405 protein-coding genes and 3 tRNA genes (2 of these 408 cut by a window edge) are annotated in these 461,373 nt (G+C 44.1%); 167 read left to right on the top strand and 241 right to left on the bottom strand.

Annotation, left to right across the window (positions count from 1 at the left end):
- The 8 genes from H4K34_RS11195 to H4K34_RS11160 form a co-directional block, all read right to left on the bottom strand.
- Positions 1-491, bottom strand: partial view of a hypothetical protein gene (locus tag H4K34_RS11195; protein ID WP_210757512.1) — the 5' portion only. Its footprint begins 37 nt before the window's first position; the window shows 491 of its 528 coding nt (coding positions 1-491); the start codon lies at positions 489-491; its stop codon lies beyond the left edge, outside the window.
- A gap of 127 nt (positions 492-618) precedes the next feature.
- On the bottom strand, positions 619-1,488 hold the full coding sequence (locus H4K34_RS11190) for a DNA cytosine methyltransferase (RefSeq protein ID WP_210757511.1): 870 nt from the start codon (positions 1,486-1,488) through the stop codon (positions 619-621).
- Positions 1,481-1,621 (bottom strand): hypothetical protein, encoded by a 141-nt coding sequence (locus H4K34_RS11185; RefSeq protein ID WP_210757510.1) that lies wholly within the window; start codon positions 1,619-1,621, stop codon positions 1,481-1,483. The genes H4K34_RS11190 and H4K34_RS11185 overlap by 8 nt, the downstream gene beginning before the upstream one ends.
- Before the next feature lie 103 nt (positions 1,622-1,724).
- Positions 1,725-3,056, bottom strand: coding sequence for a hypothetical protein (locus H4K34_RS11180; RefSeq protein WP_210757509.1), 1,332 nt, complete (start codon positions 3,054-3,056; stop codon positions 1,725-1,727).
- Positions 3,016-4,551 (bottom strand): hypothetical protein, encoded by a 1,536-nt coding sequence (locus H4K34_RS11175; RefSeq protein WP_210757508.1) that lies wholly within the window; start codon positions 4,549-4,551, stop codon positions 3,016-3,018. Before H4K34_RS11175 ends, H4K34_RS11180 begins: the two co-directional genes overlap by 41 nt.
- A 115-nt stretch (positions 4,552-4,666) precedes the next feature.
- A complete protein-coding gene (locus H4K34_RS11170) occupies positions 4,667-5,482 on the bottom strand; it encodes a hypothetical protein (RefSeq protein ID WP_210757507.1) in 816 nt (271 codons plus the stop codon).
- Complete coding sequence (locus tag H4K34_RS11165; protein ID WP_210757506.1) at positions 5,475-6,263, bottom strand: hypothetical protein; 789 nt, start codon at positions 6,261-6,263, stop codon at positions 5,475-5,477. The genes H4K34_RS11170 and H4K34_RS11165 overlap by 8 nt, the downstream gene beginning before the upstream one ends.
- Positions 6,260-6,493 carry a hypothetical protein gene (locus H4K34_RS11160; protein WP_210757505.1) on the bottom strand — a complete coding sequence of 78 codons (234 nt, stop codon included), beginning with the start codon at positions 6,491-6,493 and terminating at the stop codon, positions 6,260-6,262. The genes H4K34_RS11165 and H4K34_RS11160 overlap by 4 nt, the downstream gene beginning before the upstream one ends.
- Before the next feature lie 102 nt (positions 6,494-6,595).
- Between H4K34_RS11160 and H4K34_RS11155 the strand changes: the two genes are divergently transcribed.
- Positions 6,596-6,886 (top strand): helix-turn-helix domain-containing protein, encoded by a 291-nt coding sequence (locus H4K34_RS11155; RefSeq protein ID WP_210757504.1) that lies wholly within the window; start codon positions 6,596-6,598, stop codon positions 6,884-6,886.
- Positions 6,887-7,401: 515 nt separating this feature from the next.
- On the top strand, positions 7,402-7,656 hold the full coding sequence (locus H4K34_RS11150) for a GIY-YIG nuclease family protein (protein ID WP_210757503.1): 255 nt from the start codon (positions 7,402-7,404) through the stop codon (positions 7,654-7,656).
- A gap of 225 nt (positions 7,657-7,881) precedes the next feature.
- Here the strand turns inward: H4K34_RS11150 and H4K34_RS11145 are convergent, their stop codons facing one another.
- The gene (locus H4K34_RS11145; protein WP_210757502.1) at positions 7,882-8,547 is read right to left on the bottom strand and encodes a hypothetical protein; all 666 of its coding nucleotides are present in this window, start codon (positions 8,545-8,547) and stop codon (positions 7,882-7,884) included.
- Positions 8,548-8,642: 95 nt separating this feature from the next.
- On the bottom strand, positions 8,643-9,041 hold the full coding sequence (locus H4K34_RS11140) for a hypothetical protein (RefSeq protein WP_210757501.1): 399 nt from the start codon (positions 9,039-9,041) through the stop codon (positions 8,643-8,645).
- A 206-nt stretch (positions 9,042-9,247) separates the two neighbouring features.
- Here H4K34_RS11140 and H4K34_RS11135 point away from each other — a divergent pair, with 206 nt between their 5' ends.
- The 4 genes from H4K34_RS11135 to H4K34_RS11120 all read left to right on the top strand — a co-directional run bounded on the left by H4K34_RS11135 (position 9,248) and on the right by H4K34_RS11120 (position 16,286).
- Positions 9,248-11,704 (top strand): COG1361 family protein, encoded by a 2,457-nt coding sequence (locus tag H4K34_RS11135; RefSeq protein WP_210757500.1) that lies wholly within the window; start codon positions 9,248-9,250, stop codon positions 11,702-11,704.
- 7 nt (positions 11,705-11,711) lie between these two features.
- Positions 11,712-12,401 (top strand): T9SS type A sorting domain-containing protein, encoded by a 690-nt coding sequence (locus tag H4K34_RS11130; RefSeq protein WP_210757499.1) that lies wholly within the window; start codon positions 11,712-11,714, stop codon positions 12,399-12,401.
- A gap of 241 nt (positions 12,402-12,642) precedes the next feature.
- On the top strand, positions 12,643-13,386 hold the full coding sequence (locus tag H4K34_RS11125; RefSeq protein WP_210757498.1) for a LytR/AlgR family response regulator transcription factor: 744 nt from the start codon (positions 12,643-12,645) through the stop codon (positions 13,384-13,386).
- Positions 13,383-16,286 carry a sensor histidine kinase gene (locus H4K34_RS11120; protein WP_210757497.1) on the top strand — a complete coding sequence of 968 codons (2,904 nt, stop codon included), beginning with the start codon at positions 13,383-13,385 and terminating at the stop codon, positions 16,284-16,286. Before H4K34_RS11125 ends, H4K34_RS11120 begins: the two co-directional genes overlap by 4 nt.
- Here H4K34_RS11120 and H4K34_RS11115 read toward each other — a convergent pair whose 3' ends face one another.
- From H4K34_RS11115 to ahcY, 5 genes are all read right to left on the bottom strand, one after another.
- Positions 16,287-18,371 (bottom strand): T9SS type A sorting domain-containing protein, encoded by a 2,085-nt coding sequence (locus tag H4K34_RS11115; RefSeq protein ID WP_210757496.1) that lies wholly within the window; start codon positions 18,369-18,371, stop codon positions 16,287-16,289.
- Positions 18,372-18,574: 203 nt separating this feature from the next.
- On the bottom strand, positions 18,575-18,988 hold the full coding sequence (locus tag H4K34_RS11110) for a response regulator (RefSeq protein WP_210757495.1): 414 nt from the start codon (positions 18,986-18,988) through the stop codon (positions 18,575-18,577).
- Entirely contained in the window at positions 18,985-19,725 is a 741-nt protein-coding gene (locus tag H4K34_RS11105; protein ID WP_210757494.1) for a response regulator transcription factor, read from the bottom strand. Before H4K34_RS11105 ends, H4K34_RS11110 begins: the two co-directional genes overlap by 4 nt.
- Before the next feature lie 5 nt (positions 19,726-19,730).
- Complete coding sequence (locus tag H4K34_RS11100) at positions 19,731-20,798, bottom strand: PAS domain-containing sensor histidine kinase (protein ID WP_210757493.1); 1,068 nt, start codon at positions 20,796-20,798, stop codon at positions 19,731-19,733.
- Positions 20,799-20,944: 146 nt separating this feature from the next.
- Positions 20,945-22,261: an adenosylhomocysteinase gene (gene ahcY / locus H4K34_RS11095; RefSeq protein WP_210757492.1), complete on the bottom strand. Its 1,317-nt coding sequence runs from the start codon at positions 22,259-22,261 to the stop codon at positions 20,945-20,947.
- Positions 22,262-22,341: 80 nt separating this feature from the next.
- Here ahcY and H4K34_RS11090 point away from each other — a divergent pair, with 80 nt between their 5' ends.
- The 5 genes from H4K34_RS11090 to H4K34_RS11070 all read left to right on the top strand — a co-directional run bounded on the left by H4K34_RS11090 (position 22,342) and on the right by H4K34_RS11070 (position 25,095).
- Positions 22,342-22,968, top strand: a complete 627-nt coding sequence (locus H4K34_RS11090; protein ID WP_210757491.1) for a 4'-phosphopantetheinyl transferase superfamily protein — start codon at positions 22,342-22,344, stop codon at positions 22,966-22,968.
- 67 nt (positions 22,969-23,035) lie between these two features.
- On the top strand, positions 23,036-23,782 hold the full coding sequence (locus tag H4K34_RS11085; protein WP_210757490.1) for a phosphoglycerol geranylgeranyltransferase: 747 nt from the start codon (positions 23,036-23,038) through the stop codon (positions 23,780-23,782).
- Between the two features lies 1 nt (position 23,783).
- Positions 23,784-24,047, top strand: a complete 264-nt coding sequence (locus H4K34_RS11080) for a hypothetical protein (protein WP_210757489.1) — start codon at positions 23,784-23,786, stop codon at positions 24,045-24,047.
- Complete coding sequence (pnuC, locus tag H4K34_RS11075; RefSeq protein WP_210757488.1) at positions 24,044-24,598, top strand: nicotinamide riboside transporter PnuC; 555 nt, start codon at positions 24,044-24,046, stop codon at positions 24,596-24,598. Before H4K34_RS11080 ends, pnuC begins: the two co-directional genes overlap by 4 nt.
- Positions 24,577-25,095, top strand: coding sequence for an AAA family ATPase (locus H4K34_RS11070; RefSeq protein WP_210757487.1), 519 nt, complete (start codon positions 24,577-24,579; stop codon positions 25,093-25,095). The genes pnuC and H4K34_RS11070 overlap by 22 nt, the downstream gene beginning before the upstream one ends.
- Before the next feature lie 4 nt (positions 25,096-25,099).
- Here the strand turns inward: H4K34_RS11070 and H4K34_RS11065 are convergent, their stop codons facing one another.
- Both H4K34_RS11065 and H4K34_RS11060 read right to left on the bottom strand, forming a co-directional pair.
- Positions 25,100-26,122: an ABC transporter substrate-binding protein gene (locus H4K34_RS11065; RefSeq protein ID WP_210757486.1), complete on the bottom strand. Its 1,023-nt coding sequence runs from the start codon at positions 26,120-26,122 to the stop codon at positions 25,100-25,102.
- Entirely contained in the window at positions 26,122-28,194 is a 2,073-nt protein-coding gene (locus H4K34_RS11060; protein WP_210757485.1) for a TonB-dependent receptor, read from the bottom strand. Before H4K34_RS11060 ends, H4K34_RS11065 begins: the two co-directional genes overlap by 1 nt.
- 271 nt (positions 28,195-28,465) lie before the next feature.
- Here H4K34_RS11060 and H4K34_RS11055 point away from each other — a divergent pair, with 271 nt between their 5' ends.
- Entirely contained in the window at positions 28,466-30,421 is a 1,956-nt protein-coding gene (locus H4K34_RS11055) for a TonB-dependent receptor plug domain-containing protein (protein ID WP_210757484.1), read from the top strand.
- Positions 30,422-30,426: 5 nt separating this feature from the next.
- Here H4K34_RS11055 and H4K34_RS11050 read toward each other — a convergent pair whose 3' ends face one another.
- Positions 30,427-30,777 (bottom strand): MerR family transcriptional regulator, encoded by a 351-nt coding sequence (locus H4K34_RS11050; protein WP_210757483.1) that lies wholly within the window; start codon positions 30,775-30,777, stop codon positions 30,427-30,429.
- A complete protein-coding gene (locus H4K34_RS11045) occupies positions 30,777-31,748 on the bottom strand; it encodes a M23 family metallopeptidase (RefSeq protein WP_210757482.1) in 972 nt (323 codons plus the stop codon). The genes H4K34_RS11050 and H4K34_RS11045 overlap by 1 nt, the downstream gene beginning before the upstream one ends.
- A gap of 106 nt (positions 31,749-31,854) precedes the next feature.
- Here H4K34_RS11045 and alaS point away from each other — a divergent pair, with 106 nt between their 5' ends.
- A complete protein-coding gene (gene alaS, locus H4K34_RS11040; protein WP_210757481.1) occupies positions 31,855-34,479 on the top strand; it encodes an alanine--tRNA ligase in 2,625 nt (874 codons plus the stop codon).
- Between the two features lie 2 nt (positions 34,480-34,481).
- Complete coding sequence (locus H4K34_RS11035) at positions 34,482-35,225, top strand: hypothetical protein (protein ID WP_210757480.1); 744 nt, start codon at positions 34,482-34,484, stop codon at positions 35,223-35,225.
- Here H4K34_RS11035 and H4K34_RS11030 read toward each other — a convergent pair.
- From H4K34_RS11030 to H4K34_RS11010, 5 genes are all read right to left on the bottom strand, one after another.
- Positions 35,222-35,602: a hypothetical protein gene (locus H4K34_RS11030; RefSeq protein WP_210757479.1), complete on the bottom strand. Its 381-nt coding sequence runs from the start codon at positions 35,600-35,602 to the stop codon at positions 35,222-35,224. The genes H4K34_RS11035 and H4K34_RS11030 overlap by 4 nt on opposite strands.
- A gap of 19 nt (positions 35,603-35,621) precedes the next feature.
- Positions 35,622-36,224: an OmpH family outer membrane protein gene (locus tag H4K34_RS11025; RefSeq protein WP_210757478.1), complete on the bottom strand. Its 603-nt coding sequence runs from the start codon at positions 36,222-36,224 to the stop codon at positions 35,622-35,624.
- A gap of 38 nt (positions 36,225-36,262) precedes the next feature.
- Complete coding sequence (locus H4K34_RS11020; RefSeq protein ID WP_210757477.1) at positions 36,263-37,366, bottom strand: acyloxyacyl hydrolase; 1,104 nt, start codon at positions 37,364-37,366, stop codon at positions 36,263-36,265.
- Positions 37,347-38,036 carry an SGNH/GDSL hydrolase family protein gene (locus H4K34_RS11015; RefSeq protein WP_210757476.1) on the bottom strand — a complete coding sequence of 230 codons (690 nt, stop codon included), beginning with the start codon at positions 38,034-38,036 and terminating at the stop codon, positions 37,347-37,349. The genes H4K34_RS11020 and H4K34_RS11015 overlap by 20 nt, the downstream gene beginning before the upstream one ends.
- A 173-nt stretch (positions 38,037-38,209) precedes the next feature.
- A complete protein-coding gene (locus H4K34_RS11010) occupies positions 38,210-38,731 on the bottom strand; it encodes a hypothetical protein (RefSeq protein WP_210757475.1) in 522 nt (173 codons plus the stop codon).
- 612 nt (positions 38,732-39,343) lie between these two features.
- On the opposite strand from H4K34_RS11010, the gene yihA reads away from it, so the two are divergent.
- Positions 39,344-39,949: a ribosome biogenesis GTP-binding protein YihA/YsxC gene (gene yihA, locus H4K34_RS11005; protein WP_210757474.1), complete on the top strand. Its 606-nt coding sequence runs from the start codon at positions 39,344-39,346 to the stop codon at positions 39,947-39,949.
- On the opposite strand, the gene gldC is transcribed toward yihA, so the two are convergent.
- Together gldC and gldB are read right to left on the bottom strand one after the other, a co-directional pair.
- Positions 39,946-40,287 (bottom strand): gliding motility protein GldC, encoded by a 342-nt coding sequence (gene gldC, locus H4K34_RS11000; RefSeq protein WP_210757473.1) that lies wholly within the window; start codon positions 40,285-40,287, stop codon positions 39,946-39,948. The two genes, yihA and gldC, sit on opposite strands and share 4 nt — an antisense overlap.
- 63 nt (positions 40,288-40,350) lie before the next feature.
- On the bottom strand, positions 40,351-41,325 hold the full coding sequence (gene gldB / locus H4K34_RS10995; protein ID WP_210757472.1) for a gliding motility lipoprotein GldB: 975 nt from the start codon (positions 41,323-41,325) through the stop codon (positions 40,351-40,353).
- A gap of 39 nt (positions 41,326-41,364) precedes the next feature.
- Here gldB and H4K34_RS10990 point away from each other — a divergent pair, with 39 nt between their 5' ends.
- Genes H4K34_RS10990 through der form a run of 3 tightly spaced genes read left to right on the top strand, consistent with a single transcriptional unit; the run spans position 41,365 to position 44,135 of the window.
- Complete coding sequence (locus H4K34_RS10990; RefSeq protein ID WP_210757471.1) at positions 41,365-41,988, top strand: outer membrane beta-barrel protein; 624 nt, start codon at positions 41,365-41,367, stop codon at positions 41,986-41,988.
- Positions 41,989-41,997: 9 nt separating this feature from the next.
- Positions 41,998-42,792 (top strand): NAD(+) synthase, encoded by a 795-nt coding sequence (gene nadE, locus H4K34_RS10985; protein WP_210757470.1) that lies wholly within the window; start codon positions 41,998-42,000, stop codon positions 42,790-42,792.
- Between the two features lie 38 nt (positions 42,793-42,830).
- A complete protein-coding gene (gene der, locus H4K34_RS10980) occupies positions 42,831-44,135 on the top strand; it encodes a ribosome biogenesis GTPase Der (RefSeq protein ID WP_210757469.1) in 1,305 nt (434 codons plus the stop codon).
- A 3-nt stretch (positions 44,136-44,138) separates the two neighbouring features.
- Here der and H4K34_RS10975 read toward each other — a convergent pair whose 3' ends face one another.
- Positions 44,139-45,677: a T9SS type A sorting domain-containing protein gene (locus H4K34_RS10975; protein ID WP_210757468.1), complete on the bottom strand. Its 1,539-nt coding sequence runs from the start codon at positions 45,675-45,677 to the stop codon at positions 44,139-44,141.
- 194 nt (positions 45,678-45,871) lie between these two features.
- Here H4K34_RS10975 and H4K34_RS10970 point away from each other — a divergent pair, with 194 nt between their 5' ends.
- Positions 45,872-47,434, top strand: a complete 1,563-nt coding sequence (locus tag H4K34_RS10970; RefSeq protein WP_210757467.1) for a hypothetical protein — start codon at positions 45,872-45,874, stop codon at positions 47,432-47,434.
- Here the strand turns inward: H4K34_RS10970 and H4K34_RS10965 are convergent.
- Positions 47,431-48,261 carry a toxin-antitoxin system YwqK family antitoxin gene (locus H4K34_RS10965; protein WP_210757466.1) on the bottom strand — a complete coding sequence of 277 codons (831 nt, stop codon included), beginning with the start codon at positions 48,259-48,261 and terminating at the stop codon, positions 47,431-47,433. The genes H4K34_RS10970 and H4K34_RS10965 overlap by 4 nt on opposite strands.
- A 4-nt stretch (positions 48,262-48,265) precedes the next feature.
- A complete protein-coding gene (gene gldA / locus H4K34_RS10960; protein WP_210757465.1) occupies positions 48,266-49,162 on the bottom strand; it encodes a gliding motility-associated ABC transporter ATP-binding subunit GldA in 897 nt (298 codons plus the stop codon).
- Positions 49,163-49,228: 66 nt separating this feature from the next.
- Between gldA and rsgA the strand changes: the two genes are divergently transcribed.
- The 10 genes from rsgA (at position 49,229) to H4K34_RS10910 (ending at position 57,225) form a co-directional block, all read left to right on the top strand.
- The gene (rsgA, locus tag H4K34_RS10955; protein WP_210757464.1) at positions 49,229-50,182 is read left to right on the top strand and encodes a ribosome small subunit-dependent GTPase A; all 954 of its coding nucleotides are present in this window, start codon (positions 49,229-49,231) and stop codon (positions 50,180-50,182) included.
- Between the two features lie 6 nt (positions 50,183-50,188).
- Entirely contained in the window at positions 50,189-50,644 is a 456-nt protein-coding gene (gene dtd, locus H4K34_RS10950; protein WP_210757463.1) for a D-aminoacyl-tRNA deacylase, read from the top strand.
- Positions 50,645-50,704: 60 nt separating this feature from the next.
- Positions 50,705-52,123 carry a T9SS type B sorting domain-containing protein gene (locus tag H4K34_RS10945; RefSeq protein WP_210757462.1) on the top strand — a complete coding sequence of 473 codons (1,419 nt, stop codon included), beginning with the start codon at positions 50,705-50,707 and terminating at the stop codon, positions 52,121-52,123.
- 7 nt (positions 52,124-52,130) lie between these two features.
- Positions 52,131-52,460, top strand: a complete 330-nt coding sequence (locus H4K34_RS10940; protein ID WP_210757461.1) for a nucleotide pyrophosphohydrolase — start codon at positions 52,131-52,133, stop codon at positions 52,458-52,460.
- A gap of 47 nt (positions 52,461-52,507) precedes the next feature.
- Positions 52,508-52,918, top strand: coding sequence for a 6-pyruvoyl trahydropterin synthase family protein (locus H4K34_RS10935; RefSeq protein ID WP_210757460.1), 411 nt, complete (start codon positions 52,508-52,510; stop codon positions 52,916-52,918).
- A 99-nt stretch (positions 52,919-53,017) separates the two neighbouring features.
- Complete coding sequence (locus tag H4K34_RS10930) at positions 53,018-53,374, top strand: four helix bundle protein (protein WP_210757459.1); 357 nt, start codon at positions 53,018-53,020, stop codon at positions 53,372-53,374.
- Positions 53,375-53,452: 78 nt separating this feature from the next.
- Positions 53,453-54,325, top strand: a complete 873-nt coding sequence (gene fabD / locus H4K34_RS10925) for an ACP S-malonyltransferase (protein WP_210757458.1) — start codon at positions 53,453-53,455, stop codon at positions 54,323-54,325.
- A gap of 42 nt (positions 54,326-54,367) precedes the next feature.
- A complete protein-coding gene (locus H4K34_RS10920) occupies positions 54,368-55,405 on the top strand; it encodes a diphosphomevalonate/mevalonate 3,5-bisphosphate decarboxylase family protein (RefSeq protein WP_210757457.1) in 1,038 nt (345 codons plus the stop codon).
- Positions 55,405-56,343: a mevalonate kinase family protein gene (locus H4K34_RS10915; RefSeq protein WP_210757456.1), complete on the top strand. Its 939-nt coding sequence runs from the start codon at positions 55,405-55,407 to the stop codon at positions 56,341-56,343. Before H4K34_RS10920 ends, H4K34_RS10915 begins: the two co-directional genes overlap by 1 nt.
- Entirely contained in the window at positions 56,344-57,225 is an 882-nt protein-coding gene (locus H4K34_RS10910; RefSeq protein WP_210757455.1) for a geranylgeranylglycerol-phosphate geranylgeranyltransferase, read from the top strand. It begins immediately after the preceding gene.
- A 236-nt stretch (positions 57,226-57,461) separates the two neighbouring features.
- On the opposite strand, the gene H4K34_RS10905 is transcribed toward H4K34_RS10910, so the two are convergent.
- From H4K34_RS10905 to H4K34_RS10880, 6 genes are all read right to left on the bottom strand, one after another.
- Positions 57,462-58,343 (bottom strand): T9SS type A sorting domain-containing protein, encoded by an 882-nt coding sequence (locus tag H4K34_RS10905; RefSeq protein ID WP_210757454.1) that lies wholly within the window; start codon positions 58,341-58,343, stop codon positions 57,462-57,464.
- 112 nt (positions 58,344-58,455) lie between these two features.
- Positions 58,456-58,893 (bottom strand): VOC family protein, encoded by a 438-nt coding sequence (locus tag H4K34_RS10900; protein WP_210757453.1) that lies wholly within the window; start codon positions 58,891-58,893, stop codon positions 58,456-58,458.
- Positions 58,894-58,981: 88 nt separating this feature from the next.
- Positions 58,982-59,422 carry a hypothetical protein gene (locus H4K34_RS10895; protein ID WP_210757452.1) on the bottom strand — a complete coding sequence of 147 codons (441 nt, stop codon included), beginning with the start codon at positions 59,420-59,422 and terminating at the stop codon, positions 58,982-58,984.
- A complete protein-coding gene (locus H4K34_RS10890) occupies positions 59,419-60,453 on the bottom strand; it encodes an endo-1,4-beta-xylanase (protein ID WP_210757451.1) in 1,035 nt (344 codons plus the stop codon). Before H4K34_RS10890 ends, H4K34_RS10895 begins: the two co-directional genes overlap by 4 nt.
- Before the next feature lie 54 nt (positions 60,454-60,507).
- Positions 60,508-61,581 carry a Kelch repeat-containing protein gene (locus H4K34_RS10885; protein WP_210757450.1) on the bottom strand — a complete coding sequence of 358 codons (1,074 nt, stop codon included), beginning with the start codon at positions 61,579-61,581 and terminating at the stop codon, positions 60,508-60,510.
- A gap of 29 nt (positions 61,582-61,610) precedes the next feature.
- Positions 61,611-61,955, bottom strand: a complete 345-nt coding sequence (locus tag H4K34_RS10880; protein WP_210757449.1) for a hypothetical protein — start codon at positions 61,953-61,955, stop codon at positions 61,611-61,613.
- 152 nt (positions 61,956-62,107) lie between these two features.
- On the opposite strand from H4K34_RS10880, the gene H4K34_RS10875 reads away from it, so the two are divergent.
- On the top strand, positions 62,108-63,499 hold the full coding sequence (locus H4K34_RS10875) for a dipeptidase (RefSeq protein WP_210757448.1): 1,392 nt from the start codon (positions 62,108-62,110) through the stop codon (positions 63,497-63,499).
- Positions 63,500-63,554: 55 nt separating this feature from the next.
- Here the strand turns inward: H4K34_RS10875 and H4K34_RS10870 are convergent, their stop codons facing one another.
- Positions 63,555-65,093: an inorganic phosphate transporter gene (locus tag H4K34_RS10870; protein WP_210757447.1), complete on the bottom strand. Its 1,539-nt coding sequence runs from the start codon at positions 65,091-65,093 to the stop codon at positions 63,555-63,557.
- A gap of 134 nt (positions 65,094-65,227) precedes the next feature.
- On the opposite strand from H4K34_RS10870, the gene H4K34_RS10865 reads away from it, so the two are divergent.
- The gene (locus H4K34_RS10865; protein WP_210757446.1) at positions 65,228-67,246 is read left to right on the top strand and encodes a thioredoxin domain-containing protein; all 2,019 of its coding nucleotides are present in this window, start codon (positions 65,228-65,230) and stop codon (positions 67,244-67,246) included.
- On the opposite strand, the gene H4K34_RS10860 is transcribed toward H4K34_RS10865, so the two are convergent.
- Complete coding sequence (locus H4K34_RS10860; RefSeq protein WP_210757445.1) at positions 67,247-68,425, bottom strand: retropepsin-like aspartic protease; 1,179 nt, start codon at positions 68,423-68,425, stop codon at positions 67,247-67,249.
- 97 nt (positions 68,426-68,522) lie between these two features.
- On the opposite strand from H4K34_RS10860, the gene H4K34_RS10855 reads away from it, so the two are divergent.
- Entirely contained in the window at positions 68,523-69,518 is a 996-nt protein-coding gene (locus H4K34_RS10855; RefSeq protein ID WP_210757444.1) for a glycosyltransferase family 2 protein, read from the top strand.
- On the opposite strand, the gene H4K34_RS10850 is transcribed toward H4K34_RS10855, so the two are convergent.
- The 19 genes from H4K34_RS10850 to H4K34_RS10760 form a co-directional block, all read right to left on the bottom strand.
- Positions 69,503-71,305, bottom strand: a complete 1,803-nt coding sequence (locus H4K34_RS10850) for a sensor histidine kinase (RefSeq protein ID WP_210757443.1) — start codon at positions 71,303-71,305, stop codon at positions 69,503-69,505. The two genes, H4K34_RS10855 and H4K34_RS10850, sit on opposite strands and share 16 nt — an antisense overlap.
- Before the next feature lie 9 nt (positions 71,306-71,314).
- Positions 71,315-71,992: a tRNA (adenosine(37)-N6)-threonylcarbamoyltransferase complex dimerization subunit type 1 TsaB gene (gene tsaB, locus H4K34_RS10845; RefSeq protein ID WP_210757442.1), complete on the bottom strand. Its 678-nt coding sequence runs from the start codon at positions 71,990-71,992 to the stop codon at positions 71,315-71,317.
- Positions 71,993-71,996: 4 nt separating this feature from the next.
- Complete coding sequence (locus H4K34_RS10840) at positions 71,997-73,274, bottom strand: efflux RND transporter periplasmic adaptor subunit (RefSeq protein ID WP_210757441.1); 1,278 nt, start codon at positions 73,272-73,274, stop codon at positions 71,997-71,999.
- A 3-nt stretch (positions 73,275-73,277) separates the two neighbouring features.
- A complete protein-coding gene (locus H4K34_RS10835) occupies positions 73,278-74,708 on the bottom strand; it encodes a TolC family protein (protein WP_210757440.1) in 1,431 nt (476 codons plus the stop codon).
- Positions 74,709-74,757: 49 nt separating this feature from the next.
- A complete protein-coding gene (locus H4K34_RS10830) occupies positions 74,758-75,006 on the bottom strand; it encodes a hypothetical protein (RefSeq protein WP_246452098.1) in 249 nt (82 codons plus the stop codon).
- Position 75,007: 1 nt separating this feature from the next.
- Positions 75,008-75,568 (bottom strand): DUF420 domain-containing protein, encoded by a 561-nt coding sequence (locus H4K34_RS10825; RefSeq protein WP_210757439.1) that lies wholly within the window; start codon positions 75,566-75,568, stop codon positions 75,008-75,010.
- Complete coding sequence (locus H4K34_RS10820) at positions 75,568-76,317, bottom strand: SCO family protein (RefSeq protein WP_210757438.1); 750 nt, start codon at positions 76,315-76,317, stop codon at positions 75,568-75,570. The genes H4K34_RS10825 and H4K34_RS10820 overlap by 1 nt, the downstream gene beginning before the upstream one ends.
- Complete coding sequence (locus tag H4K34_RS10815) at positions 76,317-76,670, bottom strand: cytochrome C oxidase subunit IV family protein (protein WP_210757437.1); 354 nt, start codon at positions 76,668-76,670, stop codon at positions 76,317-76,319. The genes H4K34_RS10820 and H4K34_RS10815 overlap by 1 nt, the downstream gene beginning before the upstream one ends.
- 21 nt (positions 76,671-76,691) lie before the next feature.
- Positions 76,692-77,627, bottom strand: a complete 936-nt coding sequence (locus H4K34_RS10810; RefSeq protein WP_210757436.1) for a cytochrome c oxidase subunit 3 — start codon at positions 77,625-77,627, stop codon at positions 76,692-76,694.
- A gap of 20 nt (positions 77,628-77,647) precedes the next feature.
- Positions 77,648-78,226 carry a cytochrome c oxidase subunit 3 gene (locus H4K34_RS10805; RefSeq protein ID WP_210757435.1) on the bottom strand — a complete coding sequence of 193 codons (579 nt, stop codon included), beginning with the start codon at positions 78,224-78,226 and terminating at the stop codon, positions 77,648-77,650.
- Between the two features lie 2 nt (positions 78,227-78,228).
- Positions 78,229-79,131, bottom strand: a complete 903-nt coding sequence (gene cyoE, locus H4K34_RS10800; RefSeq protein ID WP_322107628.1) for a heme o synthase — start codon at positions 79,129-79,131, stop codon at positions 78,229-78,231.
- Positions 79,132-79,195: 64 nt separating this feature from the next.
- A complete protein-coding gene (gene cysQ / locus H4K34_RS10795) occupies positions 79,196-80,014 on the bottom strand; it encodes a 3'(2'),5'-bisphosphate nucleotidase CysQ (RefSeq protein ID WP_210757434.1) in 819 nt (272 codons plus the stop codon).
- Between the two features lie 76 nt (positions 80,015-80,090).
- Complete coding sequence (locus H4K34_RS10790) at positions 80,091-80,798, bottom strand: energy transducer TonB (RefSeq protein WP_210757433.1); 708 nt, start codon at positions 80,796-80,798, stop codon at positions 80,091-80,093.
- A 68-nt stretch (positions 80,799-80,866) separates the two neighbouring features.
- Entirely contained in the window at positions 80,867-81,598 is a 732-nt protein-coding gene (locus H4K34_RS10785; protein WP_210757432.1) for an energy transducer TonB, read from the bottom strand.
- 40 nt (positions 81,599-81,638) lie between these two features.
- Complete coding sequence (locus H4K34_RS10780; protein ID WP_210757431.1) at positions 81,639-82,022, bottom strand: VanZ family protein; 384 nt, start codon at positions 82,020-82,022, stop codon at positions 81,639-81,641.
- Positions 82,023-82,025: 3 nt separating this feature from the next.
- The gene (gene gcvH, locus H4K34_RS10775) at positions 82,026-82,403 is read right to left on the bottom strand and encodes a glycine cleavage system protein GcvH (protein WP_210757430.1); all 378 of its coding nucleotides are present in this window, start codon (positions 82,401-82,403) and stop codon (positions 82,026-82,028) included.
- A gap of 44 nt (positions 82,404-82,447) precedes the next feature.
- On the bottom strand, positions 82,448-89,836 hold the full coding sequence (gene sov / locus H4K34_RS10770; RefSeq protein WP_210757429.1) for a T9SS outer membrane translocon Sov/SprA: 7,389 nt from the start codon (positions 89,834-89,836) through the stop codon (positions 82,448-82,450).
- Positions 89,833-90,411, bottom strand: a complete 579-nt coding sequence (ruvA, locus tag H4K34_RS10765) for a Holliday junction branch migration protein RuvA (protein ID WP_210757428.1) — start codon at positions 90,409-90,411, stop codon at positions 89,833-89,835. Before ruvA ends, sov begins: the two co-directional genes overlap by 4 nt.
- A gap of 290 nt (positions 90,412-90,701) precedes the next feature.
- Complete coding sequence (locus H4K34_RS10760; RefSeq protein WP_322107639.1) at positions 90,702-92,321, bottom strand: T9SS type A sorting domain-containing protein; 1,620 nt, start codon at positions 92,319-92,321, stop codon at positions 90,702-90,704.
- A 7-nt stretch (positions 92,322-92,328) separates the two neighbouring features.
- On the opposite strand from H4K34_RS10760, the gene H4K34_RS10755 reads away from it, so the two are divergent.
- Entirely contained in the window at positions 92,329-92,679 is a 351-nt protein-coding gene (locus H4K34_RS10755; protein ID WP_322107627.1) for a DUF6029 family protein, read from the top strand.
- A gap of 5 nt (positions 92,680-92,684) precedes the next feature.
- Positions 92,685-93,500 carry an Omp28 family outer membrane lipoprotein gene (locus tag H4K34_RS10750; RefSeq protein ID WP_210757425.1) on the top strand — a complete coding sequence of 272 codons (816 nt, stop codon included), beginning with the start codon at positions 92,685-92,687 and terminating at the stop codon, positions 93,498-93,500.
- A 55-nt stretch (positions 93,501-93,555) separates the two neighbouring features.
- Here H4K34_RS10750 and queG read toward each other — a convergent pair whose 3' ends face one another.
- The 10 genes from queG to H4K34_RS10700 all read right to left on the bottom strand — a co-directional run bounded on the left by queG (position 93,556) and on the right by H4K34_RS10700 (position 106,881).
- Positions 93,556-94,494, bottom strand: a complete 939-nt coding sequence (queG, locus tag H4K34_RS10745) for a tRNA epoxyqueuosine(34) reductase QueG (RefSeq protein WP_210757424.1) — start codon at positions 94,492-94,494, stop codon at positions 93,556-93,558.
- A complete protein-coding gene (gene ruvB, locus H4K34_RS10740; RefSeq protein ID WP_210757423.1) occupies positions 94,484-95,509 on the bottom strand; it encodes a Holliday junction branch migration DNA helicase RuvB in 1,026 nt (341 codons plus the stop codon). The genes queG and ruvB overlap by 11 nt, the downstream gene beginning before the upstream one ends.
- Before the next feature lie 82 nt (positions 95,510-95,591).
- A complete protein-coding gene (locus H4K34_RS10735) occupies positions 95,592-97,352 on the bottom strand; it encodes a cytochrome c oxidase subunit I (protein ID WP_210757422.1) in 1,761 nt (586 codons plus the stop codon).
- A gap of 45 nt (positions 97,353-97,397) precedes the next feature.
- Complete coding sequence (locus H4K34_RS10730) at positions 97,398-98,426, bottom strand: cytochrome c oxidase subunit II (protein WP_210757421.1); 1,029 nt, start codon at positions 98,424-98,426, stop codon at positions 97,398-97,400.
- A 24-nt stretch (positions 98,427-98,450) separates the two neighbouring features.
- Positions 98,451-99,920, bottom strand: coding sequence for a quinol:cytochrome C oxidoreductase (locus H4K34_RS10725; protein WP_210757420.1), 1,470 nt, complete (start codon positions 99,918-99,920; stop codon positions 98,451-98,453).
- Positions 99,921-99,956: 36 nt separating this feature from the next.
- Complete coding sequence (locus H4K34_RS10720) at positions 99,957-100,601, bottom strand: c-type cytochrome (RefSeq protein WP_210757419.1); 645 nt, start codon at positions 100,599-100,601, stop codon at positions 99,957-99,959.
- Positions 100,594-101,139 (bottom strand): DUF3341 domain-containing protein, encoded by a 546-nt coding sequence (locus tag H4K34_RS10715; RefSeq protein ID WP_210757418.1) that lies wholly within the window; start codon positions 101,137-101,139, stop codon positions 100,594-100,596. The genes H4K34_RS10720 and H4K34_RS10715 overlap by 8 nt, the downstream gene beginning before the upstream one ends.
- Positions 101,126-102,526 carry an NrfD/PsrC family molybdoenzyme membrane anchor subunit gene (gene nrfD, locus H4K34_RS10710; protein ID WP_210757417.1) on the bottom strand — a complete coding sequence of 467 codons (1,401 nt, stop codon included), beginning with the start codon at positions 102,524-102,526 and terminating at the stop codon, positions 101,126-101,128. The genes H4K34_RS10715 and nrfD overlap by 14 nt, the downstream gene beginning before the upstream one ends.
- Positions 102,527-102,539: 13 nt before the next feature.
- Positions 102,540-105,671: a TAT-variant-translocated molybdopterin oxidoreductase gene (locus tag H4K34_RS10705; RefSeq protein WP_210757416.1), complete on the bottom strand. Its 3,132-nt coding sequence runs from the start codon at positions 105,669-105,671 to the stop codon at positions 102,540-102,542.
- Between the two features lie 22 nt (positions 105,672-105,693).
- The gene (locus H4K34_RS10700) at positions 105,694-106,881 is read right to left on the bottom strand and encodes a c-type cytochrome (protein WP_246452097.1); all 1,188 of its coding nucleotides are present in this window, start codon (positions 106,879-106,881) and stop codon (positions 105,694-105,696) included.
- Between the two features lie 224 nt (positions 106,882-107,105).
- Here H4K34_RS10700 and H4K34_RS10695 point away from each other — a divergent pair, with 224 nt between their 5' ends.
- Complete coding sequence (locus H4K34_RS10695; protein ID WP_210757414.1) at positions 107,106-107,519, top strand: hypothetical protein; 414 nt, start codon at positions 107,106-107,108, stop codon at positions 107,517-107,519.
- Between the two features lie 99 nt (positions 107,520-107,618).
- Here the strand turns inward: H4K34_RS10695 and H4K34_RS10690 are convergent, their stop codons facing one another.
- The 6 genes from H4K34_RS10690 to H4K34_RS10665 form a co-directional block, all read right to left on the bottom strand.
- Positions 107,619-112,361: an HYR domain-containing protein gene (locus H4K34_RS10690; protein WP_210757413.1), complete on the bottom strand. Its 4,743-nt coding sequence runs from the start codon at positions 112,359-112,361 to the stop codon at positions 107,619-107,621.
- Positions 112,362-112,453: 92 nt separating this feature from the next.
- Positions 112,454-112,744, bottom strand: a complete 291-nt coding sequence (locus H4K34_RS10685) for a helix-turn-helix domain-containing protein (protein ID WP_210757412.1) — start codon at positions 112,742-112,744, stop codon at positions 112,454-112,456.
- Between the two features lie 234 nt (positions 112,745-112,978).
- Positions 112,979-115,969, bottom strand: a complete 2,991-nt coding sequence (gene infB / locus H4K34_RS10680; RefSeq protein WP_210757411.1) for a translation initiation factor IF-2 — start codon at positions 115,967-115,969, stop codon at positions 112,979-112,981.
- Positions 115,970-115,983: 14 nt separating this feature from the next.
- Positions 115,984-117,219, bottom strand: a complete 1,236-nt coding sequence (gene nusA, locus H4K34_RS10675; RefSeq protein ID WP_210757410.1) for a transcription termination factor NusA — start codon at positions 117,217-117,219, stop codon at positions 115,984-115,986.
- Positions 117,220-117,233: 14 nt separating this feature from the next.
- Positions 117,234-117,701 (bottom strand): ribosome assembly cofactor RimP, encoded by a 468-nt coding sequence (rimP, locus tag H4K34_RS10670; RefSeq protein WP_210757409.1) that lies wholly within the window; start codon positions 117,699-117,701, stop codon positions 117,234-117,236.
- A 77-nt stretch (positions 117,702-117,778) separates the two neighbouring features.
- Complete coding sequence (locus H4K34_RS10665) at positions 117,779-118,531, bottom strand: SIR2 family NAD-dependent protein deacylase (RefSeq protein ID WP_210757408.1); 753 nt, start codon at positions 118,529-118,531, stop codon at positions 117,779-117,781.
- 106 nt (positions 118,532-118,637) lie between these two features.
- On the opposite strand from H4K34_RS10665, the gene H4K34_RS10660 reads away from it, so the two are divergent.
- Genes H4K34_RS10660 through H4K34_RS10650 form a run of 3 tightly spaced genes read left to right on the top strand, consistent with a single transcriptional unit; the run spans position 118,638 to position 121,672 of the window.
- Positions 118,638-119,015, top strand: a complete 378-nt coding sequence (locus H4K34_RS10660; protein ID WP_210757407.1) for a response regulator transcription factor — start codon at positions 118,638-118,640, stop codon at positions 119,013-119,015.
- A 1-nt stretch (position 119,016) separates the two neighbouring features.
- Positions 119,017-120,138: a HEAT repeat domain-containing protein gene (locus H4K34_RS10655; RefSeq protein WP_210757406.1), complete on the top strand. Its 1,122-nt coding sequence runs from the start codon at positions 119,017-119,019 to the stop codon at positions 120,136-120,138.
- Positions 120,125-121,672 carry a glycosyltransferase family 2 protein gene (locus H4K34_RS10650; protein WP_246452096.1) on the top strand — a complete coding sequence of 516 codons (1,548 nt, stop codon included), beginning with the start codon at positions 120,125-120,127 and terminating at the stop codon, positions 121,670-121,672. The genes H4K34_RS10655 and H4K34_RS10650 overlap by 14 nt, the downstream gene beginning before the upstream one ends.
- Here H4K34_RS10650 and H4K34_RS10645 read toward each other — a convergent pair.
- Genes H4K34_RS10645 through H4K34_RS10635 form a run of 3 tightly spaced genes read right to left on the bottom strand, consistent with a single transcriptional unit; the run spans position 121,669 to position 124,581 of the window.
- Positions 121,669-123,660 carry a peptide-N-glycosidase F-related protein gene (locus tag H4K34_RS10645; RefSeq protein ID WP_210757405.1) on the bottom strand — a complete coding sequence of 664 codons (1,992 nt, stop codon included), beginning with the start codon at positions 123,658-123,660 and terminating at the stop codon, positions 121,669-121,671. The two genes, H4K34_RS10650 and H4K34_RS10645, sit on opposite strands and share 4 nt — an antisense overlap.
- Positions 123,657-124,229: a DUF502 domain-containing protein gene (locus H4K34_RS10640; protein WP_210757404.1), complete on the bottom strand. Its 573-nt coding sequence runs from the start codon at positions 124,227-124,229 to the stop codon at positions 123,657-123,659. Before H4K34_RS10640 ends, H4K34_RS10645 begins: the two co-directional genes overlap by 4 nt.
- A complete protein-coding gene (locus tag H4K34_RS10635) occupies positions 124,222-124,581 on the bottom strand; it encodes an MmcQ/YjbR family DNA-binding protein (RefSeq protein WP_210757403.1) in 360 nt (119 codons plus the stop codon). Before H4K34_RS10635 ends, H4K34_RS10640 begins: the two co-directional genes overlap by 8 nt.
- Before the next feature lie 123 nt (positions 124,582-124,704).
- Here H4K34_RS10635 and H4K34_RS10630 point away from each other — a divergent pair, with 123 nt between their 5' ends.
- A complete protein-coding gene (locus tag H4K34_RS10630; protein WP_210757402.1) occupies positions 124,705-125,439 on the top strand; it encodes a hypothetical protein in 735 nt (244 codons plus the stop codon).
- Here H4K34_RS10630 and H4K34_RS10625 read toward each other — a convergent pair.
- The 6 genes from H4K34_RS10625 to H4K34_RS10600 are packed head-to-tail and all read right to left on the bottom strand — an operon-like array spanning position 125,436 to position 129,201.
- Positions 125,436-125,987, bottom strand: coding sequence for a DinB family protein (locus H4K34_RS10625; protein WP_210757401.1), 552 nt, complete (start codon positions 125,985-125,987; stop codon positions 125,436-125,438). The genes H4K34_RS10630 and H4K34_RS10625 overlap by 4 nt on opposite strands.
- A gap of 54 nt (positions 125,988-126,041) precedes the next feature.
- Positions 126,042-126,566 (bottom strand): Crp/Fnr family transcriptional regulator, encoded by a 525-nt coding sequence (locus H4K34_RS10620; protein ID WP_210757400.1) that lies wholly within the window; start codon positions 126,564-126,566, stop codon positions 126,042-126,044.
- Positions 126,567-126,596: 30 nt separating this feature from the next.
- Positions 126,597-127,298, bottom strand: a complete 702-nt coding sequence (gene truB, locus H4K34_RS10615; protein ID WP_210757399.1) for a tRNA pseudouridine(55) synthase TruB — start codon at positions 127,296-127,298, stop codon at positions 126,597-126,599.
- Positions 127,295-128,092 (bottom strand): undecaprenyl-diphosphate phosphatase, encoded by a 798-nt coding sequence (locus tag H4K34_RS10610; protein ID WP_210757398.1) that lies wholly within the window; start codon positions 128,090-128,092, stop codon positions 127,295-127,297. The genes truB and H4K34_RS10610 overlap by 4 nt, the downstream gene beginning before the upstream one ends.
- Positions 128,085-128,318: a DUF3098 domain-containing protein gene (locus H4K34_RS10605; RefSeq protein WP_210757397.1), complete on the bottom strand. Its 234-nt coding sequence runs from the start codon at positions 128,316-128,318 to the stop codon at positions 128,085-128,087. Before H4K34_RS10605 ends, H4K34_RS10610 begins: the two co-directional genes overlap by 8 nt.
- Before the next feature lie 4 nt (positions 128,319-128,322).
- The gene (locus H4K34_RS10600; protein ID WP_210757396.1) at positions 128,323-129,201 is read right to left on the bottom strand and encodes a cell division protein FtsX; all 879 of its coding nucleotides are present in this window, start codon (positions 129,199-129,201) and stop codon (positions 128,323-128,325) included.
- Positions 129,202-129,421: 220 nt separating this feature from the next.
- Between H4K34_RS10600 and H4K34_RS10595 the strand changes: the two genes are divergently transcribed.
- From H4K34_RS10595 to H4K34_RS10585, 3 genes are all read left to right on the top strand, one after another.
- Positions 129,422-131,662 carry an SPOR domain-containing protein gene (locus H4K34_RS10595; protein WP_210757395.1) on the top strand — a complete coding sequence of 747 codons (2,241 nt, stop codon included), beginning with the start codon at positions 129,422-129,424 and terminating at the stop codon, positions 131,660-131,662.
- A gap of 76 nt (positions 131,663-131,738) precedes the next feature.
- Positions 131,739-132,671, top strand: coding sequence for a hypothetical protein (locus H4K34_RS10590; RefSeq protein ID WP_210757394.1), 933 nt, complete (start codon positions 131,739-131,741; stop codon positions 132,669-132,671).
- Complete coding sequence (locus tag H4K34_RS10585) at positions 132,671-133,456, top strand: hypothetical protein (RefSeq protein ID WP_210757393.1); 786 nt, start codon at positions 132,671-132,673, stop codon at positions 133,454-133,456. The genes H4K34_RS10590 and H4K34_RS10585 overlap by 1 nt, the downstream gene beginning before the upstream one ends.
- Here the strand turns inward: H4K34_RS10585 and H4K34_RS10580 are convergent, their stop codons facing one another.
- Positions 133,457-133,822 carry a phage holin family protein gene (locus tag H4K34_RS10580; RefSeq protein ID WP_210757392.1) on the bottom strand — a complete coding sequence of 122 codons (366 nt, stop codon included), beginning with the start codon at positions 133,820-133,822 and terminating at the stop codon, positions 133,457-133,459.
- A 45-nt stretch (positions 133,823-133,867) separates the two neighbouring features.
- On the opposite strand from H4K34_RS10580, the gene H4K34_RS10575 reads away from it, so the two are divergent.
- Both H4K34_RS10575 and H4K34_RS10570 read left to right on the top strand, forming a co-directional pair.
- A complete protein-coding gene (locus H4K34_RS10575; protein ID WP_246452095.1) occupies positions 133,868-135,742 on the top strand; it encodes a M1 family metallopeptidase in 1,875 nt (624 codons plus the stop codon).
- A 130-nt stretch (positions 135,743-135,872) separates the two neighbouring features.
- A complete protein-coding gene (locus H4K34_RS10570) occupies positions 135,873-136,697 on the top strand; it encodes a hypothetical protein (RefSeq protein WP_210757390.1) in 825 nt (274 codons plus the stop codon).
- 59 nt (positions 136,698-136,756) lie between these two features.
- Here H4K34_RS10570 and H4K34_RS10565 read toward each other — a convergent pair whose 3' ends face one another.
- The 4 genes from H4K34_RS10565 to H4K34_RS10550 all read right to left on the bottom strand — a co-directional run bounded on the left by H4K34_RS10565 (position 136,757) and on the right by H4K34_RS10550 (position 141,575).
- Entirely contained in the window at positions 136,757-137,368 is a 612-nt protein-coding gene (locus tag H4K34_RS10565; protein WP_210757389.1) for a hypothetical protein, read from the bottom strand.
- 103 nt (positions 137,369-137,471) lie between these two features.
- On the bottom strand, positions 137,472-138,257 hold the full coding sequence (locus tag H4K34_RS10560) for a thioredoxin domain-containing protein (protein WP_210757388.1): 786 nt from the start codon (positions 138,255-138,257) through the stop codon (positions 137,472-137,474).
- Positions 138,258-138,516: 259 nt separating this feature from the next.
- A complete protein-coding gene (locus tag H4K34_RS10555) occupies positions 138,517-140,982 on the bottom strand; it encodes a bifunctional UDP-N-acetylmuramoyl-tripeptide:D-alanyl-D-alanine ligase/alanine racemase (RefSeq protein WP_210757387.1) in 2,466 nt (821 codons plus the stop codon).
- Entirely contained in the window at positions 140,979-141,575 is a 597-nt protein-coding gene (locus H4K34_RS10550; RefSeq protein ID WP_210757386.1) for a thymidine kinase, read from the bottom strand. The genes H4K34_RS10555 and H4K34_RS10550 overlap by 4 nt, the downstream gene beginning before the upstream one ends.
- A gap of 48 nt (positions 141,576-141,623) precedes the next feature.
- On the opposite strand from H4K34_RS10550, the gene H4K34_RS10545 reads away from it, so the two are divergent.
- Together H4K34_RS10545 and queA are read left to right on the top strand one after the other, a co-directional pair.
- Positions 141,624-142,409, top strand: a complete 786-nt coding sequence (locus H4K34_RS10545) for a hypothetical protein (protein WP_210757385.1) — start codon at positions 141,624-141,626, stop codon at positions 142,407-142,409.
- A 79-nt stretch (positions 142,410-142,488) separates the two neighbouring features.
- Positions 142,489-143,538: a tRNA preQ1(34) S-adenosylmethionine ribosyltransferase-isomerase QueA gene (gene queA, locus H4K34_RS10540; protein ID WP_210760575.1), complete on the top strand. Its 1,050-nt coding sequence runs from the start codon at positions 142,489-142,491 to the stop codon at positions 143,536-143,538.
- 64 nt (positions 143,539-143,602) lie between these two features.
- On the opposite strand, the gene H4K34_RS10535 is transcribed toward queA, so the two are convergent.
- Positions 143,603-143,758 carry a hypothetical protein gene (locus tag H4K34_RS10535; RefSeq protein ID WP_210757384.1) on the bottom strand — a complete coding sequence of 52 codons (156 nt, stop codon included), beginning with the start codon at positions 143,756-143,758 and terminating at the stop codon, positions 143,603-143,605.
- 94 nt (positions 143,759-143,852) lie between these two features.
- Here H4K34_RS10535 and H4K34_RS10530 point away from each other — a divergent pair, with 94 nt between their 5' ends.
- Complete coding sequence (locus H4K34_RS10530; protein ID WP_210757383.1) at positions 143,853-144,374, top strand: hypothetical protein; 522 nt, start codon at positions 143,853-143,855, stop codon at positions 144,372-144,374.
- Positions 144,375-144,399: 25 nt separating this feature from the next.
- Here the strand turns inward: H4K34_RS10530 and H4K34_RS10525 are convergent, their stop codons facing one another.
- Positions 144,400-148,788 (bottom strand): CARDB domain-containing protein, encoded by a 4,389-nt coding sequence (locus H4K34_RS10525; protein WP_210757382.1) that lies wholly within the window; start codon positions 148,786-148,788, stop codon positions 144,400-144,402.
- A gap of 168 nt (positions 148,789-148,956) precedes the next feature.
- Here H4K34_RS10525 and rlmN point away from each other — a divergent pair, with 168 nt between their 5' ends.
- Genes rlmN through H4K34_RS10510 form a run of 3 tightly spaced genes read left to right on the top strand, consistent with a single transcriptional unit; the run spans position 148,957 to position 151,856 of the window.
- Positions 148,957-150,006 carry a 23S rRNA (adenine(2503)-C(2))-methyltransferase RlmN gene (gene rlmN, locus H4K34_RS10520; RefSeq protein ID WP_210757381.1) on the top strand — a complete coding sequence of 350 codons (1,050 nt, stop codon included), beginning with the start codon at positions 148,957-148,959 and terminating at the stop codon, positions 150,004-150,006.
- Between the two features lie 31 nt (positions 150,007-150,037).
- Positions 150,038-151,012, top strand: a complete 975-nt coding sequence (locus H4K34_RS10515) for a polyprenyl synthetase family protein (RefSeq protein ID WP_210757380.1) — start codon at positions 150,038-150,040, stop codon at positions 151,010-151,012.
- A gap of 19 nt (positions 151,013-151,031) precedes the next feature.
- On the top strand, positions 151,032-151,856 hold the full coding sequence (locus H4K34_RS10510) for a mechanosensitive ion channel family protein (protein ID WP_210757379.1): 825 nt from the start codon (positions 151,032-151,034) through the stop codon (positions 151,854-151,856).
- A gap of 126 nt (positions 151,857-151,982) precedes the next feature.
- On the opposite strand, the gene H4K34_RS10505 is transcribed toward H4K34_RS10510, so the two are convergent.
- Genes H4K34_RS10505 through H4K34_RS10490 form a run of 4 tightly spaced genes read right to left on the bottom strand, consistent with a single transcriptional unit; the run spans position 151,983 to position 154,647 of the window.
- Positions 151,983-152,597, bottom strand: coding sequence for a hypothetical protein (locus tag H4K34_RS10505; protein ID WP_210757378.1), 615 nt, complete (start codon positions 152,595-152,597; stop codon positions 151,983-151,985).
- 25 nt (positions 152,598-152,622) lie between these two features.
- Positions 152,623-153,009 (bottom strand): VOC family protein, encoded by a 387-nt coding sequence (locus H4K34_RS10500; RefSeq protein ID WP_210757377.1) that lies wholly within the window; start codon positions 153,007-153,009, stop codon positions 152,623-152,625.
- 13 nt (positions 153,010-153,022) lie between these two features.
- Positions 153,023-154,147, bottom strand: a complete 1,125-nt coding sequence (locus H4K34_RS10495; protein ID WP_210757376.1) for a serine hydrolase domain-containing protein — start codon at positions 154,145-154,147, stop codon at positions 153,023-153,025.
- Between the two features lie 38 nt (positions 154,148-154,185).
- Positions 154,186-154,647, bottom strand: a complete 462-nt coding sequence (locus H4K34_RS10490; protein WP_210757375.1) for a hypothetical protein — start codon at positions 154,645-154,647, stop codon at positions 154,186-154,188.
- Positions 154,648-154,802: 155 nt separating this feature from the next.
- Between H4K34_RS10490 and dnaG the strand changes: the two genes are divergently transcribed.
- Positions 154,803-156,764, top strand: a complete 1,962-nt coding sequence (gene dnaG / locus H4K34_RS10485; protein ID WP_210757374.1) for a DNA primase — start codon at positions 154,803-154,805, stop codon at positions 156,762-156,764.
- Here dnaG and H4K34_RS10480 read toward each other — a convergent pair.
- From H4K34_RS10480 to H4K34_RS10455, 6 genes are read right to left on the bottom strand one after another with little or no spacing between them, the layout of a single operon-like run.
- Positions 156,736-158,004 (bottom strand): O-antigen ligase family protein, encoded by a 1,269-nt coding sequence (locus H4K34_RS10480; RefSeq protein ID WP_210757373.1) that lies wholly within the window; start codon positions 158,002-158,004, stop codon positions 156,736-156,738. The genes dnaG and H4K34_RS10480 overlap by 29 nt on opposite strands.
- A complete protein-coding gene (locus H4K34_RS10475) occupies positions 157,979-159,070 on the bottom strand; it encodes a glycosyltransferase family 4 protein (RefSeq protein ID WP_210757372.1) in 1,092 nt (363 codons plus the stop codon). Before H4K34_RS10475 ends, H4K34_RS10480 begins: the two co-directional genes overlap by 26 nt.
- Positions 159,071-159,092: 22 nt before the next feature.
- Positions 159,093-160,463, bottom strand: coding sequence for a glycosyltransferase (locus tag H4K34_RS10470; protein WP_210757371.1), 1,371 nt, complete (start codon positions 160,461-160,463; stop codon positions 159,093-159,095).
- A gap of 1 nt (position 160,464) precedes the next feature.
- Positions 160,465-162,315, bottom strand: a complete 1,851-nt coding sequence (locus H4K34_RS10465) for an N-acetylneuraminate synthase family protein (RefSeq protein ID WP_210757370.1) — start codon at positions 162,313-162,315, stop codon at positions 160,465-160,467.
- Positions 162,293-163,000, bottom strand: coding sequence for a cytidylyltransferase domain-containing protein (locus tag H4K34_RS10460; RefSeq protein ID WP_210757369.1), 708 nt, complete (start codon positions 162,998-163,000; stop codon positions 162,293-162,295). Before H4K34_RS10460 ends, H4K34_RS10465 begins: the two co-directional genes overlap by 23 nt.
- The gene (locus tag H4K34_RS10455; protein ID WP_210757368.1) at positions 162,993-163,538 is read right to left on the bottom strand and encodes an acyltransferase; all 546 of its coding nucleotides are present in this window, start codon (positions 163,536-163,538) and stop codon (positions 162,993-162,995) included. The genes H4K34_RS10460 and H4K34_RS10455 overlap by 8 nt, the downstream gene beginning before the upstream one ends.
- A 97-nt stretch (positions 163,539-163,635) precedes the next feature.
- Here H4K34_RS10455 and H4K34_RS10450 point away from each other — a divergent pair, with 97 nt between their 5' ends.
- Positions 163,636-164,670, top strand: a complete 1,035-nt coding sequence (locus H4K34_RS10450; protein WP_210757367.1) for a hypothetical protein — start codon at positions 163,636-163,638, stop codon at positions 164,668-164,670.
- Here the strand turns inward: H4K34_RS10450 and H4K34_RS10445 are convergent.
- From H4K34_RS10445 to H4K34_RS10410, 8 genes are read right to left on the bottom strand one after another with little or no spacing between them, the layout of a single operon-like run.
- Positions 164,660-165,904: an oligosaccharide flippase family protein gene (locus H4K34_RS10445; protein ID WP_210757366.1), complete on the bottom strand. Its 1,245-nt coding sequence runs from the start codon at positions 165,902-165,904 to the stop codon at positions 164,660-164,662. The two genes, H4K34_RS10450 and H4K34_RS10445, sit on opposite strands and share 11 nt — an antisense overlap.
- Positions 165,904-166,731: a glycosyltransferase gene (locus tag H4K34_RS10440; protein WP_210757365.1), complete on the bottom strand. Its 828-nt coding sequence runs from the start codon at positions 166,729-166,731 to the stop codon at positions 165,904-165,906. The genes H4K34_RS10445 and H4K34_RS10440 overlap by 1 nt, the downstream gene beginning before the upstream one ends.
- A gap of 33 nt (positions 166,732-166,764) precedes the next feature.
- On the bottom strand, positions 166,765-168,072 hold the full coding sequence (locus tag H4K34_RS10435; protein ID WP_210757364.1) for an O-antigen ligase family protein: 1,308 nt from the start codon (positions 168,070-168,072) through the stop codon (positions 166,765-166,767).
- A gap of 1 nt (position 168,073) precedes the next feature.
- Entirely contained in the window at positions 168,074-169,717 is a 1,644-nt protein-coding gene (locus tag H4K34_RS10430) for a S41 family peptidase (protein WP_210757363.1), read from the bottom strand.
- A 36-nt stretch (positions 169,718-169,753) separates the two neighbouring features.
- Entirely contained in the window at positions 169,754-170,113 is a 360-nt protein-coding gene (gene rnpA, locus H4K34_RS10425) for a ribonuclease P protein component (RefSeq protein WP_210757362.1), read from the bottom strand.
- Between the two features lie 55 nt (positions 170,114-170,168).
- Positions 170,169-170,915: a uroporphyrinogen-III synthase gene (locus tag H4K34_RS10420; protein ID WP_210757361.1), complete on the bottom strand. Its 747-nt coding sequence runs from the start codon at positions 170,913-170,915 to the stop codon at positions 170,169-170,171.
- Positions 170,916-170,964: 49 nt separating this feature from the next.
- A complete protein-coding gene (locus H4K34_RS10415; protein ID WP_210757360.1) occupies positions 170,965-171,615 on the bottom strand; it encodes a DUF4271 domain-containing protein in 651 nt (216 codons plus the stop codon).
- Between the two features lie 15 nt (positions 171,616-171,630).
- Positions 171,631-172,434 carry a choice-of-anchor V domain-containing protein gene (locus tag H4K34_RS10410; RefSeq protein ID WP_210757359.1) on the bottom strand — a complete coding sequence of 268 codons (804 nt, stop codon included), beginning with the start codon at positions 172,432-172,434 and terminating at the stop codon, positions 171,631-171,633.
- A 74-nt stretch (positions 172,435-172,508) separates the two neighbouring features.
- Here H4K34_RS10410 and H4K34_RS10405 point away from each other — a divergent pair, with 74 nt between their 5' ends.
- On the top strand, positions 172,509-173,687 hold the full coding sequence (locus H4K34_RS10405; RefSeq protein WP_210757358.1) for an acyl-CoA dehydrogenase family protein: 1,179 nt from the start codon (positions 172,509-172,511) through the stop codon (positions 173,685-173,687).
- Between the two features lie 79 nt (positions 173,688-173,766).
- On the opposite strand, the gene H4K34_RS10400 is transcribed toward H4K34_RS10405, so the two are convergent.
- Positions 173,767-175,971, bottom strand: coding sequence for an LruC domain-containing protein (locus H4K34_RS10400; protein ID WP_210757357.1), 2,205 nt, complete (start codon positions 175,969-175,971; stop codon positions 173,767-173,769).
- A gap of 140 nt (positions 175,972-176,111) precedes the next feature.
- The gene (locus H4K34_RS10395) at positions 176,112-176,435 is read right to left on the bottom strand and encodes a DUF962 domain-containing protein (RefSeq protein ID WP_210757356.1); all 324 of its coding nucleotides are present in this window, start codon (positions 176,433-176,435) and stop codon (positions 176,112-176,114) included.
- 255 nt (positions 176,436-176,690) lie between these two features.
- Here H4K34_RS10395 and H4K34_RS10390 point away from each other — a divergent pair, with 255 nt between their 5' ends.
- Positions 176,691-177,713, top strand: coding sequence for a hypothetical protein (locus H4K34_RS10390; RefSeq protein ID WP_210757355.1), 1,023 nt, complete (start codon positions 176,691-176,693; stop codon positions 177,711-177,713).
- Between the two features lie 207 nt (positions 177,714-177,920).
- On the opposite strand, the gene H4K34_RS10385 is transcribed toward H4K34_RS10390, so the two are convergent.
- From H4K34_RS10385 to H4K34_RS10355, 7 genes are all read right to left on the bottom strand, one after another.
- Positions 177,921-178,085 carry a hypothetical protein gene (locus H4K34_RS10385; RefSeq protein ID WP_210757354.1) on the bottom strand — a complete coding sequence of 55 codons (165 nt, stop codon included), beginning with the start codon at positions 178,083-178,085 and terminating at the stop codon, positions 177,921-177,923.
- Between the two features lie 53 nt (positions 178,086-178,138).
- A complete protein-coding gene (locus tag H4K34_RS10380) occupies positions 178,139-178,543 on the bottom strand; it encodes a hypothetical protein (RefSeq protein ID WP_210757353.1) in 405 nt (134 codons plus the stop codon).
- Between the two features lie 26 nt (positions 178,544-178,569).
- Positions 178,570-179,049 carry a hypothetical protein gene (locus tag H4K34_RS10375; RefSeq protein ID WP_210757352.1) on the bottom strand — a complete coding sequence of 160 codons (480 nt, stop codon included), beginning with the start codon at positions 179,047-179,049 and terminating at the stop codon, positions 178,570-178,572.
- A gap of 52 nt (positions 179,050-179,101) precedes the next feature.
- Complete coding sequence (locus tag H4K34_RS10370) at positions 179,102-181,597, bottom strand: ribonucleoside-diphosphate reductase subunit alpha (protein WP_210757351.1); 2,496 nt, start codon at positions 181,595-181,597, stop codon at positions 179,102-179,104.
- Positions 181,598-181,660: 63 nt separating this feature from the next.
- Positions 181,661-182,635 carry a ribonucleotide-diphosphate reductase subunit beta gene (locus tag H4K34_RS10365; RefSeq protein ID WP_210757350.1) on the bottom strand — a complete coding sequence of 325 codons (975 nt, stop codon included), beginning with the start codon at positions 182,633-182,635 and terminating at the stop codon, positions 181,661-181,663.
- Positions 182,636-183,040: 405 nt separating this feature from the next.
- Positions 183,041-183,616, bottom strand: coding sequence for a DUF3109 family protein (locus H4K34_RS10360; protein ID WP_210757349.1), 576 nt, complete (start codon positions 183,614-183,616; stop codon positions 183,041-183,043).
- Positions 183,617-183,643: 27 nt separating this feature from the next.
- On the bottom strand, positions 183,644-184,498 hold the full coding sequence (locus tag H4K34_RS10355) for a T9SS type A sorting domain-containing protein (RefSeq protein ID WP_210757348.1): 855 nt from the start codon (positions 184,496-184,498) through the stop codon (positions 183,644-183,646).
- A gap of 299 nt (positions 184,499-184,797) precedes the next feature.
- On the opposite strand from H4K34_RS10355, the gene H4K34_RS10350 reads away from it, so the two are divergent.
- The 10 genes from H4K34_RS10350 to H4K34_RS10305 all read left to right on the top strand — a co-directional run bounded on the left by H4K34_RS10350 (position 184,798) and on the right by H4K34_RS10305 (position 191,475).
- Positions 184,798-186,009, top strand: a complete 1,212-nt coding sequence (locus H4K34_RS10350; RefSeq protein ID WP_210757347.1) for a DEAD/DEAH box helicase — start codon at positions 184,798-184,800, stop codon at positions 186,007-186,009.
- Between the two features lie 12 nt (positions 186,010-186,021).
- Entirely contained in the window at positions 186,022-186,465 is a 444-nt protein-coding gene (locus tag H4K34_RS10345) for a cold-shock protein (RefSeq protein ID WP_210757346.1), read from the top strand.
- 83 nt (positions 186,466-186,548) lie between these two features.
- Positions 186,549-187,130 (top strand): MarC family protein, encoded by a 582-nt coding sequence (locus tag H4K34_RS10340; RefSeq protein WP_210757345.1) that lies wholly within the window; start codon positions 186,549-186,551, stop codon positions 187,128-187,130.
- A gap of 95 nt (positions 187,131-187,225) precedes the next feature.
- On the top strand, positions 187,226-187,756 hold the full coding sequence (locus tag H4K34_RS10335) for a 3-hydroxyanthranilate 3,4-dioxygenase (RefSeq protein ID WP_210757344.1): 531 nt from the start codon (positions 187,226-187,228) through the stop codon (positions 187,754-187,756).
- 2 nt (positions 187,757-187,758) lie between these two features.
- Positions 187,759-188,136, top strand: a complete 378-nt coding sequence (locus tag H4K34_RS10330; RefSeq protein WP_210757343.1) for a hypothetical protein — start codon at positions 187,759-187,761, stop codon at positions 188,134-188,136.
- A 54-nt stretch (positions 188,137-188,190) separates the two neighbouring features.
- A tRNA-Leu gene (locus H4K34_RS10325) sits at positions 188,191-188,274 on the top strand.
- Between the two features lie 416 nt (positions 188,275-188,690).
- Positions 188,691-189,176, top strand: coding sequence for a hypothetical protein (locus tag H4K34_RS10320; protein WP_210757342.1), 486 nt, complete (start codon positions 188,691-188,693; stop codon positions 189,174-189,176).
- 42 nt (positions 189,177-189,218) lie between these two features.
- Positions 189,219-189,497 (top strand): hypothetical protein, encoded by a 279-nt coding sequence (locus H4K34_RS10315; protein ID WP_210757341.1) that lies wholly within the window; start codon positions 189,219-189,221, stop codon positions 189,495-189,497.
- Positions 189,498-189,936: 439 nt separating this feature from the next.
- Positions 189,937-190,713 (top strand): Abi-alpha family protein, encoded by a 777-nt coding sequence (locus tag H4K34_RS10310; protein ID WP_210757340.1) that lies wholly within the window; start codon positions 189,937-189,939, stop codon positions 190,711-190,713.
- A gap of 21 nt (positions 190,714-190,734) precedes the next feature.
- Positions 190,735-191,475 (top strand): peptide arginase family protein, encoded by a 741-nt coding sequence (locus H4K34_RS10305; protein ID WP_210757339.1) that lies wholly within the window; start codon positions 190,735-190,737, stop codon positions 191,473-191,475.
- Between the two features lie 229 nt (positions 191,476-191,704).
- Here the strand turns inward: H4K34_RS10305 and H4K34_RS10300 are convergent, their stop codons facing one another.
- Together H4K34_RS10300 and H4K34_RS10295 are read right to left on the bottom strand one after the other, a co-directional pair.
- Complete coding sequence (locus H4K34_RS10300; RefSeq protein ID WP_246452228.1) at positions 191,705-192,445, bottom strand: IS3 family transposase; 741 nt, start codon at positions 192,443-192,445, stop codon at positions 191,705-191,707.
- Positions 192,446-192,522: 77 nt separating this feature from the next.
- The gene (locus tag H4K34_RS10295) at positions 192,523-192,789 is read right to left on the bottom strand and encodes a transposase (protein WP_210757338.1); all 267 of its coding nucleotides are present in this window, start codon (positions 192,787-192,789) and stop codon (positions 192,523-192,525) included.
- 248 nt (positions 192,790-193,037) lie between these two features.
- Here H4K34_RS10295 and H4K34_RS10290 point away from each other — a divergent pair, with 248 nt between their 5' ends.
- Together H4K34_RS10290 and H4K34_RS10285 are read left to right on the top strand one after the other, a co-directional pair.
- Complete coding sequence (locus H4K34_RS10290; RefSeq protein WP_210757337.1) at positions 193,038-193,757, top strand: hypothetical protein; 720 nt, start codon at positions 193,038-193,040, stop codon at positions 193,755-193,757.
- Positions 193,758-194,057: 300 nt separating this feature from the next.
- On the top strand, positions 194,058-195,587 hold the full coding sequence (locus tag H4K34_RS10285; protein ID WP_210757336.1) for a T9SS type A sorting domain-containing protein: 1,530 nt from the start codon (positions 194,058-194,060) through the stop codon (positions 195,585-195,587).
- A gap of 92 nt (positions 195,588-195,679) precedes the next feature.
- Here the strand turns inward: H4K34_RS10285 and H4K34_RS10280 are convergent, their stop codons facing one another.
- Both H4K34_RS10280 and H4K34_RS10275 read right to left on the bottom strand, forming a co-directional pair.
- The gene (locus H4K34_RS10280; RefSeq protein ID WP_210757335.1) at positions 195,680-196,468 is read right to left on the bottom strand and encodes a hypothetical protein; all 789 of its coding nucleotides are present in this window, start codon (positions 196,466-196,468) and stop codon (positions 195,680-195,682) included.
- 59 nt (positions 196,469-196,527) lie between these two features.
- Positions 196,528-197,325, bottom strand: coding sequence for a hypothetical protein (locus H4K34_RS10275; protein WP_210757334.1), 798 nt, complete (start codon positions 197,323-197,325; stop codon positions 196,528-196,530).
- 195 nt (positions 197,326-197,520) lie between these two features.
- Between H4K34_RS10275 and H4K34_RS10270 the strand changes: the two genes are divergently transcribed.
- Positions 197,521-199,545, top strand: coding sequence for a T9SS type A sorting domain-containing protein (locus H4K34_RS10270; RefSeq protein WP_210757333.1), 2,025 nt, complete (start codon positions 197,521-197,523; stop codon positions 199,543-199,545).
- 87 nt (positions 199,546-199,632) lie between these two features.
- On the opposite strand, the gene H4K34_RS10265 is transcribed toward H4K34_RS10270, so the two are convergent.
- Positions 199,633-201,306, bottom strand: a complete 1,674-nt coding sequence (locus tag H4K34_RS10265; protein WP_210757332.1) for a hypothetical protein — start codon at positions 201,304-201,306, stop codon at positions 199,633-199,635.
- A 371-nt stretch (positions 201,307-201,677) separates the two neighbouring features.
- On the opposite strand from H4K34_RS10265, the gene H4K34_RS10260 reads away from it, so the two are divergent.
- The 4 genes from H4K34_RS10260 (at position 201,678) to H4K34_RS10245 (ending at position 208,336) form a co-directional block, all read left to right on the top strand.
- Positions 201,678-202,097 carry a hypothetical protein gene (locus tag H4K34_RS10260; RefSeq protein WP_210757331.1) on the top strand — a complete coding sequence of 140 codons (420 nt, stop codon included), beginning with the start codon at positions 201,678-201,680 and terminating at the stop codon, positions 202,095-202,097.
- Positions 202,098-202,185: 88 nt separating this feature from the next.
- Positions 202,186-206,544 carry a CusA/CzcA family heavy metal efflux RND transporter gene (locus H4K34_RS10255; protein ID WP_210757330.1) on the top strand — a complete coding sequence of 1,453 codons (4,359 nt, stop codon included), beginning with the start codon at positions 202,186-202,188 and terminating at the stop codon, positions 206,542-206,544.
- Positions 206,545-206,554: 10 nt separating this feature from the next.
- Positions 206,555-207,769 (top strand): efflux RND transporter periplasmic adaptor subunit, encoded by a 1,215-nt coding sequence (locus H4K34_RS10250; protein WP_210757329.1) that lies wholly within the window; start codon positions 206,555-206,557, stop codon positions 207,767-207,769.
- 99 nt (positions 207,770-207,868) lie between these two features.
- On the top strand, positions 207,869-208,336 hold the full coding sequence (locus H4K34_RS10245) for a DinB family protein (protein ID WP_210757328.1): 468 nt from the start codon (positions 207,869-207,871) through the stop codon (positions 208,334-208,336).
- 17 nt (positions 208,337-208,353) lie between these two features.
- Here the strand turns inward: H4K34_RS10245 and H4K34_RS10240 are convergent, their stop codons facing one another.
- Positions 208,354-209,064: a hypothetical protein gene (locus H4K34_RS10240; RefSeq protein WP_210757327.1), complete on the bottom strand. Its 711-nt coding sequence runs from the start codon at positions 209,062-209,064 to the stop codon at positions 208,354-208,356.
- Positions 209,065-209,078: 14 nt separating this feature from the next.
- A complete protein-coding gene (locus tag H4K34_RS10235) occupies positions 209,079-210,134 on the bottom strand; it encodes a hypothetical protein (protein ID WP_210757326.1) in 1,056 nt (351 codons plus the stop codon).
- Between the two features lie 165 nt (positions 210,135-210,299).
- Here H4K34_RS10235 and H4K34_RS10230 point away from each other — a divergent pair, with 165 nt between their 5' ends.
- The 3 genes from H4K34_RS10230 to H4K34_RS10220 are packed head-to-tail and all read left to right on the top strand — an operon-like array spanning position 210,300 to position 213,103.
- Positions 210,300-212,117 carry a hypothetical protein gene (locus H4K34_RS10230; protein WP_210757325.1) on the top strand — a complete coding sequence of 606 codons (1,818 nt, stop codon included), beginning with the start codon at positions 210,300-210,302 and terminating at the stop codon, positions 212,115-212,117.
- Positions 212,098-212,466 (top strand): YrdB family protein, encoded by a 369-nt coding sequence (locus H4K34_RS10225; protein ID WP_210757324.1) that lies wholly within the window; start codon positions 212,098-212,100, stop codon positions 212,464-212,466. The genes H4K34_RS10230 and H4K34_RS10225 overlap by 20 nt, the downstream gene beginning before the upstream one ends.
- Positions 212,467-212,476: 10 nt before the next feature.
- Entirely contained in the window at positions 212,477-213,103 is a 627-nt protein-coding gene (locus H4K34_RS10220) for a GyrI-like domain-containing protein (RefSeq protein ID WP_210757323.1), read from the top strand.
- Here the strand turns inward: H4K34_RS10220 and H4K34_RS10215 are convergent.
- The 9 genes from H4K34_RS10215 to H4K34_RS10175 all read right to left on the bottom strand — a co-directional run bounded on the left by H4K34_RS10215 (position 213,080) and on the right by H4K34_RS10175 (position 220,448).
- Positions 213,080-213,802, bottom strand: coding sequence for a hypothetical protein (locus H4K34_RS10215; protein ID WP_210757322.1), 723 nt, complete (start codon positions 213,800-213,802; stop codon positions 213,080-213,082). The genes H4K34_RS10220 and H4K34_RS10215 overlap by 24 nt on opposite strands.
- A 46-nt stretch (positions 213,803-213,848) precedes the next feature.
- Entirely contained in the window at positions 213,849-214,730 is an 882-nt protein-coding gene (locus tag H4K34_RS10210) for a PfkB family carbohydrate kinase (RefSeq protein WP_210757321.1), read from the bottom strand.
- Positions 214,731-214,739: 9 nt separating this feature from the next.
- Positions 214,740-216,074, bottom strand: coding sequence for a sugar porter family MFS transporter (locus tag H4K34_RS10205; RefSeq protein ID WP_210757320.1), 1,335 nt, complete (start codon positions 216,072-216,074; stop codon positions 214,740-214,742).
- 33 nt (positions 216,075-216,107) lie between these two features.
- Positions 216,108-216,737 (bottom strand): HAD family hydrolase, encoded by a 630-nt coding sequence (locus tag H4K34_RS10200; protein ID WP_210757319.1) that lies wholly within the window; start codon positions 216,735-216,737, stop codon positions 216,108-216,110.
- On the bottom strand, positions 216,724-217,890 hold the full coding sequence (locus tag H4K34_RS10195; RefSeq protein WP_210757318.1) for a hypothetical protein: 1,167 nt from the start codon (positions 217,888-217,890) through the stop codon (positions 216,724-216,726). Before H4K34_RS10195 ends, H4K34_RS10200 begins: the two co-directional genes overlap by 14 nt.
- Positions 217,883-218,743, bottom strand: a complete 861-nt coding sequence (locus H4K34_RS10190) for a UbiA prenyltransferase family protein (protein ID WP_210757317.1) — start codon at positions 218,741-218,743, stop codon at positions 217,883-217,885. The genes H4K34_RS10195 and H4K34_RS10190 overlap by 8 nt, the downstream gene beginning before the upstream one ends.
- A 104-nt stretch (positions 218,744-218,847) precedes the next feature.
- Positions 218,848-219,459, bottom strand: a complete 612-nt coding sequence (locus H4K34_RS10185) for a hypothetical protein (protein WP_210757316.1) — start codon at positions 219,457-219,459, stop codon at positions 218,848-218,850.
- Positions 219,456-219,827: a PadR family transcriptional regulator gene (locus H4K34_RS10180; RefSeq protein WP_246452094.1), complete on the bottom strand. Its 372-nt coding sequence runs from the start codon at positions 219,825-219,827 to the stop codon at positions 219,456-219,458. The genes H4K34_RS10185 and H4K34_RS10180 overlap by 4 nt, the downstream gene beginning before the upstream one ends.
- Positions 219,828-219,908: 81 nt before the next feature.
- On the bottom strand, positions 219,909-220,448 hold the full coding sequence (locus H4K34_RS10175) for a fasciclin domain-containing protein (protein ID WP_210757315.1): 540 nt from the start codon (positions 220,446-220,448) through the stop codon (positions 219,909-219,911).
- Between the two features lie 101 nt (positions 220,449-220,549).
- Between H4K34_RS10175 and H4K34_RS10170 the strand changes: the two genes are divergently transcribed.
- From H4K34_RS10170 to H4K34_RS10135, 8 genes are all read left to right on the top strand, one after another.
- Complete coding sequence (locus H4K34_RS10170) at positions 220,550-221,683, top strand: alpha/beta hydrolase (RefSeq protein ID WP_210757314.1); 1,134 nt, start codon at positions 220,550-220,552, stop codon at positions 221,681-221,683.
- Positions 221,664-222,107, top strand: coding sequence for a deoxycytidylate deaminase (locus H4K34_RS10165; protein WP_210757313.1), 444 nt, complete (start codon positions 221,664-221,666; stop codon positions 222,105-222,107). Before H4K34_RS10170 ends, H4K34_RS10165 begins: the two co-directional genes overlap by 20 nt.
- The gene (locus H4K34_RS10160; protein WP_210757312.1) at positions 222,097-223,677 is read left to right on the top strand and encodes a S41 family peptidase; all 1,581 of its coding nucleotides are present in this window, start codon (positions 222,097-222,099) and stop codon (positions 223,675-223,677) included. Before H4K34_RS10165 ends, H4K34_RS10160 begins: the two co-directional genes overlap by 11 nt.
- Positions 223,659-224,651 (top strand): potassium channel beta subunit family protein, encoded by a 993-nt coding sequence (locus H4K34_RS10155; RefSeq protein ID WP_210757311.1) that lies wholly within the window; start codon positions 223,659-223,661, stop codon positions 224,649-224,651. The genes H4K34_RS10160 and H4K34_RS10155 overlap by 19 nt, the downstream gene beginning before the upstream one ends.
- Before the next feature lie 46 nt (positions 224,652-224,697).
- Positions 224,698-227,118, top strand: a complete 2,421-nt coding sequence (locus H4K34_RS10150; RefSeq protein ID WP_210757310.1) for a ligase-associated DNA damage response DEXH box helicase — start codon at positions 224,698-224,700, stop codon at positions 227,116-227,118.
- A gap of 356 nt (positions 227,119-227,474) precedes the next feature.
- Positions 227,475-227,747, top strand: coding sequence for a hypothetical protein (locus H4K34_RS10145; RefSeq protein WP_210757309.1), 273 nt, complete (start codon positions 227,475-227,477; stop codon positions 227,745-227,747).
- Between the two features lie 21 nt (positions 227,748-227,768).
- Positions 227,769-228,584, top strand: a complete 816-nt coding sequence (locus tag H4K34_RS10140; RefSeq protein WP_210757308.1) for a T9SS type A sorting domain-containing protein — start codon at positions 227,769-227,771, stop codon at positions 228,582-228,584.
- Between the two features lie 150 nt (positions 228,585-228,734).
- Positions 228,735-229,235 (top strand): hypothetical protein, encoded by a 501-nt coding sequence (locus H4K34_RS10135; RefSeq protein ID WP_210757307.1) that lies wholly within the window; start codon positions 228,735-228,737, stop codon positions 229,233-229,235.
- 40 nt (positions 229,236-229,275) lie between these two features.
- Here the strand turns inward: H4K34_RS10135 and H4K34_RS10130 are convergent, their stop codons facing one another.
- Positions 229,276-229,956, bottom strand: coding sequence for an SCO family protein (locus tag H4K34_RS10130; RefSeq protein ID WP_210757306.1), 681 nt, complete (start codon positions 229,954-229,956; stop codon positions 229,276-229,278).
- Positions 229,957-230,031: 75 nt separating this feature from the next.
- Between H4K34_RS10130 and H4K34_RS10125 the strand changes: the two genes are divergently transcribed.
- Entirely contained in the window at positions 230,032-230,502 is a 471-nt protein-coding gene (locus H4K34_RS10125) for a hypothetical protein (protein WP_210757305.1), read from the top strand.
- On the opposite strand, the gene H4K34_RS10120 is transcribed toward H4K34_RS10125, so the two are convergent.
- Genes H4K34_RS10120 through H4K34_RS10070 form a run of 11 tightly spaced genes read right to left on the bottom strand, consistent with a single transcriptional unit; the run spans position 230,450 to position 240,077 of the window.
- A complete protein-coding gene (locus H4K34_RS10120) occupies positions 230,450-231,268 on the bottom strand; it encodes a DUF3050 domain-containing protein (protein ID WP_210757304.1) in 819 nt (272 codons plus the stop codon). The two genes, H4K34_RS10125 and H4K34_RS10120, sit on opposite strands and share 53 nt — an antisense overlap.
- Before the next feature lie 6 nt (positions 231,269-231,274).
- Positions 231,275-231,781 carry a DUF2480 family protein gene (locus H4K34_RS10115; RefSeq protein WP_210757303.1) on the bottom strand — a complete coding sequence of 169 codons (507 nt, stop codon included), beginning with the start codon at positions 231,779-231,781 and terminating at the stop codon, positions 231,275-231,277.
- Between the two features lie 9 nt (positions 231,782-231,790).
- On the bottom strand, positions 231,791-233,245 hold the full coding sequence (locus tag H4K34_RS10110; protein WP_210757302.1) for a hydroxymethylglutaryl-CoA synthase family protein: 1,455 nt from the start codon (positions 233,243-233,245) through the stop codon (positions 231,791-231,793).
- A gap of 1 nt (position 233,246) precedes the next feature.
- Positions 233,247-233,567: a DUF59 domain-containing protein gene (locus H4K34_RS10105; RefSeq protein ID WP_210757301.1), complete on the bottom strand. Its 321-nt coding sequence runs from the start codon at positions 233,565-233,567 to the stop codon at positions 233,247-233,249.
- An 18-nt stretch (positions 233,568-233,585) separates the two neighbouring features.
- The gene (locus tag H4K34_RS10100) at positions 233,586-234,005 is read right to left on the bottom strand and encodes a SufE family protein (protein ID WP_210757300.1); all 420 of its coding nucleotides are present in this window, start codon (positions 234,003-234,005) and stop codon (positions 233,586-233,588) included.
- Positions 234,005-234,922, bottom strand: coding sequence for a class I SAM-dependent methyltransferase (locus tag H4K34_RS10095; protein ID WP_210757299.1), 918 nt, complete (start codon positions 234,920-234,922; stop codon positions 234,005-234,007). Before H4K34_RS10095 ends, H4K34_RS10100 begins: the two co-directional genes overlap by 1 nt.
- Before the next feature lie 3 nt (positions 234,923-234,925).
- On the bottom strand, positions 234,926-236,167 hold the full coding sequence (locus H4K34_RS10090; protein ID WP_210757298.1) for an aminotransferase class V-fold PLP-dependent enzyme: 1,242 nt from the start codon (positions 236,165-236,167) through the stop codon (positions 234,926-234,928).
- A gap of 10 nt (positions 236,168-236,177) precedes the next feature.
- Positions 236,178-237,497 carry a Fe-S cluster assembly protein SufD gene (gene sufD / locus H4K34_RS10085; RefSeq protein WP_210757297.1) on the bottom strand — a complete coding sequence of 440 codons (1,320 nt, stop codon included), beginning with the start codon at positions 237,495-237,497 and terminating at the stop codon, positions 236,178-236,180.
- A 12-nt stretch (positions 237,498-237,509) separates the two neighbouring features.
- Positions 237,510-238,265 (bottom strand): Fe-S cluster assembly ATPase SufC, encoded by a 756-nt coding sequence (sufC, locus tag H4K34_RS10080; protein WP_210757296.1) that lies wholly within the window; start codon positions 238,263-238,265, stop codon positions 237,510-237,512.
- A gap of 19 nt (positions 238,266-238,284) precedes the next feature.
- Positions 238,285-239,727 (bottom strand): Fe-S cluster assembly protein SufB, encoded by a 1,443-nt coding sequence (sufB, locus tag H4K34_RS10075; protein WP_210757295.1) that lies wholly within the window; start codon positions 239,725-239,727, stop codon positions 238,285-238,287.
- A gap of 20 nt (positions 239,728-239,747) precedes the next feature.
- The gene (locus tag H4K34_RS10070) at positions 239,748-240,077 is read right to left on the bottom strand and encodes a HesB/IscA family protein (RefSeq protein WP_210757294.1); all 330 of its coding nucleotides are present in this window, start codon (positions 240,075-240,077) and stop codon (positions 239,748-239,750) included.
- Positions 240,078-240,206: 129 nt separating this feature from the next.
- Here H4K34_RS10070 and thiL point away from each other — a divergent pair, with 129 nt between their 5' ends.
- Entirely contained in the window at positions 240,207-241,256 is a 1,050-nt protein-coding gene (gene thiL, locus H4K34_RS10065; protein ID WP_210757293.1) for a thiamine-phosphate kinase, read from the top strand.
- Here thiL and H4K34_RS10060 read toward each other — a convergent pair whose 3' ends face one another.
- The 3 genes from H4K34_RS10060 to H4K34_RS10050 all read right to left on the bottom strand — a co-directional run bounded on the left by H4K34_RS10060 (position 241,257) and on the right by H4K34_RS10050 (position 244,576).
- Positions 241,257-242,189: a hypothetical protein gene (locus tag H4K34_RS10060; protein WP_210757292.1), complete on the bottom strand. Its 933-nt coding sequence runs from the start codon at positions 242,187-242,189 to the stop codon at positions 241,257-241,259.
- Between the two features lie 288 nt (positions 242,190-242,477).
- Positions 242,478-243,287 carry an alpha/beta fold hydrolase gene (locus H4K34_RS10055; protein WP_210757291.1) on the bottom strand — a complete coding sequence of 270 codons (810 nt, stop codon included), beginning with the start codon at positions 243,285-243,287 and terminating at the stop codon, positions 242,478-242,480.
- Positions 243,287-244,576, bottom strand: a complete 1,290-nt coding sequence (locus H4K34_RS10050) for an aminopeptidase P N-terminal domain-containing protein (protein ID WP_210757290.1) — start codon at positions 244,574-244,576, stop codon at positions 243,287-243,289. Before H4K34_RS10050 ends, H4K34_RS10055 begins: the two co-directional genes overlap by 1 nt.
- A gap of 158 nt (positions 244,577-244,734) precedes the next feature.
- Here H4K34_RS10050 and H4K34_RS10045 point away from each other — a divergent pair, with 158 nt between their 5' ends.
- The 6 genes from H4K34_RS10045 (at position 244,735) to H4K34_RS10020 (ending at position 250,473) form a co-directional block, all read left to right on the top strand.
- Positions 244,735-245,424: a succinate dehydrogenase cytochrome b subunit gene (locus tag H4K34_RS10045; RefSeq protein ID WP_210757289.1), complete on the top strand. Its 690-nt coding sequence runs from the start codon at positions 244,735-244,737 to the stop codon at positions 245,422-245,424.
- An 11-nt stretch (positions 245,425-245,435) separates the two neighbouring features.
- Positions 245,436-247,436 carry a fumarate reductase/succinate dehydrogenase flavoprotein subunit gene (locus H4K34_RS10040; RefSeq protein WP_210757288.1) on the top strand — a complete coding sequence of 667 codons (2,001 nt, stop codon included), beginning with the start codon at positions 245,436-245,438 and terminating at the stop codon, positions 247,434-247,436.
- A gap of 17 nt (positions 247,437-247,453) precedes the next feature.
- Positions 247,454-248,206, top strand: a complete 753-nt coding sequence (locus H4K34_RS10035) for a succinate dehydrogenase/fumarate reductase iron-sulfur subunit (RefSeq protein ID WP_210757287.1) — start codon at positions 247,454-247,456, stop codon at positions 248,204-248,206.
- Positions 248,207-248,312: 106 nt separating this feature from the next.
- Entirely contained in the window at positions 248,313-249,206 is an 894-nt protein-coding gene (locus H4K34_RS10030; protein ID WP_210757286.1) for an ATP-grasp domain-containing protein, read from the top strand.
- 9 nt (positions 249,207-249,215) lie between these two features.
- Positions 249,216-249,980 (top strand): hypothetical protein, encoded by a 765-nt coding sequence (locus tag H4K34_RS10025; protein WP_210757285.1) that lies wholly within the window; start codon positions 249,216-249,218, stop codon positions 249,978-249,980.
- Between the two features lie 226 nt (positions 249,981-250,206).
- A complete protein-coding gene (locus tag H4K34_RS10020) occupies positions 250,207-250,473 on the top strand; it encodes a helix-turn-helix domain-containing protein (protein ID WP_210757284.1) in 267 nt (88 codons plus the stop codon).
- A gap of 164 nt (positions 250,474-250,637) precedes the next feature.
- Here the strand turns inward: H4K34_RS10020 and H4K34_RS10015 are convergent, their stop codons facing one another.
- The 3 genes from H4K34_RS10015 to H4K34_RS10005 all read right to left on the bottom strand — a co-directional run bounded on the left by H4K34_RS10015 (position 250,638) and on the right by H4K34_RS10005 (position 252,517).
- The gene (locus H4K34_RS10015; RefSeq protein ID WP_210757283.1) at positions 250,638-251,081 is read right to left on the bottom strand and encodes a hypothetical protein; all 444 of its coding nucleotides are present in this window, start codon (positions 251,079-251,081) and stop codon (positions 250,638-250,640) included.
- 307 nt (positions 251,082-251,388) lie between these two features.
- The gene (locus H4K34_RS10010) at positions 251,389-251,937 is read right to left on the bottom strand and encodes a hypothetical protein (RefSeq protein ID WP_210757282.1); all 549 of its coding nucleotides are present in this window, start codon (positions 251,935-251,937) and stop codon (positions 251,389-251,391) included.
- A 55-nt stretch (positions 251,938-251,992) separates the two neighbouring features.
- On the bottom strand, positions 251,993-252,517 hold the full coding sequence (locus H4K34_RS10005) for a hypothetical protein (RefSeq protein ID WP_210757281.1): 525 nt from the start codon (positions 252,515-252,517) through the stop codon (positions 251,993-251,995).
- 282 nt (positions 252,518-252,799) lie between these two features.
- On the opposite strand from H4K34_RS10005, the gene H4K34_RS10000 reads away from it, so the two are divergent.
- The 5 genes from H4K34_RS10000 (at position 252,800) to H4K34_RS09980 (ending at position 257,396) form a co-directional block, all read left to right on the top strand.
- Positions 252,800-253,711 carry a hypothetical protein gene (locus tag H4K34_RS10000; RefSeq protein WP_210757280.1) on the top strand — a complete coding sequence of 304 codons (912 nt, stop codon included), beginning with the start codon at positions 252,800-252,802 and terminating at the stop codon, positions 253,709-253,711.
- 2 nt (positions 253,712-253,713) lie between these two features.
- Positions 253,714-254,742, top strand: coding sequence for an alpha/beta fold hydrolase (locus tag H4K34_RS09995; RefSeq protein ID WP_210757279.1), 1,029 nt, complete (start codon positions 253,714-253,716; stop codon positions 254,740-254,742).
- Between the two features lie 189 nt (positions 254,743-254,931).
- A complete protein-coding gene (locus H4K34_RS09990; protein ID WP_210757278.1) occupies positions 254,932-255,660 on the top strand; it encodes a polyprenol monophosphomannose synthase in 729 nt (242 codons plus the stop codon).
- A 10-nt stretch (positions 255,661-255,670) separates the two neighbouring features.
- The gene (locus H4K34_RS09985) at positions 255,671-257,011 is read left to right on the top strand and encodes a dihydroorotase (protein WP_210757277.1); all 1,341 of its coding nucleotides are present in this window, start codon (positions 255,671-255,673) and stop codon (positions 257,009-257,011) included.
- Positions 257,001-257,396 carry a DUF4296 domain-containing protein gene (locus H4K34_RS09980; RefSeq protein WP_210757276.1) on the top strand — a complete coding sequence of 132 codons (396 nt, stop codon included), beginning with the start codon at positions 257,001-257,003 and terminating at the stop codon, positions 257,394-257,396. Before H4K34_RS09985 ends, H4K34_RS09980 begins: the two co-directional genes overlap by 11 nt.
- Here H4K34_RS09980 and H4K34_RS09975 read toward each other — a convergent pair.
- Positions 257,393-258,406, bottom strand: a complete 1,014-nt coding sequence (locus H4K34_RS09975; RefSeq protein ID WP_210757275.1) for an NAD-dependent epimerase/dehydratase family protein — start codon at positions 258,404-258,406, stop codon at positions 257,393-257,395. The two genes, H4K34_RS09980 and H4K34_RS09975, sit on opposite strands and share 4 nt — an antisense overlap.
- Before the next feature lie 85 nt (positions 258,407-258,491).
- Between H4K34_RS09975 and tyrS the strand changes: the two genes are divergently transcribed.
- Positions 258,492-259,781: a tyrosine--tRNA ligase gene (tyrS, locus tag H4K34_RS09970; RefSeq protein WP_210757274.1), complete on the top strand. Its 1,290-nt coding sequence runs from the start codon at positions 258,492-258,494 to the stop codon at positions 259,779-259,781.
- On the opposite strand, the gene H4K34_RS09965 is transcribed toward tyrS, so the two are convergent.
- Together H4K34_RS09965 and H4K34_RS09960 are read right to left on the bottom strand one after the other, a co-directional pair.
- The gene (locus tag H4K34_RS09965) at positions 259,778-260,527 is read right to left on the bottom strand and encodes a hypothetical protein (protein WP_210757273.1); all 750 of its coding nucleotides are present in this window, start codon (positions 260,525-260,527) and stop codon (positions 259,778-259,780) included. The genes tyrS and H4K34_RS09965 overlap by 4 nt on opposite strands.
- Positions 260,528-260,573: 46 nt before the next feature.
- Positions 260,574-261,593 carry an acyl transferase gene (locus tag H4K34_RS09960; protein ID WP_246452093.1) on the bottom strand — a complete coding sequence of 340 codons (1,020 nt, stop codon included), beginning with the start codon at positions 261,591-261,593 and terminating at the stop codon, positions 260,574-260,576.
- A gap of 6 nt (positions 261,594-261,599) precedes the next feature.
- Between H4K34_RS09960 and H4K34_RS09955 the strand changes: the two genes are divergently transcribed.
- On the top strand, positions 261,600-262,133 hold the full coding sequence (locus H4K34_RS09955; protein WP_210757272.1) for a hypothetical protein: 534 nt from the start codon (positions 261,600-261,602) through the stop codon (positions 262,131-262,133).
- On the opposite strand, the gene H4K34_RS09950 is transcribed toward H4K34_RS09955, so the two are convergent.
- The 4 genes from H4K34_RS09950 to H4K34_RS09935 all read right to left on the bottom strand — a co-directional run bounded on the left by H4K34_RS09950 (position 262,130) and on the right by H4K34_RS09935 (position 271,848).
- Complete coding sequence (locus H4K34_RS09950; RefSeq protein ID WP_210757271.1) at positions 262,130-263,845, bottom strand: Na/Pi cotransporter family protein; 1,716 nt, start codon at positions 263,843-263,845, stop codon at positions 262,130-262,132. The genes H4K34_RS09955 and H4K34_RS09950 overlap by 4 nt on opposite strands.
- Before the next feature lie 68 nt (positions 263,846-263,913).
- Complete coding sequence (locus tag H4K34_RS09945; RefSeq protein ID WP_210757270.1) at positions 263,914-267,573, bottom strand: lamin tail domain-containing protein; 3,660 nt, start codon at positions 267,571-267,573, stop codon at positions 263,914-263,916.
- A 99-nt stretch (positions 267,574-267,672) separates the two neighbouring features.
- Positions 267,673-270,588, bottom strand: coding sequence for a TonB-dependent receptor (locus H4K34_RS09940; RefSeq protein ID WP_210757269.1), 2,916 nt, complete (start codon positions 270,586-270,588; stop codon positions 267,673-267,675).
- Between the two features lie 75 nt (positions 270,589-270,663).
- On the bottom strand, positions 270,664-271,848 hold the full coding sequence (locus H4K34_RS09935; RefSeq protein WP_246452091.1) for a hypothetical protein: 1,185 nt from the start codon (positions 271,846-271,848) through the stop codon (positions 270,664-270,666).
- Positions 271,849-272,129: 281 nt separating this feature from the next.
- Here H4K34_RS09935 and H4K34_RS09930 point away from each other — a divergent pair, with 281 nt between their 5' ends.
- On the top strand, positions 272,130-272,813 hold the full coding sequence (locus tag H4K34_RS09930; protein ID WP_210757267.1) for a response regulator transcription factor: 684 nt from the start codon (positions 272,130-272,132) through the stop codon (positions 272,811-272,813).
- On the top strand, positions 272,814-273,860 hold the full coding sequence (locus H4K34_RS09925) for a sensor histidine kinase (protein ID WP_210757266.1): 1,047 nt from the start codon (positions 272,814-272,816) through the stop codon (positions 273,858-273,860). It abuts the gene before it with no gap.
- Here H4K34_RS09925 and H4K34_RS09920 read toward each other — a convergent pair.
- Positions 273,841-274,872: a glycosyltransferase gene (locus H4K34_RS09920; protein WP_210757265.1), complete on the bottom strand. Its 1,032-nt coding sequence runs from the start codon at positions 274,870-274,872 to the stop codon at positions 273,841-273,843. The two genes, H4K34_RS09925 and H4K34_RS09920, sit on opposite strands and share 20 nt — an antisense overlap.
- Before the next feature lie 40 nt (positions 274,873-274,912).
- Here H4K34_RS09920 and trmB point away from each other — a divergent pair, with 40 nt between their 5' ends.
- The 3 genes from trmB to rsmI are packed head-to-tail and all read left to right on the top strand — an operon-like array spanning position 274,913 to position 276,591.
- Entirely contained in the window at positions 274,913-275,587 is a 675-nt protein-coding gene (trmB, locus tag H4K34_RS09915; protein WP_210757264.1) for a tRNA (guanosine(46)-N7)-methyltransferase TrmB, read from the top strand.
- Positions 275,526-275,915 carry an MGMT family protein gene (locus H4K34_RS09910; RefSeq protein WP_210757263.1) on the top strand — a complete coding sequence of 130 codons (390 nt, stop codon included), beginning with the start codon at positions 275,526-275,528 and terminating at the stop codon, positions 275,913-275,915. Before trmB ends, H4K34_RS09910 begins: the two co-directional genes overlap by 62 nt.
- Position 275,916: 1 nt before the next feature.
- Complete coding sequence (gene rsmI / locus H4K34_RS09905) at positions 275,917-276,591, top strand: 16S rRNA (cytidine(1402)-2'-O)-methyltransferase (RefSeq protein WP_210757262.1); 675 nt, start codon at positions 275,917-275,919, stop codon at positions 276,589-276,591.
- A gap of 50 nt (positions 276,592-276,641) precedes the next feature.
- Here the strand turns inward: rsmI and frr are convergent, their stop codons facing one another.
- The 6 genes from frr to rplM form a co-directional block, all read right to left on the bottom strand.
- Positions 276,642-277,196, bottom strand: a complete 555-nt coding sequence (frr, locus tag H4K34_RS09900; protein ID WP_210757261.1) for a ribosome recycling factor — start codon at positions 277,194-277,196, stop codon at positions 276,642-276,644.
- 14 nt (positions 277,197-277,210) lie between these two features.
- Entirely contained in the window at positions 277,211-277,918 is a 708-nt protein-coding gene (pyrH, locus tag H4K34_RS09895; protein ID WP_210757260.1) for a UMP kinase, read from the bottom strand.
- 167 nt (positions 277,919-278,085) lie between these two features.
- Positions 278,086-278,910 carry a translation elongation factor Ts gene (gene tsf, locus H4K34_RS09890; protein ID WP_210757259.1) on the bottom strand — a complete coding sequence of 275 codons (825 nt, stop codon included), beginning with the start codon at positions 278,908-278,910 and terminating at the stop codon, positions 278,086-278,088.
- A gap of 101 nt (positions 278,911-279,011) precedes the next feature.
- Positions 279,012-279,791: a 30S ribosomal protein S2 gene (rpsB, locus tag H4K34_RS09885; RefSeq protein ID WP_210757258.1), complete on the bottom strand. Its 780-nt coding sequence runs from the start codon at positions 279,789-279,791 to the stop codon at positions 279,012-279,014.
- Positions 279,792-279,885: 94 nt separating this feature from the next.
- Positions 279,886-280,272: a 30S ribosomal protein S9 gene (gene rpsI / locus H4K34_RS09880; RefSeq protein WP_210757257.1), complete on the bottom strand. Its 387-nt coding sequence runs from the start codon at positions 280,270-280,272 to the stop codon at positions 279,886-279,888.
- Positions 280,273-280,281: 9 nt separating this feature from the next.
- The gene (gene rplM / locus H4K34_RS09875; protein WP_210757256.1) at positions 280,282-280,737 is read right to left on the bottom strand and encodes a 50S ribosomal protein L13; all 456 of its coding nucleotides are present in this window, start codon (positions 280,735-280,737) and stop codon (positions 280,282-280,284) included.
- 199 nt (positions 280,738-280,936) lie between these two features.
- Here rplM and H4K34_RS09870 point away from each other — a divergent pair, with 199 nt between their 5' ends.
- Positions 280,937-283,078: a M43 family zinc metalloprotease gene (locus H4K34_RS09870; RefSeq protein WP_210757255.1), complete on the top strand. Its 2,142-nt coding sequence runs from the start codon at positions 280,937-280,939 to the stop codon at positions 283,076-283,078.
- Between the two features lie 28 nt (positions 283,079-283,106).
- On the opposite strand, the gene H4K34_RS09865 is transcribed toward H4K34_RS09870, so the two are convergent.
- Both H4K34_RS09865 and polA read right to left on the bottom strand, forming a co-directional pair.
- Complete coding sequence (locus H4K34_RS09865) at positions 283,107-284,909, bottom strand: tetratricopeptide repeat protein (RefSeq protein ID WP_210757254.1); 1,803 nt, start codon at positions 284,907-284,909, stop codon at positions 283,107-283,109.
- Between the two features lie 14 nt (positions 284,910-284,923).
- Entirely contained in the window at positions 284,924-287,725 is a 2,802-nt protein-coding gene (polA, locus tag H4K34_RS09860) for a DNA polymerase I (protein ID WP_210757253.1), read from the bottom strand.
- A gap of 95 nt (positions 287,726-287,820) precedes the next feature.
- On the opposite strand from polA, the gene H4K34_RS09855 reads away from it, so the two are divergent.
- Entirely contained in the window at positions 287,821-289,059 is a 1,239-nt protein-coding gene (locus H4K34_RS09855) for a metallophosphoesterase (RefSeq protein ID WP_246452089.1), read from the top strand.
- Positions 289,060-289,152: 93 nt separating this feature from the next.
- Entirely contained in the window at positions 289,153-289,668 is a 516-nt protein-coding gene (locus H4K34_RS09850) for a hypothetical protein (protein WP_210757252.1), read from the top strand.
- A gap of 3 nt (positions 289,669-289,671) precedes the next feature.
- On the opposite strand, the gene H4K34_RS09845 is transcribed toward H4K34_RS09850, so the two are convergent.
- The 5 genes from H4K34_RS09845 to H4K34_RS09825 all read right to left on the bottom strand — a co-directional run bounded on the left by H4K34_RS09845 (position 289,672) and on the right by H4K34_RS09825 (position 296,360).
- A complete protein-coding gene (locus H4K34_RS09845; protein ID WP_210757251.1) occupies positions 289,672-290,688 on the bottom strand; it encodes an HmuY family protein in 1,017 nt (338 codons plus the stop codon).
- Positions 290,673-292,934 carry a TonB-dependent receptor plug domain-containing protein gene (locus tag H4K34_RS09840; RefSeq protein ID WP_210757250.1) on the bottom strand — a complete coding sequence of 754 codons (2,262 nt, stop codon included), beginning with the start codon at positions 292,932-292,934 and terminating at the stop codon, positions 290,673-290,675. Before H4K34_RS09840 ends, H4K34_RS09845 begins: the two co-directional genes overlap by 16 nt.
- A 59-nt stretch (positions 292,935-292,993) precedes the next feature.
- Positions 292,994-294,235 carry a T9SS type A sorting domain-containing protein gene (locus tag H4K34_RS09835; RefSeq protein ID WP_210757249.1) on the bottom strand — a complete coding sequence of 414 codons (1,242 nt, stop codon included), beginning with the start codon at positions 294,233-294,235 and terminating at the stop codon, positions 292,994-292,996.
- Positions 294,236-294,257: 22 nt separating this feature from the next.
- Positions 294,258-295,226: a DUF6607 family protein gene (locus H4K34_RS09830; protein WP_210757248.1), complete on the bottom strand. Its 969-nt coding sequence runs from the start codon at positions 295,224-295,226 to the stop codon at positions 294,258-294,260.
- 189 nt (positions 295,227-295,415) lie between these two features.
- Positions 295,416-296,360: an NAD-dependent epimerase/dehydratase family protein gene (locus tag H4K34_RS09825; protein WP_210757247.1), complete on the bottom strand. Its 945-nt coding sequence runs from the start codon at positions 296,358-296,360 to the stop codon at positions 295,416-295,418.
- A gap of 66 nt (positions 296,361-296,426) precedes the next feature.
- Here H4K34_RS09825 and H4K34_RS09820 point away from each other — a divergent pair, with 66 nt between their 5' ends.
- Positions 296,427-297,698 (top strand): NRAMP family divalent metal transporter, encoded by a 1,272-nt coding sequence (locus H4K34_RS09820; RefSeq protein WP_210757246.1) that lies wholly within the window; start codon positions 296,427-296,429, stop codon positions 297,696-297,698.
- Here H4K34_RS09820 and H4K34_RS09815 read toward each other — a convergent pair.
- Complete coding sequence (locus H4K34_RS09815; protein ID WP_210757245.1) at positions 297,695-298,972, bottom strand: PQQ-dependent sugar dehydrogenase; 1,278 nt, start codon at positions 298,970-298,972, stop codon at positions 297,695-297,697. The two genes, H4K34_RS09820 and H4K34_RS09815, sit on opposite strands and share 4 nt — an antisense overlap.
- Before the next feature lie 22 nt (positions 298,973-298,994).
- Positions 298,995-300,872 (bottom strand): ATP-binding protein, encoded by a 1,878-nt coding sequence (locus H4K34_RS09810; protein ID WP_210757244.1) that lies wholly within the window; start codon positions 300,870-300,872, stop codon positions 298,995-298,997.
- Between the two features lie 126 nt (positions 300,873-300,998).
- Here H4K34_RS09810 and H4K34_RS09805 point away from each other — a divergent pair, with 126 nt between their 5' ends.
- From H4K34_RS09805 to H4K34_RS09795, 3 genes are all read left to right on the top strand, one after another.
- Complete coding sequence (locus H4K34_RS09805) at positions 300,999-301,214, top strand: hypothetical protein (protein WP_210757243.1); 216 nt, start codon at positions 300,999-301,001, stop codon at positions 301,212-301,214.
- Positions 301,211-301,498, top strand: a complete 288-nt coding sequence (locus H4K34_RS09800; RefSeq protein ID WP_210757242.1) for a rhodanese-like domain-containing protein — start codon at positions 301,211-301,213, stop codon at positions 301,496-301,498. Before H4K34_RS09805 ends, H4K34_RS09800 begins: the two co-directional genes overlap by 4 nt.
- 305 nt (positions 301,499-301,803) lie before the next feature.
- Positions 301,804-302,289, top strand: a complete 486-nt coding sequence (locus H4K34_RS09795) for a nuclear transport factor 2 family protein (RefSeq protein ID WP_210757241.1) — start codon at positions 301,804-301,806, stop codon at positions 302,287-302,289.
- Positions 302,290-302,350: 61 nt separating this feature from the next.
- Here the strand turns inward: H4K34_RS09795 and H4K34_RS09790 are convergent, their stop codons facing one another.
- Positions 302,351-308,800, bottom strand: a complete 6,450-nt coding sequence (locus H4K34_RS09790) for a PKD domain-containing protein (RefSeq protein WP_210757240.1) — start codon at positions 308,798-308,800, stop codon at positions 302,351-302,353.
- 184 nt (positions 308,801-308,984) lie between these two features.
- Between H4K34_RS09790 and H4K34_RS09785 the strand changes: the two genes are divergently transcribed.
- Positions 308,985-310,727, top strand: a complete 1,743-nt coding sequence (locus H4K34_RS09785; protein WP_210757239.1) for a TrkH family potassium uptake protein — start codon at positions 308,985-308,987, stop codon at positions 310,725-310,727.
- A gap of 8 nt (positions 310,728-310,735) precedes the next feature.
- A complete protein-coding gene (locus tag H4K34_RS09780; RefSeq protein ID WP_210757238.1) occupies positions 310,736-311,419 on the top strand; it encodes a potassium channel family protein in 684 nt (227 codons plus the stop codon).
- A gap of 153 nt (positions 311,420-311,572) precedes the next feature.
- Here the strand turns inward: H4K34_RS09780 and H4K34_RS09775 are convergent, their stop codons facing one another.
- Both H4K34_RS09775 and H4K34_RS09770 read right to left on the bottom strand, forming a co-directional pair.
- Complete coding sequence (locus H4K34_RS09775; RefSeq protein WP_210757237.1) at positions 311,573-313,210, bottom strand: T9SS type A sorting domain-containing protein; 1,638 nt, start codon at positions 313,208-313,210, stop codon at positions 311,573-311,575.
- Positions 313,207-313,434: a hypothetical protein gene (locus tag H4K34_RS09770; protein WP_210757236.1), complete on the bottom strand. Its 228-nt coding sequence runs from the start codon at positions 313,432-313,434 to the stop codon at positions 313,207-313,209. The genes H4K34_RS09775 and H4K34_RS09770 overlap by 4 nt, the downstream gene beginning before the upstream one ends.
- A gap of 231 nt (positions 313,435-313,665) precedes the next feature.
- Between H4K34_RS09770 and H4K34_RS09765 the strand changes: the two genes are divergently transcribed.
- Complete coding sequence (locus H4K34_RS09765) at positions 313,666-313,932, top strand: type II toxin-antitoxin system Phd/YefM family antitoxin (RefSeq protein WP_210757235.1); 267 nt, start codon at positions 313,666-313,668, stop codon at positions 313,930-313,932.
- Complete coding sequence (locus tag H4K34_RS09760; protein ID WP_210757234.1) at positions 313,929-314,195, top strand: Txe/YoeB family addiction module toxin; 267 nt, start codon at positions 313,929-313,931, stop codon at positions 314,193-314,195. Before H4K34_RS09765 ends, H4K34_RS09760 begins: the two co-directional genes overlap by 4 nt.
- A gap of 150 nt (positions 314,196-314,345) precedes the next feature.
- On the opposite strand, the gene H4K34_RS09755 is transcribed toward H4K34_RS09760, so the two are convergent.
- Positions 314,346-314,417: transfer RNA gene (locus H4K34_RS09755), tRNA-Gln, on the bottom strand.
- A gap of 167 nt (positions 314,418-314,584) precedes the next feature.
- On the opposite strand from H4K34_RS09755, the gene H4K34_RS09750 reads away from it, so the two are divergent.
- Positions 314,585-317,644, top strand: a complete 3,060-nt coding sequence (locus tag H4K34_RS09750) for a protein O-mannosyl-transferase family (protein WP_210757233.1) — start codon at positions 314,585-314,587, stop codon at positions 317,642-317,644.
- Between the two features lie 46 nt (positions 317,645-317,690).
- On the top strand, positions 317,691-318,356 hold the full coding sequence (locus H4K34_RS09745; protein WP_246452087.1) for a polysaccharide deacetylase family protein: 666 nt from the start codon (positions 317,691-317,693) through the stop codon (positions 318,354-318,356).
- Here the strand turns inward: H4K34_RS09745 and trxA are convergent.
- From trxA to H4K34_RS09725, 4 genes are all read right to left on the bottom strand, one after another.
- Positions 318,325-318,624, bottom strand: coding sequence for a thioredoxin (gene trxA, locus H4K34_RS09740; RefSeq protein WP_210757232.1), 300 nt, complete (start codon positions 318,622-318,624; stop codon positions 318,325-318,327). The two genes, H4K34_RS09745 and trxA, sit on opposite strands and share 32 nt — an antisense overlap.
- A 1-nt stretch (position 318,625) precedes the next feature.
- On the bottom strand, positions 318,626-319,039 hold the full coding sequence (locus H4K34_RS09735; RefSeq protein ID WP_210757231.1) for a rhodanese-like domain-containing protein: 414 nt from the start codon (positions 319,037-319,039) through the stop codon (positions 318,626-318,628).
- 5 nt (positions 319,040-319,044) lie between these two features.
- On the bottom strand, positions 319,045-319,317 hold the full coding sequence (locus H4K34_RS09730) for a rhodanese-like domain-containing protein (protein WP_246452086.1): 273 nt from the start codon (positions 319,315-319,317) through the stop codon (positions 319,045-319,047).
- A gap of 66 nt (positions 319,318-319,383) precedes the next feature.
- On the bottom strand, positions 319,384-321,249 hold the full coding sequence (locus tag H4K34_RS09725) for a M61 family metallopeptidase (RefSeq protein ID WP_210757229.1): 1,866 nt from the start codon (positions 321,247-321,249) through the stop codon (positions 319,384-319,386).
- Between the two features lie 324 nt (positions 321,250-321,573).
- On the opposite strand from H4K34_RS09725, the gene H4K34_RS09720 reads away from it, so the two are divergent.
- From H4K34_RS09720 to H4K34_RS09700, 5 genes are read left to right on the top strand one after another with little or no spacing between them, the layout of a single operon-like run.
- Positions 321,574-321,948 (top strand): hypothetical protein, encoded by a 375-nt coding sequence (locus tag H4K34_RS09720; protein ID WP_210757228.1) that lies wholly within the window; start codon positions 321,574-321,576, stop codon positions 321,946-321,948.
- Positions 321,949-321,979: 31 nt separating this feature from the next.
- Entirely contained in the window at positions 321,980-322,684 is a 705-nt protein-coding gene (locus tag H4K34_RS09715) for a hypothetical protein (RefSeq protein ID WP_210757227.1), read from the top strand.
- Entirely contained in the window at positions 322,638-323,042 is a 405-nt protein-coding gene (yidD, locus tag H4K34_RS09710) for a membrane protein insertion efficiency factor YidD (protein WP_210757226.1), read from the top strand. The genes H4K34_RS09715 and yidD overlap by 47 nt, the downstream gene beginning before the upstream one ends.
- Entirely contained in the window at positions 323,039-323,872 is an 834-nt protein-coding gene (locus tag H4K34_RS09705; protein WP_210757225.1) for a tetratricopeptide repeat protein, read from the top strand. Before yidD ends, H4K34_RS09705 begins: the two co-directional genes overlap by 4 nt.
- Positions 323,841-324,698, top strand: a complete 858-nt coding sequence (locus tag H4K34_RS09700) for a hypothetical protein (protein ID WP_210757224.1) — start codon at positions 323,841-323,843, stop codon at positions 324,696-324,698. The genes H4K34_RS09705 and H4K34_RS09700 overlap by 32 nt, the downstream gene beginning before the upstream one ends.
- Here H4K34_RS09700 and H4K34_RS09695 read toward each other — a convergent pair.
- The 3 genes from H4K34_RS09695 to H4K34_RS09685 are packed head-to-tail and all read right to left on the bottom strand — an operon-like array spanning position 324,676 to position 328,616.
- Entirely contained in the window at positions 324,676-325,524 is an 849-nt protein-coding gene (locus H4K34_RS09695) for a hypothetical protein (RefSeq protein ID WP_210757223.1), read from the bottom strand. The two genes, H4K34_RS09700 and H4K34_RS09695, sit on opposite strands and share 23 nt — an antisense overlap.
- Positions 325,525-325,531: 7 nt before the next feature.
- Positions 325,532-327,940 carry an ABC transporter permease gene (locus H4K34_RS09690; protein WP_210757222.1) on the bottom strand — a complete coding sequence of 803 codons (2,409 nt, stop codon included), beginning with the start codon at positions 327,938-327,940 and terminating at the stop codon, positions 325,532-325,534.
- Positions 327,927-328,616 carry an ABC transporter ATP-binding protein gene (locus tag H4K34_RS09685; RefSeq protein WP_210757221.1) on the bottom strand — a complete coding sequence of 230 codons (690 nt, stop codon included), beginning with the start codon at positions 328,614-328,616 and terminating at the stop codon, positions 327,927-327,929. Before H4K34_RS09685 ends, H4K34_RS09690 begins: the two co-directional genes overlap by 14 nt.
- 416 nt (positions 328,617-329,032) lie before the next feature.
- On the opposite strand from H4K34_RS09685, the gene H4K34_RS09680 reads away from it, so the two are divergent.
- Positions 329,033-330,394, top strand: coding sequence for a sigma-54-dependent transcriptional regulator (locus H4K34_RS09680; RefSeq protein ID WP_210757220.1), 1,362 nt, complete (start codon positions 329,033-329,035; stop codon positions 330,392-330,394).
- On the top strand, positions 330,384-331,742 hold the full coding sequence (locus tag H4K34_RS09675; RefSeq protein ID WP_210757219.1) for a sensor histidine kinase: 1,359 nt from the start codon (positions 330,384-330,386) through the stop codon (positions 331,740-331,742). Before H4K34_RS09680 ends, H4K34_RS09675 begins: the two co-directional genes overlap by 11 nt.
- 61 nt (positions 331,743-331,803) lie before the next feature.
- Here H4K34_RS09675 and H4K34_RS09670 read toward each other — a convergent pair whose 3' ends face one another.
- The 9 genes from H4K34_RS09670 to panC form a co-directional block, all read right to left on the bottom strand.
- On the bottom strand, positions 331,804-332,808 hold the full coding sequence (locus H4K34_RS09670; RefSeq protein ID WP_210757218.1) for a 2-oxoacid:ferredoxin oxidoreductase subunit beta: 1,005 nt from the start codon (positions 332,806-332,808) through the stop codon (positions 331,804-331,806).
- On the bottom strand, positions 332,795-334,633 hold the full coding sequence (locus H4K34_RS09665; protein ID WP_210757217.1) for a 2-oxoacid:acceptor oxidoreductase subunit alpha: 1,839 nt from the start codon (positions 334,631-334,633) through the stop codon (positions 332,795-332,797). Before H4K34_RS09665 ends, H4K34_RS09670 begins: the two co-directional genes overlap by 14 nt.
- 4 nt (positions 334,634-334,637) lie before the next feature.
- Positions 334,638-334,886: a NifU family protein gene (locus tag H4K34_RS09660; protein WP_210757216.1), complete on the bottom strand. Its 249-nt coding sequence runs from the start codon at positions 334,884-334,886 to the stop codon at positions 334,638-334,640.
- Between the two features lie 10 nt (positions 334,887-334,896).
- The gene (locus tag H4K34_RS09655; RefSeq protein ID WP_210757215.1) at positions 334,897-336,027 is read right to left on the bottom strand and encodes an Mrp/NBP35 family ATP-binding protein; all 1,131 of its coding nucleotides are present in this window, start codon (positions 336,025-336,027) and stop codon (positions 334,897-334,899) included.
- 97 nt (positions 336,028-336,124) lie between these two features.
- Positions 336,125-337,492 (bottom strand): DNA repair protein RadA, encoded by a 1,368-nt coding sequence (gene radA, locus H4K34_RS09650; RefSeq protein WP_210757214.1) that lies wholly within the window; start codon positions 337,490-337,492, stop codon positions 336,125-336,127.
- Complete coding sequence (locus H4K34_RS09645; RefSeq protein WP_210757213.1) at positions 337,492-337,863, bottom strand: hypothetical protein; 372 nt, start codon at positions 337,861-337,863, stop codon at positions 337,492-337,494. The genes radA and H4K34_RS09645 overlap by 1 nt, the downstream gene beginning before the upstream one ends.
- Positions 337,860-338,861, bottom strand: a complete 1,002-nt coding sequence (locus H4K34_RS09640) for a lysylphosphatidylglycerol synthase transmembrane domain-containing protein (protein WP_210757212.1) — start codon at positions 338,859-338,861, stop codon at positions 337,860-337,862. The genes H4K34_RS09645 and H4K34_RS09640 overlap by 4 nt, the downstream gene beginning before the upstream one ends.
- 4 nt (positions 338,862-338,865) lie before the next feature.
- A complete protein-coding gene (gene panD / locus H4K34_RS09635; protein WP_210760570.1) occupies positions 338,866-339,216 on the bottom strand; it encodes an aspartate 1-decarboxylase in 351 nt (116 codons plus the stop codon).
- 56 nt (positions 339,217-339,272) lie between these two features.
- The gene (panC, locus tag H4K34_RS09630) at positions 339,273-340,166 is read right to left on the bottom strand and encodes a pantoate--beta-alanine ligase (protein WP_210757211.1); all 894 of its coding nucleotides are present in this window, start codon (positions 340,164-340,166) and stop codon (positions 339,273-339,275) included.
- A 52-nt stretch (positions 340,167-340,218) separates the two neighbouring features.
- Between panC and H4K34_RS09625 the strand changes: the two genes are divergently transcribed.
- From H4K34_RS09625 to glmS, 3 genes are read left to right on the top strand one after another with little or no spacing between them, the layout of a single operon-like run.
- Positions 340,219-341,040, top strand: a complete 822-nt coding sequence (locus H4K34_RS09625; RefSeq protein WP_210757210.1) for a glycogen/starch synthase — start codon at positions 340,219-340,221, stop codon at positions 341,038-341,040.
- A gap of 20 nt (positions 341,041-341,060) precedes the next feature.
- Positions 341,061-342,395, top strand: coding sequence for a DUF4270 family protein (locus H4K34_RS09620; RefSeq protein WP_210757209.1), 1,335 nt, complete (start codon positions 341,061-341,063; stop codon positions 342,393-342,395).
- Positions 342,396-342,406: 11 nt separating this feature from the next.
- Positions 342,407-344,248, top strand: coding sequence for a glutamine--fructose-6-phosphate transaminase (isomerizing) (glmS, locus tag H4K34_RS09615; protein ID WP_210757208.1), 1,842 nt, complete (start codon positions 342,407-342,409; stop codon positions 344,246-344,248).
- Between the two features lie 64 nt (positions 344,249-344,312).
- Here the strand turns inward: glmS and H4K34_RS09610 are convergent, their stop codons facing one another.
- The 3 genes from H4K34_RS09610 to H4K34_RS09600 are packed head-to-tail and all read right to left on the bottom strand — an operon-like array spanning position 344,313 to position 348,680.
- The gene (locus tag H4K34_RS09610; RefSeq protein ID WP_210757207.1) at positions 344,313-346,727 is read right to left on the bottom strand and encodes an ABC transporter permease; all 2,415 of its coding nucleotides are present in this window, start codon (positions 346,725-346,727) and stop codon (positions 344,313-344,315) included.
- A complete protein-coding gene (locus tag H4K34_RS09605; RefSeq protein ID WP_210760569.1) occupies positions 346,724-347,419 on the bottom strand; it encodes an ABC transporter ATP-binding protein in 696 nt (231 codons plus the stop codon). The genes H4K34_RS09610 and H4K34_RS09605 overlap by 4 nt, the downstream gene beginning before the upstream one ends.
- Before the next feature lie 4 nt (positions 347,420-347,423).
- Complete coding sequence (locus tag H4K34_RS09600; RefSeq protein ID WP_246452229.1) at positions 347,424-348,680, bottom strand: efflux RND transporter periplasmic adaptor subunit; 1,257 nt, start codon at positions 348,678-348,680, stop codon at positions 347,424-347,426.
- A gap of 169 nt (positions 348,681-348,849) precedes the next feature.
- Here H4K34_RS09600 and H4K34_RS09595 point away from each other — a divergent pair, with 169 nt between their 5' ends.
- Together H4K34_RS09595 and H4K34_RS09590 are read left to right on the top strand one after the other, a co-directional pair.
- Positions 348,850-350,226 carry a sigma-54-dependent transcriptional regulator gene (locus H4K34_RS09595; protein ID WP_210757205.1) on the top strand — a complete coding sequence of 459 codons (1,377 nt, stop codon included), beginning with the start codon at positions 348,850-348,852 and terminating at the stop codon, positions 350,224-350,226.
- Positions 350,216-351,553, top strand: a complete 1,338-nt coding sequence (locus H4K34_RS09590; RefSeq protein WP_210757204.1) for a sensor histidine kinase — start codon at positions 350,216-350,218, stop codon at positions 351,551-351,553. The genes H4K34_RS09595 and H4K34_RS09590 overlap by 11 nt, the downstream gene beginning before the upstream one ends.
- A 53-nt stretch (positions 351,554-351,606) precedes the next feature.
- On the opposite strand, the gene H4K34_RS09585 is transcribed toward H4K34_RS09590, so the two are convergent.
- The 7 genes from H4K34_RS09585 to H4K34_RS09555 all read right to left on the bottom strand — a co-directional run bounded on the left by H4K34_RS09585 (position 351,607) and on the right by H4K34_RS09555 (position 359,409).
- Positions 351,607-352,314, bottom strand: a complete 708-nt coding sequence (locus H4K34_RS09585; protein ID WP_210757203.1) for a hypothetical protein — start codon at positions 352,312-352,314, stop codon at positions 351,607-351,609.
- 23 nt (positions 352,315-352,337) lie between these two features.
- Positions 352,338-354,020, bottom strand: coding sequence for a hypothetical protein (locus H4K34_RS09580; RefSeq protein ID WP_210757202.1), 1,683 nt, complete (start codon positions 354,018-354,020; stop codon positions 352,338-352,340).
- Positions 354,021-354,242: 222 nt separating this feature from the next.
- The gene (locus H4K34_RS09575; RefSeq protein ID WP_210757201.1) at positions 354,243-354,962 is read right to left on the bottom strand and encodes a hypothetical protein; all 720 of its coding nucleotides are present in this window, start codon (positions 354,960-354,962) and stop codon (positions 354,243-354,245) included.
- A 23-nt stretch (positions 354,963-354,985) separates the two neighbouring features.
- Positions 354,986-356,662 carry a hypothetical protein gene (locus tag H4K34_RS09570; RefSeq protein ID WP_210757200.1) on the bottom strand — a complete coding sequence of 559 codons (1,677 nt, stop codon included), beginning with the start codon at positions 356,660-356,662 and terminating at the stop codon, positions 354,986-354,988.
- 315 nt (positions 356,663-356,977) lie between these two features.
- Positions 356,978-357,175: a YfbK domain-containing protein gene (locus H4K34_RS18185; RefSeq protein WP_210760568.1), complete on the bottom strand. Its 198-nt coding sequence runs from the start codon at positions 357,173-357,175 to the stop codon at positions 356,978-356,980.
- Between the two features lie 12 nt (positions 357,176-357,187).
- The gene (locus tag H4K34_RS09560; RefSeq protein ID WP_210757199.1) at positions 357,188-358,216 is read right to left on the bottom strand and encodes a carboxypeptidase-like regulatory domain-containing protein; all 1,029 of its coding nucleotides are present in this window, start codon (positions 358,214-358,216) and stop codon (positions 357,188-357,190) included.
- A gap of 128 nt (positions 358,217-358,344) precedes the next feature.
- A complete protein-coding gene (locus H4K34_RS09555) occupies positions 358,345-359,409 on the bottom strand; it encodes an ATP-grasp domain-containing protein (RefSeq protein ID WP_210757198.1) in 1,065 nt (354 codons plus the stop codon).
- 158 nt (positions 359,410-359,567) lie between these two features.
- On the opposite strand from H4K34_RS09555, the gene gloA2 reads away from it, so the two are divergent.
- Genes gloA2 through H4K34_RS09540 form a run of 3 tightly spaced genes read left to right on the top strand, consistent with a single transcriptional unit; the run spans position 359,568 to position 361,088 of the window.
- Entirely contained in the window at positions 359,568-359,969 is a 402-nt protein-coding gene (gene gloA2, locus H4K34_RS09550; RefSeq protein WP_210757197.1) for an SMU1112c/YaeR family gloxylase I-like metalloprotein, read from the top strand.
- 1 nt (position 359,970) lies between these two features.
- On the top strand, positions 359,971-360,474 hold the full coding sequence (locus H4K34_RS09545) for a DUF3124 domain-containing protein (protein WP_210757196.1): 504 nt from the start codon (positions 359,971-359,973) through the stop codon (positions 360,472-360,474).
- Entirely contained in the window at positions 360,474-361,088 is a 615-nt protein-coding gene (locus H4K34_RS09540; RefSeq protein WP_210757195.1) for a MarC family protein, read from the top strand. Before H4K34_RS09545 ends, H4K34_RS09540 begins: the two co-directional genes overlap by 1 nt.
- Before the next feature lie 61 nt (positions 361,089-361,149).
- On the opposite strand, the gene H4K34_RS09535 is transcribed toward H4K34_RS09540, so the two are convergent.
- The 3 genes from H4K34_RS09535 to H4K34_RS09525 all read right to left on the bottom strand — a co-directional run bounded on the left by H4K34_RS09535 (position 361,150) and on the right by H4K34_RS09525 (position 362,652).
- On the bottom strand, positions 361,150-361,560 hold the full coding sequence (locus tag H4K34_RS09535; RefSeq protein ID WP_210757194.1) for a BrxA/BrxB family bacilliredoxin: 411 nt from the start codon (positions 361,558-361,560) through the stop codon (positions 361,150-361,152).
- Between the two features lie 88 nt (positions 361,561-361,648).
- Positions 361,649-362,131 (bottom strand): hypothetical protein, encoded by a 483-nt coding sequence (locus H4K34_RS09530; RefSeq protein WP_210757193.1) that lies wholly within the window; start codon positions 362,129-362,131, stop codon positions 361,649-361,651.
- A gap of 74 nt (positions 362,132-362,205) precedes the next feature.
- The gene (locus H4K34_RS09525; RefSeq protein ID WP_210757192.1) at positions 362,206-362,652 is read right to left on the bottom strand and encodes a nucleoside deaminase; all 447 of its coding nucleotides are present in this window, start codon (positions 362,650-362,652) and stop codon (positions 362,206-362,208) included.
- A gap of 84 nt (positions 362,653-362,736) precedes the next feature.
- Between H4K34_RS09525 and aspS the strand changes: the two genes are divergently transcribed.
- From aspS to H4K34_RS09505, 4 genes are all read left to right on the top strand, one after another.
- Positions 362,737-364,491, top strand: a complete 1,755-nt coding sequence (aspS, locus tag H4K34_RS09520) for an aspartate--tRNA ligase (protein ID WP_210757191.1) — start codon at positions 362,737-362,739, stop codon at positions 364,489-364,491.
- Positions 364,491-366,263 carry a chloride channel protein gene (locus tag H4K34_RS09515; protein ID WP_210757190.1) on the top strand — a complete coding sequence of 591 codons (1,773 nt, stop codon included), beginning with the start codon at positions 364,491-364,493 and terminating at the stop codon, positions 366,261-366,263. Before aspS ends, H4K34_RS09515 begins: the two co-directional genes overlap by 1 nt.
- Positions 366,264-366,368: 105 nt before the next feature.
- Positions 366,369-366,728, top strand: a complete 360-nt coding sequence (locus tag H4K34_RS09510; RefSeq protein ID WP_210757189.1) for a helix-turn-helix domain-containing protein — start codon at positions 366,369-366,371, stop codon at positions 366,726-366,728.
- Positions 366,729-366,929: 201 nt separating this feature from the next.
- Positions 366,930-369,620 carry a T9SS type A sorting domain-containing protein gene (locus H4K34_RS09505; protein WP_210757188.1) on the top strand — a complete coding sequence of 897 codons (2,691 nt, stop codon included), beginning with the start codon at positions 366,930-366,932 and terminating at the stop codon, positions 369,618-369,620.
- A gap of 51 nt (positions 369,621-369,671) precedes the next feature.
- Here the strand turns inward: H4K34_RS09505 and purQ are convergent, their stop codons facing one another.
- From purQ to H4K34_RS09470, 7 genes are all read right to left on the bottom strand, one after another.
- Complete coding sequence (gene purQ, locus H4K34_RS09500) at positions 369,672-370,367, bottom strand: phosphoribosylformylglycinamidine synthase subunit PurQ (protein ID WP_210757187.1); 696 nt, start codon at positions 370,365-370,367, stop codon at positions 369,672-369,674.
- A gap of 108 nt (positions 370,368-370,475) precedes the next feature.
- Entirely contained in the window at positions 370,476-371,945 is a 1,470-nt protein-coding gene (locus H4K34_RS09495) for a DUF4153 domain-containing protein (RefSeq protein WP_210757186.1), read from the bottom strand.
- Between the two features lie 53 nt (positions 371,946-371,998).
- The gene (locus H4K34_RS09490) at positions 371,999-372,610 is read right to left on the bottom strand and encodes a redoxin family protein (RefSeq protein WP_210757185.1); all 612 of its coding nucleotides are present in this window, start codon (positions 372,608-372,610) and stop codon (positions 371,999-372,001) included.
- Positions 372,611-372,760: 150 nt separating this feature from the next.
- Positions 372,761-374,302, bottom strand: coding sequence for an acyl-CoA carboxylase subunit beta (locus H4K34_RS09485; RefSeq protein ID WP_210760567.1), 1,542 nt, complete (start codon positions 374,300-374,302; stop codon positions 372,761-372,763).
- 174 nt (positions 374,303-374,476) lie between these two features.
- Positions 374,477-374,833 carry a conjugative transfer relaxase/helicase family protein gene (locus H4K34_RS09480; RefSeq protein ID WP_210757184.1) on the bottom strand — a complete coding sequence of 119 codons (357 nt, stop codon included), beginning with the start codon at positions 374,831-374,833 and terminating at the stop codon, positions 374,477-374,479.
- An 80-nt stretch (positions 374,834-374,913) separates the two neighbouring features.
- On the bottom strand, positions 374,914-375,633 hold the full coding sequence (locus H4K34_RS09475; protein WP_210757183.1) for an SDR family NAD(P)-dependent oxidoreductase: 720 nt from the start codon (positions 375,631-375,633) through the stop codon (positions 374,914-374,916).
- A 50-nt stretch (positions 375,634-375,683) separates the two neighbouring features.
- Positions 375,684-376,838 (bottom strand): cystathionine gamma-synthase, encoded by a 1,155-nt coding sequence (locus H4K34_RS09470; RefSeq protein WP_210757182.1) that lies wholly within the window; start codon positions 376,836-376,838, stop codon positions 375,684-375,686.
- A gap of 153 nt (positions 376,839-376,991) precedes the next feature.
- Between H4K34_RS09470 and H4K34_RS09465 the strand changes: the two genes are divergently transcribed.
- The 4 genes from H4K34_RS09465 to pdeM all read left to right on the top strand — a co-directional run bounded on the left by H4K34_RS09465 (position 376,992) and on the right by pdeM (position 384,049).
- Positions 376,992-379,253 carry a S46 family peptidase gene (locus H4K34_RS09465; protein ID WP_210757181.1) on the top strand — a complete coding sequence of 754 codons (2,262 nt, stop codon included), beginning with the start codon at positions 376,992-376,994 and terminating at the stop codon, positions 379,251-379,253.
- A 144-nt stretch (positions 379,254-379,397) separates the two neighbouring features.
- Positions 379,398-381,839 (top strand): T9SS type A sorting domain-containing protein, encoded by a 2,442-nt coding sequence (locus tag H4K34_RS09460; protein WP_210757180.1) that lies wholly within the window; start codon positions 379,398-379,400, stop codon positions 381,837-381,839.
- 74 nt (positions 381,840-381,913) lie between these two features.
- Positions 381,914-383,398, top strand: coding sequence for an MltF family protein (locus H4K34_RS09455; RefSeq protein WP_210757179.1), 1,485 nt, complete (start codon positions 381,914-381,916; stop codon positions 383,396-383,398).
- A gap of 9 nt (positions 383,399-383,407) precedes the next feature.
- On the top strand, positions 383,408-384,049 hold the full coding sequence (pdeM, locus tag H4K34_RS09450) for a ligase-associated DNA damage response endonuclease PdeM (RefSeq protein WP_210757178.1): 642 nt from the start codon (positions 383,408-383,410) through the stop codon (positions 384,047-384,049).
- Here the strand turns inward: pdeM and H4K34_RS09445 are convergent.
- The 4 genes from H4K34_RS09445 to H4K34_RS09430 form a co-directional block, all read right to left on the bottom strand.
- Complete coding sequence (locus H4K34_RS09445; RefSeq protein ID WP_210757177.1) at positions 384,046-384,915, bottom strand: fructosamine kinase family protein; 870 nt, start codon at positions 384,913-384,915, stop codon at positions 384,046-384,048. The genes pdeM and H4K34_RS09445 overlap by 4 nt on opposite strands.
- Entirely contained in the window at positions 384,890-387,292 is a 2,403-nt protein-coding gene (locus tag H4K34_RS09440; protein WP_210757176.1) for a response regulator, read from the bottom strand. The genes H4K34_RS09445 and H4K34_RS09440 overlap by 26 nt, the downstream gene beginning before the upstream one ends.
- Before the next feature lie 221 nt (positions 387,293-387,513).
- Positions 387,514-389,406 carry a cytochrome-c peroxidase gene (locus tag H4K34_RS09435; protein WP_210757175.1) on the bottom strand — a complete coding sequence of 631 codons (1,893 nt, stop codon included), beginning with the start codon at positions 389,404-389,406 and terminating at the stop codon, positions 387,514-387,516.
- A 64-nt stretch (positions 389,407-389,470) separates the two neighbouring features.
- Positions 389,471-391,303, bottom strand: a complete 1,833-nt coding sequence (locus H4K34_RS09430) for an alkaline phosphatase PhoX (RefSeq protein WP_246452085.1) — start codon at positions 391,301-391,303, stop codon at positions 389,471-389,473.
- 434 nt (positions 391,304-391,737) lie between these two features.
- On the opposite strand from H4K34_RS09430, the gene H4K34_RS09425 reads away from it, so the two are divergent.
- Genes H4K34_RS09425 through H4K34_RS09390 form a run of 8 tightly spaced genes read left to right on the top strand, consistent with a single transcriptional unit; the run spans position 391,738 to position 399,967 of the window.
- Positions 391,738-392,742, top strand: a complete 1,005-nt coding sequence (locus H4K34_RS09425; protein ID WP_210757174.1) for an AAA family ATPase — start codon at positions 391,738-391,740, stop codon at positions 392,740-392,742.
- Between the two features lie 15 nt (positions 392,743-392,757).
- Positions 392,758-393,627: a DUF58 domain-containing protein gene (locus H4K34_RS09420; RefSeq protein ID WP_210757173.1), complete on the top strand. Its 870-nt coding sequence runs from the start codon at positions 392,758-392,760 to the stop codon at positions 393,625-393,627.
- Positions 393,624-394,529, top strand: a complete 906-nt coding sequence (locus tag H4K34_RS09415; RefSeq protein WP_210757172.1) for a BatD family protein — start codon at positions 393,624-393,626, stop codon at positions 394,527-394,529. Before H4K34_RS09420 ends, H4K34_RS09415 begins: the two co-directional genes overlap by 4 nt.
- Positions 394,522-395,523 (top strand): vWA domain-containing protein, encoded by a 1,002-nt coding sequence (locus H4K34_RS09410; protein WP_210757171.1) that lies wholly within the window; start codon positions 394,522-394,524, stop codon positions 395,521-395,523. Before H4K34_RS09415 ends, H4K34_RS09410 begins: the two co-directional genes overlap by 8 nt.
- A complete protein-coding gene (locus H4K34_RS09405; protein WP_210757170.1) occupies positions 395,523-396,566 on the top strand; it encodes a VWA domain-containing protein in 1,044 nt (347 codons plus the stop codon). The genes H4K34_RS09410 and H4K34_RS09405 overlap by 1 nt, the downstream gene beginning before the upstream one ends.
- On the top strand, positions 396,553-397,476 hold the full coding sequence (locus H4K34_RS09400; RefSeq protein WP_210757169.1) for a tetratricopeptide repeat protein: 924 nt from the start codon (positions 396,553-396,555) through the stop codon (positions 397,474-397,476). Before H4K34_RS09405 ends, H4K34_RS09400 begins: the two co-directional genes overlap by 14 nt.
- On the top strand, positions 397,476-399,227 hold the full coding sequence (locus tag H4K34_RS09395) for a BatD family protein (RefSeq protein ID WP_210757168.1): 1,752 nt from the start codon (positions 397,476-397,478) through the stop codon (positions 399,225-399,227). Before H4K34_RS09400 ends, H4K34_RS09395 begins: the two co-directional genes overlap by 1 nt.
- Positions 399,224-399,967, top strand: coding sequence for a tetratricopeptide repeat protein (locus tag H4K34_RS09390; RefSeq protein ID WP_210757167.1), 744 nt, complete (start codon positions 399,224-399,226; stop codon positions 399,965-399,967). The genes H4K34_RS09395 and H4K34_RS09390 overlap by 4 nt, the downstream gene beginning before the upstream one ends.
- Here H4K34_RS09390 and dgt read toward each other — a convergent pair.
- Entirely contained in the window at positions 399,964-401,340 is a 1,377-nt protein-coding gene (dgt, locus tag H4K34_RS09385; protein WP_210757166.1) for a dGTP triphosphohydrolase, read from the bottom strand. The two genes, H4K34_RS09390 and dgt, sit on opposite strands and share 4 nt — an antisense overlap.
- A gap of 95 nt (positions 401,341-401,435) precedes the next feature.
- Between dgt and H4K34_RS09380 the strand changes: the two genes are divergently transcribed.
- Positions 401,436-402,536 (top strand): AAA family ATPase, encoded by a 1,101-nt coding sequence (locus H4K34_RS09380; protein WP_210757165.1) that lies wholly within the window; start codon positions 401,436-401,438, stop codon positions 402,534-402,536.
- A gap of 47 nt (positions 402,537-402,583) precedes the next feature.
- Positions 402,584-402,657, top strand: a tRNA-Ala gene (locus tag H4K34_RS09375).
- 153 nt (positions 402,658-402,810) lie between these two features.
- Here the strand turns inward: H4K34_RS09375 and H4K34_RS09370 are convergent.
- Genes H4K34_RS09370 through H4K34_RS09360 form a run of 3 tightly spaced genes read right to left on the bottom strand, consistent with a single transcriptional unit; the run spans position 402,811 to position 404,054 of the window.
- Complete coding sequence (locus tag H4K34_RS09370) at positions 402,811-403,257, bottom strand: hypothetical protein (protein ID WP_210757164.1); 447 nt, start codon at positions 403,255-403,257, stop codon at positions 402,811-402,813.
- Positions 403,250-403,675, bottom strand: a complete 426-nt coding sequence (locus H4K34_RS09365) for a helix-turn-helix domain-containing protein (protein WP_210757163.1) — start codon at positions 403,673-403,675, stop codon at positions 403,250-403,252. Before H4K34_RS09365 ends, H4K34_RS09370 begins: the two co-directional genes overlap by 8 nt.
- On the bottom strand, positions 403,659-404,054 hold the full coding sequence (locus H4K34_RS09360) for a type II toxin-antitoxin system RelE/ParE family toxin (RefSeq protein ID WP_210757162.1): 396 nt from the start codon (positions 404,052-404,054) through the stop codon (positions 403,659-403,661). Before H4K34_RS09360 ends, H4K34_RS09365 begins: the two co-directional genes overlap by 17 nt.
- A 376-nt stretch (positions 404,055-404,430) precedes the next feature.
- Here H4K34_RS09360 and H4K34_RS09355 point away from each other — a divergent pair, with 376 nt between their 5' ends.
- The 6 genes from H4K34_RS09355 (at position 404,431) to H4K34_RS09330 (ending at position 417,243) form a co-directional block, all read left to right on the top strand.
- Complete coding sequence (locus H4K34_RS09355; protein ID WP_210757161.1) at positions 404,431-406,965, top strand: T9SS type A sorting domain-containing protein; 2,535 nt, start codon at positions 404,431-404,433, stop codon at positions 406,963-406,965.
- An 87-nt stretch (positions 406,966-407,052) separates the two neighbouring features.
- Positions 407,053-409,749, top strand: coding sequence for a T9SS type A sorting domain-containing protein (locus H4K34_RS09350; RefSeq protein WP_210757160.1), 2,697 nt, complete (start codon positions 407,053-407,055; stop codon positions 409,747-409,749).
- Positions 409,750-410,053: 304 nt separating this feature from the next.
- Positions 410,054-413,176 carry a SusC/RagA family TonB-linked outer membrane protein gene (locus H4K34_RS09345; RefSeq protein ID WP_210757159.1) on the top strand — a complete coding sequence of 1,041 codons (3,123 nt, stop codon included), beginning with the start codon at positions 410,054-410,056 and terminating at the stop codon, positions 413,174-413,176.
- Positions 413,177-413,188: 12 nt separating this feature from the next.
- Positions 413,189-414,658, top strand: a complete 1,470-nt coding sequence (locus H4K34_RS09340) for a RagB/SusD family nutrient uptake outer membrane protein (RefSeq protein WP_210757158.1) — start codon at positions 413,189-413,191, stop codon at positions 414,656-414,658.
- A 42-nt stretch (positions 414,659-414,700) separates the two neighbouring features.
- Entirely contained in the window at positions 414,701-416,053 is a 1,353-nt protein-coding gene (locus H4K34_RS09335; RefSeq protein WP_210757157.1) for a PKD domain-containing protein, read from the top strand.
- A gap of 62 nt (positions 416,054-416,115) precedes the next feature.
- Positions 416,116-417,243 (top strand): glycoside hydrolase family 16 protein, encoded by a 1,128-nt coding sequence (locus H4K34_RS09330; protein ID WP_210757156.1) that lies wholly within the window; start codon positions 416,116-416,118, stop codon positions 417,241-417,243.
- Between the two features lie 56 nt (positions 417,244-417,299).
- Here the strand turns inward: H4K34_RS09330 and H4K34_RS09325 are convergent, their stop codons facing one another.
- The 7 genes from H4K34_RS09325 to H4K34_RS09295 are packed head-to-tail and all read right to left on the bottom strand — an operon-like array spanning position 417,300 to position 431,242.
- Positions 417,300-418,580 carry a glycosyl hydrolase family 17 protein gene (locus H4K34_RS09325; protein WP_210757155.1) on the bottom strand — a complete coding sequence of 427 codons (1,281 nt, stop codon included), beginning with the start codon at positions 418,578-418,580 and terminating at the stop codon, positions 417,300-417,302.
- Positions 418,537-422,652, bottom strand: a complete 4,116-nt coding sequence (locus tag H4K34_RS09320) for a glycosyl hydrolase (protein WP_210757154.1) — start codon at positions 422,650-422,652, stop codon at positions 418,537-418,539. Before H4K34_RS09320 ends, H4K34_RS09325 begins: the two co-directional genes overlap by 44 nt.
- A 30-nt stretch (positions 422,653-422,682) precedes the next feature.
- Entirely contained in the window at positions 422,683-426,096 is a 3,414-nt protein-coding gene (locus H4K34_RS09315) for a hypothetical protein (RefSeq protein ID WP_210757153.1), read from the bottom strand.
- A complete protein-coding gene (locus H4K34_RS09310) occupies positions 426,097-427,590 on the bottom strand; it encodes a glycoside hydrolase family 30 protein (protein ID WP_210757152.1) in 1,494 nt (497 codons plus the stop codon).
- Positions 427,590-428,804, bottom strand: coding sequence for a glycoside hydrolase family 16 protein (locus H4K34_RS09305; protein ID WP_210757151.1), 1,215 nt, complete (start codon positions 428,802-428,804; stop codon positions 427,590-427,592). The genes H4K34_RS09310 and H4K34_RS09305 overlap by 1 nt, the downstream gene beginning before the upstream one ends.
- Position 428,805: 1 nt before the next feature.
- The gene (locus H4K34_RS09300; protein ID WP_210757150.1) at positions 428,806-430,452 is read right to left on the bottom strand and encodes a sugar porter family MFS transporter; all 1,647 of its coding nucleotides are present in this window, start codon (positions 430,450-430,452) and stop codon (positions 428,806-428,808) included.
- Between the two features lie 34 nt (positions 430,453-430,486).
- Positions 430,487-431,242, bottom strand: coding sequence for an NUDIX hydrolase (locus H4K34_RS09295; RefSeq protein ID WP_210757149.1), 756 nt, complete (start codon positions 431,240-431,242; stop codon positions 430,487-430,489).
- Between the two features lie 175 nt (positions 431,243-431,417).
- On the opposite strand from H4K34_RS09295, the gene H4K34_RS09290 reads away from it, so the two are divergent.
- The 8 genes from H4K34_RS09290 (at position 431,418) to H4K34_RS09255 (ending at position 442,360) form a co-directional block, all read left to right on the top strand.
- Positions 431,418-433,601: a T9SS type A sorting domain-containing protein gene (locus tag H4K34_RS09290; protein WP_210757148.1), complete on the top strand. Its 2,184-nt coding sequence runs from the start codon at positions 431,418-431,420 to the stop codon at positions 433,599-433,601.
- 162 nt (positions 433,602-433,763) lie between these two features.
- The gene (locus H4K34_RS09285; RefSeq protein WP_210757147.1) at positions 433,764-434,303 is read left to right on the top strand and encodes an RNA polymerase sigma factor; all 540 of its coding nucleotides are present in this window, start codon (positions 433,764-433,766) and stop codon (positions 434,301-434,303) included.
- A complete protein-coding gene (locus H4K34_RS09280; RefSeq protein ID WP_210757146.1) occupies positions 434,290-434,805 on the top strand; it encodes a hypothetical protein in 516 nt (171 codons plus the stop codon). The genes H4K34_RS09285 and H4K34_RS09280 overlap by 14 nt, the downstream gene beginning before the upstream one ends.
- On the top strand, positions 434,786-436,093 hold the full coding sequence (locus H4K34_RS09275) for a hypothetical protein (protein ID WP_210757145.1): 1,308 nt from the start codon (positions 434,786-434,788) through the stop codon (positions 436,091-436,093). Before H4K34_RS09280 ends, H4K34_RS09275 begins: the two co-directional genes overlap by 20 nt.
- Positions 436,094-436,206: 113 nt before the next feature.
- A complete protein-coding gene (locus tag H4K34_RS09270; RefSeq protein ID WP_210757144.1) occupies positions 436,207-436,677 on the top strand; it encodes a GbsR/MarR family transcriptional regulator in 471 nt (156 codons plus the stop codon).
- Positions 436,678-436,749: 72 nt separating this feature from the next.
- On the top strand, positions 436,750-438,105 hold the full coding sequence (locus H4K34_RS09265; RefSeq protein ID WP_210757143.1) for a TolC family protein: 1,356 nt from the start codon (positions 436,750-436,752) through the stop codon (positions 438,103-438,105).
- Between the two features lie 11 nt (positions 438,106-438,116).
- Positions 438,117-439,172 carry an efflux RND transporter periplasmic adaptor subunit gene (locus H4K34_RS09260; protein WP_210757142.1) on the top strand — a complete coding sequence of 352 codons (1,056 nt, stop codon included), beginning with the start codon at positions 438,117-438,119 and terminating at the stop codon, positions 439,170-439,172.
- A gap of 14 nt (positions 439,173-439,186) precedes the next feature.
- Positions 439,187-442,360 carry an efflux RND transporter permease subunit gene (locus tag H4K34_RS09255; RefSeq protein ID WP_210757141.1) on the top strand — a complete coding sequence of 1,058 codons (3,174 nt, stop codon included), beginning with the start codon at positions 439,187-439,189 and terminating at the stop codon, positions 442,358-442,360.
- A gap of 92 nt (positions 442,361-442,452) precedes the next feature.
- Here the strand turns inward: H4K34_RS09255 and H4K34_RS09250 are convergent, their stop codons facing one another.
- From H4K34_RS09250 to H4K34_RS09230, 5 genes are read right to left on the bottom strand one after another with little or no spacing between them, the layout of a single operon-like run.
- Positions 442,453-442,944 (bottom strand): hypothetical protein, encoded by a 492-nt coding sequence (locus H4K34_RS09250; RefSeq protein ID WP_210757140.1) that lies wholly within the window; start codon positions 442,942-442,944, stop codon positions 442,453-442,455.
- 24 nt (positions 442,945-442,968) lie between these two features.
- Positions 442,969-443,532, bottom strand: coding sequence for a hypothetical protein (locus H4K34_RS09245; RefSeq protein ID WP_210757139.1), 564 nt, complete (start codon positions 443,530-443,532; stop codon positions 442,969-442,971).
- Between the two features lie 11 nt (positions 443,533-443,543).
- The gene (locus H4K34_RS09240) at positions 443,544-444,965 is read right to left on the bottom strand and encodes a hypothetical protein (protein ID WP_210757138.1); all 1,422 of its coding nucleotides are present in this window, start codon (positions 444,963-444,965) and stop codon (positions 443,544-443,546) included.
- On the bottom strand, positions 444,958-445,935 hold the full coding sequence (locus tag H4K34_RS09235; protein ID WP_210757137.1) for an aspartyl protease family protein: 978 nt from the start codon (positions 445,933-445,935) through the stop codon (positions 444,958-444,960). Before H4K34_RS09235 ends, H4K34_RS09240 begins: the two co-directional genes overlap by 8 nt.
- Positions 445,932-446,888 (bottom strand): sterol desaturase family protein, encoded by a 957-nt coding sequence (locus H4K34_RS09230; protein ID WP_246452084.1) that lies wholly within the window; start codon positions 446,886-446,888, stop codon positions 445,932-445,934. Before H4K34_RS09230 ends, H4K34_RS09235 begins: the two co-directional genes overlap by 4 nt.
- A gap of 30 nt (positions 446,889-446,918) precedes the next feature.
- Between H4K34_RS09230 and H4K34_RS09225 the strand changes: the two genes are divergently transcribed.
- From H4K34_RS09225 to H4K34_RS09215, 3 genes are read left to right on the top strand one after another with little or no spacing between them, the layout of a single operon-like run.
- Positions 446,919-447,563: a MarC family protein gene (locus H4K34_RS09225; protein ID WP_210757136.1), complete on the top strand. Its 645-nt coding sequence runs from the start codon at positions 446,919-446,921 to the stop codon at positions 447,561-447,563.
- Positions 447,560-448,885, top strand: a complete 1,326-nt coding sequence (rmuC, locus tag H4K34_RS09220; RefSeq protein WP_210757135.1) for a DNA recombination protein RmuC — start codon at positions 447,560-447,562, stop codon at positions 448,883-448,885. The genes H4K34_RS09225 and rmuC overlap by 4 nt, the downstream gene beginning before the upstream one ends.
- Positions 448,872-449,603 carry a hypothetical protein gene (locus H4K34_RS09215; protein WP_210757134.1) on the top strand — a complete coding sequence of 244 codons (732 nt, stop codon included), beginning with the start codon at positions 448,872-448,874 and terminating at the stop codon, positions 449,601-449,603. Before rmuC ends, H4K34_RS09215 begins: the two co-directional genes overlap by 14 nt.
- Here the strand turns inward: H4K34_RS09215 and H4K34_RS09210 are convergent.
- From H4K34_RS09210 to H4K34_RS09185, 6 genes are read right to left on the bottom strand one after another with little or no spacing between them, the layout of a single operon-like run.
- A complete protein-coding gene (locus tag H4K34_RS09210) occupies positions 449,600-450,931 on the bottom strand; it encodes a DUF58 domain-containing protein (protein ID WP_210757133.1) in 1,332 nt (443 codons plus the stop codon). The genes H4K34_RS09215 and H4K34_RS09210 overlap by 4 nt on opposite strands.
- Entirely contained in the window at positions 450,928-451,923 is a 996-nt protein-coding gene (locus H4K34_RS09205) for an AAA family ATPase (protein ID WP_210757132.1), read from the bottom strand. Before H4K34_RS09205 ends, H4K34_RS09210 begins: the two co-directional genes overlap by 4 nt.
- Positions 451,907-453,130, bottom strand: coding sequence for a hypothetical protein (locus H4K34_RS09200; RefSeq protein ID WP_210757131.1), 1,224 nt, complete (start codon positions 453,128-453,130; stop codon positions 451,907-451,909). Before H4K34_RS09200 ends, H4K34_RS09205 begins: the two co-directional genes overlap by 17 nt.
- Complete coding sequence (locus H4K34_RS09195; protein WP_210757130.1) at positions 453,127-453,804, bottom strand: hypothetical protein; 678 nt, start codon at positions 453,802-453,804, stop codon at positions 453,127-453,129. Before H4K34_RS09195 ends, H4K34_RS09200 begins: the two co-directional genes overlap by 4 nt.
- Positions 453,794-454,726 (bottom strand): DUF7847 domain-containing protein, encoded by a 933-nt coding sequence (locus H4K34_RS09190; protein WP_210757129.1) that lies wholly within the window; start codon positions 454,724-454,726, stop codon positions 453,794-453,796. Before H4K34_RS09190 ends, H4K34_RS09195 begins: the two co-directional genes overlap by 11 nt.
- The gene (locus H4K34_RS09185) at positions 454,716-455,693 is read right to left on the bottom strand and encodes a stage II sporulation protein M (protein WP_210757128.1); all 978 of its coding nucleotides are present in this window, start codon (positions 455,691-455,693) and stop codon (positions 454,716-454,718) included. The genes H4K34_RS09190 and H4K34_RS09185 overlap by 11 nt, the downstream gene beginning before the upstream one ends.
- Positions 455,694-455,725: 32 nt before the next feature.
- Between H4K34_RS09185 and H4K34_RS09180 the strand changes: the two genes are divergently transcribed.
- Positions 455,726-456,478: an RDD family protein gene (locus tag H4K34_RS09180; RefSeq protein WP_210757127.1), complete on the top strand. Its 753-nt coding sequence runs from the start codon at positions 455,726-455,728 to the stop codon at positions 456,476-456,478.
- Positions 456,479-456,506: 28 nt separating this feature from the next.
- On the opposite strand, the gene H4K34_RS09175 is transcribed toward H4K34_RS09180, so the two are convergent.
- Positions 456,507-457,547 (bottom strand): LamG-like jellyroll fold domain-containing protein, encoded by a 1,041-nt coding sequence (locus H4K34_RS09175; protein WP_210757126.1) that lies wholly within the window; start codon positions 457,545-457,547, stop codon positions 456,507-456,509.
- Positions 457,548-457,758: 211 nt separating this feature from the next.
- Between H4K34_RS09175 and H4K34_RS09170 the strand changes: the two genes are divergently transcribed.
- Entirely contained in the window at positions 457,759-459,120 is a 1,362-nt protein-coding gene (locus H4K34_RS09170) for a T9SS type A sorting domain-containing protein (protein ID WP_210757125.1), read from the top strand.
- 34 nt (positions 459,121-459,154) lie between these two features.
- Here the strand turns inward: H4K34_RS09170 and H4K34_RS09165 are convergent, their stop codons facing one another.
- The gene (locus tag H4K34_RS09165; RefSeq protein WP_210757124.1) at positions 459,155-460,810 is read right to left on the bottom strand and encodes a hypothetical protein; all 1,656 of its coding nucleotides are present in this window, start codon (positions 460,808-460,810) and stop codon (positions 459,155-459,157) included.
- A gap of 40 nt (positions 460,811-460,850) precedes the next feature.
- A protein-coding gene (locus H4K34_RS09160; protein WP_210757123.1) for a serine hydrolase domain-containing protein crosses the window boundary here: on the bottom strand, positions 460,851-461,373 show its 3' end. Its footprint extends 737 nt past the window's final position; only the last 523 of its 1,260 coding nucleotides appear in the window; its start codon lies off the right edge, out of view; its stop codon occupies positions 460,851-460,853.

The following is a 461,373-nucleotide window of genomic DNA, read 5'->3' as shown; positions in this document are numbered from 1 at the left end:
TCGAAATGACGAATCATATAGGTTTTCTGAAACCAATATTCTGGCAACGTATTAGGAATGTGCTGAGCTGGATAGAAAACTTGAAGCTCTTGAGCTAAAACTTTGACACACTTAAACTTTAAATCAATTTCAATGGCTTGATCTATTTTATCAAAGGTTCTCGATCCGATGTAGGTGAGTTGATCCCCGATTAACCTATATTTTTTTGTTTCACAGAATACCTTTGCGCCAAATGGAACATCCACACTACAATCAACCATTATAAAGTATCTATTATCAGCCCATTTTACAGAGGCCAACCGCTTCTTTAGCTTTTCGATCGAAACAAGTGGAGAGAACATAGGCACTTCGAATGTTTTTTCTTGGTGACGATATTCTGACATTTCCAATATCTCACAACGATCATCTATATCGGGATAGCGGTGGTAAAGTGATTTAAAAACCTCCTTATCATTAATGATTAGTTTCTCTTGGGTTTGCTGATTTTCCATAGTAAAGCTTTTGGTTATTGATAAGGAAATTTCCAAATGAAAAACTCTCCATTTTGGCGCTTTTCTTCGTTTACTAATTCAGCTAAGTCGAGTAAGAATACTTCTGAATATGGTGTAAAATTCATTTTCACTTCAATATTGATTTCATCCATAAGAAAAACTCGTAGGCCAACTGAGGAACAATTGCATTTCCCATTTCGGCTATTCGGTTGTTTCTATCGGCATAGTCCATCCCTTCGGGTAGCCCATTAAGCATTCGAATAATTCCGGATTCAATAATGTCCCTGGAGATATTCCCATGTGCAGAAGGGCCGAAACCAAAGTACCTTGATACCCCTTCCGACAATACTTTTGACTGGGTGGCATTGTGCTGTTGGTGGAGTCGTTGACTGTCGGGGTAGGTATCAAAAGGCCAAAGATCAACTGGCTCGATAGGTTGGCGAACTTCTTTTGATGGGCTATGCTTGTTCTTTTCGCCGGATTGTCGGGCCTCTGACAGCTTTCGGTTGGGGTCATAAGCGACAAGCCAAACTCTGTCCCGACGATGGAGCGCTCCAACGGCTTCAGCTGGTATAGTGTACGCTTGGCAGGTGTAGCCTTCACTTTCCAAATCATCAATCTTCCGGTCAAGGATGCCGTTGGTAATCGTTCCAACAACGTTTTCGTTAAGGACGAAAGATGGGTGTAAGGCCCGTACAATTCTAAATTTCGCTGGCCAGTTGTAGCGGTGATCTTCCGTGCCTTTTCCCAAGCCTGCCAATGAGCTTGGCTGGCAGGGGTCTCCTCCGCAAATAATGTCGACTGATTCGAGTTCATTAGGGTCGATTTCGTTTATATCCTTTTCAATTATCCTGTGCCCAAAGTTTCGTCTGAGTTTGGCGCAACAATGCTTGTTAAAGTCGTTGCTCCAAACTGGAGTAAGACCTGCCCACTGAGCAGCAAGTTCAAAACCACCGTCTCCGGAGAAGAGGCCCCCAACTGTTAACCTCCTATTCATAACCTTTACGATGCCTTTCTAAAATGTAAATAATGCCCTGCTTAATCATTGCCAGAAGGTCCTCTTTTGAAGTTTCCGCACGCACAAACTCAAACCACATCACCCCTTCTTTGGTCCGAATCCAGTAGGGCATATTCAAAATTTTAGCGGATTTCTTAAAATCCACAAAATCTTTAATGCTTTTACACTGTACTAGGGTATGCACATGCTTTACAACCGGTGGATTTGTAGTTTCTTTAGAATGGCACATCATCATCTGATATATCTTGAGGGTTTGAATCAAGGGATTTACCATGCAAATCGAACAGTTCTTTTTTATGAGCTTGCATGTAAATATGCTCTGTGCTTTTTGCAGGTGCACCTACTGTTCGAATCAGGCGTTTTTTATCATCCCTGCCAAGTGCAACAGGATTTAATTCCCATCCTCGATATTCTGCATAAATCCATAGAGCTTTAGTGAACTGGTTGATTTTATTGAACTTTGTGCGAACTGCCCCTGGAAAATGTTCCTTGAAATTATCGTATGCTTCTTTCTTGATTATCCATTGATCAGCGTATGAATCCGGAGCAAAATAGACATCTGCCCAGTCTTTAAAATCTTGGGTCATTTGAGTTAGTTGAGAGCGCTTGGTAACGTTCTCCATAGGTGGATCAATTTTTGGGTACTTTAAAAAGACCTGTAGGCATCTGGCCATGGTATTGATAAAGTGATTCCACTCATCTTCAGTGAAGTCCTTAAACAGGTTTTTACCAAATTCATCTTTAGGGCTCCAGGATCTACCATATTCACCTGATTTATCCTCGTGATAATAATCCGAAAACACTGAAAAAAGTAATCTGCGATAGGTAGAAGGAGAATCGTCCCTTAAGGCATAGTTTGAGGTAATGGCCAATTTAGGGACATCCTCAAACGGTATTTCATACTGTTTACCATGCTTCGGATTAACCGTCATTTCCCCGGTAAGCTGTGAATAGAAAAAGTCAAACTTCAGATACTTATTCGCATCATCGACTAGAATATAGTTGGTATGGCTAGTAACATTCTCATAAACGTGTGGATTTTCAGTTAGCTTCGGGTTTCGTCCCTCGAGAGTAACAGACTTCATAAAATACCGCACGGCCTTATATGCAATGGACTTTCCGGAACCTCCATGAGATTCACCATCTTCACTAATTTTATTATCCATAGCAAAAACGGCCCACGGCTTGGAAGGATCCTTATATCGGTGCAACAGATATCCTAAAGTGTAAATTTTATTAATTAAGTGTAGCTTTTCCTCTTGGCGCTTTTCCGGAGCTAATTTTTCTCCTTTACGCTTTAAAGATTGCTCTTCTTGCCAATGCACACGGCTAGTATTCCATAAGTAACGCAGGAAAAGGCATTCTTTATTTTCAATTTTAATATCATATTCACCCTGCTCATTTCTAGTAATGGTAAAAGGGTCAGGAAGAACTTTCACTTTATGATCAATCACTTCATCGGCCCAAACATTACATTCTATTTCGCCTGGCCGGTAATCCTCAATTTCATCCTTGGTAATTCTCCATACACGGTTTTTGAAAAACATTAATTGTTTTCTCCGTATAATCCTTAAAATCAATGTTTTTTAAGCGAAGATTAGATAGTGATTGCTCTCCTAAATGTTGACGCGATCGATAGAATGCATTTCTTAATGCCGGCTCGGCTTTATTGCCTTCAAGAAATTGATTGATGAAAGCTTTAATTTCCACATGATCAATTTCCTCTACTACTCCATTTTGTACACGGATATAGATATACCCTGTTTTTACATTAGGTAGTTTAAATCGATAGAATCCATTTCCTTCGAGGAAATTATAAAGTTGTAGATTGTTGACTTCATATTTTCGAATCCACATTTTTTCAATTGTAGGATGCTTTACCAAGCGCACATCCCACATACGATATGGCACTGCTACCTCAATTAACTTTTTAAGATCATACGCTTTATAATAGTTCAGATATTCACGCACATCTTTGCAAGGATTACCACGGTGGTCCTTTTTCTTAAGTAGGTCCATAGGCAACCGTATTAAATGCAAGTCCAAATGTTGCATTCCAAGCGAATGTTGCACCTTTAAACCAGTTGAATCAATATCTCCCAGGTAATAGACTTTGTAAGCCAATTGCTGAAGCTTTTTCATGTCTTTAAAAGTGATTTTGGCAGTTTCCGAATTAAACCAAACCACAGTACACCCGGTAGCCGCTTCCGTCGCTAATGCATCACGATCTCCCCCACAAATAATAATTTCCGGCAGCTTTTTATCTTGCCGGCTTTCCGCTTTTTCCATTTCATCCATAGAATCATACTCTACTTCTGAAACATCAGCATTTAGCTTATCAAATCGCTGTTGAGCTAAATGTAAGCCCATTATGTAGCCGTTAGGACGTTGCCCATTATACCGGAAGCGCTCGGATTTCTTTAGCGCCTTGGGCTCCAGTCTTTTATTCCATTCATTTTGGCCACTCTCAAAATTGAATTGAAATACAGGATAATGATCGGTGCTTTTCCAAATATGCTGAACTAATTCACCGGTTTTCTTATCCTTTGAAACATAAGTGTAGCTTTCTAAACTATATAAATGGTGATTTCGACATAATTCTCTCGTAACGCCAGGCCCTAATACCAAAAGCTCATTATCAGTAAAATCCTTGATCTTATAGAGGTATTGGTTTTCCTCCATGCCATCCTCTATCGGTAATTTCTCATATCCGCGATCAAAACCTAATGATTTACCATCTTCACCCTTTACACCATATTTGCGTGCTAGAAATAGTAGAGCGGTGCGGTATTCTTCAATACCCTCTTCGAGCATGCAGACTTGAATACCGTTGCGGTGTTCACCATCACCACCAAAATCGGTAACAATCCAGTTACCATCACTTGTTTGCTTTAAAGAAGCTGAAGCGGTTTTTTCGGAATCCCTGATTTTAAATTTTTGACCTTTCTTATCGAGTGCATCTTGTGCATTTTTATAGTAATCTAAGATGATTTGAAGGCCACCATTAGTTTTAGCAAAGATTTCCTGCTGATCTATATACATCCGATTATTTCGTGTTGTATTACCTAATTACATAATTGTTGTACTGAAACCTGCATGATAATGCAGACTTTAGGATGATGCACTGTCTATTAAAAAGTGCTTGAATGCTTAAGAATTAAGCAGTTTTCGAATCTTTTTCAGCCTGGGCTAATAGATCCATACAATCTTCTGGTAAAGCAAAATCATCTAAAGGAGGGAAAAACGGAGGTGAGAAGCTATTGATCATTGCCCCCCTTTCTTTGCTAATTAGATTTGTACCATGCAAATCAAAACCCTGCTGCTTTGGTCCTAAATCCTTGGTTTGCATAAAATTTGCTTTAACCTGATTGAATAACCAACCATCTACCGATTTACTAACATTGTTAGTTTCATCGACTAATGAAATTTTACGCGCTTCCCGGGCTCGAATAGCCATGTCCAATCCGGTTTTAGCTTTATATGGTAATCGAAATTGGCTTAATTGCTTTGTCCCTAAGTCATAAAAGTGACCGGATGAATAATGTTGCCATAGTGCAAGTCTATACCTAAAATGCTTACTTAAACGATCGGCATCACTATAACAATCCGCTGCTTGCAGAACAAAAACCAAAGAAGTAGGCGAGGCAATATGAAAAAGGAAAGTCCACTTATAGGAAAGATGGCAAGAATAATCTAAACGCTTGTCTTTTACTATAACTAGTCGGCAGCAGCCAGCTTCTCGTAAAAACTTAAAATATTGAAGTAACGCTATTTCAGTAATTGAATCATGATCAGCAAAAATCAGTAATTCCCAAGGCACGTCCGAATCTTGGTTACAGAGGGCTTTTAAAGCAATATGATAGGTGTGATGCATTTTGCGAATCGGCATACAAACCGAAAGAACTGGTACAGCATCATAAAGCCAATTTTCATGCACCACTATATTGAATAGAGTATTTTCCTTTTTATGCATCTTGCTTTACTATTTTTGGTTCTACATAAAAAGCTTTGGCTGATCGAATCAAAAGTTCTAACTTGCGAATATTCTGATCTGGTACACTTAATTTCTCTAAGTGTTGAAACCAAACCCAATTATTTATATTCTCACCGTGTTTTAGAACAAAAACCACGGTATCATCTTCGAAACTCATGGGGATTAGTGATATCTCTCTGTGTAGAGCAAATAATCTACGGTCTAATGCCGCATCTAATCCAGAATTCATAATGCGATCGTATAAGCTTCCCTTTAAGCCTTGCATTACAACTTGACTTAAGAAGCGAGCAGATCCTAATAGAGGAAGTTTACCAGGTCCAAAATAACTGATAGGCGTATTTTGATGAACGATCTCTCGAACAGTGGAATAAGTGCTACAGTCTGTATTTATTTTAACTACAGGAGCTTCCCTGGTTCCACAAATAGGAGCATTTAACAATAATGCAGTTTCGATATACCCTTTAGTCATTAAATCATCACTGCCAATAATGCAGTACTGATCATAACCTTTAGAAAAGGCTCGTTTTGCAGCCTTATTAAATTTTCGACTTACAGGGTGGTTTTCAACTTCCACCCAAACCACGGATATACCATAAGCTTTGGAAAACTTTTCAAGGTGCTGTTTATGCTCAATCTCATTTCCGGCTACGTAAATTGTAAAATCATGATCTAATGCCGAAAAAATTGGAAAGTGGTGCTGCAGCCAAATTGCCCAAATCAATGGACGCTGCCAAACGGCTGTCAATATTGCCACTTTCATATTGAAGCAGGCATTTTGGAAAATTCAGCCAATTCCTTTGCCTTCATTTCCCTCAATAGCTCTCGAATTTCTCCTAAACGATGCCGTATTTTAAGATACTTTATCGATTGGTCGGTTTCACTCGCGGCCCATGAGTAGATATCAGGAATTTCCATTCCTGCCGAATATCTTAAGGCCATGCCTTTTCGCACTTCTAAGTGCGCTTTCTCAATTATTGTATTTTTGCTCATTTATAGATATTATTATTAAAACAATAAATATTGAGCAACATATTAGTAGAATTTTCTACACTAAGCAAATATTTTATTATTCTTTTCGCATAATATTCACTAATGAACTACAAACTCCTAAAGCATCAGATTGAATCACAAGGATTTAACCTGAATCAAATTGCCAAAAAATTAAATGTTAGCCGTACTGGTTTATGGCAATCCATAGAGAGAGAAACTTTAACTGTTCAAACTTTAGAGGAAATTTCTAAAATCTTGAAGGTTGATCCGCGCCTATTTATTGACAAAACAGACATTCATCCTGAAGCTTTGCCACTTCCTGAAGTGCAAGAATTAAAGGATAAGTACGTGAAAGTGTTAGAAGAAAATCACGAATTGCGCCAAAAGCATTGATATATCTACAGTTGACGCGATTTGTCCCGGGACAGATACGGGACAATTAGAAGCAATATAACAACGGTATAATGCAGGATTCAGAGCGATTTTCCTTGATTTTCAAATCTGGCCCCCGCTACTAGGAAAGCCTTAGAGCAACAGCTCTGAGGCTTTTTTCATTTTAAGCTTGAACTCCAGAGCTAAAGTATATCTCCAAGAAACACACCTTCAAGTTTAGACCGAGATTATTGACTATGGTTTTCCATTTTCAGTAAAAAACAGCCGTTTTAAAGAACTTCATTTCGAGGCTAGCAGAGGATTTAATTTCTTCCCAAACCACATATTACCACATTTCTTACAAGTTGGACTCTTATCCGCCATAGGCGGACATCAGTTCGAACCTAGCACCGCTACTAGAAAAGCCTTGGAGTAACAGCCCTGAGGCTTTTTTCATTTTAGGCTTACTCATCATCTAAGCTTCAAAAAAAACTCTAAATTCAAACCGCCCCCGTAAGAGATTCATCGTCTTAAATATGTATGTCACTTACGTGCTCTATTCTTTTAAGTATAATCGCCTATACATTGGCTACACAAGCGACCTTATTAATCGTTTTAAATCACATCAACAACTCGCCACTAAGGGGTTCACTGTTAAGTATAGACCATGGTTCGTGATTGAAGTTTGTTGCTTCAATACAAAAAAAGAGGCCATGGAAAAGGAAAATTATTTTAAGTCTGGCCATGGTCGCGATTTTATCAGGAATCAAATACTCCCACGATATTTTTAAGTTGGGCTCTTATCCGCCATAGGCGGACGTCAGTTCGAACCTAGCCACGCTACTAGCGAAGCCTTAGAGCAACAGCTCTGAGGCTTTTTTCATTTTAAGCTTGAACTCCAGAGCTTAAGTATATCTCCAAGAAACACACCTTTAAGTTTAGACCGAGATTATTGACTATGGTTTTCCATTTTCAGTAAAAAACAGCCGTTTTAAAGAACTTCATTGCAACCGAGTCTAATTTTCCTCTGTAAGAAATTGATTTGCATAATATTCTGGATAATTATTAATCAGAGTCCCTCTTCCAGAGAGAACTTGACGGTTTGGATAGGCACCCAAAGCTTTCAAGAGCGCAAATAAACTTCGACTAATAGACGGATTATAATAAACCTTCGCTTCCAATTGCCAAGGAAGCATAAAGTTCAATTTACTCCTGGACTCCAACCAAAGGGTATCCCCATCCTGACTTAGTATCCCTACCATTATTAGTTGCGAAAATTCAAATTCAGGCCTTAAAAGCAATTGTTCAAACTTATAGGGATCCCTTTTGTAGGCTTGTGGCAACAAACTTCCCTCCTCTTTCAATTGCCATAGCTCATGAATACTATCTACCATAAAACTCTGATAAGCCATAGAATCCAGATAGCAAGCAAAACTAAGTGGTTTCGCTTCCAGAGAATTCAGAAATGAATCGACTAATGCTAAACTTAGAGTATCAATAATTGTCCCTGACTCTTGCTCTTGCCACAGATCCTCATATGGAATATGTTCCTTCCTTAGTGCCAGATGAAAGATAGAATCCGGTCCCAAGCTTTGCAATTCCTTGAGCAAATAGAATTTACCCGAGGAGTGGAGCTTAATTTCCGCATTCAGTATATGCACTACGGATTCCACTCTTGACACGGTATGAATACGAATTTCGGGAGACCTGCTCTGTCCCGAGCAAACACTAACCATTGTTAGAAACAAAACACAAAGCTGGATCCGAAGTAAAACTCTCATCTTAAAACAACTGATAGCGATTCACCAATTTTAAAGGCACGCTCGCGCTTATAATAAACTGTAATATCCTCAATAAGGAGAGAATCACCTTTCTCACACATTTGATACAATTCATCAATCTCCTTTTCACGATGACTCCCAATGCTAACCACACTATATAAGTATTGACCTCCTCGAAAGAGGCTTACTCTAACATGCCCCACCTTAAAGTCACTACCATCTCTAAAAAACGGCGAATCAGACTTTAAACCTATGCTATCATCTCTTCCTTGAATAAAATCGAGGGCATTAGCAACCTGCACCGAGTCCCATATAAAATCCCGAAGCCGAAAGAACTCATCACCCTCTTGTCCATAAAGGAAAACAGGAGCCCACAGCAGAAAAAAAAAATTCATCCTCATCCTAAAAATTAACGTGCCCCACCTAAAATTAGTGCTAATTCTATTGCCTTAAAGCTCATCATTTCAATTGCTTTAAAAACCCCTTTCCCATTTAGCCCAATCCATCGCCCAATCGCTTAGCCATCTCCCCCATCTGCTTAATCCATCTTCCTAAGCTTGGCCTAAGGACGGAACTTAAGTGCAAATCATAAACTAACATTATGAAAGCACTTTTATTAACAAAAAGACCGCTTTTTAAGGGGCTAGGCGCCTTCCTTTTTTTGCTGTTCTCAGGCACTAGCTATGGCCAGTGCGACAATCTCGTCACCAATGGCGAATTAACCTGGACCGGCACACCGCCTTGCTGGTCTGGCACACCGCTAGCTCCCTGCTGGAACCCCATGAATGTACCCAGCAACAATTACTTCCCACCCTGGCGAAACTCACACGGATCACCGCATGCCACTACCGCGGCTAGCTCCTCTCCTTCGGCCATGGAATTTGTTGCCACCTATCGTTCGGGAAGACCCGCCGGCCAACAAATGTTTAGCGAGGGCTTCACTCAGGGCATTTCCACCTTGGTACCCGGTAAACAATACATTGTTGCCCTGCAATCTAAACGTATCAATAGCTCTTTAGCCTCCTCCACTCGAGCGGCCTATGTGGAAGTTGAAGTAACGAGCACTGCCCCATTACCCACAAGCTCCCTCCATCAAGGTGGATGGGCCCGACCTTCGGTTAGTGGAAGTCAAAGCCTGCTTAGCTTCGAGCCAAACAGCAGCAGCTTTATGCTTTATGCAGATTGCTTCTATCCTGACAGCGCCTGGAGTAATATTTGGCTCTACAGCAGCAACCCTGATTCATTAAGCGCGACCATTGGAGCGACAGTAGACGACATCGAAATCATTGAGAACTTCGACTTTGCCGGTCCGGATACCCTTATTTGCGATACCACTCAATCGGTTGACATCGGCCGGGTATGCAATTCCTTAAACCTCACCCCCACTTATTCCTGGATTAACCTCAATACCGGTCAACCCGAAGGCAATACTGCCATTATTACAGTAAGCCCTAATGTGACCACCCAATATGAAGTGACCCGGAATTTTGTGGAGCTTAACTGCCCAGCCAAGGATACTGTAACCGTAGTGGTTAACTCCATGGAAATAGACCTTGGTCCGGATCAAGAAGCCTGCGAACCTGCATCCTTCCAATTAGATGCCGGTTATTTCCAAAACGCGCTCTACCATTGGAATACCGGCGAAGGAACCCAAACAATTACTGTTAATCAAAGCGGAACCTATATTGTTGAAGTTTGGGTTTTACCCGATTGCTATGGCACGGATACAATTGAAATCACCATCAACCCCAAGCCCAATGTTCAACTAAATCCTGCCGGTAGTTTTTGTGTCACCGACCCTTCCGTAAACTTAAATGCCACACCAACAGGTGGAAGCTACAGCGGAACCGGAGTTAATGCCAGTGGAATTTTCGATCCGGGACTGGCCGGACCTGGCACGCACAATATTGAATATAGCTATACCAATGCCTTCGGTTGTACCGACTCCAAATCCATCGATATTGATGTTTATGAAGCCGTTTCAGTTAGTATCGAGGGCGAGGACTTACCCTGCTTACCCCTAAGTGGTATGCAGCTCAATACCATAACCTCAGGCAGCAATCTAACTTACCACTGGAATACAGGTGAGAGCACATCCAGCATCATGGCCCTTAACCCAGGCCTTTATGAGGTTACCGTTTATGGTCCAGACAGCGCTTGCCAGGCAACAGCCAGCTTTGAAATTGAAATTGAACCCTGCTGCGCCAAGCCCTCTAACTACCCCCTTGGGGACACCATTTTCAATGGCAACTCTGCACAGTACTCAAATGACACCTTGGTTTTTGATGGCAATATTGTAATCGAAACCAATGCCACTCTCAACATCAGCAATTCCGTTATCATTATGCGTAATTGCAGTAAAATAGAAGTACAAAGAGGTGCTGAGCTAATTATTGATGGCTCGAGCTTAGGCTTTTGCGAATGGCTGGGAATCGAAGTCTGGGGCCATATGGACGCCTGCTCTAATGACTTTAGCATCATGGGGCAATTAACCGCCAATGAAATGGTATTGAGAGACGCCAGTGTTGGTATCCTCCTAGGGAAAAGAGATCCCGGTGCATTGTACGACTATACTTATGCAGGCGGTGTTGCACGAGTGTATAGCTCCATCTTCACCCAGAACTACACTGATATTCTCTTTACCCCCCATGCCTGGCTAGGAATGTGCACCTGTGCCGACCCTAATGGGACGGTTTGGCATAGCGATATTCAAAACAATGAATTCCGTTGCTTAGCGGAAGACCCTTCTCCTTGTGAGGATTTCGTTGATCCCATTTTAGAAGAAGTGGAAATGTTTAGCCAAGGTCCGCAAAACTGCCCTATCTGGAATATGCCGCCAAACACACTTCCTAGCGCACCTGGTCGCTGCCATATCATAGACCTCACTCCCTTTATTGAATATGTAATCAATAATAATCCTGGCTTCCTAAGCTGCGGCGATGCCTGTGATAAAGCCGCTCATCTTTCTGGCGACAGCAATGTTGGTGACATGCTGGGCAACATCACCAATAACAACAGCTATTGCAACGACTGTACACCTAATGTGAATTACCAATAAGCTAATTATGAAATCATACAGAATACAAAGGGCTTTACTAGCTTTCAGCATAATCCTTAGTCCGTCGATTTTTGCTCAGGGCACAAGCTCAGAAAGCAAAACCAAAAATGAAAGTTCCTTCTACATCCAAAAAAATACGGATGCCCCAGGACTCTACAAGGTAGATGGTCAATCCAATACTCGAATTCTGGTTGCGGACAACTTTTATACCGTCGAATCGGTCCTCAAGAGTGCTGGTCGACTTTATGTCCTGCGACTAAATGTGGCGCTAGCTAAAACCGAAGTCATCTTTTCTGATGATCAAGGCAAAAGTTGGCAAAACCTCGAGCTCCTTGATCGCCTTTTAGATCAATTGGAAATCAATTCAGCCAATGAGCTTATCGCCTATAATAGTGCCCGTATGGAGGATGAGGAACTCATTTTGAGTGCCGCTCAATTAGCTTTAAAGGAAACGGAATCCTTATTGCGGATTTACCCGAATCCGGTGGATCATTATCTAAAAATTGAACATCAATTTGCGGACCTTAAGCCAGGCGACATTCAATTGTATTCCAGCTTAGGACAAAGCATGAAGCTCAATATTAACGAAGAGAATCAATGCTTCACATTAGATGTGTCCCAGCTAAGTCCGGGAATGTATTATATCAATATTCAGCTGGAAGAAAGGCTGATCAGTAGAAGTATTGTTATAAAATAGAGAAGCCAGATCAGAGGGTACCTATTATGGTATCCTCTGATTTTTAAAAACAGGGATTTTCCTCCCAATCAGAATTGATTAATTCCAAGCTAATTAGCACTTTTATATCGGTTAAAAATTTGGAGGACCAGAAATAAGGCCCCTACCTCAGCTTGTATTTGAAGCCCCACAGATCAAGATCTGTTTCTTCATTCAAAGACCAGGAAACTTTTTGAATGCTGTAATTGACACTCAAGGCTCGATGAAACTGAGAACTTTACTTATTGATGACGAGCGTCTTGCGCGCGAAAACCTATCTTCTCTACTAGAACAATTTTGTGCGGAACAAATAGACTCCATTAGCATGGCCTCCTCGGCAAATGAGGCTACCGACATTTTAATGCTTGAAGATTTCGATCTCCTCTTTTTAGACATTAAAATGCCAGATACCGATGGATTCGAATTTCTGGAAAAAATCAATTTTTTAAAGTCTAAACCGGCATTAGTATTTGTAACTGCCTTTAATGACTTCGGCATTGAAGCCATTAAAGCCTCCGCTCTGGATTACATTACCAAACCTATAGACCCCTTTGAATTGCAAAGGGCATGTCAAAAAGCCCTTGCACTTAAAAGAGAACAAATTCACAAACCCACTAAATCAGTTAATAGAATTGCGATACCCAAAGCGAATGGGATGGAGATCTTAGCTTTAGACAAGATTATTCGATTAGAGGCCGACGGCTGCTATACCCACTTAAAATTAAATCCCGATGGCAATCGATTAGTCTCCAAAACCCTGAAAGAATTTGAGAAAGCCCTTCCTCAAGAATTGTTCTTTCGCCCCCATAATTCGCATATGATAAACATGAATTTCATGAGCTCCTTTACCACGGAAGGAGGAAGCATGGTTATTATGACAAATGGCGAAAGGGTTCCCATCGCTAAACGAAAACTACTTGATTTTAAACGCAGATTAGAGGAGTTCTGCACCCGTCCGGGTTTATGAAAAATTACCTACTCTTATTACTGACAATAATTCCAAGCTGCACTGAATTATGGGCTCAGGCGACTCTGCTCTACGAGACTTATGACCTAAAAGATGGCCTCCCCAGCAATGAGGTTTATCGCATTGATGAAGATCAATGGCAGCAACTTTGGGTAAGCACAGCCAATGGTGTAGTTTACTACGATGGCAATCGGTTTATTGTCCCAGATTTCCTGCAAAACACCAAACTAGGCCTGGTAGAAGGCATTGTAGTTTTAGACGACCAAAACATCTGGCTGAGTCACCTAAAACTTTTTCAGACCCTGCATTATAATGGCCAAAACCTAAGCACCATAAGCACCGGATCCCCGCGGCATTTAGACCTTCAGTTTAAAGATGACGACACTTCCTTGATCAGCTATCAGGAAACGGAAATTTTATTCTCCAACCGCAAGGGTACTATTCACAAAGAAATATACTTGGTCAATGACCCACTGCTAAGGCCGCGTATCAATTCCCTAATTCAATTAAAAGAAGGCCGCCTACTTATTGGAACAGACCACGGACCCTTTCTTTTTCGGGATGATCAGTTCCTGGAAATAAATTCGCTAAAAAACCGAAGGCAGGAAGTTGGGGCGCTGTTTCAAGATCAGGCGGGTTTAATATCCTTAATCCAAAACCAGAAAATCTACTTCCTGAATCAAGATCTCAAACTTAAAGACAGCTTGGAACTGCCGGTTTCAGATGAAATTAGGGCCTATTGCAATATGGGTCGATACAACATCTGGCTGGCTACCAAGAGCATGCAAATTTTGCAGTATTATAATGGACAGTGGCTGGATCAAACCCATCAGCTTTCGCTGGAAAATCAACATGTTAATTACCTCTATGTAGATATTAATCAGAATCTTTGGATATCTACCAATTATGATGGCTTGCTCTGCATTCCCAATAAGCCATTTAAATACATCAATATCGAATCGGGCCTGGGTAGCAATTTCATCAATAGAATTGAACCCCTCGGTGATAAGCAGTTTTTAGCCGCTAGTGGCGCTGGCTTGGATCTTATTGATTCCAACTTTAGAGCACGACCTATTCGAAGCTCCAAGAATCTTCGGTCCTATTGTAATGATGTACTTATCCTCAATTCGGGTTCTATTTACACAGGCCTATCCAAGGGAAAACCGGAAGACTATTTTGCAGCTGAATACCCAATAAATAACCGGGTACACAATATACCTGCTTCCACCTTAAGCCATGATGGCGACACGGTATATGCCGGAACCTACGCTGGCACCATTTTGAAAAAATACCAGAACAAGACCCTGGAAATTATTCGATTTACCGGTCGACAATTAACGGATATCATCCTTTTTAAGAAGGGCCTTAGCGCAGTAGCCACAAAAACAGGCTTACACCTTTTTCATCGCTATCGAAAAGATAGTGTTAATCTTGATTTTCTCATTGTAAAAACTGCACCCGAGTTACTTAACTCACCTATTAACGACCTCCACCTAAACCAAAAAGGCGAATTGTTAATCGCCTCCTCTATAGGGCTCTATTACTTTAAGGAAGGGCGATTCCAAAAGATAAGTCCGGATGAAGACCCATCCATCTACACCTCAGTTTGTACGGATAAACTAGGACGTATTTATGCCGGCACCAAGAAAGGACTCTTTTGCTTTTCTGAGCAGGACACACTTTATCTCGGCAAGCATTCCGGACTACTTTCGGACGAAGTAAGCTACCTTTTTTATGATCAAGATGAGGATCAAATATGGGTTGGCGGTAATAAAGGTTTAAGCATTTTAAAAGCCGAAGATTGGCAGAAATTCAAAAGCAGCTTCCCTGAATTTTACCTGGACTCCTATACCCTGATCCCGGGGAAAACTATGGACATTAATAAGGGCTCAATCCCCGAATTTCAATACGATCAGAACAATATTCGCTTCCATTTAAAACGCAAAGGCCGTCCAGGAAATAAAGCCTATGCCTATTATCAAATCAACTCCACTGCTGGCCAGTGGCTGCCAATGAATAATGATCTTATCGAACTCTTCAATTTACATCCCGGTAAATACGAACTGAATATCAGGATGTCGAATTCTCCATTTGACGCCTCCCCCACCCAAAGCTTCACTTTTAGCATTGCCGCCCCTTTTTGGCAAAACATCTTTTTCCAATTAGTGCTTGGCTTAAGCCTGGTGGCTCTTATGGTTTGGATTGCCCTAATTCGCGTAAAACAAGTCAGAATGGAAGAAGCCCAAAAACTTGAAGTACTGCAACAAGTAAAGGCATTAGAATTACGCTCATTAACCGCCATGATGAACCCGCATTTTCTATTCAACTCGTTGAATACAGTGCAACACTTTGCCTCAAAATATAAGGACATCAAGGCCATTCATTATATCAGCGGCATTTCGAAACTCTTAAAACTCCAATTAGAGTCCTTGTTTCACAATCGCATTAGTTTGGAAGAAGAAATCAAACGCCTGAAGCTATATGTTGAACTGGAGTCCGTTCGCCTTGATTCCGAACTAACATTCCAGATTGAGGTAGATGAAAAACTAAATATTCAAGAAACATTTATCCCCACCATGATGCTACAGCCTTTCATTGAAAATGCCCTGTGGCATGGGTTAAGGAAACGCGAAAAAGACAAAAAATTAAAGCTCCGAATTAAACTTCAAAATCCTGAACAACTGCAAGTTTGTATTGAAGATAATGGCTTGGGTTGGAAAAAGAATCCAAGAGAAAGGGAATCCAAACATATTTCCAGAGGCATCCAATTAGTTCGAGAAAGGCTAATGCAATTCAACAATCAAGATGAAACTGGCTTGATTATCATCAACTCTTTAAGCGAGGACCTTATTTACCCCGGTACCCAAGTTAGCTTCCTGCTCCCCTTTAAAAGATCCTGATTATTCTCGATAAATCAGTCGACGAACCGAACTAGACTCTTCAAAGCCATTCAATTCCAAAATATAAATTCCAGATTGGAACTTCGAAATATCAATACGCTCATTTATATAACCTGAATCCAGTAAGTACCCTTTAAGGCTATAGAGCTTATACTCTTTAAAATCCCCTCCTTCAATGATCAAATAACCTTTACTGGGATTTGGATACACTTTAATCTCAGGCTGCAATGACAGCCCTTCAATCAAAGCAATATCCGCAGGAAACAAAGCCTCCTCACGAATACCGTAGAACTGCCCTCCAGCGCCAATGGCTACCGCACCAAAATCACTAGGCAGAAAATCATAAATATAATCCACCGGTAGGCTCAAGCTCTGACTATAATTATGGCGAGTATCGGCAATCCTAAACTTGCTCTCATCTGCATCATAGCTAATTACTCGATGGGAATTAAAGAAAAAATAAGGCCCACTTTCTCCATGCCAATTATAATGAGGCTGGGCGGCAATCGGAATAAATGGTCCGGTATAACCAAGGGAGTAATAATTGCTATCGCGACCTGCTAAAAAGAGCGTATCCTGCTTAAACTGCAAGTGCCAAGAAAGTTTAGAGCTCTGATGTACAAGTTGAAAACTCAGGCCGCCATCCGTGGTTTTATAGATCCCATAATCAGAAACCACTAAACCGGTATCACAAGAGCTAAAGGCAATATCACGAATTCTATTACCGCCGCTAAAATTAAAATTGAGTGCCGATCGATTTCCCAGATCATCTACGCGCGATAGAAAAACACCTTGTTTACTTATACCATATCCAAAATAACAATTCGCGTCTCTGGAAACCTGTATATTAAAGTATTGAGCAGTATCAGAATCTGGCACAGATTGCCAAGACTTGCCACCATCACTGCTGTAATAAAAGATTCCTAGATCTGCATAAATACCATTCAAGGAATCTTTAAAGGCCATAGCAGGAGCTAATCTGTTTGAGGCAAAAGGAACCAAGCTAGTATCCACGGATTTCCCTTGCTGATCCATACGATGAAAAATACTAAAGGCAGGATTTAATCCCGCAAAACTCTGGGGCGCTAATCCTACATACTGAGGTCCTGCTGCACAAAGCTCATAAAGGCCCGGATAGGCATTCTGACCACTATAACTAAGGGTACTATTCTTTAAATCGAACAACAAAAGAGTACCGGCCCCATGGCTATATATAAGTTGGGAACCTTGCAGCCCTAAACACTTACGATCCCGATTTAAAGGAGCATTAATCCCCTCAACTGACCAAGACTGACCCACATCCAAAGAATACAAAACAGAATCCCCCTTCGCATAAACCAGCGTATCTCCATTTTTAAATGATTTAAAATCGGAATTTAAGCCTGGATCAAAATGATGTACCGAACGCAGCCAATTAAAAGCCGAGTCTAATTCAATAAGCTCACTCCAATTATGAAGCAAGAAATAATGTCCCCCTCCCCTATGCAGATGATTTAAAGAGCCCAAACTGCTATCTAAAAGCCCAATACCACTTGGCCCAGAGGCATCGAGGTACATCAGGCTATCTCCCAAAGATTTACGTAAAAACAGCCCATTTGCATCTTTACCCAAGATTGACGCGCCTGCCAAGTTCAAACTATCGTAGGTTCTCCCTCCATCTAGGGTATATCGGATTAAGCTGTATTCCCCATCTACTACAAAGAGGGAGTCAAAGAAGTGTAATTGACCTGAGTAGTTGCGCAAATGCGGATGCAAGTTCCAGGTTTGCCCAGCATCCTTAGAATAAGAAACCACCCAAGCTTGGCTTAAATAAGGCTGCTTCCATTCGTAAAGAATAGTATCCCCCAATGCGGCTAAATTCTCTACTTTAAAGCTGGCCTGAAAGTCAGTATAACCATTGGGACTAAGGCTACTTTGATCAAATTTCAGAAAATAAGGTTGCAGGGTGGTCGCGAGGAACTGATTTCCATAAGGGGTCAAAGCCTGAACCCTGAGCCCATAATTAGTCGGATTTAAGCCTTGGACTTGAGCCTGAAGCACAAAACCCAAGAGAACAAAGAAAACCTGAAATATGAAGCGTGCCATAAAAGCGAATCAAGATCAGAAGCTGGAAAAAAGATTAAAAATCGGCTTAAGACCTTAAAGCTAATCAGAATAGCAGAAGAAAAAAACTCCAACTAGTTAGCGATATCATTCAAGCAAAAAAAAGCCGCCTCGGTATTAGCAAGACGGCCAGGATTGTTATGGTTGTTTCGTTTCATGACCTTGTGCGAGGTCTTAGGAAGGCATTAATTATCGCGTTCCTGGAGGTAGGTTTCGATGATGAATTCGATATTATTATAAATCAATGGCTTGGTAATAAATCCTTTTACCACTTCGTATTCATTGGCTCTTTGCTGATCTTCTTTGATCAGTGAATTACTCATGGCAAAAATGATGGATTGCTTGTGAGCAAATTCCTTCACATAAGCATCAAGGAATTCAAAACCATCCATTACGGGCATATAAATATCGAGAAGGATAACCGCCGGAAAATCTTCCGAACTCTGGTCCATCCGCTTAAGTTCTTCCAGGGCCTCCGCACCATCGGGCAACAATTCTACCTTGGCATCGGCATAATTACGCATGATTATGTTCTTGAGTACAAAGCTGTTTACCTGATCATTATCAACGATCATGATGCTTACCCCGGAATTACTCATAGTTGTTTTGTCTTTGAAGGGGAAATTCCAAATTTATCTTTATAGGCTTTCCCAAAATAACTCAAGCTGCGGAAACCCAAAGCGTGAGACACTTCGAATATACTCATATCCTCGGTTTGCAGCATATTTTTCGCCTTATGCAGTCGGAAATCATTGATATACTGAATAGGCGTCATTCCTGTTAATCGCTTTACTTCACGCTCCAGCTTGGGCGTGGTCATATTCATGAGCTCGGCAATTTGAGGAATACTGAAATTACGGAATCGGAAATGGTTCACCAAAAGCGCTTCCATATGTGACAGTACGGGATCCTTAATCCCAAACTCATGGTTAATTGGAGCCGAAGTATCGTAAATTCTTCGCAATTGCTCCCGAGTCTTTAGCAGGTTATTTACCCTTGCTAAGAGGATGTCGAATTTAAAAGGTTTTACGATGTAATCATCCGCCCCGAAGTTATATCCTTCGATTCGGCGTTCGTCCTCACCTAAGGCCGTTAATAAAATGATGGGGATGTGTGAAGTACGTTCATTAGACTTCACGCTTTCGGTAAGCTCGTAGCCATTCATTTCCGGCATCATGATATCACTAATGATGATGTCGGGCATGTTCAGGCGGCATTTTTCCAAGCCTTCCATTCCGTTGTGCGCTTCGAAAACCAGAAAGTAGTCTTCAAAGAGAGCGGTCATAGAGTTCAACAGTTTCTCGTTGTCCTCAACAATTAGCAGTTTCTTTTGCATAACAATCAGAGTTTAGGCAAGCTCAGCGTGAAAGTACTTCCCTTTCCTACCTCACTCACCAATTTAATTTTTCCTTTATGAAGCTTTACAAACTCGGAAACGATCGATAATCCCACCCCGGTGCCAGGCACATTGCTGACATTTGAACCGCGGTAAAAGGATTGAAAAACCTTGGATTGATCTTCTTCTGGAATTCCAATTCCGTGATCTATAAAAGATACCTCCAAATCATCTTTTTCGAAATCCAACATCACTTTCACCTCCGATCCCGGATCTGAAAACTTGATGGCATTTCCCAGTAAATTGCTGAAAATGTAGCGAATTAAAGAATAGTCAGCCTGGAATTCCGTGGACTCTCCCAGTACCTGATAGCTTAATTTACAGCTATTGGTTCCGGATTCCTGGTGTTCCTTGATCAGTTCTTTAATTATCTGTACAAAATCAACTTTACTCAAATTAAAGTTTCGCCTACCGGTTGTAAGCTTCTTCAGTTCCAACATATCCATGATCATGGTATTGAGGCGATCTACCTCCTCCTCCATAGTGATCAGACCCAGATTAATCATCTTGGGAGTATGCTTTACTTTCAGCATTTCAATATTGGCCTGAATCACCGCTAAGGGCGTTTTGAACTCATGACTGGCTACAGAATACAGATTGGTTTTAAACTTAGAAAGTTCCTGCTCCTTGGATAGGGCATTCATCAGATCTTCCGTTAAATGCACACTCTCCGTAATATCACGGGTGGTACTTAAGCTACGGTACTGCACATTGCCGATTCCCTCGAGCTCTGTGTAAGTAGTCTCTAACCACCGTAATCGGCCCTCACCATGATTGATCTGATATCGAATCCGGGTGCCAGGCTGATCGAAAAAGCGCATTAATGTGGTAAAGTCCATCTCATTGATGAAATCCTCACTCAAAAAATCGGTGAGTTTTCGCCCTACTAGGGTTTCCGCCTTATAGCCTAAAACTCGCATGGAACTAGGCGTGGCAAAACGTATTGTATTATCAGCATCATGCAAACAAACCAAATCGGTCGTATGCGTTGCAATCAACTGAAAAACGTTCATCGTAGAAAACATTAGAGTCGCTCTTTCGGTAACAATAATACAACAAAAATCGCTTAAGCTTAAGATAAATAAGCGATTCCGACGCGTAATAAATTAAAAAAGCCCGCATGAATACGGGCTTTGTGAAAAAATCTAGAATTAAAATTCTAATATCTGTAGTACTCTGGCTTAAAGGGTCCAGCTTTTTCAACACCAATGTATTGAGCCTGCTCCTCTGATAAAATATCCAGCTCTACACCAATCTTAGCCAAGTGCAATTCAGCTACTTTCTCATCTAAATGCTTAGGTAAGGTGTACACTTCATTCTTGTAATCACCGCTGTTCTTCCACAACTCGATTTGAGCCAAAGTTTGGTTCGTGAAAGAGTTCGACATTACAAAGCTTGGGTGACCGGTTGCACAACCTAAGTTCACCAAACGACCTTCCGCTAAAAGAATCACATCTTTACCATTGATGGTATACTTATCCACCTGTGGCTTAATTTCTACGTGGCTAGAGCCGTGATTCGACTTCAACCAAGCTACATCGATTTCATTATCGAAGTGGCCAATATTACAAACGATGGCTTTGTCCTTCATTTTCTCGAAATGGGCTCCGGTAACGATATCCTTATTACCTGTAGCAGTAATGATGATATCTCCCTCTTCAACCGCATTGATCATTTTCTTTACCTCGAAACCATCCATGGCTGCTTGTAAAGCACAAATGGGATCAATCTCGGTAACGATAACACGACATCCAGCACCGCGCAATGAAGCTGCAGTTCCTTTACCCACATCACCATAACCAGCAACAACGGCTACTTTACCCGCCATCATAATATCAGTTGCACGACGAATAGCATCTACTGCAGATTCGCGACAACCGTATTTATTGTCAAACTTAGATTTGGTTACTGAGTCATTCACATTAATCGCAGGCATAGGCAAGGTTCCCTTACGCATACGCTCGTACAAACGGTGAACACCGGTGGTAGTTTCTTCACTTAAGCCTTTTACGCCCTCAGCTAATTCTGGATACTGATCCAATACCATATTGGTAAGATCACCACCATCATCTAAAATCATGTTTAAAGGCTTACGTTCTTCTCCGAAGAACAAAGTTTGCTCGATACACCAATCAAACTCCTCCTCATTCATTCCTTTCCAGGCATAAACAGGAATACCCGCTTTAGCGATGGCCGCAGCAGCATGATCTTGAGTAGAATAAATATTACAAGATGACCAGGTAACCTCAGCACCTAATTCAACCAAAGTTTCGATAAGAACAGCAGTTTGAATGGTCATGTGTAAACATCCGGCAATACGCGCACCTTTCAAAGGCTTCTCTTTACCATATTCTTCACGAAGGGCCATTAAACCGGGCATCTCAGCCTCTGCCAACTCAATCTCTCTACGTCCCCATTCGGCTAACGAAATTTCCTTTACTTTATAAGGAATATATTTTCCAACTGCTGTACTCATACTATTATCTTCTGATTTTTTGCGAATTTCGGCAAAGATACCGCAAATGCTTCGGCTGCAAAACTCTATCCTAAAGCAATATGCCATTATATAAAGAGCATCGATGGGAACACTTCCACCTGGCGATCTGGTCAATAGAAGCGGAAGAAAGCCCGGACTTCCCCTTAACTGAGCTTTCCGGTAGCGACCAAAAAAGGTTGCAAGAATTGAAAAACCCCAATCGCAAAGCCGAATTTTTAGCGGCTCGCGCTGCTTTAGCACACATCTTAGAAGAAACTCCGCAAATAGAGTACAGCTCCAATGGGGCCCCATCCATTCCAAATTGGAAAGGTCTATCCATCAGTCATAATAAAGACTACGCTGCGGTAATGGTCAGCAGGCATTTTAAAGTAGGATTAGATTTAGAGGCTTATCGTCCCCAAATGCTACAGCTCTGCAGTCGATATATGAGTAAACAGGAGTTAGGCGCTTTGGGCAAAGAACCAGAACTGGAGATGCTTGCAGCCTATTGGTCTGCTAAGGAAGCATTGATCAAAGTAAATGATGCGCCTGATCTGGATCTTCGAAAAGAAATACGAATTGCCCCCTTTGCCAAAGGTCGCAGTGCCGTAAGTCGAGGTTTAATCCGCAAAGGCAAGGATCAGGAAATCTTCCCTTTATATTTTAAAATGGAGAATAATTACTGCCTTTGCTTTACCCTTCATTAATTATTTTCACTTTCATCACATTGGGCTCAGGGGCTTGAAGGGCAGAATTTAGTAGGTTTGTGGGCTCATGGAGATGCCCAAAGTTTCGCATATCATCGACGGCGCCCAACAGCGTGGAAAAAAGATGTTGGCCGTACTTATCGACCCGGACAAACCCTCTGAAAAGGAGCTCATTGAGCTTTGTACTAAGGCGAGTGAAAACGGAGCCGACCTCATTTTTGTAGGCGGAAGTTTACTTAGTCGTGATAGTTTGGAAGAGTGTTTACGCACCGTTAAAGCGCATACTTCGATTCCAGTTTTGCTTTTTCCGGGTAGTGTTTTGCAAATTTCGGATCAGGCGGATGGAATTTTATTCCTCAGTCTCATTTCTGGTCGCAATCCGGATTTGTTGATTGGCAATCACGTAATCGCCGCTCCCTACCTGAAAAGCTCCAAGCTTGAAGTTCTACCCACAGCCTATATGCTGGTAGATTGCGGAACTACCACCACCGCTATTTACATGAGCAATAGCAAGGCCCTTCCCTATGAGAAGCCCGACATTGCTGCTTGCACTGCTATGGCTGGTGAGTTTTTAGGTCTGCGTTATTTCTATTTGGATGGTGGCAGCGGAGCTTCTAAATCGGTAAGCCCCCAAATGGTGAAGGCAGTACGCAAGTCGATTGACCGCCCTATAATCGTAGGAGGAGGAATTCGCGATGCGGCCACCGCCCGTGCTTTAGTGGAGGCTGGTGCCGATGTGATTGTAGTGGGAAATCTCTTCGAACAAAATCCGGAAGCCATGGCCGATATCGCCGAGGCCATACACAGTTTTTAGCATGGACATTAGCATTGAAATTTCTAAATATCCCCTGCGGGATGCATACCTCGATGGAGTGGATGATTTTTTGGAAAGATTACATCAACATCCTGAGCTTAAAATTCAGGTAAATCCCATCAGTACTCAAATCTTTGGTCCGGCAGAAAAGCTCTTCCCTATCCTGCAACAAGAGATCACCCGTTCATTTGAAGATGGTCAGAGTCCTTTCGTACTGAAAGTCTTGAAAGGGGATCTTTTTTCCATGGAAATTAAAGACTATTGAGAGCATTAAGGTGGAATAGCCTTGAGGTTTTAGCCGTAATCAGCAGTTTACTTTATACCATTCTGCTGAGCTACGAAAGCATCTGGTCTTGGCTATTTGCCATTTTGGCCTCCATATTTTTCAGCGTCCTTTGTTTTCGCCGAAAGATTTACGCCGAATTAGCACTGCAAGGTTTTTACCTCGCTACCGCGGTTTATGGCTATCTGAATTGGGGCGCAGAATTTAAAACCCTCCCTCCGCTAGATCTTAACATCCATCTCTATATCATTGCCGCCTGTATTTTCCTGATTGGAATTAGCGGCTACGCTTTAAGTCATTTTACCGACTCTAAGCTCCCCTATTTAGACTCCTTCACCACCATATCCAGTATTGCCGCCACCATCTTAATGGTGAACTTTTACCCGGAGAATTGGATTTATTGGATCGTGATTGACACCGTAAGTATCTGGCTCTATTTCCAAAGAGGCTTAAAGCTCAGCGCCTTGCTTTTTCTTATTTATACCTTACTATCCATTAACGGTTACCTCTTGTGGAGCGGCGCATTATCGTAGTAAGTGGACCTGAAAGTTCAGGTAAATCGCAATTATGCCGGGAGCTGAGTGAAAAGCTGGATATTCCCTGGGTAGCAGAATATGCCCGTATATATCTCGAAAAAAATGGGCCCGAATACAACAAAGCCAGTTTACAGGAAATCTATCAGGAACACCTGGCCCATCAGGCCCAAGCCCTGGAAAAACACCCGGAAGGAAACATCCTCTTAGACACCGATAGTTTCAACTATTTAATTTGGAATCGACGGGTTTTCAACTTTGATCCCGCGCCTTTAATGGAGCAAATCCAGAGAGAACAAGAACACTCCTATTTGCTTTGCTATCCGGATTTGGAATGGGAGCCCGACCCCCTGCGAGAAAATCCCATTGATCGATTGGATATATTCCATGAAAACCTGGCTTTGATTCAAGAGTACAATCGGCCTTATGCCATTGTGAAGGGGCAAAAAAAAGAGCGCCTCAGCAATGCACTGGACGCTCTTCAAAAATTGCTTTAAGAGTCTATTTAGGTTCTAAAAATTCATTGCTGTAGAATTCCTTAACGGCATGAGCTTGTAAATCATTCAAACCTCGCTCTTCCAACCATTGGGCATAGTCCAACCATTTTTGATCTGCCATCACCCCCCATTGATCCGTGCCAAAATGAGGGCGGATATCGGCGAAAGCCTGCCGCATAAAAACATGATTCACGAAATTGGGATGCTGGATATGATCCAATATGGAGTCCAAAACCAAATCCGGATGATTATTACATTCTTGATAAGCCTTTCGGCAGATGTCTAAAAAGCGACGAATTAAATCCGCCTGATCGGCATCCAAAACCTTAGGAGCCATAATTACGGATGAATAGCCATAAGGCACACCATAATCATTAGGGATAAAGGTATTAAGACTATCTCCGGCTAATTCCGATTGCATGGCTTCCCAATGCAAAAACACCCAGGCCACCTCGCCCGAATCCTTCCGAAAAGCATCCCAGACCTGAAGGCGACCCGGAGTTTCGGTTCCGAATTTCGCCACAGCACCATCTGCTTCGATCATTGCCTTAAGGATATGCTCTTCTAAAGGCGTGTGGTAGCCCAAATAAGTTGCAGAGCCAATATCCGCAGGTCGCTTTATCCCCGATGATTTCTTAACCACAAAGGCACTGCGATCGCTTTGCAATAAGCTGGCTACAGCCTGGGCATGTACCTGGGCACTATCTGCCGCAAAGGCAAATAAATGTTCTGAAGGGCCTACCGCTAAATCTACTTCCCCATCTAATAATCTAAAGATGGGCTTCTTGGTATAATTATCCCTTTCCGGGGTATCCCAAATCAAGTGGATGCCCGCTTCTTGAAACCATTTCTGTGATTCCGCATAAAAAATCCCAGTATGCAAAACATTGGGCGTCCAGTCTAAAGCCAAACGCAGGGTATCCATTTCGAGCAGCTCCTCCTTATCAGAAGCTGCGCTCTCTTTCGCAGGATTCGTGCAGGACCAAAGGCTAAGCACCAGTCCTGCAAGCATTACTAATTTCCGCATTAGAATACCAGTCTTAAGGTAGCGTAAACATTAAGCGGCGCTTGCACTAAATAGCCAGGAGTACCATCAAAAGCAGGTGCTCCATAGGTATAATAAAGAGCATCCGTAATGTTGTTTACCTGCAGGCTAATTTGATGTTCCTTATAAAAGCGCCAATCCGCTACAAAGTCCAATACCGTAGAGGCTGGCACCACCAAGCTAGGATCATTAGTCAACTCCATAAACTGCTCACTGAGGAAACGTGCGCGAATTCCGGCGTTCAACCTGGAGTTTACTGCATAGTTCAAGAATATCGAACCATTCCATTCCGGACTTAAAATCGGACGAACATTTTCGTATACCACATTGGCATTTACCGGGGCATAGGTGCTAATGCGCGCATCCAAATAAGCCATTTGTGCTCTCACATTGAAACGCTTCAAGAAACTGTAATCGGCCATCAATTCTACTCCACGACGGAAACTAGGATCCTGATTCAAATAAATCTGGTAAAAGCCTTCGCTGATATAAGCTCCAATGGGAGCAATTTCGTTTTCGAAGGTCATGTAATAAGCGTTTACATCCACCTTCAATTTTTGGTATTCAAAGCGAGTTCCAAGCTCCAGGTCATTTACATATTCCGGACTTACATTGGCTCCACTGCGCACATTAGCAATATTGTAAGGCGTTACCTGCAGGCCACCTAAAATGTCGGAACGGGTTGGCTCGCGACCACTGCGACCAAAGGATAAATAGAGTTGCCAATTGGATTTCAAGTCATAGGTCACTCCTGCCTTAGGATTAAGGAAGAAATAATCGCGGCTTGGGATAGCAGGATCCTCACCCAAATAGCTAGCATCTCCACCCAAGCTTATATACACTTGACGAGCTTGAACATCGGCATAAAATTTAAGAGGTCCCCAGGCTTTCTCCCATTTTGCAAAAATTGAAAACTCATCTTTAGTACTCTTATCCTGATAATAAGGGTTTAGGCGATTAGGCACTACATACTCCGCATTTTCACGCAAGAAGGTATAAAGGTGAGTTCCGAAATTAAAGGAGCCCAAATTAGAGTTCCAATTGAAATTTGAAAGCCAACCATAATGATCATTATAGAGCGGATAATTGATAGCGGTTAGACCCGAAGGACTGCTACTGTCTGGATAGGAATAAGGAAAATCGCCACCAGCACCACCATAATAAATGGTGTTTACCCAAGAATTCTTAAGCCCTAATCGCCAGGTATGTTGCAATTGAAACAACCATTGTGAAAAATCATCAATGTCGGTTTCGTTCAAAATATTAGTACGAGGATCCCGCTTAATTTGCGCCAAAGGAACGGGCGAATAGGCCAAATCATTTTGGGTATTCCCGGCAAAGGCCGTGAATTTCACCGCATGCTCATCACCAAAATAGCCGCCGGAGAAAAAGAGGGAATTCGATTCCGTGCCCGAATGGCGACGATAGCCATCGCTCTGCAAACGGCTCATTCTTGCATAAAAGGCGGTGCGGTTTTCCATCAATCCTGTATGCACCTCAGCACTGGCACGCAGGGTATTGAAAGACCCACCGGTTAATTGCAGTTCGGTACTGGGCTTTTGGCGAGTTAGCGAAATGGATTCAAAATTGACGGATCCGGCATAGGAAGCCACACCATTACTGGAAGTTCCTACCCCACGCTGAATCTGAACCGACTCTACGCTATTTCCAAAATCCGTGAAATTGGAGAAAAACACCCCTTGATCCATCATATCATTTAAGGGCACTCCATTGAGAGTAATGTTAATCCGACTTTGGTCGATACCGCGTAAGCGCATTTGACCATAATTGCTAAAATTGGTCCCCGACTCCGAATAAGCCACCAAAGAAGGGCTTAATCTTTCCAGGATAAAAGCGCCATCCTGACCTTGGAACACTTTTTCAATTTGCTTTTTTGTGAGAGTTACCTGAGCTACTGGCGCATCGGCGGAAGCCCGAACCGTAGAAATGGTTACTTCTTCCAATTGATGGACTTTGGAGGTGTCCGTTTCCTGAGCCCGAATAAGGGAAGGGCTCAATCCCAATAAAGCAAGAACAAGTAGTTGCCTTTTCATAAAACAAAATGTTATGAAAAGAAACCGGGGTATGCTCCTTTTGCGGTTAATTAAATATTGATTGAAGCGCGCATTGTGCTCCTTTTCCCTACGCCGGCATTACCCGGATCAGGTATGGATGGCAGAACCACCCTGGGTATAATCTCAGCCTCTCTATAATTTGAGAAGCACCCCGTGAGAAGGCGCAAAGCTATGACAAGACTTCTTGGAATCCAATAGAGCGAAATTGAACATTGCAAGTAGCTTTGCCGCCTCTAACAAAAAAGCACAAATGAAAACTCGAAATCTTTTTCTTAGCCTGCTCATTGGGGGAAGTCTGAGCGCACAGATTCAGCTAGATACCGTTACGGTTTCGGCTGCCCTTTTCGAGCAAAGCTTGATGAACAGTAACCGCAATGTCCAGATCCTCTCCGGGGAAGAGTTGGAAAAGGCACCGGTGAACAGCGTAGCAGAATTATTGGATTTTGCTACCGGAATCGATGCCCGTCAACGCGGGATTTACGGAACCCAAACCGACCTTAGTGTTCGGGGAGGAAGTTTCGAACAAGTACTGGTTTTGGTAAACGGAGTACGCCTGGGCGACCCACAAACGGGTCACCATTTGATGAACTTGCCAGTGGCAAAAAACGACATCGAACGCATTGAAATACTGTTGGGTGGAGGCTCCTATATTTTTGGCGCCAATGCATTTTCCGGTGCCATTAATATCATCACCAAAGAAGCCAAAGGCAATGCCACCAGCCTCAATCTAGACTATGGCATGTTTAACAGCCTACAAACTGGATTGCAACAAGAAATCAAAGGTGAAAAGCATCAAAGTAGGATCTCCGTTTCACATAATCGCAGTGATGGTTTTAAGGAAAACACCGACTTTGTAAACAGCAATGTTTCCTTGCAAAGTGATTTCAATTTGGGCCATCAAAACATCAAAGTGCAAGGGGGCTATACCGATCAAGGATTCGGAGCCCAGAATTTCTATTCCGATGCCTATCCGGATCAATATGAAAAAACCCGCACCCTATTTGGTAGCGTAGATATAAGCAGCGGTGAAAAAATCCGCTGGAATCACAACCTATACTGGCGCCGTAATTGGGATGAATTTCAACTTTTCCGCGAGGAAGGTGCTGATTTTTACCAGTATCGAAATGGACTTTTTATCGCGGGCAACGACACTGCACCCAGCTGGTACGCCGGTCATAATTACCATCGCAGTGATGTGATGGGCGCTAAAAGTCAAATGAGTTTCGACTCTAAATTGGGGACCACTGCTTTAAACCTAGATTTAAGACATGAGCAGGTTCGAAGCAATAATTTGGGAGATAGCCTCAGTGATTTCATCCCGATTAACAATAGCCGCGGTGCTTACTATTTAGGAGCCGAACGCCAAAACCTTTCACTCTCTGGCCAGCATTTGTTCCGCATCAAGCAATGGCAAATAAGTGCTGCCTTGCAGGCCAACTATAACACCGATTTCGGCTTTGGTCTATACCCAGCTTTAAATGCCGGTTTACGTTTAGGGAAATCACATAAGGTGTATACCAGCTTTAATCGCTCCTTCCGCTTTCCTTCCTACACGGACCTTTATTATCGATTAGGAGGTGCACGTGGAAGCCAGGATTTACAGGAAGAAGAATCTTACAATTATGAGGCAGGTTACCGCTTCTTTGGTTATGATTGGTATGGCAATGTGAGCGCTTTCTATCGCAATGGACAGAATATCATCGACTGGACCCAAGCCTGCGATACCTGTGATTTAATTGCCGGCAACACCTCAGAAGTTAACTTTATGGGAGGCGAATTCAGCCTGCGTAAAAACTTAAATCCTGAAAATAGTTTTCTGGCTTTAAACTTCGCTGAATTGAGTTACACCTATCTGCAAAGCAGTAGTCCCAGTAAGGATAAGGTATACCGATCTCTCTATGTATTTGATCACCTGCGCCATAAAATCACCTTACGTGTGGGGCACCGTATTAGCAAAAAACTCAGCTTACATTATTTCCTCAGCTATCAAGATCGTCAAGGGCAATACCGCGAAGCGAATACCGGAGATCTTACTGACTATCCTGATGTTTTTTTAGTGAACGCTAGTTTGGATTATCAAATCCATGATTTCACCCTTTCCTTGAAAGGACAAAATCTCTTGAACAAGAAATACTTTGATCGTGGTAATGTAGAAATGCCCGGCTTATGGCTGCAGGCAGGATTGCGTTATCGCTGGTCCTACTAAGCCATTTATTCGTCGGGGCCTGTATCCAGGTCCCGGCGAATTTCACCCAGAGCCTGCTTAATCATCTTCAGCTTTTCTACCGCCTCCGCAATGCGGGCAGTATCCTCTCGATTCTCCTTCAACTTGGCTTTCGCGCCTTTGAGGGTAAAACCCCGCTCCTTCACCAAATGATGAATCACCTTAAGGTTTTGCAAGTCCCGCGGCGTAAACAAGCGGTTTCCCTTCTTATTTTTCTTAGGCTTAAGGATCTCAAATTCCTTTTCCCAAAAGCGGATCAAGGAAGTATTCACCTCAAATAAGGCGGCTACTTCGCCAATGCTGTAATAGCGCTTTTCTTCGTCGAAACCCTCGTCCATTAGTCAAAGGATTGGTTAGTTTGACTGGCCATTTCAATCAAGCGACTGAATTCTTCGGCCGTTAATTCGCCATAGTAGAAGTTCACCGGATTTAAACGCTCACCATTCAAATGCACTTCATAATGCAAGTGAGGTCCGCGTGATCGCCCGGTATTCCCTACAAAGCCAATTAAATCGCCACGCTTCACTTTTTGACCAACACGAATATTGTAATCATTCAAGTGGGCATAGATAGTAATGTATCCATAGCCGTGATCAATCCGGATATGACGGCCAAAGCCACTGGATTTGCTATCTGCACGAATTACTTCTCCATCACCTGTAGCATAAACCGGAGTACCAGTCTCAGCCGAGAAGTCCATACCATGGTGATATTTACGAGTCTTGGTAAAGGGGTCAGTACGCCATCCATAACCAGAAGCCATCCGCTTTAGATCCTCGTTAGCCACGGGCTGAATAGCTGGAATACTGGCTAAAAATTCGGATTTATCCTTGGCCAACTCTACAATCTCATCGAAAGATTTACTTTGAACGTACACTTCTTTGGTGATACGATCCAAGCGACTGGCCGTAGATTTAATTAATTCAGAATTTTCAAATCCTTCTAATTTCTTGTAGCGATTAGCACCCCCAAATCCTGCTTGACGCACCGAATTAGGAATCGGTTCCGCTTCGAAAATGGTCCGGTAAATATTATCATCACGCTCTTGCAGATCATCCAAAACATCCGAAACCTGATCAAAACGCTCGTTGAGGATGGAATACTGAATCTTCATATTATCCAATTCCCGACGCAAACGCTTCTCTTTGGGGGAGTCAATAAAACTATCCGCCACCATATAGAGCAAGACACTGGTCAAAAGGATAGAGGTCAGATAAAATAGACTACGACGCAAGCGATAAGCAGGCGTCTTTTCAATTTTACGGTACGAAAGTGTTTTAGGGTCGTAATAGTACTTGACCTTCGCCATATTCCTTAATTTTGGCCATCATTTGAGAAGAATTGCAAGTTACTGCAAAGCTCTATCTCAATGCAAAGTTGCAATAATATAATAAACACAATCTTGTGTAATTCCTATGGCTCAAGATAAGTCCTGGACAGCGAAGGAGATTCGCCAGCAATTTTTAGACTTTTTCCAAAATAAGGGACACGAAGTAGTTCCTTCGGCACCGATGGTAATTAAAGGGGATCCCACCCTGATGTTTACCAATGCCGGGATGAATCAATTTAAAGAAGCCTTTTTAGGGAACCGTCAACCCAGCAGCTCCCGAATTACCGATACCCAAAAATGTTTGCGGGTAAGCGGAAAACACAATGATTTGGAAGAAGTAGGTCATGATACCTACCACCATACCATGTTCGAAATGCTGGGCAACTGGAGCTTTGGTGATTATTTTAAAACCGAAGCAATTGCCTGGGCTTGGGAACTCCTCACTGAAGTTTATGGCCTCGACCAAGAGCGTTTATATGTCACCGTTTTTGAAGGCGATGCCTCCGAAAACCTGGAGCGCGACGATGATGCGGCTAATGCCTGGAAAGCCTATGTTCCACAGGAGCGTATCCTAAATGGCAACAAAAAAGATAATTTCTGGGAAATGGGCGCCACTGGTCCTTGTGGACCTTGTTCTGAGATCCATATGGATTTACGCTCCAATGAAGAGCGTGCCAAGGTAGAAGGTGCCAGCCTGGTAAATCAAGATCACCCCCAAGTGGTGGAAATCTGGAACCTGGTATTCATGGAATTTAACCGTCAGGCGGATGGTGCCTTAAAAGCGCTTCCAGCCAAACACGTGGATACCGGAATGGGCTTCGAGCGTTTGTGCATGGCCCTGCAAGGCAAGCAATCCAATTACGATACGGATGTATTCCAACCCTTAATTACTCGTTTAAGTGAATTAAGCGGCATTACTTACGGTACGGCAGAAAAAAGCGATATCGCACTACGTGTAATTGCTGACCACGTGCGGGCTGTTGCCTTCGCTATTGCGGATGGACAATTACCTTCCAACAATGGGGCGGGCTATGTTATCCGTCGCATTTTACGTCGCGCTATTCGCTATGGCTTCTCCTATCTGAATTTGAAAGAGGCCTTTATCCATAAATTAATCCCCATCCTTTCGCAGCAAATGGCGGAGTTCTTCCCTGAAATCCGCGATCAGAAGGAATTGGTGGAAAAGGTGATTTTGGAAGAAGAGCAAAGCTTCTTGCGCACTTTGGAGCAAGGCCTTAACCGCTTGGATCAAATCCGCCAAGAGAGTCAGAGCAAAACAGTAGATGGCGCTCGGGTATTTGAATTATACGACACCTTCGGGTTCCCACCGGATCTTACCGCTTTGATTTTGAAAGAAGAAGGCATGAGCTTCGACATTGCCTCTTATGAGTCGGAAATGCAAAAGCAAAAAGATCGTGCCCGTTCTGCCACTAAGGTAGATACCGGCGATTGGGTGGTGATTGAAGAAGATGATCGCGAGGAATTTATCGGCTACGACCATTTAGAAGCCAAAGTGCGCATTACCCGCTATCGCAAGGTAAAAGCCAAGAATAAGGAGTCTTTCCAAATTGTATTAAACCTCACCCCTTTCTATCCGGAAGGCGGTGGACAAGTAGGTGATCATGGAAAATTGATTTCCGAAAATGAAGAAATCAGCATTTACGACACCAAAAAAGAACATGGGCTAATCATTCACTTTTGTGATAAGTTGCCCGAAAATCCTCAGGCCGAATTCAAAGCTCGTGTCGACAGCAAACGTCAAAAGAGCACCAGCCTCAATCATACCGCTACCCACTTGCTTCATCAGGCACTCCGCGAAGTTTTGGGCACGCATGTAGAACAAAAAGGTTCACTGGTAAATCCCGATTACTTGCGTTTCGACTTTAGCCATTTCAGTAAGGTAGAAGATGAGCAATTAGCCGAAATCGAAAGATTGGTAAACCAAAGAATTCGAGCCAACTTCCCCTTGGAAGAATACCGTAGCATCCCCATGGATGAAGCGAAAGAAATGGGCGCTATAGCTCTTTTCGGTGAAAAATATGGAGATCTCGTTCGGGCAATCAAGTTTGGCGACAGCGTTGAACTTTGTGGGGGTATTCACGTGCAAGCCAGTGGCGAAATTGGCTTATTCACCCTTATGTCCGAAGGTGCAGTAGCCGCTGGCATTCGCCGGATTGAAGCTTGCACCGGAGATGCGGCACTCCAATATTTAAATGAAAAGGCAAGCTTATTAAGCAGCCTTCAGCAGGAGCTTAAAAACCCCAAAGATCCCTTGGCGGGATTGCTGAAATTGAAGGAAGAAAACGCTCAACTTAAAAAGCAAGTTGAAGCCTTCCAACAAGCGCAAGCCGCACAAGAGCGTAAAGCCTGGGCTCAAGCCATTGAAAGTATTGATGGCGTGGATCGCCTGATTTTAGAAACCAGTCTCGATGCTAAAAGCATTAAGGATGCCCTCTTCCAATTAAAGGCCGACAAACCTCAGTTGGCAGCGGTAATCGCATCTAAGAATGATGGAAAAGCGAATATTGCTGTAGCTTTGGGAGATGCGATTTTAGCTTCCAAAGACTGGAAAGCAGGAAATCTCGTTAAAGAATTGGCCGCCGAAATTGGTGGCGGTGGCGGTGGCCAGGCCGGATTTGCTATGGCTGGTGGCAGTAAGCCCGAAGGAATAGAACAAGCCTTAGCAAAGGCTAAAACCTTATTACAATAAAGATGCGTAAACTCTTCACTCTGGGATTCGTTTTCATCGGCTTAAGCCTGATGGGACAAGTAGATGATGATATTCACTATTACACCGATTCGGATGTAAACAAATCGCGCTTCAACCTGGCTTTGAACCTCAACCCCTATTACACCGATATGCGGTTGATTAATAGTGATGCTTCCAATAGTTTATTCAACACCTATTCTGAAGAGTTCAAAGCCACAGGTTCCTTTAAACTGGATTATGGCCTGGATCTATTTTATGAAATAGGCCCTTCCTTCCATTTAGGAATAGGTATCGTGAGAGCTCATGGTGGCTACACTTGGCAAGATGTGGTACTCGACACTTTAAACCCCAGTTTCCTGGCCGATAATGAAGTGGACATCACCATGTTCTCCATTCCTATCAAAGTGAATTTCACTACCCGTATTTCAGATGTTTTCAGCTTGGAGGTAGTACCGATGGTGGAGATGAATTTCCTGGATCAATACAATGGAAAGATCAGCTATAATGGCAATCCGAATGCTCCAGCTGATTCAACTTTCAATTTGAATAAGGATCTCACCAAACTGAATTGGTCGGTAGGTATTGCTTTAGGGGGTACCTATTGGGTAAGTAGTGAATTCGGAATTTTTGCCCGTGGTTCGGTACGCTATCTCTTGAACGACATCGTTGACCCTGATGGCTATAGCTGGCCACGTGAAACCTTACTTAACTTCGGCTTAAACACCGGCGTTCGCATCCGTTTCTAGGGCACAAGCACCGCTTCTATCTGATCAGGACCACTGCCATCATTGGCCGTGAAGCTCAAAGCTATTTGGGAGTAATCAGCATTCGCTGTTCCACTGCCCACATAGCTTATTCCCGCCGAGTTTTGATTAGGAATACTTAGTTGAGTTCCCGACACTAAGGCTACCACCTTGGAGTTCACCTCATTGTAGAGTCCTTCGATTACAATCTCATCATCGGCATCGCCAGCCACAATGTTTACTTGATAAAATTGGGGGTGGTTTATACCGGTATTCTCGGTAACATTCCACTGCCCCAAATACTTATCACGAATAGCCACAGGGTTTTCACTCGGATCGTCTGATTCACAGGCGACCAAGCTTAAAACTAGCAGGGCCAAAGCCCAACTAAGAAGGGACTTAGTCCTCCTTCTTAGAGGCTTTATTTTTTTGATAAGCTTCATTAAGATCCTTTACTACTATATCGGTAATATCGTAAGCGGGGTTGGCTAGCAAAAGCTCAGAAGCGGGTCCATAACTGAAAATAAAATCATAACCCTCGCGCTCCTGAATAATCTTCAGAATGCTATCCATATCTGCCATAATTAACTCATTGAGACCTTGCTCTTCATCGGCTAATTCCTGACCACGCTCATCGCGGTAACGCATCAAGTTTTGCTGCAATTGCTGCAACTCCATTTGCTCTTGTTGAATTTGAGCTTGAGACATAGATCCGGCACTTTTCTCAAAGTTGGCTACATTCTCCTGAAATAGGGCGCTGCGACGCTGCAATTCGCTTTCAATCTCTTTTGCTTTCTCTTCCAACTGGCTTTTGTACATCTGATGTAATTCGTACTTAGCTAAAAGAGAATCGCTGTGCACATAAGCCATAGAGATACCAGATCCCTCAGATTTAGGCTGACTGGCAGGCGTGCTAGCTGACTGAGCCTCATTACAACTTACACTGATAATACTTGCACTGGCCACGGCCAAAAGACTTAAACGGAAAGCCCGATTCTTCATGGATAATTAATTTTCTGCAAAATTACGGAATGAAACGCTCACAGCCTTAGCTCATAAACAATTCTAAAATCCAGAAATTCCGCCACATTTGCATGGGCTTTTAAACCCGGCCCTAATGCCAAACCTGGCAGCGGCCTATACAGCAAGGTATAACGCTGATACCATGAAGCAGCGGCACCGTATTCCTTAAAAAGATAAAAGCCCGCAGCCTGACTAAAGGTGAATTTCCCCAATATAAACTCATGGCCCAATTCTAAGCCCCATTGCTGATGACTTTGCCTTCCACCTTGTCGCTCAATTTGTTTGCGATAAGCCAAATTGCTAATCCATTCTGTTTCGAGAATTAAAGCCGAGGTTCGGGCAATCTGATGCGAATACCGCAAAGCCGCGCCGGAAACCAAATAGGTCACCTCGCGTTCATCTACTCCTTCCCCCACCATTCCTCCCGCTTTAGCGGCTAAAATCCCGTGTAAGCTCAGGAGTTTTTTGCGATTCTTAGGGTCAAATGCTTGTTTGGCTTTCGCCTGAGGCATTATGGATACAATGCTATAATCAAGTCCCACAGCCAAGGTGGGATAATTTAAACCCTTATTCGGCTCCCTCACCCCTCCATTACTGGAATGATTGTATCGAGCTTGCAGCGACATTCGCCAATGATCATTAAACTGATAGGCAGTACCCAAGCCTAATACCAAATAGGCGCTCACTGGCAATGAGTAACTATAATTCAAAGGATTCTCAAGAGCATCATAAGGTTGGCTCAAATAAATTAAACCTACCGAAGCTCTTAAATTAAAATACCAGGATCCGCCAATCTTGTACCAGGGCTCTAAAAAACCATAGACGGGCAGCCCATAACCCAAGACTTCCGGATTATCATAATTATGAATAGCAAGGCTCAAGCCCAAGCGAGGATAGCAAAAGCAATTTTCCCAATGTTTTTCGGTCAAGAGCCAGCGCTGAACACTCAAACCAAAAGCAGAAGGATAGGATTGCCCGATTGGAGCTACATCCTGACTATGCAAAAACAAAAAACCATATTCGGCTTCGGCCTGAAACGAAATAGGGCTCTGCGCCTTTAAGGAGAGCGAAAATGAAAGACCAAGACCCAATAAAAATGGGCTAATCCTGTAAAAGGGCATGGCTAAAAGGGTAGATTTTTCGCATCCATAATTGATGCATGGCTCTGGAAAAATGCAGACCATCATTAGCAATCCAAGCCTCCGAATTAGGGTCTTTTCGACTCAAATCGGTGATATCCACAAACTGAATGGCGAGGCTATCACAAATGCCTTTTTGCGCTTGATTAAATGCATCAATCTCCGCGGAAATCTGAGCACGACTCCCACTGCCTGCCGGACTTTGACCCCAATCGGGGATGCTAATCACCAGCATGGAGGCATAACCCTTCTTTGCCAGTGCATTAGCTTGATTTACAATCTGCAAGAACTCTTGTTTATACTCCTCTAGGCTCCGACCTTGATATTGATTATTCACTCCGATCAGGAGCGTCACCAAATCATAAGTCGTATCTAAATCAGCTTTGGCCATCCCTTGAATAAGGTCCTGGGTAGTCCAGCCATTCTTGGCTACCACTTGGTACTCCACAGTATACTGGGAAGGAGCCCCCTCCAAAGAATCAACCAATAGGGCCGAATAGGAGCTATCTTCCCCAATGGCGGTACCAATTGTATAGGAATCCCCCAAAGCCAGATAGGAAAAGCTATTCTGGGTATTTGATGGTACAGAGTCCGGTGCAGTCCCCTTAGCACAAGCCCATAAAATGAAACCTAAAAAGTAGATACTGCGCATAACCATGGTCATTTTCGCTAAGGTACTAAGCTAAGCATTGACAAAGAACCTGGTTCCCTAAAACTGGAAAGCCGCCGAACAAAAAGTATTGTTGCTAAACACCTTTATCCGACGGCTATAAAAGGGCTCATGCTACCCTTCCCACTTTGCATTTCTTTAGGAGGAGCCCATTTCTATTCCTCCCCAATCATTGGCCAAACATTCATCCGGCAATCATCTCCCTGGCAAGTACATTCGGCATAGGGAGGAGTGGCCATCACCCAGCGTTCTGCGCAATCTCTGCTTTCATCGCTGCAAGAGCCAAAACAATCTACCACATTGCGAATACCTTCAGACACATTCGATACCAGTACCGAAACTTCATCTCCATTGGAAGTATTCACTTTGAAAATCACTCCAAAAAAACCGTCACCGGTAGCAATGTTCATCTGCTGAATCAGATAATCGGAAACCGCATACTGCTCTTCCATATAGTACTTCAGATCCTTGGTATAGGTTCCAAATTCACTTGTCATCCAATTCAAGACCTGCGAAGCATTGGCAATTTCTTGTTCTTGCTCACCCAAGATGAACATCCGCAATTCACCTGCAGCGCATGCACTGAAAAAATATTGTGGACTGGCTTTAATACCCGACTCTGTTCCACAAGTAGCATCCGGAACCACCAAGTATTCCTGAAAAGTCCCATTCTTCATAGAAAGCTTAAAATCGCTCTCCTTTAATTCGACCCCTTGTTTACTTGTTCCCTGCCAAGTTTCATTTTTACCGCATTGCGTTAATAGGAGGCTAAACATCAACACAGCGACTAAGTACACATTCCTTTGCATTGTTCTAATTTTTGATTTGTCTAAACCTAGCTAAAAATGAATTTTAAGTCAATATTTATTTTACCCAAATTTTGAACTTAAAGTTCATTAAATCAAACAATTAATTAACACAAATAGTGCTATAATAAATTTACCATCACATTAAGCACAAACTAGGCTTAACACCCAATACTAAATTCTAAAACCCTAATTTCTTGACAGTTTAAATTAAAATTACATTATCAAATTTTCTTCAACAAAAAAACCAAAACCCTTAAAATTTACCAGTATCGCAAATTCTATTCTTGAATTTTATGTCATTTTGAAGACCCTAATATTTTTCCTAAAACTCAATTTTCAAGCATTAAAATATTCCATTTTAAACTCTTCCCCACTAAATTCCGAGGGTCAATTTCACGTCTAATAACTAGCTTAGGGTTCTAATTTTTAGGATTTCGGATTTTCGAGTCAATGATTCTTTATCATGCCTACCTTTGCCGCATGGAAATTAAGCAGGTCGAATTCGTAATCAGCAATACCAATATTGCCAAGTGCCCTCAAGACAAAAAGCCCGAATACGCCTTTATTGGTCGTTCTAATGTGGGTAAGAGCAGTTTGATCAATTGCCTGGCGAATAATAAAAAGCTGGCCCACACTTCTTCAAAACCAGGAAAAACTCAATTAATCAATCACTTTATTGTGGATGAGACCTGGTACTTAGTAGATCTACCCGGATATGGCTACGCCAAGGTGAGCAAGAACTCCCGTCAAAAATTCCAGAAAATGATTGAGGACTACATTCTGGAACGTCCTAATCTGATAAACCTATTCGTTCTAATCGACTCGAGGATTCCTCCTCAGCAAATCGATTTGGAATTCATGGAATGGCTAGGCGAAAACCAAGTGCCTTTTTCTATGGTTTACACCAAGATTGATAAGCTTAAGTCCAATCAGCTCAATAAGAACCTTCATACCTATCACAAAAAGATGCTGGAAAGCTGGGCTGAGATACCCGTTTATTTTGCCACTTCAGCAGAAACCGGAGCTGGCAAAACAGAAATCCTCAGCTATATCGCTGAGATCAATCGAAAATTAGAAGTGAATTAACCGCGCTTCAGAACATTCATTTTCTCACCTAAATCCAGGGCATACTCTCGTAAGTCCTTGGCATAATCAGCCTCACCCCCGGCACGCTCCAGGGTATCGGCTAAGGCCATAATGTTTTGGTGAATGTATTTCTTCATTTGATCCAAGGGCATATCCTTGGTCCAAAGGTCAATGCGTAAAGTCTCTTGCGCTTTTTCATCCCAAATGGAGATCATCGCTGCCTTGGTTTTCGAGTTTTCTACGCCACTGTCGGCGGCAGACCAGGTCATTTCCTCGGGAACCCGATTTTCGTCCAGACCAATGTTCAAGTTTATATCGGAGCGATGCGCTACTGCCATATTCAAATTTTTGGCAAAGGTAAAAGCCCCGATTTAATTGGACCGCAATTTTCGCTTCCTTTCCTAAGGCTTATAAGAGGAGAGCTTTAGAATCTTGCGACTGTCCATCTCATTAAGCCATTCGGCAAGCTCTTGCTCTGGATATTCATCGAGATAAGTTTCCAAAACGCGATAACCAAACCACCAACCTACACGACCAGGAGTTTCTGCATCGATATTAGTCCGGAATTTCGAAAATGGGGCAACCGACATAAAACGACGTTTGAGCTCTTCATCACTTTTAAAGAGCATTTGTTGCTCAATGAAATAAATCCACATCTCCTTTTCATGCTCTACACAAAACTTGTGCTTCTCAGGTGGATACACCAATAGGGTTGCTTCATCTACCTTACCTAGCAACAATTCGGTAAGCTTCAAGAGCTTTCCCTGATAGAGCATCGCATCCAAAAGACTTACCGGTTCCGCGGGCTTAGGTACGCGTTTCTCCGCCAGGGCATAGGCCACATCCCGCAACATAAACTGCGACTGCCGATGGTATTGCAAGTACTGAGGTAAGATTTCATAATACTCTTTGGCCGCTTCGCCAATATAGAGATCAAGGGCAATAAATATATAAGGCTTGGAAACCACGATCGGATAATTAAAATCCAGGCGAGAGATATAGGTAAAGACCTCAAGGCTATCCTGCGTTCCGAAATAATAATAGTAACGCTTCATCAAACGATTAAGCTCCTGCTCCCAATCCTTCAGGTCGCCAAATTCCTTCTCGGTGAGCGCAAATAGCTTGTTCTGCAATTCATCCTTACGTTGATTCTGCCAAAAGATCATTTCTGCCTCATTACTAAAGAAGGGCGCATACTTTTCCGTAATCGCATTTAGACCCTCCTCAAAATGAGCCGTATCCAAAGTATAAAAGGCGCGATCAAAACGTTGTACTTCTGTGCTAATAGAAATCTGATCCAAATCAATCTGTGGATCCTCATCACAAGAAACCGTGAACAGGATTGTGCAGAAAACAAATAACAAAAGGCGCTTCATTGTTGGAAGGGTCTTAATTTTGTTCAAAACTAAGCATCTATGCGAATCTATCTCTATGCCGCTTTATTGCTTCTTAGCAGCGGTAGTTTATTAGCTCAGGAACGCAATTTTCAACTGGGAATTATTGGCAGCAGCCAACTTAGTTACCTCAACAGCAATCAGGGAAATGCCAATACCGGCTCCGCCCTGCTCTTTGGCTTTGGCGGTTTAGCCGAATATTCCTTTGCCGATCGCTATGCTTTCACCTCCGGCTTCGAATATTTAAACCGTGGTGGTTCTTTGGAAATCAATGACACGACCACTGATTACCGAGCTGGCTTCATCCAGATTCCCTTGCAAATTAAAATGCGTACTCGTCAATTTGGCTACAGCACCTATTTCGCTGAAATGGGCTTTGCCATTGGTTTCGAAACCGGTGAAGAAGTAAGCTGGGACCCAGCCACCACTAGAGATTTCGGTAGTCTGATTAGCTTATTCGACGCGACCTTCCGCATTGGAATGGGAATGGAATACGACCTTGGAGGTCAAACTAAACTCTTAGGACGCCTGCAATACCATCGCGCCCTAACCGACAACCTTCTGAGTGATGAAGATCCTCGTTTGAGCGATCAGTTTAATTATCGCTTCGATTACGTTTCATTAAGTGTAGGTATCCTGTTTTAAAGCATAAGCATGAATCGCGCCGCCATCATTGACCATATTGTAAACTGGTTAAAAGCATACACCGAAAAATCGGGCACCAAAGGCTATGTAGTTGGAGTATCGGGAGGAATCGACTCTGCTCTAACCTCCAGTCTGGCTGCCGCAACCGGCTTTCCGGTTACTTTGGTTGAGATGCCTATTTATCAAAGTCCAGATCAGGTAAGTCGTGCTCGCAAGCATATTGAAGAATTGCAAAAGCGCCACTCTAATGTAAGTCGGGTTGAAGTAGACCTCACCCCGGTATTTGATCAGTTTATTGGCTCCCTTCCCAATGTTCCCGGCAGCGAAGCCCGTGAAATGAGTTTGGTGAATTCACGCGCGCGTTTGCGCATGACCACCCTTTACTATTTTGCTGCCTTGGAAAGCAAAATAGTGGTAGGTACCGGCAACAAAGTAGAAGACTTCGGCGTAGGCTTCTATACCAAATATGGTGACGGCGGAGTGGACTTAAGCCCCATTGCTGACCTCTATAAAACTCAGGTTTTCGAATTAGCCGAAGAAATGGGAGTGATTCAGGAAATCTTAGACGCACCTCCTACCGATGGACTGTGGGGCGATGATCGCACCGACGAAGATCAAATCGGCGCCAGCTATCCCGAGCTCGAATGGGCTATGGAACAGCAAAAAGAAGGCAAGAAGCCCGATCACTTCCATGGACGCGAAAAAGAGGTAATAGAAATTTACCAGCGCTACCACCGCAACAATCGCCATAAAATGGAGCCTATTCCGGTTTGCGAAATTCCGGAAGACCTTCTTAGTGACTAAGCCTCAGCTTTAAACTATCTTTGCCCAAAATTTAAGCTTTGGGCAATATTGTAGCCATCGTCGGTAGACCCAATGTTGGGAAGTCTACTCTTTTTAATCGTTTAACCGGTCAACGTAAGGCTATCGTTGATTCTATTGCCGGTGTTACACGTGATCGCTTATACGGCAAAGCCGAATGGGCCGGTCGCAAATTTTCAGTTATCGACACCGGTGGTTATATCATAGGCAGCGACGATGTGTTTGAAGGCGAAATCCGGAAGCAAGTGCAAATTGCCGTAGACGAAGCCAATCTCATTCTCTTTCTGGTAGATGCCGAAGATGGTATAACCGGAATGGATGAAGAAGTAGCCAATCTTTTACGCCGCAGCGAAAAGAAGGTGATGTTGGTGGCCAATAAGGTCGACAATGCCATGCGCCAAACCCAAAGTGCCGAGTTCTACGGTCTGGGCTTAGGAGAAGTACATAATATCTCTGCCATGAATGGTGGGGGTACGGGTGACTTTCTCGACGAGATGATTGCCGCCTTGCCCGAAGACCCTGAAGAGGAAGAATTAGACATTCCCAAAATCGCCGTAATTGGTCGTCCCAATGCCGGTAAATCTTCCTTCATCAATGCCATTACCGGAATTGAGCGCAATATTGTAACGGATGTTGCTGGCACTACCCGCGACTCTATCAATACCCGCTACAACCTCTTTGGCAAAGACTTCCTCTTGGTTGATACCGCAGGATTGCGAAAGAAAAGTAAGGTCCACGAGAACCTTGAGTTTTACTCCGTTCTTCGCTCGGTGCGCGCTATTGAAGATGCGGATGTATGTCTTTTGATTGTAGACGCTGAAAGAGGTTTTGAAGGTCAGGATTTAGCCGTTTTCTCTTTGGCCGAACGTAATAAGAAAGGCATCGTAGTGCTGGTTAATAAATGGGATTTGGTGGAAAAAGACACCCATACCGCCAAGCGCTTCGAAGACAATATCCGCGAAAAAATCGCACCCTTTAGCGATATTCCGATCATCTTCATGTCGGTATTAAACAAACAAAGGATTTACAAGGCCGTAGAAGAAGCCGTAAACGTGTTTGAACGTCGCCAGCAAAAGATCAGCACCAGTAAGCTCAATGATCTGATGCTCCCTATTATTCAGGCTACTCCACCTCCTGCCACCAAAGGCAAATTGATCAAAATTAAGTTCTGTACCCAATTACCAACTCGGGTACCTTCATTTGCCTTTTTTGCCAATTTACCGCAGTACATCAAGGATCCTTACAAGCGCTTTCTCGAAAATCAATTGCGCCAGCACTATGATTTCAACGGTGTGCCCATCCAAATCTTTATGCGTAAAAAATAAGGTCTAGGACTTCTGAAGCTTCAGAAAATAGTAGCGTTCATTAGCCCACACCTTTACCAAATACAATCCGGGAGCCAGGTCATTCAATTGTGCCTTGCTCCCTTTTATTTTTTGGTTTAGGCTTTCGCCTGATAGGCCACTAATGGAAATCAAAGTACCATAACTTAGGCTTACACTTTCATTAGCGGGGTTAGGGAAAAGCACTGGACTGGCTTTAAAGCTTTCTGCCTCTGCAAGCCCTACCCGACTGCGATTATAAGGATCCATTAAATGGGCAATAAACCACATAAAACCCTCTGGCTCATAGCTTCCTCGATGAAAGACCGGACAAGTGCTATTGGGTAATAAACGTGCTGTGCCCGCACTATCCAAGCGCTCCAAATACAAGTCTTCTGCCTCATCGGTTTCGTAGGGATAGCCATAGCCTGGGCGACCCGGACCCGGACAAAAATCAGGAGGAGGATTGGCTGCCGTAAAACTGGTATCCATCCACTCACCCCAGAAGTCGTTCCAGGATTTGCTAGGATCAAAACGACTGCAAGAAACTTTTGCCGATTGATCTTCGGAAGAGAAAAGTGGCCATAGCTCCACTTCGGCACCACTCAACTTACCCCAGGCTTCAATTACTTCACAATAGCGTTCCAAGGTATTGGGGACACACTTAAAATAGTGGGTTACAAAAACCCGATCGGCCAAAGCGGCAATCTCTTGTGCCTGCTGATCCATGGGAACCAAACCACTACTATCAATTTGCAGACTTTCATAGGTCATCACCTTAGCTTCACAAGCATGGCTCAATTGCAATATGCTGCGCATGGCACGCAGTAAATCCTCATGATCATTCAAATGGTCTGCAACCAAACCATTGCGCCACCACCATTCATCTTCCAAAACCAAATGATCGAAGTAATCCTGTGTTTGCAAAGTTTTCCCCGAGCCCATAGCACTGCGCGAAGCAGGGTTGGCAAAGCCAAATGAACAGGCGATTCGGGCAAAAAGCTTCAGCACCTCCGCTTGATACTGTTCTTGAGCATTGGGATTCCGCGGATTCATTACCGCATTCAACTTGCCTACTGAGACCAAGCCTGGTTTCTGATTGGGACAAGCCTCATCGCTTATCGCTTTAAAAAGAAAATTATCAGTCTTTAGATGTTGAAACTCCTGAGCCTTGATTTTACCGGCACTGGGGTTTTGCAAGCCACCGCCCACAGCCGCAATTTGTAGTTTGGGAAAACGACTGCGTAATTGATTAAGTAATACCCGCAATTGGGCTTCTTCCGGATTATCCTGTGGATTATTATCCACTACATAGTGCAAGCCATAAAAGGCTAAAAAACTTAAATCATGACGCTCAATAGTTCCGATTAAATCTTGCAATTGTTGAGAGCTGCCACCGGCCATCTCCTGCACCATATTATCTACACAGGCAACATAGGCACCGCGTGGTAAATCATGCTGCTGCTGATGCGGGGCCGGATGATAAACCTGAGCCTTCAAGCTTAGCGTTGCTATCCAAAACAAAAACAGGACTTTCCTGATCATGCAAAATTGATTTATGGCCTAAAAAAGCGAAACAAAGTACGCCATAATCTCAAGATTTTTCATTTAAAAATTGTGAGTCCATGAGTATGTATATCAATGAAGCTAATTTATATATCACTGAATTTGAAACAACTATAATTAGCCCTCTCTCCCGCTAGAGAAATTGAAATACCTTTGAAGCCTTAATCCTGTTCATGAAAAGCTTACTGCGCAGCCTCAGCTTGCTCCTACTGTTTTTTAGTCCCTTTGTAAATTCTGCTCAAGCGCTCAAAATGCCCATTGAGTGGCTGGAGTTCAGCAATACCTTTGAAGAAAACAGTTTTCAAGCCGCGGCTAAAGGCGACACGAATCATCTTTATCTTCTTTTAGCAGCCGGCGGTCGTATGGACTCCAGCACAGCCCTCGCAAATCAAGAGAAATTGGAGCAAATCTTCCAATCTCTGGACTCTGCTAAATTGGTTCGCAAGAGCACCAAGAAAATTGTCAAAACGGTCTTCAATAGGGTTCACGAAGAAATCTTCTATAAATATGAATCCAACAATCAGTTTTGCGAAATATTCGAAACGGGCTTTTACAACTGTGTTTCTGCCTCGGGTATGTATTCCTACTTTTTTTCACGGCTGGGAATTCCACATATAATGGTTGAAATCCCGGGCCATGTTTACGTTATGGTCATGCACGACGACGAAACCTGGGTTGTAGAAAGCACCGATCCCCGACAAGGTTTCTATGAAATTGAAATGCAAAGTCGGGAGGAATTAATTGAAGAATACTTGGCTCGAAAACTGATCAGCCCCAAGCAATTGAATGATCCAAAACTCGATTCTATTGTAGGCAGCTTCGATGATCGTGAATTTGTGAACCCTAGTCGGTTGGTCGCCATTCAATATCAAAACCAATCACTCTACGACCTTGAAGCAGAGAATTACCACTCAGCCCTTCAAAACCATTTAAAAGCCCGCTTCTTAGCTCCTGATGCCGATTACGAAGAAGCCGCATTCATCATTGGCACCTGGATTGAACAAGAAGATTATAGCAAGCCCTACTATTTCGATCTCTGTCGGGTGAATTGGACTTTCTTTTCTGAAAAGGAAAAGCTCGAAAACCTGGAGGCCTTTGAATACTACTGTGCACGTTATTTAGAAAAGAAAATTGATCGCTCTATTTACGAGGCCTGGTTTGACTTCTTCCAGGAAGCTTACCTCAGCAATGACTCCGCCCTAAAGTACATTCGTGCTAATCGATTTATCACTCTTGGAACCGAGGCTTTTCAAAAAGGAAAGATTTCCGAAACCCTGGAAAACGGCAAGAATTGTTTAGATGAACTTCCAAATGATCAAAGCGGTATCACCTTAGTGATGAGCGGTATCGCCATGAAAATTCAAGCTGGAAAATGGATGGAATCTTCTATTTCAGACAGTCTCCGATCTTACAACCATCATTACCCTTCCTTATTGGAAAATCCAATTTACCGAAACCTGGTGGCTGAAATTTATATTCTGGAGGCGGTAAACCATGTAAACCGCAATCAACTTAGCAGTGCCAAACGCAATTTGGAAGAGTTGGAAGAAACCTTAGGTGGCAGTCTGCCCGAAACTGTTAATGAAGAACGGGTGGCCTTAGCCTATAGCAAAGTGGCGCATTACAGCTTCCGAAGCAGTAAAAGAGAGGCTCAAAATTGGATAGAACGCGGCTTAAAGTATGCCCCAAGCAACTCTCTACTCCTAGGACTTAAAGACTATTATCGTAAAATCTAAAGATTCTCGTAACTCAGCTTAATCGACTTACTTTGGGCTACGCGCAGTTTACCTTTATACATATACTGCACTATTAATTGACCGTCGATTGCCAAAAATTGACTAGGCTCTAGGCTTACCTCTATTTCGCCATTTCCACCTGCCACTGAATTTAACTTGTAGCTCCGGAGTACATCCCCCGATGATTCCGCCCAGCTAATGTCAGACGGTAAAATATAATAAACCGGATCCACCACGCGCTCGGACATCCCAACATTAATGCTCACCACCTTCTGACCATTCACCATCTTTTCACCTTCCTGGATCACAAAGTCTGGGTTCTTCTTCTCATTACCCCGATAATCACGATCTACAAATCCCGGTAGGGGTCTGCCCATTTTAAAGCTAGTTTCCAGCTGTGGATTACCACTTTTAAAGTAGTCTATATAGTCACCATCGTATTCGCCTTTCACATAATCGGCCTGATGCTTAAGCGTTCCATCCTGACGGAATATTTGAGCCTTGCCATCCAGTTTGCCTGCTTTATAATTAGTGCGCTTCCACACTTCTCCTTCCGGATAATAGGCAATGGCCTCCCCTTCCTTCACGCCATTTACAAAGGGGATCACAGTCTTTACCTTGGTTTGAGGATTTACTTCGGTTCTGGTACCGGTATAGGATTTACGCGCTTCCAGTTTAGCCTCTGCCTCCTGAATGCGCTCCATATTTACCTCTTTGGCTTCAACCTGACTAGCACGATCTATAGCTTTGGCAGCTTTGGAAACAGTGCGAACATCGCAAGCAGTAAACAACACCGCTACGACAAAAAGCAGATTAATTTTTCGCATTTGATTAATTGGTTAGTTTTTTAAATACCTCCTCTAAACTGGCGGCGCGTTTTTGAATTTCGAGAACGGCAGCGCCTTGTTCTACGGCAAATTCGAATACCCCGGTCCGTAAATCAATATCCGGTCGACCTTCCAGTAACCATTTGTTGGCCCCCAGCTCCTCCACGTGCTTTATGCCATTGATTTTACGCAGGGCACTTTTACTAAATTCCTTGTCGAATTCTACTTGATAGACCGTCCCTAAAGTGAGTTCCTTTAAGTCAGCAATAGGCCGATCGGCTACAATTTTCCCTTTATTGATAATGATCACCCGATCACAGAGGTATTCCACCTCCTGCATAATGTGGGTACTCAACATCACCGTTTTATTGGCTCCCGCCTCCTTTATCAGTTGGCGAATCTCCACCAATTGGTTTACGTCCAAACCAGTGGTTGGCTCATCTAAAATCAATACTTCCGGCTCATGTAAAAGTGCGGCCGCTAAGCCTACCCTTTGACGATAACCTTTAGAGAGTTGCCCCAGCTTTTTATGCTTCTCAGGCTCCAATCCCACTTTTGTAATCATCGCGTCTACCTGCTCCTTCGAAACCGAATGAATCCCAGCCATAAAATTGAGATACTCCTTTACGTACATCTCAAGATACAAGGGATTATGCTCCGGTAAATAGCCCACTTTTTCGCGCACCGCAATGCTCTCGGACTCTACATTTAATCCACAAAGTTTAGCTTGGCCCTCCGACTGCGGAATATAGCCGGTCAGGATTTTCATCATCGTCGATTTCCCCGCGCCATTCGGGCCTAAAAATCCCACAATCTCCCCTTTCTTAATTTCGAAAGAGACCTCATCCAGAGCCTTCTGTTCGCCGTAAAGCTTAGTTAGCTTAGATACTTCAATCGACATGCTTCAATTTTAGACGCACGAAGGTAAAGCTTTTGCCCAAGGCAGGAGATTCTGCACCTTTGCAAAATGATTGAAGAAGGACTGGTCATAAAATCTACCGGCCTCTGGTATAAGGTGCAAACTGCCAAGGCTCTGCTCGATTGCCGTATTCGCGGGAAAATTCGCTTACAAGGCATTAAGAGCACCAATCCAGTAGCAGTTGGAGATCGAGTATTGGTAGAGGTGAGTGAAACAGAAGAAGGTCATGGAGCAATTACTAAGCTCCTGGATCGTAAAAACTACATCATTCGCAAATCCGTAAACCTCAGCAAGCAAACTCAGATTTTAGCTGCCAATGTAGATCAGGCGCTACTCATCGCCACTTTAGACCAACCCAAAACCCACCTTCGATTTATCGATCGCTTTGCCGTAAGCGCCGAGGCCTACGACATTCCCTTTGTATTGGTCTTTAATAAAACTGACCTCTATACTGATGAGCATTTTGAAGAACTGGAATTCCTGCGCATCGTATATGAGCAAGCCGGTTATACCGTGATGGAATGCTCCGCCCAAAGTGGTGAGGGTTTGGAGGAACTAAACTCCTTACTTCAATCTAAAATTAGCCTGCTCAGCGGTCATTCCGGAGTAGGTAAAAGCAGCCTCATCAATCGCATTGATCCAAATTTAAACCTAAAGACTCGTGCCATCTCTGAAGCGCATGAGCAAGGACAACATACCACCACCTTTGCGGAAATGCACCCCTTAGCAAAGGGTGGCTATATTATTGACACTCCCGGAATTCGCGGCTTCGGTTTGGTAAATATGGAGCCCGCCGAAATGGGTGATTATTTCCCGGAAATTTTTCGCTTAAAAGGCGACTGTAAATTCCACAATTGCCTGCACCAACATGAGCCAGGTTGCGCCGTAAAAGCAGCGGTTGAAGAACATAAGCTGGCCTTTACTCGCTATGAGAGTTACCTGAACTTTATTGAAGGCCAGGAAGACGACGAACCCTATCGTAAGGATATTTACAGCGAATAGAAGCTTATGCGCGCATTAATTCAAAGAGTTCAAAAAGCCTCGGTTCAAGTAGAAGGAGAAATGGTGGGAGCCATCGATAAAGGCCTCCTGATTTTATTGGGAATAGGTCCTGATGATGAAGCCGAAGATCGAGATTGGTTGCTGCAAAAAATCTTAAAACTGCGCATTTTTAATGATGAGCAAGGCCTAATGAACCTCTCGGTTGAAGATGTGCAAGGCAGCCTCTTAGTGGTGAGTCAGTTTACCCTTCACGCCAAGGTTAAAAAGGGCACGCGCCCCAGCTATGCTAAGGCCGCTCCTCCCGATATGGCCAATCAGCTTTATGAAGAATTTCTGGCAGAAGCCCGTAAAATCATCGGCGAAAGCCGGGTTTCGCAAGGACAGTTTGGTGCACATATGGAAGTAGAGCTTATAAATGATGGGCCCGTTACCATCTGGATCGACACAAAAAACAAAGAATAAAGAAGGTTTAATATCGGGCTAACTTCTGTTTGCTTACTTCGCCGCCCAAAACTCCTGCAAATGCGCGCCCTGCTTCTTAGTTTCCTAGCCCTCTGCTCCCTAACCGTTTTTGGTCAGGCAAATGACCTGATGATCACCGAATATGTGGACTGGGATCCCGGCAGTGGATGGGCCATCAAAATTTACAATCCCACCGCCAACCCTATAAACTTAAACGCTTATTATGTTCAGGTTTACAATGGCTCCAATACCAGCTCTACCGGCTCAGTACAACTAGGAGGAATCCTCAATGCCGGAGCAAGCATTATCATCTCCAATGCCGACAATACGGGTTCCAGTGCCGATTTCAAAGCCTGCTCCGATCAGGTGCGCACCAATTTAGGAGGTGTAAATAATGATGATTGTATTGCCATTACCCTGGGCAATACCAACACTTTCGTGGATATGGTGGGCCTCTATGGGGTGGCTGTGAAAAATCAAGTGGCCGGAGTTAATAATGCCTTGAAATGGCAAAAGCTGGTGCGCCTCAATGGGAATTGTACTCGCTATACCTCCACCGATGGCAGCAGTGCTAATAGTTGGCCCTCTAGCGCCTCCGTTTCGGTGACCGGCTGGCAGGTAGATCCTCCCACCTGCTTAAGTAGCGGTTCCAATTTTAGCCCTTTTAGTATTGGTAATACCTTAAACGAGAGCATTTGCCAAGGAGATAGCTTCCTCTTTAATGGTCAGTATTTGAAAAGTCCGGGCACTTATTTCGACACCCTCAGCACAGGAGGAACTTGCGGGCAAATCACCCAATTGCAATTAAGCTTAAAACAAGCTTCATTAGGACAGGTCAGTTTAAGTGCCTGTCGCCAGGATTCCCTCTTTTATAATAATAGCTGGTTCCGAAACGACACCAATTTCATTCACCAAAAACTCAATGCAGGTGCCTGTGATAGTATTATCAATGTCGAAATCCGATTCACCGGACCACAGGCTGATTTTAGCTGGCAATATCCTACCGCCGATTCCTCACAAATCCAGTTTCAGAATTACAGCACGGGTAGTGTAGATGGTGTTCTTTGGGACTTTGGTGATGGAGACAGCACTACCCTCTTCGACCCCCAACACCAATTCGAGGGAGAAGGTCCCTTTAAAGTTAGCCTTTGGGTTTCCGATAGTGAAGGTTGTGGCGACAGCATTTCCTATTGGCTGTACATCCCTGATTCGGAATTAAAGTTGCCGATCATTCCCAATATCTTCAGTCCTAATGGGGATTTCATGAACGACACTTATCATTTTGATATCAATCGGGCCCCTGCTGATTTCGATGTTCGCATTTTTGATCGCTACGGTTTGGAGGTCTTTCACAGCTCTCAAATGGACTTTGCCTGGGATGGAAAATACCAAGGCCAGGCCTGCGGAACAGGAACCTACTTTTTGCAATTGCAATGGGAAGGGGAGATTTATAAAAAATTCCTAAGCTTGCAGCGATAAGATAAGTATGAAAGGAATTACCGAATTACAAGGCCAGGTCGACGAGTGGATTCAAAATCATGGGGTACGCTATTTTAATGAGCTTACCAATATGGCTCAACTTACTGAAGAGGTAGGGGAAGTAGCGCGCATTATTGCCCGTCGCTATGGCGAGCAGAGCGAAAAGGAAAGTGATAAGGCTAAGGATCTGGGAGAAGAGCTAGCCGATGTACTCTTTGTAGTGCTTTGTTTAGCCAATCAAACTGACACGGATTTACAAGCGGCCTTCGATCGAAAAATGGAGGCTAAAACAAAGCGCGATCACGACCGTCATCACAACAATGCCAAATTGAAGTAGAGCGCCTCAGTATTGGCTATCTTTGCAAAAAATTTGACGCGACGATCATGATTTATATCGAGCGGAAGGAGCGTTTTAGCGCTGCTCATCAATTATACAATCCCAATTGGACGGTAGAGCAAAATGATGCGGTATTTGGGAAATGTGCCAACAAGAATTTTCACGGCCATAACTTCACCCTCATTGTAACCGTAAAAGGAGAGATCAACCCCGACACGGGTTTCGTGATGAACCTCGTAGACCTGAAGAAAATCATTCAGGAGCAGGTAATCGAGAAGGTAGACCATGCCAACCTCAACCACGATGTGGACTTCATGCTGGGTAAATTTGCCTCTACAGAAGTTCTAGCCGAAGAATTCTGGAAAATCCTCGAACCCGCCATCGCCGAACATGGCTGTCAACTGCATCGCATTCGCCTGGAAGAGACGATTAATAACGCGGTGGAGTATTTTGGGTGAGAAGAGGCTGGTTATTAGACTTTAGACGATAGACCTTAGACGTTAGAGGTTTCCGGTGGAAGATTCATTAAATTGCCTTCAAACCAAAACCTCTGATCCATGCATAATTATCGTGAGTTAATTCTTTGGCGAAAATCCCGCAGCTTGGTAAAAAAAGTCTATCAGCTATTACCTGAACTTCCTGAAATCGAACGATTCGGCCTTCGAAGCCAAATTGGGCGAGCTGCCATATCAATACCTTCCAATATTGCTGAAGGTGCCGGTAGAAACAGTAATAAAGAATTTGTAAAATTCTTATCCATAGCTCAAGGCTCATCCTATGAGCTTGCTACTCAACTCTATCTAGCAACAGATTTAGGCTATTTCAAAATGACCAGTCTTGAAGAGCTTTTTAGTGATTTGGATGAAATCCAAAAAATAAATCGAACCTTGCAAAACAAATTTCAAACCCTTTAGACAATTCTTAGTTATGAAGATCAATCCATCTAACTTCTAAGATCTATCGTCTAATATCTCATAAACTAACTACTAAACATGAAAGCATACATCTTCCCCGGCCAAGGAGCCCAATTCACCGGAATGGGAAAAGATCTTTATGATGGATCTGAGGCCTCCAAAGCTTTGTTCGAACAAGCGAATGACATTTTAGGCTTCCGCATTACCGATATCATGTTCGAAGGATCGGCTGAGGATTTGAAGGAAACCAAAGTAACGCAGCCTGCGATCTTTTTACATTCGGTAATTCTGGCTAAAAGCCTCAATGACTTTAAACCGGATATGGTAGCGGGTCATTCTTTGGGTGAATTTTCTGCCTTGGTAGCCAATGGAACTTTAGCTTTCGAAGATGCCTTAAAATTGGTTTCAGCTCGGGCCTTAGCCATGCAAGAAGCTTGCGAAGCAGAGCCCAGCACCATGGCTGCCGTTTTAGGATTGGAAGACGCGAAGGTAGAAGAGCTTTGTGCACAAGTAGACGGAATTGTAGTGCCTGCCAATTACAACTGCCCCGGACAATTAGTGATCTCTGGTGCTATTCCCGCGGTTGAGCAAGCTTGTGAGCTGATGAAGGAAGCGGGTGCTAAACGCGCTTTACTCCTACCCGTAGGTGGCGCCTTCCACTCTCCATTAATGAAGCCCGCGGAAGAAAAATTAGCCGCCGCCATTAATGCCACTAAATTCCAAGAGCCTATCTGCCCGGTATATCAAAATGTGAGCACCACCCCTATTAGTGATCCTGCTGTAATCCAAAGCAATTTGATTAAGCAATTAACCGCTCCGGTTAAATGGACCCAAAGCGTTCAGAACATGGTAGCCGATGGAGCCAGCACCTTTATTGAGGTAGGTCCTGGTAAGGTATTACAAGGATTGGTGAAAAAAATTCACCGCGAAGCGGAAACTCAAAGCGCCTGATTGCAGATTAAACCCGAGCTTTAAAGCACAGAATTGAAGTCCATGAATTCGAAGTCCAGCAGTTGGCGTAGCCCCTCGAATATTGCCCTGGTGAAGTACTGGGGAAAATATGAGCCCCAATTACCTGCGAACCCCAGCCTTAGCTTTACACTCAAAGAAAGCTATACCGAAACCAAGCTGGAAATTCAGGAGGAAATCAGTGAGGCAGACTTCGATTTTGAGGTCTATTTAGATTACCGCAAAGCGGATAATTTCAAACCTAAGATTGAGCAATTCTTAAAGCGAATTGAAAGTGAGCTCGACTTCTTGAAAGGACATAAATTCAGCATCCACACCTATAACAGCTTTCCACATAGTAGTGGCATTGCCAGTTCCGCCAGTGGAATGTCGGCCTTAGCCCTTTGTTTATTATCCCTCTCCCCGGAAGGACAAAAACTCAGCGAAAGCGAATTCTACCGCAAGGCCAGCGAATGGGCCCGTTTGGGATCTGGCTCGGCCAGTCGCTCTTTGTTTGGTGGACTGGGCTTATGGGGCAAAACAGAAGGCATTGCCGAAAGTAGTGATGAATATGCCATCCCCTATGCCGGGAAAGTAGACCCCGTTTTCCAGGACTTTAAGGACACTATTTTATTGGTGGAAAAAGGGCAGAAAGCGGTGAGTAGCACTGCCGGACATGGCTTAATGAATGGACATCCATTTGCACAGGAACGCTTTGCACAGGCCCATCGCAATATGGCCAGCCTACAAAGTATATTAGCTAAGGGTGATTTGGAGGCATTTGGTGAATTGGTAGAAAGTGAAGCCCTCACCCTCCACGCCATGATGATGAGCTCTCGTCCTTATTTTTTATTGATGAAGCCCAATACCCTTCAGATCATTGAAGAGATTTGGAATTTCCGCCGCGAAACTCTTAAGCCGCTCTACTTCACTTTAGATGCCGGTGCCAATGTGCATTTACTTTATCCTGCCAGCATCGAACAAGAAGCTTTGGATTTCGTTAACAGCACTATAAAAGGCTATTTAAAAAACGGAGAGTATATTTGCGATCAGGTTGGACCTGGTCCAACGAAGCTGACATAATGAAGAATAACCCGCTTTACTACGCCAAAATCCTTCTCTTCGGAGAGTATGGCATTATAAACGATTCGCAGGGTTTATCGGTTCCTTATAACTATTATCAAGGTGCCTTTAAGCAAGAAGCTGAATTGTCGGAGACCGCCGAGCGCTCAAATCAGAGCTTATGGAAGTTCTTCAATTACCTGGAGGAATTGGAAGCCAGTGGCGATAGTTTAGCCCATTTCGATTTAGAAGCTTTCCGCAAAGATTTAGAAGCCAATTACTATTTCGACAGCAGTATCCCGGAAGGATATGGAGTAGGAAGTAGTGGGGCATTATGTGCCGCGATTTACGATCGTTATGCCTTAAACCGCATCGATCCGGAAGCGGATATCAGCAAAGAAAACATTCAGCAGCTTAAGCAGATTCTAGGTCAGATGGAGTCCTACTTCCACGGAAGAAGCAGCGGACTCGATCCTCTTATTTGCTACCTCAAATTACCCGTATTAATTCAGTCGAAAGACGAATTAGGCACGGTGCATATCCCTGAAAGACAAGAAGGCAAAGGAGCCATTTTCTTATTGAATAGTGGTCAGCCTGGTGAAACCCAACCCATGGTAAACATCTTTATGGATAAGATGAAAAATGAGGGTTTCAGAAAAGTAATGAAAGAGCAGTTTACCAAGTACAATGATGCTTGTATTGCTGCTTTCCTGAAAGGAGACACCAAGCCTCTTTTCAATAATCTCAAGAAATTGAGCCATTTGGTTTTTGAAAACTTCAGCCCGATGATTCCTCACAGTATGAAGGAATTATGGCAACAAGGGATCGAAACCAATGCCTATTACCTTAAGCTTTGTGGCAGCGGAGGCGGTGGTTTTGTATTAGGCTTTACGCCTGATTACGACCAGGCCAAAACTTTGCTTAAAGGCTACGAAACCGAATTGATATACCGTCTGTAAATGGCGCTGCGCCGGAGAGACAAGATCCTAATCTTTAAGCTCTCCGCACTGCTTTCCCTGGTGCGGTGGTATAATATTTTCTTTTTAGCCCTCGCCCAGTATTTAGCGGTCATCTTTGTTCTGAACGATCCCCATAATTGGTTGGCTTTAGTTCTGGATTTTAAGGTCCATGCCATTGTATTTGCCTCCCTCTTTTCAGTGGCCGGAGGTTATATCATCAATAACTTTTACGACCTCGAGAAGGATCTCATCAATAGGCCCGACAAAACCCTTTATGAGAAAATCCTCAAGCAGAGTACCACTCTGCGCCTGTATTTCCTCTTTGCCATCAGCGGTAGCTTACTGGGATCATTGGTGAGTTTTAATGTATTTCTCTTTTTCGCGGCCTTTAATTTTGCACTCTGGTTCTATTCCCATAAACTGAAGAAGATCACCTTCATTGGCAATATGATGGCCGCCCTATTGAGCATCACTCCCTTCTTTGCCATCTTCCTCTATTTCCATCTTGAAGATTTAGTGATTCTCACCTATGTGAGTTTTGTGCTCCTGGTCATTTTCATTCGTGAGATTATCAAAGACCTGGAAGCCCTAAAAGGCGATATAATACTTGGCTACCCCACCCTGCCCGTAACTTTGGGATTGCGCAAAACCAAATGGCTGGTAGCCGTATTCACCCTGGCAGGATTAATTCCCGCCGGAGCCATATTCTATAAGGTGGGCTTAAATGGTATTGGCTACTACCTTGCTTTGGGCCTGGCCGGTCTGTTTTTTAGTGCGGGTCTTCTGGCTTTCGCCGAAAAGAAGGAGCACTTCCATTACCTCAACCATCTATACAGACTGCTGATTATTGGGGGTATTGTAAGCTTGATATGGTTGGGGTAGATTGAAGAGATGCAATTTCTTTAATCTAGGGTGTCAGACAAAATTGATCAAGGTTCAAGATTTCTTTATTTAAGAAATTGGCCAAAAACTTAAATAAGGAGATCGGGTATTAAAAAAATACTCTGAAATTTTAATTAGAGTGAAAGGCATTAAAAATTTACCAGACATTTTTTAATCCGAAAAATTCAGTCCGAAACTAGATACTCAATAAAACACCTTACCAAAAACCCGGCCTATCAGTTCTGCAATACAAGTCTCTCACTAAAGATTTCTCTGGCTGTGTTCACTTGTAACCAGTACAAACCATTCGTATAAGCTCCTAAGTCAAGTTGCATGGGTAAATGATCTAAGGATAGGACAGTCCTACCAGCGGCACTAATCAATTTAAAACTCCTAACATCTTCCAAGTTGCTCTCGATAAACAAAACACCGGAACTTGGATTAGGATATATCTTAAAGTGATCTGCCAATCTTAATTCCTTCTCGCTCAATGGGTTCACCGTAATGTAATAATAGGGTGCCCCCACGGCACTACAGCCAACTGTATCCCAAACCGTAGCATAGTAGGCAATGCTATGACTGGGTTTAGTCCAAAAGCCATTCGCCAAGGTAGAGTCTACCAAACCATGATTTGGCCGCCACAGGTAGCTGAGAGGCCCGGTTCCTCCGCTAATATTCGATCCAAAATTCAGGAAAATCGAGTCCCCTTCCTGAATGCTGGCATGGATGGTCCCCAAAGTGCTTACAAAGGAGGACAAATAAACTTGAACGGAATCTCGGCAAGTATTTCCAAGTGAATCACTGATGGTCAGAAAAAACTGCATGGAGTCGAGGGCAGCCGTGTATTTGGGATTGGCAGATGTAGTATCATCTAAAACATCAGAAGCCCAAAGCTCAATGGTGGTAGAGCCCAATTGTTGAAAATAATGTGCCTCCCAGGTATAAGTAAGGGAGCCCACTGTATTCTGAAGGTTAATTTGACTACCCAAGTCCAGCGTGTCATTACCTTGAAACGTGCCACAGGCATAAAGGTCCGGACCTAAATCCAGCATACATTGGGCCTGTCCACTAATGCAAGCAGCCATCACTATATAAGCAGAGAGAATAATTTTTTTCATAGGGGCATAAATAAAGGCTGAAGGGCAATACCCAGTCAGAGGTAAATACAGATGCCTGAAGTTAACCAATTTTAAATCAATGAAAAACAGCCCCTTAAAACCCTTCTCCTAATTATCTAGCAATCTCCGCATTAAAACCGACCATCCAGTTAATTCCGAATTGATCTACACACATCCCAAAATAATCCCCCCAAAAGGTATCATTCATGGGCATAATTACCTGACCTCCTACTGCCAAATCATTGAAATACTGGTCGGCCTTAGCACGACTATCAGTACTTACAGAAATAGAGAAATTATTCCCTGTCTGAAAATTTGCCGCCCATTCTCCACCGGTATCACTCCCCATTAGCATGGTTTCCTTACTGATAGGCAAACCCACGTGCATAATTCGGTTTCCTTCTTCCTCCGGCATTTGATTTCCTTCATCAGAGGGCATCTCATTGAAACGGGAAAACATAGCGAATTCACCTCCAAAAATGGAACGGTAAAAATTAAAGGCCTCTTCGCAATTGCCATTAAAAGTGAGGTATACATTTACGGTGGTCATATTGGATATATTTAGGTTACTACAGTCTTTGAAATGTAAGCAATAGAGCTAGCGGAAAGATTAAGGGAAAAGTAATTTTTCCGATTATTCACCAATTATAAGCCAGGCCTAAACTGGTGCGAAATATTCCTCCGTCAAATTGACGATTTACATAGGGTCCCACTTCAAAGAGGACTTGAAAGTTTCGATGAGCTGCCCAGGGTTTAATGCGTACTCCGGAGGCTAATACATAGCCATTCGTAAATTCCAAATCTGAAGCTCCGGCAAAGGGAGCAAAATTCCAACCTAGTCCGCTGTAATAATTCACCCAATCACTCCGCTTCCAATTCCACATCAAATCCAATTCTGAATTTAGATTGCCGTAAAAACTATTGGATTCAATTCGAATATCAGCCCAGATAAGTTTCTCCGTATCGGTAGCGATACTCAAAGTAGATTGAAAAGGATAATAGCCCACCGAAACTTGAGCCCAAGCCTTTTGAACCATTAGCATCATAAAAAGGACTAAGATTAAAGTTCGCAGCTTCATAAACTTTCTTTCATTTTACAATAGGCAGCTTTCGCTTGATAATTCCCATCAAAGAGTAATGGATAATCCTTTCGATTAAAGGCGCTGGGAATCCAACTATCCGCATCACTTAATCCCCAAAACGTGATTCCATAGCGTTGGGAGTTTTCTATCTGCTTATACAAGCTAATTACCGCAGCTAGCTTTTGCGCCTGGCGTTCCCAGATTTCAGCGCCAGCTTGAAAGTCGCCCCCATAAGGGTTTACCGAAATATCCAGTTCAGATATATGCACCAAAAAACCAGCTTTCGAAAAATCTTGAAAGGCTGATTCAATCACTCTATTCTCAGGAAAGGCTATTGAAATATGCATTTGCAATCCTATGCCATCAAGGGCAAGGCCGCGCTGCTTCAAATTCTTCAGCAAGCTTAAAACAGCTGCTCTTTTCTTGGGATTTATAGCCAGGTTAAAATCATTGTAGAACAAGAGCGCATCCGGATCCGCCTCATGGGCATAGCGAAAAGCCTTTTCAATATAAGCGGCCCCTAAATGCTGCTTCCAAATAGAATTGCGCAAGGTTCCATCTTCATTAAAAGCCTCATTTACCACATCCCAAGCCCGAACCTTTCCTTTGAAATGCCTACAAATACTTTGAATATGATCCTTAAACATTGCTTCCCATTCGGCTGTGGTACCTTCAAATTCTTCCATCCAAGGTGGAAGTTGTTGATGCCAAATTAAGGTATGACCATGCAGGCTTTTATGCTCCTTTTGGCAATAGCTAAGCAGGCTATCCACCTCAGACCAATGGTAATAATTAGGCTGGGGATGAATGTGCTCAGGCTTCATTATGTTTTCAGGGCTAAGCTGGTTAAACTGCTGCCCTAATAACTGAGCATAGGTCGGATTATAATCCAGCTTATTTAGATCGACGGCACAGCCAATTGGAAAATCGGATAACTGATACAAAGCGGGCTGCAAAGCGCAAGATTCAGTTTGCTTGGGTTTACAGGCAACCGCCAATATCAACAGTATCAGAAGCTTTCGGTACAATCGCGTTTATTTGATAAAGGGAAGATAAGCCTTCGCTTAGGATTTCAAAAAATCTTAGGGGCACCAATGCTTTTCACTACTACCATCAGAGTAAAGCCAAATTTGAATACCCTTCGCTTCCTCCGAAATAGGTCTTCCCAAAAGATCTACTATTTGAAGAAGCTTTCGATTTCCTTTAGACTTATTTTCCGCTAGTCCCAACTGAGCCTCAAAAAGCCAGGTTTCTTTAGACCATTGCCCTCCTGAAATAATCCCGGTGCAGTAAATAAATTTACCTTCCGTGCTAATTGCCATGCCGCCCTTGCGAGCTGCACCTGGAATAGCATTAAGGTTCTGCCAGCTTTGACTGAGGCTATCGTATATCTGCAAATCGGAATAATAATTTCCCGCACTATCGATGCCAAAACCTGCATATAACTCAGCCCCTATCCTCTGCAAAGAGGCATGCGAACGACCCGATCCCATAAAGTTGGATAAATGGGTCCATTGATCCCTTTGTGGATGATAAGAGTAAAAGCCTTTTTGAAATTCATCCTGCTCATTACGACCAAACAACAAATAGCCACTTCCATTAAATGCCGTGGCTGAGGCCGCCCAGCGAGCGCCAAATGGAAAATCCTGCAATTGATGCCAGGTGTCTGAACTTATAGCATAAGCCCATACTTCTGCTAAAGCATAATTCGAATCATTCTTACCCCCCACAAAATAGGCTGTATCACCAAGTCGAAAACAAGCCATCCCCGATCTTCCTGAATCGGGCATGGGACTTAATTCTGTCCATTGATCTAATTGAGGATCGTAGCGCCAAAGGTCATTTAAGAAGTTCTGACCATTGTAACCGCCAAACAAATATCCATGACTCTTGGTACTAAAAGCAGCGGCATAATGTCGCTCTTTTCCTGCAGGCAAAGCAGCAATTGGGAACCATTGATAATTCTGTAAATCCAAACCAAAGAAATTGGCGCGTGGAGCCCACCAGGATGTTAAGCCTGCACCAAAATAAGCGGAATCGCCAATGCTAAATGCCGAAGCATCATCCACCGCAATACCCGGATAATCCGCCAGAGACTGCCAATTTTGGGCTCTTAGACCTGGTAATAAAAGAAGGAGAATAAGCAAAGTACGCATGGCAAGAATCAAACGAAAGGCCTTTGTACTTATTGGACTAAGGATCTAAATCCCTCCAAATCTCTGGGTAGCTCCTCGGAGCTTAACAATTGACCTAAAGCCCCGCAAGTTTCGACATAATCAACCGGGCAGTCTAAAAAATAAAAAGGAATTTGAGCAGTCTTCTTCCGCTTTAAAATAGCTTGGGCACTTTGCTTTCCGTGACTGGCTTTGGCCGCCATATTAACTAGAACTAAATCGGGCTCAAGCAGAGCCACATCCCTATAGGCCTGTGCACCATCCTGATTTTCACAATGAAATTCCAATCCGGCTATTTGATCAATCTGCCTTGCCCATTTCTGCTCTGAAGAAAAGTCGATTAAGAAAACTCTCATACCATTTTAAGCTCTTTTGCTTTGAAGAATTGTGAAGATCGAAATTAAATCGCAGGCCAAATTCATCATCAAAAAAATAAAAGCCCAAAGCTTATTAAGGGGCTTTTAGCTAATTCTCAAATGAGCCTTACCTTTACACAAATCCTTATTTAATGTCCTCTCAAAAAGAATACCTTGAGCAGAATAAAGAGCGCTTTGTAGAAGAGCTTTTTGAATTACTGCGCATTCCCAGTATTTCGGCCGATAGTGCCTATAAAAATGATGTTTTAAAAACTGCTGATGCGGTGGCGGAAAGCCTTCGTAAAGCAGGTGCCGAGAACGTTGAAATTTGTGAGACCCCCGGCTATCCCATCGTTTATGCTGATAAAATTGTAGACCCTTCTTTACCCACGGTATTGGTATATGGCCACTACGATGTACAACCACCCGATCCTCTGGATTTATGGACTACCGAGCCTTTTGAGCCAGTAATTCGCAAAACCGAAATTCACCCCGATGGAGCCATTTTTGCCCGCGGTGCCTGTGATGATAAGGGCCAAATGTTTATGCATGTAAAAGCTCTGGAAGTAATGAACCAGACTGGAACCTTAGCTTGCAATGTAAAGTTCATGATTGAAGGGGAAGAAGAAGTAGGTTCCGAAAATTTAGGTTGGTTCGTAAGTCGCAATCAAGAGAAATTAGCCGCTGATGTGATCCTGATTTCGGATACCGGAATGATCGCTAACGACAGTCCTAGCATTACTACCGGCCTGCGTGGTTTAAGCTATGTGGAGGTAAAAGTTACCGGACCCAATCGCGATTTACACTCCGGACTTTACGGTGGTGCGGTGGCCAACCCCATCAACGTTTTGACCAATATGATTGCCAGCCTGCAGGATGACAATAAGCATATCACCATTCCGGGTTTCTACGAAGATGTTCAGGAACTTAGTGATGCCGAAAGAGAAGCAATGGCTAAGGCCCCCTTCAATTTGGATAATTACAAAAAGGCCCTTGATCTTAGCGATGTTGATGGCGAATTAGGTTACAGCACCATGGAACGTGCTTCTATCCGCCCAACCTTAGATGTTAATGGTATTTGGGGAGGCTATCAGGGTGAAGGTGCCAAAACGGTAATTCCATCTTGGGCTAAAGCCAAAATTTCCATGCGTCTGGTACCTCATCAAGAACCCGGGAAAATCACTGAGCTTTTCCAAAAGCATTTTGAAGCGATTGCCCCTAAGTCTGTGAAGGTGGAAGTGACCCCTCATCACGGTGGATTGCCTTATGTTTCGCCAACCGACGATCCGGGCTATAGAGCTGCAAGCAAAGCCATGGAAGATAGTTTTGGAAAAACTCCTGTGCCCGTGCGCAGTGGTGGCAGTATTCCTATTGTGGCCTTATTTGAAAAGGAATTAGGCCTTAAAAGTATCCTGATGGGCTTTGGTTTGGATAGCGACGCTATTCACTCGCCTAATGAGCACTATGGCTTATTCAACTACTACAAGGGAATCGAAACCATCCCTCATTTCTTTAAGCATTTTGCTGCGCTGAAAAGCGAATAATAGAAATACAAAAGTCTACTGAAACCGCCGGTCCGAAAGGGCTTGGCGGTTTTTTTTATTTCTTACGACGGTTACTGTGCAATAAGGCGGCTAACGCCACTAGAAACAATCCCACGGCCACCCAATTTCCGCCCATATTGATTAAGAGGGCAATCAGTGCCGAAGCAACAAAAGCCACAATAGCGGTAAGGAACCAACCTCCAATTACATTCACTACTCCAGCCACTCGATAAGGAGCGCTGCCTGCACCCCAGGCCCGATCCGCCAAACTTGCTCCCATAGCCACCATAAAGGAAACATAGGTAGTAGAAAGAGGCAGCTTTAAGCTGGATGCGAATGCAATTAAGATACTGGCAATAACCAAGTTTACGGCAGCCCTTAGCAAGTCAAAGGCAGGACGATCCTTCTCAGTAACTTCTTCAAACTTAAAGCGTGCGTCAATTCTTTCTAAGGCACGATTGGGAACCACAGCAGTAAAGAAATTGGAAAAACCAGTGGCCACCGAAATAATTCCGCTGGAAATCATATTGGGCTTAAAACGCTCATCTACGGCACCCTGTGATCCTAATTTCACGGAGGTATCGGTAACCTTTCTTGCTTTCGCTGAAAACCAGAGGGTAACCACCATAATTAAGCCGGCGATAAAAAGTAATTCTTTTGGAGTTTGCACCGCTTCGGCTAATGAGCTCATACTAAAAGCCTCCGCCGCTAAACCAGAGTCTTGCCACATATTGTAGGATTGATAGCCGGTAATAGGCACCCCAATAAAATTCACCAAATCGTTACCCGCAAAAGCCATTGCCAAAGCAAAGGTTCCGGCCAATACTACAATTTTAAGTGGGTTCACATCGAACAGACGTTGCAAGGCAAATAATACAATCGTGCTGAAGAGGAAAGAGCCCGCCACAATTACCAATGCATTCTTCATGAAAAAGGCGCTGATATCTCCACCGAACTGAGCTCCTTTAATTCCTTTGATTACCAAGAAGTATATGATTATGGTCATACAGATTCCGGCAAAGAGAGCCCCGTATTTTTTTACACCCCGACGAATATTGAAGGTAAACCACAGGCGGGAAACCCATTGTGATAAGGCCCCTACGCTAAAGGCGACCCCTATAGATATAAATATCCCGGCTATAATCTGGCCTGCCTTGCTGGTATTGATCAAGTCCAGTAATTCCAGTTCTTGATGCTCACCACGACGCAACATCAACCAACCTACCATTACACTGGCCCCCAATAATTCGAAAACTATGGAAACCGTGGTACTGGTGGGCATACCAAAGCTATTGAAGGCATCCAATAAGATGATATCGGTAATCATCACCGCCATGAAGATGATCATCACATCCGCAAAACTGAAAAAACTAGGATTGAAGATTCCCTTTCGGGCCACCTCCATCATACCACTCGAAAATGCGGCTCCGGCAAAAACCCCCGCTGCGGCTATGATTAATATCGTTCTTTGCGTGGCTACACGAGAGCCAATTGCAGAAGTCAAGAAGTTCACAGCATCGTTACTAACCCCTACTACCAGATCTCCAATGGCCAGAATGAGAAGGGCAATGACAAGAATTAAGTATATGTCCATAAGGATATGCCGTGCATCTTAGATTGTTTGCAAATTTTGAATTCTAATGTTATCTCCAAGTTAAGAGAGCAAAAGCTTAGGCAATAAATACTATCCAAGCATTTGAGCTTACCTTGGTCTCAAATTTCATCGTGATGTTTCTGGATCAAAATGTCCTTAAATCTGCCAAAAGCCCTTATCTGAAACAGCATGCCAGCAATCCTGTACATTGGCAAGAATGGTCGGCAGAGCTTATTGAGAAGACCATTGAAACCGACCGACTTATTATTTTAAGCATTGGATACAGTGCCTGCCATTGGTGCCACGTGATGGAGCGAGAAGTTTTTGAGCAGGAAGATGCTGCGCTGGTGATGAATCAAGATTTCATTTCCATAAAAGTAGATCGGGAGGAAAGACCCGACATTGACGAAATTTATATGCGTGCCCTTCAACTAATGAAAGGGCAAGGAGGCTGGCCTTTAAACATGGTATGCTTGCCCGATGGGAAACCTATTTGGGGCGGTACTTACGTCCCCAAAGATCAATGGTTGAAAGTATTAAGCCAGCTCGCCGAAATGTACCGTGAAGACCGACAACAGGTTATCAATTACGGTGATCAGCTTACCCAGGGTATTCAACAAAGTATGCTCCTAAGCCTGGAACGTCGACCTTTTGAAATTGCTCCTGAAGATCTGGATAGTCAATTTAAGATTTGGCAACGCAGCTTTGACCTCGAAGAAGGGGGCACCAAAAGAGCGCCGAAATTCCCCATGCCGGTTAATTGGTCCTATTTACTCGATTACGGAATAAGCCGTCAAAATGAAGCTGCCCTTAATCAGGTGGAATTTAGTTTGGATAAAATGGCCATGGGCGGAATCTATGATCAAATCGGTGGTGGTTTTGCCCGCTATTCGGTAGATGCCCTTTGGAAGGTTCCTCATTTTGAAAAGATGCTCTACGACAATGCGCAGTTAATCGCGCTTTACAGCAAAGCTTATCGCCATTTTAAAAAAGAACTTTATTTGGAGGTGCTGGAGCAAAGCTGGGATTTTCTACTTCGCGAGATGAGAGACGAGTCTGGAGCCTGGTATTCTGCCTTGGATGCCGATAGCGAGGGTGAAGAAGGAAAATACTATATCTGGACGGCCGACGAATTACAAAAGCTTATTCCGGCAACAGACTGGGCCTTATTTGCCGCCTATTATTCCATTAACGAAAATGGATATTGGGAAAATGGTCAATACATCCTTCTGCGAAGAGAATCAGCGGAAGCCCTGGCCCATCGCTTTGGAATTGAAATAGCTGATTTAAAAGTCAAGGTTAAGACCTGGCAAAACATCCTACTTAAAGAAAGAGAGCAGCGCATTAAACCTGGCCTGGACAATAAGGCTCTTTGTAGCTGGAATGCTTTGATGATTAGCGCTGCTTGCGAAACTTATCGAGCAACAGGCCAGGATCAATATCTTAAAATAGCGGAGGAAACGGCCCAATGGATTTTAGAGCATCAAAGCGGTGATGCCCATCAGCTATTCCATGCCTGGCAGGATGGTGAAGCTCATATTGAGGGTCTGCTGGAAGATTATGCCTTTAGCATTGAAGCCTTTATTCAATTATGGCAAATCAGCGCTAAGGAGGAATATCTTCATCAGGCGAAAGCCTGGACAGAAAAAGTAAGCCAGGATTTTGAAGACCGCAGCAGTGGCTTATTTTACACCCGACCTATGAGCGGAGAAAAATTAATTAGTCCGGGCATGGAAACCCAGGATAATGTGATGCCTTCCGCCAATTCAACCATGGCCCATAATTTATTTAAACTGGGCTTAGTCTTTGCCAAAAGCCTTTGGACCGAACAAGCTCAGCAAAATTTAGGGCATCTTAAAAGCCAATTTTTGGAATATGGTGAATCCTATGCCAACTGGTCACGCTTAGCGCTTTATCAGGATCCCAATTTTTATGAGCTGGCTCTTATTGGTTCCGATACCGCTGCCTGGCAAAAGGATTTGGAGAAAGACTACCATCCCTTGCATTTCCTATTTCGATCGGAAAAGGCAACGGAAATCCCTGCTTTTAAAGATAGATGGACCGAAGATTCTAATCGAATCTTCCCTTGCCAAAAAGGCGCTTGCCAATTACCTTATACGGAGCTAGATTCCTTTAAGTCAGATTTTCATTAATTACTTGGCTGTCCTGGCCACGCGAATACGGCCTTTCCCCTTAATCTCGATGTACAAAGCTTCCTCTTCATTTTGGAAGCTTTGGACCACCCGGCAAAAATCGTCGATACTAACCTTCTCCGGCAGCTGAAAATCCTCTACTGCAATAATGGTATCCCCAAGAGCCAATGACTGGTATTGAGGAGGTAGTAGGCTATTCAAACTTCCAATAATCACTTTTTCATCTTGGTAATAGGGGGTTAAGGGATAAGTGCCTTGTTCCGGTTTCGCCTTCCGAGGCATCAGTAATATCTCCCCTTCTTGATAATCCATAAACACGTGGAACTGGCGTAGGAAGCTCATCCCTAAAAGCTTGCCTTGCTTGGTTTGCTCCTGCTCCACTAAGACCGGAATAATGGTGTCCGGAAACTCAAATTTCATTTCAAATTCATAAGCCGTATCCAGGGCACTGCCGAATAATCCGCCACTTAAAAAACCATAGGATTTAAATTTAGCCGCCTCAGGTTTAAATGATGAACTCAAAGATTTAGGTAAGGATAAGGTGCCATTCGAGCCAGTATCGAAGGTGATTCCTTTAATCTGACTGCCATTAATATTTAATGCTACTAAAGGCGTACGACTGCTTTTTATGGAAAAGGGCAATACATACTTCTTGCCTTGCGGCCAATGCTCCTTAGTATCGCTCATGCGTAAGAGGCTATCCTCAGGAGAAAAGTCCCAGTATTGAAATTGCATGGCATTGGCCCCTATAATCCCATCCAGCTTTAAGCAGTTTAAAAGAGGAGAAGCTTTTAAGTCGGCAGAAATGGCTACTAAATCGCTAAAGGTGCGATCCCCCAATTTGAAATCAGGCATGCGCACATAATCTTGTCTTTGTTGCTTCCCTTGGGAATCTCGAATAGTTGCTCTCCTTAAAACCTTGGTATTGTACTTCTCTGCCAGCTCATGGGAGATTACCATCGGGGCACCAGAATCGAAAAGGAAATTATACACTTCCCCTTCTATTTCCACCTCAAGGTAAAGCAAGTTCTGCTTCACGACTACTGGCAAGGCAATGGGAGAAACGGAATTCTTGGGCTTCTCCACCTTACCTCTGGCAAAAAGGGTGGCAGAAGAACGGCAGGTACTTAAACTCAATAAGAGTCCGAGGGCTAAGAAGAGCTGAAGTATTCGATTCATGAGCATAAGTTCGGAATTATGTTTTTATAGGAGCACTACTGTTTTAAATGTCGGGGAATCGATTACTGATTCTTGGTCTTTTCCCTAACTTCACCCTATGCCCGAAGTCTCTCTCCTTATGCCCTTTTATACGGCCGAAGACTTTATTGCCGAAGCCCTGGCCTCGCTTCAGCAGCAAAGTTTGGAAGATTGGGAGCTTATCGCTGTGGATGACCATTCTAATGATCAAAGTCGGAAAGTTATAGAGGCTTTCGCCGAAAAAGATCCCCGCATAAAACTCTTTCTCAATCCTGGTCAAGGGATTTTACCTGCATTGCAATTAGCGTCTAAGAAAGCGCGTGGAACTTTTATTGGTCGCTTTGATGCGGATGATATTTTACCTTCTGATCGATTGGAATTGATGACCAAAGTTTTGCGCGGTGAAAAGGACAAATGCATAGTGACGGGATTAGTTCAATACTTCTCCGACCGACCCATTTCAAAAGGTTATAGTCGCTACCAAAACTGGTTGAATGAAACCAACCTCAATGGCGAAAGCTGGGAAGAGATCTATAGGGAATGCGTAATTGCCTCCCCGAATTGGCTCATGCGTCGTTCGGGATTTTTAGCCATTGGTGGATTCGAAGGGCTGCAGTACCCAGAAGACTACGATTGGTGTTTTCGTTGCTATCAGCAAGGTTTTGAAGTGCATTGCCTAACGACCACTACCTTGATGTGGCGCGAACATCCGCATAGAACTTCACGCAATTCGGAGCATTATCAGCAAAAGGCATTCTTTCGTTTAAAACTGCAACGCTTTATCGAATGGGAGGCCTTTGAAGAACTTATTCTTTGGGGCTCCGGCCGGAAGGCGCGCTTAACCGCAGCATTATTGCGCGATATGGGAATTCGCTTTCGCTGGATGGATTTAGAGCCCGATAAATTTCTAGATGGCATCCAAGGTCATCCCATTGAGGACTATCGAAAAATTGAATCCCATCAGGGCCTGAAGCTCTTAATTGGGGTCTATCCCAATCCTGCTGAAAAGAAGGATTTAGAGGACTTTCTGATCTCGCGGAATTTACAGAAGGGTACCGATTATTGGTACTTATAAAGATCGCTGTCTGCAGGGTGACTATCCTTAGGTAAGGCGGAAAGGGAAAAACTAAAAGTGCTACCAAAGCCCATTTCACTCTCAACTTCCCACTTGCTTCCATGCTGACGCAGGAAATCGCGGCAGAGCATCAAGCCCAGGCCTGAACCTTTTTCATTTTGAGTTCCATAAGTGCTCTCGAGCTCCATTTCTTTATTCAGCTTTTCCAACTGACTTTCGCTCATCCCGACTCCATTATCACGCACAAAGAACCAAACATCATCCTGTACCTGTTCTGTCCATACCCGAATCTTGCCTTGTACCGGAGTAAATTTGATGGAATTGTTCACCAGATTACGGAGTACGATTTTAATCCGTTCTCGATCGGCATACACTTCCAATTGGGAAGACACATCCAATTCCAAGACTTGTTGCTTGCGTTTTAATAAGGATTGGAGTGGCTCAACCGCTTCGCGCACCAAACTTTCTACATGGAACAAACTTAATTCCAAGCGCTCTCCCTTCTGTTGACTTTGGGCCCAATCGAGGAGGTTCTTCATCAAGCTCACGCTTTGCTCTACGTTCTCCCCTAAGATTTTTAAAATCTCATCTCGCTCCTCCGTGCTAATCACATCCGAGTTTACCAGATTGAGTGTTTCCTGTAAATTAATTAGGGGACCGCGCAGATCATGGGCAATGATGCCGAACAAACGATCTTTAAGCGCATTAAGCTCGGTTAACTGCTTAGTTTTATCCTCCAGCTTATGCTGACTTTCAATGCGCTGAGTTACATCCTTTATTAAGACTGCCGAACCATTAAACAATCCGGTTTTCTCATAGAGTATGGTAGAGCTAACCTCATAAATGCGACCATCATTAAGATGTAAGATATGCCCTTGTAGATTCTCTTCCCCTAAATCGGGAAAGGCCTGATCCATATCTTTAGCGGGAAAACATTCGGTGAGGCGCTTGCCAAAAAGATCTTCTCGGGGCTTCATTATTTCTTCAAAGGCCCCGTTAAAGTCAATCAATCGACCATGGGAATCCACCACAGCCACACCATCTGATAGTTCTTGAATTACCCGAGTACGTGCCATTGGGGTTACATCGAATAATCCGAATCGCATCAAACCTACCGCAATGATAAAGGAGGTCAACAAAAAGGCGAATGGGGTTAAATCTAAATGACCATAAGGCCTTAGATCAAGGAATATGTATCCAAAATTTACCGAGAGTGGCACCAGGGTACTTAATATCAAGAGGCGATTCTGCTTTCGAAATACCGGTTTAGTATGACGCAAATGGGCGATTAAAGCCCAATATCCTGCTACGACCAAACTGTAAAAAACAATCGTATGTAGATGATACCAGGGGCCAGGATCAATGCTTAATAAAGGAAAGGGGCCACTGTAATCTACCGAGGTAGATTCGTAGAATAAATGATGCCCTTCATTAGTTAGCATCATTAAATAGGTTACGGCTGAATAGGCAAAGAGGCTAAAGAAGGTAAGATTATTCAGGCGATTATCACGACCTATAAAGCTGTAGCAAAAAATCAACCAAAGGGAGGGAAGGCAAGCTATGCCCAGGTATTCGAATTTAATCCAAAAGAGCATATTCTCCATACTGGTGGAAGAAAGCTCAAAACCATAGGCTACGGCCCACCAGGCTGCAGCGATCAACATAATACTAAACCAATTGAAAACCTGCCGGCGCTTTCGCATGATCCATGCTGCCAGAAGGAAAGCAAATGCTCCGGAAGTTATCAGTACCAGAGCGTAAAGATTATAGTTAAGATCGCTCAACATTTGTGGGACCTAAAATACGCTTTTGGGCTTTTGCGCCGCAAACTCCTTCAGGTAGAAGGGCTCGAAATAGGCAACATCCTCAAAGGCTTTTGCCTCCAATTTTTGACTTGCCAATTGCCTAAAGTTGCTTGCCGATGGAAAGGGAATATTCAAAAAATGGTGCCGCTCCGACTCCAACATTTCCTGCGCTTTGGGGGCGCCATCGCCAAAAAAATAATGTTGACCAGCATCGGAATAGGCTCCTTCTTCGAGGATCTTCGCCTCTACTTCAGTCCATTGATTTGTAGCCAGATTATAGGCGGCAGTATACACTTCCATCCTACGGGCATCGATCATAGGGTGTAAAATGGCATCATCAGGAAATTCTTGAGATTCCAAAGCTGCTGCCACTAATAGCTCAGTTCCCTTGGCACTGATTAAAGGAATCGACAAACTATAGGCTAAGGCTTTCGCGGAAGCAACCCCAATGCGCAGACCGGTATAAGAACCTGGTCCGGAACCCACGGCAATGGCTTCCAGTTGATCCGCCTTAATCTCTGCCTTTTTCAAGGCCTCTGCTATAAAGAGATGAAGTTTTTCGGAATGAATATATTGATCGGATTGAGCTTCGATTAATTGAAGCAGCTCTTGATCTTTAAATAATGCTACCGAACAGTTTTTAGTGGAGGTTTCGAGTGCCAGTATCAATTGCCTATTCCTCTTTTTTCGATTCGGATTTTTCTTCGCTGATAACAGTTCCAGGTTTTAGAGTGCGAGAGATAGCAGAATAAGGGCCAGTTACAATTTCTTCACCTTCTTCCAATCCAGATAGAATCACAATATCCTCATCATTCTGGATGCCGGTTTTAACAACACGAAGTTCCGCTTTTCCTTCCTTTTTCACGAAAACAATCTCGAAGAGCTCATCACCTTCCTCATCGGCATCATCTAATTTCTTACGAGCATAAGCCGGCATATCTGAAGTATCCGCGCGAGTAGTCACTGCCTGAATCGGAACAGAAAGCACTCCATTCTGGCGATCAGTTAAAATCTCTAAAGAAGCGGTCATCCCCGGACGAAATGGACTAATCCCGCCCTCCTGTAATAATTCGGCATAGGAATCTTTTAAGATCCGCACTTTCACCTCAAAATTAGTCACCTGATCAATGGTAGTCCCTGCTAATTTGGCCGAGTTGGCAATCTCCGTTACTACCCCTTTGAACTCTTTATCGAGATAGGCATCTACTTCAATTAAGGCGGTATCACCGTAGTTCACCTGGATGATATCATTCTCATTCACCTCTACCAAAACCTCCATTAATTCCAAGTTCGCTACCCGGAGAATCTCAGTACCGGTCATTTGAATGGTACCCACAACTCGCTCCCCCACTTCGGAGTTCAGCATACTGATAGTACCATCCATGGGAGCATAAATGGTAGTTCGTGCTAAATTGTCTTTGGCCTCTTGTAAAGTAGCCTCGGCACTTTGTAATTGATACTGGGCACTTTCTACCCCTAATTGAGACACCTCATAGGCCCGCTTAATAGCATCGAAATCGGCATCACTAATTACGCCATCTTTATGAAGGCTTTTATTCCGATTGAAGTTCTTTTCGGCCTCAATAAACTGTGCTTTAGAACTGGCCAATGATGCTTTTGCCGTGTTTATAGAAGCACGGGCACGATTTACAGCGGCTATAAATAAGTCGGGATTAATCTTTACCAGCAGGTCGCCCTTTTTGACTTGAGCGCCTTCTTGAAAGGGCAATTCAATAATCTCCCCTGAAACTTCAGCTGAAATCTTCACCTCCACTTCCGGTTGAATCTTGCCCGAAGCAATAACGGTTTCGGTAATCGTTTTACGCTCTACTTTAGAAAGCTCCACCTTAGTGCTTTCCTCCTCACCTATCCAGCCGGCCGATTTAGCGACCACTAAAAAGACGATAAGTACAACGGCAATGATGATGATTGTCTTTAAGGGTCTGCTCATGGCTTATAAATTAACTTGATTGGTGAGGTAGAACTCTAAAACCTTTACCCGGAATATATAATCGAATTTGGCCTGAGAAAATTGCGATTGGGCTGAGGCCAAATTATTCTTGGCCGTTTCAAAATCAACTTGATTTAAAGCTCCCACTTCAAAGCGCTGGCGGGCGTATTCAAATGCTTTTTGGCTAGCTTGAACTGATTTGGCAGCGGCTTCGAATTGAAGCTTAGCCGCCTTTGCATCATTATGCGCCTGATAGATAGTTTGCTTCAAATCGTTCTTAACCTGATCTAGGTTTAAACGATTGATATCGGCATTAATCTTGGCATTTTGCAGATTATTTGCCACGGCTCTCCGACTGAAAATGGGCACCTGCAAGCTAAAGCCCACCAATTGATTCAAGTTGTCTGATACCTGATCATTAAAGGGCTTCACACCATCAGTTATCGGAACGGATTGCTGTATGTATACCAAGTCGCCAGTATTACCTACATAGCCAAAGGGAATAACCATATCATTAGTTCCCGTAACATTTGGAATTTGATCCGAATAATTAGTAGCCACCTGACCTATCAAGGAGAGGCTGGGTAGAAAACCGCTATAAGCTAAATCAACCCCTTCTTCTCCAGAAAGCACTCGCATTTCTGCAGCGCGAATAGATGGCTGTTTGTCAACCGCTATTTCAAAAACATTAGCCGCCGGGCGATCGAGAATACTGGCATCGGGTAAACCTAAATCGGGACTCCCTATTTCAAAAGCATCTGGATTGGATAATTGCAGGATGTTTGCCAATTGCAATTGGCTAATCGTTACTGCGTTTTGGGTGCTGATCAAATTTTGCTCATCGCGCGCTTGCTGCGCTTCCAATTGCAAGAGCTCCCCTTCAGGAAGAGTTCCGGCATTGACCAATTTTTGGGTACGATTAACTTGAAGGTTGGTGATGCGCACTTGCTCACGCGCTACTGCCTCAATTTCCTTATTCAATAAGATCTGAAGATAGCTGGAAGCAACCAATAAAGAAATATCATTGCGTGCCGCTTCATAATCATATTGGGCGGCTTTTAAATCGTGATTACGCTGAGCGATGGTATTGTACTTCGCACCACCATTATAAAGGGTCCAATTAGAGGATAATTGGAAGTTAACGGTTTGCCGACTTTGACGCGAAATTTGGTTAGTAACCGGATCGATATTCAGACCAAAGTTCCAGAAGAGATTGTTTCCCAACCGTAGATCAGGAAGGTAATCCATTCGAGCGGTATTCAAATTATTGCGCGCCACTTCGGCCCGCAAGCGCGCTTGTTCTACCGTAATATTTTGCTGAAGTGCGTATTCGACGCATTCGGTGAGTGACCAAACCTCAGGTAAGGGATTCTGGCCCTGCAGATTAATAAGGGCGAGAAAAGTAAAAAGCAGACTGGCAGTGATCTTTGACATAACAGGGACTTTACCCGTTCAAGTAGCCCTACAAAGATAGTTTTTCGCCTTATTCCTCTGGACCTAGCTGGGCCCTTTGTGATTTTTTATGGCGATACATAGCATAACCAATCACCGAAAGGATTAAATACGGGAATACCATCAGGTACAAAATCCCACCATTAAGGCCTGTAGCCACGGTACTTCCGGTTTTGGTACTGGTTTCTGCTACCGCCTGACACATGGCACATTGCGCATCAGCCGAAAGGCTAAAAAACACCGCGAATACCAGTAGGAAGAATATCTTTTGCAGTTGCATACTAATAATAGGGTTGCATGAACAAATATACCAAGACCCCAGTGACTGCCACATATAACCAGATAGGAAATGTGTAACGCACCAATTTGCGATGACGGCCATACTCCTGGGTAAAGCCTCGATATATGGCTAGCATGGCCAAGGGCAGCACCGGAACGCTTAGTAAAATATGGGAAATGAGAATAAAGAAATATAGGCTACGCATATAACCTTCTCCACCGTAAGGGATGGGGTCGGCATTTAGTTTACTGATAACATAAGAAACCAGAAAAACAGCAGAGAGGCCAAAAGCCGACATCATTACAAAGCGATGAGCCGCGATTTTCTTTTGTGTAATGAAGTATAAACCCAGCAAAAGCAAAATAGCAGTAGTGCCATTTAAAATTGCGTGAAAGGCAGGCAATGTACCGCGATCAATCCCCATCTCCAGTTTAAGGGTTTCTGGAAATAAGATAAGTAAGGCCACCGCTACTGGCACCAGGATAGACAGTACAATAATGATCGGAATGGCCACCCGATCGGCTTTAGGATTGGCTGTTTTCAATTCTCTGATCTCGCCCATTAATCTCTTTCTTTAGAAGCGCGATGCTCGGATACTGATTTATGCTTCTCGTATTCGGCAATCAGCACTTTTATATCATCTTTCAACTGACTGATCTCATCCGCTGAAGTTCCAGAATAAACCGCTTTCAAATTGCCTTGTTCATCTCTGCGACTGCGAATTCGACCTTCCCAATCTACTAAAACTAAATTTTCAGAATGTAAAAAGCCTCCGGCAGCTTCAGGATCTACCTGGGCGCTCAAGAAAAAGTCATTTGCCGTTTTATACAGCGCTTCCTTTTCTCCGGTTAAGAAGAACCAGCGCCCTTCCTCTGCTCCAATTCTGCCCTCATACTCTTTCAGCACCTCTACTGTATCATGTTCAGGGTCTACAGTAAAAGAGACAAAATTGATATCCTCGTATCCCAGAAAACGATCTTGAACCTGCTTAAGATTGTAATTCATAGCCGGGCAAATCGTAGGACAAGTACTAAAGAAGAAATTGGCTACGTAAATTTTACCCCGCAGATCTCTTGAGCCGTAAGGCACATTATTCTGATTGGTAAACTGATAGGGAGGTATGCTATAATGAAGGGTATCATTAGTCGCTACACCATCCTCAAAACGCTCAATTATGGTCGGAGGACCAACATAGTCCAGAGTTTGGAAGAAGTTCCCCTCAGCGCTGTAAACAAAGATGAAATAAAGCACCGAAGGCAGCACTAATACCAGGATTAGTACTGCCTTCGAGAATGAAGATTTTAAGACCATTACATCTGAGACATTGCATTCATATAACCTCCCTCAGTAAGTAGAATGAAGGTTAAATAAGGAATGAGAATAATGATGGGCAGGGTAATTGTCCAAATAAAATTTTTACGCTCGTGTCCTAAGTGCATAAACTCAGAAACGATGTAGTAGGCTTTGGCCAGCGTAAGTACGATGAAGATGATGTTTAGGACAGACGTCCCTAAAACATGACCCATTAATACTTCGGGTTTAATGATACCTAATGCCACTTCTACAGAAGTAACAATTAGAAGAATCCAAAATACTTTCCAGATCCATTTAGTGCCTTCTGGTCCTTCGTGGTGTTCGCTGGGATATGCGTTGTTATTTGCCATGTTTTTCGCTACTAAATATTATTAAACCAAATAGAAGAAGGTAAATACAAATACCCACACTAAGTCTACAAAGTGCCAGTACAATCCTACTTTCTCCACCATTTCGTAATGTCCGCGGCGCTCGTAAGTACCCATCAACACATTGATGAAGATGATAATATTAAGCACCACTCCTGAAAATACGTGAGTTCCGTGGAATCCAGTTACAAAGAAGAAGAAGTTAGCGAATAGGGTATTTCCATACTCATTGGCTTTCATTCCGGCTCCCTGCAATACGCGAGCTCCTTTCATGGCGGCCATTGCTTCTTCGCGACTTAAGGTAATCGCACCTTCTTCGGTGCCTTTACCTGGCATTCTTAAGGTCATATTAGAATTGATTCCAAAAGCTGCAATCATATCGGCAGTTTTGAACTCTGTATGATCTCCATGAGGTTTCTCTTGACCGGTGATCAATTCGTAGATACTGATGATCTCGCCGTTTCCATCGATTGGAGTTACATACATTACGGTTCTGTCTTCCAACATTACCGCTCCTTTATCGCCATTGATGAAGTGATACCACTCCCATGCCTGAGAACCTAAGAAGGTAAAACCACCTACAATGGTTAAACCTAACCAAAGCACTACGGCTTTAGTGTTCATTTTATGACCGGCATTTACGGCCAATACCATGGTTACGGAACTTAAAATCAGAATAAAGGTCATCAGAGCCACAAAGAGCAATGGATGCTCACCATGTAGTAATGGGAAGTGGGTGAAAACATTTTCGGCAACTGGCCAGGTAGTCTCGTACTTAAAGCGGTACAAGCCCATCGCGGTCAAGAAACCTGAGAAGGTGAGGGCATCTGATAATAGGAAGAACCACATCATCATTTTGCCGTAGCTAACGCCAAATGGTTGGCGTCCACCGCCCCAAATAGCGGTTGTGTTCTGTTCTAAAGCAGCTCCGTTAGCCATGCATTAAAATTTTTGCAAGTTTAGCGAATAAATAATAAAAAGAGGTACAAATAAAGCCAGAGACCGTCGAGGAAATGCCAATAAATAGCACTTACACTAAAGCCTTGATGGTCGGTGGCCGTATGAACTTTTTTTATAGCGGTGCGGTACCAAGTGTACAGCAATACAATTAAACCCGAAAAGAGGTGCAGCCAGTGCAAGCCAGCAATTACGTAAACCCAACTTACTGCGGTATTTACGCCCACGGCATTAAAGCCCCGATCGATCATATCCTGCGCACCATAAATTTGGATCACAAAAAAGGCGACACCCAAAAAGAGGCTCACCAAAACTAAATTCCCGGCCATCGAAATTTGCCCCTTTTTCAAGGCCATCTTGGCGAGAATCATAGTAAGACTGCTAACTAAAATGATAATCGTTGCATAAAGGAACTGCGGAGGTAGACCAAATATCAACCAGCGATTATCTGCAAGCAGGGCCGATCGACTTACCACATATCCGGAGGTTAAACCCGCGAATGTCATGACAATGCTAGCCAGTCCAATCCACAGTAGTGGTTTTTGAACTTTGCGTTTATCGGCTGCCGTCAATTTCCCCATCTCTAAATAAATTTATCAATCACCAATAAGAGCTGCAACAAGGGCAGATAAACAATACTGTAGAACATAAGCTTGCGCGCGGCGGGTATAGACCTTTCACGATAAAGCTTCAATGCAAAATACATAAAGAACAATCCCAGTAGGGCGGTGATGATCACTCCCACCACAGACAAGGTTAAGCCCCCACTCAAGCCAAAGGCAGGCAGTAGGCTCACCGGAATAATAAAGAAGGTATAGAGTACAATCTGTAAGGCACTCTTGGTATCGCGATTACCGGAAGGCAAAAGCACATAATTGGCCTTTTTATAATCATCATCGGCAATCCAGGCAATAGCCCAGAAATGCGAGAACTGCCACAAAAACTGAATGGCGAATAAGGTTCCGGGCTCGATATCAAAATCATTGGTAGCAGCCACCCATCCTAATAAGGCGGGAATGGCCCCTGGAAAAGCCCCTACAAATACGGCAATGGGCCCACGGGCCTTCAGTGGAGTGTAGATCAACACGTAAACAAAAAGGGCAAAGGCTCCAAACCCTACGGTAAGCGGGTTGATGGTATAAAGTAGAAAAAGCCCTACAACTGCCATGATAGAAGAAGAAATCATGGCTTCTGAAACCTTTAAACGACCCGAGGGCAGTGGGCGATTCTTAGTACGATCCATCAATGCATCGCGATCGCGCTCAATAACCTGATTGAATCCATTGGCAGCTCCCACCACCAAATAACCTCCCAGGGCTAAGGCCATAATGGGCCAAAAACCGATTTGATCGGCACCCAAAAAATAGCCTGCCAGCGCCGAATAAACGACACTGAGGTTAAGGCGCGCCTTGGTTAATTCCATAACCGCTTGCGCTTTTTGGCTAAAATTGATCTCCTGGACTTTGATTTCGGTAGTGCTGTTCAATGGCCTTTCTTGGGCCGCAAAAATACAGCGGATTGCCCAGCCCGGCAAAATAGAATGATTCTATCTAATCAGGCTTTTTCACAATAAACCAAGGGTTCAATAAATCCTCCTTGTTATACTGCAGTGGCTCACTATCATTCTTGGCTTGGTAAATTTCAAATCCGGCTCCTTTAGCTAGAGCATGACCGGCTGCGGTATCCCATTCCATAGTAGGTGCAAAACGTGGATATACATCCGCGGAACCCTCAGCTACCATACAAATCTTAAGACTACTGCCTCGGCTAATCACTTCGGAGTCCGGATGCTCTTTGCGCACTTCATCAAAGAAGGCTGCTGTTTCATCGCTCATATGCGAACGACTACCCACCATCGTATAAGGACGGTCTTGAGACTCCGGTAGCTTCACCCCTTTCGCCATCCAATCCTCGATATTATCAGTATCCTTAACATGAGCTGCTTGATCCACACGCCAGGCGCCTAATTCGGCTCCACCAAAGTATAAGGTCTCATCTACCGGAACGTAGATTACGCCCATAATAGGCACTCCTTTTTCCACCAAGGCAATATTTACGGTAAACTCTCCATTCTGCTTGATGAACTCTTTGGTACCATCTAAGGGGTCTACCACCCATAATACTTGCCAATCTTTACGCTCGGCGAAGGATAATTCTCGTCCTTCTTCACTAAGTACCGGAATACCGGTTTCCTTTAGCATTTGCATAATGCGCTGATGGGACTTCTTATCAGCAATGGTAAGCGGAGATTTATCGTCTTTATATTCTACCTCGAAGGTATTCTCGTAAACATCCAATATTTCTTTTCCAGCTTCGATAGCAGCTAATACTGCATCAAAGGCTAAAACTTTGGTTTCGATACGGTCCATTTTGATTTTGTTTGAGAAGTAAAAAAAAAGCCGCCTCAGACTGCTCCGAGACGGCTATAAAGTTACAAAGTATTCCTTATTGAAGCTTTGCGTTAATTGGCAAAGTAAAGTTCATACGAACGGGTTTTCCACGTTGTTTGGCGGGAGTAAGCTTAGGTAATTTCTTCACTACCCGTACTGCTTCATCATCTAGCAATTTATCCACTCCACGCACTACTTGTACATTGGAAATACTTCCGTCTTTCTCAATTACAAAGTCTACATAGATACGACCACCAATACCCATTTGACGGGCCATTTCCGGAAATTCAAATTCGCGAAGCACAAATTGCATCACATTTTGCTGGAAGCAGGTTTTACGCTCTGCGTTATCCTTGGCATCCTCACATCCGGGATAGATAGGCACCGACTCTACTACGGCAAAATTTAAGATCTCGTCTGATTCTTCTTCTTCGAATTCAATCACCTCAACCTCTTCCATCATATCGGTTTCAGTAGTCTGAATTTCTAACTCTTCTTCGAGTTCCACATCATCTTCCACAACTTCGATCACCTCTGGTGGGGGTGGGGGTGGTGGGGGTGGTGGGGCTACTTCACGGTTGGTGATGGGAATAATCTCATCATCAATTTCTACATCTAACTCACCTAAGTCAGCTACCGATGTGTCATAAGTCTTCCACTCAATAAGAACAATGCACAAGAGCAGGGACAATACCAGTCCGAACTGCACAAAGAGACCGCGATAGTTCTCTAAGTCGGCTTTTTCAGTTTTTTTCACTTGCATAAACGATGGATTAGCAGTGCGCTAAGTTAATGAAAATATAGGCCAGCCTACAATTAATAAATGATCAATTAATCTAAACGAAATCGAACCGGAACTACCACCTTAACTGGAACCGGACGTCCCATTTGCTTAGCTGGCACCAACTCAGGCAATTCGGAAATAGCTCGAACCGCCTCTTCTCTAAAGTCAGGGTTTTCGCCCCGAATGGCTTCCACTTCTTTCACCATACCAAACTCATCAATCACAAATTGTATATAAACGGTTTCCGTAGTGGCAAAGAATGCATTGGAACGAGGGAAATTCACTTCATCTGCTAGGTAGAACTTCACAAAATTACTGAAGCAATCCATTTGCTCTTTCTTGCCTTGCAAGGCTTCACAGTCTTTTGGGCGGGCCATGTTCTCCACAAAATAGGCTTCAATAGGCTCAGGAACATCAGGGGGTCCCATAAATTCCGGTTCAATAGTATCATTTAAATCACCCAAATTCAGAGTGGGGCGAGTAGGCTCTTTGAAGTCATTATCCACCTTTTTAAACTTATTCGCGTCCAATTTTATGGGTTCGGGTTCTGGCTCCTTCTTCGGTTCAGGAATTTCGGGTTTTTCCGGGATGGTGATTGGCGGTAAATTGGGAATCACGAATGTGGATTCCTCAATGGGTTCCTTGGGTTCGGGTACCTGGTACTCAGTGGTCCATTGGATAATTTCGGTAGCCGCCATCAGGCTTAAAGCCAATCCCACCATAAAAAAGATAGTGCGGAAATTTTCGAGATTCTTCTTCCAGTTTTTCTTGTCGTGCATAGTGTTTTGCTTAGGATTTTGTTTTAGATCCGAAGATCGATCAGGCCCTGCGGCCTTGAAACAAAAGCCACAGCAACACCGCTATACCGGCTCCGAAACTGTTGGCCCAAAAGTCCATCCAGTCTCCGGTTCGACCGGGAACAAAGTCATTTTGCAAAATCTCTATCAGCGCCCCATAGGTAACGCAAACAATCCAGATGCCGGCTAATCGTAGCTTGCTGAGACTCCGCTTAAATTGATAACGGGTCATGGCCATGATTATTAGCGCGGCGGTGAAAAAAAAGATGGAAGCATGCAAAAGCTTGTCATTGAGACTGGCCAATGCACTAGGTATTTCCTTACCGGGAATCAGCGTGAGGTAGGAAATTAAAAAACCCCAGAGCAATGCTGGGGTATAGGATATTATCTTATTGGGTTTCCGCACGGATTAACCCACTAATTCGCCGTAAGCATCAGCATCAAGCAAATCATCTACTTCTGATGGATCGCTCAATTGAATTTTGATCATCCAGCCTTTGCCGTAAGGATCTTCATTTACCAGTTCAGGACTGCTTTCAATCTCTTCATTGAATTCAATCACCTCTCCAGACACAGGCATAAACAGATCAGATACTGTTTTTACCGCTTCCACAGATCCGAATGTTTCTTCGCGATCCAGGCTTTCTCCTTCGGTTTCAACTTCTACAAATACGATATCGCCCAATTCTCCCTGAGCAAAATCTGTAATACCAACGGTAGCTACTTCGCCATCGATACGAACCCATTCGTGGTCCTTGGTATATTTCAAATCATTTGGAATATTCATGCCTCAGCTTTTTTGATGCGGCAAATTAAATAGTTTTTTAGGGATTATTGACCCAAATTCAACCTTACACTAATTCCAAATTGATTCGTAGTAAGCGGGAAGGCATTAGAAGTCTTAAATCGCGACATATTAAGGTCGTAGAAGATTTTGGTTTGTACCCTTTGACTGAGGCGATAATCTGCCGATACTTTAACCGTGGTTACTCTTTGTCCTGAAGTAGGCTGATCTACATCCTCCAAAATCCGACGAATTAAAATCACATTATCCCGAATTCCTACATCTGCTCTCAACTCTAAGTTCGAAACCGGATTGGTACGACGAGAACCCATACGAATGAATTTCAATTTTACATCCTTAATAATGTAGCCCGCACCGATTACCCATTCACTACCGCGATTCTCCGTAATCTGATTATTGGTAAGGCTCAGCATCATGGTCCGATCGCTCTTATACTCTACCCTAACCGTCATATTGTTCTTGAACTTAGTGTTCACTCCAATTAATGGGGCGAATTGCTCACTTAAGCTTACTGAATTGATCTGATTCTGAGGTAAGAGGTCTCCATTAATATCCAAGGGCAATTCATCTGGATAATCTTGACGCTGCTTCTGACGCAGCAAGTTGGTAGTTACTGAAGAAACGGTGTAAGTTGAGCGATAAGCATGACTCAAGGTAAAGCTGGCAAAGTACTTTTTGAAAAGCTTCATCTTACTCAAACCATCATAGGTAATCTGCCAGTTGGGTAAGGGGCTACTTCGGCGGAAGCCTAATTCCACTGATTTCGCATCTAATCCCGAATAGGCCGCAATAAAGGCAGGGATTAACACCTCCTGAGAGCTAACGCTGTAATAACGGTATCCGTAATTGGAAGAATCTGCATTACCTACCAATTCGGCAGAATAGCCAGGAATTGTATCGGCTGCCTCTAATTGACGAGCTAAACGCTGAGATATAATCAAGCGATTCTCGCGGAACTGATCATAGATAGCCGAATTGTATTCCGGTGCGCTCAATGGTTCGAAGGCCGTGTTAAGCATAAACCAGGAACTGGAGAAAGTTTGAGTTTCGAACTCATTCTGATTTTTAAAAGCATAGCCATCAAACTCCCCGGTAATATCATGGAATGTGCTATCCGCCCTAAAGAAGGAACTTAAGTTACTACTTCCCTGTTGCTGAGCCGTTATCACAATCCTAAGTGAATTGATTGGTTCAGCAGTTAAACGCATATTCAGATTGCGATTGCTTGTCTTTGCATATTGGCTGTTCAAATTGGGGTTTTTCACCAGCCATTCGTTATCTGCCGCTTTAGAACGTATATCTTTTTGAGAACCCACCGTAAACCAGAAACCTGGCGCGGCACCCGCTTCAGACATTCCTAAGAGCGTTGGACTGGAAGCAAAGCCCGGAAGCACCTGACCATTTGATTGACTGTAGTTCACCGAACCCGATTTCACCATCATCAGGAATTTGGCACCCTCCATCAATATCTTATCAAATACTGTGGGCTCATCTTCATCCTCACCTTTCTTTTTATCCTCTTGCTGGCTGCGTTGACCTGGAGTGGGTATGCCACGCGGACGACGTCTTTCACTCCGATTATTACCGGCTCCTCCAGCCAAGGCCTTTTTAAGATAAGGCACCTTATTGTAGAGGGCATTAAAGTTTAAGGAGCTATTTAGCTGGATTTGACGGTTGTTCTGAATGGTATTCCCGAAGTTCAGGTTAAACTGTGTATTGCCAGAAGATTGTGCCGAACCTCTGGTAGTAGCCAGAGACGGAGCTTGCCAGTCGTAATCACCATTATAAGTAGCGGTTAAGGTAACGAAGTCCATCAATGGTAATTTATTGATAGGAACCTGCCAGTTTAAAGTTACCTGTTGGTGATAGGTTAAGGGGCGTCCAAAATCACGCAGATTCTGCATGATGGTATCTCGGTTTTCCGGCGAATTGGGGGCTCCCCTCACCTCATCAATCCTGAAACCAGCGCGTGCACTGTAATCGAAACGCAGAGACTCCGTAATATCGAATAAGAGGTTATACTGACGATTCAGGTTGAAGTTCTTATTGTAAGTGGGCTCAATATCACCGATTAACTCTGCTGGTATATCATTGAGGATCGCATCGGTATTCCGCATTTGCATAGCGGTATAGTTTCGATCAAAGCTGGCAATCGCGGTAAAGCTCTTAGGATATGGATAGAAATTAAAGTCGCGGATTAAAGCCAAATAATCACTCTGCAACCAACTTACCTTATTGAAGGGTTTTACTGCCTTGGGTCGGGCCCGGTAAGTATAATTAATATTACCGGCATGCTGACGATTAATATCAAAGCGCGTATTGATATTACGTCGGAAGACTTCAGAGAAGGAATAGCTCACCGAGAAGTTCTCAATGTCGTAGATCTGAGGCTTGCGTTGCCCTTTATTGGGATTAAGTTCCTTACGAACATTGGTAAAGTTTATGGAGCGACGACGCGTATAATCTTGAGTCGCCATACGCAAGGAATCCTGATCTTGCGGATCTTCGATATTATTAAGAGCATCATCAAATTCAATATCCAGATCCAAAGGATTAAAGCGTGGGTTAATCCAGGTTTCGCTGGTACCATAGAACATGGGAATCCGGATACCGTAATCCTTATTGAAGAATTTACCTAACTCAACATTGGTTTGGAGATCGTAGGAATAACGCTGCTCCTGTTGGAACTCACTTACTGATTGATCGAGTGATCCCCAACCTATAGAACTGGTACTACCTGTAACGGAAACATTGGCAAAGTCGGCCAGTTTTGCAGCCACTCGAGCATTAGCAGCCCAGCCCCCATCTTGGTCAAAGTCGGTTAATCGCAATTCGTTGATCCATACCTCCGCGCTCAGTGGAATTCCTAAATCATTTACATCTGATGCAAATCGGCGTTTTGGATTTCGCACTCCAATTAAAATGGTACGCACATTCCCTAAGTTAGGAGCTCCAACTACGGTTACTCGCCCTCCGGCCCGATCTACTGAATAGGGTTCATTAATGGGGTCACCGGTATTGCGATAAGCCCGATTCCGTTCCAGCTTCACTTCCTTGAGTACCTGTAAGGCAAAATCCATTTGGTTTTCAGAAGGCCAAATCAGATTTACATCAGTATTGCTAACTCCCCAAGGTGTAACAGTCATGGGGATTTCATACTCGTAATAGTTCTGATCGTAATCGCTACCCAAACGAATAAATACTCGGAGGTCGCCATCACGCAAGGCATTTTCATTACCAATCGCTTCCGCGTGCGTAAAGAGTTTCAAACGCTTGTATAAACGCATGTCGAAATCAATATTCCGGAATACCGCCCGGGCATCTCCGTCTTCGAGATTTACAATGCGTAAGGAAAGAGCTTGTTCGTTTTGCTGGTTGGCCGAGGTAGTTCCAAATAATACCTGACGATCGATTCCCGGAGGCAATACATAAGGCACCGGCAAACGCGATCCGTTTTGTTCGATGTTCACGGCATTCACCTCAAAAATAGTGTTGTTCTGATCATCATTAGTGAGGCGATCACGAGTACCATCCAAGGCGAATTGATAACGTCTCCATTCTCCTCGAACCAATTCCATTCGTGCAAAACGCAGTACCACATCAGAACCGAAGTTCTTCATGAAGGTCCGGATAAAACGAATGGAGCGGAAGTCATTAATCGGACCAACGGTTTTTTCTGGATCGTAAATAGGAATCTTAAATTGAATCCAATGGGTGGTGTAGCGCTGACCGTTAGGCTGCTCAGGCGACATCACCGTATCCATGTCGGTAATGTAGTTCTGCCCTACTTCGCGCAAATCGCGAGGTCGAATACTTACCTTATACTGATAATAGGTTTCGGCCTTACTTAAAGTTTGATCACGGTTAATATCTTCAATGTCGGGCAAGTTGGTGGCAAAAGCCGATACCCCGCCAACTGGAGTGGGATTCGAGTTTCCTTCAGGGTTGTTGAAAGCCTTATAACGCTCAAGGATATTGGCTTGCGCATCATCCAAAGTTGAGCCACGGTAATATTGGAAGTTATCGGAAGCAGGATCCGCATTCGCTCGGGCATATGCCGGAGAAGCATCCCCAAAAGCAGAGATTACACGCTGTATATAGTTGGCATAATCGGTATCATTAGCCCATACCCTTTCCTGTTCGTCATTTAGGAGGTCATAACCCACATCCTGAATATCACGAGCGGTAGGATCTGCATCGAAGGCTACTACCGGAGGACGAACATTAGTCGCATATCCCCAACGGGTAGAATCGAGCTTGCTCAAATCTCCATTTACCGGAATACTGTTTTCAATGGCCTGAACGCCATCTCGTAAAATATCTTCTGAAACACTACCCAGGTTAAAGTACAAATCACCCCCGGTGGGTGGATTATCTACTCCCACGAAGGGGTTCATCATCCAGAATTGGATAAACTCAATATTCTGCTCCTCGAAGTTGGTTACGCTTACATCGCGCATAATACCACCCCAACGACTTTCAGGCTCACGTAAAGTTCCATCTGCATTTAAACCGGCCGAATAAGCGGTGGGCTCCACATCGTAATTATAGGGTCCTCGCTCACGAGGATAATAGGCTAAATCCAGAGTGGCAATATTTCTGGGCTGGCTGTTATCCAATTCCAAATTTGGGAATACCTCATCTACCAGTACTTCCCGCACGTCATTGGTAGATTGAAGATCTTTATCGTTTCGAATATTGTCCGGAGTACGAGCCTCATCATTATGAAAAAGCGGGTCGATGGTATACCAGGCTATGCGAGCTCGGTTAAAACCATAAGCAATGCTGTTAACAGTAGCTTCGGGGAAAACATCAGGCTGGCCGGCAGGGGTAGAGGCCAATTTCCAAGCCGATGGATTACGAATATCAATTGTGGTTTGACTGGATTCGAAATCATCCAAGAAGGTGGTTTGCTCTCCGTTAATTTTAATTCCGCGCGGACTGCCTGGAATCATTTGCGCCACCTCTGCACTCACCAATAAATTGGAACTTTCTTTAGTGTCAATAAAGGGAATCGCGTCTACCATTCGGGTTAGATAGGGCGCATCCTTGGAGTAATTTCCATTTAAGCCAATAATGGTATTTGAGATAGGCTCATCCCCAATATTCACCTTTTGGGTTAGGGGTCGCTCATTCAAATGAACAACTGTACCCCCTAAATTGAAATTCTCATTAAAGCGATATTCGGCATTTAAGCCCATGAAGGTTTTCGTCTGAAAATTAAAGAGGGCATTATTCTCAAAGTCCACTTTGATGGGCACCCCGGAATTCAGAATTCCTTCATTCAAAATGGTTACCCTGCCCAAGTTGTAGTCAACCCGGTAATCCTGACCTTCTACCAATCGAGTACCTCCAGCGGTTACCGATACGGATCCTGGAGGGATGTTAAAGGCATTTAATTGAATTTCGCTGCTAGATGAAGACTTGAACTGTCCTCGGATCAAATACTTATTTAAGCGAGTTTCATTCTGCGCCACAAAACGGGTAGAGTCGTAGAGCTCCTGGAATACGTATTTATCCTTTTCCTCATCATTGGCCAGTTTTCTTTCCAGGTTCGAACCGAAGGGTTCCAATACCGGGAAGAAGATTCTACCATTCTGAGGATAGATGGTCACATTAGGAATAAAGTCGAAGAAACCATCCGCCTGGTCATCATTATTCTGGTTCAGGCGATCCAGTTCCATTACTCTTAAGAGCAGATCAGAACGCAGGCTACTTTCAGGTAAAAAGGGCACCGGTGTTCCGGTTTCATCATTCTGATACAATACTTGCAAACGGAAATCTTCAGAACCTACTTGAAATGCGCTTAATGAATAAACGTTTTTCATCATCAGGTCCCAGTTGGGAGCTCTTACATCGAGGATAAAGCTCTTCAACATTTTCACCACCAGGTTATTAGGTGGCGTAACCCCATCCGTACTAAATTCACCCACCTGATAAGTTCTGCCGCCAGCGGTATATTGGAAGGCTACCGCCAATACCTCATCTTGGTTCAAAGCAGAGTTTAAGGTGATATAACCCAATTGGGGATGGAAGTAAAATTCGTTGGGATTCAGTTTGCGGGCATTGGCCAATTCCACAAATTCGGTGGCCTCATTAAAGCCTGCACCGGTTAAAGCGGCATTTACCTGAGAAATGTCTCGCACTCCAGGATAGTCCTGACTTAAGGTAGAAGGATCTAATCGGTTGCTCAAGTTATCGGGAAACTGAGACCCATTTTGACCAGGGAAAATCACCGGACCTGGTCTGCTTTGATCGCGATAAGCACGAAACTCACGCTCACCTAAATCGAGCATGGCCACGATGTTTCGCGTATCCTGAGTATTCTGTCGGTTATTGGTAACCCATACTTCCACTTTGGTGATCTGAACCGGAGAGGTAATCAGTGGAGAGTTTTGCAGGAAACTTTCGTAGTTATCCCGGAAATAATGCGCAAGGAAATAGTGACGGTTGGCCTCGTATTGATCGCCCCAAATTTCAAATTCGGTAGTAGTTGCCCCGCCTTGAATATTGATGGAAGAAGTTTGACTTCTTTGCTCCGAGAATACTCCGGTTAACATCAATTTACCAAACTGGAATTGACCTTTAACCCCGAATAAACTTTGGGCCCCAGTGATTAATGAAGAGTTTAGAGGAAGGTTAACGTTACCTAATTCGATTTTCTTGATGATATCATCCTCCAAGCCCGTGAATTCAACTTTCACCTGATTCTCGAAGGCAAAGGTGGCTTCAGTGTCGTAATTTACGTTCAGCTTTAGCTTTTCACCGATGCTCCCATTTACGTTCATCTGAATGCGCTGATCGAAATTGAAGGTAAATACATTTCGATTTCGTTCAGGAATAATAGGATTGTCAATTTTTTGGAAGCGACCACCAAAGGTGAGTTCCGCAAAACCTTGAGGGCGGATATCAATGGTATTGGAACCAAAAATTCGAGCAAAGTTCTCGTTGTCGATCGTAATCTGCGGAATAATAGAACTAGCAGGGTCACGACCTTCTGCCTCCTGGGCTTCCTGACTTTTACTGCGCGAGTTCCAATAATCCTGGGCCTGCTGTTTGGCCACATAAGCCCGGTACTCGCTGGGGGTCATTACCACAGGCGGAGCAGAACTAAATCTACCGTAACGACGGTATACAAAGTAGTTCCCTGATTCCTTATCGTATTCAACTTCTTCTTTGAAGTTACCAGGCTGATTTCCGTAAACTCCTCCAGATTCGTTCCCTCCAAAAGGATAAGGTAATATACTATCAGGATCATTGGTATCGGCAAGAGCTAAGCGACGATTCCACTCTTCGTCCCAACCGTTTTCTATATAAAGGATATCAGCGGCTACATTCCTTCTGTAGGTGAAGGAATAGATGATAAACAGGACCGAAAGGCCCAAAAGACTGAGATATTTTTTAGGTAAACTCAAAGTTTTTTCAGGGCAGCTTTAATGAGTTCTTCAATACTCGAAATTGCAGGGTCCTGCAAGAGTTTACTTAATACACGTTCAGATTGGCGGGCAGGGTATCCAAGCACTTCCAGGGCAGCAATAGCCTCCGCTTTTATACTTGGATTCGCTCCTACGGCTTCTACTTCATCGGCCAGAGGTGCCAGTTTATCTTTCAGGTCGATAATTACTCGCTGAGCGGTTTTCGCTCCTATCCCTTTCACAGACTGTAAGAGCGCTACATCCTCTCTACCTATACCGGCAATAACTTCTATTGGACTTAAACTGCTAAGGATGGTACGAGCTGTATTCCCTCCTACTCCACTTACAGAAATTAGATGCACAAAAACATCGCGTTCCTGCTTGCTTGAAAATCCATAAAGAGTTTGAGAATCTTCTTTATAAATAGGATGTAAGAAAAGCATGAGTTCCTTCTGGTGAGCGATGGCTGAATAGGTATGCAAAGATATGTTCACCTGGTAGCCAAGCCCCTGACAATCAATGATTGCCTCAGTAGGTTTTACCTCAATTAATTTCCCGCGGATATGATGCAACATAGGAGTTGTACAGCTGTGGTTTTAGGTCGGTTTTCCTGAAAAACGCCAAAAATACGCTTTTCATACACCCGTCCAATAAAAAAGCTATCCTTCCACTTTGGGTAGAAGGATGGCGGTACAACGGCTCAATTTTGATTATAGTATCAAAGCTGAAATTTTTTCCTTCTTTTTTTCCCTATCGAAAAAAGGCCTGCAAATCAATCATAAAGCCATGTGCCTCTATAATTGATTGGCAAAAAATAAGGAGGACTAAATAGCCCTCCTTAGTCTGGTCGAATCTTGTCTGATCCTTAATTCACCATCAACTTTTCAGTATACTTGGTGCCGTCCACATTTAGTTCGATAAAATACGTGCCTGCTGGTAATGCCTCCACAGAAACATTAAGCTTGGTTTCACCGCTGCTTAATTGACTATTGGCCACTTGCAATAGTTCACGACCGGTAATATCCAGAACCTTAATTTCCACTTTAGCATCTGAGCTTAAGTTCAAATCAATATTGAATTGATCTTGGGCAGGATTTGGATATAATTGGAAAGCTTCCACTAAGTTATTCTCATTCAATCCCACATAAGTGTTGTTGTAGAATTGAATATTATCAACAAATAGGTTGTTACCATAATTAGAGGTTCCGATAAACTGCACCATTAACTCTGCACTTCCATCGTAAGAAGAGATATCAATGGTATCAGTTGTCCAATCATTAAATGAAGGGATATAATAATTGGTGGTTGCAGTACGCGTACTTAAAGCAGATCCGGCTTTATTAAAAACTGAATTCCAGGTAGCACCACAATCCGTAGAAACTTTAATTTCCAAACGATCATTTTCACTGGTATACTGAGCATAGGCATGATCGAAAATGATGCTATTGTTTGTAGTGGAACTCAAATCTAGTTTTTCCCACATTACAGCCATGCTCCCGCCATTCGCGATGCTAAAGAAATCAAACAATAAGCTGTTACTAGACGTTCCATAAGCACCCAGATTGGTAGTTACAGAAGGATCAATGCTTTGGTTAACTACATAAAAATTATAGCCATCCATATTTAAAGTATAGGAATTACTAAAGTCATCATCACCCAGTGAATAAGACTCAAAGCCCTCATGCCAAAAAGTCCCAAAAGGACTTGGTGACACAACAATCACCGGATCGCTTACCGCGATATTATTCGCTGAACTTAAATCATAAAGATTGCTATTGTTAGCAGTTGAAACCTCATAGCTTATAAGGTTAAGCCCGGTACTCAGACTAATAGTTGGGAAGCTAATAGTAGTTGATGCGCCTCCAGCTAAGGACGCACTTACATTCTGGCTCACGGCAGTTCCACCATTGATAGAATAGGAAACATCAAAGTTGCTGGCGGCTTGATTTCCATTATTCATTACCGTCATTTCAGGGGTAAAATTAGGATCACAATAATCCGAATTGTTTACTGCAGATGCGCTTGAACTCAAGTCAGCCACCACTGCACCTCCAGGAGCGGTATAATTCATTGGTCCTTTAGCCCCGGTAATAATATCGGTTTGACCTTCGGCAACAAAAGCTACAATTTCCAGATCGCCAATTGAAACCGGCACCCCATTAATAGAAGCGGGTATAGTATAGGTATACTGACGAGTAACGGTTGTACCGGATGTAGTAGTGGTAATTACCTCACCCCATTGTCCGGTTAATAAAGTACGCAACATATGTTGATGGTTGTAAGTACCATCAGGGTTTACCTGGCCAGGATTACTGGAGGCCCCAGTTTGAGGACCGCTCACATTATCTTGCAAAAGGGCCACATTCAAATTCACATCGGAAGGGGCGTTAGCGGTGAAATACATTTCCACATCAACGGTAAGAATATTGCTAGTGATATCAATATCTCCTTCCAAAGCCACATTCACATAAGAGGACTCTCCCAGTACTGTATTGCCCGCTGTAGCCGAATTGCTTTGGAAAATTAAACCACGTCACTCTCTTCGCACCGAAGCTCAATTTATGCATACCGAGCAAGATCGAGGATCCTGGGCTTTGTTATTATTAGAATACTCCATTGCTCCTCAGTGGTTTGTGGCGGTTCAAGATGCTTACAACTACGGTAATCCTGATCCGGATTTGCAAATTCATTATCCATTAGTTTCTTTTGGATATACCCGTGGAACTACCAAGGTGCAGGTGAACTATGGTCGCCAACAACAAGGTGTATTCTGTGTTGGTGGTATTTGTAGAGTTGTACCTGCCTCTAATGGCTTTAGTTTATTACTCACTTCAAACTTCTAAGGAATATGAAGATTAAAATATTAGCATTCGCAGCTTTATTACTGGGCTTGCAAGCCTGTGATGAAATTCCGGAAGACGAGTACCTACTTATTGAAGGTGGCTCACAAGGATATCAGGGAACCGGCCACCGTGTTTTCCTTGAAGAATTTACCGGAGTAAAATGTAATAACTGCCCTGCCGCCAATCAAAAGGCAAAAAACCTTCAAGCCATTTATGGCAAGGAGAATTTAATTTTGATTGGTATTCATGCCGGTAACTTAGCCACTACTGATGCCGAGCATCCCAAGGCTTTTAACACCCCGGAGGGAACGGAGTTATTTAACTTCTTCCAACTATTTGGTGTACCGGTTGGCTTTGTGAATCGCCTCGATTATGATGAAAACAAAATGATTAAGGGCGAAGGTGATTGGGCCGGAGTAGTTGCCACTGAATTGGAACGTCAGCCGGTGGCTGAAATCAATCTGGTGGAAGACAGCTATAATGCCGGAACTATGGAACTTACAGTATCCGGGAATGTAAGCGCAACGGGTACTTTACCAGATAATATCAAGGTTTGCTTATACCTAACTGAAAATGATATTGTATCGGCTCAAACTTTGGGTGACAAATCTGTAAATCCCAATTACGTGCATGATCACGTTTTCCGAGGATCTTTTAGTGGCACTTATGGAAAAACCATTGACCTATCCAGCGGTAGTGCCAGCTTTACAGAAAGCATTACTTTACCCTCTGATGCTGTGAAAGCCAATTGTGAGGTAATTGCCTTTATTTATGATGCTGATAATTACCAGATCTTACAATCTAATTTCATCGAAATCTAGATCAAGAATCATCCATACTACAAAGCCCCTTTTGCAATTGCAGGAGGGGCTTTTTTTAGCCTTCCTCCTTTCGGATGAATTTTAGGTTGCGCTGTAAACCCAGATATTTGGTCCGCTTCACAGCGCTTTTTCGGAAGAACTCCCGAAATACCTCTTCACTTAATTCTTCCCAGTCGCCCGAAGACATGCTTAACAAATCCGGATGAGGATTAAAGGCCTCTTCCTGATGAGGCTTGGAAAAGCGATTCCAGGGGCAAACATCCTGACAGATATCACAGCCGAATGCCCAGTTCTCCATCTTACCTTTAAACTCATTCGGGATGGAGTCTTTCAGTTCGATGGTGAGATAAGAAATGCATTTACTGGCATCCAGTAAATTGGGTTGAAGAATAGCATCAGTAGGACAAGCATCAATACAGCGGGTGCAAGTTCCGCAATGATCCGTTTGCATGGCTGTATCATATTCCAGCTCTAAATCCAAAATCAATTCTGCCAAGAAAAAGAATGATCCTTCCTTTTTATTGAGCAATAAGGTGTTCTTCCCTAACCAGCCTAATCCCGCTTCTTGAGCCCATTTACGTTCCATTACCGGTGCCGAATCCACAAATACTCGACCATCAATTTCACCAATCTCATCCTGGATAAAATGAACCAGCGCTTTGAGCTTGCTCTTTAAAACAAAATGATAGTCTTCGCCATAAGCATACTTGGCGATTTTTGGTGCCTGAGGATCTTCCTGAACTTTAGCAGGATAGTAATTGAAAATTAATGAGATAACCGATTTAGCACCCGGTACTAATTTGGATGGATCCAAGCGCTTATCAAAGTGATTAGCTAACCAAGCCATCTCTCCCTGATAATTTTGATTTAACCAGCTCTCGAGTTTAGGTGCTTCCTCCTCCAAATAACGAGCTTTAGCGACACCACAAGCGACAAAACCCAGCCTTTGGGCCTCTTCCTTTATCTTTCGGGTATAAGTGGCCTTAGAGGTCAAATAAACCGTTTTGAAGATTGGGATCTTTTTTGTCGAGATGCTTATAGGCCTTTTCCGTTACCATCCTTCCTCTTTGGGTGCGAACCATAAAACCTTGTTGAATGAGATAAGGCTCGTACACCTCTTCAAGAGTTCCTGCTTGTTCCCCCACAGCAGTTGCCACGGTATTCAATCCAACTGGACCACCTTTAAACTTATCGATAATACAGAGCAGGATTTTATGGTCCATTTCATCCAAACCATAGGTATCTACATGCAAGGCCTCTAATCCATAATTAGCGATTTCCAAACTGATGGTACCATTGCCTTTTACCTGGGCAAAATCGCGCATCCGGCGCAATAGTGCATTTGCAATACGAGGGGTTCCGCGACTGCGACGAGCAATTTCAACGGCAGCATTGGCATCGATTGGAACTTTAAGAATATGCGCCGACCTTTCCACGATATTGGAAAGCAATTCCACCGAATAGTATTGCAATCGACTATTAATCCCAAATCGAGCGCGTAAAGGAGCAGTAAGCAGGCCACTGCGAGTAGTGGCGCCAATTAAGGTAAACTGATTAAGATTGATCTGTACACTACGAGCAGCCGGACCACTGTCAATCATAATATCGATGCGATAATCCTCCATGGCAGAGTAGAGATACTCCTCCACCACCGGACTAAGTCGATGAATCTCATCAATGAAAAGCACATCACGTTCTTCCAGATTGGTAAGGAGCCCCGCTAATTCGCCCGGCTTATCGATCACAGGTCCGGAACTAAGCTTAAGACCTGATCCTAATTCATTGGCAATAATATGAGCCAGGGTAGTCTTTCCTAAGCCGGGAGGTCCATGCAGAAGAACATGATCCAAAGCTTCTTCCCTTTGATTCGCCGCAGCCACGAAAATGCGGAGATTTTCCAGCACTTTATCCTGCCCGGCAAAATCATCGAAACTTAGTGGCCGCAGCTTCTGTTCAAAATCCTGCTGGCCGTCTTCCAATTCCTCTTCTCCGTCTAAAAAACGCGTCATATAGCTGTTTCAGCAAAGTTATCTAAAATAAAAAGTCCCAACCTAAGGCCGGGACTTCTCAAATATCTTATAGCGTAATATTCTAGTGACTGGTAGCCATTTCGTCTTCAGTCATTGGAACAGTTTGAGGAATAAAGTCCTCATCGGCACCAGGCTTAGAGTAATCATAAGGCCAACGGTGTACTTCTGGAATTTCTCCTGGCCAGTTACCATGTACGTGCTCTACCGGAGTAGTCCATTCTAAGGTATTGGAACGCCATGGGTTCTGAGAAGATTTCTTACCGCGTAAGGCACTGTAGAAGAAGTTATAGATGAAGATCACCTGAGCAATACCACCAATAATAGCAAAATAGGATACTACCACGTTGATATCGGCAAGATCATCAAACATCGGGAAGTTGGTATTGGTATAGTAACGACGGGGTAAGCCAGCCATTCCTAAGAAGTGCATTGGGAAGAATACACCATAGGCACAGATAAAGGTTACCCAGAAGTGTACATAGCCCAAGTTCTTATTCATTCTACGACCAAAGAGTTTTGGGAACCAGTGATATACCCCGGCAAATAATCCGAAGATCGCTGAAAGACCCATTACAATGTGGAAGTGAGCTACTACGAAATAAGTATCGTGAACGTTGATATCCAAGGCACTATCACCCAAGATCAAACCAGTTACACCACCAGTGATGAAGGTAGATACCAAGCCAATAGAGAACATCATTGCTGGGGTAAACTGTAAATTACCTTTCCATAAAGTAGTGATGTAGTTAAAGGCTTTTACCGCAGATGGAATCGCAATTAAAAGGGTGGTGAAAGTAAACACCGAACCTAAGAATGGATTCATACCGGTAACGAACATGTGGTGACCCCATACGATAAAGCTTAAGAAAGCAATCGCCAGAATCGAACCTACCATCGCACGGTAACCGAAAATTGGTTTACGGGCATTCGTCGAAATTACTTCCGAGCTAATACCTAATGCTGGTAAAAGAATAATGTATACTTCAGGGTGACCCAAGAACCAGAACAAGTGTTGGTATAAGATTGGGCTACCACCTTGATTAGTTAAAAGCTCGCCTGCTACCATAATGTCAGAAAGGTAGAAGCTGGTTCCGAAGCTACGATCGAAGATTAGTAATAAGGCTGCTGAGAACAGAACCGGGAATGAAAGCACACCCAGGATAGCCGTTACAAAGAAGGCCCAAATAGTCAAAGGAAGACGAGTCATGCTCATTCCTTTGGTACGTAAGTTTAATACGGTTACGATGTAGTTCAAGGCACCTAATAAAGAAGATACGATGAACAGAGACATAGAAACCAACCATAGAGTCATACCGGTACCTGAACCTGGAATCGCTTGTGGCAAGGCACTTAATGGTGGATAAATGGTCCATCCTGCAGAAGCCGGTCCATTCTCTACGAAGAGAGAGCTAATCATTACCACAGAAGAGGCAAAGAAGAACCAGTAAGACAACATATTGATGAAACCAGAAGCCATATCCCGGGCACCAATCTGCAATGGAATCAACAGGTTGGAGAAGGTACCACTAAGACCAGCGGTCAATACGAAGAATACCATGATGGTACCGTGGATGGTAACCAAGGCCAAGTAAATATCAGGCGTCATTACGCCATCCTCAGCCCATTTTCCTAAAAGGGCATCAAGGATTGGCCATTCATGATCAGGCCAAGCTAATTGTAAACGGAACAAAAGGGACATTCCCACACCAACAATACCCATGATCATACCAGTGATCAGGAATTGCTTGGCGATCATTTTATGATCCGTACTAAAAATATATTTCGTGATGAAAGTTTCCTTGTGGTGTTCGTGTGATTCCATTTGCTTCTTTCGGTTTCAGTCCTTTAATACTTTCCTAGCTAATTCTTACAACATTTCAGCAAAGGTCTGCTGCTGCTTCATCCATTCGTTGAAGTCACTTTCTTCTTCAACCACAACCTTTAACTGCATATTGTAGTGCGCCGCACCACAAATCTTGTTACACAGCAATACGTAATCGAATTCCCATGGGTCTTCACCGCGTTCTGCACGTAAGGCGTTTACACGCTTCACTTTTGCGATCATTTCAGGCTTACTGCGCATTTGAGCGGTAGTAATGCTTGGAGTAAACTGAAACTGGGTACGAGTACCAGGCACGCAGTTCATTTGCACACGGAAATGAGGTAAATAAGCGGAGTGAATAACATCCTGAGAACGGAACTTTAAAAGTACCGGACGGCCTTTAGGCAAATGCAGTTCGTTAGTGATAATATCATTAGCAGAATGCTCATCACTAGGGTCTACACCTAAGGTATTAACCCCCTCGATTAAACGCACATTAGCATAACCTAATTCATTGTCGCTACCCGCGTAGCGAGCCTGCCATCCGAATTGCTTAGCGTAGATTTCTACTACCATAGGCTCTTCGGTATTTTCAGGATTCATCACATTGCTCCAGGTAGTTAATCCGTATAGGATCAAACCAGCTAAAACAACGGCAGGAACACCAGTCCAGAATAATTCCAAACGGTTGTTGTGCTCCATATAAGTTGCCTTGCGATTCTTACGACCGCGGAACATAAAGGCAAATCCGAATAATAAGGGTTGAGTTACCAGGAAGGCAGTTAGGATAACACCCATGGAAATATTCCAAAGGTTATCGATATCGGCACCGTGAACCGATGCAGATTCAGGTAATAAAACTGCCTTATACTCATTGACCATCCAGGCAAAAGCGCCAAAGAAGAACACGAGGAATAAAATCATTAACCAGCCCTGGGTGTTGTTATCACGATCGTCAACCTTTACATCAGTGTCGGTTCCTTTGATTTGAGAAGAAATCTCAAAAATCCGAACAGCCTGAGTGAGGGCGGCAACCGCCAGGAGTGCTACTACGATTACTAATAAAGTCTCCATGTATTACTAGTGTTTCTTTTCTAATTATTGATGGAAATGGGTACTCTCCACATACATTGGGTGATTCTTGGCCATCAAAGGAGCTTTGCTCAAGGCGCGGAAAACCACATTAATAAACAGTCCAACAAACCCGAGCATGGTACCAATTTGTACCAGACCCAAAGTCCAGTTGCTACCAACTGATCCTGGCATAATCATAATAAAGATGTCCATCCAGTGACCAAAGAGAATTACCACACCTGCGGTGAAGATAAATCCTTTGTTACGCTTGGCATCACGGCTCATCAATACTAAAATTGGGAACAAGAAGTTAAGCACCAACATGGTAAAGAATAATCCTTTGTACTCACCAAAGCGAGCCATGTAGTAAGTTACTTCTTCAGGGATATTAGAGTACCAAATCAACATAAACTGAGAGAACCAGAGGTAAGTCCAGAAAATGGAGAAGGCAAACATAAACTTGGCAATATCGTGGATGTGGCTTTGGTTAACTTCAGCTAAGTAACCTTTACCTTTCAAGTACAACACGATCATCATTAAGGCAGTAAGTGCAGACACAAACATGGTTGCAAATACGTACCATCCAAATAAGGTACTAAACCAGTGAGTATCGATACTCATGATCCAGTCCCAAGCACTGGTAGAAGAAGTAACCGCAAAGAATACCAAGAATCCGGCACCCAGGTTACGCATCTTAGCCCAGTTTTTGGCGTAATCTACACCAGCTTGTTCGAAACGTAAGCTCATCTTACGTAACATATAAGCGGCACCAATCCATCCACCTAAATAGATCAAAGCTCTTAAGGTGAAGAAAGCGCCATTTAAATAGCCTTCCTTACCTGCGATCAGAGCATCGTAATTAGGACTATCTGGATTCATAATTCCTTCAGCCATCCAGTGGTACACATGGTTGCCACCGATATGGAACCATCCGGTAAGGATGATAATCAAAATCACCAAACCAGGCACCCAAATAAAGCTGGCCATAGCCTCCAATACACGAAGGATTACAGCAGACCAACCTACTTGTGCAGCATATTGTACCGCCATAAAGAACAAGGCTCCTAAACCTAAAGCTAAAGCCCAAAAGCTATTTACTAAAAGGTTAGACCAAGGCTTATTCTCAATTTGGTGATGAATATGCTCAGCATCATGATGCTCAGGTGAAGCATAAAAATGGTTGTTTTCCGGAATGGCACGAGAAGCACCTTTGTGGTAGGTGAAATCGTCGGTTTCCGGCATATCGTCATGCACTAAAGCAGGGTGTACTGCAGTTTCGTGATGAGCTTCTTCTCCATGGTTATCATGGCTCGCGTGATCGGCATGCTCAGCATGATCCGAATGATCAGCGTGCTCATCGTGCATCGTTGCGTGTTCTCCGTGCTCATCTTCATGATGACCTCCGCCAGCCAGAAAGCTGAAGCCTACGGAAAGCGCACCAATCAAAATCAGTACGTAAGAAATGGTTTTTAGTCGGCTTGAAAATTCAAACATCTCTGCGGTCGTTAAAGATTGTTAATGCTTCGTTTATCAGCTTTCTGTTGATTCTCCTTCAGCAGCTGCATCGCTAGCAGCGGCATCCTCAGCAGGGGCTTCTTCTTTGGCAGGAGCCATAGCCTCTTTGAGTTCCATTACATACAGGGCCAATTTCCAACGTTCTTCTGGAGTTACCTGAGAGGCATGAGAACCCATTACCCCTTTACCGTAAGTAATTACATGGAAGATCGATCCATAGTTGATATCACGATCAGCATAATTAGGTACCCCTAAGAATTTCTCTCTTTTCACTAAAACACCTTGACCGTCGCCTTTATCACCATGACAGTGGGCACAGAAAATGGTATACAGTTCTTTGGCTTCCGCCATAGTTTGCTCATCGGCTACAAAGCCAGCAGGCAATTTCATATGGGCTTTCGCCGAATCGTATCCAGCAGCATCGGCACTGTAGTGCTCATAGCTCATAAATCCACGTGGAATAGTTCCTTCCACCGGTTTACGTGCAGAAGTACTGTCACTGAAAAGATCGGTAGGAGAATAGGCTTCCAAAGCAGGACCATCATACATATCGGGCATATACTGCCAACCGCGATGGTTTTCTTCTTGCTTACAAGCAACCAGCATTAAACCAGCTACTCCAAAAGCGAACAATTTATTGATAGTACCTTTTTTAAGCATGCTCAGCGGAATTTACACTTACTTCAATAGCTCCGGTTTCTTTCAACAGGGCCATAATATCTTCATTGCTGTGGTCGCCACCGGCTACCACTTCCATTAAAAACTTGTCGTCGGTTGTACGAGGATCAGGGTTTTGAGCTTTGGCGCCTGGATAAATCTTGTTGCGGAAAAAGAATGTCCACACCATTAAGTGAGCGGCAAAGAATACCGTTAATTCGAACATGATGGGCACGAAAGCGGGCATGTTCTCACCCCAACTGAAACTTGGCTTACCACCGATGTTTAAGGGCCAGTCTACGATCATCATACCATAGGTAAGAGAAATCGCGGTAGCTAAACCTAAGGTTCCGTATAAGAATGCGGCAATGGCAATACGGGTTTCCTTTAAGCCCATCGCTTTATCCAATCCGTGCACCGGAAATGGAGAATATACTTCCTGGATCTCGAGACCTTTCTCGCGAACCTGCTTCACACCAGACAACAACACATCGTCGTCGTCGTACAGTGCATTGATTATTGTTTGATTAGTGCTCGCCATGCTCTTGCTCTTGTTTCTCTTGAAGTTTCTTGTAGTTATCGCCAGATGATTTCAAAATGGTCTTCAGTTCGGCCTGAGCAATTACCGGGAAGGTACGTGCATATAGAAGGAACAGAACGAAGAAGAAACCGATAGTACCGATAAAGATTCCGATGTCTACGAAAGTTGGAGAGAACATACTCCAGCTTGATGGTAAGTAATCACGGTGTAGAGAGGTTACGATAATCACGAAACGCTCGAACCACATTCCGATGTTTACTATTATCGAAATAAAGAAGGTAAACATTAAGCTGGTACGTAATTTCTTGATCCACATGAACTGTGGAGAGAATACATTACAGGTCATCATACTCCAGTAAGCCCACCAATAAGGTCCGGTTGCACGGTTTAAGAAGGCATACTGTTCGTACTCTACTCCAGAATACCATGCGATGAAAAGCTCGGTGATATAGGCAATACCTACAATCGAACCGGTCAACATAATTACGATGTTCATCATCTCGATATGCTGAATGGTAATGTATTGCTCCATCTTAAACACCTTACGAACGATGATCAAGAGGGTTTGTACCATGGCAAATCCTGAGAAGATCGCACCTGCTACGAAGTAAGGAGGGAAAATAGTGGTGTGCCATCCGGGGATAACCGAAGTAGCAAAGTCCATAGATACAATGGTGTGTACCGAAAGTACCAGTGGAGTTGCCAAACCGGCTAATACTAAGGATACTTCCTCAAAACGTTGCCAGTGTTTAGCCTTACCACCCCATCCAAAGCTGAGGATTTTATAAATGTGCTTCTGTACAGGTTTCACAGCACGGTCGCGAATCATGGCAAAGTCAGGAATAAGACCTACATACCAGAATACTACCGATACCGAGAAATAAGTAGAGATCGCAAATACGTCCCAAAGCAGTGGTGAGTTAAAGTTCACCCACAAGGAACCGAATTGGTTAGGAATTGGGAACACAAAATAGGCCAACCAGATACGACCCATGTGAATACCGGGGAATAAAGCCGCCTGAATTACGGAGAAGATGGTCATCGCTTCCGCAGAACGGTTGATGGACATTCTCCACTTTTGACGGAATAACAACAGTACCGCGGAAATAAGTGTACCGGCGTGACCGATACCTACCCACCATACGAAGTTGGTGATATCCCAGGCCCAACCTACAGTTTTGTTCAGACCCCAGGTACCGATACCTACACCGATAGTGTAGAGGATACATCCTACTCCCCAAAGGAAAGCGAGGAGGGCTAAACTAAATACCAGCCACCAGGATTTGGGCGCTGAAGACTCTACCGGACGAACTACATCTACCGTAATGTCGTGGTAGGACTTGTCGCCTTCAATAAGAGGTTTGCGTATTGGCGCTTCGTAATGCATGTTTTCCTCGAAATTAAGCTGTTGTGTTACGTACTTTAACTTGATAGAATACCGATGGCTGTGTTCCTACAGAACCCAGAAGGTGATACATCCGCTTGTCTTGTTTCAGGTTAAATACCTGAGACTTCTTATCGTTTACATCACCGAATACAATGGCTCCGGTATCACAGGCAAACTGACAGGCAGTTTGAACTTCACCGTCTTTCAGTGCTACACCGCGTTTCTTAGCTTCCAGTTTACCCAACTGAGTACGTTGGATACACATTGAGCATTTTTCCATTACACCACGAGAACGCACGGTTACATCGGGGTTTAATACCATACGACCTAAGTCTTCATTCATGGCGTAGTTCTCTTTGAACATACCCATGGTATTATCATGGTACTGGAACCAGTTAAAGCGACGTACTTTATAAGGACAGTTGTTGGCACAGTAACGAGTACCAATACAACGGTTGTAAGTCATGTGGTTTAAACCTTCCGCACTGTGAGTTGTAGCCGCTACCGGACATACTGTTTCACAAGGTGCGTGGTTACAGTGTTGACACATAACAGGCTGGAAGAATACTTCTGGACTTTCAGAAGGTTTCTCCATGTCCGCATACATATCGGTGGCACCTTTTCCTAAAAGACCAATTCCTTCGTAACCTAATTCATCTGCATTTTCCTTGGTAACATCAGAGCTATAGTAGCGGTCGATACGCAACCAGTGCATATCGCGGTGCTTACGCATCTCATCTTTACCTACAACCGGAACGTTATTCTCAGAGTGGCAAGCAATAACACAAGCGCCACATCCATTACAAAGGTTTAAGTCGATAGACATATTCCACATGTGTCCGGTTTCATGATCGAAATCGTCCCAAAGGTTTACGTCGTCACCTACTAATGGTCCTTTGTAAGTATTAAAGATTGGCGGCTCATTCCAGCCATCATGACCGTTCTGAGCAGGCTCGTTCAAGAAAGTATTTAAGCTTACTTCTTTCACGATATCACGACCCATCATAGTATGCGCCAACTGAATACAAGCGAACTTGTGTTCTGCGCCTTCTACCGGGCTAATTTTCACTTCTGCGCTGTGGTCCATGCCCATCAATTGGAAGGCATTAACCCCAACTTTATCGGCTACCTCACCTGCGCCGTCGCGACCAAAGCCCACGGCTAAACAAGCAGTACCAATAGTTTGACCAGGCTGAATGAATACCGGAACATTCTCCAGGGTTTTCGAACCCACTTGAAGAGTAACTACGGAACCGTTTAAGGCACCATTAGATTCATTCCAGTTCTTTAAGCCCAATTCTGCCGCATCAGCAGCAGCTACACTTAAATAGTTATCCCAGGAAACACGGCTAATTGGATCAGGGAATTCTAACAACCAAGGGTTATTAGCGATGGTTCCCACACCCATACCGGTTAACTGGCTAAAGTTTAGTTCCATGGAAGGAGCCTTCTTAGCAGAAGCTAAGGCATCGGCAGCCGAAACGGCAACGTCGATGCTAATTCCACCTTCTTCCATTTCAGTGTCGGCCGCCATTTCTTCGGCTACCGCAGATGACTTCACAAATACACCATCGTGTAAAACCTTAGTCCAATCGGTAGAACCTAAGATACCTGCATTCCAATTTGATTTGATGAAATTCAGGTAAGAACCACCCATTCCAGACCAGCTCATGAGGCAATCCTCAAACTGGCGAGTACTGAATAAGGTTTTGATGGTAGGCTGTTGCAAGCTGTAGTGCATATCCGCAGGGCTGAAATCTCCCCAGCTTTCGAGGTAATGATTTTCAGCGGCTACAAAAGCAGAAAGCTTAGCAGTTTCATCTGACTTCATGCTTACGGCTACCGTAGTAGGTACCTTGGCATAGCCCGCTTTGAAATCAGCATTTCCAGATAAAACATAAGCAGGATTCAAGTTGTGGGTAATTACCGCACCTACTTTACCTGCTTTCATATCGGCGATTAAAGCCTGGATGGCTTTATCATCACCTTGACGGAGGTAAGAACGATTCTTATGAGAAACAGTTACCTCAGTATTTCCTAACATTTGGTTGATGGCAATACACAAGTGCTCATTGGCCTTGCTGTTACCACCACATACTACCAATCCGTTTTTACCAGCTGCTAATAACTCCTGAGCGGCGGCTTTCACTTCAGCCTTCATAACCGAAGATCCTGAAACAGTAGCCATACCTTTTGCCGAAGCGATCTCATTGTAAAGACCTACTAATACAGCACCGTATTCAGCAGCTTTTACTTTATGACGCTTATCGGCATTGGATCCGGTTAAAGAAAGACCGGCTTCGAATTGGAAGTGACGAGACATACCCTCACCAGGTACACGGTTCTTCGCATAATCGCCCGCTACGGATTGACCAACCCAGTCGCCCAGGAAGTCGGCACCTACCGATACAATCGCTTTAGCATTGGCGAAATTGTAAAGACCTAAAGCACGTTTTCCGGTTACTTCTTTCCAAGCATCCAATTTATTGGAGTAGCTCATTGGATCGAAGCTTACATGACGGAAATTGCTGTAGCTCTCGCCAAATTTTTTGATCAGGGCCTTTTGAGAAGGGCTGATCACAGAAGAAGTTAATACCACCACTTGCTTACCGGCCGCTTCAGCCGCTAATAAACCTTTCTTCACTCCGGCATCCAGGCTAGCCCAATCTGAGCTCTCTCCTTTTACCATTGGATTTTGAAGACGGGTAGCATCGTATAAATTCAACACGGAAGCATGAACACGGGTATTAGCCCCACCATTCATTTTAGCCTCGCGGTTGTTCTCTACTTTAATAGGACGACCTTCACGGGTTTTGATTAATACCGAGGCATAATCATGACCGTCGTAATAGCTGGTCGCGTAGTAGTTAGCAATCCCGGGAATAATTTCTTCGGGTGCCACTACATAAGGTAATGATTCGTAAACGGGAGATTCACAAGCGGCCAGGGTAGCGGCAGCAGTGGTGAAGCCCATATATTTAAGGAAATCACGACGAGAAGTATGGGTACTCTCCAGATTATCCTGATTTCCTAAAAACTCTTCTGCTGGAATATTTGATGGGAATTCTTGCTCGGACAAGCTTTGCACTAATTCCGGATTCTCAAGTTCTGAAATCCCTCTCCAGTATTTCTTGTTTTCAGCCATTCTTGTTTGGAGATTTAGCTTTTTAATAATGACATTTTCCACATTCCAATCCGCCGATCATCTCTACAGTGACTTTGGCGTCTGCTCCATACTTCTCTTTGAGCTTGGCATGCATTTCTTCGTAGTAGTCGTTAGACTCAACCTGTACTTTGGTTTCGCGGTGACAGTTAATACACCATCCCATAGTAAGATCAGAGTACTGATATACTTCTTCCATTTCTTCTACAGGACCGTGGCAAGTCTGACATTTAATCTGACCGGCAGTTACGTGCTGAGAGTGGTTGAAGTAAGCCAAGTCAGGTAATTTGTGGATACGCACCCACTTGATTGGCTTCTGCTCGTAATCTTCGATATAGGCACCTTTTTCAGCATCCCAACCTACAGCATCGTAGATTTTAGAGATTTCTTCAGTACCGTATTTAGGTCCTTCGCTCACATACATGTGACAGTTCATACAAACATTCGCAGAAGGAATATTGGAGTGCTTAGACTTGCGCGCTCCGCTGTGGCAATAATTACAGTCGATTTGGTTCTGACCTGCGTGCAATTCATGTGAGAATTTAATAGGCTGAGAAGGCTGGTAACCAGCATCTACGTTTACAGCCATTAAGTTCACATACAATTGCTGGAAGAATACCACCGCGATGAAAATAGTTAAAACGGTGACCACGCGAGGATTCTTTAAGGCAGTACGGGTAAACACATTGGCATCCTCCAACATGGTAGTGGTAGGCTGACCTTTAACCAATTTCAAGGTATTCTTAACGCGTGCTAAGAGTACTACCATAAAGAGGAGCAATACGCCTAAAATGTAGAGGTAAACAGTATTGTCCGCTTCAGCTTCTGCCGCTCCAGTTTCTGTAGTTGTCTCCACCTCTACTGGCGTACTACCTTCAATAGTGTACACCAAAACATCCTTAATGTCTTGCTCTGATAATTGAGGGAAAGCCGGCATTGCCGAACCATTGAATTCCTCAAAAATGGCATTGGCATCTGCATCACCGCTGGCACGCAAAGCTGCGTTATCCTTGATCCAGGACACTAACCACTCAGTGCTCCGACGCTGGGTAACATCACCCAGAGCTGGACCTACCACCTTCTTGTCTAGCTTGTGACAGGCGGCACATTGAGAATTAAAGATCGATTTACCATTCGCAGCATCGCCCTCGATATCTTGAGCCAAGGCTCGACCGGGTGCGGCTAAGATCATGAGCACCAGTAGGGATCGCGAAAAGAGCCTGAGAGTACTTCTTTTATTCATAAAGAACCTATAATGGATAGATGTCTAGTTTGGTGCGCAAATTTAAAGTTTAAAGCCGTTTCTAAGAGAGGTGACTTAAAGCACTTCTAATTTAAAATAGGTCTAAATAACCTAAAAATACCTCATTCCGAAGCAGACTAAAAAGTTTAACTTTGCCGCAAACAATGTACTAAATGTTAAGATTCCTCGCCTTAAGCCTTGTACTTTCTTGCGCGCTGACCATGAAGGCCCAAAGCAATGAAAAGCTCCCCACGGCCCAACCTAAAGTGACTGTAGAGATGTCCGAATCCGTGCATAATCTGCTCTACCTCTATAAGGCCAAGGCTAAAAAATACCCCCAAATAGCGGGATTTCGCATTCAAATTTTTAATGGTCGTAAAAACGACTGCCTCGAGCGAAGAGGCTTATTTCTGCGGGATTACCCAAAAATGCAAGCTTATCTTCTTTATGAAGTTCCTGAATATAAAACCCAGGTTGGAAATTTTAGAACTCGCCTGGAAGCCGAAGCATTTCTTCAATCTATAATCGATGCTTTCCCCGGTAGTTTCGTGGTTGCCACACAGATAGACTATCCTAAAGTAGATTAAAAGCTTCCGAAAAAAATAAAAGCCCGCAGTTGCGGGCTTTTTTTATGCTTCAAAAAAACCCGGACCATTGGCCCGGGTTTCCTTTATCCCCACTTGGGATTAGTTCTTAATGATGCGGCTGATTTGTTTTTCTTCTGCTCCTACTACCTCCAAAAGATATACTCCGGTTGCGTAATTGCTCAGATCAAATCGTAACTCGGTGATACCGGCTACCACAAAATCATCACGAATTTCGATTACTCTTCCTTGCAGATCGGTAATCACAAAGCGCAGGTCTTGCTCCTTAGCACTTTCAATTTGTACCTGGAATAAACCATCATTCGGGTTAGGATATACCGAGAATTCGAAGGCTGAAGGCGCATCGATATGCTTGGCAGATCCGTTACAAGCACCCAGGGTGCAAGAATGGTTTCCATTATTATGGTTTGACAAGTGGCTGGCCACCGCACTGGAATCAATACAAATGGTATTGCCATGGTGACAAACATAAACCTTGCTTAATTGGCCACCGTTACCATTGCCATTATTAGCGCGACCCTTGCCATTGCTATTACCAGCAGCACAACGTGCGTCAACTACATCCACTACCAGGCTGGTGCTTACACTACAACCATTAACATCCGTTACAGTAACCGTATAGGTAGTAGTAGCCGTAGGACTAACCGAAGTAGCTGCGGTACTCGCGCCATTAGACCAGGAATAAGCATAAGGGCCATGACCACCAGTAGCACTGGCACTCAAATTAATGCTCTGAGGACCGTAACCCAGGTACAATGTAGTACCTGTTACACCATTACCCGAAAGATATCCACTGCTGGACGCAGAAGCTGTCACCGGAGCGGGTTCGGTTAAAGTAATGGAAGCACTGGCCGTTTGACCATTGGCATCGGTAACAGTAACATTATAAGTACCAGCAGTAAGTGCGTTCAAATCTTCGGCACTGGAACCATTGCTCCATGCATAAGTATAAGGTTCACAACCGCCATTAGCGCTTAAATCGATGCTACCATCCGCAGCACCATTACAGCTGATATTATCACCACCTATGTAAACCGGTGAACTTAAAGAAACGCTTACCGGAGTAGGATTCACGCTAATAGTAAAGCTTGCGCTCACACTATTTCCGGCGGCATCCGTAGCCGTATAGGTAACGGTGGTGGTTCCCACATTGAAATTATCTCCAGGATTGTGGCTACTGCTTAAGCTTACTGAGCAATTATCACTGGCAGTAGGTGCGGTCCAACTAACCGATGGGCTACAATCATTAGGCTGAGGCACAATAACAATATCGGCAGGCATGCCACTGATCACTGGGTTGATAGCATCACGCACTTCTACGGTAGCAGAAGCACTTGCGCTATTTCCATTTACATCCGTCACCGTTAATTGTACAACATTCACTCCTAAATCAGCGCAAGCGAATTGATCTTTGTCTAGGCTATAAGTTGCCACGCCACAAGCATCTGCACTACCATTATCAATATCATTGGCACTGATAGAAGCACTGCCATTAGCATCCAAATAAACAATGGCATTCTGAGTGCTTACAGATGGAGCAATGGCATCCGAAACTGTTACAGTTGCAGTGCCGGTAGCAAGATTACCACTTGCATCGCTTACACTTAGCGTAACCGTTTGAACACCAACATCAGCACAGCTAAAGCTGGATGGACTTACAGACATGGAGCTAATTCCACATACATCGCTACTACCGTTATCAATGTCAGCGGCACTAATGCTTGCTGCACCATTGGCATCCAAGGCCACTGCAATATTTTGAGTTATTACGCTTGGCGCCATATTATCCACTACTGTAACTACAGCGGAGGCACTGGCCGTATTTCCTGAGGCATCAAGACCCACAAGAACAACAGTATTAGCACCTAGATCAGAACAATCAAAGTTCACCTGACTAGCGGTTAATGAGGCTAATTGGCAATTATCATAGGATCCACCATCTATTAAATAGGTGCCCGGAATAATGCGCTCCAACATTAAGTCGGCAACAAAACATCCACTAGCATCATTAGCACCTAATTGCTCTAAGGTAACTTTTGCCATCTCCGAAGCATTAACGGTAAAGCTGATGCTCTCGTTTTTCAAGCTATTAGTGGAAGTGAAGATCTGGCTATAGGCGGTACCAATTGTTAATCTAAACTGGTCTGTGCTTTCGCCTGATCCGGCATTATTCAAATGCAAGAAATTGATCACATAATCACCGGGAACTAAATTAACCGACCCATTAGACTCAATCTTAGCATTGGTATTACCGGCTAAATCTATGGTACGACCACTGGCACTGGAGCTAATGAAATTGTCAACATCCACATTGCCATGCAATACGGTCCAGTCGGTCATGTTGCTAAGATTATAACCAGTAGGCTCATTACTTAAACTGCCATCAAATACTGGAGCACTGGTCGCAGAACCTTGGATGGTCGCCGTACCATTAGCATCCAACACTAAGCTTACATTTTGTGTAAGGATGGTCGGGGCTGTATTATCCGGATTGTCTACAATCACTACCGAAAGGGTTTCGGTACATCCATTACCATCGGTTACAACTACTGTATAGGTTCCGGCAGCCAAAGCACTTAAATCTTCAGTACTCGCGGTAAATCCATTTGGACCAGTCCAACTAAAGCTTTCACCATTATTGGTATTAGCAGTAGTAAGATCAATGGCCGCATCATTACCGCCGGGGCAAGAAACATTACTATGCGTTTCTGATAATTGAATATTACAAGGAATAACATCGATAGTAGCCGAATCTGTATTACTACATCCATTCGCATCCGTGTAAGTATAATAGATGGTTTGCAATCCGATATTGGTTGCACCGGGATCAAAGCTAGCATTGCTTACACCGGCACCACTATATACCCCACCGGCAGGACTACCACCGCTTAGGCTAATGGGATTGGCATAGAAAGAAATAGGATTGAAACTGGCCAAGCTAACACTGGGCAATGGATTTACTGTAACCCTTACGGTATCGGTAGCAATACATCCTTCCGCAGTAGTATACTGAGCCACATAATCGGAAGTAGTACTTGGGCTAACGGAAGTGTTAGGATCATTTGCATCAGCAATGTTAGGGCCTGAAATCCAGCTAAAGCTAGAAGTACTGGCATTTACGATCGCTTGCACTCCAGCAACCGCCACTTGACCATTAAAATGAACATAAATGGTATTGGTACCACCTGAGTTCCAAACTCCGGCCAATTGCGCTGCAGAAAGGCTAATGGTATTGGGGTAGGACCCATAGTTAAGCGCATCGCAATAACAGGAATAAGCTGGGGTAAATGAATACACGGAAGTACCATTCACAGAAATGCTTATGCTGGATGTGTTATCACAATTGGCATAGTATAATCGAACATCCATAGAGCTCAAAGCACCACCGCCTTGATAGTTCGCAGACACACCACTATTGTAGAACCAGTTATAGCCATCACTACACAAATTGGTTCCGAAGCCACAATTGCCGCCATTGGCATCATATAAACAAAGAGCAGTACTGCTATTCGAAGTTCCCGAACCGGTAGGTAGGTTAAAGAGGCTCGCATTTAATTGCGTGCTTCCACCAACACAAATAGATTGATCGTTGCCCGCATTCACCCCAACAGGATTTGGTTGTACTACGGTTACATCAAAGCTGTAATTCGCGGTTCTACCCTGGGCATCAGTTACACTAAAGCTATTGGTAGTAGTTCCTAAAGGAAAGCTGGATCCTGATGCTAAACCAGTGCTTGGTGCACCGGATAAATCTTGTTGAATGGCACAGGAATATAAACTGGCAATCACGCTGTAATTTACCTCTGCCAAACATCTTCCGGTTTGGGCGGTAACGGTGATATTACCCGGACCATTAATGCCAGGGGCAACGGGGTCGCTAACATTTACCATGGCCGAACCGGTGGCGGTATTTCCATAAATATCGGTTACCGTTAACCACACATTATTAGGTCCAATATTGGAACAGTCGAAAGTATTAGGGCTAACCGACATGCTCGCAATTCCGCCGCAGGCATTATCAAAGGAGCCATTATCAATATCAGCCGCAGTGATAGTTGCCGTTCCGTTTTGCAAGCTAATATTGGCATTTTGAGTTAGCACGGTAGGCGCTTGGTTGTCGGCCACAATTACATTAAAACTAGCTGTAGAAGTATTACCATATTGATCGGTAGAGCTCACAGTTACCGGAGTAGTTCCCTGGGGAAAGGTAGATCCAGGAGCAATGCTATAGCTGGTACTTACTGAACCACCACAAGCATCTACTGCACTTACATTATAGTTAGTAACCACAGCTCCGCAACTGGCGGTTGAAGGTGCTACAGTAATATCGTTAGCTGTAATAGCAGGGCCGGTATTATCATTAAAACTGGAGTTAATAGTTAGCGGATAAAGGTTTCCACAAGCTTCGGTGGTATAAGCACTTGGGCCACTAATAATGGTAAGACTTACCGGGGTATTACAAGCAGGTGGATTAAAGTCCCAATACACCCAATCGCCATAGGTGTTTTGAAGACTACTACAACCAGTGAGATAGGCGCTTGATCCGCCACCGCCTGGTAAATTAGACCAGTGAGTGTCGTCAACCGCACCTGCTCCATAATAGGTTTGGGAGGTCGTAACCCCACCAATAGTGTATTGAATGTTTAGAGGAAAGCTGGAATAAGTTCCACTACCCGCAGCATTGCCATGCCAGTGCTCAATCCACACACGGATTGCACCGGTAGAGGGCACAATGTTCCAACGAACTTGAACACCATGGGCAACCACCGAGAAGGATAGACCCAAGGCACACAAGGCCGTAAAAAAGAGTTTGTTTGGTTTCATAAATGGGGGTTTTTAGATGAACCTCCAAGCTACGAAGCCCGCCCAGCCTTTAAGCCCTGATTTTGTGACAACAAGCCCTACTTTTTGAGACACTATGCCACTTCTCGAAGCAGCTCTGAAGGGCGAATTTGGAAATGCTGATAAAAATGATCGCTAAAGGTTTCTGCGCTTTTATAGCCTACTCGATAGGCTAACTCTTTAACCCGGCGTACCGTGCTACTATCAATGTACTCTTTTGCTTTTTCCATTCTGAATTCGCGGATGTAGGGAGCGGGAGTATGACCAATCCTATCCATTTCACGATATAGCTGACGCCGGCTAAGCTCAAGGTATTCGGCGAGCTTGCCGGCATTGAAATCTGCATCGCTATGAAAAGAGTTCATAATCAGATGGAGTTTTCGGCAAAACTCGATTTGATGAGGCGTAAGAATCCCTTTGCTCTCATCGCAAAAAAAGCTTAGGCGTTCCATGGGTTTGACTGGTTCAACACCTGAATGTAAAACAGCAAAGCCTTAGCAAACAAAAACTTGTATTTGAAACCTACTAAAAATTAGGATCAACAAAAAAGCCGCCCCGGTAGAACCGAGACGGCTTTGCTATACTATAGGTCTGTAGACTTAGAGGGTCTTCTTCACCTCTACCTCTTCGTAACCTTCAATGATATCGCCAACTTTGATATCGTTGTAGTTCTTGATATTCAATCCACATTCGAAGCCTTTCTTCACTTCCTTCACGTCGTCTTTATAACGTTTCAATGAAGCCAGTTCGCCGGTGTATACTACTACACCATCGCGGATAATACGCACATTGGTGTTTCTGGTGATAGTTCCATCCAGAACATAACATCCCGCAATAGTACCCACTTTGGAAATCTTGAAGGTTTCGCGGATTTCCACATTACATACCACTTCTTCCTTAACATCTGGAGAAAGCATACCTTCCATCGCATCGCGAATCTCATTGATCGCATCGTAAATGATGGAGTACAAGCGTACATCTACACTTTCTTTCTCTGCTAACTTACGTGCATTAGCAGAAGGACGCACCTGGAAGCCAACGATAATTGCATCGGATGCAGCGGCTAAAAGGATATCGCTTTCTGAAATCTGACCTACCGCCTTGTGAATAATATTCACCTGGATTTCTTCGGTCGACAATTTCTGTAAAGAATCACTTAAGGCCTCGATCGAACCATCCACGTCACCTTTCACGATCACGTTCAATTCCTGGAAGTCACCCACCGCCAAACGACGACCAATTTCTTCCAGAGTAAGGTTCTTCTGAGTACGGGCACTTTGCTCGCGCTGTAATTGGGTACGCTTGGCCGCGATGTTCTTGGCTTCGCGTTCGTCTTCCATTACCACAAATCCGTCACCCGCCTGAGGAGCACCATCCAGACCGAGGATGTTTACCGGACGAGCAGGACCTGCTTCTTTCAAACGATGACCACGCTCATCGAGCATTGCCTTTACCTTACCGCTATACTGGCCAGCCAGTACATAATCCCCTACACGCAGGGTACCATTTTGTACCAGAATGGTAGCTAAGTAACCACGACCCTTATCCAGAGAGGCTTCAATTACGGCACCGCTACTGCGACGATCGGGATTAGCTTTGAGATCTAATAATTCGGATTCGAGCAATACCTTCTCTAGTAATTCATTCACGCCCAAACCGGTTTTAGCCGAAATATCATGGGATTGAATCTTACCACCCCAGTCTTCAACCAGGAGGTTCATAGAGGCTAATTGCTCCTTAATTTTCTCGGGGTTCGCAGTCGGGCGATCTACCTTGTTAATGGCAAATACGATTGGAACTCCTGCCGCCTGGGCGTGAGAAATAGCTTCCTTGGTTTGAGGCATTACCGCATCATCCGCCGCAATTACGATAATCGCAACGTCGGTAATTTTCGCACCCCTGGCACGCATGGCGGTAAAGGCCTCGTGACCCGGAGTATCAAGGAAGGTAATATGCTGACCACTTTCCAATTCTACCGAGTAAGCTCCAATGTGCTGGGTAATACCCCCACTCTCACCGGCAATTACATTGGCTTTACGAACGTAGTCAAGCAATGAAGTTTTACCATGGTCAACGTGTCCCATTACGGTTACAATCGGAGCCCGTGGTTTCAAATCTTCTTCTTTGTCTTCCTCCTCAATAATGGCATCCGACACTTCACTATCCACAAACTCTACCTGATAACCGAATTCTTCGGCAACAATGGTTAGAGTTTCGGCATCCAAACGCTGGTTTAGGGTTACCATCATACCTAGCGACATACAAGAAGAAATTACTTGAGTAGGCGCTACATTCATCATGGTAGCTAACTCACTCACGGTAACAAATTCGGTAACCTTTAATACCAAATCTTCCTCCTGCTGCATTGCTTCGTTCAGAGCATCTTGCTCACGACGTTCTTGACGTTTCTCACGACGCAGTTTGGCACCTTTATTTTTTCGACCACCACCGGTTAATTTCTCCAGGGTCTCTTTAATTTGCTTTTGTACTTCCTCCTCCGTCAGTTCTTGTTTAGGCTCGGGCTTACGACCACGACCACGGCGATTATTGTTAGAATTATCGCGACGGTTACCTTGCTGATTATTGGAATTAGTATTCGTGTCGGTACTGATCCGTTTGCGTTTCCGCTTTTTCTTCAGATCGTCCTTATTGTCAGTACTAGAAGCTACTTTCTTCTTAGGCTTTTTCTCAAATTTAGAGAGGTCTACCTTTTCACCAGTAAACTTAGGCCCACTGAGCTTTTCGTACTTAGTTTTGATGGTATCCGAAGAACCTTCAGAAGCCTTTTTCTCCTCTTCCTTCTTCTCTTCAGCTTTAGCTTCCACCTTCTCCTCTTTAGGAGCCTCGGCTTTGACTTCTTCTTTGGGAGCTTCTTCTTTCTTCTCTGGAGTAGGAGTTTCAGCCACCGGTTTTCCTTCCTTAGGCTCTTCCTTAACTTCCTTCACTTCCTTAGGAGCCTCTGCTGCAGGGGCAGGACTTTCCACCGGAGGCTCTTCTTTAGGAGCTTCTTCTTTGGCTTCAGGAGCAGCTTTCTCCTCTTGCTTGGGCGCTTCAACCTTAGGTTCGGGAGCTTGAGCTTCCTCTTGCTTAGGCGCTTCTTCAGCCTTTGGAGCTTCTTCCTTAATCGGTGCCTCCTCTACTTTCTCAGCAGTGGGCTCTTCCTTCGGTGCAGGAGCTTCCTCGGCTTTAACTTCGGGAGCAGGCTCGGCCTTCTCCACTTCTTTTTCCTCAGCTGGAGCAGGTTTACCGGCCTTATCAAGATCGATCTTACCTACCATTTTAGGACCACTCAAAGTAGGGCGCTCAATGCTTTCGGGCTCACGCTTGCCTTCTGGCTTGCTGTCTTCCCGCTCGCGCAACATGGCTTCTTTTTCCTGTTGCTTTTGACGCACTACCTCCTCTGAGGCTTCCTTCTTGGCTTTATCGGGAGCAAACTTCTCCAATACCTTCTGGATATAATCACCAGAAACCTTGGTATTGGGACGCAACTTCTCCTCTATCCCAAGTTCCTCGAGATATTCAGATACAGTGCTAACTCCGATATTGCACTCTTTAGCTAATTGACTAAGTCGTAGCGACTTTTCAGTCATGAAATTGATTTAAATTATTCTTCAAATTCGGCACGCAATATACTGCGTACGTCCTCAATGGTTTCTTCTTCCAGGTCGGTCCGCGAAAGTAACTCATCTACTGACAGCTCCAATACGCTTTTCGCGGTATCACAACCAATTGATTTAAAGGCATCGATAACCCAGCTTTCGATTTCGTCAGAGAACTCAGTTAATTCTACGTCCTCATCCTCATCAACATCGCGGTACACATCGATTTCATAACCGGTCAATTGTCCGGCTAATTTAATATTAAGCCCGCGCTTACCAATCGCCAAGGATACTTGATCCGGCTTTAAGTAAACATCTGCACGCTTATTGGTCTCATCCAATACAATGCTGCTAATCTTCGCAGGGCTCAAAGCTCTTTGGATCAACAGTTGATCATTATTGGTGTAGTTGATTACGTCGATATTCTCATTGCCGAGCTCACGAACAATGCCATGAATACGACTTCCTTTCATACCTACACAGGCACCCACTGGGTCAATACGATCATCGTAAGACTCCACCGCAACTTTTGCCTTTTCACCTGGCTCGCGAACTACCTTTTTCACGGTAATTAATCCGTCGAACACCTCAGGAATTTCTTGCTCGAAGAGTTTTTCCAAGAAACGCTCATCCGTACGAGAAAGAATAACCACTGGCTTGGTTCCACGTAAATCTACATCGCGCACTACCGCACGAATGGTATCTCCCTTGCGGAAGAAATCACGTGGAATTTGTTGATCCTTAGGTAAGATCAGTTCATTCTGATCATCATCATAAATGATTACCGCACGAGGACGCACATGGTGTACCTCTCCCGTAAGGATCTCACCTTCCAGATCTTTATATTTCTTATAAATAATGCTATTGTCGTGCTCCTGGATTTTTTGCACCAGGTTCTGACGGAAGGCCAACACGAAACGGCGACCTTGATCAATCAATTTTAATTCTTCTGAAGCCTCTTCACCCACTTCAAAGTCGGGCTCGATCTTCACGGCTTCCGAAAGGGCGATCTCTGTGTTCTCGTCCTCTACTTCACCGTCGGCCACAATCATACGATTACGCCAAATTTCCAGGTCCCCCTTGTCGGGGTTCACAATGATATCAAAGTTATCGTCACTGCCGTATTTCTTGCGCAATTGGTTACGCAAAGCATCTTCAAGAATAGCCATCAGGGTAACCCGATCGATATTCTTTTCATCTTTAAATTCGGCAAAACTTTCAATGATAGCCTGATTTTCCATAATAGCCTTTATGCTTAATTGAACCTGACTTGAACCCGCGCTTCATCAATATCCTGCAGGTTTAGTTTCACGTCTTTTTTAACCGTTACTTTTCCTTTACCCACTTCTTTAGGCTCTCTTTCACTCCATTCGAGGGTTAAAATTCCCTCACTGAAATCTACCAATTCGCCCTTAAATTTTTCGCCGTCTTTGGTCTTTACTTTTAAGTCGCGACCAATATTTTGAACATACTGCTCTTTAACCTGCAAAGGACTACCCACTCCGGGTGAACTAACTTGCAATTCAAAGTCCTCCTGCTCACGGTCGAGATTATGCTCAATGGCGCGCGAAATAGCCGTTATCCCTTCTAAATTAATGCCTTCCATCTTGTCTACCGTAACCTGAATAATGTTGCCGGCAGCAATCTGAAAATCCACTAAAAAGGCCTGCTGTTCTTCCAAACCAGCCTCTAAAAGTGCACGTACTTTTTGCGAATCGATCATGTAGCCTAATAAAAGAGGGGACACGCGTCCCCTCAAAAGTGGCCGCAAATATACAATTATTACACTTAAATTCCTTTCTAAAAAGACTTTAAAACAGACTGTATCAAGTTCATACCTTCAGATGCTCCACTTTCGAGATGCAGCAAGGGGCCAGTGCCATAGGTTTGAACCGGATGCGGATCAATTACAATCAAAGGACAAGAGGCTTCAATCCTCTGCACCAAAGAAGCCGCCGGATACACCTGCAATGAACTGCCAATCACAATCATCAATCTGCAATCTGCTAAATAATCCACCGCCTCATCCATGGCCGGCACCATTTCACCAAACCACACTACATGCGGTCGTAATTGCGAACCCAATTCGCATTGATCTCCCCAATTCAGAGCCCAGCCATCTATAGGATATACTTTAGTATCATCTGCCGTGCTACGCGCCTTCCGCAACTCTCCATGCAAATGCAAGACATCTGAAGTGCCAGCCCGCTCATGTAAATCGTCAACATTCTGAGTAATGACCCGCAAGTTGAATTTCCTTTGCAATTCTGCAATGGCTCGATGTCCTTCATTGGGGCTCACCTCTAGCAATTGCTTGCGACGCATATTATAGAAATTCAAGACTTTATGTGGATCGCGTGCCCAGGCCTCCGGGGTAGCCACCTCTTCAATGGCATACTCCTCCCAGAGCCCGCCTTTCTCTCTAAAGGTGCTAATCCCGCTTTCCGCACTCATTCCTGCACCCGAGAATATTATTATATGGTCGGATGTCGTAAATTGAGCCGACTTTAAAAATTGATGTACCCTCTCGGTGGTTTGATCCCGATTTCGCATAGCGCTATATCTTTAAAATTGGACCTTTCGTCTAATATTAGCCGCACTCCCAAATTCTAAAGATACTTTTGATCTCGGTAAAGTTCCGCCCAATTAAGTAAATGTCATGAGTGATAAAGCAAAAATTCTGATTGTAGACGACGAGCCTTTGATTCGGGACGCTTTGGCCTTTAAATTAACCAAAGACGGCTACGACGTAGACACAGCAGAAGATGGTGAGAAAGCCATCCAAAAAATTGAAAGTGAAGAATACCATATTATCATTAGTGATATCATGATGCCCTTCATCAGTGGTTTCGAATTAGTGAAGATCCTGAAAGAAAGAGGTACAGATGCACCGGTATTGATGCTCACTTCCTTAAATTCCGAAACTGCCGTATTGAAGGCTTTCGATTTGGGTGCCGATGATTTTATGACCAAGCCATTCAGCCCGAACGAACTTTCTGTACGTATCAAAAAGCTGCTCAAGAACAGCAAAAAATAAAATGCGCGAGTTCCTGATCGACATATACTACTTCTTACTGGCGCTCGAGCCCAGGTACAAGATTGTAATCTTCTTGGTAATTGCTCTTTTGATCTCTGCCGCGATTATGATCTCTATTGTACTGCGGGAACGTTCGCGCAAGAATAGTATTGAAGCTCGGGAGCGCCGTATTAAAAGACAAGTAGAACCTATTATTCAGGAAATTGTCTTTACCGAACAGGATGCCAGTCAGTTTAAGGATGCCATTAAAAAGATCAACCGTATTGTAGACTCTACTCTCTATCGTAGATCGAATATGAACATCCTTAATGAGCTGATTCTCTACTACCACCGTAACCTGGGTGGTGAGGCCTTTACGCGCCTCGAGAACCTCTACCGAGAAATCGGCTTAAAACAAATCGCCCTCGAAAACCTCCGCAATGGAGAATGGCATGTACGCGCCAAGGCTATTAACGACCTTAGCACCATGCGCATGGGCGAAACCCTCTTCGAGATTTTACAGTATACCGATGCTGAGAATATGCATGTGCGTAACGAAGCCCAGTATGCAGCCGTAAAACTTGGAGGTAAAAAAGCCATGAGCTTCCTCAACGATTTGGAATCGCCTATGAGCGAATGGCAGCAAATCCGACTTTTGGATCAGTCCCGCAAATTCGAATATGAATTGATTGACCATATCGGACCTTGGTTAAAATCTAAAAACGATACGGTTGTGATCTTTGCGCTGATCCTGATGCGCCACCTCAACCAATATCACGAGCGTGAGCAATTACGCAAACTCCTCTACCACCGGAATGAAAAGGTTCAAGAAAAGGCGATTGAAACTGCCATTGAACTGGCCTATTCCGAATGCATTGAAAACCTCTACGAAGTTTACGAACTCACCAAGAACCTGCGGGTAAAAACTGCCGTGCTCAAAGCTATGGGCGAATTAGGCGGTTCCAAAGAAGCAGGTCACTTACGTGAAGTCCTGGTATCAGGCAAAGAATACGAATTAGTTATGGCCGCTGCCAAAGGCTTAAAGCGAATGGGACGCCATGATGTATTGACCGGATACCGCGAAAATGAATTGTCTGAAAAAGGCGAAAACATCGTAAAACACGTCCTCGATGATCGAATATGACACGCAGAACTCACTCGTAGATATTCTCATTTACATATTTTACTTCATTACCTACGGATACACCGTTTTCGTAATGATCTCCTATTTGATATTAGGGGTAATCTCTGTGGTTCAAGCCCGGAAATATCTGCGTCGTAATACTTATACCGACTACCTCAATATCTTACAAAGTCCGGAAGCGCCCTCGGTATCCATCTTGGCACCGGCTTATAATGAGGAAGCCACCATTATCGAAAATATCCGCTCCCTGCTTTCAGTACGATATCCCAATTATGAGGTAATCGTAGTGAACGATGGTAGTCGCGACCGCAGTCTTACCAAGCTTATCGAAGAGTACCAGCTAGAGCCGGTAAACTTTGCGGTGAACTATAAAATTGAAACCAAGAAGGTTAAGAACGTTTATAAATCGAAAGACCCGGCCTACAATAACCTGGTGGTGGTCGACAAGGAAAATGGCGGTAAATCCGATGCCCTTAATGCGGCCCTCAATGTATCTACCGGCGACTACACCCTTAATATCGATGTAGACTGTATCCTCGAAGAAGACTGCTTGCTTAAGCTGATGAAACCCTTCTTGGAGGAAACCGATAAAAACATGATTGCCACCGGTGGGGTAGTGCGGATTGCAAATAACTGCCGCATCGAAAAAGGCCGCATCGTAGAGGTAAACGTACCCAACAAATTATTGGCTCAGTTCCAAACCCTCGAATACCTACGCTCTTTCCTTTTAGGTCGGGTAGCCTGGGGTTCACTGGACGGACTTTTGCTTATTTCCGGAGCATTAGGTGTTTTCCAAAAGCAATTGGTAATTCAGTGTGGTGGATACGATAATGAGACCATTGGTGAGGATATGGAACTCACCGTGCGCATGCGTCGCTATGCCCGCGAAAAAGGAATTGACTACGTAGTAGGCTTTGTACCGGATCCACTTTGCTGGACCGAGGTACCCGAATCCTGGTCGGTATTACGTCGCCAAAGAAACCGCTGGACCCGTGGAGCTGTAGAAACCTTACTTTCTCATAAACGCCTTTTCCTCAACCCTTTCTACGGGAAAATTGGAATGGTATCTTATCCTTACTGGCTTTTATTCGAATGGTTAGCCCCATTAATTGAGGCCTTTGGTATTGTGCTTTTGGTACTCTTCAGCTTGCTGGGGGTAATCAACATTAGCTTCCTCTACCTCTTTATTGCCCTGATCTACGGTTATACCGTGGCCTTTACTATCGCCACCTTGTATATCGAGGAAATCACCTTCTTCCAGTATAAAAAGCGGAGGCAGCTCTTACGTTTGGTAATTGCTGGATTAATAGAACCACTGATGTTCCACCCTTTTGTGGTGTACTGTGCCGTAACCGGTAACTGGGATTATTTCTTCGAAGGCAAGAAAGCCTGGGGATCTATGAAAAGGGTTGGATTTAGCCGACCTACCGATCGCGGTAAGCGTATTACCGGAGGTGGCAAAGGCAAAAAGAACAAGCCCAATCCGGCTGCTCCTTTGCCCAGCAATAATGTTCGTACCCGTCCAGCTACCTAAGGCTGAATAATTAAAGACTTACGGCCTCTAAGTTTGCCACTCTGGAGTTCTAAAATGTAGAATCCCTGGAGGCCTTCCGGCAGATGCAATTCCAGCTCAGGCTCTTGCCCTGTAGCCAGGTTTTTAGTCCAAAGCACCCTACCCTGACCATCAATTAAGCGCAGTACCCCTTGCTCCTTTTGCAGGGCCTCGCAGTAAAGATTGAATTGACCCTTAGAGGGGTTTGGATAAACAGACCAGTCTAAAACCGGAAGCTCTTCCTTCGGCAGGCCAATGCTGTAACCTACAGTGAAATATTCGCTAAACTCCGTACCAAAATTCGGATTGTAGTTCTTGGAGAAGAAGTCGCCACCTACATTACGCATCAAGATTCGGCCAGAGCCATCATTGTTACCAAAGAAGCTCATACCATCTTTATCGCGGTCGCCAATAATTAGATGATAACATCCCGGATCCAAATCGAAGGTATCGCGATAGCTGGTACCATTGGCCAGATTATCGCCCGAGAATAAGATGTTACCCCAGGCATCTTCCAACTGCCACCAGGTTTCAGAGGCAGCATTATTAGTACGCAGTTCAAAGCGCATAGGATTTGGGTACATCTCGGGTAATTTAATCCCTACCGTACGACGATTATTAAAATCCACATCATCACTAGGCTGACCATTCACATTTTCTATCTGCACCTTAAATTCCAATTGACCATTCAGGCTAACCCAATCGGCTACCGAATCCATCGGCAATGAAATTTCTGTTCTTTCCAAGGAGTTTAGATTTCCAGTCCAATCAAAGTAGCGCCATTGGGTATTGCCTTTTAAGCCATAGGCCAAGCGTAAAGATTGGATAGGTTGAATACCTTTATTTACTACCGCAATTAAAGCCTCATCACAAACCGGATTAAAGCGAGCATGCTCATCTTCATTGCTAGGCTTGATGATATCTTCAATCGCAACATCCAAATTCTGATTAAAATCGCCTAAGTGAAATAATTGCACCAGCATATTGTAACTGGCCGGACTCTGACCACTAGGCTGGGTGTAGGTATAGGCTTCAATATCTACATCTATACTATCGGCTCCGGGTACATAGGCCGTAATATCATGGAGGTATTGATTTACCCGATCCCCAGGACACCAGTTCGCCCGATCGTATAACCAGGTTCCCGCTTGGGGCCATAGATCATTTAAACCACAATCGTCGCGCCACATCGCTTGATCGGCCACCTTTTGTCCATCCACAAAAACATAATAGTCGCGCTCACAGAACTCCGCGCAATTAGCATCATTCACAAAACCATGTCCGGAAGGCGCTAAACGCACATAAAACTGGCTCGCCGAAGGATGCGGATTTAGAGCGCGTGCCGGCATATACTGACTCTCGAACTGCGCCGAATCACGATAAGTAAAGCCACCGCGATAAAGGTTTTCCACCTGATACACATCGCGTACCGGCGTACCTTCCACCATAATAAAATCCAGGGTAGCGCTAAAGCCACTGCTATAGCCTTGGTAGCGCACATCAATCTCTACCGAATCTCTTAAGAGCGGATAATAATCGCTCACATCAAAGTAAAAGTCGCGGGTCCAATCTTGCGCCAGACTCCCACCGTAAGGTGTAATCACCTTGGCTAATTCATAACGCTCCTTTACCGCAAATACCGACCAGGTCGTATCAATTTGCAGAGGATTAGTACTGATGGTATCTATACTGGCAATATTGCTATCCAAAGCTCCGGTAGGAATCAAAAGATCTACTACGGTAGTATAGTCCCAATCCGAACAACCACCGCTTGCACAACCCATGGTATAGCGCATCAAAATCTGATGCCAGGAATGATTAGCATCGGGAAATACAGCCCAATCTTTATAGGAACCATACCAGGTAAGATCCCTCTGTTGATGTGCTGAAACTATGGTAGTGTCGCCTTCCGCCGCAAGGCCTTGAAAAGAAAATCCTAAACAGAGTAGTAGTGCTGCAAATTGCTTCATTGATCTTTTTTTGACTCGTCCTGAATACGGGTCACCCCGCCAGAAATGACGTACTTCATTACGTCTGCAGCGGGCAAATCTAAGTTTTCTACTCTTTCTTTAGCGACTAAAAATACGTTTCCTGATATCGCATAACTGTGTGGGCAGTACACGGTGAGGTAATCTTCCTCAAGCTCTGCCTGCTTTCCAAAGCCGCGATGGGTCACAAAGCCAATACGCTTTACCGCCGGGTCATTATCCAGCTGAACCAGCACCGGATATTTAAAACTGCGTTTTTCACCTACCAAAGCATTGAGCACATCGGTTACCGCCGTATAGATCAAGCTAATCACCGGTGCCTTACGGATTTGACGATCCATCCAAAATTTTAATCGCTCCGAAATCAAATGACTGGCGACAAAGCCAATCAGGGTAATACCGACCAATACCACTAAGATTCCCAAGCCGGGAGTTTCGAAGGTGATTAAGCCATCCAAAACCAGAAAGCTTTCATAAATCACATAGACCGTTATGCCCATGGGAGCCACGATTAAAAGGCCTTGTAAGAGATATTTAATAATACTACGCATCGCCTCGCAATTCTTTTTGTTTGTATTTGGGTAAGCTGGAAACCACTAAATCATGGGAATCCTGAATCCAGGATCGCAAAGTTTCCCAATCAATACTTCCATCCAGTACCACTGAACTCCAATGTGTCTTATTCATATGGTAAGCCCCTTCCACGGAACTATACTGTTCACGATAATCGAGGCCCTTTTCCGGCAGATGTTTCAAGCTCATCTTTATGGGATTGTATTCCAGAGATACCAGCAAAAACATTTTCCCAGCGACCTTAAAAACCAAGGTATCGGAATCAAAGGGAAAGCCTTCTGAGCTCTCTTTAAAGCTGAGGGCAAAATCGCGAATGGTCTCTAAATCCATAGCTCCATATTTTGGTCAAAATTAGAACCTTCGATGAACATTTTAACAAAGCCCGGTATTAAAGAATTTCGTCGGACGCAGTCAATTTTCTTAATTTAGACTGTTCTTAGGATTTAATGTGAGATGAATATGGGAGTAGATTTAGTGAAAGCGCTAGAGCGTGAACGAAGAAGAGAAGAACAAAAAAATCCGGATGAAACCCTGGCTGCTTTTAAGCGCCTATTAGCTGAGGACGATGCTCTGGAAACTGAGATTCTGGAGAATTTAAAGGCTTTGGGAAATAGCAAGCTCAATTCCGATTTAGACTTTAGTCAATTAGACCCCGATCGTATTTACAGCCTTGAGCAGATTAAAAGTCTGTGTACGCGCTATCGCCTACGATTTTTAGACGCTGCCTATTTCAAAGGCGAAATTCCCTACGAGGCCATCCAAAAAATCAAGGCCTTGCAAAAAGAGCAAAAGCAAAGTTTACAAGGCTTTAAGCTGATTGCTCCCGCCCCAATGTTTGAATTAAAGAACAAGGATAAAGACCCGCTTCTTATGCTGCCCATTTCGCAGAATCACTACTATTTGGTGCACAAATGGGGGAATGATCTTCATCCTCTAAGAGCTTTGCTAGTATTCCCTTTCCGCAGTTTTCAAAGCCTGCTATTAAGCGTGGCCTTATTGGCCGCCTTCATTGTATCGCTATTCCCGGATTCGGTGGTGATGGGGCCCCTTGATGAACACAGTTGGAACATCCGCATCATCTTTTTCTTCTATCTGTTTTTAGCCTTTAGCGCTTTTAGTGCCTTGTATGGCTTCAGCCGGATGAAGAATTTCAATTCTGAATTGTGGAATAGCCGCTATATGGATTAAGACTCTAATCCTGCTGCCCGAAAGGCCTGGCGCATATGGCGCTCATTGTGATAAAACACCACGCGTAAGGTATCGCCCAAGCGTAATTTGATCATACTGGAGATGCTAATACCCGTTTTGGTCTTTTGCCAATCCCGATCTTTCAGGTCCGCTACCAAAATGGCCCAAGCCTTTAATTGCGTTTCAAATTGCTCCAATACTTCCATGCGGGTATCGGATAAGGAAGGGTTCATATTCTTAAAGGTATTCATGGTTTTAAAACCTTCCTTCGGCCACATGCTGGCGGCAAAATACTCTCCCAGCCATGAGCTCTTAAATCGATCGGCTTTCGACTTTGCTGCAGATTGTCCGACCCGCTTCACTTCCGGTAAATAGAAATCTCCATAACGACATAAATGCTCCATGCACTCCAAGGCCGACCATTTATCAGGAGCGGGCTGCTGCTTTAATTCAGTATTGGACAAGGCCTGTAAGAGGGCCAATTCCTTTTGATGCTTAGTAATAAGATCTTGTAATTCCTGGTATAAACTGCTTTGACTTCCTTTCATCTTTAGAATTTTAGCAAAGTTGCCAAAGCCCGGCTCCCCCAATCTTGAGCGAAATCAAGAATTCAATAATCGGGATAAAGTCTCAGGACTCATCCGTAAATAACTAGCGATGTATTTATGAGGTACCTCCTGAAACAAGCGAGGGCTCCGCTCTAAAACTCTTTGTAAACGCTGTCGAGGATCGGCAATCATTAAGTCCTGCTCTCGTTCCAACATATCATAAATCAATTGGTACAATCCTTCCATCCAAAGGTCACGTAATTCCGGATGTTGTTTCAATCGACTTTCGAATGCTTCTTTTGAGCAGGACACCAGAGTAGTTTTACGTAAGGCTTGAACCGAAAAACGGCTAGGTCCCCCTTTGATATAGGAATCTAAAACGGAGATAAGATCGCCTTCATAACCAAAACGCACCCCATAATCCTGTTCCTCTTCTACAGTGAAAATTCGCAATAAGCCTTCCTTTACCCAATAGATATTCTGATCCTTTCGTGGTGGTTCACAGAGATAGTCTCCCCGCTTTAATATGAGCGGCGGCGACCAGTTTATTGTTTCTTTTAAGAGGCTAAAGAGATCCACGTTTATTTGAAAAGTGGAATTTAGGCAATCTTATTCTTCCTTCTGGAAAATCTCCAAACAGCGATCAAGACTTAAGGCGTCTTCAATAGAATAGGGACCGATTGCCTCTCGGTGCAAAGCCGTTAAATGCGCACCATTATTAAGAGCTGCACCAAAATCGTGGGCCAGAGATCGAATATAAGTTCCCTTGCTGCACTTCACTTCGAAGTCCACTTCCGGAAAAGATTTGGCATCCACCTTAAAATCGTGGATCATCACTTGGCGTGACTTTAATTCGGGTTTCTCTCCTTCGCGAGCCATTTCATAGGCCTTTTTGCCACCTTGTTTAATGGCGGAGAAAATGGGAGGCACTTGATCAATCAGACCTTTGAATTTATCCGCAGCGCTTTGAATGTCTACCTCACTAATCCCATCTGTAGACCATTGCTGATCAACTTCTGTTTCCAGATCGTAGCTGGGAGTAGTAGCGCCAATTTTGAAAGTTCCGGTATAGACTTTATCCATTCCCATCAAATCATTGATGGTCTTAGTTTTCCGACCCACCGCAATTAATAGTAAGCCAGTCGCTAATGGATCGAGGGTACCGGCATGACCTACCTTTAACTTCTTAAAGCCATAAGCCTTACGAAGGGCATAACGTAGTTTGTTCACCACGTCGAAAGAGGTCCAATTCAGAGGTTTATCAATCAGTAATAACTGACCTTCCTCAATTTCAGTTTTGCTATAAATCAAAAAGCGATGAAGCTAAAGATGATCGCCAAGATACCTACTAAGAAACAGTAGAGGGCAAAGTAGTTTAGGTTGGCGCGCTTAACGATATCAATCATCCAATTACAAGCCCACCATCCGGTAACAAAGGCTGCTCCAAAACCCAGGAAAATGGGCACTGGGATACCTTCTTCCAAGCTTAAGCCACCGTCCATAATATCCTTAGCCATTTTTCCTACAATCAGAGGTACTACCATTAAAAAGGAAAAACGAGCCGCACGCTCACGACTTACCCCTAATAATAAGGCGGTTGATATGGTTGCACCGCTACGGCTAATACCTGGTAAGATGGCAATCGCTTGGGCAAGACCAATCATTAATCCCTTACCACTGGTTACGTAGCCGTCGCCAGCCTTAGTGTTATTTGCAAAAAGTAAGAGTACCCCGGTTATGAGTAACATAAAACCAACCAGCATCACTTGCCCCCCGAAAAGGGCTTCAATTTGTTCATCCAATAAAACACCTACCAGAGCGGCTGGAATCATGGAGATGACAATATTAAGGCTAAAACGAAACTCGTCGTTCTTCTTAAATTGGAAAAGGCCTCTAAATATGATTCCCACTTCTTTGCGGAAAACCAGAATGGTTGCCAAGGCAGTTGCAAAGTGCACCACCACGGTAAACAACAAACTCTCTTCCGGCACTGAGGTATCCCCAAAAATGGCCTTCGCCAATTCGAGGTGACCACTACTACTTACCGGTAAAAACTCAGTCAAGCCCTGAATAATCCCCAGGACAATGGCTTCCAGTTTACCCATTTTTCTCGCTAGGTGTCATAATTGCGTAAATCTCTAAAGCCAGACCAGCTAAGAGAATAAGAGGGGCCCAGGTTAATCTGCGACTATTGAAAATCTCCGGGTTAAAAACATTGGGATCTTCACTACCGCCGCCGGCCATTAAAAGGTATCCAATACCTATCAGCAGAACTCCCGCTCCCATTAAGAGATAATTCTTTTTTCCGAATACAAAAGTTTGTTCTTGCATGTCTCTAAAAGTATAATTGATCGGTCTTTAGCTTCAGGTATTTCCTGAGTGCAAAGAAAGTACAAGTAAACGATATTAAAAGTCCGGCGCCAAAAATTGCGATCGCAATTAAGCTCAAGCCCAATGGCGCTTGAAACTCGGATAAGCCCGGAATGTAAATTTGAAGATAGTAAAGGCACAAGGCCAAGAGTCCTAGGGCAATAAGAGCACCAATAGCTCCATGCACTAAACTCATCATTAAGAAGGGTTTGCGAATGAAGTTTCGGGTGGCCCCTACCAATTGCATGGTCTTTATCAGGAAGCGCTTGGAGTAAATTGCCAAACGAATGCTAGAGTTTATCAAGGCTATTGCGATTAAACTTAATAGAACCGCTCCTGCGAGAAGGGCATAACCCAACATTTTTAGGTTCTCATTCATTTTCTCAATCAACAAACGATCGTAAACCACCTCACTCACAAAATCGAGTACTTCAAACTCTTTGCTTAAAGCGGCCAATCGCTCTACTTCCAATTCTTCAGCCTTCAACTTTAATTCTATGCCATCCCGCAATGGATTGTAGCCTAAAAAGTCCACAAAGTCTTCATCCAAAATTTGCATGAGTTCCTCCGCAGCGTCGTCTTTCGAAATAATTCGGGCTGACTTAGTATAAGGAGCTACTTGCAAAGTGGTGAAGAATTGGTTCACCTCCGCTTTAGAAGCGTCTTCGCTAAGTAAAATGGTCAGACTAAAATCTTCCTTCACGGAGCGACTGATTTCCTGGGTATTCATAATAAGAACCCCAAAAAGGCCCAGTACAAAAAGTACCAGTGAAATGCTGATCACTACCGAAAAGTATGAAGAGCGCAAACGGCGCTTAGTAAATCGGTCTTCCCGTTTTGTCATTCGTAGAGTGCTGTTCTGACTGCTGGCGAAAGTAGCCAAAATCAATAAATGCGGAACCTAAGATAAAGTTAACCCTTCATCGAAGAAAGTCGACCCTTTAAATAATTTTCTACTCAGGCTCCTCTGTTAACAAATAAGTTAGCTCGTGAATAAATCAATTTCCGCAACTTGTAATTTCGTTTCATCGGATTACAAGCGTAAAGCATTAAAAATCTAGGCATTGAAGTACCTGGGACGAAAAATAGTCTTCTTCCTTATCATCCTGATTCCCTTTTGGAGTTTTTTGGTTTGGTTCTTTTACCCTAAAACCGAGCTTCCGGGCTTGATTTTAGACAAAACTGTATTGGAGTCTTCTGGCGTGGAGCACCGCTCCTTTAACTGGATTACCACCAATAGGAAGTTTGTAAAACCAGATGGTTCCCAATATGAAATCAGTGAGGACTACTATGGTTTCTTCCCAGTGAACCGACCGGAATATGTAGTTAAGGATCTAACGGTTTTTAACAATGCTGATTTGGATAGTATGGCGCGCGACATGGAGTACGTCTACTATACCGATGCCTATGGCGTTTATACCAATGAGTGGGTTTACGGACGGGATATCAACGAACGTTCGCGCTTGGTATATGGAGGATTATCGGAACAGAGTTATAAGCTCTTCGAAAAAATGTTCCGCAATCGGAAGCTTACGCTGACGGAATTCAACAACCTGGCCTCTCCTACTCCGCTGCAATTGCGCTTTAAAATGCAGCGCTTATTGGAACTGGATTTCACTGGCTGGACCGGTCGATATTACCATTCGCTCGACACTCTTCTTAACCCGGATATCCCCGGCTGGATGCGACGCCTGCATCGGTATTATTATAAAAAACCCTTTGACTATCCCGATATTCCGGGAATGGTATTCGTGCATGAAACGGAGCGCATCTTTGTTTTACAAATGGATAAAGATGTAGAGCATGAACTCCCCATCATTAACACCGGTGAATACCTTATTGATCAGTATAATTTACCCGAGTTCATCCGCTATCCTTATTGGTTTGATGTCTGTTTTGCCAAGGATACCAATGATGTATTCTCTACCTATAAAATACATACTACCGAAAGAGGCGATTCGATTATGGCCTCCCATCACCTTCCCAATGAATTTCCGGCGATCATTGGCGACCATCAAGAACATTTACGCTGGTATTTCTGCGGAGACTGGGCCGATTCACCTACCCCATTTGGACTGAGCTATTTTAAAGGAGTTCAGTTTATGCGGAAGTTCTTCTATAATAACCGTGATGACCTCGATCGAAAAAAGTTCTTCTGGGAATATTATGAACCTTTGGTATCCGGACTTTTCAATGACTATATCGATGTAATGGATTCTTTGGAAGGCCCTAGGCCTCTTCCGCCCGTCCATCGAAATTATATCCCTTATTACCGTCGCTACAATATCCCGTTACCGGATGTGGACCTGATCGCCAGCGGCCGAGTTTACAATCCTAATGAAGTATTGGGTTCCGAGTATAAGGAACGTGCCTACCGAGATTCAGTACTACAAGCGGAACGTGAGGAAGCCTCCAGAACCGGCTATTATATTGGCCAATATGGCGATACCGTTTTCCTTACTGATAAAGAAATGATGGAACTGGAGGAGCAAACGCGTTATGAGAACTCCATGCAGTCCCGCCGCGACTCTATTAAGCGTCGCCGTTTGGATTCCGTTCGAGGAGTTGGAGAATTTGCTGACCCTTATCGTTTGATTAAGATCGACTCCACCTATTTACGAGGAGGTCGTATCCCAGTTAATATCCCACTCACAAAGGCCGAAATGAAGCGCCGAGCTCAAATGAAAGCTGCCGCTGAAAAAGCCGCCCAAAATCGAGCCGAAGCGATTGTAGACAGTATGCTGGATTCTGAATCTGGTGCATCGGATACCGAATTTGAAGAGGAGGATCCGGCACCACAAAACGAAGAGCTTAGCGCAGGGTTTAACAGCACTAATAACAGACCTAAAAGCACCCGTCCTATTCTTGATAAACGCTACAAACTAGGAGGTCGTTTACCCTCTAATTTCAAAGCCAAAGACTTTAAAGCTCCAGAGGAAATCGATGCTATGGTTTATCAAGGCGAAAGTCCAGAACCCAAGGAAGAACTGCCTGCTGATAATTTAAGTCAAGAAAATCCCAATACCACCGAAAGCCAGCCCGAAGAAACTGAAGCCCCCGCTCAGGAAGCTATTAGTGAAAATAGTGGTCCGCGTTGGCATGTTATCATTGCCAGCTTCCCGGATAAGGCTATGGCTGAAGAATTCGTTCGAAGGAAAAAGAAATCCATGGAGCTTCTCTATGTAGCAGCCAATGATACTTATCGGGTTTCCTACGCTAATTTTGAAGATCGCCGCAGTGCTAACAAGGAGGTGATTAATTTAATGACCAGCTATCCTGATGCCTGGGTTTTAAAAGTTGACTAAGCCCTAAAAAATACGGCAATTGCCGTATTGCCGAGCCCTTTTCATTCGGGGACATTTGATTTAAAATCAAACTCCGATGAAAAATATTACAGCAGCTATCTTATTGATTTTCTTGCTCTCCAATGGCTTGAAAGCCCAAAATGTGCAATACGAAATCACCTATGATAATCCCGACTTTCGGCCATTCTGGAACCTCAACCTCTCCTACTTTGATGTAGATGTCCCGGTACTCAATTTGGACGCCATAAACTTCAATGCCGGTATTTGGGGGAATGTAGAACCTGTAGAAGGTATTGGTATTGATTATCGCTACCGTCGCAGCTACCTCACCATGGCCCAAATCGGCTATAAAAGTCCTCCTTCTTTTAGCAATTTCGAATTAGGAGGCTACTTCCGCTTTGCTGGCTATACCAAAGTAAAAGCCACTCCCGTGATCCTGGATATCGAATGGGATGCCGACGGCAATGACTTTAATGATGAAAGAGTCTTCGCGATGAAATCCATCAGTATTCAAGCTAAAAATCGTCGCGACTATATGCTTCGAGCCGGCTACTATCACCTCTCGAGTCCCATTTCTGTAGATGATGTTACCGATGATAATGGCACCGATATCTTCGCAGATGGACTCGGCAAAGCTTCCATCAATGGGCTTTATGCCGGTTTAAGCACGCGAACCATTCGCAATGTCTTTATCAAGACCGATAATTTTGGCGAGCAATTTACCTCCATGGGTCGCTTGCTCTATTTGGACGCCATTTTTGCCGGAACCAGCATCAGCGACCCTTATGAGAATCCCACTCTTCCCTTTGATGAAGATGCCGCTAAAGATGCCATTGGCTCCCTGCCCCTTGGATTTCGAATCGGCTTAAGTACCTTCCAGGTAGAAAAGAAAGACCGAACCGGTAAAAAATTCGGTATGTCTACCAATTATGAAGCAGGTTACCGCCCCTATATCGGTTGGTACATTAGCGGTGGCTTGGGCATCACCCTGGTGAAATGGAATAAGTAATGCGCTTATTCAGCCTCTGCCTTTTTGCAGGCCTATTTCATCTCCCTTTAAAAGCTCAGCTCAGCGCCTTCCAGTATTTGGGAGAAGACTACTATGCAGATGAACTTTATCTGGGTCTTGCCATTCGCCATGTTGATCTGGAATTCCCCAATGCCCTACCGCCAGAAAAACACCGGGTGAATGCCTGGACAGGCGACTTCCTCCTCTACCGCACCAATCTGGAAGCAGGCGGCATGCGCTATCTTTTCCGCAATAAGATTTTGGGAGAAATATTCTATGGCTTCGGAGAAGACTTTACCGATATCGCTCGGGCGGAAGGCAGTACTTTTAGTCATTTTCTGATTGGTGCTCATGACTTCAATTGGAACCTCTGGGTTCGGGATCGATGGGCTTTGGCCATGGGTTTCAATCTTACGGATTTAGCCTTGGGTAGCACTTTCATTGTGAAAGACTCCCTGGGATATGAGCATCCTTTTACTCCGGCTCCTCATGGATGGTATGTAGGCCTGGGCCCGGCTTTAATGGCCGATTATCTAATCTCTGATTTCTTCCTTTTGGAACTACAGGCTGATTACACCTTTCACCTCAAAAACCTAGTGCCACTTAGTTATGGCGAAAAGGCCTCTGATATCGAAATGCCTCATCAGTATTTCCTTTCGGCCCATTTGCTTACAAGCTGGGGCCTGTATACCGGAGTTGAAGCCTCCTTCCTCAACGATCGCAGTGCCTATAATGGTGATGCCCAAAAACTGGAATGGCTTTTCGGCTTTCGCCTGATGCTCTAATTAATAAGGCTCCTGACTCTGGCGATCTTCTCCAAGATTTCGGAGCAGAGAGTTAATGAAACTCAAAACAAGAGAAAATAAGAGGGCCCACCAAAAATTGGCTACGTGGAAGCTGCTTAACATGGAGTCGGCCAACATTATAACCAAAGCATTAATCACAAATAGGAAAAGTCCAAAAGTGAAGAGTGTAGCCGGCAAAGTAAAAATCACCAACAGGGGTTTTATAAACACATTGAGAAGGCCCAGCACAATTGCCACCCCAATGGCACTGGTAAATCCATCCAGTCGAACGGCATCACCTAAAATCCAGGCAGTAAAAAATACGCTTAGGGTATTAACCAATAGTCTTAATAGAATACTTCTCATAGCTAAAACTTAACTTGCGATTCCAAATTTAAGTGAAAGATGAGAATGAGATCATTCCTGCTAGGACTTCCTGTTCTGGCCTTAATTTCTTGCCAAAACGCTCCAACCAAAGAAAAAGAAAGCATGATGCTTAGTGAAGAAGCCATGAAAACCGGGCAGGATCCGCATTCCTATGCCCAGGCTGATGCCAAAGTAAAGCACCTGAATTGGATTGCTGATGTAAACTTCGAAAAGAAGGAAATCAGTGCCGTGGCCAATTGGGATATCGAGGTACAAGCCGGTGCTCAAAACATTTTCTTCGACATCTACGATTTGCAAATCGACTCCATTAAAGTGGATGGCGATTTGGTAAATTTTGCTTTAAGTCCATTCGATCATCACTTAGGTCAGGGATTGCGTATTCCCATCGGCGAAAGCTCTAAAAAAGTAAGTATCTATTACCGTACTGGTGATGATGCTCGCGCTCTGCAATGGTTAGATCCCGCTCAAACTGCCGATAAAAATCACCCCTTCCTCTTTACCCAAAGTCAGGCGATATTAGCCCGCTCCTGGGTACCTACTCAAGACAGCCCCGGTATTCGTTTTACCTATGATGCCAAGGTGAGCGTACCTAAAGATATGATTGCCCTTATGAGTGCTTCCAACCCTATGGAACGCTTGGATGATGGTGTTTATAAATTCCAAATGCCCCAAGCCATCCCATCTTATTTATTGGCAATGGCTGTGGGTAATGTGCGTTTCGAAGCAATTAGTGATCGCACTGGAGTTTATGCTGAGCCCTCGCTTTTAGATACCTCAGCCTACGAATTTGCCGATCTTGAAAAAATGGTTCAGGCCGCCGAAGGTCTGTATGGTCCTTATGCCTGGGGACGCTATGACCTGATCGTTTTACCTCCCTCTTTCCCCTTTGGCGGGATGGAGAACCCACGCTTAACCTTTGCCACCCCTACCATCCTGGCGGGCGACCGTTCTTTGGTGAGCTTAGTAGCACATGAGTTGGCGCATAGCTGGAGTGGCAACCTGGTAACTAATGCCACCTGGGATGATTTCTGGTTAAACGAAGGTTTTACCGTGTACTTCGAGCACCGTATTATGGAAGCGGTTTATGGCCATGAATACTCCGAAATGTTAGCTAGTCTTACTCGTGCAGGCCTACAAGAAGCTGCCGTCGAAATGCTGAAAGAAGTACCTAATGACACCAAATTAAAATTGGATTTGGAAGGGCGTAATCCGGATGATGGCGTTACCAGCATTCCTTATGACAAAGGTTATTTCTTCCTGCGCTTAATTGAAGAAAGAGTGGGTCGTGAGCGTTTTGACGAGTTCTTGAAAAACTACTTCCAAGGTCACAAATTTGAAGTGATGACTACCGAAGAGTTTATCACTTACTTAAAGGAGAACCTTTTAAGCGAAGAGGAATATGCGGCTATTAAAGGAGATACCTGGATTTACGAAACTGGTATTCCAGATAATTTACCCGAAGTACAAAGCGATCGCTTCCAAAAAGTAGATGCTGCTCTAAACACATTCTTAAGCAGTGGAGATCTGCCTGCCAGCACTATTACTGATGCCTGGACCACCCATGAGTGGTTGCACCTTATTAATAGCTTGCCAGACAGTACCAGCTTAGAGCAATTAGCACAATTGGACGAAGCCTATGGTTTAAGTGCCAGCGGAAATAGTGAAATCTCCGCCGCTTGGTTCCAACCTACCATTGCTGCCGGATACGAAGCAGTATATCCTAAGGTGGAAAGCTTCTTAACTTCAGTGGGTCGTCGTAAATTCTTAACCCCTACCTATAAGGCCTTATTAAGTGCTGGTCAGGATAAGATGGCGAAAGACATTTACACTAAAGCCCGTCCTAATTACCACGCGGTAAGCCGCGAAACGATGGACGCGTTATTGGACTGGAAAGAATAATAGCTAAAGAATTTCAGCAAAGCCCGTTTCGTTTTATACATGACGGGCTTTTTTATTGGAATAAGATCAAGGCTTAAGATGGTCTTTATACTAAAGACAGAAAAGCTCAGTTTGCTTACAAAATCTAATTATGTCGAAACTCAATCGTTATAATCAAAAACTCTTGGCCATAATTGGCACCATTGTACTCATTATCGGTGCTGGCAGTATTCTCCTGGGTTTAGGAATTTGGCTTGTGGATGAGTTTTTCGACTCTCCGCAGCGCCAGGAAACTGGAGTTTTAATTCAAGATCCGGAGAATCCCAATGCCGATCCTGAGGCCCCTACTGTAAAACAAAGCTTGAGTTTTTACGATCCGGTACGATTAGATACCATAGGATCCTACTACCTGATAGCCGTGGGACAAAAAAATCAAGAACCCCGTGATGGTCGGGAGAATTATAAGTTTGGCTCTGGTGAGTTGCTGAATTCTTTCAAAGGTTATTTCCAATATCAAATCGGGCTTCACAACAATTTTGTGATCTACAATCATCAAGATGAAAGTCGTAGAAAGGTTTTCGATCAATTAGTAGCAGTAAGCCAATGGGCCTATTACCGCAATGACAGCAATAAGGTTTTACTCTTCAAAGCCAGCACGGAGGATAATAATCATGATGCCGTTCTGGATGATCTGGATCATCAAAAACTATTTGTATACAGTATTCAAAATCAAAAACTAAAGGAATTTAAAATTGCCCATCATCAGGCAATTGATTTTAAACCCATGGAAGGAAGCCCCTTAATTGCGATCGAAACACGCCTGGATTTAAATGAGAATGACATTTACAAATATGAAGAACCGATTGAGTTCTATGCTTTAAACCTGCAAACCATGGCCTTGACGCCCTTAGTATCAACAGAGCTTAAAACAGAGATGCAAAGGATTTTGGATCAGGACAAAACGGGTCGGCCTTAAATAGGGAGCAAAAAAAACCGCCTGGTTCTAACCAGGCGGCCTCCGATAAGCAGAAAATACTATTCTGCAACCAAATCAAGCGTTTGGGCGGTAGTAGTAAGCCCTTGTAAATCTGATAATAAGAAGGTGAGTTTACCGCTGCATTTCTTGCGCTCAGTTACGTTCACCGAAATAAACTCATCGGCCAACTCAATGTCCTCGTAAGAAAGGGTGAGTTTGCCATTGTTAACTGTGGCCTGCATGGTTCCGGTCGTTTCGTAACCACTTACGGAATACACACCAAACCAACGTTTATCATTCACCTTGGGATAAATCACAAATTCATCCGCCTTAATAGCTCCTGGAGCATTGGCACCACTTTGCCAGTTCAGGGTTTTAGAAGCAGTTGGAATTTCAGTAAGATGCAATAACATGTATTGCTTGCGGTCCAATACATCATCCTTATAAATGAAAATGTCGAAATAGGTTTTATTGGTATTCACATCAGTGGCGACATAAGCACTGTACTTGTTTAAGCTGGTGCTATCAGTGCCTACTGAAATCATGTTATTGGTTAAGGCTGAAGGATTGCTGTTACCATTATTACCCGGATCATTCGTTGTAGAGTCATCATCCTTTTCACAGGCGATTAAACTTAATGCGAGCAATGGTAAGATTAGCAGACGTTTCATAAAAATGGGGGTTTAAATTGATTTAGGCCAAAACTAGATGCTGTGGCCAGCGCCATCAATAAGGCATTTGCCGCATTTGCTTAGCCGCCTGCGTAACAAGCCTTCAATCTTCTAAATATTGATCCCAATAAAACTGCATAAAATACTCCCGCCAGCTATCGAAAGTAAAACCTCTCCATAACATGCAAGGCTCTCCATCCTTGATTAAAAGCAATGCAGGACCAACATTCTGTTGAAACTTTTTTTGCACCATTTGATTCCGATCATAGAAATTTGGAAAGTCCTGATGATACAATTCAAGACTTGGCTGAAAGCGCCTATTAGTCGTGTCCCCCAAATAAACCGATAAAACCTTAAGCGCCTCCCCCTTGTGTCGATAGGCAAAAATTCTCAGACTTCGATCTTGCCGGATGCAGGCTGAACAACCCAAATGCCAATAGCTCAGAAAGTAGGTGGTATCGGGACTAAACTGGTAAGCTTCCTTAAAACCTTTTTGAAATGGATATAACTGAAGTTCATCAGACGAAGTATCCTCAATTTCTACACCATTAACCTCAGAGCGATAAACCCAAACCCCTAGCATGGAAATAGGTATTAATAAGTATAATAGGTAAAAGGTCCAAGGCTGTTTTTTCTGAAACGTAAAATAGGCTATTAAGAGGGGAAGAGTACTGTTAAAAAGGATAGTGGGAATATCAGATAAAGGCAAGGCCAAAGCCACGATAACCATCCACTGCCATAGTCGCTGTGGTAATTTACCCACTAAAAAACCCAAAGCCAGAGAGTCTAAAACAACGATAATATCATCGTATTGAAAGCTTAAGTTTCGAAGGACAAAAAAGACGAAAGCCCAAATAAGACCGATTGCAATTTTCTTAAAGTACCCCATGGCTCTTAAAAGCTACAATCCTTTAAAGAAACAGATTCCCCCTCCTCATTTTGGCAGGCAAACAATAAACATAGGGCCCCCAGAAAGATTGCGATGTTCTTCTTCATCACTTAAAATTTTAGAATTCATGAGTGCGGCTTTCACACCTGGGGGTAAAACACTCAAATAAAATAAGGATAGCGCGATATTAAACGCCTATGAAACGTTTATAAACGCTTAATCAAACTATTAAAATTGGGGGAAGAAACAGCGCTCTAATTTAAGCCATATAATAGACTCTTTTCACCCGGGCTGAAATTCCGGTTAAAACCTCATAAGCAATGGTATTCATCGCAGTGGCCATTTCCTGAACCGGCAAATCCTGACCAAATATGAGTACCTCATCGCCCTCTTTTATAGGGTCATCGCCAACGGCCACCATGCACATATCCATGCAAACCCGACCTACAATCGGATAACGCTTTCCACGAATGCTAATATGGCCCTTGCCATTGCTTAAACTGCGGGCATAACCATCGGCATAGCCAATGGAAACCACCGCAATACGCTCCTTAGCTTCCGCCTTCCAAGTGCGGCCATAGCCAACACTATCACCCGCTTCCACCACTTTAACTTGAGATACGGTGGCCTTTAATTCCGCCACTGCCAACAACTGAGCTTGCTCCTCTGGATGAGGTGCTACACCATACAAGCCGATTCCCAAACGCACCATATCAAAATAGGCTTCCGGAAAAGCTTCAATGGCACCGGTATTGGCGATATGCTTTAGAAAGCCTGCGCCGAGCTCCTTTTCTAAAAGTGTGGTCATGCTTTGAAAGCGAGCAATCTGAGTCCGGGTAAACTCAGCTTCCGCCGGATCGTCTGAAGCAGCTAAATGCGAGAAAACAGAAGCCAATTCCAATTCCGGGCAAGCCTTTAATTCCAGCATCACTTGCTCCAATTCATTGGTGGAAAAGCCTAGGCGATTCATGCCGGTTTCCAGCTTCAAATGAATTTTGAGTCCTTCATTTCGCAATCGAGCTAATTGCACGATTTCCTCCAATCTTTTAAAGCTGTAGACCTCAGGCTCCAACTGATAATCAAAAAAAGAATCCAAGGCCGAAGTTTCAGGATTAAGCACCATTATCGGAAGCGAAATTCCTGCTTTGCGCAGCGCCACTCCTTCATCGGCATAAGCCACAGCCAGATAATCCACGCCATGAAAAGCCAGTACCCGCGCAACCTCCTCGCTACCCGTGCCATAAGCAAAGGCCTTAACCATCACCATGAGCTTGGTACCCTTCTGCAGGCGACTGCGGTAATAGTTAAGATTGTGCACAAGGCGATTCAAGTGAATTTCCATCACCGTTTCATGTCGTTGGCGAGCTAATATCTTATCGATCTTCTCAAAAGCAAAAGGTCGGGAACCCTTTAAAAGCACAGCCCGCCCCTGCCAGGTGTATTGAAACATCTGAGCCATAAAGGCCTCGGTAGATTCGAAGTACTCTACCGGAATTTGAATATTTAAAGGATGGGCCTGCAATTGGGGTCCAATCGCGAAAATTTGCTCCAGATCCTGATTAGCAATCACCTGTGCCAAGGCCTCTTGCAAGGCTTCCGCCGAAAGGCCAGACTGCATCATATCACTCAAGATCAAAACCTTAGAACGATCCTTACCATGTTCCTGCAAAAAATGCAGAGCAATGCGCAAAGATTCTAAATCGCTATTGTAGGCATCATTGATGAGCAGGGTATTTTGATGCCCCTCCTTCATCTCCAACCGCATTTCAATTGGGCTCAAGGCCTGAAGCGACCTTTGCAAAGTTTTAGGCTCCACTCCTAAATACAAGGCCATATACAAAGCATTGACCGCATTCTGAATAGAGGCCTCATCTCCGAAAGGTATCCGCGCCTCTAAATCGAAAATAGGATTATGAAAGCGGAAATGGCAATGATCACTTCCTTGGTCCAAAACCTCTAACCAGGCTTCGGCTTTCCCCTGAATAACAGACCAGGGATAAGTCTTCAAATTAGGATTGGATTTAAAGCTTTCAATTTCTTCCGCCAATTCTGCTAGATCGGCCGGATAGATTAAAAACTTCGCTTCTTGAAAGAGCTTTAACTTCTCTTGTATCTTTTGTTTGTTATCACGGAAATTCTCCCCGTGGGCCGAACCAATATTGGTGAAGATTCCGGCTTCGGGTTTTAAGATCGACTCTAATTGGGCCATTTCACCCGGAAGGGAAATTCCGGCCTCAAAAATGCCGATCTCACAATTTTCTGGCATCGCCCATAAGGCCAGAGGAACCCCAATTTGTGAATTGAAACTTTTAGGACTGCGGTACACATTCGGCAGGCTATTCATCAGACGATACAGCCATTCCTTCACCACTGTTTTACCATTGCTACCGGTAATGGCAATCAATTTGGGATTTAGCTCCTGGCGAATCGCCCGAGCTAATTTTTGCAAGGCCTCCAGACTGTTGGGACAAACTAAAAACAAAGCTTCATCCAAAGCCGATGAACTGGGGATTTCCTCTACCACAAAAAGCCGAATCCCTTTCTGGTAAAGACTTTCGATATAATGATGTCCGTCGTGATGCTTGCCGCGAAGCGCAAAGAATAATTGTCCCTCGCCGGCACTAAACTGTCTGCTATCAAAAAGGATTCTGCCAACTTCCTGAGCTGGAATCGGTGGGTGCTTCGCCCCGATGCGATCCGCTATTTGTTGACTGTTCCAATTCACAGTTTAGCCTTCTTTTCCTGAGCGCGAATTTCGTTAAAGGCCGCCCTGCTTAAAGGTTCGTATTGCTCTTTAGCTCCTAAAAACACCTGCTTCTGATCGGCAGTGGTGCGATGTGAATAATGAGCCAAATTGCCGGTACGCATGCATACCGCGTGCACCTTGGTAACATATTCGGCAGTAGCCATTAAATAAGGCATGGGGCCAAAAGGCCTTCCTTGAAAATCCATATCCAAACCTGCCACAATAACCCGGCAACCGCGATTGGCCAGTTCATTGCAAACCTCTACGATTCCCTCATCAAAAAATTGAGCCTCATCAATCCCCACCACATCTACATCATCGGCTAAAATCAGAATATTGGAACTTCCCTCCACCGGTGTACTGCGAATGGCGTTATTATCGTGGCTCACCACCTCTTCATCGCTATAGCGCGTGTCGACCAGAGGTTTAAAAATTTCCACTTTTTGACGAGCAAATTGCGCTCTTTTTAAACGACGAATAAGCTCCTCGGTCTTGCCGGAAAACATGCTTCCGCAGATTACTTCGATACAGCCGCTAGGCTTTTGATGATTTACTGTATTTTCGAGGAACATTTTTTCGCTTAATTACAGCACAAAACTAAGGAATAAACACGCCGTTCGATGAAAGACAATGTTCGCCAGGAACTAAAGGAATTATGTTACTTCATCATAGAAAACAACAATGCTCTTTCGCGCCCCGAACAACTCACTCGCGTGCAAATGCTCTACGAAAGGCTACTGGTTTTAAACTATCTCGAAGAAGTTGAAGCCGAGCGCAAGAGTGTCAAAGCGAGTAGCAGCGCGAGCCCAGCCAAAGCTGAAGCCCCTGCACCTCCTCCGCCAGCCGTAGAAAAACCTCAAGCCCCGGAATTTGAAAAGCCGGCACCCAAAATTGAGGAAGCTCCAGCGGAGCCTGAAGAAATTCCCAACGAAGCCATAGCCGAAAGTCCGGAACCCGAAGTACCAGCACAGGCAGAAGCCCAGCCAATGGAAATGCCCTTAGAGGCTGAGGCAAGTCAAGAAGAGGAAGAAGCGCCTCAAGAAGAAATGGAAACAGCAGAGGCTCCTCTTGAAAAAGAGCTTCCTAAAGCTGAGATCAAAGAAAATACCGAGGCCAAAGATCTGAATGCCGGTCACCAAGCTCCTAAATCAGTAAATGATCAATTAGCCAAAGGTGCCATTCAAGTAGGTTTGAACGATCGTATTGCTTTTGTGAAGCATCTCTTTAATGATTCACAATCCGATTTTAACCGAGTACTTTCTCAACTGAATACTCTGGACACCTATTTGGAGTCTATGTATTTCATCGAAAATCTAGTGAAACCCGATTACGACTGGGATGATAAAAAACCCTACGAAGAGCGTCTCATCAATTTAGTGAAGAAGCGCTTCGGTGAAGATTGGTAAGAATCTATTCCCCTCTTTTTCGTAATTTCGCGCCCTCTTATTTTTTTTCTAATCAATTCAAAGCCCGTAAGCTATGAAAATGAAACTTTCGCACTTTAACTATAAGCTTCCGCAGGAGCTTATTGCGAAGTATCCCACCACCCACCGCGACGATAGTCGTATGATGGTAGTTAACCGTGCCGAAGGCACTATTGAGCACAAGATGTTCAATGAAATCATTGATTATTTCGACGAGGGCGACGCTCTGGTATTGAACAATACCAAGGTTTTTCCTGCCCGTATGTACGGTAATAAAGAAAAAACCGGCGCTCGTATCGAAGTTTTCTTACTGCGTGAACTGAATGCCGAAAGCCGTTTATGGGATGTACTGGTAGACCCAGCCCGTAAAATCCGGATTGGCAACAAATTGTATTTCGGTGATGACGACAGCCTGGTAGCTGAAGTAATCGACAACACCACTTCTCGAGGACGTACCCTCCGCTTTTTGTTTGACGGATCTTATGAAGAGTTTCGTGCCAAATTGAAAGAATTGGGACAAACTCCACTGCCTAAGTACATCGACCGCGAACCTGAAGAAGATGATGAGGATCGTTACCAATCGATTTTCGCCAAGCATGAAGGTGCAGTAGCCGCTCCGGTGGCCAGCCTCCACTTCAGCAAGCAATTGATGAAACGTTTGGAGATTAAGGGCGTAACCTTTGGTGAGCTTACCCTACACGTTGGTTTGGGAACTTTCCGTCCGGTAGAAGTGGAAGACCTTAGCAAGCATAAAATGGACTCTGAGCAGTTTATGATTTACGATCATACTGCCGCAGTAGTAAACAAAGCCATTGATGCCCGTAAAAAGGTTTGTGCTGTAGGTACTACTTCTATGCGCGCCATGGAAAGCTCAGTGAGTACAGATGGTCATTTAAAACCATTTGACGGATGGACCAATAAGTTCATCTTCCCTCCTTATGAGTTCCAAATTGCTGATCGTATGATCACCAACTTCCATCCGCCTCAAAGCACTTTAATGATGATGACCGCCGCTTTTGCCGGTTATGATCTATTGATGGAAGCGTATAAAACAGCGGTTAAAGAAAAGTACCGTTTCCTAAGCTATGGAGACGCAATGCTGATTATCTAATCCGCAGCTAAAAGCTCAAAAAAAGCCGTCCCGGTATACCCGAGACGGCTTTTTCTTTTTCAGATCAGGCAGTTTTGGGATTTAACCAAACCAGGCCGATTAAAATAAAGGCCACCCCACTTACCATGGGAGGGCGCATGATCACTCCTTCGGAGGGAATACTCAGATAAATCATATAGATCCCGAGGATTAGCAAGATTATCGATGCTATTCGTTTCATAAACTCTAAATTGGTTGAGCTCAGAAGATAAGGAAAATGAAAAAGTTTGGATTCCGAAGTCTAAGAGCGGATATTTGCGAGAGCATTCCCTATTATGGCTGAAGAGCAAAAACGAATTCCTGACTGGCTGCACCTTATCCTAAGCATCTGCCTAAGCCTTTTGGCCTTGGCCTTAGTGTACCTGCTGGTATTTGTTAGCAGTCATTTAGTATCTCGTTATGTATTTGCCGTCGATTTAACCGATCGCTGGATTGGCATCCTCAGCATTGTTCTGGCTTGCATCATTACTATTATCTGGATTCGCCGACGAAGAGCACGCACAGAACCGGTGGTTTGGAAAAAGAATTTGCGCCTCTCCGCTAATTTGATCCTGCTCATCCTGCTTACTTTCATCGCTTTTATTGCCTTTAAGGTTTTCACCGATGAAATTGAATTACCCCATTTAGATACTTATCTCCCCTCAAACACTGGACTCCCTGCGGATAGCACAGCCACGGACAGCCTAAACTTGGAGGCCGATAGTCTGCAGATGGATGACACGGTAATGGACAGTGCGCATTCTAGCCTGGCCCCTGAATTGAATGAGGCCTTGGATGATTCAAGTCTATCCGAATAAAGAAAAAATTAGCATTTAAAGATTACTAGTTTAGCTTCACCAATTTTTCTGAATAAAAGTATTCTTCATTAAATATTTGGACAATGTAAATTCCAGCTGCTAGAGGTGATTGTAATTCAAGCTTATGATCTCCTTCAGTTAATGCCATTTTCGACTGGGCAATTATTGCTCCTGATGAATTTAAAACTACTAATTGAAAAGCTCCTGACGGTATACCTTCATTACAGTTAATTTCCAAAGCATTGGCCCTAAAATTAACTCTGATCACATTCTCTAAGCTATTTTCATCGATATGGTTTACTGAATCTACAATCAGTGCAATAACTGAAACATTATCTTCTTCATTCTTTTCATATACCTGATCCAAGTAATCGATTTCATAAAGAATATAACTAAGCCTAGATGGGCTAGGCCACGGGAAGGCCAGGGCTAAGTGCTGACCGCTCAAACTGTCTCCTGCATTCAAGGAACTAATATTAACAGAATCTAAAAAGATGTCTGATTGACTTAAAATGCTGTCTATTGACCAATAAAAGGCCAATGCACTGGGACCCGCATGTTCTACACTCGCATTTTTCACAAAATAATAAGGGTGTACTCGATATAAGGAAGGGAGGCAATAAATAGTATCGTGTTTGCTATTACCGCTCAAGTTGGGATACTCTGGATACACTAATTTGTAAGAACCAAAATTATTTTCCTCATTCGATTCAAAATTATTCTGATCGGAATCCGTTAACCAAAACACGTAATACTCATTTTGATGTAAAGGACTCGGGTGATTAATTATAATTGAATCTCTTAGGGTTGAACCAAAATAGAGGGATGGATGATTTATAACTCCAATCTGGATATCCGATGTATCCCAAACGTTGTCCAAGGATAAATAGAATCGGGATTTAAACGGCCGACTCTGAAGTTCTCCAATATTTATTATTTCAAAAGGCAAATACAAAGGCTTAGTAAGGTCTGCATTAAGAATAACTTGTGAACTATCGACTTCTAAATCTGCACTTGCAGAACTGATTTTAAAATTATCCAACCGCATACCTTGAGGCGACCCTAATCCGTAAGCATATTTATTACTGCGGTACTGAAATCGAAACTGTACTTGTTGCATTCCTTTGAAAGCTGAAGTCTGGAAGAAAGTTGAATCTAAATCGGCTTCCCTGTACCCTGTGGCTTGACCATTCCAACCAGCCTCACTATTTAATAAGCTCAGGCTATTATTATTGTACCAATTATACTTAACTACGCCCATGGCTGCAGTTACAAGGCTCCATGTGACACCACCATCCACACTATATTGCAAATTGCCTCCTCCATTTATCCCTGTGGACATTAAATCGAAGGATATCTCTATTCTGTCTGAGCCACTAAAATCAAAGGTGGGAGTATACAGGTATATAAAAGGTGCCTTTGACTCTGAAGACCCTTGCTGAACATCTGTGAAAAACTCATTTGACTGAAAATCATACCAATAAGCATTCTCTCCAGGAACTACTTTATGTCTGAACCGGTAAGCTGTAGGAGTGGTTGTTCCAGACTTTCGACTGCCATAGTTCCAACCGCTTATAGCACTTGCACTAAACTCTTCGTAGTAAGGATATTGCGTTACACCTCCCATTCCGAGAGGCCATGCCCCAATATTGTTGTTTTCCACTGACTCCACTAATGAATTGTTGACGTCAAGTTTATAAATCAAATAATTAAAAGAAGAGAGATTTGTAGGACTAGGGAATGACAAATTGCGGTGTCTTATCAAATCAGGACGAATTGCAGATACAGTATCTGTCCCTAAAAGTAAATCGCTAGGATCCAGAATACTATCAACTGACAAATAATACTCCGAAACAGTACTTGTAGCCCTAAAATTTCCCAGGTTACGCACATTCATCGAAAAGCTAACATTGGCTTGATTACGACCAAGCAACAAGTTTTTCTGATTTTCGACCACCAAGTCTGTATAATGGTCCTGAATCTCGAAATTATCCAAAACTACTCCCTCGGGTATTTGCCAACCTGAAAAAGTGTAAATCTCAAAAGCTACATTATAACGAAATCGAACATCAGGATTTCCAGCCAAAAACTTTAAATCCACTACATATCGCGTATTTCTCGCTAAATCGCGACTGTTATAAAAGTTGATCGCTGCAAAGGCCCTTTCCTCCTTGTCAAACAACTTAGAGCTTGAATATGGGTTTCCATAGATATGGTCAATTCCAGTGCTAGCATTATAATTCTGTGGATAATACCACTTATTGTAGGAATTATTTGTGGTATCAAGTAATTGCCAGGTAGCACCTCCATCGAGTGAATAACTCATGTTCATTTCGGCAAAACTGCATGAACAGACTGAATCCCCATCAATAATCATATCAAAGGCCATCGCTGGATCAGTCAAAGTGCTAAAGTCAAATGCAGGACTATAAAGATGAGCCCTCCTTTTTATTGGATCGCTACTGGTGTCAATTGCCATTAGAGCTTTGTTACCTGAGAAGGCAAAATTCAAACGATCCCCATAAGGGGTTCCCCATTGCCAATTATCCTGAGCCAAAGTGGCATTATGGGTCCAACCATCAATCTGGGTTTCAAAATCATTAAAATAGGGTAAGGAAAAAATTGGAACCAATTCGAACCGAATAAAACCAATATTATTATACTCCCTCATTTCATTAACAACTGAGTCCGCATCTAACTGATAGATAATAAAGTACCGTCCCGCCTGAGCGCTTGGTTTATTAAAACTAAACTGGGCGTTAACATAAGAAGTATCACTTATTGAGGCTTCAGTTTTTGACCCTAACAGCAAATCTCCTGAGTCCAATAGACTATCCGTTGACCAATAAAATTTTGTAGTACTGCTATCAGCCCATCTCAGGCCCGAGTTATTAAGTTCATAATTCAGTGTAGCCACACCTGGCGCAGCACTTCCATGATGTAAAAAATCCTTGTTTTCAATGGATAGATCTGGCCTTGGAGGGCCAATATATACATCATCAATAATTAAGTTAAAACCTAGGTTATTAATTTGAAGTCGCGCTTCTACCGAAGTATCCAAAGACTCTGGAAACCTGAAATTCACATGTTCCCAAGTATTATTCTTTGAGCTTTCCAATTGACCTAAACTAGTATAATTACCCGATCCCTGGCAATCCTGGATATATCTAACTGGTAAATGGTTTGAAAATCGGTGCATCGCATTATCACTCATATACCAGAAGGCAAGCAACATAGAGTCCGCCTTCCTAGGATTAAAAGAAGGGGATTCAATAATATTAGAATTCCCACCATTATATATACTCCAGGCATTTTGACCAGAGTGGGAACCACTCATTTGATGCAGCTCCGGAGTTCCAAACACCCAATTCTGACCATGATGAGCAAACCATTTGGAATTCAAGTCATCAAAGTTGTCCACAATCGGTATTTCCAATGATGACAAAACCGTCAATTTATGTGCTCCTATATTATCATCTTCCCTGAGTTCACTAAAAGAACTATCTGCGTCTATATAGGTGAGGATATAATATTGGCCAGGTGCTAGGCCTGCAACTGATAAAAAGTTGGAAACATTTTGGGATTCTATAAAATATCGATTCTGTGAAAAAATAAGGGAATCGCTAGAGTCATACAAGGAATCTGAGGACAAGTAATATTTTAGTTTAAAGGATTTTGGACCCTCATTTGTCTCAGCATAAACTATATTATCTCTAACTTCCAAATCACACAATCCTTCCGATATCAATGGGCCGGCATATGGAATTTCTAAATTGGGGATATCCTCCTCGATGGTAAAATAGTCCATGACTACTCCCTCATAATTATTCCCAGAGCCCGCTCCGAAGCGAATCCTAAAACGAACGTTAGAATGACCTTTCAGGCTTTCTAAACTGTGAAAGGCCAACTTAAATAAATAGGCTGAATTATTCCCTGACCATGCAGGATCATAAGCTAATGCACTACATGAAAACTGATTATTGTACCAATTGGTTTTTTCATTTCCTGCACCATTTAAAAGTGTCCATGGTCCATAGTTGACTGAATATTGAATATTTAATCCATTGCTGTAACTATTAGTATAAAGCTGCAATGCCAGACCAATCCTATAAGTCTTACTTGTATCTGATAAATTAAATGCAGGAGTTTGAAGCGCCATAATGGAACTCTTGGGATGTACACCATCCAAATTTGTTGCCCAGGCACCGCTTGGAGTTAGAGTTTTAAAAAGTTTAAGGCCATTTGGGGTACCAAGTTCCCACACATCTGTGCCAGTTATTGCATAATGTGACCATCCAACACTCGCATTTGAACTATCAAAATTATTGACATAGGGTGGCAAAATGCTCTGCCCAAAAGAGTTTAAATAGAATATTAAAACTCCAAGAAGAGAATAACAGCGAATCATAACCATGTTTTACTAGGCAAAGTAAAGCAAAACCTATCGGCAATCTAATTCCTAAGTCAGTTACTTATCCAAATACCAACTCGATTATCACAGTCTTCTTTCACCTCAGAATAATAGCTTTAGGAAGCTCCTATTTTGCTTAGTTCCTTTATTAAACTAATACCTTTGCCGCATATGGCCCGAGACATCCGCGCCTTAAGCAAGGCCCAAATACAAGAATATTTTGAATCGATTGGCGAACCCAAATTTCGAGCTAAGCAAGTCTATGAATGGCTCTGGCAAAAGGGTGCCAAGGATTTCGATCAAATGACCAATCTCTCGCTTTCGCTTCGTGATAAGATGAAAGCCGACTTTGTGATTAACCACATACGGGTCGACCAAATGCAACGCAGTGAAGATGGCACCATTAAAAATGCCGTACGTCTTTACGATGGTAAGATTGTAGAATCGGTATTAATTCCTACCGACACCCGCATTACCGCTTGTATTAGTTCGCAAGTAGGTTGTAGCCTCGACTGTAATTTCTGTGCTACGGCGCGCTTAAAGCGGATGCGGAATTTAAATCCGGATGAGATTTACGACCAGGTGGTTGCCATTCAAAATGAAGCGGAGTCTTTCTTTGGTCGCCCCCTTACCAATATTGTTTTCATGGGTATGGGTGAACCCCTGATGAATTACAATAATGTTTTAGCGGCCATCGAAAAAATCACTTCACCGGAAGGTTTGGGGATGTCGCCGCGCCGTATTACTGTTTCTACTGTGGGCCTCTCCAAGATGATTCGCAAATTGGCGGATGAAGATCCCAAATTCAAGCTGGCCTTAAGCTTGCACTCTGCTCGAGATGAAGTGCGGGATCAAATCATGTCTATCAATTTAAAGAACCCAGTAGGCGATTTAATTGAAGCGCTGCAATACTGGTATCAGCAAACCAAAAGTCGGGTTACCCTCGAATATGTGGTGTGGCGCGATATCAATGATAAGCCGGAAGACATTGATGCCCTGGTGCAATTCTGCAAGCAAGTACCTACCAAAGTTAACCTGATTGAATACAATCCTATTGATGACGGCATGTTCCAACAAGCCGACTTCGCCGCAGTAGAAGCCTATCAGCAAGCCCTTCAGGCGGTTGGCGTGGTAGCCACTGTTCGTCGCAGTCGCGGAAAAGACATTGATGCCGCCTGTGGTCAGTTGGCCAATAAAAATGAATTATTGAGCGAGTCTTAAACTCGGGGATAATGTAACTTTGAGCCCCAGAATGTCGAGCCTCAAAAAGATACAAGCGCCGATCCAGGAAGAAATGAAGGCCTTTGAGCCTAAGTTTCGCGACTATATGGCTTCCAAGGTGGCCTTGCTCGATCGCATTACCTATTACATCGTTAAACGTAAGGGCAAGCAATTGCGCCCCATGCTGGTTTTCCTAAGCGCTAAACTGCAGGGCGATATCGGCGATTCTTCTTATCGTGGAGCAGCCCTGGTAGAGCTTATGCATACTGCCACCCTGGTGCATGATGATGTGGTGGATGACTCCAATATGCGCCGAGGATTTTTCTCCCTCAATGCCCTTTGGAAAAACAAAATTGCGGTTTTGGTAGGCGATTACCTTTTATCTCGTGTACTCTTACTTTCCGTCCAAAATAAAGAGCATCAATTACTAGAGCTCATTAGCACTGCGGTGCAAGAAATGAGTGAGGGGGAATTGCTTCAAATTGAAAAGGCTCGCAGATTGGATATTGATGAGAAAGTTTATTTCGATATCATCACCAAAAAAACCGCCAGCCTAATTGCCGCTTGCTGCGCCGTGGGTACTGCTTCGGTAAATTCGGATAAGGAAGAAATTGAAAAGATGCGCCTCTTTGGCGAATACTTGGGTATTGCCTTCCAGATTAAGGATGACCTTTTCGATTTTCAGCAAAGTGCCAAAACTGGCAAACCCACCGGTATTGATATACAGGAGCAAAAAATGACTTTGCCCTTGATTTATGCGCTTCGCACAGCAGAGCCTGCCGATAAAAAATTTATGATTCGCGTAGTTAAACGCTACAATCACGATCGTAAAAAAGTAGAACAGGTAATGGCCATGGTACGTAATTCCGGGGGCATCGAATATGCCTCCGAACAGATGGAAAATTACTACCAAAAAGCCCTGCAAATTTTAGATCAATACCCTGATTCTCCGGCCAAAAATTCTTTACTTGAACTCGCCGAATACGTTATTCAGCGAAGCAAATAACCTAAACAAAACCCCTATCATGGAAAAAGCACAGGAACTCTTAAGTCAAAGTTGGGATCTGATCATCACCTATGGCGGTCGATTGGTTTTAGCCGTAATCGTTTTGATTATTGGTTTATCTGTAATTAAGCGCATCTCGAATACCTTCCGCAAAACCATGACCAAGCGTGAGGTGGATGCTAGTCTGGTTCCTTTCCTAAGTTCCTTGATCAATGCCGCATTAAAAGTGATGTTGATTATCTCTATTGCTGGCATGGTAGGCATTGAGATGACCTCTTTTGTAGCCGTATTAGGTGCGGCCGGTTTAGCGGTGGGTTTAGCCTTACAAGGTTCCCTTTCCAATTTCGCCGGTGGGGTATTAATCTTGATTCTTAAGCCCTTTAAAGTGGGCGATTTCATTGAAGGCGCCGGTGTATCAGGTACCGTTCGCGAAATTCAAATTTTCTACACCTTCCTAACCACGCCTACCGGCCAGGAAATTATGGTTCCCAATGGCAGCCTTTCCAATAACTCCATTGTAAACTACAGCTATAACAGCACCCGTCGTTTAGATATGACCTTTGGTATTGGTTATGGTGATGATATCGATAAAGCCAAAGCTATTTTACATGAAATCGCTGGTGCGGAAAATCGCTTTCTGGAAGACAAAGGCGTAACCATTTTCGTGGAAGCCTTAGCCGATAGCAGTGTTAACATCCGCCTGCGTGCCTGGACTACCAATGGTGATTACTGGGACGTACTCAACGGCCTGAACGAAAAGGTTAAGAAAGCCTTTGATGGCGCCGGAGTGGGCATTCCATTCCCACAAATGGATCTTCATTTGGTGGAGGACCGGACGAAGTAGTAGTTGGGGATAAGACGATAGATTTTAGACGATAGACGGTAGATTGGAGCGGTACAAGGAATTTTGTTTATCGCTTCGGAACCAACAGACTACATTTCTTTCTACTGATATAGACTACTAAAGCATTTAGCCATTAGCGGGATTGGGTTTCCACTTGCTAATGGCTTTTTCTATTCCGATAATCAGGAAAGTGCAGGCGATATAAAGACATAGCCTAAAAATTTGACTAAGAATTATAGAATCGCTTCCTAAAATAACTTCGAAACTAAAGGGTTCGCCAAAGAGTTTCCATGAACTAGCTAAGTAATCCCGATGCAAACTGGTTATAATTATGACGAGTCTCTCAATGCTAAATACAAAACTTAAGCCTGCCAATATCCTGATCAATAAATACCGAGAGAGTCTCTTCCAGCGAAAGGCCTGCGTGATGAGTAACCAAAGGAGTGCCTGAAGCCAAAAAAGAAAGAAATATTTGCCCACTAATTCGGATCGAAACTCTTCCTGCCCCGCTTCATCGAGAACTTGAAAATAGTAAACAAAATCGCCTATCAGCCATAGCAGAAACCAGGTCAGGCCTAAGTATACAAAGGCTTTTACGGCATAAGCATCAAAGACCTTTAAGCGAGCATCCTTCCAAAAAAGCCTTAGGATAAAATACACGATGGAGTAAATCCCAAAACTTTGCAGAAAATCTAATTGCAAAATTCTTGAGAGAGAAATCAGGGTCTGGTATAGTGACATTCTCGAAACGCTTAGATCTTATAAACTACATCGGGCTGCACATCTCAATCAAGAAACCATTCAAATCTCGTAAATAGCCTACTTTCTGGCCCCAGGGTTTTTGCTTGATTTCCTCGTATAAAGTGGCGCCAGCTTCTAATGCCCTTTGGAAATCAGCTTCTACTTCTTCACTGCTAAAGGCCAATTCTACGCCCCAGGGTTTTGTTTGGCCATCCGCCTTTTGAAAGCCTTGCTTAAAATTAGCTTCTCCCAATTCATTGGAAGCAAAAGACAAGGTGGTTTCACCGCTAATCAGTTCGCCATAATCTCCTTGCGGACTCACAAACTTGATTTCAAAACCAAAAGCCCGCTGGTAAAAGTTGAGGCTTTCTTGCACATTGGGAACGTATAAAATGGTGTAGGCGAATTTCATTTTTCAATTTGTCTTATTTCGAGTTTCGAAGGTAAGCCTCAATGCGCAATACCAAGGCCTCACTAAGCTCTGCATTTAGGTCTCTTTGATCTTTTTCCAAACACACTACTGCGATGCTTAATTGATAGTCGGGCAAGTACATTACATCCGTCCCCCAAAAGCCGCCATGGTAATAGGCAGTGCGACCGTGAAAGGCTATCCTGCGAAGACCTAAAGCGTAGTTGGATTCGGGGAGCACCGGTTGTGTCATTTCAGCCAAAAGGTTAGTATCACGAATAATAGCGGCACTAAACAGCTTTTGATAAAAGATGGCCATTTCAAAAGCATTCGCTGCCAATCCACCCCCGCCAAACAAATCCCAGGATGGATTCATCGCATCCGAATCCCAATTTGCTTCTGCCCAATATTGATGAGCTATAGAACCCTGTTCTACTGGATAGGCTTCGAGCGGATAAAACCAGGTTGATTTCAAACCCAACTCCTCAAAACCCAAAAGTTCCCGAATGGCAGTATAAAAGGGCTTTCCCTGCAGCCTTTCAATAATCTCCGTTGCCAAAAGGTAATTGATATCTCCGTATTGAAAGACCTGGTTAGGAGGCGCCAGTGGACCTCCCGCTTGCATCGCCAATTCAATTTGCTCGTCTCTAGACCAAGCATATTGGGGATCTTCATTTACCAAGTCCAAATAATGGATATCTACATAGTCGCGAATTCCCGAACTATGGGAAAGTAGATTCCGAATGCTAATCGAATCAGTTTTATAGCCCGTCTCTTCCAGTAAATTTCGGGTATCCTCACTTAACAAGGAACCGATAGAATCATCCAGCTTCAGCTGACCTAATTCTACCAATTTCAATACCGCAGCAGCTACATAAGTTTTGGTATTGCTTGCAATCAAACAAGCTTGGTAATCACCTAATGCTTCCTGCTTTTTGACTGAACTAAAGCCAACAGCCGAATTCCAGTTTAAGCTTGGATCATTTGCTACAATGGCCACTTGAATTCCAATCGCTTTTGGGTGGGAATGGAATGTGGAATCCAATACCATTTGAAATTCATCATTTATGGATTGAGCCTGGGCAAACCCAAAAAGCAGGCTAATTATAAGTAGTGTAGAAAGCTTTGAACTCGGGGCCATCGTGTTAATAGTTGAAATCAAATCCGAAAGGACTTCAGTCAATTCAGCTCTAAATCGGTTTCAAACACAAAACCTGGCACTAATGAGTCGGGATCAAAATAAAAGAGCTTCAATCGAATGGTATCTTCATTGGCTAAGTCGGAATCAATACTTAGTATATCCAATCCGTTCCTATTTAGTATCTCAAAAGAATTATCGGCTTTAGAAAATGCTTCAATTTTGAAATCAAGAGCTCGCCCTTCGCGAACCATGGTAGCTGCTTGTAGCAAAATGGCATAGTTTAACTTAGATCCAAGCGTATCTGCCGCTTTCATTGGCAGCAATAGCGGACGAACAGTTTGAAAACTGAAACTCTGCTTTTGCTGATCCAATGCTGTCATTAAACTATCTACCTGTTCGCTTAATGCTTGATTTTCTATTTCTAATTCAGATGAATCATTACAAGCGGTAAACATGACTAGGACAAATCCTACTACAAAGATTCTGAAAGCGATACTCATTGCAATAATTTATACAGATTGATAGCTTTAAGGAAAAAGAATCTGTCTGATCTCGAAAGCCAGCCGCATTCCCTGCCAATTTATAAAATTTGAGTCCAATCAAGACATTTCCGAGCTCCATGAAGCATCTATAGATTTGGTACTTTTACAGGCTCATGATCACTCAGGAAACCATTCAAAAAATCATTGACACCGCTCGTATTGAGGAGGTGATTGGTGATTTCATTACCTTAAAAAAGGCGGGCTCCAGCTTCAAAGGCCTCAGTCCCTTTTCCAATGAAAGGACCCCTTCCTTTATGGTTTCGCCAGCCAAACAAATCTTCAAAGATTTCAGTAGTGGCAAAGGCGGAAGCGTGGTTACCTTCTTGATGGAACATGAGCAGTTCACCTACCCTGAGGCACTACGATTCCTGGCCAAGAAATACAATATTGAAATTGTTGAAAGCGGTCAGAGCGATGAAGAAAGGGCCAAGCGCGATACCCGTGAAAGTCTCTTCCTGGTAAACCAATTTGCCAATGAGTATTTCCAGGATCAACTATGGAATAATGAAACCGGTCGCAGCATCGGTCTAAGCTATTTCAAAGAACGCGGCTTTACGGATGAAAGCATCAAAGACTTTCAACTAGGCTATAGTCACGAAGGCTATGAAGTGTTTACCCAACATGCCCTAGACAAAGGCTATCAGCTCGAATACCTGTCGCAGGTAGGCTTAACCAAGGTAGATGGCGAGCGTAAATCGGATCGCTTCCGCGGAAGGGTAATGTTCCCGATTTTAAGTCATACCGGTCGGGTTTTAGGCTTTGGTGGCCGAGTTCTGAAAAAGGACGCTAAAACCGCTAAATACCTCAACTCCCCCGAATCGGAAATCTACCATAAGAGTAAAATTCTCTACGGTATTTATCAGGCGAAGCAAGCCATTGCCAAGGCCGATGAATGCTTTTTGGTTGAAGGTTATACCGATGTAGTAAGTCTGCATCAAGCCGGAGTTAAAAACGTGGTGGCCAGTTCTGGAACCGCCCTTACGGTGGATCAGATTTTATTGGTGAAGCGTTTCACCCGCAATATCACGCTACTGTACGATGGTGACCCCGCGGGTATCAAAGCCAGCTTGCGCGGAATCGATTTAATTCTCGAGCAGGGAATGCACGTGCAAACGGTCTTATTCCCCGAAGGTGAAGACCCCGATTCCTTTGCGCGGAATAATTCCCAAAAGGAGCTTACCGACTTCCTAAGTGAAGAAAAGCACAACTTCCTGCGCTTTAAAGCCAGCCTCTTACTTTCTGATGCTGGAAACGATCCCTTATCCAAAGCAAAGGCAGCGCGCGAAATGGTGCAGAGCATCGCTCTTATTCCCGATGAATTGGAGCGCAGTGCCTACGTTCAGGAAACGGCCCGCATGCTCGAAATGGAAGAGCGCATTCTCTTCAGCGAATTAGGGCAAATTAGAGCTACTAAGCTCGAAAAAGAACAGCAGCGCCAGCGCCGTGAAGAACGCGGTTTAAGGGAAGAGGAAATCATGAAAGTGGTAGAGCCCGAAGCCAAAGGCCTCGAAGACTCTATTCTTTTTGTTCAGGAAAAAGCACTGACCAGTCTTTTATTGAATCATGGTACTACAGAATTCAATTTTGAGGAAGTTGTAAATGAATACGGAGAACCGGTAGAAACAGAAGGCAGTGAAAAAGAAAGCATCTGCGAGTATATCCTCACCGAGCTTACTCATGACGAACTCGACTTCGAACATCCCGAATTGCAATCCATTCTCCATCACTTCATTAAAGTTTTTAATGAGGAAGAAAGGGTGGCCCTGCCCGAAGAATTTCTGCGTGGCGAATATCCGGCCCGCATGAACTTGGTGGTCGATTTAATTGCCGATGAACCGGAGCTGCACGATTGGAAACGTAAACGTATTTATCCGCCGGACAAGGATGCCTATCTAAAGTCCTATGCCATGGAATCTGTACTTCGATTTAAGGAAAAGAAGATTGGTCAATTAATTGCTGAAATTCAGGAAGCCTTTAAAAATGGCACCTCTACCGATCCTAATGCCCTGGCTACTGCGCAGCAATTAACCCGCTTGAAAATCGAAATCAATAAGCAGTTGAATCGGATTCTTTAGACCGCATTAAAAGGAAGGGGAAAAAGAGGGTGAAAATCAAAACTCCCCATACTCGCTCAAACATCGATTCAGTACTCAAACTGATCATCAAAAACAATAATCCACTCAGGGCCAAGAAATCCATCTGCTTTAAAGCACGATAGGTATAGTACAAGAGCAGTAAGGTCAATAAAACCACCGCTGGCAGCCCTCCTGCGATCATCGTTTCCAAATATTGGTTATGGGCATTATAGCCCTTATTCAGACCTTCCCAAAAATGATTGGCTTCGTAACTATCGAATAAAGCCTGGCGATTATCGCCAATGCCGGTTCCGTACCAAAAATTAGATTCGATAACTTCAGTTGCACATTTCCATTCTGCCAATCGATAGGTGGCACTATTAAAGTCTGTACCCGATATATCATAATCAAAATCTGGTACCTGAAAATAGCGCTTTTGCATATCCTCAGATGCCAGTCCCATGAATAAGCCTAATGCCAGGATGGGCAAGAGCGGAAGTCCTAACCAGATATACGCCTTGCGTTGCCAGGCCAAAAACAGAGCGGCCAAACCAATTACCATAAACAGGGCAATCAGGTTTATCCGCGCTTGTAAGAGCACCATAAAAACGATCAAGAACACTATAGAAAGACGGTATATCCACTGCCAATTCTTCTTCGCCTTATCCTGCAATTCCACCGCCGCAAAGAGCCCCAAGCCTAAATAGGCCGCCAAATAACCCGGATGCATCAAAGGAGAGGCTAAATGGGTATAAGCGAAAAAATAGCGTCTACCCGCTTCATGAGTGATATACAAAGCACCGGCTTCCCAGGATCGGATGGCCGCATTGGAAAGGGCCCATAACATGGCTACCATACAGCCCCACCAAAATGCCTTTAAAGCAAATTCCCGACTGGTACTAGGCCATAATTTCCGCCCCGCCAAAATGAATAAGGGCGCCAATAAAAAGGCGGTTTTGGTTTCCATTTGCCGCAGACCCCCAGCCTGATCTTCAGCCCAGGTGATGCTCAAGAATAAATAAGCATAAAACAAGGCCGATAAAATCCAAATCGGATCCTTAAAACCTTCACTCCATTGAGGCCAACGATAGGCAATAAGACTCTGAATAAAGAGCGCGAAAAGCAAAATATTGGTTAAGCCCTCCTGACCCAGAGGCAGGCTAAACAAGAGCGCGGCAATTAAGAGCTCAAAACGAGCCGGCGCGCTATTTAATTTAGGTAGATGGCTTGTAAATCCCAAGTCGCTTTTGTTGGCGTTTGATTATAAATGGCAATTGCGAAAGTAGCAAGGCCAACAAAGATAGACTTATAAAGAGATAGGTGGCACGGAGATAATCGTTTAGAAAATAGGCCAAAACCACAAAGGAAACATTTATAGCCATCAGGCTTAAGCTGGCTTGCACATGGCTTAGGCCGATGTCTAATAGGGCATGATGAATATGATTGCGATCGGCCGCAAAGGGAGAACGGCGCAAAATGAAAAGTCGGATAAACACCACGCGAATGGTATCTACCACCGGAATAATCATCACCGCAAAAGCAAAGACCAAAGCATCAATTTTCTTCAATAAGAATTGCTCACTCAGCTCATTTATCTGCAAGAAGGAAATACTCAATAAGGCTACCAGGAAGCCCAAGATCATGGAACCCGAATCACCCATGAAGATTTTGGCATTCACCAAATTGAAACGCAAAAAGGCCAATTGTGAACCTACAATGCAGAGGGCTAAAATCAAGAAGAGGTCATTATGGAGATAGTCGAAAACCACTGCATAAGTTACGCTAATCACTACCCCTATACCGGCACTGAGGCCATTGATCCCATCAATGAAATTAAAGGAATTGATGATCCCCAAAAAGAAAACAATACTCAGAGCCACGCTAATGGCATAAGGAAGCTCATTAACTCCGAAGAGACCGTAAAAGCTAACCAGGCGCACATCACCCTGGATAACCACCACCGCCACGGCCAGCAATTGCCCCAGCATCTTTTTATAGGGAACCAGAGGATAGAGATCGTCCTTAACTCCCGTTATGAAGAGCACAAAAAGACCCACTAAAACGGAGTTGAGCGCCGGATTGGATAAATGAGCCGTGCAGAATACAAAGCTGATGATCATACCTCCGAAAATGGCCATTCCTCCTAAAGGGGAAATGCGAGCATTATGCTTTTTACGCTCATCCGGTTGATCGTAAAGTTTCTTTACCAAGCTTAGGCGAATAATGGCCGGAATGGAGAAATAGGTAATGGCAAAGGCCAAAACCGGAGCAAGATAAGCGGAGTATTTCGCTATTATTTCTTCCATGTACCCAAGCAAAAATGCCCTGCTAATTTACGCTCATTAAAGACTTAAATATCTGAAAATCGAAATCTGAAAATATACCAAAGGCGGTGTTTTCATCCACCACCACATGACTCATTCTACCGGCATTGATCTTACCATTCTTCGCAAAGCTATCGCGGGTTGCCACCATCACCCCACCTGCAGCACGATACAAAGCTTCCCTTTCGATACGGGTAAATTTCTCCTGGTCTAAAATGGCCTGCAAGCCATGACCAGTATGGCGGTAATAGGCCTTATTATCGGGACGAACGCTAAGTACCGAATCGGACTTAAAGAGCTCTACGGTGTTTACCGCATCATCAAAAATTTCGGCTTCTACAAAAGGGAAATCCAAAGCGGCGGTCATTACAAATCGGTAGTTTAAATTTTCCGCTTCCGCGTGATGCGTCGCCAATTTTACTGTTTCACCCAAAGTTTGGTTGGGTCCTGCCAATCGACTGGGACGTTCCAATACCACCACATTTTGATGATCGCCAAAAGTGCTGCGGGCGTAGCTCAATATTTCAGCATCTTCCGAAATAAGATATACCCGCTGGGTACTGCGGGCTTCCAGCAATTTTTTCACCTTCAATGAAAGCAGGGTTTCGGTACCCAAATCATAAAGTGGGATCGACACCCCTTTAATTTTGCTATTCCGCACGGGAATTACCGCTAGGGTGCTGCTTTCAATATTGCTGAGGTCTAAAAAGGTTTCCTTAATGGCACGACGGGTCTCAAGAATTCGCTCCTCATTGGTGGTGAGGTTAGAACCATGACGACGGTAATAGAATAGTGGCTCATTTACATTTTTCACCGAATAGTGAATGATGAACTTCAACCACAGATCATAGCCATCCTGGCAAGTGAAACTTTCATTATAGCCACCAATTTTCTTGAGGAAGCTCAGGCGTATAATGGTACAAGCTCCGTGGGCCGGTTGATCGTAGAGGCTTACCTCCTTTTCAAAATTATGGCGACGTTCTTCGCCGGTGATATGCCCTTCGGCATCCACATAATAATAGTCTGGAAATACCAGTCCTAATTCGGGATCAGCCTCTAATGGGGCTACCATTTTCTCCAATGCTTCGGGCACCAAATAATCATCCGCATCCAAGCGCATGAGGTATTTACCCTTGGCCACGCGCATCGCCACATTATTGGTGATGTTAAGGCCTTTGTTCTGCTGATAAATAATGGTCACCTCCGGGCGCTCGCGATACTCTTCAATAATATCCCGACTGGCATCGGTAGAGCCATCGTCGATGATGATTAACTCGAAATCTTGCAGGCTTTGCGCCAATACACTTTCGATGGATTCGCGAATAAAACGCTCGTAATTGTAATTGGTAATGTATACCGAAACTAATGGACTCATCTTATTCCTTTATCACTGCAAATCCGTAAATCGTTTCCTTGCCGCTAGGCTCCAGAATATCCTTCTGCAATTGAATTTGATAACCTGCTTCTTCCAGTAAATAGCGGAATGCATTATGCGGGAAAGTGGTATAATGCTCTATAAAAAATTCGGCTCGCTCCATTTGGGCGCCACGTTTAATGATGCCCTCGGCAAAAGGCAATTCTACATAAACTGCCCCACCGGGTTTCAGATAATCTTTAGCCTGAGCCATCATTTGCACCGGATCCTGCACATGCTCTAAAACCTTATTAAAGCTGATCAAATCAAATTTCTCATGAGCAGGCACATCCTTCAGGCTGCCATGCCAAATATTCTCAATGTCCAGATTATTGCCCATCAGCTTTACTGATAATCCATCGGGATCCACAGCATTCATCTGGCCAATATGCTTGGAAAGCTCATAAGGGAACACGCCAGTGCCTGAGCCTACATCCAATCCTCTCAATGAACTCAAAGCTGTAGGCAATGCCAGTTCACAATATTGGATAATACGCTGCACTCGCAGGCGATTATCAGATTGACCTTCCGGTAGATTAATCACCCGCTCAAAGCGACCTTGTAATTTCCCTTCTTCGATGGCCGAATTATACTCGCCGGCATAAAACTCCTCCGTAAAGAGATCGTAATTATGGGCATTGAAATACACGCCGCAATGGGCGCAGTGGCGAATTTCACGATAATAGGCCATGCCTTCCGGCAGATAGGTAGTTTCACCTTCGGGCTTAGCCTCCAGTGCTGAAACCAAATTGTTTACCTCGGACTTACAAAGGGGGCAGCTGGCTTCACTTTGCCAGCCATCAATCATTTCTGTTTCTAATTTTTGATGGGCCTGTACATCCTTTAAAAGTCGCTTCCCGATAAGGCTATCAAAATGACGGGCATCAATACCATGGTTCGGACGCAATACGGTTAAATTTTCCGCAGACAATACCGTTCCGGCCTTAAGATCTTGATTGGGATAAACCGCTCGGCGGAAGGAAAGCTCATGCCCATTATCCAACTCAATTTGGGTGGGCTTTTTCTCGCCTTCTCCTTGATAAGCCTGAATCAACTTTATCTCTTGGATAAGCTCCTTCACCTCATTGGGCATTAGCGATACCTTATGGTCGCGGAAGCTTTTCCCTTCTCTTTCATCAGTAAAATGGAATTCCAATACTTCGGCACCCATGGCCACTGCATAATGCAGGGCTTTGGCACCTTCGGTATGATCCGAATATCCCACACAAAGACCCGTCTTTTCTTTAAAGCTTTGCATTACCGATAGATGCGCATCGCCGGGATTTATGGGATACATACTGGTGCACTGCAATACCGCCAACATCGAAGGGTCTTTGTAAATCGGATTGCAATTCTGAATAAAGCTCACCGCTTCTAAAACTTCGGCTTCGGTAGATAGGCCGGTAGAAATAATCATGGGCTTGCCTAAAGCGGCGGTTTCACGTAGCACCGGATAGGCGGTAAGGTCGCCAGAACCAATTTTATAGATGGGGATATAGGGGTCAATCCATTTCATGGCCTCCAAATCCCAAACGGAGGAAGTGTACATCAAGCCCGCATCGGTAACCATTTTGGCCAATTCCAAATGCTGCTCTTTGCTTAACTCGAATTTCTTAAAATGTTGGTTTCGGGTAGGACTTTCCAGGCGAGAAACCAGGGTATCTCCGGTATAAATTTGAAACTTCACCAAATCTACATCGGTGTCGATGGCCAATTGGCAAAGGCTCTTTGCGTATTCAAAATCACCTTCGTGGTTTCCACCAATTTCGGCGATTAATAAAGGTCCGTGCTTACCTTTTAAGAGATTCTTCATAGTTGCGATAGTACTCAAAAGTAGTATTCAAATCGTAGTGACCGGCGGGCATCTGCTCCAGCATATAGCGACTACGCTCAAAGTCTTCAGGGGTATCGAGGGCCAGTTGAATACCGGCGGCCTCGGGTAAAATATCGTTTTGCCAATAATAATGATCGGGCGGAGCCTCCTCTTCATACAGGCAAACCATTACATGCTCATTGCAATAAGGGTCGGCTTTAATGCCTTCTAGCTTTTGCTGATAGAAATCCATTTCTACCATTTCAACGCTCATTCCCTTGGGAAAGGAACGGCCTTTCACATTACTTAAGAAACGGTATTTACCAGTGTTTGCCGCTTGCATTAAATGCTCCACCAAGGCCGGATCCAGAAAAATATTATCGCCATTAATGCGCATGGCATAATCGCATCCGCTTTGTTTGGCGGCGGCATAAAAACGTTCTCCCACCCTTTCCAAGCTTCCGCGATAGCAGGCAATTCCCGCTTTAGCGGCAAAATCTTCTAAGGCATCATCAGAAGCTAAATCGCTGGTTGCTAAAATAATCTGCTCTGCTTTGAGCAGGCTTTTTAAACGATCTACAATATGCTGAAGTACCGGTTTTCCGGCGATTTCCATGAGGGCCTTTCCCGGTAATCGGGAGGAGGAGTAGCGAGCGAGAATTACGGCGGCTTGAGAATTATTCACGCTCCCCAATCTTTTTAGCGGGGCTACCACCCCAAATTTCGAAAGCGGGAACATTCCGGTTCACCACGGAATTGGCTGCAATCACCGCGCCTTCGCCAATCTCCACTCCTTTGAGGATGGTGACATTACTGGCTATCCAAGCGCCATTAGCAATTTTTATAGGGGCTGTTTGATTTGGTTGCTGATTAATCAACTGATCTTTTTGAATCCCATGATCTGAATCGACCAAATAAACAAAGGGGGCAATCAAACAATCGGAGCCAATTTCAATTCCCGCACTGGCGAAGATGAAATTATGGTAACCAATGGTGGTGCGAGCACCAATACTGATTTTCGCTCGATCATTACAAGCACAAATACGAGCGCCTTCCTTAAGTACCACCTCATCCTCAATGCGGATATTAATGGGGTAACGCATCAGCTCCACATTCTTATCAATCCACACGCGTGAACCTAAATGAGAGAGTCGGCGTTTTTGGCGAAAGGCCCGCCATTTTTGGCCGAATCCGTATTTTAAATGTTGCCGTAACTGGCTCATGGCTCCAAATATTGGCGGCAAAGGTACAAAGAAGGTACGGGGAGCCCGAAAGCCTCCAATTTCCTAAAACCGGATTATCTTCGAGCAAAATTTTCTTTTGTCGGCCAAAGACCAATTAAAGCGCTTTATAGCCTCCCAGCCCCTGCTGGAAAAATCCATGTTTTATGCCTACCGCTGGCAAAAAGGCAAGGCCGTGGACGCTGAAATTGAACGTAGAAGAAAAATTGATCTTTTTGATATTGAGCAACTTTCGCAGGACATTGCCTTTGGTCCGGAAGAAAGAGTGATAGATAACAATCTCTATGGCTACGCTTCCTACCTGAAAAAATATGCGGGTATCAAAAGTGACTTGAGAGCCTATATGGAGCACGGACTTTTTTTAGGCGGAATTGTTCATCCTGATCAATTTCATTGGCATTTTCCTAGAATCATTACGCTCAGCGAACAGCGTCGTGAAATCTTAGCGGCTAAAATCCCCAATAAGGAAAGCCTGGCGATCGGCCCCTATATCCATTATGCTTCTTCTATTTTGGAAGCAGAGGAACAAGTAAAATTGAAAGCGCGATTGGGAAAAACGCTCTTAGTATACCCCTTTCACAGCATGAAAAATGTGAAGGCCGGTTTCAACGATCAGGAATTGATTAGTGAAATTAAAGGTGTAGCAAAGGATTTTGATTCGGTGTTGATTTGCCTCTATTATTTAGATGCTCGAGATCCGGATAAAGTAGCAGCTTATCGGGCTGAGGGATTTCATTTGGTTACCGCCGGTCATCGTTTCGATCGGCATTTCATCGCGCGACAGCGCAGCCATATCGAATTGGCCGACCTCACCATGAGCAATGGTATGGGTACCCAAACCGGCTTTTGTGTATACCTCAACAAACCGCATTATATCTTCCAACAGCAAATCGACCAAAAGGCTTCCAATCTCAAGGAATTGAAACGCTTTGAAGCGGGAGGTTCAGCCGGATCTGTAAAGGAGCGAGTGGCTGCCGAACGTGCTTATTTTTCACAGCTTTTCTCCGAATTACGAATGGATATTAGTGCGGAACAAAGAGCCGCGACCGCCGACTATTGGGGCTTTGAGAGTGTAAGAGAGGCCGCTTTTCTGCGAGACTATTTTAGCGCTTAAAACGCTGCACCGCCTTTTGAAAATAGTAGAGACTGAGGATCGCCAGTAAAGCTTCGAGCGCCAATTTGGCCCAAGCGGCTCCTATCATCCCCATCCATTCGATAAAGAAATAATTAAAGGCAATAGAAGCCAATCCGGTGATCAGTACAATGCGGAAATTCCATCCATCTGCCTTGAGCACCATTAAGCCCTGCTTCATTCCAAAATGACTTAAAGCCGTAAATACCATCACTGGAGCCATTAAGGCCAATGCCGGAGCCGCTTCCTCATAGGCTGCACCAAAAAGCAATCGTACCCAAAAATCCTGACCGACGATCAGCACTATTGAAAGCAGGGCACTAAGGGCCAGGAGATAGCCCAAAAATCGACGTCTTTCTTTGAAATAGCTGGCAGGATCATCCTTAAGCTTTTGAGCTAAATGGGGATAAAGCGCACTACCAACTGGAGTAAAGAGAAAGCTTTGCCCTACGGTAATAAGCTTCATGGCAGCGGCGAAAAGCCCCAATTCCCTTTCGGCGAGGATAAAGCCTAAAAAGAGGATACTACCAAAGGTGTAAACCCGAGTAAAGAAATGCGAAGCAAAAATGTAAAAGCCGCTTTTGAGATAGGCCTTTACCATGCGCCAGGCCTGCCATTGAAAATGGAGCCATTTATAACGATAATGGGCATACCAAAGGGTAATTGCTGCTGCGGCTATTTGAGTTATGGAATTAATCCCCACTACCAGCGGATAATCTTCCGGCTCGCGTAAAAGGCTAAGAATAAGCACGGCTCCTACCGTTTTGATACCCAAATTGGCTAAGGCGATGACCCCTAAATCCTGCCGACCTTGAAATAGAAAATCAGGATAAAGGCCCCAGCCTATCACAAAGGGAAAGGCGAAGATCATCAGCTTCTTTTCCGTAGCATACTCGGGCACCAGGAATAATAGTAGAATGAAAAGAAGGGTACTTAGCAGTAGCAGCAATAATTTCGATTGCATCACTACCGAATAAACCTTGGAAATTCGATGATGGGATTCGCCTAATTCGGCAATCTTACGAGTGCCGGTAAAGGTAAACCCATAAGTAACCAGCGCGGAAAAATAAAGGACAGTAACGGTAGCGAATTCAATCAGTCCATAATTATCAGGACCAACAATCCGGGTAATAAAAGGCAGGGTAACCAGCGGCAGCAGATAATTAGCCGCCTGCGAAAGGCCCATAAATCCGATATTCCGACCGAGGCGCTGCATTAGCTGGTTTTGCGAATTCCTTTATAAATCCATTTCACCATAAAGGGTGGCGCCAGGCGAACCACTGTTTTTAAAGTAACATGAAAAACGAAATGCCAGGGTTTTAAGAGTCCTAAACGATAGAGATCACGGATTTCCTGCAGTTCATGCTTCAGGTATTTCCAACCTCGACGGCGCTTCGAAAACATTGCATTACCGGTCCGAGCCTTTACCAAGACCTCCTGAATATTTGCGGAGCGATAGCCTTTCATTAAGAAGCGCGCCCAAAGCTCATAATCATCACCCACGGCCCCATAATCTGCATACATGCCCAAGGCAATAACTACTGATTTACGGTACATCACGGTCATGTGATTAAAGGGACAGCGCCAACGAGCATAGCCGATAATATCTGCATGCTTTTCGGGTAATCGCCGAATGGACAATGGCTTTTCCATCTGCTCATCGTACTCCTCTATCCAAGAGCCTAAAATGGCCAGTTCGGGTTGTTCCTCAATTAATGCCCATTGTTTTTCAAAGCGATCGGGTAAACAAATATCATCCGCATCCATGCGGGCCAACCATTCATATCTGGCTGCTTTAATTCCAGCATTTAGCGCCTGAGACAGCCCTTGGTTTTTCTCCAAGATTACCGTTTTGATTTCGGGGTACTCGACCTGCCATTTCGCAACCAAATCGCTAAGCGCGGCTGGAACCGGACCATCTTGAATCAAAACAATTTCCTGGGCCCTCAGGCTTTGATCCACCAAGCTTTGAATCGCCGCATTTAACTGCTCCGGCTGATCTCCACGGTAGAAAGGTAGAATTACACTAAAGGCTTTGGTCATGGCTATAAGGCTGCAACAAAGGTAGAAGTAAAATCAGGCTTTCTCCGACTCTGCTTCAAGAGCGGGTCGGCGCGGCTTTAAGTCCTGACTTTTAGTATGGGGCATGGCCAGTAAAAGGGCATAAAAGAAGCTAAAGAAAAGTACTCCAGCCTGGCGTTCGAGCATACTCTCGGTAATAAAGCTCAAAATGCAAATTCCTAAAAAGAGACGAACCTCGGTCCGATAGGGATGCTTGCGAATATCAAAGAGTGGGTAAAAGAGTAAAATCAAGAAAAGGGCAAAGGCAAAAACTCCATTGGCGGCAAAGACCTGCAAAAAGCTATTGTGGTAATTGAAGCGCATTTCATAAAGCTGATAGGTATGCTTACCATCCCAAAAGATAGCATCCACCTTTTCGAGCTTTTCATTGAGGGCCGTATTCTCTGAGCCGGTTCCAACGCCCATCCAGAAATGCTCTGCAATAACCTCTACCCCTTCACTCCACAAAAACTTACGGGGATTGGTTTGCTTGTTTTCCACCATTTGCTCGAATGAGCGTAGTTCATTGTAAGTGTCGAGCAGGCGGCTTCTACTGCCAGGAATGGCTAATAGCAGCAGACTGAAAAACAGGGTAAACATCGCAAAAGCGGCATAGGCTACCTTCTTCCCTTTCTTGGCTTTGATATACTGTCCTACCAAAAAAGCATTGACCAGGATAAAGAGCAAATATTGCATCCGAACCCAAATGAAAATAATCGCCAGAATAAACAAACAAAGGATGAAGGCATTAAGCCAAATTTTGGGTAGAAGTGGGGTTCCGCGGATCAGACGATACATTAAAAGCGCATAGGCAAAGGTTACATACATGCCTAAATAATGCGGCGGCACCTTAGTGAGGATCAGTAAATCTGCGAAATAAAAGACCACCGGATCCGAAAACTGTTGATAGCGATAAAAGGCGTATCCGAAAGAAACTAAAACCAATACTGCGGTGGAGAGCACAAAAATGCGCAGGATCTGCTCCATGCGGTTTTTCTCCAGAGCTTTTACACTCCCCAGCATCAAGGGCCAAACTAAAAATGGCAGTTTCGAAAATACTTCTTTGGAGGCTTGCTCTTGTTCTGCCGAATGCATGGAGCCCAGGACTACAATCAGAAAACTGGCAAAAAGAAATGCAGCGTATTTATTACCGGATAGGTTTTGAAGCTTAGAGCGGAAGTCGGCACTTAAGAGCCAAAACAAACCACTCAGCATAATTCCCAAAGTTACTGGCAGCCACTGCACTTGCCAAGGTAAAAGCAGGGTATAATACCCCAAACTGGCAAAAAACAGAAAGGACCAATAGCGGGAAAGCTGAGGCATTTTAAGGCTTTAAAATAGCTTGGTACTTTTCAGGATTAGCAAGGTACTCCAAGGCAGTTGCAATGTCTTTATCATGACCCAAGGCATTGGCCAATCTACCACTATCGTAATAATATCGTGCTACTATCTCTTCTTGCAAAAGCTCCAATACCACGGTCTTATTTCGCTCTAATTCCTGGGCCTTTTCCTTTTCGTAAGCACTTTCCAGACTCTGCATTTGCGAAGCCAAAGCGCCATCAAAACCATCTTGTTCTGTGGCCTTCTGCAAGCGTTTTAAAATCCTACCGGTATGGGTGTCAAACTTAAAGTCGCGCGTTTTGAGCCAAGCTTCAAATTCACGGAATAAAGCATCATCTGCTTTAAAGTCAGAGGCGGGGGCAATTTCCGGATGACTACGATAGTAATCTGTAGCGAAATCAAAGAAATGCATCTGTTGAAACAGAGCCACTATTAAATCGCTGGCTTCCTCACTAGGAGTTTCAATATCGGGGTCTATCCCACCACCGTCTAAAACGGTCCGTCCATTTTGCGTTTTAAACTCACTTCGCAAGGAATCAGGAATCTTTACTACGGAACCATCTTCAGCGCGCTCCGCATAATCAATCGCTTGAATCAAACGACCACTGGGGGTATAATACTTGGCGATGGTCACCTTTAGTTGGGCTCCATAGGGCAACATCCGGGATTCTTGCACCAGACCTTTACCAAAAGAACGACGACCTACAATAATGCCGCGATCATAATCCTGTAAAGTTCCGGCTACAATTTCAGAGGCCGAAGCACTACCGGAATTAATGAGAACCGCTACCGGCAAATCCTTATCAAAAGCTTGTTTGGGCGTTTTATAAGTCTTTTGCCATTCTTCCAATTTTCCTTTGGTTAAAACCACCGGCTTATCTTTTGGGATAAACAAATTGGTAAGGGCAATGGCCTCATTTAAAAGACCTCCAGGATTATTTCTCAAATCGAGAATGAGACCTTTCAAAGGACCTTGCGCCTTTAATTCTTGCCAGGCCTTTAATACTTCAGCGCTGCAATTTTGGGTAAAGCTATTTAAGTAGATATAGGCATAGCCATCCTTTACCCGACCGGCAAAAGGAACTGCTTTTAGATGAACTTCCTCGCGTTCAATTTCGAGGTTCAAATTTTTATCGCCTCTTTTAATTAAGACCTTTGTTTTGGTCCCCGGAGCTCCTTTCAGCATTTCAGACAAGGCCTCTTCACTGCGATCTTCCACATCCTCACCATCTACTTCCAGAATAATATCACCGGCTTTAAGACCCGCCTTATCCGCTCCAAAACCCTGGTAAATAGTGGTCACCAACATCTGACCTTCATAATTCCCAACCGATGCACCAATACCTCCATAATTCCCGGTTTGGCGAATTTTAAAATCCTCCACCGCTTCTTCGGGAATGTAATTGGTATAGGGGTCCAGGCTCGAAAGCATGGAGTTTAGTGCCTTTTGGGTAAGCTCTTCGGGATCAGTATCATCCACATAATAAAGGCTCACCTCTTTAAAAACACTGGTGTAAATATCGAGCTGCTTACTGATTTCAAAATAATCCGGCCGATAGGCGAAGGAGAAGCTCAGCAATAGCAAAAGCCCAAACCAACGACCTGACTTTCGGTACAATTTCTTCATGCGGGAAATCTAAGATTGCTAATTTAGGTAAAACGGCTACACCTTAGGCGCATTGTGCCATTTCTCCCAGAGTTTAAGGTAGGCTTTTTCCAACTTTTGATAGTCGGCATCCGCTGCTCCCAGATAGAGTAAAATAAAATCCTGCGGCGCCTCTTGGGGAAGGGCCTCTTTATGGAGGCGGTAAATTTCTCTCAGCTTTCGCTTGATGCGATTTCGACCTACAGCAGAGGCGATTTTTCGCTTCGGCACTGCAAAGGCAATGCGGCTTTGCTCCTCTTCCCCAGCTAAATAGAAGAGTAAAAAGAAAGAATGCTTCAGCTTAGTCCCCGAAGTATAGATTTCGGAAATGCGCTGCGGGCTTTTCAGCCGTTCATTTTGGGGAAAGCTTTGGTCCATAAACAAAAAAGGCCGCCTGGGTATTCCGAGACGGCCTTGAAGGTATAAAAATGCCTTATTTCTTGTTCATCTCTTTGATGTAGTGCTCAATCGCCATTGTCATGGATGGCAATTTAGGCGATGGAGCTTTGATATTCACCGTTAAGCCTGCTTCCTCAATTGCCTTATGGGTAGTATTTCCAAAGCCAGCAATGCGGGTATTGCCTTGCTCAAAATCAGGGAAGTTCTCAAAAAGAGACTTGATTCCTGAAGGACTAAAGAACACCAGGATATCGTACTTCACATCCGCCAAATGCGACAAATCGCTACTCACGGTATTGTACAGAACGGCGCGAGTATAATCTACTCCGCACTCAGCCAAGGTTTCTGGAACCTGAGGTTTTAAAATATCGGAAGTGGGTAAAAGGTATTTCTCGGTCTTGTGCTTTTTGAATAAAGGCACGAGATCTTGAAACTTACTTTGACCAAAGTAAATCTTACGCTTGCGGTAAACCACGTATTTCTGCAAATAGTAGGCAATCGCTTCACTAGTACAGAAGTATTTCAAATCATTAGGTACAGTGTAGCGCATCTCTTCTGCAATACGGAAAAAATGATCTACGGCATTACGACTGGTAAGGATTACCGCCGTATGATTGGCCAGATTGATTTTCTGCTTTCGGACTTCAGCTACATCAACTCCTGCCACGTGAATGAAAGGAATAAAGTCAACCTTTAACTTGTACTTATTCGCCAAGTCGAAATAAGGTGAGTTTTCGGTTTGAGGCTCGGGTTGGGATACCAGAATGGATTTTACCTTCACAGCGCAGCTAATTTTATTAACCCTTGAATATTAAGAGCTTAGATGACTTTCAAACTAAGCTATACAGGAAAAACAAGGGTATTATTTCCAGCGCGCAAAGGTATAAAATAATATAGCTTGTATTAAAGCCTATGCGCAGACAATAAAGTACACTACGAATCAGGAAAATAAGTCCAACCAAGACCAGCGGCAGAAGGAGAAGGTAAAACTGCCAAGAACCTAAGGGTAAAAAGTAAAGTACAAAGGCAAGGGCCCCACCCACCAAGGCCAACCAGGTAAAATGTGCCAGAGCCAGGTTCTGCCCTTTAAACATCTCTTCCTCTCTTTCAAAAGCATAACCCACTGCACTGGCGACCAATAATTTTAAGATCAGATAGAGGCCCGAAATCAATAAAATCCGGAAATAGCTCGCCCAATCGTAATTGAGAATGGCCGCACTTTCGCCCTTCATTTTCAGAGCGGTAATTAGAAGGGGAAAAAATATCCAGGCACTGATGATTAGCAGGCGATCGGCATTGAGCCCCACCTTTCCAGTATTAAACTGTAAGCTGAATTCATCGGCCTGCGATTGCCAGGGAAAGCGCAATAATTGATTTACCCGCATAGCATTAAAATAGCGAGCCAGAACCACAAGGGTTCCGGCCGCTAAACTTATGATCAAGATCCAATCGCTGGCTCTGTGACTTAATGCTGTCCCCACGGGACAAAGATACTTTTAAAGCTTGGAGATTTGCACTTGATGACCCTGGGCATCGCGGATCATGTACAAACCTGCTGGTAGCTCACTTAAATCTAAGCGCACGTGCTGATTGTTATCGGCTTCCGCTTGAAGCTCCACCATTTTACCATCTGCGGCAATAGCCATGAATGGTGCTTCCAATACTTGACCGGAAGCCAGGGTGATTTCATTTTGAGCAGGATTAGGATAGGCCGCCAATTTTTGAACTGCCAATTCCTCTTGTCCAATACCTAAGTTTTTATCCAAACTCAAGCTTTGCGTTACAATCACATCACCGGAAGTACTTCCATTAAAATTGGTGAAATTAACCGCAACATAAACGGTAGTTTGATCTGGAGCCTGACCGGCATTCCAATCAAATGACCAGGTATTAGTACCTGCGCTTCCGCTGATTCCGGAACTGGTATGAGTAATATAACTTCCCGCTTTTTTGGTACGGGCAGCGTCGGTAATACTAATGCTTCCTTCATGACCAGAGGTTGATTCTACACTAGCCATAAAGCCCATTCGATCTGAGCTTGCTGCATTATTATCGGCGGTAATGCTAATTTGATAAATAGAGTCTTCTTTAAATCCAGCGGTGGGGATATCAGTGCTAATACTAATACTTTGACCTGCAGCGGCTGGACCACTATGGCAACCGGCACGGGCACAGGTATTATTGTTACTAGCGGGCGATCCACTGTTTCCGGATGGCGCCCCACCCGCATTGGTATAGGCCTGATGCGCAACAAAAACGCTTAGTCCTAAAGTGAGTAATACTGCGTATTTTTTCTTCATACTATAGAGATTTTGTTCTAAAAATATGCTTATTTCTCTTAGCGGGATACCTATTTTTGCTCAAAATTGATTTCATGGCTAGTGATTTATTCGAGTCGCCTGACTACTATGGCGTAGATGATCTTCTGTCGGAAGAGCATAAATTAGTAAGAGCTGCTACCCGCGATTGGGTAAAAAAAGAAGTAAGCCCTATCATCGAGGACTTTGCTCAAAAAGCAGCATTCCCTACGCAATTGATTAAAGGATTAGCCGAAATTGGCGCCTTTGGACCCTATATCCCTGAGGAATATGGTGGTGCCGGTTTAGATCAAATTTCCTACGGTTTAATGATGCAGGAAATTGAGCGTGGTGATTCTGGAGTTCGCTCTACTTGCTCCGTTCAATCTTCCTTAGTGATGTACCCTATTTATGCCTATGGTAGTGAGGAGCAAAAACGCAAGTTTCTTCCCAAATTGGCCAGCGGTGAGTTTTTAGGTTCTTTCGGTTTAACCGAGCCCAACTTTGGATCTAATCCAAGTGGCATGATCACCAACTTTAAAGATATGGGTGATCACTATTTACTGAATGGTGCCAAAATGTGGATTTCCAATGCTCCTTATGCTGATGTAGCTGTAGTATGGGCTAAAGATGAAGCAGGTCGAATTCACGGTTTAATCGTGGAGCGCGGAATGGAAGGTTTTACCACTCCCGAAACTCATAACAAATGGAGTTTACGTGCCAGCGCTACCGGTGAACTGGTATTCGATAATGTTAAGGTTCCTAAAGAAAATATTTTACCTGGTCGCAGTGGCTTAGGTGCTCCATTGAGCTGCCTCGATAGTGCGCGTTATGGTATCGCCTGGGGTGCTTTAGGTGCAGCTATGGATTGCTATGACACTGCCTTGCGCTATGCCAAAGAGCGTATTCAGTTTGATCGCCCGATTGCTGGCTTCCAATTGCAACAAAAGAAATTGGCGGAGATGATTACCGAAATCACCAAAGCACAATTAATGGTTTGGCGCTTGGGAACCCTTAAAAATGAGGGCAAAGCCACCAGCGCGCAGATCAGCATGGCTAAGCGTAACAGCGTAGAAATCGCCTTAAAAATTGCCCGTGAAGCGCGTCAGATGTTAGGCGGCATGGGAATTACTGGTGATTACAGCATTATGCGCCACATGATGAACCTCGAATCAGTAGTTACTTATGAGGGAACTCATGACATTCACCTCTTAATTACCGGTATGGATGTAACAGGCATCCCTGCTTTTAAATAAGATTTGCTTTTATCAAGCACAAAAAAGCCCCGCTGTTTCCAGCGGGGCTTTTTATTTGAATCCAATGTCTTTTCTAATTCTATTGATAGAGATCAGAAGGATTGATGTATCCAGGTTGATCATCGTACCAGGTAGTATAAGAAGAACCACCTGATTGCGCCCAAACACTGAAGTAATTATAGGCTTGAGAGATATCTACTCGCTCTTCGGGGTAATTAAAACCACCTACTACGTGGATAGCCCAAGGTAAGTTGTTGGCACTCTTATAAGTATCATCTGCACTATTAGGATCGGTATCATCATCAAGGGTACCGAACAAGCTAGCATCTGCTAAATCAGTTGGCGCTTCACCGGCAAGGTGCACCTCACGACCACGAGTCTGATCTACGAAGATGAAAGGATTGTAAGGAGCAGTTCCTAAAGAAGCAGCAGTTTGAGCACTGCTAAAGTTGATGGTAATATCAGTAGTATCAGGCGCTACAGTTGGGTTACCACTAACGGTATTCACAAATGCCTGACCGGTGGTATTTACAAGTACTTGAGAAGCATCATCATATACAATGATTACCGCATTAGACTGACCGCTTTCCGTTCCATTTGCATTGGTAGACACCACATTGTTAAAGTAACGAGTTCCACTTACAGAGCTAATTGCGCTTGGAGCTACATCTAAAGCAATACCGAAGCCATTATCCAAAGAACCACCCATGGCGCGAGATACAAAGCGAGCTTTCAAATCAACCACTTCATTATTCGCATTTAAAACTTGCTGATAACGGTAATCCACTACTAAGTCATTAAAATCATAGTCACCGAAAGCTGGCCATAAATCTTCATAAGCAACCGTACCATAAGAATTCTCAGATGGGAAGTAAGAGTTGGCTGCGCGACTGGCATCATTTGGATAAGCATCCAATTCATCAGCAACACCATCATTATCGGCATCAGCAATTTGTGGTTGACCGTTTCCTTCTGGATTACAAGAACCACTAGGAATTACCAAGCTACAACCTTCAACAGCGCCATCCTTAAAGATGCTGCTAGCGATATTCTCAATCCCGTTCATATCACAGAACTGAAGGTTTTTCTTGATTTCGGCACCAGAGTTGGCATCCGAGCGATCATTTACCTTGAAGAGAGAAGTACTTCCTTTTCCTTCGATTTTTCCGTTCAGCATAAGATCCTCACATACGGCCATAGCACCATCTTTCATTTCGTGCTTAGCTCCACCATTGATGGTCCACTTGCCACCAACCTTAGTATAAGAGAAACATTTAATCTCTCCATTATGCTGCAAGTCTCCATTAAAGTATAAACCACAATAGTTCTCAAATTTGGAACCGCTGTTGATAGAAGCATTTCCAGAAACGATTAAAGTTCCATAGTTATCTACATCTCCATTAAATGAGCAGTAGTTAGTGGTAGTAACGGTAAAGTCACCGTGGTTTTCAAGATTGGCTTCTGAGTTCAGGTTCAGAGCAGCAACATTCATAGTACCGTAGTTTACTACATCAGCATTGGGCGAAAACCAGTTGGTGATAGTTAGGGTTGCACCCTGATAAACTACTAATTCATTATCGCTGTTTGAATTGATGTTGAAGTTGTTCACGGTTACATTGGCACCGGCAACAATTTGAATTTGTCCTTTATTCAAAGTAAGGTTCGGAATGGAACCACTACCACAAAGACGTAGGATAGCACCATTTTTTACGGTAATACCGCCGTTGCCATTATAGCTACCGGTTACGCAGTAAACATCATCTTCGATATTGGCTTCCCACCAGTTATTGTGAGTTAGAGAATGATCACATCCACTCACACAATCAGGACTACCGAAGCTCTCTACTTGAGCTTTATTCTTGGAACGATAGAAAGTGTGGGCAATATTCTTAGCCTTTGGAACGATGGTTAAGAAGCTTGAACCATCTGGAGCTTGCATTACCAAATACAATTGCTGTAATCCGGAAGGAATGGTAACAGCCGTATTTAAGCTTGCACCATTCGAAATGAAAGCTTGGTAAATAGGAGAAGCTACTACTGAAGGATTCTCGGTATAAACCTTTAATAAGTATCTGGCATTTAAAGGAGCCTGATCGATATTCAGATCAAGATTTACACTTTCGGTAGTCTCAAAATTGAAACCGGCCGGAATTTTAAGATCCAAAGTAGAGCTGCTTTGATTCACAGCTGTTGGACCTGAATCCGTATTATTATCCTTTTCACAGGCCGTGAAAAAGAGGGCAGTTGCGATTAGTATTGAAGTTTTGGCTACTAATTTCATCATTAGGGGTTTTTAGACATGCCATTAATTAACAGAGAAGGTGCCAAGTTACTATATTTCTGATTTACAAGTGATTAAGTTTTTCAATTATTTGTTTGTATTCCCATTTCGGGAATATATTTCCAAATTGTCCCACATCGAGATTATTTCTTCGGATGGAATGACTCTTTACCACGGAGTAAATCCCAAAACATTATAAAATCACTAGCCAAACTGTAGGCTGGGTATTGGAAAGTCGCGGGTTTATTCTGCTCGAAAAAGAAATGCCCCACCCAAGCAAAGCCATATCCCAAAAAGGGAATAATGCCTAAAAACCAGAAATTGAAAGTCACTAAAAAGGATAAAAAACTAAGTAGCACCAATCCGGTGCCTATGAAATGCAATATTCGACAGGTGCTATCCTGATGTTCTGAAAGGTAAAAAGGATAAAACTCCTTTAAGCTTTTGTAGGTCTTCTGTTCCGCCATCTCCACTAATTTGATCAGCTCCCACCCTGCTCTAAGATAAGCATTTATCCGTAGGCTGATTTCCGTCTCTAGTTTACTCTTTATTGATTAATGGCTTTGGCAAAAACTGCAACTGCAATTTCTACAAGAGGGCAGAAACTGCATTTTTCAGGATTTAAGCTGCACTTTGTCGCGAATTAATACAGCTTTGTCATATATGAATACTTCTTAATTCCGCAGAAACAAGGATTTATAATAATTTTACCCCTGCAGAGTATGAAGAACCCAAACAATTTCCAGCGCCTATTTTTCAATATGGTACGTGAGCGCGTTAGCGATCATGAAATCCTGGTAGATGTAATCACCGACCTTTTACACTGCAGTCGGGACTCAGCCTACCGGAGAATTCGTGGAACTACCGACCTAAGCTTAAATGACACCGTGGTTATCGCCAGGCATTTCAGCATTCCATTAAATCACTTGATTGGACAAAGTGATCAATCGGTAGTTTTCCAAAAGGGTTCTTTTATTCGCAGTTTGGATGATTTCCGGAATTATCTCCAAAATAGCTTAGTACAATTACACAGTATTAAGAACTATAAGTCACATCAGTTAATATATCAGGCCAAGGATATCCCGATCTATTATCAATTCCGCTATCCTCGCCTAAGTGCCTTTAAAATGTTTGTTTGGCTGAAGTCTATCTATGGAGTAGATCGACTGGATAGTTTCCAATACGAGGTTAATATGATCCCCAAGGATCTACTTAAGTTAGGGGAGGACCTCTGGGAAGCCTATTCCAAAATCAACAGTGTTGAGATTTGGAACGATACCACCATCCTCAGCCTGCTCAATCAATTGGAATACTATTACGAAGCCGGTCTCTTAAACTCTAAGGAAGAGGCCATCGCCATTTGTGATGAATATCAGGATATGATGAAGTTGATTTACCGCCAGGCCTTACGCGGTAAAAAAGCCCATCACAGTAATGCAGAAGAATTCAGTGCTGCAGAGTACAAAATGTATTACCATGAAATCTTAATCATGGATAATCATATCCTGGCTGAATTGGATCAAAACAAGAAACTCTATTTCGTTCCTTATGCGGGTCTTAATTATTTAAACACTAATGACCCCTTGCTTACCGAAAGCATGTCTCTTTACTTGAATGGTCAAAAAGAAAAATCCTCTCTTATCAGCAATATTTCTGAAAAAGAGAGGAATAAATTTTTCATTCGGATTAAAACCCGAATCGATCAGCTCAAGAGCAAAATAGAAATGACCAATCCTTTTATGTGATCGAAAGTGCTACGGCAACAATGGCCACAATGATTAATACAATTCCCACTCGTTGAGCCATGTCAGAACGTTTTCTAGTAACTTCTTCCATAGCTTTCCCTGTTTAGTTAGTACTCGAATATACTAAAAATCAGCTAAATCCAAAGGAAAAAGTGTAAATTCTACATTTCTTAAAAAGGCCCTAACAGCGATTTAAAGCTAATGCCCCTAGGTTAAGTTCTCGTAAATAAATAGTGCCGCAGCAAGAATGATTAAAATGATAAGCACCACCAAGGCCCTTTGCAAGTAATCCTTGGTACTTAGATTTGCTTTCTGGGCTTTTCTGATTTGTCTGGCCCTTTGCCGTACGTCACTTCGTCGTTGTTTTTCCATAATCTCCCTAAATTTTTAACCCTGTTTCCGTCGAAGTTACAAAATTTCAGGGCTTAGCTAATGGGGTTTAATACAACGCTGAAGATGGTTAAACTATTGGGGTCTCTGCCAAAGTTTAACTTATCTAAGGCCTCGGGAATATCCTTAGCACGAAAATAAGAGGTGTGCAACTCATTATCACCCTTGGCACTCCATTGTACGGTATAGGAATTCTGACGCTCATAATGATCCTTTACATAAGTATGAATCTGTTTTAGAGCATCTATTCGATCATAGCCTGTGCTATGGTGAAAAAGAAAAGATTGATTATGACGAGGGTTCACGGTAATCACATCCAAACGAATTCCCTGACCCGTTTCGCGATAATCGAATATCATTTGAGTACTCCCTAAACTGAGGTAGGTTTCCACTTCTTTCTGCAGCTTGGCAATCTCTAAATTCTGTCTTTCTGCCGTCATTTTTGCCTGTTATCTAATTTTTCAATTTAGTTTTCTTGGGTAGCGGTATGGGCAAAAAACACCCTTAAAGCATCCATTTTTAATGCCAGGTAATTCTCATCCAAATACAATAATTGCCAGCGATCTTTTACTTCCCGACCATCGGCCGAAAGAACCAGCAAGGTATCCTTCTCCCAACGGTATTTTAGCTTGCCCTCATAACCGTATTGATTATGATCTTCCGGGTTGATGAGCTTAAATATCAAATCCTCCGCTTTAAAACGATAGTAATCGGGCACCGCTTCTTGGAGATCCTCTTCACTGGCTTGAAATGTCAAACGAACATCTATATAAGCCAAAGCCTCCCAGGCACCACTTTGTAAGAGCGCCTCTCGCTTGCCTGGATCAGGGATTTTCACCTCCTCTCCATTTAGCACTTTAAACACTTTGCTAATGGCCTGCTCTCCTGTCATTTCCTGCGCTTGCAGTGAAATGCTTAATGCTATAAATAGTAGTATACGAAACATAAAAAAAGTCGGCACAAAGTACCGACTTTTCCACTATATCTAAAGAAAGGAACTAAGATCCGCAGGCGATACAATCATCTGGATTGTCGAGACTGCAGCTTAACTGCTCTTCTGGGGTCATTTCACTTTGCTCTTTAATCGCTTTGGCGAGTTCTGAAGCACGGATTTCACCTACGGCAGCTGCCTTCTCCATATTGGCCTTCATCTCTTTCATTTTATCACCGCTGGCAATCTTCTCAGTTTGCTTGCTGTTTACCACAGGCTCAACCTCTGATTTGGTTTGCTTTTGTACGGTGAATTTAATGGCGTCTGAAGCCGCTTTGGTACGTAAGTAATACATTCCGGTCTTGAGGCCTTTTTCCCATGCATAAAAGTGCATAGAAGTCAGCTTCGCGATATTGGCTCCTTCCATGAATAAGTTCAAGGACTGAGACTGATCAATAAAGTAACCACGCTCGGCACTCATATCGATAATATCACGCATACTGAGCTCCCAAACGGTTTTGTAGAGTTCTTTAATGTTTTGAGGAATCACATCGATATCTTGGATAGATCCATTATTACGGATAATCTCGTTTTTCAATTCCTCATTCCACAAGCCTAGATTTACTAAATCCAGTAACAAGTGTTTGTTTACTACGATAAACTCACCACTTAATACCCGACGCGTATAGATATTGGAAGTATAAGGCTCAAAGCACTCATTATTTCCTAAAATCTGGCTGGTAGATGCAGTTGGCATGGGCGCTAATAATAAGCTATTACGCACACCATGGTTTTTGATCTCTTTGCGAAGAGCTGACCAATCCCAACGACCGCTCAATTTTTGCTCTTCTACACCCCAAAGGTTAAACTGGAATTTACCTTGGCTGATAGGTGATCCTTCGTAGCTTTCGTAAGCACCATCTTTAATGGCCTCATCCTTACTTGCTACTAATGAAGCGAAGTAAATGGTTTCGAAGATGTCCTTGTTTAAGCTCTTCGCCTCTTCTGAGGTAAAGGGTAAACGCAGTTTAATGAAGGTATCAGCTAAACCTTGTACTCCTAAACCTACCGGACGGTGACGCATGTTTGAATTGCGCGCCTCTGGTACCGGATAGTAGTTACGGTCGATAATACGGTTCAAGTTCTTGGTTACCTTATAGGTTACCTCATATAATTTCTGGTGATCGAACTTATCGCCATCCACAAACATAGGCAGCGCTAAAGAAGCAAGGTTACATACCGCTACCTCATCCTCGCTGGTGTACTCGATAATCTCAGTACAAAGGTTAGAAGAACGAATAGTTCCCAAGTTCTGCTGGTTACTCTTAGAGTTGGCTGCATCTTTATAAAGCATATAAGGCGTTCCGGTCTCAATTTGAGATTCCAGAATCTTACCCCATAATTCGCGAGCTTTAATGGTACGACGACCTTTACCGGCCTTTTCGTACTCCAAATATTTCTTATTGAACTCCTCGCTGTGTACGTCGAATAAGCCCGGGCACTCATTAGGACACATCAAAGTCCATTCGGCATCCGCTTTTACTCTTTCCATAAACAGATCTGGAATCCACAGAGCATAGAATAAATCACGGGCACGTAATTCTTCTTTACCGTGGTTCTTTTTCAAATCAAGGAAATCGAAGATATCCGCATGCCAGGGCTCCACATAAATAGCGAAGGATCCCTTACGCTTACCACCACCTTGATCTACATAACGAGCGGTGTCGTTAAACACACGCAGCATAGGTACAATACCATTGGAAGTACCATTTGTTCCGCGGATATAAGAACCGGTTGCACGTACATTGTGAATGCTTAAGCCAATACCACCTGCACTTTGGCTAATGCGCGCCGATTGCTTCAATGAATCGTAGATACCATCAATACTGTCGTCTTTCATAGACAGCAAGAAGCAGCTACTCATTTGAGGTTTAGGCGTACCACTATTGAATAGAGTTGGCGTAGCATGAGTAAAGTATTTCTTACTCATCAAATCATAAGTCTCAATCACTGCATCCAAATCTTCAAAGTGGATACCGATAGCCACCCGCATTAACATATGCTGAGGACGCTCGGCAATTTTACCGCTCATGCGGAGAAGATAGGAGCGCTCTAAAGTTTTAAAACCGAAGTAATCGTAACCAAAGTCGCGATCGTAGATTAAAGTAGAATCCAGCATTTCTGCATTCTTCTCGATAATCTCAATTACTTCCTTAGAGATAAGAGGTGCGTGCTTTCCAGTTTTAGGATTCACATAGTCGTACAGATCACGCATGGTTTCACTGAAAGACTTAGTGGTATTTTTATGCAAATTGCTTACCGCGATACGCGCTGCTAATTGTGCATAATCAGGGTGACGAGTGGTCATACTCGCTGCCACCTCAGCCGCAAGGCTATCCAGTTCGGAGGTAGTTACTCCTTCGTAGATTCCTTCAATCACTTTCATGGCTACGCTGGTTGGATCTACCAACTCACTTAAACCGTAGCATAATTTCTGTATCCTGGCTGTGATTTTGTCAAACTTCACAGCCTCTTTGCGGCCATCTCTTTTTAGTACGTACATATTCTGAATTTTGGTGGTTGCTTCTTTTCCCGAAGCGATATCATTAGGTGTTTATCGGTCTTATTAAAAATCTGCGTCGAAAGAAATTGCGTTCGACTGACTTCCCTGCACTACGCCGCTTTTCTGATACTCGGCAACGCGCTTTTCGAAGAAATTGGTTTTTCCTTGCAGGCTGATCATTTCCATAAAGTCGAAGGGATTATCCACATTGTAAACCTTCTCGCAGTTCAGTTCCACTAAAAGACGATCGGCTACAAACTCGAGGTACTGAGTCATCAATTTGGAGTTCATACCAATAAGGTTAACGGGTAAAGACTCGGTGATGAACTCGCGCTCAATATCTAAAGCGTTCACAATGATTTCTTTGATGCGCTCTTCGGGTACTTTATTGATCAGGTGATTATTATGCAGGTGCACGGCAAAATCACAGTGCATACCCTCATCCCGAGAAATAAGCTCATTAGAGAAGGTTAAGCCGGGCATCAAGCCACGTTTCTTCAACCAGAAAATAGAGCAGAAAGCACCCGAGAAGAAAATTCCTTCTACGGCAGCAAAGGCGATTAGGCGTTCTGCAAAAGAATCGCTCTCAATCCATTTCAAGGCCCAATCCGCTTTACGCTTAATGGCATCGAAGTTTTCGATAGCGCGGAATAAACGATTGCGATCCTCTTTGTCCTTTATATAGGTATCAATTAATAAGCTGTAGGTTTCACTGTGGATGTTCTCCATCATAATTTGGAAACCGTAGAAGAACTTCGCCTCGGTGTATTGCACCTCGTTCACAAAGTTCTCAGCGAGGTTTTCATTTACAATACCATCGGAGGCTGCAAAAAAGGCCAGGATATGTTTAATAAAATAACGCTCATCATCATTAAGCTTGGTCGCCCAATCGGTTACATCTTGTTGTAAATCGATTTCTTCCGCAGTCCAGAAACTCGCTTCTTGCTTCTTATACCATTCCCAGATATCATGATGCTCGATGGGGAATAATACGAAGCGGTTTTTATTTTCTGCTAAAATGGGTTCCAATGCCGACATGTATTCGCTGTTTTCTGTGTTAAACGCCTGTTTCAGGGGCTATAAGGCCTAGAGAAAAAATGTTATCTCATTGAATTTCAACAAATTCGAACGGTGAGTAGAGATTACAAACTCTTTAGGTAGAATAGCTTGCTATACAAATATGGCTAATGGGTCAAGGGATCACAACGGCTACTTTTTCACATTTAGCCGCATTTATTAACACAAGGTTAAGAGCGCAAAATCCGCAAAGGCAGGATTGGCGGGAGTTAAAAAATTTCCAACTCCATTTTCTGCGATTTTCCCAAAAATAATCCACACTAATTGTTAACAACTGCATAACAATATGAAGGCGGATTTTTAGAAACAAGAATACAAAACGCTGATTATCAGAAATTTAAAAGCTAACCACTGGGCTTCAAGGCCTTAGCACTGCTCCCACTCCTCCGCTAAATTTTCTAAGTCTTGATACCATTTTTCCCCGTATTTACGGATCAAAGCGTCTTTGGCAAAGCGGAACACAGGCACTTTCAACTCCTTACCTAAGTCGCAGGCCGGAGCACAAATTTGCCATTGATGATAATTCACCGCATCGAAGGATTTGTATCGTTGAATTCGGATGGGATATAAATGACAGGAAACAGGTTTGCGGAAGGAAGTCTTTCCATCGCGCCAAGCTTTTTCAATTCCACAGAGCGTGGTTCCTTTCTCATCGAAAACTACATAGGCACATTCGGCACCATTTACCAAAGGAGTAACGGGTTCGTCGTCCATGGGGTCAATCACATGAGTACCTTGCTCCGCAACTGCTACTCGTCCTTCAGGGCGCAGATAGCTTTCAAAATTGGAATATTCCTTTTTAAGGATGTCTACCTCCTCAGGCTCTAAAGGTGCACCGGCATCGCCTTCTACGCAGCAGGCACCTTTGCACTTTAGCAAGTCACAAACAAATTGTTCCGAAAGCAATTCTTCGGAGAGCAGGGTATTACCATGTGAAATCATGGGGCAAAAGTACGGCTCTCCGCATCATTATTGCTTGCAAAAAGACAGTCGCTCTTCGATACCTTCTATCGATAAGGTATACACTCCGTTAGGAAGCACACTAATAGTTAAAGGCCTATTCGGCGAAAGCCGCCCCTTTAAAAGCAAAGCTCCCTGACTATTATATAATGTATAATCGCGAGGCTTATCCAGACCGTCAATATGCAAGTCATTCCGCGTTGGGTTGGGATAGAGACTTAAGGATTGGATCTCCATTTCAGATTCAGATAATATATAGCACTCTCCTGGCGCACCATAAACCCTTTGACCTTGCTCTAATTTGCAACGCAACTCATATCCCACTTCGCTTATAATCTGGCAATCTTCAAAAGCCCAAATAGGTGAAGTCATAGGTCCTAAACCCTCTACCACCGCGGTAGTCCAGGTACAGCTAGGATCGGTAGCGCTTATCCACAAAGTTTTACGAAGGGGGCCATTACTATAATACTGTGCCTGGTAAACCGTGTCCACTTTCATTTGCTGCATTCCCCCTGAAAAGGCTGATATAGAAAAGGTATCGCCTTGCTGCCAGGTAAAATCGATACTGTAATCCACCGGACCACCTACCGGAAAATCAAAACTTAAGGTTTGAGCAAGAGTATCTTCAAGCACCCAAGCAAGGGTATCTAAAGCTTGACCACTTAAATTTATCCGAATAAAGCGGGAATGCCGCACTGATCCGATGACGGTATCCAATCGACAGACATAGGCATTGGTTCCATGTATCCCGAAAGTGGGATAGTGATTAACATACCACTCATTACTATTGTCCGAAAACTTGAGATATTGAGCCTGAGCCAGACCTGAGAAAAAGAGCATAACAGCGAATAGAAATTGCTTCATAGGGGAGGATTTACAAGTTTAACGCCCAGAAAGATAGAATAGCTGGGTGGCCTATGAAAACAGAATTCTAAATATTAGTTATCTTTGCCGCTCAATTCTTAGCGACAAGCAATTGTTTTCTTAAGTGATTAGGCTAGGAACCCCTGGCCCCGTATAAACAATTGACTCTAAATTAAGTCGCACATCAACACCACTGCCTTTAGTCCCATATCCGAAAATATATCTTCAGCTTCAATTGCTGAAGTCTTTCGCCTATTGCCTTCTCCGCGAGCTAAAGACTGGGTTTTAGTATCTTATTTATGAATAGAAAAACAACGGCTCCATCCCGTAGACCGGGAAAGCCTAAATCTCAACATACTGGCAAACCTAAAGGAAGACGTCGACCGCAAGGCAAGCCTAAGAATCCTAGCAGCATTAAGCCGCAGGATTTATTAAACCAGGCTGAGCCCCGTGAAGAACGTCACTTTGAAGCCAGCTTCGAATATCAAGACAGCGCCCTCCATCCTAAATTAAAGGAATTACTGGCCGCTAAAGGCTATGAAAAGCCCACTGAAATTCAAGAAAAAAGTTTGGAACCCCTATTAGCGGGTCGTGATCTTTTAGGGATTGCCAAAACCGGTAGTGGTAAAACGGCAGCCTTTTTATTACCCTTATTACAAAGACAGATTCAAGGTAAACACCAAGCCTTAATCTTAGCCCCTACCCGTGAGCTTGCAGTACAAATTGAAGAAGAATACCGCAGCTTAAGTAAAGGACTTAAATTATATAGTGCTGTTTTTATTGGCGGCACCAATATGAATACCGACCTGCGTAAAGCGGCTCGTAATCAAGATTTGATCGTTGCCACTCCGGGTCGACTTTTAGATTTACACCAGCGTAATGCCTTGCATTTCCGCTCCATTAAGATGTTGGTTATTGATGAGTTCGACCGCCTTTTAGACATGGGCTTTGAGCGCGACCTCAATCACATTATTGACCTCTTGCCGATTGAACGCCAGAACTTGTTGTTCTCTGCCACCTTGGATCGAGCCCAAGAACGTCGTATAAGTGAAATTCTCGTGGATCCGGTACGCTTGCAAATTAGCAGCGGTGACCTAACGAACAACCATGTTCAGCAGGAGTTAATCCATTTAAAAGACGGACAGGTTAAAATAGAGGTCTTAAAGGAGATGCTGCAAAGACCTGGCTTCGATAAGGTGATCATCTTTGCCGAGACCAAGCGTTGGGTAAGCAAGATCAATCGCAAACTCCGTCAAGCGGATATTCGTTCCGATGAAATTCATGGTGATAAAAGCCAAAATTACCGTCAAAAGGCCTTAAACTCCTTTAAAGCCGGCAAGCTGCAGGTTTTAATTGCTACCGATGTAGCGGCCCGTGGGATTGATGTGGATGATGTATCACATGTGATCAATTATCAAATCCCTCGCAGCATGGATAGCTATATCCACCGCGTGGGTCGTACCGGCCGCGCAGGCAAAACCGGAATCGCTTACACTTTTATAGAATCATAAATAAATATCAATTTGGGAAGATCTCAAGAAACCTTCGGAAAGAAAGAACGCGAAAAGAAACGCGCTAAAAAGAAAGAAGAGAAAGAACGCAAGCGCTTAGAGCGCAAAGCCAATGCTGGCGACAAGGGTGACAACATCACCTATATGGACGTCTATGGCAATTTCCACGACACCCCACCAGAGGCCGCCGAAAAGGTAAAAGCCAAGAACATTGAAATTGGTGTACCTAAAGGGGCCCGTGAAGATGAAGAAGAGGATGGCCTCCGCAAAGGAACGGTTACCTTTTACAATGAATCTAAAGGTTACGGTTTTATCAAGGATAAGAAAACCGGACAAAGCGTATTCATGCACGTAAATCAGCTGAAAGAAGAAGTGAAAGAGGGTAACCTCGTAAGCTTCGAGACCATGAAAGGCCCTAAAGGCCCATCCGCTGTAAACGTACAAGTTATGCGTTAATCATTACTTGATTAAGCTTTTGTTGAGGGGGTTCCCCAATCCAAAGGGAAAGACTAATTTCGCGGCCTCAAAAAAAAGAGGCCATGTCATTTAGTTTTAAGGAAATTTTATCGGCAACCCTGATCTTGTTCGCAGTAATCGACGTGATGGGAAGCATCCCCCTCATTATTTCCCTCCGCAAAAAAGTAGGGCATATTCAAAGTGAGAAGGCGAGCATTGTTGCAGCGGCAATTATGATCCTCTTCCTCTTTGTTGGTGAGCAAATCCTGAAATACTTCGGGGTAGACATCAACTCCTTTGCTGTTGCAGGAGCCTTGGTGCTGCTTATCCTGGCCCTGGAAATGGTGCTGGGCATTACCATTATAAAGGATGAAGAACCCAAATCAGCATCCATCGTTCCCCTGGCTTTCCCCCTGATCGCCGGAGCGGGAGTAATGACTACCATTGTATCTATTCGCGCTGAATTTGCCGCTGAAAACATTGTGGTTGCCATTATCCTTAATTCTATTTTGGTATATGCCGTGCTTAAAAGTGCAGCCTGGCTGGAGCGCATTTTAGGAGAAGGCGGATTAAATATCCTTCGCAAGGTTTTTGGGGTGATCCTCTTAGCGATTGCCGTGAAGCTTTTCAGTGAAAATGCGAAAATGCTTTTCACCATGGCTTAAATAAGCCACCAACAACAAACTACTAGCTACCAGCGACCAACTACTAACCACAGAGTAGGCCAAATTCTTATCTTCGTCGCAAAGACAAGACAAGCATGGCGGTAGCAAAACCCTTTAATCTTCAGCAGTGGATCGATGAAAACCGGGACTTATTAAAACCCCCGGTTGGTAATAAAAATCTGTATCCCGCGGGCGAAGATTATATCGTAATGATCGTGGGCGGACCAAATGCCCGTAAAGATTACCACTATAATGAAACGGAGGAGCTCTTCTATCAATTAGAAGGCAATATCACCGTTCGCATTCAGGATGAAGGGAAGCCGGTTGATATTCATTTGGGGCCAGGAGACATGTTCTTACTTCCACCCAAGGTGCCACATTCACCCATGCGTAGTGAAGGTTCTGTAGGTTTGGTAATTGAGCGCGTGCGTGAAAGCAAGCATCAGGATGGTTTAATGTGGTTCTGTGATAATTGCAATCACAAATTGCATGAGACCTATTTCCACCTCAACAATATTGAAAAGGACTTTCTACCTCGCTTTAAAGACTATTATGGCTCGGAAGAAAAACGCACTTGTAGCAATTGCGGTACCCAGATGGAAACGGATCCAAGATTTACCGATTAAGCATGAGTGAACTTTCTGACTTAGCTGAAATTCAAAGCTTCCTAGCGCAAAGCCTCAAGGAACAATGTCCGCCTTTACGAGTGCGCAAAGAAGGCCCGGGAGGCTTGGAGGTTTGTGGTCGTAAAGAAACCATGCAAGGCAAGCAAAAGGTAGATGGATACTATTTCGCCTCTACTGCCGCCAAGCCCAAGGATATCCGCTTTTACTTCTTCCCGATCTACACCGATCCCGAGCTCTTTCAACTTTCGGAAGGATTGCAAAAGATGTTGAAGGGCAAGAGCTGCTTTCATGTAAAGAAGCTTAGCGAGGAGCAGCAAGCAGAAATCCGAAAAATCATTGCCCTGGGTGTAAATCGCTACAATGAAAAAGAGCTGATTTAAAAAGCCTTCCCAATTAAAATAGTTTTTATATTTGCCGCCCGCTAAATCGGAAAAGCCCGGATGGCGGAATTGGTAGACGCGTTGGTCTCAAACACCAATGGGGTAACACCCGTGCCGGTTCGACTCCGGCTCCGGGCACTTTTAAATCTTTGATTTAGAACACCTTACGAAAAAGTAAGGTGTTTTTTTTTGCCCAAATCCCGAAAAGTTAGCCAAAAGTTAGCCAAATCATGACCTTAGCACCTTTAAGCACAACTATCTAACTTACTGCCACTTACCCCCTGAAGCTTCCCCTTCAAGATGCAAAACCGAGCCGGTTTTCACCCAACTCGGTTGTAGTTTTAATCCCAAATAACAGCCCGCACCGTTTACAATAAATACGGGAAATGAAGAGGCTACATGACGACATATTCAACTAAGGTTTATCTTATTTTGAATTGGAGGAACTACTTGATTTTCTTCACAATCCATATTCTCAAACTATTGTATCTTAACGATTCCTTTAACTTAATCACCAAACCTTTTAACCCCAACTTACCTGAAGCCTTAGACTAATGAAAAAATGGCTACACAAAAGATCTGACCTAAGATTACAGATTCTACAACATTTTGAAAGCCTTAATAGATCCACTTCTGAGACGGTTGCCAATAAATTCTTACACGGTCTTCATGAAGATCTTGGAACAATAAGAAGAGCTTTGATCGAACTTATTCAAGAAGATTACATCAGAATTTCTAGTATAGGTAATCAAGACCCTGTCGAATTCTTGAAAACCCACTGGAATAGCACAACATATAGCGCTCAAAGATCAAAAAGTGATATCAATAAAAAATCATCGAAAAGACTCCTTAAGGCGGTTGGGGAACACGGTAAAGTGCCTGACATTAAATTATACACTACAGTAAAGGGTCTAATGTTTATTAAAGAATACCGGAGGTATAAATATCAACATCATTGGCAGCTAATTTTTATCCTTACTGGTGCATTAATTGGTTTTTTTATCCAATTCTTTTTGAAAAGCCCAACTCCCCCAAGCTAATCTGGTGCCAACACTTTCATATTTTCATTAAATGAGTTTCAAATGATTACAGTAAAGAATAAGAAATCCACTTCGAATCGAGTTCGTCCTGCAGGATATGAAGATTGGCTTGATTTATGGAAACAAAAATCAGGCAACACGAATGCTAACATTTCATGTAGAGTCCCAGGCTGCATTTGGCCAGCAGAAGCAGGTGGCCATGTATTCAATGTAAATTCAACATCAAAAGAATTCATCACACCTCTTTGCAGGGAACATAATCACTCTTCATTTTCTGACACATTTTTAGTATCAGAAAAAGACTTAGTTGACCCTAACTAACTATTTATCAATATCTTTTACCGTATTAGTCAGACAAAAAGTTTGCCGAAAGTTTGCCGAAAACCATAAATACTGAAACAATCCTAAAAACATAACACATTGATTATTAACAGCCATTACAGCCGTTTGCAATTCGACTCCGGCTCCGGGCACTTTTAAATCACTGATTTAGAACACCTTACGAAAAAGTAAGGTGTTTTTTTTTGCCCAAATCACGAAAAATTAGCCAAATCGTGACCTTAGCACCTTTAAGCACAACTATCTAACTTACTGCCACTTACCCCCTGAAGCTTCCCCTTAAAGACGCAAAACCGAGCCGGTTTTCGCCCCTCGCTACCAACGGTCCTTTCTCATTCAAGGAAGGCACTTCGATAACAAGCCAAAAAAATGCTCAATTTTCTTGATATATTAATCGATCAAACATTAACACCCTCACGAAATGTCTGAATCAAAAGATATTCTAGGCCTCAAGCCTTACGGAGAAGCACTTAAAATTTTTGTTGACCAAGGGGCGAAAGGAGCTATCAACTTTCTTAGCAAGATTTGCACTCCAGCAGCTGATGAATTTGGATTAATGCTCCAAGATAAAGTTAGATACTGGCGTATTTGCAACTTAATAAAGATGGCTCAAAAATCTCAAGATAAACTCAAAATTGATCCTACACATCATAACTTAATTCTCAATCCCAGAATAGCAAATGAGATCATGAATAATTCTTCATGGCAAGACGACGAAAACCTATTAGATATGTGGGCCGGGTTATTGGTATCATCTCTTAGCAAAAAACAAAATGACGACTCAAAAATTATATATATTCAGACTTTAAAATCCCTTTCTACCGTTCAAGCCCGCATAATTAAGTTCATTTGCGACGAAGTGATAGTTGGCAAGGATAAAAACGGACTAATAGTCCCACTACAACACGTTGAAACATCACTAGATAAATTATTTTCGATTAGCAACACTTCAGATATACATCGCTTGGATAGAGAAATCGACAACCTAAGAGGCTTATCATTAATTACTGATGCCTTAAACAACTCAATCGTTTCTGGTTTTCATGAGAATATGGACAACATACAAGACATTAAGTTCATCCCTTCTCCATTCCTTCTCCATTTAAACGCCGCTGTAAATGGCCAAAACGACACCGAACATTACTATAATTCAATCGGACACTTTCACGCTTTAAACACCAATAGATCGGTTCTTTAACAAAGATTTATTTTTACCAATATGTGGATTAAAAAACCTCACTATAAATTAAAACAATCACTTGATGAAAATGTTAATTTCCTCTATAAAGAAGATAATATCTATATCATGGATAATCATCTCGCCTCTGCATGGTGCTGGCTCCAAGAAGTAGATCAAGAAGGCAAAAATATATTCCTACACATAGATAGACACTATGATTTATTAAATTCACCAGAAGTAATTCAAGAATATATTATAGACAAAAAAATTGAATTGAAAAATTTAAATTTTAGCGAATATGAAAATCTTGAAGTCATATACGAACAAAAAAACGCTTCTAAAATTTTTAGATGGGACAACTACATTCTAAACCTACAAATATTGTATCCAAAAATATTTGGTAAAGCAACTTTCGTAACTCATCGAGATGGAAATAAAGAAGGAGATATAATAACAAGAGAAGAAGATTTTTTAACCATGTGTCATGAAATACACTCTTGGATTGAAGACAGTAACAACCGCTGTATCATCAATATTGACATCGATTTCTTCTTCACCCAATTAGACAAAGAGTACATTCAAATTTACACCAATGAAGTCATCTACGAGTTTGCTAAATCATTGGCAACATTAAAAAATAAAATTACGGTCATTACAATTTGCCTAAGCCCGGAATGTTGTGGAGGCTGGAATAATGCTCTAGATATTGCTTCTATTTTTAGCGAAGCCTTAGAAAATAAGTTTATCCCCGAATTAAGACAAATTACACAATTACCTTAACACTAGAAGATCTAACTACATTGGAAAATCTCAGAGCGATCCACAACTCCAATGACTGCAAATTTTAATCCATTAAGGTTGCTAAATCGCGACCTTACCATTCTGAAACCCTGTCGCACTACCTACTGGATATTAGTCTCATACCCCCTTTTCTAGATGTAAAACCGAGCCACACCCTGCATTGGTCGTGTAAGTCCCCCATTATTCCAACAGGTCTAAATTATCGATTTTAGGCAATAAGCCTTTGTTTAAATTCTCTTGGAGACATGTCTCCAAGAGAAGAATGCGGATGGTTTTGATTGTAGTCTTCCATCCAATGATTGATTAACTCTTGCATCTGCGTCTTCGTTTCAAAGAGATAAGCGTTGAGCACGTCTTCTCTCAGGGTGCGGTTAAAGCGTTCACAAAAGCCATTCTGCATAGGTTTTCCTTTCTGTATTCTTAAGTGTTTTATCTGATGTCGTTTGCAAAACTTTTGAAAGGCTTCTGCCATAAACTCTGTTCCGTTATCAGTTCTTATGGTAAATGGCTTACCGTGCCACTCTATTAGCTGCTCAAATTGCTCTACTACATGTTCGGAAGGGAAACTGCTGGATACCTTGCAAGCCAAAGCTTCGCGGTTGTAGTCGTCAATAATGTTGAGCACACGCATTTTCACACCATTCTCTAAGCGGTCCTGCATGAAGTCGGCACTCCAACATAGGTTAGGAGCTAAAGGCTGCAGCAACACCTCTTTGTCAGGGTTAGGAATACGTCGCTTCCATTTCCTCTTGCGCTTGTTCATCCCCAGTTTGATGTACACCCTGCGGATACGTTTCTTGTTCCAGGCATAACCCTCTTTACGAATACGCTTGGTATAAAATGGGCAGCCACGCGCAGGATAATGCTCCGCGTACCAGCGTAGCTTTTCCTCTACCTCCTTATCGTCTCGCTTGGATATATAGTAATATCCAGAGCGCTCAAGGCTAATGATTTTACAGGCCCTGGCAGTACTGACAGCGTAATCCGCTTTAATCTGCTTTGCTAAAAACCTCTTCTGACAGAGCCCTAGAGCTTTTTTTCCACCACATCCTTAAGGATCCTGTGGTCTAAGCTCAAATCCGCATACATCTGCTTTAGCTTCGTGTTTTCTCGCTCTAACTCCTTGTACTTGCGTAGCATTGCTGAATCCATGCCCCCGTACTTCTTGCGCCAGATATAAAAAGTATTGGCGCTTATACCTAACTCCTTGCAGATATCCTGTACTTTCTTACCAGCCTCATGCTCCTTTAAAGCCTGGCTGATCTGGCTTTCACTAAATCTTGATTTTTTCATAGTCAACAGTTTAAATTTACACACTTTTAAACTGTTGGATTTTTTGGGGGACTTACAGTCGATTAAATTTAACACCTAGCTATATATCAATAAGAGGCATAACGTACCTAGCATTACTCTCAGAGAATTTACTAAGTTTAAAATCCAATTTCTAAGTACTGGTGAATTACATAAGCAATAAAATTTGCGTCCGAACATGGCTTGTAAACGCACCTAGACATTACGCTTAAATTTCTAATACCCCAGGAATGAATCAAGGTGAAGAGATCCCACTTTTAGTTCTTAAAGTACTTAAGACCCTTTACGACACTGAAAATCCTCTTTTTGAAAAAGTAAGTACCGACAATGGCTTAGTTAAACTTATCAGCTCAAACCCTGGTTCAAAATTCTATTTCCATATTCTTGAACAAAGGGTAAATAATGGACATACACAAATCCTTATTGAATACTCACCACAATCCAAATCATCCAACACCTCCAGAAAAATATGGTTAAAATGCGATCATGACTCCATAAATAGCCACCTAAGTCTCTGGGTAGATCTCTTGCAGGGATTTAAGAAATATGATTTTCTTTCTGACAATATACTGGACCAGAGGGCAAAAGAAATTGAAAGCTACTTCAATATCGCAGATGAAGATTTCGACTTACCCTTATCCTTGAATGATATACCAAATCTAAATCGGTATTTGTTGGATTTCGAAGGGAGTATCGACCATAGCCGTAACCCGAAAATCTCAACCATTTGCGATGATCTTATTGCCGAAAGTGAGCAAGTTCGAGAAAATTTAAGTACCACTACGAAAGGTAAATTAGCTAAAAAGCTCAGTAAACTATTTGCAAAAAGCAGCAAACTAGGAACAACTTTTTTTCTTAAAACAATGCAACATTTTCATGCCACAATCACCTCTGAATCTACCAAATGGCTAATCAACGGAAGTGATGACTTATTTGGCTTCCTGAATTAAAGAAGTTCATTAATAATACTAATTAAAATGAATCCTCAAAATTAAAAGTTTGCCAAAAGCTTGCCGAAAATCACAAATATTGAATCAACCCTAAAAACATAACACATTGATTATCAACAGCCATTACAGCCGTTTGCAATTCGACTCCGGCTCCGGGCACTGAAGCTCTCTCCGCAAGGAGGGAGCTTTTTTTATTTCAAATATCCCGCTGTTCTGCAAATACCATAAGGCAACCATAATCCATGATAATTACCTAAAAACAATACCTTTAGGGCATTATCCTCCAACCAAGCCTGTTAAATGCGTCTTCTTCCCTTAAGCCTATTGCTGTTCTTTAATTTCTGTGGCGTCACTAATCTTTTTAGTCAAGCCAAGCTTATTCAGCTAAGCCCTCAAAACCCTAGCAGCAGCGCTTACAGCAATACCATCGGAATGGTTTATTATGGGGAAGAAATCAATCTTTTTATTTCTGAGAAAATAAGTGTTTTTGGTGGCCCTGATCTAACCAAGTGGTATATCCAGCACTATGATTATTCCTTAAACCTAGTCCAGGAAGAATCTATTTTCGACCTCCCTTATACGGAAGCAATTAACAGCTATGAACAGGCAGGTGGCACTTACCTCTCCGATACAAATGGCTACTGCATTTATGTTTCGGGAATTAATAACTCCCCGAACAAAACCCTAATACAGCTTCGAGACCGGTCCGGGAATCTTGTCTTTAACAAGTATGATTTTCATTTATTCGACACGCATCTTCTGAATGACTCCCAGCTTTCCTTGCACAACATCTTACTTAAAAAGAACCATCGGCTTCATTTATTTGACCTTAAGGGGAACAGTCTGATATCTTATGACTTGGATAGTTTGCAAACCATTCTATCCAACCAGATTTTTGTTAATGCGGATAGCCTATTTATTAATTCCAGAGTAGTTTACAACCCACAAACGGGTATATCCACCTATCATTTAAGTCAGTACGAAAACGGGCTTGACTCCTATTACTATGCGAACTTCAACAGTTCCTTTCAACTCCTCGACTCCATTAAGATTTCAACTGCTGATGATTTCCGGGCCACATTAGTCGAAGATGATCTTCTATTCCGTTATGACTCCATTGGCTTTAATACCAATATCCATCGATACCAGTCCAAATACCTTTATAAGGACTTCGACGGAAACCTAAAGCGTAGGGTTCGTTCAAATGGTAGAATTTTTTATGCTGACTTTATCGGCCCTTGGAATACCGAGTCCCTCATTTTCGGAAATAAGGGAGTGCTTTCCATTTGCAGTACAGAACAACTATTAAACACTAACCAATCCGGCACAATTGATACGGTTAGAGTAAGCCGTTTTCGCTATTTCGACAGCTTAGGTCTAAAGCAAGTAGACCATTTAATATTCAAGGATAGCCTCCCAATTTCTGCAAGTGCCACAAGTCTAAAAAATTGCATTGGACGCAGTAGTAATGGAGACTTCATCATTCCAATCAGTGCTTGGAACGGCCCCAATTCTAATTCATCTCGAAGTTTCCTCTTGAAGATAGACGCTCAAGGAAACTCACCCTTATCAGTACAAGCTTCACTGAAACCTAAAAAGCTAAGTATTTATCCTAATCCCAGCTCTCAATTTCTATCCATCCATTCTGAAGAACCAGATGAAGAGTTTAGGATCAAAGTACTCGATTTGCAGGGCAAAACCTTACTAATCCAAAACACGAAAACAGATCAGCCGATTGATGTATCTATCTTACCTAATGGCACTTATTTGCTTGAAGTGAGGGGTAAAACTAAAGCAGGACAAGACCTATTTAGGTTTATTAAGCACTAGTTTTCGCTGGCCTTCACCTTTCCACTGACCGCCGGCGAAAACAGCCCCTTTTTCAGCTTGCAAATACCTATAGGAACTTAGTTCTGGCCTTTTTAAAGTCGCCCATATCCCTTATAAGCCAATTCGTGAAACTTGTACTTCTTCCGCCAGCCGACTCCTTCCACGGTCATTTTTAACCATAAAAGCTCTGCCGACTCCTGATGCTCATGTCCTGAATTCCCCACCACATAAAAGGTATCTGTTTGAAAAACCGGGAATGAACTGATTATGCGATGAACTCCATTTTGATCTTGTTCATTTATATGTTTCCATCTCCCTGGTTCCCCTAATTGATTCACATAAGCAATGGGAATGGTATCTCCCTTTTGGTAAGCAATTGGCACATTGTAAAAGAAATTGGGATACCAAAAAGAATCCAGGTGATATTGACATTGATAGCCACTACTAGTATTATAGACTAAAGACTGCTTTGTTAGGGTATCCACACACAAAAAAGCCGAATCATAAATTTGATAGATCCCCGAAAAGGCAGATCGTGTACTATTTGGGTCGAAATGATTATCGAAATACAGTTCTTCGTAAACAATCGAATCCACATTCTCTTTAAAGCGAATGAGATAGTCTATTCTAAAATCATTTACACCATCTAAATCAAAATCAAAGTACTTGCTAGCCTTAAAGGCATTGGGAGATACCAGCTGACCATTACTCATAGAACCTAGTTCTATTGGAGGATCAAACTTTTGATAATGATCATACTCATCATATTCCCCCACCAAAAAATAGGTGTCCGGATAAGGATTCGGGTTTTCACTTGGAAGCGTCTGCTCCTCTTTGCAAGCAAACAATAACAAAACTAAAAGCAGAAAAATGCAACGCATAATACTTAGCAAAAAAAATTAAGGAGAATAAACCACCCAATCTACAGGAGTTCAGGTGTTTACATACGATTATAGGCCTTATAAGCCATTTCATAAAAGACATAGCGCTTATTGGATCTTTCCCCCTGAAGTCCCATTTTCAGCCAAAACAATCGCGACCTTTCCTGATCCTCAAAATCAAAGGAAGTTCCAACAATATAAAAAGTGTCCGTAGGGCTAGAGGTAAAAGATGGGAATGTGGTCAAACGAAGCTGAAGGGTATCACCATGATCTTCTGATCGTTTTAACCAGCAAGCTGGCCCTAAAAGTCGATCCTTCCCACCAATGGGGATTGTATCTCCCTTTTGGTGGGTTTTAAGAACATCGTAATAATTGTATTCATAAAGAAGGCTGTCGACGTGAAATTGACATTGATAAGCACTACTGCGATTATAGGTAACTGAGAAATTCGTAAGGGTATCCCTGCATTGATAAACAGAGTCCCTTATCCATCCATACCCTATAAAAAAAGCAGCTGCATTGGAGTGATTATCTAAGTTCTCAAAAGTCAGCTCCTCATAAACCACCGAGTCCAAGTTGCCCACAAAGCGGATTAAGTTATAAACCTCAAAATCATCTATGCTATCCTGATCCAAATCAAAGCGCACATAGGCCTTAAACCGATCCAAGCCCACAAATCGCCCTTCCGTTTTAGGGCCCAGACCTAGTGGAGGATCAAACTTTTGATGATAATCATAGTCATCATATTCCCCTACCAAAAAATAAGAGTCGGGATAAGGGTTCGGGTTTTCCTTTGTAATTGGATCCTCTTTACAAGCAAACAAAGCAAAAAACACTACCAGAATTAAATAGCGCATCAGTACCAGGGGTTTAGAAGTCTCTAAATTAAACTAATTGCCCATTTAAATACTAAGTCCTTTCCGTTTAAACCTATTCTTTAATCTAATCTCATTTATTAAAAACTCCTTTTCAGCATTCGACACCAAGACTAGCTCCCGAAAACTATTCCCCCTCATTTTCCCTATCTTCCTGCCACCAATAAACAATCAAAGATGTCCAAACCCTCTGCTCCGCTCTCTGCCTTTCTGCTATTTTTCTCCCTTCTGCTTCAAGGTCAAATTCTGGAACCCCGACTGGATTTCGCCCATAATTTTGGCGGAACCTATATCGACTATGCCACGGCCATTGAGCTTGACTCTGTCAACAATATTTACTGCTACGGTTATTTTACCGGAACGGCACAGTTTGACCCAGACAGTAGCCAACCCGCTTTGGTAGGCGCAAACTCAGGAGCACTCTTTTTAGCTAAATACAGCGCCGGAGGTCAACTCCTTTGGGTCAACTCACCCGGACAAGGAAACCCCGGTGGCCTAACGCTGGATACCAATGGCAATCTATTTTTCACCAGCTATCAGCAATACAATGGGGCCAAGATTTATAAATACGACGCCAGCGGTACCCACCAGTGGACCAAGACTATTAATGGAGAAGCTCGCGCCTTTAGCATAGCGATAGATAATACGGGAAACCTATACATCGGGGGGCATTACAGCGGCAGCACCGATTTTGATCCCGGCCCCTCTTTCCATACCCTCACTAACAATTACTTCAATGATCCCTGGATGGGTCCCACCTATTACACGAATCTCTTTTTACTCAGCTTGGATGCGACCGGAGATTTCAGATGGGTACGGAATGCCGGTGGCAATAGTTACAATGGCGTAGAAGATCTGACCCTACATAATGATCAAATTTATTTCTGCGGAAATTTCAGCGACTCCATCATCTTTAATCCGGGCAGTGCAAACCCTATTCAATATCAATCCAGTGGGGGCCGCGACTTCTTCATTGTTAACTACAACAGTAACGGTAATTTTAATTGGAGCCAGCACCTCGGCAGTATTGGCGACGATGCCGCCCATGCCATACTGGCTAATGACTCGGGTCAAGTATTTACCGTTGGACATTTCCCCCGCACTATAGATATGGACCCCGGAGCCGGTACCTATACGCTGCAGCCTTTCAATAATTTCCGATCCGGCTACTGCCTTAAACTCGACTCAGCGGGTAATTTCCAAAAGGCCATTCAACTAACCGGCACTAGTAATATGTCCATCGAAAATCTCTTTATCGATGAGATGGACCGACTGCATCTTAGTGGGAATTTTATTGGTAGTATTGACTTCAACCTGGGTTCGGGGAATCATACCCTAAGTACCGCCGGTTTTTCCACGGAGGACTTTATCGCGATTTACGAGCCCAATGACAGCTTATTTTGGGCTGGAACTACCGCTGGAACGGATCGTAAAACAGTTATGGCCTTTCAAGGTGAAAATCTCTTTGTTGCAGGCAGTTTCTTTGGCCGATTTGATTTCGACCCCAGCCCGGATTCTCTAAACTTAAACGCTCAATACGAAGATGTTTACCTCTATAATCTGCGCTTCTGCGAAAGCTTGCCTATCGACACTTTTAGCATTTATACTTGTGCTGATTATACTTCCGGGAGTGGAAGCAAAGTTTGGACTCAGAGTGGGTTTTACCTCGACAGCTTTCCTTCTTTAAGATACTGCGATAGCGTTGTAATGATCGATTTACATATTGATCTACCGGATACTTCGGTAATCCAATCCGGCTTTAGCCTCAGTGCTCAAGACAGCAATGCCCACTATCAATGGCTAGAATGCAGCGCCAATGGATACAATCTTTTAACAGGTGATACCTTGCAAACTTTTAACCCCATTGTAGATGGCCACTACGCCGTAATTCTCGACAATGGCTTTTGTAGCGACACTTCAGCTTGCTATAATATCCAGGGAATTGGCCTGAATAATCCGCTACCCCTAGGCTTGGAAATCTACCCCAACCCCAACCAAGGCAGAGTAAAAATTAAGCTGGGAGCCTTCCAGCAGGCCGTCTCCTATAGCCTCTTTGAAGCCAACGGGAAATTAGTGGACCACGGGGAGCTCCATGCTGAACCCGAATTAGATCTGGAAATCAAGGCCCCTGCCGGCCTCTACATTTTAAAGCTCAGCCAAGCCAATGGTGAAAGTCTGTTTTTGAAGGTATTGAAAGAATAATAATTGCTTCAATTTAGAACTTGCATTATCTATTCAGCAGTGAAACTCATAATCACCCAAAGCATTGGGTAGAGCTCACGTCAAGAATTATTTAGCAACCTGTTCTTGGAAAACCTGAAGATAAGAATCAATTAGCTTAACCTCATCCGGTGGTAATACCATAGTGCGAGTGACCTTTTGCCCATTCCATAACATTATGGCAGGATTATCAATTCTTTGTTTAAGCAAGTCATCCAACTCATTCTCTTTGTCAATAATTATATGTGAAGACTTGGCAGCTCTCAATTCAGCACTAGCACTACGCTCTGAAGTTATTAAGTAAATACCATCCTGCTCCATTCTTTTTAGGTGCGCTAAAAAGTATTTAGTGCTGTAATCCACACAGTAAGGGCAGGACCTGTTTGAAATCGTTATTAAAATACTATTCTTCGGTAATTGGTAACTTTTATAAAGGCTCGAAATGTCTCTCGCAGTAACATCTGGCTCAATATTGTTGATGTAATTCACCAACGAATCATATTCACTTGCCTTTAGTCTATGAGTATCTAGGGATGTGTATTGCACTCTAAACTTTCTTAGATCCTCACCTTGAGTAAGCCCAACAAACTGTCCTTTAAAATAACAAGGTTTGGGGTGTGTTTCAAACCAATCAGGCACTATCGATTGACCAATCAAATCTAAACTTTCATCATATGCGCCAACCCAGGTGTAATTCATTCTGAACTTACTTAAGTCCCCTGGTTTTAACTCACTTTCGACAGGCAACTTAGCAAATCTAAACACCATTGATTTTCTAGAATCATACAACACATCTTTGAAGATAGTGCTGTGTTGATTATAAGAAGGACTATTCCCAACATCCCCTTTCAGAGGTATAGGGTCCGGGATAAGCCTTGCTGCTTCATTAGACTCAATAAAGTCCCCTGTGTTGATGTTTACTAAGCGAAGTTTAGGGTAATTACAATGTGAGATAAATAGGAAATCTTTCGATTTAGGATTAAGATTAACATCAAGTTGTTCGTCTGCATATTTAACGCCTTCCATTGGTACCTCTCTTTGGTAGGGTACTGCTTTAAAAGTAATATCATTAGTTCCGTTAAAGTCAAAAAAGCCTACTTCCGGAATTCCATATTTGTTAATCTCCTTCTGCGAAAGACTTGAGTACAAAGGCAGGGGCACCACATAGTATCTATTTCCATCAAATTCCATGGGCCTAACATGATGAAAAAGCGTGGCATCTGAGGAATCCTTAGAATCCCCCATTTTCCTAAACGGACTCTGGTTTAGGTTAAAAATAGCCGTCTCTTTACCTAATCGATTAACTGAAAAAAGTACTGAATCATGAACTAAGCCGTGTTCGTTACTAATATCCTTTAATACAATGATCGTGTCAGGACTAAGATAATGGTGTGTAAAAAGCGGATATCTTCCCTTCGCTATTCTTTCAATCTTTATTTCTCTGGAAAATTTTTCATTTGAAATATCTACTTCAATTAATCTCCTACCCTCTATATCTCCTAAGAGTATAAAATCAGTGTCATTTCGAGTATAAGCATCTATTGTCAAATTAAGGGCTACATTAAATTCAAATGGCAAATTAATCTCCTGGCTCTGCCGGATTAATTCAAATTCAACCTTTGAATTCAAGCCTTTATGAGTAGCATCCTCGGATGGGGATTGGCAACTTGGCATTATAAAAACAAAAAGAACAACTCTTGCTAATTTTAGGAGATATGATGGACATGCTGCGCTATCAGACATAGGTAACTGGTTATCAAACAATACAATCTCCTTCAAAGTTATTATGAGACTGTGTTTAGTTTAAAGATATCAACGATCAATTTAGAATACCAATATTTATTTAAGCTTTTTTATTACAGAATAAAACCATAGACGCCAGGACCACAATTGAATTTTTCACCTGAAAGACTATTAAAACATCCTGATAAATTTTAATAAATCCACACCAAAAAAACATTTCAATTGGCAAAAACAGTATCTAGGTATCAGTCCCTTACCTTTCAAAATTCAGCCAAGCCAATGGTGAAAGTCTGTTTTTGAAACTAATAAGAAATTAAAAGCCCCGGCACGAGGCCTATTCTTATCCCGCTAAAAACCAATATCTTCGCCGCATGACCCCTCTTAAAAGGCTCCTATCATTTCTACTTTTACTCAGCTACAGTCTGGGTATGGCCCATGCTATGGTTCCTCATAGTGCGGCGATAGAAGCCGATACTGAGCATTCCGGGCATGAGCATCTTCACCATAATCATTGCGACGAAAGTGTTTATGATCTGATTGTTTGCCTGCTGGCCGAAACCGATCATCGGGTAGAACATTGTGTTTCGGATCTCTATCTGGCCAGCCAAAATCAGGACCTTCAAATTCAGAGTCCTATTCTAATTCTTTGGGATGCGATCCTTCGTCCGATTTCTATTTCTATCGATCTGGATGAAACCGAGCTCGAATATTTCGATGTCGACGAAATCCTGGCCAGCACCGAAAGGCGGCCCCATTATTCCCTCCGCGGACCCCCGCATTTTTCTTGTTAAACCTTGTATCCAGGCTTTAAGCCGGATCAGTATTCAATCGAATCTTCGGCTCCGGTCGAGGAATTTTCTATGGATCTAACAAGAAATTATGATTCAAAATATCATTCGCTTTTCAATAAAGAATAAGCTAATAATAGGCCTCCTGAGCATTGCCCTGGTGCTGGGTGGCCTGTGGAGCATGAGCCAGGTTCCCCTGGATGCGGTTCCCGACATTACCAATAATCAGGTGCAAGTAATTACCCAATCGCCCAACTTGGCCACGGAGGATATGGAGCAATTTGTAACCTATCCCGTAGAGCTGGCCATGGCCAATTTGCCAGGCGTGGAAGAAATACGCTCCGTTTCCCGTTTCGGCTTGTCTCTCGTTACCATCGTTTTTAATGATGAGATGGACACTTACCTCCCCCGCCAATTGGTGGCTGAAAAACTAAATGAGGTAGCCGAAGAAATTCCAGCGGGCTTCGGTAAACCCACAATGGGGCCGATCTCCACCGGATTGGGCGAAATCTACCAGTACACCCTGGAAGTAGATTCTGCTCACCGCGATCAATACAGCAGCACCGATTTACGCAGCATTCAGGATTGGATTATCCGTCGCCAAATGGCCATGGTGCCAGGCGTAGTCGAAGTGAATGCCTTCGGCGGTCAAATAAAGCAATACGAAATTGCAGTTGACCCAGATGAACTTCGAGCCATGGGCCTCAGCATTGCTGAGCTATACTCGGCTTTGCAAAGGAATAACACCAATACCGGCGGTGCTTATATCGAGAAAAATCACAAGGCCAATTTTATACGCGGCGAAGGCTTGGCCCGCAGCCTGGAGGACCTGGAAAATATTCTGGTCGAAAATAAAGGCGGCATCCCTATCCGCATTAAAGATGTGGCTGAAGTGCGCTACGGGCAAGCGGTGCGCTACGGTGCTTTTACCAAAGATGGTCAGGGTGAAGCCGTAGGTGGCATGATCCTGATGCTCAAAGGCGCCAATTCCAATAAGGTGATTCAAGCGGTAAAAGACAGAGTGGAGCAAATCCAGAAATCCCTGCCCGAAGGCCTACGCATTGAACCCTTCCTCGATCGCAGTAGCCTCATTGCCCAAACCACCGGAACCATTAGTCGTAACCTCCTCGAAGGGGCCTTAATTGTCATCTTTGTATTAGTGCTATTGCTAGGGAATTTCCGCGGTGGTTTAATTGTGGCCTCTACCATTCCCCTATCTCTGCTCTTCGCCTTTGTAATGATGAACATCTTCGGAGTATGGGCCAATTTAATGAGCCTGGGAGCCATCGACTTTGGGATCATTGTAGATGGAGCGGTAATTATCGTAGAAGGCACGGTTTTCCTCCTCCACGACAAATTGCTAAAGGGGAAATTAAACCCTGAAGAAAGAGATGAAGTAGCCATTCGCGCCTCGGGCAAAATGATGAATTCTGCCTTCTTCGGACAGCTAATCATCCTGATTGTTTTCATTCCCATTTTAGCACTGCAAGGAGTAGAGGGCAAGATGTTTCAACCCATGGCTCTCACCTTCATCTTTGCCATGATTGGGGTCATGATTCTCTGCCTAACTTATGTACCGATGATGTCTGCCTGGCTGCTACGTCGCCCTAAAACAGAAGCCCCCAATTTCGGAGATCGACTGATTCTAAAACTGGAAGCCCTTTATGAATCGGCGCTGGCCCGTGCTTTAAAAAGCGGTAAAGCGATATTGATTAGCGCCATCGTCTTATTAGGCCTGGCCATTTTCAATTTCAGTCGCATGGGCGGCGAATTCATTCCCCAATTGGATGAAGGGGATATCGCCTTTCACGCCATCTTAAAACCGGGCAGTTCCTTGCAGGAATCCATCGCCACCTCCACTAAAATTGAAACTTTATTGCTCAACAATTTCCCGGAAGTTAAGCATGTGATGTCGCGCTTTGGCGTAGCCGATGTTCCTACCGACCCTATGCCTATGGATGTAGGCGATTGCTTTGTACTGCTCAAACCAAAATCCGAATGGGTATCAGCGAACTCTAAAGGGGAGCTCATTGCCAAGATGAAGGCCGTGCTCAGTGAAATTACCGGCGTTAATTTCGAATTTACCCAGCCTATCGAAATGCGCTTCAATGAATTACTTACCGGGGTGCGCGAAGACATTGCTGTAAAGCTCTTTGGGGAGGATCTCGATATCCTGGCTCAAAAAGCGGAGGAAATGGGGCAGATCATCGCCACCGTGCCGGGAGTAGCCGATATGAAAGTTGAGGCCACAAAGGGATTGCCTCAAATGACCGTTCAATACCATCGCGCTAAGCTGGCCCAATACGGCTTGCATATCGATGAGCTCAATCAATTGATCCAGTCGGCATTTGCCGGAGCCAAGGCCGGGGTCATCTTCGAAGGAGAAAGACGCTTCGATCTGATGATTCGCCTTGATGCTCAACATCGCGAAAGCATTGATGATTTGAAAAACCTCTACATCCCTTTGAGCGGCGGCACCCAAATTCCGATTAAGGAAGTAGCCGATATCAGCTACCAAAGCGGACCAATGCAAATTAGCAGAGACAATACCCAGCGCAGAACCTATGTGGGAATTAATGTGCGGGGTCGTGATATCCAGTCTTTGGTGCAAGAAATACAGGAGAAATTAAATGCCGAATTGGAGCTCCCCTCTGGTTATTACCTCCGGTATGGCGGGGCCTTCGAAAACCTGGAGCGGGCCAGTCAACGCTTAAAAGTAGTGGTACCTCTGGCCCTAGTCCTCATTTTCCTTTTGATCTTCTTTGCCTTAAAATCCCTCAAACAATCACTTATGATTTTCATCGCTATTCCTTTGGCAGCCATTGGTGGCGTATTTTCTTTAGCCTTAAGAGGCATGCCCTTTAGCATCTCGGCCGGAGTAGGATTTATCGTACTCTTTGGAGTGGCCGTTCTCAATGGATTGGTACTGATTAGCGCTTGGAATGAGCTCAAGACTGAAGGGGACTTAGGCCTGGAAGATCGCATCCGCCTGGGAGCAAAAAGACGCATTCGTCCCATCATGCTCACCGCTTTAACCGATGTATTGGGATTCCTACCCATGGCTATTTCCAGCTCGGCTGGGGCCGAAGTACAGCAACCTTTGGCCACCGTGGTGATTGGTGGAATGATCTCGGCCAGCCTTTTAAGTCTCTTCATTCTACCCATCTTATACCGATGGTTCGAAAGTCGGAACCGAATTAAAATACCTCAAGGAAAGCTAGCCCTGCTTTTGGTCTTTATTTCGGTGATGGGCCCTTCTGCTTTAATGGCCCAAGAAAGCAGTACAACTGTGCAAAGTTTGGATGAGGCCATCAACATTGCACTGAAAAACAATGAGGGATTGAAGGCCTCCGAGCTCAGAGTAGCAGAAAAAGAAGAAGCGGAACATAAGGCCTTTAGCATCCCAAAAACGCAATTGGCTATGCAATACGGTCAGTACAATAGTGCGGAAACAGACCTGGCTCTAAACGTCAATCAAACATTTGCCTTTCCCACTATTTATGCCCGGCAATATAAACTAGCTAAGGCCGAAAGCGCCCTAAGTGAGAGAGCTTGGCTTCGAGATCAAATCCAGCTCAAAGCCGAAATCCGCAGCCGCTGGTACCAACTCAGCTATTTGAAGGAAGAGGAAAAACTGCTGCTTTATCAGGATTCAATTTACAGTAGAGTGGTCCAGGCGGCCGAGCTCCGCTACCAAACCGGCGAAAGTCGCTATTTGGAAAAAGCCAGTGCCGAAACCCAATTAATGGAAGTACAAAATCAGCTGCGAAACCAGCGCGCCGACATCACCATAATTGAAAACCAGCTGCGCTTTTTACTCAATGATGGGCCTGAGACTCAATTTGCTCCTAGCGCCTTGGAGGAAAGAGAACTGATTCTCCAGCCAGAAGAGGAAGCCTTAAAGGCTAATCCTGAATTGCAGCTTCAAAATCAAAAATTAGCGCAAATCGAAGCGGAACAGTCCTTGGCCCAAGCCCAATGGTTACCGGAGTTCAGCGTTGGCTATTTCAATCAATCGATGATTGGCACCCCTACTTCGGGTGGCCTAATGGCTGGTAGCACCGACCGTTTCACAGGCATTCAAGCAGGCTTATCAATCCCTTTATTTTTCGGTTCCTATCGCAGTACAGCCCAGGCAGCCCAACTCAAAACGGAATCCGCCCAAAGCGAAAACCGCTACTTCCAAAGTCGGATACAAAGTGAATATGCCCAGCAAATGGAAGGCATTCGCAAGTATCAAAACAGCCTGCAGTACTATCGCCAAAAAGGACTACCTCAAGCGGATTTAATCCTGGAGCAAGGCCAGAAAAGTTACCGCAATGGGGCCATTGGTTACCTGGAATATTTCCAAAGCTTAAAGCAGGCTCTGGATTTAAAAATGAAATATCTCCAAACTCTAAATGATTACAATCAAGCCCTGATCCGACTGGAATACTTAATGGGCCGATAAAATATTGAACATGAAAAAATATCTCAGCATAATAAGCCTGGCCTGGTTTAGCCTTCTGGCCACCAACTGCCAGCAAAGTAGTTCCCATTCGCATAGCCATGATGAAGCGCATGAAGAGCACGATCACCATGAGCACGGCGAAGGGCATGCCGAAGAAATCAGCTTAAATGAAAATCAATTTCGGGCCTTGAAGCTCCAAATTGACAGCCTGCAAAAACAGAACCTTCAAAGCTATGTAGAAGCCAATGGTCAATTGGAAGTGCCACCCCAAAATCAGGCGGCGGTAACCTCCATTATTGGTGCCAATGTGAGTAGCATCGAAGTAATTGAAGGCGATGAAGTAAAAAAAGGTCAGGTATTGGCTTATCTCAGTCACCCCGCATTAATTCAATTGCAATCCGATTACCTGCAAAGCTGGCATCAACTCAGTTTTCAAGAAGCTGAGATAGAACGTCAGGAGAAGCTTTTTAAGGAAAAGGTGAGCTCGGGCAAGGAGTATCAAAAGGCCCAAGCCGATTATGCTGCCTTAAAAAGCAAGGTACTAGGCTTGGAGGCCCAGGTTAAATTATTAGGCTTGGATCTAAAGGTCCTGCAAGAAGGCAAGATTTACGAAAAGGTAGCGGTGAAAAGCCCCATCAATGGCTTTATCCAATTAGTCGAAATCAAAACCGGCCAATATGTACAAGCCCAAAAAGAGCTCTTTGAAATTGTAAATATTGATCACATCCATGCCGATCTAATGGTTTTCGAAAAAGACATCAATAAGGTGGCTCAAGGTCAAAAAGTGTGGTTACGCGTAGGCACGGAAGGCAAGGACGCTCCCGCCCTTGGGGGCAAAATTTACTCCGTGGGCAAGTCCTTTGAGCAAAATCCTAAGGCCGTGCATATCCACGCTTCCATCGAAAATAAAGAGGGAAAGCTCTTGCCCGGACTCTATGTTCGAGGTCGCATTGTAAGTGAGGAAGCTAGTGGTTTTGCCCTGCCGGAAGAGGCGGTAGTTCAGGAAGGTGAGCAATACTACATCTTTAGTGCCGAAGCCCATCAACATCATGATGAAAAGGAGTGGCTATTTAAGCCCATTGCCGTTAAAACCGGGGCTCGTAGCGAAGGCTGGGTAGAAATTATCCCTCTCCAGGAAATCGCGCCCGGCCAGGTCTTTGCTTGGAATCAGGCCTATTACCTGATGGCCGAATTGAAGAAAGGCGAAGCGGAACATAGTCATTAAAGAAAAAGGCCCTCGAAATCTGTTTTGAGGGCCTTTTTTAGTCCCCTATTTTTGGTCCTAAATAAGAGAGGGAGGGCACTCCAAAACAAAAACCTTAAAATGTCTCAAGCCAAGTTTATCCTCAAACATTTAGAAAATACGCGTCGTCGCAGTCTTATACTCTGGCGCAGTTTGCCAAATTCTCAATTTCATTGGCTCCCCGATCCCAAGGCGCAAAGCGCAGCCGAAATGATTCGCCATGTATTGGCCGCCGATCACGGTTGGTTGCAAATTATAAGAGGAGTAGATATGCGGGGATACCAAAGCCCTTGGGCTGATCTGGCCATCGAATCTTTAGACCAAGAACTGGAATTAGCCCAAGAACATCGTCAGGCTTTTTTGGATCAGATTAGTCATTATAGCGATCTAGAATTAAGTGAAAGCCTAGTTTATCATCCTGGTGTTCCGGAAGCCAAAATACTAGGCGATTACCTCTTGCGTACCGCCTATCATGAATCGGTACATGCTGGACAATTCCTTACTTATCTGCGCTTGATGGAGGTTCCCAGGCCGAATATTTGGGATTAAACATTCTTTCTAAAAGATCAATCTAGCTTCTCCCAAGCTTTGCCATTCCATTGATACTTATCTCTGAACCAAAGGAACTTATGATGTGTATAAATGAAAATATACTTGTTCGTATCCGCATCACTTATGTAAAGATTTGGATCAAAATTCGGTACTGACTTTCCAGACAGCCATTGATGGACTTGATAGCTATAACTGATGCTAAAAGATCTCCCAGAATCCTGTAAAGTCTTCAAAATTGCAATCTGATTATTTGAAGGGTTAGCAGCAAGCCATGAATCGAAATCACAGTACGAATAATACATTTTCTTTCCAGCGTATACCTCCAGCACCTGCATTCCATCATGACTAATACTATAGGTAGGATCTTGATAGAATGAATCTTTCTTGGCAGCAACTTTATTTATTTGCTGAATAACGGGCTGCGCCTCCGGTGCCAACTCCCATTCCGAAGCTTCTATATCAAGCGATTCATTGATGAAGTCAAATCTTTTGCGGTAAACCTTTCCCACTCTAATTAGAATCGCTTTACCATAACCATTCTGCCCATTCATAGAAGGCCAATGACGGTAAAGAAGTAAGGTGTCTGATCCTGCAATGGAGTCCTTTAAACTTATCAGTTGATCATCTATTTTCAAGCCTGGCCTAAAACCACATTCCTGAATATCCCGGCTACTGAGCTGAAGAGAAAGGAGCATTAATACCGTAAACTGAATTGATAATTTCATTCTAGGCTTAAGATTTAAAAGCGTTCGAGCATAATCCACAAAGGAGCCTCTTCTCGTGGGCAATATTTATAATAATCAGAGTCCCTACTTTCTATTTCTGGATTAACATTTGTCCAACAAAGCACATGATGATTATTCCATAAAGTGCCTTGGCTCGCTCTATAGCCACCGATAAAGTGCAGCCCAAGCAATTGATACATATGCACTTCAAATTGATGGCCCTTTGGCCATTTTAAAGAATCTACCCAAATCGAATCATTAATCAATAAATCAATTACTTCTGATTCGCATTCCACTTCTAAAACCAAAAAATTGGCCTTGACAGAATAATCCCTAACCCCTTTAACTGAACAATGCACCTTTCGATTACTAAGCATTTTCCCATCCCAGTACGCCTTAACAAAAGAATCATGCCTTGTCTGTCTACTTTGTAGAATACTATCTAATTCTCCTTTCTTTAAACCCTGATATTCAACACCATATTTGGCTTGTAATTCTTTAAGATGATCTAACCAATCTTTTAATTGATACCCCAGACTATGTTGAACAAGCTCCAAATCAAGAGCCGGCTTATCTACGGGATCCGCTTTCTTTCCTTTAACTGAAAGACTTTGGCCACTCCCTCTTTCAAAAGCAGCGACCTTTGCCAGTTCACGACCAATAGCACCAATTTGAGCATTATAAGCTACCCCCAAAAAGTCGTTTCTAGCTATGATGGAATCAGGATATAAGGATCCAATTTGCACTAAATACTGCCTTCGCCTTCTCAACCCCTTAAATGTTTTCGTTTGAGGCCCGGCTTCTAAGCCATCAACAGCTTCATTCAAACAAAACTGAATGTCAACATGCACTAATTCCGGGAAATGACCTAAAGCTACCAAAATGGGAAGCTCAAGTTCTTTTGGGTAGCTCTTATGTTGACTATACTCAGTTCTTAGGAAACTGAGTTCAAGACTATCTCTCGTTCTTTCATAAAGCCTATTTTCTCTTGTATAAAAAAGCTTCTGAGAGAATTGTCCATTCAAACAAAGTGGTAGAATTAATAAAACAAGGCTAATTAATCGAAGCATAGTTTATTGATAAAGTACCCTCAATTTGGTTGCTTTTCATTGTAAGCGAATATTAAACTATCTATTTCCAATTCTGGCACAAAATTAGCACCTTGCCCCGCGATCACCGACCCCCTCCTGCTGCCTTTTGGTATGACACAGGTTTTCAGATTTATTTGTCTCCTTTTGCTTTGCTCTATTGCCCAAGCCCAAGTTCCGGTGCGTGGAATGGAAGGCTATCATCTTTTGGATGAAGATGGCGACACCCTCAGCGATCGTCCTTACGAATACATTCATCCCCGCAGTGGCGAGTTTTGGTTAGCTTATGATCAGGGAGAATTCTTCTACCTCAACAACTTTAACTACAAGCCCAGTTTTAATAAGAGCTACGCTATTGCCTATCCCTTTAAGGATCATTTTGCCCTCATTAAAATCGATAATCACTACCGCTATTTAAGTGATTTGGGATTGATCTTTGGCGAAATAGATTGGCCCAAAGCCCCGGAGGCCTTTGATGAAGTATTGCTTATTTCCAACGATCAAAATCACTTGATCAACCGCAAGGGAGATACCCTGCTCAGCACTCAAAATCCTCTATTTGTGGGTGAAAAAATCGGCATCCTCGAATGGAACAAAGAGCTTGCTCAGGTAAAGCAATACCATTCGCGAAATGGTCAAATCTCTTTCTTGCAAAGTTTTGAAGAGGTAGACAGTTTGGCTTTCAATCAGCAGGGGCACATCATCATTCAAAAAAACGGACTCTATAATCTCTACAATAACAAAGGCCAATTATTGGTAGAAAACCAAAAAGCCCGTGGCTATTACCGCGGTCCCCAAATGGTTTGGAACCATTACTTCTTTGCCGATACTCTTGGCCAGCTTAGGAAGCACTATGAAAATGAACTCAGTTCTTATCCATTGATTGACGCCAGCTCTTGCCTTTTTCGCGGTCAAAGGAACAGCTTTGGCCCCGCGGTTTATCTCAGTGAAGCTTTCGCGGATGAAGGGGTAGGCCAATTAAGAGGTACCGATAAATGGCTATGCTATGATGGCGACGACCGGAATTTGGAAGGGCGCTATCTTTTTGATGAGGTATTAGCCTCCGATGATCGCCATTATCTTATTGTGCGCATCCAAATGGATTGGTTTCGCTACGATAAGCGCGAAGACAGCCTAATGCTTTTACCCTGGCGTTTTGTACATCCTTATGGATTAGCCGATGGCCGCATTTTTGGCTCTAATAGCAATGAGCCCTTCAAAGCTAAAAAATGGGCCTATCACCATATCGAAAAAGGCAAAATCAGTGAAGAGCAATATCGTTTCCCGCCTGAAATCTATCCTAATCTTTGGATTAGCTCTCCTCTTATTGGCCGCAACCCAGAACTGGCCGAAGAACACCTAATGCTTAAAGAAGAGCAAATTTTATGGCTCAATAAAGAAGGGCAGGAATTTGCCTTTGAGGCCGCCCCGGAATTCTACCCCCTAAAATTGCCGGATATCTTTTGCCCCAATTTGGAACTTAAAGCTGATAGTCGATTTAAGCTAAATCGCCGAGGCTCCTTTGCTCGCAATCGACTGCAAGTGAAATTCGAAGCTCAAGATCAAAAGCTTACAATCGAATTGGTGAATACCCAAAAAGACAGCGCCGCTATTATTGGCTATGGCGATCAGGTAGAAGCCTGGCTGCAATATGAACTAAGGCCCGGAAAGTGGCGCACTATTAGTCGCTTTGATGCCGAAGACTTCCAGGACCCCAGCTATCTCTTAAGCTTAGCTCCTATGGAAGGCCTCCGTCTTGAAAGAGCCCGGGCCAGCGGAAATTATCTGGTAAATGCACGCATTAAAATCTTAGTGAATGAGGATCGCTATATCTATTCCGAAAGCCAAAAAATTAAAGTGCCAGCGGTAATGCTGGATGGCCTACCTTATTTCGCCGAATACGGAGCTATTTCCTATTATCAATTTAACTTCGATCGCGAACTTGATGAAGCTAAAGGAATTTAATCTGGCCCTGCGCTTTATCCTGGAAATAGGCGCTCTTGTGGGCGTTGGCTATTGGGGCTGGCAGAGCTATGAAGGTTGGTTACAATATTTAACCGGCATAGGCTTGCCTTTACTCATGATGAGCCTCTGGGGCACATTCGCCGTAGTTGGAGATCCAAGTCGATCCGGTAATGCGCCCATTCCCATTTCTGGCAAACTTCGCCTCCTACTGGAGCTAGCTGTATTTGGCTTCGGACTTTGGGCCTTCTATAAATCCGGCCAGAGCAAAATTACCTTAGCAATGGCCGCCCTTTTAGTACTGCATCACTTACTTTACCTCGACCGACTGCGTTGGTTGTGGAAACAATAAAACCAAGACTATGAAACAAGAATGGCGTAAGCAGGAAAAAGCAATCTATCTTCCTAAAAATAAACCCGAAAGGGTACAAATTCCTGCCTTCAATTTTTATGTGATAGATGGGGCGGGCAATCCCAATTCGGAGGCTTTCGCCGAAGTAGTTGGGCAACTTTATGCCCTCTCCTATGCCATTCGGATGAGCCCCAAGAAAAATCGCGCTCCGCAGGGCTATCAAGATTATACGGTTTATCCCCTCGAAGGGATTTGGGACCTCAACGAAAAAGGTCGCGCCAATCATGATGGCAGTTTTGATAAAGATGATTTAGTCTACCGACTGATGATTCGCCAGCCAGATTTCGTTACTAAAGACTATGCTTTGGAGGTAATTGAATGGCTTAAAAAAGAAAAGCCCAATCCGCTTTTGGAGCAAGTGAAATTTGAAAGTATCGAAGATGGTGACTGCATTCAAATGCTGCACCTCGGACCCTATGATGATGAGCCGGCCAGCTTTGAGCAGATGGAGGCTTTCGCCGAAGGGCAAGGATTAAAGCGCGCCAGTAAAATCCATCGAGAAATCTACCTCAGCGATGCCCGTAAAGTAGAACCCGCTAAGCTAAAAACCGTTTTACGCTTTTGGCTCGAGGCCTGATTTTTCAATCTCCTGTTTCAGTGAAAAGCTCTTCATTTTATAGCGGAGACCAATCAAGATATGCCAATTATAAGGGAATAAAGGAGTGCGGGTATTGGTATAGGAATGGCGATTGCGGTATTCGAAAAACCCCGGTCCTACTGGTAATCCCACATTAGCCTCCATAAAGATTTCATCGGGAGCCATGGCAAAATGGTAATCCTCAAAATTCCAGCGCAACTCATTATTGAGGGCCAAGCCCATCTGCTCAAAATTCCATTGACTCACATTCCCAATGGGCAAGGGATCCAATTGCGAGAAATCTGCGGTGAGCTGCTCATAACGACCGGTTAGGATTTGTAAGTCGACACCAGGCACCCATTGCAATCTTTTCCCAATATCGATAGGCACTGCCACTCGCACAGTAGCCTGACTGATATTAATGCTTTCCCCATCCGACTCGGCCGTAACATAGCGATGAAATAAGGCGGTGCTCTCCAATCTATCACTTCTAAAACTAAAACCCAACATGGTACTGGGATTAGCCGCCCGCAAGCTTGTTTTGAAGTTGAGAAAGTCATTCAAATTATTAAAGGGCGTATAAGCCAAGGCGCCACCAGCCTGCACATATAGATGCATATTTGCTTCCGTGCTGTCTTCTTGAGCTTGGAGGCTCAGGGCCGAAAGGAGAACAAGGGCTAGGAATGATAATCGCTTCATCGCTCAATTTTTAGCGAAAACGTCTATTCTTAAAATATGTTGAATGCTAGCCTAAAATTTCAACTTTCAGATCAGCGGGAATTTCAGGAACTGCTGCTCTTTTGGAAGCCACAAAAGCTCCTAATCGATTAGCCGCATTAAGCGAGCTAAGCGCATCTTTCCCATTTAAGAAATTACTGCAAAAGGCGGCACTAAAGGCATCGCCTGCTCCTACGGTATCCTCTACTTCCACCCTTGTGGCCGGAGCAAAAAACCATTCCGTAGCCTGAGCCACATAGGCTCCCCTGGAACCAGCAGTTAGAATCACCGCCTTTAAATCATAATCCTGAAGGAGGGCCAAACAAAAGTCCTGCTCGCTCTGCTCTCGATTATAAAGCAAGAGGCTTAGGATCTTTAATTCTTCATCATTGAGCTTAAACAAACTTGCTGCCTGCAAGGATTTTTGCAGAATCTCCTTACTGTAAAAAGACTGACGCAGATTACAGTCGAAAAAGACTTCTTTAAACTGCATATGCTCCAGGTAATCAAACAAGGCCCTCTGACTTTGGGCATTCCTTTGCGCGAGGGTCCCGAAATAGAAGAGTTCGAAATCTGATTGATGCTCTTCCGCCCACTGGGCATCAAAAGAAATAAAATCGTAGGCCGCCGGACTCAGTATCTCATAGCTCGCTTGTCCTGCTTGTAGCTGAACCAATACTTTGCCGCTTTCATATTGATCAAATTGCTGAACCTTAGAAGTGTTTATACCCCAGGCTTGTAATTGATGCAATGCCTTGGTGGCCAGATCATCAGCACCTAAAGCAGAGAGCATAAAAGATTCCGCTCCCAAGGCCTGAGCATGAGCGGCAAAATTTAAAGGCGCGCCTCCCAAATGCTCGGAGTCACCAATCTGATCAAAAACAATTTCGCCAAAGCTGAGCACCTTCATAAGCCGAACCTAAAGCTCTAAAGCTACCTCATCCTCTACCGACTCCAAAGATTTGCCTTTGGTTTCGGGCATAATGAAATGGGTAAAAGCCAATTGCAGCACCATAAAAGCAGCAAAGAAGGCGAAGATGGTCCAGGCGGGAACCGATTCGATTACCACCTCACCCAAAAGGGTAATGAGCGCTGCCAATACCCAATGCACACTGGAACCGAAAGCTTGCCCTTTTCCACGCACCGAATTGGGGAAAGTCTCGGATATGAAAACCCAAATTACCGCCCCTTGACCAATAGCATGTCCGGTAATAAACACCAAAATGAAAATCAGACTAAACATGGGAGCGGCATCGGTATAAAAAGCATAGGATATCATTCCCAAGCCAATGATATAGGCGAAGGAACCTAGATACATTAGGGTACGTCGGCCCAAGCGATCAATAAGGCTCAAGCCAACCATAGTAAAGATGAGATTCACAGCCCCAATGGACACCGAACTTAAAAGCGAATCACTGGCAGCAAAACCCGACTTTTCCAGAATTACCGGGGCATAATAAAGCACGAAATTGATTCCTGAAAGCTGATTGAAAAAGGCAATGCAAAAGGCTAAAAATATCGGTCGGCTAAACTTCTTTTGGAAGAGCCCTTCCGACTTACCACCTTCGATTGCAATGTGTTTTTGAATAGTCTGCAGAGTTTGTTGAACGGCCTCTGCACTGGGCAACATTTGAGCTAAAATACTCCGCGCTTCTTCTACCCGACCTTGCAGCAATAACCAACGTGGTGAACGTGGAACCCGCAATACTAAAACCAGGTACAAGAGGGCCGGAATGGCCTCAACGCCCAGCATATAGCGCCAGTCGTCTGCCCCGCCAAAACCCTTAAGTGAATAGTTGGAAATGAAAGCCAATAAGATTCCTAAAACCAAATTGAACTGATAGAGGGCCACCAATTTACCCCGGTTTTGAGCCGAGCTGATTTCGGATAAATAAGCCGGCGCTGCTACCGAAGAAGCCCCCACTCCCAGGCCACCAATAAAGCGGAAAAAACTAAAGCTATAAGGGTCGGGTGCCAAGGCAGAGCCTAGGGCGGAGAGAAAATAAAGCACCCCAATCCAGATTAAAACCTTTTTACGACCGTAGCGATCGGTAGGAATTCCACCAAAAAAAGCACCAATCACCGTACCCCAAAGGGCCATGCTCATAATAAAGAAACCATGAAACCAGGAACTGGTATTCCATAAGGCTTTAATCGGTTCATTGGCGCCGGAAATCACAACGGTATCGAAACCAAAAAGGAAACCGGCCAAAGCAACGGTTAAGGAGGCAATTACAGTAAACCTTTTATCCACTTAAAATAGGCTTGAGGATTAGACCGGCTGAAGCTAATCAATTTTATGCCATGCTCCATTTTGGAGAAGGTAGCCCTCATCGGCCCATTGCAACATAGGAATATCGCCCTGGGTGTCGCCATAGGCATGCACGCTTTGATATTGATCGCGCACTTGGCCATAAATCGCTTCAATCCGCTTCACTTTTTCCGGGCCATGGCAATTGGGACTATCAAAGGCACCGGTGATCTTTCCATTTTGCACCGCCACCTGAGTAGCGATTTGCTTAAATTCTGGATGCCGCTCACAAAAAGCTTCCAACAGTAAACTGAAATTGGCGGATACGATACATAGTTCAGCGCCCTCCTTTTTATAAGCCTCAATTTTGGGATGAATTGAAGGATTCAATTGAGTGCCGCGCTTTTGCCAAAAGGCAGCTACCTCGCTCCTAAAATAGCTTTCCGACTCTCCTTTAAACAGCACTTTAAAAACCGCTTCTTTCGAACGGCTATTAGACATTAAACCCAGCTTATAAGCCAATAGAAATGGCACTGCCCTTAATGCTCGAATTTTCATGCGGAGCGATTTCAGCCGCAGCTTAAGGAAAGCCGCAAAAATGTCGCCCTCCAACAGAGTGCCATCGAAATCGAGCAATACTAAAGTCCTGGCTTTATTCTCCGGCATACTTCGGTAATTTGAAATCCACTAATTGCTCCAACTCCTGCCAGAGAGCAGGTTGCGCCAAAGTATCTCCAATCCAGTAACCAAAAGGTGCCAAAGCAAAAATGAGCAGTGCTATGCTAAAGGCCCGATGCGAGAAGGGGAAGCTTAAGATTTTGCTTACAAAAGCCGGCATTAAGAATCGGAAAGATTGCAAGGCTTTTTCGGCAGAAACCAACATACCACTTTGCGTAAGCAAGAGGTAGAAAAGGAAAAGAAAATAGTAATAGCGACCATAGTCGATGGTGAGCACAAAAAGCAAGAGGTTAATGGCCAGAAAATAGCATATCACCATGGGGCTTGCGCCGAAACGTCTCAACAATAAAAGTAGAATCACAAAATAGCTGATCATGCCCGGCAGAGCCATCCAGGCCTGAGGATCGCCTAAAAATACGGAGGCATGCAATTTCAAAGTGGCTACTATGCCCTTACCCGCAAAGGTGTAAAGGAAACGATCTTCTAAGCCGCTAATCCCGAATTGTGGCCAATAATTAAGCTCGGGATCCAAGCTCATAGATCCTTTAATAAGTATCACAGAAGCATAGCTGATAGCAATGGCCAAAAGCGGAACTAAGTGCGTCCATTTCTTGGTTTGGAGCAGCTCCTTAAATAAGGACCAGATAAAGGGGAAATAAAGTAAAAGGGATAATTCGTGTATAAAGGCGCTGAGCGCTATCAAGCCATAAAAACCCCAATCCTGTTTACGACGCAAAAAGAAATAGAGGGCCGGTAAAATCATCAGTAATTCCCGATCTACTGAAGGCATTAAGAAAAAGCCACTCACTAAGATCAAGATGATTTCCAGAGGACGAAAGGGTCTGAGCAAACGTGGAAAAACCCAGAGGTAAATAAAGCTGAAGAGTAGGATTAAAAGGAGGCTATATATAAGTACGGAGGGCAGGCCAAGCTTTTGCAAGCTGAGGAGCACTTCCCCAATTAAACCACGACGAATCTGACCTCCACTAAAGCTGAAAAAATTATCGGAACGAAAAGCGAAGGCCAAATCTGCTCCCAACCAGGGTGCCAGTAAGGTTCGCATCAGGCGAAAGCCTAAAAGCACAAAAAGCAGATAATAAATGCCTTGTAAATAGGGCGGATGTTCGGCCTGTTTAAACATAAATAAGGAAGGCAAAGGCTCCTATCCAGAGCAAAAAGATGACTTGTAAAAAACGATCCTGCAAAAGGATTTTCACCGGATTGTAGGAGCGCTTGTGCACATAGAGTAATTGCAAATAGCGCAGTACTCCCAACAAAACGGGGAAGAGGGTATAATAGGATTGATCGCCCAGCCTACTAACCGACCAGGGATTGGTAATGTAAATGATATAGCACACCAACAGTACGGCGCTGAAAATGGAGAGGGCGATTTTAAGGAAATCGGCATTATAGCCATCAATGCTTTTGCGGGATACCAGGCCTTTGTCTTGGGCAATGCTGATATCATCGAGGCGCTTGGCCATGGCTTGAAACATGGAGAGTAGGAAAACCATCATGATAAGCCATTTGGAAAGTTCGATACCAGTTACGGCATGACCCGCTTCTAAACGCAGGATAAAGCCCAAACTCACAATGCTGATATCTAAAATCGCGATATGCTTTAAACGAATAGAATAGGCAATATTGAGACCCAGATAAATCAGTAAAACATAGAAGAGATTAAGGCTAAACCAGGCGGAGATTCCCAAACTAAGCAGGGCTAAAATAGTGGCCAAAGTGTAGGCCATGGGTAGGGAAACAGCTCCTGAGGCGATGGGTCGGTTTTTCTTTTCCGGATGTTGTCGATCCTCCTTTACATCCATGCTATCATTAAAGATATAGATAGCGCTGGCCATAGCCGAAAAAAGGAGAAAGGCCCCCAGGCTATTGAGAGCAATGCTAGCTTCGAGAATGCGGCCCGAGAAAAAGGCCGGCATAAAAAGATAGAAGTTCTTCAGGTAGTTATTTACCCGTAAGAGCTTGAGGTAGGTCATGGTTGGCTTCTTTCCTGCCGAAAGGTACAACGAATGTTTGGCCCCCTCGCCTATCTCTGATACAAAGACAAAAAAAGAGCCGGAAAAAATCCGGCTCTTTGTTCTTAAGCCTCAATGGCTTTTCGATAGGAACTCACAAAATAGACGGGCAAGAATCCAGCGATAAAAATTAGCGCTCCTAGCATTAATGTTACACCCGCTCCCATCAAATGCAAAGCTTTCATCATGGTGCCCAAGCCTACCAAAACTCCAGAGGCAACACCCAAATTGAGCTTCCATTTTTCCAGAGGTTTTTGCACCATTTTATACTTGTTACGATCGATAGCCCAAAGAGGTAAATACATGAGCAGCCCAACGATAACTCCACTGCCCAACATCACATTGGCTCCCGGCCAGTGGAAAATTTTAAATATTACACCGCTACTAAAAAGCATGGCTCCGATCAGGCCGATGCCGTAAATGAATCGTTTCATAAGAATCATCTTTTTAAAATTTAATAAATAGAAAGTCTCGTCTTCAATAGTTTCTAAACCATCGGGGGCTAGCAGATGAATAGCCTCATCCAGCTGACAGCTAAAATCCCTTTTCTCCGTTCCGTGTTCGTAGAGGTAGCAGTAGATATGATCAATCAAATCATCGGCTAAGCCTTCAAGCTGAAAGGCGTGCTGCATCACTCTTTCCTTGATTTGCTCTTCCTGAGCCTCACTTATTTTCATGACATAATCAATTTGAGGTTGAGTAAATCATCGAGGGTCTGCATAAACTCCTTGATCTCTTGCAAGGCATCCTTTTGGCGCACCTTTCCGGTAGTGGTAAGCTGATAATATTTACGTACGCGCTTACCAATCATTTCTTCGCGATAGTCGACCAAACCATCACTCAGCATTTTTTGCAAAGCCGGATACAAGGAGCCGTCTTTCAGTAAAATCTTTTCACTGGATAGCTCCTTCACCTTTTGGGAAATCTCATATCCATACATGCTGCCATGCTCAGCTAATAGCTTTAGAATAATGGCTTGCAGGGTTCCTTTTAAAAGTTCTTTCGAATACATAGGGCAATAATACATAAAATATCTATACATCATAATTCTATGTATTGAAAAATTTAAAAGGCAACTCGATGTTAACCATGCGAGTCGCCTTTTATCAACCAAACAACAAGATACTTAGGGCATCAGAACCGAATCGATTACTTGAATAACCCCATTCTTTTGATACACATCGTATACCGTGATATTCGCCACATTACCCTGGGCGTCTTTCACCAAAATATTATGCTCGCCATTCATCATAAAGGTGAGCTTGGCACCTTGAACGGTAGTTAAAACCGCTTTGCCCTTGCCTTCCATGATTTTCGCCTTTAACGCTTTAAAATCCAAAACTCCAGGAATAACATGATAGGTTAAAACCGCCTGTAATTTTGCTTTAGCCTCAGGCTTCAATAAGGCTTCCACGGTTCCTTCAGGTAGGTTTTCGAAGGCATCATTTACCGGTGCAAAAACCGTAAATGGACCATCCCCCTGCAGGGTTTCCACCAAACCGGCAGCTTTTACGGCGGCTACCAAAGTGGTATGATCGGCGGAGTTCACAGCGTTGCTAACGATATCCTTTTTAGGGTACATCGCCTCTCCGCCAACCATTACCGTTTGCGCCTGTAGAGTCGCGCAAAAACCAACCAAAAGTGTGAGTAGAGTAAATCGTTTCATGAGTGAGTGTGTTTTGTTTCTATTAGATACGATCTATTAAAGCAAGTGGATTTCCGAAACCAGAAAAACTTAAATTAGAAGCTGCTTCTAAACCCAAGTCTATGTCGGCAAAAACCTTATGGGTCGTACTTTTCAGCTTATTCGCCTGGAGTGGATTTGCCCAAACCACTATCCTGATTCATCAGAAAGGAGAGTACCCACTTCCTCAGGATTTCTATTTGGCCGGTAGCTTCAATAATTGGAACCCGGCCGATTCGAACTTTCGTTTTGAAAATGGCTCCCTGACTTTGAACCTACCGGATGAAGCGGTCGAAGCAAAAATTACCGGAGGTAACTGGGAATTAGCCGAGGCTTTCGCGGATGGGAGTCCACGTCCTAATCGAGTCTTGGACCTCAGCGCCGACAGCCTCCACCTCTATTGGGAAGCTTGGGAAGATCATGAAGAACATCCCCCGAGAGGCCTGCATTTACTTCCAGAAAGCGACAGTCTCTTCTATAACAATGCCTATCGAAAAATTTGGATCTATCTGCCGGAAGGCTATGAAAAAGCCAGGCGGGATTTTCCGGTAATGTACTTTCAGGATGCCCAAAATCTATTTCGAGGATTGAGAGGAAGTTCCCGTAAATGGAATTTAGCGCAGTGCCTGGATAGCCTGCAGCTTCCGCTGATTGTGGTGGCGATAAACCATGGTGGAGAAAATCGCATCCGGGAACTTTCCGCCTTTGAAAATGAAGAATACGGCGGTGGCGATGGCTATGAATATCTCGACTTTATTGTGAATCAAGTAAAGCCCTATATAGATGCGCATTATCCGGTAAAAACCGAAAGAGAATACACTTATATAGGTGGCAGTTCCCTAGGTGGCTTAATTTCCTTAACCGCCTTAGAAGCCTGGCCCGAGGTATTTGGAGGAGCCTTGGTTTTTTCCCCGGCTTATTGGTTTAATCCCGAAGTCCCGGAACTGGTGGCGGAGCATGGCAGCCAAGAACCTACCTTAATCTATCAGATGATAGGGACTAAAGAAGGCAATAAGAGTGGAGAAGCCGTTCAAAGAACTTTAAAATGTCGTGCCATTTTAGATAATATGCATCCAAACTGGCAGATACACACCAAGGTGGTTGCAGATGGTGAGCATAATGAAGACCTTTGGCGAGAGCAATTACCAAAGGCCTTAGTCTGGTTCTTTGAGCAGGCTCCACTAAAGAAATACCGGCATGCGGGAAAAAGACCCTAAACAATATAAATACGATATCGCTTATTTACGCATGGCCCGCGAGTGGGCGCAGCTTTCGTATTGCGAACGTCGTAAGGTAGGAGCGCTAATTATTAAAGATCGGATGATTGTTTCCGATGGCTATAATGGCACCCCCAGTGGTTTTGAAAATCACTGTGAGGATGAAGAAAATTACACCAAATGGTATGTCCTTCACGCAGAAGCGAATGCTATTTTAAAGATGGCCAGCTCCACCAATTCCAGTGATGGCGGCACCTTATACCTTACCCTCTCGCCTTGCAAAGAATGCAGTAAATTAGTACACCAATCCGGCATTAAACGATTGGTATACATTGAGCGTTATAAGGACGACTCGGGTTTACAATTTTTGGAAAAAGCCGGCGTAGAGCTGGTACAGATTAGCGCACAGGAACTTGAACAATAGCAAAACTCTCTTCCCCATTTTATTGGGCTTGGCCGTAATCTTCGGGATTTTCCTCGGCCTCTTTTTCAATTTCCCTCATCAGACTGTAGCCCTGAATGAGAAAAGTGAGCGCGAACAAAAGCTGCGGCAGATCATCGATTATATCGACTACGAATATGTGGATCAGGTAAACACCGATAGCCTCCTCGACCAAACCATTTCCGAACTGCTCCATCATCTCGATCCTCACTCTACCTATATCCCCGAAGATCAGGTAAGCGCCAATGAAGAATCCATCCGCGGCAGCTTTGTGGGTATTGGTATCGAATTCAAAATTTACAAAGACAGCCTGGCAGTTGTTCAGGTTATGGAAGGTGGTCCTTCTGATAAAGCAGGCATTATGCCCGGCGACCGAATTTTAAGTGCGGATAGCATTTCCCTTTCGGGAGAAAAGCTCAATAGCGAATTAGTGGTTAAAACCCTGAAAGGGCAAGAGGGAAGTACAGTTAAGCTGCATGTATTCCGACCTTCGGAAGAAGCAGAAAAGGATATTAACATCCGCAGGGCCCAGGTAGATCTAAACTCGGTAAGCTCTGCCTTTTTGTTGAATGACAGCGTAGGCCTCATCAAGCTCAATAAATTTACCGCGCGCAGTACTCAGGAAGTGAAGCTTGCCTTGCGAAATCTCCAAAACAAAGGTGCTACCTCCATCATATTTGATTTAAGAGATAATCCCGGAGGACTGCTCAGTGCCGCTCAAGATATCAGCGATGAATTCCTTCCGAAAGGCAAAATGATTGTCTTCACTAAAAGTCGGGACGGCAGCATTGAAGAAAGCTATGCCAATCATCGCGGCCTTTTCGAAAAGGGAAAATTAGTGGTCTTGATTAATCGCGGATCAGCTTCGGCCAGTGAGATTGTGGCGGGAGCCTTGCAAGATCACAAACGAGCGAGCATTGTGGGGCGTCGTTCCTTTGGCAAAGGACTAGTGCAGGAAGAAATCACCCTTAAGGATGGCTCCAAAATGCGCCTTACTACCCAACGTTATTATACTCCATTGGGTCGCTCCATTCAGCGAGATTATGATAGCTATGATGAGAGCTACTATTTCCATGGCAATACCGGCTCTTTACAAGAAGATTCTACCGTTCTATTGCCTGATAGCGCCGAATTTAGCGGACATCGCCACCAAGGAGGCATTTTACCCGATCGTGAAGTAGGCTATGATACCAGCGGCACTACTCGCCTGCTCTATCATTTAGCCATGACGGTTGATTTGGATGAAAGCGCCTTCCGCTATGTGGATGAGCATCGGAAGGGATTTGCGCAATGGGAAGAAGATAGCTTTGTGAAGAACTGGGAGGTAGACAGCACTGTTTACAATGCCTTTTTTGGTGCACCCATCGCGGAACGTATTAATGAAGCCGACTCCGCCCAAGTACTGGCATTAAAGAACAGACTTAAGGCATTTATTGCCTACAATCGCTATGGCACCAAAGGCTATCAGCGGGTTTACGCTATTGATGACCCCTATGTTTTGGAAGCCTTAAGGGCCTTAAATGAAATGAAAGAATGGAATACCGCAGATTAGGAAAATCAGGATTACAAGTATCGGAAATGAGCTTCGGCTCCTGGATCACTTTTGGCACCCAGATCGGGAAGGACATGGCCAAAGAATTAATGGTGGCTGCTTATGATGCAGGCGTTAACTTTTTTGATAATGCCGAGGTTTATGCCGATGGTAAGAGTGAATTGCTGATGGGCGAAGTTCTCCATGATTTGCAATGGAGTCGTGATTCCTACCTAGTATCCAGCAAAGCCTATTTTGGCATTCGCGGATTAAAACATTCCAAGCCCACCCAAAAAGGCAATACCCGTAAGCACTTAACCGAAGCTTGCCACCAGGCCCTAAAACGTTTGCAGGTAGATTATTTAGATCTCTTTTATTGCCATCGTCCGGATAAAAACACCCCCATTGAGGAGACGGTTTGGACCATGCATAATCTCATTCAGCAGGGTAAGATTTTATACTGGGGTACCAGCGAATGGAGCGCTCAAGAAATTATGGAAGCCCACATGGTGGCCCGCCAATACAACTTGATCCCTCCCACTATGGAGCAGCCCCAATACAATATGTTGGTGCGCGATAAGGTGGAAGTGGAATACAGCCAGATTTACAAAACCGTAGGTTTAGGCACCACCATTTGGAGTCCTCTCGCCAGCGGTATCCTTACGGGAAAATACAATAATGGGGTTCCAACTGACGCCCGCCTTAATTTGGAAGAGCTAAGCTGGTTAGCCGAGAAAAATCTTCAAGAAGAATACTTCGCTAAGGTGCGTAAGCTTACTGCCTTGGCTCAGGACTTAGGCTTAAGCATGCCTGTACTGGCCATTGCTTGGGTCTTGAAAAACCCCGATGTGAGCACCGCCATTTTGGGCGCTTCCAAAATGTATCAATTGGAAGAAAACCTAAAAGCCGGCGAAGCTAAGGCCAAATTAACCCCAGAGCTAATGGAGGCCATTGATGCTATCCTCGAGAATCGTCCGGAACACCCACCCTTCTAAGCCCTCTCGGCCCAACCTTATGTGCCCTTAAAAGCAATCGCGCCTTATGAAGCTCGACTTAAAAGCCGCTGAAAAATGGTTCGCCTCCCAAAATTGGGAAGCAGCAGCCTTTCAGGAAGCGGCCTGGCAAGCTTATGCAGAAGGAAAAAACGGGATTGTAAATGCACCCACCGGCAGTGGCAAAACCTATTCCCTACTCCTACCAATATTAGTAAGAGAATCGAAAGGCAAGGGCTTACGCGCGATTTGGATCACCCCCATTCGGGCTTTGGCAAAAGAAATACGCCAATCTGCCGAAAGAGCGATTGAAGGAATGGGGCTCGATTTTACCGTTGGCATACGCACTGGCGACACCAGCACCGCGGAACGGAATCGCCAAAAAAAGCAAATGCCCAATTTGCTAATCACTACCCCCGAAAGTTTGCACCTCCTGCTGGCAGGAAAGCAAAACCAGCAAACCTTTCGACACTTGCATTCGGTAGTGGTGGATGAATGGCATGAATTGATGGGCTCCAAGCGAGCGGTGCAAATGGAATTAGCCCTGTCGCGCTTAAGAGGCATCAATCCTCAATTACAGAGCTGGGGCATCTCAGCCACTATAGGCAATATGGAGGAGGCTCTAGATGTATTGCTGGGCCCGAAATTCCCCGAGGACCTAAAAACCATGATCCGCTCCGGCACCCGGAAAAAGATTGAGGTAGAATCTGTCTTACCCGATACCATAGAAGTATTACCCTGGGCCGGACACCTGGGGATAAAAATGCTGGAAAAGGTTATTCCCATATTGGAAGCATCGGAGTCGACGCTCATCTTTACCAATACCCGTTCTCAATCTGAAATTTGGTACCAACGCATTTTAGATGTGGCTCCGCAAATGGCCGGATTAATGGCCATGCATCATGGTAGCATTAGTAAGGAACTGCGCAATTGGGTGGAAGACGCCCTTTATACTGGTCAGCTAAAAGCGGTGGTTTGCACCAGTAGCTTAGATTTAGGAGTCGATTTCCGACCCGTGGAAACCATTATTCAGGTGGGATCCCCAAAAGGAGTAGCGCGTTTTATGCAGCGCGCGGGTCGCAGTGGCCACCAACCTGGAGCAACCAGCAAAATTTACTTTGTACCTACGCATAGTTTGGAGCTAGTGGAGGCCGCAGCTTTGCGCTCCGCCATTGAAGAAGAGCTTATTGAAGAACGCTATCCCTACCTCCGCTCCTTTGATGTATTGGTACAATACCTGGTAAGCTTAGCGGTAGGCGATGGTTTTTATCCCGAGGAGATCTTCCCTGAGATTCGCTCCACCTTTTCCTATCAAAGCTTAAGAGAAGAGGAATGGGCTTGGTGCCTAAAATTCGTTTGCGATGGTGGTGCCTCGCTGGAAAGCTATGATGAATACCACAAGGTTGAAATTGAAGAAGACGGTAAATATGTTGTGAATCGTCGCCGTACCGCCATGCGTCACCGTATGAGCATTGGCACCATTGTAGGTGACGGGGTGGTTAAAATCAAATTCGAAGGTGGCGGATATTTAGGCACCATTGAAGAGTACTTCATTTCCCGACTCAAGCCTGGCGATGCCTTTTGGTTTGCCGGTCGAAATTTGGAATTAGTGCGCTTCAAAGGCATGGAAGCCCAGGTAAAGCTAAGTCGCAGCGGCAAAGGACAAGTTCCCAGTTGGCAAGGTGGCCGCATGCCGCTATCCGCTCAAATGGGAATGATGCTCCGAAAAAAATTGGAAGAAAGTCATAGCCATAGTAGTAAAGACCCTGAACTCCAACTAATCAAACCCCTTTGGGAAGTACAGGAAGAACGCTCCATCATCCCTAAAAGGGAGCAATTATTAATTGAGCGCTTCCATAGTCAGGAAGGTCACCATCTCTTCATCTACCCTTTCGAAGGACGCGCAGTTCACGAGGGGATGTCGGCATTATTAGCCTATCGCATCTCCTTATTAGAATCGATCAGCGCCAGTATAGCCATGAACGATTATGGCTTTGAGCTTCTTAGTGATAAAGCCTTGCCGATTGAGGAAGCCTTAGACACGGACATCTTTAGCTTACAAGATCTAAGGGAAGATATTATGCACTCAGTTAATGCCATTGAATTGGCGGGAAGGCGTTTCAGGGACATCGCCGTTATTTCAGGGTTGGTATACCGCGGCTATCCCGGTGAACCGGTGAAAGAAAAACACCTTCAAAGCAATAGCTCCCTCATTTTCAAAGTCCTCAATGATTATGAGCCCGACAATCTACTCTTGCAACAATCCTATGAAGAGGCCCTCGAATTTCAATTGGAGGAAGGACGATTACGGCAAGCTCTGGAAAGAATTAATGGCCAGGAAATAGTAATTAAGGACCTAGAGAAACCCAGTCCCTTTTGCTTCCCTATTATGGTCGACCGATTAAGAGAACGACTCACCAATGAGAGCCTAGAAGAAAGAGTAAAAAAGATGCAAATTGATCTTTCTTAAAAAGATTAATCTTTGCCCTTAAATTTATTTTTCTTATCCCAATTTATTTCGCATCTAAAATAAGTGGATTACAACTTATTGTATTTCAACTACTCAAAAGAAATACGCTTAAAAATAGTAGTGGTAGAAAATATTTCTAAGCTTTAATAAAAAACGTTTAATTGAAAAATTATTTGCGTATTCTTTCAAAAATTATAACCTTTCGTCTATCATTAAAACAACAATATGTTTCTCGTAGTCTTTATCGGAATGAAAAAGAAACCCTAAAATGATTAGGGCTTCCGATTCAAATTTTGCCCCCTTTTATTTTCCCGAATAAAAGCACTCTTTACCCGGATATTAATTAAAACCAAAGCATGAACTTATCCAAAAAGAAGGGCAAAAACCACCAAAGCCCGGCAATTCAAAAGAAGAATTTCCGATTACACTTTTTAGCCTTAATCGTATTCCTGTTTAGCTTGAGCATAGTACAAGCCCGCGTTTATCTCTGCGAAGACCATGGTCACACCTTGGTCAACTACCCCTGCGAAAGAATAGATCGAGTATTTATCAATGGGCAATGGATGGAAGCCGACTGCGACAATGTAAATGTCCCACGAGGCTGGACCATCGATTGCTGCTGCGAATAAGCACCAAATTAAATCAGAGATATGAAAGCAAAAATTTTAAGTCTGCTTTGCACTTTGTGCATCGCCATACCAAGTTGGGCCACAGCCATAGTTTGTAGTCCAGACGGAGATTATTGCAAACAGGTGAAATATGTAAGCATGGGGCCTTATTCCGACTGGGAAACAGCCTGCTGCCATAATGTGAACATCCCCAATGGACACAATTGTATTGACGATTGCAATGTGGCCAAAAAGGAAAATTCTTTAAATCCCTCACCCGAACTAAGTATCAGCAATGCCTTTGTACTGTTCAAACAGGGCTATAGAGCCTGGGCCTTAGAGAAAGGTGAAGCCAAAGCCTTCCCTGCCCCGAAGGGCATTACCGTAGAAGTACTGCGAGAGTATTTACCCCTGGCCCGGGAGATCTTTATTCAGAATCCTGAAATTCATAAAGCTCTTTTCGAGTTTAATGAGGACATCGAAGTGGTAATTGCCCGGCCAGAGGATGATAGTCAGTTGGAGGAAGAAATTGTCTTTCAAAATTGGGAGCAGCTCTTTCGAGAGAAAAAAGGTTTGGAGCCCGATTCAGAAGTACTGGAAGCCGCAATTCGAGTTTACCCCAATCCGGTGAAAATTGGCGAAATGCTCCAAGTTGAAATCCGTGTCCCCATTTCCTTAGATCGAGTTCGAATCTTAAACAGCCGTGGTGAAGAGGTTCAAGTTATAAAGGACTGTAAAATGAATGAGAACACGCTCAACTTAGCTGTTCGCAGCGATTTAAAAGCAGGCTATTACTATCTGGAAATACAAGATTTTGCGGGTCGAAAATATCAACGACAAGTCTTGCTCGAAAACTAATTGCGTTCAATCAATTTGTGTTTCTTTTCTTGAGGAGCCTCCTTCGGGAGGCTTTTTACCCCCCTAAATCTAGCTAAACAAAATATTAAAATTGAAATACCCCCATGAGGATGCCGAAAATCATAAGAGTAGGCGATTAAAAATTCGAATATGGGAATCTCAAAAAAAACTCTCAGCCTCCTTATTGCAGCCTCAAGCTTACTAAGCTGTAGTAAATCAAAATTGCCCCAGGAAAGCCAATCAAACTCATTTAAAGATCTAGATCAAATATTAGTTGATCTCACTACCAAAGCGGAAAAGGAAATTGACCCAATGAAGGACCAAATGCTCAAGGTCTCTGCTTACTGGAATCCTGCTACACGAGAATTAAGCATCGAAAAGACAGAGATTACCCAAATCAATTTTTTCCCAATTGACTTAATCCGCAAGGGAAAAGCAATTGAGGAGGGTGACACTTACAATGTTGACTGCTGCTGCGATAGTAATGGTGATCTCCTTTGGAGTAAAACCTGTGACGGCAAGTTTTCATGCGGCAGTAAGATTGCAGACTGCCTGGATATTGGAGGCTGCGCTGAAATCTGCACGGCAAGCATTAGCATCCTGCCGCCAAGCAGCAGCAGTGATGGCTTGCTAATTATTCAATTGGATTAATGATGGGCTCCTGCAATGAGGCCTAAATCAGCGCAATTTGCTATTTCTCGTACTCCGCCTTTAATATCGCATAATCCTTAATTAAGCGATCCACATCTTCCGCGCTGGTACCATCGTAATAGCCGCGAATACGTTTTTGCTTGTCTACCAGAATAAAGTTTTCGGTGTGGATGAAATCTGCCTCATCGCCATTACCTCCCGAGTCGAAAATGGCAAAATAGGAACGGCGGGCCAGATTGTATATCTGCGGCTTATCACCAGTTAGAATATGCCACTTCCCAGGGATGGCTCCTTGTAAATCCGCATAAGCCTTAATAACCGGCACCGAATCCATTTCCGGGGTAACCGAATGGGAAAGAATGGCAAAATCGGGCTCATCTTTAAAGGCCTCCTGCAAACGTCGTTTTTGTACCGCCATATCCTTACAGATATCCGGGCAAACCGTAAAAAAGAAATCAGCTACATAAATCTTGCCTTCCATATCTGCATTGGAAATACTATCACCATACTGGTTGATCAGCTTAAAGGGCAAAACCTTATGATTGATGCCTTGCTGTTGTAAATCCTTCGCTACCAATCGCTCATCCAATTCGGATGGATTGTAAATAGGTAAGCGCTCCTTAGGCTTAAGAATGATATAGCTACCGATGATTCCCGCTACAAAAACCAGAATCAATACTCCGATCCGCATATAGTCGGTTCGACTGAGATTAACTTTCATAGTGCAAAAATAAAGTCTGGAGCTCGGAGGAAGGCTTATATATGTTCTAACTTAGCCTAAAATTTAGCAAGCTTCATGAAAAAGATCGCTTTGGCCTTGGTTGGCCTTTCCATGCTTTGGGCCTGCAACAACAGCCCTGCTCAAGTTGAAAATTCCAGTGCCAGTACTTCCGAAAACTCTGAGAGTCTCAAGAAGGAAGTAATGGAACTTCACGATAAGGTAATGCCTCAAATGACCCCAATGAGTAAACTTCAAGGTCAATTGATGCAAGCTTCTGTGGGCCGTGCCGACAGTATTGATATTATGACCGCAGCCACCGAACTGAAATATGCCAAAGAAGCAATGATGGTTTGGATGCGCGAGTTCTCCAGCAATTTTGAAGAAAGCTGGAGCGAAGAAGAAAAAGTAGCCTTCTTCAAATCTGAAAAAATGAAAATGGAGCGTATCGACTCCAAAACTACTGATGCCTTAGCCGCAGGTAATGAATTATTGGCTAAGCTAGAAGCGCAGACTCCAGCTCAGGATTCTGCTTCTGCTGCCGAATAGCGGCGTGAATCGCATCCCAAAACTGTAAACGGGCGTCCAGAGCTTTCTGCGACGCCTGTTTTGCTTCTTCCCACTTCTGCTGGTCGTTACCACAAAGCTCCCGAATCATTTGTTCAGCCATAGGGCCATGTTCATCCGCATCCAGCTCAATATGGCGCTCCAAATAATACACAAAAGCACTGAGCTCTCCTTGGAAACGATCGTTAAGGTCGCGCACGATTTCCGTAAACAAATCCGGTATCAGGTCTTCCCGACCGAAAGTAAATGCCGCCGCAATAGCATGCAGTTTGCCTTCTTTGATGATCTCATAGCTCACCCGGACAAAATTTAAGCGACTGCTTTCAATCTCAGCTACATTGTACTTCATTAAGGACTTCAGGCTGTGCCCTTCCGAAGCCTTTTGCACCAGATGATTCACTGATCTTACATCCGCGCCAATCTGCTTCATGGCATCCAAGTACATCTCATAATGACTGGAAGGCTGACCATTTATATCCAGATCACTCTCCTCTCCCCATACAATTTCATTGATAAGGCGACGGGCTACTCGATTTTCGGTTGGCACCCAAACTTCATCTACGGAAGTGAGCTTGCGCTGAAGGGCCTTTAAAAGCAACATAAAATCCCACACGGCAAATACATGGTGTTCCATGAAAATCCGCATCGAGGGAAGATCATTTAAATCCTGATAAATGGGATGTTGCAATAATTTCTTTCGGGTATCACTAATGGCGGTTTTCACCGACAGGATATCAAAATCAGTCATGCTGAACTAAGCCTTTTTCTTGTAAACAGGAACCGTTGAACAAGCTTCACCAAAGAGGAGACTCTTTACCACGGGCTTTAAATGCAAAGTCATTTTTAGATAGGCCTGAGGTGGAATGCTAATATTACCGCATCCTTTTAAAATAACCCGCTTATCGCGATAGACCTCTGCATCAATTTGGCTCAAGGCCTCTTCCATCACCAAGGTTTCCAGAAGCTCTAAATCGCCGAAAACCACCTTTTGGGCAAAGCCCTCCAAAGCAGCCCCTAAAAGCATATAGGCCCACTGAGGAATGATGGCATCTTCTGAACAAAAGACAGCGACAAAAGCCCCTTGGTACTGCGACCAATCGTGTTCCTTAATGGAAGCTCGAAAATCCTTCTCACGTAACATTACCCCCTCATAAAGCCAAGGGGCAATATCCAATTCCATGCGCGGAGCCTGAGGATAGAAATCTTCCATACTTAGGTTAATCAATCCGCTTTCGGCAATTTTATTTCGAATCTCTTCCAATCTTCAGTACTATTTTGAAGCCTGTGCGTAATAGCGGTAACCTTCGCGATTAGGTTCTTGAGCCAAGGCTTGGAACACACTTCCATTGCGAGTCTGCACGGCTTCTTTTAATTCGCCTTTATGCAAGGCTTCATAAGTTTTAAAATCTATAGTTTGGCGTTGGGCCAAGCGACTAAATAAGGCACCCTTAGGTAAAGCTTCTTTCCATTGGGCCTCAAGGTTACCAAAGAAAACTTTGGACTTGGATCCACTGCCATAAGCCATGAATCCCATTTGTTTGCCAGCTAAATTTTCATTCGCTTCACGAGCGCTTTCCAAAATGGAAAGGAAGCTCATAAATAGGGAGGCCGTATACATATTACCAATCTGCGAAGAAGCTCTTTCGCCCGGGGCAATTTTAGTCGCTACAAATTGGCGATAAGCTTCTGATTTAGAAACTGCCTTCACAAAAGCGTGATCCCAATCAGGGCTTTCGCCTGAAGCTTGTCCCAGCTCAGCAACCAAAGATGCCAATTCGCTGGAAGGCAGTCGATCCAACCACATTTCAGTAAACATCCTACGCGCCTGAAAGGCATAAGGCAAATGGAAAACCGTATAATCCCAATCTTTTAAAATGGAAAGCTCTGGTCGTTGTTGTTCTAAATGCTTGAGGGCTTCTGAGGTGCGAGCTTTATAGCAATCATTCGAGTAGGGCCCGTCAAAAACCGGCTCCTCTTTAAAGAGCTCAATCTCCTTTTTATCGCTGCCCCAAAAAGCATCATCTGCACTGGCTAATAAAGCCGAAATATCTTCTTCCTTAATGGGGCTTCCCAATAATTGAGCAGCGGCTTGCAGTAAATCTGATTTAGCGAAAAGCCGACGAGGTTTAAAGAAATCGTATTCGCTTTTAGTAGCCACCCCAAATTCGGGCTCGAGGCTTAAAAGGCGCGGATTGGCGCTAATTAACATGGCCACGGCACCTGCTCCCTGGGTGTATTCACCAGTGGAGGCTAAATCATATTGAGCCTTATCGGCAGCAATAACAATGGCTTTGCTTTGAGGACGTAATCGAATATAGTCCGCTGAATTAAGCAAGGCATCCACCCCACCAATGCAGGCGAAGGTCATGTCAATTACATCACAATTCTGGAGACAACGCTCGCCGTATTCGCTTTGTAAGCGATCCTCAATAATACCGAGAATATAGGCTGCAGTAGGCTTCGCCGCATCCAAAGCTGATTCCGTACCCAAATAGATACGGTCAATTTCCTGAGGCTTGAGACCTTGTTCTTCGATCAAATTAATTGCGGCTTCTGCAGCCATGGTAGCTACATCTTCATCCGCATCACAAAGAGCCATTCCCTCGAGGCCCAATCCCTTGTTCAGTTTTGCGTACTCTATTCCCCGAGCTTCAGCTAAAGCTGATATGGGAAGCACCAATGAAGGCACATAATAGTGTATCGCATCAATCCCTGTTTTTGTCATTTTATAAAAATCCCAGTTCCAACATTGCTTCCTCACTCATCATCTCCTTACTCCAAGGAGGATCAAAAGTGATTTCTACCTCAACGTCTTTTACCTCGGCAATAGTGCCCACCTTCTGTTTTACTTCTTCGGGTAAGCTTTCGGCCACCGGGCAATTGGGTGAGGTTAAGGTCATAAGGATTTTCACATCTCCCTCCGAACTTACCTGAACATCGTAGATCAGACCCAGTTCATAAATGTCTACCGGAATTTCCGGATCAAAAATGGAGCGTAGTACATCTACTATATCGTCGCCCGTTTTTTGCATTTCCGCATCGTTCATCCTTCTCTTTTTTTGGTCCTATCTGGCTTGGAGGGCCAGGGCATAAAACTTCATTTGTTTTACCATACTGAGCAAGCCATTAGCCCGAGTTGGACTAAGATGCTCTTTCAATCCGATTTGATCCAAGAAGTACAAATCGGCACCTGAAATATCTTCGGCCGGCTGGCCATCAAACACACGCACCAATAAAGCTATTAAGCCTTTGGTGAGAATGGCATCTGAGTCGGCCGTAAAATTTACCTGGCTTTTATCGCCTTCGGCATGAAGCCAAACCTGACTCTGGCATCCTTTAATAATATTGTCCTCCACCTTATATTGTTCATCAACCAAGGGTAAAGATTTCCCTAAATCAATGAGGTATTCATAACGCTGCATCCAGTCGTCGAACATCTGGAACTCAGCGATAATATCTTCCTGTACTTCTTTAATACTTTGCATTAAAGGCTGTTTATTAAATGAGCGTGACTAATCGCTAAATCTTCTGTGGGGCGCCCCTTATAGGGAGCTGCCAATTTCATCCCTTCCAACTTATCAGGTTCACCTGGACGAACTTTCTTATCTAAAATTGGCAAATCCAAATCGGCGTACATCGCTTCGTAATCACTTAATCGCAAGCGGTTTTGAGGCTGCACGCTATTGTCGATAGTCTGCCAGGCCGATTCACTAAAACGGAGGAAATTGTAGATATTAATGCTGGAGTCGAGATGCGCGAAATGATCCGACATATCTATAAAATGACTCATCAGCCCCTGAGGCTTTAAAACCCTTTTAAACTCCATCAATATCTCCTTTAGGATTTGAGGGTAAATGTGCTCAAATACATTGTTGGAGTGAATGAGGTCAAAACTCGCATCAGCATCCGTCAAATGGCGGGCATCACCCACCCGGTAATCCAGATTAAAAGCCAAAAGCAAACTTTCGAAATCCAGTTTATCCGCTTCCAGAATCATTAATTGCTGCAGACGATCTTCACGCCAAAAGTCTTTAAACTGCTTGAGTTTGTCTTCCTTGAGCCAGGCTTGAAATTTCTGCACGGTAGCGACCAATGCTTCTTGATTCATTAAGCGACTCAGGTCGATGGTACTTACCGATTCGGCACCCGCCAAATAAAGACTGATGGGCACAACCGGATACCATCCCGTACCTAATTCCAAAGTGCGGATGCCTGCTAAAGAGTGATTCTTAGTGTAAAAGCGCAGATGGTCTTCTGCATGCATCAGCTTATCCGAAAAATAGGAATCACTTAAATGCACCCCTTTGGTGATGTATTTCTGAAACCAAAAATTAATGCGGTGGCTACCCGGTAAAAAGGAAATAAACTTCTGGATTAGCGCTTTAAGGACCCACTTTTTCATAGGCTAGGAAAGCATTGCTTGGGCTTTTTCGAGAGCATCAGCCAGGCGATCGATCTCGGCTTTAGTATTGTAAAAAGCAAAACTGGCGCGGATGGTTCCGGGAATGCCAAAATGCTGCATAATCGGTTGAGTACAGTGGTGGCCGGTACGAACGGCAACTCCCAATTTATCGAGGATCACCCCGGTATCGTACGGGTGAATTGATCCTAATAAAAAGGAGATAACAGATGTCTTTTCCTCTGCCTCCCCAAAAATGCGGAGATCAGGAAAGCGTTCCTTCAAGAGCTGAGTACCATATTGCAAAAGCTCTTGCTCATAGGCTCCAATGGCATCCAGGCCAATCTCATTCACATAGTCGATGGCGGTTCCCAATACGATTCCCCCTTCGATATGCGGAGTTCCCGCTTCGAATTTGTGAGGCAAACCGGCATAGGTGGTTTTCGCAAAAGTTACTTCGGCAATCATCTCGCCTCCCCCTTGATAGGGTGGCATTTCTTCCAAAATAGCTTCCTTGCCATAGAGCACACCAATTCCGGTAGGACCAAATAATTTATGGCCGCTGAAGCAATAGAAATCAACATCCAAACTTTGAACATCTACCTTCATATGCGGTACCGCCTGAGCGCCATCTACCAAAATCCAAGCACCCGCCTCATGAGCCAGGCGAGTCATTTCGGCAATGGGGTTGATAGTTCCCAAAGCATTGGAGATATGATTCACCGCCACCAATCGGGTGCGTTCATTCAAAAGTTGACGGTAGTCTTCCATCACAAGCTCTCCCTTTTCATTCATAGGGATCACCTTCAATTGGGCACCCGTGCGCTCACAAAGCATTTGCCAGGGAACGATATTACTATGATGCTCCAGATGGGAAACCAGAATTTCATCTCCAGCTTTAATTAAGCCTTGGGATAAGGAAGAAGCTACCAAATTGATGCTATCAGTAGTACCCTTGGTAAAGAGCACCTCATAGCTATGGGCAGCATTTAGGTGGGCACGTACTATTTCACGAGAGGCCTCGAAAGCATCGGTGGCCTTTTGACTTAAATGATGGACCCCGCGATGCACATTGCTATTGATGGTAGAGTAATACTGATCAATGGCTTCAATAACCTGACGAGGCTTTTGAGTGCTTGCCGCATTATCAAAATACACCAGAGGCCGGCCATTTACCTCCTGATCAAGAATCGGAAAGTCCGCCCTGATCTTTTCAATTGGAAAATGAGCCACTGGATTGCTGATCATATCGGGGTGCTTATAGTTCGAAATCGAGGTTTACGTTCAATTTCTTGGCAATCTGACGGTTTAACTTCTTCCGCAGTGCCGGGATTTTCACATTACGCAGACCATCATTCGCGAAGGCATAAAGCAATAGTGCTTTGGCCTCTTTTTCAGGAATTCCGCGTGAACGTAAATAGAACATAGCTTCTTCGTCTAACTGACCGATAGTACAGCCGTGTGAACATTGCACATCATCGGCAAAGATTTCCAGCTGAGGCTTGGTATCGATAGAAGCTTTATCGGTAAGCAGAATATTGTTATTCTGCTGAAATGCATTGGTTTTTTGGGCATGTGGATGCACCATCACCTTACCATTAAATACTCCATGGGCATTTTCATCATAAATACCTTTATACAATTCGTCAGAATAGCAATTGGGCACTTTATGATCGGCCAGGGTATGATGATCTACCGTTTGACCTTCATCAATTACGGTAATGCCATCCATATGGCTTTCGGTATGCTCTTCTTCGAGGAAGAAATTCAAATTGTTACGGATAAACTTATTCCCGAAAGAATAGGTACCCATGGTAACATTACTACCGCGGTATTGACGCACCGCAGTGCTATCGATCAGTGATGCAGTCTTCGCATCATTCTGAATCTTATAATAGTTGAGGCGAGAATCGCGCAAAGCGAAAATTTCGGTAGCCGTATTGGTTAAGACCGGCTGTTCGCTCAAGCTTTGATGACGCTCTAGAATGGTAATTTCAGCATTCTCTTCTACCACCACCAAATTGCGAGGTTGAGCCAAAGTGGCCACCCCATGATCGGTAGTAATGAAGATAATTTCAACCGGCTTATCTACCGTTACATTGCGCTTAATGCGGATGAAGGCACCTTCGCGAGCAAAGGCAGTATTTACCGAGGCCATCGCTTCATTCTCGGGTAAGGCCTTCCCAAAGTATTGCTCCGCCACATCTTTGTACTTCGTAAGCATATTGCTGAAGGTACAGATGTCGAAACCCTGATGGGTAGTTTCACTTAACCAGGAGCTGTAGTATCCATCAATGAAAACCAATTTATAGGTATCTACATCATTAAGGAAAAAGCGCTTGATGCTGCTGAAGTCAACCGTATTTTCATCGTTCACAAAAACGCGAAAATCAGGTTTCAATACTGGCTTCAGATTGGTGTATTTCCACTCCTCATCACGCTTGGTAGGAAAGCCGGATTTCACAAAGCGTTCGAAGGCTTCGCGCCGACGCGTATGAATGGGTCCTTCTCCCTCGCCGTTGAGTTCGTTCTCAAAGACCAGGAAGGAGGACTCGAGTTTGTCTTTTAATGCTTCCACGTCTTTTCCTTTTTAAGCTTCAACCGCTCCTTCTTTCAACCAATCGTAACCCTTGGCTTCCAATTCGAGGGCCAGGCTCTTATCGCCGCTTTTCACAATCTTACCCTTGTGCAATACATGAACATAATCGGGTACAATGTAATCGAGCAAGCGTTGGTAGTGGGTAATTACGATCACCGCATTATCCTTACTCTTCAGCTTGTTCACTCCATTGGCCACAATGCGCAGGGCATCAATATCCAAACCGGAGTCGGTCTCATCCAAGATCGCCAATTTGGGCTCCAACATGGCCATTTGGAAGATCTCATTACGTTTCTTTTCACCACCGGAGAAACCTTCGTTAAGGCTGCGACTTAAAAAGGCATTGTCGATTTCGAGCAAAGCCATTTTCTCGCGCATTTTCTTCAACATCACATTGGCGGGCATGGGCTCTTCACCTCGGGCCTTGCGACTTTCGTTGATGGCGGTTTTAATAAAGTTCGTTACGGTAACCCCAGGGATTTCTACCGGATACTGGAAAGAAAGGAAAATACCTTTGTGGGCTCTTTCATCGGCACCTAAATCGAGTAGGTCCTCGCCTTCGAAATCGATGCTTCCGCCGCTCACTTCATAGTCCTCACGTCCGGCGATTACCGAAGAGAGGGTACTTTTCCCTGAACCATTAGGTCCCATGATGGCGTGTACCTCTCCGGCTTTCACCCCAAGGTCGATGCCTTTTAATATTTCCTTGCCTTCAATTCCGGCCTGAAGGTTATTGATCTTTAACATGCTGATTTATTCAAAAATATTATCCTACCGATCCTTCTAAGCTAATGGCCAGCAACTTCTGTGCTTCCACCGCAAACTCCATCGGCAATTGATTTAAGACGTCTTTACAGTAGCCATTTACAATCAGGGCAATAGCTTCTTCCTCGCCTATACCACGTTGGTTACAATAAAAGATTTGATCTTCCCCAATCTTCGAAGTGGTGGCCTCGTGCTCTACTTTGGCCGACTTATTTTGGGTTTCGATATATGGGAAGGTGTGTGATCCGCAGCCATTACCCATTAGGAGGGAATCGCACTGCGAAAAGTTCCGGGCATTTTCGGCCCGCGAGCCGATACGCACCAATCCACGGTAGCTACCATTGGAATGTCCGGCGCAGATACCTTTGGAAATAATAGTACTCTTGGTATTCTTACCCAAGTGAATCATCTTAGTTCCGGTATCGGCCTGCTGGTAATTATTGGTAACGGCTACTGAATAGAATTCACCCACTGAATTTTCCCCTTTCAAAATGCAAGAAGGATATTTCCAGGTTACTGCAGATCCAGTTTCCACCTGAGTCCAGGAGATTTTGGCATTGCGCTCGCACATACCTCTTTTGGTCACGAAATTGTAAATCCCGCCTTTCCCTTCTTTATTTCCAGGGTACCAGTTTTGAACGGTAGAGTATTTAATCTCTGCATTGTCCAGTGCTACCAATTCTACCACTGCGGCATGCAATTGATTTTCATCACGCATGGGAGCGGTACAACCTTCGAGGTAACTCACATAACTGCTTTCATCGGCAATAACCAAGGTACGTTCAAACTGTCCGGTACCCGCTTCGTTAATACGGAAATAGGTACTCAACTCCATAGGGCAACGCACCCCTTTTGGAATGTAGCAGAAAGAACCATCGGTAAACACTGCCGAGTTTAAAGCGGCATAGTAGTTATCGGACTTAGGCACCACAGTACCCAAATATTTTTGCACCAATTCAGGGTGTTCCTGAATGGCATCCGACATGGAGCAAAAGATGATGCCCAATTCAGCTAATTTCTCTTTGAAGGTGGTTTTCACCGATACGGAATCTACTACCACATCCATGGCTACCCCACTCAAACGCTTTTGCTCCTCGAGGGAGATACCCAGCTTTTCGAAGGTTTTCAATAATTCGGGATCCACCTCATCGAGGCTCTCCAATTCCTTCCTTTTCTTGGGCGCTGAATAATAGGAAATGGCTTGCAGGTCGGGTTCCGGATAGGTAACATTGGGCCATTTGGGCTCGGTCATTTTTAAAAATTTCCGATAGGCATCCAAGCGCCATTCCGTCATCCATTCAGGCTCCTGCTTTTTAGCGGAAATAATACGAATCACTTCCTCGCTTAAACCCGGTGGCACCTTATCCGCTTCAATATTGGTATAAAAACCGTATTTGTATTCCGAGGCCGTAACCTCTTCCAAATAACTTTCTTCTGTCTTCATCTTCTGGTTTTCAGCCTGTTTTAAACCGCAAAACTTTCACCGCATCCACAGGTACGAGATGCATTGGGATTGTTAAACGAAAACCCTTTTCCATTAAGCCCCCCACTATACTCGAGGGTGGTTCCCACCAAGTAGAGAAAACTCTTTTTATCTACCAAAATCTTTACGCCTTGATCTTCGAAAAGTTTATCACTTTCCTTCATTTCTTGATCGAAATCCAGCTTATACGACAAGCCACTGCAACCTCCGCTGCTCACCCCTACTCGAACGTAGGTATCTTCCAGGCTCTTTCCGCTCTCCCCCATTAAGCCGCTTATACGCTGCTTTGCTGTATCTGACACTTTGATCATGAGCTATTTAGAATTAGTCAAAATTAATGCAAAGGTAAGGATTAGTCGCGGCTTGAGGAAAAGCCTAAGCAATGATTCATCGAAAATATCGAAGACATTTAGGGCCGAAAACAATTGTACTTTTGCCGCATGGAACAAGAAGAACAATTTTCAAGTCTCAGCAATTTGGGTGAATTCGGTTTAATTGAACGATTAACCCGTGATTTCCCGATCAAGCAAAGCTCCACTATCAAAGGGATTGGTGACGATGCTGCCATCCTCGAATTTTTAAGTGGGAGAACAGTTGTTTCTACCGATATGCTGGTTGAAGGTGTTCACTTCGACCTCAGCTATATTCCACCTCAGCATTTAGGCTATAAAGCAGTGGCAGTAAATCTTTCGGATATCTACGCCATGAACGCACGTCCTACTCAAATTACCGTGAACATTGCGGTAAGCAATCGCTTTGGCATTGAATATTTGGACAAAATATATGAGGGCATTCGCCATGCCTGCGAAATTTTTGAAGTGGATTTAATTGGTGGCGATACCACCTCTTCTTATTCCGGTTTAATTCTGAGCATTACCGCCATTGGTGAAGTAGATGAAAACAAGGTAATCGAACGCAGCGGTGCCAAAGAAAATGATCTACTGGTAGTAAGTGGTGATTTGGGTGGCGCTTATATGGGTCTTCAGGTTTTGGAAAGAGAGAAAACTGTGTTCAAATCCAATCCTGATGCGCAGCCCGATCTTAGCGAGTACAGTTACCCAATTGAAAGGCAATTAAAGCCTGAGGCACGCAAAGACATTCCTGAATTATTGGAGAAACTAGGAGTCCAGCCTACTTCTATGATCGACATCAGCGACGGCCTCAGTTCCGAAGCGCTGCACCTTTGCAAGGCATCGGATTTAGGGGTGCGTATTTACGAAGAGAAAATTCCGGTAGACCCGGTAATCTTGAAACTTTGTGAAGAGTTTAAAATCAGCTCTACTACCATTGCTCTTAATGGCGGTGAAGATTATGAATTGCTCTTCACCATTCCTTTGGAAGATCACGATAAAATTAAAGGCAATCCGCACCTTACGGTAATTGGCCACATGTGCGAAAAGGCCGCCGGCACTAGCTTGGTAGCCCGCGATGGCGCTGAAGTTCCCCTACAAGCACAGGGTTGGAACGCCCTGCAACAAGATCAGGATTAATCAGTCTCCCCTCCGTTCACGGAGATAGGCCAACATTCCATTAAAAATCCGCTCCCTTTCCAGCTCGTTACAGCAGGTTACGGAAGTGGCATAGGATTGATGCAGTTCAAATTCATCATTAAAGTGGGCGCATAAACCGGCATCCCGAAAGGTGACGAAATTGGCATTACTCAAGGCAGTCATCAAAAGCCGAAGGTTAGGCGATTCCAGCATTCCCCCATTATTCATGGTGAGGAAATCTGTAAAGAGTAAATCGATCTTACCTCCATTGGATTTTTGCCCTTTGATGCTCCAATCTTTATAGTCGAGGAGCTTAGCTTCCATAATTTCATAGATATCGCGCCGGTAATACTGATCGATACTATTGAGACTGCAATACCATTCAATCATTTGGAATTGATTTTCCAGCACATTGCGATTCCAAATCTCCACGCTGCTTAAATGCTGATACAAGCGAAAGACCTCCCAGCACAGGGTATAAGTCTCGATATTGAGCCTTTGTACCCCTCCACCTTTAAGTTGGTTGGTCCAAAGGGAGATCTTAAATTCCGCCAAACGCCGGTCGGCCAAAAAGAAAAATAAGGGCAGGTCCCTAGCCACATATTTCAAAACACTATTGTGTTTCAACGCAGCTTCAAATCGTTTGATAATCCCCTTCAAATAGGTTTCCAATTCTTGACGGCTGCGAAAACTACTATAGTGTGTAATAAAGGTATTGGGACGCAATATGCTCTTAAAAGCCAGTTCCAATATGTGGGGATAATTGTAAATGATCTGCCCAAATTGCTCCAAACTCAATTTGGTTTCGCCTATCATTTTTCGACGGGCCGTGCTGTAATCGACATCTAAAATGTCTTGGATCCATTTGATGACGGTATCATCCTGACCGATACCCTTGCGCAAGGCGTCCATTACCTCGCTTTGAAATTTCATACCCCCCATTTTACAGTTCCTGCTTTTTAATTTTCACTCCACAGGCAGAAGCTGCCAGAAAGCGATCCGATTATGGGGGTACCTTGAACAAATATAAAAGCTTAGACCAAAGAATCAAGGCCGAAAGCCCTTATTCCAAGCCTCTTAGAAATGATTCAAAAATTGAAAATTGAAAATTCAAGAGTCTTAGGAATTGAACTATAAGTACAATTTTGCTGAATCGGAGGGATATTTACCAATGAAAAAAGCAATCTGGTGATCGCTTCGCCAAAAACTAAAAAGCCCTTACTATCGCAGTAAGGGCTTTTTTACTGGTTCTTTAAAAAAGTGTTTAAAGGCGGAAATAAGCTTTTCCGGCTCTTCGAAATGCGACATATGACCTTCTTCCAAAATCAAGCCTTGTACCGCATGATGCTCCAATTGCTCTTCTAGCATTTCAAAATCCAATGCAGGATCCTTGCGAGAGGCCACAAATAAAATCGGATAGGGCGCAAAGGCCAGAATAGCTTCTCGGTCGTCGCGAATTTTCATTCCTTCCAAGGCCGCCACCACGCCTTGTGCCGAGGTACGCAAAGCATCCTTCTTCGCGGCATTTATCTCCTTGCGCAGACTTTTGCGATTGTCTTCACTAAAGAGCATGGGCACAGCGGTGCGGATATAAGCTTGTGGATCTTGCTTTACCAAGGCGATAGCCCGATCGCGATTCAGCTTTTTCTCCTCCGAATCTGCTCGACTATTGGAGTTCATCAGAACCATGCCTCGGATATTATCGGGATACCTATCGGCGAAAGCCAAGGCCACATAACCTCCCATAGAATGCCCCACCAGAAAAACCTTGCGCAGCGAAAGGCGATGCACAAGGGCCATCACCACTTCGGCCATCTCCTCCATGCTATGGATATAGCCCAGATTTTCAGAGTCGCCATGTCCGGGTAAGTCCAAGCTAATCTTGCGGATGGTTTTGGGGAGTTGCGGCCACAAAGTCTTCCACATATTGCGACTTTCGAGGAAGCCATGCAAGAATATCACTGCCGGCCCTCTACCCTCTTCTTCAGCTACAAAGCGAGCTCCTTTATAGTGGAACTCAAAGGTGTGCATTAGCTATTCATCATTTCTTCAATCTCCTCTACCTCCTTAGGAATACCGGCAGTAAGATTGATGTTTTCCTTTTCTCCGATCACAATATCATCTTCGATACGAATACCAATTCCTTCTTCAGGAATATAGATACCAGGCTCGCAGGTAAAGACATTGCCCGCCTCCATTTTCTCAGTCCAAAGACCCACATCATGCACGTCTAAACCGATATAATGTGAAGTGCCATGCATAAAGTACTTCTTATAAGCAGGCCAGTTTGGATCTTGATTTTTCACATCAATGGCGTCAATTAATTTAAGGTCTAAGAGTTCCTTAGTCATTAATTCGCCTACCTCCTTGTGGTATTCATGCAATTGATTTCCGGGACGCAGTAATTCCATGGAAGCCTTCATCACCCGTAAAACAGCATTATATACTTGCTTTTGGCGATCGCTAAAACGACCGTTTACCGGAAAACAACGGGTAACATCGCTAGCATAATTAGCATACCAGTTTCCGCAATCGAATAAAACAAGGTCGCCATCCTTACACTCCTTATCATTCTCGATATAATGCAAAACGCAAGCGCTAGCACCGGATGCAATAATGGGTGTATAACTAAAGTCGGGAGAACCATTGCGCTTGTACTCATGGATAAACTCTGCCTCCAATTCGTATTCCATCACCCCAGGCTTTAAGAACTTCAATACGCGATTAAAGGCCTTGGTATTAATGGCCGATGCTTTGCGCATAATCTCTACCTCAATAGGTGATTTAATGGCGCGCAGACGATGCATAATTGGAGCACTGCGATCGTAGTGATGCATAGGATACTGCTCCATAATCCATTTGCGGAAACGTTGGTCGCGGGTTTCTACCGGACTACTGGCGCGTAAATGCTCATTGCTATTTAGGAATACCGTTTTGGCTTGCGACATCAAGTCTTTAAAGATCTTTTCGAAATCGCTTAACCAGAATACCGTTTGAATACCGGTTTGCTCAGTGGCCTGATCCTGAGTAAGCTTGGCGCCTTCCCATCGGGCCAGATGTTCATTTGTTTCTACTACAAATAGAATTTCTCGATGAGCCGGATTATAGGCATCTGGAAATAATACCAAGATCGTTTCTTCTTGGTCTACCCCGCTGAGATAGAAGAGATCACGATTTTGAACTAAGGGTAAGGTGCCATCAGCATTGGTAGGCATAATATCGTTGGCATTAAAAACCGCGAGTGCCCCCGCCGGTAAATGCTCAATAAAGCGTTTTCGATTGCTGATAAACAGTTGCGGGTCAATGGGATCGTAACGCATGTATATTTTTTTGAGATTTCCGCAAAGTTAGAAATTAAGCAACGGCTTAAAGAGCCTCAAAAGAAGGCCTTTTGTTTAATCATTCTAAATAAAGACCCTTATTGGTGAATCGGCCTCGCTTCTTAAATTTGCCTAAACACAATCGGCTAATACTAACTATGGCAAAATCAGGGATTTTAGGTTCATCCATCGCAAAGAAATACTGGATGTCGCTCACCGGGCTGTTCTTAATAAGCTTCTTGATCGTCCACCTCCTGGGTAACCTGCAACTACTGGACCTCAGCGTTGAAGGTCAGGAAAAGTTCAACGCGTATGCAAAATTCATGACGACTTTCCCTTTGATTAAGATCGTGAGTTACTTGCTATACTTCAGCATTTTGTTTCACGCGGTAGATGGTATTTACCTGGCGATGCAAAATCGTAAAGCTCGCCCCGAGCGCTACCGCAGTTGGAAACCCAACCGCAATTCGATTTGGGCTTCTCGTAATATGGGTCTATTAGGCACCATTATTTTAGTATTCATCGTATTGCACATGAGCCAATTCTGGTACGTGATGCACTGGGGTGAAATTGGCACCGACTCTCAGGGCAACAAAAACCTGGCAGCAGTGGTAATTAAAACCTATCAGGATGGCAGCGCCGGAATGATTATGGTTCTTTTATATGTTCTCTCTATGGCGGCCATAGCCTTCCACCTATGGCACGGTTTCGCGAGCGCCTTCCAAACCTTTGGCCTCAACCACAAACGCTATACCCCAGCCATTAAAAAACTGGGCTACGCTTTCTCAGTGATCGTTCCACTATTGTACGCGATCATTCCGGTATTCATTTTAATGGCTAAAAACTAAACGCAATCTCCATGATCTTAGATTCGAAAATTCCAGAGGGGCCACTCGAAAAGAAGTGGCAAAACCACAAAGCCAATATTCGATTGGTAAACCCTGCCAACAAAAGGAATATCGATGTTATTGTTGTTGGAACGGGATTGGCTGGTAGCTCTGCCGCTGCTTCTTTAGCAGAGATGGGCTACAATGTAAAAGCATTTTGCTTCCAGGATTCTCCTCGTCGTGCCCACTCTATTGCTGCACAAGGGGGTATCAATGCTGCCAAAAACTACCAGAATGATGGTGACTCTGTTTACCGTCTTTTCTACGATACCATTAAAGGGGGCGACTACCGCTCTCGTGAGGCCAATGTTTACCGCTTAGCGGAAGTATCAGCAAATATCATTGACCAGGCCGTTGCTCAGGGTGTTCCTTTCGCCCGTGATTACGGTGGCAACCTCGATAACCGTTCTTTCGGTGGGGTGCAAGTAAGCCGTACCTTCTATGCGAAAGGTCAAACTGGTCAACAATTGCTTTTAGGAGCTTATTCGGCCCTGAGCCGCCAAATCTCCAAGGGTAAAGTAAAGATGTACAACCGCCACGAAATGTTGGAGATCGTAATGGTCGACGGCAAAGCACGCGGTATCATTGCCCGTAACCTGGTAACCGGCGAAATTCAACGTCATGGTGCCCACGCGGTAGTATTAGCCTCTGGAGGTTACGGAAACGTATTCTTCCTTTCTACCAATGCCATGGGATCTAATGGTTCTGCGGCCTGGAAGGCACACCGTAAAGGCGCACATTTCGCCAACCCATGCTTTACGCAAATTCACCCTACTTGTATTCCAGTTTCGGGCGAGCATCAGTCTAAGCTTACGCTGATGAGTGAGTCGCTTCGTAATGATGGTCGTATTTGGGTACCTAAAGATATCAAGGACGCCGAAGCAATTCGCGCGGGTAAATTGAAGCCTACCGACCTTCCTGAAGAAAAACGCGATTACTATTTAGAGCGTCGTTATCCATCCTTCGGTAACCTGGTACCTCGTGATGTGGCCTCTCGTGCAGCTAAAGAGCGTTGCGACGAAGGTTATGGTGTGAACGCTACCGGTGAAGCGGTATACCTCGATTTTGCTGCGGCGATTGAGCGTTACGGTAAAACCGAAGCCAATATTAAAGGCATCGAAAACCCTAGTTCGGAAGAAATTCGCAAAATGGGTAAAGAAGTAGTGGAAGCCAAATATGGTAACCTCTTCGCGATGTACGAAAAGATTGTAGACGACAATCCATACGAAACCCCAATGATGATTTACCCAGCAGTACACTATACTATGGGTGGTATTTGGGTAGATTATAACTTAATGACTTCCGTACCTGGTCTCTTTGCTCTGGGTGAAGCCAACTTCTCCGACCACGGTGCTAACCGCTTGGGAGCATCTGCTCTGATGCAAGGTTTGGCTGATGGTTATTTCGTGATTCCTTACACTATTGGTGATTACCTGGCCGACGAAATTCGTACCGGTGCTATTGACACCAATCACGAAGCCTTCGCTCAGGCGGAAGCAGAAGTAAAAGGAACCATCGATAAATTGATGAACACCGCTGGTGAGCATAGCGTAGACTATTACCACAAGAAATTGGGTCACATTATGTGGAACAAGTGTGGTATGGCTCGTAATGCGGAAGGTTTGAAAGAAGCGATCAGCGAAATTCAAGCTTTACGTGCTGAGTTCTGGCAAAAGGTTCGCGTTCCTGGTGGAGCGATGGAAATGAACCCAGAACTGGACAAAGCGATGCGGGTAGCCGACTTTATGGAATTAGGTGAACTGATGTGTATGGATGCCTTAACTCGTGAAGAATCTTGTGGCGGTCACTTCCGCGAAGAATTCCAAACCGAGGAAGGTGAGGCCTTACGTCGCGATGATGATTTCGCCTTCGTATCCGCCTGGAAATACAATGGCGAACCTAAGGACGCCGAATTGGTTAAAGAAGATCTGATCTTCGATAATGTGGAATTGAAAACCCGTAGTTACAAGTAATCATTAAAACATTGCTCATGGATCTGAAATTAAAAATCTGGCGTCAAGCCAACCAAAATAGCAAAGGAGAACTTAAGGACTACGCGATTAAAAACGTGAGTGCCGACAGCTCCTTCCTGGAAATGATGGATCAACTGAATGAAGAGTTGATCGATAAGGGTGATGATCCCGTAGTATTCGACCACGACTGTCGTGAGGGAATCTGCGGAATGTGTTCCCTTCATATTAATGGTGAGCCTCATGGCCCCGAAAATGCCACTACTACTTGCCAATTACACATGCGTAAGTTTAAAGATGGTGACACCATTTTCATTGAGCCTTGGAGAGCCCGTGCTTTCCCGGTAATCAAAGACCTTTCGGTTGATCGTGGTGCTTTTGACCGCATCATCGAAGCTGGTGGTTATGTAAATGTGAATACCTCTGGAAATACTTTGGATGCCAACGCTATTCCAGTACCTAAGGCGGATGCCGATGAAGCCTTCAATGCAGCTACCTGTATTGGATGTGGTGCTTGTGTGGCCGCTTGTCCAAATGCCTCGGCCATGCTTTTCGTATCGGCTAAGGTTTCGCAATTAGCCCTTTTACCACAAGGTAAGGTGGAAGCGAAGGATCGCGTATTACACATGGTAAACCAAATGGATTTGGAAGGCTTTGGTAACTGCTCCAATGTTGGGGCTTGCGCCGAAGAATGTCCAAAAGAAATCTCCCTGGAAAACATTGCCCGCATGAACCGCGAGTATCTGGGAGCAAGCTTAACCAGCTCGAAGTAGGAATTAGATTCTAGACGATAGAATTTAGACTATAGATTTGAGAAGCCCGGCCTTTTGGTCGGGTTTTCTTTTTGGCATCCATTAAATTAGGACCTTAAAAAAAGCCTTGAAAATAATTTTCTGCAATAGCTTTTTAGACCCCAAGCAGGTCGACCCTGATTTTGAAGCCGAGTGGTCTGCCGCTCAAGAAGCCGGCTTTGAATGCTTGCTTATCAGCTTTGAGGATCTACAAGAGGGCAATCTTCTTAAAGCCCTAAAAAGGATCATGCCTGCTTCAAATGAAGCTATTGCACTTTATCGTGGTTGGATGCTTAAGCCTTTCGAATACCAAGACTTATATGAAGGCTTATTGGATAAAAACATTCGCTTATTAAATAGCCCCCAACAGTACAAGCATTGCCATTATTTACCTGAATCCTATAAACATATCCAAGACCATAGCCCGGAAAGCTATTGGACCAGCGATCTTGATATGGAAAGCATCCGGGAAACGGTAAAGCCCTTTGGCTCGAAATCCATTATTCTCAAAGACTTTGTAAAATCAGAAAAGCACCATTGGCTGGAAGCCTGCTTTATCCCAGATGCCAGCGATTTTGAAAAACTCCAAGAAGTAGTTTCAAATTTTCTTGAATTAAGAGGCCACAGTTTGAATGAGGGCTTAGTTTTTCGGGAGTTTATTGACTTGGAAGCTCTGGCTAAACACTCTAAAAGCGGAATGCCCCTTAGCCGTGAATATCGAATCTTCTTTTTGAAAAACGAAGCCATTCAAAGCTATAATTATTGGGAGGAAGGGGATTATGAAGACAGGCTAGTCAATTTAGATTTTGCACAGGAATTGGCCCAATCTATTGAGAGCAATTTCTTTAGTATGGATATCGCTAAAAGTCAGGCCGGCCAGTGGATTATCATGGAATTAGGTGATGGTCAGGTATCCGGACTTCCGGATGACGCCGATCCTGCTGCCTTCTATAAGACACTTATTAAAAAACTAGATAATTAAATCTACCGTATGAAATTTAAACTCTTAACCGCCCTAGTTCCGATTTGGCTTTTATTCTCCTGTGATTGTGTTTATCAATCCGAAGGAATCTTAGTTGATAAGGAAAGTGGCGTTTCGCTATCAGGAATTCAAATCACGGTGGGGGAAGGTGAAATGCAGGACAGGCTAAGTTCAGATTCTGAAGGGCATTTCAAATATGAAGCTATCTCCGGTTTTTGCGAATTCAAAGAATTTGCCTTTTCTGGAGATCGCATTAAGGATGAAAAACTGCGGATCTATAATGGGCATTCAGACACCCTATATTTAGAGCTTTTACCTGAGCCCATATTACAAGAAATCAAGATAGATCGTTTCTTTTCCAGTCAGAGAACCAAAGATCATTTTCAATTAATCTTAAAAGGTGAAAACCTTCGTGAGGCCCAAGTGGAGTTTAGTATTCATAATGCTCAAAATGAACTGCTTTGGCAAGAGGAATTCAGAGGCTGGGATTTTATAGGCTATGCCCTCCTCGATGCTAGCAAAGCCGAAGAAGAGGCTTACATCCAAAAAAGAATTACGGAATTCTTCAGCGATAAGAACTTTGAATTTCCGGCCATCGCCCAAAATGATTCCAGTTCCTTTATTGAAGACTTTGCGGTGCAAGATGAATGGGAGTCAATCGCAAGGGACAGCACTGCCACTGGCTTTAAATACTTAATTGGCGAAGAAAGAATTATGGCAATTGCCTACTCCAAAGATTTGAAAAAGGTAGTTGTCTATTTTAGTTGTTGCTAGCTATATATCAGTTATCTAGGCTTCAAATTAATATGTAATTAGATCTAATTTCGACTAATATTAGGGGCTATAATCGTCAATAAAAGAATGTCTAATGCTTGTCATGAATAACCCGGTCTACTTTTAATTAGGCGACCGCTAATTCCTGATACTTCGATCCGTTTGCATTTTGTATCTTGATGGAAGCCTATCAATGGTTCTTTGCCCCCTTAATTAGATCATAATAATGGAGGAACAATTTACCAAGGAGGCTTTAGCTAGAATAAAAGCCTGGCGACTTATCAGAGGCCTAAGTCTTTCGGATGTCGCTTTTCACCTCAATATTTCCCCTAGCGCCTATCGCAAAATAGAAATAGGAAAATGTCCCTTAAGCTTAGACCGACTTATTCGAATATCTCTATTCCTCGAATTTGACATTTCTTCACTTTTAAAGAACCTGGATACTCCTTATGAATTCATTCAGGGAACTCATCCGAAGCCCTCAAACTTCTAAGAAAAAGAAACCTTGGTTGTAAACTGACTTCGTAAAGAAAGGCTTGTTTCATTTTACCAACTAGTACTTCTTTCTTTTAAATGGTATTAAGCCTTTACTCCGAGAGTTTGGCCAAAGCGAATCTACCTTTGCTTGCCAAAATAAATGGAACGTAAGGCACTATCCTATTTTGAAAACACATAGTACGAACCCGGTCCTCTTGACTTATGTCTTATCCTTGAACCAACAATTAAGCTATTACCTTTAAAATACACTCTATAACGAAAAATGACCTTCCCGTCAATATCCCTTAATGTTAAGACATCTTTCTCCGAGGTCCAATTACCACGATACTCTTCCCCTGCATGGAAATAGGAGAATGAAAAATCTTGATTTAAAATAAGCCAGTCTTTATCCGATGCTACTTTGGGTATTGAAGGCTCCCTTTCCCCTCCTTCAAATACTGAATCTAAATACCATTTACCAGTTAAGCTATCAATTAATGGCTCGGATTGATTAACGATCACATCCTCATTTGGGGAATTCTGTTTTTTAAGCAAGTGCTCTTGGGCATTTGAGAATAAACAAGCAAATAGGTTGAAGCCAATAAACAAGAAAAACTTTCTCATAATAATTATAGCTAAGGTTTAAAAAGATTTGATCGAGCACCAATAAGAACTTTAGTAGTTAGAAGTCTGCTATACTCAATCCTCTAAGGTAAAGCAAAACTGAACAAAACTAAATTCCAGCGCATGAACCCTACACAACAATAAAGTACTGCATTCCAGACATTTCACCTTAATATTTAGCCACACAATTATCGCAAAATAGAAATAGGAAAATGTCCCTTAAGTCTGGACCGACTTATCCAAATATCTCTCTCCTTCGAATTTGACATTGCTGCTCTTTAATAGAATCTGGATACTCCTTATGAATTCATTCAGGGAATTCATCCGAAGCCCTCAAACTTCTAAGAAAATGAGTGCTTGTTACCAATTGATATACCCCCATAGAATCCCTAAAATAAATAGCGGGTGACCTTGTGACCACCGAATCAATTAGACCTAGGGAGATGTTTTTCATCCGGTCCGTTTCTTGGTTCCCCAAGCTTCGACCATCAGCAATCCATTTACTGAAAGGCTTCACATTGGCCTGATTTCTTGTCACCCTTTGAATTGCTTCCAAATCATAACTGGTTGAAAGCAAGATAAAATCATCCTTTTCATTCGCCCTTAACAACTGGTTCATTTGTCTAATAAGGCTAATGCTGTGCGGACACCATGGTGCCCAGGTAACTACATAGGATTGTCTAGGAAGAAAGTTTTCCATTTCAGCAAGGTTAATTTCCTGGTAAAAGGTCTCCTCACCACTTTGAATTCTATGATGATTTTCAAAATACTTCTCTTTGCGAGCAGGAGCAATTATTATTAAGCCACAGGCCGCTACCGTTAGCATTAAAAAAACAAGCTTTACCACTAATCGCATTTCAAAAGTTGAAAGCCCTAAAAACATTAATTAGCTCCTAGGCTTTCATTTAAATTCACTTTGACTTCAGGACCACTTCACCCAAAGGATTCCTGGAATAATCTATCGGATAAACCCCTTGCTTAATAGTGTAACCTCCAGCAATAATGGCTTCTGGAATGGGCATGTCAGACTGAACTGTAAACAATGTATCTAGCAATGGATTTATAACACTCTGATCCTCCAAAATAGAAAGTCGTATATCCTTTCCCGGATCCGTAAAGGTGAATGAGCCTAATCCAATATTCTCACCAAGAGGACGATTACCTCCATCAATTCCAAAGTGGATTATTATACAAATACCTCTAGTACCGTCACAACCATCATTACCATCATTATTACCGTCGCAATCGCATGGCTTTGATCTTGTCCCGAAAATAAAAGTTCTTTCACGGGGACTCGGCACTTCTCCCGGAGCCTTAGAAAGTGATTCATCGATTGAGGCCTCTTGATTCATTGAGATTGCAGACTTCTCACAAGCAACAATTACAATGGCACCAAGGCCTGCAATTGCTAGGAACAGCTTAAAGGTAGTTTTCATTGAAGTAACATTATTGATTTAATCTAATGTCACCGTTTCAAGCTCTAAGTAAAAAGCCCGTGAAGACAATAAGAAGAATAATAGTCGTCCTCAAAAAATCAGAAACTTTGAAAATTAACAAAATAGAAAAGCTACTAAAAACCTCATCTTCAAACAACTCCTCTCAAACAGTTACTAAATCCTTATTTAAAATTTCTAGATTTTAATAATTACTCCTATGTACTCAACCGGTCTAACATGAGCGTCTTTATCGCTATATTGAAAAACTTATGCAATGAGTTTATGTCACGGCTTCGTTTCCTATTTTGTTTGCTCTACCTCCTGGCCTTTAACGCCATTCAAGCCCAATATTTCCTTCCCCAGCCTCAGGTATTGGCAGCCGCGAAAGTCAAATCCATTTCGGTGCAAAAGATTGCCTTGCGGCAGGAAAAAATGGGCAAGCCCGAGGCCTTAGATCCCGACTTTCAACGCTCGGAAGCCATTTTAATCACTTACTTTTTTAATGATCGTGGATTAATCGACTCCGTATATCATGGTCCCAAAGAAGATGGCTCTTACTATAAAAAAGAGGTGCTGCTTTATGATTCGCTGGGCAGAATAATAGAGGTTTCAAGCACTGGGATGAGTGGGGAAATCATCAGTAAGACTGAGGTAGTTAAAACGGAAGATGGCAATTGGTATATCCCTTCCTGGGATCGAGGTATTCTGAACTCGGAACTTTATAGCCGCCCGGACTCCATCGTGTACAAAAGCATTATGTACCGTGGCTATGGCAAGTATAAATCTAAAATGATCTACCTCTACGATACGCTTCTGGATCTACGCAGTGAAACCTGGTATCAAAATGATGAAATTCAATCCCAACGTACGTATCAGTGGATATCTGATCAAGGCAAGCCTCAGCGTTTTATCTATTCCGAATATGTAAAGGGTGAAGCGGAGGAAGCCAAGATTGAGACCTATGATGTGGACAGCACCGGCATGGTAATTAATGAGCTTAATGGTTTGATTTGGGATCCCTTCCGAAGTGAAAATTTCTTCGAACGCTTCAAGATATTCAAGGGTTTAAAACATTACCATCAGGATATGTTTAGAGAGGAAGAAATTGTCCATGAACTGGAAAAATCCGAGCTCCTTACTTTCGATGGCACGGAGATAGTTTATCGCTACGTTTTTAGTTACAGCTATTATTGAAAATGCGATTAAAACGAATTACCCTTAGCCTGGGTCTGGTCTCGTTCCTGCTTATCATGGCCGTTTTTCTCTGGCCCCGCAGCTATGATGTAGCAGCCATCCAAGAGCGAACTGGCACACAATTCTGGCAGCTTAAAACCGGTTCCCGTATTGCTTATTACACAATTCCTGCCAGTGGTGAAATCCAAAATTCACCTATCATTTATTTACATGGTGGCCCGGGAGGCTTAATTAAAGATGAAGCTATTACCGCACTAAAACCCTTGACTGAGCTAGGGCATACGCTTTATTTCTACGATCAAATTGGTTCGGGGCATTCAGCCCGATTAGAGGACATTAGTGAGTACAGTGTACAAAGACATCAGGCGGACCTCCACGCTATTATTGATGAGATAGGAGCCGAAAAAGTAATCCTGGCCGCTCATTCCTGGGGCTGTTTATTAGCGATTAACTTTTTACAAGATTATCCAGAGCGAGTGGAAAGCATGATTCTGGATGGCCCCGGCCCCATTCTTCCTATTCGTCATGAATTGGCAGAACAAATTCCTCCGGATAGCCTCCAATTAATCCCACCCGAGTTTAGCAATCGGCAAGCCATCAACAAATGCTACAATTGGCGCGCTCGCCTCATTTTAAAATACGCGCATCGCTTTCAATCGAAACTGGCTTCAGATGAGGAGGTCGATGCTTTTTTCACCTATCTCAATCAAGAACTCAGTAAAGCCACATTTTGTAAAGGTTCCGAAGCAGAAAGCTTTCCAGGAGGTAGCGGCTACTATAGCCACCTGATGACGATTCAAAGTTTCGATACGGTGGAAGACCAACGACAGCTGCTTCGCGAATTAGAATTACCGGTCCTTATTCTCCGAGGGCAATGTGATAATCAGGCATGGGGCTATACCAATGAATATTTAGAGCTCTTTAAAAATTCACGATTGGAGATTATTAATGATGCGGGGCATGCACTATTAATTAGTCAAGCTGAAAAGTACCGGCAACATGCGCGTAGCTTCCTTTTACAGAATAATTGATAATCAATCCAAATAAGCTTGCGATGCCTATTCCCTTAGTATTAGGGCACATTCCTTGCCATCGCTCTTACAGCAGTCTTTGAGCCTGAGTGCTTTTTCTTTCACAAAGACTAAGGCCCCTAATAATGCGTTAAAGGCTCAGTTGATAGAACATTAATACTTATTTTTGCCCTCCTTAAATCATTCGGCTTGTCAGAGGCATTAGTCATTATACCAACCTATAACGAGAAGGAAAACATCGAGCGAATTATCCGCACGGTATTCAGTCTGCGCACTGATTTCCACGTCTTGATTGTAGATGATAATAGCCCGGATGGAACTCAAGAAATTGTTAAGCACCTTCAAGGCGAATATGAGCATAAGCTTTTCCTCCTTCCAAGGGCGGGAAAACAAGGTTTAGGCACTGCTTATATCGCTGGTTTTAAATGGGCTCTGGAGCATCCTTATCAATTTGTATTTGAGATGGATGCCGATTTTTCGCATGATCCTCACGATCTCGAAAAACTCTATGCAGCTTGCAAAGAAGAAGGCTATCATATGTCGGTAGGCTCTCGCTATGTAAGAGGCGTAAATGTGGTAAACTGGCCTATGAGCCGAGTTTTACTTAGCTACTTCGCATCTCGATATGTACGCATCATTTTAGGGATTCCCGTTGAAGACACTACTGCCGGTTTTGTTTGCTACCGCCGGGAAGTACTCGAAAAAATCAATTTCGCTAAAATTCGATTTGTGGGCTATGCCTTCCAGATTGAAATGAAATTCATCACTTATAAGCTGGGCTTCAAAATCAAGGAAGTTCCGGTGATTTTTACCGACCGAACCTTAGGTAACTCCAAGATGAGCACAGGCATCATCAACGAAGCTATCTTTGGGGTCTTGAAACTTAAACTCCGTAGTCTACTCAGACGCCATCAATAGCATTTTTTCAATGAAAAAATTTCTGATTAAAAATGCACGCCTCGTAAACGAAGGCGAAGTTCAGGAACGCGACCTCTACATTGCTGAGGGGCGTATCGTGAAGATTGATAAGAACCTAAGTCAGCGCGACAGCGACACCACCATTATCGACGCAGCCGGATCTTTCGTATTGCCCGGAATTATTGATGATCAGGTACATTTTCGCGAGCCAGGCTTAACTCACAAAGGTGACATTTACAGTGAATCCCGTGCTGCTGTGGCGGGAGGAATCACTTCCTATATTGAGCAACCCAATACCAAACCTGCGGCTACGACTATCGAGAAGTTGGAGGAGAAATACGCTCTGGCAGCTGAAAAGTCCTGGGCCAACTATGGTTTTAACCTTGGCGGTGCCAACGATAATATTGATGAGATCCGCAAACTGGATCCCACCAAAGTACCCGGTGTAAAAGTATTTATGGGCAGCAGTACCGGCAATATGCTGGTAGACGATCGCAAGGCCCTGGAGTTGATCTTTTCTGAATCGCCAGTTCCGGTAATTACCCACTGCGAAGACGAAGAAACCATCCGCACCAATTTGGCCAAAGCCATGGAAGAATATGGCGACGATATCCCAATGGAAATGCATCCGGATATCCGCAGTCGTGAGGCTTGCTTACTCTCTTCCAGCATGGCCGTAGAACTGGCTAAAAAGCATAATACCCGTTTGCATGTATTTCACATTAGCACTGCAGACGAATGTGATTTATTCGAAAAGGATGTTCCCCTCGAAGATAAATTGATTACCGCCGAAGCTTGCGTGCATCACCTATGGTTTAGCCGTGAAGACTACAAGCAAAAAGGCAGTCATATAAAATGGAATCCAGCGGTAAAAGAAGCTTCCGATCGCGATGCGATTTTAGAAGCGGTTATCGATGGCCGTATTGATGTTTTAGCCACCGATCACGCTCCACATACCCTTGAGGAAAAGAATAACCCCTATACCTCTGCTCCCAGCGGTGGTCCTTTGGTTCAGCACTTCCTTCCGGCGATGATGGAATTTGTAAGGGATGAAAAACTACCCATCGAGTTATTGGTAGAAAAGGCTTGTCACAATCCTGCCAAGATCTTTAATATCAAGGAGAGAGGCTTCTTACGTGAAGGCTATTGGGCCGACATTACCATTGTGGATCCTAGCCGACCCTGGCGCGTGGCCAAAGAGAACATCCTCTATAAATGTGGCTGGTCTCCATTTGAAGGCACCACGTTTAGAGCACGGGTTTCCCACACTTTCGTGAATGGTGCCCTGGTCTATGAAAATGGCAAGGTACTTGAAACCAAAGCTGCACAACGCCTCGAATTTGATCGTTAAACGCATTATCCTCATCCTGATTGGCTTGAGCTTTTTACAAGCCTGTGGACCCGATGCCCCTCCCAAATCGGAAGCAATTCCTGATTGGGTCATCCCGGAGGATAAAATGGTGAAAATTCTCACCGATGTACATATCATAGAAGGCGCTCGTATTGGCACCAAAGTTTTAGGTGATAGTCTTAGCGCCAAAGATCATTATGAAGTGCTTTGGCATAAGTATCAGATTAGCCCTGAGGTTTACGATAGCTCCTTTCGTTTTTACAGCCGCAATGCTGAGCGCATGGACTTGATGTATGAAGAGGTTTTAACAAACCTCACCAAATTAAGCTCCGAAGTTCAGGCGAATGGTGCAGATGAAGAGATTGAAGAAGAGGAAGAATCCTAAGCCGGGAAATCTTTTCGATAGCATTCTGCAATAAAGGCTATACTGGTATTTATATCTCGAAATTCCATGCCTAAATCACGGCAGGCCTTATCATTCTTATAATAGTATTTCCCTTGTGCGGTTCGAGCGGTTTCCTTGGTCACTAGGGGTTTAGAGCCGGTTATTTTGCTTTTCAAGGCTTCCCAACGCCAAGCAATTCCTGCCAGCCAGGGCTTTACTTCAAGACTGGGAGGAGCCACTTTTAAAGCTTTCGCTATTTCGCTAAATAAGGATTGATAGCTTCGGTTTTCTGCCGCAATGATATAGCGCTCCTTTTGCTCTCCGCCCGCTAAAATGCAAAGGGCTTCTACCACATCTCGAACATCAACATAAGCATTGACACCCTGGGTATAAAACTTAAAACCCTCAGCGATATTCCTGAAAATTGCGGCAGAACCATCATTCCAGGTACCGGGACCCAATATGATGCAGGGATTTACCATGGCGGCAGACAAGCCCTCCTCAATACCACGCCACACCTCCATTTCGGCGGCATACTTTCCCTTGGCATAGTTAGAATTCTCATCACTCTCTACCCAATAGCTCTCTTCATCAAATTCATGTTGATCGGGCTTCCGGCCCAAAGCCGCTACACTACTTACATGGACAAACCGTGGAACTTGATGTTGCAAGGCGGCATTCACCACATGGGCGGTGATTTTTCGGTTTCCTTCTATTAGGGCCTTTTGGTCCCGTGGATCAAAGGATACCACTGCTGCCGTGTGGTAAAATACTGCACTACCTGCCAGGGCCTGATCTACATCAATGATGTCTAAAAGGTCCGCTTCCTTCCACTCTAAATTGGCCTGATAATCAGAAAGATTATCGCCATAATAGGCAAAGATGCGCTCCACTAAGCTACGATCTGAAGAAGCCCTATGTAGGGCTCTCACCTGCTTGCCTTCTTTGAGCAGTCGGTGCACTAGATGTGAACCCACTAATCCGGTAGCGCCACTTACGGTATGCAACATCTTTTTTTTGCGAAGTTAATTATCCCGCTTTAATGCCCGCCCTCTAAGGGCAATGCTATAATTTTGCGCGGTAAATATTTTTTGGATGAGCAATTTCGTTGAAGAGTTACGCTGGCGCGGGATGTTGCATGATGCTATGCCCGGTACTGAAGATCAATTAGCAAAGGAAATGACCTCGGCTTATGTAGGTATTGACCCTACCGCTGATTCCCTGCATATTGGCCACCTGGTAAGCATTATGATGCTGCGTCATTTCCAGAATGCTGGTCACCGTCCACTTGCCTTGGTTGGTGGAGCCACCGGTATGATTGGTGATCCTTCTGGCAAAAGCAAGGAACGTAATCTGCTCGACGAAGCCGCTCTTCGCCATAACCAAGATGCCATCAAGGCTCAATTAGCACTCTTCCTCGATTTCGATAGTGATGCCCCCAATGCCGCTCAATTGGTGAATAACTACGATTGGATGAAGGAATTCAGCTTTCTGGATTTCATTCGCGATGTGGGTAAGCACATTACAGTGAACTACATGATGGCCAAGGATTCGGTTAAGAAACGCTTGAGTGGCGAAGGTGAAGGCATGTCCTTTACCGAATTTACCTACCAATTGGTTCAGGGTTACGACTTCCTGCATCTTTACCGTGAGTTCAATTGCAAATTGCAAATGGGCGGATCAGATCAGTGGGGAAACATCACCACCGGAACGGAGCTCATTCGTCGTAAAGAAAGTGGTGAGGCCTTTGCCTTAACCTGCCCATTGATAACCAAGGCAGACGGTGGGAAATTCGGGAAAACCGAAGAAGGCAATGTTTGGTTAAGCGCCAAACACACTAGCCCTTACAAGTTTTACCAATTTTGGCTCAATACTTCGGATGCTGATGCCGAGCGCTATATCAAGATTTTCACCATGCTAAGCAAGGAGGAAATTGATAGCCTGGTTGAAGCACATCAAGCCGAAGCACATCTCCGCCAATTGCAAAATCGCCTGGCGGAAGAGGTTACCACCATGGTGCATGGAAAAGATGCCTTGGAAAATGCCATTAAAGCTTCCCAAATCCTTTTTGGTAAGAGTACCGAGGACGATTTACGCGGTTTGGATGAGGAAACCTTATTGGATGTTTTCAGCGGAGTTCCCCAATTCGAAATCAGTGCAGCTCAGCTAGCTACTGAACCCGAAATTGTAAACTTCCTAGCTGAGGAAACCAGTATTTTCCCTTCTAAAGGTGAGGCCCGCAAAATGGTGCAAGCCAATGGTGTAAGTATCAATAAGAGCAAGGTAGGGATGGACAAAAAGATCGGTGAAGCGGATCTGATTGGCGGCAAATTTATCCTAGCTCAGAAAGGTAGGAGAAACTACTTTCTTATACGCGTAGTTTAAAGCGCCAGGAAGGTATAGATGATATCTTCCATCACCTCTTTTTGGGACTCACTTACTTTGTAGAAGTAGTAGGTTTTAAAGTTACCGTCTTCGACGAATTCTTTGATCTTCTCTACTTCTATAGTATGTCCATTGGTGATAATGGTGTAGGGGCTGGAACCACGGAAAACTACAATCAAGCGGAAGTCTTTTTGCTCGGAGCTTACCTTATCGGTTTCATAAATTACTTGGGCTTCAAAGCCTTCAAACTCGCGTGATTCCGCATCATTGGCCTCCCAAAGTTCCGCAAATAGTTCTTGTTGCTCACTGCGGTTCTTCAAGGCTAAGATTTTGGATATCGCTTCCTCAGGAACACTTCCATCTTCAATCTTAGTTTCGAAAATATAGCCCTGTACTACCGCGCAAAGACGAGTATCACTGCGAAATCCTTTCAGGGTATCGATGTCATATAAACGCAAAGACTCCAAAGCCTGACCAATTTTCGCCCCTTCCTCATTATAAAAGGCAGCTCCGGCCGAAAGACGATTATCTGCTACATCCGCTGGTTTCAAAAACACTTTTTTGCGTGCCTTATACCAACCATCTTCTGGCTCATAAGTGTAGATATGTTCACCGGAATTCAGTTCAAAAATGGCAGAACCACGGGCCTTTTCGGAGAACTGGGCCTTTTCTTCCAAAATTTGAGCATCTAATGAATAGCCTGTAAACAAGGCCAAGAAACTAAGAAGGAGAATGGTTCTTTTCATATCAATCAATTCGCTCATAAAACGTTAAAAGCAGTTTTTTAGTTGGTTAGCCAATCATAAGATTGCAGCCACGTACCTCAGCGCGATCAAAGCGTCCTAAAACTTCGAAGCTAGCATCTTCATAACAACGACCCAAATCCTGGGTTTCAATAAATGCACAGCTATCTAAATTAGCCAGGTCAATAATATTAAGTCCACCGGTTTTACCGTAGGCCGCACGACTAAAGGGATCTTCCATTTCTCGACTGTATACTCGCATGGAATCCGGTGGGTAAAAGCGCCCAGCCCCAGGACTATAAGCTTGTGAGAATAGCTCTGTCATTCCATACTCCGAGTGAATAGCTTCTACTTGAAAGGCCTCCTTAAAAATCTGATGCAAATCCGATCGTATCAATTCCTTGCGACGCCCCTTCATGCCTCCGGTTTCCATAATAATTTGCCCGGATAAATCCTGCGGAAATTGCTCAGCCAAATCCCACAGGGCAAAGCTTACACCCAGTAATAAAACCTTCTTGCCCTCGGCTTGCTTGCAGCGTAGCTTTTCCGCCAAAGCCTTTAGATCATGAAGATAAAAGCCGCTATCGGGATCGCTGCTCAGATTAATAAAATGCTGCGCCATTCGAACCAGAGAAGAGCCCTCACGCTCCAAATAGGCAGGCAGCAGGGCTAGAACACAAAGGTCTTGGATGGCACCATAACTGGCCTCAAAAATTCTTTGGGTACGGAGGTCATAAAAATCCGGATCATAGGCTGCATGTTTACTTTGGCCATAGCCTCCGGTGCCCGAACTACGGAAATACAGTGGGGCTTCACTTTTAAAAATGCTGAGCTGTTCTTGCTTAAAAAAGTCGATGGGTAAAAATGGGATATCCTCGAGAGCTTTCACCTGATCAGGCGTCCCCTTCACATAATTGCACCATTGCTGATAAACGGGATTATGAGCATACTGAATTTGATATAAGTCCATTGCAGCCTTTTCAAATTCCAACTTTTCACCCGAGCGTAGCGTCTCTTTTATACCTTGGTAAGCGGAAATTTTATTCGCTTCTTGTACGTTTGTAAACATATGCTAATGCGCTTCACAAAGATACTTATCCTCGCGAGCCTCAGTTTATTTCTGATCATTGCCTGCGAACAAAATCAAAAATTTGGTGATGTCCCCAGCCTGAGCTGGCGTAAGGCAAACTTTCGCTATTTGGGCGATACGGCTGACAATCGCCGGGTGGTTGATCTTACCGTTTACTTTACGGATGGCGATGGCGATATTGGTCGTGAAGACGAGAACAGCTCCGACACCTGCGATCTTGCTAATTACAGTCGCTTTTTGGAACGCTACGACCTCTTTATTTACTACTATGAACAAGTGAATGGAGAATACCGCGAAATTACCCCTCAGGACAGCTGTCTGCCCTTCCACAACATCTTGCCTAACCTCACCCCTACCGGACAGAATAAAACCCTGGAAGGCGAAATAACGACTCCTTTCGACTATGCGAATTTTCCGGTAAACAATACCGATTCGATTCGATTTGAGTTTTTGCTGGTGGATAGAGCCGGACATGAAAGCTCCCGCATTATCGGGAAGTCCATCTCTATAAAAAATTAATATTTATAGCTCTGGTGAATGGCGCTGCTCACATTGGTGGCGTGATCTACAATGCGCTCCATTTCTGCTAAAAGATCGGAATAGTACATCCCACTCTGAATGCGGTACCTACCCTTCTCTACTTTGTCGATATAATCACTTTTTAAACGACTAAAAAGCTCGTTTACATTGCGCTCAACCTTACGAGCCTCCTCGTAGAAACTTTGATTTTCCTCGGCGTCCACATTTTTCACCATTAGGTCTAAACTACGAGACACTAATTCGGATAATTGCATTACGCTATTGCGCATTTCCGGAGTGAAATAAGCCTTTTGCTGCTTGCGATTGGTAAGATTCCTACTTACTTCTAAATAGATATCGCCAATACGCTCTAAATAATTGGCGACATGCAACATGCTTCGCACTCGACCCGATCCTTCGGCACTTAAATCCGACTGACTCACCTTACTGAGGTAATTGGATATCTCCATTTCCATCCGATCCGAAATATCCTCGTACTTCTGAAGCTTGGCCACATAGGATTCCAGCTTCTTTTCGTCCATTTCCGTAATCAGTAGCGGGATAAATTTATAGGCCTTGCGAATCAGATCAGCAAATTTCACTAATTCTTTACGGGCTTCAATCATAGAAAGCTCTGGTGTGGCTAATAGGCTGCTGCCGATATAGTCCAGGCTAAAGAGCTCATCTTCGCTACTGCGTGAGGGCACCATCCAAGTGGCAACCTTAACCAGGAACTGCACCAGATTATAGAAAATAAGCAGGTTGAGCAGGTTAAAGGTGGTATGGAATAAACTTAAGGCTAAAGGAATAACCTGGTCATTATCCATGGGGTTTGCCCCGAAGAGTATATCACTGAGATAGGCAATTATATTGAGGAAGGGACCTATCAATAAAACCGCCCAAATCACCCCAAAGAAGTTAAAGAGAAAATGCGTCCGCGCAGAACGCTTAGCATGCACATTCCCAACTACTGCCGCGATATTGGCGGTGAAGGTAGTACCAATGTTCTCTCCCAAAATAATAGCCGCTGCCAATGGGAAAGAGATTAAACCATTGGCAGTAAACACCAAGGTTAAGGCCATAGCAGCACTGGAAGACTGTAATAAGAAAGTAGCCAGCATCCCCAGGCCAACAAATAGGAAGCTTACACCCACATTCTGTAACCAATCCCCTTGGATGAACTCATATTGCTGTAAAAAGTTTAGCAAGAAGCTATTCTCTTGCCAGGCGGGCATTGATTCCCGCATAAAGGATAAGCCAATAAATAGAATGGCAAATCCGAAAATCGCCTCTCCATATAAGCGCAATTTAGCCTTTGCTAAAAAGAGCATAGGAAAGCCAAAAGCCAGAATAGGTAATGAAAGCTGACTGATTGATAATTTCCCCATCCCCAAAACCGACACCAGCCAAGCGGTAACCGTAGTACCCACATTGGCCCCCATGATTAAGCCCACCGAATGCTCTACAGTAATTAAACCCGCATTCACGAAACTGATAATCATTACGGTGGTAGCCGATGAAGATTGTAAAATTCCGGTTACCCCGAATCCCGTTAATACCCCCCAACTTTTATGAGAGGTCATGGCGCGCAAGGTTCTGCGCAATCGGGCCCCGGCGAACTTTTGAATAGCCTCGCTCATCACCTTCATTCCGAAGATGAATAAGCCCAAGGCTCCAATCAGGGAAAGAATATTATAGAGTAAGTCAGCCAAATTCATAAGCTTAAAAAAGGACCCCCGCTTGGCGAGGGTCCTTCAGCTAATTCTATTTTAATCTAATACTAGCGTAGAACCATTTTGCGGATCACTTCTTGACCTTCGGTTTTCACCTTCACCAGGTAAATACCGGCCGCCAAGTTAGTTAAATCCACTTGCAATTCTTTGGCAGTGCTCAGCTTGCTGTAAATCAGGGCACCATTCAAATCCATGATCTGAATTGATTTTTCCTGAGTATTTCCAGAAGCGATAGTGAATACTCCATTGCTAGGGTTAGGGTAAAGAGTTAAGCTCTCGCTTAAGATTTCATCCAAACCAATTGCAGACTGATCGCCAGGGCTACCCACATCACCGTTGATAGAGGTATAAGCTCCATTTACGCCATCTACAGAGGCACCTACTAGAGCACCCATCATATCGAACTCAAGGCTGAAACCAGTAGTCACATCAGCTGCGGTATAAGCAGCAGCAGAAATCAAACGACCGGCATCATCATAAAGGTTTACTTCATCTCCATTAGAGCTAAAGCCAGAGAAGCCATTATCAAACTCATCTCCTTCATTAAGGATCAATAAGCCTTGACCATTTTGTTTCCACTCAGTTTCCCAGGCAGCTACATCAGCATCAGCAACTTCTACGAAAAGAGCAGTTCCGTTAGCAGGAATCTGTACGCTGCTAGTGATGGTGTGCTTACCAGCTTCGCGGCTGTCATCATCCCAGCTAAAGCCGTTCAAGTTTACTGAGCTAGAACCCATGTTACGCACTTCGAACCAATCACCATCAACAGGAGCACTTAAGCTACTGCTTGGCATTACTTCGCTGATGTACAATTCTGGTAAGGTAACCGGAATGATATCATTGGTATCGCGAGGGAAAATTTGGTAACCTTCATCGTGAGGAATGCTAGAATCAAACTGACCACCGGCACCAATCACATCAAAGTATCCCATTAGAGGCTGAGTACCATCGATATCGGTATCGCTATCAATACGCATTACCAAGGTATCTTGTCCGTTGGTGATTTCCATATTCACGCTGCTTCCTGCAAATACAGGCCAGGTGCTAGGATCTACTAAATAGTAACCATTCAAACGGATGTAATCACTTTCAGTTCCTTCATCCAAACCGTAAACCTGACGAGGCTGACGTAAAGTAACACCACTCGCGATTAAGGCGATAGAGTCAACTTGAATTTCAATTAATCCATTGTAGAATTCAATTGAACCAATAGCGCGGATAGAGTCACCACGTTGTACTTGGTAGCCACTAGCCACATCATCATAATTAAACACATTGATAGCTCCAGTAGCATCGTACATATAGAAGCTATAACCATTGTTTCCATCAAAGTCATCGGTAAATACAGTACCTACCAATTTACAAGTAACTCCTAATGAATCAGGAATAAAGTCGGCATCTACACCTCTTACCTGACCAATAGTGTAAGTAGGGATATCATTGTCTTCGATAATGAAGGCAGTGCTGGTTTGAACACCGGCAACTAAGCCTGCACTAACACCAATGATATCTACATATAAAGTCTCGTTACCTTCAGTAATCAAGTCGTCAATCACATTAAAGGTGATTGATACTGAATCGGAACCAGCTGGAACAACTAAGTCTAATAAACCGGTTACAGGATCGGGAGCAGGACTGATAGTACCATCGCTAAATCCTAATCCAGCACCTAAAGCAAACTGTAAGTATACAGTATCAGCAGTAGTATTGGTTGGTGCTACGTTTAAAGTAAGGTAAGTGGTACCGATACTTTCGATGGCACTTTGAGTAGGCATCGCAAACTCAACGGTTGGAACCGCAGGAACTACACAGTTGCTGCTATGGTTACCGAAGAAACTGAAGGTATTGCTAGGATGAACATCCCATTCGGTAGCTCCAATAGCCCAATTAGTTTGACCATTGCTTACGGTGGCCATGCGCACTAAAGTATTATTAGCAGTAGAACCGCTACCTACAGGCCAGTTAGAACCTGGGTCAACTCCAATAACACCAATAATATCAATGGTGTCTCCCATTACGGTATCAACCAAGAATAAGGCATCATCACCATTGAAGTGTGCCACACTTGGGTAAGATAAAGCGGTATCAGCGATCGCCAACATGGTGGGGTCTGAGGCATCATTAACGATGGTATAAACATCGCCTGAGGCTAAGGTTCCCATTAAGTTGAATTCTGCAAGAGCAGTACCACCGTTAGAACTCATATATACTTTATAAGGCCCCAAGTCTAAGTTTCCGGCAGTTGGGTTATAAACCTCAAAGCCTTTATTGTTGGAAGAACCTTCGATATACTCGCTGAAGAAAGGTGCACTACAAGGTACAGCAACCACGGCAGGGATAATATCGGTTGAATCGCGAGGAATAATTTGATAGCCTTCGTCGTAAGGAGAGCTGCTGTCAAATTGACCACTAGCACCAATTACATCGAAAGGACCAGTAGGAGCGGTGCTTCCATCAATATCAGTATCGCTATCAATTCGCATAATTACGGTATCCACCCCATTGGTGATATCCACGTTGGCGCTGCTACCAGCAGATGGCCATTGTGAAGGAGTAATCATGCTGTATCCATTCAAACGAATTAAGTTTCCTTCAGTAGACTCATTGGCTACAGGAACATTCATTGGAGCATTTAAGCTGATTCCGGTACCTAATACCTGAATAGAATCCACATCGATTTCCAATAAACCATTGTATTGAGCAATAAAGCCAAATACACGGATAGAATCACCACGACTTACTTGGTAACCATTAGGCTCATCTACGTTATTGTAAACATTGATAGCACCACTATTATCATACATAAAGAAGGAGTAACCATTGTTTCCATCGAAATCATCAGTGTAAACAACACCGTCAATTGCGCAGGTCACGTTTAATGAATCGGCTGCACCACTGGCGTCGATACTGTTAATTTGAGAAACCTGGTATAAAGGAACTCCATTGATAATGGTAGGTAATACCACAATATCAGTGATATCACGAGGATGAATTTGGTATCCATTATCGTAAGGTGAGCTGCTATCGTACTGTCCACCAACACCAATAACATTGAAAGTTCCCATTGGCGCAGGGTTCTCATCAAGATCAGTATCGCGGTTTACACGTAAAGTGTAGGTATCGGTTCCATTAGTGATGCTTACGTTGGCATTGCTTCCTGATGAAGGCCATTGTGAAGCAGAAACCAAGTAAAAACCATTTAACTGCACTAAGTCACTTTCAGTAGTTTCATCCAGAGCAGTTACCACGCGAGGCGCACGAATGCTAGCGGTTCCTAATACTTGGATAGAATCAACATTGATTTCAGTTAAACCATTGTAAAAGGCAACATCACCAAATACACGGATAGAATCTCCGCGGCTTACTTGATATCCATTAGGCTCATCCACATTATCATAAATGTTAATGGCACCAGTATTATCATATACATAGAATGAATAACCAGTACTCCCGTTAAAATCGTCGGTAAACACCACTCCATCAATTGAGCAGTTTACACCGATAGAATCGGGAAAGAAGTTAGCATCTAAAGTATTAATTTGAGAAATTGTGTAAGCCGGAACTCCTACAGACGCAATTCCAGCGCTGTTTGAAGAAGGCATTAAACCGGCCTGAGTAGAGGAGGCTACGGTTGTTTGGGCATTACCTGGATGAGAGATCATCAAGGTGGCTACAGTAGCCATAAATACCGATAATTTTCGCTTCATAGTAAGGGATTTAAGACAAGCAAAGGAAGGTCTTTTTTCAAGATCCTTCCTTCGCCGAAGATTATCAAATTTTTAATTCGGTAAGTCTGCCGAAAGGTATTAATAAAAGCTGTAGGTATAACCGATGCTGAAGGCAGTTCCGGGCTTCAAACGGTTGAAGACCTGCGGATTGCCCTCATAAGCCTGATAAAGACTTTCGCGAACATCGTTCAGTAGATTCGATACTTTGATGCTTAATGAAGAGCGTCCATCCTCACCAAAGGTCTTATTAAAAGTGAAGTTCAAGCTATGGAAAGGCTCAGTATAAACATCAGGTGCAAGGTTACCGCCAACGATTTCGAGAGTACGTCCTTTCACATTATAGAATACACCAGCACTTAAGCCCTTTTCCGTATTATCGTAGCTAAATCCACCATTGATAATAAAGGGAGCCTGACCGGCCATCTGACGAGTACGCTCAATAGTTTGACCATCCTTCTCGTAGGTTTTACGAGCATTAAATTCCGCATCAGTCATATCAATGCGAGAATAGGTATAGGTAAAGTTACCGGAGAAGGCGATGGTTTTGAGTCTTTCGCTAAGGAAGGAAAGGTTTTTACGCAATTCAAACTCACCTCCAATTAAGGTGCCATTACCTACGTTACGAGGTTGGAAGTCGCGAAGGGCTACCGGAATACGCACTAATTCGATAGGCGAATCGAAGGCCTTATAAAATGCGCTGATCGAAATGATATCAGCACCTTTAAGGAAGCGCTCTAAGCGTAAATCGAAGTTATTGATGCGAGTAGACTCTAATTGACCGTTCCAATCATTGTACTGGAATAAACCACCATTGAAAGTACGGTTAGATACCGGATCCAAAATCTGAGCAAAAGACAATTCCTTGAATGAAGGACGCGCAATAGAGCGATAGTAAGAAGCTCTTAAGTTCATGTCTTCATTAAGGGCATAAATCAAGTTAGCAGATGGGAATAAATCCAAAGCATCCAATACCACATCATTGTTTAAGGTATTTCCACTCGGATCATTCGGGTTTTGAGCCGCTACCTGATCACGACCGGTATGACGTTGTTGGAATAATTCTGCTCTTAAACCAATTACAGCCTTTAAAGACTCCAGAGGCTTAAACTCTTCCGATACGTAAAAACCGAAGTTGTTTACATTCGATTGGTATTCGTTCGGGTTGGTTTGACCATCCAGCAATTCAGGGTTATAGTACAATCCAACAAAAGTGGTATCCATTCCATCAATGTACTGTCTATACAAATTTTGATCTATCAAAACCTGATTCGGATCACCGGAATACTGAATGGAATTTAATCCTGTATACTCACGCTCATTCAGATTGTAACGGTAGATCGAATAATCACGGTATTTGTAAACATGACTCATACCGAACTTGAATTTCGCATCGTCTCCCATTAAGGTGTGAGAACGGATAATATCCACCTTACTTACCATATTCACCTCACTTAAGGAACGCCAGATACGACTTGGCAAACCTCCTTCACCCGGATCGAAAGTAGAATCACCACGATCGATAGAGAAGGCAGTTTTACGAATATCAGGATCTGATAATGATGAAAGGGTTGGAGAAAATTTCCAGTTAACTTCCCAATCACCTCCATCTAAATAATGCTCACCGGCTAACAACACATTGGTCAAACCACGTTGGTTGTACTCCAGGTTATTAGAGAAGGCATAGTAATCCGAAACCTGAGCCGCGCCATCCTTGGCATCAATACTTAATTGAGCCGAACGAGATGTACCATTCTGCAAATGCATAGCGGTAAACTTGTATTTCGACATTAAAGTCTTGTAGGTAAAGCCAGCCAAAGCACCTAAGAGAACATTTTGCTCGGCCAATTTACCATTCTGGGTAGTGGCTTCAATTAATTGATAATCCTCTGGATCGCGATCACGTTGCCACTCACCGTATTCAATGTCATCGTAAAAGACGCGTGAATTGTCGTAAGTTAAAGAGAAGATATAACCCAATTTATTTCCACTCTCCAGGCTGTATTGATTTCCCATGGAAACACCCAGGCTGTAGTCGGTAAAACTGGTGCTTTGCTCAGCACCTAAAGTGCGGCTAAAGTTCTTATTGAAATCTACCGCATCCGCATCATCGAAGTAGGGAAGTGGTCCACTACCATCTGCACGAGGAATAGCGCGAGTACCATCATCAAAACCTAAGAAATCAGTTGAACCACCTTCGTAGCTGATGTAATCAGAGTTGAAGTGCATAGAAGGATTGAAGCCTACGCCAACTGATACATCTAAAATGCGATCGGTAGGAAATTCCTGGGTTTCGATATTCACTACCCCACCGGTAAAGTCAGCTGGTAATTCAGCCAAACCACTTTTTAAAACGGTAAGGTTAGAAATCAAATTGGTAGGGAAAATGTCGATTTGGATAGAGTTTTTATCCGGGTCCAATCCTGGAATATCTACGCCGTTCAACATAGTTTTAGTGTAACGGTCTCCCAAACCGCGTACATAAACGTATTTACCGCCTTCTACCGAAACACCGGTTACACGTTTAGCAGCATCTCCAGCATCGCTATCTCCGGTTTTGCGAAGTTTAGCGGCAGAAACACCATCTATTAAGTTAGTTGACTTTCGTTTTACCGTTACCAGGGCGGCTTCGGAATTACGAACTGCTTCGGAGGTAACTACCACCTCGGCCAATTGGTTGCTGGCTGGCTTAAGAGTAACCGCTTCTACCACGGTAACTTCACCAGCTTTTACAACTACGTCTGTTATCACCAAGCTGGACATACCGATGAAACTAATCTCTAATTGATAAGTTCCTGCTTCGGCCTGAAGCTCATAATAACCGTCAAAATCGGTAGTCGTTCCAATTTGAGTCCCTTTAATTACAGCATTGGCTGCAAATAATGGCTCCCCGTTTTCACCATCGATAACCTGTCCCCGAATGGTTCCTTTTTGAGCAAATAACAAGATTGGGAAACAGAGAAAGGCCAGGGCTAAGGTAGACTTGAAACTTTTCATTGAATAGGGTGTAAAAAAAAGGGAAAAGCCTGCCCTTTTCAGGCAAGCCTTTCCTAAGTATTATTTAGCTAGAAATTACAATCCAATTGCAGATAAAGAACCGGATTGAGAAGCCCAGGTATAACCGAAGTTACCAGTGTGACCTACAGTGTTAGCGTTTTTGGCTACCTCAGTAAGGATAGACATATCAGCACCTTTGAATACACTGTCAACTGGCATACCACCTGAAGTAAGAGTGTACTCCCAGTTAGCATTGTTTCCAGTTCCGTCGCCACCGAAAGAAGCGATACCGTCCATGTAACCAGCGCTCCATCCGTAGAAGTATACGTTAGCTACACCAGCGTTAGTGTTATCATCCCAGTCTACTAAGTCAGAGATAGCAGAACCAGCATATACAGTACCGTTAGTGAATTGGTGAGTACCACGGTTTACAGAACCTTCTGGTCCGTCTAATTCGAAAGCAGATCCGTCAGGAGAAACGATAATGAAATCTTCGCAAGATCCGATCCAGTCTTGGTCAGTATCTAAACCGTCATCACCACAGTTCCAGATTAAAACGTTGCTTAAGCTTACAGCTCCACCGAACCACTCGATACCGTCGTCTTGGTTAGCTACGATTTCGATATGATCGATAGTAGTACCTGAACCAACACCACCCATGGTAAGACCGTTGATTTCGTTACCATCACCAATGTTAGCACCACCGTGACGGATAGATACATAAGAGAAAGTACCGCTGTTGTCAGCGTCGTTAGATCCACCGTAAAGAGCGTTTACAGAGGTAGGAATACCTTCGATTTGTAATTCAGAAACATCATCACCATTATCGTTAGAAGCAGAAACTTTAGCCTCACCTAAGATGATCACACCACCCCAAAGACCGTTGTTAGTTGGGTCCATGTTTGGAGAAGCAATTTGACCAGGCTTGATGTCGTCAGCCAAAGTAGTGAAGATGATAGGCTCGGTAGCAGTACCTTGAGCGTTGATCATACCATCACGAGTAACGATCAAAGCAGAAGCGAAAGCACCTGAACCAGGAGAAGCTTTAATTACAGTACCAGCGTCGATAGTTAAAGTAGCATTACCGGCAACTAATACACGACCGTCTAAGCGATAGATCTTATCTTTAGACCAGGTAACGTCGCTGGTGATAGTTCCAGAAACAGGAACGATCTCAGTAGAACCGCTTCCGCCATTATTGTTATTGTCAGTGCTATCGTCCTCACAAGAAGTAAGAGCGATTGCTGCGAAAGCAGCCATTGCGAAAAACTTAAATTTTTTCATCGGAGAAATACTTGTTATTTGTTGGCGGCAAAGGAACAAGCACCTTGTTAAGTTGAAGTTAAGCGAGCTTTAAGGAACTTTAGGCTTTGAGATATTCCCCAATGTTAAGAGCTTGAATTTTCAAGTATATGAAATTCAATTAGTTAAATACATTAGTTTAAGATTAAGACTTTCCTTTTTAAATTAACGAATTGTTAAGCGGTGAATCCCCCTTGGCTTAATCGCTATTTTTACACCCGATTTTCAATGCTGATCAAATGAATAACAGCGATTATACCATTTTACTGGTCGATGACGAACCCGATATTCTGGAGTTCGTAAGTTACAACCTGATTAAAGAAGACTTTAAGGTAATTACCGCCTCCGATGGAGAAACGGGATTAAAGAAAGCTAAAAAAGAAAACCCGCACCTGATCCTATTGGATGTTATGATGCCCGGCATGGACGGCATTGAAACTTGTGATCAGATTCGCAAAACTCCGGGCCTCGAAGGAACTTTGGTTGCCTTTTTAACAGCCCGCGGTGAAGATTATTCGCAAGTGGCCGGTTTCGATGCTGGTGCGGATGATTACATCACTAAGCCTATTAAGCCGAAAGTTCTGATTAGTCGTATTAAGGCTTTATTACGACGCTATGGCCAATCGGTACAGAACGAGTCCATTCAGCAATTTGGCAACCTTAGTATCGACCTTGATAAATATCAAGTAAGCCTCAAAGGCAAAAAGCTGGATTTACCTCGTAAGGAGTTTGAATTGCTTAGCCTTTTGGTTTCTCGTCCGGGAAAAGTTTTCCATCGTGATGAGATTCTCGATAAGATTTGGGGTAATGAAGTAGTAGTAGGTGGTCGTACCATCGACGTGCATATTCGTAAACTCCGCGAAAAAATTGGCGACAAGCTGATCAAAACCGTAAAGGGCGTTGGATATAAATTCGAAGCCTAATTGCGTTTAGATAAACCCGGCATATTAGCCTTTATCATTGCCCTCATTTTGGCCATTGTGGTGCTGGGCGCCTTTTCGGCGCTGCAGGCCAGCTATCATTTTGAGGGCGCCCCAAGCTATCTTCCCTGGCTATTGGGCCTGGCACTTTTCGTGCTGGCCTATTTTATGATCCGATTGGGAGTGGAGCAATTCGTTTATAGTAAGGTTAAGATCATCTATAAGAATATCCACGAGCTTAAAATCGGTTCCGAAACTGAGGAAGAAGAGCTGGCACGCTCCACCGATCTCGACAAGGTAACTAAGGAGGTTTCGGAATGGGCTACTCAAAACCGTAATGAAATTGCCGAACTACGCGAAAGAGAAAATTTCCGCCGGGAGTTTATTGGCAATATTTCGCATGAGCTTAAAACACCCATCTTCAATATTCAAGGTTACCTTTTAACCTTATTGGATGGTGCCATCGACGATCAGGAGATTAACCGCCGTTATTTGAAACGCGCGAATAAGTCGGTAGATCGAATGATTAACATTATCGAAGACCTAGAAGTAATTGCGGCCCTGGAATCAGATCGGGTGCAAATTAATTATGAAAGCTTCGACCTTACCGAATTGGTAGAAGGTGTTTTTGAGCTATTGGAAGACAAGGCTCATAAAAAGCATGTTCAGTTTAAGATTAAGAAAGATCTGGATCGTCCCCTTAAAGTAATGGCGGATCGTGCCAAAATTGAGCAGGTACTTATCAATTTGGTAGGCAATGCTATTAAATATGGTAATGAAAAGGGTCAGGTAGAGGTGCGCTTCTTTGATATGGATAAGCATATCCTTACCGAGGTTAGTGATGATGGCATTGGCATCCCTCCCGAAGATGTACCTCGAATTTTCGAGCGCTTCTACCGGGTGGACAAAAGTCGTAGCCGCGATGCCGGTGGTACAGGCTTAGGACTTTCTATAGTAAAGCACATTATCGAAGCCCATAAGCAAACCATTAATGTGCGGAGCAGCGAAAACAAAGGCTCAACCTTCTCTTTTACGCTGAAAAAATCCTAAACAAATCTTCGGGTAGGCTAAAATCCTGCGGCTCCGGAAAGGGCATAGCCAAGGCCTGCTCCAACTGAGTAGATAAAAGGAGATCATCTTGCTTTACAGCCATATAGCCTTTTCTTTTAGCATGGCGTTTGGCTAAATATTCCTGTTCACTTTGTCCGGGGGTAGGAACCAATAAAGCCCGTTTTCCTAAATAGTGATAGTCCATTAAGGAGCTATAGCCACTGCGACTTATCACCAGGCTGCTTTGAGCAATTAAAGCCGAAAGATCCATCCTACCCAAGCGATCATAAACCTTAAACTTCTGATGGTAACGGTCGGGGCAAGCTCCGTTAATTCCTCGCACTAATACGGTAGAATCGGGCAAAGCATCAGCTTGTTCAAAGAGGCGTCGTTCTAAAATGCTGCGCTGTGGCTCCGGTCCACTGAGAATAATTAGCACCCGTTCACCTTCTACAGGCCTGCGTTCTAAGGTACTCAATGGACCTATAAATCGTTTCTTCCCAATTCCCGTACTAAGACTTCCACTCAAACTTCGATCCTTATCATCGGGAATCCACAATTCACTAAACTGACGGTAATAGGAACGATGGCTAGCGGCGGCAAAGCGAGTAAATGAACCGGCCTTGGGACTCAATTGATGACTAATATAGGCTGATGGATAATCCGGATGGGAAAAGCCCAATCGATTATCGGAAATAATTCCCGCGGGTTTTAAATCATCTGCCCAGAGGCGTAAAATGCGCCTTTCGGCGGAAGCGGCCTTAGCAATTCGCGGTAAGCCTGAAACTAAGCTGGGCCATTGTCGCGAACTTTTGGAATAGCGTACCTCATAAGAAGGTAATTCACGGTATTCGAGATGAGGAAATTCTTCCTGAAGCCATTCCCCAGCTACTCCATCCGAGGCTAAAATCGGCTCAAATCCCGCCTCTTCCAAAGCTCGAATCACCACGCTACTGCGGCTTGCATGGCCCAAACCCCAATTTAACACCCCATATAGCACCCTTCTGCTCATGGGCGCAATTTCTGAAAAGGCAATCAATTACTTTTGCAGCATGGCACGAAAAAAATTAGAACGCTTCGAAGAGAATGCCAAAATGAGGCATGTAATCGAACCCAGTCGCGAACAAGTGCTCGAAGGTTTGAGCCTGCAAGGCAATTGGGGCCAGCGTATTTTTGGAAATGATAATCCCATTGTTCTGGAATTGGGATGTGGCAAAGGGGAATATACCGTTGCTTTGGCGAAACGTAATCCGGGGGTAAACTACATTGGTGTAGATATAAAAGGTGCACGAATTTGGTATGGTGCCAAAGAAGCAGAAGAAGCGGGGCTTAAAAACGTAGCCTTCCTGCGTACCCAAATCGAATTACTGGATCATTGTTTTGATGGTGGTGAGGTGTCTGAAATCTGGATCACCTTCCCCGATCCCCAGATTAAGCATACTCGTATTAAGCATCGCTTAACGCATCCTAAATTTATGATGCGCTATCAATATATCCTCAAGAGTAAAGGCCTCTTGCACTTGAAAACGGACAGCGAGTTTTTACATGGATATACCATCGGCTTACTGCAATTAATGGGCTTCCCTATTCATCGGGTTTTCCACAATATTGATAAGCAGGATCCGCGCAATAATGAACCGGTTTTAAAAGAGGTTCAAACCCATTATGAGCAATTGTTCCGGGAAGAAGGCAAAGCCATTACCTATATCCGTTGGAGCTTTGAGTGATTTTTATAGCCGTGTTTATGCCCTTTGCCGCCATATTCCAGAAGGAAGAGTAACTTCCTATGGGGCCATTGCCAAGTTTTTAGGCGCTGCCCGAAGCAGTAGAATGGTAGGCTATGCCATGAACAACAGCTTTAATGAACAAGGAGTTCCTGCACACAGAGTAGTGAATCGCTTGGGCATGTTGAGTGGAAAACATCATTTCCCAGGCAGCACTTTAATGCAGGATTTGCTCGAAAACGAAGGCGTTCCGATTCTTAATGATCGGGTTCAGAACTTCGATCAGTACTTTTGGAATCCGGCAGATCATTTAGACCCTAAAGACTTTTAATATGGCTGGTATCCTCTATATCGTTCCCACTCCCATTGGTAACCTAGATGACATGACCTTCCGGGCTATCCAAACTCTAAAGGAGGTAGATTTAATCCTGGCCGAGGATACGCGCACCAGTGCGAAGCTTTTACGCCATTTCGAAATTGACACTCCCATGAAGGCCAATCATATGCATAATGAGCATCAAAAAAGTGCGCAGTATGTAGAGCAGATTCTGGCCGGTCATAATGTAGCTCTGATTAGTGATGCCGGCACGCCCGCGGTTTCCGACCCCGGCTTTTTGATGGTTCGAGAAGCGCTGCAAGCTGGCATTGAGGTTATCTGTTTACCCGGTGCCACCGCCCTGATTCCGGCTCTGGTGGTAAGTGGATTGCCCGCGCATAATTTCTGCTTCGAAGGTTTTTTGCCACCTAAGAAAGGACGTCAAACCCGATTAAAGAAACTCGCTGAAGAGGAGCGCACCCTTATTTTTTACGAGAGTCCTCATCGCATTCAGCGTACCCTTCGTGATCTGATTGAGCACTTTGGTGAAGATCGTCCTGCTAGTTTAAGCCGCGAAATCTCTAAAAAATTTGAAGAAACCCGCCGTGGCACATTAGCGGAGCTAAGGACTTCTTGTGAGACGCATCCGCCGAAAGGCGAATTGGTGCTTTGCATCGGCGCTAAAGCATAAAAAAAGGCCCACTCAAAAGAGGGGCCTTCAATATCTTGACAGGAAGTGGATCACACTTTCATGATTTCGGCTTCTTTCACTTCGATAGCGGAATCTACCTTGGTTACATTCTTATTGGTTAGAGCCTGAACTCTTTCTTCAGCGTCCTTTACCAGGTCTTCTGAAATACCATCCAGATCTTTAAGCATGTCATTGGCATCCTTACGCGCGGAACGGATAGAAACTTTGGCTTCCTCACCTTCTGCTTTTGCGCGTTTCACTAATTCGCGACGGCGATCCTCGGTTAAGGGGGGAATATTAATAATTACCACCTCACCATTATTCTGTGGATTAAAGCCCAAATTGGCATTCATGATGGCTTTCTCAATTTCAGGAATCAAGGCCTTTTCCCAAGGCTGTACTGATAAAGTACGAGCATCTGGGGTAGAGACATTCGAAACTTGAGATAAGGGACTCATGGAGCCATAGTATTCAACCATTACGCCTTCGAGCATGGCTGGGTTAGCGCGACCGGCGCGGATTTTCAAGAGTTCCTTGTCCAGGTGCTGCAGGGATTTCTTCATGCTGTCCCCTGCCTCGCTAATGATCAGATCAATATCTTCCATTTGAGAGCTTTGGATTAATTGGCTACTAAGGTACCTACTTTTTCACCTTTAAGGAGATTGAGCAGATTGCCTTCTTTATTCATATCAAAAACTATAATGGGCAGGTCGTTTTCTTTACTCAGGGTAAAGGCGGTCATGTCCATTACATTTAAGCCCTTCTCATATACTTCCTTAAAGGAAATAGACTCATATTTTACTGCGCTTTCGTCCTTCTCAGGGTCAGCGGTATAAACACCATCTACACGGGTTCCCTTGAGGATTACATCTGCATCTACTTCAATGGCTCTAAGAGTAGCTGCTGTATCGGTAGTAAAATAGGGATTACCGGTTCCGGCCCCGAAGATCACCACGCGGCCTTTCTCTAGATGACGAGTGGCACGACGACGGATATAAGGCTCCGCAACCTTATTCATTTCTATCGCACTCTGCAAGCGAGTTTTTACGCCTTCGGCTTCCAGGGCGCTCTGTAAGGCTAAGCCATTAATTACAGTGGCTAACATACCCATGTGATCCGCTTGAGTACGATCCATACCTTCACTGGCACCTTTCAAGCCGCGGAAGATATTACCGCCACCAATTACGATGGCTACTTCTACACCTAGCTCCACTACTGACCTGATTTCGGAGGCATACTCTTTCAGGCGTTCGCCATTAATTCCGTATTCCTGATCCCCCATGAGGGATTCACCACTTAATTTAAGAAGTATGCGTTTGTATTTCATGCGGTCAAAATTGGGAGTTCCCGCAAAGATACAAGGATAGTCGCGAAAAGTTCGTGGCAAAATTGGAGTTTATTCGCAGAAAAATCACGGCCCTTAGAAGGGCTATAAAACAAAAAAAGCCGCCTCGAATAAACCGAGGCGGCCTCTGAAATATCAGTGAATTAAGCTTATACGCCTAATCCAACGCGTTTGAAAGAAATAGCTTTCAAGTCTTTGTCTTCAGACTGTAAGTATTTCTCAACGCTCAATTTATTGTCGCGGATATAAGCTTGCTCTACCAAGGTGTTTTCCTTGTAGAATTTGTTCAAGCGTCCTTCAGCGATTTTTTCCAACATCGCTTCTGGCTTACCTTCTTGACGAGCTAATTCCTTACCTACTTCTAATTCGCGGTCGATAGTTTCCTGATCAACACCAGTACGATCCAAAGCAACAGGGTTCATTGCAGCAGCTTGCATAGCTACGTTTCTACCAGCTTCAGTAGATTCTTTAGTTAAACCTACTAAAGTGGCCAACTTGTTACCAGCGTGGATATAAGAGGCTACGAAAGGAGCTTCTACTACTTCGTAAGAACCAATTTCCAATTTCTCACCGATTACACCAGTTTGCTCAACTAATTTTTCGGCTACAGTCATACTGCCCATGCTAGCGGCTAAAAGGCTGTCTTTATCGGCAAATTTATTTTCTAAGGCCAGATCTAAGATGCTTTGAGTAAGCTCAACGAAGCTGTCGTTTTTAGCAACGAAGTCAGTTTCGCAGTTCAAACTTACTACAGCACCAAAGCTGTTATCGCTATTGCTGCCAGCTAATACACAACCTTCAGTAGCTTCACGGTCGGCACGATTAGCGGCCACCTTTTGACCTTTTTTACGCAGGATATCGATTGCTTGTTCGAAATCGCCATCGGCTTCTACCAATGCTTTTTTACAATCCATCATTCCGGCTCCGGTCTGTTTTCTGAGTTTGTTTACCTCAGCGGCGGTGATTTTAGCCATTGTATCAGATATTATAGTTGATTGTCTAAAAAATAAGAAAGGGATAAAAATCGCTTTTCACCCCTTCCATAGAATTAATTCCTTGTTATGCTTAGGTGAAATTAAGCTTCCTCTTCAGTAGTTTCTTCTTCTGAACCTTCTGCTTTAGCAGCAGCTTTTTGAAGCTTGGCATCTTTAGCCTTGTTCTTCTCAGCTGAACGCTCAGTTAAGCCCTCGCGGATGTACTCGGTAAATTTACCTACCATAAGGTCGATAGATTTAGTAGCATCATCATTCGCAGGGATCGCGTAATCCACTTCGGTAGGATCCGAATTGGTATCAACGATAGCGAAGGTTGGAATACCTAATTTTTGCGCCTCTTTAACGGCAATGTGTTCTTTGGTAATGTCTACGATGAACAAAGCTCCTGGCAAACGGGTCATATCGACAATGGATCCCAATTGCTTGTCAAGCTTCGCACGTTGACGGTCAACTTGCAAACGCTCACGCTTACTTAAAGTCTCGTAAGAACCATCTTCCTTCATACGATCGATGTTTTGCATCTTCTTGATCGCTTTACGGATGGTTACGAAGTTGGTAAGCATACCTCCAGGCCAACGCTCGGTGATGAAAGGCATGTTTACATCCGTACCGTTTTTCTCGATGATATCTTTCGCTTGCTTCTTGGTAGCTACGTATAAAACTTTACGTCCGCTAGCAGCAATCTTTTGAATTGCTTCACCAGCATGCTGCAATTTAGCTTGGGTTTTATACAAGTCGATAATGTGGATTCCATTACGCTCCATGAAAATATAAGGAGCCATGTTTGGATTCCATTTGCGGGTTAAGTGACCGAAGTGCACACCCGCGTCCAGCATTTCTTTTACAAATTGATCTGCCATGAGATAATTAATAGTTTACATTCACTAATTCAACTCTCCGGTGGGCCCTACACAAGGGCACCCGAAGAATTTGGATACTAAACCCAAATATTTTTTAACGCTTAGAGAATTGGAATTTCTTACGCGCTTTCTTCTGACCAAATTTCTTACGCTCTACCATGCGTGGGTCACGAGTTAATAAGCCATCAGGCTTTAACTGTGGACGGAAATCAGGATTGATTTCACATAAGGCACGGCTAATACCTAAGCGTACTGCTTCTGCCTGACCGGTGATACCACCTCCGTCAACATTGATTTTTACATCATATTGACCAGTAGTTTCGGTAATGGCGAAAGCTTGCTCAACTTTGTAGTGGAGCGCAGGAGTATCGAAATAATCCTTGTAGTCTTTCTTATTTACAGTAATGGTACCCTTTCCTTCTTGCAGGAAAACGCGCGCTACGGAAGTCTTTCTTCGGCCGATAGTGTGAGTCACAGACATTCTTCCTTGTTATTTAATGGTATTGATATCAATTTTTTCTGGCTTCTGAGCTTCGTGTGGATGCTCAGTACCAACAAAGGCGTGAAGGTTACGATACAATTCGCTTCCCAAACGATTTTTAGGCAACATACCTTTCACCGCGTTTTCGATCACCTTGATAGGGTTTTTCATCATCAACTCGGCTGGAGTAGTGAAACGCTGACCACCAGGATACTCGGTGTGACGAACGTATTGCTTCTCGGTAGCTTTTTGACCGGTTAAAACAACTTTATCGGCATTAAGCACGATTACATTGTCACCACAATCTACATGAGGAGTAAAATTGGGTTTGTGCTTTCCGCGCAGTAAAAAGGCAATTCTGGAGGCCAATCGACCTAATGTTTGCCCTTCAGCGTCAACCAGAACCCATTTTTTATCAACGGTTTGGCTGTTGGCCGATACCGTTTTGTAACTCATTGTATTCACAACTACCTAATATTTAAATCGTTATCTTTCGAACACATAACCCTCCAAAAAGGGGCTGCGAAAATACAACAATAATTATCAATCTGCCAAACCTTATTAACTATAAATCGTTGAAAATTACCTGAATATTTTCGGAACCCAACGAATCCCGTTGCAAAGCGTATATATTTGTGCACCGATTTCCAAAAATTTTCATTTAATGAAACAAATATTCCTGCTCACAGCCCTGTCTTTCTCATTATTGGCAGCGGCTCAAAGCAACTCTGACCACAACCACAATCCTGATAAATGTGAATTTGATCATTTCTATCAAGAGTCTTTAGAAGACCCACAAGCTTTAGAAGAGATCAAAGCTGCTGAGCAGAGCATTTTCGAAATCGCTCAAAATTTCAAATTGGAGAACGCGCTCCAAAAAAATGCAGGTACCAATACCATTGTATATACTATTCCGGTGGTGGTGCATGTAGTCTATGCCACTCAAGCCGATAATATTTCGGTTCGTCAAATTGAAGATGGTCTTCGTGTTTTAAATGAAGATTACCAACGCCTTAATGCTGATGCCAGTCAAACTCGCTCTATTTTCCAGGGTGTGGCTTCAGACATGCAAATCGAGTTTAAACTTGCCAAGAAAGATCCTCAAGGCAATTGCACCGATGGTATTACCCGTACTCAGAGCAGCACCTCTTTAAGTGGTACTGAATCTGCTAAAATTGTAAAGTGGAACCAAGAGCGCTACCTCAATATCTGGGTAACGCGTCATGTTTCCAATACTACTCCACAAGATCCCGGAGGTTATACCTTAGGCTACTCCTTCTTCCCACGTACTAATAAGGTATCTGGTGATGGGGTAATTCTTCGTCACGACCAAATGGGAACCATTGGCACAGCCGCTGGTAATAATAGCGATGGACGCACCCTTACCCACGAGGTGGGTCACTATCTGGCCCTGCATCATCCCTTTTCAGGTTCTTGTACCGGCATGGGTGGCGCTAATCCAGTGGGTCTTTTAGGTAACGCGGCACAAGGTGATTACTGTGATGACACCCCTCCGGTGGCTCAAAGTAACTTTGGTTGTAACTTCGGAATTAACAGCTGCTCTAACGATTCTCCTGATCTGGTAGATCAAATTGAGAACTACATGGACTATGCTGATTGCCCCAATATGTTTACTGAAGATCAGAAAGCACGTGTGCATGCCGTATTAAGCAGCAGCTCTCTTCGAGGCACTCTGGTTTCAGTATCTAACCGCACCTTCACTGGTTTAACCAGCCCCCCTCCATGTACTCCTATTGCCATGGTAGAGGCCGAAAAAGAAGTAGTGTGCACGAATGATACCGTGCAGTTCTACGATATTTCTGAGGAAGGTGATCCTACTTCTTGGAACTGGTCTTTCCCTGGAGGAACCCCAGCTACCAGCACCTTGGAAAACCCAACTGTAGTTTATGCCAATCCCGGAACCTACAACGTAAGCTTAACCGTTACCAATAGTGCCGGTACCGACAATGTTACCTACACCGATTTGATTCACGTTAAGAATTCTGCCAATCCTTTCTTTACCACAACCTGGACAGAAAGTTTTGAGAATGGAACCATTCCTCAAGTGATGACCGCAGTAGACGGTGGTGATGGCAGTACCTTCCAGCCTTATACCAATGGTGGTTCACATCAAAATATGGCCTTGATCCTGCCACGCGCCAATAACTCTTTGGGTGAACTGGACGAATTGATTTCTCCCGCTATTAATACCGCCAATGGTAATGATCTGAATCTTTTCTTCGACTTCGCATTTGCGGCCACTGCCAATGATAATGAAGATCAATTAGAGGTTTATGTTTCGCGCGATTGCGGTGATACCTGGATTCGTCGTCGTTTTTACAGTGGCGGTCGTTTACGTACCGTTGCCAATACCAGCGGAAACTTTGTACCTACCGCAGCAGGTGATTGGGCTACCGAAACCATTAATTTCAATGCCTATATCGGGCCTAATCCGATCCTTATCAAATTTGTATTTGAAAATGGTGGCGGTAACAATTTCTATATCGATAATATCCGCTTTGGCGAGGGTACTGATGTTAGCATCGAAGAGTACAATGCTGCCGACATGGCCATTTATCCTAACCCAAGCCGCGGTCAATTAAAACTCAGCTTAAGCGACCTTCAAGATCGTGATCTGCAATTAAGCATTGTAGACCTCAGTGGTAAAAGCGTATTCGAAATGGACTTACACAGCGAAGGCCCATCTTTGGATCAAGAACTGAATCTGGATTTGAATTCAGGTATCTACCTGGTTCAATTGAGAGGCGAAAACACCAGCTTAGTAGAAAAGCTAATTATTGAATAATTAAAGCGGCCTCCGGGCCGCTTTTTTTTTACTCAATGCATTTTTTACGTTCACTATCCTTGATTTGCACCCCCAATTGCTCAGCGCTTAGCAAATCATAACAAAAATCCTCATCCCCCAAGAGGATCTTAATTTGTGCTTTTAAATAATAGGCTTGCCCATTGGTCGGGTCAGCTAAAAGTGCGCGACTACAATCTCCAATTGCACTACTAAGCAAGTCTTTGGATGCTTCTTCCTTACTATTCGCATTATCGAACCAAGTAAGAGAAAATGGCTGTTCCTTGCTTTCGAAGGAAATTGAAGATTGACTAATCTTAACTTTTTGACTTTGCTCCAATTTCAAAAGAGCGAGATACAAATGCGTTTGTGACAATTGAGGAAATAAATTCAAAGCCTTCTCAAATTCATACTTAGCTTTTGCCAATTCATTTTCCTGATAGAAAATCCGACCCTTTGTAGTGTGCAATACAGCGGCAATCATAGGTTCTAAGCTCCACTCCTTTTCCAAACCTAAAGCAATCTGCTCCTTAGCATTATCCATATCCCCCAAATGCAAATAGGCTTCGGCCAAACTATTGCGATTTGAAGGGATCATATTATTAATAATGACCTCCAGATCTTTTTCAGTACCTCCTCGATATTTCAAAGACGCTCTATACTCTGCAGATAAGTCCTCTTGAGAATTGAAATACTCCTTATAATATTCCACCGCCTCCGGATATCTTTCAAGAACCAAAAGGGCATTTGCTTTAAAGCTTAAGGTATTGGGCTCTCCAGGAAATTTATGCAAACCCTTATCGTACCAAGTCAAGGCCTTTGTATAATTCTTAAGATTGAACTCAGCGATCCCCCTTTGATAATAGTATGCAGGCAAGCTGCTATCGCAATATCCTGCCACTTGAATTATGGCATCTAGCACCACAAGGCTATCCATCTCAAGATCACTATCACTGAATTTTGCAATCAGTAAATTATAATCTGTACAAGAACCTTCTGTATCCTCGAGCCTGTAACGAATCCAAGCCCTGTGAAACAGATACTCAGACTTTTCCGGGTCAAGTAGAATTGCCTTCGACACCGCATCAAAGGATGCCTCAAATTGATTGTTGCGCTCCAATGCACCTGCCAGATAATAATAAGCAGTCGCTTCAGTACTATCTAATCTAATTGCTTGCTGAAAGCCTTCTATAGCCTCAGATATTAGACCCATATTCAAATAGCAACGCCCCATTAAATAAGGAGCTGCAAATTGGCTCGAATCCAATTCCATGGCTCGCTTAAAACAAGTAAGGGCTGAGGCTGTAAAGCCAGAACCCAATTCAATAATCCCCTTGCCTAAATGATACTTCGACTCTTCAGGTTTAAGCCTTAAAGCGGCATCCATCTCGTGTTTTGACTTCCAAGTCTCATTCAAACTGGCATAAACCTTACTCCTTAAAAAATGAGCATCTGCCTTGGTCTCTTCGTGCACCAGACTTTTTTCTGTAAAGCCCAAAGCAACACTGTAATTAGCGCGATCAAATTCTATCTCCCCCTTCAGCTGCCAGCATACGGAACAAAGGCTATCTATTGAAAGAATTGAGTTCAGAATCGAATCTGCCTTGGTTAAAGCTTCCTCTGTATTATGCATTGTCAGCAAAAAAGCCCATTCCTTCTTCCAATCTAGGTTTTTGGGTTCTTTAAGCGAAAGATTCTCATAATACTTAATTCCTTCACTCAGGCCCTTTGCTTTCACCATGGCCTGGGTCTTTTCCCGTAAGCTTAAACCCTGAGCCAAAGAGAATTGAGCTATCAGGAGGTTTGCCAAGACTAATATTACCGCTCGAAACATAAGGGTTCTTAAATTTAATGTGCCTCCAACCAATTGGCACCATATCCGCTTTCCACCACCAATGGCACTTTGGTTTCGATGGCATTTTGCATTAAGTCGGTGATAATGGGCGTCACCGTTTCCAGCTCTTCCTTAGGCGCATCAAATACCAATTCATCATGCACCTGCAAGAGCATGCGGGTTTTGTAGTCTTTTAAAGCAGCATCAATCTTAATCATGGCGATTTTGATGATATCCGCCGCAGATCCTTGAATCGGTGCATTTACCGCATTGCGTTCCGCATGACCACGCACCACCGCATTACGACTATTGATATCCTTTAAATAGCGACGACGACCCAGCATGGTTTCTACATATCCTTGCTGACGCGCCAATTCCTTTTGAGATTCGATATAATCCTGAATGCCGGGATAAGTGCGGAAATAGGATTTAATAATATCCGAAGCTTCGCCGCGACTTAAACTGGTTTGCTGACTTAAGCCAAAGGCACTTACACCATAGATGATTCCGAAATTCACCGTTTTGGCATTACTTCGCATTTCGCGAGTAACATCCTCCAGGGATACCCCAAAGACTTTGGCCGCCGTAGCCGCATGAATGTCTTCCCCATTGATGAAAGCCTCCATCATGGTTTTCTCCTCACTCAATTCGGCTATTAAGCGCAGTTCTATCTGACTGTAATCCGCCGCTAAAATCACATGATTGTCATCACGAGGAATAAAGGCCTTACGAACCTCTTTACCTCTTTCGGTGCGGATAGGAATATTTTGCAAATTGGGATTATTGCTACTCAATCGACCGGTAGCCGCCACCGCCTGATTAAAGCTGGTATGCAAGCGATGGGTTATCGGACTCACCATTTCGGGCAGCGCATCTACATAGGTGCTTTTCAGTTTTACACTCTGACGATAATCCAAAATCTTCTGGGCTATCTCATGCTCCCCGGCCAATTCCTGCAGGATATCTTCCGAAGTAGAATACTGTCCGGATTTTGTTTTCTTAGGCTTATCCAGCAATTTCATTTCGGCAAAGAGCACATCGCCCAATTGCTTGGGAGAAGCAATATTAAACTCGCTATTGCCGGCCAAATCGTGAATCTCCTTATCCAAACGGAGGATATCTTCCGCTAATTCATCCGAGAGTTTTTTAAGTGCTTCCCGATCCAGGTTTATGCCTTCCATCTCCATATGAGAAAGCACCTTTACCAAAGGCGTTTCGATATCCTTTAATACTTTGGCCGTAGAATCATCACCCAATTTCTCCTTAAAAATTGCGGCTAATTGCAGGGTAATATCCGCATCCTCACCGGCATATTCGGCCACCTTCTCGGGCTCCACCTGGCGCATGGTCTTCTGATTCTTACCCTTCTTCCCGATCAACTCTTCGATCGATTGGGTTTCATAAGCCAAATAGGTTTCGGCCATGATATCCATATTATGACGCATATCCGGATTAATGAGATAATGCGCCAACATGGTATCGAAAATGGGGCCTTTCACCTCAATATTGTAATTGGATAAAACGGAAATATCGTATTTCAAATTCTGACCAATCTTCTCAATTTCTTCGTTCTCAAAGAAGGGTCGAAACTCATCTATAATTGCTTGTTGTTCGCCTTCCGGCAGATGCACATAATAGGCAAAGCCAGGTTGATAGCTCAGGGCTAATCCCACCAGTTCGGCTTCCCGCACATCAATGGAAGTAGTTTCGGTATCAAAACATACTGCTGTTTGCTTAAGCAGATTGGCTAGCAATTCCTTCCGCTCTTTGGGATGTGTTACTAATTGGTACAAATGTTCCGTATTGGATAAATTCCGAGGACCATCACCTGCATCCGACTCAGGTTGTTCGGTGGGCACCTGGGCGAACAAATCGGTTTGACCACTGCTATCCGCTTTCGCTTTTGCCTTTGGGGCTGATGCGCTAGGGCTGATGCTTTCACCTAAAACCCTTTTGGAAAGAGTACGAAATTCCAATTCACTAAAAAGCTCCTTGATGAGCTCTTCATCCGCCGGATCTTTCTTGAAATCGCCTTCATGAAATTCGATCGGCACATCAATAATAATGCGGGCTAACTTTTTCGAAAGCAAGGCCTGCTCCTGATTATCGCGAATCTTCTCCCCTAATTTCCCTTTGATTTCATCGGCATGCTCATACATACCTTCCATACTTCCATACTGCTTCAAAAGCTTGGAAGCGGTTTTGGGGCCAACCCCTGGGATACCCGGAATATTATCTACTGCATCGCCCATCATGCCGAGGTAGTCAACAATCTGATCGACAGTATCAATATCAAACTTCTCACATACTTCGGGCACGCCCCATATTTCGGGAGGGTTTCCACTGCGACCGGGACGGTACATAAAGATGTTTTCCGAGACCAATTGTCCGAAATCCTTATCGGGTGTCATCATATACACCTCATAACCCTTTTCTTCGGCTTGCTTAGCTAGGGTGCCAATAACATCATCAGCCTCATAGCCATCAACCCCTAAAAAGGGAATACGAAAAGCCTCCGCTACCTGACGGATATAAGGAAAGGCCACTTTAATACCTTCCGGAGTTTCATCGCGTTGTGCTTTGTACTCAGGATATTCAATATGGCGTACGGTAGGTTGTGCGGTATCGTAAACAATGGCGATATGCGATGGATTTTTCTTTTCGAGAATCTCGAGCAGGGTAACGGTAAAACCGAAGATTGCAGAGGTATCCAAACCCTTAGAGCTGATGCGGGGATTGTTTACAAAGGCAAAATAGGCCCGGTAAATCAAGGCATAGGCATCCAGTAAATAGAGGGTAGGCTTAGAATCAGACATTTGGAAAAATCTTTTAAGACGCCCTAAATTAGCATTATTCAATCAAGACCCTGATCTTTTTTCATTTTGAAGGGTTAGACCTAAAAATTTATATTGTGCTCTTTCGAATTTTAATCCCCGTGCTCCTCATGAGCGTGGTTGATATTTACGCCTATCAGGCGGTGCGAACCCTTACTAAAGATCAAGTTTGGGGGCGTTATTTATACTGGGGTCTCTCTATTGCCTTTTTGGTTCTGCTGGTTTTGGTGATCATCAATTTCGATCGTTCTGCCGGGCCGCAACATCCCCTTTTCAAAATTTTCATGGGCAGCTTTGTGCTGCTCTTTGTACCCAAATTAATTATTAGCGCACCACTCCTTCTGGAGGATATTGTACGCATAATTGTGGGCATTAGCGGCAAGATTATCAGCTCCAGCGAAGGCGGTCCGTTTATGCCCTCGCGCCGAAAATTTGTAAGTCAAATGGCGCTTGCCCTAGCCGCCATCCCTTTTGCCGGGATCTTACACGGCATCTTTAAAGGCAAATACAATTATCGGGTTATTAAGAAGACCCTCTTCTTTCCGGATTTACCGGATGCCTTTGACGGCTTCCGCCTGACGCAGATCTCGGATGTGCATAGCGGTAGTTTCGATAATCCTGAAAAGATTGCCTATGGGATAAACCTCATCAACCAGCAGCGAAGTGACCTCATTCTATTCACCGGAGATTTGGTTAATAATGTGGCAGATGAAATGGAGCCCTGGAAAGAGGTTTTCTCCACTTTAAATGCACCCATGGGTAAATACTCTATTCTGGGAAATCACGATTATGGCGATTATGTAAACTGGCCTTCCGCGGAAGCTAAAGCGGCTAATATGCAAAAGCTCTATCGGACCCATGCTGATATTGGCTTTGATTTACTTCGCAATGAAAATCGCGTGATCGAAAAGGATGGGGAGCGTATCCGCCTGGTAGGAGTTGAAAACTGGGGTAAGGGTTTTGCCCAGCATGGCGACTTGGAACTGGCCCTGCAAGACACTTCAGAACAGGAATTTCACATCCTAATGTCGCATGATCCCTCCCATTTTGATGAAGTAGTGAAAAAGCACCCTAAGAAAATGTCCCTCACCTTAAGTGGTCATACCCATGGTATGCAATTCGGAATTGAGATTCCGGGGGTCTTCCGCTGGAGTCCGGTGAAATACCGCTACCCAAAATGGGCGGGCCTCTATGAAGATGCCGGTCGCTACCTCTATGTAAATCGTGGTTTTGGTTTCCTGGCCTTCCCCGGAAGGGTAGGTATTTGGCCTGAAATTACCGTATTGGAGTTACGAAAAGGTGAAGCCAACGCCTGAGACCTTCCCCTGCAAGAGTCCTATTTTTAAAAATTGTATTTAGGTGCTTGATCAGCTTCTGATGGAAATAAATACATTTGAGTTCTGATCCCTATGAGTATGAAAAACATTGGCATTATTGCAGTATTGGTTTTGAGTTTGGCTTTTGTTGCTTGTCGCAAGAAAGATGATGGCAGCAGCAGTCAAGCACCCTTAACCGGATTAGCCGCTTTTCTCAATGGTGAGTTTGAAGTAACTCAGGCCAATTATAATGGCTCCTTGCAATCTGGTGTTTTGGGAACTATTCCTTTAGCCGGTACGGGTACCAATACTTCAGGTAGCTACAATTTTGCCGCTCGTAATAAAACCGTGGATTATCAAGTGAGTAGCACCATGGAAATTAATCTCTTTGGTCAAACTTTACCGGTGCCCATTAATGTGGGAGGCGATGGTGATGTAACTTATACTAGCGACACCCAGTTTATTATCGACGATCCTTCTTATGGTCCTATGACCTATAATATCAGTAATAAAACGGAGACCAGTTTAATAGCCACCACCCGCTATCAGAACGACACTACCTTTGGAACGGTAGATCTATTACTGGATGTGTATTTAACGAAGAAGTAGGCATTACTCCAAAGGCAAATACTCAAAGCTCACATTACCTTTTTGTCCTTCGGCACCATAGAAGCCAATAAAGCGCAAGCGATAAATGGTGCCTTCTGCATCTTCGATAAAGTAGATCCAACGATTGCGAACCAGATAGGTACCTTCATCCAGATCGTAGTACTTCCATTCATGGCCAATGGCTTCCGTTTTAGGCTTGAGCTGATGATGTTGAATATCGCTAGCCTGGATATCGCCAAAACTCAAGGTAGAATCAGCACTCAATAAAGTATCGCGATAAGCCAGAGCGGATTTTGAATTGATCAATACGCCGGTTACCGAATAATCTAAGGTGTCGCTACCATCCCAAAGGCGCTCCATATACTTGCATACATGCAGGTCCCATTCATCCTTGGGAGGCTCCAAGCTCAATAAGCTATCTGGATTCGCCAAGCTGAGAAACTGATAATTATAATCTGCTTGGGTTTCCACATTGAGCAACTGCGAATTGGCTCCATCCAAATTGGCAAAGCGCAATTGATAGGTACCATTTGAATAGGCTTGAATTTGTAGCTTGAAATATCCGCGCTTACGACCCTGCAAATCCTGTCCACGATCAATTAAAAACACCTGCCCTTTGGGATCCTTCAAGGCTTCGCACATCCAGCCACGCTGATAAAAACGATAGACTCTTTCAAATTCAAAGTCGAAGTCAGTGGCCGTATAAACAGAGTCAAAATTCAGAGTTCCGGTGGCCGCCACGCGCATAAACTGCGCTGAGTTCACATAGATATTGGGGTTTTGCGGATCGGCCGAAAAAGCCAAATCCCAAGCATCGCGCCGGTTTTTAGCCTTCATGCTATTGCTACTCAAATCAAAATATGCCTCATATTGGTAATCGATGCCATCAGCCGAAACCATATCCATCTGACCAATTTGATCGCTCACAAAAAGTCCGGGTCGCAATTCTTCCTCCGGCTCACAAGCCACGAGAGAAAAGAGCAGAACTGCGGCAAAAAATGCTTTTAATCGAGTTTCCATTGACAACGCAGAAAATAAGTTCGTCCGTAATTTATAGGCAGACTGCCTGCAGCAGTACTATGGGTACCCCCACCACCCGTTCCGCTTACCGCGATATTGCCTACATCGAATAAGTTCTTTATACCAGCGCTAAGGGTAATGCGCTCTTGCCAAAAAGTTTTCTGTAGGCTGAAATCCGCCAAAGTATAATCACTGTATTGGCGCGTATTGAGATTCCCTTCCGAATCCAAGGCCAGGTCTTTCCGTTCTCCGGTATAATTCATAAAGAGGGCGGGCTTTAATTTCCACCTGGCAAATTGATAGGAAATGCTCCAGCGATATTGCGGATAAAAATTGAATTGATCGGCCGCCGGATCGCTAAAAGCATACTCATTCTTAAGACCAATCCAGGCCATCCCTAGTTCTGTGCTCCAGCCCCCCTTCGCCAATCGCCAGTTCCAGTTTAAGCCGGCACTCTGACTGCGAGCTACATTCTCATTGCGGTACAAACCACGGGGTTCGGTATCCGTTGGTGAAAGAATGGCGATTAAGCGAATCTCATCGCGAAGGTCATTAAAGAAGAAACGCGCCTCTGTTTGCCAATGCCAATCGGCTTTATCATAATGATAGCTCAGCCCTAATTGGTAATTATGACTGGTTTCTGCCTTTAAATCCGCATTCCCTAAAATATTATGGTTTTCATCTACAAAGAGGAAATAAAGCTCCTTAAGGCTGGGCGCCCGAAAGCCTTTGCCATAGGATGCACGCAGAATCCAAGAAGGATGCAGCTCCCAACGCAGGGCCATGGAGGCAATGAGCGGCGCAGCAAATCGGCTGTTATAGGCATAGCGCAAACCGGGCTTTAAGCTTAAAACTGACCAAGGCTTATACTCGGCAGCAGCAAAAAGTGCCGCATCTAAAATATCTTGTACCTCCCCTTCAATACGTTCGCCAGAATTGAACTCCCAGCTAAAATCATAGCCCAATTGATAATCCAGCTTAGTGGCCCATTTCCGATGGTACATCAAGCGGGAGCTAATCATTCGAAAGATGCTGGTATCCTGGGCATCCGCTCCCGGGAATAGCTGCTCTGTTCCCAAATGCAAATTGCGAATGCGACTGAATTTTTCACGACGAAAATAATTATAGGCTAAAAAGCCCTTCCACCGACCACCTTGCTCCGGGTAGTAATGATAATAAAGGGAGTGATTAAGGCGAGTAGTAAGGTATTCATCATCCAGGGCCCGAGGGTATTTCCAGGCACCAGTATCAACAGGTACTAAAAGCGAGTCGAAGGAACCAATGGCCCCTTTGTTTTTCACTGTCTCCTGAAAGGCATCCAAGCGATAGCGCCAAAGTGAATTCCCTTGGCGATGTTTAAACTGCAAGCTCCCAAAGTATTGTTCTTTGGGATTCCATTGTAAATCCCGGGCCTGCCCATCGGGGTCGTAGCCCTGAAAATAATTACGCCCCAAACTTAAGCTCAACTGATTTTGAGCAGTCAGGGCCCACTGCAAGGAAGCATCGGTATTATAGCGACCAACAGATTCCATATAAGCATTGGCAGTAGTTTGCCACTTTCGTCTTTGCGATTGCTTGGTGATCAAATTAATCGTTCCGGCCACGGCATCGGTGCCATAGGTAACCGCCATGGGACCTTCTACAATCTCTACTCTTTCGATGGCATTGAGATTTATCTGACTGAGGTCGATATTGCCATCCATTCGACCGATAACGGGTACGCCATCGATCAAGATTTTCACTTTAGCGCCGCTCATACCTTGCAGGCTAATTTGGCTACCTAATACCGCATCTTCACTAATGCGGAAATTAAGATCCTGACTTAGTAGATCTTTTAAGTTTACTGCCGCCTGACTTTGGATTCTTTGAGCGTCGATAATCCTAACTTGACGGACCGCATTTCGGCTCAGAGTAGGGCCATTTTGACCGGTTACCACTACTTCTTCCAATTGCCCTCTTTCCGGATTTAAAAAGTGCAGGCTGCCCGCTTTAGGATGAGCTTGTTTATAGGATTCGTAGGAAAGGTGTCTAACCTTAATCCAAAGCAAGTTCTGAGCTATGAGCTCAACGCGGCCTTGAGCATCAGAAACGGTGTTTAAGCTGTCGCCCTTCCAAATCAAAGTAACATGGGCACCTTCCACTACCTGAGCTGTATGCGCATCTAAAAGGGTCAGGAAGGATTTTTCCTGCGCCTGAGCTGTGAAACTTAGCAGACCAATAAACCAAAGCCAAAAGCGCTTTTCCATAAGCTGAAAAAGGAACCGCCAGCCAGGGCCAACGGTTCCAAAATTTAATATCGAATAAACTAAGGTTGAATCAGAATACGGCTTTGAGCTCTGTAATTTTCACCTTCAATTTGAACCTGGTACATTCCAGCAGGAACAGCACTTAAATCGATGCGCTGCTCGCTAATTCCAGGTTGTACACTTAAGTTCTCTTGCTTTACCAAGCGACCTTCCATTGAGAATACACGCAGGCTAATATTTTGACTAGCCTCGGTACTCAATGCCAGGTTTAAATGATCCTTGGCAGGATTTGGCCACACGGATAGCAATTGCATGGGATTTTCTTCAATACCAATGCTGGTCCAATGCATGATATCTTTATGAGGATACACATAAAGCTCCGCTCCACCGATATCATTAATGCGTACCGGAACCGCGGCAAAGCTACTCTGAGCGAATAAAGCGATATCCCAGTCGAGGTCAGTGTTTTGAGCTACTTCAGCACGATTGTTCAAGCTGTAATACACCTGTCCATCATTACCTGCACCGAGGCTAATGCTATCCAAAACTCCGTTTACAGTGAAGCTCATATTTCCATTGGCGCTACCACCGTAGTTTACAAATTCGAGCTCATTGATCTGACCATTCTGGTCTTTCACAAAATAAGTCAGGGTATCGAAAACCACTCCGGCAAAGGCGTCTTTCCAATCGTAGCCAATGCTGGCGATAGAAGCTGAAAATGGGAAGCTCAGGGTATCGGATAATTGCGCTGTTCCTGCAGTTTGACTTTCGATACGAGCGCTTTCTACTCCACGATTGTGCAATACTCCCGCTACCGGATAAGCTCCGAAGCCTGGGAACATAATTGGGTACTTGGTAAAGATGATATCCCAATCTGCTGTATTAGGTTCCAAATCCTTGATTTGATCATGGTCGATGGAATAGTAGAAGAAATTACGATCTTCATAAGGGTCACGATCCAATGATTTAGAAACTTGATTGCTTCCATCCAGATCGCTGTAAGTAATGGAGTAAACTCCCGAAGCCAGATTATCGATCGAAATCGCTTTGTACTGGCCGCTCACAGTTTTAAGGATGTAAATACTGTCGCCCTCAATCAAGTGGCTGGTAATACTGTAATTCCCCCAACCAAAATCGGTCATATCACTGGTATCGCGGTAAGCATCAAATGCACCTTGCATCCAGGTTTCATAGGAATTATAGCGTTGTGCCCACTGGGTCATCCCCGTTGTATCAAAGCTTTGTGCTCCTAAAAAGAGCGAGCCCAAGCCTAAGAAGAGTGTAGTTATATATTTAGTCATGATGGTGTTTTCTTGGAATGAATTAATAAGCCTTCTCGGCTTCAGTCTCAGCACTAACCCAAGGGCTAGGATTGGCGCTCAGGTAGCTTTCGATGATTGCGCGCACTTCCTTTTGAGCTTTCTCGGAGCGGTATTTTTTCTTGGCCATCATCTCATCGCCAAGGTCAAAAAGACGTTGCCATAATTTCTGATCATCTACCATATACTCCAGGTTGATATAATCTTGCTCGCTAAGGATATTGTCCCATACCATGCGTACATCGCGCCAGTACGTTTTGTTAGCCTCCCACCAGATTTGAGCCGCTTCACAACGACTATCTTCTACTTTGAAATAAGAGTTCATGCCCTTTTCCCAAACCAGAATGCTATCCCCTTCGGCAGTGCGGATTACCTTGGCATTATCCAATTCATGAACATGACCGGTTTTGGTGATTTTATGCTTGTTATTGCGCAACATAACATTGTAGTCATCGCGCTTGGTGAATTCACGGCGAGGTAAGGGAGCCGCAACCTGAGATTCCCAGTATAATTTGCCATCCACGTCAATCCAGGTGGCATAACCTTCGTAGCGGGGACTATCATCTACCTGATATACCTTTTGGGTCCAGGTACCTTTCGCTTCTTTTGCCGTAATCTCGGTTTTCTTCCACTCCAAATTCTTTTGGTACTGAAGCATAACTAGGTTTTCGTAAAACCAATCCTGGCGCCAGTGCTTAATTACGCGCTCACCACCCGCGACGATCAGCAGATGCTGTAACACCAAATGCGTAGAATCTTCTTCATCTACAAAAATCCATTCCAATCCTTTGGAAGAATAGGGATCGTGCAATTGGTAATCTGTGGCATCCGAAAAGGTTTCGGCATACTTGAATTCAACTTCATAGCAGCCACACATCTCTTTGATGTAGCCTTTTTCTTCTTCCGGAGCTTGCGCTGAAAGAGTTCCCAGCGAAGTACAAGCTGTAAGCAGAGCAGCGTAAAACTTCTTCATTTTATTTTTATTTAGACTGATTATAAGTTCTGAGCCGGCAAAACTAAAAACCGAAGAAGTCTTAACAAAGTTTATTTAGATTAAATTTAAATTAACTTTTAAGATGTTGAATATTAACAGCTTAAAAAGACGTAGCCCTCCAGAACGAATGCTCCGGATGGCCAAATGAATCCTGAAAAAAGGTCTAAATCAGGCCTTTAGATTTGCAAGCATATCCTTTACCATAGCCTCCAAGCTAAAGTCGGGCTGCCAGCCCCAATCTTGCTTCGCTCTTTGATCGTCGATGCTCTGTGGCCAGCCTGCGGCAATAGCATCACGAGAATCTACCGCATCGTAAAAGGTCTGGAATCCGGGTACTTCCTTTTCAATTAAAGCGCTCAATTCACGAGGAGTAAAACTAAAGGCACCCACATTATAGGAAGTACGAATCTTCACCTGCTCTGCTGGTGCTTCCATAATCCCTATGGTAGCCTTAATGGCATCGGGCATGTACATCATGGGGAGACGACGATTCTCTGAAAGAAAGCAATGATAGTCCTCTCCCTTTGCTGCTTTATGGAAAATATCTACTGCATAATCGGTAGTTCCACCGCCGGGTTCCGTTTTCCAAGAAATCAAACCAGGATAGCGCAATCCACGCAAATCACAACCGTATTTTTTATGGTAATAATCGCACCATAATTCACCGGCCAGTTTACTAATTCCATAAACCGTTCCTGGATCCATTACCGTGTATTGTGGGGTAGCTTCAACCGGAGTATTAGGTCCAAAGGCAGCAATAGAACTGGGCCAGTACATTTTAGAAATATGACCTTCGCGCGCTAGTTCCAAAAAGTTAAATAAGCTGCGCATATTGAGATCCCAACCTCTTAATGGCATTTTCTCTGCAGTGGCCGAAAGCATGGCTACCAGGTGATATACCTGATTGATGCCGTGTTTCTTAATTACCTCAAAAACCTTTTTATCGTCCAAGGCATCCAATTGCTCAAATGGTCCTTGAGCCAGCCTTTCGGCGGATGGAGCTTTGAGGTCAGAAGCAATTACATTGTCATTGCCATAAGCTTCGCGGAGGCTATCTACGAGGTCTGTTCCAATTTGACCGGAAGAACCTAGAACTAAAATTTTATCGGCCATTACACTGCTTTTTTGAGAGTGGCAAATATAATCGCTTTTAGTCCCCTATATTTGATTCCAAGCGCAATGAAAGCACAATCGCTCCGGATTTTTTTCAAGACCCTGGGACCGGGTTTACTCTTTGCCAGTACCGCTATCGGTGTCAGTCACTTAGTACAGAGTACCCGCGCTGGTGCCGATTATGGATTTGCGCTTTTATGGGCAGTAATGCTGGCCAATGTGCTCAAATTTCCCTTCTTCGAATATGGTTCACGATATGCGGCCTCCGCTCAACAATCCTTAATTGATGGCTACCGCGATTTAGGCAAGGGCATGCTTTTGCTCTACGGACTTATCACCTTGGGCACCATGTTCTTTGTAACGGCTGCTGTTGGTGCAGTTACGGCCGGCTTCCTGCATCAACTTTTTGGTCTGGAGGGCATTATCAGCATAAAGGTCACCACCTATTTGCTATTTGCCACTTGCATGCTCATTCTTTTAATTGGGCATTATAAAGCGCTGGATCGCCTGATTAAAATCGTAGGCAGTGTATTACTGGCCACTACCCTTTTAGCATTTTTCAGCACCTTAGGTCGTGGTCCGGCCGCTGATCCCTTTCAATGGTTTGATGCCTCTATTTTACAGATCAGCAATCCTTCCTTTCCTTTCTTAATTGCCTTAATGGGCTGGATGCCTACGGCAGTGGATTTGTCTGCCTGGAATAGCCTCTGGACCCTAGCCCGACGTAAAGAATCCGGCTATCAATCCAGCTTAAAAGAAGTCCTGCGAGAATTCAATATTGGCTATTGGATCTCCGCCCTCTTGGCACCCTGCTTTATGCTTTTAGGTGCTTACCTCATCTTTGGCACTGATAAAGTTTTAGCACAAGGCTCGGCAGCTTTTGCCGGGGATATCATAAACCTATATACCGAGAGTATTGGCGACTGGAGTCGATGGGTAATTTCTGCCGCCGCATTTAGTATTATGTTCGGTACCTGCATTGCGGTCTTTGATGGCTATGCTAGAAGTGCACAAAGAGTATGGCAATTAGTAAGTCCGCAAAACTCCAAAGGAGAAGAAAGCTCCGGGATCCGGACCTTCCAAATCGTTCTAATTGTAGTAGGCTTGGGGGCCTTGCTGGTTATTAATCAATTTGGAAATTCGCTACGAAGTTTAGTAGATCTGGCTACCGCGATTAGCTTTTTAGTAGCGCCCATTATCGCCTTTGCCAATTATAAACTGGTAATGGGTTTAAAACCTGAGGATCGCCCTGGAATTACAATGCGCTGGCTTTCCCGCCTCGGACTCGTTTTCCTAAGCGGCTTTAGCCTGGTCTATCTTTACGCGCTATTCTTTTAATTTCCTTCGTAGCTGATTCGCCAAATTCGGCCTTCCTGACTATCGCTAATAAAAAGACTGCCTTTGCTACCCACCGCTAATCCGCAGGGGCGATATTTTGCTGAGGCAGGTGATTCCGGCTGATCATTTAAACCCGAAAAACCAGTTGCGAAAGATTGATACCCACTAATGGGATCTGGGCCGCTAAAGGGTACAAACACCACCCGATAACCTTCCTGTGGGAAAGGTGCACGGTTCCAACTACCATGGAAGGCGATAAAGGCACCGCCCTTATAATTTACTGGAAACTGATCTTGATTGTAAAACTCAATGGCATTGGGAGCCCAATGGCCCGGAAAGCCCATAAGAGGTAAATCTACATTGCCACAACGCCCGATGCTATCGCCGGTACCACCGTATTCGGGATTCAATAATTTGACCCGTTTCTGCCAATCGTAATAGCAATAAGGCCAGCCAAAGTCACTGCCTTCCTCAATACGTAAAAATTCCTCGCCTGGTAATTCTGCACTCTGCTTCGCAGTGTAAATCTCGGGCCAAAACTCATGCAGCTGATCACGCCCATGCTGCATGGCATACAATTTTGAATGATTGGGATTCCAGGTTATACCAACAGCATGACGAATGCCAGTGGCAAAGTTTTCTCCGTCTTCGAAGGTTTGATTTGGGGTACTGGCTCTGAACTTCCAAATACCTCCGCTGCTTTCCAATAAGGGACAGGGATCCTGACCGGCCACGCCTTTGGTTCGACTGGGATCCTGACAAGCATTGGAAGGTGCTCCGATGGTCACATACATATTGCCCTCATCGTCAAAGGCCAAGGGCTTAGCGGCATGCTGATTTTGCGCTGCCAAAGTGAGGATCAGTTCACGTTCGCCGGAAGGCACTAATTCATTGCCATTAAAGCGACGGCGAAAAACCTGCGTATCGGTGCTGAAATAGAGATATCCGTTGTGGACCTTAATGCCTGTGCCGCCATCTATTTCTTCGAAGTACACTTTGCGATCTACAATACCATCTTGATTCGAATCTCTTAAAGCGACAATAGACTCCCCGTTTTCAGGGTAGGAAAGTCGCAGGTATAAATCACCATTGGCCCGACTAGCCATGTGACGACCCTTTCCTAAATCGTCGGCATAAACTTCGGCCTTAAAGCCTTCAGGCACTTCAATTCCGGCCTGACCGCCAGCATTATCAGTGCTTTCCGCAGATTCCGAACCAGAAGAGCAGGCTTGAAAAAGTAATAAAAGGAAGGCTAATTTCGGGGCAATTCGCATCGCTGTAATTTTGACTCGCAAGTTACAAGTCCTTGAGCAAGAGCTCCAACTTTGTTTTAATTTCTGAGGGCCTAAATGGCTTGGTGATCACATCCTGGATCGCTGTTCCTTCCATTTGGGTCTGAATCTCATCCCGCATATTAGCGGTTAATGCCACGATAGGCACCGGCCGATCTTGATATTTTTCACTCTGCATTATTACTTCCGCCGCTTCAAAACCATTCATTTCCGGCATTTCAATATCCATAAATATCAGCTCCACATCCGTATTTTGAAAGGCATCGACGGCCTCCAAGCCATTGTTTACGGTAATAACCTGATAGCCCATTTTCTGCAGCATAGTTTCGGCTACCCGCTGATTTATCTGATTATCCTCTGCCAATAAAATCCAGATACCTTCTTCCTGACTTTGAATTTGATTCCATTGGGGCTTCTCACGTTCCACCGCCATGGTTTCGGAAAGTGGTAAACTGAAATAGAAACGCGATCCCAAATCTTCTTTACTCTCCACATGCAATTGGCCGCCCATCAAATCTACTAGCGACTTAGAGATCACCAAACCCAATCCGGTACCTCCGGCAGTTTGGGCTGATTCGCTATGCACTTGTTCAAAATCTTGAAAGAGCCTTTGCAATTGCTCATGGTTCATCCCAATTCCGGTATCACGCACCTCAAAGTAAATTAAGGGTGAGGATGTTTCCAAATTCAGAAGCTCCACCTTTAATTTGATATAGCCCTCTTCTGTAAACTTTACGGCATTACCCAAAAGATTGATCAAGACCTGTTGCAAGCGAAGACCATCACATAAAATCCATTTGTTTTGATATTCTTCCGGGAATTCAAATTTCATGCGGATGCTCTTCTCCCTCACGCGAAAGCGGAACATTTCCAAAAGCTTGTTTAATTCATCATGAAGATGGTAGGGGCTCTTAGTCAGCTTGACCTTCCCGGCTTCCAATTTGGAATAATCCAGAATCATATTAATCAGATCTAGGAGGTGATCTGAGGAATGCTCAGCAATATCTAGCATCTCCTCCTGATCTTCATTTAATTCGGTGGAGCGCATTAAATGGATCATGCCATTAATCCCGTTCAAGGGCGTGCGAATTTCATGGCTAAGGCCTGATAAAGTACGTGCCTTTTGCTGAGCTAAATCGAGGGCCTTTTGCTTGGATTGAAACTCCTCATTTAGCTTTTCCTCGAGGGTTCGCTGCATACGCCAAACATCCCTATTTAAACTATGTAATTCGGGGATAGAAGATTTTTCATATTGAATCGCATCCGGCTTAAAGCCTGAAGCCACATAAGCTCTAAGGTTTTTAGAAACCTTGCGGATGCCTGAGCTAAACACATGGCTTAGGATTAAGCTGGAGATTACTGCCGCGCTAAATAAGAGTCCTAAAAGTATCCAAACCCAGAGGCCATTAATGCTTTCAAAATCTATTTGCGCTTGCTTCACCTCAGCTTGCAAAGCGGCCAAACTATTTTCTGCGGCCTGGCCTTTCTGATTCAGAGCTCGCAAGCCCGCAGCACTGAGATGATCATGTCTGAAAGCGCTCAAATAAGTGGACACAATCGCATCACTTTCAGCCAGGGGTACTTGCAATTCCTCAATAGAACTTTGAATATGAATATCAGGAGCCTCTAAAATGGGGGCCATCAAGGCTTGAAGATCCGATCGGTCGGGATATTGGGCTAGGCCGGCTAAGACCTTTCGATGTTCGCTAAACTTGATTTGACTGATCTCAACCTCATTAACCAATTGCTGGTAGAGGCTGCGTTTTTGACTGTACTGATAGAAAATAGCCAGACCCGCAATCAATAAACTTTTCACAAGGAGAAAGCCAAGAATAGCCCGCCATTGCAGATTAATCCGCAGCGGTTTGAGAGAGTAGTTCATGTTTCGAGTTGTCAGGTTAAAAGGATATACGTCCTAACAAGAAACTCGGATTTCGTCACTATTCAATTTTTTAGAGAACCTATGTCACACATCCATTCCGCTGGAAATGTGCAATTTTGCCCCGTCATGAAAAAGCTGAAAAGTCTTACTCTTCGCTTCCGCTTTACTCTACTGGGAGCAGTGCTCGGATTAGCCGCTGGCTATATGTATTATGACCAGGTGGGTTGTGAGGATGGATGTACCATTACTGGTGATCCTACCAACTCGAGTTTATACGGTGCATTAATGGGTGGCCTTTTATTAAGCATGATCGATGATCACCTTAAAAAGTTGAAAAAATGAATGCACAAGAATTAATTGCCCAAGGTAAGGGCACCGTGGTGGATGTTCGTAGCCACCTCGAGTTTTCTGGTGGTAATGTAGCGGGATCTCTCAACATACCACTGGATCAGATTAACAACAAACTGGATGAATTACGTGGCCTAGAAGCGCCCTTAATTTTGGTTTGCGCCAGTGGTAACCGCAGTGGTATGGCTGAAAATTTCCTACGTGGAAATGGCTTCGACTGCGTAAATGGTGGCAGCTGGCTCAATGTAAACTACTTTATGAGCTTACGTGAAGCTTAGTCCAAAATTCTATCGAATTTTAATCCGGGTCCTAAATTTAGGGCTCGGAATTTCTCTTTTAGGAAGTGCCTGGTACGATGAGCAATGGTGGATGCTGATCCCGGCTATCTATTTTACTTCCAGAGGCTTTGCCAAAAAAGCCTGCCCTGCTGAGTCTTGCAGCATCGAAGACTAAATTCATCAACAGTCCCTTTTCCCCAATTCGTCGACTCCCTCCCTCCATTCGTAGGTCTTTAAGTTTTTCTTAACAGAGCCAATAGGGGGAAGCCTCTACATTCGTAGCACGAAACTAAAACATAAACATCATGAAATCACTATTTTGTGCTTTGCTGATGGCAGGGACTATTATGCCTGCATCAGCCAATGTAGGCGGTAATCCCACCGACCAACAAATCCAATTACCTATTTATAGTATTGAGCTAGCCGAAGAAGGCGAGCCTAAAAACAGTCCTCAATATGCGGTCCAAACCTATATCGAGAACTTTAACGAGCGCGATTTCGAAGAAATGCGCAAAGTGCTAAGCGATAATTTTACCAATCAAGGTTTAAATCGCGACGGTTCATTAACCAATGTGCAAACCATCGACGACCTGCGCACTTTAATGAATGGTCAGGAAGTAATTGCCCCTGACAGTCAGAATAATGTTATTACCGTTACCGAGGTAAATGATAAATACGCAACTGTAGAGCTGGTAACCGGACCGGAAGGCCAGCGTTGGAAAGAAATGATTACCCTAGTTAAAGTTGGCAATGGCTGGAAGATTGAAAAAATCTTCTGGAGCTTTGTTTAAGACTCTTCCCGTTGATTAATGCTAAAAGCCCTTTTCGAATTTCGGAAGGGGCTTTTGCTTTTTAAGGCCTTACAATCAGAGCTTGGCTATGGACTCCATACTGATCTTGAACTTGTAAATAATAAGTTCCGGCAGGCAGATGTCGTAAATCCCATTCCACAGGACTTTGCTGCGGATGGCTCTCCATCAACAATCGACCACTCGCATCTCGTAAATACAATGCCTGCAAGCTCCACCGTTCTGTATCCCAATCGAGGGTGAGAATGTCTTTCACCGGATTTGGATACACCTTCAAAGGAACCTTGAGTATTTCCTCTTCCAAGCCAATGGCAAAGAGGGCCCAGGCCCATTCATGGCTGTTTCCACAGGCATTAGTCACCTTTAATTTCACGATATAGAAAAGCCCTGGCGTTTGGTAAATATGAATGGGATTTACTCCTGTCCCCGTATTTCCATCGCCAAAATCCCAGTCATAAGTACTGGCATTTCTGGAAGCAGAAGCATCAAATTGAATTCGTAAACCACTATTAATTGGCGACATCACCGTATAGGTCCAATCTGCCTTAGGCGCACCACAAACCTGCACATTCTGACTGATGCTAACCGTATCGCCGCAAAGATTGGAAACGGTTAATTGTACCGTATAGGTGCCACTTTGGGCATAAACATGATTGCTTTCTCGGTTGGTATCGGTACTGCCATCACCAAAATCCCAATGGAAGGAACTAGCCATAGATCCACTTGCATCAAAAAGAACACTATCGGAAAACACAGTTAGCGACATCTGCGGCCGGAGCGTATCACAAATCCGAATAGACTGGAGCAGGGTATCGCTGGTTCCACAATGGTTCAAGGCGATTAATTGCACCGAATAAATCCCCGCACTTGCATAGATATGATTAACCGGATTTCCACCGGAAGTACTACCATCACCAAAATCCCAAATCAAAGTATCGGCATTTAGGCTAGTGCTGCCATCTAAGGTTAAGCCCAAATAAGATGGATTAGCCGTAAAAAGGGCGGTAACGGTATCGCAAGGCAAGGTACTCACCGTATCAAACAAGCTTCCACTGAATTGCCCTACCGAACAAGAGTCGTAAATACTAATCGCATAGCTCTGGTTAGCGGATAATCCCGTGAGGGTATATGGACTGTTAATGCCGGTAATCACCTGCATGGTAGATGGACCGGCTGCGATATCGTAATAAGTTAAGATGCCACTATTAGGGGAGTTGCTAGAGCTCCAACTAAGACTAAAGTCTGTTTGGCTGATAGCCGTAATTGTTAATGATGTTGGATCGGGACAGGGTAAAATAGCATCGCGCACCTCAATACCATCCAATGCTATATCGCCCGTAAAGCTGGTTGCTTCGGCAGTGAATTGCAGCACAATTGTATCGCCCTTATAGGCGGTGATATCAATAGAATCCGCAATCCAGGCAGCGGTACTGCTATTCTGCTGTTGGCCGGTATAGGTTTGCAAAATCGTGGTTCCGGAAGACCTTTCAATGGCCACCTTCATATTCACAATGGTGGCCCCATACATATGGTAATGGTAAAAGATATGCGGTGCGGCTATTAGGCTATCCACAATAATGGGTGGGCTGCTAATCATGGCGCTGGTTGCCCCCCGCGATGCTTCGGTGTAGATGTAATTTCCGCTGCCACTTAAATCTGAGCTGGGTCCGGTATTAGCCGAAGTTGTTGTTCCCATTCCGGTTCCCCAACGCATTTGACTTGTCGTTAATCGATTCCAACAAGGGTCAATCAAATCATTATCGTTCAAACCACCGGTTCCCTCCTGCCAAGCTGCTCCATCAAAGTTTTCGAGGAAAGGCATGGTATAAGGGTTACAGGCTATTTTCTCATCCACCACCAATTCATCCAAAGCAACATCCGATTGATAAATACTTCCGCCCGTAGCCTTTAAAACCACAAATCGGAAACGCACCGTCTTATTGAGATAGCTCGATAAATCATAGCGCTGTTCCTGCCACAAATTTCCCTGATCTCCAGCTAGACTGCCCAAAATAATCCAGCTTCCTCCGCTATAAATCTCCCATTGAAACCAAAGGTTTTGGCCATTCTGACTGTACATATGGTACCAGAAACGGAGCTCAGGTTGAGCCAAAGCACTGAGGTCTATATACCCGGTTTCCAAAATAGCAGTATCACCTCCGCTTCCTGCACTAGCCTCGGTATATACATAATTCCCGCTACCACTGGTTTTGTCGCCAGTGGGCCCGGTTCCGGTAGAAGGCGTATTACCTTGGCCTCCACCCCAAAAGAATAAGGTATCTCGATTTCGGTTCCAACAGGGTGATATGCTGGCTCCTGCATTTTGTGCTCCGGTTCCGCGGTCAAAGCCCAGATCGAAACTTTCGTAATAAGGAGCCAATAAAGTATCACATAAGGTGGAGCCTAAAAGTGGACCCAGCCAAAGACTCTGATCATTGGCATTGCAACTGTCACGCAGGTAAAACTCATAATAGCTGCTGGCATTTAAACCCGTTATCGTATAAGGATTAGAGCTTACGGAAAGCAGAGTTCCAGTCCCCGGACTAAATCCAGGGGGGCCATATTCAATTTGCCAATGATTTGCACCTCCGCTGGTCCAGCTTAGGCTGATGCTATTTTTAGTGATGGTACCTACCGAAAAATTATCTGGCATAGGGCAGGGATCATCGTAAAGCTTAAACTCATCTATGGAAATGTCCCCCATATAACCTTGACTATAGCCTCGGAAGATGATGCGTACCGTATCGCCCGACCAGGCATCTAATTCAATTCCATGGGTTTTCCAGGCATCGGCCGAACTACTCTGCTGAGCGCCTACTATGCCGCTAATCCACTGCATACTGCCATCTTTCGCCAGAAATACCGCCAGGCTATCAATATTGGATCCAAAAAGGTGGTAGTCGAAATGCAAAACAGGATTGGCAATGCTAGTTGGAATATAGATTTCCGGAGAGCTGATTTCGCCATAACCACTTAGGCCGGAGAATTCGGTGTAGAGATATTTACCATTGCCACTTACATCCGCAAGCGGACCGGTATTGGCCGAAGCAGTAGGCCCGGAATTAGTGCCAAAATTGGGATTATTATCTGATGGCCGAGTCCAGCAAACATCAATTTGATTGCCCTGATTATTGGCCGTGGGCACACCAACTACCCAAGAACTGCCATCAAAGTTTTCGAGATGTGGAGCGGTGTAAGCCAGGCATAAAGTAGTGGCAGAAATCGGCCCCAGCCAAGCTGAATAACTGGTAGCACCACAACTATCGCGAAGGTAAAAATCATAGGCCGTGGCCGGGCTCAAACCGGTTAAAGTAAATGGAGAGGTCATCGTAAAAACCTGTGTGCCTGAACCCAAATTAAATCCAGCCGGACCATATTCAATATTAAAGCCAGGAGAACCGGCACTGGACCAAGATAAATCCACCGAATTGCTTCCTACCGCTTGGATGGCAAAATTGCTAGACTGCGGACAGGCCACGTCTTCAATCGAAACCTCATCAATAGCCATATCGGCTGTAAAGCCACTATTTACACCGGTAAACCGTATTTGAATAGTATCACCAGAATAATTCTGCAAACCATATTGAATCTCAGTCCAAGCCGAACCATTGGAACTTTGCTGCTGCCCCTGAACTCCCCAAATCCAGGTCCAAGCGCCGCCATTATTTACCTCAACATAGAGGGAGTCAATAGCGCTGCCATATAAGTGATAGTGGAATTTAAGAGTAGGATTGGCAATCACCGGGCTCAAATAAATTTGCGGACTAGTGATGGAACCCGGGCCACTGGCACCACTGGCCTCCGTATAAAGGTATTTTCCCGTACCTGAAACATCCGCATTAGGACCGGTATTGGAAGAAGCCGTGCCTCCGGACCAAGGTCCAAAATTGGGATTACTAACAGAGGGTCGTGACCAACAGGAACTAATTGCATTACCATTATTGGAACCGGGAAGTCCAGGGCTCCAATCGTTGCCATCAAAATTTTCGAACCAGGGGATCACGGCCATACCACAAGGCATGGTAACTGTAATCGGGCCTACCCAAGCACTTACATTGCCCAGGCCGCAACTGTCGCGGACATAAATATCATAAACCTGACTATTGCTAAGCAGTAAGGTGAAGGGATTGGAGCCCGCATTCACCACTGTTCCCAGGCCTGAGCCAATGCTAAAACCATTGGGTCCGTAAATAATTTGCCACTGGCTGGCCCCACCGCTGGTCCAGGAAAGATCCACCGAATTAGGTCCCAAATTAGAGCTTGTTAATCCGCTAGGTTGCGGACAGGGCGGGGCTTCGTCTATGGTCACCAAATCAATGGCCATATCGCTGCGTCGTTCATTCCCCTTGAGGCCCGAAAAACGAATAATTATGGAATCTCCGGCAAAGGCACTTAAATCAATAATGGCCTCTAAATAGGGATCTACTGCATTGCTCTGTTGCTGACCACTGATCGACCATACACCATTGGTCCACTGTCCGTTACTAGCCTTAAACACATCCACCCGCAAGGTGCCCATGCTATTGCCAAACATGTGATAGAAGAAACGCAATTCGGGATTCAGCAAAGGACTAATATCTACTAAAGGTGACTCCAATGAAGCGACCTGCCCCAGGAAACCAGCCGAAGATTCGACATACATAAAATTGGATCCGGTATGATCTTGATTAGGGCCGGTATTGGGTGTAGAGCCAGATGTGGCGCGTAGTCCCCAAAACAAAGGGTCACTGGCCATGGTACCAGGATTGGGGTAACGCCACCAGCAAGGTCCCAGGGCATCTCCTCCATTATAGGTTCCGGTGCCAGGGGTCCAAGCTCCGCCATCAAAATTTTCGGAATAGGGTGCCGTCAAAGCATTACAATACGGCATGGCCGAAATAGGCCCGATCCAGCCTGAGGTATCGCCTCCCCCACATAAGGATCGGATGTAAAAATCGTAGACCGTGCCTGAACTCAGGCCACTAAGGATTACCGGATTACTGTTTACCACCTGCAGGGTTCCAGCTCCTTGACTAAAGCCATTGGGGCCGTACTCAATTTGCCAATTTGTAGCATTGGCGGAGTTCCAGCCTAAGGTTACACTGCTATTGGTGCGACCATTTAAACTAAAAGCAGAAGGATCTGGGCAGTTGGGGGCTTCCTTAATGACCACCTCATCAATGGCCATATCGCCTTCCGGCTGAAGGGAACGCACCGCCCGGAAACGAATTTTAATGGTATCGTTGGCAAAGGCATTGAGGGTAATACTTTCCTTTATCCAAGGATCGAAATTGCTATTCTGATCCTGAGCGCCTGACTTAGACCAAACAGTTAGCCATCCCGTAGATTGGCTCCAGGCCTGGGCTTCTAAACCACCCACCGAAGCACCATATCGATGGAAATAAAATTCCAAAGTGGGTGTAGTTAGGGAGCTCACATCAATTAAGGGTGAAGTAATGGTAGCCACATCTTGATTTTGACCACCAGTCGCTTCTACATAAATATATTTACTCCCAAGCCAGGCTCCACCCGGGCCGGTATTTGCGGTTGGGGTTGCTCCAAGGCGAGTTCCCCAGGCAAATCTACCTCCGCCTGGTCCTCCGGTTGGGGCTTCCGGATCCCGCTTCCAGCAGAAATCGATAACATTATTTGCGTTTTGACCGCCAGTACCTTGTAGCCAGGTGGCCGACTCAAATCCTTCGGTATAGGTACCACTAATTACTGTGGGATTACAAATAGTTCGAAATTGGAAGGGACCTTCCCAGAGACTAACATCGCCAGAGCCGCAACTATCCCGGACATAATATTCATAGAGGGTATTGGGGCTTAATCCCCTTAACACAAATGGATTAGCATTGACATTTACCCAAGTCCCGGAACCAGCACTAAAACCCGGACTGCCATAATTGATCTGCCAATTGGAGGCCCCTCCGCTGATCCAGCTGAGAGCAGCCCGATCGTGCATCGCCCAATCCATACCCAAATTAGAAGGCTTCAAACAAGTTGGGGCAGGCCCGTGGTGCACTACTACTTTAAAAGATCCCGCCTGAATTTTCGCATCGGCGGTATCGCAACCGCTACTAAAAAAGGCTACGTCGAATGCGTGTAATTTAAAGTCGAGGCTATAGCCAGAATAAAGCCCATTCAAGAAAGTCAGATTACTGCGAACCACATTTTCTGATGCTCCCGGAGTAAAAACAGAACCCGTGTAGATCTGCCCTTCATTGGTTCCGGTGCTTGTACATTCCAAATAAGCGTAAATACCCGCGGGAGGCATTCCCGTAAATCCACCGACTGTATTGATGGTATAATAAAGATCTACCCCATAAATCCAATTCCCCGCAGGAAGATTTACCGTAATCGTTTGGGCACAACTAGACTGTGTTGTAGTAGAAGGAAAAAAATTGACATCCTGCACCCCGACTGCATTAACCGCGATAGCGGAGTCGGCGGTGATCTGTGCAAAACCACTAAAGCAGGTTAAGGCCAGCAGAGCAGTGATAAGGTTCCGCATTAGGCCTGTTTAATTAGTTGGCTATGAAGGTACTAATTAATTTAAATGCATGCATCTTCATCGAAATGCAAATTAGATGAACATTACCGGATCCAATTTGCAATTTGCTCCAAGCTAAATACTCGGTTCATAATTTCTTGCCTGTGAACAATTTCAAGCCAAAGGGATTTGAGTACTTTGAATTATGAAATTGAAGACATTCTTCAAAATTGCGCTTTTCATAAGCATCCTAGGTCTTCTGGCCTTAATCTCAGATTTCGGTTTTTCGCAAAATAAGCTCTCGCAAAATCTGCTGGATGGCTTTTACTTTCTGGTGCTGGCCCTTGGGGTAGTAGCCACCTTCGCACGCTATTTCCAAAACCGATCCTTGATTAAAAGGAAGGTCTTTGTTTTTGATCTGCTTTCCATTGGCTTTACCCTTTGGGTTTTTTACCTCTACCTTTTTGTTGGGGAACCCTTTAAAACCGACCTATTATTGGAGAACCCAATCTGGCTGCGACTAGCCGTGTTCCTGAGTTTTGTACGCGAATTTTCTGAGGTGCGGATGAACTACAAGCGCACCTTACTCAATCCAGCCCAGTTGTTTGTCGCCAGCTTTCTGATCATTATTCTTTTAGGCAGCTTTATGCTGATGCTTCCTAATGCCACTTATGATGGCCTCTCTTTTATCGATGCCTTTTTCACCTCTACCTCCGCGGTTTGTGTTACGGGTTTAATCGTGGTGGATACCGGTACTTATTTTACCGAATTTGGCCAGATCATCCTTCTCATCCTCATTCAGATTGGGGGTTTGGGCATTTTAACCTTTGCCAGTTATTTCAGCTATTTCTTTAAAGGCGGCGCCACTTACGAAAATCAATTGGCCTTAAGAGATATCACCAACTCTAAAATGTTGGGAGAGGTTTTTTCTACCCTCAAATACATTATTCTCATCACTCTGAGTATCGAGTTAATCTCGGGTCTACTTATTTACAGTAGCCTCGAAAGTTCCTTCTTCAATAGTGAATACGAGCAAATCTTCTTTGCGGTTTTTCATTCCATTTCGGCTTTCTGTAATGCGGGATTTTCCACCCTCTCCAATAGCATTTATGAGGATGGTTTTAAATTCAATTATCTGCTTCAATTTTGGATTGTCCTCACCTTCGTTTTAGGTGGGCTAGGCTTCCCGATTGTATCCAATATCTTTAAATACTTCAGCTATCGCTTGCGGAAGTTAATCTCATTCGGGCGTCGGCAAATCGCCTACAAACCTTGGGTTTTAAACCTGAACAGCCGCATCACCCTCATCACCACCCTTACAATCACAGCGGTGGCTTTTGTGCTTTTCTACGTGCTTGAATACAACAATACCTTGGCTGAACATGATGGCATCGGTAAAATTGTAACCGCCCTTTTTGGTGCCACCACCCCCCGTACCGCCGGTTTTAATTCCATCGACACTTCGGCCATGCTCTTCCCTACCACCATGATGGTTTTTTTATTGATGTGGATTGGTGCCTCGCCCGCCTCTACTGGTGGGGGTATCAAAACCAGCACTTTTGCCGTAGCGACTTTAAATATCCTAAGCCTGGCCAAGGGTAAATCGCGCATTGAGGTTTTCCGTCGCGAAATTGCGGATGTTACCGTAAAACGAGCTTTTGCCATTATTTCGCTTTCGCTGATTGTAATTGGCTTTGGCGTGATGCTAATTTCCGCCTTCGACTCAGATCAAAGCCTAATGGACATTGCCTTCGAATGCTTTTCAGCTTACAGTACTGTTGGATTAAGCTTAGGAATTACCGCCGAGCTTTCTCATCCCAGCAAAGTCATTTTAATTGCCATCATGTTTGTGGGTCGGGTTAGCATGCTCACCATAATCATAGCCTTCTTTAAGAAGGTGAAACAAAAGAACTATCGTTATCCCACCGAGGAAATAACGATTAACTAGATTGAACCATGAAATACATTATCGCCGGACTCGGAAATTTTGGAGCCTCCCTATCGCAAAAATTAACCGCCCAGGGCCATGAGGTAATTGGTATCGACATCCGCATGGATAAGGTGGATATGTTTAAAGAGCAAATTACCCATACCATACAGATGGATGCTACCGATGAATTTACGGTTGCGGGCTTACCTCTGGAAGATACTGATTTGGTGATTGTGGCGGTGGGTGAAGATCAAGGGGCCAATATTATGACCTCGGCCGTATTTAAAAATTTGGGGGTTAAGCGATTGATCAGTCGAGCCATTAACCCTTTACATCAAAAGGTATTGGAGGCCATTGGTGTAGATGAAATTGTGCATCCCGAGGAAGAAACTGCCGAACGCTGGGCCAAAAAACTCTGCCTCAATAATGTTGTGGACTCCTTTGAACTGGGCGATACCTTTAGCATTATCGAAGCCAAGGTGCCGGAAGACCATATAGGTAAAACCATTCGTGAAGTGGAGTTCCGCGGTAAATACAATTTACTGGTGCTCACGATAATGAGCGAGACGGAGGTAAAAAGCATGTTAGGCCGCAATCATACCGAACTTAAAAGTCAAGGAATCGCCAGCCCCGATCAAAAGCTCAAGGAGAGTGATGTCTTAGTGCTTTATGGTGCCAATAAGGATTTGCAAAGCTTTTTGAAACGATGATTCGAATTACAAATTCGAATCAGGTTTCCTTTACACAAATTATTGGACCGGATTTGCAATTCGGTTGCAAACCTGGATCAAATTTCCAATTCGATCAAAAAAAAAAACCGCCCCTAATCAGAGGCGGTTCTTGCTATCTAAATTTGAAGGTATTTAGTTCTTCAGAATATTTCGGCTAATAAAAGTGCCATTGGCATCGCTGATGCTCAATAAATACTGACCGGCCTTTAAGCTGCTTAAGTCCAATTCCAATTGGTTCTCACCTTCCAAAAGATTTTGATCGCTAGAATAGACTGTTCTTCCTTGTAAGTCGAAGATTTCCAGGTTTAAGCTCATCGCTTCATCCGATTTCAAATCCAGATTCAGAACTGTGTTCACCGGATTCGGATACAAAGTACTCAAGCTAAAAGGTGCTTCAATGGGGGTATATTCAATTCCTAATGAAGCACATTCATCGTATTTGGCGATATATTGTTTGCAGCCATTAGCACGACAGTCGGTCCACAGACTGTAAATAGCGCAATGAGTGCGCACACTGGAAGAGTAATCACCCACAAAGCGACTCTTCGATACTTGGGCAAAATTGGTAGTGCCAGAGCTTACTTTTTTGATAGGCCCGAAATTGGCCCCATTGTCTTGCGAATTGCTGATATGGTAATTGGACTTATTTGTGCTATCCAACACATTTCCACCAATACTCACCTTATCGCCATGCGCCGAAACAACTGGCATAAATACCTTGGAGCCGAAAATGGTAGTCAAGTCAATTGGTGCAGACCAAGTAGCTCCATTGTCGGTTGAGCGGGAATAATAGGATTCAAATCTTTGATTCGAGATAAAATCGCCCCAAACCAAATGCAGGTTATTCTGACCGTCTACTGCTAATGAAGGTGCGGCATTCTCTCTTTCATTAATAACACCGGTTCCGGAAGGGAAAACAGTGGTCGCCTGCTGAATAGTAACCGGAGTAGCGAAAGTCTGGGCTCCGTCATTGGAGGAGGTATACAAAATTTCATTACTCATAAAATCCGCGAAGGAATAATGCAATTTCCCATTGCTATCCATGGCCAAATTGGTGAATTGTCCATTTCCCGAATAAGCAGTAGTGGCAGCCGAGAAACTACTTTGATTGGCTTTCTTCACCTTCACCTTAAGACCGGTTTGATTAAAATCCGCTGGGAAATTGATGTATCCAATATAGAGGTCATTTTGGCCAGGTCCATTGGATAAATCCACCGCCATCCACTGGCGATCGCAAATCCCATCTTTGTAATTGTAAATGTTCTGACCGGCATCTAGTTTTCCGATCCCGAAGAAATGATCCTCTCCTGCTTCGAGGCTAAAGCTATTTCCATTATCCGTTGACTTGCCCCAATAACCTACAAAAACGAGGGTATCGGTAGGATTAGGTGCCGTGGGATTAAAAAGGAGGTAAATCCAGGAACAATACAAGTTATGGTTATTGTCGTAAGCAAAAAGAATATCGCCACCACCGGCTGCCATATAACCCGGAAAATCAGCATTAATAGCACTAGAGGGATCAAATTGGGAAAGTCGCCAGGTATTACCCTGATCTTCGGAATGATAAATACGGAATGAAATACCGGCTCCTAATTCCATATAACCTACTGCCAAATGGGTAGAATCATTGGGGTCCATGGCAATGTGAGCCTCCCCCTCATCTTGCGAGGCGGATACGGATCCGGAAAGGGATTGATCTAAATTTTGAGCTTGGCTACTGAAATTTAAGATGGCCGAAACAAAGGCCAGGGTGCATAGTGTGTTCTTCATTTTTTGGAGCTGTTTACAGAGTCAATTTGAGCTTTAACCGCTGGTAAGAGTTTTTCATCCAGGGCATGTTCGATTCCTTTTTTAATGGCCGCACTATCGGCTGCGGTTAACACCACTGTATCTACAGGAGCCTGAGCTTCCGCCTCGGTGCTGCCACTAATTTTAGAATTCGAACAGCTGGCGATTAGGAGTGGGACCGCCAGCAACAGAAATAGTTTTTTCATCTATTCAAAATGCATTGCTATTGTATAGACGGGGAAAAGAGGGCAAAAGGTTGCTTGGAGTCAATTTTTTAGGATTTAAAAATATTGGCGTGAGTTGCAAATTCACGCCAGTAGTGATTAGCAATCACAATTTTCTTGCAAACCAAAATTCAATTTTGTACGTTTAACTGTACAGGATTATGTACAAATAAAATTCTGAATATTTCTTCCACTTCCATTTAGAATCACATTATGAAAGCCATAACCATCACTGCCTTGCGGAAAAGCCTTAAAAAGCAGTTCGACTATGTCACCAAATCTTCTGAGGTCATTGTGGTTCCGCGCAACAAAGAAGATGAAGCAGTGGTAATCATGTCTATTGGCTTATACAATTCCTATCGGGAAACCGAGTACCTCTTGTCTACCGAATCCAATCGAAAAAGACTGGCCGAATCTCTGGATCAAATGGATACCGGTGATTTAATAGACTGGGAAGAAAAAGAAAGCCCAAAAAAATGAGGCTGGTGTTTACCAAAAATGCCTGGGAGGATTTTGAATATTGGATTGAGAATGATCAAGAGCTCCTGAATAAACTGCGTAGCCTACTAAATGAAGTCAGAAGAACCCCCTTTAAAGGCACCGGGAAACCTGAACCGCTAAGGGGTAGTCTTAAAGGCTGTTGGGCTCGGAGCATTAATCAGGAACACCGTCTGGTATATCGAATCACTGGAAAAGCAGATGACCAAAGCTGCATCATTCTGCAGTGCCGTTTTCATTATTGATTCTTGAGTCTTTTAAACTGGTCGAATTGCAAAATCACGCCAGTGCCTACTTTAAAGACTAATCAAGCCTAAGGCGAATTTGTAATTCACCCACCTAAAAAATACAGGCATAAAAAAAGTCCGAACACATTGTCCGGACTTTTTTCCTTGTTGCCCCACGAGGACTCGAACCTCGACTGACTGAACCAAAATCAGCTGTCCTGCCAATTAGACGATGGGGCATCGTTTATTTTGGGAGGGCAAAAGTAAGATGCTCTTTTCAATCGCGCAAATAAAAATTCATGTTAAATCATCTTCTTTAATTTTTCTGCATCCTTCTTTAACAAGATATTGACACCGCCCAACTTGCTTATTTTCATAAATTCGCCCGCAGCAACAAATTCAAGAGGATGCTTTCCAATTACAAGAAACTGAACAACTTGTTGGGATGGCTGGTTTTCGCCATCGCAACAGTAACCTACTTTATCACTATCGAGCCAACCGTAAGCTTCTGGGATTGCGGTGAGTACATTGCTACCTCGGTTAAGCTCCAGGTGGGTCACCCTCCCGGCGCACCGCTTTTCCAGCTAATGGGGAACTTCGCTTCTCAATTCGCTTTTGGAGATGTTACCGAACAAGCCAAAATGGTAAACTTGCTTTCGGCCGCCGCCAGCTCCTTTACTGTACTGTTCCTCTTTTGGACCATTACCGCGCTCGGACGTAAATTTTTACTCAAATTCGGTGAGCTTACCGATGGCCGCATCGTTGCCCTTTTAGGTGGCGGGGTTGTAGGAGCTTTAGCCTACACTTTTAGCGACAGTGCTTGGTTCTCGGCAGTTGAAGGTGAGGTATATGCCATGTCATCCCTCTTTACCGCCATTGCTTTCTGGGCCATTTTGAAATGGGAAAATGAAGTAGACCATAGCAGTCGTGCTCACCGTTGGCTCATTTTCATCGCCTATATGATTGGTCTTTCCATCGGGGTTCACATCCTGGTATTCTTGACCATCCCTGCGATTGTAATGGTGTATTTCTACAAAACCGACAAAAAAATCAGCAATACCAAGTTCATCTTATACAATGTAATTGGTATCCTCATCCTCGGAATCATCTTTGCCGCCATTATTCCTTTTGTGCTTTGGACCTTCGGCAAACTGGAGATATTTATGGTGAACAGCATGGGCATGCCCTTTAATAGTGGAACCATCTTCACCCTTATTCTTATTGGTGGTGGTGCCGCTTATGGCTTACGCTTTACCCGTAAAAAAGATTCTCCAATCTGGAACACCTTAATTCTTTCTGTTCTTTTCATCATTCTGGGTTATTCAACCTTCGTAACCTTAGCGGTACGCTCCAATGCAAACACCCCTATTGACGAAAATAATCCTGAAGATGCGATGTCGCTTTTAGCCTATTACAAGCGTGAGCAGTATGGCGACTTCCCGGTATTCTACGGTCAGTCATTTAATGCTCCGGTAGTAGACTTTAAGGATGGAAACCCGGTATACCGTCGTGATGATGAAAAAGGTGAATATGTAATCAGCGACGATCGTAAAGCATCCGAGCGCGTATTCGACCCAAAATATGTAGGGCTCTTCCCACGGATGTGGAATGATGACCCAGCCTCGGTCCCGAACTATAAGAAATATGCAGGGATAACAAATGACAAGGAACCTATTCCGCTAAGTAAAAATATTAGCTGGTTCCTCAATTATCAGGTGGGCCATATGTGGTGGCGCTACTTTATGTGGAATTTCGCCGGAAGGCAAAACGACGAACAACACCGCTTTGAGCACACCAAAGGAAACTGGATTTCAGGAATTAAACCTTTGGATGAATTACGCTTAGGGCCACAAAGCGATTTACCCTATCACGCCAAGAACAATCCTGCTCGAAATGTTTATTTCATGCTGCCCCTCCTGCTCGGTTTAGTGGGCGCCATAGTTCATTATCAAAAAGCAGGTAAAGATGCCTGGGTAGTCACCCTCTTCTTCCTGCTAACTGGATTGGCCATTGCAGTTTACCTAAACCATAAACCTTTTGAACCGCGGGAGCGTGACTATGCCTATGTTGGCTCTTTCTACGCCTTCTCCATTTGGATTGGCCTGGGAGTTATGGCCGTGTATGAACTGCTTAAAAAGCAAAGTACCAGTGTAGCGGCAGCAGTAAGCGTAGTTTGTTTGGTAGCAGTGCCAGGTTTGATGGCCGCTCAAAACTGGGATGATCACGACCGTAGCAATCGCTATGTGGCACGCGATATTGCCTTTGCCTACCTCGATTCTTGTAAACCCAATAGTATCCTCTTCACCAATGGTGATAATGATACCTTCCCACTTTGGTATGCCCAAGAAATTGAAGGTTACCGCACCGATGTACGCATCATCAACCTTTCTCTGCTAAATACCGATTGGTATATCGACCAGGCCAAGCGTGCGGTTTACGATGCGCAACCTGTTCCCTTTAGCTTTGAGCATGATCAGTACAAGCAAGGTACCCGCGATGTGATTTACTTCCAGGATCGTCAGGTAAAAGGTCGCTGGGATGTAAAAGACTTTATCCGCTGGGTAAAATTGGACGATAAGCAAAACAAATTCTCTGCCTTCGGTGGCCAGAAAGAATTGATCTACTATCCTATGCGTCGCTTACGCGTAAACATCGACAAGGAAGCGGTATTAGCCAATGAGGCTGTATTACCCGAAGATACCGGTCGTATTGTAGATTATATCGATTGGGATATTAAGTCTCAAGTATTAAGCAAGCGCGATTTAATGGTTATCGACCTGATTGCTGAAAACGACTGGACCCGTCCTATTTACTTCAGTGTAACCGTTGGTAACAGCAGCAAGAGCTTCTTCTGGTTAGACGATTACTTCCAACTCGAAGGTTTAGCCTATCGCTTTGTTCCGGTATTGAATAAACGTGAGGGGAATAATCCCGACTTCGGTAAAATTGCTACCGATGTGATGTATGATAATCTGATGAATAAATTCGAAATGGGTAATATGGAAGTTCCCGGAGTTTATTTGGATGAGACCAACCGCAGGGTAATCTTTAACCTGCGTAATATCTACGGCCGTTTAGCAGAAGATTTAGCGGAGCGCGGACGTAATGATGAGGCCATGCAGGTATTAGAGCGTGCCATGGAGAAAATGCCAGAAAGTAAATACGCTTACGATTACTTCATGTTCAATATCATCGAAGGATATTACAAAGCTGGTGCTCAAGAAGAGGCCCGCGAAATCATTAACACCTTCGCCGATCGCCTGGAAGAAGAGCTGGCCTATTATCAGCAATTCCGTGGTAAAGACCGCAATAAGATTCAAGCTGAAATGAATGCCGCTGCCAGCTATTTCCGAATGATTGTTCAATTGGTTAACCAGTTTGAGCACAAAGGAAATCAGCAGAGCATGTCGCAAGACGAAATTTACCAGCGCTATGTTAATGCCTTACGTCCTTTAGGATTGGCCTAAGCAGCGCTGAAATACAATAAATAAATCCCGACCTTCGCTTAAATCGATGGTCGGGATTTTTTCTATGCCCTATTTAACTTTCATCCCCAAGCTCTATCAGGCTTTAAAGCCAGGTTTTATTTGGCGCCTTTCGGCGGATGCGTCTAAACCAACTATTTATCTCACCTTCGATGATGGCCCTATTCCTGCGGTTACCCCCTGGGTTTTGGAGCAGTTGGATGCCTATCAAGCCAAAGCCAGTTTCTTTTGCATTGGCGACAATGTGCAAAAACACCCTGAAGTATTTCAAGCCGTGCTAGCTGCTGGTCATACAGTAGGCAATCACACTTTCCATCATCTTAAAGGAACACAGCATAGCCTGGAGGACTATCTTGCCAATGTGGAGCTTTGCGCCAAGCAGGTAGCTTCTCAAGCATTTCGACCACCCTACGGCAGAATTCAAAAAAAACAGGCCCGGGCATTAAGCCGGGCCTGTTATAATATCATTATGTGGGATAGCCTTGCGGCAGATTGGGATGCCAATCGTAGTGGTCAACAGTGTTTCGAATCTATTCGCAAACATGCCGGCCCGGGTTCCATCGTGGTATTCCACGATTCCATAAAAGCCTGGCCTCGTTTAAAGGAGGCCCTACCTCTATGCCTGGAATATTACAGCAAACTGGGTTATCGTTTTGAAGCGCTTAAGCTCCAAAATAGTTCAGCTGCTGAATAATCGCTTCTTTACTTAAGACTCCGCTTTGACGCCATTTTAATTCGCCTTGGCGGTAAATCATTAAGGTAGGCACCCCTTGTATAGCCAGCTTAGCCGCCAATTCGGGATTGCGATCTACATCAATTTTGAGTACCGAAACCCGATCGCCCATTTGCTCTTTAACTTGCTTCACAATGGGCCCGAGCACTTTACAGGGTTGGCACCAATCGGCATGGAAATCGATTAGTACCGGCTTATCCGATTGAATCAATTCCTTAAAGCTAGCCATCTTATTTCTGGGTAGGAAGATTAGCGCGGTTCCAAGCGAGGATTCCGCCTTTCATATTGTGTACGTTCTCAAAGCCCATTTTCTGCATCTCCGCAACGGCACTGCCACTGCGACCACCACTACGGCAGTAGATCACATACTCTTTAGACTTATCTAATTTGGCCACTTCTTCTTTAAACTTAGGATCGTAGAAGTTTAATAAATCTGATCCTTCTAAATGACCTTGCTTGTATTCGTCAGGGGTGCGCACATCAATTAATACCACCTCTTTATCATTCTTCAATAATTCTGAAACCTGATTCACATCGAGGTTTACCTGCTTCGTACCATCTGTAGTACTGCTGCTGCCCTCGGTACTTTGAGCACAGGCGCCCAGGGTACTGAGTACAAACAAAAATCCTAATAATCGAACCATCCTTCTTAGTTTTTAAGGTTTAATACTGTTGGGTAACCACCGGCATTGTGCACATCAGTCACACCATTTTGAAGCAACCAGTTTTTAGCGTTTTCACTGCGCGCTCCGCTACGACAAAATACTACTACCGGACCTTCAGCGCTTTTAAAGCGACTCAAGTTTGCGGGAACCTGGTCTAAAGGTATATTAACCGCTCCGGGTACGCTAACATCTGCTACTTCTGCTTCAGTTCTTACGTCAACCAAAAAGGTTTTAGGATCATTGATAAGTTCTTGCATGTTCTGTGTTTTACCACAAAAATACATTCTTAAGAAGGCAGGCCGTAGTGACGCGCATCACATTAGCTATTGCGCCAACCAGATTTTACGCCAAGCCTTTTGACGATCGCTAGCCTCCTCTTGCCACTTCAATAAATGCGATTCGTCGTACTCCACTTTAAATGCCTTGGTCTTTAATCGCTTAATCCGAAACTTATCATTGCGCTTGGGTCGAGCCACCCTATAAACTACCTCATCCCCTTCCTGAAGGGTCCCCTGGAAATCGGCTAATACCGTTTGGAAGCTAAAGAGGTTTAAAGTATCGCCATTAATGCTGATAATCTGATCGCGGGCTTTCAGGCCCAGAGCCTCTCCGAAGGAATCAATGCCTTCTTCATTGGTCACTAAAAAACGATCTTGCTCCAAGTCATAGCTCAACTCATCTGTGCCAATAGACCAGCCCATAGTCTTGCCCTCATCGCTGTAATCGAGACCTACATTGGCAAAAAGGCGCTCCCAAGGGAAAGGTTCGCCCGCCTCAAAATGGCGTACCATAAAGGTTTCGACCTGTGGAAAGGAAAGTTCACCCATAATGCGAAAGAGATCTTCATCCTTAAAAAATGTATCGGCCGGAAATACTGCCGAAAGATTGTTCAAAAGGTCCATCAGGCGCATGCCGCCTCCTGAAATTTCGATCAAATACAAATCCAGAGCCATGGCTGCTATGGCACCGCCCTCATAAAAATTCTGATACTGATCGTGGTAAATATCAAGGGTGTGCTTACTCACAGCGGTTAGCGGTAAATCCTCGTATTGATCATTAGCGAAAAACTTATCGCGCATCACCTCCAAGAACTCTTCCTTACTATAAATGCTATCGCGCACCTGCACCAGATGACTATTGTACTCGGTTACCCCTTCATAAAGCCAGAGGTGCCGACTCATCTCCGGATTAGCGAAATCAAAATCCTGAATATATTCCGAATGAATACCCAGTGGCGTAATAATATGTAGGAACTCATGTGCTACAATGTCGCGTACCCCTTCGTAAAAAATAGCACCGTCTACTTCCGGCATATAGAGTACGGTAGAACGATGATGTTCCAGTGCCCCATAGCTGAAGTCACCTTTTAAATCCGACTGGCAATAAATCAATATAGAATACTTATCCACCGGAAGGCTACCACCCAAATATTCTGCACTGGCTTGCAATACGGCCTCGATCAGGGCCATTGTGGTATCGGCATTAACCGTTTTATTAGGACTGTATAAGCTTAATTCTACTTTGGAGTTCCCAATCCAAACCGAACTGGTATCGGGCTGGCAATACATCATGGGATTATCATGCAACAAAAAGTAGCTTGGGAATTGATAGTGATCCAAAGTATCACTGCGCTCTGCCGGCCAGGCTCCCGATCCGAAAAATCCCTGAGGATGGGCAATTTCTAATTCAAAAGGTAAATTTTTATAACCTTCCAAATAGCCGATATAAGCGAATTGATTGAGTAGAAAGACCTCTTCCTCATTGCTACTTCCTGAGGGAGCGAAAATCGGTCGACCTCGCTCATCGCCATAGCTATCATCTACCCAATATTGGATGCGATGTAATTCCTGAGCTCTTTTAATCTGCCAGCTATTGATGGATAACTTTTGCACGGGTAAGCTATCTCCGGCTTCATTAAATGCGGCAAAGTCGCGAACAAAGAGTCCGTAATTATGCACCTTATAGGTACCGGGAACCACCTTTGGCATCTGATAAACCGCCAAGCTATCCTCCACTTTTGGCAACCAAATTTCGACCGGAATGGCGTCCTCACTTAAGGCATTAAGGTCCTCTTTTACCTTGTAGGCTTCTGCCGAACCAGCACTTTGAGCCCGAATTAGGCTTGATAAGGCCAGATTTAGAAAAAAAAGAAAGAAAAAATTAGAATGACTGAATTTGGATATATGCATTTAATGCCTTCGTTAAATCTTGAATCATCGAAAACGAAATAAATAGCTATGCCCTTGATTGCTATAGCATAGGCTCGATGAAATGACGGCGCTAAAGTAGCAAAGAGATTTAGGCCATCCGGGAATAAAACTGCACTTGTGCGTAAAAATGCGGTCTGCGACTGTTAAAAATTAGGGTGAAATAGACAGAATTACTTCGCTAATTGATTTGGCTTATTATATTTGAGAAGTTTAATTAAAACCAATACAATGAAGCGTATTTTATCTCTTGCTTTCTTAGTCTCTGCATTCTCATTCCAGGATTTGAAAGCTGATTCTCGTGACATGTTCAACTTCGAGATCGACGAAGTAAACACTGAACTTGCTCAGGTAGAAGAATTAGACCAGTACCTGGATCAAAACGAAAATGTTTCCTTCGCGGAATTACAAGCTACTAACAGTGCCTTAGTTGCTAATGTTTCTGATCAAGCGATGATTAGCCCTGCAATGGCTAAACGTCACCGTGTTCTTGGAATTCCTTCTTGGATCTGGGGTTGTGTGTTCGGTGTTGCTGGTGTAGCCATCGTTTACTTCGTATCCGAAAACAAAGACGAAACCAAAGAAGCTCTATGGGGTTGTGTTGGTGCTAGCGTAGTAGGTATCATCCTTTACTTCGCAGTATTTGCAGCCGCAGCTACTTCTGCTGCTTCTACCATCTAAGCTAATTTCATAGCATTCAATTCCCGCCCAAATGGGCGGGAATTTTACTTTTATACCTATCGCATTGAAACGCATTTTAACCGGCCTGCTCTTACTTTTCCTCTGCCAGGCAGCTATGGCTCAGGACTTTTACCGTATTAGCGGGAATTTCTCCATCAAATCTAAAGACGATAGTATTTACAGTCTTACCCGTGGAAGTTTCTACTACGACCTCAACTATAAAAAGGTAGTATATGAACTCACCTTCCCCGAAAAGGAGATTTGGGTACTTTCTGATTCGATGATCTTCCGCATGCGTGGCGATACCCTTTTTGAAAAAACGGAAGGTGCTTCCATTGTAGAGTTTTCCATCTTCCACCTTATCCTCAATAATAAGCTGCACGACTATGGCCTTAAAGAGTCGATCTACAACCTGAAAGAAGTAGAAAAAAAGAAGGATATGATTATCTATACCTGGGCACCGCCTATGGTAATGAGCTCTATGCTGGGCAAAGTTTTATTGAGCCAGCAAGACAAAAGACTTTATGGTTTGATATTTTTGAATAAAGACGAGGAAGTACTACGTAAACAGTTCTTCCGATCTTATACTAATATCAGTGGCCTGGAATTCCCCTCTGAAATTGTCGACTTAGTCTATGTCGAGGGTTTGGAGATTGTCCAGAAAACCAACTACAAAAACATTAAGGTGAATGAAAGCGGTAATAACGCTATGTATAACTATCCTATTCCTGAGTAATTTCAGCCTATCGGCGCAAAGCTCAGAGGACCTGCAATTGGCGCGTTCCATTATGCAGGAACCTGAAAAACCGGATTACAGTTACCACTATCAAGGTGAAACTGAGATTCTGGAATTCATGAAGCTGCTCTTCACCGGTTATAAAGCCCTGATTTCTTCCCAAGATGTTCAGGCCTGCAATTTTCATCCTTCCTGCAGTGTATATGCCATGCAAGCCATTCGCGCCCGTGGCTTTTTTGGTGGCAGCATCGATGCTTTCGACCGTATGAGTCGTTGCCATCCCCTCTCTCTCGACCATTACGAAGTTCATAAGGAAAGTGGTTTAGCTTTAGACCCTGTAAGCACCTCAAAAGAATGACTTTAAAATATCTTCGATACCTGCTTATATGGGTATCGTTTCCGGCCTGCCTCCTGGCTCAGGAGCAAGACCTCTTTAACTTTTCCAATTCTCTGGAATACGCCCAATTCCTCGATCAAAAAGGAAATCATCGCTTGGCCATTTTAGAATGGGAGCGCATTAATTTGATGCAACCGGGTGTAGACAGTTTGCAATTATCCCTCATTCGCTCCTACCGCCTTTCCAAAAATTGGGAACAAGGAGAACGTCGTTTTTACGATCTCTTTCCGGGGGAAGCCCGCTTTCAATGCTCCGAGGAAATTAGTCGCGAAATGGCCCTTTTACTCTTTATGCAAAGCGACTTCAATGGCTTAGGCCGATATCTGGAATCGCATCAAGTACTTAGTAATGACTATGTGCAGCCCATACAAGTGAGCCTAGCCCTTCGCAACGACGATATAGAAAGTGCCCAAAAGCTCTATCAGGATTTTAATTTGCAAGATGCTCGGCTCAGTGCCCTGATGGATAAGCATCACGATTTAGGCTATAAAAGCAAAGGCTTGGCATTAGCCATGAGCACGGTGGTGCCCGGTTTAGGTAAAGCCTATGTGGGTAATTGGAAAGATGGTTTAGTATCCCTCCTCTTTATTGGCGGATCGGCCTTTGCCTCTTACCGCGGCTTTAAACAGCATGGAGTGAGTAGTGCCTATGGCTGGATTTTCGGAACCGTAAGCACCGGTTTTTACTTGGGTAACCTCTTCGGAACAGCCAAAGCCGTAAACAAATACAATACTGAAGTTTTCAATCATTATCGGGCCGATGTCGAGAATTATATCTACCATCGTTTGTAGCCTCTTGATGCAGGGAAGCTTTGCCCAAGGCCTGGATTCTACCATGGCCCTGGCGCAGCGTTTGTTTAAGCAGAATCAATTCGAACAAGCGATTTACTTTTATGAGCGGGCACGCTTTTTCTCGCCTCAAGAATTAGAAGCGCCTATCCTCTTTAAAATGGGGGAATGTTACCGCCAAAGTGATCAGGCCGAAACTTCTCTGGCCTATTTCGACCGGGCTTACTTTAATAGCCGGGATGAGAAACTTAAACAAGAAGCCCTTTTAGCCAAGGTGCAAAGCCTCATTCAGCTCAAGGATTTTAACCTGGCTTTGGCCGAAATTTATGCTGCCAATCCTCAGGAACCCATGCTGCAGCAACGCTTTCATTTTTATGAAGGCCTCTGCCATTATACCCAAATGAATTTCGAGCAGTCTTACCATTCTTTTATTGCAGCAGCTGGAGCCGATAGCAGCAAAGTAAAGGAGCTGGTTAGCTTGTACTCCGATACCAGCTCGCTCTTCAGACCTCGACCGGGCCTGGCAAAAAAACTGAGTTTCTTCCTCCCTGGCTTAGGACAATTTTATGCCGGTGACTATCGCAATGGCCTTAATTCATTGGCACTAAATGCAGCCTTTATCGCCCTTACCATCAATGTGGGCCTCACCTATTCTACCTTCGACGCATTATTAGCGGTTTTCCCCTGGTTGCAACGCTATTATATCGGTGGAACCGACAAAGCCAAACTCATCGCTAAAGACAAGCTGCTTAAAAACCGGCAGGAATTCTTTTTAGAAGTCCTCGAAATTTTGGAGGATGAAAAAGCTACAGCGAACCCAGGACCTTAGTGAAGTGTTTCTTTTCGCTGTTGCTTAGATACTTGCTAGACTTAATTTCTTCCATCAATTGGGCTTTGCGTTCTTTGGCTTTCGCCTGATGCCGCTCGAAGCTCTTGAAGTACTCCAGTTTAAAAATCCAGTTCTTAGGGAAGTTTTCCATCAATCGCTTCATGCTGCGTTTCGCCTGATCTTTATCTTCCTTCTTCAGAATGCGATAGGAATAATAAGCAGCTTCAACCGAAACTATTTTCGATTCTACCGTCTCCAATTCTGCTAAGCGCACATGCGAAGCTTTTACCACCGGATCGGGCAACCAGGCTGTAATGGTCCAATACAAGGGATTCGATTCAAATTGCTCGTATCCCAAGCTATAAACCAGGCTCAACAATTCAATCTCCAAATCATCAGATTTCAGAGCCATTAATTTCTCCAAAGCTTTACTGGCGCCTCTGTAGGAACTTAAACTGCTCAAGCTTTCTCCCCGCAAGGAAGCGGCCCGGGCCATAAAGAAAGAGCAAAGCACCTCATCCATTAAGGCTGCTTCTTCAGTTATTCCTCTGCCTGCAAGAGGATTTTCGTTCAAGCTTTTAATGGCATTATAATGACGATCAGAGGCATGACCCCTCAACATCAATTGCCAATGGTATTGAAGGGCTGCAAAGCGCTTTTCAGCCGGACTGCAAGTACTCAGTAAATCAGACTTGAGATCAACCGCTTCAAAGCTTTGCAATTGCATATACCACTGCTGCAATCCCTGATTTTTGTAAACCAAAGCCGCATCGGCCTTTAAAGCCAAATTAAAGAAGCTAAAACTTAGGATGAGAAGTAGGCGCATAAATCGCTTACACAAGGTTTTGAATGCTGTTTCTCCTGGAAACGGTTAGGGAGTGAATCGCCACAATACCATAGCCGATTACCAAGGTTAATAGGACGGTGAAGATAATAATAAGCGGTTCTACCGAGGTGCGATAGGCAAAGTTTTGCAGCCATTGCCAGGTGATCAAAATGGATAAGGGCGTAGCAATAATAACCCCGGCTAAAATAACCGCTACCAATTCGCGGTAAATCATATTTACCAGATCCCAGGATCCGGCGCCCAAAACATTGCGAATGGCAATTTCCTTGGTTCGCAATCCGGTAGTAAAAGAAGCTAGGCCCACAAATCCCAATAGTGAAATGAGAATGGCAATAATAGTGAGGTATAAAATCAAGCGTGATTGCCGCATCTCCTCATCATACATCTGCAAAAGATCCTTATTCAGGAAAGAAAACTGGAAAGGCACATCCGGCACCATGGCCGTCCAACGACGTTCCAAATCATCCAGGGCAGCATACATCTGATCCGGCGAAACCTTAATCTGTAATACCCTAAAATTATCCTGATGCAAGGTTAAGATTAGCGGGGCCATGCGATTATGCAGACTCTGGGCATTAAAATCATCACAAACGCCAATTACCTCTGCTTCGAGGGTAGCATCACCCGATTCATCAAAAGCACTGCGAATCTTTTTCCCTAAAGGTCTTTCCCAATGCATATCGCGCACCAAGGCCCGGTTCACAATCACCTTAGGATGTAAGCTATCCCCAAGATCTTCCTGCCGAAAACCCCTTCCCGCCAAAAGCGGTATTTCCATGGTCTCCAAATACTGAGGTCCAACCCCCAGAAAATCCAGGCTAATACGACGGAAATTGTGTGTGGCTTCTTCTTCCAATTCGAACAAACTCCGGAAAGTACCACTACCGGTAGAGCTGGCCCCTACCGTAACCGATTCTACCAGGGAACTACGTCGAAAATTAGTGGCTAAATCTTGAATTCGATAAATACTGGTGGAATCCTGTACATTAATCACCAGCACATGATCGGAGTTAAAACCCAAATTCCGGTTCTTGATAAACTCCATTTGGCGGTACATGAAAATCGCGGTAATCACCACCGCTACCGAAACACAGACCTGAAATCCCACTAAAAATTTACGAGGCAAGGAGTTCCGTCGCTGTATCCCTTTTTTATTGGTGAAGGCATCCAAAGGACTTACCCTCGCTAAGCTAATAGCAGGGTAGCTTCCGCTGATGAGTCCCACCAGCAAAGCCAATATCACACTTAAGGGCAACAATTCCGGGAAAGATCCAAAGTTTAAAAAGAGGTTCTTGCCAATAGCATTATTAAAGGGCAGAATGGCGGTAAATACCTCAACCAGCGCAAAGGCCAGTAATAGGGCGATAAAAGACATCAGCACCGACTCACTCAAAATGAGCCAGCGAATATCTACACGACTGGCTCCTAAAACCTTGCGCATGGCCGCCTCACGAATCCGCTTCAAGCTGCGGGCGGTAGCCATATTCACATAGTTGATAATCGCCAAAATCAAGATCAGCAAGCCAATTCCGGCAAAACCATACACATAGGCTAAGCGTCCTCCTGGCAAATCGTATTTGGCATTAGTATTAAAATGCAAGGACGAAATTTCCTGCAGTTCAATTTGATAGCTACCCTGCACGATATCCGCCAAACCGGCCATATACTTATCAAAGAAGCCATCGAATCCCGCCTCCAAAGCATAAGGATCTGAATCGGGTTTCAATTTTACGAAGGTATAATGACTTACCTGCCAAAGGCTTACCGCCAAATCATTGCTGTCGCGGATGGAAGGCGGCTCAGAAATCAATACCTGAAAGCTATGGTGTAAGTTTTCCGGTAAATCCTGAATCACCCCGGTAATAGTGTATTCGTAATTGCTGGTATTAATCTTTCGGCCTAAAACCTGAGTACCGCCAAAATAGCGATCAGCGAAAGCAGCACTCACCACAATGCTAAAGGGCTGTACTAAAGCTTCATCTGGTTTACCTGCCAAAAAGGGAGTTCTAAAAACCTGAAAGAAATTCGAATCAGCAATCGCCACTCGATCCTCATACTGCCGCAAACTATCAGTGCGAAAGAATATGCTGTTCTCTAAATGAAAGAGATGGGTAGATGCCTCAACCTCTTCATAATGTTCATCTAATAGCGAAGCTAAGCCATAACCACTACCCCCATAAAGCTCCTCCAATCCATTAAGGTCGAAACGAGAATTTACCCGGTAAATATCCTGATGATCTTCCCAATGCTGATCGTAGGTAAACTCCCCGTGTAAGTAGAGTGCTACTATGATGGAAACCGCCAGGCCAATAGCTAAGCCGCCCAAATTGAGAAGAGTATACAAACGGTGCCGATAGAGGGTTCGGAACGCAAATGGCAGCTTAGAAAGGAGCATGTAAAACCTTTTTCTCCGAAGTCACCTCGCCGTCCATTAAGCGCACGATACGCTGCGAATAGGAGGCATCATGCGAACTATGCGTCACCATCACCACCGTAGTACCTTGATCGTTAAGTCGGGCCAACATCTCCATAATATCGTTCCCCTGAGCGGAGTCGAGATTTCCGGTAGGTTCATCGGCCAAAATCAAGGCGGGCTTGCTAACTATTGCACGACCCACAGCCACCCTTTGTTGCTGCCCACCCGAAAGTTGATAGGGGAAAAAATCTTTGCGATGCCCCATGGAAATGGCATCCAATACTTCCAAGACCCTTTCCTGGCGCTCGCTGCGTGGCACTTTCAAATAGTGTAAGGGAAGCTCAATATTCTCGGCTACGGTAAGGTCATCGATCAAATTGAAATTTTGAAACACAAATCCAATTTGCTCCTTGCGGATAATGAGTTTGGCCTTTTCATCGAGCAAACTCATGTCTTGTTCCCTAAAAACAAAAAGGCCTTCCTCGTAAGTATCGAGCAGGCCAATAATATTAAGAAGAGTGGTTTTCCCGCATCCGCTGGGACCCATAATGCTTAAGAACTCACCATCCTGAACCCGTAGGTCCACATCATTTAAGGCTCGGGTTTCTACTCCCTGGCTCCGGTAAATCTTAGAAATATTATGCAGACGGATCATGCCTCGACTTTAGCACAAAGTAAAGCAAATGCTCAGAACAACTTGCTAATGAGGACACCTATGAATATGAGGAAAACGAGAATGATCATGATAGGATAGAGCTAGAAATAAAAACCCCGGATTTTCGAAAGGCTGCGGAGGATAACCGATTTAACCCTAAATTCTGCTACTTGAACTAATTAAACAACCAAATTCAATATCACAGCTCATTCGAAATTAAAAAGAACGTTGCTTTAGAAGCGCCGGGGTTTTTATTAAATTTTTACGCTTTAGTTTTCATCCTCTTTATAAGCGAAGCTTGTGCCAAAAAACTAAAAGCCTGGTTTTCAGCAAATATTAACAAGTGATTTGTTTTTTGATGTTCATTTTCGAACAGTAATTTGTTCGATTTCGAACAGAGGCCCTACCTTCGATATGTGAAAAAGCCCTACCATATTCTTATTGTTGATGATGATCCGGATGTACTTACCAGTGCCCGGATTTTACTCAAACAACACTTCCAAAAAGTGGAAACCACCGAAGATCCTTCGGACCTAAACCGGATTTTAAGTCGGAAGAATATAGATTTGGTTTTACTGGATATGAATTTCCGCAAGGGCCGGAACGATGGCGCTGAAGGGATTTACTGGCTTAAGCATATTCGTGAACTCAGTCCTAGCACTCAGGTAGTTTTAATGACTGCCTATGGTGAAGTGGAATTGGCGGTTAAAGCCATCAAAGAAGGGGCCTTCGATTTTGTGCTCAAACCCTGGACCAACGAAAAGCTTTTAGCGACTATAAACAATGCTTTAAAGCTGGCCCGCGAACAGCAAAAGGTCGCTCAGCTTCAGCATAGCAACAAACAATGGGAGGATCAGGCGGCATTGAAGGAAGAAGATCTGATTAGCCGTTCTCCCAGTATGACCAGTGTTTTGGAAACGCTTAAAAAAGTAGCCGAAACCGATGCCAATATTTTGTTGCTCGGCGAAAACGGAACCGGAAAATCGGCCCTGGCCTTGAGCATCCATAGAATGAGCATGCGCAAACAGGAGCCCTTTGTTACGGTGGACTTAGGCGCCATTGCCCCCAGCTTATTTGAAAGTGAATTATTCGGACATAAAAAAGGGGCCTTTACCGATGCTTCGGAGGATAAAGCCGGTCGTTTTGAATCGGCCCATGAGGGTAGCCTCTTTTTAGATGAAATTGGCAACCTCGACCTTAGCCTGCAGTCTAAATTATTGAATGCCCTGCAAACTCAGGAAATCCGCCGGGTGGGAGAAAACCAAAGTCGTAAGGTGAATGTGCGTTTGATCTGTGCTACCAATAGCCCCCTGCACGATTGGGTAGAGGAAAAGCGCTTTCGTCAAGATTTGCTTTATCGCATTAATACCGTCGAAATTGTGGTGCCTCCCCTGCGCGAGCGCCTGGAAGATATTCCTCTTTTGGCCCGAAAGTTTTTTGAGCGCTTTTGCAAGAAGTACAATAAGGAAAGCTTAAGCTTGAGCATTGAGGCCATCGATGCTCTATGCGAATACCACTGGCCTGGCAATGTGCGTGAATTGGAGCACAGCATGGAGAGAGCCGTTATCCTCAGTGCGGGCAAAGAAGTAAAATCCGAAGACCTGCAATTAAGAGGTGGGCAGGCCGCTAAACCAGCAGGCCTAAACCTCGAAGAAATGGAACGTCATTTGGTATTGCAGGCTTTGGACAAACACCGAGGAAATATCTCGAAAGCCGCCAAGGATTTAGGACTTACCCGAGCTGCGCTCTACCGAAGAATGGAAAAATATGAACTTTAGATCCTACCCCATCCAGATCAGCCTGCGGCTTTTGCTCCTGCTCTTTAGCATGGGTCTGCTCTTCTATTTATCCAGTCATTACGAGCTCCTCTTTGTAAACATCGTAATGGTTTTAGTGCTGATCGGCCAAGCAATTGAACTAGCCTATTACCAGCAAAAACTACTGATTGAAACCCGAAAATTTTTAGAAGCCGTTCGCTTTGGTGATCTAAGCACGCGTTTTGACCTGGCTCGCTCTGGAAAGGCTTTCGCCGAATTGGAACAGGAATTCAGCCGCATGCTTTCCATTATTCACGAATCTAAAGTGAAGGGTGATCATCGCGATCAAATCCTCAATTTAATTCTCCAAAATTTGAATTTGGGGATCATGTTAGTTGATGAGCAAGGTCATATTTTACTCACTAATGATAAGTGCCAGGAGCTGCTGGACATTCCCAATTTCCAAAATTGGAAACGACTGGAAGAACGCCTGCCTAGCTTGGCCAAGGTAATTGGTGACTTTAATTTCACCGGTCGCAAATTATGGTCACGCGAAAATGGCTCGGGGGCCGAAGAATTCTATCTGGACCTTCAGCATTTGCAATTAGCTGGTATCCATTACCACCTGCTAAGCATTGGCACCATGCGCCATGCTTTGGAAGAAAAGGAAATGGAAGCCTGGCATCGACTGATCCGCATTTTAGCCCATGAGGTAATGAACTCGGTAACGCCAGTAGTGAGCCTCAGTGAAACCCTGCGTGATATGGTGGCTCAGGATGGCAAGGCCAAAAAGCCAGAAGAAATCTCAGAGGAAGACCTAACAGATATGCATGAGGCATTGAGTACGATTATCCGTCGTAGCAAAGGCATGCTCAGCTTTGTTGAGGAATACCGCAAATTGAGTCAGCTCCCCGCCCCTGAAAAAACGGTGGTTCCCTTACGCGAGCTTTTTGAAGAAGTAGTGCAGCTCATGCATAAGGAAGCGGAATCACGGCAAGTGAAATTGAGCTATCAGCTTACCCAAAATCGCCTGGCAGTAAAAGCTGATAAGAAGATGATTGAGCAAGTATTGATCAACCTCATCAAGAATGCTTTTCCGGCCTTGGAAGGACGTGAAAATGCTTTTATCGAACTCAGCGCCGAACTTCAAAATGAGGGCGTAGTAGTTTATGTTCGGGATAATGGAGAAGGAATAGACCCCGACCTTATCTCCCAGATTTTTGTTCCCTTTTTCAGTACCCGCAAAAGTGGAACCGGCATCGGTTTAAGCCTGAGTAAAAACATTATGAAAACCCATCAGGGCAACCTAAAAGTACAAAGTGTAGTTGGAGAAGGCACGCTGTTTAAGCTTTGCTTCGGGGATGAGTAGATCGAGATCGATTTGCAAATTCGATCTAGTAATTAGAACAAACCTAGGTCGAATTTGCAATTCAACCTACAGTCCAACTCCGCTTTCCGCGCAACAAATCATCCAAATCGCCTTCGCCCTGAACGCCTTTCGCATGATCGATCTGATCCAGTAAATCATCTTCATAGCAAGGACGATCTTCCTGATAGAAAATCCCGAATGGACGCGGTAAGCTATCATCAAAGAAACGGCTTAGAACATAGGCTTTGGTTGCATCCCGACTATCATGAATCCAAAGATCATTTAAGGACGCTCCCTCTTCAAGGTTTACAATTTCAGGTTTCAGGCCATTCAGGCGAATGCCCTTTTTACCTTGATCATATACCAAGGGCTGACCTTCCTCCAGAAGCAATACATTTTCGTCCTTCAGCTTCTTATCTGTGAAATTGAGGAAAGTGCCATCATTAAAGACATTACAGTTTTGATATACCTCAATAAAACTGGTGCCTTTATGCTGGTGGCTAGCGCTAAGGATTTCACGTAAATGTTTAGGGTCGCGATCAATACTGCGCGCTACAAAGCTGGCATCGGCACCCAAAGCCAGGGCCAAAGGATTAAAGGGATGATCCAGACTTCCCAATGGGCTACTTTTGGTTTTCTTTCCTAGCTCTGAAGTGGGCGAATACTGACCTTTAGTAAGTCCGTAAATCTGATTATTAAAGAGCAATACATTGAGGTCTACATTACGACGTAGCAAGTGAATAAGGTGGTTACCTCCAATACTCAAGCCATCGCCATCACCAGTAATTACCCAAATGCTTAAATCTGGATTGGTGATTTTTAAACCGGTCGCAATTGCCGGTGCACGCCCGTGAATACTATGCATGCCATAGGTATTCATATAATAGGGGAAGCGCGAACTACAACCGATACCCGAAATGAAAACGATGTCTTCACGGGCAATCCCTAATTCGGGAACCACCGATTGCATTTGCTTGAGAATACTATAATCGCCACAGCCCGGACACCATTTCACCTCCTGGTCGCTGCTAAAATCGCGGGCACTTAGGGTATTAGTGGTTTCCATCTTTCAATACTTTTTTGATTTGCGCTAAAATCTCTTCCGCCAAAAAGGGTTTCCCCTGAATTTTATCCAAAACATCAGCCTTCACCAAATAGTGATCTCGGATGATGCGCACCAATTGTCCGTCGTTCAATTCCGGAATTAGAATATGAGGATAGCGCTGTAATATGGCGCCTAAATCTTCTGGTAATGGATTAATATAACGCAGGTGTAATTGAGCAACGGAAAGCCCTTCGACCAAAGCCTGCGCTACCGCAACCTGGATGGCACCTTTGGTATTTCCCCATCCTAAAACCAGCAAGTCGGCTTTTTCAGCACCTTGCAAAAGGCGAGTTTCGGGATAATCTTTAGCGACCAAAGCCACTTTGCGAGCACGAGTTTTCACCATCAATTCGTGGTTCTCTGCATCGTAGCTCACATTGCCCGTTTTATCTTCTTTCTCCAATCCACCTAAGCGATGCTCCAAGCCAGCCTGACCGGGTATCGCCCATTCGCGTACCTCTCGCTCATCGCGCTCGTAGGGAAGGTAATTTTCAACTTCAGTGCGGAAGGGAGCTTTAATTTCAGCTAAGTCTGCGGCCTTAGGGAAAAGCCAGGGCTCAGAGCTGTTGGCCAAATAGCCATCGCTTAAAACTATAACCGGGGTCATGTGCTCAATAGCATACTTAGCTCCTTCATAGGCGGCCCAAAAACAATCTGAAGGAGAGGAAGCAGCAATCACAGGGATAGGCGTTTCGCCATTGCGACCGTACACCGCCTGCATTAAATCACTTTGCTCGGTTTTGGTAGGTAAGCCGGTACTAGGACCTCCCCTTTGCACATTCACTACCACCAAGGGTAGCTCCAACATCATAGCCAATCCCAGCGCTTCGGTTTTTAGGGCCATCCCCGGACCTGATGTCCCGGTTACCCCCAGGGCACCACCAAAGCTGGCACCAATAGCGGAAGTAATAGCCGCGATCTCATCTTCCGCCTGGAAGGTTTTTACTCCGTAATTCTTACGCGCTGCCAATTCATGCAGAATATCCGAAGCGGGAGTAATGGGATAGGATCCGTAAAACAAATCCAATCCCGCTTTTTTAGAGGCCGCAATTAATCCAAGCGCCAAAGCTTGATTGCCGGTTACATTACGATATTCACCTGCGGGTAATTTGGCTTTTTCAATTCGGAAGCGGGTAATAGCCTCGATGGTATCGCCATAATTGTATCCCGCCATCAAGGCCTTCTTATTCGCCTCAAGGGCATCAGGCTTATGTTTAAATTTCTCTTCGAGGAAATGCAGAGTAACCTCCAAATCACGATTGTAGAGGAAATAAATGAATCCTAAAACAAACATATTCCGAGAACGATCGCGATCTCTGGGAGCAATTTCCACTTCCTTCATGGCATCCCGATTGAGACGGGTTACCTCAATTTCGTAGAATTGATAATCAGCAGGCTTATTTAAGAGCGGATTTTCCTCATCATCATATCCCGCTAAGCGCAGATTCTTCTTATCGAATCCGGCTGGGTCTACGATTATGGTTCCCGCCGATTTAAGGCTAGGAAAATTCTTGCGGTAGGCTGCTGCATTTAAGGCCACCAGAACATCCGGTCGACCGCCAGGGGTATGAATTTCTTCACTTCCAAAATTGATTTGGAAGCCCGAAACTCCGGATACCGTTCCGATCGGGGCGCGAATTTCTGCCGGGAAGTCGGGAAAAGTGCTTAAGTCATTTCCCGCCAAGGCAGTGGTATTCGCAAATTGAGAGCCAGCTAATTGTATCCCATCGCCACTATCGCCGGCAAAAAGAATGGTGACTTTTTTAAGGGCTTGGGTATTTTTCATGGATCTATACCATGCTCACCTCGACCACGGATGTGATTTCCGGTGCATGTTTTTTTATGGTCATTTCGACCCCACTTTTCAGGGTCATCTGATTTACACTGCATCCAATGCAGGCGCCGTGCAATTGCACTTTTACGGTCCCGTCGCTCTCTAAGTCGACCAGGGTAATATCACCCCCATCCGACTTTAAAAAGGGACGCACTTCATCCAAGGCAATGTGGATGCGTTTCAGAATATCATCACGGTTCTCCATACGCTTCAATCTAAACAGCCGAACAGCCGGCCATTGTGGTAATGCGAGTAACTTCCGTAGGAGGAAGCTCCTCATTTCGTCGTAGCAGTTCCTCAACCGTGCGACGGGCAATATTTTCGAAGGCCTTTTGTACTTCGCTTCCTTCTTGCATGGCTGCAGGTCGACCTACATCACCAGCTTCGCGAATACTTTGTACTATGGGTAATTCACCCAAGAAAGGCACTTGTAATTGGTTTGATAAGTTCTTCACTCCATCCTGACCAAAAATGTAATACTTGTTTTCTGGCAGTTCGGGAGGAGTAAAGTAGGCCATGTTTTCGATCAAGCCTAAAACCGGCACATTAATATTTTCAACTCTAAACATGGCTACCCCTTTACGAGCATCCGCCAGAGCTACATTTTGCGGAGTACTAACGATTACCGCACCGGTGATGGGCACCGCTTGCACGGTAGACAGGTGAATATCGCCGGTACCGGGAGGTAAATCCAAAATCATGAAATCCAGCTCTCCCCAATGGGCATCGCGCAAGAGTTGATTTAAAGCTTTCGAAGCCATGGGTCCACGCCAAACCACTGCTTGATCTGGCTTGGCAAAAAAGCCAATGGACAGAATTTTAATGCCATAAGCTTCTACCGGATCCATCTTGCTTTGCCCGTTTACATTGATGGTACCTGGACGAGCATTAGTAATATCAAACATGGTGGGCACCGAGGGTCCGTAGATATCTGCATCTACCAAACCTACGCTAAAGCCCATCTGCTTTAAGCTGATCGCCAAATTAGAGGCAACGGTAGATTTCCCTACCCCTCCTTTTCCAGAGGCCACCGCAATAATGTTCTTTACACCGGGCAAGGCCTCGCCGCGAATTAACTGAGCACGTTCTTCCGCCGCCTTTGGCACTTCAATATTTACGGTAATCTTTAATTTTTTGTCTACCTGCTCATGAATGACTTTCAGAATATCTACTTCCAGTTTCTTCTTCACGTGCAGGGCAGGCGACTCACTGATCACATCAACAATCACCTCATCGCCAAAGATTTGCAGATTTTTCACGTGGCCTGCATCCACCAGATTGGTCCCGCCTTTGGTGGCCGGTATATTTTTTAAAGCTTCGTTAATCTCGCTTTTTGAATAAGCCATTCTATTGCTGCTAAATTTTGACAAAAATAAGGTACAGGGATAGCAATCAATAATGATATCTATCACCTAATTATCGAGATAAGATCAGGCTATATTCTTAGCCAAAAAGATGCTGAAAAACATCTTCCACCTTATTGAATTCCAAGACTTTAATAGACACACCCTTAGCACTCCACTTACTGTGACCACTGCAAACTATCTCTTCGAAGCCTAATTTTTCGGCTTCAGAAATACGTTGTTCGAGGCGCGGAACCGGACGTAATTCTCCAGAAAGTCCCACTTCGGCGGCAAAGCAAGTTCGTGGCGAAAGGGCAATATCTTCATTAGAGCTTAAGATCGCTGCTACTACTGCTAGGTCAATGGCTGGATCATCTACCTTAATGCCTCCGGTAATATTTAAGAATACATCTTTGGTGGCCAATCGAAAGCCACAGCGCTTCTCTAAAACCGCCAAAAGCATATTAAGCCGGCGCGTATCGAAACCCGTAGTGCTGCGCTGTGGAGTACCATATACGGCGGTGCTGCACAGGGCCTGAATTTCGATAAGCATGGGACGAATCCCTTCCAAAGTAGCTGCCACAGCATTACCACTTAAATCGGCATCACGCTCCGAGAGCAATAGCTGAGACGGATTGGCAACGGCGCGCATTCCTTCGCCATGCATCTCATAAATCCCAATTTCATGGGTGGAGCCAAAGCGGTTTTTATGAGCGCGGAGCAGGCGATAAATATGATGTCGATCCCCTTCAAACTGAAGCACAGTGTCTACCATATGCTCCAATAATTTTGGCCCGGCGATTTGCCCTTCCTTGGTAATATGCCCGATTAAAAATACCGGAGTACCGGTTTCCTTGGCAAATTGAATTAATTCGGAGGAGCATTGACGAATTTGCGAAACCGAACCCGGTGCCGATTCAATCAATTGTGAATGCAGGGTTTGGATAGAATCCACAATAAGGATATCCGGATCCTGACTTTTAATTTGCTGAAATATTTCTTGGGTTGAAGTGGCGGTAAGCAGATAACACTCTTCATTGCGAATCCCGATTCGGCGAGCGCGCATTTGTACTTGCTGCTCACTTTCCTCACCACTTACATAAAGTACCTTACTGGAAATCCCCAAAGCCATTTGTAAAAGGAGGGTACTCTTGCCAATTCCGGGCTCCCCTCCTACCAGGGTAACGGATCCTTCGACAATACCACCGCCTAAAACCCGGTCTAATTCAGGGTCGGCACTGCTAAATCGTTCAGATCGATCCGGAATGAAATCCTTTACGGCTCTAACCTTGGATTTACCGGTGCTAGGTGATTTACTATCAGTCTGCCAGGCTTTTTCTTTAGAGGAAGATTCAATGACTTCCTCTACAATGGTATTCCACTCCCCGCAACGAGAGCATTGACCCATCCATTTGGAAAAATGGGAGCCACAATTCTGACAAGTATACTCAGTTTTTACCTTGGCCATTAAAGGTCTAAGATACGAGCTTTGAGCTCTGCGTCCAGAGCCGGACCATTAGTTCCTTCGAAGGCAAATTTGGCGCCACTAAAAGCGGCCATGCAATCTTCGATAGACTCGTATAATACTATACCATCCACTACTTGAAGATTGGCAATGCGAAAAATGGTATCGTCGGTGCTCGCTTTAGGCAAGGCCACCACCAGCTTATCTACCAAGCTTAGATAATCAAGAAGCTTATGCAAATTAGAGGAGGTGAATTCCCAATTAGCATAAAAAAGCACCAGGGTTTCTTCGCCATAAACTCGCCAGGCATTGGCCTGATGATTCATTTCGGTAACCGACTTTTTCTTATTGCGTAAGGCTTCTCTTAAATTCATGCTTTGGATCTTTTTAATATTCGGCGGGCACGATACACCATGGGTAAGGCGCTAAAACCAGCAATGAGGGTCATCACCAATTGGCCGCTGTGCACCAATGTAGCAAAGGTAAGTCCATCTGCCTGATCTACTCCCAGCACACTCAGGGCCAGTTGCACCAGATAATGATAAGAACCAATTCCGCCCGGAGTAGGCACTACCATGCCCATTCCACCAGCTACCATCACAAAGAGACCATTGCTAAGGTTAATATCTTCGGTGGCCGGAAGGGCAAACATTACCACATAGATCATCAAAAAGTACATGGACCAAATAAAGAGGGTATGTCCATAAAAGGCCCATTTGTTTTTCACCTTAGAAAGTGACTTAAAGCCTTCTTTAAATCCTTGCCATAACTCGCGCACCTTGGCAAAAAGGGGATGTCTCTGGATGCGTTTTCGGAAAACAAAAAAGAGAATAAGGAACACTAAGAAACCTGCTCCTAAGATCATTTTCAAATCTGGACCCTGGCCATCTGCTCCATCAGCTCCAGCGAAAGCTTGATCAAAGAAACTTTGCAGGTTACCTAATTGGGTAATAAAGGCTAATGATATTAAGCAAAGAAGTAATATTCCATCGATAACCCGCTCCAAAACAACAGTTCCAAAAAGGCGCTCCAGAGGGATATCATCTGTTTCCTTTAAAGAGGTGCAACGCATAACCTCACCGGCACGGGGCACCAGGGCATTGGCAAAATAACCGATGGAAATGGCATTGATTGCATTCCAAGGTTTGGCCTTTTTCCCGAGGGGCTCAAGCAAAAGATTCCAACGTAAACCACGACTAATAAAGGCAGCATAGCCCATGAGCATCGAAAGGAAAACGTAGCGATAGTCTGCCTTGCGGAAGTCCTCCAACATTTTAGACCAATCTGCCTTATTAAAGGCGAGATAGAGAAAAAAACCAGCGATAGCGGTAAATAGCAGATATTTCAGGATGTCCTTAAACTTGGCTTTCAAAAGATCAGTTTAACAGGTTGGTTTCTTCGTTGGGAAAGATAATTGTGGGCTGAAAGCTCTTCGCTTCTTCAAATTCCATTTGGGCATAGGCGATAATAATCACGATATCCCCTCTTTGCACCTTTCGTGCGGCTGGGCCATTCATGGTGATTTCGCCTTGTCCTCGCGCTCCTTTAATCACGTAGGTATCCAGGCGTTCACCATTGTTAACATTCACAATGCTCACCTTTTCACCAGCGATCAAGCCGGCGGCATCCATCAAATTTTCGTCGATGGTAATGCTACCTATATAGTTTAGATCCGCTCCGGTAACTTTTACCCGATGAATCTTCGATTTTAATACCTCGATTAACATGCCGCAAAAGTAATTCAAAGGCCCTGATTATGGAAGTGGCTGATAGCCTTGGCCAATCAATATAAAGTCGTGTTATCTATCAGGCGTATGCCCTCACAATAAGCCGCCATAAATATGCGTACTTCCGGATGTTCGGACCAGGCTTCGACCACCTTCATACTGTGGGTATCGACCAGTTCAACGTATTCGAGTTCCAAATTGCTGGTTGCAAAATGTGCTCGGATGGCATCTTTTAAATCCGCCGGACTGTAAGCTTGATAATTATCTGCCGCCCATTTCATTTCGCGGTAAATAATTCCAGACTCTTCCATTCCCTGCTCACTTAAGCGGAAATTACGACTACTCATCGCTAAGCCACTGGGGAAACGAGCCGTATCGCATCCTATTACCTCAATGGGCATATTAAAGATGCGGGCCACATGCTTTACCACTAAAACCTGCTGATAATCTTTGTTCCCGAAATAGGCCCGATCGGGCTTGATCATTTCAAAAAGGCGCTTAACTACGGTAGCAACTCCTGCAAAATGTCCTGGGCGAAACTCCCCTTCCATCCCTTGATCTAGGCCGGCTAAATCAATAGATTCAGCTTCCACTTCATTGCCGTACATCTCCTCTACCGAAGGCATAAAAACCGCCGTAGCTCCTTCTGCTTCCAAAAGGGCTAAATCTTCGTCAGTACGACGAGGATACTTTTCTAAATCTTCGGGATTATTAAACTGAGTGGGATTGACAAAAATACTTACGATGCTGGCAGCGTTTTCCTGATTAGCACGTCTTAATAAAGTAAGATGGCCCTCGTGCAAAGCACCCATAGTTGCCACAAATCCAAGTGAGTGGCCTTTCGATTTGTTTTGCTGTTGAAAAACCGACAGCTCGGATACACTGTGAAACACTTGCATTTTCAAGGCATTGCAGCGGGTAAAGCTATTATTATAAATTGAGTTATTCACAAAAAAGCTATATTTTTGCAAACCTTTTCAATTTGTAGATTAAACACGGATCATGGATAGTAAGCGCATTCTGTATGTAAGTCAGGAGATTCACCCCTACCTCCCCGAAAATGAAATTTCCAAACCTTCTTTGGAAATGCCTCGAAGAATGAATGAAAGCGGGCACCAGGTACGGGTTTTCATGCCCCGTTATGGATTAATTAACGAACGTCGTCACCAATTGCACGAAGTGATTCGTTTAAGCGGTATCAATATTATTGTAAACGACGAAGATCAGCCCTTGATCATCAAAGTAGCCTCTGTACCTCAAGCACGTATGCAGGTGTACTTTATCGATAATGATGAGTTCTTTAAGCGTAAAGCGATCTTCTATAATGAGGATGAAGAATTCCACGATGACAATGACAAACGCGCAATTTTCTTCTGCCGTGGCGTTATTGAAACCGTTAAAAAATTAGGCTGGAGCCCTGATATCATTCATTGTCATGGATGGATGGCTAGCTTCCTACCTTTATACTTGAAAAAGTTCCACCACGACGATCCCATGTTCTCAGATAGCAAAACCGTTCTTTCTGTATACGGTGCTACTGAAGAAAACCTAAGTAAAGGCTTACCTGACTACCTGCGTTTCGACGGATTGAGCGACGAAGAAGTTGCGCCTTTCGCCGATGCGAATATCAGCAGTGTTTACAAAGCCAACATGGCTTACTGCGATGGGGTTGCCCTTTCGGGAAGTAAATTAACCGACGAAATGAAAGATTATGTGAGCAAGAACGTTAGCTCCATGATCGACCTCACCGAATCGGAAGATCCGAATTCAGAAATTGCCAAGCTCTATGAGCAGGTAATTGTGGAGGAAGAGTCACTAGCTTAAATTCTTTTAGAATTAAATATATGACCTTAAGCACTGTAAAGCGAGCCATCTTAGCCATGGCTCCTTTGTTTTTTATAGCCGCCTGTGAAAAGCCAACCGACGATTTAGGTTTTCAACAAATTATCGGAGGAAATACGGAGGCCGACTCCCTGCATATCAATCTGGTATCCTGGACTGCTCCGGTAGATAGCATCGTGGTTGCCCTCGACTACAGCACACAAGTAACCTTAGGTGGTTATAATTCAGTTCGCTTATTGGGCCATAGCGAAAGCAATTATTTTGGGACTGAAAAGGCGCGCATTGTAAGCCAAATGATTCCCAATGAATTAAATGTTGATTTTGGCAGCAACCCGGTTGTGGACTCCGTTAATTTATACCTACGCTTAACAGAGGCTTATGGTGACACCAGCAAGACTATGGATTTTGCGGTGTACGAATTAAGTCAGGCCTTTGAAGAAGACAGCCTCTATTACAGCAATTACCAGCCTACTTTGGCGAATGAGATTGGTCGTTTGAATGGTTATCAGCCTCAACCTAAAACCAATTCTCAATTTGAGGATGAATTAGCACCAGCTCTATTGCGCATCCCAATGGATGTTCCTTATTTCCAAAGCAATTTTGCAGATGTAGCAGATGGTTCAGCAGATGAGTTCAGCAGCTTCGCAAAGTTTATGGAGTATTTTAAAGGAGTGCAAATTGAAGCCGAAAATGGCGGATGTATCCTCTATACCAATTTGGCCAGTGCCTATACCGGTTTACGTATCTATTATCATAATGATGAGGACACCTCCTATGCTGAGTTAAACTTTGATCAGGATAAATCCATCAAACCCATCAACTTTAGCACTTTCGAGCAGATCTATACTGGATCTCCATTAGAGACTCTGGCTCAGGATTCTGTAAATGGAGAAGCGGAAACTTATACTCAGGCTATGGCGGGAGTATGCACCGCCCTGCGTTTTGATTCTCGGAAAATTGACAGCCTGGTTAATGAAGGTCTGGTGATCAATAAAGCAGAAGTAGAAATTTATACTGCCCAAGGCAGCACCGAACCTGTTCCGCCCAGTCCAAGAATGGAGCTTAGAATTCTGGAAGGCAAAAGTTTAGGCGACCGGATCATCGATTTCCAAACCGATGGCGGCGGTGGCGGTACATTAAGCCGAGGTATCCTGCGTAATAACAAATACGTAATCGACCTCACACGACACCTATTCGAGGTCCTCAATAGCAAAGAAAACCCTACTTTAGCCCTCGCTCCGACCACCCGCACAACAGCGGCTAATCGGACTATTTTGAGGGGAGGATCCGGGCTCTCGGAGAGAGCAACGGTAATTGTTTATTACACTAAACCTTAAAAAGGAACACTATGTGTGGAATTGTTGGTTACCTGGGCAACAAAAATGCAGTGCCAGTTATTGTTAACGGACTGCGTAGACTAGAGTACCGCGGATATGACAGTGCAGGTATCGCCGTTTTAAACGGTAAATTAAGCCTGGTTAAATGCAAAGGCAAGGTTTCGGATCTCGAAGCCAAAATGAATAACAGCATTGAAGAAGCAAGTATTGGAATTGGCCATACCCGTTGGGCTACCCACGGTGAACCCAATGACACCAATGCTCACCCTCATACTTCCAATAGTGGTGATTTAGTACTCATCCACAATGGAATTATCGAGAACTATTCTTCTATTAAAAAAGCCTTAACCCAACGAGGTTATGTTTTTCATTCGGATACCGATACCGAGGTATTGGTAAACCTGATTGAAGACGTAATGAAAAGCGAAGGCGTTCACCTAGCGAAAGCGGTGCGCATTGCCCTCAATCAAGTAATTGGTGCTTATGCCATTGCCGTTATTGATCAAAATAACAGCGATCAAATTGTAGTGGCTAAGAAAGGTAGTCCTTTAGTGGTAGGTGTTGGCGAAGGCGAGTATTTCATCGCGAGTGACGCTACTCCATTCTTGGAATTTACCAAGAAAGCCATTTATCTAGAAGACGATGAAATGGCCATCATCAATCGTGGACAGGAAATCGAAGTACTTTCTATTCCAGATAACCGCACTATTGATCCTTATGTACATCAGTTAGAAATGGATTTAGCTTCTATCGAAAAAGGTGGCTATGATCATTTCATGCTGAAAGAAATATACGAGCAACCTAAATCTATTGGCGACACCCTCCGTGGTCGTTTATTACCCGAGCAAGGTTTAATCCAAATGGATGGAGTTTACCAATTCCAGGAAAAGCTTTTAAATGCTCAGCGTATTATCATCATTGGATGTGGTACTTCCTGGCATGCGGGTTTGGTTGCCGAATACATTTTTGAAGAATTAGCTCGTATTCCGGTTGAAGTGGAATACGCCTCAGAATTCCGTTACCGCAATCCGGTTATTACCGAGCGAGATGTGGTAATCGCCATCAGCCAATCTGGAGAAACTGCTGATACCTTGGCAGCGATTAAATTGGCTAAAGAACGTGGTGCTACCATTTTCGGAATTTGTAATGTGGTAGGTTCCAGCATTGCGCGCGAAACTCATGCCGGTGCTTATACCCACGCTGGTCCCGAAATCGGGGTAGCCTCTACCAAAGCCTTTACTGCACAAGTAGCAGTATTAAACTTGATCGCCATTAAACTGGCACACAAGAAAGGCTTATTGAAAGAGAGCTATTACCACCGTTTGTTAAACGAATTGAATGAGATTCCTCGCAAGATTGAAGACATGCTGAAAAGCGATGCTCAATCTCGTTATATCGCGGAACTCTATAAAGACGCCCCTAACTTCTTGTACTTAGGTCGTGGCTATAATTTCCCAGTTGCTTTAGAAGGCGCATTGAAATTAAAAGAGATCAGCTATATCCACGCAGAAGGTTATCCTGCTGCCGAAATGAAGCACGGTCCTATCGCCTTGATCGACGAGAACATGCCAGTTGTGGTAATTGCTCCTAAAAGCGGACAGTACGATAAAATCGTATCCAATATCCAAGAGGTTAAAGCCCGCGAAGGTAAAGTGATTGCCATTGTGAACGATGGTGACAGTGAGATTGCTAAAATGGCGGATCACGTGATTGAAGTGAAAGATACCATGGAAGTATTCTCTCCTCTATTAACTACTATCCCTCTGCAATTACTTTCTTACCACATCGCCGTAATGCGCGGATGTAATGTGGATCAACCCCGTAACCTGGCCAAGTCGGTTACCGTTGAATAAGATCTGAATTGCTAAAGCATAAAAAAAAGGCCTCTGAAATCAGAGGCCTTTTTTATTGATCCTATTATTCGTCGCGAAGGATCCTTGCAGGGTTAGTACGAGCCAATCGAATTACATGATAAGACATGGCGATTAATGTAACCAGGGCAATCAGCAGCAAGGCTAAAACAAAGCTTAGCCAGGGCATTGATATTCGATAGGAAAATTCTTCGAGCCAAGATGTGATACCCCATCCCGCCAAGGGGATACTAATAAGGGCTGCCACTCCAATTAAAAGCATGAATTCTTTGGCCAGGAGCATACCCAAATCCTTGAGTTCCGCTCCTAATATTTTACGCACGCTAAACTCCTTCAAACGTTGTTCTACGGTATAAGAGGTCAAGGCAAAGAGTCCCAAACCGGCTATCATTATACTGATGAAAGCAAAATAGCCGAAGATTTTCAAAAGGGTCTTTTCACTTTCGTACTGACTTTGAATACGCTCGTCCAGAAAAGTATACTCAAGCGGATGATTTCCTGCAAAATTGCTCCATTCCTCTTCCAATACTGTAAGGCCAGAACGCACTTGCCCGCCTGACAATTTCATACTGAAGAGTAAACTAAAATTGGGGCGGAATAAAATTACCAAAGGCTCCATGGGATTATGTAAGGAAGCAAAGTGGAAATCCTTGATCACCCCTACAACCTCGCCATCACTGGCTGCCTGACCATTATCTTGTAAACCCCATTGAATACGTTTACCTAGTGGTTCATCCCAGCCAAAACTTTTAGCCGCGGTTTCATTGATGATGAAAGCCTGCTGCACATCACTTTGAATGTCGTTAGAGAAAAGTCGGCCATTCACTAACTCCAGCCCCAATATTTCAAAAAAGTCCTCATCGGCAGCAATGAATTTAATGTTCTTATCTACCATTTCAGCGTTCTGCTCAATGCGAAACATCAGCTCACCTACATTGGTTCCGGGAATGGCCTGCGAGCCACTTACGCCTTCAAATTCGCTGTGTGCTAAGAGGCGATCTTTAAAGGAATCCAAATGATTAAAGACTGCTGTATCCTGAGGAATATTAAGCACCACAATTTGATCTTGCTCGAAGCCTAAGTCCATATCCTGCAAATAGCGCATTTGACTTTGAATGGCCAGAGTACCGATGATCATCAGGATGGAAAAAGCCAATTGAACCACCATAAGGATGCGTCGTAAATTCCCATAACGACCTATCTTAGGTAGGCTACCGCGTAAAATTCGTGAGCTTTGAAATTTACTTAAGACCAAGGCTGGATACAATCCCGCCATTAGAGCAGTAACTAATAAAATACCGAGAAGGGTTAGCAACATTCGCCAATCAAAGAGATCCACGAAAGCAAAGTTCTTGTCTGTAGTAGTATTGAAGGTAGCCAGCAATACCTCCACCAAACCAAGACCGATAATCATGGCCAAAAGAACCACTAAAAAGCTCTCCCCTAAAAATTGATTGCGCAATTGATTTTGCCCAGCTCCCAAAGCCTTCCTAACGCCAACTTCTTTGGCTCTTTTTACAGATTGACTTAAAGCCAGATTCACGAAATTGATGGTAGCGATAATCAGGATTAACAAGGCTAATAATCCGAAAATATAGAGATAGGACAGATTTCCTTTAGGCGTATCGTATTCCCGACTATTATCGAAATGCAAGCCCTCTAAAGGTTGCAATGTAAAGTCGGCGGTGCTGCCCCAACCAAAAGTAGCTACGAAGGGTTTGATTATCCGCTCGGTGAAATCCGCTAGTTGGGAATCAAAATCCATTTCGGCAACCGGTTGGTCGAACAGTAGATATGTTTGACATACCAAGCGGAACCAATCTCCATTGAAAACTTGCTGAGCCTGTTGCGGCAGTGTGCTCATTGAAGTAAAAGCCTGATACTTGATATCACTCGATCTGGTGCCATTTTCGACCACGCCGTTCACCGTAAACTGACTAGTACCTATGAACAATTGTTTACCCATTGCCTCACTAGGAGTACCAAAAAACTTAATAGCCAATTCCTCATTTAACACCACCAGATTTGGCCCGGCTAAAGCACCGATCGGATCCCCTTGTAATAATTTAAAATCAAAGATTTCAAAGAGAGTACTATCCGCTCTTAAAAAGTGATCTTCTCGAAATATTTGATCCTCAACTTTTATGGTCATGGACCCTCCCATTTGCATAATTCGAACAAAACTCACCACTTCAGGGTAATCGCTCATAAACTGAGGTCCGACAGGAAAACTAGTGACTGCCGCCTTAATTTCACCATTATGATCGATGCGTTCCACGATCCGGGCAATGCGATCCTTCTTAGTATGAAACTGATCATAACTCAATTCATCCTGGATGTAAAGAGCAATGAGAATGGCACTGGCTACCCCTACCGAAAGTCCAAGCACGCTAATGATGCTATTGGCCTTTCCGGCAAGCAGGTGGCGCCAGCTTACTTTTAGGTAATTGCTAAACATCATGACTGTACTTCTTCTAAGCGGTTTTGGTTTTCGCCAATCACCTTACCATCAAATAAGCGAATGCTCCGCTGGGAGTAAGCAGCATCGTGTGCAGAGTGAGTAACCATTACGATAGTGGTACCACTGCGATTTAAATCACTGAGGAGGTTCATTACTTCATCGCCGTGAACACTATCCAGATTACCAGTGGGCTCATCAGCAAATATTACTGAAGGCTCACCAACCGTTGCTCGAGCAACAGCCACCCTTTGCTGCTGACCCCCGCTGAGCTGCTGCGGATAATGGGTAGCGCGGTGATCAATACCCATTCGCTCTAAAATTTTTTGTACTTGTGCCTTTCGCTCTGCCGCCGAACGTCCTTGATAAAGCAAGGGCAGTTCCACGTTTTCAAAAACAGAAAGCTCATCAATTAGGTTAAAGCTTTGGAATACGAAGCCTACCTTTTCTTTGCGTAAGCGAGCCCTTTGCTGCTCCTTCATTTTGGCAATATTTTGCCCCTCGAAAAAGTAGTCTCCCGCGCTGGGTTGATCCAGCATTCCCAGAATATTCAATAAGGTAGATTTACCACAACCGGAAGGGCCCATAATGGAAATAAACTCTCCTTTCTTGATTTCAAGATCTACCGAATTCAAAGCCATGGTTTCCATGAGATCGGTGCGATAACGCATTTCCAGACCTTCGGTCTTAATAATTACATCATTCATGTTCTGCTGATTTTAATCGCAATTGCTCGTATTCCTTAAAACTTTCGTAGCTGGAGCTGATGATTTGTTCTCCGGGCTCCAATCCAGAGACTACTTCTATATAGTCAGGGTTTTGTCGACCTAATTCTACCGCCCTTTTAAAGGCTTGGTCACCCTTTTCATTGAGTACAAAAACCCAGTTTCCACCAGTAGAACTAAAGAAAGCCCCTCTTGGCACCACCACCGCATTAGAACTGGCACTGAGGGCCAAGCGAAGGTTTAAGCCCTGACCACTGCGCAATTGTGCCGGAATAGTGTCTTTATATTCAAAATCTACCAGGAACTGATTGTTGCTTACCTGCGGATAGACCTTAGCTACGGCTAGTTCCCAACGGTAATTATTGAGTTCGTAAAAAGCATTTTGACCGGCTTCCACGCGGGAGAGGTAATGCTCATCAATATTGGCGCGGAGGATATAGGTATCCAAATCTTCAATGCGACCAATGTTCTCGCCTCGATTAATACTCTGACCTATTTCTGGTAAAAAGGTGGTTAACTGCCCATCGATAGGAGCCTTTACTACCAGGTTTTCTAAATTTTTACGGATGGCATTCAGATTGCGCTCCATCATCTCAATGGATCGATCCAAAGCCTGTAATTGACGGGCCCGATACTGGCGATTGGTTTGAAAATTATCTTCCAGCAATTCTCGCTTCTCGACCAAATAGCGGAACCTTGCCTCAGAGTCTAAAAACTCCTGACTGGCAATAACGCTATCCATAAACAGCAGGGTATCGATAGCATATTGACGCGCCATTGCCTCTTGTTCGAAGCGTAAATCTAAAACCTGCTCCTGCAATTGTCTTTCATTGAGTTCCAGTTGCATACGGGTATTTCGGAGATTATTGATCTGTTCCACAATTTGCGTTTCCCGATTCATGAAGTCCAGCATCAAAGTCGTGTTTGCCAGTCGTAGCAAGGGCTGACCGGCCTCTACCGCCTGACCGGCCTCCACAAAGATTTCTTGTACAGTTCCCCCTTCCACGGCATCCAAAGAAAAGGACACCTCCGGCTCTACTCGGGCTTGAAATGAAATTACATCTTCAAACAAACGGGCTTCTACCTTGGCCAGTAATACCCGATCTTTTGATAGCTCATAAACCCGCTCCCCTTGTATCAAGAATACAAAGAGGGCGATTACAGAGACACTAGCAATTATCCACCAGCGATACTTTTTCCAAATTCCCGGACGTTCATCCGGACTAATCATTCGATCCAAAACCTGAATTTCTGAACCCTTAAAGCCAAGGCCTGTGCCAAGCGAAACCCTATATTGATTTTCAACGACTTACAAAACAGAAGCCCTAAACAAATCTTAAAAGTGTTCCAAAATAGAACACAAGCCTGTTCGATTTCGAGACATGAATTAAATTCACCTCATGAAAAGTGCCGCCCGAATTTTAATTATTGATGATGATGCCGATCTCCGTGAATCTCTGGCTCTTTATCTAAAAATCCACTTTTCCAAAGTTTCCGTTCTAGGTGATCCCCGAAAAGTACATGAGGCCCTTAATCAGGAAGAGTATGATTTAATTCTGCTCGATATGAATTTCCAGGCCGGTCGCAATGATGGTCAGGAGGGGCTTTACTGGCTTAAGCATATCAAAGAATTAAGACCTGAAATAATGGTCTTGTTGATTACCGCCTATGGTGATATTGATTTGGCAATTGAAGCCTTAAAAAGTGGGGCCTCTGACTTTATTTTAAAACCCTGGCAAAATCAAAAACTCCTGGCAGCCCTTTTACGGGCCTATGAATTAAAGAGCACCAAGGGTAAATTAAAGCAGTTTCAGCAGCAGCAGGATAAAAGTGGAAATGAGCTGATTCAATTATTAGAGAACAGTGCTCGCAGTGCCTCCAGTATTGCCCTCTTGCAACAAGCACGGCGGGTAGCTGAAACCGATGCTCAGGTATTAATTCGTGGAGAGAATGGCACCGGCAAAAGTCAATTGGCTCGCTACCTGCATTTAAATAGCCTGCGTAAAGATGCGCCCCTTGTAAGTGTGGATCTGGGCGCGATTCCCGAAAATCTTTTTGAAGCAGAGCTTTTCGGCGTTAAAAAAGGGGCCTTTACTGATGCACGAGAAGATCGCAGCGGCTTAGTACAACAAGCTGAAGGAGGCAGCCTATTTTTAGATGAAATTGGCAATTGCTCCTTACTCCATCAGCAAAAGTTATTGCGCTTAATTCAGGATCAGAGCTACCAAATCGTAGGTTCTCCAGAGCTCAGACATTGTAATGTGCGCATTATTGCCGCCAGCAATAGTGATTTGGAACTAGCAGTTAAGGAAGGTTTGTTTCGCCAGGATTTATACTACCGTATCAACACTATTGAACTAAAAATTGAAGCCCTTCGCAATCGCCAAGAAGACCTGGAGGTACTCATAGATTATTATCTGGATTACCACAATCGTAAATACGGCAGGCAATTGGAATTGGAGACCGATCAAAGAGCCCAATTATTAGCTTACACATGGCCCGGCAATATCCGAGAACTATCCCATAGCCTTGAAAGAGCCGTTATTTTAAAGGATGGTCATTTTGAGCAAAGCTTAGGCTCCGGAGCTAGTTCCATGCCAGGTAATGAAGCCAGTGATTTACTGTCTTTAAACCTAGAAGAACTGGAGGCCCAACATATTCATCAGGTCTTGAACCATTATCAGGGTAATATCTCTAAAACCGCTCAGCATTTAGGAGTTAATCGAAACACCCTTTATCGCAAGCTTGATAAATACCAGATTCAACATGAGGTTTAGAGGCACATTAATTCCGCTTTTAAGTCAGCTTCTACTTAGCTTGCTTTTCGCCTGGTTACTTTTGGTGCAGCACTTGTGGATCTTTTCGGCCCTTATGGCGATACTGTGGATTCTCAATGCTTATTGGCTAAACCAAAGACTGCAAAGCACCGAAAGGGAGCTGCAAAATGCACTGCGTAACAGTGAGGTTGGTGACTACAATTTTTACTGGCCAGAACAAAAGAGCGGCGGTAGCCGACGAGAATTATACCGGCTCTTAAATGTATGGCTGGGTCAGCTAAGGCAGTACAAATCTCAAAAACAGAGTCAAACTGAACTGCTCACTGATATCTTACGGCAACTACCTTTTCATCTTATTTTATTGGAAGCAGATGGATCCTTGCGAAACCTAAAGCCGGAGGTTGACTCCCTTCCGGGGATGCGGCATCATATGTCGGCGGAGGATTGGCCCCAAGTATTCCCCTATCTAAAGAAGCTCCTCGAATCGCCAAATGAAAATTCGCGTCTGGTACAGCTCCGTTATGATGGTGAAAAGCAAAATTGGCTTATTCAAAAAGTGCCGGTCATTCGGGAGGGCCACGAATTAAAACTCCTGGTTTTAAGCAATCAGCAAAAGCATTTCGAAGAGCAGGAGAATGAAACTTTGGAAAAAATCCTGCATGTGCTCACCCATGAAATTATGAATTCAGTGAGCCCGATTAATTCACTGGCCGATACCTTGGGACATCATTTGCAAATTGAGGCCAATAGTGCTGGTAACTATGAATTGAAGGAAGAGCAATTTCAAGACTTGCAAAGCACCGCCAGCATTATTAAGCGACGCAGTGAGGGCCTAATGAGTTTTGTAGAACGCTATGCGCGCTTTGCTCGTTTACCTCGCTTGCAAAAAAGTGAAATTCACTGGCCCACTTTTCTGGCCGAAGTGCAAACTTTAGCGGCTTCGGAATTGAAAGATGCCGGCATGGAGCTAGAACTTCGGATTATTCAAGGGCAGCGAAGCCTCTATGCCGATCACGATTTGATGAGCCAGGTATTATTAAACCTGATTCGCAATGCTATGGAAAGCATGCTTCAAAATCAAAGTAGCCAATTGACCTTAGAATTGGATCAAGGCGATGGCTATCATTATTTGAAGCTGATCGACAGTGGACCTGCGGTTGAAGAAAGTATGCAGGATCAAATCTTCCTTCCTTTTTTCAGCACTAAGAAAAGGGGCTCCGGAATTGGCTTAAGTCTTTCCCGCAAGATCATCATGGCGCATGGCGGTAGACTTTATTTACAGCAAAAGCAGGGCTACAAAGCTTTCTGTATTGACTTGCCCTTCTAAAAAAAACGCCCGACCAAAATAGGCCGGGCGCTATAATCACCATTATATTCTCCTTATAACTTGATGGCCAATCGCGCCATAAGGCGAGGCATCCAAGCATAGGAACCAAGGTTATCTTCCAACTCTGCCTCTTCTTCAGAGGTGTTTTCCAACATACCACTGGCATCAATATCCACACTAGGACCGCCAGCATAATAAGTACCTAATTCGATACCAAAGCCAACGCGTTTCTTAGGAACCGCACGACCAAAGCCAAAGCCCATATAAGGGGCAATGCCAGTCCAGCTTACGGTAAGGTCAATATCACCGATTTCTTCATTATCGATTACTAAATCACCGTAACCGATATCATCGTTCAGGAGAATCAAGGTGTTAAGTCCTACATTATTCAAGTAACCTAAACCCGCTACCAGTTTAAAGGAAGACTGGGTAGAAGGCTGATACTCGAGCATAATGTCGAAAACGGTAGAAGTAAGATTGGCATTTACGTTTACTGACTGACCGGAAATATCCATATCCGTATTGAAGTCATTGAAGGTAAAAGCTAAAAATCCGGCTCTTAAATTCAAGCTACGATTTAAGTTATAGGCATATTCCAAACCAAAGCCGGGCAATCCGCCGCTGATGGCAATGGCGTGGCGATTTTGCCACAATGGATATAATTCATCAGTGGCAGCTTTTTTAGCAGCGGTTGAATCTTGTGCAAATGTAGGGGCCATAAAAACCAGACCCAATACAATACTTAAAATTGACTTTCTCATTTCGTTTATTGGTCTTGGTTCAATTAGAGTCCTAAGGAATTACATGCGCGGTTAGGCATGATCACATCATAAACGCGACCATCTACAACTTGTACATTCAGGGTATCCTTTTGCACATCATTAAAGCGCGCCTGGAAATCATAAAACTCATTTTTCTCTAAAGCTGGGAAAGTAGCATAGGTAGTGGATAAGTTTTCGTTGGTAAAGGTGTACAAGTGGGCAAATGGTGCACCTGAATTATGCTTACGATAGTACATTTTCACACCAGCAGGAGGAGAAACCAAGGTATTGCTGGAACCACAGTATAAACGATAACCAATAGATACAGGCTGATTCTTTGGAACCATTTTTAACACCCTGTATTCAAATTTACCAATGGTTTGAGTTTCGGTACTAAAGTTAAAAGCGGAAGATGAAATTCCGGAAAGAGGCTGGAAAACGGGAACATCCTGTGCATAAGACGCATAACGTTTTCTGCGATTTCTTCTGAAATCGGGACCAAAATTTCCTCTTAAACTCACATGGCGACGTCTAACCTTTCCTGATCTGGAAGTCTTCTCATAAGTAGCGCGAATTGAGCCACTAATTGCCCCGGAATTAGCAGAAACACCCGGAGTATAATAGGCACCTACTCCCAGGTAATGCTTTACTGGCTTGAATTTTTTTCTACTCTTTCTGCGATAGTAACTTAAATGCTCAAGGGTAGATTCAAAGTACAGTTCAGATGTAACAGGATCTTTCTTTACTACATAAGAACGATCATCTTCAATCCAGGCGTTATCTCCTTCCGAAAGGCTCAATAAGCTTACAGAATCACCTTCCTGAAAAGCACGATTAAACTCCTCATTAGTTGCATCAGGATCGATTGGAATACGGGCCGCTACTCCACCGGTGGTCTTGCCTCCGGAAAAAGCGCGCACCGGGGTTCCATCAAGATCCATATTGATATCGAAGGTTCCGGCGTGGTCCAATAATAAGGTGTCGATAGTACCATCTTCATTTTGCACTATTTGGATTAAACCGGTACCATTGGGGAATGCAGCTTGTGCCGCTTCACTAGTATCAGAAAGGCTTAAGATGTTTACATTTAAACCGGTACCGCCTCTTTTACCAACAATCTCATTACCGTCGGCATCCAAGAATTTAACATCAGTAGGAACGGTCAGCTTAATTTTAGCCAAGCTGTCTGCTGAACCTGCATTTACCACTAAAGGCTGTGCCAATTGATTGGTATTAGGATCGATACTACCATTGGCAGAGGTGCTACCAATAGAGCTTGGTAAATTAGCTAAGTTCAACATACGGGCATTGTCCGCAAGGTAATAGTCCTCTTCAGCAATGCTAAAAGAGAGGTCGGTGCTTTTATAGCCATTAGCCTCAAAGTGAACTTTAAAGTCCAAAGGATTGCTTGGAGTAGGCTCAGCGTCCTTGCTTACCATTAATTGTAAGGTTCCAAAGTTTATTTGGAAATTCTTGGTACCATCAATATTGTAAATCGCATCGGCATCAGGGCCACTTAAGCTTACATTCACGGTTCCGTTAATTGGAGTTTCCGGATCGGTAAGATCTTCGACATCGATTTCCACTACATACTTATAAAATGTAGGGCTAATGTGTACTTGAAAATCATCCAGAATGTCATCCGTTGGGGTGCAGGCGGCCGAGATCAAGGTCAGGGCCATTAGCGAAAGAATAGACTTCTTCATCTAGTGAGTAGGGGTTAAATAATAATTGGTCTTAATTCAGACAAGTACATTTATGAACTTTCTAAACTGCCTGCAAATTAGCACAGAAACACTATTGCCTGGATTGGGCAGTAAACCTAGAACATTGAATTAAACCCAAATAAATCCCAAACCCTTGATTTTCAATTATAAAAAAAGCCCGGTCCAATAGAACCGGGCTCATATCTTAAATTATTTTCAAGCTTAGAGCTTGATGGCCAAACGCGCCATAACGCGTGGCATCCAAGCATAAGAAGATAAGTTATCCTCTAATTCAGCTTCTTCTTCAGAAGTGTTCTCCAACATTCCGCTGGCATCGATATCTACACTAGGACCACCGGCATAGTAAGTACCTACCTCAATACCGAATCCCACACGCTTCTTAGGAATAGCACGACCAAAGCCAAAGCCCATATAAGGAGCTACGCCTGTCCAGGAAACGGTAAGGTCGATATCACCAATCTCTTCATTATCGATTACCAAATCACCGTAACCGATATCATCATTAAGAAGAATCAAGGTATTTAATCCAACATTGTTCAAATAACCTAAACCGGCTACCAGTTTAAATGATGAACGAGTAGATGGCTGATACTCGAGCATAATGTCGAATACGGTGGAAGTAAGATTGGCATTCACATTTACAGACTGACCGGAAATATCCATGTCAGTATTGTAATCATTAAAGGTGAAGGCCAAGAAGCCCGCACGCAGGTTTAAGCTGCGATTAAGGTTATAGGCATATTCCAATCCAAATCCGGGTAAGCCAGCGCTGATTGCGATGGCGTGGCGATTTTGCCACATTGGATAAAGATCCTCGGTAGAACTTGCTTTAGTCGCAGTTGAATCTGTACTGCTCACTTGCGCAACTGCAGGGGCCAGGAATACCAAGCCCATTACGATACTTAAAATTGACTTTTTCATTTCGCTTGATGGTGTTTGGTTGATTAGAGTCCTAAGGCATTACATGCACGGTTTGGCAGTACCACATCATAAATGCGACCATCTACCACCTTCACATTCAAGGTGTCCTTCTGAACATCGTTAAAGCGAGCTTGGAAGTCATAATACACATTGTTCTCCAAGGCTGGGAAAGTAGCGTAGGTTACGCCCAAATTCTCATTGGTGAAGGTATACAAGTGAGTAAAAGGAGCGCCAGAATTATGCTTACGATAATACATCTTCACCCCTGCTGGAGGAGAAACTAAGGTATTACTAGAACCACAGTATAAGCGGTAACCAATTGAAGGTGGCTGAACTTTAGGCTCAATCTTCAGTACGCGGAAATTATATCCGAACCAAGATGCGGGCTCATTAGTAAGATTATAAGTTGCCGTAGAGAAAGTAGTATAATCGAATACAGCTGGGTTATATGGACTGGTAGTACTGAAATAACGCTTAGGGTTGGTGCGGAAGTTTGGTCCGAAGTTACCACGGATGTAGAGGTAGCAAGAATAACGACGACCCCAACGCATGTATGAGAAACGACCGCGAATACGACCACTCACTGCGCCGGCGTTCGCCTGAGTTCCTGGAGAATAATAGGCACCAATACCATGACGGTAATAGGTTGGACGCCACCATCTTCTTCTTCTCCATCTCCACCAAGATAAGTGGTTAAGAGTAGGCTCTACATATAATTCACCTGTACCTGGATCTTTCTTAACCACGAAAGAACGATCGTCAATTTCCCAAGAAGGATCGCCATCAGAAAGACTCATCATACCTACGGAATCACCTTCTTGATAAGCACGGCTAAATTCGTCGTTCCAAGCATCAGCAGGAATTGGAATACGCGTAGCAACGCCACCAGATGTTTTACCACCGGAGAAACCACGAACAGGAGTACCGTCGAGGTCCATATTAATTTCATAAGATCCAGTTTGATCAAGAAGGATGGTGTCAATTTTACCATCGTTCATCACCAATTGCATTAAGCCAGTTCCATTAGGGTAAGCTTGCTGAGAAGCTTCACTGGTATCAGAAAGACTTAAAACATTAACGTTTAAGCCAGTTCCGCCTCTTTTACCAACGATTTCATTACCGTCAGCATCCAAGAATTTAACATCGGTAGGAATAGTGATATTGATTTTAGCCAGGCTATCAGGAGAACCCGCCTTAACCACTAAAGGTTGCGCTAACTGATTGGTATTAGGATCAATTCCGCCATTGGCTGAATTACTACCAATACTGCTAGGTAAAGTTGCAAGGTTTAACATACGGGCTAAGTCGGCCATATAATAATCCTCTTCACCAATAGCAAAAGATAATTCGGTCTTTTTGTAACCATTAGCTTCGAAACGAACTACAAAGTCTAATGGATTGCCAGGAGTAGGTTCAGCGTCCTTTCTTACCATTAACTGCAGGGTTCCAAAATTTACCTGGAAGTTCTTAGTTCCATCAATATTATAGATCGCATCAGCATCTGCACCGACTACGCTTACATTGATTTTACTGTTGATGGCATCTTCTGGATTAGTGAGGTCTTCCACATCAATTTCTACCACATACTTGTAAAAAGTAGGGCTAATGTGCACCTGAAAATCATCCAGGATGTCGTCTGGTTTGGTACAAGCAAAGGCGAGGAGCAACAGTGCAAGTAGAGATAAGTACTTGTTTTTCATGATGAAGGGGTTATTCGTATAAAATTAGCAATATTAAATTAAATCCCCACCTCAGCTAATGGCAAGGCTAGAGTTTTCAAGTTCAAAAAACGTCTATTCTGGTTGAAACTACAAACCTTTGGGGTCGACCGACCATTAAATCAACATGAAATTTCGTGAACTACCGGTTTTCTATAACCAGCTACAGGTTTGAGTTTAGAGCTGGTCAATAATTTAAAAGCAGATTTAGCGCCCTGTTTCAAGCAAGGGAAAATCCCATTGGTTTTGGGAAAATCCCCCAAATAAAAAACAAGGCTTAGAAAAGCCTCGTCAGGTTTACTGCAAGTCTTTCGCGAGCTTGCAGAGTTGTACGAACTCTCGGCGGCTGCCATGCGGGTCCGGGCCCAGGTTAGATTCGGCTAAAGCAATGGCCGAATCGAGGCTACTCGAACCTGCATAGCTGCTCCGGCGAAGCAGTAAAACATATTGGAGCACCGCCGAGAGGAATGCGAAATCAGGGTTAGTACTGTTTATTGAATATTCTAATTAGATAGCCCTGCCTTGAATTTTAGATTCTTCCTTCGATTTATATCGGGCCGGTGTCCCACTGAAATAATACCTCTCTGGATTTACACCTATCGATGGCATGCATCTCCATTTTGGGAAATAAAGTCCTTGATTAACAATCCAAATCCACGGACTTCCTATCAAGTTGATGAAGGCTTTGCCAGATCGTTCCCAACTCTGTAGATCAAGCATCATTTTAAATTCTTTACGAGCTAAACAAGGAAGATTCGAATTTCTTCCAGCCGGGTCTTCATCTATTTCAAGCATCAATGCTCCCGAAGCTTTCGCCCTATCCATTAAGGAGGTAGTATCAATAAGATTGGCTGGAATATGGCTGCCTCTTGCTGCCTCTGGAACTCTTTTAGCTTCTTCTTTGGATTTAAACTGAGCCGGGCTTCCACTGCTGGGCTCTACCTTAACCCCAGGGCAGTAAGTTTGGGGTAAAGTGTCAGGACCATTGACTTTGACCCCATCAATGATGTACTCACAGTGCGCATCTGGATTACAGCTACTATTTACATTTGAAGGAACACAACAAATCAATGGAGCGGCTACGGCGTATATATCTCGCACCGCAATTTCTTGAATTTCTTCTGAGGTAAGCATTCTACAAGAATGCTTATCAATTAAAGGCACCTCGTATTCAACTACCAATTCATCGGGACTATTCTCCTCACTTTCTATCATCATAAAATCCTGCAAGGTTGGGGAGTTGGGACTAATTAAAACTCCTGTCATTTTCAAGGTAGTGTAAGCAATGAAACTCACTCTAACCGTGTAGGTGCCCGGAGGTACTGGATTTATATGGTATTTCCCGTCAAAGTCAGTCTGACCTTCAGCCACGATTGTACTATCAGCATCAATTATACTAATACTAGCCAGAGGAATAGTCTCTCCTGTTAATGAATCGGTAATCGTGCCCTTCAATGACCCCGGTCTCTGCTGGGCCCAAAGCCCAAAACTCATCAATAGAAATAGAACAAAAATTAAAGGAGTGTTGCTTTTCATAGCTAAGCTATTAAGGTTAAAATCCAGCGGTTTTTCCGATGGCACTCCTTTCTGCAGAAAAGAAAAATGCGCTTATATCTTCTAGACGTCAGCCCTCTTTTCTGGTTGCATATTCTTGCGCTAAATTTTTAGATTTTTTGTAGAAAATGGGCCAAATCACGATGCTGCCTCAGCATGCTGCGCCCTTCACGATGACTCATAAACCCATAGCCTCGCTCTTGATTAGCCCGAGCAATGCGCTCCATCAGCGCACAATGCCGGATGATTTCCCTCCAAGCAAAAAACAGGGAATGCTCAGGATCATAAATATGAGTGGGCTCACTGGCTACCCCATTCACTTCGATCACTTTAAAATTTTGTCCCCTTAGAAGCGAATCCCAATCTTTAAAAAGAATATCCAATCGGCCATAATAAAAGCCAGGCATGCGATCGCAAATTGCTTGAATAGCGGTTAACATTTCAGAACTAAGCCGATTACTAACATCCCTAAATTCGGCTCCCCGACTGTGACTGCCAAAAGGAACCAAGATCATTTCTTGCCCAGGCTTCAGAATCTTCTGGAAGGCTTTATGCCCATATTCTTGCAATAAGCGCTTGTACTGCATTCGACTGCGCGGTTGATCGTCGATTAAGTCTTCCAGGCTGCTTTGCCCATCGCCCACCACCTTTAAAAAGTGCTTTTCTACCACTCCGGTAACTGTACCCTGACTATCACCCGGCATACGGACATAGAAAACGCCCACTTCATTTGAATAGGGAATGTACTCTTGTAATAGATAGGACCATTGATGCGAGCTTAATTCTCGAGTTAAGGATTGTTTATTCCTAATCAATTTCACCCCCATTCCCCGGTATCCCATATCTGGTTTCAGGATGAGCGGAAATTTTAATTGAGACTGACGCAAGCGAAGTTCAATATGTCGTATTGATGCCTCCTCTTCTGGTTTCCAAAGAATAGTCTGAGGATAGGAGCCTAAGGGCAAGCTCTTGTACATATCCATTTTAGAAGCGAGGGTCAAGCCTCCATAACTAAAGCCAGGGTTCACCGCATTGAAGAAAAACAAGGTTCGATTACGCAAAGACCAAAACAACCAAATTGGAAATAAGGGATAATAGATAAAGGCATAGTGCCAATACTCCCAGTGAAGGAACCGATGTTTAAAATTTTTGGCGCGTCGAATCAGTCTATGCATATATTCCTTCTGTCGAAAGGAACCGAATTTACTTACATCCTTCCTAATTATTTAGACCAATGCACATAGCCTAATTGGCATTGTCATTTTCAATGAAAGCTAAATCCTATGAAGTTAGAGAGGACGTATTTTTGCCAATTCAAATTAGTTCTGGTTCTATGCTTCAATCTATCCATCATATTGCCATTATTTGCTCGGACTATGAACGATCTAAGGATTTTTATTGCCGCATTCTCGGTCTGGAAATCATTGAGGAAGTCTATCGCGAAGAGCGCCAATCCTACAAACTGGATCTGGCTTTGAATGGCGAATACTGCATCGAACTTTTTTCATTTCCGAATGCCCCGAAGCGCCCTTCCTATCCAGAAGCACAGGGTCTGCGGCATTTGGCCTTTGGGGTAAATGATCTTCCCAAGGAAATAGAGCGTTTAGAGAATCATGGGATCGCTTGTGAAGCAATCCGAATAGATGAATATACCCACAAGAGATTTAGCTTTTTTAGCGATCCTGATGGTTTACCGCTGGAACTTTACGAACTTCATCCAGCCACAAAGCTTTAGTATGAAACATTGGTTCTTCTTCCTTCTTTGCTCAGTTTTGATCCTGAGTTGTAATCCAGCCCCCGAAGCTCAAGGCCAAGCTAAATCAGCTTTTAAAGGTCAGGCCAGCAATATTCCCTCCGGTTTGGAATCTGGCCAAAGCTACCTTTCGGTATACTCACATATTTACAGTAAAAGTCAGGCGCGCAGCGAGGATTTAACAATCACCATCAGCCTGCGCAATACCGATCCCGAGTACCCACTTTATTTAAGCAAAGCCGAGTATTACAATACCCATGGAGAGGCGATTAAAAACTACCTCGATCACTCCGTAAAACTTGAAGCTCTGGAAACCTTGGAATGGGTAATTGATCAAAAAGACCGCAGTGGTGGTAGCGGTGCCAATTTCCTTTTTAGCTGGGCCCAGGATTCATTAGCCAGCGATCCACTTTTCGAGGCGGTAATGATTTCTACTTCCGGCCAACAAGGTTTATCTTTCCATACCACCGCTAAACGTATTCGCTAATGTTTCTGGCCATCCTTACCAAAATCCTCTTTTTAATAGCAGTAGTGGACCCCATTGGCTCGGTTCCGGTGTACCTGGAAGCCACCAAATCCTTAGCCGACTCTGAGAAGAAAAAAGTAGCCATTCGAGCCAGTCTTTTAGCCGCCCTGATTTTACTTTTCTTTATAGTAGTGGGTCAATTGATTTTGGAGGGAATGGAAGTAAGTTTAGATGCCTTTCAAATTTCAGGGGGTCTAATTCTCTTTCTCTTTGCCCTTACCATGATTTTTGGGGAAGGTAAACCGATGTCGGAACAGCACTTAATTTCGGATTATAAACATGTAACGGTTTTCCCGGTAGCGATTCCTTCCATTGCTTCACCAGGGGCCATTATGGCTGTAGTACTTCTTACCGACAATCATCTTTACAGTATTCAAGAACAAGCCTTAACTAGTCTTTTAGTGCTGGTGGTTTTAGGGCTTACAATGATTCTACTTTTAGCCGCCAATCGAGTGCAAAAAATTGTGGGCAGCTATGGTATCACCGTAATCAGTAAGGTAATGGGGTTGATCCTGGCTGCTTATGCCATGCAAAGTATCCTCAGCGGCTTACGCGATTTCTTTGGCTTAGGTTAAGCCCAAACAAAAAAGCCAGAACTCCGAAGAATTCTGGCTTTGAATATCATAAAGCTGATGCTTAACAGTACTCGTCGAAAGCAGCCGTTAAGTTCTGAGCGATTACTTCCGCTTGGCGACCTTCGATATGATGTCTCTCGATCATATGCACCAGTTTACCATCTTTAAAAAGGGCAATACTAGGAGATGAAGGAGGGAATGGTGCCATTAATGCACGGGCAGTATTTACTGCATCCACATCATTACCTGCAAAGGCAGTAATCATGCGATCTGGAGTTTTAGCGTGCTGGGCTGCCATTTTCACGGCCGGACGAGCATTGGCTGCTGCGCAACCACAAACCGAATTGATCACTACCAGGGTGGTGCCTTCGGACTTAATATTTTGTTCTACTTCCTCTTTGCTGCGGGTTTCAGTAATACCGGCATCAGTGAGGTCGGCGCGCATAGGGGCAATAATATCTTCGGGATACATAGATACTGTGTTTTAATTTGAGTGGCAAAATTACAAACAAAAAAACCCCGACGATAATCGACGGGGCGGATATAAAGTTTTATTATGATCAAATAAAGAGGTGTAAACTCTGGGCCGACTTCTCACGATTGAAGTCCTCAACGGCCTGCACCAGCATACGCTTCTTTCGCTCGCTTAAAATGCTGATGGAAAACTTCTGATCTACTTCTTTGCCTTCACGGTTTACGTAGGTTACAACCAGCTTATCGCGGAGACCACTAAAATCGAGTTGCAAATTGGTGATGTTCATTCGAGGTACCACCAAGGTTTTCCCAAAGAGGGTACTTAAAGCTAGATGCGATCGGAAAGTGATTTTATCCTTGCGCAAATTCATGCTAAACATCGGATAGCCAACATAAGCGTAAAAGGCTACAATGCTCAACAAGATTAAAGAGGTGAGGTAGCCATTAATCTTAAGGCCACCCAAAAATCCTGGAATAAAATACAAGACCACATCGGCAATAGCCAAGAACAAGAGCGCCACGGGTGCCCATTGCAAGGTCTTTCGGATTTGAAAATTTGTGATTACCATTAGATCAGGGGTTTTGGTTCCTCTTAATATACGTAAAATTTTGGGTTTTGGTTTAATCCAATATCAAGCCAAAATCATTTTTTTCGTTTAGAACGAAAAAATTGTTGTAACAGCTCTGTACTCTCATTACGTAAAATTCCCTCAACCAGTTGGGTTTTAGGATGTAATCGTGATCCAAATTCGCGGTATCCTCTTTTTTCATCGGAAGCCCCAAAGACTACCTTCGAAATTTGCGTCCAAAACAAAGCCCCGGCGCACATACTGCATGGCTCGAGGGTAACATATAAGGTGCAATTACGCAGGTACTTACCTCCCAGATAATTAGCCGCCGCGGTAATCGCTAACATCTCCGCATGAGCCGTTACATCGTTAAGGCGCTCGGTCATATTATGGCCTCGACCAATAATTTTCCCCTGACTCACAACTACTGCTCCCACCGGGATTTCGTCCTCCTCATAAGCCAGTTGGGCCTCTTCCAGGGCCTTACGCATAAAATACTCATCATTAAAGGGCTCAATCATAGTCGAAAAGGGGCGATTATTTTTCCGTTTCAAAAATAGGCATGCCCAAGCGATATTGTAATTTTGCCGGCTAAAATCAAGTTAATGTATCGATCTCATCATTGCGGAGAATTGAATGCTTCGCATATCGGCGAAAAAGTAAAATTGAGTGGCTGGGTACAACGCAGTCGCATCTTGAGTGGAATGACTTTTATCGATTTGCGAGATCGTTATGGAATAACGCAATTGGCTTTTAATGATGGCTGGGACGCAGATTTGCAAGAGAAAGCCCGCAAAGTGGGTCGCGAATTTGTGATTGCTATTGAAGGTGAAGTATTGGAACGCGAAAGCAAAAATCCCAATATGGCTACCGGTGAAATTGAAATTAAAGTCAATAATCTAGAGATCTTAAACGCCGCTAAAACCCCGCCTTTTACTATTGAGAATGACACCGATGGCGGTGAGGAACTGCGCATGAAATACCGCTACCTCGACCTGCGTCGTAATCCTTTACAAGCGAGTATTAAACTTCGTCATAAGGTAGCTCAGGCAGTGCGCTCATTTTTAAATGATGCCGACTTCCTGGAAATCGAAACCCCTTATCTGATCAAATCCACCCCGGAAGGAGCACGTGATTTTGTGGTGCCTTCGCGGATGAACCAAGGTCAGTTTTACGCCCTACCGCAATCCCCGCAAACCTTCAAGCAGCTCTTAATGGTTTCGGGCTATGATCGCTATTACCAAATTGTGCGTTGCTTCCGCGATGAAGATTTACGTGCCGACCGTCAGCCTGAATTTACGCAGATCGACTGCGAAATGGCCTTTGTAGAGCAGGAAGACATCCTTCAACAATTTGAAGGTTTGATCAAGAGCCTGCTTAAGGAAGTTAAAGGTGTGGATATCGATTCCGTTCCTCGAATGACCTATGCCGAAGCCATGGAGCGCTATGGTAATGATAAGCCCGATATCCGTTTTGGAATGGAGCTTAAGAATTTAAACGATTTAGCTAAGGACAAGGGCTTTGTGGTTTTTGATCAGGCAGAAGTAGTGCTCGGGATTTCCGTTCCTGGCGCATCAGGCTACAGCCGCAAACAATTAGACGCCCTTACCAAGTGGGTGCAGCGTCCCCAAATTGGAATGCAGGGATTGATTTATTCGAAGTACAATGAAGACGGTACTTATAAATCATCCGTAGATAAATTCTTTAATGAAGAGGCTCAGGCCGAATGGCATAAAGCCGCTGGCAGCGAGGCCGGCGACCTTTTATTGATTCTGGCGGGTAGTGAGAACAAGACTCGCAAGGCCATGAGCGAATTGCGCTTATACATGGGTGAAGAGCTCGGATTGCGCAATCCGGATGAATATGCCCCATTATGGGTCTTGGATTTCCCATTATTGGAATGGGATGAGGAAAGTGGCCGCTACCATGCCATGCACCACCCCTTTACTTCGCCTAAGCCCGAAGACATTGCACTATTAGATACCGATCCCGGCAAGGTTAGAGCCAATGCCTACGATATGGTTTTGAATGGCAATGAGATCGGTGGTGGCTCTATTCGTATCCACGATCGCAAAGTACAAAGTCGTATGTTCGAAATGTTGGGCTTTAGCGATGAAGAGGCCAAGGCTCAATTTGGTTTCTTAATGGACGCCTTCGAATATGGAGCTCCTCCTCACGGTGGTATTGCCTTTGGCTTTGACCGACTGGTGGCGCTTTTAGGTGGTTCAGAAACTATTCGCGATTTTATTGCCTTCCCGAAAAACAATGCAGGTCGTGACTTAATGATTAACAGTCCGGCCCCAATTGATACCTTGCAATTAACTGAACTGGGCATCGACCTTCGTCCCCAAATCGATTAATGGCACAAAAACCCCATAGCCTACTGGGTAAGTTCCTGTTGTGGCGAGCCAAGAATATCCCCCAAGATCGCTTTGTGCTGATCTTGAGTGTTATTGTAGGCTTAATAGCGGGATTAGTGGCGGTGCTTTTAAAGAATACCACTCACTTTATACAGGAAATTATACACTCGGGATACCTCAACCAGTATTTCAATGTGTATTACTTCCTCTTTCCAATTGTTGGGGTTGCACTCACACTTTTAGTAAAGCGCTGGATTAGGGTTCCCGTTGGAGAAGGTATTCCTTCCGCCCTATTTGCCATATCCCGCCGCAGCGGCTTTATCAAGTCTCATAAGATGTTCGCCTCGGTAATTACCTCCGTTTTTACGGTGGGTTTTGGGGGCTCTGTTGGTCTGGAAGGACCTACCGTTAGTACGGGATCAGCTATTGGCAGTAATCTGGGGCGATTGATGCACCTGAACTACCGCCAACGAATATTGATGATTGGCTGTGCTACAGCTGGAGCTATCGCTTCTATTTTTAATGCGCCAATTGCAGCCATCATTTTTACAATTGAGATTTTCAGCCTCGACCTGACTTTAGTTTCCCTGGTTCCCCTTTTATTGGCTTCGGTTTCCGGAGCAGTGACTTCCATCTTTATGGAAGGTAACGATTCACTATTCCATTATTCTTCTATTGACCCTTTCCGCATTGAGGATTTACCCTGGTATGGCCTGCTGGGTGTTTTTACGGCCTTAGTATCCGTTTACTTTAATAAGGTTTATTTCTACTTCGATGATTTCTTCACTAAAATTGAGAATAAGTTTCGGAAGTTACTCCTTGGTGGCGTTGCCCTCGGATTAAGTATTTGGCTGATTCCGCCACTCTATGGAGAAGGATATGAAACCATAAATGCCCTGTTGAATGGTGATGTTTTGGAAGTTGTAAAAGAAAGCTTCCTCTTCCAAAAATATGATGGCCCCTATGTAATCATGATCTTATTATTAGGTCTGGTTTTCATTAAAATTTTGGCGGCTGTATTCACCTTTGGTGCCGGTGGGGTTGGCGGTATTTTTGCTCCTTCCCTTTTTGTGGGCTCTGCCCTGGGCTTTGTTTTTGCCTTTATTATTGTGGAGTTTGGCATTGGTGATATCAACACCACCAATTTCGCTCTTGTAGGCATGACAGGACTAATGGCCGGAGTGCTTCATGCTCCGCTGACGGCCATCTTTATGATTGCCGAAATTACGGCGGGCTATAATCTATTTATTCCTTTAATGGCGGTTTCAACCATCTCCTATCTGGTAACCCGAAACCTAATGCCCTTCTCAATCTACAATATGCAATTGGCGAAAAGAGGAGAGCTGATAACCCATAATAAGGACCACGCCATTCTCACTCTGCTCAGCCTAAAAAAGGTGATTGAGGACGATTTCAAGAAGGTTTCCCCCGAAATGAATTTGGGGGAGTTGGTAAAGGTGGTGAGTCGCTCCCGCCGAAACTTATTTCCTGTAATCGATGCCAATGAGGAACTAGTAGGCGTGCTTACCCTGGATGATTTCCGTGGCATTATGTTCGAGAGTGAGCGTTATGATGAAACCTTCGTGTCTGAATTGATGAGCCCTCCGCCGGCCATTATCGAAAGTGAGGAGAACATGAATGAGGTTATGAAGAAATTCCAATCTACTGGCGCTTGGAACCTCCCCGTAGTTGAAAATGGAAAGTACATTGGCTTCGTGAGTAAGAGCAAGCTCTTCTCGGTTTACCGCCGCAAACTAATGGAGTTTGGTTAGTCATATTTAGACTACTTTGTAGTTTAAATCCGGTAGGCAAATTCAACAATATTTACACGTTTCAGGAAAAGCAAATTCTTTCTTTGGCTTAAGAATCGTCGAAATATGAATGCCGAAGAAATTTGCAAAAGGATTCGGAACCTCCGTGAGCTCCGTCGTATCAACCAAGCTGAAATCGCCAATCATTTAGGCATTACCCAAAGCAGTTATGCAAAAATGGAACGCGGCCAAACTAAGATCTCCCTCGATCGCTTTGTTGAGATTGTCGACTATTTAGATGCTGATCCTCTTTTCTTCTTCAAGGAAATTAACAGCCCTTCTCAAAAACCCAATCGGCCTTATCGGCAAAACAATCAAAATCGATCTCAGTGGGAAGAAAGCCTGGGCTACAACTTATATGTAGTAGCACAGCAAAATGAAGAATTGATGGATTTACTAGAAGGTTTAAAACCTCGTAGTGCTTAATACACTTAATTACTAACCAGAAAAGCCTTGTTCAGCAAGGCTTTTTTTATGCCTCAAATTATCCTTTTGCCTGAAGGTCAAAGTATCAAGACCAAACGATATTCTTAATCGATCGTCATTATAAAGTCACCTGGAATTTGTACGACTAGTATATTCGCAGCTTTTACTAACCCCTGCCTCCAAGGGCTTTATGACTCGTGAATGAGAAAAATTCTGATAACCAGTAGTTTACTAATTGCTGGTCTTTTTAGCAGCTATTTGCTTTGGTTTCAAAATCCAGAAGAGCAAATCGATATTCATCAAGAATATGCCAATTTTTTAGCGCAACATCCCCTTAATCAAGATCAAGGCATCAGCCTGACCGATTGGGAAAAACTTCCTAAAGCCGATCGCCCTGATCTGGCTGAACAGCAAAACTTCATTATGACTATGGATCCGGCTTTGGGTTATCCCACTCCGGAGCGACTTGTAGCTGCCAAAAGCAAACTTGAGCAAGCACGACTTTCTTTCTTGCAAAAATCCGCTTTGGATAGTAGCAATCTCCCCGACTTAGTTTGGGAAGAAAGAGGCCCTTATGATGTAGGTGGACGAACCCGTGCTTTGATGTACGACCCCAACGACAGTACCCATAAAAAGGTCTGGGCCGGAGCCGTAAGTGGTGGTCTTTGGTATAATACCGACATCAGCAATAGTAATAATCCCTGGGTGCCAGTAGATGATTTCTGGCAAAGTTTAGGGGTGAGCTGCATAAGTTACGACCCAACCAATCCTCAAATCTTTTATGTAGGAACTGGAGAGGGGCTTGGTGAAGTATCCTCTACCCGTGGACAAGGAGTATGGAAAACTTCCGATGGCGGCCAAAGCTGGAGCCAGCTTCCCAACTCTATCGATTTTGATGTAGTGCGAGACATCGCCGTTCGCAATGAAAATGGCAATGGGGTTCTTTATGTAGGCGTACGAGACGTTTCTTACAATGGTTTTGAACCTACGGTTGGCAGTCACGAAGGGCTCTATCGCTCTACTGATGGCGGTCAGACCTTTAACCAGGTTATGGATACCGTTCCTGGCACCCAATATCATTATGCCGTTGCTGATATTGAAATTGGTCCCGACAATCGTATTTGGATTGGCACTACTAATTCCATCAGCACCAATGGTTCCCGTGGTGGTGGTGCCATTCTTTACAGTGATGATGGCCTTAACTTTTTCCGCGTCCGCAATACCAATGGAAATCGGGTTGAAGTAGCCGTAGCCCCCAGCAATGCTGCTTTTATTTATGCCCTGATTGAGAACAATGGTATCATTTCTCAAATGATTCGCAGTACAGATTCTGGCAATAGCTGGCAAGCGATGAGTCGCCCTGACGATGATGATCCTGGAATTCCCTCTCATGATTTTACCCGTGGTCAAGCTTGGTACGATCTTATTGCCCAGGTAGATCCTAATGATGAAGCTACCCTTTTAGTAGGCGGAATTAATATTTTCCGCAGTACTGATACCGGAACCACCTGGAATCAACTAAGCCAATGGTATAGTGGTACTGGCTATCCTTATTTGCATGCCGATCAACATCAAATCGTTTTTAAGCCCGGTTCTTCCAATGAAGTCCTTTTTGGTAATGATGGTGGTGTAGCTCGATCTACCAATATTCAATCTGCTAGTCCAAGCTTCAGTATCCAAAATGCAGCTTATAATGTTACCCAGTTCTACGCCGGAGATATAAGTCCTTATGCCAGTTCTAATCAAATGATTGCCGGCGCCCAGGATAATGGAACGCAAAGATTCTCGCAAAGCGGCTTTGGCGTCACCAATCGTGCTACCGGAGGTGATGGTGCCTATTGCTTTATCGACCAGATCAGCCCCAATTTTTGGATGAGCAGCTATGTATACAATAATTATTACCGCTCCTTTAATTCGGGGAACAGCTTTGGACAAACCTTCATTAATAATAATGATGGTCGGTTTATTAATCCTGCGGACTATGATCCCAATTTGAATATTCTATACACCTGTAAAAACAGTTACCAGTTCTATCGCTACTCTAATGTAACCTCACAGGTAACTGAAGAAGTAGTACGATTAACCGGCTTAAGAGACCGCATTAGTCATATCCGAGTAAGTCCTTACGTAGATGATACCACCACCATTTGGGTAGCCAGTGGAGCCGGTATCATTTTCCGAGTAGATAGTGCCGATGTGGATGATCACGAAATTTTTACCGAAATCACCGGTTCCAATTTCCCGGCAGGTTATATCTCCTGCATTGAAGTGGGCGAAAGCGAAAAAGAGTTGATTACTACCTTTTCCAATTATGGCATTCCTTCCGTTTTCTACACTGAAGATGGCGGCCAAAGCTGGATGAACAAAGAAGGTGATTTACCTGATATGCCCGTTCGTTGGTGCTTGATAAATCCTCGTGACAAGCAAAATGTAATCCTCGCTACCGAATTGGGAATTTGGGAAACCCGCAATTTCCTGGACTCCATGCCCAATTGGAGTCCTGCCAATAATGGCCTGGCCAATGTGCGGGTAGATATGCTGAAACTGCGAAAATCTGACTACACCATTATGGCCAGTACCCATGGTCGTGGCGTTTACACGGCTCAATTTAAAGGAGGCTTAAGCATTGCTGAAAACGCCTTTACTAATGAAGTGAAAGCTTGGTCTATTTATCCTAATCCCAGCAATGCTCAATTTCAAATAGACTTTGAAGCAGAAGGGATTTGGGAATTGGAACTCTTCAATTTACAAGGGCAAAGAGTTCTCCAAGATCGTTGGTCGGAAAAAAGCCCGGACCGGGTCTACAATATCGCCCATCTGGCTAAGGGAGAGTATATCCTAAACCTTCGTCAAGGGGCCAAAAGGCATCAACAGAAATTAATTATCCTATAAATAAAAAAGGCTGCCCACGATGGCAGCCTTTTTTAATTCTATGTAAACAGCTTAGGCTTCTACTCCTAAGTTGTTGAATAAGCTTTGGAATAACAATAGTCCGTCTTCATTACCCAAATTGGCATCTGCTGCGCGTTCTGGGTGAGGCATCATGCCAAATACATTCTTTCCAGCATTGCATACCCCGGCAATATTATCCAAAGAGCCATTAATATTATCGGCTTCTGTAACCTCTGCCTGAGCATTAGAATAGCGGAATAAAATCTGATCATTGGCCACCAATTGCTGGTAGGTAGCCTCATCCGCATAGTAATTCCCTTCACCATGGGCTACGGGAATCATATAGGCACGACTATCATCTAAAGAAGCGGTAATGGCCGCAGTTTTAGATACCGGCTTTAAATGAACATTCTTGCAAATAAAGCTATGGCTGGTATTGTGCTGCAAGGTTCCGGGTAGCAATCCACTTTCACATAAAACCTGGAATCCATTACAAACACCTAAAACATATCCACCTTTATCAGCGAAAGCAATTACCTGCTCCATAATGGGCGAAAAGCGAGCAATGGCGCCACTACGTAAGTAATCTCCGTAGGAAAATCCTCCAGGCAAAACCACCATTTCTACTCCTTGCAGATCGGTGTCTTTATGCCATAATTCCACTACTTCGTGATCCATTTTACGCAGGGTATAGATCATATCCTGATCGCAATTACTTCCAGGAAATACCACTACTCCAATTTTCATAGTCCAAATTTTAATGGCGCAAAAGTACGAAGGATTGTGAAGTTGATAGCCACCATTTCCCTCCCTTTTGAAAGGATTGATTCAATCTCGACCCAAAAGAAAGAAGCCTTATAAACTAGCCAGACTCTTTCGACTTTTGGCATCGGCCCAGTTCCAGGACCAAGAACTTTGCTTGGCTTCTCCCTTCAAGAAAACCTCTTTACGAGTATCTAAGGCGCGACTAAATTCTTCAATATCATAATATTGAATCCAGCGCACATCATTACTCTGGTGCGCATTAATCTGTTCCTCAATTCGATCCAGATTAGCGTAAATTATGGGCAGGACCCGAGAATTGAGACGTAAATAATTATCCACGTCAATTTCATTTATTCGGCCATGACTCAAATTATGGCGGACGATAGTGCTATCCATATCCCATAAGCTCAAGCCTGCAATTAACAATAGGCTGTACAGGGAAACATGCCGAAATACATAACTGTAATTACGGGCTTCACTAAGCTTGCGATTCAGCAGAAACAAGCCCACTAATACAATGGAAAGAATGCTCAAGACCAAAATTCTACCATAGGCTAAGCCATGGAAATCGATATAATATTTGGTGCGCAGCAAAACGGAAATGCTCAGCACTGCATTTTGAATCAGCCAAATTTGGGCTAGGAGCTTTAGGCTTTTATTGCCGGGATAGAAGTTCAAATTGCGGCGAAAGAAATAGAAGACCACTGCTGCCGCCAAGATTAAAGATGCAATGAGATAGGCCACTCCTTCATGTAAAAACTCCTTCAAACTAAAGTACGAGGGCATATCAAAACCAAACCAATACCAGCGGATATCAATCACATTAACAATAAGCAAAAGGATATTGAGCGATAAGAAAACCAGCAGGGCCATACGATACTCGCGCTTTAAGGCTAAGGAAGAAAAGGACTTCTGCTTTTTAGACCCTGGCTTTCGCTGAATAAAATCACCAGGCTGAAAGCTTAATGGCCAAGACTTATTTCTTAAGAAGAAGGAACGTAGGATGAAGAAACCCAAAAGCATAAACCAAAAAAGCCCCCAGGAGAAATCCTCAAAAAGCTGAGTAAAGAGTCCGGTAAAATCATTGGTCCATTCTTTAAACATGGGGTTCCCCGCTCTAAAGAGCGCAAAGAAAAGTCCGAAAATCACCAGCGGCAAAATGCTCAATCGCAGCACCGCGAAAGCCCTTCGGCCGGAAGGCGGTCCATAAGCGGGCTCTGGTAAAAGGGCTTTTTGAAAGTTAAATATGCGGATAAAGCCATGACTGAAATGTTCGAGCACACTCAATTTAGGTCCCCAAAGAAAACTTTGATAGCTGAAATTGATAATGCAAAAAGCAAAAATCCCCAGCGCTGAATTATAAGCCATAACCGCATAAGCCGTGGCGAAAAAACTGAGAATATAGGGCCACTCTCCTTGGCGAAGCTTCCATTGTTTTTGCAAGGCCTTAGAACTCAGGCTCACCAGCAATCCAAATAAAACCAAGTTGATGCCCGTGCCTTCTTCCCAGAACAGGAGATAATACAAGAGCCATAAGAATAAAAAAGTCGCGTTCCTCATTAGTTTGATTTTGAACAAGAAACGCGACCTTCTCTAAGATATTTTGCTAGGAACTAGAGCCTTTTAATGGAGCAGCCCAATTCGCGGGTATCAGCCGGATCAATTTTTTCTCCGGCACCTAATGCTTTTAAGGCCCCTTCCAAATACATCTTCTCGGCTTCCTTACTGCGGTTTTCAAACTTATCGTTGATGCTTCCGCGGTACACCAATTTCATCCCTCCATCGAAAAGATAAACATGGGGAGTGGTTTTCGCCCCAAAGGCATTGGCCAACTCATTTTTAGCATCTAAAACATAGGGCATGCTATAGCCTGCCTCCTTAGCGTGCTTTTGCATTTCCGCCATGCTATCATCACCATCTCTCTTACGCTCATTGCTGTTTACGAGCACCATTCCGATTTGATTTTCATCGGCCAAGGATTTCAATTTTGGGTATTGATCTTCCCAGCCCAAAACAAAAGGACAGGTGTTACAGCTAAAGATGACTAATAAGCCCTTTTCTTTTTTGAGCTCATTGATGCTATAGCTTTCGCCATCTACGGCCTGCATTTTTCGATCTGCCAGGGGTGCCTTGGCCCCAAATTCCAATAAGGGATGATCTGCTTTAAAAGCGAATAAAGCCAGCATTACAAGGGGCATCGCCAATAAGGATTTCAAATTCTTCATTATGTGTGTTTTTTGGAATTTTGAATTTAAGGAAATCCTGAGTTCTGATTTGTTAAATCCGGCTAACAACCAGAATGATAGGCTCAACAACAAAGGGTATAAAAAAGCCGGATCTTAAAATCCGGCTCTGTATTATTAGAAATGCTCAATCTATAAAGGAATGTTTCCGTGTTTTTTCTGAGGAAGCTTATCCACTTTATTCTCTAACATTTTAAAGGCTTTAATCAGCTTCTGGCGAGTTTCATCCGGACGAATTACCTGATCCACATAACCACGGGCTGCAGCACGATAGGGATTCGCGAAAATAGAAGCATACTCTTCTTCCTTCTCTTTCAATTTGGCCTCAGGGTCTTCTGCTGCCTTAATCTCCTTGCGGAAGATAATTTCAGCCGCTCCCTTGGCTCCCATTACAGCAATTTCCGCTGAAGGCCAGGCATAGTTTAAGTCGGCCCCAATATGCTTGGAGTTCATCACATCATAAGCACCACCGTAAGCCTTACGGGTAATTACGGTAATACGGGGAACGGTAGCCTCACTAAAAGCATAAAGCAATTTAGCGCCATTGCTAATGATTGCATTCCACTCTTGATCGGTACCAGGCAAGAAACCAGGCACATCTTCAAATACCAATAAAGGAATATTGAAGCTATCGCAGAAGCGCACAAAACGCGCGCCTTTGGTGGAAGAATTATTATCTAAAACCCCGGCTAAATAAGCAGGTTGATTCGCTACAATACCGATGGAACGGCCCGCCAAACGAGCAAAGCCAACTACGATATTAGGAGCAAAATCTTTATGTACCTCCAAGAAGCTGCCTTCATCGGTAGTACCGTTAATCACCTCACGAATATCATAAGGTTGATTAGGGTTTTCTGGAATGATTTCATTGAGGGTAGGGCGAACCTCATCTCCGGGCTCATAAGCCAAAGCGGGAGCTTCCTCCTCGCAGTTTTGAGGCATATAGGAAAGTAGTTTCCTAAAACCCTTAATCAGGGTCATTTCATTTCCATAGGTAAAATGGGTTACCCCGGATTTGGTACTGTGGGCCGAAGCGCCTCCCAATTCCTCTGAAGTTACTTCCTCATGGGTAACGGTTTTTACCACGTTCGGTCCGGTTACAAACATATAACTGGTGTTCTCTACCATTCCGATAAAATCGGTTAAAGCCGGAGAATATACCGCCCCACCGGCACAAGGCCCCATAATGGCAGAAAGCTGTGGAATCACTCCACTGGCGCGGGTATTACGATAGAAAATATCGGCATAGCCCCCTAAGGAAACTACCCCTTCTTGAATACGGGCACCACCTGAATCATTTAAGCCAATTACCGGAGCACCATTCTTCATGGCTAGGTCCATCACCTTGCAGATTTTCTCGGCATGGGCTTCGGCTAATGAGCCTCCTAATACGGTAAAATCTTGTGCAAAAACATATACCAAACGACCATCAATAGTACCATATCCGGTAACCACCCCATCGCCTAAGAAATGCTGTTTATCCAATCCAAAGAAATTGGAGCGGTGTTTTACCAGCATGCCTGTTTCTTCGAAACTACCCTCATCGAGCAGAAAATGTATCCGCTCCCGGGCGGTAAGTTTACCTTTCGCGTGTTGGGCATCAATTCGCTTTTGACCGCCCCCTAATTGCGCTTCCTCGATTTTGGCTTCGAGATCCTTAATCTTATCCTGCATGCTTGCCATGGGAAATTGCTTTTGATAGGTTTTAAAAACACCGCAAAGTACTAAACAATGACTTCCAACTTACTGATATCTGACAGCTTTTTCCCGAGATTAAAAACAGAAAAGCCCTGTAAAATTGAGCTTACAGGGCTATTAGTAGAATTTAGAGTCAATATAGTTTAAGGCCTAGCCACCGCGGTGTTTTTTATGCATTCCCCGGCCTTTTTCGCGACGGTCCTCACGCATTTTCTCCAACTGACTCATTTGTTCTTCGGAAAGTACTTCGGAAAGTTTCTCTTTCACTTCCTCACGACGAGCCTTTTGCTCTTCGCGCGCCTTGGCTTCTGCTTGATGAAAGTCTTGTAGAATGGGCTTAACCGCTTCTATTTGTTCATCACTTAAATTTAACTGCTCTGCCATTTTGCGCAAGCGCATCTCTATTCTTTGTTCAGGAGTACGATCAGCTTTATCTCCAGGACCTTGCTGAGCGAATATGGGTGCTGTAAACAGGCTCAGAGCAAGGGCAAACACTAATTTTTTCATGATCTAATTTTTAATGATTTGCTGCTTTGAGCCTCTGAATCGCAATAGGTTTAATGCTGATTCTTGCTTTTAAGATTTCTTTAGCTTTTTGGCAATTCTACATGCCTTAAGCTCATTTGAACCTCGGTAAATTTCTCCGGCTGATCGATCACATATAAGAGCTTTTGTGCAACGGTTTCGGCGGAACTCAATTCATCATTCTGCTTATAATCCACAAATCGTTGCAGGTCCGGAAAGTCCTCTATCCGGCTGCGGCGAATTTCCCCTTGCATCTCGGTATCCACAATACCGGGAGAAATAGCATGTACCCGCACATCCGGATGATCCAAACGCAATACTTCAGAGAACATGGTTAAACCCGCCTTGGAAGCACAATACACGCTCCAACTTTTTACCGGATACGAAGCTGCTCCACTCGAAATATTGATAATGGTTTTGGGAATTTTGCGCGAAGCAAGGTTATCGAGAAAAAGCTTACACAGTAAACTCGGAGCCACCAAATTTAAATGGTAGGCATCTGCCGTGCGGCGAGGGTCAAGCTGAGCTACTGGCTTTACCGAACCCAGAGTACCGGCATTATTGACCAGAATCACTTCGTCTGTATCATCTTTCAAGCCATCAAAACCAATCCCGGCATATTGATCCAATTGGGATAAATCCACATTAATATGGCGGTAATTCGGATGCTCAATTTTATGGCGACGGGCAAAGCCCGTTACTTGATGCCCCTGAGCCAAAGCCGCTTCTGCTAAGGCCATCCCAATTCCGGAGCTGGTTCCGGTGATGTAAAACTTCTTCATTTGTATTGCTTTAAAAAAAGCCTCCCCGAAGGAAGGCTTTTCAAAATTAGTTAAGCAAGTGCTTGTTTCAAATCGGCTATTAAATCGGCCTCATCTTCTATACCCACACTTAATCGAATTAAGCCATCGGTAACCCCGGTCTTTAATCGTTCTTCCACCGGAATAGAAGCATGGGTCATAGATGCAGGGTGACCTGCCAGGGACTCCACTCCACCCAGAGACTCCGCCAGGGTAAATACTTTAAGTGCAGATACCACTTTTACGGCATCTTCCATACTGTCGCCCTTCAAGCGAAAGCTAACCATTCCACCAAAGTCTTTCATTTGCTTTTGCGCTACGGCATGATTGGGGTGATCTTCAAAACCGGGCCAGTAAACTGACTCCACCCGATCGTGATCGCGTAAAAACTGCGCCACCGCTTTGCCATTTTCGCAATGACGTTGCATACGAACATGCAGGGTCTTAATTCCCCGCAGGGTTAAGAAGGAATCCATGGGCCCACAAACAGCACCACTGGAATTTTGAATGAAGTAAAGCTGATCGGCCACTTCTTTATCCTTAACCGCTAGTAAGCCTAATACCACATCACTGTGACCGGCCAGGTATTTAGTTGCGCTGTGCATTACAATATCAGCGCCCAGCTCAATAGGTCTTTGTAAATAAGGAGTAGCAAAGGTGTTATCTACCACTAGTAAGGCGCCAGCCTCTTTAGCTACTTTACTCATCGCTTCAATGTCGATGATATTCATCATCGGATTGGTTGGGGTTTCCACCCAGATGAGTTTGGTATTGGCATTCACCTTATCTTTAACAGAGCTGGCATCGGCCATTCCGGTAAAGTGAAACTTGATTCCGTATTTGCTGAAAATCTTGGTAAACAAACGATAGGTACCACCATATAAATCATTGGTAGAGATCACTTCATCTCCGGGCTCCAACATTTTAATTACGGCATCGATAGCAGCTAAGCCACTACCAAAGGCTAATCCAAAACCTCCTCCTTCGATACTGGCAATGGAATTCTCCAAGGCCATACGAGTGGGGTTCTGCGTACGCGAATATTCAAAACCCTTATGTCCACCCGGATGGGTTTGCGCATAAGTGGAAGTTTGAAAAATGGGAGGCATTACCGCACCGGTAGCCTCTTCGTGTTTTTGTCCTCCGTGAATGGTGAGCGAATTAAAGCGTAAGTCTTTATCCGACATCTTGATATTTTTGGATTTACAGCAAATGTAAAAGGATTAGTTGGTAGCCCATGCGATTAAATCCGTCTAAATAAGCTCCTCCAAAGCTGTTCATTCGACAATTCAAGTCCTAATCCTTAAATTCGCAACACTTTAATTAAACGTAGCATAACAATGAAAAAACTATTGTCTTTTACATTGGCTTTAGCCTTGGCTCTGCCAGCTTTTGCCAATGAGGGCATGTGGCTCCCCCTCCTTTTGGGCCGCAACTATGAAGACATGAAAGCACACGGTCTTCAGCTTACTCCAGAGCAGATTTATGATGTAAATAATGGTAGTCTTAAGGACGCTATTGTTTCCTTCGGTGGATTTTGTACCGGTGAGATCATTTCTAATGAAGGTTTGATCCTTACCAACCACCACTGTGGATACGGCCAAATTCAGTCGCACTCCAGCACTGAGCACGATTATCTTACCGATGGTTTCTGGGCTTATGAAAAAAGTCAAGAGCTTGCTAACGAAGGTTTGTTCGTTCGCTTCCTGGTACGCATGGAAGATGTAACCAACCGCGTTTTAAATGAGCTTAATGACGACATGAGCGAAGAAGAGCGCGCAAAAGCCATTTCTGAAATTGGAAAAACCATTTCTGATGAGGCTACTGATGGCACCCATTACGATGCCAACGTACGCAGCTTCTTCCACGGAAACGAATTCTACCTTTTCGTTTACGAAACTTTCAACGACATCCGTTTGGTTGGCGCCCCTCCCTCTTCTGTAGGTAAATACGGTGGCGATACCGATAACTGGATGTGGCCACGTCATACCGGTGACTTCTCTATGTTCCGCGTTTACGCCGACAAAGACGGTAAGCCTGCCCAATACTCTGAGGACAATGTTCCTTTAACTCCTAAGCACTTCTTACCCGTTAACATTAGCGGTGTTCAAGATGGTGACTATACCATGGTTATGGGTTATCCTGGTTCTACCGACCGTTACTTAACCAGCTGGGGTGTAAAAGAGCAAATTGATCTTTATGGCCCTGCAGTAGTGCGTGTTCGTGACCTTAAATTGGCAGTGATGAAGCGTTATATGGAACAAGACGCTGCCACTCGTATCCAGTATGCCTCCAAGTACGCTCGTGTTTCTAACTACTGGAAATACTACATCGGACAAACCGAGCAATTACAGAGCAATCACGTTTACGACAAGAAAAAAGCGATTGAAGACAAATTTGCCAAATGGGTAAGTGCGGATGCCAAGCGCAAAGCCAAATACGGTGAAGTGTTAAAGATGTTTGCTGAGGCCTATGCCGAAACTAACAAAACTGTAAGAGCTGGTGTTTACGCTCGTGAAGCTGGTATTACCGGTCCGGAAATCGCTTTACAAGGACTCCGTTTCGGACGTACCATGCAATCCTACTTCAATGCGGCTAAGGCAATGGAAGAGACCGAAGATGAAGACACCAAAGCAGAGATGAAGACCTCTATGGAGAACATCATCAACAGCTTAAAAGCCAATGCTGATGAGTTCTACAAAGACTACAATGCTAAGCTTGATCAAGATCTTACCGCCAATATGTTATCCTTATACTACAAGGATATTCCTGCCGACCAACAGCCTGAAATGCTGAAGGAATTAGGCAAGAAATACAAAGGCGACTTCGGCAAATATGCGGCTAAATTATTCGACAAGAGTGTATTAGCCAGCAAAGAATCTTTATTAGAGTACCTCGAAGATCCTAAAGCTAAAACCCTGAAAAAAGATATGGGTATTGCCTTAGGTGAAGGCATGTACGCTGCTTACCAAGCTTCTAACGACAATGGTGATGTAGACGATAAATTGGAAAAAGCCTACCGTTTATTTACGGCCGGTTTGCGCGAGATGAATTCTGATAAGAACTACTATCCTGATGCAAACAGCACCATGCGTTTAACCTATGGTACAGTAGGAAGCTACGATCCACGTGATGCTGTACATTACAATCACTATACTACCGCAGAAGGTATTATGGAGAAAAAGAATAATGACGATCCTGAGTTTGTAGTTCCTGCCCATTTGGAAGAACTGATTAAAGCCAAGGATTACGGTCGTTATGCTAATGAAGATGGTGAATTACCCGTTTGCTTCATCCACAATACCGACATTACCGGTGGTAACTCTGGTAGCCCGGTAATTAATGCTCGTGGTGAATTGATTGGTACTGCCTTTGACGGTAACTGGGAAGCGATGAGTGGTGATATCAATTTCGAATCTGAAATTCAACGTACCATCTCTGTTGACGTTCGTTATACCCTCTTCATCATCGAAAAGTATGCAGGTGCTAAAAACCTGATTGCTGAGATGAAAATTATTACCGAGCCTGTTGCTGATTCTGATGCCATGACCATGGAAGAAGACAGCAGCAAAGAAGAGCCTAAAAAAGCGGCTAAAATGTAAGCCAAGCTTTAAGCGATATTTTTCAAAAGCCGCCTCGGATCAAACTGGGGCGGCTTTTCTTTTGCTCGTCAAGTCTTTGCGTAAACTCATGGAAGGACTTCTTTAATCCGGTGAATATATACCTTGGGAGAAATTGCATCAACCATGCCCCGTTTTTTACTCCCTGTTTTCCTGATTTTATTTGGCTTTGGCCTGAAAGCAAATCATCAGCTCACTGCTTTGGTAGGTTATCGGGTAGATAGTACCGGCAGGGTTGTATTTCGCATTCATCATTATATTGAAAGCGTTGGAAGCTTCCCAATTAATGCTGGGAATCTCAGTCTGGCCGGACCCATATCGGTTCTGCTCCCTTATGATAGTGCCAGCAGTAAAATTCTTTACCTGGATTCTTGCGGTTTTAGCGTTTATGATTTGGTCTTTGAAAGCAATCCCGTTGATCTTAGTAATACCGCACCAGGACCGCAGGGTTATTATGAGTTTACCTTTCAAGGATTGGCGGTAGCCCTCAACAACACCACCAACCTATTCGCCTCCCTCAGTTTAAGAATTTACCCCAGCCTCGACCCTTTTACGGGTGATTGGGTGGTTCACCCCGCCGGAACAATTAGCAGTTTGAAACACCCCTGGTTGCATCTTCAAAAACCGGGTCAGCGAAATTACTTGCCCATCGGAGTGTATTCTCCGGGACCGATGGTAGATTCTGTAATTACGGAGCCCAGCAATTTCCCAAATAACCACCCTTTTAACAATGGCTATAATCTCTTTACTCCCTTGCCTGATAGCACTGAAGATCCGAATAGCGGCGCCAATCTTTATTCTTTTCAATTACCAGGATGGTCTTATGAAGTATTCGATAATCCCAATAGCAGCCAAACCGGAAAATACGCCTGCCCGGTGGAGCTCAACTATTACAGCGGTGGTCAGATTTATGCCTCCCAAAGTTCTTGGGGACATCTTTTTCTTCTAGACACCGCCGCTGCAGCCAGCCCTCCTATAATTGGCCTGGAGCATAATCAGACCTACATTCCTATTACCGGAAACAATTATGTTGACACCTTCGACCTTACGGTAGGTGATAGCATTGAATTGGAAATAAGCAGTTTGCTCTTTTCGGGTGATTCCACCAGCTGGACCATTATTCGCAATGACTTTGATCCCGGCATTCGTCCTTTTAATCAAAATCCTGCCTTAATTCCGGGCCAATTGATTAGCCTGAATACGGGTGGAGGCTTAAGTAGCGGCACTCCCAATCAATTAAAATTTACCTGGAAACCCCAAGCAGCGAATTACAGTTTCGGACCTCGAGAAGGCCGTTTGCTACTGCGCACCGAAGCCCGGGATTGTTACCTAGAGGGCAGCAGCACTATTAACCTTTTAATTCGCCTTAATCCCACCAACGGCATATACAGCAATAATTTTTTGGCAATAGACAGCCTGAAGCTTTGCGGTAATGAGAGCCAAAAAATCCGTTTGGCTTATACCAGTAATCCCCAGAAATCGGTGTATTGGTCCCCGGCTCAAAACATTGTTGCCGCAGATAGCCTTAACAATTTTCACCCCGATGTACAGGCCAGTCAATCCGGATGGTTGTACTTACGTGATAGCCTAAATGGTCAAAAGCTGGATTCCATTTACATTCTGGTACACGATCCGGCTCAAAGCCATATTCGTTTGCAAAACAGCAATGGTTTCATCAATCTATTAGACTCTACCAATTTTGAGACCCGCTGGTTCGCCAATGGACTAGCCGCGATTCCCGATGCCAGTCAGGATCATTTGGATATCCGTGGAAGCGCTACCTACTGGACAGAACTCGATCCTGGTATAAACTGCCTATATCATAGTGACACTCTGCGAGTACTACCCAATGCTATATGGGGATCTAACCTGCATCCCATGCAATGGCAAAGCCTAAACCAACATAATAGCCAAGCCCTCTATACCGACAGCCTCTACCGTTTAGACTTCACCATTAGTGAAGGTCGGAGCTTGCGAGAATTAACGGTTTGGGGATTGCATCCTGACCTTACGAATAGCGGGCAAATGAAAGTTTGGCTTTATGAAAACAGTCAGCTGCTTTGGCATGACAGCCTACAGGTGGTGGGCACTATGGCTTTGGTTTTTCAAGATTCAGTGCGGCTCGAGGCCGGAAAGGACTACAGCATAATCCTTCAAAAAACGGGAAGATTAAACTTTGATATGAAATGGTCTTCCCTCAGCAATTGGGATGTACAAGCCTTGAACTTTAAAAGCAAGCGCAAGCAATCCGCAGCGGGCAGCGCAGGTTGGTCGGCCAGCAAACGTTTCTTTGGTTTTGGGATGAAATTCGATACCAATATTGGACTAGAAGAATGGGCAAGCATTCAAAAATTGCAGGTATATCCAAATCCCAGCAATGGAAAAGTGATGATTATTGGAGATGATCGTTTAAAGGAAAAAACACTGCAAATCTTCGATATGCAAGGACGATTATTACTGCAGCAAAAACCCCTTGCTAAGGAACTAGTACTTCAATTGGAGGGCTGGGAGCCTGGTTTGTACCGCATCGTTTGGGGCACAGCCACAGAGGCTTTGCAAGTACAATAGTCCAGTTCTGCACCAAATTAGCATTCCCAAAAATCCATTAGAGGAGTTTCTTCCTTTTTGCTATCTTAAACCCCATGCGAGGATTGCTCATTTTTGTCGCTTTGCTCTTTTTGAACACAGCCTGTGATCAGGGGAAAATTGGCTCTTCGCGAAACCGTGGTCCAAAGGCTGAATTAAGCGGCCCTACTCTGGAACGCGACCTAGCAGAGATTCAAGCTGACGGAAAATTAAAAGCCATAATGGTGTACAGTAGCACCACCTATTTCCTGTATCGGGGGGAGGCAATGGGCTACGAATATGAACTTTTGAAACGCCTGGCCCAAGATTTAGGCTTGGAGCTGGAAATCGTTCTGGCCAATAATATAGATGAGGTTTTTGATATGCTCAATCGAGGTGAAGGCGACATCATTGCCTATGGCCTCACCATTACGGAAGACCGTAAAAAGCTGATCAACTTTACCGATTACCTCTACACTACTCATCAAGCTCTGGTTCAGCGCAAGCCTCGCAACTGGCGTAGGTTGAGTCGAGACCAAATTGATCGCAAACTGGTACGAGATGTAATAGACTTGATTGGAGACACAGTACATGTGCACCGCCGCTCCTCTTACTATGAGCGCATGCTTCACCTGCAGGAAGAGTTGGGTGGTAAAATCAATATCGACACCATTATTGGTGATTATAATATTGAGGATGTAATTAAAATGGTAGTGGATGGCAAAATCAAATATGCCATTGCTGATTATAATGTGGCTTCCATCAATCAAACCTTTTATCCCATTTTAGATGTAGAAACGCCAGTTAGCTTTTCGCAACGAATTGCCTGGGGTTTACGTTCCAATTCACCAGAGCTGGAAAACGAGGTAAACCGATGGATTCAAGGCATGCGCAAAAATGGCACCTATGCCTTTATCTATAAGAAGTACTACGTTCATAAGAAGTCCTATAAACGTCGGGTGCAGAGCGAGTTCTACAGTAAGAATAGTGGACAGATCAGCAAATACGATGATTTGATTCGCCGTGCGGCAGATAGCCTGAGCTGGGATTGGCGACTATTAGCCTCGCAGGTATATCAGGAATCGCGCTTCGACCCCCAATCCGAATCCTGGGCCGGAGCAGGCGGTCTCATGCAAATTATGCCGGGTACGGCCACCGATCTGGGCATTGACAACACCTATGATCCTGAGCAAAACCTAATGGCCGCGGCTGACTATTTGAAAGACATCTTCGATAAGTTCGAAAACATCCCCGATACTATCCAGAGGATCAAATTTACCATGGCGGCCTATAACTGTGGTTATGGTCATTTACTGGATGCACAAAGACTGGCAGCTCAAGCGGGATTGGATTCCCTACAATTTGATGATGCCACCGCAATATGGCTGCGCAAAATGGGCCAGTATAAAGTGTATTCAAATCCCATCGTTCGTTACGGACCCGTGCGCGGTGAGGAGCCCTTCCGCTATGTGCGCGATATCTTCTTACGCTATGCCCATTATCGCCAATTAATTCCGGCAATGCCTAGCGATAGCCTTGTGAGCTCTGCCGAGCCGCGGTAATTTTGCCGCATGAAGGAGCTAATCAGCATTTCAGGAGAAGAACTCTGGCTTTTACCCGAGAGAGCCATCTACTGGCCTGATCAACGGCGGCTGTTTATTGCTGATACCCATTTCGGGAAAATCAGTCATTTTCGAAAAAACGGAATCAAACTACCTGAAGAAGCAGCGAAGGAAAACCTCCTTCGTTTAGAACGACTGCTCTATGCCACCCAGGCAAAAGAGGTTTACTTTTTGGGCGATCTCTTTCATTCGGAACTCAATCAAGAATGGCTGGGCTTTAAGCAGGTAATTGCGTTGTTCCCTTCCACCGAATTCCATTTGATTGGCGGCAATCACGATATTTTGGATGAGATGAGCTATTACCGGGCTCGACTTAAATACCATCCAGAGGGATTAAAATTGGGACCCTTTTTCCTCAGCCATGAACCCCTGGAAGAATTTGAGGGCTATAATCTTTGTGGGCATATCCATCCCGGAGTACGCTTAAAAGGAGCCGGTCGTCAAAGTTTACGATTGGCCTGTTATTTTTTTAGCCCCAATCAAGGAATCTTGCCGGCTTTTGGAGAGTTCACAGGCACTTTCAACCTGAAGGTAAAAAAGGAAGATCGGGTTTTTGTGATTGCTGAAAATCGGGTAATTCAAATCAACTAAAGGAATTTTTGCCAGATGCTTCGGCAATCATTCAAATAGGAAGTCCCGAATAAATTCAAGTGTACTAGCAAGGGATATAATTGATGGTAAGGAATGCGCTCCCGCCATCCTCGCTCCAGGGGGTAGCTTTCTTCATAGGCCTGAAATACATTGGCCGAAAAGCCCCCAAAGAGTTTCATCATGGCTAGGTCCATTTCGCGATGCCCATTATATACCGCGGGGTCTATTAATACCGGAATTCCACCAGCCATGCAATAGGCATTGCCCGACCATAAATCACCATGAATAAAAGCCGGCTTTTCCTTGGGCACTAGATGGGGATAGGCCTTCACAAAAGCTTCGGAGCCCTTGAGGTCCTTGGCCTCCAAATGACCCGCATCAAAGGCTTTTTGCACCATAAATAGAATACGATGCTCGGCGTAAAAATCGGCCCAATCCTCACTCTGATGATTTAGCTGATCTAATTTCCCGATATAATTAGGGCGATGCCATCCAAAATTTTCTTGGGCTTGAGCATGCATTTGCGCTAGTCCCTCACCTAAGGCGAAATCGTATTCATCGCTCTTAAAGCCTGGCTCAATGAACTGTAAAAGCAAATAGGCATTTTGCTCCCATTCGCCCAAGGCCAATACTTCCGGCACCTTAAGTGGGCTATGCTTTTTCAAGGCTTTCAAACCATCGGCTTCCGCCTGAAAGAAATCCAATATTGCCCCTTCCTGAAATTTCAGAAAAGCAGAGCCTCCTTCATGAAAATTAACCTGATAAGCAGCATTGATATCGCCTCCCGAAAGGGCTTGCAAATCACGAATCGGGCCACGACCCAACTGTTCTGTAAGCTGATTAAGAAATAACTCGGAGTTTACCATTACGGGCATCTTCCTCCATATAAACTAAGAGACCTTGCCATTTGCTTAGGGCTTCCTTCAGCATTTTAGCATTAAAGGGCTTGGGAATAAAATCATTCATTCCCGCCTCAATACAACGCTTTTGATCGGCTACCTCAGCATTGGCCGTTACGGCAATAATAATAGGTCGCTGCGCTTGGTCTTTGATAATTCTGCGCGTGGCCTCAATACCATCCATCTTGGGCATTTGCACATCCATAAAGATGATATGGTAATTGTTGGTGATGGCCATTTCCCAGGCCTCCAATCCGTTATTGGCCAGTTCTACCTCATAACCCAGGGTTTTCATAATCATCACCAGCAGTTTCTGGTTAATGGGATTATCCTCGGCATATAGAATTTTAAGGCCTTCAATCTTTTTGGTTTTCTGCTCTTCCTTCAGCTCCTCGGCATGCTTAGTGAGGTTTAGGCGCGGGGTTTTCAAAACGAAGTCGGCCCGAACCGTAGTTCCTTTGCCTTCCTCACTATCAATCCACATCTCGCCATCCATCATCTCAATGATATTGGCTGCAATGGTTAAGCCTAGACCAGTACCTCCGTGCTTACGGGTATTCCCCTCATCACCTTGATTAAAGGCCTGAACTACCTTATTGAGTTCTTCGGGTTTTATACCAATTCCGGTATCCGTTACCTTCATGTGAAGCTTCACGCGATTAGCCTCCACACTTTCCATGCGCAGGTCGAAGCCAATAATACCCTTCTGGGTAAACTTAACTGCATTACCTACAATATGGTAAATCACCTGACCTAAGCGCTCTGGATCGCCGGCTAATTCATCTGGAATATTATCATCGTAGCTCAGCTTAAAGTTTACGGTGCTCGATAAATTATCGGTACCCGCTTGCTCCAAGGCGCGATCTACTACTTCTTTAAGATTGAACTTCCGCGATTCTAGTTTCAATTCTCCCGAATCGATGGCCGAGAAGTTCAGCAAGTCCATTAATAGATTGTTGAGCTGCTCGCTGTTCTTGCGAATGGTCTCCAGTTTAGCTTGCTGATCCGGCTCCAATTTGGTTTTGGAAAGGAAATCCGTCATCCCCATGATGGCATTCATCGGAGTGCGTAATTCATGACTCACGGAATTCATAAAGTTGCGCTGCGAAACCATAGCTGTTTCACTTTGGGAAATATGCATGCGCATATTGTAGCCAAAGCGCTGACTTAAGGCGATGGTCTGACTTACCACAAATACCAAATACAGGAAGAAGGAGAAGAAAAGATGATTTACGCCAAATCCGAAGAAGGCTGACATCTTTAAGACCATCACCAAAATAAGAGAACCAACGGCTATGGAGGTAAACCAGCTCATGGTATGGCTCCAACGAATGGCCCGTAAATAAAACACCGTGGTGGCTACCAAGGCCAGGGCGATGAAGATCAAATAATAATCAACAAAGGCGGTAAAGTTCTGTGGCGGCAAAAGGACTGATATTGCTAAGAGGCCGGAAACAATGCCAATGGTGTGGAAGATCCATTCCGGAGCCCGACGAGCAATTAAATTCTTATAGAAATAGGTAAAGAATATGACGCTAACATAGAGACTGAGATACTCCAATCGAATTGCCACATGCCATGAAAGTCCTTGGAACACCTCATGCGAAATATAGGTGTCGGTACCAATAATGCGATAGATATAACTCAAGGCAAAGAGTCCGAAAAAGAGAAAGGCGAAATCGTTTTTCTGGAAGTAGTAAACAATCAATGAGAATACCGCTGCAATTAGAAGCGTACCTGCAATGAAGAGGGAACCGGCCACGGCCATATTCTTAAAGAAGAAAAAGCGACTGGAAGGCCCGATTGCCATAGCGGCCACCGATCCACCTTTGTGATGATGGAAATTGGAAACCTGAAGCACCAAGCGATTTGATCCTTTTTTCAATTTGATTGCGACCACCTTGGGTAACCAATAAGGTTCGGCGTCGGCAATATTATCGGCTACCTTTCCATTTTGAGAAATCTCCTCACCATTTAAGTAGAGCGCATAAGAACTGTAGAATTCAGGTACCCGGATAGCCAATTTATCGCTGGCGCGGGAGGAATAAATATTCAGTTCGTAAGTAGCGTAACCCTTAGCGTGGTAATTATCCTTTTCGGTAGGTAAATCGGACCAAGGCTTGAGGATGTCAACATAAACCGGACGGCTTTCCATATCGGCCTTACCTTCTGGATTTATTAATTCCTTCCAGTAAAAGCGCCATTTACCATCTAAAACCAGGTCCTCTTCGTCGTTGTAGAAGTTTTCATTGAGCGAGATCTCACCATTAAGCACCGAATTTGCCTCCAAGCGACTCAGCCAGGGCACAAATAGGAGTAATATGATGATGAAATACCTTCTCATTTTTGTAAACTGATTCAAGGGAACAAGGCTTGAACCAAAATGTTCAATTAACTGACCCTCAATATACTTAAACTAAAGACAGCTTAGTCATTCTTCCCATCCAAAGATGCATTTTCTCAAAATGGGAATAATCAATAAGCTGTCCCTATATGGGAAGGAAAATTGCGAAATAGTGGCGAATAGCCCAAATCATTCACATCTAAAATCTACACTTTAATCACCTAATAAGTTGAAATTTTACGACTTATAGTGTTCAATTTTGGGAAGGAATCTGGAACCATAATCTGCTGCGATGTATCACTCAAGGCCAGCATAAATTGTTTCAAAGCGCTTATCTCTTGTTCTGATAATTCCAAGGAATCCGCTGGTAAGGTTTGATGCTCCAATGGAATTCCCATTCCGGCCGCTCCGCCCTGATTATAAAAGTCCAGCACCGACTCCAAATCCGGGTAAGCACCATTATGAAAATAAGGCGCGGTAAACTCCACATTGCGCAGGCCTGGGGTTTTAAAGGAGTTCTTAAAAAAGGGAGCCTCGTCCTGCACCACGCCCGCCCCAAAGCGACCTAAATCACTATCCAATTTCTTATTATCTGGGCTTTCAAATACGCCCAGAACCTCACTTTCATTTTCCATGTAAAGAGGCGGCACCAAACCACTGAAGGTGGGCACAAAATGGCAAGTAGCACAAGCAGCCTTACCCATAAAGAGATTTAAACCGGTAATTTCAGCTTCACTTAGGTCTTCTGATTCGGAACGCAAATAACGATCTACGCGCGAATCATAGGATTGCAGCTGACTTAAAAAGGCCATGATCGCTTTGGATAAGGAATAGCGATTTATGCGACCCTGCTGTTCTGGAAAGGCTTCTTTAAAAAGGTTTTGATATTCTTCACTTTCTTCCAAACGACGGAATATGCGACGGTAATCCGAGTCAAATTCCTGAGCGCTAAAAATTACATGCTCCATCTGTGTTTCCATGCGATCGGCCCGCAGATCGTGAAAGAACTTTTCGGCATAGAGCGCATTGTAAAGCCCGGGGGCATTACGACTAAGCGTTCCTCCTCCCTTGGCTACACTTTTAGGCAAGCCATCGCTATAGGCCTTATCGGGATGATGACAAGAGGCACAGGAACGATCTAAATCACCACTTAAAACCGGATCAAAAAAGAGCAGGCGCCCTAATTTCTTTTGATATTCAAATGCCTCCTCCTTCGGCTTTAAGCCGGTATAATAAGACAGGTTTAAAAAGTCTCCACTAAAAAGGTGTCGACTTTCATAATTCACGGGTAATTCACCTCTGTACACCTCAGCTGCCGTTTCATAAGCCAAATGATGATGCAAATCGAGTAAGGCTCCATACAAGGGTTCAATTACTTCCCGAATAAATTCCGCGCGATCGAATGTTTCAAAATCGCCTTGATCCAATAAGCGCTGACCTATGTCCCATTTCGCTTCGATCTCTTTTTTCAATTCTGGCGCATCGGCATAAGCCAAATACAATTTTGCATAGTCTCCCATCGACTGCCACACCTGCGCTGATTCTCGTAAGGCCTCATCGCTGGCCGGAGTATCAAAACCGGTAATTCCCATGGCGGTAATGCGCACCAATCCCTGGCGCAAAGCTTCAAATACCTGACGATCGCTAAAATTCTGAACCTTGGAAAAGCGCTGCACCTGACCTACTTGATATTCCAGATCCTTGGCCAATTTCTTTAGGGCGGGCAAATCTAGGGGGGCTTCATAGAGCAATTCCTCCATGCGCTGCAAACCTTTGGGCTCTACCACAACCAAGCGAGGAGCATTACGCTCGGTTTTGGGGAGCGGGGCGCCATTGATAAAGTCCTTCACATCCTGAGGTTGCAAGTAATCGAGCATAAACTCAATCTTCTTAAAGCTCATTCGCAGGGATTTAAATTCGGCCTTAAGCTTCATCTCGTCCCAATCCTCCGAATTCAAACTTTGCTTAAAGCTCTCACTTTGCTCATGAAAAGCTTTAAGGTCCTCTACATAGCGGGATTTAATCTCTTGAACCGGACTTTCGGTTGATCGAAAAGCGGTGAATACAGCAAATAGCAAAAGCAGGGAAAAGAAGGCTATAACAAGCTTGCGCATCTTGAATTTCTTAAAGCAAGAAAAGGGGAGCTTTCACCCCCCTCTTCTTTGGAATTGGTAATTCTTACTTAACCAAAAGTTTTTGAGTCACACCCGCAGCATTCTGGATATAGTATACACCAGGCTGTAAGTGAGAAATATCGATGTTCTTAACGTTGCGGTACACGTTCATGCGCTTGCCACTCACATTGTAGATAGCTACATCGCTCAACTCATTGAAGTATAGGGTACGAGTAGCTGGGTTAGGATAAACCTGGAAAGCATCTCCTTCGAAAGCATCCTCAGGTAAACCAATGGTTACTTGATCCCAACCAGTGATAGCAACAGTCATAGAGTTATTGAAAGGGAATGGGTTTCCACCGTCAGGGTGCTGACTGTTGAAAAGGATGGTTTTGCCATCAGTAGTGCTGGTAGCACCAGTGATCTCAGCACCCACAGGCACTACAGCGATACGGTGTAAATCATTCAAGGTAGGATTGCTGATGCTCATATCCAACATGAATAATTCGCAGGTACGGTTACCAATACCAGCAGGAGTACGACCTTTAGAAGTACCGTTTAAGTCTTCGCAGATCAACATGTAGTTTTTACCGTTAACGGTGATTTTATTCAATCCGTCAGGGTTAGAAAGGTGCTTGTCTGGATAAGAAGATACCGCAGGATCCACAGAGAAATAAGGACCACCTTCTACAAATACTGAAGTTTGCTCAGTTGCAGGATCGTACATCAATACACGACCGTAGTAATCCCAATATTGAGAGCTGTCAGGAGTAATAGTTTTACCGAATTCAGCACTCTGATCCATAGCGCGTTGCATGTGATGAGGAGCATACACACATCCAGCCGCAGCTGCACCACTCCAGGCACCAGCAGGGTTATCACGACCGGTTTCAGTCATATACACCTTACCGTCGATTTCAACAACCCACTCTAAGCGGTTAAACATGGTAGCACCCGCCATAACAGCATTGGTGTTGAAGTTTAACATATTGCTGAAATTGCTGTTGTCGATTTCAACCCACTTGCTACCAGTAGCATCGTGCTTGTACACATAGGTTTTTCCAGTGGTGAAATCACCAGCATTGTCGGCAACGAATTTGGTAAAGAAACCAGGAGTGTTATCTGCTCCTAAGTAAACAGTTTTGTTATCGGGCATAACACATCCACCTTCAAAAGGCTGACGACCCCAGTTGTATTGCTTGCGAATAGCTACTGCCTGGCGAGGATCGATCTCTACCATGTAGTTGTAGTTCTCGTACTTTTTAATAGTCTCTCCATTGTATCCTGGGAAACCATTAGCGGCAGCATAAGTAGAAGTTCCGGTACCGATAGTGAAGTCACCAGTGTCGCGGTCTGCCAAATCAGCATTAGAACCTCTCCACCACTCTTCAGCAGTCCAGATACGTCCGTCAGGACCAGTAATACCACCACAGTTCATTCCGGTTTCACCTACGGTGTTTGCAAAATCAACTGCGAAGAATTTACCTTGACGACCGTCATTTAAAGTTTGATCTACTACGATTAAAGAATCGGTGGCGGCATCACGACGTACTTTAAATACAGTCATTCCACCACCATCACCAATCTTATCATTTTGGATCACCATTTCGTGGTTTACCGAAATCCAACCAAGGTCAGTTCCGTTATTATCTGGCGTAAAGCCGATGAAATCGTGCCATTGCTTAGCCAAAGCAGTATCCGCAGGATTACCGTAAGTAGGAGTAGTTTGCACTACGTGGTGGCCACCAATAAAAAGGTATTGGGTAATTAAAGGAGAGGCCGGTACCTGAATGGTAGTAGGCTCCCAGTTGGTTACATCAATCTCAGGAGAGAAAGTTTGGGCTTGCGCCGAAAGGCCAGCCGCAATAATTCCCGCGCTTAGTAATAGTTTTTTCATAATCGTAATTCAATAGTGTTTGGATTCGATCGCAAAAATGCCCGCGGGACTTTAGCTTATTTCATCGCCAGTCTTAAGAATATGTAATCAATCCAGGCCCCTCTTAACTTTCGAGGAACTTGGGCTTAAAATTGGGCGGAAGGCCACTGACTCATTTTCCCGCCTTCAAAAAGCTAAACATTTGTTAACTAAGCTCCGAGATAAAACCGAAAGGTTATCCCTACGTTAGGAACTTGAAATTATATTTGGAAGCGAAGAAATCAGCGCAATGTCAAATCTTGCTTTTAAGTCTTTATACACCTGAATAGCAGCTTATTCAAAGGGGTGAATTTAACAAGGCTTTAACGCCTGAAAAGTCGACAAACTAGCAATTTCGCATGCGGTCCAAAATCAGGACCTTAAACGCTGACCGATTTAAACATTTGAACCGAGTGATGGAAACAAGTCAAAGTGCCACGGATATTCGTGCCTTGAACGAAAAGATTGAAAAGGAAAGCGCCTTTATCGATCTGCTAATGATGGAAGTAAACAAGTCCATTATTGGCCAAAAGCAAATGTTGGAACGCCTGCTGATTGCCCTTTTAGGAAATGGGCATATTCTTTTAGAAGGAGTTCCGGGACTGGCCAAAACCCTGGCCATTAAATCGCTGGCCGAGGCCATTGATGCTAAATACAGCCGGGTACAATTTACCCCCGACTTGCTGCCCAGCGATGTGATGGGTACCCAGATTTACAATATTCAGAAAAACGAGTTTGCGATTAAGCAAGGACCGGTTTTCGCCAATTTCGTTTTAGCGGATGAGATTAACCGGGCCCCGGCCAAGGTGCAAAGTGCCTTGCTCGAAGCCATGCAGGAGCGCCAGGTTACCATTGGCGAAACCAGCTTTAAATTGCCCGATCCCTTTTTGGTATTAGCCACCCAAAACCCGGTAGAGCAAGAAGGAACTTATCCCCTGCCCGAAGCACAGAGCGACCGTTTTATGCTCAAGACCGTAATCACCTATCCCAAAATGGAAGAGGAACAATTGATTATGCGTCAGAATTTGAGCGGTGGCGCCCAGCCAATTCAAAAAGTAGTGTCACTGGAAACCATCCAAAAAGCCCGCACCATGGTGCGCGAGGTTTATATGGATGAAAAAATTGAGCGCTATATCCTCGATATCATTTTCGCTACCCGTAAGCCCGAAGATTATCGCTTACCATCCTTGAAGCCCTTAATCGAATTTGGCGCTTCACCACGGGGTAGCATCGCATTGGCCAATGCCGCCAAGGTTTATGCCTTTATTAAGCGCAGAGGTTATGTAATCCCCGAAGATGTTCGGGCGGTAGTACTGGATGTATTGCGCCACCGCATTGGTATTACTTATGAGGCTGAGGCCGAAAACGTAAGCAGCGAAGACCTTATCAGCCAAATTGTAGATCAGATCGAAGTACCGTAAATCCCGGCCGATCGCATGGAAACGCAAAAACTCTTACAAAAGGTTCGGCGCATTGAGATTAAAACTCGGCGCTTGAGCAATCACATCTTTTCCGGGGAGTACCACAGCTCCTTTAAAGGAAGGGGTATGGCCTTTAGTGAGGTGCGCCGCTATGAGTTTGGCGATGATATTCGCGCTATCGATTGGAATGTTACCGCTAAACTCAATGAGCCTTATATCAAGGTTTTCGAAGAAGAGCGGGAGCTTACGCTGATGTTATTGGTAGACCTGAGCGGATCGGAAAACTTTGGTTCCCGCCAGCAATTAAAACGGGAGATGATCACGGAGATTTGCGCCACCCTGGCCTTTTCTGCCATTCAGAATAATGATAAGGTGGGCGTGATCTTCTTTAGCGATACGGTAGAAAAATTTATTCCGCCAGGTAAAGGGAAATCCCATATCCTGCGCATTATCCGCGAGCTAATCGAGTTTAAGCCCAGCAGCAATAAAACCAATATTGCTGAGGCTTTGCGCTTTTTCAGTGCTTTCCAAAAACGCCGCGCCATTGCCTTCGTTCTAAGCGATTTTATGGATAGCCGTTACCGCGATGCCCTTAAAATTGCCAGTCGCAAGCACGACCTTACCGGGATCCGCATCTACGATCCCCGCGAGGAGGATTTACCTAATATTGGCCTTTTACCTATGCGCGATCCCGAAAGTGGAAAAACCCATTGGATTAATACCTCATCTTCCAAATTGCGCAAGCAGATGAAAATGCGTTTTCTGGAATTTGAACGCTATTACCGCGAAAGCTTTCTACGCAGTGGGGCCGGTGATATCTCCATCCGGATTGATCATTCCTACCCTGCCGCTTTATTGGGATACTTCAAAAAACGCAGTCGATGAAAAGCCGAATTTTAGCCTTCATCCTGCTTTTAAGCAGTAGTGCCTTTGCCCAGCTTAGCTTTAAGGCCGAGGTGGATACCAATCAAATTAAATTGGGAGAGCCCATTCAATTAGAGCTCTCTGCCAAAGTTCCTAAAGCAGCTGAATACACTTGGCCCTTATTCGAATCCGGTCAAAATGGGATTGAGATTATCGAAAGTGGAAAATTAGACAGCCTTATCGAGGGGGATTGGATTCAATTGCATCAAACATTTACCCTCACCTCCTTCGATAGTGGTGAAGTGGAAATTCCGGCGTTGGAGCTATCCGTAGAAAACGAAGAAGTACAGCGTAGTTCGCCCATCGCCATTTTGGTTTATTTCCCGGAAATTAAGGCGGAGCAAGATTATTTCGATATCAAGGCACCCCGAGAAATCCCTTTCAATTACTGGCTCCTGGTCTATTGGGGACTTGGTGCGGCAGGACTAGCGGCCTTAATTTATTACCTCTGGAAATTTTGGCAAAAGCGCAAAAACCAGGATGAAAAGCAGGTGGAGGAAATTCAAATTCCACCTATTGAATGGGCTTTGGAAGAACTCAATAAACTGGAAGCTAGAGGCCTCTGGCAAAATGGAAAAGCAAAGGCCTATTTCAGTGAATTAGATGAAATCCTCAAGATATTCCTGGAGCGCAAATTTGGTCTCAAGGCCTTGGAGTCTACTGCTGAGGAATTGATTGTAAAGATCAAGCCGCTCTGCAAGGAAGATAGACATTTCAATAATCTGAAGAACAGTCTGCGCTTAAGCGCGATGGTGAAATTTGCCCGTCAACAAAGCTTGCCGGAAGAAAATGTACAGGCCTTGGAAGCGGTGCGCGATTTTGTAAACAGTCAGGAAGCCCCAAAATTGGAAGCCGATGTTTGATTACGAATTTCAAAATCCCGAATTCCTTTGGCTGCTCTGCCTCTTGCCTGTTTTAGGCTTTTGGTATTATTGGCGGCGCAAGGATAGCCATCCGGAAATACGCTTTCCCGAAGCTTCCTTTTTAGCCCAGTCGAAATTTAATCGTGGAGCCCTACTCTATGCTTTGCCCTGGGTGTTGCGAATTTTCAGCATTGCCCTGCTCATCGTCGCTATGGCCCGCCCACGGAATACCGAGGAGAATAACCGCAGTCGCAGTAGTGAGGGTATCGACATAGTGATGGCCCTAGATGTTTCGCCCTCTATGCTGGCCCAAGATCTTAAGCCCAATCGGCTAGAAGCCACTAAAAAAGTAAGCACGGAATTTATCGACGGACGTCCCAATGACCGTATTGGCCTAGTGGTTTATGCGGCAGAGAGCATGACTCAAATGCCTCTGACTTCCGATCATGCCCTGCTCAAAAACAGCCTGAATGATTTACGCTACGGCTTCCTGGCTAATGGAACCGCCATCGGCATGGGTTTGGCCACCACCATCAATCGATTAAAAGACAGCAAGGCGCAAAGTAAAGTAGCCATATTATTAACCGACGGCGAGAATAATGCCGGAGAAATTGAACCCCTATCTGCTGCCGACTGGGCCAAAGAATTTAATATCCGCGTTTATACAATCGGGGTGGGCACCAATGGAATGGCCAAAACGCCGGTTCAGCAAGATGGTAGAGGCGGCTTCTTTTATGAGCGCATGCCGGTTAAGATTGATGAAGCTTTATTAAAAGAAATCGCCAATCGCACTGGTGGCAAGTACTTCCGGGCAACCGACAATAAAAAATTGGATGCCATTTATAAGGAGATCGACTCTCTTGAAAAAACCAAATTGAAGGAAATCCGCTTCTATACCTACGAAGAGAAATTTGGTCTCTTTGCCCTCTCGGCCTTAGGGCTTTTCCTACTGGAGATTCTATTGCGTTACACCCTCTTAAAGAGCTTTGTATAATGTATCGATTAGAGGAACCCACATATTTCTACCTGCTCCTCTTGATACCCCTAATGTTGGTGGTATACAGCCTCTATTTGGCTTGGCGCCGAAGAGCCCAAAAGGCATTTGGTGATAAAGAGCTATTGGAAAAACTCAGTCCTGAGCGCAGTCAGAATAAGCCTAGCTTAAAATTCATCATTTACCTTACGGTGATTGCTCTCATCAGCATGGCCTTGGTAAATCCGCAGATTGGCAGCCGCATGGAAAAGGTGCAGCGCGAAGGTCTGGATCTAGTTTTTGCTATTGATGTGAGCAAGAGTATGCTTTGCGAAGATGTGCAACCCAATCGATTGGACCGTGCCAAACTGCTGATATCCCGCACGGTAGATGAATTGGTAAGCGACCGCATTGGCATTATCACCTATGCTGGTCATGCCTACCCACAATTACCCATCACCACCGATTACAATGCGGCCAAGCTCTTTTTGCAGAATATTAATACCGACCTCATCCCCTCTCAGGGAACAGCTATTAGCGATGCAATCGATTTATCGACCCGCTTTTTTAATGATGAAGAGCAGCCCAATCGCTTATTGGTAATCCTTTCCGATGGTGAAGATCATGAAGAGGGAATAGATGATGTAATCAGCAAGGCCTTGGATAAGAACATTCAGATTTATACCATTGGTTTTGGAACCGAAAGAGGTGGCCCCATACCTATAAAACAAGGTGGAAACATTACAAGCTATAAAAAGGATCAAAACGGAGAAACTGTCATTACCAAGCTCAATTCTAGTCTTCTCAAGCGAATTGCCGCTGAAGGAGATGGAAAATATTTTTCCGGAAATCGAAGCAAGGCCGCGGTGGACTTCTTAATGGAGGAAATGATGAAGATGGAGAAATCCGAGTTTGAAAGTGAATTGTATGCGGATTATGAAGATCAGTTTCAATGGCTATTAGCCCCGGCTCTCCTGCTTTTAATTTTGGATGTCTTCATCCTCGAAAGAAAAACCCAATGGTTTAAGAACCTAAATTTATTCGATCGTCATGAAGAACTTTAGTTTGATTTTAGGCATATTATTGAGCATCGGCTTACAAGCCCAGGAGGTTCGTAAGCAGATTAAAGAAGGGAATAAGGCTTTCACCGCTAAGGCCTATGATGAGGCAGAAATCAAATACCGCGAGGCTGCGGCTCTGGCAGAAGAGAAGGACCTCTCTGTAAGTCAATATAATTTGGGTGATGCCCTCTACAAACAAGAGCGATATCAAGAAGCGATTGAAGCTTTCGAGCTCAGCTTGGCCCGTACTGAAGATCCAGCCCAGAAAGCCGAAATCTATCACAATCTGGGGAACTCGTACCTTAAAAATGAGCAAATAAAAGAGGCTATCCAGGCCTATAAAAACGCTTTAAAGCATAATCCTGCGGATGAAGAAACCCGCTATAATCTGGCTAAGGCCCTAGCTGAACAGAAGAAACAGCAAAAGCAGCAAAAACAAAAAGGCGATTCCAATCAAGAGGACAAGCAGGATCAAGATCAAAAAAAGGAGGATCAGGAGAAAGACCAGAATTCCAATTCGCCACAAAATCAAGATCAGCAGAAATCCGATCAGGAGAAACAGGATAAGGATCAGAAGGGCGAGAATTCGGATGATCAAAAATCTCAGGAGCCCCAAAATCAGGAAGGTCAAAACCCTAAGGATCAAGAAAAGCAGGGCGAGGATTCCCAGCAAAATCCTCAAGATCAAAAGCAAGAGCAACAAAAGCAGGAGCCCCAAAAAGGCGGCACTCCGGGCAAAGAATCCCAAGCCGAAAACCAAGCCGCTCAGGCGGAGAAAGAGGCTGCCCAGCAGAGTCGCAAGAACATTGAACGTTTACTAGAGGCCTTGCAAAGAGCCGAGCTTGAAACGCAGGCCCGCCTCCAGCGTAAGAAGATGAAAGCCAAACCCAATCCCGGATCAAAAGACTGGTAATGAAAACTTGGATTTATCTCATAGCATTTAGTTTGCAATTAGGCTGGCTTCCCGCTCAGGTGAGTTTTCGGGCGGAAGTAGATCGCACGGAAGTAAATCAAGGGCAGCAATTCCAGGTCAATTTTGTGATCAATCAAGAAGGCCGTGGATTTCAAGCGCCCTCCTTCGAAGGCTTTCGGGTTTTAGGCGGACCAGCAACTTCCATCAGTTCTTCCATTGATAATAGTGGGGTGCGCTATTCCCTCACCTACACCTATTATCTTAGGGCTGATCAAATAGGGGAACATATCATTGGGCCGGCTAAAATTCAGGTGAAGGGTAAGAGCTACCAAACGCAAAACCTGAAAATAAAGGTGGTGGAAACCAAGCGTACTCAAAGTTCCACCGAACCTGAATTGGCCTTTATAAAACCCTATGCCAATAAAACCACCGTTTATGTGGGTGAACCCCTGATGGTGGCCAACCGCATTTACATCCGCAAGCAATTGCAAACCGGTCGTTTCAATTTCGAAGAAACGCCCAAATTCGAAGGTTTTTACAAGGAGAAGATTCAACGGAACAATCTCAACGAAAAGCTGGAATACATCAATAACTTGGCTTATGTCACCGCCAATATTGATGAGGAAGTAATCATTCCGCAAAAAGCCGGCAGCTTCGATTTGGGCTCATCCACCATAAGCCTTCCCGTGCGGGTAAATACCGGAAAAAGAGATTATTTCGGCTTCCCTTTAAGCACGACCAAAGAATTAAGCTTGCAGGCCAATTACCCCAAAATCACGGTTAAACCGCTGCCCGATAAAGGTCGGCCCCAAAACTTCAGTGGTGCGGTGGGCGACTTTAGTATTAAATCACAGGTAAGCAGCACCGAAATCAATATGGATGGCAGCATCAGCTATACCATTCGCATTGAAGGAAAGGGCAATATCAAATTTGTGGAATTGCCGGAAATTGAGTTCCCCTCTGCCTTTGAGGTCTTCGATCCCGAGATTAAAGAAAGTAGCAGCGTTAATGCCCGAGGCATGAGCGGCTATAAAGAAATTGAATACTTGCTGGTTCCTCGTTATGGCGGCAGCTACAAAATTGAACCTATCGTTTTCAATTATTTCGACCCCAAGCAAGAGCGTTATGTACAATTGGAAACCGAGGCTTTTGAAGTGAACATTAAGGGGGGTAAAGCGGCACCCAATAGTTCAAAATCTCCCTTGGCGGGTGAAAGTACCAGTGATGCGGTGGATTTCTTGAATAAGGACATCCTCTTTATCAAAACCAAGGCTTCGAACTGGCATAATCCCAATGAACAATTTTTAGGTTCGGGCTCTTTCTGGGGCTGGTTATTGAGTTTAGTCTCCTTAGGACTTTCACTTATCGCCATTTGGTGGCGCAAAAAAGCGGAGTTTACTAATCGGGATAGCCTTCGTAAACAGCGGGCAGGGAAAGCGGCTTTAAAGAAATTGCGCAAAGCTCAGGAAGCTCTAAAAGCCAATGATGCGGAGCTCTTTTACCAGGAATTGGAAACGGCCATTATCGGCTTCTTCAGCGATAAATTTGATCGAGGTGTTAGCGGCTTAAGCAAAGAATACTTGCAAGAGCGTTTGAGCAAAGCCCAGGTTTTGGAGAGCGATATCAAAGCCCTTTTGGAGCTTTTGGAAAAATCCGAAATGGCCCGTTTCACCGGTTTAAAACTGGAAGCCGCCGCCCAGGATTACGATCGTGCCATTGAAGTACTCACCGAAATCGAAAAGCAGTTATGAGAAAATTCCTTTTCATCGGAGTGATATTGATTCAGGCCTTGCCCATATTGGCCAGCAATGCCCTTTTTGAGCAAGCCAATAAGGCCTATCAAGAAGAAGACTTTTTAAAAGCGGTAGAGCTCTACGATAGCATTGCCGCCCAAGGAGAAGTAAGTGCGGCCCTCTATTATAATTTGGGCAATGCGCATTATGAAAACGGCGCCCTGGCCAAAGCCATTCTCAATTATGAGCGTGCCCTACGCTTGGATCCTAAAGACGAAGAAATTCAGCATAATCTGGCCCTGGCCAAAAGCAAGCGCATCGACCGTTTTGAAGAGATGCCCCAAAATCTCTTTAAAGCTTTTCGACTGAGTGTTTTACAATTGTTCCAGCCAGATAATTGGGCGCGTTTAGCCCTGGGATTTTTAGCCCTGGCTTTGGCCGGATTGGCCCTTTACCTCTTTAGTTCCTATGGCCGAATTGGTTTTGTAAGCCTGCTCGGCGGAAGCCTGCTCAGCCTGTTCAGCTTAATTATGGCCTATAGCCATCAGCATTATCGCGAAGAGCATCCGGGACTCATCATTATGTCTGACTCAGCCTATGTGAAAAGCGGACCGGGCTCGGAGGCCGAAGACCTATTCATCTTGCATGCCGGCACCAAAGGAGAGCAATTAGACCATTTTGAAGGTTGGACCAAATTGCGACTGATCGACGGAAAAATCGGTTGGTTACCGGATGAGGATATTGAGCAAATCCCTTAAATCCCGGGTACCGAAATCCCTCTGAGGTTGCGATACAATTCCAGGGCATAATTGTCGGTCATGCCGCTTACAAAATCCAGAATGCACATCACCTTTTCATAGGGTCGATCCTCTTCCTCAAATTGAAATTGATTGGGAATTAAAGCCAGTACTTTTTGATGTCGTTTTTGACGATCATCCTTAGCCAAGAGAGCTGCTTCTACAAAATCCTCAATCAGGCCGCTCATAATTTTGAATCCCGCCAATTCGATTTTCATCACACTATCGTGATTGTAAATCCGACCGATGGATTTCTTTTCAATCTGCTTCAGCGCATTTTGATAGGGCTTAAGGCTATCCAATAAGGAAGTACTGAAATCGCCCTTAAGAATCACTTCCTGATTAGCTAAAAACGCATCGGCGCAAGCCTGTACCAAAGCATTAATCACCTTGGCTCTTAAATAGGCCACCGACTCATTTTTATCCTCGCGCAGGTTTTCCAGATTCCGACCTAAGCGGCTCATATCCGTATTAGGATCCTGCTCCAGTACCCGCATAAAATCGTCCTTCACCTCCTCAAAGCTGAGGATGCCCAAGCGATGTGCGTCTTCATAGTCGATAATGCTATAGCATATATCATCGGCCGCCTCAACCAAGTACACAAAAGGATGCCGACGATAGGCCAAGGGTTTCTCGCTATCCAAAGCTAAGGGGAACTCCCTCACAATGGCCTCAAAAACCTCTTGATCATCTTGAAAGAAACCATACTTACTGCGATGCTTGCCCTTCTTTTTATCGCGAGCCAGGCTTTCGCAAGGATATTTTAAGATGCTGGCCAAAGTGGTGTAGGTCATTTGCAAACCACCTTTCATGCGGCCTTTAAATTGCCGACTGAGCAAACGCAAAGCATTGGCATTGCCTTCAAAATGAGTAAGGTCTTCCCATTCGCCGGCGGTAAATGCAGCCCTAAAACCTTTGTCCTGCTCGCGATCGAGGAAATATTTGGAAATGGCTTCTTCACCCGAATGCCCAAAAGCGGGGTTCCCTAAATCGTGGGCCAGGCAGGCCGCGGAAACCACGGACTTTAATTGGTTGCGGTAAAAATCGCGGGCCTTTTCGTCCTCTTTTAGAGCGGGCAAATTGGCTAGCTTTTCCCCAACTATCATCCCCAAAGAACGCCCCACGCTAACCACTTCCAGAGAGTGGGTAAGGCGATTATGCACAAAAACCCGCTCCGGCAATGGGAACACCTGGGTCTTGTTTTGCAAGCGCCTAAAGGCGGATGAGAAAATAATACGGTCGTAGTCCCTTTCGTAAACCGATCGCGCATCTTCGGGCATACGATCGTCGCCAAAACGGCGCGGGCTGTAGCAATTTTTCCAGCTCAATTCCATGGCTTAAAGGTCGGGAGCTTTTTGTTATCGGCAAATTTTCCAGCCCTTTGAAATCAGATCAAGAAATGCTTCTTAGCTTTGATTAAAGCCTAAGCATGAAAAAGTATCAAACCTTATACGTTGCCGCTTCCCGCCAGCACGTGGGAAAAACTACCTCAACCCTGGGTCTGGCCTATTGCCTGCAACGCCTGGGGATTGATATTGGCTACTGTAAGCCGGTAGGGCAACAGTTTGTAGACCTCAATGACCTGAAGGTTGATAAGGACACCATATTATTCTCGGATCTCATTCAATTTGACCTCCATCCCGAAATTCACAGTCCGGTAATTTTAGGATCAGGAGCCACCACCGATTTTATCGATCACCCCGAAAACTTCAATTACGAGGAGAAAATCCTCAAGGCCAAAGTGGCTTTGGAAAGTCGTAAAGAGCTTACCATTCATGAGGGTACCGGACATCCTGGTGTAGGCTCAGTGGTAAACCTCAGCAATGCCAAGGTGGCCAAAATGCTGGATGCCCAGGTAATCTTTATTGCCGAAGGGGGCGTGGGTTCTACCATCGACATGATTAATATGTGTATCTCCCTTTTCCGGGAGGAAGGTGTGCCCATTTTAGGGGTCATAGTAAATAAGGTGCGGGAGGAAAAAATTGATAAGATTCGCCCCTACATCGAAAAATGGCTTAATACGCAGGGCATTCCCTTATTGGGGATGGTGCCTTATGATCGCACTTTGGCCTGGCCGGTAATGAGCACGGTGTGCAAGGCTATTAATGGTACGGTGCGCTCCAATTCGCATGCCTTACGCAATAAGGTTGCGGATGTATTAGCCGGAACGGTATTGGATCGTACTAAGCTCGAAAAGCGCGATAATCTTTTATTGGTAGTAGGCACCCACCGCCTGGATGAAACCCTGGGTAAGATTTTACACATTAATGCCGAGCTAGCAATTGAAGAATGGCCTTTGAGCGGCATTATAGTTTGTGGCGAAGGAGAAATCAGCAGCGAAACCCAACGGGCCATCGACTATTACCAAACGCCTTTAATTCATACTGATTTGGATACCTATGGTGTGGTATTAAAGGTGAGTCGGATTGAAGTGAAGATTAACCGCGATACCCCTTGGAAGATTAAGCGCGCAATTGATCTGATTGAGCAGAATGTAGATTTGGATTACATCAAAAAGAAAATTTCCTAAAAAAGTAGGAAAACGAATTTTCTCCTATATTTGCCCTCCCAAATTTCGGGGCATTAGCTCAGCTGGCTAGAGCGCTACACTGGCAGTGTAGAGGTCATCGGTTCGACTCCGATATGCTCCACAAGGAAAAACCTCAACATCTTTAATTAAAGACGTTGAGGTTTTCTTTTAGGTACTTCGTGCAACCAATGCACAACATTTATATTTCTCTTATCTTTTAAATTATCAGATTACTACCTATCTAAACCAAATAGATATTGTAAAACAATCTCAATTATAAATTTTTAATGAATGAGCGTGGATCTACAACAGGTAGAATAAAAAAATCTTTATATATAGTTGGTCCAGATTCTACCGCCAATAAAGCCCGGGCGTGGGAATAGGCCAATGCATAAATTTGTACTATAAAATCATCAGGAAGGTCATACATGTCTTTTTCTTCTTCCTTGGTTAACTCTAGACCTTTTACTTTGAATACAGTTCTTCCAATGTGATGAATTAATACTTCACCTTTTTTGCTAGTCCTAAAAGTAGTTTCTATGTCAATTACTATTTCTTCCTGTTCAAGATTAATCTTCATTCCAGCACCAACACTGTATTCAAAACTTTCATCAATCGATTTCAAATCCTGAAAAGCACTTTCACCTAGATCCTCAAACGAAAATTTAATCGTATTGATTTTGTGGACTTTATACTCTAGCCTCACACCTTCTTTACTCATATGCCTCTGCGAATTCAAATGTTTGTTCAGTATTTAATTGAACAACCTTTCCTCCTTGACCTATGAATTTTGAATAGTTATTATTCTCATCCATAGATACCTGGAAATGTAGGACTACTGAATTATCTAATTCCTTCTCTAAATATTCATTTTGATCTATAAGAGAGAAGAATGGGACTTTCCCTAGTTTTAAAGAAATCTCAATTAACTTGTCGATGGTAAAGTTAATTTCCCCATCGTTGAGTATTTGAGAAACTCTACCATCAGAAATATTCAAATACTGTGCGAGGTCTTTTTGTTTCATGCCATTATCGCGCATGTAACGAACTAATGTGTCATAGACTTCTCCATTAACTGCTTCTAACCAATAAGACTTGGAGAGCAACATTTTTCTCCGTATTCTATTCTTGGCTTTCATAATAGGCTCGTATTAAGTTCTTAGCCCTTTTGATATCCCTATTCTGCTTAGTCTTCGCACCTCCAGTGATAATAACTCTTCCCTTATTTTCTTCATGCATAAGGTAAATCCTGATAGATCCCTTCTTTGCCTCATACAGTTTATATGGAAGTTTTTTATCTATTATTGAGCGAAACTTTTTTTTCGGAAGTAATTTCCTGTTTGACGTGTCTTCGATAATTCTCAACGCTCCGAATAAATCATCAACTAGATTTCCGTCTTCATTGACCTTATCATAGAATAATTCAAACAGATTTTCTCCATTCTTACAGAGTTCGAAGACCTGGATCTTAGTGTTAGGATCAACATTCTGGGACAAAATTAAGGAAAATTCGCTCAAAAGTTTAGTTATAGCTAAAGTTTAAGGTGAAATTACCTTAAACTATGAAATTTCTAGTAAAACTTATTAACTCACCCTCCTCCAAATCAGCATCCCTATATTAAAGGAACTGGAAATAACACTATTACATCTCTTTAAAAAGAAAATTTAAAAAAAAAGTTACAATGCATAGGGAGGCTACAAGTATGTTTATCACTAAACATTTTGTTAAAGTTATAAAAATGAAGCAATTTATCAGACTACCTAACTGTCAAGCTTCAGTACTTTTCATTTTCAAATAAGAATTTTTGACACATGAAAAATGTTTCTAAATGCTTTTTGTTCCGCCAATAAAACGATGGTATTCTCCCTACCTTAGTCCCTCCCAACTTCCCCTATGCGCCTCAAACACCTTTTCCTTCTGCTCCTGCCCTTTAGCTTATTCAGTCAAAGTAGCCTTATTTGGTCCGAAGATTTTAGTAATGGCATACCTTCTACTTGGTCGCAGCCGACTAGCAATGGAGGGGCCAATTGGGAATACCGCGGTGCGAATACTAATCCTAATCAAAGTATTGGCAGTCGAGGTGCTTATTCCCGTGGACTAAATGGTGTACCTGGCCCACCCATCAATAGCCCCAGTGCCAGCAATGGTTTTGTGATATTCGATTCTGATTATTTGGATAATGGCGGTAGTACCCAACGTGGAAGTGGCATTGCCCCGGCTCCGCATCGAGGTTTATTGCAAACGGGGGTAATCAACCTAAGTGCCCATCCCAATGTGCTGCTTAAAATGCTGTCCATGCATTATTGCTTTAGCTCCAAGCTTTACCTGCTCTGCTCCCGCGATGGAGGGCAAAGTTTTAACGATTCTATACTCATCAATCCCCTGCCTTCCGCTTTGAGCTATTCGCCCCCAAGCGATACTTTGGAAATTAATCTGAGTCAGCAATTAGGGGGAGCCTCCCAGGCCGTAATTGCCTTTGCCTTTGATGGGCGCTTTACCGATGTATTTGGGAACAAGGGCTACCATTATTGGATGATTGATGATTTGGAACTGCATGATGGCCCTGTTAATAGCATGGCCTTTTGCCCTTCGGCCGAAAACGGGCGCCCCATCTCAGTTTCCCTCTTTGGGCATGCCGGGCAAAAGCATCATCTGAAATCCATTCCCCAGCGTTTTGGCAAAGACTTTATCGCCGCTGCCTCAGTAGTAAATAATGGCAGTGCCAATCAGGCCAATGTATACCTGAAAATGGCGGTGGTATCACCTAGCATAGGACAGGTAATTCTGCGTAAAAGTCAAAAAATTGGCACTCTGGCCGCTGGGGATACACTCAAATTCGACACCCTCTTTATTCGCCAGGATCTCCCTTGGTATGTAAGCAATTATGACCTGCATTTTTGGGTCTACAGCGATGCGATAACCGGAGCCCAAGCACCACATTATATAGAATATGCCGGCTTTGAAATTACCGAAAACCTATTGGCACCCTTAGGAGATTTCGGCCTCTATCAATCGCTGAGCCTGCCTCAATCCGGTAGCGGGGGTATCGATAAAATTGCAGTGCCCTTTTACCTTCCTCAGGTAGACCCCGAATTGAGCAATCAATTAAAAGTGGCCATCAAAGGAGTACGATTGAACTACTACCGCACTGGAATTCCAAGTGGCGACAGTATTAAAGTAGATTTTTATGCGGATGCTGATTTTTCACCCAGCACAGGTATTAGTTCCGGTGCCAGCCCTATTTTCAGTGATATCCTGCCCAGTAATTTTGTGCGCTTCCCCAGTCCGGTATTGGTAGACACCGGACATTATTGGCTCTTGGTTGAAGTTATAAATACCAATGCCCCATCGCTCTCCATACGCTATCAACAAAGGCGAGAAGCCGGTGAAGCCTTGCCTGCCCATTTTAGCGGTGGTAGTTGGTCCCAGAACTGGAATGGCCTTCCTACTCCCGAGCATTTTAATATCTCTTTGATGACGGATAGCCTGAACTGCCCTCGACGCAGTATTTACCATGCTGAATTTTGTGATACTGGCCTCATCTATGTTCCGCTTCTCAATCAGTTTATTAGTCAAACCGGAACATTTTACGATACCACCGGCATGGGAAGCTGCCCAACCCACACCCAGTACATGATTACGGTTGAAAGACCTCATGTAGATACCTTAAACGTAAACACCTGCGGCCTGCTCTATCGTGGTCCTTCCGGTACCCAATACATCGGCCCAGGCTTGCATCGCGATCGCGTTGCCTTAAACGGACAAAACTGCGACAGCATTTACTATATCAATCATCAGGTAAGTGCAGATTATTCTGAGATTCGGATTGTAAGCTATTGCGGAGCTTATTATCAAAGCTCCTGGGGAGAGAAGTTTTATCAGAGTGGCTTATACCAGCACTATATTCCGGATAGCCTGAGCTGCGATACGGTAATCCTGCTCGATCTGGACTTAACCCCGGTTAATGTTGGCTACCAAATCATTAATAATGGAACGGCAGTTCAGGCCTTAGAGCCTAATGCCACTTATCAATGGCTAGACTGCGATCTGAACAGGCCGGTTGGCGGAGCCCAAAGTCGAATTTATGAACCCTATTATGATGGCAATTTTGCCTTGATCGTAAACAATGGTTTTTGTGCCGATACCAGCGTGTGTTTTAGTCTGGCCACCACCGGAATTCGAGAGCTTAGTAAAGATGGGATCAAGGTATACCCCATCCCCGCTCAAGAGCGACTATTTCTAGAGATTAGTCCAGAATGGCGCCAGAGTAGCTATCAATTAAGAGACCTGCAAGGCCGGGTTTTAGAGGAAGCAGAACTAGGTGAAACCTTAAATCAAGAGCTTAAATTACATGTTCCTAAAGGAGTCTATTTCCTCCAAATCCAAAAAGGCAGCAAGGCCCTAAGCTTCCGAATACTAGTTGATTAAACCTCAGCTTTAGATAATTATCCCTCCTATTTTCTTGGCGTCTAGCTTAGTTTAATACATTTATCTTTTAACCCTATAACTCTGCACATGAAAAATCTGCTAAGCTTTTTGGCTTTGAGCCTATCCTTTGGATTGCTCGCTCAATCCGAACTCGAGCCTACCCTCAGTGAATCTACTTACACCGTCCCAAGTCATTCATCGCAATGGCGTGCCGAAGACGGACCCGAACAAATTATTTGGAGCGAAGACTTCAGCAATGGCATTCCAAGCAGCTGGACTCAAAGCAGCAGCACGCCTAATGCCCTTTGGGAATATCGAGGTCCCTCCACCACTCCCAGTAACAGCATGGGTTCCCGTGGGAATTTCTCCGGAGTACATAATGTCCCTCCTTCCAATATGCCTTTGACCAGTAGCACGGGCAGCAATGGATTTGTGATTTTCGATTCCGATTTTCTGGACAATGCCGGCACCTCCACCTTTGGATCGGGAGTGGCCCCTTCACCACACTGGGGAAGCTTAATATCAGACACTATCGATCTTAGCGCTTATCCTAATGTAAGCCTGATCTTCGAATCTTATGCACGACGCTTTCATGCTGAGTTTAAAATTGCCCTCTCTACCAATGCGGGACAAAGCTTCTCGGATACCATCGAAATTTATCCATTATCGCAAATTCCCTTGAATGCCAGCACCACTAACGGAGTGCTAACCAGCCTTAACCTTTCCACTTATATCGGAGGCCAGGATTCGGTGCAAATCCAGTTTCTTTTTAATGGTGATACGGATAATAGCGCTAGCACCGACGGTTATTATTACTGGATGTTGGATGATATCCGCATAGAAACCAGCTCGGCCCACAGCCTGAAAATGGTTGCCGCCGGAGGCAATAATCCTCAGGATTTAATTTTCAATCCCAGCCTTCCAGATTACCCCATCTACGGTACCCTGCATCAAGATCAAATTGTACCTATTGCCGGCAATATCAGTGTGATGAATGACGGAACTGCTACCCAAAGTAATGTGAAATTGCATATCGAGGTAATTGAAGAAATCAGCGGACAAGTGGTTCATACCATGGTTTCTCCTCTGGGCTGCAGCAGCTTATTGCCAGGCGATACTTGCTATATCAACAATTTAGAAACCGGCACCTGGACTCCTCCCAATGCTCCGGCGCGCTATAGCCTAGTTTATAAAGTATTCAGTGATTCCTTGCAAGGCAGCAATGCTTATGTGAGTACTGACACCTTTCATATTCAAGTGAGCGAAGACAGCTACAGTCTTTCCTCAGGCGTCATTAGTAATTATGTGGGTACTAATTCGGCCATCCCGGATATGATCGCCAATGGGATACTCTTTAGTCTCGAAAATGAAGATCCAGACAGTGTGGGCTCTAACAATGTTTATATAGACGGGGTCGAATTGTACTTGAGTACCGCTACCGATCCGACTGCCTCCATCAGCCTGGAGATATACGATACTGCCGGATTCCAATTCACCAATGGTTTTCCCAGCGGTACTGCGGCAATTTATAGCAAGACCTTTAATCTGAGCAGTTCCATGCTAGGTCAAAAAAGCTTTTTCTCCTTCGAAACTATAAGCCCTACAGATACCTTCCCCTTAGCCTTAAACACCGGCTCCTACTTTTTAGTACTGAGGAATTTCCCCAATGCACCCGCCGGTGTAGTACGTATCGCCAATGATGCCACTTGGGAACAACCCGGAATGGCTTCGGTAATGCAATTAGGCAATGGCAATTGGTTCCGTCGCTTCTCCTCCAGCCGTACTTTTGAATCGCCACATATTAGTTTAAGAATGGCCCTTAACACACCCTATTGCGCACCTTTACGCGATAGCGTTTACCTAAGCAATTGTACCGGCCAGCCGATCACTTCACCAAGCGGATTCAACACCTATTACCAAACGGGGGTTTACCTGGATACCATTCCGGGCACCACTACCTGCGACAGTATTATTACCGTATTTGCGGAAATCAACAGCCCCACCAATGACACCCTCAATCCATTGGTTTGTAATGGCAGCTATCAAGATCCTCTTGGAAATCCACTGACTTCGTCCGGAACTTATATCTATACCTTCAGCAGTCAGGCTGGATGTGATTCAATCCTGACCATTAACCTGACCGTTGGCAATAGTACTGCGGCCAATGACACTATGGAAGTGGAGGTTTGTGATGGCAATTACCGCAGTCCATCCGGGCAGCTCTATACCCAATCGGGTTTTTATGTGGATACCCTACCCAATTTAGCAGGCTGCGATTCCTTGATTCCGATTGACCTCCAAATAACTCACATCAATACTACCGTCAATACTATTCTTAATGGTACCGGCTTAGTGGCCAATCAGGTGAATGCCCAGTACCAATGGTACGATTGCAGCAATAATGGCTTCCAGATAATGCCAGGTGATACCAACCAAATCTTTACACCCCAGCAAAATGGACAATACGTAGTAGTAATTCAGATGGGATCTTGCCAAGACACCAGCGATTGCACCTTAATTGAGGATATTGGACTGGCTAGCAGCAAATATTTGGACTTCGCATTGTACCCAAATCCGAGTCAGGGCCTGATACATATTGAAGGTCTCGAAAATGAAAATTACGCTCTTCAAATTCACGACTTACAAGGACGTAAGGTTTTTGAGCAGGAAATATGCGGCGCTGATAAAATGGAGTTCGACCTGAGCCATCTTAACAAAGGTCTTTACCAAATCAGTTTAAAAAAGGCCCATCAAAGCGGGCATCAGATACTAGTGCTCGACTAAAAGCCAAGGGACAAAATCCTATTCAAAGCCCTGTTAATTCGATTAGCAGGGCTTTTTTATGGGCTGCTGCCCGATGAACCTTAAGCAGCTCTGCTATAACCACTAATGGTTTAAGCCACCATTAGCTCAAAAGAATTAGCAAGCGCTAATGCTCTGTTAGTAGCCTCCAACGCTTTTTCTCAAAAACGCTTTTGGTACATTTAACCAAAAGAACTACATTTGATTGCTCTAATAATTGTTATAGCGACAATTATTAGCCTGCTACTTCAATACAACCAATTGAAATTGAACCAATTAAATTAAAATGAAGCAAGTGTACCGCAAGGCACTACGCCCGCTCCTAAGCGCAGTGCTTGTCCTTAGTTCTTTTGCTTTAGCCGCCCAGGAAGTCAACATTTCCGGTCAGGTTAAAGAAGCCAATGATGGCCCTACTATCCCGGGGGTAAACATTAGCGTAAAAGGCAGTCAGGAAGGAACCACCACCGACATGGACGGGAACTACAGCATTAAAGCTCAGAAAGGCCAAACCCTGGTCTTCTCATTCGTAGGCTTCAAAACCATCGAAATTCAAGTAAATGAGTCGCGGACGCTGAACGTTGAAATGACGGAAGAGGCCTCCCTCCTCAATGAAATTGTAGTAGTAGGTTACGGCTCAGCTACCAAAAAGGAAATAACCGGGGCCGCGGCCAAGGTAGAAGGGGCCGAACTCAAAAAACTCAATATCTCCCGAGTAGATGCCGCCTTACAAGGGCAGGTTTCGGGGGTTACCATTAATACCAATTCGGGTTCACCGGGTGGGGCCAGTAGCATTCGTATCCGTGGTCTTTCCACCTTTGGCGATAATGACCCCCTCATCTTAGTTGATGGAATTGTTTACGATTCTGAAGGCTTAAATGCCCTGAACCCCAATGATATCGAATCTGTAAACGTATTGAAAGACGGTACCGCCGGTATTTACGGGGTACGTGCTGCCAATGGGGTTATCATCATCGAAACCAAAAAGGGAAAACTCAATTCTAAGCCGCAAATCGAATTCAGCGGTTTTTACGGCATGCAAAGCACTGCCCGTCAGCTTAATTTATTGAATGCCACCGAATACGCCGTTATTAAAAACAATGCTTTTATAAACGGAGGACAGACTCCGCCTTTTGCCAACACTGCTTTAGGAGAGGGAACAGATTGGCAAGAGGCGGTTTTTCAAAATGCCCCTATCGAATCTTATAACATCAGCATTAATGGCGGTAATCAAACTACCCGCTACTCTATTGGCGGATCTTACTACAATCAGAATGGTATTGTAGGTGGTGATAAAGCCAATTTCCGACGCTATAATGCCCGGGTAAATGTCTCCTTCGACATGAATGAAAAGCTGCGCCTAAACAGCGTTTTGCTATATACCAACGAAGCGCGTAGCACCCTGGCTGAAAACGGTATTGGCTCCGTTCTTTACAATACCATTAATGCCTATCCTACCGAGCCTATTCGCCAGGATAATGGCCGTTACAGCTATTTGAGTTTGGTGAATGATATCATCAACCCTCTGGCGCAAATGGAAAACACCTACAACCGCTCCAACACCAACAAATTTGTAGGTAAGGAGGAATTGGTGTACACCATTAACGAAGACTTCACCCTTACCAATCGCTTCAACTATAATGTGGCTTTGGTAGACGGAAAAACCTTCTCTCCCTTAGTATGGTACGGCCCCGGTAAAGCGCAAAACACCGCCGCCAATGAAGATCTGGATGCCCCGATGGTAGAAATTGCCGACAGTGTATTCTTAGAGCGTGGCGCCAGTGTGTATGAAAACCGCGATACCTATGTTGACCTTACCTACGAAGGTTTCTTGAACTATGACCATACCTTCAACAAAATTCACAAGGTAAAAAGCACCTTAGGGGTATCGGTATTCACCCGCAGCGGAAATGGTTTAAATGCCACCGCTTACAATATCCCCAATAACTCGATTAACTTTGCCGACATCTCTGCCAACCAGGCCGATGGCGGCTTTTTAAATAATGCCGGTTCCTTCCAATACGAAGAGCGCCTGCTTTCTTCCTTCCTGCGTGCCGAATACAGCTTGCACAATCGCTATTTATTCTCTGCTATCGTGCGTCGTGATGGCTCTTCCAAATTCGGAGCCAATAATCGCTGGGGTATTTTCCCCGCCTTCTCCGGTGCCTGGATCTTTAGTGATGAAGTGTTTTGGGAAGGCCTGAATCTGGATTGGATGGATTTCGGTAAACTGCGGATGTCTTACGGTATTTCCGGTAATGATCAGATTCCCAACTTTGCCTACCGAGCCTTGCTTAATGGCGAGGGTGTATACATCCTCAATGATATTATCACCAGTGGAGTAGCTATTGGTCGTGGTTCTAACCCCGACTTAAAATGGGAAACCACTCATCAGTTTAATGTGGGCCTCGATTTCAATTTCTTGAGAGACCTGAGCTTCACCTTCAACTACTTTGTTAAAAACACCCAGGACCTTCTGTTCCAACCTGCAGTATCTGCCTTGCTCGGAACTTATGGTGCCGGAGGTTATCCCCCTTATGTAAATGCCGGCGACGTTTCGAACCGCGGAATGGAATTCGAATTGGGTTACCATAGCAACCCTACACGTCCCTGGGTTTTTGATGCCAACTTAAACTTAACCACTCTCAAAAACGAAGTGGTACGCGTACCGGATGGTGTAGACTTTATTCCCGGTGCTTCCTTTGGTGTTGGAGGTGTTGTAGCCACTCGTTTCGAAGTAGGTCAGCCCATTGGTTACTACATTGGCTATGAAACCGACGGAATTTTCCAAACTCAGGCTGAGATTGACAATGCCAGCGTTACTCAGGCTGGTGCCAAGCCTGGAGATTTACGTTTTGTAGATCAAAATGGGGATGGTCAAATCAACTTTAGTGATGATTCGGATAAGGTGAAAATCGGTTCTCCTATTCCGGACCTTACCATTGGTTTCAATTTTAACATTCGTTACAAAGGCTTTGACTTAGCCGGTAACGTATACGCCGCATTAGGTCAGGAAATCATTCGTAACTACGAGCGTCAGCAGCCTTATGCCAACCAATTGAACTATGTAATTAACCGTTGGAACGGTGCCGGCTCTACCGACATCTATCCTCGCGTTACTACCGGAAGCAACCGCAATACAGTATTCTCAGATTTCTATGTGGAGGATGGCTCTTTTGTGCGTTTGCGAAATATTCAGTTTGGTTATACTCTACCTAAAAAATGGTTAGGTGGCGCCAAAGTGGAATCCTTACGAATTTACATCAGTGCTAATAACCTCTACACCTTAACCAATTACCTGGGTTATGACCCGGATATTGGAAACTTTGGAGGTACACTAGCGGCTGGGGTCGATTATGGATTTTATCCTCAGGCCCGCACAATTATGGGTGGTTTTAACCTGAAATTTTAATAGGAGATCATCATGAAATCAACAAGACTATTTTTAGCCCTTTTCTTAATCCTGATTTCTTTTTCTTCTTGCGAAAAGTATCTGGATGTGCAACCTGCCTATGCTCAGGATGCGGAAAATTATTTTAACTCCGAACAAGATTATGAATTGGCCCTGATTGGTGCCTACGATCTCTTGCAAGCTTCTTACCTCACCCAATGGATAGGCGAAATCGCTTCTGATAATTCCATTGCCGGAGGTGAGTCGGTTACCGACACCGAAGGATTGCATGAAATCGATCAAATGAACCATGATGCGGTTAATAATGAACTGCGCGACATCATGCGCTTTAATTATGCCGGTGTTGCTCGTTGCAACTACATCATGGAGTATAAAGACAAAACCAATTTCGAAGGCAAAGAAGTAATCATCGGGGAAACCCGCTTTTTACGTGCCTACTATTATTTCGAATTGGTGCGCTATTTCGGCGCCATGCCCCTGATTATCGATAAGCGCATCGGTGCAGAAGAGGTAACCACTCTCGATCGCAACAGCGCCAGTGAAATCTATACTCAGATTGAAAGCGATTTGCAATACGCAGTTAACAATTTACCCTGGAACCAACCCGTAAAAGGTCGGGTAGATAAGGGTGCTGCCCTTTCTCTCTTAGGAAAGGTTTACCTCTATCAAAACAAATTTGGACAGGCCGCTACGGTTCTAGATCGCGTGGTTAACGAAGGTCCATATAGTTTGATGGGCAATTTCGAAGACCTTTGGTTTGCCGCCAATGAAGACAATTCCGAAACCGTATTTGATGTAGAATATTCCAATTTGGAAGGGGGTAGCTACGATTGCCTCATCTGTTTGGAAGGTAATGCTGCGGCCGGTTTCAATGGTATTCGTCAGTACGAAGGTCCTTATTATGCCGATGGCAACTCTTATAATTTACCTACTGCCAAGCTCTACAACAGTTTCGACCCTAATGATCCACGTAGAGATGCATCGGTGCTAAACCTGGATTCTTTCATTAACCTGCAGCCCGATCCCGGTTCTATAAGTTATGCAACTGGTGGCGGTGGCCATACTGGTTACTACAATAACAAGTACATCAAGCGTAAATCGGAACTAGGCTTACCAGATGATGACCTTACCAGCCCCTTGAACTATAAAGTTATTCGCTATGCCGATGTGCTATTAATGGCGGCTGAGGCCCATAATCGCAATGGCAACGATCCTCAGGCCCTTATTTATGTTAATCAAGTACGCAATCGAGTAGGCATGGGCCCTTTAAGTTCTGGTGGAAACACCCTTACTCAGGAAATTTGGCAAGAGCGCAATTATGAACTTGCAGGTGAAGGACATCGTTTCTTTGATCTGGTTAGAACCGGCCAAGCGGCCAATGAGATTGACGGCTTTGTAAGCGGTAAGCATGAAGTATTCCCAATTCCCCAAGTAGAGATTGACCTCAGCGGTGGAAATTGGAATCAAAACTCCGGCTATTAATAGAATATTTAAAACTGTCTAATAACTACTAAACCTCAAATAATGAACGTTAAATCCATTTTCTCAAAAACAAGCCTTTGGATAAGCATGGGCTTGCTTGTGGTGGCTTCCGCTTGTAAGGAAGATGATAAGCCTACTTTAGGTCAACCACCTAGCCAGGCTGATGCTGCCTTTACCTATCAGGCCTCAGCCAGCAGCGACAACATCATTGAATTTACTGCCGCCAATTCTTCACTGGCCGCCAGTTGGGATTTCGGTAATGGCTCTACCGGTTCCGGAAGCAATGTATCGGCCACCTATCCTTTTGCCGGTAGCTATGATGTTACTCTTACCGTGCAAAATTCCGGTGGTAGTGCCTCCAGTACTCAAACCATCGTAATTGCTCAGGATGACCCTAGCTTGATCAACAATCCACTTTTTGCCCTTCTTACCGGAGGATCCAGCAAAACCTGGGCGGTAGATTCAGCTAGTCCAGCTCACTTTGGTGTAGGCCCTGATCCTATTGGAGCGGCTGGTCGTTATCCAGAATGGTACGCTGCCCAAGCCAATGAAAAAGCAGGTGCTGATATGTACAATGACCGTTATACCTTCCACCTTAATGGCTTTGGTTTCGATCAGGTTACCGGTGGTGGTGTATATGTTAATGCCGAGCATGCCGGTATCGCACCTTTTGATGATACTACTGCCTCTCCGGTAGCAGATTACATCGCTGCTTTCCCTGATCAAATGGGCGAAACCTGGACATTGAACGACAGCGGAAGCGACACAACTCTTACTGTTAGTGGTGATGCCATGATCGGCTACTGGGCGGGTACTCGTACCTATACCGTAATTAGCCTGGAAGAGAATGAATTGTGGTTAAGCTTTGTAGATACCAAAGCCAGCAACCCTGCGCTAACCTGGTATATTCGTTTGGTTCCTGAAGGCTACAACAGTAATCCAAACCCCGCGGAAGACCCCGATCTACCATTAGATTTCGAAAGCGTAGAACCTACCTGGACTACCTTCGGAAATGGTGGCTACCAGTATATCGCTAATCCCGATATGAGCGGTATCAATACCAGCAGCAAGGTGATGGAAGTAACCCACGGTAACGAAACCTGGGCGGGCCAATATGTGAACCTGAAAAACAATTTGGACTTCAGTGCTCAAAACATGATTAAGCTTAACGTTTGGGCTTCTGACACCGGTACCTTCCGTTTGAAATTAGAAGACAAAACCAACTCTAACAATTTCGTAGAGGTAGACGCTCACATTACTCAAACCAATAGCTGGGAAGAGTTGAGCTTCGACTTTACAGGGGTGGCCTCAGACTTTGGTCGCCTGGTAATCTTCCCCGGATGGGGCATTACCACTGCCGACGTATTTTATGTCGACGACATTAAACAAGAGTAAGTTCCGATAAATTGGGGTGGTATTTTGCCACCCCTTTTTTTCCTATCCAAAAAAACACCGAAATGAAGCAGATTCGCTTTTTACTAATAGGACTATTAAGCCTCGGTTTATGGGGCTGCGGGGATGATAGCTCCTCTACAGTAGAGATTATTCGACCGACCAATTTGCGCATGGACCTCAATGTTTCTAATAGCACCGAAGGTTTGGTTGAAATAAGCATGACCGCCAATTTCACCAATTATTATCGGGTCTTTATCGAAGAAGGCAGCAAGACCGTAATTCTGGATAGCCAGGATGGCCAAGCTTCCTACACCTTCAGCGAAAGCGGTACCTACACCATTCGCGGTCGGGCCTATGCCAGTTTCGAGTACTATACCGAAGTAATAGATTCAGTAAGCGTTGAAGTAAGCTCCGGTGGTGGCGGTGGCGGCGGTGGTATCCCTACTACTGGCTATACTACGCCCCTAACTTATCCCGGATATACTCTGGTATGGAATGATGAGTTTGAAGGCAGCAGCCTTTCCAGCGATTGGACTCATGAAATTGGTACCGGTGGCAATGGCTGGGGAAATAATGAACTACAGTACTATCGTGCTGAAAACACTGAGGTGAAAGACGGTTACTTGGTAATCACCGCTAAAAACGAAACTTTTGGTGGTCGCAATTATACCTCCTCTCGCATTGTAACCCGTGGGATGCAAAGCTTTAAATACGGTCGTATCGACATTCGTGCGGCCTTACCCGAAGGGCAAGGTTTATGGCCTGCCTTATGGATGCTGGGCGACAATTTTAACAGTGTGGGCTGGCCCGCTTGTGGCGAGATCGACATCATGGAAATGGTAGGTGGAAACGGCCCCAATCGTGGGGATGAATATTGCTTTGGTACCGTGCACTGGGATAATAATGGCACCAAAGCTGATTTCGGTGGCTCCATCCGTTCTACTTCCGGTAAGCTATCGCAGGAGTTCCATGTGTATTCTCTGGTTTGGGATGCCAATGCCATTACCTGGTATTTTGATGATACCCAATTCCATCAAATCGATATAACCCCTGTGGCTCTGAGCGAGTTTCAGGAAAAATTCTTCTTCATCTTTAACGTTGCCGTGGGAGGCGACTGGCCTGGCAGTCCTAATGCCAGCACCGTTTTCCCGCAACAGATGGCAGTAGACTATGTTCGGGTTTTCCAATAAATCGGAATCCGAAAAACAATCAAAGAAAGCGCCTTAAGGGGCGCTTTTTTTATGCTTTACAAAGACTTATATGGAGGTATTAAAGCGGAGTCCTTTAGACTTTCCCCATTACCATGATGGCTTTTCCGAATGGGATTTCCAGCCCGACTTAATCCTGCAAAGAGACCTTGATCCACCAAATCCCAAATGGGCATTTTCGCTTGTCCGTCTACCGTGAATAAACCAAAGTGATTTTCGGAACCAGCTGGGTTTTGCCCATCTTTCCAAGGCTCATCAAAGGCTTCAAAATAAAAGCAAGACATCCCTAAAGAATCGGCCATTTTGCGCAGTCCTTGATAATAGAGCATTTGTTTATACTCATCAGCTGCATGCGAGCCCTTATCGCCATAAAGGTGATTATCTCCACTGGCCCAGCCACTTTCACCAATGTGGATTTCCTTTTCCAAGCCCAGCGATTCCACATAGGAGGCCACCGCCGTCAATTGACTTTGCACCCGATCCAAAGCTTTTTGAATGGCGGTATTTATCAAGGAATCCTTCTTTAGGCTATCCGCACTGGCTTCCAATTGCCACCATTGCGGATTGTAATGGCTATCGTGAAAAGGATAGGAATGTACACTGAGATAGTCTACTGCTGCGATTAAGGAATCCAAGGCCGGCACATGATATTCGGGCCCTTCCCCACCCCAGGAGGCGAAATTATCGGAACTGGTTATCCAGAGATCATCAGCTAAAATCCCATCGGCTTTAAGCCCTTGTAATTGCTGCACCCATTTTAAAACAATGCGCGGATGCACGTGATAGCTTGCGGCCCAATGCACCATCGACTCATTTCCTACCGCAATTACCTTAACGATATCCGGATACTGCTGCGCCAAACGAATGGCCTGATCAATTTCGGCCTTGTTCTCCTTTACATCGCCCTTTAAATGTTGAGGATTATCTGTCCAGGCACCCGCGCATTGTATCCAGGCACCCAGCATTACATACATTTCAAAATTGGGGTCTTCGCTCTTCATTTCGCTTATCGCCGCCAATAAGCGCGGGGCATGCTCATACAGGCGAGCATGATAGGTGCGTAAAACGCGAATCCCCATGGCATGAAGAATCTTTAGATCCTCCTTTAATTCTGCCTTGCTTGGCGCCTGAGATCGATCTACATTTCGATAGCCACCATAGGCGATGGCCTGATAATCGGGGTTACCGAGTATAGAGGCCGCATTAGTGGTTTTAGGCTGATCGCAGGCCGAAATAGCGAGTAGGGCAAAGCCTAATAAGCCCGCCTTAAAAGCCTTAGTATTTGCGTAAAACAATTTTGAAAGTCGCTGATTTTCCATCCTTGTTAAGCTTTAAGAAGTACAAGCCTTCCGCTCGGCCTTCTAAATTAATTTCACCTTTTCGGCCCTGTACCTCCTTTTCCAGGATTAGCTTTCCGCGAAGGTCATAAACGCTAATATGCGCTCCGGCTTCTATAAGGTCAATGTAAAATTGGTCAGTGCTGGGATTGGGATAAACTGCAATTTGCTCCTCCCAATTCTCGGCCAATCCAATATCACTACAAGTACCTACCACATAGCTGTCTTTATTGGCCGAATTGTTTCGTTCCCCGGCTCCCGGATAAGAGTAGGTATAGTAGAAGTAAATCAGATCGCCCTTATTCGCATTAAGCGGGTAGGGCTGATTGGGTGTAACCGGATAACCCGGCAAAGCCCCTGGATTAGTGCCATAATACAGAATACAGGTAGGCACTCCCACTCCCGCTTGAGAAGGAATAAAGGTGAGGGTGGGATTACTATCATCCGAAGAAAACTTCCAGGAAAAATCCCCGTTTTGGCTAATTCCCTCGCAGGAAGGCGCAGTATCAATCTGTAAACTTAAGGGCGCCGACCAGGCTGAATCACCCAAATAATCATAGGCCAATAAACGCCATTGCGCCGGGCCTAATTGAGCGGTCCAATTCAAATTATAAGGCCGGCTGTTAAAGCTTTGGAACAATTGCCCATTGAGGTAAAAGTCCAGCTTTTGAATACTATCGTTTAAATCATTGGCCGTTGCTTGTAGCATTACTGTTTCACCCTCTACAAAGCGTGAACCCTGCGCCGGACTTAAAAAGGCAGCGGTAGGCGGAACATTGCTATGATCCCCCACAATTACATAGACCTCATCCTGATCCGAATGCGAGCCATTATCTACTTCCAGTCGGTATTTATAAACCCCCTTTTGTAGGTTTTGAAGGGAACTTATGGCCATTGTTGCATTGCCAGGGCTGGCCGCCGATGGACCATAAAGCTGCGTCCATTGATAGGTTAAGGAATTGGAGGCCGGACTAAAGCTCGCACTACCATCTAAGCTCGCTTGATTTTGAGGCCATACTATCATTTGCACCGGACCTGCATCGGCCACCGGTTGATCATAGGCCAATGGACCCTTAAACTGAAAATCGAGTTCTCCCAGATTAAACTCTCCATTCTCGATATATATCCGCAGAATCTGCTCTCCTGATTTCAAAGGCACATTGCTTATGCTCTTGGTCGCCCAGGTATCCCAACCACCGGTTTGATTAAAACTTATACCAGATGCCACAATTTGCCCATCCGACTCCAAACGCATCGGGCCACCGCCAGCAGAATTATCTGAGGCATAGCGAATATCTACATCATAAAGACCGGCCATTTGTACATCTACCGTAAATTCCAGCCATTCACCGGCATTTAGCCAACCTACTACCGGACCTTCGCTAGGGTGATTCGTAGCATCTACCCACTCACTGAGTCGGAAATCACCTTGATTATCCGGACTTAAGTCGAGATAGCTTATTTCATTGGCAAAACCCCCTTCAAAAAGATCGTATTCTCCCGGCCAAATACTGCCGGGAATTAAAGCCGGACTGCCACTAAATGGCACTTGCTCTCCCACTACAATCTTTAGCAAATTAGAAATGGCACAATTGCCACCCTGGTACATCTGCACATAAAAGCTATGGATACCGGCTTCCAGGCTATCTACCGTAAACTGATAGGGCGCCTGTTGCAGGCTGGTGATGCTATCTTCATTTTGATAGAGCACCATATAATCGGGACTGCCCTGTTGCAGATTAAAGCTCAATTGAGCCGTGCCCCAGGTATAAGCTCGGTCAAATAGGGTGCTTAATTCACCCTCTAGATTTACATCCATGGAAGTGACCAATTCACCCGGAGCAACCGTTAATTGATAGCCGTCTGAGAATTGAACGTTTAAGCTGGAGCTGCCATAATTCTGGGCTACGTAAATACGATTGCCATCACCCTGAAAAGCCGCTGCCAGAGGATGATCTGCCGTTACTGTCGCATCGGGGGCACCTAATACCTTAAGGCTATGCAACCAATAATACGTTTGGGCATCCGAAACCCCGAATTTCAAAGCGCGGTTAGGATAAGAATCATAGAGATTCAAGGCCTTATCGGGATCGCTAAAAGCAAGATACTGCCACATTACATCATGCCAGAGGTTCACATTGGGAGCATTGCTTAGAATTCCGGTATTCTGCTCAATTTCTGACCATAGGGTATTATGATAATTCAGATTATGACCCAAGTAGAGGGAACCGCCGTGAATAGGATAAAGCTCAATGCCATAGGAGGCGGCAATATCTGCCGTCCAAAAAGTGACATTATCATAACTATTGCCCCAAACTCGCGACACCAAGGAATATTGCTGGTTAGCACCAAAATTCCGTTGATACATATCGAACCAATATTCTTCAACCGCCGATTGCTCGGTGGTATAGAGGTAAATGCCCAAATCGCGAATAGAATCATTCCCGGTAACCGCTCCCCAATGAATAAGGGAGGAATTAAACTGCATACTCTCGGAGGTCGATTCCTGATCATTCCCTTGTGGGAAGCTGGCAAATCCATTGGCCCAGCAATGCCCGGCATAAGGACTGAAATTTCGCAAATAAGGAAAGAGATTATCACTGCGATTACTGCTGGCCGCATCACGCACCAGCATGTCAATCATTGGTCCCCAATTAGCGGCCCAGCCAGGCTCAAATTGCTCCACAAATGAAGCTGCATGAATAAAATAACCCCAGTGGAAATGGTGATCATTAATATTTGCATCCTGACCATGGCCGGCCGGATAGCCAATTAATGCATCCCAGGTTTGATTGTAATAAAAGAGGAATGCCACCTCGCCAGATTGGTAGGAAAGCCAATCTTCCAGGCGCTCTTTCACGGTTTTTAAAATGCTATTCAGGGCGGAGGTATCACCCACCTGCTCTGCAATTCGCGCCGTTTGGATTAAGCGATTCATCGCCTGACCTTCATTATAGGAGTCGGTCCAAGTGGCTAATCCTTCGTTTTTAAGTAGATCTACCTTCTCCTGCAATTTCCCAGGGTCGAAGGAATTGCTGTGGCAATGCACATTAGGTAAGGTGGGTAAAATGCCGTAAAAAGTATTTTCTACCGCAAAATGATTGCCCTCCATTAACTTCAAATCCCCACGAACCGTGCTGTACACATGATTGGTATTTATCTGGCTGGAGCCGGCTAAATTCGCCCAATGATGCGGTAAAAGACCTTGGAGCATTAGACTGTCATTGCCTTCCATTACTTCGGTTTGCACTGTAAAATCGGTATGCACGATGGAGGTCTGTTCATTGTATTGCCAATCGGCCTGGCAGTGCTTGGGGAATACAAAAGCGTACTTCTTTAAATCGCTGGCTTTTTGGTCGGGATTACCTCCCGGAGGAATAAAGAGCAAAGACCAATAATCATTGCCATTTAAGCTAGAGGTATAGGTAGATCCATTTTGTTGCCAGCTGGAACCGGAAGGTCCATAGATCACAAAATCAGCGCCATTGCGCACGCCTTTTACAATTAGGAAGGAGCCCGAATCGGTAACCGCTCCCTGATTAATATTGATTTCTACGGTACTGTTTGCATCCTTATTGAAATATAAAAATGGCATGCCAATACCGGTACGGGCTTGTAAATGATGGGTTCCACTTTGCCAGTCGAGGCTTATCATCCAATCATCGTGATCGGCCACATTAGCAGCGCTGGCATTTAAGCCCGTCAATCCAATTTGCACCGGTTCAATATTGTCGATAGGCCCCCATGGAATATAGGTAGCCACCAAACCTTGATTGATGGTTTTTAGGGTAAAGGGATAATTAAAGAGATTGGAAGAATGCGCATTTTTCACTTTATGTGACCACCACTCATTGGTTGGCACCGGTTTATTAGCCGCATTGCCCGTTACAAAGGGCGTTCCGGAGGGATAGCCATTTCGGCCGGCCGCATCTGTACCCGGAAAGTTGGTGGTATAAGAGCCTTGACCTTTTTGCACTACCTGAGCCTGAAGCAGACTTCCGAGCAGCATCAAAGAGCCAAGCACTCTACGGGCGAGCGTAGTAGTCTTAGTCATAATCAGCGTATTTATTCCGACCTAAATTGCTTAGTGCAAGGGCAGATCCACCCTTATTACTTGTATTTCGTGATGTCGATCAAACAGCGATCGACTCCATTTTTCATTGATTTGCTGCTCTGAATATTCTTCGGGAGCCGCTCCAAAGAATTCAATTCGCAGCTCTGCTTTTTGGGCCTTGCGGTAGATAAAGGGCACGGAGCAATAGCTAAATGCCAGCTCCCCGGCTTCAACATCCAAGCTTTGCCATTGGCCGGCTGCATCCACATATTTAAAGCTTCTCCCTTCCTGTAAAAATTCATCTTCCGCCAGGAAAAAAGGATCCAGATGCAATTGTCCGGCACGCACTTCGAGGCCCAATTCGGACCAGCGGTTTAGCACATCTTCCTTCACCTGGCCGGTCATTCCCGGTTGCTGGGCTCCAGCGGTGGAAGGGGTATGGGAATAGGCATCAAAGGGAAAGGCACCGTATAGCTGTGGACTCTTATTGGCACCAATTCCCGCTCGGATTTCGTAATAATGATCGATCAAGCGGCCCAAAACATCGGCCGAAGCGCCATTGTGCTTCGCGGCCCGCAAATTCTCCTGCACTGCTAAAAGCAATTTGGAAACCATGTGCCAGTAAATACTGCCCAGCCCTTCATAGCCGTAAAAAGTTCCGGAGCGTCCGGTAAACTCGCGATGCACAAAAGATTGCTCATAGAGCTCAAACCAAAACTTAGCCTCGGCATCTACTGCTTCGGCCTGATCTTCCAAGGCCAGTTTTTCCAGAGCCGCCTTGAGGTCCTTGGCATTGCGAAACTGACCTTTAAAATGATAATCCCCTTGCACATCTTTTTCGAGTAAGGCATGGCTTAATTGCTTGCCTTCAATTTGCTCGGGGCGAATGCGATTCTTCTCTAAAAAGCCCGCCAATTGCCGATCGGGATAAAGCAAATAGGAATACTGATTTTCGCGGTACATGGCCGATGCTTTTAAGGCATCCAGCACTTCCAGGGCTTCCGCCGGATTGAGTTTCTCGGCACTCAACACCGCTACCTGACCTTCGAGCATTTCGTACAGATGCTCTATCTGCGCTTCTTTCTCTTCTAAGGCCAGTAAATTATAAGCATGGTACAGGGCATTCTCCTTGCGGTTTTCAGCAATACTGCGGTCTACCAATTCCAGGGTCTGTTCACAGAACTCGTGAAGGTCCTTCAGCCTTAAAGGCTCCTTCACCCCTAATTCGCCGCGGTAAGCTAATTGCCGGTAGGCCTCACCTGCTAAGCCCATGCGATCCATAAAGTCTTTGCGTTCGCTATCGCTGAAACGCTCTTTATTGCTATGCTCCTTAACAATCAAATTCAGGTCTTTGTAAAGAGCCATTAGGGTCGAATTCAAATGCCATTCGCCCTCATCATTGGAAATCCAATCGAGCATAAAGGCCATAAAACGACGCAGATAATAAAGGCTTACCATACTCAAGCCCTGACCGACTAAGGCATTATTGGCATCATTCCATTCTGGCCTTTGGGTATTCATCCAAATACCACCGCCGGGCACCAAATTGTAGAGCTTAGTGAGCAGGCTAAGCATAATTTTCTCACCCAGATTTGCTCTTAGAGGTTTGTCAGCATTCCAGATCAATTTACCATCGGCACCGATTTCCTTAAAGCGGGATTCGGCCTGCGCATGGAGCGCTTGATCAAAAAGAATGGTATCCTGCGGATCTTGAAGAATCTCCGCATAGCTTTTCAGTCGGTAGGGTACATCGGCGTACACAAAGCAATTTTCATTGCAAAGGCCGGCCAGCTTTTGCGGATAATGTTTTTCGCAATGCTCCAATAAACGCAGGAGGTAGATCAATTGATGATCGCCCCAATAGCCAATAAAAGACCAGGAATCATCCGGCTCAATCACTTCCCAATCGATGCCATTTTTGGCGATGCGATAAGGATTGTAGCCATCCACCGTGCTGGCATTCACAAATTTGAAAATCATGCCCTCGATAAAGGCAGGAAAGGAATAAGCCAGGGCCTCCCAATTTTGGAAGATATCCCGCCAATTGCCTTCATAATTGAGAATTTTCTGCCCTTGTTCATCCAAATGTTGGATGCTAAAACGATTCCAGGGACGCGAGGGATCGCCATGGCGACGACTAAAACTCAGGGGTAAATATTCACTGGCCAAACGACGCATATCGAGATTGGCACTATTCTGAACAAAGCTTAAAAGCTCCGAATAAGTCAGTTTAGCGGGTAAGGAGTCCAGCAAGCTTTGCTCCTTTAGGGCTAGGGGCCGATTGCTAAGTTTGAGGTATTGCTTAAAATCCTGACTATCGATTTGATAGCCCGATTCGAAAAGCCCACCCCGCATGATATTATAGAGCACATTGCTGTAATGACGGCTTTGCACCAAAGCATTTCCACTACATTGCAAGCCATCGGCCTTAGCCACCAGGCTTTCGAGCTCTAGGCGACTCTGGGCAATTTCTTTCTCCAGGCTGGCGGCTATTCCAGGTGCTTGCAGCTCGGCTTTTAAATTATGCACCTTGGCGGTGGATAGGCCTACTTCTGCCACCAAGCTCCACTGCACTTTTTGCCCGACCTTTAAATCCCATCGGCGTAAAGCCAACCAGGCCGCTTTTTGGGCCTTAGTAAAAGTTTCTGCTTCCAGATCTCCACCTTGCTGGAAGTTCTTAATCTGCGCACTGCTTAAGAGGCAGAGATCTGGCTTTTGAGGCGACCAAACTACATTGGCAATTAAAGATTCGCTAGGCTCGGCCTTGTCTACAATATTGGAGCTAAGGCTGAATATACCCAAAGCAGTTTCGGGCTCCAGCTCATTCTTTTTATAGGCGTCTACCAAGGTACTGCGGCGATCTTGCATAAGGGTTTCTACCCCATAAGGCAAGAGGTTCTCCAGACCATCGAGACATTCAATTTTTTGATTTTGATCGGATAAATTCTCCAACCAGCAATCGCGCACAAAACCATGCTTTTGCGAGAAGGCCCAACGATAGGCGAAACGCAGTTGAAGATCTTGGTTAATTTCTTCAAATACCAATTGATCAGCTTGCAAGCTTTTGTAGAGATTGCGCTCGATTTGATACCAGCCCCTTTCATTAGGGTCGAAAGGCTCCCAAAGGGAAAGGCTCTGATCGTCCTTATTCTCTGCTCGAATAAGAGTACGCGGACCAGTGAAGGCCGCATTATCAATTAGCTTATCATCGGTATAATAGGGGAAAAGTGCGTTTTCAGCTTCAGCACGACCGGCCGTAAGACCGCCATTGCTAGCCACAAATAACCAATGATCGTAGGGACTCACCAAAGTCATAAAAAAGGGAGGCAAGGCATTTACCTTTTGGATACGGTAAAAGGCTTGCCCTTCAAAATTTACAAAGTCACCTTTGGCTTCCATGGCTTGCGCTTGCAATACTTGCGATCCCAGCTTTACTTTCCTCATTTATGCTTTTCCTTTAACCGGAACCACCAGAGTTTGTAGGGCTGATGGCGCAATTGCCGTTAAGCCTAGATGCTGATTTTCCAGTTTCAGTTCAATATTTAGTTCTTGATTAGTCGTGTTTAAAACAACTAAAGCCAGACTACCATCCGGATTGCGAACTGCGGTAAAATGCACGCCTTCCGGTAAATTCGATTCGGCTTGAATCTTATATGCTCCTGCCTTAATGAAATGGCTAAAATGACGTAGCGCATCATAGAGCGGAGTGTAGTAAATCTGCGCGCTGGTCGTATCTACAATCACCGGCGCTACACACCAATTGGAAGCATGATTGGGACCGCCTTGCCGATCGAGAACGATATTCCAATCTACCCAGGCGCTTACCTCATTATTAAGACAGCCAATAATATCACGGGCATAGCGATACACGGGAACATATTTGGGATGATCTGGCTTATCTGATTCAGGAGCCCAGGTATAACCCCAGTCGGTGGCCTCTTTTTTCCAATACCAGGCATCGTCCTGCCAGTGTGGAACTTCGGCATCTACACAGGCCTCGGTATTCCAAATTTGCTTTTTAGGAGCTAGTTTATGGGTATGTTGTAAAGATTCGGGGAACCACTTATAAGTACTGGTATACCAATGCACCGCGGTGCCATAAATTTCGGGAAGCAGGCTGCTATCACTTAAGAGATGATCGGCCCATTCTTCCAGTTCTTTACCTCGATTTTGATCGTAGATAAAAAGCTGAGATTCCAATCCTGCGGCTTTCAAAGTGGGAGCCAAATGCCCTTTAATGAATTGAGCCATTTCTTCGGGACTAAAATGCATGCTCTCCCAATTGGCATCATTACCCAAGGGTTCATTTTCGATGGTAAAGCCCCAAATGGGGAGGCCTTCATCGGCGTAAGCCTGGGCATACTTCACAAAATACTGAGCCCAGAGATCATAGTATTTGGGCAATAGCTTGCCGCCATACCAATGCTTATTGTCCTTCATCCAGGGCGGAGCCGTCCAGGGAGAGGCAAAAAAGCGTAAATCCCCATCGGCCAAAGCCAGGGCTTGCTGGGCGGTGGGAATGATATCATCGCGATCCGGAGCCAGATCAAAACTGCTCAAGGTGGCATCGCCCTCCGCCACATAGGCATAGGAGGAAAGAGAAAAATCGCAGGAATTGATATGCAGACGGGCCAAATTATAGGCCGAAGCGCTATCACTAAAATAGGCCGCCAATAGCGCTTGGCGCTGATCTGCCGGAAGGGCTTGAATCAAATGAGCACTGGATTCGGTGATGGCCCCTCCAAAACCTTCGATGCGCTGAAAATGCTGAGTGCTATCCAAATGAATTTGAAAGTCTGCCTGACCAGCCACCGCATTAATCTTCTTTAAGCGATCTCCGCTGGCCGAACTTTGGTAAACCTCCAATTCAGGCTTTTCCTGCGGTTGACAAGCCGCCAATATCAGGCTTAAAAACAAGGATGTTTTGAAGATCCGCATTAGTTCGCCCCTTTCCTTTGATAGACCCTTACATAGTCGAGGATATACTGATGCTTTTCCCATTGGGGATCAATACCCTGGGCACCACCCCAGCCGCCGCCCACTGCGAGGTTGAGGATAATATTTTGAGGCTTATCAAAGGGCCATTCCAGTTCATTGGCATTCTTATCGTAAGTATAATAATGCTCGCCATCCAAATAACCTTCAATACGATCGGGGTACCATTCAATAGCATAGGTATGGAACTTAGTGTTCATGCTGTCGACTGCAATCTCAGACCCAATCTGATTGCCTTGTTTAAAGTAATAGGCACGGGTATGGCAGGTGGCATGGTTCTTACCCAAACCGGTACTGTCATTAATTTCGAAGCCCACACATTCCAGCACATCAATTTCCCCACAATAAGGCCAGGAAAGCTCATCGCGATAGGCATCACCCAATAACCAACCGGCAGCCCAGGTTCCACGACCTACGGGAACTTTCGCTCTAAATTCAATTCGACCATAGGTAAAGGCATGCTTGCCTTGGGTAGTAAGGCGCGCTGAAGTCCAGGCTTGCCCTTGATCATTTTTACGCGCTTCAATAATTAAGTTGCCGTTCTCCTGACGGGCATTTTCCAGCCGTCCTTCGGTATAGTATTGCGGCTCATTATTTCCCCAGCCCCAATTACCAATATTGTAAGACCATTTTGTGCTGTCTGGCAAACCCGAGCCCTCAAACTCATCGCTCCAAACCAAATCCCATTCCTCGCCCTCCATAGACTGCTCATGGATCGCAGGTGTTTTCTGTAGTTTCTTGATCAGTTTAAAAGACAGGCTTTCGATTTGTGCTTTCCCGCCAGAAACATGCAAGCGCATGGCATGCTTACCGGTATCAAGCGGACTGCCCACAATGCCTACCGGACTGCCATCGGCTAGAGCCAGCATATTTCCCGTGATATTATAAGTCCGTCCGTCCGGATTATGGATATAATCTTCAATCCAAATCAGAGCACTATCGCTGCTGCTGGCCTTTAATCTCACCTCATAGCGACCCGCCTCAGTAATGGGAAGCGTGAAGTCGATTTGGGCACCGCCCTTAGCGATTAAAAGACTGTCTTGAGGCGCCCCTAAATCTTGAGCATTTAAATGCAGGGGATCCTTTTCGACCGGACTTTCGGGACCTTGGCAGGACCAAAGGGCCAGGCTGAAAATTCCCAAATAAATAGCTTTCATATCAATCTTCTTTGATCAGGATTTTCTCTAATTCCTCCAGCGAACGTCCCTTGGTTTCAGGAATGCTGCGAATGATAAAGATCAGGCCTGCAAAGGCGAATAATCCAAATAAGAGGAAGGTGAGCGAGCTCCCGATGGTTTCAAGTTCCCAGGGGAATACAAACTGTACAATGGTGCTTACCAAAGAATTGATTACCCCTACAAAGGAAATGGCGATTCCGCGAATGCGATTGGGGAATAATTCGGAAAAGAGCACCCACATTACCGGTCCAATGGAAATCGCAAAGGAGGCCACAAAAGCCAGCAAGGCTACTAATATCAAATAGGTATTGAGGTGAATCGCGGAATTAAGGAAATCCTGACGATGACTTTCCATATCCAGATCAGGCATTAAAGCCGCCACCTCTGCTAAATACAAATCACCATCATTAAAGTCCTTGGCAAGCATGGGCTTAATCTTACTTTCTTGAACCAGAGCGGCCTTTTCTGCTTCGCTCCAATCAGCAAAATCTTTTAATTCCTGCCCTTCTTCGGCAGCCGCTGCTTGTATTTTGTATTCCAGAGAAGCAATGGCCTGCTCATCTAAACTGTAGGTAGCTTTATTGAAGCCATAACTTAAAACCAACATGGAGATGGTAATGCCCGCCACCCCGAAGGTTAAAAGCGGTTTACGCCCAAGGCGATCGATAAAGAGAATGGCCAGAATGGTGAAAACCAAGTTGACTAATCCCACTAAAATAGCTTGCATAAAAGCGGCATCGGTACCTAAACCGCTTTGTTCAAAAATCATAGGTGCATAGAAGAACACCGCATTAATACCGGTGATCTGTTGTAATATGCCTACTACCACTCCGATGGTAACAACCAAGCGCAGACCGGGTTTGAAAAGCTCTCCCAAACTGGCTTTTTCAACCTTACTGTCTTCCTCAATATTCTTGCGGATCCGATCCAACTCTTCCAGGGCTTTCTCCTGACCAGCCACTCGACTCATTACCTTTTGGGCTTCATCATTATTGCCCTTCATCATCAGCCAACGTGGACTGCGCGGAACCATAAAGAGGCCGAAGAAATACAGTATGGCGGGTAAAGCCTCAAGGCCCAACATCCAGCGCCAATTGTTTTGGTCAATGCCAAGATTTTGCACCCAGGCGGCATCACTTTTCCCCAATTGGAGAATCCAGTAATTACTAAAGAAGGCCAGTGAAATACCGATCACAATATTCAACTGATTAAAAGAAACCAGGCGTCCACGCTTATCCTTGGGGGCGATTTCGGCAATATAGAGTGGCGCTAAGATTAAGGAAGCACCTACCCCAAAGCCGCCAATCATACGGGCGATAACCAGAGTTGTATAATCTGGCGCCAAAGCCGAAGCAATGGCAGAAATGGCATATAAAATCGCAGCAATGCGCAATACCGCTCTACGACCGAACTGATCGGATAAAGGTCCGGCCACAAACATGGCCATAGTAGAGGCTACGGTAAGCGAAGCCACCGACCATCCCAATTGCAGGGTGCTCAAGTCAAATTCGACCTTAATAAAGCCTACCACTCCCGATATAACGGAAGCATCGAAACCCATGAGCAGTCCACCCAGGGCTACAATCAAGGCAATTAGAAATACATATTCGGAATTACCCTTTTTCATAGGCTGTTAGTTTTAATCTCAGATTAGCGAAGAATTACAATTCGAAAGAGAAGCCTTTGGCAATCAGCTCATCGTAGCGCTGCTTATCGAATTTATAGAGACGGGCTGGGCGGTGGGGCACATCTTTCTGGTTCTCCTTTAAGGAGATCAAAAGGTTCATGCTAAGGATCCGCTTGCGGAAATTGGCCTTATCGTAACTCTCATTCAAAATGGCCTCGTACAAAGCTTGTAGATCGGCCAAAGCGAATTTTTCCGGCAATAATTCAAAACCCACCGGTTGATGACGCACCCGCTGTTGTAAGATTTGCAGGGCATCTTTGAGGATATCGCTATGGTCGAATGCCAGTTTAGGCACTTCATTTAGATCCATCCAATACACTCCATCGGCCCAAGCGGAAGCGTGAGGATCGTGCTTGGCAATATCAATTAAGGAGTAATAGCCAGTGGTGATTACCCGTCCGGCAGGGTGACGATCTACCTGACCATAAACCTTGGTTTGCTCCATAAAGAGATTATCAATACCGGTGAGGTCGCGTAAAATCCGCTGCGCCGCCACATCAATATTCTCATTAGGATATACAAGGTCTCCCGGTAAGGCCCACATCCCCATAAAAGGAGCGGCCCCCCTTTTAATAAGGAGAATTTTAAGGCGATTCTCATGGTAGCCAAAGACCACACAATCGACGGAAACACCGAATTGAAAAAATTTATCGTAGGATATCTCGTAATACGGAACTGCAAACTGGGATTTCTGACCCTTGGGAACCGTGCTTGTAGTCTTTTCAGCCATGATTCTGATTGATGTCGTTTTCAAAAATACCAAATTTTCATTTAGTACAAGCTACCAAAAGTGTAAAACACACATTTAAGACTTAGTGCTCATTTTCAGGCAATAATAAAGTTTTTCAGCTTACTTAATGTCATTTTTACCAAAAGTTATACATTAGAGCTCAAATTCAGTACTAATGAAAAAGATTACCTTATTAATGGCTCTGTTTGCGGCCTTTAACCTATCGGCACAAACAGACACCGTGACCTTTAAGGTTGACCTGGCCGGCTATTCCGGAACTGGTTTTACCTCGGCTCACGTAAATGGAACCTTCAACAACTGGTGTGGCGCATGTAACCCCATGTCGGATGCTGATGGTGATGGCGTTTGGGAGGTTGCCCTTCCTTTAACAGCAGGAACTATCGAATATAAATTCACCATCGACGGTTGGAATGATCAAGAAAACCTGACCCAAGGTTTACCTTGTACCATAACCACCGGTGGATTTACTAACCGCGTTTTGACCTTCAGCGGCGACACCATTTTAGATGTAGTTTGTTGGGAAGCCTGCGGCCCTTGTGGTGCGGCCAGTCAAATGGACCTCCCCATTACCTTCGATGACCCGAATGTAAATTACGTGTCTTCGGAGTTTGGTGGATGTACCGATACCATTGTAGCTGATCCTACTGATCCTACTAATATGGTTACCCAAATCGATAAGGACGGATCTGCTCAAACCTGGGCAGGAATTATCCTTTCTGCCAATGGCCTAGCTAATCCTATTCCTTTTGCCAGTGGCAATACCACTATGACCATGCGCGTATACTCTCCTGATGCTGGCATCGAGGTACGTATGAAAATTGAGGATGCTAATGATCCTACAGTTTCCGTAGAAACCGTAGATACTACCACCATGGCTAATGGTTGGGAAACCCTCACCTTCGATTTTGCCAATAACGCTTCAGGAACCGCGGCTATCAACTTTGCCAATACCTATGATAAGGTAGTAGTATTCCCGAACTTCGGTGTGGATGGTGCTACTGCTGGTGCTAAAACCTATTATGTAGACGATATTCAATTTGCTTCTACCGGTCCGGTTTTACCTTCTTTACCCATTACCTTCGATAATTCTGCCATTGATTACAGCAGTGACGAATTTGGTGGTTGTACCGACACCATCGTAGTGGATCCAACCGATCCTACTAATATGGTATCCGAATTTACCAAGGACGGTGCCGCTCAAACCTGGGCCGGTATTGTTGTTACCAAAAATGGATTGTCCGCTCCAGTACCTTTCACAGCCAATGACCATTTAATGAGTCTGCGCATTTGGTCTCCCGATGCAGGTATTGAAGTGCGAATGAAAATTGAGGATTCTAATGATCCTACTATTTCAGTAGAAACTGTAGATACCACTACTACTGCTGCTGGCTGGGATACTTTGGTATTCGATTTCAGCAATCAAGCAGCCGGAACCGCGGCTATTAACTATGCTAACACTTATGACAAAGTAGTGGTATTCCCCAACTTCGGTGTAGATGGTGCTACCGCAGGTGCTAAGACCTATTATATTGACGATATCAGCTTTGGCGTGATTATGCCTGCCGCTAATTTGGATACCATCGACTTACCCATCACCTTCGATGATCCCAATGTAGATTACGATGTTACTACCGAATTTGGTGGTTGTTCAGATAGCTTAACCGCTGATCCAACCAATGCCAGCAATATGGTATTGAAGATCGACAAATCTGGCGGCGCAGAAGTATGGGGCGGTATTACCGTAACCACTGGTGGTATGAAAAACCCCATTCCTTTTGTTGCCAATCAAACTGGCATGAAAATGCGCGTTTGGTCTCCTGATGCCGGTACCGACTTCCTCTTGAAGGTTGAAAATTCCGCTGATGGAACTATCACTTGCGAAACTATAGCTACTACTACTGTGGCCGGAGCCTGGGAAACCTTGTACTTCAATTTTGCCAATAACAGCGCCGGTACTCCTGCCTTGGATTTAAGCAAAAGCTATGATGTGGTAGTAGTATTCCCGAACTTCGGAACACCGGGTATTGCCGTGGGTGCTAAAACCTATTATGTAGACGATATTGAATTCGATCCTAATGTAGGTTTAAGCGAAAACAGCATGAGCAATTTCAGCCTGGCGCCTAACCCCAGCACTGGCTTGGTACGCTTAGAAGGCCTTAATGGCGAAGCCCATACTGTTCAAGTAACTGATCTTAATGGTCGCACTATTTTACATACCAATACCAGCAATTTAAATCATGCTGAACTCGACCTCAGCATGTTGAAAAATGGTATTTACCTTATTACCGTCTCCAACGAACAATTCGCTGAGAGCCGGAAACTGATCATCACCAAATAGTTCATTAGTAGGTTACATTTGGTAGCCCCGTCTTGGTTCTTCCGAGACGGGGTTTTTTATTTCCCGCATTTAATGGGCATGGCCAATTTTAGGCTTAAAAAAATTCCCTCCTTTTTACAACCTTTGGAAATCATCTGCATCCTAAGGGTGTAAATGCCCCTAATGAGCATCGACCTTAAGAAGACTATCCGCCAAATGCGCAAGGGAAATCAACTGGCCGGCTTTCAGCTGTACCAGAATTTTTCCCGGGCCACCTACAACAGCATACTGCGCATTATTCCGCGGGAGGATATTGCCAGAGACCTTTTGCAGGACAGCTTTATCCAGGCCTTCGAAAAGATTGATTCGCTCGAAAACGAGCTGGCCTTTGGTGGCTGGTTAAAGCGCATCGCCATTAATAAGGCCCTGGCCCATTTGCGGCAGGACTTAAAACCCTTCATTTCTTTGGAAGAAGTTCCCGACTTCGAATCCAGCGATGAAGAATTGGAAATGCCCGATTTGCCTTTTAGCCAAATCAATGCCGCCATCATGCAATTGCCAGCCGGATGCCGCTTAATCTTTCAATTGTATTACCTCGAGGAATACAGTCATGCAGAGATTGCCAAAGAGCTGAATACGAGCTTATCCAACTCCAAGACCCAGCTGCGTTACGCAAAAAGTTTGCTTCAAAATCATTTAAAATCGGCTTATGAAACTCGATGATTGGATGAAGGAGCACCGCACTGAATTCGATCAGGCGGAAGCCCCGGAAGGAATTTGGTCTGAACTGAAAAAGTCCATTCCCGAAAAATCGAAACCCCGAAACTTTAGGCCCTGGACCATTGCTGCTGCCTTCATTTTAGGTGCCAGTATCTGGTGGTTCTATCCGGAAAAGCAATTGCCACCCGAAGCCGAAAGCCTCTTGCCTCAGAGCTTTCTAAAACAAGAGGAGGGCTATCAAGCCGATTTGAAAATGATTGAATCCCATTTAGACCTGGATCAACTTCGGCAAAAGCCCGAATACGATTGGGTTTTTGAGGAACTGGCGGAATTGGAAAAAATCAATCAACGCTATCGTGATGATATCGATGAATTGGTGCCCCGTGAAGAACTGATCACAGTTCTGATCGACAACTATGAAAAACGTTTGCGCCTCTTACAGCGCATTCAAATGGAACTGGAACGAAACGAAAAACATGCAAAAAATGAAAACATTAATTTATAGTCTGGCCCTCAGCTTATGCTTGGAACCGCTGCTGGCCAAGGAGGCCATTAAAATTGAAAAAACAGCCCATGTTAAAATTGATGTTGCTGTAGATGCCGACATTGAAATTGACGCTAGTAATACCGATGTCCTAATCGATGTTTGGGATGAACCGCGAATTGAAGTAGAAGCCGTTTTTCGCTTCCGCGGAACGGAACATGAAGATAAAATCCAGGAATTCCTGAAAACCTTTCAGCAAAAGGTAAGCGATGGCGTAAGCAAATCCGGGAATTCTGTACATATCAATACCTATCACTGCATGCCCAGTAAAGTGAAAATTGGCTGGGAAGACTTTATCATCGTAAACACCACCTTCTCACGAGAGGAAGTGCAATTTCAATATCACATCAAAATGCCAACTCAAGGTAAGCTCAAGATAAAGCACTCTTACCGCGACCTTCGCATTAATGGAGATGTAAACCTCTTTATCCTTAACCAGTACAGTGGCCGGTTTGCGGTCAATAATATCAAAAAAGGGGAGCTCAATTTGCATTATGGAAAGGCCAGTGTTCAAAATATAGACAAGGGTTCACTAACGCTCTATGAAAATGACTTCCAAGCCAAGCAATTAGGCAAAATGCTTTTGAACATTAAATATTGCAACCTACAAGCCTCCTCAATTGCCAATCTGGAAGTAGAAGCTTATGAAAGTGAAATTGAAGCGCTTTCCATTGATCGCATGGAGGGAAATTTAAAATACAGTAGCGTTCGTGCCGATCGTATGCAGGAGTTGGTAGTGATTAGTTATGAATGCCGCTATACTATTCCAGAGCTTAAAACAGTAACCATCAGCAATTCTAAATACAGCCGCTTTGAATTTGATAAAGCCGATATTATAACGGTGGGTGTTTCTTACGAGGATAAAGTGAATGTTGGATCTGTCATTGATTTTAATGCCGGCAATAGCAAGTACTCTCAGCACAATATTGGCCGACTGGAGAAAAACTACCGCTTGGAAGGCTATGAATGCGATTTAAATATTGCCAAGCTTCAAGGTCCGGGTGGGGAAATTAGCATCAATGGTAAATACCTAAAAGTGGCCATCAATACCGAAGCCGCCATTTTTGACCTGCAGGCATCCTTACAATATGGAAAATTGGAATACCCTGAAGAAGCAGTAGACGGTCAGGTGATGAAAAACGGCAATAATACTTTGATCAATCTCAGCCAAAAAAGTCCGATCTATAAAAAAGAACAAGCTTATCATATCTTGATCAATGGCTATGAGGTGAAAGCTAATTTGTATTAATCACAAGCATTTGAAAGGGGCAGTACATTCGTTTTGCCCCTTTTAACAAAAATTTTTGGTTCTTCTTTTTGAGAACCAAAAAAACCAATTACCTTTGTACCATCATTTAAGAGATGAATAAAGTAGAATTAAGCAGTAAGCAACGCGAATTAATTGAGCGACTGGGCGTAAGTCACGAGAAAAGCGGGATTCCCCCTGCCCCTTCTCGGATCTTAGGTTTACTGATGGTTTCTCCCGAACTGGCTTTGAGTTTTGATAGCATCCGGGAAACCTTAAACCTCAGTAAAAGTGCCACTAGTAATGCGCTCAATATGCTGCTCACCATGAATAGGATTGAGTACATCACTCAGCCTGGTGATCGCAAACGCTATTTTAAAAACCGTTTGGTTTCTTGGCGCGAAGAAGCCAAAACCGCCTTTGAAAGAATTACCCAGGTTTCGGCCATTTTAGAGGAGGTCTTGGAGAATCGCCCCAAAAACACCCCGGAGTTTAATGAGAATCTTCGCGATGCCATCAGCTTTATGCGCTTTATGAATCAACACCTACCCGAACTTTATTTAAAATGGGAAAAATCTAAAGACTAAAAAATTTTCCCTTTTTAGTTCTTTTTTTCCCGAACTAATTGGTTTTTACCGAATAAACTAAAACTAAGTATTATGACAATCAAGCCAGTCCGGCTCTTCATTTTTGGACTCGGGCTCATGCTAATGCCCGCCGCCACCTCGGCCCAGGCAGCCAACGAAAGCCTTAGCCTGCAGCAAGCCCTGCAATTTGCTCTGGAGCATAATGCCGAACTGCGCCAAGCGGCCTATGATCAGGAAATTTCCGAATATCAAATCAAAGAAATTCGCAGTTCCGGTCTACCACAAATTGAAGCTGAAGGGCAATTTCAAGGTTTTCCCAATCTACCAACCCAGCTCTTACCTGGTGAAATTGTAGGCATGCCCGGCACTCAAATTCCGGTTCAATTTGGTACCACCTATAATACCAGTGGAACCATTAAAGCCTCACAATTACTCTACAGCCAAGAATTATTTAGTGGCTTAAAAGCGGCTAAAGACAGTCGGGAACTCTATGCCCTGCTCAAAATCAAATCCGAAGAAGATCTTATTTATCAGGTGGCCAGCGCCTACTATCAATCGCTGGAAATTGAAGCCCAGATTCGCTCTCTAGACAGCAACCTGCTGACCCTTGATAAAATGAGCAAGGTGATGTTGGCCCGCTATCAAAATGAGATGATCACCGCTAATGAGTTGGACCGGATCACCGTGCAAAAAACCAATCTGGCCACCCAATTGCAATCCCTGCGAGCGGTACGCGATCAGCAGGTGAACTACCTCAAGCTTTTAATGGGTTTACCCATCACCGCCGAGCTCAGCCTAGAAGAACCCTTAGATCTGGAAGACCTCAGCTTAAGCCTGGCCAGTTACGAAAGTCAAAGCCCTATTGAGCTTAAAATTCTCGAAAAGCAGAAGAAGCTTAACCTCCGCAACCTCGAAGTTACTCGCGCAGGCTACTATCCTACCCTGGCTCTTTTTGGTCAACAAAGCTGGCAAGCCCAACGCAATGAGTTCAATTTCTTTGATGGCAATCAACCTTGGTTCCAACAAACGGTAATTGGAGTGCAATTGCAGGTTCCCATTTTTGATGGCGGCAGCAAGCACCATAAAATTCAGCAGAATCAATTGCAGATCGACAAACTCCAATTGCAAAAAGACTATGCTAGTAGTCAGCTCGACCTGCAAACCGAAAATGCCCGCAAGCAATTGCAATACAGCTTTGCATCTGTATCCGCTCAGGCCGACAATAAAGAATTGGCCCGCAAGGTATACGAGCAATCCCAGCAAATGTATCAGGAGGAAGTAATCGGCCTTACCGAACTACTGGATGCCGAGCAGGCCTTCCGCTCTGCCCAAACCAATTACTACAATGAGGTTCTCAAATTCAAGCGTTCGGAACTCGATCTGCTTAAATCCTTGGGACGCATTCAACAAATACTTCAAAACACCTAAATAATTCGATCATGAAAAAAGCTCTTTTAATCTTAAGCGGAGTGGCCATCCTGGCCCTGATGGCTTTCCAACTCTACAACAATAAAGTGGAAATGGCAGAAAACGCTAAACTCTCTGAAATTAGCAGCGATGCCATTCCGGTAGAAACCACCAAGGCCAGTCGTAAAATTTTGGAAGAAGAAACCACTGCCGACGGCCAATTGGAGCCGGTAACAGACCTTATGGTAATTTCTGAAACCCAAGGTCGGGTAATACGCGTGCTACGTAAAAAAGGAAGCACCGTAAGCAAAGGCGATCTTTTAGCCGAAGTAGAAAATGACCTGCTCGAAGCGGAAGTTGCCGCCACCGAAGCCAACTACCTTAAGCTTAAAGCGGATCAGGAGCGTTTCTCCAAATTGGCTGAGCAAAATGCCGTTACGCAGCGTCAGTTAGAAGATATCGGCATTGGACTTAAAAACGCCGAGGCCCAGTACAAATCGGCCCAAAAGCGCTTAAGCAACACCTATATCCGCGCTACTGCCAGTGGTTTTATCAACGATGATTTCATTCAGGAAGGCTCCTATATCGGAGGAGGTGCAAAGCTTTATGAGATTGTTGATGATCAACAATTGCGACTCAATGTAAAGCTTACCGCTCGCGATATCTTACGCATCCAAAAAGGAGATACGGTTGAGATAAGCAGCAACCTATATGCAGGTGAAACTTTTAAGGGTATAGTTTCGGCCATCGCGGTGAAAGCGGATGCTTCCTTGAAATACAATGTGGAAATCGAACTCCTAAACTCCGCTGCCCAAAAATTGAAGCCTGGCATGTACACCACGGCCCACTTTCACTTTAAGCAAAAGGAAGAGGCTTTGTACTTAGATCGTAATGCCTTAGCCGGTTCCCTGCAAAATCCACAGGTTTTTGTGGTGAATGGCGAAACAGCTGAGCTTAAAAATATTGAAGTAGGTGCCAGTCATGGTCCCTGGGTGGAGATCATCAGTGGTTTAAGCAGCCAGGATCAAGTGGTATCCAGCGGTCAAATCAATTTGACAGACGGCACTAAAGTTAAAGTGCTGCACTAAAGGCCTAAATTCTCATGAAGATTACCAAAACTTCCATACTCCGCCCCACATTGGTGGTGGTGCTATTTACCCTACTTATCGGTGCCGGGTCCTTCAGTTATAAGGCGCTCAACTACGAGCTGCTCCCTGATATGAGCACCCCTATACTTACCGTTTCTACCATATACCCCGGAGCTTCGCCTACTGAGGTGGAGAACTCGGTAACCAAAGAAATTGAAGATGCCGTTTCCACCCTCGAAGGCTTGGACAGGCTGAGTTCTACCTCCATGGAAAGTGTTTCCATCGTTACCATCGAGCTGAAACAAGATGTAGATGTAGACCAGGCCATGCAAGAGGCCCAAAGGAACATTAATGCCATGGTAAGCGATTTACCCGATGATGCCCAACAACCATCGGTAGGTAAATTCGATTTGGGTGATTTACCCATTATGAACCTGGGCGTTTCCGCCGACCTCTCCGGAACGGAGCTCTACGACCTTATTGATCAAAAGCTAAAACCTCAGCTATCCAAAATTGAAGGAGTAGCGCAGGTAGATGTAATTGGTGGTCAGGCCCGTGAAATCCGCATCAACATCAACGCCGATAAACTGGAAACCTACGGCATTAGCCTCTTGCAATTAAGTCAGATTGTGCAAAATGCCAATATGGACTTCCCTACCGGTAAGATTAGTGATGACGAAACTCAAACCCTGATCCGCTTGAGCGGGAAATACCATTCGCTGGATCAAATTCGGGCCCTGGTATTACGCAGCATGCCCAATGGTTCCGTGATCCGCCTGGGAGATGTTGCCGAAGTGCAAGACACCGAGAAAGAAGCGGAAATTTTATCCCGTGTAAACGGCGAAAATGCCATTGGTCTTAATATCCGTAAACAGGGGGATGCCAATACCGTAGAGGTTAGTGCCGCGACCAAAGAGATTATTGCTGATTTGGAAGAGGCTTATGCCGATAAGAACCTTAAAATATCCATCGCTAAGGATAGCTCCGACTTTACCCTCGAAGCAGCAGATGCGGTTATTCACGACCTTTTCTTTGCCGTAATTCTGGTAGCCCTGGTAATGCTCCTATTCCTGCATAGCTTGCGGAATGCTGTAATTGTAATGGTATCAGTACCCGCCTCCATTATAGCCACCTTCACGGCGATGATGCTCCTGGGCTTTACCCTCAACCTGATGAGTCTTTTAGCCCTCTCCCTGGTAGTTGGTATCCTGGTGGATGATGCGATTGTAGTAATTGAAAATATTTACCGCCACATGGAAATGGGTAAAAGTCCCTTCCAAGCGGCCTATGATGGTATTCGTGAAATTGGAGTAACCGTAATTTCCATTACACTGGTAATTGTTGCGGTATTCGTACCGATCTCCTTAACTGGTGGTATTATTGGAAACTTACTGCGTCAGTTCTCCTTAACCGTTGCCATTAGCACCCTGCTGAGTTTATTGGTGGCCTTTACCTTAATTCCATTATTGGCCTCACGTTTCTCGCGCTTGTCCAATTTAAAAAGCAAGGGCCTTATCGGGAACTTTATTCGCTGGTTCGAAGGCGTGCTCAAGAGCTTTGAGGAGGGAATGACTCAAGCCTTAAAATGGTCTTTCCAACATAAGCTGGTGGTTTTGGCCATCACCTTTGCTCTCTTTATTGGCTCCTTCACCTTGGTAACCAAAGGCTTTATCGGATCCGAATTCGTTTCGGCTGGTGACCGTGGTGAGTTCTTAATGCAAATTGAATTACCTAAAAAGGCCAGTTTGCACCAAACCAACCTCCTCAGCCAAAAGGCCGAATACTTCGTTAGTCAGTTTCCGGAGGTTAAAGAAATCTCTACCGTAGTTGGACAGCAGTCTGGCAGCCGATCTGGGAATACCAATACCCCATATGTAGCGGAGCTTAGCGTTAAAATGATCGACGCTGATCAACGGACGGTTACCGCACCCATTTTCTCTCGTCAGTTGCAAATTGCCTTGCAAGAGAATATCCCTGGAGCCAAGTTTAAGGCCGTTCCTGCTTCTTTAGTAGGCTCCGGAACTCAGGCTCCCATTCAAATTGTATTGAGTGGATCCGAAGCGGAGCAAATGAAGAGCTATGCCGATAAGGTGATGGAGATTGTGCAATCAGTGCAAGGTACCGCCGAAGTGGAAAGCAGCTTAAAAGACGGTAATCCTGAAATTCAAGTGCAGATCGACCGCGATAAAATGGCCAGCCTGGGCTTAAGCCTCGAATTAGTAGGAGGAACCATGCGTACCGCCTTTAATGGGGTGCAAGAATCCAAATACCGCGATGGCGACAATGAGTACGATATCAATATCCTTTTGGATCAATTTGATCGTCAGAAAATTGAGGACATCCAAAGTCTGGTGCTGATGAATAATAAGGGCGATCAAATCCGCTTAGATCAATTCGCTAGCGTAATTGAAGCTTCAGGACCTGCTCAGCTTAATCGTCGGGATAAGGTGCCCACCATTACGGTGTCGGCTCAGGTTATTGGTCGACCTGTAGGTACGGTTGGGGAAGAAATTCAGAACCAATTAGCGAGCATTGACTTCCCCGCCGGATTGACTTACAGCATGGGAGGTGATCTCGAAAATCAGGCGGAAGCCTTTGGCAGCCTCTTGCTGGCCCTTTTAACCTCTTTGGTATTGGTGTACTTGATTATGGTAGCCCTTTACAATAGTTATGCTTATCCACTAGTAGTGATGTTCTCCTTACCATTGGCGGTGATTGGAGCCCTCTTAGCCCTGGCTTTAAGTGGAAATGCCTTAAGTATATTCTCCATTTTGGGGATGATTATGTTGATTGGTTTGGTAGCCAAGAATGCCATTCTGGTGGTTGACTTTACCAATCAATTGAAGGAAAGTGGACTGGAAGTACGCGAAGCGCTGATTCGCGCTACTCAGGTGCGGATTCGTCCCATCTTGATGACTACCCTGGCGATGGTAATTGGTATGCTACCTATTGCTTTGGCCAGTGGTGCCGGTGCTGAATGGAAAAACGGATTGGCCTGGGTGCTGATTGGCGGCCTCACCAGTTCTATGTTCTTAACCCTGATTGTAGTGCCCTTGGTGTATTACATCTTCGACCGGGTGATGGCTCGTTTTGGATGGGATAAAGAGCAAAAGATCGAATTAGTAGAAACCCCTCGAGAAGAGCTGAACACCGAAATCGAAGAGACGCTTCAAACCAGTATGGCCTGATTAATTCTGTTTTTCTTCAATCAGTTATCTCGCTTTAGATGACTGACATGGTTTACGACGAGAGGAGCACCTGCAGGGGTGCTCCTTTTTTGTTAGAGCCAGTGTTTTAGAATATAATTACGAAGGGGAGAGTCTAGAGCTTCAATCACCAAAGCTTTTTCAGGCGCAGATGGATGATAGATTAGTAATTCTTCATCTTGAAGCTCTAATCCCTTGTAAGATTGAAAGCTTGTTGTATACTCCTTTCCACTTACATCCGTAAAACGATAAGTAAAATCACAGCCCCTTTTATTCATGATACGCCGATCAAACCACTTTTTATACGTGAGGTTCCCTTTTGTAATTCGTCCTTCCAACAAGGTGGGCAAATCATAACGAGCCTTCCATATTAGATGAAGCCAATAAATTGCCAACATGAAATACAATAAAAGACCTGATAATTGACGAATTGAGGTCACATGACCCTCCATTATAATAGGAAGAAATAGGGCTGAAAGTAAAAAGACCACACCCAGTACCTGCAATCCTTCTTTTCCATTTAATAGAACTAAAATCTTTATCCAGATAGGTAGGGATCGCGTCATAGGTAGGTCTTAGTTTTCGATGCTTTAGCTCTCTTTAAAATGGCCGTTCCCTAACCAAAAATATTGACTCTTACCGGTCTTTGTTTCAGTCGCCTCCTTCGGGTTTTCACCCGGATTTGGATGCACTTCGGACCATTGATTAACTGTATCCACAATTTCAATAGTCCTACCCTTAGTTACGGTAAGGTATTCCACGCCCTGATACCAGGGGTCCCAACCCGATTTATCCCAGGGATTAAGTGAATCCAGCTTGTTTCCTTTTAAATCATAAGACATAAAAACCGGAACCATGGCTATATCACCCGGAACCAAATCCACCACTAATACCTTAGTAGAATCCTGAAATAATATTCCCAAAGGTTCCGTGGCCCACTGGTACTTGAATTTGGCATGAAGCTCAGGATTGAAATTCTGTGACTTCAGCTTTAATTCAAAGTGGGGATTGCTATTGCAGTTAAAAGGGATCTCGAGCTGATCTAAAGAAGCAAGGTATTGATCAAATGCCTGTACTTGCTTTCGCTCCGCGGGGTTTTGACAAGCAGCTAAGAGTCCAATAAATAGAAGGGGTATGCAGTTTCGCAAGCGCATGAAATGAGGCATTATTTTACCCAGATCACGGAATTATAGTCATCGTATTCATTGGGTTCGAAAAGCGGATTGGAGGGGTCTTTAATCCATTTTCCGTCTACAATAAACTTATAGCGGGTCTTGCCTTTCGGCAGATACAGATCTGCATGCCAGCCATCCGCACGGCGCTCCATATAATAGCCATGCTCATTCCAGCCATTAAAATCACCCGTTAGGATTACTTCATCCACTCCTCGTGTGCGGGGGAAAAAGAAATGGTGATTGGCCTTTACGCTTACTACTGAATTCTTGGTTTCATAGGGCCCGGAGCTAATTGGATTTAGTGGATCTAATTGCCATTCCATTTTATCCGCTACTCTAAAGCGATACTCATAATTTCCCGCTGCCAGCACATAAGGCAGTACCCAGCCACTGTCAGTTTTCTGCATGCGCAGTTCCTCGGCATTCCAGCCATTAAAGCTGCCACTGAGCACCACAAAGCGGGCATCCAAATCGCGGGGGTAATAGAAAACAATACTATCGCCAACCGACATAAAAGAGTTCTGGTTACCAGCGCCGTCATCGCGCTTCACCGGATTATCCGGATCAAGTATCCATTCACCATCGACTACATACTTATAGGCATGGGTCCCTTCCTTCACATAGCATTTACGCTGCCAGCCGCCCGGCACCCTACGCAGGGTAAACCGATTATCATTCCAATCATTAAAGGAGCCCGCCAAATTCACCCGTTTGGCATTAGTATAGCCATTTAAGCGGAAGGTATAATTGCATTTGAAATACACTGAATTTTCATTGCCTTCCCCATCCGATTCCTTCAATTGATTACGGGGATCGAGCAGCCAATAGCCATTTACGATGTACTTATAATAATGTGGACCTACGCCCAATTTAAGATCAACATAGTAACCACTGTCGCAGGCTTCCATTGGATTAGCGCTGGTGCTCCACTCATTAAAAGTGCCACTGATAAAAATACTATGCGGCTTGCCCCCTTCTACCTTGAGGAAAAAGCGTGTTAATCCGTTTTCCAGCTCAATCACAGCAGGTTTGTGAAACATATTATAGCCAAAGCGGTAATCCTCAACGCTAGACTCAATTTCCTCATTAAGGAGCACAATTAAATCCTTCTGATTTTCCGCTTTACCCGTGAGGCTTTTCAAAGGTTTCTTAAGTACGATACGATGGGGCTCAATGGCCTCCACCTGCCAATGGTCGGCGCTGCTTTCTCCGCTGCGTAGCATGGCTTCCAAATTGCTGAAGTCGATATCGCAGGTGCCCAATAAACTATCAATTTGACTTTGGGGCAAAGAGCGATCAATGGAACAATAAAGGTCTTTACCTACAATTTTATAGGCGATACCCTTATCCTGCGCCAAGCTGCTAAAAGCGGTGCCAATTAAAAGGAGTACTATTCCAATTATCCTATTCATGCTCCTTCCTAAAAACATTGACAATAAGTTCCTTAGTCTTAAAATTAATACAGACTGAGCCCATTCGCAAGAGATCATAGCCCACAAATCCATCGACGGGAAAGCCATAGGCCCGACCAATTTCTTCGAGGTCGGCAATCATCACCTGACAGCTTTTTAAAGTGGGTCCAAACTCCATTTCCCGCAGGGCTCCAAAAAGCACCTCGGTACTGGAACCAGCCGCACCCGTTAGAGTTGAGCGACGTACAATACGCATTTCGGTATACACATCTTCATCCAAATCATTATCCAGCAATAAAGCCTCTGCTCCGGTATCAAAGCAAAAATTCAAACTTTGACCAGCAATGGTACCGCTGGCGATAATGGCGTTGTTTCGTAATTCGAAGGATTTGTGATAATCGCCTTCCATTCGGTAGGTCGGCTGTTCTAAACGTCGGCCTTCGCGATCGGTGCGATACACGATTAATTGTTCGGCTTGCAGATTGATTTCGATCTCCATCCGCATAAAGAGATTCACTCCTAACAGGCCTAAAACCTGAATGCCTCTCTTATTTTCAATAGTGGATAAATCACTCACATCGGCCTCCAGGTTTTCATAGTACATCCCCATTACTTTGAGTCGCTCCACTTCGGTGGTACGCTGGGTATTGAGTTTGCCGGTTACATCGGTAGCAATATGACCTTTCTCTTCTTTGTAATCGCGGAAATAGGTGGCATTTAAAACCAAATAAGGCGCACCGGTATCGAAAATGAAATTGCCGCGAATCCCATCCACCGTGGCCTCAACGATAATCAAATTACCCACCCGCTTTACCGGGATTACCATGCGTTGGAAATCGCCCTTGGGCACAGGGCGCTGCATAATTAAGCGCTGATTATAAGCTCCCGAACTAAAGGATAGTTCAGGCGGCTCTTCCCCCCAAAGGGAGATGCTGCAAAGCATTAGGAATATGCCTATCCAGGTTCTCATTCAGAATCTTGCATTTCCGCACGGAGCTGGGCACTGGTTTTTCGGGAACCATCATGACTCCAGCCCGGTGGGCCGAATAAGTAAGACCAGAAATATTTAGGGTGTTTTCGGATATCCTGAAAAATCGCAATCCATTCATGCGTAGCGATATACAGTGGGTTAAAGCTATGAATATTCTTGGTGAGCCCATAATGGGGATGCTCATCCTCTTCGATAAAAGTGCCAAACATCCGATCCCAAATAATTAATATCCCGGCATGATTGCGATCCAAATACTTGGTATCGCTACTATGGTGCACCCGATGATGGGATGGAGTATTAAAGATATACTCGAACCAACGGGGCATGCGGTCAATAAGCTCGGTGTGAATCCAAAACTGATACAAAAGACTAATGCTGTGCATAAAGAGGATGGCCAGTGGATGAAAGCCTAAGAGGGGCAACCAGAGGTAAAAGATAAAACTTCCGGTAAGGCCTCCAGTCCAGGTTTGGCGCAGGGCAGTGGCCAAATTGTAATTCTGTGAACTGTGATGTACAATATGACTGGCCCAGAAATAGCGCACATTATGAGAAGTGCGATGAAACCAATAATAGGATAAATCATCTCCCAAAAAGAGTAAGATCCACATCCACCAGCTAAAGTCCAAGGTGAAAATCCGAAACTGATAGACCAGGGTATAAGCCCCAAAAATCAAAGCTTTGCTAATAAAGCCCACGCCTACATTACCCAAGCCCATGGCGATGCTGCTTAAAGCATCCTTAGCCTGATAAGTAGGAATACGCCGCCAAGCCGTTAGCACGATCTCCAGCAGAACAAATGCCACAAAAAAGGGGATGGCATGATGGATTAGATTGGGGAACTGGATGTCCATCTCCCAAAAATAAGAATTGCAAGCGTCCCAAATACAGATTCTGCAATCTGGCTCCCAAGAAAGGGCAGGTTTGCTTAGCATTTAGTTATTTTGATGCTTCAATACCCTCAAATGATTCTGGACCTTTTACGTAGTATTCTTTCAGACAGTATTTCACTCTTCACCATTATGAATCCCTTATCCGTAGGGGTAATCATGCTGGGACTTTTAGATGAGAACGCCCCCCGTGAAGAGATTCGTCATGTATCCAGGAAAACCATGAAAGCGGCTTTCCTTACCATGATTATTTCCTTTTTGTTGGGTACCTATATCTTTCAATTCTTTGGCATTTCCCCGGCTGGTCTGCGCATTTTCGGGGGTACTATTCTCTTTATCATGGGTTTAAACATGGTGCAAGGCCATGGCAAAAAAGTGAATCATAATGAGAAAGATCAAAAAGCAGCGGAAAAACGAGATGACATAAGCGTGGTGCCTTTGGCGATCCCCGTTATGGTGGGCGCCGGTATGCTTACCACCATAATTAATATGAGCATCGCCGCCGAGGGTTGGATGGACTATGTAAGTGGAATTGTGGCCATTATTATCGTTAGCATTGCTGCCTTGATTATCTTACAGCGCATGCCCTTTATTAAAAAGGCTTTGGGCGATAATGGCCTCAAAGTATTTAACCGTATTATGGGTCTGGTAGTAGGTTCGCTGGCCGCCCAAATGTTCTTAAAAGGTGTCTTTACCCTCTACCATAATTTTAGTGTATGAGTTTAGTGTATCTCTTTATCCCCCTGGCATTTGTACTGGGTTTTGCCCTGGCCTGGTGGATTAACCAAAAAAGACCCCATCCGGCTCTGGAAGCCGAAAAAAACCAATTGAAGAATGATTTAGCCCTTTGGCAGTCCAAGGCACAAAGCGCCGAAGAACGCATCCAAAGCGTGGAAGCCGAGCTCCAAAATCTGCGTCAGCAAATCCAATCTTATAGTGAAGATAAGGCCAGGCTCAGGGCCGAAGTAGATCATGCACAAGAGCGTTTAAAGGAGCAGAAATCTGAATTAAGCGATCTCCAAAAGCAGTTTAGCGAGCAATTCCAAAACCTGGCTCAAAAGATCTTGGAGGAAAAAAGCGAGCGCTTTACCCAAACCAATAAGGAGAACATCGAGGGTATTTTAAAACCCTTGAATGAAAAGATTAAAGAGTTTCAAGAAAAAGTAAGTCGCACTAATTTGGAGGGTGCCGAGCGTAACTCTGCGCTCATTCAGCAAATCAAAAGCTTACAAGAGCTTAACCACAGCCTTAAGGCCGAAGCGCATTCCCTCACCCAAGCCCTTAAAGGAGAGAGTAAAACCCAGGGTAATTGGGGCGAATACCAATTAGAGCGCATCCTCGAATCGGCAGGCTTGCAAAAGGACATCCACTATCGTAAGGAGGTGAACTTTAAGAATAGCGAAAATCAAAATCAACGTCCCGACTTTCTGCTTGACCTCCCCGATGGAAAGCATTTAATTCTGGATTCTAAAGTTTCACTTACCGCCTACCTGCGCTATGTGGAAAGCGAAGATGAAGCCGAGAAAGCACGCTTCTTGAAAGAGCATTTGCTTAGCATCCATGGGCATATCGACAGCCTGAGTAAACGAAATTACCAGGATCTCCCTGGGGTTAATCAACCGGATTATGTGATGCTCTTTGTGGCCAATGAACCGGCTTTGCATTTGGCTTTAGCCGAAGATCCTCAGCTCTTCGATAAGGCTCTGCAAAAGAATATTGTGCTGGTGAGCACCTCTACCCTGCTGGCTACCCTACGCACCATTAGCTATATCTGGCGCCAGGATGCCCAGAATAAAAATGCGGAAGAAATTGCCCGTCAGGCAGGAGCCATGTTCGACAAATTCGTGAACTTCTCGGATGACCTAATGAAGTTGGGAAATCAAATGGCTACCGCCCAGAAGACCTACGATGCGGCTATGAATAAACTCAGTGAAGGTAGAGGCAGCCTGGTTAGCCGCGCTCAAAAATTACAAGAATTAGGAGCCGTAAACTCTCAGAAAAAATTGGATAATCGCTTAATCGACAGTCATGATGAAGACTAAATTCCTTTTGGCCAGCCTAGCGGTATTGAGCCTTAGCCTTAGCAGTTGTGGCGTTGGCGGCACCGAAGAAAACCCCAGTCCCATCATTAGCATTATCAGCCCTAGCGATACTCTCAATTTATCCGATAGCATTGATGTGCATATAGTCTATTCCGACGACAGTGGACTGACCTTTACCGAAGTTAGCCTGGGTACGGAGAGCGGCGGCAATACCGTGTATCACTTTTCTCAGAGAGGGATTTCGGGCTTAAATGATGAATTGCGTTTTAAAGCAATAGTTCCCAGTACCCTGAATATCACGGGGCGCAATTATATTCTGGTTAAGGCGGGCGATGAAGATGGTCAGGAAAGCATTGTAGAACAAAGCTTTGTGGTGCTAGACCCCGATACCGAAAAACCCCAAATTTTGGATGCCCAAACCAATGGGGTGCTCAGTCAAAATCCCAGTGTTCTCTTTGAAGTAAGCTATGTGCTGCAAGACAATAAAGCCCTGGATGAACTCAAAATCCGATTAATTGAATGGAATGGGTCTTTGGGCTCGGATATCTACAGTCATAGCATAGCTCTGGCCGGACAAAGCAATGCGGCCTCCTACCATTCCATTCCTGGCAGCAGCACTTATCAGGCAGGCACCAGTTTTAAAGTGAAATTGGAAGTGAAGGATGCTGCAGGTAATAGCAGTGAATGGCTCTTGCCCGATATCTACAATGTGCTTTAGATTAAGCCCCGCTGCTTAATCTCTAGGTATTTATTGAGGGCCTTGATATTGAGGTCTTCCGGACGAGTCAATAGAGTTTGAATTCCCTCCCTTTGCAGGGCATGGGCAATGCGGCGTTTCTCCAAAACGAAATCTTCCGCCAGGGCTTTTCGATACACTTCCTGAAGGCTATTGGCCTCCTTCATGCTAATGTCTTCCACTTCTTCATTCAGGAAAAAGATCAGCAATAAACGATGGCTGCGATTGATCAATTTGAGATAGGGCAATTGTCGTTTTAGGGCATGCAAGGATTCAAAATTGCTGTAGAGCATAATCAAGCTGCGCTCCTTAAGGCTGTAACTACACCATCGGTATAAGGCCCTCATATCCGTTTCCTTATAGGCCGTTTTCTCTGCGTACAAGGCTTCCATAATGCGCATCATCTGGCTGGCACGCGATTCGGGTAGCACCTGGCCCTGCACTTTATCTTGGACGCTTACCATTCCCGCTCGATCGCCTTTCTTTAAGGCCACATTGCTAATCATGAGACTGGCATTAATGGCATAATCCAATAAGCTCATTCCGCCGAAAGGCATTTTCATAGCCCGGCCTTTATCGATGGCCATCAAGATGTTTTGGCTGCGCTCATCGCGATAGTGGTTCACCATTAAATCGCCGGTACGCGCGGTGGCTTTCCAATTAATACGGCGGTAATCATCGCCTTCTACATATTTATCAATCTTCTCAAACTCCTTGCTCACCGCAATTTGACGCACTCTTTTTTGGCCCTGCAAACGCAATTGATCGCTAAAGGCCATTAATTCATAGCGTCGTAAATCCAGGTAAGAAGGGTAGGTTTTTACCGTTCGACTAAGGTCGTGAACCAAAGCTCTTTGGATCGAATGACTTAAAAAGGAAACGTAAATCCGCAGCTTCCCAAATTCATAGGGTCCGCGTTTAACCGGGCGTAAATGATAGTCCCAAGTTAATTCTTCCAAAGGTTGAATGGTAGCTTTAAAGGAATGATTCCGCAATTGAAATTGGGCGGGAATTTCATCCAAGACCTCAATTTTTACCGGACTATTATAAAGGCTCAGAAGCTTGATTTGAACCGGATTGGCATCACCATTCGACAAACGATCCGACACTTCTCTTTGGGCTTCGATATTAGCTTGGCGCCGAAAGAGATAAACTATTTCCCAGAGCAATACCACAGCGTATAGCAGACTAATGATTTGCACTGGAAATAGCAGGAAAGGCAAGGGATAAGCTACTATCCAAAGCCCAATTAACAGACCTGTAATTCGGTAAAAATTAGGTCCGAAATATAGATTCCTAATTAGCTTCAAGAACCGGGTACTTTGATGCTTCTTACAATTTGATCCAATACTTCTACGCTGCTTAAGCCTTCCATTTCGCGTTCGGGACTTAGAATTACCCGGTGGGCTAAAACCGGAGCAGCGAGGAAACGAATATCATCCGGACTTACAAAATCACGGTCTTGAATGGCGGCCAGCGCACGGGCACTATTTAACAAGGCCAAGGAAGCTCGTGGTGAAGCCCCAAGGTATAAGGAACCTTGATTGCGAGTAGCATCTACAATCGCAGCGATATAGCGTAAAATATCCTCTTCAATATGAATCTGTTTGGCCGTGGCGCGCAATTCCTGAATGTCTTCCTTGGAAAGCGCCTTCTGAATCATGGCCTCTGGCTTGCCTTGCAGGGATTGATGCAATTTTAAAATCTCAAACTCCTCATCTAAACTAGGATAGTCCATGGAAATTTTAAAGAGGAATCGATCCAATTGCGCTTCCGGCAAACGATAGGTGCCCTCTTGCTCAATGGGGTTTTGGGTGGCTAAAATCAGATAGGGTTCATCCATTTTATGTTGATGTCCATCTATGGTTACCTGCCTTTCTTCCATCACCTCAAATAAGGCCGCCTGAGTTTTGGCTGGGGCCCGATTAATCTCATCCACCAATACCACATTGGAGAATACAGGTCCGGATTTAAACTCGAACTCCCCTTGTTTTTGGTTGTATACCGATGTTCCCAGGATATCTGAAGGCATGAGGTCTGGCGTAAATTGCACCCTTGAGAAATCTAAATCCAGGGCACGGGCCATAAGCTTGGCCAATTGGGTTTTAGCAATCCCGGGCACCCCTTCAATCAAGACATGACCATCCGCGATAAGCGCCACCTGTAATAGTTCTACGGCCTTGCGCTGCCCAACGATATAGGAGCCAATTTGCTCATTCACCCTTTCCAGCGATGCTTTAAATCGACTCAGGTCTACACGCTTTTCAAAAGCATCTGATTCGGGATTAGTGTTTTCTTCCATATTGATGTGCTTGATAAAATTCTTGTAATGCTTTTTCGGCTTCTAAGAGGCTGGAGGCAGATACTTCTGTTTCGGAATAAGCGATCATCCAGGCCTTGCGAATACGTCCCAATAACTCTGGTTCGGGCTCCAGTTTTCGCACCACTTCATCGAAGTTTTGCTGGGCCTCGCCTTTAAGGCGGATGCGATAATTACGCTGCAAAAAGTCCTGAAAATAGATCATTCGCTTTTCCAGCAAATTGCGATGATGGGCATTGCGATGATAGAGCTCACTTAGGCTATTGAGAAATTCGAGATTATCATTTTCGAAACTGGCTTTTTCCGGAATAATTCTCTGCCGACGTTTACCACCAAAGAGCAGGTATATTAAGCCAAGAGCCAGCAAAATATATAAGGCTCCACGCAGTGAAATAGGTTTTAATAGGGCACGCATAGGGGTTTGCGCTTCCATCCTTCCTAAATGATAAAACTCGTAATGATAGGTGGGGGCATCTTTTAGCAAATTGGAAAGCACCGCACTAGGATAGGCTCGTGTTTCCTCCTTCATCATAAAATAGTTGCTAAAGGCCAAAGGATTTGCAGCGCAGAGCAATCGTCCTTCCCCAATGTTGTAGGATTGTAAAACAGGTTTATCTGCCCCATTGACAGCTAATACCCGAGCTTCCAAACTACTATCCCCAGCTGCCTCAACTTTAAAACTCAAGGGCATAGCTTTATGGGGATAGGGAATCTTGTTTTGTGGATAGGATTGTAGCTCCTTAAAATGAATAGAACCCTCTAGCTCACTCAGTTTCTCCACAGAGCTTATGGCCTCCTCCATCAAGCCCCCATCCGTTTCAAGGTTTAAGTAATCCACCAAAAATTGGGGCCATTGGTAGGCGACCATAAGTGCGGTGCTGCCTTCCGAAATTTTAGCTTCTATTGCTTCCCAATCTTGTTCTGTAATCCCTATACCGTGACCAATAAAAATCAAATTGGCATTAGGGCCCTCTTGAGCGGCTTCATCCTCCTTAAAGGGAATAAACATCGACTTAGGTTCATGCAGGCTATAGTCTGCTAGATACCGATGTAAAACATAGCCTCCGAAGGCCTGTTTATCGGCTCGGTGCCAGGTTTCTGGAGCCGAATCCTCAGGCTGAAATAGCCAAGACAGGCCTAAGACAAGAAGCAAGGCAATCGCAATTCCGTATTTAAAACCTTTGCTCATAAATGCCTTTCCAATTCCTTGCTTTCCAATTGATAGCTCCGAGCACGATCTTCATCGGCTTCAAAGCCTCCAAACCAGATGTATTCGAAGGTGCGACTGAAATCCTTAAACCTAAGGGCGAGGTCCCTTTTCTGAATTTCATACTGATAATCGAGGGCTGTTTTTTGCGGGCTCACTTTCAAATGGCCTTTTAACTGCATTTGCTTCAGGCCGATTAAAAACTGGAGACGGATATACTCCCGCCAATCACCGGCCTGTTCTGCCTTTAGCATTAAGGCTTCCAGGCTTTCGGCACTGCGCTCAAAATCACTGAGATGACTGGGTCCAGAATAGCGTTCATTATGTCCTAGACCTAAACGATCCGGACCAATGATCCGATACAAAATATAAAGGCCTAGCAGCACTCCCAGGAAAATCAAGATTGGCCTGGTCAATGGGCTTCTCCCGGCTGTTTCAAATAGGTTTCCGAGGTACTTTTTCAATAGGGCGAGAAGCATTTGTCCCGGCGATTCGGATTGTTTGCTTGATGGCTCCTTATACTCTAAATCACGATCCTCCTCTAATTCGGCAATCAATTCCGAAGAGGCTTCACGATAGGATGGCAGGCTATCGCTGGCCTTAAGCCAAGGACCTAAGACTAAACCTAATAAGATGAAACTTAATCTAATACTCACCTTCCTGCTCGCTGCTTTGCTCTGATTGCATAGATGCTTCTATATCTCTTTGAATACCCACATTCTCTTTACGATCTACCAGGTTTCCGAACCAGGCAGCAGATGCCACACCACTAATTAAGGTGGTTATTAATGCCACAATAATCGCAATGAGGCTAGTTAGTGCTAAAAACCAAGCTTCGGTGGTGAATTCCAAGTTTGCTGGATCAACCACTTGATAGTCTAAGTACGAAATTGATCCATCTAATAAGGTAATGGGTAACTGTACTGTTTTATCCAAAATTGAGGTTATTAAGCCAATAAGGAAAAAGAAGCCAAAAGTGGCCCACCAGTTCTGATCGACTAAACGCCATGACCTTGCCAATGAATCTATGGAGCGCCCCTCCATCACAATGGCCACCGGAAAGAGGCTAATACGCACTAATAAATAGAAAAAGGGAATAAAGAATAGGAAAATCAATAATGGTTGCATGAAGCCTAAGAGGCTAATAATTGCAATGGTAATAATCCCTGCAATAAGTAAAATAAAAGCGATTCCAATCAAGGGTAAAATACCTCTGCGAACTAAACGCCACACTTCAATTAATCGAGGAGCCCTATCCTCTTCATAGGCTTTACGAACCCAAGCATAAATACCAAGCTGAGAGAACAAAGTGAAAATTGCATAGAAGAACAAAGCAAAAATCACCTGCCCAAATATGCCAAATGAATCAAATGATACAAAGGTTCTATTCCCGGTGAGAATCCTTTGCGCCTCCTCCTGCAGAAAGAATATGGAAATGAAATAAATCAGAGCGGCGGGCCCAGCAATGGGTAGTATCACACTAAAAATATCCTTGGCATGACCGCGTAGCAATGCAAAGGTTAAATTGATGCTGGCGCCCACGGAGCGCTTGCGAAAAGGATCGTACTTAAGATACATGTTTCTGTTGCTGTTTGTAAGATTGGTATATGAGTCGAGGATACCAGGAAAAATAGAATAGGATAAAGCCTAAGGAGACCACTATAATAAAGACCTTTAATGCGGTTGGCATATCGGTTAAGCGGGTAACAAAGCCTTCCAAAAAACCAGCGGTAATAAAAATCGGAACCAGGCCAATTACCAGTTTCATGCCATCGCGCGCCCCACGTTTAAAGCTCTCTACTCGAGAATAAGATTTGGGAAACATAAAGCTATTGCCCAAAATCATTCCGGCGGCACCGGCAATAACAATCGCTGAAATTTCGAGGGTACCGTGTATCCAAATGGTGAGGAAGGAAGTCCAAAAAAGGCCCTTCTGAAAAAAGAAGAACTGAAAGGCACCCAGCATTATCCCATTACTTACCATAATGTAAACCGTTCCCACTGCTGTAAAAAGGCCCAGAGCAAAAGCATAAAAGGAGACCATGATATTATTGAAAGTGATCCCCAGAAACATTTCGGTTTGCCCGGATTGTTTGTATACGGCCATCGGATCATCGTCTTCAATAAAGCTCTCCGTCATATCCACATAGCGATCGCCCATAATTAAACGGGTATAGGTAGGATCTTTGGCGGCGCTAAACACACCGATCCCCACACTCAAAAGAAATATGAGCACCGAATACAATAGAGTTCGGCGGTATTTATAGGAGATCAAGGGTAATTCCTGAGACCAAAAACGGCTGAATTTAGCCCAATGAAAAGCCCGTCTTTTGGTAACTGTGGATTGTAATTTATGACTGAGTTGCTGCAGGTAATTTTCGGCCTCCCCACCCTTAAAAAATGTTTGGGCATAAGCCAAATCATCGGTGGTTTGCAGGAAAAGACTTTTAAGATGATCCGGACTTTCACCCTTGGGTGATTTTAGGCTTCTTTCAAATTCTTGCCAGCGGTTTATATTAGCGCTAATAAACGCAGACTCTGTCATCAGTTAAATTAAGGCTGGGAAAAATACCAAAAATGGAAAGCATTCGCATTCAAACTTCGCAAAATGTAGCCATCGAGCAAGAATTGGCCGGTGTGGGCGATCGACTTATTGCAGGCATTATCGACCTGGCGCTTATGATCTTCATTGGTTTAATCGGCTTTGCCATTTTAAGCTCAATTGGAACGGATGAAAACACTCAAATCTTTTTAATCTTAGGCTTCAACTTTATTCTCCTTACTTATCACCCACTTTGTGAAATCTTCTTGGGTGGGGCCTCTTTGGGCAAGAGGGCAATGAATCTAAGAGTAATTCGCCTGGATGGCAGTGCCTTTCGTACTTCGGATGCGATTATTCGCTGGCTCTTTTCGCTAATTGAAATTTTTATGACCATGGGAGGTCTGGCCACCGCTGTAGTTGCCTTAAGCGCCAAAGGTCAACGCCTTGGTGATTTAGCTGCAGGAACCACAGTTATTAAGATCAAAGACAGCTTGGGTTTATTGGAACAGAGCCTGGAAAAGAAGCCTAAAATTGCGGAGGACTATGTCCCCACCTTCAATGGTGTGCTGCGCTTAACTGATCAAGAAATAGATCTTCTTTCCAAGAGCATTGACATCTTCCGAAATTCCCAAGATCGCAAGCCCATGGAAAAGGCAAAGGCCATGGTTGAGCAGCGTTTAGAGATTAGCTCCGAAATGCATCCCATTAAGTTTTTGGAAACCATCCGTAAAGATTACCTCTATTACAGCCTAAAAAGCCAGGAACAATTGGAAAAAGGCCTTCATTAAAAAAGGCCCCCAATGGGAGCCTTCCTTCCTAGTGTTTCAGCAGTTGCCCTTGCCTTAAACCCTGCGGCCCTTTTACCTGCAACCAATAGAGGCCCGCTGGCAAGACACTCAGGTCTACCCCTAGATTAGGTTTGCTGAGTTCAAGCATTATTCGCCCTTGTTGATCTAAAATTCGTAGCAGATCAATTTGCTGATGATCAGGAATCTGAATCCGACCTTCAGTAGGATTAGGGTACCAAAAAGTTTCTTTGCTTAGGCTAAAGTTTGGAACCGACACTCCGGAGGAACCAGTAGAACTCGTATCTCCTCCATAAAGGGCGGTAACCTCCCGGCTGTTTAGCACTCGATTGTAAATCAGCACATCATCCAAAAATCCTTTGTAGGAATTCGAATAATGAATCTGCGAGCCTCCGGTGGGAGTAGTTTGAATGAAATAGCCATAGCGAGGATTGGAGCTAAAGGAAGTAGAAAATGTATTCCAAGCCAGAGTTTTTTGCCCTACCAGGCTATCGTTTAAATACATCTTGGCCGTATCACCATCATAAGTAGCCACGATATGATACCACTGATTAAACTGAAGATTGTAATTTACGATAAGGTCATTTTGTACCCCCAGAAAATAAACCTGACCTTGGGCATAATCTACCGCCACACCGCAACCTTGACTGGGTTGTTGGTTTCCATAGAACATCACAAATTGAATTTGGGCCTCGAAGTTTAAATCGAGCGACTCCTTCATAAACCAGAAACTAAAGCTTCTTGCCGAATCTCCGGATGGATATTTTGGTGAGGCATTATGACTGATAAACTCATTAGGGCCGTTTCCATTTCCTAAAATGTCCATAATTCGCACGGCACCAAAGCCTCCTTTACGATCAGCATGGCCCATGGCCGTACCTTGGTAAGTCATGGCGGTATTAACACCTGATGTATCATGAAACTGAAGGCTGTTGAAATTTGAGTCGATCTCAAAAGGATAGGCCCCAATCAAACCTGAACTCAACTGAATTGGTTGCGCTTTTAGGGCGATCACGAAAATCAAAAGGAATAGGCTGTAGTAATTCTTCATAGCATTTGGATTTATGCCCAAAACTAGACTTACTCCCCCAAAAGCCTTGTAAACAGTGGTATACAAGCGGTATACAGCAGGGGGATTTTCTTGATTTTTTTGTTTTCAGAGCATCCTCTTAGCCATTTGGGCGAAAAGAATACGGCATATGCCCTATTTCCGAAACTGCCTATCTGCTGGAATTTTGAAAAATTAAATATCCCCATCCCTTATGCACAAAATAATCTACAGCTTTGCTTTCATCCTTTTTAGCTTCTTTGCTCAGGCTCAATACTGGCAAAGAACCAATGCATCCATTGCTGCGGTAGGTAATGATACCCGCCTCCTAACCGCTACTACCGGCGATACCATTTATGCTTTAGCCCGTAGTACCAGCCATCGAAATATAATCAGCACCTCCTTAGATCAAGGTCAAACTTGGTCTGCCGGAGCCCCAATATTCGATACCCTGATAGATGGCATCGTGGCAACCGTTTCCCAATTGGCTGGTATTAATGGTCGACTTTATGCTCGTGTAAATCTGGGTACCTCCAGTTATGTGAACTTGTATTACTATTCTGATGACCTGGGCGCAAACTGGACTATCGATACCGCCGGCTTGCCTGCCTCCTTCAACCCCGCTTATAAATTGGGTTTCCGCTTAAAGGCTATGAATAATGGCTATATGGCCGCAATCTCAGAATTTGACGGTGCCTATTTTAAACAAGCCGGACAAAATGCTTGGGTGTTTCGCAATACCTTTAGCACTACCAGTCAAAAGAATATCCAAGACATCACCTATGCTGGTAATACCTGGTATGCGCTTAACAATTTTGTGGCCAATGAGGCGGATCGAATTACCAAATCAACCGACTTTGGTCAAAGCTGGACTTCTACGAATACCAGCGGCCTGCCTACGGGTTTTGCACCTTATAATTTGGTGAGTAACCATCAATCTAAGTTTTACCTTTCTGGTTCCATTTCAGGTGCCGACGCCAATGTAATTCTCTATTCCAATGATGGCTGTGCTACCTGGGGGGCCACGAATACCGCCAGTTTAGCTTCCTATAATTTGGCCAGCGTTTACCTCCACGATTTATATGCAGTAGACGATTATGTCTTCGCCACCTTTTTCCCCACAAGTGGTGATACCGTTTCCCGGATTTTGATCTCCAGTGATCCGGTTCCCAATTTTTCGCTTTGCAGCGTAGATGGCTTACCAACCTACCCCAGCAATCAATTTGCTTTGGCACCGCCTATTCTAAGCTATTTCCATATAGGACCCAAACTCTTCATTGCTTACGCAGATGATTTATACACTTCCAGCCCAGGCTTTGTAGGTGGAAATCCTGGCATCGGAACGAAAGAAAATTCAAGCCTGGAGAAACTAAGCTTTTATCCAAATCCCGCCAAGGATCGCTTAAAGATTGAAGCCTCACAGCAGGGTCGCTTTCAAATATTCTCCCTCGACGGCAGCTTAATGCAGGAAATGGAATTGAATTCTGGTCATCACGAAATTCCTCTGAATCTGCCTCAAGGCCTTTACCTCATCCATTACAATAATGAGCTCAGTAAGCTGATTATTACAGATTAAAAAATCGGAGCGCCCCCTCGGGGGCTTTTCTTTTTTAGAAACTGGCGCTAAAGCTTTCGATATCCTGATCCGCAGGTAAATTGAGTTTCTTTTTTAAGCGATAGCGAGCGGTTTTTACCGAAGCGGGCTCCACATGCAATAGAGCAGCAACCTCCTTAATGCTTAAGCCCAGGCGTGCAAAGGCTAGCAGTCGGAAATCCTTTTCACTTAAGTCAGGATAATCGGCCTTAATCTGAGCAAAGAATTCTGGATGGATTTCCTCAAACTTCAGTTTAAAGTCGGCCCAAAGCGGATCTGCATTTAAATTGGTTTCCAACATTTGACTCATCTTAGCCTGCAAGGCCGAAAGCGCGGTGGATTTTTGAGTATCCAATTCCTGTAAGTCTTCTTTCAGTTGCTCTAAAAGCTCATTACGTTCAGAAAGCTGCAGCGTATTAGTTAGTAGCTGGCGCTTCTTTTGCTCCAACTCCATCTGCAAATTGCTTCTTTGCAATTGCTCGGTTTTAAGTTCCATCTGCAATGCCTCCTCACGGTATAGGGCCAGCTTTCGCTGATTACGCCAAATCCAAATTGCGGCCACCATCAGAATGAAGAAGATTAAAACCAAGACCAATAATAGCCATTGCGATTTTCGCTGAAGGGCATTCTCTGCCTCCAAGAGTTTTAATTTTTGCTCCTTCTCTTTCAAGCGAAAGCGCGCCTCCAATTGCGCAAGGTCCGCTTCTAATTTCTCCCGGTGCAGGGTGTCTTCCATCGACATCCTATCTTCGGCAAATGCCAAGGCTTCTTCAAAATTTCCTTGCCTTTTGTGAATTCTCCGCCCTATTTCCACCAGGGACAAATAATGCTCCCGGTAGCCATGCTTTAGGCAAAAGGGCATCGATTCATCAATTAGAGCTAAAGCTTCCTCATCGCGATCTAAAAAATAGTAGGCCGTTGCCAATTGCACTCGGGCAAAAGCGCCCTTGTAGGTATCTTCAATGGAATCGTAAAAGTTTCGCGCCTTTTCCAGCATTCCAATGGCATCATGTTCTGCTGGATTGTGCATAGTCCAGAGAGTAGCCAAGTAAATCTCCACTTGCTTTTGCAGGGCCGCATCGCCATCTTCTTTAGCTGCTTTTAGCGCATCCAGAAAATAAATTTCGGCCGTATCCATATTCGCACTATCGATAAAGTACTCATTGGCATAAGCCTTACCGAGATTAATGCTGGCAATAGCGCGCAGGCTATGAAAATTACTATCTGCAAATTCCGCCAAGAGCTTTTTATAACGCTGCTTTTGTTCCTGTGGCTGATCCATTCGCGATAGTCCTGTAGTGCGATTAACCAGCAGGCTTAAGCGAATTTCAGTGGGTATGTCTTCCCAGGATAATACGGCTAAAGCGCTATCGGTATAAGCCACCTGAGCTTCTACATCACCAAGTTTGTAGAGCTCAATGCCCATTTGATTAAAAATCTTAATGCGCTCAATCTTGGCGTTCTTATCGCTGCCCACCAGTTTGGCCAAGGCCAGGCGATAGGCATACAGAGCAGAATCGCTTTTATTGGTCTCCTTATAATGATCCCCCAATTTGCGATAATAGGCGGCAAGGCTGTCTATTTCTTCCTGAGCTTGCAGGGAAAAAGTGAAGAGGAGCATTAAACTCCAAAGGCGAATAATCTGAAAAAGGGGCTTTGAGGATATCGGCATTTGCTGAATAACGCGCATTGGGCACTCCATGGTTGGATTTCTATCTATCCTGAACATGAATTAGAGCAGAAGATCCATTATCCAGTACTAGAACAAAGAGTCCCTGAACAGCCTCCTTAAAGCTTAATTTGGAGCCCTCCTGCCTAAAGGCCACCTGCCGACCATAGAGATCATAAACGGCCCGAACCTGATGATTGGCCGGAATATAGAATTCACCCTCCGAGGGATTAGGATAGACTGCTATTGCAGATTCTTCTTCACTTAATCCAATACCCTGACAGTTAAGCGCATTGATATAAGACCATAATTGACTATCGAATCCTGATAAGGCTAATGCCGATGAATCTGCCGCTTGCCCCTGGCGCACCACCACCAGATTTTGAGAGGGCACTACATAAATGCGTTGATCATTTTTTCCGGCGGCCATATATAAATCCGAAGGCGCATTCGGAATAATGGGACCATTAAAACTGATGGGCAATCCCGGCTGGATGAAACTGCTTTTTCCATTTAACCAGGTGAGGTATCCATAGGCAGGGTTTAGGCTTTGGCTGCTTTGTTGC

This window comes from Croceimicrobium hydrocarbonivorans (assembly GCF_014524565.1).
Taxonomy (GTDB): Bacteria; Bacteroidota; Bacteroidia; order Flavobacteriales; family Schleiferiaceae; genus Croceimicrobium; species Croceimicrobium hydrocarbonivorans.
This window is presented reverse-complemented; position numbering and strand designations above follow the sequence as displayed.

Coding starts and splice junctions, on each gene's coding strand:
- H4K34_RS09225 (WP_210757136.1), top strand. CDS start 446,919: ATGATTCTGGACCTTTTACGTAGTATTCTTTCAGACAGTATTTCACTC.
- tsf (WP_210757259.1), bottom strand. CDS start 278,910: ATGGCTAAAATCACCGCCGCTGAGGTAAACAAACTCAGAAAACAGACC.
- H4K34_RS10545 (WP_210757385.1), top strand. CDS start 141,624: ATGAAAGACAATGTTCGCCAGGAACTAAAGGAATTATGTTACTTCATC.
- H4K34_RS09700 (WP_210757224.1), top strand. CDS start 323,841: ATGTCGAGAATTATATCTACCATCGTTTGTAGCCTCTTGATGCAGGGA.
- H4K34_RS09670 (WP_210757218.1), bottom strand. CDS start 332,808: ATGGAAACCACTAATACCCTAAGTGCCCGCGATTTTAGCAGCGACCAG.
- ruvB (WP_210757423.1), bottom strand. CDS start 95,509: ATGACGCGTTTTTTAGACGGAGAAGAGGAATTGGAAGACGGCCAGCAG.
- H4K34_RS10920 (WP_210757457.1), top strand. CDS start 54,368: ATGAATTCGAAGTCCAGCAGTTGGCGTAGCCCCTCGAATATTGCCCTG.
- gldC (WP_210757473.1), bottom strand. CDS start 40,287: ATGGCAGTAGCGCATCGCTCCGATATAAACTTGAACATTGGTCTGGAC.
- H4K34_RS11055 (WP_210757484.1), top strand. CDS start 28,466: ATGAAAACTCGAAATCTTTTTCTTAGCCTGCTCATTGGGGGAAGTCTG.
- H4K34_RS11135 (WP_210757500.1), top strand. CDS start 9,248: ATGAAAGCACTTTTATTAACAAAAAGACCGCTTTTTAAGGGGCTAGGC.
- H4K34_RS09440 (WP_210757176.1), bottom strand. CDS start 387,292: ATGAGAAGGTATTTCATCATCATATTACTCCTATTTGTGCCCTGGCTG.
- H4K34_RS10260 (WP_210757331.1), top strand. CDS start 201,678: ATGACCCCTCTTAAAAGGCTCCTATCATTTCTACTTTTACTCAGCTAC.
- H4K34_RS10655 (WP_210757406.1), top strand. CDS start 119,017: ATGCGCGAGTTCCTGATCGACATATACTACTTCTTACTGGCGCTCGAG.
- H4K34_RS10805 (WP_210757435.1), bottom strand. CDS start 78,226: ATGGGGAAATTGACGGCAGCCGATAAACGCAAAGTTCAAAAACCACTA.
- H4K34_RS09230 (WP_246452084.1), bottom strand. CDS start 446,888: ATGCTAAGCAAACCTGCCCTTTCTTGGGAGCCAGATTGCAGAATCTGT.
- H4K34_RS10445 (WP_210757366.1), bottom strand. CDS start 165,904: ATGCAGCGCCTCGGTCGGAATATCGGATTTATGGGCCTTTCGCAGGCG.
- H4K34_RS10220 (WP_210757323.1), top strand. CDS start 212,477: ATGAAACAAGAATGGCGTAAGCAGGAAAAAGCAATCTATCTTCCTAAA.
- H4K34_RS10725 (WP_210757420.1), bottom strand. CDS start 99,920: ATGTTTGAATTTTCAAGCCGACTAAAAACCATTTCTTACGTACTGATT.
- H4K34_RS09410 (WP_210757171.1), top strand. CDS start 394,522: ATGTTTGATTACGAATTTCAAAATCCCGAATTCCTTTGGCTGCTCTGC.
- H4K34_RS10170 (WP_210757314.1), top strand. CDS start 220,550: ATGTCGGCAAAAACCTTATGGGTCGTACTTTTCAGCTTATTCGCCTGG.
- H4K34_RS10885 (WP_210757450.1), bottom strand. CDS start 61,581: ATGCGTACTTTGCTTATTCTCCTTCTTTTATTACCAGGTCTAAGAGCC.
- H4K34_RS11020 (WP_210757477.1), bottom strand. CDS start 37,366: ATGCCCTTTTACAGGATTAGCCCATTTTTATTGGGTCTTGGTCTTTCA.
- H4K34_RS10025 (WP_210757285.1), top strand. CDS start 249,216: ATGAAATTTAAACTCTTAACCGCCCTAGTTCCGATTTGGCTTTTATTC.
- cysQ (WP_210757434.1), bottom strand. CDS start 80,014: ATGGACCGTATCGAAACCAAAGTTTTAGCCTTTGATGCAGTATTAGCT.
- H4K34_RS10215 (WP_210757322.1), bottom strand. CDS start 213,802: ATGAAGCGATTATCATTCCTAGCCCTTGTTCTCCTTTCGGCCCTGAGC.
- H4K34_RS09355 (WP_210757161.1), top strand. CDS start 404,431: ATGCGCCTCAAACACCTTTTCCTTCTGCTCCTGCCCTTTAGCTTATTC.
- H4K34_RS10275 (WP_210757334.1), bottom strand. CDS start 197,325: ATGCGCTATTTAATTCTGGTAGTGTTTTTTGCTTTGTTTGCTTGTAAA.
- H4K34_RS11065 (WP_210757486.1), bottom strand. CDS start 26,122: ATGCGGAAATTAGTAATGCTTGCAGGACTGGTGCTTAGCCTTTGGTCC.
- H4K34_RS11045 (WP_210757482.1), bottom strand. CDS start 31,748: ATGGCGAAGGTCAAGTACTATTACGACCCTAAAACACTTTCGTACCGT.
- H4K34_RS11140 (WP_210757501.1), bottom strand. CDS start 9,041: ATGAATTTTTTTTTTCTGCTGTGGGCTCCTGTTTTCCTTTATGGACAA.
- H4K34_RS09515 (WP_210757190.1), top strand. CDS start 364,491: ATGGCACAAAAACCCCATAGCCTACTGGGTAAGTTCCTGTTGTGGCGA.
- H4K34_RS10570 (WP_210757390.1), top strand. CDS start 135,873: ATGTCGAAACTCAATCGTTATAATCAAAAACTCTTGGCCATAATTGGC.
- H4K34_RS09785 (WP_210757239.1), top strand. CDS start 308,985: ATGAAATTGAAGACATTCTTCAAAATTGCGCTTTTCATAAGCATCCTA.
- H4K34_RS09260 (WP_210757142.1), top strand. CDS start 438,117: ATGAAAAAAGCTCTTTTAATCTTAAGCGGAGTGGCCATCCTGGCCCTG.
- H4K34_RS09495 (WP_210757186.1), bottom strand. CDS start 371,945: ATGAGGAACGCGACTTTTTTATTCTTATGGCTCTTGTATTATCTCCTG.
- H4K34_RS10335 (WP_210757344.1), top strand. CDS start 187,226: ATGGCGGTAGCAAAACCCTTTAATCTTCAGCAGTGGATCGATGAAAAC.
- H4K34_RS09705 (WP_210757225.1), top strand. CDS start 323,039: ATGACTTTAAAATATCTTCGATACCTGCTTATATGGGTATCGTTTCCG.
- H4K34_RS11185 (WP_210757510.1), bottom strand. CDS start 1,621: ATGCCCTACTGGATTCGGACCAAAGAAGGGGTGATGTGGTTTGAGTTT.
- H4K34_RS10375 (WP_210757352.1), bottom strand. CDS start 179,049: ATGTTTCGTATACTACTATTTATAGCATTAAGCATTTCACTGCAAGCG.
- H4K34_RS10175 (WP_210757315.1), bottom strand. CDS start 220,448: ATGAAACGATTTACTCTACTCACACTTTTGGTTGGTTTTTGCGCGACT.
- H4K34_RS09170 (WP_210757125.1), top strand. CDS start 457,759: ATGCACAAAATAATCTACAGCTTTGCTTTCATCCTTTTTAGCTTCTTT.
- H4K34_RS10785 (WP_210757432.1), bottom strand. CDS start 81,598: ATGCACGACAAGAAAAACTGGAAGAAGAATCTCGAAAATTTCCGCACT.
- dtd (WP_210757463.1), top strand. CDS start 50,189: ATGCGCGCATTAATTCAAAGAGTTCAAAAAGCCTCGGTTCAAGTAGAA.
- H4K34_RS10465 (WP_210757370.1), bottom strand. CDS start 162,315: ATGAAGAATCTCTTAAAAGGTAAGCACGGACCTTTATTAATCGCCGAA.
- H4K34_RS10245 (WP_210757328.1), top strand. CDS start 207,869: ATGTCTCAAGCCAAGTTTATCCTCAAACATTTAGAAAATACGCGTCGT.
- H4K34_RS09790 (WP_210757240.1), bottom strand. CDS start 308,800: ATGCGGAACCTTATCACTGCTCTGCTGGCCTTAACCTGCTTTAGTGGT.
- H4K34_RS10880 (WP_210757449.1), bottom strand. CDS start 61,955: ATGAGAGTTTTCTTAATCGACTTTTCTTCAGAGCAGAAATGGGCAAGG.
- H4K34_RS09245 (WP_210757139.1), bottom strand. CDS start 443,532: ATGCGCTTGCGAAACTGCATACCCCTTCTATTTATTGGACTCTTAGCT.
- ruvA (WP_210757428.1), bottom strand. CDS start 90,411: ATGTTGCATCATATCCGCGGGAAATTAATTGAGGTAAAACCTACTGAG.
- H4K34_RS09825 (WP_210757247.1), bottom strand. CDS start 296,360: ATGGCCGATAAAATTTTAGTTCTAGGTTCTTCCGGTCAAATTGGAACA.
- H4K34_RS09620 (WP_210757209.1), top strand. CDS start 341,061: ATGACCTTAAGCACTGTAAAGCGAGCCATCTTAGCCATGGCTCCTTTG.
- H4K34_RS10895 (WP_210757452.1), bottom strand. CDS start 59,422: ATGAAGCTGCGAACTTTAATCTTAGTCCTTTTTATGATGCTAATGGTT.
- trxA (WP_210757232.1), bottom strand. CDS start 318,624: ATGGCTAGCTTTAAGGAATTGATTCAATCGGATAAGCCGGTACTAATC.
- H4K34_RS09205 (WP_210757132.1), bottom strand. CDS start 451,923: ATGGAAGAAAACACTAATCCCGAATCAGATGCTTTTGAAAAGCGTGTA.
- H4K34_RS10095 (WP_210757299.1), bottom strand. CDS start 234,922: ATGAAAAAGTGGGTCCTTAAAGCGCTAATCCAGAAGTTTATTTCCTTT.
- H4K34_RS09930 (WP_210757267.1), top strand. CDS start 272,130: ATGAATAACAGCGATTATACCATTTTACTGGTCGATGACGAACCCGAT.
- H4K34_RS10475 (WP_210757372.1), bottom strand. CDS start 159,070: ATGGAAGAAATAATAGCGAAATACTCCGCTTATCTTGCTCCGGTTTTG.
- H4K34_RS10640 (WP_210757404.1), bottom strand. CDS start 124,229: ATGCGTAGTATTATTAAATATCTCTTACAAGGCCTTTTAATCGTGGCT.
- H4K34_RS09335 (WP_210757157.1), top strand. CDS start 414,701: ATGAACGTTAAATCCATTTTCTCAAAAACAAGCCTTTGGATAAGCATG.
- H4K34_RS09250 (WP_210757140.1), bottom strand. CDS start 442,944: ATGACGCGATCCCTACCTATCTGGATAAAGATTTTAGTTCTATTAAAT.
- H4K34_RS10040 (WP_210757288.1), top strand. CDS start 245,436: ATGATCTTAGATTCGAAAATTCCAGAGGGGCCACTCGAAAAGAAGTGG.
- H4K34_RS09510 (WP_210757189.1), top strand. CDS start 366,369: ATGAATGCCGAAGAAATTTGCAAAAGGATTCGGAACCTCCGTGAGCTC.
- H4K34_RS10000 (WP_210757280.1), top strand. CDS start 252,800: ATGTCACGGCTTCGTTTCCTATTTTGTTTGCTCTACCTCCTGGCCTTT.
- H4K34_RS10140 (WP_210757308.1), top strand. CDS start 227,769: ATGAAAGCAAAAATTTTAAGTCTGCTTTGCACTTTGTGCATCGCCATA.
- H4K34_RS10690 (WP_210757413.1), bottom strand. CDS start 112,361: ATGAAACCAAACAAACTCTTTTTTACGGCCTTGTGTGCCTTGGGTCTA.
- H4K34_RS11080 (WP_210757489.1), top strand. CDS start 23,784: ATGGACATTAGCATTGAAATTTCTAAATATCCCCTGCGGGATGCATAC.
- H4K34_RS09200 (WP_210757131.1), bottom strand. CDS start 453,130: ATGAGCAAAGGTTTTAAATACGGAATTGCGATTGCCTTGCTTCTTGTC.
- H4K34_RS09400 (WP_210757169.1), top strand. CDS start 396,553: ATGAAGAACTTTAGTTTGATTTTAGGCATATTATTGAGCATCGGCTTA.
- H4K34_RS09380 (WP_210757165.1), top strand. CDS start 401,436: ATGAAAAAGTATCAAACCTTATACGTTGCCGCTTCCCGCCAGCACGTG.
- H4K34_RS10435 (WP_210757364.1), bottom strand. CDS start 168,072: ATGCCTCAGCTTTCCCGCTATTGGTCCTTTCTGTTTTTTGCCAGTTTG.
- H4K34_RS09165 (WP_210757124.1), bottom strand. CDS start 460,810: ATGCCGATATCCTCAAAGCCCCTTTTTCAGATTATTCGCCTTTGGAGT.
- H4K34_RS10605 (WP_210757397.1), bottom strand. CDS start 128,318: ATGCAAGAACAAACTTTTGTATTCGGAAAAAAGAATTATCTCTTAATG.
- H4K34_RS10330 (WP_210757343.1), top strand. CDS start 187,759: ATGAGTGAACTTTCTGACTTAGCTGAAATTCAAAGCTTCCTAGCGCAA.
- H4K34_RS09445 (WP_210757177.1), bottom strand. CDS start 384,915: ATGGTAAACTCCGAGTTATTTCTTAATCAGCTTACAGAACAGTTGGGT.
- H4K34_RS09995 (WP_210757279.1), top strand. CDS start 253,714: ATGCGATTAAAACGAATTACCCTTAGCCTGGGTCTGGTCTCGTTCCTG.
- H4K34_RS10370 (WP_210757351.1), bottom strand. CDS start 181,597: ATGTACGTACTAAAAAGAGATGGCCGCAAAGAGGCTGTGAAGTTTGAC.
- H4K34_RS10650 (WP_246452096.1), top strand. CDS start 120,125: ATGATCGAATATGACACGCAGAACTCACTCGTAGATATTCTCATTTAC.
- H4K34_RS09545 (WP_210757196.1), top strand. CDS start 359,971: ATGAAACATTGGTTCTTCTTCCTTCTTTGCTCAGTTTTGATCCTGAGT.
- H4K34_RS10385 (WP_210757354.1), bottom strand. CDS start 178,085: ATGGAAAAACAACGACGAAGTGACGTACGGCAAAGGGCCAGACAAATC.
- H4K34_RS10270 (WP_210757333.1), top strand. CDS start 197,521: ATGTCCAAACCCTCTGCTCCGCTCTCTGCCTTTCTGCTATTTTTCTCC.
- H4K34_RS09745 (WP_246452087.1), top strand. CDS start 317,691: ATGGTCGGGATTTTTTCTATGCCCTATTTAACTTTCATCCCCAAGCTC.
- H4K34_RS10850 (WP_210757443.1), bottom strand. CDS start 71,305: ATGTTGAGCGATCTTAACTATAATCTTTACGCTCTGGTACTGATAACT.
- H4K34_RS10750 (WP_210757425.1), top strand. CDS start 92,685: ATGAAGATTAAAATATTAGCATTCGCAGCTTTATTACTGGGCTTGCAA.
- H4K34_RS09795 (WP_210757241.1), top strand. CDS start 301,804: ATGAAATCACTATTTTGTGCTTTGCTGATGGCAGGGACTATTATGCCT.
- H4K34_RS10455 (WP_210757368.1), bottom strand. CDS start 163,538: ATGAGCCAGTTACGGCAACATTTAAAATACGGATTCGGCCAAAAATGG.
- H4K34_RS09255 (WP_210757141.1), top strand. CDS start 439,187: ATGAAGATTACCAAAACTTCCATACTCCGCCCCACATTGGTGGTGGTG.
- H4K34_RS09365 (WP_210757163.1), bottom strand. CDS start 403,675: ATGAAAGCCAAGAATAGAATACGGAGAAAAATGTTGCTCTCCAAGTCT.
- H4K34_RS10860 (WP_210757445.1), bottom strand. CDS start 68,425: ATGAATCGAATACTTCAGCTCTTCTTAGCCCTCGGACTCTTATTGAGT.
- H4K34_RS10695 (WP_210757414.1), top strand. CDS start 107,106: ATGTTAAGATTCCTCGCCTTAAGCCTTGTACTTTCTTGCGCGCTGACC.
- H4K34_RS09960 (WP_246452093.1), bottom strand. CDS start 261,593: ATGTTTACAAACGTACAAGAAGCGAATAAAATTTCCGCTTACCAAGGT.
- H4K34_RS09485 (WP_210760567.1), bottom strand. CDS start 374,302: ATGCAGGATAAGATTAAGGATCTCGAAGCCAAAATCGAGGAAGCGCAA.
- rlmN (WP_210757381.1), top strand. CDS start 148,957: ATGGCCCGAGACATCCGCGCCTTAAGCAAGGCCCAAATACAAGAATAT.
- H4K34_RS10255 (WP_210757330.1), top strand. CDS start 202,186: ATGATTCAAAATATCATTCGCTTTTCAATAAAGAATAAGCTAATAATA.
- H4K34_RS10505 (WP_210757378.1), bottom strand. CDS start 152,597: ATGTCACTATACCAGACCCTGATTTCTCTCTCAAGAATTTTGCAATTA.
- H4K34_RS09840 (WP_210757250.1), bottom strand. CDS start 292,934: ATGGAAAAGCGCTTTTGGCTTTGGTTTATTGGTCTGCTAAGTTTCACA.
- H4K34_RS09600 (WP_246452229.1), bottom strand. CDS start 348,680: ATGATTAGTCCGGATGAACGTCCGGGAATTTGGAAAAAGTATCGCTGG.
- H4K34_RS09525 (WP_210757192.1), bottom strand. CDS start 362,652: ATGATTGAGCCCTTTAATGATGAGTATTTTATGCGTAAGGCCCTGGAA.
- H4K34_RS09830 (WP_210757248.1), bottom strand. CDS start 295,226: ATGAAGAAGTTTTACGCTGCTCTGCTTACAGCTTGTACTTCGCTGGGA.
- polA (WP_210757253.1), bottom strand. CDS start 287,725: ATGTCTGATTCTAAGCCTACCCTCTATTTACTGGATGCCTATGCCTTG.
- H4K34_RS10200 (WP_210757319.1), bottom strand. CDS start 216,737: ATGCCGGAGAATAAAGCCAGGACTTTAGTATTGCTCGATTTCGATGGC.
- H4K34_RS10575 (WP_246452095.1), top strand. CDS start 133,868: ATGAGATCATTCCTGCTAGGACTTCCTGTTCTGGCCTTAATTTCTTGC.
- H4K34_RS11025 (WP_210757478.1), bottom strand. CDS start 36,224: ATGAAGAATCGGGCTTTCCGTTTAAGTCTTTTGGCCGTGGCCAGTGCA.
- alaS (WP_210757481.1), top strand. CDS start 31,855: ATGGCTCAAGATAAGTCCTGGACAGCGAAGGAGATTCGCCAGCAATTT.
- H4K34_RS11180 (WP_210757509.1), bottom strand. CDS start 3,056: ATGTTTTTCAAAAACCGTGTATGGAGAATTACCAAGGATGAAATTGAG.
- infB (WP_210757411.1), bottom strand. CDS start 115,969: ATGACTGAAAAGTCGCTACGACTTAGTCAATTAGCTAAAGAGTGCAAT.
- thiL (WP_210757293.1), top strand. CDS start 240,207: ATGGAACAAGAAGAACAATTTTCAAGTCTCAGCAATTTGGGTGAATTC.
- H4K34_RS09490 (WP_210757185.1), bottom strand. CDS start 372,610: ATGAAGAATTTGAAATCCTTATTGGCGATGCCCCTTGTAATGCTGGCT.
- H4K34_RS10120 (WP_210757304.1), bottom strand. CDS start 231,268: ATGACTGATTTTGATATCCTGTCGGTGAAAACCGCCATTAGTGATACC.
- H4K34_RS10315 (WP_210757341.1), top strand. CDS start 189,219: ATGATTACAGTAAAGAATAAGAAATCCACTTCGAATCGAGTTCGTCCT.
- H4K34_RS10790 (WP_210757433.1), bottom strand. CDS start 80,798: ATGCAAGTGAAAAAAACTGAAAAAGCCGACTTAGAGAACTATCGCGGT.
- H4K34_RS11175 (WP_210757508.1), bottom strand. CDS start 4,551: ATGTATATAGATCAGCAGGAAATCTTTGCTAAAACTAATGGTGGCCTT.
- H4K34_RS10090 (WP_210757298.1), bottom strand. CDS start 236,167: ATGATCAGCAATCCAGTGGCTCATTTTCCAATTGAAAAGATCAGGGCG.
- H4K34_RS10305 (WP_210757339.1), top strand. CDS start 190,735: ATGTGGATTAAAAAACCTCACTATAAATTAAAACAATCACTTGATGAA.
- H4K34_RS09265 (WP_210757143.1), top strand. CDS start 436,750: ATGACAATCAAGCCAGTCCGGCTCTTCATTTTTGGACTCGGGCTCATG.
- H4K34_RS09715 (WP_210757227.1), top strand. CDS start 321,980: ATGGGCGGGAATTTTACTTTTATACCTATCGCATTGAAACGCATTTTA.
- H4K34_RS09330 (WP_210757156.1), top strand. CDS start 416,116: ATGAAGCAGATTCGCTTTTTACTAATAGGACTATTAAGCCTCGGTTTA.
- H4K34_RS09935 (WP_246452091.1), bottom strand. CDS start 271,848: ATGGCTGCTTTCGCAGCAATCGCTCTTACTTCTTGTGAGGACGATAGC.
- H4K34_RS10705 (WP_210757416.1), bottom strand. CDS start 105,671: ATGGCTGAAAACAAGAAATACTGGAGAGGGATTTCAGAACTTGAGAAT.
- H4K34_RS10835 (WP_210757440.1), bottom strand. CDS start 74,708: ATGTCAAAGATCACTGCCAGTCTGCTTTTTACTTTTCTCGCCCTTATT.
- H4K34_RS09475 (WP_210757183.1), bottom strand. CDS start 375,633: ATGAAGAAGTTTTACATCACCGGAACCAGCTCCGGAATTGGGATGGCC.
- H4K34_RS09215 (WP_210757134.1), top strand. CDS start 448,872: ATGATGAAGACTAAATTCCTTTTGGCCAGCCTAGCGGTATTGAGCCTT.
- H4K34_RS10135 (WP_210757307.1), top strand. CDS start 228,735: ATGGGAATCTCAAAAAAAACTCTCAGCCTCCTTATTGCAGCCTCAAGC.
- dgt (WP_210757166.1), bottom strand. CDS start 401,340: ATGGAATTGAGCTGGAAAAATTGCTACAGCCCGCGCCGTTTTGGCGAC.
- H4K34_RS09185 (WP_210757128.1), bottom strand. CDS start 455,693: ATGACAGAGTCTGCGTTTATTAGCGCTAATATAAACCGCTGGCAAGAA.
- H4K34_RS11015 (WP_210757476.1), bottom strand. CDS start 38,036: ATGCGCAGTATCTACTTTTTAGGTTTCATTTTATGGGCTTGTGCTAAG.
- H4K34_RS10440 (WP_210757365.1), bottom strand. CDS start 166,731: ATGACCAAAGCCTTTAGTGTAATTCTACCTTTCTACCGTGGAGATCAG.
- H4K34_RS09625 (WP_210757210.1), top strand. CDS start 340,219: ATGGATAGTAAGCGCATTCTGTATGTAAGTCAGGAGATTCACCCCTAC.
- H4K34_RS11085 (WP_210757490.1), top strand. CDS start 23,036: ATGGAGATGCCCAAAGTTTCGCATATCATCGACGGCGCCCAACAGCGT.
- H4K34_RS10280 (WP_210757335.1), bottom strand. CDS start 196,468: ATGCGTTGCATTTTTCTGCTTTTAGTTTTGTTATTGTTTGCTTGCAAA.
- H4K34_RS10195 (WP_210757318.1), bottom strand. CDS start 217,890: ATGTTTAAACAGGCCGAACATCCGCCCTATTTACAAGGCATTTATTAT.
- H4K34_RS09275 (WP_210757145.1), top strand. CDS start 434,786: ATGAAAACATTAATTTATAGTCTGGCCCTCAGCTTATGCTTGGAACCG.
- H4K34_RS09240 (WP_210757138.1), bottom strand. CDS start 444,965: ATGAATAGGATAATTGGAATAGTACTCCTTTTAATTGGCACCGCTTTT.
- radA (WP_210757214.1), bottom strand. CDS start 337,492: ATGGCCAAGGTAAAAACTGAGTATACTTGTCAGAATTGTGGCTCCCAT.
- dnaG (WP_210757374.1), top strand. CDS start 154,803: ATGATCACTCAGGAAACCATTCAAAAAATCATTGACACCGCTCGTATT.
- H4K34_RS10045 (WP_210757289.1), top strand. CDS start 244,735: ATGGCAAAATCAGGGATTTTAGGTTCATCCATCGCAAAGAAATACTGG.
- H4K34_RS09235 (WP_210757137.1), bottom strand. CDS start 445,935: ATGAGAACCTGGATAGGCATATTCCTAATGCTTTGCAGCATCTCCCTT.
- H4K34_RS10875 (WP_210757448.1), top strand. CDS start 62,108: ATGTCCTCTCAAAAAGAATACCTTGAGCAGAATAAAGAGCGCTTTGTA.
- aspS (WP_210757191.1), top strand. CDS start 362,737: ATGTATCGATCTCATCATTGCGGAGAATTGAATGCTTCGCATATCGGC.
- H4K34_RS10565 (WP_210757389.1), bottom strand. CDS start 137,368: ATGAAACGTCTGCTAATCTTACCATTGCTCGCATTAAGTTTAATCGCC.
- H4K34_RS09295 (WP_210757149.1), bottom strand. CDS start 431,242: ATGGCTGAAAAGACTACAAGCACGGTTCCCAAGGGTCAGAAATCCCAG.
- H4K34_RS09720 (WP_210757228.1), top strand. CDS start 321,574: ATGTTCAACTTCGAGATCGACGAAGTAAACACTGAACTTGCTCAGGTA.
- H4K34_RS09645 (WP_210757213.1), bottom strand. CDS start 337,863: ATGAATTTAAGAGAAGCCTTACGCAATAAGAAAAAGTCGGTTACCGAA.
- H4K34_RS10240 (WP_210757327.1), bottom strand. CDS start 209,064: ATGAAATTATCAATTCAGTTTACGGTATTAATGCTCCTTTCTCTTCAG.
- H4K34_RS09300 (WP_210757150.1), bottom strand. CDS start 430,452: ATGAAAAAGGGTAATTCCGAATATGTATTTCTAATTGCCTTGATTGTA.
- sufB (WP_210757295.1), bottom strand. CDS start 239,727: ATGAAGACAGAAGAAAGTTATTTGGAAGAGGTTACGGCCTCGGAATAC.
- queA (WP_210760575.1), top strand. CDS start 142,489: ATGAAACTTTCGCACTTTAACTATAAGCTTCCGCAGGAGCTTATTGCG.
- H4K34_RS09340 (WP_210757158.1), top strand. CDS start 413,189: ATGAAATCAACAAGACTATTTTTAGCCCTTTTCTTAATCCTGATTTCT.
- gldA (WP_210757465.1), bottom strand. CDS start 49,162: ATGTCGATTGAAGTATCTAAGCTAACTAAGCTTTACGGCGAACAGAAG.
- H4K34_RS09180 (WP_210757127.1), top strand. CDS start 455,726: ATGGAAAGCATTCGCATTCAAACTTCGCAAAATGTAGCCATCGAGCAA.
- H4K34_RS10035 (WP_210757287.1), top strand. CDS start 247,454: ATGGATCTGAAATTAAAAATCTGGCGTCAAGCCAACCAAAATAGCAAA.
- H4K34_RS09910 (WP_210757263.1), top strand. CDS start 275,526: ATGAGCAATTGTTCCGGGAAGAAGGCAAAGCCATTACCTATATCCGTT.
- H4K34_RS10935 (WP_210757460.1), top strand. CDS start 52,508: ATGATTTATATCGAGCGGAAGGAGCGTTTTAGCGCTGCTCATCAATTA.
- H4K34_RS09420 (WP_210757173.1), top strand. CDS start 392,758: ATGGAAACGCAAAAACTCTTACAAAAGGTTCGGCGCATTGAGATTAAA.
- H4K34_RS09405 (WP_210757170.1), top strand. CDS start 395,523: ATGTATCGATTAGAGGAACCCACATATTTCTACCTGCTCCTCTTGATA.
- H4K34_RS10495 (WP_210757376.1), bottom strand. CDS start 154,147: ATGGCCCCGAGTTCAAAGCTTTCTACACTACTTATAATTAGCCTGCTT.
- H4K34_RS09815 (WP_210757245.1), bottom strand. CDS start 298,972: ATGCGAATTGCCCCGAAATTAGCCTTCCTTTTATTACTTTTTCAAGCC.
- H4K34_RS10405 (WP_210757358.1), top strand. CDS start 172,509: ATGGCTAGTGATTTATTCGAGTCGCCTGACTACTATGGCGTAGATGAT.
- H4K34_RS09370 (WP_210757164.1), bottom strand. CDS start 403,257: ATGAGTAAAGAAGGTGTGAGGCTAGAGTATAAAGTCCACAAAATCAAT.
- H4K34_RS09505 (WP_210757188.1), top strand. CDS start 366,930: ATGAGAAAAATTCTGATAACCAGTAGTTTACTAATTGCTGGTCTTTTT.
- rmuC (WP_210757135.1), top strand. CDS start 447,560: ATGAGTTTAGTGTATCTCTTTATCCCCCTGGCATTTGTACTGGGTTTT.
- H4K34_RS10625 (WP_210757401.1), bottom strand. CDS start 125,987: ATGAAAGGAAGTCAAAGCAGTTTATACCAGGAATTACAAGATCTTATT.
- H4K34_RS09575 (WP_210757201.1), bottom strand. CDS start 354,962: ATGAAAAAGTCAATTTTAAGTATCGTAATGGGCTTGGTATTCCTGGCC.
- H4K34_RS09945 (WP_210757270.1), bottom strand. CDS start 267,573: ATGAAGCGAAAATTATCGGTATTTATGGCTACTGTAGCCACCTTGATG.
- H4K34_RS10550 (WP_210757386.1), bottom strand. CDS start 141,575: ATGTTCCTCGAAAATACAGTAAATCATCAAAAGCCTAGCGGCTGTATC.
- H4K34_RS10855 (WP_210757444.1), top strand. CDS start 68,523: ATGCCCGAAGTCTCTCTCCTTATGCCCTTTTATACGGCCGAAGACTTT.
- H4K34_RS09540 (WP_210757195.1), top strand. CDS start 360,474: ATGTTTCTGGCCATCCTTACCAAAATCCTCTTTTTAATAGCAGTAGTG.
- H4K34_RS09820 (WP_210757246.1), top strand. CDS start 296,427: ATGAAAGCACAATCGCTCCGGATTTTTTTCAAGACCCTGGGACCGGGT.
- H4K34_RS10700 (WP_246452097.1), bottom strand. CDS start 106,881: ATGATCTTAGCCGCACCCGGTCGAGCCTTGGCTCAAGATATCGAGGGC.
- H4K34_RS10660 (WP_210757407.1), top strand. CDS start 118,638: ATGAGTGATAAAGCAAAAATTCTGATTGTAGACGACGAGCCTTTGATT.
- H4K34_RS09435 (WP_210757175.1), bottom strand. CDS start 389,406: ATGCGCAAGCTTGTTATAGCCTTCTTTTCCCTGCTTTTGCTATTTGCT.
- H4K34_RS10610 (WP_210757398.1), bottom strand. CDS start 128,092: ATGGGTAAACTGGAAGCCATTGTCCTGGGGATTATTCAGGGCTTGACT.
- H4K34_RS10730 (WP_210757421.1), bottom strand. CDS start 98,426: ATGGAGACTTTATTAGTAATCGTAGTAGCACTCCTGGCGGTTGCCGCC.
- H4K34_RS10180 (WP_246452094.1), bottom strand. CDS start 219,827: ATGATGTATAGATATTTTATGTATTATTGCCCTATGTATTCGAAAGAA.
- H4K34_RS10990 (WP_210757471.1), top strand. CDS start 41,365: ATGCGAATCTATCTCTATGCCGCTTTATTGCTTCTTAGCAGCGGTAGT.
- H4K34_RS10830 (WP_246452098.1), bottom strand. CDS start 75,006: ATGCAACTGCAAAAGATATTCTTCCTACTGGTATTCGCGGTGTTTTTT.
- nadE (WP_210757470.1), top strand. CDS start 41,998: ATGAATCGCGCCGCCATCATTGACCATATTGTAAACTGGTTAAAAGCA.
- H4K34_RS11150 (WP_210757503.1), top strand. CDS start 7,402: ATGTATGTCACTTACGTGCTCTATTCTTTTAAGTATAATCGCCTATAC.
- H4K34_RS09845 (WP_210757251.1), bottom strand. CDS start 290,688: ATGGAAACTCGATTAAAAGCATTTTTTGCCGCAGTTCTGCTCTTTTCT.
- H4K34_RS09760 (WP_210757234.1), top strand. CDS start 313,929: ATGAGGCTGGTGTTTACCAAAAATGCCTGGGAGGATTTTGAATATTGG.
- H4K34_RS10190 (WP_210757317.1), bottom strand. CDS start 218,743: ATGACCTACCTCAAGCTCTTACGGGTAAATAACTACCTGAAGAACTTC.
- ahcY (WP_210757492.1), bottom strand. CDS start 22,261: ATGAGTACAGCAGTTGGAAAATATATTCCTTATAAAGTAAAGGAAATT.
- H4K34_RS10210 (WP_210757321.1), bottom strand. CDS start 214,730: ATGAAGGTGCTCAGCTTTGGCGAAATTGTTTTTGATCAGATTGGTGAC.
- H4K34_RS10525 (WP_210757382.1), bottom strand. CDS start 148,788: ATGGTTATGATTCGCTGTTATTCTCTTCTTGGAGTTTTAATATTCTAT.
- yihA (WP_210757474.1), top strand. CDS start 39,344: ATGGAAATTAAGCAGGTCGAATTCGTAATCAGCAATACCAATATTGCC.
- H4K34_RS10105 (WP_210757301.1), bottom strand. CDS start 233,567: ATGAACGATGCGGAAATGCAAAAAACGGGCGACGATATAGTAGATGTA.
- H4K34_RS09175 (WP_210757126.1), bottom strand. CDS start 457,547: ATGAAGAATTACTACAGCCTATTCCTTTTGATTTTCGTGATCGCCCTA.
- H4K34_RS10145 (WP_210757309.1), top strand. CDS start 227,475: ATGAACTTATCCAAAAAGAAGGGCAAAAACCACCAAAGCCCGGCAATT.
- H4K34_RS09470 (WP_210757182.1), bottom strand. CDS start 376,838: ATGTCGGATAAAGACTTACGCTTTAATTCGCTCACCATTCACGGAGGA.
- H4K34_RS10600 (WP_210757396.1), bottom strand. CDS start 129,201: ATGACAAAACGGGAAGACCGATTTACTAAGCGCCGTTTGCGCTCTTCA.
- H4K34_RS11110 (WP_210757495.1), bottom strand. CDS start 18,988: ATGAGTAATTCCGGGGTAAGCATCATGATCGTTGATAATGATCAGGTA.
- rsmI (WP_210757262.1), top strand. CDS start 275,917: ATGGCTGGTATCCTCTATATCGTTCCCACTCCCATTGGTAACCTAGAT.
- H4K34_RS10965 (WP_210757466.1), bottom strand. CDS start 48,261: ATGCGAAAAATTAATCTGCTTTTTGTCGTAGCGGTGTTGTTTACTGCT.
- H4K34_RS10185 (WP_210757316.1), bottom strand. CDS start 219,459: ATGAAAATAAGTGAGGCTCAGGAAGAGCAAATCAAGGAAAGAGTGATG.
- H4K34_RS10130 (WP_210757306.1), bottom strand. CDS start 229,956: ATGAAAGTTAATCTCAGTCGAACCGACTATATGCGGATCGGAGTATTG.
- H4K34_RS10840 (WP_210757441.1), bottom strand. CDS start 73,274: ATGAGCAGACCCTTAAAGACAATCATCATCATTGCCGTTGTACTTATC.
- H4K34_RS09610 (WP_210757207.1), bottom strand. CDS start 346,727: ATGATGTTTAGCAATTACCTAAAAGTAAGCTGGCGCCACCTGCTTGCC.
- H4K34_RS09290 (WP_210757148.1), top strand. CDS start 431,418: ATGAAAAAGATTACCTTATTAATGGCTCTGTTTGCGGCCTTTAACCTA.
- tyrS (WP_210757274.1), top strand. CDS start 258,492: ATGAGCAATTTCGTTGAAGAGTTACGCTGGCGCGGGATGTTGCATGAT.
- H4K34_RS10355 (WP_210757348.1), bottom strand. CDS start 184,498: ATGAAGCAATTTCTATTCGCTGTTATGCTCTTTTTCTCAGGTCTGGCT.
- H4K34_RS10915 (WP_210757456.1), top strand. CDS start 55,405: ATGAAGAATAACCCGCTTTACTACGCCAAAATCCTTCTCTTCGGAGAG.
- H4K34_RS09580 (WP_210757202.1), bottom strand. CDS start 354,020: ATGAAGAAGTCTATTCTTTCGCTAATGGCCCTGACCTTGATCTCGGCC.
- H4K34_RS10410 (WP_210757359.1), bottom strand. CDS start 172,434: ATGAAGAAAAAATACGCAGTATTACTCACTTTAGGACTAAGCGTTTTT.
- gcvH (WP_210757430.1), bottom strand. CDS start 82,403: ATGAATATTCCAAATGATTTGAAATATACCAAGGACCACGAATGGGTT.
- H4K34_RS09325 (WP_210757155.1), bottom strand. CDS start 418,580: ATGGAAAATCAGCGACTTTCAAAATTGTTTTACGCAAATACTAAGGCT.
- H4K34_RS09320 (WP_210757154.1), bottom strand. CDS start 422,652: ATGACTAAGACTACTACGCTCGCCCGTAGAGTGCTTGGCTCTTTGATG.
- trmB (WP_210757264.1), top strand. CDS start 274,913: ATGGCACGAAAAAAATTAGAACGCTTCGAAGAGAATGCCAAAATGAGG.
- H4K34_RS10165 (WP_210757313.1), top strand. CDS start 221,664: ATGCGGGAAAAAGACCCTAAACAATATAAATACGATATCGCTTATTTA.
- H4K34_RS11060 (WP_210757485.1), bottom strand. CDS start 28,194: ATGAAAAGGCAACTACTTGTTCTTGCTTTATTGGGATTGAGCCCTTCC.
- H4K34_RS09555 (WP_210757198.1), bottom strand. CDS start 359,409: ATGCATAGACTGATTCGACGCGCCAAAAATTTTAAACATCGGTTCCTT.
- H4K34_RS10050 (WP_210757290.1), bottom strand. CDS start 244,576: ATGCGTTACGATCCCATTGACCCGCAACTGTTTATCAGCAATCGAAAA.
- H4K34_RS10010 (WP_210757282.1), bottom strand. CDS start 251,937: ATGCGATTAGTGGTAAAGCTTGTTTTTTTAATGCTAACGGTAGCGGCC.
- yidD (WP_210757226.1), top strand. CDS start 322,638: ATGAAAGCGGTAATAACGCTATGTATAACTATCCTATTCCTGAGTAAT.
- H4K34_RS09685 (WP_210757221.1), bottom strand. CDS start 328,616: ATGATCCGTCTGCATAATATTTCTAAGATTTACCGGAGCCAGGGAGTA.
- H4K34_RS10235 (WP_210757326.1), bottom strand. CDS start 210,134: ATGCTTCGATTAATTAGCCTTGTTTTATTAATTCTACCACTTTGTTTG.
- H4K34_RS09765 (WP_210757235.1), top strand. CDS start 313,666: ATGAAAGCCATAACCATCACTGCCTTGCGGAAAAGCCTTAAAAAGCAG.
- H4K34_RS10905 (WP_210757454.1), bottom strand. CDS start 58,343: ATGAAAAAAATTATTCTCTCTGCTTATATAGTGATGGCTGCTTGCATT.
- H4K34_RS10715 (WP_210757418.1), bottom strand. CDS start 101,139: ATGGCGAGCACTAATCAAACAATAATCAATGCACTGTACGACGACGAC.
- H4K34_RS10430 (WP_210757363.1), bottom strand. CDS start 169,717: ATGAAGAAATTGTACCGAAAGTCAGGTCGTTGGTTTGGGCTTTTGCTA.
- H4K34_RS09350 (WP_210757160.1), top strand. CDS start 407,053: ATGAAAAATCTGCTAAGCTTTTTGGCTTTGAGCCTATCCTTTGGATTG.
- H4K34_RS11120 (WP_210757497.1), top strand. CDS start 13,383: ATGAAAAATTACCTACTCTTATTACTGACAATAATTCCAAGCTGCACT.
- H4K34_RS09805 (WP_210757243.1), top strand. CDS start 300,999: ATGAAAAAGCTGAAAAGTCTTACTCTTCGCTTCCGCTTTACTCTACTG.
- frr (WP_210757261.1), bottom strand. CDS start 277,196: ATGGAAGATATTGATCTGATCATTAGCGAGGCAGGGGACAGCATGAAG.
- H4K34_RS11010 (WP_210757475.1), bottom strand. CDS start 38,731: ATGAAGAATGGGACTTTTCAGGAATACTTGGTGGTTCCGGATGCTACT.
- H4K34_RS09590 (WP_210757204.1), top strand. CDS start 350,216: ATGAGGTTTAGAGGCACATTAATTCCGCTTTTAAGTCAGCTTCTACTT.
- H4K34_RS11115 (WP_210757496.1), bottom strand. CDS start 18,371: ATGGCACGCTTCATATTTCAGGTTTTCTTTGTTCTCTTGGGTTTTGTG.
- rsgA (WP_210757464.1), top strand. CDS start 49,229: ATGATTGAAGAAGGACTGGTCATAAAATCTACCGGCCTCTGGTATAAG.
- H4K34_RS09415 (WP_210757172.1), top strand. CDS start 393,624: ATGAAAAGCCGAATTTTAGCCTTCATCCTGCTTTTAAGCAGTAGTGCC.
- H4K34_RS11035 (WP_210757480.1), top strand. CDS start 34,482: ATGCGTAAACTCTTCACTCTGGGATTCGTTTTCATCGGCTTAAGCCTG.
- H4K34_RS11105 (WP_210757494.1), bottom strand. CDS start 19,725: ATGCAAAAGAAACTGCTAATTGTTGAGGACAACGAGAAACTGTTGAAC.
- H4K34_RS11090 (WP_210757491.1), top strand. CDS start 22,342: ATGCCATTATATAAAGAGCATCGATGGGAACACTTCCACCTGGCGATC.
- H4K34_RS10685 (WP_210757412.1), bottom strand. CDS start 112,744: ATGAACTCTTTTCATAGCGATGCAGATTTCAATGCCGGCAAGCTCGCC.
- H4K34_RS10110 (WP_210757302.1), bottom strand. CDS start 233,245: ATGACAAAAACAGGGATTGATGCGATACACTATTATGTGCCTTCATTG.
- H4K34_RS10400 (WP_210757357.1), bottom strand. CDS start 175,971: ATGATGAAATTAGTAGCCAAAACTTCAATACTAATCGCAACTGCCCTC.
- H4K34_RS10500 (WP_210757377.1), bottom strand. CDS start 153,009: ATGAAATTCGCCTACACCATTTTATACGTTCCCAATGTGCAAGAAAGC.
- H4K34_RS10825 (WP_210757439.1), bottom strand. CDS start 75,568: ATGGGCGAGATCAGAGAATTGAAAACAGCCAATCCTAAAGCCGATCGG.
- H4K34_RS10900 (WP_210757453.1), bottom strand. CDS start 58,893: ATGACCACCGTAAATGTATACCTCACTTTTAATGGCAATTGCGAAGAG.
- H4K34_RS09725 (WP_210757229.1), bottom strand. CDS start 321,249: ATGCATATATCCAAATTCAGTCATTCTAATTTTTTCTTTCTTTTTTTT.
- H4K34_RS09940 (WP_210757269.1), bottom strand. CDS start 270,588: ATGAAAAGTTTCAAGTCTACCTTAGCCCTGGCCTTTCTCTGTTTCCCA.
- H4K34_RS10350 (WP_210757347.1), top strand. CDS start 184,798: ATGAATAGAAAAACAACGGCTCCATCCCGTAGACCGGGAAAGCCTAAA.
- H4K34_RS10735 (WP_210757422.1), bottom strand. CDS start 97,352: ATGGAATCACACGAACACCACAAGGAAACTTTCATCACGAAATATATT.
- H4K34_RS10060 (WP_210757292.1), bottom strand. CDS start 242,189: ATGAAATTTCAAAGCGAGGTAATGGACGCCTTGCGCAAGGGTATCGGT.
- H4K34_RS09655 (WP_210757215.1), bottom strand. CDS start 336,027: ATGGCTTATTCAAAAAGCGAGATTAACGAAGCTTTAAAAAATATACCG.
- H4K34_RS09595 (WP_210757205.1), top strand. CDS start 348,850: ATGAAAAGTGCCGCCCGAATTTTAATTATTGATGATGATGCCGATCTC.
- H4K34_RS09480 (WP_210757184.1), bottom strand. CDS start 374,833: ATGAAAAAATTAGTGTTTGCCCTTGCTCTGAGCCTGTTTACAGCACCC.
- H4K34_RS10470 (WP_210757371.1), bottom strand. CDS start 160,463: ATGAGTCCATTAGTTTCGGTATACATTACCAATTACAATTACGAGCGT.
- H4K34_RS09695 (WP_210757223.1), bottom strand. CDS start 325,524: ATGCGCCTACTTCTCATCCTAAGTTTTAGCTTCTTTAATTTGGCTTTA.
- sufC (WP_210757296.1), bottom strand. CDS start 238,265: ATGTTAAAGATCAATAACCTTCAGGCCGGAATTGAAGGCAAGGAAATA.
- H4K34_RS11100 (WP_210757493.1), bottom strand. CDS start 20,798: ATGAACGTTTTTCAGTTGATTGCAACGCATACGACCGATTTGGTTTGT.
- H4K34_RS10580 (WP_210757392.1), bottom strand. CDS start 133,822: ATGAGAAGTATTCTATTAAGACTATTGGTTAATACCCTAAGCGTATTT.
- rimP (WP_210757409.1), bottom strand. CDS start 117,701: ATGATCGATTCGCAAAAAGTACGTGCACTTTTAGAGGCTGGTTTGGAA.
- H4K34_RS09780 (WP_210757238.1), top strand. CDS start 310,736: ATGAAATACATTATCGCCGGACTCGGAAATTTTGGAGCCTCCCTATCG.
- H4K34_RS09870 (WP_210757255.1), top strand. CDS start 280,937: ATGAAACAAATATTCCTGCTCACAGCCCTGTCTTTCTCATTATTGGCA.
- H4K34_RS10720 (WP_210757419.1), bottom strand. CDS start 100,601: ATGCTTAAAAAAGGTACTATCAATAAATTGTTCGCTTTTGGAGTAGCT.
- H4K34_RS09460 (WP_210757180.1), top strand. CDS start 379,398: ATGCCCCGTTTTTTACTCCCTGTTTTCCTGATTTTATTTGGCTTTGGC.
- H4K34_RS09955 (WP_210757272.1), top strand. CDS start 261,600: ATGCGCTTCACAAAGATACTTATCCTCGCGAGCCTCAGTTTATTTCTG.
- H4K34_RS10155 (WP_210757311.1), top strand. CDS start 223,659: ATGGAATACCGCAGATTAGGAAAATCAGGATTACAAGTATCGGAAATG.
- H4K34_RS10870 (WP_210757447.1), bottom strand. CDS start 65,093: ATGGACATATACTTAATTCTTGTCATTGCCCTTCTCATTCTGGCCATT.
- H4K34_RS10380 (WP_210757353.1), bottom strand. CDS start 178,543: ATGACGGCAGAAAGACAGAATTTAGAGATTGCCAAGCTGCAGAAAGAA.
- H4K34_RS10290 (WP_210757337.1), top strand. CDS start 193,038: ATGAATCAAGGTGAAGAGATCCCACTTTTAGTTCTTAAAGTACTTAAG.
- H4K34_RS10910 (WP_210757455.1), top strand. CDS start 56,344: ATGGCGCTGCGCCGGAGAGACAAGATCCTAATCTTTAAGCTCTCCGCA.
- H4K34_RS10360 (WP_210757349.1), bottom strand. CDS start 183,616: ATGATTTCACATGGTAATACCCTGCTCTCCGAAGAATTGCTTTCGGAA.
- nrfD (WP_210757417.1), bottom strand. CDS start 102,526: ATGCATTACGAAGCGCCAATACGCAAACCTCTTATTGAAGGCGACAAG.
- H4K34_RS09190 (WP_210757129.1), bottom strand. CDS start 454,726: ATGTATCTTAAGTACGATCCTTTTCGCAAGCGCTCCGTGGGCGCCAGC.
- H4K34_RS10515 (WP_210757380.1), top strand. CDS start 150,038: ATGTCGAGCCTCAAAAAGATACAAGCGCCGATCCAGGAAGAAATGAAG.
- H4K34_RS09735 (WP_210757231.1), bottom strand. CDS start 319,039: ATGGTTCGATTATTAGGATTTTTGTTTGTACTCAGTACCCTGGGCGCC.
- H4K34_RS09665 (WP_210757217.1), bottom strand. CDS start 334,633: ATGAAAAATACCCAAGCCCTTAAAAAAGTCACCATTCTTTTTGCCGGC.
- H4K34_RS10810 (WP_210757436.1), bottom strand. CDS start 77,627: ATGGCTAACGGAGCTGCTTTAGAACAGAACACAACCGCTATTTGGGGC.
- H4K34_RS11160 (WP_210757505.1), bottom strand. CDS start 6,493: ATGAGCAAAAATACAATAATTGAGAAAGCGCACTTAGAAGTGCGAAAA.
- H4K34_RS10490 (WP_210757375.1), bottom strand. CDS start 154,647: ATGAGTATCGCTTTCAGAATCTTTGTAGTAGGATTTGTCCTAGTCATG.
- H4K34_RS09730 (WP_246452086.1), bottom strand. CDS start 319,317: ATGCAAGAACTTATCAATGATCCTAAAACCTTTTTGGTTGACGTAAGA.
- pdeM (WP_210757178.1), top strand. CDS start 383,408: ATGAAGGAGCTAATCAGCATTTCAGGAGAAGAACTCTGGCTTTTACCC.
- H4K34_RS09530 (WP_210757193.1), bottom strand. CDS start 362,131: ATGGTAATCACAAATTTTCAAATCCGAAAGACCTTGCAATGGGCACCC.
- H4K34_RS10365 (WP_210757350.1), bottom strand. CDS start 182,635: ATGTCGGCATTGGAACCCATTTTAGCAGAAAATAAAAACCGCTTCGTA.
- H4K34_RS10530 (WP_210757383.1), top strand. CDS start 143,853: ATGGCTGAAGAGCAAAAACGAATTCCTGACTGGCTGCACCTTATCCTA.
- H4K34_RS10945 (WP_210757462.1), top strand. CDS start 50,705: ATGCGCGCCCTGCTTCTTAGTTTCCTAGCCCTCTGCTCCCTAACCGTT.
- H4K34_RS09775 (WP_210757237.1), bottom strand. CDS start 313,210: ATGAAGAACACACTATGCACCCTGGCCTTTGTTTCGGCCATCTTAAAT.
- H4K34_RS11170 (WP_210757507.1), bottom strand. CDS start 5,482: ATGCATAAAAAGGAAAATACTCTATTCAATATAGTGGTGCATGAAAAT.
- H4K34_RS09395 (WP_210757168.1), top strand. CDS start 397,476: ATGAAAACTTGGATTTATCTCATAGCATTTAGTTTGCAATTAGGCTGG.
- H4K34_RS09570 (WP_210757200.1), bottom strand. CDS start 356,662: ATGAAAAACAAGTACTTATCTCTACTTGCACTGTTGCTCCTCGCCTTT.
- H4K34_RS09270 (WP_210757144.1), top strand. CDS start 436,207: ATGAATAAAGTAGAATTAAGCAGTAAGCAACGCGAATTAATTGAGCGA.
- H4K34_RS09810 (WP_210757244.1), bottom strand. CDS start 300,872: ATGAACTACTCTCTCAAACCGCTGCGGATTAATCTGCAATGGCGGGCT.
- H4K34_RS10645 (WP_210757405.1), bottom strand. CDS start 123,660: ATGAAGCAATTTGCAGCACTACTACTCTGTTTAGGATTTTCTTTTCAA.
- H4K34_RS10585 (WP_210757393.1), top strand. CDS start 132,671: ATGCGCTTATTCAGCCTCTGCCTTTTTGCAGGCCTATTTCATCTCCCT.
- H4K34_RS10100 (WP_210757300.1), bottom strand. CDS start 234,005: ATGCAAAGTATTAAAGAAGTACAGGAAGATATTATCGCTGAGTTCCAG.
- H4K34_RS11165 (WP_210757506.1), bottom strand. CDS start 6,263: ATGAAAGTGGCAATATTGACAGCCGTTTGGCAGCGTCCATTGATTTGG.
- glmS (WP_210757208.1), top strand. CDS start 342,407: ATGTGTGGAATTGTTGGTTACCTGGGCAACAAAAATGCAGTGCCAGTT.
- H4K34_RS10820 (WP_210757438.1), bottom strand. CDS start 76,317: ATGGTCTTAAAATCTTCATTCTCGAAGGCAGTACTAATCCTGGTATTA.
- H4K34_RS10560 (WP_210757388.1), bottom strand. CDS start 138,257: ATGGGGTACTTTAAGAAAATTGCAATCGGTCTTATTTGGGCTTTCGTC.
- H4K34_RS10265 (WP_210757332.1), bottom strand. CDS start 201,306: ATGTCTGATAGCGCAGCATGTCCATCATATCTCCTAAAATTAGCAAGA.
- H4K34_RS11190 (WP_210757511.1), bottom strand. CDS start 1,488: ATGAATAGGAGGTTAACAGTTGGGGGCCTCTTCTCCGGAGACGGTGGT.
- H4K34_RS10590 (WP_210757394.1), top strand. CDS start 131,739: ATGAAAAATATTACAGCAGCTATCTTATTGATTTTCTTGCTCTCCAAT.
- H4K34_RS10815 (WP_210757437.1), bottom strand. CDS start 76,670: ATGGCAAATAACAACGCATATCCCAGCGAACACCACGAAGGACCAGAA.
- H4K34_RS10510 (WP_210757379.1), top strand. CDS start 151,032: ATGGAAAAAGCACAGGAACTCTTAAGTCAAAGTTGGGATCTGATCATC.
- H4K34_RS10535 (WP_210757384.1), bottom strand. CDS start 143,758: ATGAAACGAATAGCATCGATAATCTTGCTAATCCTCGGGATCTATATG.
- H4K34_RS10930 (WP_210757459.1), top strand. CDS start 53,018: ATGCATAATTATCGTGAGTTAATTCTTTGGCGAAAATCCCGCAGCTTG.
- H4K34_RS11155 (WP_210757504.1), top strand. CDS start 6,596: ATGAACTACAAACTCCTAAAGCATCAGATTGAATCACAAGGATTTAAC.
- H4K34_RS10865 (WP_210757446.1), top strand. CDS start 65,228: ATGTTTCTGGATCAAAATGTCCTTAAATCTGCCAAAAGCCCTTATCTG.
- H4K34_RS09985 (WP_210757277.1), top strand. CDS start 255,671: ATGAAAAAATTTCTGATTAAAAATGCACGCCTCGTAAACGAAGGCGAA.
- rpsB (WP_210757258.1), bottom strand. CDS start 279,791: ATGGCAGATCAATTTGTAAAAGAAATGCTGGACGCGGGTGTGCACTTC.
- H4K34_RS09425 (WP_210757174.1), top strand. CDS start 391,738: ATGGAAACAAGTCAAAGTGCCACGGATATTCGTGCCTTGAACGAAAAG.
- gloA2 (WP_210757197.1), top strand. CDS start 359,568: ATGCTTCAATCTATCCATCATATTGCCATTATTTGCTCGGACTATGAA.
- H4K34_RS09975 (WP_210757275.1), bottom strand. CDS start 258,406: ATGTTGCATACCGTAAGTGGCGCTACCGGATTAGTGGGTTCACATCTA.
- H4K34_RS09280 (WP_210757146.1), top strand. CDS start 434,290: ATGAAACTCGATGATTGGATGAAGGAGCACCGCACTGAATTCGATCAG.
- gldB (WP_210757472.1), bottom strand. CDS start 41,325: ATGAAGCGCCTTTTGTTATTTGTTTTCTGCACAATCCTGTTCACGGTT.
- H4K34_RS10340 (WP_210757345.1), top strand. CDS start 186,549: ATGTCATTTAGTTTTAAGGAAATTTTATCGGCAACCCTGATCTTGTTC.
- H4K34_RS10250 (WP_210757329.1), top strand. CDS start 206,555: ATGAAAAAATATCTCAGCATAATAAGCCTGGCCTGGTTTAGCCTTCTG.
- H4K34_RS11050 (WP_210757483.1), bottom strand. CDS start 30,777: ATGGACGAGGGTTTCGACGAAGAAAAGCGCTATTACAGCATTGGCGAA.
- H4K34_RS09865 (WP_210757254.1), bottom strand. CDS start 284,909: ATGTTTCGAGCGGTAATATTAGTCTTGGCAAACCTCCTGATAGCTCAA.
- H4K34_RS10975 (WP_210757468.1), bottom strand. CDS start 45,677: ATGATCAGGAAAGTCCTGTTTTTGTTTTGGATAGCAACGCTAAGCTTG.
- H4K34_RS09305 (WP_210757151.1), bottom strand. CDS start 428,804: ATGAAAGCTATTTATTTGGGAATTTTCAGCCTGGCCCTTTGGTCCTGC.
- H4K34_RS09455 (WP_210757179.1), top strand. CDS start 381,914: ATGCGAGGATTGCTCATTTTTGTCGCTTTGCTCTTTTTGAACACAGCC.
- H4K34_RS09800 (WP_210757242.1), top strand. CDS start 301,211: ATGAATGCACAAGAATTAATTGCCCAAGGTAAGGGCACCGTGGTGGAT.
- purQ (WP_210757187.1), bottom strand. CDS start 370,367: ATGAAAATTGGAGTAGTGGTATTTCCTGGAAGTAATTGCGATCAGGAT.
- H4K34_RS11125 (WP_210757498.1), top strand. CDS start 12,643: ATGAAACTGAGAACTTTACTTATTGATGACGAGCGTCTTGCGCGCGAA.
- H4K34_RS10310 (WP_210757340.1), top strand. CDS start 189,937: ATGTCTGAATCAAAAGATATTCTAGGCCTCAAGCCTTACGGAGAAGCA.
- H4K34_RS09285 (WP_210757147.1), top strand. CDS start 433,764: ATGAGCATCGACCTTAAGAAGACTATCCGCCAAATGCGCAAGGGAAAT.
- H4K34_RS09675 (WP_210757219.1), top strand. CDS start 330,384: ATGAACTTTAGATCCTACCCCATCCAGATCAGCCTGCGGCTTTTGCTC.
- H4K34_RS09750 (WP_210757233.1), top strand. CDS start 314,585: ATGCTTTCCAATTACAAGAAACTGAACAACTTGTTGGGATGGCTGGTT.
- rpsI (WP_210757257.1), bottom strand. CDS start 280,272: ATGTCTGTGACTCACACTATCGGCCGAAGAAAGACTTCCGTAGCGCGC.
- H4K34_RS10015 (WP_210757283.1), bottom strand. CDS start 251,081: ATGAGAAAGTTTTTCTTGTTTATTGGCTTCAACCTATTTGCTTGTTTA.
- H4K34_RS10320 (WP_210757342.1), top strand. CDS start 188,691: ATGAAAAAATGGCTACACAAAAGATCTGACCTAAGATTACAGATTCTA.
- H4K34_RS09315 (WP_210757153.1), bottom strand. CDS start 426,096: ATGAGGAAAGTAAAGCTGGGATCGCAAGTATTGCAAGCGCAAGCCATG.
- H4K34_RS09965 (WP_210757273.1), bottom strand. CDS start 260,527: ATGAAAAGAACCATTCTCCTTCTTAGTTTCTTGGCCTTGTTTACAGGC.
- H4K34_RS09465 (WP_210757181.1), top strand. CDS start 376,992: ATGAAAAAACTATTGTCTTTTACATTGGCTTTAGCCTTGGCTCTGCCA.
- H4K34_RS10005 (WP_210757281.1), bottom strand. CDS start 252,517: ATGAAAACTACCTTTAAGCTGTTCCTAGCAATTGCAGGCCTTGGTGCC.
- H4K34_RS10665 (WP_210757408.1), bottom strand. CDS start 118,531: ATGCGAAATCGGGATCAAACCACCGAGAGGGTACATCAATTTTTAAAG.
- H4K34_RS10635 (WP_210757403.1), bottom strand. CDS start 124,581: ATGGATTTAGAGACCATTCGCGATTTTGCCCTCAGCTTTAAAGAGAGC.
- H4K34_RS10295 (WP_210757338.1), bottom strand. CDS start 192,789: ATGAAAAAATCAAGATTTAGTGAAAGCCAGATCAGCCAGGCTTTAAAG.
- panD (WP_210760570.1), bottom strand. CDS start 339,216: ATGTTAATCGAGGTATTAAAATCGAAGATTCATCGGGTAAAAGTTACC.
- H4K34_RS10055 (WP_210757291.1), bottom strand. CDS start 243,287: ATGCACACCTTTGAGTTCCACTATAAAGGAGCTCGCTTTGTAGCTGAA.
- H4K34_RS10390 (WP_210757355.1), top strand. CDS start 176,691: ATGAAGAACCCAAACAATTTCCAGCGCCTATTTTTCAATATGGTACGT.
- H4K34_RS10225 (WP_210757324.1), top strand. CDS start 212,098: ATGAAGCTAAAGGAATTTAATCTGGCCCTGCGCTTTATCCTGGAAATA.
- H4K34_RS09535 (WP_210757194.1), bottom strand. CDS start 361,560: ATGTATCCCGAAGATATTATTGCCCCTATGCGCGCCGACCTCACTGAT.
- H4K34_RS09660 (WP_210757216.1), bottom strand. CDS start 334,886: ATGGAGAACCGTGATGATATTCTGAAACGCATCCACATTGCCTTGGAT.
- H4K34_RS09390 (WP_210757167.1), top strand. CDS start 399,224: ATGAGAAAATTCCTTTTCATCGGAGTGATATTGATTCAGGCCTTGCCC.
- H4K34_RS10285 (WP_210757336.1), top strand. CDS start 194,058: ATGCGTCTTCTTCCCTTAAGCCTATTGCTGTTCTTTAATTTCTGTGGC.
- H4K34_RS09690 (WP_210757222.1), bottom strand. CDS start 327,940: ATGCTCCTTTCTAAGCTGCCATTTGCGTTCCGAACCCTCTATCGGCAC.
- H4K34_RS10070 (WP_210757294.1), bottom strand. CDS start 240,077: ATGATCAAAGTGTCAGATACAGCAAAGCAGCGTATAAGCGGCTTAATG.
- nusA (WP_210757410.1), bottom strand. CDS start 117,219: ATGGAAAATCAGGCTATCATTGAAAGTTTTGCCGAATTTAAAGATGAA.
- H4K34_RS11130 (WP_210757499.1), top strand. CDS start 11,712: ATGAAATCATACAGAATACAAAGGGCTTTACTAGCTTTCAGCATAATC.
- H4K34_RS09585 (WP_210757203.1), bottom strand. CDS start 352,314: ATGAGAAAGTCAATTTTAAGTATTGTATTGGGTCTGGTTTTTATGGCC.
- H4K34_RS10150 (WP_210757310.1), top strand. CDS start 224,698: ATGAAGCTCGACTTAAAAGCCGCTGAAAAATGGTTCGCCTCCCAAAAT.
- H4K34_RS09345 (WP_210757159.1), top strand. CDS start 410,054: ATGAAGCAAGTGTACCGCAAGGCACTACGCCCGCTCCTAAGCGCAGTG.
- H4K34_RS10970 (WP_210757467.1), top strand. CDS start 45,872: ATGAAAAGCTTACTGCGCAGCCTCAGCTTGCTCCTACTGTTTTTTAGT.
- pyrH (WP_210757260.1), bottom strand. CDS start 277,918: ATGAAATACAAACGCATACTTCTTAAATTAAGTGGTGAATCCCTCATG.
- H4K34_RS09310 (WP_210757152.1), bottom strand. CDS start 427,590: ATGCGGATCTTCAAAACATCCTTGTTTTTAAGCCTGATATTGGCGGCT.
- H4K34_RS09560 (WP_210757199.1), bottom strand. CDS start 358,216: ATGAAAAGCAACACTCCTTTAATTTTTGTTCTATTTCTATTGATGAGT.
- fabD (WP_210757458.1), top strand. CDS start 53,453: ATGAAAGCATACATCTTCCCCGGCCAAGGAGCCCAATTCACCGGAATG.
- H4K34_RS09835 (WP_210757249.1), bottom strand. CDS start 294,235: ATGACTAAATATATAACTACACTCTTCTTAGGCTTGGGCTCGCTCTTT.
- H4K34_RS09850 (WP_210757252.1), top strand. CDS start 289,153: ATGAGTATGAAAAACATTGGCATTATTGCAGTATTGGTTTTGAGTTTG.
- H4K34_RS09430 (WP_246452085.1), bottom strand. CDS start 391,303: ATGAAAAAACTATTACTAAGCGCGGGAATTATTGCGGCTGGCCTTTCG.
- H4K34_RS10395 (WP_210757356.1), bottom strand. CDS start 176,435: ATGGCGGAACAGAAGACCTACAAAAGCTTAAAGGAGTTTTATCCTTTT.
- H4K34_RS09770 (WP_210757236.1), bottom strand. CDS start 313,434: ATGAAAAAACTATTTCTGTTGCTGGCGGTCCCACTCCTAATCGCCAGC.
- rnpA (WP_210757362.1), bottom strand. CDS start 170,113: ATGGACCAAAGCTTTCCCCAAAATGAACGGCTGAAAAGCCCGCAGCGC.
- H4K34_RS10940 (WP_210757461.1), top strand. CDS start 52,131: ATGAAAGGAATTACCGAATTACAAGGCCAGGTCGACGAGTGGATTCAA.
- H4K34_RS10125 (WP_210757305.1), top strand. CDS start 230,032: ATGAAAAAGATCGCTTTGGCCTTGGTTGGCCTTTCCATGCTTTGGGCC.
- H4K34_RS10630 (WP_210757402.1), top strand. CDS start 124,705: ATGAATATGGGAGTAGATTTAGTGAAAGCGCTAGAGCGTGAACGAAGA.
- H4K34_RS09920 (WP_210757265.1), bottom strand. CDS start 274,872: ATGAGCAGAAGGGTGCTATATGGGGTGTTAAATTGGGGTTTGGGCCAT.
- H4K34_RS10020 (WP_210757284.1), top strand. CDS start 250,207: ATGGAGGAACAATTTACCAAGGAGGCTTTAGCTAGAATAAAAGCCTGG.